The sequence below is a fragment of the Enterococcus sp. DIV2379 genome (genome assembly GCF_050542965.1).
Lineage (GTDB): Bacteria > Bacillota > Bacilli > Lactobacillales > Enterococcaceae > Enterococcus_D > Enterococcus_D entomosocium.
On record NZ_CP172938.1, the window covers coordinates 2,432,401 to 2,893,773 of the forward strand.

Sequence of the window (461,373 nt, forward strand, 5' to 3'; positions counted from 1 at the left end):
CGTTGCGGAATGCACAGCACTTGATTCACTTGATCCTAACGGGCATTGCTCGCGGGCTTTATATGGACTCTATCAGCAGTGGTTTTATCAGCAGCTGTTAAAAGAGCTGCCCGAATCCATTACCGTCAACCATCTGTCAGACAGTGTCACCTCTTTGACCCCTCTTTCCAAAAATCGCTACCAGTTGACGACGGCTCACCAAACATTCCTTGTTGATGCCGTCGTCTTAGCTACAGGACATTCACAGGCCCAACTGTCATCAGGGGAACAACAATTGGCGGCTGCCGCAGAAAATAATGGCTGGTTTTATGCACCGCCAGCCAATGCGGCAGATACGGATCTAACGGCTATGAAAGCCGGAGAACCTGTGATTTTACGGGGACTAGGACTTGCCTTTTACGATTACGTCACCCGCTTGACCAGTGGTCGGGGCGGAACCTTCGTCAAAGTCAATGAATCCCTCGTCTATCAACCTTCTGGTGAAGAACCGCAAATCATCGCCGGTTCTCGTCGGGGTGTCCCGTATCATCCTCGTGGCCGCAATCAAAAAACACCAACGCAGCAGCGAAAGCCCGTTTTTTTGACCCCTGAACGCCTAGCTGCTTGGCAAGCAGCCAAAACGGTTGCTGGCAAGACACTGCTCTTCTATTTAAAGAAAGAGGCAGAACTCGTCTATTATCAGACGCTGCTTTTAGAAAAACAGCGGCTTGACAAAGATCAGCTTGACGCTTTTACCACCGCCTTTGTTGCCACGGAAGGATCTGAAGACTTGCTAAAAAAATGGCAGCTTCCTAAGAGGGAATGGTGGTCATGGCACCAACTAGCCGATCCCTTTGCTCAGAAAGAGCAGCAGTCCTTGCAAAACTTTTTCATTGCGCTATTACGTACCCAAATCCAAGATGCCGAAAAAGGCAATCTAGCGGGACCTATCAGCAGTGCCTTGGAAGTCTTCAAAGATCTGCGTGACCCGATTCGGTTTGTTCTCGATCATCAGCTAATGCCAGCAAAAGACCTGAAAACACTCTTTTGGCAGTCTTTCGTTCCCTTTAACAGCTTTTTATCGATCGGTCCGCCGGTTCAACGACTGCAGGAACTGGTCGCCTTGTTGGAAGCCGGAGTGGTGACCTTACTAGGTCCTGACATGACTGTTGAGATCGAGGAGGCTTATTGTACGTATTCAAAGCGATTTCCCGACACACGCTATCACGCGACGCAACTAATTGAGGCTCGCATTCCATCGACAGCGATTCGTCGAACCAACAATTCCTTGTTGCGGCAACTGCTAAACGATCGGATCATTCACCCGCACCGGTTGACGATACCCAATGAGGTGCCTTTTGAGACGGGTGCTATCGCCATCGATCCTGAGACCAATCAGGTCCTTGGACCAGATGAACGCCCCTACACTGCCCTCTATTGTTTCGGGATTCCCACAGAAGGCATCCACTGGCTGACGGCTGCCACTGCTCAGCCAGGAACCGATGCTTGGAATTTACGGCAGGCGGACCAGATCGCCGCTGACCTCTTACACCACATCTTCTAGTCGCTTCTTTTCTATCAAACGCAAACTTCCGACGAACCGCTTCGGAAGTTTTTTGCTTTTCTTCCGCAAACCCGCAGGCAGGATTTTCCTTTTTTTGAATATTCTTGAAATTTTCTTTAATTGTTACACGAAAATTGCGACAGTCCTAGAAAACCGTTACAATAGAAGAAAAGAACGCAAGGAGGTTGTTTCATGACCGCTGAATTACAAAAAATTGATGCCTTGATCGCAGAAGTGGAAAAAGTGATTTTAGGCAAACGAGATGTGATCCAATTTACCGTGGCTGCGCTGCTTGCTGGTGGACACGTTTTATTCGAAGATATCCCCGGTGTTGGGAAAACGATGTTGGTCAAATCATTAGCCAAAGCCATTCAAAGTGACTACAAACGGGTACAGTTTACCCCAGACCTTTTGCCTAACGATGTGTTAGGTGTGTCGATTTTTAATTCCCAAAGCCACCAGTTCGAGTTTCGTCCCGGCCCGATCTTCACCTCCGTCCTCTTGGCAGATGAGATCAACCGAACCACACCAAGGACGCAAGCCTCGCTCTTAGAAGCCATGTCAGAAAATCATGTCACCATCGACAATCAAACGTACCCATTGAGTCCCCACTTTTTTGTGTTAGCTACCCAAAACCCAATCGAATATGAAGGAACGTATCCTTTGCCTGAAGCCCAATTGGATCGTTTTTTGTTCCGCCTGCATATCGGTTACCCAGATTTTCAAGATGAGCTCGCCCTCTTGACTGGAAAACGACAGCAAAGCTTGGATCAGATCCAAACCATTTTACATGCTGATGAAGTGACCGCTTTGAAAGCGATGGTGGACGACGTGTATGTCGATGAGCGGGTCGCCCGTTACGCATTGCAGCTGGTTCAAGCGAGCCGCCAGCATAATGCCATTGACCTTGGTATCAGTCCTCGTGGTGGGATCGCCTTCTTAAAAGGGGCAAAAGCGTTAGCGTTGACGGAAGGACGGACCTTTGTCACGCCGCAAGACTTACAGCGAATTTTACCAGCAGTCTTCGGTCATCGTTTATTACTGAAAGGCGGCGTTCATGCTAGCGCGGAGACCCTTTCAGATTTGATGAAACAGATGATCCAACGGGTGTCTGTCCCTACGAGGAAATAGCGATGAAGAAAAAAAAGCTTGAACGCGTGCTGCGCCTCCTGTTGTTTAGCGCTGCCTATTTTTTGCTGCTGGCTTACTGTGTGATCTTTAATAATAATGCCGGTTGGAGCCTCTGGTTTTTACTGACTCTGTTATTGTTGCTTGACGCAGTATTCTTGCTGCCCTCCCTCAAGAAGGTCCAAATCGTTTTAGAAGAATCGATCCAAGCTGAAACACAGACAGCGATCACCTTACCGCTGCAAGTCTTCAAGTATCGCCCGACGCTGCTGCCGCTGGTCGATTTCACCTTGCAGTTTGACGATCGTTTCAAGAATAGTCATCACAGCGCCTTTTATCGAGGCAATCTGATTCGGCTCCATCTGCCTTGGACCCCAAAGGAGCGCGGCAGCTATGAAGAATTGCCCGTTCAATTGTACAGCCATGATCTCTTTGGCTTTTTTGAAAAAAGCTACGCTGCAGGTGCGAAACAATCGATTTTGATCCTACCGAAATTGAAGCTAGAAGCCGTTGCCCTATTGCCATTTTTTAAACAGCAAGTCCGCAGCCAAACCCACGGGGAACCCAATTTTTCTATTCGACAGTTCCGTCAATACCAGTTAGGGGATTCATTAAAAAATATCGATTGGAAATTATCCAGCAAACAACAGGAATTGATCTATCGCGAACGAGAATACGAAGAAGAACAAGACATCTTTCTGCTCTTTTGGGGAGAAGATCATCCTGCTTTTGAAGAGACCTTGACACTGTTTTATTCGATCCACCATTTCTCACAAAATCAACGACTTTTTCAGCCTCTCTTGATTGGTGACGGATTGACTTCCCCTTACCAAACGGATGCCGCTGCCTATGCCCAGATCCTTCCCTTCGAGAAAGTTCCTGAAGGAGTACCGCTCTTGACTGGCAGCCATCTTATCTTCATTACCCCGGTTTTCACCCCACAACTGGAAAACTACCTCAGTCAGTTGGAAGCAAAAAACAGCTGCCAAGTGTTTACCTACGCTGATTTAATGAGGCAGTTGAATGAACTTGAGGAGGTGGTAGGATGAGATTTATTAAGAAAGCACTGATTGGTCTTTTGACCTTTCTCAGTCTATCACTGGTGATCTTGCCGTTTATCGCAGTTTATGACCTTGGCAATCAGTTCACCCTTTTAACTTATGCCTTTAGTGTCTGTTTGATTTTGACCATCGTGCCGAAAGTCCGTTACAGTTTGCCTTTGCTGGCAGCCGCTTGGCTGATCGTCTTGTATCGGATCTTTCCTTATGGGACTGCCTTTTCTTTTGATTGGCTACTGCGTTTTTGGCTAGACCTGCACCGTGCCTTTCAAGAGATCCTCAGTGGTGAAGTCGGCTATATCACCGAACTGGCGGCGGTGACATTGATCGTTAGTTGGGTCTTGTTTTTAGCGATCTTACCGATTGCTTATCAACGCTTTTTCTTGATTTACGGTACCATGATCGGCTACTTGCTGACAGTCGTGATTTTTAATCAATTTGATTTGACGTGGCATTTGATCGGTATTTTTCTTTGCGCGCTGGCTTCTTCCATGATCCAGCGCAGCGCCTTTCAATCCAGTCAAACGATCGCCCCTTGGTTTGGCGTGATGCTATTGATTGGTGGCTTAGCCGTCACTGCTGTCTACTTGCCGCAGACGAGCGTGCGAGAACAATTGGCAGCTAGTTCCACGCCTATACGGACAAATCTGAATCAGCTGGGTTTTTATCAATTTATTGAAGAACATGGCACCCCCACTGGTTCTCGCACGGGCTTCAGTGAAAATGATCGTCAATTAGGCGGACCACTACTTGATGATGCGACGATTTTATTTGAAGCGCAACAAGAAACCCCGCATTACTGGCGGGTGGAAAGCAAAGACTTTTATTCTGGTAAAGGCTGGATCAGTACGAGCCGCGAAGACGTTCGCTTGGAAGCAGACGATGTCACAATCGCTGACCAGAGCTATCAACAAACCTATCCTGAGAATGAACAAGTGCGGATCCAATTCCAAAACCATGGAGACTATGTGCCATTGCCCTATGGCCGCAGTAGGTTATCCCTTGAAAGCGGCGCACGTGGCTTTCAAATCAGCGACGCTATTCAACGGGTCGATTTGATTGATTCGCTACCAGACACCACCTTGACCTTCGATTGGGACCATCCAGATTTTGCCGCAGAAAATCTCCAAAATCTGCCTTTGATCTATCCGGATTCTCCGATCGATTATATCCAGTTACCCGATTCTTTGCCGCAGCGGGTACGAGATCTCGCCGCTGAGATAACCACTGACAGCAACAGTCTGTTTGATCAAGTCACGGCGGTTGAAAGCTATTTGAAAGATCCACTCGTATTCCGCTATTCCAAGACCGATGCCGTCGTGCCTGCAGAAGAGCAAGATTACGTTGATCAATTTTTATTTGAATCACAAGTCGGCTACTGCGACAATTTTTCCACGGCAATGGTCGTGCTACTACGGAGTTTAGAGATCCCTGCTCGCTGGGCTAAAGGCTTTTCTCCTGGATCCCCCGTGACAGAAAACGGCATCACTACTTATACTGTCCGTAACTTGAATGCCCACTCATGGGTGGAAGTCTACTTTGACGGATACGGCTGGGTGCCTTTTGAACCGACACCTAGTTTCCAAAATCCAGATCGTCCCGTGTTGACGCAAGAATCTACTAGCTCCGAAGAAACACCGACCGCTAGCAGCGAGACAACACCAACGAGCAATACGGAAACAGAAAGTAGTGAAACCACGACCAGCAGTTCTGCAACAGCCGCGGTTACCGATGATGTTTGGTTGACTGAGGAGCTGAAACAAACGCTGCGTAATGGCTTCTTTGGAGGCTTAGCTCTCCTAGGACTTGGCCTGCTTTTCTATTTCCGCCATTCGTTTTTCCGTATTCATTTATGGTTGATCTGCCGCTTTAACAAACAGCCACTAGTTGCTGCCTATCCTTTGTTTTTAAGGCAAACGACGAAAGTTTTGTACCGTAACGAGGCGGAGCCGTTGATTGATTATGCCCAACGACTCGAAGCATTCTATCCACTGTTTCATGGTGATTTTATCCGCTTGACGCAGCAATACGAAGCCTACCTTTACAGCCAAGAACAGCCGGCTGGTCAAGAAGCCTTCTTGAAGCAAGTCGCTGCCCAAATCAGTCAGCTGAAAAAAATCAACTAAGCAGTGAGGAGAAACGACAAAAAAACGTATCGATCAAAGGATCGATACGTTTTTTGCTTTAGGCGTTTCCTTGACGTTTTTGAACGGCAATAATAATCAGTTTTGTGATTTCCATCAAAACAACTGCCACAGCAGCCATTGCGATACATAGACCGACATGTCCTAAAGTGAAGGTTGCTGGAATCGCAAAGACTTCACGGATGCCAGGAATCAAGGTAATGCTGTATAGTCCACCACAAACGACGATCGCCAACCACACCATTTTATTGGCAAAAAGGCCAGCTTGCCAAGCAGTCTCGGTATTTGAGCGTGCTGGCAATGTTTGCAATGTCCGGCTCCAGATAAGTGTTGAGAAGGCCATCGCTACACCTAACTCAGGTGATTGGCTCATCCCTAACCATTGTGCCAAAATCACGACAGCGGCAATCAAAATACCGCGATACGTTACTGAGATCAAAGTTTTTCCAGTGAAGATACCTGCATTTGGATCTCTAGGCTGACGTTGCATGATGGTTGGTTCGGCTTTTTCCATTCCCAGAGCAATTGCTGGTAATGAGTCGTTGACTAAGTTGATAAAGAGTAGCTGCAAGGCAGTAAATGGATTGTCCCAACCCATCACTAAGGCAAAGACGATCGCAATGATCGCACCTAAGTTTCCAGCAAACAAATACGAAATGGCTTTTTTGATGTTGTCAAAGACGTTTCGGCCAACTTCTACGGCACGAATGATCGAGGCAAAGTTATCATCCGTCAAGACCATCGCCGCTGCATCTTTGGCAACGTCCGTTCCGGTTCCCATTGCGATCCCGATATCCGCTTGTTTCAAGGCGGGTGCATCATTGACTCCATCTCCGGTCATGGCAGAGATCTTGCCTTTGTCTTGCCAAGCCCGCACGATACGGATTTTGTTTTCCGGCGAAACACGAGCATAAACCGTGATTTTGTCTAATTGATCCGCTAGTTCGGTTTCAGAAAGAGCATCCAATTCCGTACCAGTCAAGGCTAAGTCGCCCTCAGCTGAAATACCGATCTCTTGTGCGATCGCCACGGCTGTCGTTTTGTGGTCCCCTGTGATCATCACTGTTTTGATACCGGCAGATTTGGCATCTGCTACGGCTTGTTTGACTTCTTTACGAGGAGGATCGATCATTGCCATCAAACCAACCAAAATCAGCTCGTTTTCATCCTCAAGTGTCAATTCTCGTGATTGGGCATCGGTCAATGGACGGTAAGCAAACGCCAAGACCCGTAATGCCCGTTTTGAGAATTCTTCGTTTTGATGCTGCAATTTATTTCTGATTTCATCTGTTAAAGGCACGACTTGATCATCGATCAAGACTTTGGTACTGCGGCCAAAGACGATGTCTGGACCACCTTTGGTCAACAACAAATGTTCGCCATCGATCTCATGTAAGGTGGACATCAATTTACGATCAGAATCGAAAGGCAATTCTTGCAAACGAGGAAACTGTTGACGAATTGCCCGATAAGGCTGATTTAGTTTCTCACTGTAATCCAGAAAAGCAATTTCAGTAGGGTCTCCTAGCTTCGCCCCATCTTCACTGATGGCAGCATCATTTGCCAAGACACTGATTTCTACCAAGCGTTTTTCAGGCAATGTCCAGGTAGTTGGCTCATCGGGGAACGTGCCCGTTTGTCCATTTGGTAAATAGTAGTCAACAACGGTCATTTTGTTTTGGGTCAAGGTCCCTGTCTTATCTGTACAAACGATACTCGTTGAACCCAATGTTTCAACCGCCGGTAGTTTTCGAATGATGGCATGACGCTTCGCCATTTGTTTTGTTCCGATCGAAAGGACGATCGTCACGATCGATTGCAATGCTTCTGGAATCGCTGCTACGGCTACGGCTACCGCAAACATAAAGGCGTTGACTAAGTCTTCCGTCATATCACCTGTTCCGTCACCTAAGAACAACCGTGCTACTTGAACCCCTAAAATAATCAATGAAAGGACCAAGATCGCCAAGCTCAGTTTTTTACTGAAGCTGTCCAATCCTCGTTGCAATGGCGTTTTGTGTTCAACCGTACTTTCCAATAAGCCAGCCACTTGACCGATTTCCGTCACATTACCAGTCGCGGTTACGATAAACCGACCACGCCCATAAGTGACGATCGTTCCACTGAAGACCATGTTGTCACGGTCGCCGATCGGTGCGGTACGATCGATCACACCTAATTCTTTTTCCGCTGGCGTTGATTCCCCAGTCAGCATTCCTTCATCGACCTTCAAAGAACCCTCTTCAATCAATCGACCATCTGCTGGTACATAGTCCCCAGCTTCTAAAATAACGATATCGCCGACAACCAATTCTTTCGCCAGCACACTTTGTTCTTTGCCATCCCGAATGACGTTAGCATCTGGTGCTGACAAGCTTTTCAAAGCGTCTAACGACCCTTCGGCTTTTTTCGTTTGAATCACACTGACGACGGAATTCAACAAGAGTACTGCGAAGATAACGATCGACTCAACGTGGGCACCCATAACCATTTGGATGATTGCCACGATCAGCAAGACGATCACCATCGCATCTTTGAAGGTATCTAAGAATAAGGCAAAGCTAGATTTCTTAGGTGCTTCCTTCAGCTGGTTCAAGCCATTTTCTAACCGCTTGGCTGCCTCTTGCTGCGTCAACCCCTCTGGACTGCTCTGGACCTCTGCCATAATTTCCGAGATTTCTTTTTGATACATTTCTTTCGCCAATTTTTTTGCCCCTTTTAATTTTATTTTCCTTAGGCACTCTGCTAGAAAAAAAGAGACCTAAGACAAGTATACGCTTGTCTTAGGTCTCACCATTTCAAATAATACCAGAAAGCTGTCGCCAGCTTACTTACTGTTGATATTATCGCAGCTTGCGCCACCGGTTACTCCCCTAAGGAATAATAATAAGAATGTATCATTATCATAACGGAAACTGTTGTGCTTGGCAACTATAAAACATCAATTTGAAAATTTTTTGAAAACATTCTTTTTGTTCCCATTCCTTTTTTTCTGTTACACTAAAGAAGAAAGAAATTTGTACGTTACAGGAGGAAAAACGATGGATCTTTTTGATACTTTTACCCGCCACAGCTCTGTCAGAGATTTTCAACCCCGGCCACTATCAAAGGAACTCAAGCAAAAATTAGTGACGGTTGCCCAAAGTGGTTCCAGTTCGAACTTTGTTCAAGCTTATTCGATCATTGAGGTCAGTGATCCTGAAAAACTGGCTGCCATCGAAAAAATTGCCGGTGCCCCAAATTACATCACTCGAACGGGGGTCTTCTATCTTTTTGTCGCCGACTTACATAAGCATCAGCAGCTGCTGACCCAAGCAGGGTTGCCGGATACCCACTTAACCACGATGGAACCGTTTATTGTGTCTGTCGTTGATACGACGATCGCTGCCCAAAATATGGTAGCATATGCTGAAGCACAAGACTTAGGAATTTGCTACATCGGCGGCATCCGCAATGATTTGCCTCGTATCGCAGAACTTGTCGGCTTACCAAAATTGACGTTTCCGTTATTCGGCTTGACGATCGGTTATCCGCAACATAGAAATGAGCCGAAAGTCCGCTTGCCTCAAGAAGCGATCGTAAGTGTCGATCAGTATCAACCGCTGACGCAGGAGCAAACAGCCCAGTACAACCAAACGACGGAAGCCTATTATGCACAGCGCAGCAGCAATCAACAGCAAACCAATTGGCAAACGAAAATGACGGAATTTTTCCGTGAACCGCGACGTCCAGATGTCGCTGCCTTTATGAAGCAACAAGGCTTCTCAGACCACTTCGGCGAATGAGGATACTAATCACCACGGGAAAATAAAAAACGATCTTTGGCAAGGAATCTTGTCAGGATCGTTTTTTTGCTTGGTGTAAAAAATCAGGTTCAGGCTGCTCTTGTATCTTTGTCGCGCTAATTAACGTGCGGCTTCTTGTGCGGTTTCGTTGACGGCAACTGCCTGCTCACATTTTTCCATTAATTCTACGAATGCTTTATCTAACACGGCTGCATTTTCGGAGGTTCGCTGTCTGATTTGCGTCATAGGTTGCGCCGCAAGATCCAGCAAATAGGTAGGGATCGCTTCTTTTTCAGCAAAAGTGCCCTTGATCAGCGGCTGGTAGACAGACTCGCCACAGGGGCCGGTTTTGATAAAGGCTAGTTCGAACTGCGCCTTCCCTGACAAGCGCAACCGATAGACCCCTTCATTGGTCAGCAGTTTTTCATCGGTAAAGCGTGCCTGTAATCGTGCAAAGCGTTCATAATCCATGGTATCTGCTCCTTTTTGATTCCTTCTTTCCTCTAGTGTAGCAAATTTCTTGTTAGCAAAACATCTTTTTCATAGAGAACGCATCCCCTTTTTCCTCGTCTGGCGATTTTCCACTTTACAAGCAGAACAAACGTTCGTATAATTCAAGTGAGGTGAATGCGTATGCCAGCTGCAAAAATTGCTTATGCAAAACAAGAAACCTATGCATTTGAAAAACACTATTATGAATTGGTAAACTTTCCCACACCAGTGGCGCTTTTGTTTGATGAATTCGCACTGACGATGGAGCGCAATCAAAAATCATATATTGCGATCCCCGCGCGCTATTCCGTCTTAAAGGTTCCGCTCGTCTTTGTTTTTCGACTAGAGACTAAGGATGCGCCTGTTTATTATTATGAGCACGTACTTGCTGAAAATAAGATCATTCGCCGCTACAACCCCGAGCGTAACTATTTACCCGGCGGAAGATAGACCAATGGTTCGATACGTTTGCTTAGATAAGCGGATGCTCTCTCCTGATGAAAATCATGGGTAGCAGTTCGAATGTTTGTCATCAAAACAAAACCCCTCTATACTAAAAAGAAAGGGGTTTTTCACAATGACGAAAAAACCGCCGCAAACGTCTGAAGAAAAAGAAGCCGCTTCTAACAATATGGGATTGGGGATCGGTGTCGGAATGGCCTTAGGTGCTGCATTTGGGATGCTGTTTTTTGACAACCTGGCATTAGGCATGGGTTTAGGCATCGCACTAGGTGTAGCGATCGGTGCCAGTATGGATCAAAAAAGCAACAAAGACAAGAAATAGCTGAAGCAAAGAGCTGTGTTTATCTGTCACAGCTTGCTGCCCAGTAAATACAAAAAAAGCCTAGGTTCTGCACTTGTTGTACAGGACCTGGGCTTTTTTGCTACTTCGAGCAATATTCTCGAAAACAGTTGCTTCACAGTTGGTTACAGCAGATTTCTTTTCGCCATTTCCGCGCGATACAGTTCATAGACCGCATCACTTTGCTTTGCATGGCTGCGGTAAAAGAGCCCATAAGAGAAAATCGCTTGGAAATTGCTTCCTTGATTTGCTCGTGCTACAGCGTGGTACAAATTCGCCAACTGCTGATCAGACATCTTCCCGCTTTTGATTCGTTTGGCAACTGCTTTTTGGGAAAGGGTAAATAAAATCGTCGTAAATACTTGATAAACCACCCAAATCGCCAGAATGACCAAAATAAATTTCACCAAATCAGGCATCACTTTTCAACTCCTTACAAAAAGTAAATCATTCGGATGATTTGATGTCAATAATAAAATAACCCAACGAAAATAAAATATTTATTTTCTAAAGTAATAAAATAACAGTACGACAATGATTAAAACAATCAGTCGTACTGCTATTCCTTTATTGCCTCTATTCATCTAAGTATCAATAAATCGACTCCGCTAAAAAAGAATAGACGGTATCAATGTCTCTTTATTTCGCCAAACGGTAGATAGCATCTGCATAGATCACCGCTGCGTTGAATAGGTCATCCAAGCTCATGAATTCATTGGCTTGGTGCATGGTGTCAACATAGCCTGGGAACATTGCGCCATAGGCAACGCCGCGTTTCAATAGACGGCCGTATGTGCCGCCGCCGATGATTTGTTCAAAGCCTTTTTCGCCGGTATGTTCTTCATAAACCGCCAATAAAGTTTCTACCAATGGATCATCTGCTGGCACGTAGTGAGGTTCCATGTTGCGGTCATTGCGAGTAACGGTGGCCCCTTCCATACCGACGGTGCGTTCCACACCGATTTCAAGTCCTTCCGCAGTTACCCCTTTAGGATAACGGAAGTTCAAGGCGATAAAGTTGTCTGCTTGCGTTCCTGCTTGGTTCGCTTTAAAAGCAAACAAGCCAGCATTCATAGTCAATTTACCCATTTTTTCGTCTTCGTACGCCACACCTAATTTTTCACCGTAGAAATCTTCATGGACATAGGCTGCTGCTGCATGGATGAATTGTTTTGCGCCGCCGCCAAAGGCATAGTTATCTAAGAAGACTGCTAAGAAAGTCCCCGCATTGATTCCTGATTGTGGGCTGGCACCATGAGCACCTTTACCGACTAATTCGATCGTCACTTGTTCATTTTCTGTTTCAATCGTGCCCGTCACTGGATTGGCTTCGACGTAATCGAAAAAGGCTTTTTCGATCGCTAATGCTTCTTCTGTTGATGGAGCAATGAAGCTTGCCGTTGCCGTTCCTGGTACCATATTTTCCCGCAAGCCAGCAGTAAAGCTTTGTAGCGTGAAGTCTCCTTCATTGTTGCCTTGGAAATGGATCCCTAATGTCACATTCCCTTTTTCCCCATTGATGATTGGGAAATTGGCATCTGGCGAGAAGCCAAAATCAGGCTTTTCTTCATGCTCAAAGTAGTAATCCATATCTGCCCAGCCGCTTTCTTCATCAGAACCAACGACAAAACGGATTTTTTTCGATAATGGCAAGCCCAATTCTTTAATGATTTTCATCCCATAATAGGCGGCCATTGAAGGACCTTTATCATCAGAAGAACCACGAGCATAGATTTTGTTGTCATTGATGACTGGATCATAAGGATCGGTTGACCAGCCGTCACCTGCAGGAACAACATCCATGTGACCGAAGATCCCTAATGTTTCGTCTCCTTCACCAAATTCGATGTGACCAGCGTAATTATCGACGTTTTTGACTGTGAAGCCATCACGTTCACCATAAGCTAGCATGTGTAGCAACGCATCACGAGGTCCAGGACCAAATGGCGCGTCCGCAGTCACTTTATCATCTTCTCTTTCACTTTTCACTTTCAATAGATCAATCAAGTCGTTCAGCAAATCGTCTTTGCGGGCTTCGACCTCTTTTTTCCAATCGATTGTCATAGTGTTCCCTCCATTTCTGTTCTCGCTATTTATGATAACACTCTTAAACCAAAAAAGGAAAAAAAATTGCGCCTTTTTCCATGGGTCTTTTCTATGAAATTTCTAGGAAACAGGTATAATAAATATAACTCGATTTTGATTAACGAAAGGAGTCATTGCATGGTGCAACTTGATTCTGCGATTTTATCCAAAGTGATCCAACAGCGCCCGACAAAAAGCCACAAAGGTACCTTTGGCCGGGCCGTTTTAGTAGGGGGCAACCGCCAATTCGGTGGGGCGATCTTAATGGCGGCGCAAGCCTGTGTATATGGGGGAACTGGTTTGACCACTGTGATCTCCGATGGCGTCAACCGAACCGCCCTGCAAGCCCGCTTGCCTGAAGCGATGTTTGTCGATTGGCAGCAAACAGAACTGATCGATACGGTCACCGAATCGGCGGACGTCCTACTGATTGGTCCCGGATTAGGAGAAGGAAAAAGCAATTTTGATCTGCTGCAGCGGATCGTTTCTGCCCAAAAAGAACACCAATGGTTGGTGATCGATGGTTCGGCGATCAATTTGGCTGCCAAATATCCGCTGATCATCCCCTTTCCTGAACAAGTCGTCTTCACGCCGCATCAGATGGAATGGCAACGGCTCAGCGGACTGGCAATTGCCGACCAGACCGAAGAAAACAATCAGCAAGCCCAACAAAAACTCGGAAGTCTGGTGGTCTTAAAAAGCCATCGCACGCAAATTTACGGTAGCAGCATCGCCCAAAATCCCCTCGGAACACCCGCAATGGCGACTGGTGGGATGGGTGATACGCTGGCAGGCATGATTACCAGCTTTTTGGCACAGTTTGAAAAAACAGAGGAAACGATCCACGCGGCTGTCTATCTCCATAGCCTGATTGGCGAAGCATTGGCAGAAGAGCACTATGTCGTGTTGCCGACACAAATCAGTGCCGCATTGCCTCAATGGATGAAAAAGCACCAAGCAGCCGATCCAGAATGATTTCTGATAAACCATTCATCAAAAAAACGTCCCTTTCTGCATTTGTCGAAAGGGACGTTTTTTCCAATGGTCAGCTAATTGTTAAAATAAACCACTCGCACTTCATACGGCGCCAAGGTTGCTGTTTGAGGGACTGCTTGATTGGTCTCTAAATCAACGACTTCTTTGATCAAGTGTAGTGTCTGCTCTTTCTCAGAAAAATTCATGATGAAAAAGTACGTTCGTTCTGGACTGATCCTGCCTTGGATCGAGACTGCAGGATTGGCATGCGCGATCCTTTCCTCTGCCAAGGACAGCTCACGGACCAAAGAGGCATAAAACTGTTCGAAAAAGTCATAGTTGGTGCGAGCCGCCAGATAGTAGGCGGTGCCTGCACCAAAGGTATGTTTGGTGATCGCAGGGGTTCCTTGGTAAAAATCTGCTTGATACTCCCCTAGTACCTCCGCTGTTTCGGCTTCGATGATTGCAGAATAGTCCCGTGTTTCAAAGGGCTGTCCTTGAAAAACCACTTGATTGTGTTCAGTGTCAAAAAGAGTTTCCAGCTCCAGCACGTTGATGCCTAATAACCCTCGCAACGGCTGTGGCAAGCCCCCCAGATACAACAGGTCGGTTTCATTGACCATGCCGCTAAAGTAACTGGAAATCAAGGTACCACCAGCTTCCGTGTACTGGCAAAGTTTTGCCATCGTCTCCGAGGTCATCAAGTAAAGCATCGGAGCGATCACCAACCGATAGTCAGAAAAATCTTGCTCTGGCGTCAAAATATCGACAGCGATGTCTTGTTCCCAGAAATAACGATAATGCTCCTGCAACGTTTGCGGATACCGTCTGGTTGGTCGACCAAACCCGCCGCCTCGCTTCAATGCCCAGTTGCTTTCCCAGTCAAAAAGGATCGCCACTGCTTTTTTTCTTGTGGTTCCTTGAATCTCTTTGATTTTTTCCAAGCGCTTGCCGTAAGCCGCAACTTCTTTGAAGACCCTATTCTCCGTGGAATCATCATGTCCCACGACTGCCCCATGGAATTTTTCTGAATTGCCGCGGGATTGGCGCCATTGAAAATACAAGGTACTATCTGAGCCGTGAGCGATCTGCTGCATGGCACTCAACTGATGGACACCAGGCTTTTTCGCTTTATTGAAGGAATGCCAGTTAACAAAACTCGGCGTGCATTCCATCACTAAAAAGGGCTGTTTCTTCAAAGACCAGTACTGGTCATGCACATAGGCAGATTTCATTGCTGTCGCTGCCAAAGATTCAAAGTTGTTGTTCCAATCAGGGTAACTATCCCAGCTAACGATGTCCACATGACGAGCAAACTTGCTGTAGTCAATGCCTTCCAAAGGAATAAAGTCTTGGGTAGCATGTCCTTCCGCCATAAAATTCGTCGTCACAGGAATGTCCGGTGTCAGTTGGCGAATCGGCGTACATTCATGCAAATAAAAATCGATCGTCCTATCTGTAACAAATCGTTTCCAATCAAGATCCATGCCATGCACTTTGTGTTCTCCTAGAGGCGAAGGCGGTAAAACCTGCGACCAATCGGAGTACGTACCACTCCAAAAAGAAGTCCACCAGGCATGATTCAACGTGGCTAAATCACCATATTTCTTTTGCAGCCAGCTGCGCCAGTTTTCTTGACAATAGGAACAAAAGCATTCACCAGAGTACTCATTGGAGATATGCCACATGGCTAATGCCGGATGCTTGCCGTAACGTTTTGCCAACTGCTGATTGATTTGCGTTACCTTTTCCCGATAGATCGGTGAAGAGTAACAGTGATTGTGGCGAAACCCATGGGTATGTTTTTGCCCTTGGGCGTTGGTCCGATTGACTTCGGGATACTTTTGGCTCAACCATTGCGGACGTCCACCGCTAGGAGTGGCCAAAATGACTTTGCCGCCGATGCCATGGATCTGATCAAACACACGATCCAACCAGTCAAACTGATAAACGCCTTCTTGCGGCTCTAAGGCACTCCAAGCAAACACCCCTAATGTGACGGTGTTGACATGGGCTTGCTGCATATAAGCAAGATCCTTTTGCAAGATTTCTGGATAAGCCAGCCATTGATCGGGGTTGTAATCCCCGCCATGCATAAACTGCTGATCAAAAAATTGATTGCTCATCATTCTGCTCCTTTTTTGGCATGTAAATGGTATACAAATGATTGAAAATCGCCAGTGACTTGCGCCGTTCCATGGTTGACGGCATTAAACTGATAGGGTTTACGCAACCCTAATTGCCTTAACAGCTGACCAGAAACGGGTTCGCCATTGACCTGATACACCTGTTGGCCATCGAGAAAGGCTGCGGGCAAAAAGTCTTCCGCCGTCGGATTGGCTTGTGCCAACACGCGAAAGAAAGCAACCAATGCTTCTTCGTTTTGCGGATCATGAACCGCCCAAGTTTTTTCATTGGCATGTTCCAACTGCTGCAGCTGATAAAAAGTGCCAAAGGTCAGCAATTGCCGCTGCTTTTTATAAAAAACGATTTGGGATTTGATCGCCTGCTTTTCAGCTTCAGACAAGTGAAAGAGATCGAGTTCATACCCCAATGGCCCAAACATTGCGACGGTTTGCCGAAAGGCTAAAGAAGTTGCCCGGCCGACTTGGTGGTTTGGTACCGCCGACACGTGATTGCTGAAGGAGGACAACGGATACCCTAACAACGTTCCGCTTTGGATCGCTAAACGTTCCACTGCATCACTATCATCACTAGGCCAAATCTGCGGACTGTAAAACAAGATTCCCAAATCGTATCTGCCCCCGCCGCCAGCACAGCCTTCGATCAAAAGGGTCGGAAACGCCGCTAAGATTTTTTCATATAAGCGATAAAGGCCTAAAATATAACGATGATAAAACTCCGTCTGAGAAATTCCCTGTTCCGCTAAGTAAGGAGAGTAAGCTTCCGTGATATTGCGGTTCATATCCCATTTGATGTAATCCAGCTTGGTTTCAAGGATCACTTTTTGCATCGCTTCGAAAATTGCCTCAACCACTGCTGGATTGGCAAAATCCAACACGTATTGCCCGCGCCCCACAGAGATCCGCTCATAAGGATGCTTGACTACCCACTCAGGATGCTCTTGGTACAACTGACTATCTGGCGAAACCATTTCCGGTTCAAACCAAATCCCCAGCTGCAGCTGCATGGCATGAATTTTCTCAGCAAAAGACCCGATTCCTTTTGGAAATTTGGCAGGGTCCGCCACCCAATCGCCTAATGAACTGCGGTCGTTGTTACGTTTTCCAAACCAACCATCATCCAGCACAAAGCACTCCATCCCTAACGCCTTGCTTTCTTGGGCTAAGGTCAACAGCTTCTCTTCATTAAAATCAAAATAAGTCGCTTCCCAGTTATTAAAGACGATCGGCCGCTGCCGCTTTTGCCAATAAGGGGCAATCACATGCTTTTCGATAAATTGGGCGGATTCTTGACTCAAACCATTCAGGCCAGCAGCGGTGAAGGTGAAGAGACATTCCGGCGCTTCAAAGGTTTCTCCTTGTGAAAGCTGCCAGCTGAAATGTTCAGGATGTATCCCCAACATCAATCGAACGTTGTCCCATTCATCCATTTCTGCTTGCGCCAAAAAGTTACCAGAATAAATCAGGTTGGCACCGTAGACGTGACCAGTGTTATTGGTGGCTTGCTGTTCTTTTAAGGCGACAAAAGGATTGTGCTGATGACCAGACGCTCCTTTTAACGAGCCGACACTGATCGTCCCTTGGGTCAAAGGGACCGTCTTGATATGCCGTTCTTTCAGCCAGGCGCCTGAAAGATGCAGCAGTTCAAAATCGCGATTTTTCAGCTCCAAGACACCACTCAAAAAGCGCTGGATGGTTCTAGGCTTGCTCCCCGTATTGGTCAGTGTTTGCTGCCGCGTGATGGTACCTGATCCTTTGAAGATCGTATAGGTGATCGCCAGTTCCAGCTGCCGCTCTTGATCTACTAATTCAAAGACGATGCTTTGGCTTTCATCGGCAGCCGCGAAGCTGGCTGGTTGCGCCAGCTTTCGTTCTTTGCCCTCAAAACAGTGAAAAGCCACAAGTTTAAAATCAACATAAAGTGGGGTTTCTTCCTCAAAAACCGACACTACCCCTTCTCGAAAATCAGAAGTCCCATACGTTGGCAATTCTTGAAAACGGTCTGCCAAGGTAAAAAGATTGTCTGCTTCAAAAAATTTGACGGTTCCTGCCGATTTATTCTCTTTTTTCTCAAGGTACGCTTGATCAAACGGCGCCAGTGTGCCTAGAGATGGCCCAAAATAGACATGACCCAGTTGCTGATTTGGTAACACATTTATGATATAACTGATTTTTTCATTGTATAAGTGAAAGAGTTGTTCGTTCTTTATTTCTATCATTGCTATCCTCAATTTTCCCCATTTTTTTCATTTGTCCCTGCTCGTTAACAAGCTGCTTCAAGATAACGCAAGCGTTTTTTGACACCACGATTGAAAAAGAATTTGTAAAACAGCGCCGCCAACATAAAGCTGTAGGTTGTTTTCTGCTGCTCAAAACGGCTTTGTTCCGAATACGTGACTTGCAGCTTCCCTTTTCGTCCTGGAGCAAAACTATACCGTTGATCGATCACTCCTTCTTCATGGGTCGTACAAAGCCACAGCGCATCCGCGGCAATTTTTTTGACCGTCATAACGGCTGGTACCATCCGCGGAGCGGTTTTGGTTTGAATCATCGTTTCAATACGGCAACCTTCCCCGAACGGTTCTTGGGCTTGTTTGGCTAGAAAGAATTTCTCTTGTTCCGCCAATAACACACGGGAAAAGTCCGTAGGTGTGGTATTCATTTGATAACTGCAAGACAATGTATCGGTTCTCATCACAAATTCCTTTCTAAAGGATGCGCTTATTGCATTCCTTTACGTTTCTGGGCTTATCTTTCTTCTACCCTTTGATTGATCGTCTCAGATGCCGCTTGTTCATTTAATGCCGCTTCTGCTTTTTCTTCTTTCAAGTACCCGCGATCCATTACGATCAAGAATGGCACCCAAATCAAGGTCATTACGGCAACCGTCACTAACTGTAAGATTGCGCCGGCAACAGAACCCGTGCCTAACCAACCAGATAAGAAAACAGGGGTCGTCCAAACCACCGTTGCTCCAATTGGTCGTGGCACCAAGCCTGCGGCGATCGCAAAGTAAGAGATCGTCGTACTGGCTAATGGCGCTAAGATCCATGGGACAAAAGCGATCGGGTTCAAGACGATCGGTAAACCAAAGGTCATCGGTTCAGATACGTTGAAAACAGATGGCGCGATCACCGTCTTCATTAATTTTTTCATCCGAATCGAACGAGCGATAAAGAAGGCCATTGTAATCGAGATCCCCAGCTGCATTCCTTGATTGACGAACACGCCCATAAACGTAGTGTTAATGATATGGGGCAATTGTTCAGCCCCTGCTTTGTAAGCTTCATAGTTTTCAATCGCTAACGCATTCATGATTGGATCGATCACCGCATTGACCACTAGTGTCCCGTGAATCCCAAACCACCAGAAGAATTGGGTGAACAAGACGGCGATCAGTACTGCTGGCAACGTACCGCCTAAGCCCATCAATGGTTTTTGCAAAATCTCATAAACGAAATCAACGGCATTGCCCCATGAAGTAAAGGTGAACAAGTAGCGGATCAAATTGAAAAGGAACAACGGTGCCGCACCAGGAATGATGGCGACAAATGATTCTGCGATCATTGGCGGAACCGAATCTGGCATTTTGATCGTCAGCCCAGCCGCACTGATTTTGCAATAGATCTGCGTAGCGATAATGGCCGTGATGATTCCAACAAACATTCCCTCAGCCCCTAATTTCGACAAGGGGATCACTGTACCTAACTCTTCGGATGAGCCAAAAGGCAGCAGCATCAAAAACGAAGACAGTGAGATGGCACCCGCAAATAATTTGGCTTGTCCATACTTGCCAGCCAACTGATAGCCGATCCCAAAAACAACGAAAATAGCGGTGATACTCATGGTTGCATTTCCGATAGGACCAAAAAAGTCGTTTAGAAACGTGATGAATCCCTCTGGAAGTTTTTCCGAGAGTCCGAAAGTAGCAGGCAGATTTTGAATAATAATCATAATTGACGCAAACATTGTTGCAGGAAAAGCGACCATAAACCCATCACGAAGACTTAACAAGTATTTGTTGTTGGCAATGATCTGAGCAAAAGGCACCATCTTTTCGGCTAATTTATCAATAAACTTCATTTCGTTTTCTCCTTTATTTTTAACTGTAAACGTTTACTACAATCAGTATAGTTGTTTAGTTAATGTTTACACAACCCCTAAAATAAAAAAAGATCAGACGTCACTGATCTTTTTCGGCAATCGATTCTCTAATGATCAATTCACTGCCACAAACGACGCGAACAGGCATCGTCCGCACCCCAAGGATTTTATTTTTCGCTAATTCGACACTCATCTGCCCCATCTCTTCAGCTTTCATCTTGACGGAAGACAGTGCGGGCGTCATAAATTGCGCCATTTCGATATCATCAAAACTAACGACTGACACATCTTTAGGAATCGATAGCCCCGCTTCAGCGAGTGCCTTGTAAACCCCGACAGCCATAGGATCGCTGGCAACGACGATCGCTGTGGGGCGAGGATTCATTTGCGCGATCTGCTGACCAAAATGCAAACCAGTCTCTGGTGACCATTTCCCCTGCAGCACGGTTGTGAACTTTTCCAATTTATTGAGCAGCATCCATTGGCGGTAGTTTTCTGCTCGAATCTCTTGTTCATCGTAAACGACTTCGCCAGAAATCGTCACTCGGCTGGCAACACCGCCCACAAAGGCAATATTCTCATGGCCCTTCTCTTTTAACAACGTGAGGATCTGGTGAGTCTTTTGGGCAAAATCGGTTTGGATGCAATCGTAGCTGGGTGCTTCACTATAATTATCCACCAGGATAATATTGGCATTTTGCTGACTGATCTCTGCCAAAGCATCGCTGGTCATCTCTCCAATAATAATGACTGCGCCATACTTCGCCAATTGTGCCAAATCTTTTTGAGGCTCCCGCATGGAAAAGGCCCGAATCGTTTTTAAGCGCCACTTCGCCGCTTCTTTTTCGATCCCATTGCGGATCATCATAAAATACGGATCGTTTCTTTCCGACTCTCGATCGTGGCGGGTAATGATGGCAATCGTGTTTTGGTCGCCGACTTCACGGGAATGGGGTTGATTTTTTTCTTTTGAATAATTCATTTGGTTGGCGATCTCAATGACTCGTTGACGCGTGTGTTCATTGATACTGAAGGTTTCATCATTGTTAAGGATTCTAGAAACACTTGCTATCGACACCCCGGCTAATTTCGCGATATCTCTCATACTTGCCATAGCTGCACCTCATCTGTTTACTGTTTACTAAATTTACCTTCAGCATAGGCATAATTTTTGGCCCTGTCAACCTTCTTTTCACAAAAAAACCGAAACTCCTTAGCTTTTCACTAAGGAAGTTTCGGGATACCCATTTGTTTTCTATTTGAGCGCTTGGTCACAGAGCACGACATTGACTAAATACAAGGTGCTGATTCCTAAGACCAATAAGTAGACTGGACCAAACAGCAAAAAGGTCAAGACAAGCGTCACTGTTGCTAAAAGATGCGCCAGTACTCGTTTGGGTGAACGAGCAAACTGATAAAAACTATAAAACAATGAGCTGGGCTGCTGCGGATAGGTGTGAAGCAGCCTCGTTTGATAAAGTAAGACCAAGCAAAACAAGCCAAAGGTGAACGCTAACGCGTAACTAGCGATCTGAAACAGCGGGTGCTGCAAACGGCTAAAGATAAAGCTGTCCGCCAAAAGCAGCAGGAAGAATAGACTGAGCAAACGGTCTTGCCCTTTTCTTGTTGTCCACTGTTGATGAAATGCCTGCTGAAAACGAGCTTTGCTGCTTGCCTCCAAGCCATCGTTCCGCAGTTCCGTCAACGTCTCGATCAATGCTCGACTAGCGGTGGTACTGGTGATCAAAGGCAAGGAATACAACAGCCACATGCCTTGTAAAACCAGTAAATGCGGAAGCCAGTTGATGCCAGTCAACAGCGCTTGGTTCAAGCGTTGCGGGGTAACTTTTGTTCTCATCCTTTGGAACCTCCCGTCAGATCCATTCCCTCAATAAAGTAGCGTTGTGCGAGGAAGAATAGCAAGATCGTCGGCAATAGCACAAGCGTTGCTCCTGCCATCAAGTAGTTCCATTGGGTCGTTGATTGGTTTTGGAAGACTTGCAGGCCAATCTGCAGCGTGTACTTTTCTTGATTTTGAATATACAGTAATGGTCCTAAGAAATCATTCCACGCCCCATTGAAGGAGTTGATGGCAATCGTGATCAGCGCGGGTTTCGTCAATGGGATCATTAGATGGCTCCAAATATAAAGATGATTGGCGCCATCGATCTTAGCGGCTTCGATCAATTCATTGTTGACGGACAAGTAAAACTGCCGCATCAAGAAAATGTTAAAGGCGTTGCCGAAAAACGCTGGAACGATCAGCGGCAGATAGGTGCCAACCCAGCCGATTTTGGAAAACAAGACATATTGCGGGATCATCGTCACAAAGCCAGGAATCATCATCGTAGACAAGACGAGGGCAAAGATCAGATTTTTTCCTGGAAAGGCCAATTTTGCAAACCCATAAGCAATGAAGGAATTTGATAAGACATTCCCGAAGACCACTAAGACGGTAATGAATAACGTATTTTTTGCATACTGCCAAAATGGAAAGGCGTTGATAGTCTCCAAATAATTGCCAAGATTGATTTCTTCTGGGAAAAAGGTCGGCGGGTAGCGCACGATCTCCTCCATCGGTTTCAATGACGTAAAGACCATCCACAGCAACGGGATCAGCAGCACGATCCCGATGATCGACATCACCACATAGCTGATGATTTTTTTGACTCGCTGTTGGCTTGATTTGCTTCGTGTTTTTGTCGTCATTTCCATTAGCTGCCACCTCCGGTATAGTGAACCCAGCGTGGTGCCAGCTTGAGATTGATAAAGGTCAAGACTAAGACGATCAAGAACAAGATCATCGACATGGCCATCGCATAGCCCATATCAAAGGCGACGAAGGCTTTGTTCCACATATGCAAATTATAGAAGAGCAGCGAATTTGCAGGACCGCCGGTACCATTTTTGGTCATCACGTATGCTTCTTGGAAAATTTGAAAAGAACCGATCGTTGAAGTAATCACATCATAGAAGATGATTGGCGTGATCAAAGGGATCGTAATATTTTTGAATTTCGCCCAGACTCCCGCCCCATCGATCTCAGCCGATTCATACAGCGTCGGTGAAATATTTTGCAAGGTAGCTAGATACAAGAGCATCGCGCCCCCCGAACTCCAAATCTTCATCAAAATCAACGCTGGTTTCGTCCATTCGGGATCAAACAGCCACGCTGGACCTTTGATATTGAACCAGCTCAAGAAGGTATTGATCAATCCTGCGGAAGGAGATAATAATTGCATCCATAAGACGTAGACGGCAACCCCTGAAAGGATCGCTGGCAAGTAAAAGGTCGTTCGGAAAAAACTGATTCCGCGGATTTTTTGATTCAATAACGTGGCTAGAAAGACACTGAACAACGTGGTTAAGGGAACATTGAAGAGTACAAAATACGCCGTGTTATAGAGAGATTTCCAAAACAGGGTATCTTGCGTAAACATGCGGGTAAAGTTCTTAAAGCCGATAAAATTCATTTTCGAAGTCAGATTGTAATCGGTAAAGCTTCCTACGAAGGAAAACAGCATGGGCCCTAACATAAACACCACGAACCCAAGCAAAAATGGTGCTACGAAGAAGTAGCCCCAAAGAGCTTCTTGCCGTTTACTTTTTGAACGCTTCTTTGGCATTCCTTCCACTCCATTCTATTTTTACTCATTGTTTGTTCAAGAAAACATGTCCGCTTCGCAAAGCAGAAAGCAAAGCCCAGTCCGCTAACCGACTGGACTTTCCTTCTTTTTTAAAAACGCTCGTTTTGAGGTTTATTTGTTTTGCTCAACAAGATCTTCCACCGCTTTTTGCGCATCTGCCAACCCTTCAGCCGGTGTTTTGCTGCCCAGCATGATTTGGTCGATCTGTTCATTGACAAGACTGCTGAAATCAGGCGCTGTCAATGGTACAGGTGTGATCACCGTATTGGCAAAGTTTTCATCTGCCATTTGGTAGATCATTTGGCCGTTTTCATCTAGATTGTCGTTGTTGACCAAGTTTTCGTTGGCTGTTCGATTCGCCATGATATCAAAGCTTTTCTCACCAAATTTCTCTTGAACTTCTGGTGTCGACAAGTATTTGATAAACTCATAGGACGCTTCAGGATCTTTGGCTCCGTATGGCACTTCTAAGACGAACCCGCCACCCCATGACCAGTGACCAGAACCACTTTCTTTTTCAGGAATTTGAATGACCCCAAATTCAAAGTCATCCGGTGCATTTTCCGCTAAACTTGAGTAGTAGTTGATGTTTTGCGCACGCATCGCCACTAATCCAGAAATGAATGGATCGGCAACACCTGAACCAAATTCAGCTTCTAACCGATTGATGGTATCTTGACCATAATACTCTTGCCAGTCTAAGATCCATTCCAACGCTTCCACTTTGTTGTCTGTATCGATTTTGACGTTCTCATCCTTGTCAAACCAGCTGACGCCATCGTCGGCATTCAAGGCCCACACATCGGCGCCTAAATTCCACAATGGGTAAAAACCGATCCGCTCAAAGTCATCACCGTTTTTGACATCTAATTTACGAGCAACTGTTTCTAACTCCTCCCACGTTTGGGGCAGTTGCTCTTCACTGATACCTGCCTCTTTAAAGAGTGTCTTGTTGTAGAAAATCACTTGCGTATCTGTATTGAAAGGAACAGCATACGCATCCCCTTCATACTCCACCGTATCCCATAATTGCGGATAAAATTCATCAGAAAAGCCTTCTTCGATATACTCGCTTAAATTTGTTGCTTGCTGCGCTTCTGCCCGCTGAGCAACAGAATTAATATCTTGTACAATAACATCAGGCGGATTACCAGCAGTGATCGACGACAGTGATTTTGTCCAAATATCGCCCCAAGGCTGGTAGCTGTATTTGACCTCGATTTTATCTTGTGACGCATTAAAATCATCAATAATTTCTTCAATTACTTCTTGTCTTGCACCAGACCCCCAGAAGGACCAAAAATCCAACGTCGTTTTGCCATCTGCTGACTCATTCCCCGAGGAATCAGCGGTTTCACTATTGCCACATCCTGCCGCCAGTACACCAACTGAAAAAAGCAAAGTCCCCATATAAAATAACTTTCTCATTTTACCTAACCTACTTTCATTTATTTTTAATGTACTATTTAAAAGCTATCACTACTTCTTCTTTTCAGCAAACAAAAAGCATCGTTATTCGAATAAAAAAATAACATTTTTACCGTTTCACGATAAGAAGAGCGTTTTCTTTGAAAATTTAAAAAAAGTGGGGCATCATAGAAATAGCACCTATTTTTCAACCTCTCGTTAGATCATTTGAAAAACGATGTTTATAGAAAGGGAGTAACCACATGCTAGTCATTGTCGATATGCAAAACCAAATTCTCGATGAAGAGAACGAAGCGTATGTGCCAGATAGCGCCGCTCTCGTCAAACGAATCGCCAAGCGCCTAGAACAAGCGCGGGCGAATGGGGAGTACATCTTACACACCCGCGACATCCCAATCGAAGTCAAAGGAACGCCTGATGAAGAAGCCGCTGCCCTGCAGCTTATCCCAGAACTTAAGCCTCTCGAAAATGAAAAAGTCGTCAAGAAATACTATTACAGTATTCCACCTGAAGTCTTGATCGACATCAAGAAAAATCTATTTAAGCCTGAAGAAGAAAAGAAAATCGAAATCACCGGTGTTGAAACCAACATCTGCGTCCTTTCCAATACGATCGAGATCCAAAGCGCCTTTCCTGACGCTGATTTCACCATCAATAAAACATTAGTCGCCGGTAAAAATCACGAGTCGCAAGGACTCGACATCTTACGAGACTTCAATGTCCAAATCATTGATGGAACAAAATAAACCAATGACCAATAAATAACGAAAGCTCCCTGTTCAAGGAACAGAGAGCTTTTTCAATTTAATTATTCATTCAATTCATTGAGCCATCTAATAGCTCGGTCGGAATTTCAATCCGAACCTCATTTTCTGTCTGACAGTTTGGACATACGAAGGTTCCTTCGATGGCTTCCTTCACTTCCCCGTAAGTATAATGAATAGCGATTTCATCTTCTGCCAATTCATTCGTTTCCAACGGTGGTACCATGGTTAATTGCCCCTCGCTGTCTTCTTGTAAATGAACGACTAGCTTCCCATCAAAGTTTTCATTGCAATTGGTGCAGGAAGCTTTTCCTCGAATCGTTAGATCCATGATCATCCCTCCTCATTTCTTGTCACTGGTTGATGCAGGTTCCAGTAGATACTCGTAACACATGCATGCTTCACTTTAATAGTGTCACGCTTTCACTTTTTTAGCAAATCATCTGTTTTTCTTTTTTTAAACCATTGATGAAGAAAAATCCTAATCAACCGTTTTGAGCGTTTTCGTTGTCAAATCGTTAAAATCCTTGCAGAATTAACTTATCTGTTACTGAAAAGTAAAAACATGTTGTTGGAAAAATTAGTGATTGTCCGAACTTATCTGAACAAACAAGGAGGAAAAATGATGCAAGCAGTAACCTGGCAAGGAAATCAAAAAATGGACGTTCGCCGTGTAGAAGATCCAACGATTTTAGAACCGACGGATGCGATCATCCGAATCACCGCAACTGCAATCTGCGGCTCTGATCTCCACCTTTACCACCATGGCGGCTCGGTTTTGGAAGAAGGCTATGTCGTTGGTCACGAACCAATGGGTATTGTCGAAGAAGTCGGCAGTCAAGTACAGAAACTAAAAAAAGGCGACCGCGTCGTCATCCCTTTCAATATCGGTTGCGGCCATTGCCACTTTTGTCAAAATGAGATGGAAAGTCAATGCGACAATTCTTCAGAAGATACATTGTATGGCGGCTTATTCGGTTTTGGAAAAATGAACGGCAACCACTGGGGCGGTCAAGCCGAATTCTTGCGCGTACCGTTCGCAGATTTCACCTCGTTTATCGTACCTGAATCAACGATCCCTGATGAAAAAGTATTGTTTTTATCTGACATCTTACCTACAGCATTTTGGAGCGTCCAAAATGCCGGCGTCAAAAAAGATGATACCGTGATCGTCTTAGGCTCAGGACCAGTTGGCTTGTTTGCGCAAAAATTTGCTGTGATGGCAGGCGCTAAGCGGGTGATTGCCGTGGACCCTGTTGCTCATCGCTTAGAAAAAGCCAGCAGCTACAATCAAGTCGAAACATTCCAATTGGATGATCTGGCTACTAGTGCCGATGAATTGTATGAACTGACCAAAGGTGGCGCTGATGTGATCATCGACTGTGTTGGGATGGATGGTTTAGAACCCGTAAAAGAAAAAGCCAAAAATCTAGTCAGCTTGCAAAGTGGAACAATCTCACCGATCCAGATGGCCGCCAAGGCAGTCAAAAAATTTGGTACCGTCCAAATCACTGGCGTTTACATGACACCTGCTTCTTCATATCCATTGCAAGAATTCTTTATGCGCAACATTGATGTCAAACACGGGCAAGCACCTGTGATCCATTTGATGCCAAAAATTTATGATATGATCGCGGACGGTTTGTTTGACCCGTCACAGATCATCACCCACACGATGCCTTTAGCAGATGCTGCCAAAGCGTATGAGATTTTTGACAAAAAAGAAGACAAGAACATCAAAGTTGTCTTGAAACCTTAGCACAAACAAAGGAGCAGTGATGGCACCTATGCCAAAAATCAAACGGAGTGAACATCAATTCGATCCGGGAAAAGAAGAAGATGTGATCATCAAGGCAAGTCGCTTTCGCATCTACTTTCAAAATCGCTACATGTTGATCTCACTTACGAATGATATTTTGACGGGCTTGTTTTATATTTTCGGGAGTATCGTTTCATTAACTAGCTTGCCTGCGATTTACGGAACGATCGCCTATTTGATCGGCGGTGTCTTTTTGACCATTCGTCCGCTGATTAAAATCGTTCGCCATGTCTATATCTATAATGATCGCAATCAAGAAGGTGAGAAAGAAAAAGATGTCACCATCACCGACGATGAACGTTGATGGGGCGACAACTAGAGAGGAGTTTCCTATGTTAAAAACATTTGATGGGATCGCACTGACACTATTGATCATCGGTGGGATCAATTGGCTGCTGGTCGGCGCCTTCGAGTTTGACCTTGTCGCAGCGATCACCGGCGGCAGCACGTCAATCATTGCCCGCGTCATTTATATTCTAGTTGGGATCAGCGCATTGTATAGCCTAAAATTCTTTCCAGCTATCGCCCGCCAACAAACACTCGACTAAATAAAACCTGCATCTGCGGTGTGCTGACCCCAAAAAAGTTAGATTTTTGGTCTAACTTTTTGAGGTCGCATCTGTGGATGTAGTTTTTTTGTCTACAATCATTGAAAAAAAACACCAGTTGTACTACTCTTGTATTTAACCTACTATTTTCGAAAATATAAAAAGGACGTGACTCATGACCCCACCTACTAGACCCTCGCTGATACGTCGGATACTTGGTCGGATGCTTTTGCTATTGATTTTCTTATTTATTCTAAGTATTATTGGCGGAATTATTGTTTTAAATAACCTCACCATCGCGGAAAACTGGTTTGGTCTGAATGAATACCAAGTCGTTGAAACCAGGCATCAGATCATTCGTTTGTTCCCCTACTTTTGGGTAGCAGGGATCCTGCTGGTCTTTTTGATCGGTCTGATCATCGGCCTCAAAAAACACAAGAAATCGCCATTTTACTGGTTATTCTCATTGCTCTTGCTACCAGCGATTCTCTTTTGTATTGGCGTAGTTTCCACCTTTTTACCTGTAGACCGCCAACTCTTTCGAGAAGAAACCAGTGCCAAAGAAATTATGGCGGCGCTGCCAAATCAATCTTCATTCAAGGACAAAGAGCTGCAACTGGTCAGCTATAGTTTTCACATCCGCAATGTCCCGCTAAAAAGCGGCATTTATGCAGTTGCGCGAGTGATCAATCCAAACACAGGCCTACAAGACGAGTATTGGTATTACCCAGAAAATCTGTTGACCAAATGGAAAAAAGACGACGATACGATCGAGCTTTCGATGGAAGATACCATTGCCTTTGATGCCATCGACTGGGGCGTCATTCCCAAGATCATCAAGGATTCTGAGGCACGAGCAGCTCAGCTAGATCACTATGTTCCTGGCGTCAGCATCGTCATTTTAAACGGCTTCCAAGGTGAATGGACTTGGACCGTTGGTTTAAATGGGCTTCGTAATCGAACCGAGATCAATTATGTCTATGATCTCAAAGGAAATTATCAATCCGAATGGCAATAAAACAAGCGGCACCTATCCCTGTGAATAGGTGCCACTTTTGCTTTTATCGGTTTACTGATCCAAGTCTTTGACACACCGAAACCCTAAATTATTGGCTGCCGACATCCCAGAATTACCATTTCTAGCGGCAATTCGGTATCGTTTGCAATAGGATTCATGGCACAAAAATGAACCGCCGCGAGTCGCATACATTTGATCATCTTGTGTTTGATTCCTTATCCAAAAGGTTTGTCCCGTCTGTTGTTGAAACTGCGTCAACGGGATGCGGGCAGGATTGACGCACCATTCCCAGACGTTGCCGATCACTTGATACAGACCAAAGCCGTTGGGCTCATACCATTTCGCTGGCGCTGTATTGGCAAAGCCATCTGCTCGCGTGTTGCTTTTTGGAAACTCTCCTTGCCAAATATTGCAATGATAGGTATTTTCTGCCAAAAATTCCCTTCCCCAAGGATATTTTTCAAAACTTGTCCCGCCTTTTGCAGCGATCTCCCACTCTGCTTCTGTCGGGAGGCGTTTTTTTGCCCATTGGCAATAGGCGATCGCATCGTTGCGAGACACCTGAACCACTGGGTGATCCATCCGCTGGGCAATCGTTGAATCAGGTCCTTCAGGATGACGCCAATCTGCGCCGCTAACCGCGTACCACCAAGCCATATTCGGTACCTTTTGACTGCGGTGTTTCGTTTGCTCACTTAAAAAATAGTGAAAAACGAACGACCAGCCAAAGCGCTCGGCTTCTGTGACATATCCTGTTGCTTCCACAAAAACTTGGAAAGCTTGGTTCGTCACCGTCGTGGCATCAATGGCAAATGCTGGGCTGTCGAGGCTGATTTGCGGTCCCTCAAGATCCTCGGCAAAGCCGTCCATCGTATTCGTGCCGATTCGATAAGTTCCTGCTGGAATCGTGGGCATCTGTTTGCCTCCTTTTTACAATAATTGATAGCCATTGTACAGATTGATCAGTAACACCAGCACGATCACGGTTTGGAATACCAGTGTCACTCGCTGCGGTGACAGGACGTTGCTGGCCTTGGCGCCTAATAGTCCTCCCACGATCGCGGCTGGAATAACAAACCACAAAATTTGCAGATCATACGCACCAAAACCTGTCGAAAAAGCGATCGTCAAAATTTTTGCCAGCTGCGAGAAAAAAATCGTACAAATTGAATAAATCGTCGCCTCTTTGATCGGCATGGCAAACAGCAACATCAATAAAGAAACATTGATGGGTCCGCCGCCGATCCCCAGCAAACTGGCTAGAAAACCGAGAATCAAACCGCAAGCTGCATACCAGCCGACTTTTTCCAACGCAAACCCGCGCCAGTTATATTTTGTATACAAAAAAGCAAACAATAGTGTCAGCACGGTCACAAGGATTTGGATCAGCTGAACCATCTTGTCGTCTCGAAAAACCAGCAATAGCTGTTCAAAGGCAACATTGCCTAAAACACCGCCTAACACAGCACCACCAGAAACCCACAAGGCAATCGACCAATTGATTTTCCGTCCACTGGCTAATTGTCTAGCTGTCGAAACGATAGACATCGTGAAGACAGCTGTCGCCGAGTAAAAAGAGATCGCAGCAACAGAATGGGCGCCGATAAAATCGAAAATCGGTTTGATCAATACACCACCACCCATGCCGGAAACTGCACCTACGGCATTTGCTAAGACGATCACGAGAAAATAAATCAATCCGATCATTGTCTCACCCCTTGCAACAGCCCCAATATCTCATTGATTCTGGGTGTGAAGTCTTTTAACAGCTCCTGATAGCCGCAAAACCCCTCACTATCCACGTACATTGTATCTTTCATTCGTTTACAGCCTCCTCGGCACATTTTTTGGAAAGGACATTGCGTACACTTCGAAGGCATGTCTTTTTTCTGGCACAAAAACTGCTGCGAACAGTCTTGAGAAAACAATTCCCGCAACGTTTGCTCTTGGATATAGCCCATGCGAAACTCATCTAATACATAGAAGTCACAAGGATAGACACTGCCGTCGGCTTCGATCACATACTGCACTTGGCAGTTGCCTAGAATCCCACAGGCAGTTACTTGCTGCCGCACCAATAGATTTAGTAAATCATCGAACAGCTTAATACTTAGGTAGCGCCCTTGTGTCAATTCCTGCAGCCAAAACGCCAACAGCTGCTGATAAAAGTGCGCAAAGCTTCTTGGTGTCAAGGCATAGTCGTTCGTTGACGTGGCATCCAAATCAGCCAAACAAGGAATGAACTGTGCAAAGGCAATCTGCTCTTCCTTGAGAAAATCAAACACACGCTGGGCTTCCTTTGCTAATGGATTTGTCAACACGCACAAGACATTGTACTCGATCTGATAAGCGTCCAATAATCGCTTGGTCTGCAAAACCCGCGCAAAGGTCCCCCGCCCTTTGGCGTCTAATCGATGCCGATCGTGCGCAAGCGGATGCCCATCGATCGACAGCCCGACTAAAAAGCGATACTCTTTCAAAAAACGACACCATTTATCATTGATCACCATGCCGTTGGTCTGGATCGCATAGTGTACTGTCACTCGCTTTTTTTGCGCCGCAACATAAGCCGTTAGTTTTCTAAAATAACTCAGCCCTGCCATCGTCGGCTCTCCGCCTTGAAATGCCAACGTCAAATGATCGCCAGCTTCTAAGTCTGCATAGATGTTTGCAATCATCTTTTCCATTACATCCTCTTTCATTTTGCCAAAGGAACGCACTTCGCGCAAGGAACTGACGTTGGCATAAAAGCAATAGGTGCAGCGCAGATTGCAAAGAGAGGATGCTGGCTTGATCAATACGGAGATATGTTTCATTTGTTGTTCCTCACTTCTTTATTTCTTTCGTTCGATTGTCTGCCTCTGACTATTGCTTAAACCTAAACGCTGATACTCGCTTTCAGGGGCTTCAATCTGATCCATTACTTTAATCAATTTCTGAATCATTTCTTGTTCAATCAGTGGGTCATGAAGCGGTGTTAATTGCTTTGGATCATTCTTTAAATCAAACAGCAAGTGGCCCACTGAATAAGAATCGATATAGGTGGAAACTTCGACTTCTGTGTATGGAAAATGATTTGTAAATCGATTACCCTCTTTCAAGACCATACTGTCTAAGACTTCTTTATTCAAAAAACCTCGCAATGAAGCATAACTAAGCGTCTGCATGGTGATTGGTCCATTCGAAGGGTGAACCGATGCACGCATATACACATAACGACCATCGTATATATTGACATGACCGCCGTTTGTGCCAAAAATAATTTCTTGATGAAGTGGTTGCGAATGCTGTTTTTTCAACACAGGTAGCAAAGATTTGCCATCCATATCTAAAGTGTTCTCAATTTCAAAATAATCCAATAAAGTTGCAGGAATGTCGATGGTTTGACTCAATACTGGAGTATGGGTTCCCGATTCAGCTTGTGGGTAACTGATGAAAAAGGGCAGATGAATGATTTCTTCATACATCGGTGCGACGTTTTTTCCTAACCAGTCATGTTCCCCTAACAAAAAGCCATGGTCGGTATTCACAATGATCAAGGTATCCTCCCACATATTATTTTTTTCTATAAAGTCCAGCACTCGTCCTAAGTGATGGTCACACATACTGATCAACGCTGCGTATTCTTTTTGCAGCTCAATCAAATCCTGCTCGCCAACGTCTTCTGTTACACGACCATATTTTGGCCAAAAGTAAGGTGATTCATTTGGTGTCTCCTGGTACAATTTGCGATAGGTTTCTGGCACATAAAATGGTTCATGGGGGTCAAAACATTCGACTTGCAAAAACCATTGATCTTCATTTTTGTACTGTTCCAAAAAATCCAAGCCGGCTTGGATCGTTTGAACCGTGGACAGGTCTTCTTCTACTGCTTGCCGTGTTCGATTCGCAAAATGCTGTTCCACAGAAATACCACTCTTATTTAACGGATTCAGCGGTGGATGATTCTCTGCCTGTTTTCTTGGAACCCATCGATCGCCTTCTTGCCCTCTAAATCCTTCCCATGTGGAATAGCGATTATGATACGTGGCACCGCCATCTTCAAAGTAATGGGAATGATCGGTAACTAAATGACAATAGACACCATTTTGCTGCAGCGTATCAAAAATTGACGAATCAAAGGGTTCTAATTGTCCCCATGAACGATGCATAAAATTGTAACGACCTGTATGGAGTTCCCTTCTCGCTGGCATACAAGGCATGCTGCCGCCATAAAAGTTGTCAAACGTAATCGTTTTTTCTCTTAACCGTTCAAAATTTGGCGTGTTGATCCAATCGTTTCCGTAGTTTGATAAAAAATCTCTAGCCAGCGTATCAAACATCAGCATAATTGCTCGCATAGCATTCTTTCCTTCTTTCTTTTCTTTCCTTTTCTTGGTCGTTGCGACTACTTGACGATCGTTATCGCCCCTCGATTATCATCAGCGATCACATCTAAGTATGCGGAAGTATTCGTAACGACGATCGGCGTCACTAACGAGTACCCTGCCTCTTCAATTTCTTCTTTATCAAATGTAAGCAATACCTCTCCTTGCTTGACCTGATCCCCTTGCTTGACTTTTGTTTCGAAAAAACGACCATCTAAGTTCACTGTATCCATGCCGATGTGAATCAACACTTCCACGCCATCCTCCGACTTCAAGCCAATCGCATGCTTCGTTGGAAACAGTGTTTCAACTACTCCGTCAAAAGGTGCTCGAACCAGTCCTTCATCTGGTGAAACTGCTAAGCCTTTTCCTAATAGTCCATTTGCAAATGCTTGATCTTCTACTGCCGACAAAGGCAAAACGATGCCTGTTAATGGTAACGAAAAAGTGATTTCTTTCGCTGCTCTTTCTTCTGGGATCAAAGGCGAGGCTTCGTTATTACTAGCTGTCGCTTCTTGCCGATCCTCTTGCGGATCATACAAGAAAGTAATCGTTAAAATAAATGATAAGACGAATGCTACAGTGATTGCTAATACATACCCATAAAAGCCGCTTCCAATGCCTTCTGTCGGATCAATGTAGTTGGGTAAACTGAAGATACCCATCCCACCTATAATAAAGGATTTTGTTCCCATTGCACCCATGATCAATCCGCCGATCGATGCTGAAATCAAGGTCGCAATAAATGGTTTTTTTCTAGGCAACGTGATACCGTACAAGGATGGCTCCGATACCCCAAACAAACTGGAAATAAATGCGGGAATCCCGATTGCCCGGATAGAATTATTTCTAGACTTAATAATAATTGCCAGCACAGCTCCTGCGGTCGCAAAAGGAGTCGCTTGTCCTAAGACCATCACTGGGTCGTAACCAAGAACACCAATATTGTTGATTGCGATCGGAATGATCCCCCAGTGAAGACCAAACATGACCAACACTTGCCAAACAGCACCAACTGCAATCCCTGCAATAATTGGGCTGAAGTTATAGATCGCCAACACAGCCGCACCCAACAAATTGCCGATCCACGTCGCGATCGGACCAATGACAATGAAAGTCAGTGGAACCATGATCAAGACGGTTAGAAACGGAACTAAGAAACTCCGTACAATACTAGGAATGATTTTTGTAATGCCTTTTTCTAATTTGGCACCAAAATAGGTAGCAATGACGATTGGAATAACGCTGGAACTATAACTCATTAAAATGACTGGTATTCCTAAAAAAGTGACATAAACAGGCGATTCAAAAACGGTTCCTGCAAACAAGGTATACAATGGTTCGGCATTTGCCGTCAAGCCAGACAAGGCTGGATAAACAAGGGCAGCACCGATCGCCATACCGACAAATTGCTTTAAACCAAATTTTTTCGCTGCGGTATATCCTAAAAAGATTGGAAAGAAGTAGAAGAAACAATCACCTGCTGCTTGCAAAATCGCATAGGTTCCTGACGTATTCTCAATCCATCCCAAAGAAACAAATAGCGCATTTAATCCTTTGATCATTCCTGTGGCAGCTAGAAGACCCAATACAGGTGTAAAGATACTGGAGATCACATCGATAAAAGCATCCAGCGGTCCTTTCTTTTCTCCCGAAGGTGCCACATCATTTCCTGCCAATCCTGCATGTTGAACAAATTCTTGGTACACCTCTGGCACATGATTGCCGATCACGACTTGGTATTGACCGCCGCTTTGAACGACTGTCACGATCCCTTTCGTCTTTTTCAGTGTTTCTGTGTCTGCTTGCTCCTCATGTTTCAAATCAAAACGCAGCCTTGTGATGCAGTGGGTCACCCCATTGATATTTTCTTTTCCGCCGACTCCTTTTAAAATTTCATCGACCAATTCTCGATATGCCATCGTCCTCATCCTTTCAATGTAAAAATAAAAAGCAAGACAAATAACTATTCCTTGATGGAATAATTATCAGTCTTGCCTGCATTATCAGTAACAACCTTTATTCGTTCTCTATTAACTTTTGAATGTGTAACGTTAAGTACAGCTTTTCATCATCGTTCAAGGGAACACCTAAATACTTTTCAATCAAAAGCATCGTCTTATAAGCGTCTGCATACTGTCCGCTTACGTGTCCCAATAGTGGATTTGCTTTTACCACATCTGGTCGAGCCTTCAATCGCTGGAAAAAAAAGCGCAAATGGGTGATAAATCGATCGAATGCCAAAGAGTTTTCATCAATTTGTATCTTGTTAGAAAATCGAATAAGTGAAATAATATCGCGAATCTTTTTTGCAATCGATTGGACATCTTTTGGCTGATCAATCTCATCTGTTACTTGTGCATTGATCAAATGCATTGCTATATTTCCTGCTTCTTCTTCCTCAAAGACGACCCCTGTTTCTTGTCCGATCCGTTCCAATGCTTTTTTACCAACTTCAAATTCCTGCGGATAAAACTTCTTTAATTCCCATGATAATCGGTTCGTAACTGTGATTCCTTGTTCATGCAGTTTGAACAGATTATACAAATGATCGGTAAGTGATACATACAGCGTCTCGCTTAACTCCTGTTTTATTTCTGCTTTCGCAAGTGAGATAATATCATCCGCTAAAGACACATATTTTGTCGGAATGGATGACAATAAACTTAAAAATCGCTCGGAAACTTTGTTCTTATGAAGCACAAACACTTTTTCAATTTTTGATTCATCGGCGGTTTGTCCTGGTTTCATTTTGAAGCCAAGGCCGGTACCGATCCAGATAAAATCTTTGCCATCTTGTCCGACCAAAACTGCATTGTTGTTTAAGATTTTTTTGATCTTCAAGACGCTTCTCACCTCCTTAAAATGAAAAAAGGCGATACCTTAATACATGTGTAGGATCCATACACACGTAAAAAGGTATAGCCTGCATTATCAGTAACTACCCATTTGATTGCCTTTACTATACTATTTTTCTAGAAACGTTGCAAGCGTTTTATTGATTTTTCTTTTTTTCGCTTCGTTTTGAATAGACGCAGATCAGCCTTTCTCCAAACTGTTCACTGATCCAGCAAACGGCTTTGCCCTTCGATTTTTTGGATCTCCGTAATGTCTTGCGTGACTTCTAGACAACCTAAATAGATGCCTGCTTCGTTTTTTAATGCAAAATAGCGAATATAGATTTTACGGCCTCGCATATCGATCCAAAATTCAGCAGTCTCCCGTGTGCCCGCTCGAAAATCATCCAAAATCTGCTGCACGAGATGCATGCTTTTCGGTGGATGGCAGTTGACGACTTCACGGCCTAAAACCGAATTCGTTCGTGGAAAGACGCGACTCTTGCCTTCTGAATAAAAGCGCACCCGCTCTTCACTATCTACAAAGGTCAAGTCCACTGGCAACGTTTGAAAAATCGCCACCAATTGTTCAAATTGCAAATTACCAGTAGGCAATGAGATGGTCGGCTGTTCAGCAATTTGCGGCGAATTTTCCGTTTCTATGACTTGAAATTCATCGAATCCTAAACCGGCTGCGATGCCGGCGGTTGTTTCTTGGGCTTGTTTGATCGCCGCTTGCCTTGCGGGTTCTGCCGCCTGTTCCTTTTCAAGAGCTTCTTGGCTCGGTTTCCAAGGAAGCGGTTCTGGAATAAAGGCAAAGCCGATGTCTAAACTGTCAGCCGCAATTTGTTCCCAATCTTTAAGACTGAAGACATCCAGCGTCATTGGCACCATGATTTCTTCTTCTTTGAAAATCATCTCTTCGATTTCGTTTTTGACCGCTTCCCATTGGACAGCAATCGGATTATAGGCAGTTTTTTCGGAAGCCAAAAGCTCATTGAGCGCTTTGATCATGACCCGAATATTATCATCGACACCCCACATCACTTTTGGCGGTGCAGTGATGCCGTACTTCTCCATGTAAGAAAAAATCAACGTTTCTTTTCGCGCATAATGTTTGTCGATCTGCATTAAATCATTGCAGGCAGCTTTTAGACGCTTTTTAGGCGTCCAATCACCGGTTTTTATTTTAGCTAAGAGGCTATCGATCTCATCGGTCAACAAGGATTGCAGGACTTGGTTCTCCAATTTCAGAGTATGCACAGGATGGCCTGGTTGCCCATATTCTTCATTGGAGTGATGGATCTCATTGATCGATCCTTTAAAAACAGCAGCATGAATATTGCACAAACGCTGAATCTCAGAAGGGTCCAACCCCGTTTGGATCAAAGCTTTTTCAGCAGCAGTGATCTCCGTCACATCCACACCATCAAATTCTTCGTTAAACAAGCGTTTAGCTTCTTCAAAGGAACCGCCTTGGTGAAGCAAACTCAGTATTTCGACGATCCGTTCTTGTCTTTGACTGTTAGTTTTCATTTCGTCGCTCCTTTCACAAGAAACCCTTGTTTTTCGAAAGCGAGACAAACCCTTTCCAAGGGGATCTTCTTCATCTGAGCCCCTTTGGGAATCGTCATGTAACGTCCAGCAGTTTGTAGCATCCCTGGTTGATTGATCGCCGTAAACCCTATTTTACTCATGATTTCTTGTATTTCAGGGTATTGTGCCACAAGTTCATAGAGCGTTTTTGACAGATCGATTTCTTTCATAGTAAGGTCTTCCTTTCAGTGAGAATGATTCTCAATAAGATATCCTTAGTATAAATCATTTTGTTCAAAAATACACGAACTGCCGCAAACATTTATCAATCGATCATTCTTTTCTAAGATTGTCGGTAACGGCACACCACTTTTTCCAACCAATCGATACTGGCAAAAAGCAGATAGCCCATCAAAGCAATCAGGAGGATACCCGAAAGCATTTGTGGGTAGTCCATTTTTGACCACGCACTTAAGATCAGATAGCCGACACCATACGTCGTGTTATAGTTTTCGGCAAAAAAGAGGGAAGCCAACGCGATCCCGATACTGACCCGCACACTGGCAAAAAGTGCTGGCATGAGCGCGGGCAAAATAACGAAGCGCAAGACATGGTGCCATTGGTTGGTATAATTTTTCATGACCTGAAAATACGCTGGTGGGATCTTCGTGACTGCATCACGAATCGAGACGATCACTTGAATGACGATCACCGCAAAAATCAAGAGAATTTTTGAGAGATTGCCTAAGCCAAAGAAAATCATAAAGACAGGTAAAAACGCAACTTTAGGAATCGGATATAAAAAGTAAAGCAGTGGACCAAGCAGCCGATCCACTCTTTGGGATCGCCCAATCAAGATTCCTAACGGCACCCCGACTAGCAACGCCCCACTCAACGCCGCAAATACCCGCAGCAAACTGGCACCTGTGTGGATCAGTAAGACTTCTCGCAGTGCCCAAAAACGTTCGGCCGTTTCTAAAGGATTAGGCAGTGAGCGATTGTTGGTCACCCAGCTTACGCCCCACCAAACCACGACAAACGAACAGAAGCCCCAAGCAAAAGATTTGATGGGTTTCATTGCCTCGCCTCCCTCATTTGTTCTTTCAACTGCAAGACGACTTCATAAAAAGCCAACGAGTCTCGTTCCAGCTGGCTGCCGTAAAATGGATTACTGATCGGCGTAACGTCCTGATCTTTTAGCAACAAAATCGTCTGCCCCAAAAACACTGCCTCTTCTGGATCGTGGGTCACCACGATTAAGCTGTTTTGTCTGCGCTGCTGTTGAGCAGCGATCATGGCTTGTGCGTTTGCTTTGGTTTCTTGGTCCAGTGAAGCAGTCGGCTCATCCAATAATAAAACATCGGGCTGTGTGATCAGTCCCCGCCCCATGGCAGCCCGCTGTTTTTGACCGCCGCTAAGCTGATGTGGATAGCGGTCCTGCACCTGCGTCAATCCCAACTCCGCCAAACAGCTTGTGACCCGTTTTTTACGGCTCTCACTGGGTGTTTGATTGATAAGCAGCGGCATTTCCAGTACTTGGTAAACTGTTTGCCAAGGAAACAAATGCAGTTCTTGGAAAACGACCTCGATGTTGTCAGGGGAACAGCCTTGGTAAGTGATCGTGCCTGATTGCGGTCGCTGCAACCCTTTGATCAAGGATAAAAGCGTGCTTTTGCCAATCCCCGATTCTCCCAGCAGCACATAGGTCGTTCCTTGTTCAAAACAAAACGAAAGATCCTTAAAAATGACGGTTTCCCCATACGTAAAGGAAACGGAATCGAATCGAATACTCATCAGAGAATAAACTTCTTTCTTAAAATTATTTGTGTTGGTTTTCACATTTTATGCTATACTATTTTTTGCGTGATTGACAAGAAAGGATGGTTTATGATGTTTCAGACCCTCGTATTTCATGAAATACGTCCCGAAGCAGAACTTTATGATCAGGTGCGCCCGATCAAAGTCGCAGACGGCTATCAAGATGCCTTGCCTCTGCCCTTATTCAATAGCACTTCTCATTTTAAACAACAAATCGACTTTTTGAAAGCAGAAAATTACCATACGTTGACCCTTGCAGAAGTCAAAGATTTTTATTTCCGGCAGCAGCCGCTACCAGAAAAATCCGTGTTGCTGACCTTTGACGACTGTTATCAATCAATGAAAGAATATGCCTACCCACTGTTGAAGGAAGCTGGTTTCAAGGCCACTGCCTTTGTCGTGACCGGCTGGCTTTTTGATGCCCCTCAGCCTTACGAACCAGAAGTTTCGCGGACATTGAGCAGTGCCGAATTAGCCGAAATGAGCGATGTCTTCGAATATGCCAATCATACCGCTCATTTTCACGAACGCAAGAACCAGCAAGGGCGGTCAATGTGGGAAACACCGGCAGCCTTTGCGCAAGACTTACGAAGCTGCAATCAGCACGTGGCCATCAAGGATGTTTTTGCCTATCCCTTTGGCTTTTATGATCAGCAGACGATCGCAACACTAGAAAAGGAAGGCTTTGTTCTGGCATTTACAACCAAACCTGGCATCAATACGACAAAAACCAAGCCAATGGAACTCCATCGGGCTGTCATCCCGTTCTCACTACCAATGGCTGCTTTTGAACAACGATTTAGAAACGAGGAAATGAACCAATGAAAAAAACGATTTTAGCAAGTATCCTAGCACTATTCGCTGTCGGCGCTGCCGCCTGCGGCAACACTGGCGAAACAGCAAGTACCAGCAATTCCAGCACTAGCAGTACAGAAGCTGCGGTCACGGATCAAACATTGACGATCGGGGTGTTACCAGCAGAATCAGCGATTCCGATCATTCTAGCAAAAGAAGAAGGCTTTTTCGAAAAGCAAGGATTGACTGTGGAACTCAAATCCTTCACTTCCCCAAATGACCGCAATGTGGCAGTGCAGGCAGGCGAGCTGGATGGTACGATCAGCGATGTCATGACAGAAGCGACCTTCAAGCAAAACGGCATCGATATGACGATCACTTCTGATATTTTGGAAAACTTCAAGATTCTCGCTTCACCGAATTCAGGGATTACTGAGATGAAAGGGTTAGCGGATAAAAAAATCACCCTTGTACCGAATTTCATTTTAGAATACATCATGGATCAATTTGCACAAGAAAATGATTTTACTTATGACATCGTGGATATCGCTTCTTTTTCTGCCCGTTCCGAAGCATTGCTCAATGACCAAGTCGATGGCGCTGTTTATACGGAACCGCAAGCCAGCATGTTGGCTGCCCAAGGGGCGATTGTTTTAGGCAGCTCTAAAGATGCTGGCATCAAAGGCGGGACGCTACAATTTATGGACGAAGTCATCCAAAATCGACCGCAAGACCTAAAAGCATTCTACAGTGCTTACAACGAAGCCATCGATTACATGAATGCTCATTCAGCAAAAGACTATGCCGACATCTTGGCAGACTATCAATTTCCCGATGCTATGAGTACTTACTTAGACAGCCAGGAAGACTATCCGTATGCCCAGGCAGTGCCGCAAGAGCAATTCGACGCAATCATTGCTTGGACGAAAGACAAGGGTCAAATCGACCAAGCGTATTCTTACAACGAGTTGACCAATTTCGATTTTTTACCCGCTGACGAATAAGAAACAACAAAAAAGACGCATTTGCGTCTTTTTTGTTGTTTCACTTCTTTTTGATACTCTTTTTTGCTCGTGGCAAGAAATTCAGGTATACTTTTGACAATTCAGCTGCCATGAAAGGATTTGATGCAATGCCAACGATCGCGGTTTATGCCGACCAGAAAGAAGATACTTGGGAAGCACACTTGACTCACCAGTTAAAAATAAATGAAGAAAGGACCCAGGCTCATCAAACATTCCATAACGAACCTTTAACGATCGACGAATACTTCTTTACAGAAGATTCTGCCCCTTTTCATACGAATCAAGCCGTCAAGCAGCAATTAGCAAGCAATGGCCGCAGCTGTTTGCCACTCGTGTATGTCGACGATCAGCTATTTTGCCAAGGTCGCTTGCCAACGATCCGTGAATGGGAACAATTGACCAAATCCGGGATCACTTTGCAATTTGATGCGTAAGATCAAAAGGCGTTGAAGGATTTACCCTTGACGCTTTTGCCGAGTTGGTATTCCCAAAGTCAAATCACGTTCCTTCGACCAAGCGATGGCACCTGACAGCAAAAAGAAACTAATGACCGTCCCTTCCCTCACCGCTAGCGGTAAGCCCAAACTGATCGCTAGCAAGAGTGCCCCCGAAATACAGACTGCATCAACGCCATAACGGTACTGCTTAAATGTCCAACGACTGCGTTGCGCCAGCAAATGACAGCAGTGCTCGATTGGAAATTTCAAGACCTGCAACCGTAGGACTTGTCCCGTCGCCGTTCCAGAAATCAAGATCCCACCGATCAAAGCAGCTAGTTGGCTCCAATAATTCGTCAAGTGCAGCGATGCCAAGAAGTAGTAAACAAAGCCATTGATCAAATAGCCGAATGCCAGCAAAGCGAAAAACATAATCAAGTACTCACTGCCTTTTTGTTTGAGGGACGTCTGCCGCCGATCCAATAGCCAACAGGCAGCTAAAAAGCCCAAGTTGATGGCTGTTGTGATGGTGCCGACTTTGATTCCTGACATCGTTGCCAGCGTGACATTCAAGGCATTAAAACTACTGACCCCAACGCTTGCTTTAATGGTCAAGCTGATCCCGAATGCACTCAGCCCATAAAAAATCCCTGATCCTATCCATTGCTTTTTATTCATTTTTTCTCCCACACTTTCTTTTTTGCTTTTCTAAGTATGTGCTATACTGACTAAAAACAAATAGGAGATTTCTCCTAGTTTGGAGGGAAAAAGTGAAAAAAACCGCTTATGCCTTGGCAATAAAGCAGGTACCAATCAAAGAAAGCTGCCCCTTACCGATTCCTGAGGAGATTTTACAACAAAGTGCCCTCTGGACCTTTGATCATCGAGAAGCGATCCAAAAAGAAACGGTGCCGATGTCGGTCTTTTTCGTCCTATTGACTGGCAAAGCCAAGATCATTCAAACGCAAGAAAACGGCAAACGTGCCTTGCTGCAGTTTCTCCATTCTGGTGATTGCATTGGCGATCTCACGTTGATTGGCGCCGAAACAGTACCGAAAACCGTGGTTGCGATCGGTGAAACAACATGTCTGGGCATTCCGATGCAAGCAGCAGCTCACGGGCTCATGCAAGACCTGGCTTTCGTACAAACACTAGGCAAAACTATCGGTGAAAAATTGCTGCTGCGTATGGATCATTTTTCCGTCAATCAAACCTATCCCTTAGCTTGGCGCCTTGCTCATCTACTGTTGGAAGCTTCGATCGATGATCTTTTTCAAGAAAAATTGACGGAGACCGCCGAATACTTAGGCGTGAGCTATCGCCATTTGACGTATACCTTAAAAGAATTCAAAACGCAAAAACTAGTCACAAAAACTGAAGACGGCTATCGGATCGATGTGCCTGCGCTGCAGACCTTTATCCAAAACCAACAAAAGCAGTAACAAGCAAATAACGACAGCGAAATAGTTGGTATGATGCCCCCCCTAAAAGCCAGAGAAAAAGCTGACTCTTGGGGGTGCAACAAGAAAAACCAACTGTTTGCTGTCGTTTTCGGATCGTTGCTTTATTTTTTCGCCAATGCCCAAGCATTGACAGTAACCGTGCCGGTTCCGCTGAGAGCGATCGCCTCGGTCCGTTTTGGATACACGCGAGAGGTCAAACAATATTGCCCGCCATTTAGGAAGATCTCAATCGAAGACGTATCGACAAAAATCTGCAGCTGCGTCAGTTCATCGACCTTGACACTGCGCTGTTTACGGCCGTAGCCAGAAACGCCATGATGGATCGTGAAGACACCAGCTTCATAAGCCAAAGTCGTATCTTGCAAAAGTCCAAGCTGGAACTGCTGCAATGGGGCTTCCGCCGTAACTTGCAACTCATATGCCAATTCATCGAAAGACAAGTGCTGCGGTTTATCTGAAAGCACAATTTTTTGGCTGACTTGCTTGTCTCGCAATTTTTGGAATTCTGGCAAAGGTTCTTGATACAACTGGTCATTTTTGACCGAAAGCTGTCTTGGCAGCGTTGCGGCATGCTGCCAGCCGCGAGGGATCGTAGGATTGCTGTATTCAGGACTGGTATCCCCTAGCCCCATCCAGCCCCACAAGATCCGACGTTTCTGCTCATCTTCAAAGGTTTGCGGGGCATAGAAGTCAAACCCATAATCAAGTTCACGAAACGCAGAAGTTTCTTTAAACGTCAGGGTTTCCCAATCCACCTCACCGATCAGATACCCTGATTGGTGAATATTTTGGTAGGCATGTTCTTTGGCTGCCAAACCTTGCGGTGAGAAGACCAACACATCTTTGCCATCTAAATGGAAGTAGTCTGGGCATTCCCACATGTAGCCTAGAGCATAGTCCTCACCGAAAAAGATTCCTCGATAGGTCCATTCATTTAAATCCGTCGATTCATAAATCAAAATTTTGCCTTCGTTTTCCAACGTACGCGCGCCTAGCAGCATATAGTAGGTGTCTTCATGGGCAAAAACCTTTGGGTCACGAATATGATCGGTAAATCCTTCAGGGTAGTCCTCATGAGGAATCACGACTTCTTGCTTTTCGACGGTATAGCCGTCTTTGCTGATTACATGGACCGTGTTTTGTTCTCGTCCACTAAAGGTATAGTCATGATCACCAGGATGTTTGACATTCCCAGTATAGAAGAAATGGATCGCGTCATTCTCGATAAAGGCAGAGCCCGAGTAGACCCCGTCTTTGTCATAGTCGTGTTCGGGAGAAAGAAACAGCGCTTCTTCTTGAAACGTGACATAATCCGTCGACGTTTTGTGTCCCCAGTGAGGTGGTTCCCCGCCATGGGGCGTTTGCGGTACATATTGATGGTAAAAATGAACCACGCCTTTGAATTGGCAAAGACCATTCGGGTCGTTCATCCATCCTGTTTCTGGCATCAAATGATAGTTCAAGCGCCACGCATCAGCACTGATTTTTTCTGCTAATTCGTTTTGTGTTTGGGCAAGCTGTGCCCAGTATTCCTTCGTTAACAATGCGGTACCTCTTTTCTCTTGCCGATGAACAGCAAGGGATTATTTATTGATTCAACTCTTTGGCTAGCGGTTTGCGCTGCAATTGGACACCAGCAAAACCGACTGCAAAGGCAATCAAAATCACGACAACGTATTTCAGCATGGCACCGAAATCTCCAGTATACAACAACAGTCCTGGTATAAAAGTGATGCCCATCCCAGTGGCAGCTAATTGGAAGACATACGTCGCAAACCCGCCGACTGCGCCCCCCAGCATGCCTGCGCCAAAAATCCGCATCGAGCGTAAGTTGACCCCAAATAGTAAAGGTTCAGTGATCCCAAATAAGGTTGGAACCGCCGCACTGATGGCATTTGAGCGTTTGACTTTGTTTTTATAAATAAATGCCGCAGCGATCGCAGCCCCGAATTGTCCCGCCATACTTGCTGTACCTAAGACTTGTAGGACGTTTTCGCCTGTCGTATTCAATAACCCTAACTCAATAATACTTAACGAATGGTGCAATCCAGTGATCACGATCACTTGCTGAACCCCTCCGTAAATGATATAACCGATGCCCAATGGCGCTTGCACCAAGTAGACGATACTGTTGATGACTGCTCTTTCAGCTACTTGCAAGATTGGTCCTAACGCAAACAAAATCAAACCTAAAGTAATGACGATCGTTAAGAATGGTGTCACGATCAAATCCATCATTTGTGGAACAAATTTACGGAACCATTTCTCTAGCTTAGAAACTAAGATCCCGACAATAATTGCTGGAAAAATCGACCCTTGATACCCAGAGATCGATAAACCGAATAAGTGCAATGGCTCTGCATCCCCGCTGGCAACTGCCCAAGCGTTCGGCAATTGCGGTGCCACCATCATTAATCCTACCACGATTCCGATGATCGGATTACCGCCGAATTTTTTCGTCGCACTATAGGCGATCAAAACAGGTAAAAAGGCAAACGCTGTATCCGTTAACATTTCAAACATGGCTAACCAGTCAGCACTATAGGTGACCCCCAACTCAGTCAATAATCCCCGAATCCCCATCAAAAGCCCCGTCGTTACCAAAGCTGGAATCAATGGCACCAAGACATCTGACAACGTGCGGACAACTTTTTGGACGGGTGACAGATTCGAATAAACATCATCTTTGAAGCCAGCTTTTTCAGCGGAGGCGTCATTGCCCATTTCAGCGGCGAAGGCTTGATACACTTCATTGACTTTTCCTGTTCCAAAAATGAACTGATGTTGTCCCGTGTTGAAAAAATAGCCCTTGCTGCCCTCAACTGCTTCCGCTTTGTCTTTATCTACTAACTGATCGTCTTTCAAAATCAAGCGCAAACGTGTGGCACAGTGTTCAAAGTTTTTGACATTTTCTTTGCCGCCAACAGCTTCTAACACTTGGTCGATCGTTTTTTGTTCCTTCATTTTTCCCACTCCTTTGATCGTCGGTTCATTTGTGGAACCGGTTCTACATTTGTAGATTAACAGAAACCGTTTGCAATTGCAAGCAAAGAAAATAAAAAAACAGAACGCCGCAACTGGACGTCCTGTTTTCTCTAAAAATGTTTGCTTTATTTCCCCTGCTTGTCAAGCTTGGCAGTCGACTGTTTGATCACTAATCGATTCGGTAATTCGATCACCTCAGGAACCTCTTCCCCTTGCGTCAGTTTTTGGATCGTTAAGACGGCATCGATGCCTAATTGGACATAGGGATATTGGGTCGTTGTGATGGTCGGATAGACATAATCCGTCGAATCATAGCCGCCAAATCCGTTCAAGGAAAAGTCTTGCGGCACTTGATACCCTAGTTCATGGGCGGCTTTCAATACAGCAACAGCAATATTATCGGTAGCACAGGCGATGTACGTTGCCGGTTGATCTTTCAAGAACACAAGAGCTTTTTGGTATGTTTCTCTTCTTGAAAAAGACGTTTCGATAAAGTCGACTTTGACGTTGGGCGTTTGTGCCAAGACATCAAGAAATCCTTTTTTTCGCAAGACACCTACCGCATAATCATTTTCGCTGACACCAACAAATAAATAACGTCGGTGGCCAGCGCTGACTGCATATTCTGCCATGGTTTTGCCCGCTTGATAATCTTCATGGACGATGGAATGAATGCCAGCTAACTGTTGACCTAACAATAAAACAGGCATAGGAACCTCTGCCAGCACCGCTTGCAGCTGCGGCGTGATTTTGCGCGCAAACAGGATCATCCCTGCTACTTTTTGTTTGACCAGCATTTCGATATTTTCTAATTCCCGTTCATCGCTTTGATCAGAGTTGGTGATCAGCATTTGATAGCCGTTTTCCCTTGCCGTCGTATCGATCCCTTTCAACACATCATTTGTCGATGGTGAATTCAGTCTAGGAATGATCACGCCCAGCAATTTCGTGTCTTGGGCTTTCAGCGAACGAGCAAATGTATTGGGGCGATAGCCAGTTTCAGCAATGATCTGATCAATTTTTTTGCGCTTTTCTTCACTGATATAACCATTGTTCAGATAGCGGGAAACCGTACTTTTCGCTACTCCCGCCTTTTCAGCAATGTCCTTGATCGTTGTCATGATTTCCCACCTTTGCATTTTCTTTTATTATAACAATAACTGAAAGAAAAGCGCAGGTTTTGCGTAAAAAACAAATAGGAGGGAAAGATCAAGTATTTTTTTCATCTCCTAATGCTAAGTGCTGATAAAAATAATTGCAGACAAAGTATTGATTCAGATATCTTCTTTTTTACAAGTACTAAGATCAATAAAAAAGAGTGTCTTCAGCAGACATTAAAAACGATTGAGTTTTTCGTTTCCATACTAAGATCATACCCACACAATTCTTTAAAATAATTTTTATAGTCGCTCTCAATAATTCTTATGATGTCGTTGTCTGAAAACTCCTCATACTTAGATAAATCAACTAAAAGGCCCAATTTTGCATCAATCCCAAGAATTTGTGGAATGACCTCCCAAAAGGTTTCTTTCGAAATTGCTTCAATTAGTTGATTTAATCGTTCTACTTGTTTTTCTAAATAGTCTTCCAGCGTGTCTTTCTCTCTTGGCAAACGATCTATCTCTTTTTGAAAATAATTGACATACTCTTTTTTCGTCGCAAACAACATTTTCTTATACTCCTCTCCGCTCTTACTGATTATTCTCACATACCATAAAAGGACTACGCATCCCTTTTCATTTATTGAATACTCTATTTTGTAACTAGTTTTAGATTTGAGAAAACAGCAAAACCTTCATGGGCTTTGCTGCTTTTTTTAATATTGACTAATGTAAGTCTTACCTGTCTTTATTTTTCTTTTTGTCAAAGATAATGATTAAGGTAATTAATAATAGTAGTGATCCAACAATGAGCATGATTCGTTGCCCCGCCATCATTTCCCCAGTATTGGGAAGTTTTGGATCTGCAGGATCTCTTTTGTCATTTTCTGGATTCTCTTTTTCAGGCGAAGTTTGTCCACCATTGTTTCCTTCTTTTTGATAGACATAAATCACTTTTTGGAGGTCATTCGTAAACGTTCCAGAGGCGTTGGTTGGTATTTCCATCACGGTCCAACCAGAAATTTCTTTTGGCTTGCTTTCATATGGCATGTCGACTTTCCCAGTTAGAATCGTTGGCTTCGATAGTTGATTTCCTTCGGTATCCTCATACTTAACTATCACTGGTGCCGCATCAGAGCGATCATAAACGTAGATCACTTCCTGTGGGGCTTCACCAAAAATCCCATGGGCATTGCTTGGTGCCTCTGGCACATACCAACCTGGAATTTCTTTTGGTTCGCTTTCGTAGGGCAGACCAACTTTCCCGCTTAAGATTGTCGGTTCCGACAGTTGATTTCCTTCGGTATCTTCATACTTGACCGTCACTGGTGCCGCATCAGAGCGATCATAAACGTAGATCACTTCCTGTGGGGCTTCACCAAAAATCCCATGAGCATTGCTTGGTGTCTCAGGCACATACCAGCCTGGAATTTCTTTAGGTTCGCTCTCGTAGGGCAGACCAACTTTTCCACTTAAAATCGTTGATTCAGATAGTTGATTTCCTTCAGTATCCTCATACTTGACCGTCACTGGTTCCGCATCCGATCGATCATAAACGTAGATCACTTCCTGTGGGGCTTCGCCAAAAATCCCATGGGCATTGCTTGGTGCCTCTGGCACATACCAACCTGGAATTTCTTTTGGTTCGCTTTCATAGGGCAGACCAACTTTCCCGCTTAAGATCGTTGGTTCTGACAGTTGATCTCCTTCGGTATCTTCATACTTGACCGTCACTGGTTCCGCATCCGATCGATCATAAACGTAGATCACTTCCTGTGGGTCTTCGCCAAAAATCCCATGAGCATTACTCGGAGTTTCTGGCACATACCAACCTGGAATTTCTTTGGGCTCGCTTTTGTAGGACAGACCAACTTTTCCGCTTAAAATCGTTGATTCAGATAGTTGATTTCCTTCAGTATCCTCATACTTGACCGTCACTGGTGCCGCATCCGATCGATCATAGACATAAATTACTTCCTGCGCTTCTTCGCCAAAAATTCCATGAGCATTGCTTGGTGTCTCAGGCACATACCAACCTGGAAATTCTTTTGGCTTGCTCTCGTAGGGCAGACCAACTTTCCCACTTAATATCGTTGGCTCCGAGAGCTGCTTCCCTTCTGTGTCTTCATACTTAACTGTTACAGGTGCTGCATCAGAGCGATCATAAACGTAGATCACTTCCTGTGGGTCTTCGCCAAAAATCCCATGGGCATTGCTTGGTGCCTCTGGCACATACCAACCAGGAATTTCTTTCGGTTCACTTTCATATGGCAACCCAACTTTCCCGCTTAAGATCGTTGGTTCTGACAATTGATTCCCTTCGCCATCTTCATATTTGACGGTAACAGGTGCTGCATCCGATCGGTCATAGACATAGACCACTTCTTGCGCTTCTTTTCCGAAAATCCCACGAGCATTACTCGGAGTTTCTGGCACATACCAGCCTGGAATTTCTTTTGGTTCACTCTCGTAGGGCAGACCAACTTTCCCGCTTAAGATCGTCGGTGTCGACAGTTGATTTCCTTCGGTATCTTCATACTTGACCGTCACTGGTGCCGCATCCGATCGATCATAGACATAAATTACTTCCTGCGCTTCTTCGCCAAAAATTCCATGAGCATTGCTTGGTGTCTCAGGCACATACCAGCCTGGAATTTCTTTTGGTTCGCTTTCGTATGGTAGACCAACTTTCCCGCTTAAGATCGTTGATTCAGATAGTTGATTTCCTTCAGTATCTTCATACTTGACCGTCACTGGTGCCGCATCCGATCGATCATAAACATAGATCACTTCCTGTGGGGCTTTGCCAAAAATTCCATGAGCATTACTTGGCGTTTCTGGCACATACCAACCAGGTATTTCTTTTGGTTCGCTTTCATATGGCAGACCAACTTTCCCGCTTAGAATCGTAGGTTCTGACAATTGATTTCCTTCGGCATCTTCATATTTGACTGTTACAGGTGCTGCATCCGATCGGTCATAGACATAGACCACTTCTTGCGCTTCTTTTCCGAAAATCCCATGAGCATTGCTGGGTGTCTCAGGCACATACCAGCCTTGTATTTCTTTTGGTTCGCTTTCATATGGCAGACCAACTTTCCCGCTTAAGATCGTCGGTTCCGATAATTGATTTCCTTCGGCATCTTCATATTTGACTGTTACAGGTGCTGCATCCGATCGAGCATAAACGTAGATCACTTCTTGAGGTTCTGCGGTAAATATTCCAAAAGCGTTACTCGGTGTTTCTGTCAAGAACCACCCTGGTATTTCCTTTGCTTCAGTTTCATAAGGAAGTCCTATCGTACCGTTTAAAATTGTCTCAGTCGACAGTGGATTCCCATCGACATCCTCATATCGAACTGTAACTGGTTGTGCTTCCTTTTTTTCCCACACATAAGTACCAGTCTTGCTTCCGTCATATTCATGAAAAAAGTTAGTTGGTGTCAGGGTTAAATGTTCGGTGGAAAGATTCCCCTCAAGGTCTTTTTCAAAGATCCAATTACCTGTATACAGTTCAGCAGGCATCACATTCTCTGGCAAAGTAGGACGGAGATTTTCTGCTAGATGTAAAAAGGTCGTCTTATCTCCTAAATGTAATCTTTTGAGTCCATTCATTCCTCTAAACATCCCACTAGCAACAGCAAATGCAGAACTAGAAGAACCAACATTTGTGGTGTCCCAATTTGATAAATCCAATTCTTCTATTTTCGGTGTTACTTCAAATAAGTTAAACATACTGGTAACGCTTGAGGTATCCCAATTTGACACATCTAAATGAAGTAAGTTTCTTGCTCCCCCAAACATACTCATCATGTTTTCTATATTTGAAGTATCCCAATTTGAAACATCAATCGTAGTCAATTTACTGACCCAATCACCGGTCAAATTATTATAGAACATATAGTCTGTTCGTTTTACTTTAGAGGTATCCCAATTCGAGACATCGATTTCTGTTAAACTAGCAGTATTTTGAAAGACCCCCTGCATTCCTTCGACTTTAGAGGTATCCCAGTTTGAGACATCCAACTTGGTCACTCTTCTAACACCATTAAACATATTATTTATATTCGTAACATTGCCTGTTTCCCAATTGGAGACATCCAGCTCGGTTAACTGATTCACATTTTGAAACATAAAGAACATACCAGTGACATTGGAGGTATCCCAATTTGAAACGTCCAATTCAGTTAAGCTGCTGTTTCCATTAAACATATAGTTCATGATTGTTCCATTAGAGGTATCCCAATTTGAAACGTTCACTGAACGTAATGCGCTAGCGCTATGAAACATGTAACCAAAGTTTGTTACATTCGAGACATCGATTTTCTCTGCATTCTCGATAGTCTCCAGACTTGTTAATCGTGTATCAAGGGTATGACCAGAAAACATATAGGCTGAATTGGCTGGAAAAATGACCGTACCATTTACAACAATTCGAGTAACATTTCTATAAGTTATTCGCCAAGGGGATGTGGCTGGCGTGCCAGCTGTTCCTTCTTCTAGCACAACTGTTCGAGTTTCCTCATCCCATGTCCAAGGAACGGTTCCCCATGTTCCTCTGACTAATGAGTCTGATCGCTCATAGACATAAATGACTTCCTGTTCTTCTTCAGTAAATCTACCTGATGCATTGGCTGGTGTTTCTACAACAGACCAACCGGGAATCTCTTTTGGCTCACTTATGTATCGTTCTCCTACCTCCCCATCTAGCATGTCTGGTTCAGATAACTCATTCCCTTCGGTATCTTCATAACGTATAGTCACTGGTGCTGAGATTAACCTTTCCCAAACGTACGTTCCTGGGTTAGTACCATCATACTGATTCATAAATTCATCAGATGAAGCATAAGTTACTGGAGTTAAACCATTCTCCCCTTCATCATTGATACGCTCTATCCATCTTCCAGAGTAAGGTAGACCTGCATTGATCCTTGGCAATCTAACGTTTGAAGCAAAGACTGATTTCTCACCTAAGGTCAGCTCACGTAGAGATTGAGTTGATTCAAACATATTATTTGTATTTGCAACATTCGTTACATCCCAGCTCGAAAGATCAAGACTCGTTAACGCTCTAGCCGAACTAAACATCCTCAACATCGATGAGACATTTGACACGTCCCAGTTTGACACATCAATCGTGGTTAATGAAGTCGCTATTCCAAACATATCCGACATGTTTGTTACACTCGAAACATCCCAACGTGAAAGATCCAAGCTTGTGAGAGAGTTAACCGCATTAAACATCAAGCCCATATCAGTTACACTGGAAACATCCCAGTTTGAAAGGTCTAAGTCGGATAGGGATCTGGCTAGACCAAACATGCTACGCATATTCGTCACGCTTGATACGTCCCAACTTGCAACATCCAAACTCGTTAAAGACTCTGCTGAATTAAACATTCCTCCCATATTTTGTACATTTGATACATCCCAATTTGACACATCTAAGCTTGCTAAAGATCTGGTTTGTCCAAACATTCCATTCATGTCCGTCACATTCGATACATTCCAATTTGATACATCAATTTTTTTTAGTGTAGTAACGCCATGAAACATGCGATCCATGTTTGTCACATTTGACACATCAATATTTCCTGCATGCTCAATCGTCAGCAAATCAGTTAGACGTTCTGCTGCTTGCGCTTGCGGTGATCCAAACAACCATGAAACGTCTTCTGGAAAAATAACCTTGCCATTAACAGAAATTTGAACAACATTCGTGTAGGTTTTCCAAGGTGCTGTGGCTGACGTGCCGGCTGCCCCTTCTTCTAACGCAATTGTTTTCGTTTCCTCATCCCATGTCCAAGGAACGGTTCCCCATAGACCTTCAGCCACTTCTTCTGATTCCTCTTGATTGACTTCCGCCTTACTATCTAAACTAGCTTCACTGGATTCATCCTTAGAAGAGCTTTCAGATGTTTCTGCCTCTATATTGCTTTCTGTTTCGCTAGGGTCCACAGATTCAGTAGTATCTAAACTGTCTTCAGTAGATAGCGTCGATTGTTCCGCATCTGTCAATCGACTCTCTTCAAACTGCTCCGTAATTCCCTCCGTTTCTTCAGCTGTAAAAGCTTCACCAATAGAAAGATCCGTCATTTCCTGATTATTTTTAACCCTGTCATTTTGGGAAACATCTACAACTGTATTTGCTAATACAGTGATGGGATGTCCTAATGCCATTGTAATGACCAACATAATATACCCTAACTTGCGTATCACTTTCCTAACACTCCTATTCTTTTCGCTTCAATTTCTCAAATCATGATCATTTATTATTCAGGCAGTCACCTTCGAATCCGCATAGTCATAAAAGGAAACTAAGTTCTAAAGAAGAGTATATAAGGTTGCTTTTGAATACAAAAATCGTATTTTTCACCCTGGGGGGAAATACAGCATAAAAAAGCCTATTCAAAAGGCTTTCCCTGCTTTCGAATAGACTAAAAATATGTTTATTATTTAATTATTTTATAAGTTCGAACATTTGAGGTTCGACTGTTCTGAATAATAGTTCCCAGTCCTGTTTATCAGGTACTGTTTTTAATAGTAACCAGTTGGTACTTAGATTATACTCTGATAGATATTCACTATAATTCGTGACAACTAGATCAATATCTTCTTGATTCAAAAAATCTTCCGTCAAAGCAGGAATCGTAATGAAAAAGATTTGATGCCGATCACCAAAATATTGAAAAACTCGAGATTTTATCATTTGACAAACATATAGATCGCCCTCTAATAAAAAAACAATTTTCTTCCTTTTGTATAACCATTGTTCCCGCAGTCTTTCTGATAGCAATGTTAAGCTAGTCGCCATATCTTCCAAAAAGTCTTCTGTTAGATCTAATTTAAATAGAAAGGAGCGCAGAAAATGGCGATTTTTCATGTATGATTCTTTACATTCAAACTTGGTTTTTTCTATAATCTCAGACATTATTTTATTTTGGACCGGAGAAATCAAGTGATTGATATATCTCGAAAGGAAAAAAGCGTCGAAAACCCAAAATAGTTCGGTTGTGTGTAATTCTGGAAAGTAGTTTTTTAGATAATTTTCCGTTAGATCAGTTAAAGAATCATTTAATTGTAACAGTTCACAAAATAGTTTATCTTGATCGACTCGATCAAAAGGACGCTTGGCAATAGTAGCTAAATATAACCAACAAAGCTCGTTTACTCCTAATTCAACTTGATAGTTCTTTTGAATTCTTTGCTGGATCAAAAGTAGATTATTGGAGTCCTTGCTATTCATTACATTTTTATAAAGCTTTGATGGTACTTTGATTGTTTTTCCTTGTCGTACTCGCTCAATAGCAATATATAGACTGTAATAAAATTCAATCGGCGAAGTACCTGTTCCAACTGATGCTTCAGTTAACTTCGATAAAAAAGTCTGATAGATTAATCCATGAATCTCTTTAGGAGGAACCAACGTGTGAGGGGTCATTTCTCCTTCATAATAAAAGTCTTTGAAAAATTTTCGGATGTTTGCTTCATCACCTTTTAAATCAATTGGAGTAAGTGATAGTTTTAAGCCGTATTCTTTAAGAACCGGCTCAATTCGTCTCAAATAGCGTCGAAAAGACGTTTCAGAAAGGTGAAAACGGTCAATCAATTCCGCTACATCCTCTAGTTCACCATAGAAAATATTCCCTAACAATTCAAACAGAATTTCATTTTGCAATAGCTTTTCTTTTTGTTCAATAAATCGTAGGGAATTCTTTTTTTCGAAAAGATAGCCATTATTGGTTGAAACAATTTTAGCACTATCAGAAAAATATTCTTTTAACTTGTTTATATCAGTTAAAATCGTCCGTTCAGAAACTTCATTTAGTTTAGCTAATTGGCCTTTGGTCGCTATTTGAGTGCGTTCAAAAAGGTTTAGTATCCGAAACCAACGAACAGTTGTCGGGTCAGCAATAAACTTCAGTTGTAAGTTTTTCATCTACACACCTCCAATTCAAATCAAAATCACTATACCTATCTTAACATTGTATATTCATTTAATCATACCTTATTTGATCTATGATATTTGAAAAAATAAGCTAAAAATATCCATTTCCTATAAACTATTTCTATTTAATGATAATTTAAAAATAATTAAAGTGAAGCCAAACAGTATATTAAACAGCTACCACAATTTTAACAAGATATTATAATGAAATAGATCAGTTGAAGAAATTGTAAAAAATAAGAATGGAAAACTGAAACAACATCTCTCAGGATATTTTATATTTCACCTTAAAGCTAAATATGGTGAAAAATTATAAGTTGAAAATCAAATCACTTTTTTATTGAGAGGTAGCGTTCTTCTCAATAGTAGTTAGAACACAACTCTGACTATTTCTGATTGAATAGAAAATCCTCAATCATACGTACTATCATATAGACATTTTAAAAATCAATGTTCACATCTATTTTCCAGTTATTCCAAATAAAAAAACAGCCAAGCCTCAAGCTTGACTGTTTTTTCATTTCATATAGGAATACAATTCCTACTCTTAAATTGTCCCTCACACATTCAAAATCCACATAAACCCAAGAAAGACAAAGAACAAGCCGTACATGATCGGTGAGACTTCTTTGCCGCGTTTGGCTGCTAACATGGTGATTGGGTAAAAGATGAAGCCCAACGCGATCCCATCGGAGATGCTGTAGGTCAACGGCATGCCTAATAGAATCAAGAAGGCTGGGATTGCGATTTCCATTTCGTGCCATTTGATCTCTCGCAGCGATTGCGCCATCAATACACCTACGACGATCAGTGCTGGTGCCGTCACTTGAGAAGTGACAACGGATAGCAATGGTGAAAAGAACAAGCCGAACAAGAAGAAAATTCCAGTCGTCACAGCAGTCAAGCCAGAACGACCGCCCACGGCGATCCCAGCGGAAGATTCCACATACGCCCCTACTGGTGAGGTCCCTAATAAAGAACCGGCGAGCATGGCGGTGGAGTCAGAAGCAAGTGCTTTGCCGACCCGCGGCATTTTGTTGTCTTTCATGAAGCCTGCTTGGTTGGCAAGCCCCACCAAGGTGCCTGCGGTATCAAAGAAAGTGACGAGTAAGAAAGTCAGTACTACGACCCACATTTGCAGGGAGTTGATGTCTCCTACATGGTTTAGCGCCACTAAGAATGTGGAAGAAATACTTGGTGCAGCAGAAACGATACTGGATGGTGCTTGGATCAAGCCAGTCAAAAGACCTAAAACAGTTGTTGCGGCCATCCCGATAAAAATTCCACCAGGAACTCTGCGAACCATCAAGACGGCAGTGATCACTAGACCAAAAATCGTCAGCCACGTCGTACCGACACTCAATGAGCCTAGTGCCACAAGGGTCGAATCGTCGGAAACGATGATCCCGCCTTCGCTCAGTCCCAAAAAGGCGATGAACAGACCGATCCCGCCAGAGATGGCGTATTTTAAATCAGCAGGGATCGCATCAATGATCAGCTCCCTTAATTTGAAGATCGTGATCACGATGAAAATCAGTGATGCCACAAACACACCCGCTAATGCTGTTTGCCATGGAACCCCCATTCCAATACAAACTGAATAAGAAAAGAAGGCGTTGATCCCTAATGCGGGTGCCGTAGCGATCGGGTATTTTGCTAAAACCCCCATCAAGATACAGCCCAATGCACTGGCTAGCGCCGTTGCTGTAAAGACGGCACCTTCGTCCATCCCAGATGCCCCAAGGACCGTTGGATTGACGAATAGAATATAGGCCATTGAGATAAAGGTGGTAAAACCAGCTAAGATTTCTCGTTTAACCGTTGTTTGTAAGACATCCAGCCCAAAAAAGGAATTGATTTGATTCTTCATTTTTACTCCTCCAGCAATCAAGCAAAGGTGTCGCCATTGCTTGATTTTTTTATAATGAAAACGACGAAATCAATCATAAACCAACTTTATCTGCAAGTAAATATTATCCGGTTAAAAAAACCAATAAAACGCTTTTTCCAACATCTTACCCTTAGTTGTTTCTAATCAACGTGTAACGACTTCTCATTCACCAATTGCTCCAGCTGTTCCTTGGTGGTGCGCTTGATGGAAAGCTTTGGCAACTCGTTCAACGCAAAGTAATCGCTGTTGGAGGTTTCACTGTTTTTGATAAAGTCCCCTGCCAGAACCTCACATTCAAAGACCAACTTATAGTATTGAAACACTTGCGGAATGTCTTGTCTTAGATTCGTATCAAAAATTGCTCGCAGCTCCTTCACCTCTACTAGCAAACCGGTTTCTTCCAGCACTTCTTTTTTGATGTTTTCCCGAGGCGTCAAGCCAATCTCTGCATAGCCACCCGGCAGTGACCATTCTTTCGTCAGGCTGTCTTCCACTAGCAAGATTTTTTCGTCTTTTTGGATCAATGCTCGTACGTCGACTTTAGGTGTAGGATACCCCTCATTTTTTTCTGTTAAAAGGGTCAACGCAGCTGCGTCTTGATCCACGACGGTACTCATCAAATGCAATGCCAACTCTTTGATTTCTTGGTATCGTTCCTTATCGTACACATCTTTGCCATAGTACAAACCTGCTTCAGCGATCGATAACAGGCGTTTGTATTGCGCAAAATAATCTTTCATCCATTCCCCGCCTTTTCCATTTCTCTGTTATGCTTCTTATTCTAGAGGAAATCGGCGGTTTTGCAAAAGAAAGTCTTCTGAGACATAAGAAACAATCCGTCTTGCTGTGACAGCTAAACTTCCCCAAAAGCTGAGTCATGAGAAATAGCTCATAAAAAAAAGCAGTTGGCATGTACCTAGAACAGGTATAACACCCACTGCTTTGCTTATTTACTTAGCTCAATTGCGATTCTCTCGATCAACGGACGATAATCCACTTGCTTGTAATCTTCCACATTGACTTCGATAAGCTCCCCTAACTGAAAGTCATCGTAACGGCGATCGGTGATGATTTGCCGAAACGCTTCTTTGGTTATATGGTTGGTTGCAGCTTGTCTATCTTCCAGCACATCCCCGTAATGGTATCGTTCCATGATAAAACTCAAATGACGGTCATCCGCTCGATCACGTATGAAACGTCTTTCCCATAAGGTTTCAAACGAGGCAGTCAAACGTATGGTCAAGCAGTCGTAGCCATAACTTTGAGCGAGAAAAGTCAGCAAGGGCTTCTGCTTTTCACTAAAGGGGTATTCCGAGACCACCAAGCGTTTTCCTAGAGACATATACAAGCCCAATGACTGATAGTAAAAAGGCCAAACATACTGCTTTTCGATCTGGGCTTTTTCTGCCAATGAATCAAAGCCAAGGGATTCGGCATAGCACTCTTTGATTTCATCTGGCGTAAGAGCGAAAAGATCGGGAAAACGTGCCTTCAGCAGATTCAGTAAATAACTTTTTCCAGTCCCAGGGCTGCCTGCCAATAAAACAAGCATCTTTTTGCGTACCATCTATTTGCCGATCGCAGTCGGCGCTTTCGTATTCATGAAAAGGCCGATCTTGTGCTTGACGATTTCTTTGATGGCTTCATTGGATGGGATCACGTTGTGGCGCAATGATTTGTTGACTTCCGTTGCCCCAAAATTTTCTTTCGCAATCTTCGTCCAATTGACCAACAATTCAGTACCTACATTAAACTTGCGAATGCCGTTATTGATCAATTCAGGATAATCTTCTTCTTTGACGCCAGTTCCTCCATGAATGACTAGCGGCACGTCGACGACTGCATGGATCTTCTTCAATAACGCAACATTCACTTCGGTTTTGGAGCGGAATTGGCCGTGATTGGTTCCGATAGCGATGGCTAGCGCATCGACGCCAGTAGCAGCGACAAATTCTACTGCATCTTCTGGGCATGTGAAGACTTTATCGTCTTCTTCCACATGAATGCCTTCTTCTGTGCCGCCGATCGTTCCTAGTTCTCCTTCGACGGACACCCCATGGGCATGGGCGTATTCTACGACTGCGCGCGTTTTCAAAATATTCTCTTTGAAGGGCAAATGCGAACCATCATACATCACCGAGCTATAGCCGCTATCAATCGCCGCTTTGATCTCATCGAAATCTCTGGCATGGTCCAAATGCAAGACAGCGTCCACCAGCTCGTGATCGGCAATCGTTTTGACGACATTGACCAAGACATCATAGCCGATGTATTTCGCCGTATCGATACTTGTTTGAATGATGATAGGTGCCCCCATCTCTTTGGCTGCCCGCAGCATGCTTGGCAGCATTTCTAAATTATGGGTATTAAAAGCCCCCACTGTAAAATTCAATGCTTCTGCTGTTTTCGTTACTTCTTTTAATGTTGTATACATCCTTGATTCCACCTCGTCTAGTTTAATTGCCGCTGATCGTAAGTTGTTTGGCGATTTGCCGCATTTCTTCCATTTTATCCATGTAATAGTCGATCTTTGCATCATCGCCATTTCGTGCGGCGGCGGCACGCTGAGCATTGTAAAGGGACATCAGTTTTTTGTAGCCGTCCCCGATCGATTTCTTCGCCTGCAAACTTTTTTCCAATGCGTCGATCGCTTCTTCTGTGCGAGAAAGTTTTGCCTGGGCTAAGCCTAACGCTTCATACAATTTTGCCTGTTCGTCGATGTCGGTTTCTGCTTGCAACTGACTTTCTAAAGTTTTAATAAGCGCTTCTTCCTCTTGGCTTTCTTCAGCGGTCAAAGTAACCGCTGGTGTTTCTGTGGGCTTTTTTTCTTTTTTGAAAAAAGAGAACATGCGTCTTCCTCCTAGCGATTAAAAGTTTTTCAACAATGGACTGATGATCCAAGCATATAGCAGGGCTGCCGTGACGGTATCCACATCAGTTGCCGTAGCGTTAACAAAGCCCATTTGATTGAAGATCGTCACAAGTAGTGCTGGCAGTAACGTAATGAAGAAACCGTGGAAGATCCCTCCGATGATCGCCCCTCGACGTCCACCGACCGCATTGCCGAAGATCCCAGCGGTACCGCCGGCAAAGAAGTTCGTCAGCATCCCCGGCAAGATCATCGCCAAGCCAAAGACTGGTAAAACGAACATGGCGATGACTGTCCCAATCGTTGTAGTAATGAAGCCTAAAATAACTGCATTTGGGCTATATGGGAAGAACACTGGGCAATCGAGTGCTGGTTTTGCATCAGGCACCAATTTCATGGCGATCCCACGAAACGCAGGGACGATCTCGCCTAAGAGCAACCGAACGCCTGCTAACAAAACATAGACCCCAACCACGAATTGAATGGCTTGTAAGAAGGCATACATGATGTAATTTTGATCACCAGAGAGCGTAGAAGCAAAGGTTTCTCCAGCAAACAAGACCGTCACGATATACAGTGGAACCATCACGACCATGACAGAAAGATAGGTATCTTGTAAAAATTCAAAAGAACGTGGCAGTTTGATGTCTTCGATCGATTTTTTCTTCTCGCCTCTTTCTCCAAACAGATAGGCAACGCCTGCTTCAAAGAGGTAACCGATCGTACAGAAATGTCCGAGAGCAATGTCGTCTGCCCCAGTGACTTTGCGGATGATGGGCTGAGCCATCGCTGGCATCGCTACGGCAAAGATCGCCCCAATCAACCCACCGACAAGAATCAAGACAACGCCCCGTAAACCAGCGAAATAGCCAAAGACCGTCGTCATGGTCGCCATCCATAAAATGGCTTGACCCGTCAAGAAAATATATTTCCATTTTGTAAAGCGTGCCAATAAAATATTAAAAACAAAGATGGCTAAAAATGTCAGCGCTATGTCCCGACCCAAGCCCAACTCATTCATCGCTTGCCCGTTGATGGCTTCGATGGAAGGGATTATGCCTTGCATGTCGAATCCTTCTGTGAAAATCTCGCCGAAATAGGTCAAACTACCGACGATGATGCTAGAACCAGCGCTTAAAACCTGGAAGCCCAATAGCGTCTTCAAACTTCCTGAAATGACTTGACCTGCTGACTTTTTCTGAAGCAACAGCCCTAACATCGCGATCAAAGCGATCGTGATCGATGCCTGCGTTAAAATATTATCAATGATAAAATTGATGATGCCCATTTTTTCAAACTCCCTTCGTCATGCCTCTTCCTTACAGTGCGCCTTTTTCCGTTAATACTGGGATGATTTTTTCTTCGATTTCTGGTTTTGAAACGATGTTGCGTAAATAAATGATTGCGGTTGTCGGGTCCAAAGCAAACTTTTCAAATTGCGTCCGAAAATTCTCTGCCGTAATGATGATGTCTGGTTTCATTGATACTGCTGATGAGATATCGACATGATCCAATTTCGCCTCCACTCCTAATTTCGTTAAGACATCTTCTGTTGACATCTGAGCCGCAAAGCTGCTGCCAAGACCTGCACCGCATACGAATAAGATCGATAATTTGTTCATGATTTTTTCCCCTTTTCTTGTTTTTTATGAAAATAGCAATGATTGAAAAGCTTCAATCGTGGAACAAGCCAGCAACTGCGTGACTTTTTCTTCATCATTGATCAGTTCGATCAATTCCTTCATGATGGCAAGATGAGAGTAGGAGTCCACCGCAGCCAAGCAAAAAATGATTTTGACAGGGTCCATTTCTGGGTTCCCAAATGCGACTGGCGGCGCCAAGGTGAGGACACTCACACCCAACTGCTGGGCGCCATCTTCTGGTCGTGCATGCGCCAGCGCCAAATGTTTGCCGATGACGATATAAGGACCGTATTCCTCCACCGCCGCAACCATTGCCTCGATATAGCGTTTTTCGATGATCTGTTCTTTTACTAGCGGCTGCGCAGAGCGTTCAATGGCTTCTTCCCAATTTTGAACAGGAACGTTTAATTGAATGTGATTAGCGGATAAAACATCTTTTAACATTGGCTGAATCTCCCTTGCATTAATGGCTAATTGATTTTGTTCAAACAAGTGTGTCAATTTGCGATAGGCGGCAGCATCGACTGTCCCGCCGCTTTCTTCAATCACTGTAAGCAACTGATTGAAGAACAGCGTGGCATTTTTTTGGTCAAAGGCGATCCGCTTGAATTGTTCATTGTTGTTTAAGAAACGGCGGATCACTTGGTGATTTTCTTCATTGATGATCGGTGGGATCAGTAATACCGGCTTTTCTCGATAATCGATCTCATAGGTTGAAAAAACCAGATCCACATCGAATTTCGTAATCAAATTGACTTCTTGTGAATTCAAGACTGCCGCGACTTCTACTTCTGGAAACTTCTCCTTGAGGCTGGCTGCCAGCAGATTGCCGGTTGCCATTCCATGGTTACAGACGACGACCGCCTTATAGCTCGTAATGATTTCGTGGTTCAATGAACTTAGGGCTGTAGAAAAATGGATCACGAGAAATGTCAGTTCATCTTCTGATAGTGGTTGATCGACGATCTCTTCGATCGTGGGGGCGAAGCCCTTGACGGCTTGGTAGATTTGTCCATAATTTTTGCGAACAGTCTCTTTGATCGGATTGGGTACTTGAATGCCGCTCTTGGCTCGAACGATCAGCGCTGCCATATGTTTATACAATCCCTCTAACAGCTCTTCTTCCTTTTTACTAAAAGGGATCTTGGTTTGGCATTCCACAAATTGGATCAGCTGCAGCGACAAAAGTTGCGCATGCGCCCATTCGATGGAATTGGACAAATCTTTAAAATTCAGTGATTCGATGATGAAAGAAAGATAGTTGACTTCGATTTCTGGTGGCTCGATCGAAAAGGTTTCAGCGATCGCCTGGATATAGGCTGACCCTTGGAGAGGATTGCTGGAAGTAGACCAATTCATGCGTGTGATAAATTCCTTCATTCTGATGCGCATCAGCCAAATGGCGGTAAACAATAAGATTTGGCTGCTATACAACTCATTTTGATTTGGCGGCAACACTGCTTGCATCACTTGTTGGATCTGTTTGATTTCTTTTTGCGGCAAATAGCGATAAAGCAATTTCGTAAAGACTAAATCTGGGGTCTGTTTATCAAGTGGCAGCCTACCGATCCGCTGATTGATGATGTCAAAAATCATCGTCCGAATCGCTCGTTCCGATCCATTCAACCGCAGTCCTTTTTTTCCTAGACTAATGATCTCAATGCCATATTTATTGATGTCCGCCCGCAAACGGCGCATGTCTTCATCCATGCTGCTTTTCGATATCTGGTACGCTTCTTCTTTTTTATTCAACACCAGGATCTCTTTTGAAAATGTCAGATGCAGTAGCAGATCAAAACTCCGCTCTTCACGGGTCATATATTCCGACTGTTGTGCCTGTAATGCCTGCCAAACAATGGCTTGCTGCTTCGAGGTCAGTTTCAAAAGGATGCCCTTTCCTCGAAGGGTTTGGATCGGTCCGATGTGTAAGTCAGCAAGAAACGTGTTGATCTCATTCAAATCATTGCGGATCGTCCGCCCACTGGCTGCGGTCTCTTCTGCCAGTTGCTCGATGGATAGTGGATAATCAGTCACTAACAGGCGATGCAAAACATCTACGATTCGTTTTTTCACAACTTTCTCTCCTTCTCTGATTTGAGTATATGATTTCGCTTACAACAAAAAAAGTAGATGTTTCTGCCACTTTAGTTTGCAAAAATGTAAACGCTTCTATTCCAAAACAGGAACCTTTGCTCGATTATTTCATATTTCCCTTATTTTTCCTATCCGATGGAGAAAACGTTTAGATAGAGGATCAAAGGCAAAAAAAAAGCAAGAGCTGCTGCTCTTGCTTATCGATGATGGTGCATTCTATTGTGTTTGATCCGTCGTGTCTTCTGGTTTGTTTCCCAGTGCTTGCTCCATTTGCTTTACTGCCCAATCCATTAGAAAGATCAACAGCATTGCCAGCACGCTGCCGATCAATGCCCCTGAAAAACGCAATGGGATCAATTTCAGCGGCGTAAAACTAGTACCGATGGTCATTAACAGCAGGACTTGCGGGTTGGTAAAAAAATTAGCAACGGTATAATTGACTGGCATAAAAAACTCCGTCAATATGTTTAGAATGATCAATACCACTGCGATCGCTTCAAGGGGCATATGCAAGGACATCAATAAGAAACCCAGCAGCAGCCCCACGATTCCTCCCAGTACCCTACCAATCGTGCGATTTTTGATTTTTTCCATATGTTCTCCTGCCAAGACGGCAGCAGCAGAAATCAAGATCCAATAGCCGTTGCTGTCCCGCAACAGATAGGCAATGTAGGTCGCAATGAACAATATCAAAGAAAAGTGCAGCGCCTTGATGACCATTTCTGGTTGCTGAGATAATGCTAGCGAATATTTCTCGTGCAAGCTCAGTTGTTGAAAGGCCGTTTTTTCTTCTTTCAACGGCAGCTGTTCAGCCAACGAAATCACCAGTCCAGCAAGCAGTGAGCCTGCGATGCCATAAAGTAAATAGGAACTGTGGTGCAAGATCTCTCCAAGGTGCGCTGCGTGAAAATTAAAGCCGGTGGCATAAAGCATCAACACGAAGAAATAATCCGGCTTGGGGATCCGCATCACTTTTGACAACAAAAACGCGGAAAACGATAAAGCACCGATAATAAAAGGCGCGCTCCAAGGAATCAGTGCTGTCCCAGCGCCTAAAATAAAGGCCAGCAGCAACGCCGCCCCGTGGGTCAAAATGGCGCGCAGATTATAAAAAAGGGACCGATGTTGAAAAGCTAAGTATGAAAAAGCCCCCATCGCCCCCACAGAACTTATCAAAGGGTCCTGAACAAGGATCCCTATAAACAAAGGAACCGCCATCGCAAACCCTGATCCTAACGGACGCAAGACTTTTCGTTTGTCTTTCATGCAATTCCTCCTATCAAAAAAATATGTACGATGATACAGCGTTTTATAAACAACGTCCTAAACTAGTATACGAAGCAAAAGATGAATATGCAAATTTTTTTCAGAAACTTTGTGAGATCCTCGCAACGATGCCCCTTGATCAAATCAAACGCTCACACTAAACAGCCCTTACCAATAAAAAAAGAGAAGCATTCGCTTGGCAATAGACTACAAGCGAATCTCTCTACTTTTCGGCAAAATATTCTTCAATGAAGTGCTGGTGATTGTATCAACTATTAGTATTTCGCAGCATTCACCCGTTTGAATAACACTTGATGCACTCAATCAGCTAGTAACTCACCCTAGTGACCACATGGACAGACTCTTGACACACCAACACGAGTCATTGCCTTTGCTGCTGGTGTCTGGCGCGAATATGTCTCTCAATAGATAATTGAAACACTAAAGCACCGAAAACGGCGTCCTCGGTGCTGACCAATTTCCTTTTGTTTACTGCAAACGCCATTGAATAATTGGTTTGACAACAAGGATTGCTCTTTAATCCTGTAAAATCGCCGTTTTCAAGCACTTCGATTAATCATAAAAAAGCTGACAGGGATGACTGCTTTTCAACCAACTGGCAAGAATCATCGGTTGCTTCTCTGCTTTAATTTTTCATGGAAAAATCACCTTTTGCGATGGCTTTGTCCGTACAATAGTGGCCTTTGCCATGGGTCTGACGGACTTCTGCCAATTTTTCTTGGATCATCTCGAGGATCACCATGAGGTTGTCTTCATTGGCAACAAAGTCCAATTGATCCCCATCAATTTGCATTTTCGGACAAACGTCAAAGTTTTCATACCATTCATCGTATCGCTGATTCAATTCTTTGTAATAGTCGTACAATGTCGGATCATTGGCAATTTGTTCATAGGAACGACCACGTTTATTGATCCGTTCGATCATCGTATTCAAGGAAACCTTGATATGAACCATTAAATCTGGATGTTTCAACGGCGCCGATTCTTCCAATTCCCGCAGCATCGTATTCAACAGGTTATCGTATTGTTCGACCTCCATCGGTGCGATTCGACCTAGATCCGCATTTAGATGAAACATCAAACTGTCCTCATAGATGGAGCGATCAATGACATTGTCATCATTCGACAAAGCTTCCCGCATCCCTAAAAAACTTTTGTTTAAGAAAAAAATCTGCAATAAAAAGGCGTATCGTTCTGGATTGGAATAAAACAATGGCAGAACATCGTTGTCCTCCACGTTTTCATAAAAAGGCTTCGACGCCATTTCCTTCGATAAAAAATCAGTCAAACTGCTTTTTCCTGCCCCGATCGTACCTGCGATTAATAACACATTCATCCATCCTTTATTAAATATAGTCACCGACAAATGCTCGGTGCGCCATCTCTTCAAAATCATACGCTCTTAGTGCCGTCAAATCAGTCAAATACGCTTGTACCGACTCCGTCAACATCAGATTGACCGCCGCGGCTTTTTCCTGAAAAGCGATCACTGGTTTATTTAGTACGTGTGCTGCGCCGATTTCAAAGGCTGTTCCCGGATCAGTGATTCCTTCATGGTAATCCAAAACGGCAACGACGACGTCGGCTCGTGTCAATTCCAGCACGTCTTTTTCAAAAATTTCTCTCGCCCATTCCGGTGTATTGGGTTCAGATGAACCTTCTTGATACAGGCGCGGCGAATAGACCGCCAAAGGCTGTGGGTTTTCAGCTAAACTGCGTTCTACCTGTTTGAGTCGTGCGACTTGTTCGTTTGAAAAAAACGGTCCAGCTAAATAGACATGCTTCATCCTGCCAAGCACTCCTTTCCTGACCCCTTCGCCGCCAATCGTTGGATCAACGACTCAACGTCAGATAGGAAAAAGAGCGTTTCCGGCAGTTCAGCCCAAGCAAAGCTGGAAGCTTCAAACATTTTTAGCAGTGGCTTCAGTCCATCCTTCAAGACTTCGTTCATCAACACACCGATTGGCTTGACTGGCAATTTCCCAAGAGTCATAAAAGAGCATATTGATGACAACTCCTCTAGTGTACCAAATCCACCAGGTAATACAAGGTAGGCATCGCTCATTTCCAGCAATTGTTGTGTTTGTTCCTCCCTCGTATCCGTATAGAACTCGGTGTATGTGCTTGATCCAGTGACGATTGGCGGCAAATCTTCTGCAAAGGAACCTGATGGATAGATCCCCGTCACTGCGCCTTCTTTTTCAAAGACCCCATTAACGATCTCCCTCATCAAGCCAGCCAAAGGGGCGCAATAAATCAACTCGATGTGATTTTTTGCTAAGGCATTGCCGATGGCACGAGCGGTCTTTGCCAACTTTTCCTCATTTTCTAAACGAGTACCGCAAAATACAGTTACTCTCAAAAACAACAGCTCCTTCTTCACTACACCTGCTATTTTACACAATCTATTAAAAAAGTAAATACTACATATTGTGCTTTATTCAGATAAAAATCGATCTATTCACTATATATTGTATATATCCGTTTACATCTTTTCGCTTTCCCTTAAACGTTACAAACTTTGAAAATAGCAGATAAGAAAAAACAAAATCAGCTTCCATCGATTGCCTCAGTCCTCTTTCATCCCACATAAAAAAACACGATGCAGGTAGGCTCGTGTTTTTTTATCCATCACTTTTTTTCTCTTGTCCAAGCAAAATTTAGCAAAAAACTGTATAAAAAAAATTATTTTTCTTCAGTAGCTGCTTTCAGTTTTTCCAAATCCTCTTGCTCGACAAAAAAGGTCACTTCTCCTGTTTCTAAATCGACGGATGCTTTGACTTCAACCCCTCGTGGGAAAAACTTGCTGGCATCGGTCTCGATTTTCAAACGCATCGTTCCATCTTTCAATCCAGCACCATAGGTCATCGTACGAAAGTTCTTTTTCATTCCTGCTCGCTCCTTTTTTAATAGCTCATCGACACTGCACCCATAAAGGGTACTCAGTTTTAATAAATTCAAACTGTCTGGGACCGTCTTGCCGGTTTCCCAATTTGAGATCGATGTGCGGGTCACTAAAATTTTTGTTGCTACTTCTTCTTGGCTCATTTGTTGTGTGACTCGATGGTTCTTTAGTGCTTCCCCAATCGTCATCTTGGCCTCCTTCTTCTACCTTAACGCAGACCTGCTGTGATTGCTGCTCAAATCCATTGATATTACGGCATTGTCAAACAGTTTTGACAGGTTTTTCTTAAACGAACTCTCCGTGATAGCGGTTTTCTTTCTATCATAGATGAAAAAAGAACAAATGACTAGAAAATGATCTTGTTACTTCAACTATATTACGATAAAAAAAGTAGCACGAATAAATCGTACTACTTAAGAAAACATGACCTGTTGCTAACGGTGGATCGTCACTTCTTTTTTGACTTCCACGATGATGCGGCCATTTTTGATGACCACTAAACGTTCAGGAATATCGATCAGCACATCGGCTTTTCTCTGGGTATCTAAAAGAATCAAATCTGCGCGGTTGCCAACAGCAATCCCATAGTCTTTGATATTTAATGCTTTGGCGGTATTGGTCGTAATCATTGGCAAGACTGTCGGCAGGTCATCGGCGCCGCCTAAATGCGCCACTGGCACAGCCAACATAGCGATTTGAATCAAATCACCGTTGCCATATGGCGTAAAGGCGTTACGAATATTGTTGCTGCCTAAGCAAATATTCACACCGGCATCACGTAATTTGCGAATCGGCGTCACGGCACGACGAACGTTGTAGGCATCGTTTCTAGCACCTAAGTGTAAGTCGGTCGCAGGCAACGGCATCACATTGATTTGGGCTTTGACCATCAAATCGATAACTTCTGCCAGCTGATCCGGTTCCATGGCGTGCAGCGCAGTCAAATGTCCTACAGATACCCGACCTTGGTAGCCTTCTGCGATGGTTTTTTCACACAGGTAGACGATCGATGTATCGTCTGCTTCGTCAGCAAAATCCTGATGCAAGTCAATGTCTTTGTCAAATTGTTTGGCGATCTCAAAGATCAAGTCGATGTGTTCATTGGCTGGCGCATCATTGTAAGGAATGCCGCCCACGACATCGGCGCCTTTTTCCATCGCTTCAATCATCATTTTATCCGTTCCGGGTGCTTTAAAAATTCCTTCTTGCGGAAAGGCAACGACCTGAATGTCGATCAGGTCTCGGTATTCTTCTTTTAAGCGCATGATGGTGTCAAACCCAGTGAAGCCTTGCGCCGGATCAAATTCGGCATGGGTGCGAACAGCAGTCGTACCATGTACGATCAGCATTTCTAATGCACGTTTCGCTCGATCATAAATATCTTCTTCGGTAAAAGTCGGTTTGAGCTTTGCCGTAACTTGGATCGCTTCTTGTAATGTACCTGAATTATTAGGTTCACGATCGGCAATCAAGGCTTTGTCTAAGTGGATATGGCTTTCGATCAATCCGGGGATCACCACTTTGCCTTTCGCCTCAATCGTTTTTGCTGCTGATTCTTCAATGTTGGGTGCAACTGCGGTGATTTTTCCTCCTGAAATGGCAATGTCTACTAATTCTGCATCGTCTTCAAGACGTGCTTGCTTGATCAATAAATCCATGTTTTCCTCCTATCCATCAGCCAAACACTAAGCCGATGACTAATAATAATACGGCTGCTAAACTCAACCACTTCACGTTTCCTTTGACCACATCTAGAATCGGAATTTGGAAACCAGAAGATAAAGCTTGCATCGTAATGTTGACGAAACTCATTTGACTGCCGAGTCCAACCCCCATCGTTACAAAACCAAGAGCTAACACTGGGAAGCCTAATGAAACGGCAACTGGTAACACTAATGTTAATACGGAGCCAACATAGGCACCTGCGGGAATCCCAATCAAGACACCCGTCAAGATCGCCACGGGAACGACGATCGCTGCGGGGGCATTTTGTGCCGCACCAGCAATAACAGCAAATGTCCCAGTTTCAGCGATCACGTTGATGAAGGCTAAAAAGATCCCCACTTGGAACAAGCGGGTCAAAATATACGTGGATCCGTCCACCATCGCTTCCACCGATTGATTCATCGAAAAGTCGGTACAAACAAAAATCAACGCCAACGTGACCACCATATAAACTAGCGGCGTAAAAAGGACAAAGCCGATCAGGTCATTGATCAACGGGCCAAAGATGACCGCAAAAAGCAAGAAGATCGCAGGCAATGTCGTTTTGAATAACTCGCCATTGCTTTTGTTTTCGTACTCTTGGTTGGCAGATTCTTTGAAGCCCAGATGACGACGCTTGGTCCCGAAGAATGCCAATAAAATCGCCAAACCAACGAATAACAACCAAAATGGGCGCATTTGATCGACATAAGAAGCGACACTAAAGCCGCCTAGTTCAGACACGATACTAGATTCCAAAGAGGCAGGAGAAGTCGTAAAGGAGACCGCTGCTGCCAACGACATCGCTGCGATCAATTCGGGTACCACTCCAACTGCCGCAAATGCTAACGGTGCGATCACCATTGCACTCCCGCCGCCGATCCCAGACATATAAGTCGCTGCTGCCAATAAGATGACAATAAAACCAGCCACATATTCCACTTTTCCTTTGGTCCCCCTTTTGGCTAAGGTTAAGGCTGCCGTATAACTACCGGCTTTGAAGACCGCCATCGCTACAGCGGAATTGATGATTGGCACCGTAATACTTAACATCGTCGGAATAGCTTCCAACAGTTGCGAATTGGCTTCAGCTAAACTGATCCCGCCAATAATCATCGCCAATATCCCAGCAATCAAGCCAGCAATGATCATATCTACTTTTTTAAAGAGTAAAACCAGTACTAACACTAACGGAATCAGTACTAAAAATGCTTTGACTCCAGTTGGTGCAACGATCTCATTGATCGCTTCTGCCGCAAACACTGTTCTTTCTGAAAAGATAAAAAGAATGAGAGCCATAAACAGTGAGACGAACGTTCCCTTTTTTTTCATCACATTTCTCCTAACTTATATGAATCTTCATATAATAAATGTTGTGTTGCTATGGGGTGTTGCTGATTGATTTTTCCGCTGATTATTCTCTGGTGTTTCCCACCTTCTTTCCTCGAAGAAAGGAATCAAGCAAAAGACACCTGCTTTTTCGACCTTTTTCGCCACTTTTTCTTTCTCTATTATAATTCTTGTTGTTAACGCTTTCTTTGGACATTATTCTAAAATAAATCTACGTTTTTTATCCAATTGGCTAAAAGCGCAGAAAAAAGCGCGGCTTGTGGAGAAAAGAGCCTTCATTTGATTCTTTTCTCCTTTTCTCGGAGCCCCGCTTTTTTTAGTGATCTTCTGTTTATGATCGTTTTTTTCCTCGGTTTGTCCAGCGTTTCAACCGATAAAAAAGCATCAGTTGTTTGCGCGCTCGCTTGATCCGCTGGTAGCGCTTTGGCTGTTTCTTGTAAAATGCTTGATGGTAGTTTTCCGCTGGCCAAAACTGCGTGGCCTTGCGGATCTCAGTCACGATGGGTTGCTGATAATAACCAGATTGGGCTAGTTCCTTTTTGGCTCCTTGCGCAAACACTTCCTGTTCAGCAGTCGTATAGAAAATGATTGGGCGATAAAAATTGCCGCGATCTTGAAATTGTCCGAAAGCATCTGTCGGGTCTGTCACTTGCCAGTACAACTGCAACAAGTCCTGATAGGTGATGATTTTGGGATCAAAAACGATCTCTACCGCTTCAACATGCCCTGTTGTTCCGCTTAGTACTTGATCATACGTCGGATTCGGGACTGTTCCCCCGGTATACCCCGACAAGACGGAAAGAATGCCCGGCTGGTCTTCAAAAGGCTCTACCATACACCAAAAGCAGCCGCCAGCAAAAATAGCCACTTCTTGTGCTTTTCCACCTGTTTCGTTCGGCTCCACGGAAACTTCTGCTGGTTGGGCTTTGCTTGTTTCTTCATTTATGGCCTTTTTCGGTGCTGGATGGCTGATTGTTTGATAAAACTCGGCGACATTCGGGGTCAGATTGTTTCTCAGTGCCAAAGGACGCAACGACGCTTCTAGTTTTTCCAAAACCCGCCTGGTCTGTTGGTCTTCAAGACTATTTGACGATTCCTTTTCGTGTTTGCCCGCTTTTGGATTGGTCGCCAGCTGGGTTTCCAAGGTATTTTTTGCTTGCACCAGTTGTTCTCGTTCCCACTGTCTCGTGCCAGGATGCAAGATCAAATTATAGATTTCTGACAGCCACGCCATCGTTGTTTGCTTCATCACCATTGCCCCTTTGCCTCATGAAGGAGCGGCTCTCGCTCCTTGTTTGGTTGCACTGTACCATAGTTTCGCCGATTCGCCCAATTTGATGCCCAAAAAACGTTTGAGAGAAATCCTCGAACGTTTTTGGCTTTTGTATGGGTTAGCGTATAAATCGTTCAGGCTTTTGAGAATGGCGTTGCTATCTCAAAGATTACAAAGGAGTATAAGTTTACGGACACACTGTCTATAGAATAAAAGAAAACAGCATGGTCAACATCGATTAGATGATCATGCTGTTTTTATCTACTTACTTTTTGAAATACTGTTCTAACTTTTATCAATAACTCATCAACCAAGTGCTCATGCGCTTTTTCCAAAAAAACACATGCTCTGGCTTCATAATCAATTGTCGTTAATTGATCTAGCAATACTTTTCCTGTTGTTTTCATGCCATAATCTGGATCAATACTTACGTATAACGAATAGTTTCTACTTGTACTAGAAATCGGAGCAATGGTGGCAACGTTACTATAATCTGCAATCATGTCATGACTTAAAACAATATAGGGCCTTTTTTCCGTTTGTTCATGTCCAGAACGAGGAGCTGTATCCAACAACAAAATATCACCTTGTCTAGTTTTTTTTACCACCTTTCATTCCCTACGGCTTCACCTAAACGTTGAATTTCCACCTGATTTCTCTCAGCAGTGTAATTTTCAAATAACTTTTCAATCGTTAACTCGTTTTCTGAATTTGCCGCTTCGATGATTAGTCGCTTATGCCCGTTTACTTCTTCTTGTATTATCTTCACTTTGTCATCAGTATGAATGCCAAGATACTCCATAATGTACTTTGGCAATCTAAGACCGTTACTATTGCCCCATTTTTTTATAGGTAACATTTCCATGCGCGACACCTCTTTCTATATATACATAGTATAAGATATATCACGACGGAGTATATACATAATTATCCTTTTGTCGAAGCACCTAAATTCATTTAAAAAGAATTGTTCTTAAAAGTTTACTCTGCTGTCCTAAATTAGGATCTTTCTATCCTAACTAATTGAGCTACTAAAGGAATTTTGAAATGAAGAATAGAAAAAGGATCAAAAATTATTAAGTTTCTGATCCTCAATAATATTGTACCAATATTATCTCACAACAAGAACAAAATACATAAATTAGACTCTGTCGCATTCTTAAAAATCAAAATTGTATAATATCATACTATGATTAGTTGCTTGATTCGGTGAAACCTTCTTCATTAGGCGCAACTTGCCACCCAGCACTATGAAATGCTCTTGTTATTAAGTCTTCAACAAAATTTGGATTATCTGTAGGGTAGCCGTGGTCATATAATATTTACCTAGAATAGATTAATAACATGCCACTATCTTGATTAGACCGTGCCATCAGTTGAATAGCATGTTCTAACTCGTCGACAGTGGCGCCAATATTGAAAGTAGTGTTTTGGTTTTGTGCCAAAGTCATCCGTTCATGAAAATCCGATATCAAACTTTCTGCTTGGTTATACCATTGCGGCTCCGATGTAGATGGCGCCATAGTTTCGCTTGTGCTCCTTCCTGATTGTTCGGTACTCCCAATAGACTCCATAAACGTTGGTTCCTTCATCGCCTCGACAAACCGATTTATTGGGTGCTCCGATTTTGCCAAGACATAGCCAAATAAAATTACCAATGCGCAAGTTATACCAGATACAATCACAGATGAAAGAGTTGATTTTTTCATAGATTAATTTCCTATTAATAATAACTCTTGCTTCAAGAGTATCTGTGCTAACTTTTGAACCTCTTGTCGATTACATTTTCTCTCAATTTCTTTCTGACGTTTCTGATCGATTGGGCTTTTGAACTTAAGGGATCCGCATCGGTATGTTTTATATGTTAATTCTTCCATTTGATTTCCTCTTTCCTTACAATGTAAATCTTATAATAAGGCTATTTAAGAAGAAAATAAAAAAAGTCCGATATAATGGACTTCCCAACAATTTCTATATAAATATTCATTCCCCAAATAAGTTATTGACAACTATGTTTATAGTTATTATCCCTTTAATTAATATAAATCATAATTCTCTTTAAATACCTTCAGCTTCCTATTTGGGCAAATTCATCTAATTTGACCATCTAATTCAAATTAGTAAACATATTTAGAATGAAAAATAAACCATAGTATTTTAAACTTAAATAGCTTTCTAATTTAAGTCTTAATATCTACTTTTAAATAGATGCACAATCGAAAACTACATGCCCTATATAATTATGAAACTAATTGTGAATAAAGCTCAGCTAAAGAGTCTTGATTTAAACCTCTCATTATCTGAAGCATTTTTTGTGTAAGATCTCTTCCCTCTTGCTCAGGCCCTCTTTTTATTAATAGTAACCCGCTAAAAAACTTATATACCGTTCGGTGAAAAAATTCTTTATAATCGGTTGATAGTAAATCTAGCTGTGTTAATAATACTTCTGTATAGTCATACTGCTGTCTTTTAAATGTATATTCAATTAGGTTGATCAACAAAACACAATATATTTCTCTTCCTTTTTCAAGTTTCACATAACGTTCCATCAATTTTGAAACTCTTTTAAAAAAAACTAGAATAATTTCACTATCTAAAAATTCGAGTGTATTCGTAAATAGTTGAATTTCTTGCAGAGACCAACTTTCCACATCGATCAGATAGGTTAAAATGGTATGTCTATCAGCTTCTAAAACTACTTTGGTATTATATTCCCCATACTCTTCAAAATATTCTAAGAGGCGTATCCGAGATCTGACCTCAGCAATTCTAATTCCATTTAACTTGCCGGATTTTACTTGCAGATCTTCTAAAAGATGTTTGAGTCCTTTGATATCTTGATTGTTCGCCAGTTTATTATAAATATAATTATAGTTATTCTGTTCATTTAATTGGTATCCATTAGAAATAAACATAAATTCATCAATGTCCATAGAAATATTGTCTAATATTTGCATCAGTATATTGGCTGATATTTGATGTTTTCCTTTTTCAAATTCAATAGCATATGATTTAGATATAATATTTCCATATACATCTTTCTGGCTAAATCCTTTTTTTAATCTTATTTCCCTTATAGTTTCTCCGTACATATAGTACTCCTCTCACATTCAAGATTCTCTCATCCATATCAACAAAGAAATATGTATGCTAGCATATTATTCATTAAATTTCTTTAAAATAATATTTGATCTTATTATACAATTTGTTTTCTGATCATTATAGTGACTTAACCTATAAGATGAAAGAAAAAGAGGAGTGAATGACTTGGATACATCTCATTCGCTCCTCTTTTTCTTTCGTTTAGATTAAAAACAAGAAGTCCTAATCGTGAAAAACATCTCATCTGTATCATTTAGTCTTTAATTTATTTCTTAATAGCTTAGTAGTAGTAATAGAAATTGAAATAAAGATTGATAAATATCCTAGTGGTATACAAAAGAATGCTGGCTCTACAACAAATCCTCTTGAGTCCAGATGCGACCCTACCAAGTTACTAACCATAAAGAGCACTACTGCTAATAAAAAAAAGAAAATTGAACTGCCAAATTGTTTCATTTTATATTCCTCCTGCTTTTTAATTTATTTAAATGATTGGTTCAGTTTAACAAGTAATGGATTTATTATCATCTATGAAAAAATCCGTTAAATCAATAAAAGGGCGTACAACTTCGCTAGTGGTTCTTGGTTTAATTTTTTCATAATATCTAACATATTTTCTGCAATAGCTCTTCCCTTTTCTTGATCAAGTTTTTTCATTACCAAGAGTCCCTCAAAAAAATTATAAACGGTTCTATAAAAAAACTCTTTATAGTTGGATGATAAAAGATCCAATTGGATAAGTAATATTTCTGTATAGTCGTATTGCTTTTTCTTAAATGTATATTCCAATAAATTTATAATCAATGCGCAATATATTTCTTTCCCCTTCTCTAGATCGGCATAATATTCAAGCACACGAGAAACTCTTTTAAAAAGAATAAATATTGATTCATTGTCTAACAAATCTAGCGTATTAGCGAAAAGCTTAATTTCTTGAAGTGTCCAACTTTCCCTCTCAATTAGGTAGGTTAAAATAGTCTGTCTATCTTCTTGTAAAATCACATTTGTATCATAAACACCATTGTCTCTGAAATTTCGTAAAATTCGGAGACGAGACCTTACTTCAGCTATTCTAATATCATTTAATCTACCTTCCCTACTTTTTAATGTTTTTAATAAATCTTCTAGACCTTCAATATCATGCTTGTTGGCTAACTTACTGTACGTATAATCATAATACGTTTTTTCGTTCATATTATAGTTATTAGCAATAAATAAAAATTCGTCTATTTCTATAGATAGATTCTGTAAAATTTCAAGCAATATATAAGTAGAAATTTGATGCTTTCCTTTTTCGAATTCTACTGCATATGATTTTGATATGATGTTTTCATACACTTCTTTTTGAGTTAACCCTTTTTTCAGACGAATTTTCCTTAACGTTTCTCCATACATTTATTATCCTCCTATCATAAGATTGTATTAAAAAACTTCTTACATTTCTTATTATAGTAATCTTTCTTTTTTTGGATCATCAGGTATTAAATATGAGACCGAAAAATTCGAAACAATAATTTTTTTATAACTATTACGAGTCATGTATTGAACAATAAGGTTCTTTATATAAATAGAAAAAAAGAGAACTAGCAAGTTCTTGCTAATTCTCTTATTCGTCTATATATCAATATAGGAATTAAAAAAACACTATTTGAGAAAAAAGATAATAAAGCCTAGCGAGTCATAGATAAAATGACAGATCCAACTCACCCAAACACTAGATGATTTCTCCCATACATAGTTTAGTGCTAACCTAGCCGGTGCTAGGGTGAATATTAATTGTATAGGGTGAAATCCATACGCAGGAATGTGCCAGAATGCAAAAAGAATGCTGCAGATAATTGTTGACCAGAAAAAAGAAAGGCCTTTTTTCTGAAGAGCGATTAGGATATTTGTACTTAATAGTTCTTCTCCCATCAGCATAAAGGGCACTTGAAACAAAATCATTTTTACTGAAAGTGTATCATTAATCGCATTCGGCGTAGGTTGCCCAAAAATTAATGAATAGAGGAATGAAAAAAGCATTCCAGAAAACAAAACAAGAGGTAATCCCCAGGCGAATGATTTAAAGTTGAAGTGCTTGAACTGATTTAGAAAGTCCTTTCTTAATAAACAATACCCGGCAATAAAGGCAAATACTAAATTCCAAACCGTTCCAAAAACGACATGAAGTAGCTCGGGAAAATTTATAAAAGATAAAATTTGATAAATCAAAGCAATTCCTATAGTAGTCAATAACAAGAAATTAGCTGATTGTTTTTTCATATTTACCCAACCTCCTTATTTTTATCTGATTATTATTTTAAAACTATTCAAACATGGTAGCCTTCTCGGGAAAAATAAATATACATACTAATTTTCTGTTTCATACAAAATTTTGTAAAGTTTTGTATTTTAATTATACCATATTCATATTGAATACCAGGAAGATTGAGAAAGACTGATACTATACCAAGGACAACTAATTTTCCCAGCATTATCGTGCTTGCTAAAAATGAAACATACGATCATATAGATAAATCATTATTTATATTATATGCACCTATATTTTACTTTTTTGAAGTATGAAATATCTGTCTTTTTAGGTAATTTGAACCTAAAATAACCTAAAATAGATTTTGCAACAAAATAAATAAATGGAGAATTTAGAACATGAAAAAAAAGCAATTATCAAAATCTTTAATAGCCACTGGCTTACTTTGTACAATATTCGGGAGTGTTACAACATTTGCAGCCAGCACTGCACTTTATCGTGACTCCACGGCAACTACAGAAGCTATCTACCAAGGTGTTCATGCCTTATCCCGAACTTTAAGCGGCACTAAGACAGACTTGGCAACAGCGTTAGTAGATAAAGCAAAAGCAGAAGCTGATAAAATAAAAGCTGAGAATGAGAAGAAAGCTGTCGAAAATAATCTCGAAACGGCAAATAACACAATTACTGATTTAAGAACACAACTTACAAATGCCAATAACGCTGTCACAGAAGCGCAAGCCAGTGCAGCTCTTGATAAAAAAACTGCTGAAGATAAAGGAAGTGCCGTAGCAGCTGCAAAAGATGAACAACTAGGCGCACTTAAAACTGCAGTTGATAGTATCCTGTCTGAGCACAATGTGCTTCCTGACAGTAATAAAGATAGTGTAGAAGCATTAAAAGGTAGCGATGATGCAGCAAAAGCTGTCGATGACGCCAATAAGAATCAAACAGAAAAAGTGAATCAAGGTAATTCATAAATTTGTTTAGTTCTTCTAATATCAAACTGTAAATCATGAACCCTAACATTAAATAGGTTTATTCAAAGTATTATGCTCAATAGATAATAAACTTTGAGGTAAATAATAAAAAAGCAACCCGTCATAAATAAAAATGTCAGGTCAGGAGAGTAAAGTTCTGACCTGTCTTTTTATTGTAAATATATATTTAAATCGCATATTAAAATTTTATATTATCTGAATAAAATTCACTTTGAACAGTCTCCTGAAGTCATTTATTTTATAGAAGTATAAGTGAGTGAATCTTACTAATATTTGTCATTCCATCCATCCTGAATATTTCTTCATAGTAAGTTCCGCTATCTATTTCTGCCAATCTTATTATTTCAGTTTCAGATAATTTGAAAATATTGTCATCAATTAAACTAGATAAAATTTGCAACTTAGCATCGATTCGTACCAATTCTTTGATGGTTGCAAACGCATTTTTGGTAGAAATATTCTGAATCAATTTAATGAAATTTTCTTTTGTCGTTATATAGTACTCGTTAATTAATGGATAGTTATATTTTTCGAAAAAATCATCGAAAAATAAGAAATATTCGTTAGCTGATTTTATTGTCACTTGTTATCTCCTTTCAAATTTATTCTAAGAGATCCGCACAATACCTATTCGTTTATTCAAAATGTTTCCTCTTCTACTTGTCATTTTAAAAGCAGTCTGCGAATTTCCATTTATTTTACCTCTTGAATTTGGTCAAAGAAAAAAAAGTCTTTAATTTAGGACTTATAAAAGAACATATGACTTTGGAAGTTTATTGTTATTCATGGAATTGAGTTACAAAAGAGATATTAATCATCTTTATGTACACACATATTCAGAAAAATTAATTAACCATTTTGTCCTTATTATCTTTGAATACAAGTAAGAATATGATTACTAGAAACAAAAGAAGAAACAATGGGCTGTTTTAGAACAAGAATTTCAATAAATAATATAATAGCACTCACCATAATTATCATTGAGGTACTAAATTTAAGACCTTCTATGTAGAATAAGCCAAAACCTTATATGATAAGTTTTGTCAGACAGAATCAAGAAATTTTCATGAAATAATTCATTGAATTTAAATACCATTCAGTATTTACTTCCATTTTCACTGGTGTTCATGGAGATTTGTCTTTTATTTTGCCGTGGATTGACTATCTTATTCTAAGTTCTTAGACAAGATACTTGTATTTCTACGAGAAAAACCAATCACAAATCGAATTTGAGGAGAAATTTTAATCATGAAAAAACAAATCATTGCCACATCAATCATATTAGCTAGCATAACTACCGTAATCGCGACTGAGGCTCAAGCCAATGCAGACTCCATCAATGGCGTTGATGTAACAACTGATCAAACACAAAAAAAAGCCACCAGTGAAAATGGTGAAACTTGGGTTAATGATAATAATGTATGGTATAACCAAACTTCAGGGGATAACGGTATCATTACACCACCGAATACTCCCGGTCAGCAAAAACCTGAGCAGTCTTTAACGCCTGCTGAACCTAATCAAACACCGCCGATTATTAAGCAAGAAACCCCATCTGCACCATCGGTACCTACAAAAGCCGAGTATATCGCACCGGCTAAACCTATCTCTGAGCAAAAAGTATCGAATACGCCAGCTGTTCCTGCTACTCCTGTGATAAATGTCCCTGATTTGCAGCCGAATACGCCTGTGCAATTGGTTCCTGCTACTCCTGCTGTTCCTACAAAAGCCGAGTATATCGCACCGGTTAAACCTGTCTCTGAGCAAAAAGTACCGAATACGCCAGCTGTTCCTGCAACTCCTGTGATAAACGTGCCTGATTTGCAGCCGAATACGCCTGTGCAATTGGTTCCTGCTACTCCTGCTGTTCCTACAAAAGCCGAGTATATCGCACCAGTTAAACCTGTCTCTGAGCAAAAAGTACCGAATACGCCAGCTGTTCCTGCAACTCCTGTGATAAACGTGCCTGATTTGCAGCCGAATACGCCTGTGCAATTGGTTCCTGCTACTCCTGCTGTTCCTACAAAAGCCGAGTATATCGCACCAGTTAAACCTGTCTCTGAGCAAAAAGTACCAAATACGCCCTTTGTACCTGCAACTCCTGTGATAAACGTCCCTGATTTGCAGCCGAATACACCGGTTCAATTGGTTCCTGCTACTCCTGCTGTTCCTACAAAAGCTGAGTATATCGCACCGGTTAAAACTGTCTCTGAGCAAAAAGTACCGAATAAAAAATACGAGGATCCAATAAATAAACAGCTAAAAGAAGTACCTAGTATGATACCTAGCCAACCAGTAGAAATGACAATAAATGTTCCTATTAAAAAATTTCCACAAATGAATACTTTTAATTTTTCTATGCAAGCAATCAATACTTTTGCGACTACTATAATTGATAATACATTCTCTACAAATACAGAAAAGATTACTCCTGCAACTAATGTACTAGTCGAAAAACAGCCATCACTTATCGATGGAGATATCCCTAAAAATTTAAACCCTTTTGATCATAAACAGTTTATTCAAGCTAGTAGAGTACCAATTATTGAAAAACCAGTAATTATGAAATTGGAACAACTAAGTGAACAGAAAACAAGCCGACCTGTCCCTAAGACTTCTGAAGAAAAGCAAACAATTAAAACAATCCAATTCAAAACAGCGCTCATGAAATCTGAAAGTAAACAAACAGCGCAATCTTTAACAAAAAAAGAAAATCAGGTAAATAGAGAGACGATTCCCCTGCCTACTAGGTCTTCAAGGCATGACGTGAAATCCACACTCTTAAAATCTTCAAGCCTAGCAATGATGCCTAAAACAGGAGACGCCGACTCTTTTACTTTTCAAGAAAGTTTACGAATCATTGGTTTTGTTTTGGCTAGTCTAAGTCTGTTAGGTTTATCATTTAAAAGTAGAAAAGGTTACAAGAAATAAGATATAAAAAAGACTAGCTCTATATGGCTAGTCTTTTTATGCTTTATTGAAATTTGACATATAAAGTATTATTATTTGTAAACTTAAGTTAATATATTTTCATAGATCGCTAGTACTAATGATCTATGAAAATATTAATAAAATAGAGATCAAAATTTTAAGTTTCTGCCCCTCTTTTCTTAATCTATAAAAAAGGCGCTATAATTTATGGGACTGATGAATCGGAATTGACTCTCCAATCCCATTTTCATTTTAGTAGAGAAAAGATCATTCTCTAGTTTGAATAAATCACCCCAAAACAACTGAGCCCACGATATGCTATATGAATGACTCCAACAAAAAAACCGATATGAATAAGAAAGGCATTTGTTGATTACTTAGTTCTTTTATAGAGCTTTTTGAAAAAAGCACACATCGAAAGGGCGTACCATCAGTTAGGTATGCCCTTTAAGAGAAGTAGTAAATACTCATGTTACGGAAGTTCCACACAGTTATTTTTCAAAGACATTAAGTGATGTTCACGTTTCTTCCTTTTGCAACGTCATGATGACTGGACCTTCTTTGGTGATGGCGATCGAATGTTCATATTGGGCACAATAGCTCCCGTCAATCGTGCGTGCTGTCCAGCCGTTTGGGTCCATCTTCATGCGCCAAGTGCCGGTCGTGATCATCGGTTCGATGGTGATCGTCATGCCCTCTTTCAAACGAATTCCTTTGCCAGGTAACCCGAAATGAGGAAAGAATGGTTCTTCATGAATGGTTGGGCCAATGCCGTGAGCAATAAAGTCCCGCACGACACCATACCCTTTTTCTTCAGCGAAGCTTTGGATCGCATAACCAATATCGCCGACTCGGTTGCCAACCTGTGCTTGCTCGATGCCTCTCATCAAGGCTTCTTTCGTTACTTCCATCAGTGCTTGATGTTCTGGCGAAATCTCTCCTACAGCATATGTCCAACAGCTGTCAGAGATTGCTCCTTTGTAATCGACACAAAAATCGACTTTGACGACATCGCCTGATTTTAAAACATATTCTGAAGGGAAACCATGACAAATCTCTTCATTGACACTGATACACGTCGCAAATTCATACCCTTCAAACCCGATTTGCGCGGCTGTTGCCCCTGCAGCTTCTATCTGTTGATGGACAAAGGCGTTGATTTGGTTCGTGGTGATACCGGGAACGATTTTTTCCCGTAGCTGCTCGTGAATACTTGCCAAGATACGACCAGAAGTTTTCATTTGTTCGATCTCTCGTGGGGATTTTAATGTGATCAATAGATGATCTCCTTTCCTTAAATAGCCATTACCCTGTTTCTTTTAATAATACACCTCATCTAGAAATAAGCCATGAGAAGGCACTGTTTCACCAGCTGCTTGTCGTACTTTATCGGCTAACACTTGATCGATCACTTCTGGCGGTAGCGTGCCATCGCCAATGGCAATCAGTGTGCCTGTCAAGATTCGGACCATTTTATGCAAAAAGCCGTTGCCTTTGAAGGTAAACCGCAATAGGTCGCCTTCTGGTGTGATAGTGATTTCATCGATTGTGCGCACCGTTGATTTTTTTGATTTTTTCAACGCAGAAAAGCCAATAAAATCATGGGTGCCGATCAACTTCTCAGCCGCTTGCTGCATTTTTTCCAAATCAAGGGGCTGCGGGCAATGAAAACTGGTATTGCGAGCAAAGACCGATGGGATCGCGTTGTTCCAAACATAATAGCTGTATTGCTTGCCTTTAGCGTGATAGCGTGCATGGAATCGTTCAGGCACTTCTTCAATCTTGTTGACAACGATGTCTTGCGGCAAATAGCGGTTAAAGAACTGCTGCATCTCTGGCAAACTCATTTGATGGGTCGTCTTGAAATTTGCCACTTGTCCTCGAGCATGCGTGCCCGCATCGGTTCTACCAGAACCCACGATCTCAATTTCTTCTCCCGTCAATAATTTGATGACCCCTTCAACTTTTTCTTGGATCGTTTTTTCAGAATCTCCTAGTCGTTGCCACCCTAAGTAGCGCTTGCCGTCGTATTCAATCGTTAGTTTGATATTTCGCATGGTTGTTGCTCCTTTTTACCGGTAGTACCGGTGGTTAATTTTTTCTATTATACTGCTTAAGATATTTACTTATGATACGGCGCTCCCGTATTGATTCGATACGCGCGATAAATCTGCTCCAATAAGATCAGTTTCATGAGTTGGTGGGGGTAGGTCATTTTGCCAAAGGAGATTTTGGCATCACTGCGAGTCATGACTTCTTGGCTTAAGCCTAGGGAGCCGCCGATGACGAAGGTCAGTTGGCTTTTTCCTTGGATGCCGAGTTGATCGATTTGTTTGGCGAAGGCTTCGCTGGTGGGATTGGTGCCTTCGATTGCTAAGGCAAAGACATATTCGGTGTCTTTGATTTTGGCTAAAATCCGCTGGCCTTCTTTTTCTTTGATTTGCAGCATTTGGGCTTCACTCAAGGTTTCTGGCGCTTTTTCATCTGGTACTTCGACAAACTCAAGCTTTGCGTATGCCCCCAATCGTTTGGCGTACTCGTTGATTCCTTGAACGAGGTACTTTTCTTTTAGTTTTCCTACTGTGACGATTTTGATTTTCATAGGTTCCTCCTCGTTATCCCCTTATTTTATGAAAATGTGGACAATGCTATCCACAACCTTTTACACACTTTGACTTTCTTTGAAATTCTTCTATCTTATCTATAAAACTGTGACAATTCAACGATTTCTTCATCCTCCCAACCAACCCCATCAAGATTGTCCACACACTGTGGATAAAAAAACCTTTGCTCCTCCCCAGATTTCTCTGCTATTTTTATTCAAAAATGAACGGGTCTTGCGAAGAAAATTTCATCGTTTGAAACAGATTCTTACGCAACTTCTTCATATTTTTTTCAAAATCTCTTAGTAGACTAATCTCAGATAGAAGGAATATACTGATTATAACGAATTATTCATTAAGGGGGAAATAGTAATGGCAAGAAAATATGTCACACCAGGTAAGAAAACTTCTCCTGGTTTATTAAAACGATTAGGTATTGGGATTTTAGGCGGTATGGTCGGCGGATTATTGACCTTCGGCGGTCTGTATCTGGCAATGGGTTCATCCTTGACTTCAACACCAGAAACCACGACCAACAGCGGGGTCCAAGATTCTAACGGACAAACCCAAGTATCCAATGTAAAACTTGATGTGACTAGCGATGTCACTGAGGCAGTTGAAAAAGTACAAGATTCGGTGGTTTCCATCATTAATCTACAACAAAGTCAAAGCAACGATTGGAACAGCCTCTTTGGTCAGCAAGGTGGACAAAGTGAAGGCGATAGCCAAAGCGAAGACGACAGCGCCTTAGAAGCTTCTTCCGAAGGGAGTGGTGTCATCTACAAAATTGATGGCGACGATGCCTATGTCGTAACCAACAACCACGTAGTTGAAGGTCAAGATGGTTTGGAAGTTGTCTTAGCAGATGGTACAAAAGTCAAAGCTGAATTGGTAGGTACCGATTCTTACACAGACTTAGCCGTCTTAAAAATCTCTTCTGAAAAAGTTACAACTGCCGCAACATTTGGCGATTCAAGTGCCTTGAAAGTCGGCGAACCAGCAATCGCGATCGGTTCTCCTCTAGGCTCTGACTATGCAAACTCTGTGACACAAGGGATCGTGTCTTCCTTGAATCGTCAAGTAACAAGCCAAAACGAATCTGGTGGTACGATCAGTATCAATGCGATCCAAACGGATGCTGCAATCAACCCAGGGAACTCAGGTGGTCCACTGATCAACGTTGATGGTCAAGTGATTGGGATCAACTCAAGTAAAATCGCCAGCACCTCGGGCTCTGCTTCAGGCGTTAGTGTCGAAGGGATGGGCTTTGCGATCCCAAGTAACGATGTCGTTGAAATCATCAATCAACTAGAAGCAGACGGCAAAGTGGTTCGCCCTGCACTAGGGATCCAAACGATTGATTTAGGTTCAATCACATCACAACAACAAGAACAAATCTTGAAAGTTCCTTCATCTGTAACTTCAGGCGTTGTGATCTACTCAGTCAACAATGCAACACCAGCAGAACAAGCAGGATTGCAACAATATGACGTTATCACGAAAATCGATGATACAGAAGTCAGCACCACAACGGATCTGCAATCTGCGTTGTACAAACACAAAGTCGGTGACACGATCACTGTAACCTTCTATCGTGGCGATGAAGAAAAAACAGCAGAAGTAAAACTTTCCGTTGATACATCGATCAACGAACAATCAACAGACAGCAGCAACTAATTACCAAAACCAATCGAAACAATCAAAAAATGAACTGCCGCAAAAACAGGAAGCGGCAGTTCATTTTTTAGGCTTTACCGACTGGAAAAGCTTCACCTACAACGGCATCTTGAGGCAGCTCAAGGATGCCTTTTTTCATTGGGGCACCTTCTAAATGTAGTTCTTTAGCAGAACAGATCATTCCGAAGCTTTCTACGCCACGAAGTGTCCCCGGCCAAATCATCAAGCCATCCGGCATCATTGCGCCAGGTTTTGCGACAACGACTTTCAATCCTTTACGAATATTGGCAGCGCCACAGACGATTTGCAAGACTTTCCCATCTCCAACTTCTGTTTCCGTGATAGAAAGATGGTCGCTGTCTGGATGTTCTACACAAGATTTCACATAGCCAACGACGATTTTTGGTTCCGTATCTGCAGGCAGTTCTTCGCTGAATCCTGCTTCTTTGATCATGGTGTTCAATTGTTGGATTTGTTCTTTCGTCAACGTCACTTGACCACGGCCTTCGATCGTCATCACTTCTGAGATCGCAAAAAAGTTCCAGCCAACGATCGTGCCTTCTTCATTTTTGATTTGGGCAACATTGCCTTTGCGTTCGACGGTTTGTTCTAATCCTTTATCATCTGCTGTGATGGCAAGCAGTGTATCACTGACATATTCTTTGTTATAAGCAAAAATCACGTTTTTTCCTCCTTAGGTACTTACACATTCCGCCCATAATCTTATCAAATTTTTCGGCATCCGTCATGGAATTTCTTTGTTTTCCTTGAAATTCTAGTTATTTTCAAAGACAAAAAAGCCTGAAAACCAGCTACTGCTCATTTGCTAAAGACAATGCTTCACTAGCGAGCAAAACCGCTGGTTCTCAGGAACTTCCTTTTGTCACTTGTTACTACCATGCAAACTATGGAAAAGAACACGGCAACGACAAGCTTATTTTTTCCAAAATGACCTTACGCTTTGTTTTCTTCAGGTGATACGATCAGCACGTCGCACCGGGCTTCACGGATAACGAAGCTGGCGACACTCCCCATCATGAAGCGTTCCACGGCGTTCAGCCCGGATTGCCCCACCATGATCAAATCGATGTCGTATTGATCCGGTAATTGGGTGGCAAGGGCGTCTTTGATGGAGCCGTAAGCGACGATGCCTTCTACTAGATCAAAATCCACTGATTTTGCGTAGGCTTTGCAGTCGTCGATCAGATTTTTCGCCGTGTCTTTTTCTTGTTCTAAGATGGAACTATCCAAAGGTGCATAGCCCATCATGGTCGGCACTTGCTGATCGATGATCGTTGCGGCATAGACCTTCCCTTGGTTTCGACGAGCGACTTCCACTGCTTTTTTGAAGGCTGACATCGCTTGATCTGAACCGTCGATCCCTACTAAAATATTTTGATATCTTTGTGCTTCCATCTTTTTCCCCTCCTATGCTGATTGTACGCTGGTTAAAAAGGCTTCGATCTCTTCTTTGGTTTTGCGATCCTTGTTGACTAACCGTCCCAGCTCCTTGCCGTCTTCGATAACGACGAGGCTAGGAATACCAAAAATGTTCCATTCAACCGCTACATCCATGTATTCATCACGGTCGACTTCGATAAACTGAAGCGCTGGAAAATCCGCTTCGATCTCAGGCAATTGCGGTTTGATATATCGACAATCGCCACACCAATCGGCGGTGAAAAAGAAGACATTTTTGCCTTTCTCCACATATGTTGCTAACTCTGCTAAATCTTTTGGAATAATCAAATACTCACCACTTTCTTTTCTTTAAGTATACACCTTTCTTTCAGGGACTACCAACTGACATGCTGGTCTCAGAACCCCTGCAGAAAAAAAGAGACAACGGATTGCTGTCTCTTTGCTTTCGTTCGTTCTAGCTTATTGTCCAGCCAAAATCGTATCAACAGTGGAACGATCCAAACCTTTCAAGACTTGAATCACCATTTCCCGTGCCGCTTCAAAATCAGCGATACTGAATAGGGTTTGGTGAGTATGGATGTAACGTCCAGGAACACCGATGACAGAACTTGGGATCCCTTCATTTGCCATGTGTGCTGCACCAGCATCGGTACCACCTTTTGAAACAAAGTATTGGTAAGGAATGTTGTTGCTTTCTGCTGTATCCAACAAGAATTCTTTCATCCGTGGCAACATGATCATGCCTGGATCATAGATTCGCATCAAAGTCCCGGCTCCTAGATGACCAAAGGTGCCATTTTTCGTGACTGTGTCATCTGCTGGCGAGCAATCGACCGCAAAGAACAAGTCTGGTTTGAATTTCGTCACAGATGGACGAGAACCCCGTAAGCCGACTTCTTCCTGAACGTTGGCACCAGCAATCAACGTATGGCCTAATGTTTCCTCTTTCAAGGCTTCAAGTGCTTCTAATACGACCGCACAGCCGTAACGGTTGTCCCAAGCTTTCGAGATGATGTTTTTCCCATTGGCTGTTTTGATGGTTTCCACTTGTGGGACGATCGTATCGCCAGGACGTACGCCAAAGCTTTCTGCTTCTTCTTTTGATTCAAACCCAGCATCAAACAAAATATCTGTCACTTCGACATTTTTTTGACCGCTGCTTCCTCGCAACAAATGTGGCGGTACTGAAGAAGAAACGCATGGGTAATCGCCCTTCGCTGTTTTCAATGTAAACCGTTGAGCAGAAACTACATAAGGGTTCCATCCACCTAAAGGAGTGACTTTGAATAAGCCGCGATCGGTGATCGTCGTCAATAAGAAACCAACTTCGTCCATGTGAGCAGCTAACATCACTCGTGGTGCATCTGCTTCTTGGTGGTGACGCAAACCGAAGATGCCGCCTAAGCCATCTTGTTGGATTTCATCTACCAATGGAGTCATCGCTTCACGCATATACGCTCGCACGTCGTGTTCAAACCCGCTGGTTCCTTGTAACTCCGTTAGTTCTTTGATACGTTGAAATGTTTTTTCTTCCATGATCATTCGAGAAACACGTATCAGTTGTTTGCTGCCCCAAAGAAACAAAGCTGCTTTTTTTGAAAAAGCAACGCTTGCTGTTGCTGTGTTTTCCAGCAATTTTCGGGTGAAACAACGGATGTGCTCTCTTCCTCCTTATTCCTACTGATATTCTTTATTATAGCGCAAATTTCTATTGTTGGTTATTTTTCTTATAGAATATTTCTAAACTATGGTAAACTATTGTTAAGAGAACCTGTGCTTTCACCGAGATCAAAACATTCGGGAAAACTTACTTTAGGAGGGACATTAGATGGAGAATGAGCATCCATTGCATTATTTTAAAAATGGACTGACCATCGGTTTAGGTCTTGGCTTTGCAGGAGGGATTTTTTCAACGATCTGGTTGAAGAAAAGGCAAGCCATGAATGCCGATGATGTCTTAGACAATATAAAAGCGGCGTTTATCAAAGAAGGACCGATCGAAGGTTCTTGGATCAATTTCGAAAAACAACCTTTGCGCAAATTTGCGATCACTTCCCAAGGATATACTGGCGGCATCACCCGCACCGAAGACGGACAGCTTGTCACCTATGAATTTTTGGCAGATGCTCATACCGGCACCGTCTTAGATATCCAACGAGCAATCGTGGAATAATTACTGCACTTACGACCAGCTTCTTAAGAGGCTGGTCTTTTTTCTTTTTAAGCAGTACTTTTACTGAAGTAAGGTCGCAAGGTCCAATACCACGACTTCATCGATGCTGCCGCCTTTTTGCCGATACGCCCATGCCCCACTTTCAAACAAGCAGTACAGCTGCCCTTTTTCTACCACGATCTGTTCAAGGTAATGGGGAAACTTGATGCGCCGCAACGCATGTTTGCGGGTCAGCACCGTTGCATCCTTTGAAAAGACCCATAACTCAGCCGACCCTGGTCCAAAGGAACGTGCCAGCAACAAGTATTCAGTGGTAAAGGCGACACTTTGAACTTTCGTGGTGGTGACCCTTCTCTTACGCGGCTTGATGCAAGGAGATGCTTTGCGACCGCTGTCTGAAAGAACAGGCAGCGGATAATTCGCCACCACGCCACCGTTTTTCAAGGCAAAGGTCCCTGAGACAAGTTCACCGCTATCGGCTGCCAAATAGGAGCTATGAGTGATGCCTGCCAATTCGATGACTTGCTGATAAGCGATCGGCTGACTGGTTGCCAAGGAATCATCTTCCAGCAGTGTCTGCAAAGAAACACACGCCACTCGTCCCATTCCTTTCCCAGTGATGGTTAGCCACAGCACTTGCGTTGCTCGATCAAAGACTAATCCGCCGACATGGGGGCGTTTTGGCAGAACCACCGTTTTCAGATGCCGTCCGCTCGTTCTTTCTATTATATAAAGCTGTGAGTGATGTTCCTGCTGCGAACAGTACGCAGAGAGGAACAAATAGTCCTCCGAAACGGCCAACCCTTGTGGAGTCATTGCCTGACACTGATCCGCATGCTTGTACAGCCTCGTTTCTGCTTTCGCCGTTGCCGTCGTTGCAACTGCGGCAGTAGCTTTTTTTAAACCGGGAACCAAAAGGACTGCTTCCCTTTTTACCCCGGCTGCCAGCCACGCTTTCCGCACGCTGGGATAACGCTTCAGCTGAGCTGCCAGTGCTTGATTGTGGCGCGCATGTCGGTGCTTTTTCAGCCAGTACACCACAAAAAGGCCAACCACAAACACGCCCAAAAGCAGCAAGATCTCTGTTTGTCTCATTGATTGGCCTCCTTGATGAATTCCCTCTTGTCGGCTGATTCATCAGCCGCTTATTGTTTGTCTAGCTGCAATAATGCTTAGACTACTTGTACTTCGACATCAATGTTGCCACGAGTTGCCCGAGAATACGGACAAAAATCATGGGCTTCTTCTGCGATTTTCTCTGCCTCGGCTTTTTCAACGCCTGGTAACGACACTTCTAAAATCACGCCGATTTGGTAACTGCCGTCCTCATGCTGATACAAAGACACTCTTGCTTTAACTTCGGATTCGGATTCGATGTTATGCTCTTTCAGCATATGCTGTACGGCACCGTTGAAACAAGAAGCATAGCCAGCGGCAAATAATTGTTCTGGGTTTGTGCCCTCACTGTGAAGACCCGGTTTGTCGATTTTCAGGTGAAAACTGCCATTTGGTGCTTCGACCTCTCCGACACGTCCGCCTCGATTGATCATCGCTGTTTCATATTGCTTTTTCATTGAACCTCTTCCTTTCTTTTTTTGACCTACTTCAAGTGTAACGACAATTTCCCGATATGACAAAAGGATTGCTTATGCTTCCTTAAAAACAAAAAAGGCAAACCCAGAAAATCTGGATTTGCCTGTCTATTCGAGGTAATTACTACCCGAAATAAATGAATGGAAACAATTGCTGAATGGACTAGCCGTTTGAACGTCCTAAGAAGAATGAAACAACAGCAACTACAATAACCGCACCAATAATTGATGGGACGATTGCCATTCCAGCAAGTGATGGACCCCAAGAACCTAAGATTGCTTGTCCAATAGCTGAACCTACTAAACCTGCAACGATGTTGGCGATCCAACCCATTGATCCACCTTTATTTGTGATAGCTCCGGCGATCAAACCGATAATAGCTCCTACGATTAATACCCATAACCAATGCATATTTTTCTCCTTCTTTCTTTTAAGTAGTTATTACACATATTATGTTACGCTTAATCCCCGTTTTAGACAAAAGATTTGCACTCAATTTGCAAAAAAAAATTTCAAACCTTGTTATATTAACGTTTACCAGTACTTCTTAATTATCGTTGTAAGAGCTTTAATTCGTTTTTTTTAATATTCGTACATTTTTTGAAATCGCTTTATTTTTCATTTTGCATCTTCTTCGCTAAACTGAGGGAGAGCCACTCTCATTTTGTCAGATAATTGGCACTTTTTACTCCTCAGTGCGTTTTAGGACAGCTATCTTTTCAGCACTTCATCTATTTTTCATTAGAGGACGTTTCGATCGTTGCCGATTGGAAATGTCTTCGTAGATTCCCATGTTTGCTTCTAGAGCTCCCAGCGAAAGCGGTACTTATTTGAAAATGACGGGAAAATACTCAGAAAAAAACGGTGTGACTGTAGAAGTTCCTGATTTGCCTTACGCGGATTTATTGAGGATTCTAGTCAGTGCCGACTGCAGCTATGCGCTTACAAAATACGATGCCATTTTTTTCTTCCTCTATCATCGCCATCACCATGCTGCCGATTGCCCGACCAATCATTATGACACTGGAGATCTTCTCCTTCCAGTAGCGATGGAAGGATTATATCTGGCCCTTGATCGTCTTGAATAATCCGAAAAAATACACCTTGCAAGTGGCGAACCGCAGCTTGGTGGGCGCGGAAAATATCCATTGGACGATTTTGATTGCTGCCTTGGTAATTTACATCTTGCCTTTGCTGCTGGTCTTCCTCGCCTTTCAGCGCTGGATTCTCGACAGCAATTTAGACAGCGGGTTAAAATAAAAAAATGCCAACTGCTTCGTCGCACCATTCTCCTTTTATGGATGAACGGTGCCACAGAGCAGCGGCGCTTTTTATTTTGAAAAGTCTTTCCGTGACAAGTAAATGGCGGTTAATATCCCAACTAAAATAGCCAAACCAAAGACAATGATCGTACCGATGGCATTGTCTTTTCCTGGCAGTCCCCCGGTGTTGATCCCCCATAGCCCCGCGATCAAGGACGGCACAGCCACCACCAATGCCGCAGAATCTAAGTATTTCATCAGATGGTTCAGATTGTTGTCCATCATATCGGAGAACAAGCCACCAATGGTTTCTAACAAGTCGCGATAGATAGTGACCATTTTCATGGCAAACTTCTGTCGTAGCTTAATGTCATAAACGAGTGCTTCATTATCCAAACGATCCAAAAATTCTTTGCGATCCATCAAACGATCGACAGTATGGTTCTGATCCCGTAAGGTGTGATCCAGATAGACCATGTCTCGTTCGGTATCGGCTAAATTAAACAATTCGTTGTTTTCCGTCGTTTTACGGGCTGCTTCATCTAGTGCATCGATCTGTTTCTTCATTTCCTGCAGACCTTTGATGTAATGGGTGTAGATCATCAGCGTCGAGTAGGCAACAATATCTTCATACCGTTGAATATCTTGCTCATGCTTTTCAATCAGGCGTTTAATCAGTGTAGATTGATGAGAGACATACGTGATTAAAAGATCTTTGGTATAAATAAACGTCACCGGTTCTAAACGATCTTCGATGCGGTCTTGTGTCACTTCTGACAAATCGATCAAGGTATAAAGAATCGGATGATTTAACTTAGTGTTACGTAAGTATTCCAAACGTGAGACTTCTTCCGGTTCATTGGCGCCAATAAAAATATCTTCGGGCAGTTGATACTTATCTAACAAGTGGCGTTGTTCCTCTGGATCTGTCCCAGAAACCACCAGCCAATTGTAATCTTCCTCCGAGGATTCCCTTATTTTTCGGTCGTCCATTTTGTAATACTGAAACATGGTGACTCGCTCCTTTTCTAATTCTCTCTTAATTTAACTATCTAACGCTTCTCGCTTTTTGTCAAAGTAAATGGCTTTTCTTTTTGGAGCTTTTTTCATTTTGAACTAAGTGCATTTTATTAGACGAACCTTTCGATTCATGAGAAACTTTTTATGGGCCCAATAAAAAATTTTAGGAGGAATAGTATGTTTCGTCATCAAAAAGAACTACAGTTTGAAGCTAAACCAGAAAAACCAAATCCGTTAGTTGCGAAATACCTTCAAGAATTAATCGGTGGACAATATGGAGAGATGAGTGTTGCCATGCAATACTTATTCCAAGGATGGAGCTGCCGTGGGGAAGAAAAATACAAAGACATGTTAATGGATATCGCTACTGAAGAGCTTGGACACGTTGAAATGTTGGCAACGATGGTTGCACGTCTGCTGGAAGGTGCACCTGTGGAAGATCAGGAAGCTGCCATGAAAAAAGACCCAACGATCGGTGCGATCATTTCCGGAATGAATCCGCAACATGCCATCGTTGCCGGCTTAGGACCACGTCCTGCTGATAGCGTCGGCAATCCATGGTCAGGTGCGTATATCATTGCTAGTGGCAACTTGCTTGCTGATTTCCGTGCCAACTTAAATGCAGAATCACAAGGTCGTCTGCAAGTAGCACGCATCTATGAAATGATCGATGACCGTGGGGTCAAAGACTTACTTTCGGTCTTATTAGCGCGTGATAGCTACCACCAAAATCTTTGGGCAGCTGCCGTGAAAGAATTGGAAGAAAACGAAGGCTCGATTTTAGTGCCGACTACCTTTGACCGCAAAAACGAACGCTTAGATATCGCTTATGATTTCTATAACTTCTCAGAAGGCGACCAAAGTAAAGAAGGCTCTTGGGCGAAAGGCAAAGCCCTTGATGGTGAAGGCGAATACCAATGGCTAGACGAACCAAAGATCGAAGGAAAAGCGCCAAAACTCGATCAAGTCACACCAAAAATGTATGGCACACCGCCTGAAAAATAATTTAATCAAAAAGAGCAATTGTTTCTGAAACAGAAACCGTTGCTCTTTTTTCTTTGTCTGAGCAAGTTGGTTACGTTCCTGGCAAAAAAGCGTTAGAGTAGAATGTAAAGAAAAGGAGGAATCATTTTATGAAAGCACCTTTACTGACATTAAACGACGGCAATTTACGCCCCGCCGTGGGCATCGGTACCTATCAGATCCGCGGTGGCGAAGGGTTGAGCCAGCTGCAAGCAGCGATCGCTGACGGGTATCGATTGATCGATTCTTCAACCAATTATGACAATGAAGGCATTGTCGGCAAAGCGATCCGTCGCTCTGGTATCCCACGTTCAGAATTTTGTATCACCTCAAAATTACCGGGAAAATACCATGGCTATGATGATGCCTTAACCAGCATTCAAGAATCCCTTGCTCGCATGGGACTCGACTACTTCGATGCCTTTTTGATCCACTGGCCATTACCAAAACGCGGCAAATATGTCGAAGCTTGGCAAGCCTTAGTGACCGCCCAGAAATTAGGTTTGATCCGTTCCATCGGCGTTTCCAATTTCGAGCCAGAACATTTGGATGCCATCATTGAAGCAACTGGTGTGACCCCTGCGCTAAATCAAATTGAGATCCATCCTTACTGGGTCCAAGAACGAATGGTTACAGAGAACAAAAAACGCGGCATCGTAACGGAAGCTTGGAGCCCATTAGGCCGCGGCAGCGATGCCCTGAAAGAGCCACTGATCACTGAATTAGCTGAGAAATACCAAAAATCAGCTGGTCAAATCATCTTGCGCTGGCATGTGGAACGTGGCATTTTGCCCCTACCTAAATCAAGAAACCTCGCCCATCAACGAGAAAATCTTGCGATCTTCGACTTTGAACTGACTGAAGATGAAATCAATCAAATCAATCAGTTAAACAAAGCAGACGGCCGCATCGATGGTCAAGACCCAAATGAGTATGAAGAATTTGAATAAACAATTACAACTATAAAAAACACCATAGCTATCTCTTGATAGACAAAACCTCTCAAAAATCAGCGACCAGCTGCTTTTGAGAGGTTTTTATGTAACCAAGGCTTCAGTGGTTAGCTTTGCGTGGATCAAAGTCGTACGATCAGAATAGTTCTTTTTGGCAGAAATTCCCTTGCTAGCAGTGTGATTTTCTTAAAGACGACCAGCGTCAGCTAGGCGTTCATCACAGCTTTTGATCGAATAGCGGTTTCTCGAAAAATGGTTGTCTTTCACTGTTTCGACACTTAAAGACAACAACGTTTCCCCCGTTCTCCTTCAGATTGAAAGGACTTTCCACATGCCCATCAGTAAACGTTATCCCCAAAACTCGTGTTTCTTGCGAGGAGGTCTTTTTCGGTAAATGAAGATGGCGAAACTCAGAATGCCACAAAATAGAACGGCGCCTCCTAGTAGTTTCACGATAGTCGGCAGCCCTCTCAAGCCCATTTTGTATATGGATGATACTGTGCCATTCCTATTGATGGGCGCCCAGATAGGATAATTCCGTTCTTCAAAGATACTCATAACACGCCATCGTGGTAAATAAACATCTGACACATTATGAAGTTTCTGACTTTCTCTGATTATTACATACCCTTTCGAAAAGACTTCTGGATAATCCGTCAGTAGTTGTTGCCCTTTTTTCACTAAATTCCTTGGTGTATTTTCCCTACACCAATTTCCACATAAGGATAGGAAGGTCGATTTTCTTCTAAACGAACGCCGCCAATCGTTGCAACAGCTTCATCGATTTTTTATTTTAGCAACGCCTTACTGAGATAAGTTTCAGGAAATGACTCTGGATTTAAAAATGTGGTTTCTTCATGCAGCTTGAAACCTACCACGTTGTCCTGATATCTTCGGAAAAACAAACCTGGTACCCAGCCGATTTTTAGCATCTCTGGTTTGAATTCTACAGAACGATTGACAGGTTCCTCTGTTTTTGGGAGACGTTCAGCCGCTGCTAAATTGATTTCCTCTCTCCTCCCATTGGCAATCACATCACGCGTGAAAAGATTCAAATCAGAAATAAGTCTGCCCAGTTCCTCATACGAGGTTTGCTTCAACTGGATCACTACTCGATCATTTCTGTCTGGTCCAGCGATCAGCTCCATATCGTAGTAGGAAAATTCATCAAGAACAAGGTCAAGCATCGTTTCGAATCCTCCCTCATTTTCTTGGGTAAACCTCTCACCGTTCAATTGGAGATGAAGTCGATTACTAATAAAGGTGACTTCTTCCCAATAATAATTTTCTGTCGTTACATCAGCGATAGTCAGCGACGGTGGTTCGGGGTTTTCTGACAACCAAAATGACTGTTGGAGGTGATAATTGCCGACAGCACCACTACTATCGACGGCGACCAATTCAAATCGGCTTTCCTGTTGATCAGCAGAAAGAAAAAGCCTCGCCTCACCAAATGTTCGCTCCATGACATTGGTTTCTCCTATCGCTCTTTGATACAAGTGCCGATCATATTCGCCGTTTACATTAACATAGACTTCTTCCAACGTTCCCCCGGCACTTGGTGTCACTGCATAAATCAATTCAAAAAAGAGAATCATTAATTCTGAATCGGGAAGTTCCGTGACGATTTCCAGCAATGGTTCAGTGAGCGGCTCTGTGGGTTCCGAGGTATTCCTTTCGCTGTTGAGGATGGCGGCTAAGGTGCCTTGGGACTGGTCGGTTGGTACTTCGGCTGCTGGTACTTGTATGCTCGTAATAAGATTGCTGGCAAGAGCAAGGAAAAGCAGGAAGAAAATTTTGTACCTGCGAAAGAGTTTTTTTGATTTTAATGATTGCTTGTTTTTGTTCATTCCATTCATTCCTTACGTACAAAATCGAACTGTTATCGTTAATAAAGTTGATGTATATGTTTCTAAACTTTCACAATACTCTTTTTTTCCTTCGGTAAACAATTATTCCAGACGTCAAAGTGACACAAAGCATCATAATACCTAACATCACTTTCATAGTTATGGATAACCCTATTAAGCCTATTTCAATCAAAGAGGATACAGTACCGTATTTATTGATAGTCGCCCAATAACGATAGACTTCATGCTCAAACTCAGGCAATTGTCTTTCCTGAGTGTTAACTTCTGGTATCCCCACACTAGATGATGATTCTATATCTGTAACAATCATTAGATAGGATTTCTCAAAAACTTCCGAATGATCCTTTAGTAGTGTTTTGGCGTTTTTTATTAATCCTCTGGGTGAATGACTAGGTAGGCTCACACGAACAAAAGGATAATTTCCTTCTAAATGAACATTCCGAATATTCATACTCGAAAATAGCTTGGTTCCACTAAGATCATTTGCTTGGTTTCCATCTATACGAATGCCGTCAATCTCTGAAACGACTTCATCGATTTTTTTATTGATCATTGCCCTACTAAGATAAGTTTCAGGAAACGATTCTTGGTTTAAAAACGAGGTTTCCTCCTGTAATTTAAACCCTATCATATCGTGCTGATACCTTCGGAAAAACAAACCCGGTACCCAGCCAATTTTTACCATTTTCGGCTCTAATTCACCAGAGCGATTGATTGAAGAATCTTCACTTGGAATCAGTTCAGCTGTTGCCAAATCGATTTCTTCAATTTTTGCATCAGTTATTAAAAAATCAGAAAAAGAGGGTAAATCGTTAATAAGATGATAAAGAGATGAGTAAGAGTTTTGCTTCAAGCCAACTGTCACAGAGCCGTTTTTATCTGGTCCAGCAATCATTTCAATATCATAGTAAGATAGTTCATCTAGCAATTGAAGAACCGCTGATTCATTCTTCTTCCTGTCCTCTTGATTGTAATGACTACTACTTAATTGAAGTTGAAGTCTGTTATTAATGAAAGTCACTTCTTCTCCGTGAAAATCTCTTGTTGATACATCAGCCGTAGACGGTAACGGCGGCACAGGATTTTCTGCCATAAAAAATGATTGCTCAATGGGGTAGATGGCACTTAGATTGCTACTGTCGACGGCGACCAGTTCAAATTTACTTTTCTGTTCATCGGTAGAAAGAAAGAGACGAGCTTCACCGAATGTTCGCTCTGTGACTTCAGGTTCTCCCGCTTTTCTTTGATACAAGTGCTGATCGTATTCGCCGTTCACATTGACATAGACTTCTTCTAACGTTTGCCATTCGCTTGGTGAGACCGCATAAATCAATTCTAAAAAAGGAACCATCAATTCTGAATCGGGAAGTTCAGTGACGATTTCCAGCAATGGTTCAGTGAGCGGCTCTGTGGGTTCCGGGGTATTCCTTTCGCTGTTGAGGATGGCGGCTAAGGTGCCTTGGGACTGGTCGGTTGGTCCTTCGGCTGCTAATACTTGTATGCTCGTAATAAGATTGCTAGCAAGAGCAAGGAAAAGCAGGAAGAATATTTTATGATTTCTAAAGAAGTTTTCATAAATTTTCTCGTCGATAGATGCCGCGCAATCAGCGGATTTCATTCGCTTCACTCCTTTCACTTATGAAGGTCTAAACACTTTAAATGATCTGTTTAATAGCATTCATTGCCATCTGAGAATGACCAACGAGGATCAGTTTCTACCTGATTGCCTATTTCTCTTCCGTTTTTCTGCCCTTTGACAAGAAAAAAGTTCAAATATAAACACAATAAAGCCGATAGAACCAAATCCTATCACTAACGCCATGCTAACAGTCACACCATCCCAGCCCATACTCGTTAACGACGTAATTTTGCCATTCGGGTTGATGATTGCCCAGATAGGGTAGTTCCGTTCTTCAAAATTACTCCTAACACGCCATCGTCGTTTGTATTCGTCTGTGGTACCATAACCATAAATATTTTGCCTTTCTCTGATTATTACATACCCTTTTGAAAAGACTTCGGGATAATCCGTCAGTAGTTGTTGCCCTTTTTTTACTAAATTCCTTGGTGTATTTCCTGCTACCCCTACTTTTACACTAGGGTAGATGGGTTGATTTTCTTCTAAACGAACGCCGCCAATCGCTGCAACAGCTTCATCGATTTTTTCATTTATCAGTGCCTTGCTGAGATAGGTTTCAGGAAATGACTCTGGATTTAAAAATGTGGTTTCTTCATGCAGCTTGAAACCTACCACGTTGTCCTGATACCTTCGGAAAAACAAACCAGGTACCCAGCCGATTTTTAGCATCTCTGGTTTGAATTCTACAGAACGATTGACAGGTTTCTCTGTCCTCGATAATCGTTCTGTCGCTGCTAAAGTCATTTCTTCAATTTCTCCATCGGTAACAATATCCTCAGTAAATGTTTTTAAATCACGAATAAATCTATTAAGCTCTCTATAAGGAGTTTGTTTTAACTGAATCGTTACTCGGGCATTCTTTTCTGGACCAGCAATCAATACCATGTCGTAATATGCAAGTTCATCAAGCAAATCATCTAAAAATTTTTTGGCATTCACTTCATTTTCTTGCACGAATTTCTCATTATTCAATTGGAGATGAAGCCGATTGTTAATGAAGGTCACTTCTTCCCCATAATAATCTTCTGTCGTTACATCAGCGATAGTCGGTGATGACGGTTCGGGGTTTTCGGATAACCAAAATGACTGCTCTATGGGATAATAAGTCCTTCTGTTACTGCTATCGACGGCGACCAATTCAAATTTTCTTTCCTGTTGATCAGCAGAAAGAAAAAGCCTCGCCTCACCAAATGTTCGCTCCCTGAACTTTGGCTCTCCCATCGCTCTTTGATACAAATGCCGATCATATTCGCCGTTCACATTGACATAGACTTCTTCTAACGTTTGCCCTTCGCTTGGTGTGACCGCATAAATCAATTCTAAAAAAGGAACCATCAATTCTGAATTCGGAAGTTCCGTGACGATTTCCAGCAATGGTTCAGTGAGCGGCTCTGTGGGTTCTGGATTAATTCTTTCGCTGTTGAGGATGGCGGCTAAGGTGCCTTCTATCTGAATTGAATCAGCATCTGAAACCTCGGCTGCTTTTACAGGTAAAACTAAAAAGTGACAGATGGTGAAATAGATAAATAAAATACAAAGAATTATACATAAGGGATCTGCTCTATCAGTCTCTTTCTTACTCATTGCGGTTATGCGTTGATCTGATTGCATTCAATTCACTCCTTACATCTAAGGTTTTGGAAGTTTATGAAAAATGTTCATCAAATGATTTTTTTTCATTAGTTAAAATCAACTAATTGACAACCATTTGATGAACAACAAATTCAGATTCCTTAAAAAGAATCTTATGCTGCTAAACGTTCAGACTCCACATTGGTCGTCTGAAGATTGTGAGCACTAGTTTCTGAGAGTTCGATTTGCAGCTTTTGAATATCTTCATCAAATAGCTCGTAACGAATTTTTTCAAAAATTTCTGCTAATTGTTGGAAGTTAGAGATGTGGAAGAATTCACCATCTGTTTCTTTTGCAATATTTTCGAGAAAGCGTTGATTTAGATTATTCCCCACCCCTATAGAAAAGATTGTTACATCGTTTTCTTTAGCCTGTTGGATCAATTCTGCCTCTGGGGGACCTGAAATATTATTATGTCCATCTGTAAGAACAACCATTACTTTTTTTGCGTTTTTTCGTCCATACTGTTCAAATTCTTGGTTACCTTGCGCAATTGCTTGGTTTAATGCAGTACTACCGCCAACTTGTCTAGGAAGCCGTTCAGCTGCAAGTAAAGGATTTAAAAATGAGAAATGTCGATTTACTCTAGAATTAAAGGTAAACAAGCTAATCCGATCGTCACTCGTAAAAGCATCTTCATTTAAAAATAATGCCTGTACTTCATTAGTCATCTGCCTAAAATTATTCGCGCTGATACTGCCAGAATCATCTAATAAAAAGACAGTGTCAATTCCTACATAAGAAGATTCATGGAGGAAAATTAGCCCTACATTCGTTTCTTGACTGCCAGCAGTAGTTGAAAGATTATTGATTCTGGCAGCTGCATGCCATGGGTAGTGCACTGTTATTCGGTAATCATGACCGGGCGTTTGATTGTGGAATCGAAACTCTCCCCCTTGATCTGTCCATGTTCGTTCTAATAGTTCATTATTCTGATACAAATGAACACGAGCATTTTCGACCATATGACCATTAGATTCTAGACAAACTTTTCCACGAATGAGAACCGTATCAATATCTGGATTTACTCCACGAGCTTGACTTAGTGCAGCATGAGCATCTACTTGATAGTATGTTAGTTTAGGAAGATCTGCTCTAGTTTCTTTAATCTCTGTCCCAGACCTTTTTGCAGATTGGATGATGACCTCTTTAACTTGTGCACTCGAAAGTCCTGGATTTTCCGACCATACTAGAGCAGCTAGACCAGCAACATGAGGTGCTGCCATGGAAGTACCGTTTTTATTAACATATAAGTCTTTGCTAACCGATGAAGCACTTTTTATCTTATGCCCTGGAGCAACAACATCTATAATCGTTCCATAATTTGAATCGCTCCACATTTCAACTTGATTGTTCACATTCATTGTTGCTCCGACTGTTATAATACGTTCTCTTAATTGATGGTTTTCTCCTATATGTGAAAAAGATTGATTGTTTCTAGCATCCGCTGCACTATTGCCTGCAGAATGTACAACAATAAACTCATAGTTTTCATCAACTAATCGTTGAGTTTTTTTAATGAAAGGATTAAAAAATCCCCATTGTGGAAAGCGAAGTCCGCTCCCACCAATACTCACATTTACAACTTGGCCCCCATTTTCGACATTCCATTTTAAACCACTTAATTGAGCAGAATTATTAGTTAAGAGTTTATACACCTTATCCTTATTACCATTTTCGTCTTCCCTTATTTCTGAACCTATCGTATCAAAGGAATTATAACTAAGAAGATTCTGCCGTGAAATATTAATCACTCCACTGACTCCTAGTTGATTATCTTGAATGGCTCCGATCGTTCCCATAACATGCGTACCATGATCGGCTGTAAATAGTTCCGTATTTGTTTTAGCGTTTGGATCATTTTCAATATTTCCAGCTGGTATCTGTAGGTCCTCATGCTTCCCCCAAACACCATCATCAATAATCCCTACTTTGACATTCTCCCTTTCATGTGTGCCAAATAACGCCCATGCTTCTGGTAATTTAATCGCACGTAGCCCCCATTCACCGTTATTCCACCAAGGATCGTCAGGAAAATATTCCTTATTGCTCAGTGTTTCCACAGGGGTGACTTCGTTGATTGATGCATCATCTAATGTATCAAGATTGCCATCTTCAAAGACTTCTGGGAAATTTTCTATCACATCTTCAATCATTTCAATCAGCTCTTCTGCCGTACTTTCTTTCACTTGAACAGTAAGCTGACCGAGCCAATCAGGTTCGATAAATAAAGTGGCATCAATGGAAGCAAGTGCTTCTTCAATCAGCTCTGGCGTCACATTTTTTCTTTCCTCAACGGTAGCTCCTGTAAGCCATAACTGGAAGCGATTATTCACAAAGGTGCGTTCATCTTCCCAAAAGAACTCCGTACTAATTTCTTCTGGTTTTGGTGAATCTGGAACAGGATGTTCCACCACTTTCACAGGCTGATCAACTTTATAACTTCCTGTTACACCACTACTATCAAAAGCCACGACCTCAATATGATTTTCTCCTTGTATCGGTCGGAAAAAGACTCTCCCTGTACCTAACTCACCCTTAGGCGTAATACCATTCCCGCCTTTCAGATACAAATAACTATCAAAATTACCGTTGATCTTCACATAGACTTCTATAATCTCATTGCCTATTGTTGGGGTTGCTGTATACTCAATGTCAATGAATGGGACAGTGACTTCTCCTTCTGGAAACGCTGTATGAACAATGATCATGGGTTCTTCGATCTCCTTTGGAATGTCAGGTTCTTTATAGGAAAATTGAAATACTGGATAGCCCTTATCAATGACCCAAGTATCTTCAAAGTCCCACCCATCGAATGTCCCTGACTGTGAAAATTCTTGCGTATCTTTTCCTTGAGGTCTAGCACCACTCGTTTGCTCGCCGCCTGCATTACTTAAATTTTGTGCGATACCAGCTATTTGCTGATCAAAATAATTCGTCCCTGCATATTGTTGCCGTGTGCCAAGATGTTGACCGGCAAAAGCACCGGCACGCTCTTGATTTCTTTCATCCGTATGGATCGTATTCGCTGCATAGCTGTTTTCAATGATCGCTGAATCATAGAATGTACCAACAAAACCACCTAGTTCGGTCGTTCCAGTCACTGCTCCTCGTGCGTAAGAATTACTTACAGAGGCCGAGTTATACAATGCTCCGACAAAGCCACCTGTATAGCGCACAGCCTCGACAGAACCATACGCCGCAGACTGGTCAACCGTTGAACGATCGTAAATAACTCCAGCAAAGCCGCCATTGTAGGCCCCTTTGCCGACTACTTTCGCATGCGTCAGTGTTTGCCGCACTTCACTGCCTTCATAAATTGCCCCAAATGCCCCTCCGGCATAGGAGCCTCTTCCCTGTACGCTGCTTTCAGTATCGACAATGTTTTTCGTTACTAATGTGCCATTGCTGTGCGCCTGAGCAGAGTATCCATAAGTAACCCCAGCTATCCCTCCAGCATAGGAATACGCCTCTACCTTGGCACGATTGATTGCATTATCGAATAATGAAGAGTTACGAGCAGCACCGACAAGTCCTCCGGCGTAGTTGCTAACGCCATTTGTCAGGACATTGATATGTTCTACCTGATTGTTTTCCAGTCGTGTATTATCTCCAGAATAACCAATCAGCCCGCCGGCATATCCAAGCAGCGCCGTGGCTCTAACTGTATGCCCGTTGCCAATCACCTGATTGTTTTCTAAAACGGCACCATTGTTTGTTACATGCGTCGTTCGCCCTGCAATGACACCAACAGCGGAAGATCCTAGGATATCCCCACCAAGTGCAACGGTCACATTTTTGATTGTCGCTCCATTGACTGAACCAAATAAACCTAAAAAACTACTACCTGTTCGATTTATCCGCAACCCACTGATCGTATGGCCATTACCATTGAACACACCCGTAAAGTTTGGGATCGGTAGCCATCCTTGATTCGCAGTATTTGTATTAGAACGATAGTCGGATAGATCAATGTCCTTAACTAGCTTAAAATTACCGTTTAGTTCCTTACGTATTAAGGTATCTAATTCTTCTGCTGAATGAATCTCTGTATATTCGATACCATCTTCACTATTTTGCTTTTGTTCTGTAGAAGTAACGGCTTCTACCACATTGTCAGCATAACGACCAAATGGAAATAGATTAAGTACAAGGACAACGATCAGTCCGACAAGCAGATACTTATGTAGTTTCCGACTCCTTCGCTTGTCTATTTCTTCACAATAACTTTTATCACCTAACATTCTCTTTTCTTTTTTCATATTCTTCCTCTCCTTCTTATCGAAAAATCGATACCCACTACCTACTCCATAAGCTGCTCCTTTCTAATCAACGGTTTGTAGATTTTTTATTCATTATTTGTTGTCTTGCTGTAGCTCCCAAGCTAATTATACCGAGCGGGAAGTTAAACAACAATCGTTTTTGTAGTATTTTATTCATATTTTAGCTAGCATTTTATATAATTTTATTTTTAAAGACCATTATTAAGTAAAAATACATAATTCCAGTTTAAGCCTTCTTTGCTTGAATCGCTTTTTCATCCCTATGCTCCGGCCCTTTTCTAACAAGTAAGCAAAAAAAGACATTCTCTCGCAAGGAGAAAATGTCTTGAATGGTTTCTTTGACCGTCTTATTTCGCTAAGGAACGACTAACTCTTGACTTACAGCTGATAATGGATCGCTTCTTGGTACTTTTCAAACAGGGACTGGTTCAATTCATCCCCGCCGTCTAGGTTCGCTGAGTAAAAAATCGGCGGATAGTCGACACCGGCTTCTTTTAGTTTTTGGCAAACTTCAACGATGATCGCATTTAAGATCGTTGCACCGACTACGGTGGATGTAGGTCCGACTTTTTGTTCTACGTCTGGAATCGTACACGCAGCATCGCCAATCTCCCCATGATTGTCGATGACGATATCCGCCGTTTCAAACAAACGCAAGCCTGATGTATGACGGCTGCTGACTGTTTTCGAATAGGTAAGGTTCGTTAATGCGATGATCTTGACCCCTTTTTCTTTGGCATGAAGCGCCATATCGATGATAATTGGGTTTCGCCCAGACACCGAATGCAAGATCAGCACATCGCCTGCTGTAAAGGGCTGGGTCGCCGCCAAGGCACTACCGTAGCCTTCTAAGCGCTCCATTTTACTAGTGAAGGTGATTGGGCTGCGATCAAGCATCAGTTCTCTTCCAAAGATCGCGTTGATCGTCATCATGCCGCCTGCTCGATAATACATTTCTTCGGCTAAGATCCCAGCGTGACTAGCGCCAAAAATGTAGATGGCTTTTTTGGTCAAGTTGGCTTGCGTCAGCAATTCAATGGCTTGCTCAATCGCTGGTGCTTCTTTTTCTTCTACAATAGACAATAGTTCTTTTGCTTTTTCAAAGTATTGAAACATTTAAAACCCTCCAAACAGCTTGCCGATCAATTCACCAAGGATGCCCCATAGAGATAAATCGTTCCCACCGAAAATCAAGATCCAGTTTTGAATCGTCGTTGAGAATAACGCTGCAGAGATCCCAACGAGTGCTACCATAACGACAGAAGCTGTGATCGTACCAATAATGGCCCCTCGCAAGCCCCCTTGTCCTTCACCGATCACCGCAGCACCGCCACATTCAAAGAAGCTGGTGATGACTAAAGGAACGATCAAAATGCCAAAGACGTTGGTGGTATTGGCAATCACCACTAAAATCGTTGAGGTGATCATCGCCACGATAAAGCCGATGATTACAGCATTTGGACGGTAGTTGAACAAGATTGGCACATCAAAAGCTGGTTTTGCTCCAGGAACGACTTTTTCTGCGATCCCTTGAAAGGCGGGAATGATTTGGTTGATCAATAGACGTACCCCATACAACATGATCAATAATCCTGCACCGAAGTTCAAGCCAGCATCAACCGCAAACATCACCAAGTTGCCCCCTTCAGGAACTAATACGGGCGCAATCAGACCGATAACGATATTCATCAAAAACATCACTAACGCGCCAGTAATCGATATTTCACGGAAAAACGATAGATTTTCTGGCACTTTCAAATCTTCCGTCGATTTTTCTTTGTTTCCGACCCGTTTTGCAACAAAGCCTGAAACCAATGACAAGATCCCCGTTGGATGACCGATCAAGAATGAATCATCGCCTGTGGCATCCCACACATATTTACGCATGATCCATGGCATGAAGGACCAGTAACAAGCAGATAGAACCGCCCCTAAGATCAACAGTGGGATTCCGGTAAGTCCGCCTTCAACGCCCCCAGCGACGATGACGAATGGGAACCACCACAACATGTGACCGGTGAGGAAAATCGTCTTCACAGGTGTAAAGCGAGCAATCAATAAATGAATGATCAGGCCGAAAAACATCGCTAAACCAACTGTTCCGCCGTATTCTGCCGTAAAGGTGATGTCAGAGAGTCCATCTGACACAGCAACGCCTAATTGGGTTTGAACCGCAGCATTGATCGGTGCGATCGTTCCCACCAACATGTTTACCCCAGCCGTCAATGCCACCATCCCGAAGGAAGCTGTTAAGGTTCCTTTGACGACTTCTGCGAAGGGCTTTCTTTGTACCAATAACCCAATCATGGCAATGATCCCCAGTAGGACTGGCGGATTTTTTAAAATATAATCCGTGACAAAATTCATGATTATCCCTCTCTTTCAGCTAAAAATTTTTCCATTTGCTGTTTGACTTCTTCTTTATCCATATACTTTTTGATTGGATAAACGGGTGCTTTCACGGATGCTTTTAACTCGTTCAATAATTCATTACTCGTAAAATAAACATCTGCTGGTGTCGCTTTTGCCGTTGATAAATCAGTATTCTCGGCAGTTGCCGTCAACCCTAACTCTTTGATCACCTTATCGATCGTCATCTTCAATACCATTGAGCTTCCTACACCAAATCCACATACTGCTAAAATTTTCATATCCTTTTCCTCCTATTGGAATAATTGACAAATTTGTTCCCGATCGCCGTTTAATATCACGTTGTATTTTTCTTCATCCATAAAGATCGCCATGATCTCTTTCAAGCTTTCTAGATGGCTTTCACTATCTGCGGCGGCTAAGACAAGAAATATCCGCACCGGTTTGCCCTCAAGATCGATGGGCTGTTTCGTTACTAAAAGGCTCATACTTTGCTCCAAAACCCCTTCTCCAGGACGGGCATGCATCAGCGCAAAGTAATCCGCCAACACCATGTAAGGACCATTTTCTTCCACGCTTTGAATCATCGCTTCGATGTAAGCTGACGTGATCAGCGCTTCATCGAGCAAGGGCTGACTGGCTAATTTTACGGCTGAGCGCCAATCTGCCACTGTCTCATCCGTCTGTATATGCTTCTCAGGCAAAGAATCCTTCACTTTCATTCTGATTTAACCTCCAACATTTTTGATAGGAACCATTCTTTGTTTTCGATTCCTTGCATGATCAATTTCATCATTGGTTCCACCTTTTGCGTCTCATCCTCTCGGATCATCAATAAAATAATGATGTCGGCTTTTTGGTTGCCCCATTCTACTGGCTGATCCAAAAGCAGGATCGAGATCGCTGTTTTTTCGACATAATTCGGATTGCCATGAGGGATGGCAAAGCCATTATCTAAATAGGTTGATTGTAGCTGCTCTCTTTCAATGACGGATTGCCGAAACTGCGCTTTTCGTTTTTCATCACTAAAAGGGGTTTGTTCGATCAGAAAATTGATGGCTTCTGTTTTGCTGGCAAATCGCTCGAAAAAGACGGTTGGCTGGATCATCGATTGGGCTTGAAGAAGTAAACCATTTTGATCGACCACCGCCTCATTATCGATGACTAAATCGATGTAGTGATTCATGATCCGCTTCATGTCGCGATTGGTCACCATAGGCGAGATCCGCACCACAGGTTTTTGAATCCCGACAAGATCAATGGTTGAAATAATAAAATCGATCGCCGAGATGTCCATCTGCTTTAATTTTTCTACTGAAACGGTTTCGATACTGTCAATCTCTGGCAGAATGCGACGAATTTTCGCAGAGACAAACGAGCTAGTGCCGACGCCATTGGGACAGACAAAAATGATTTTGTTCATGCGGCGCATTCGCTCGATCGCTGCTTGAAAATGGATTGTGACAAATCCGATCTCATCATCAGAGATCCCCACTTGATACGCTTTCAAAAAATCATGGAGCGAGAACCAGACCACGCCATACAAGGCAGGATAGTTTTGTTTGATTTCCTCTAACAAAGGGTTGATGACTGTGGTTTGCGCTTCGATCCGCAACAGCAGTTGATACAGATGGATCGTCACATCTTCTTCCAATCGATTGTCTTGGGTCAAGTCGGTGCCTAAGCCTTCGCTGATTTTTTGAATCAAGTTACGCACTTTCCCCCGAAAGACGAAAGGAACTTTTTCACTTTTCATAAAAAATTTCAAGCCGCTACCGACAATCAGGTAGGTTAGATATTGCACTTCTTTTGGTGAAAATTGATAAATGTGTTGTTCTTCGATTTCTTTCAGTAGCTCATAGACTAACGGATATTTGTCGAACTCCAAAAACAGCTTCCCCACTTGGCGGTTTTCTTCAATCACTAAGTTTTCCGCATGACTCGCCCGCTCGATCAGCAGCACGATGGAAAGGACAATACTTTGGATATAGCTGTCGGGCATTTCCACTTGTTTTTCCACTAACGCTCGACGAAACGCCTGATTTACTTCCTGGTATTTCGCAGGTTCCACCAACAAGGAAAACGCCGCTGGTTGATCCAGCATCATTAAGCAAAAGCGTTTGAGCACTCGATGGATCTGGGATTCACTTCCTTCAAAAAATGTACCTGAATTATCAAATCTCAGACGTAAGCTTTCTTTTTGAAACAGCTCTTTTAAATAAGAAATATCTTTTGCAATACTGCTGCGGGAAACGAAATAATCCTCTGCTAACTGCTGATAGCTGAGGTGCTCGCCAGCAATCAACCGTTTAAAAATCAAAATCCTTCGTTCCGATGTCCCCGAATAATTCATTTTCATACGCTCACCCTCTACATCTATTTTATTGCTACTGTACCAAATTAGAAGGCTAATTGTTAGATTAAAGAATGATTAAAAGGAGTGTACACTTTGATTTTTAAGGCTCCTGAAGGCATTTTATAACAATTTCAAGGCGCTTTTTTTCACAATCTGCCGCCTTTCTCTTATAATTAAGCTAGGATTTATATAGGAGGAGATAACATGAAATGGCGTGGGGGTAGACAAAGCAGCAATGTCGATGATCGAACGGGGCGATCATCTGGCTCAGGTGGGATGTTGGCTGCTGGTGGCGGGATCGCTACGGTGATCATCGCTGTTTTATTTTTCCTGTTTAGCGGTGGTGATTTAAATTCGCTGCCGGATGTCTTGGGTGGCAGCGGACAAGCAGCCAATTACCAGACAGAAAATGTGGGCACCAGTGAGTACACGGAAGAAAAAGAGTTTTCCGCAGTCGTGTTCGGCTATTTAGAAGATTACTGGCAAGACGTTTTTCAAGAGCGGCAAGAAACCTATCAAGACCCAACACTCGTATTATTTACGGGAAGTGTCCAGTCGGCATGCGGCTATGCCACGTCACAGGTTGGTCCGTTTTATTGCCCAGCAGATGAGAATGTGTACCTTGATCTGAGTTTTGCCAATGAGCTTTCTGATAAATATGGCGCAAGCGGCGACTTTGCAATGGCCTATGTCATCGCCCATGAAGTCGGTCATCATGTGCAAAATGAGCTGGGGATCACCCAACAATTGGACAAAATCCGCCAGCAAGTTTCAGAGAAGGAGTACAACCAGTACAGCGTTCGCTTGGAGTTGCAAGCTGACTACTTAGCTGGTACCTTTGCGAAATATTTGCAAGGCGAAACCTATCAAGGACAGCCGATTTTAGAAGCTGGTGATATTCAAGAAGCGATCACGGCTGCCAATGCCATCGGGGATGATACGCTGCAAAAAGAATACCAAGGCTATGTTGTTCCAGATAGTTTTACGCACGGCACATCGCAGCAGCGCGTGGACTGGTTTAACCGTGGCTATCATTATGGTGACTTAGCACATGGCGACACCTTCAATGTCGATAGCCTTGATTTGAGCAAGTAGCTTTAACTAAAAAATCACTCCGAAACAGCATGAACCGCCTGCTGCTTCGGAGTGATTTTAGGTTCTTGTTGTCCCTTCAAGCCTTTTGGTGAAGGGATGCTTTACGCTTTCTTAACTTTCGCAATGATTTTTTCGCAAAAACGTGCCTGCTTCGTCATACTTTTTTCACATTTCGAGACTATTATATAAGCATACCAACAAACAACCCTAACACTTTTTCATTTTTACTCCTTTGCCTGTCAGTCCCCGCTGACAGGCTCTTTTTTGTCTTTTGATTGTTGTGCTCAGACCTGCAAGTCTTTGCGCTCGTAACGGTAAAAGGTGCCAAAGAAACACAATACACCGATCAGCAGTACCCATAGGACTGATGTGGCGCCGTTATCCATGAGTTGGACGGGTAATGCCATCCGCACAGGCGAAAGTCCTGCCAGCCATTCCAATTTATCGTAGAGTTCCCCCACAATGCCGAGCAAATACAGCCCGAACACGCAGCCTAAGCCGACACTTGCGGTTTGTTTGCTGGAACGCAAGATCGTGGATAAAAAGAAACCTAGACAGAGGAAGAAGACTAAGACACCATACTCGGCAACGAAGATTTTGCTGATTTCTTCTATAAAAGAGGACAGGTCGTCTCCTGGTAGTTTGAATAGAGCAAACGAGGCCAGACTACTGCCATAGGCAATCAGCCAAAAGCCAGTCAGCAGCAACAATCGGGCGAGGAACTTCCACCCAACGATTTCTCTGCGGCTAATAGGCTGAGCATATAAATACTCGATCGTTCCTTCTGATTCTTCAGTGATCAGACTGTTCAAGCCTAAAAGCATCCCATAAATACACGCGGCGATAAATAAGTATTGAAAGTAGTACCCGAAAAAGCCTGTCGGTGAAACCAAGCTTGAGGGTCCTGTCAGTTGGATGTTAAAGATGCTTAGTAATTCTGGGCTGAAAGAGCCCAACATCTGGTCTAAGGACGTTTTCATTTCTGGCGTGATCATTTGAGGATAGATAGCCGTAAATGCAAAAATGATTGCTGCAAAAAGGATCGTCCAGACCAGCCAGCCTTTGAAGGTATTTTTAAGGTCGATTTTCATTAAAGTCATTTTTGAGAACCTCCTTCATAGAGCAGCATAAATTGCTGTTCAAGGGTTGGGTGTTCGATCGTGAACTCTTTAATGGCAGGATTGGTTAAAAAATGTGCCAGCTGATTCATGTCCCCTTGATAGAAAAAACGCAAGGTGTGTGATTCCTGAGCAAGAACTTGCACGTTTTCCAAGCCGGCTAATGAGAGGCTCCCCTCATTCGTGAGCGTTACAACTTTGCCGAAATTTTCTTCCTCACTCAGTTCTTTCACGGTGATGATCTGTCCTTCACGAATAAAGGCGGTCCGATGGGCATAGGTCTGAATTTCATGCAAATCATGGCTAGATAGAAAAATCGTCATCCCCTGTTTGTTTCTTCTAAGGAGCTCTTCAAACAGCCGTTTTTGAATCAAGGGATCTAAGCCATTGGTCGGTTCATCTAAAATCAACATTCTCGGTTGTGCAATCAAGGCGCTCGCAAGCCCGACTTTTTTCTTGTTGCCCAAAGAAAGTTCTGCGATCGATTTGTTTGGATCAATTTGAAAAAGCTCCATCAAATTCTGAATCTCTTTTTTTGGCTGCTTGACTTGATGAAAATCTGCCGTAAATGCCAGCAATTCTGCTGTCGTCATTTTTGAATAAAACCGTACATCACTGGAAACATATCCAGTAAACGTTTTGATTTCTTTGGCTGCTTGTTGGCAATCTCGTCCAAAAATCGCCGCATGCCCTGCATCCGGTTTAATAAAATTCAACAATACTTTGATGGTCGTTGATTTTCCCGCACCATTTGGTCCGATAAAGCCAAAAATCTCTCCTTCTGCCACTTGCAATGATACATTCTCGATGGCGTACTTCTTGTTGTATTGTTTGCTTAATCCGTTGATCGTAATGGCATCCATCCTGTCCCCTCCTTGTACTGCTTTGATGCCATCAGTGTAGCCTTATTTCGTGTTTCCGTCAATCAAAGATCTAAAAGGGTTCCGCTGGAATGTTTTACGAAAATCATCAAAAGATTGACACACTTCTATTACTTTCTCTTCCGATATTTTTCACATTTTCCCGCTATTATCAATACATACCAACAAACAACCCTAACACTTTTTCATTTTTACTCCTATCCCGCCAGTCCCCGCTGGCGGGCTCCTTTTTTTTATCGGCAAAAAAACGCAGACCTAGCAGCAACTGGCTTTAGCAAATGTAGCACTCGCTAAAGTCAATTGACTGACTGTCCTGCGTTTTTTGTCTCGATCATTTATGGGACCGGATGAATCAGAGTTGATTCATCCGTCCCACTTTCATTATTGACAATGAGTCCGTTTTTTTAAGTTTTCATGTGTTGATTTGTTAACGAAACGGATTGTAAAAGCGTCCGCCATTAAGGACCATCAAGAACAATCCAAGCGCCACGATCAAGCAAACGACAGCAATCGCCAAGAGATCTTTGCCTTGGATCGGCTTAGCTTTCAGCCAGGTACGCTGCTTATGCTTGCCAAACCTTCTTAGCTCCATGGCAGCAGAAATATGGTCGATCCGTTCCAAGCTGGAAAAAATCAAAGGAATCGCGATCGCGACATTGCCTGCCACTCGTTTGCGCAAAGGTGCTTTTTTAGAAAGCTCCACGCCCCGTGCTTGCTGCGCTTTGGCAATGGTTCGAAAATCCTCTTGAATATCAGGGATGTAACGCAAAGCCAGTGCGACTGCATAGGCGATCTTGTAGGAAATCCCGATGCGGTTGATACTGGACGCCAACTCGCTTGGATTAGTGGTAAACAGGAAACTCAACCCTGGCGGAATCGTGACAAAATATTTGATCAACAGATTCAACTCATAAAACACTTGCTCTTGGGTCAATGTATACCGACCGATCCCTTCGAAAATCACGTGGCGCGTCCCATAGATCTCCACCCCGTATTCTGGAGCGAAAAGATAGACCGCCACCAAATTCAAAATCGAAAAGAAGATGATAAATTTTAATACAAAAGCGATATCTCGGTAGCGAATTCCAGCACTGGCAAATAGAAAGACCGAAAACAATGCCAGTCCAATAAGAAAACGCGTATCATAAGAGATCATCCCGATAACGGATAGCAGCAAAAAACAAATCAGTTTTGCGGCACCGCTTAATTGGTGGATCCACGTTTTGCGGTCAAGATAGCCGATTAGATTACTCTCCATCGTGTCCCTCCTTCTCGCTGGCAATGAAGGCGGCAGTAAAAGCGGCGGGATCTGTCAACTGGTTAAGGGTCGCCAGTGTATACAAGCTGGTTTCTTTAAGGTTCGCGGCACTCACCACTTGTTTGTCTGCTAAAACAACTTCTGGCGGTGCGTCCAGCAAAATCGTTCCTTGCGTCAAAACGATCGTCCGCTGTGTATACTCCAACATCAGGTGCATATCGTGGGTGATCATAACAATCGTTAATCCCCGCTGGTTCAACTCCTGTAAAAATTGCATCATTTCGGTGTAATGGCGATAGTCTTGTCCCGCTGTCGGCTCATCCAATAAAATGAGTTCAGGATCTAAGACGAGGATCGCTGCAATGGCGGCTCGGCGTTTTTGCCCATGACTTAGTGCCGACAATGGCCATGAGCGAAACGGATAAAGACCACAAATTTTCAAGGTCTGATGAACTTTTTCTGTGATTTCAGCCTCTGGGACATTTCGGTTGCGCAAGCCTAAGGCAACTTCGTCAAACAGGAAGTTTTTTGACAGCATTTGATTGCTGTTTTGCAAAACATACCCGATTTTTTGCGCTCGTTCTTTGATGGAATCATTGCCCATGTCTGTTCCTTGCCAAAGCAACTTGCCAGAAGTCGGTGTCAAAAAGCCGGTAATCAAATGGGACAAGGTCGATTTTCCTGCGCCATTATGCCCAACCAAACTAATCATTTCTCCTTGATGGATGGTAAAATCCAGTGCCTGCAAGATTGGTTTGCCCACTTGGTAAGAAAACGATAAATTCTTCGCTTCCAACAACGGCGGCTGTTGGCTAGGAAGTGCCGATTTCGGATATTCCTTTTGAAACCTAGTCAGTTTTTCGGCAATCTCAGGTGATGCAAATGCTTCTACCGCGACCAAATCAGCAGCATCGGTCACAGGAACCCCCGCTTTTTTTAAGGCGGCTAAATACAGTGGTTCACGAATGCCGACTTGCTGCAGCATTTCCGTTTTTAATAGTTCATTCGGTGTACTGTCGGCAATGATGCGGCCTTCTTCCATCACGATGATGCGATCGACAGCGGCGGCTAACACTTCTTCTAAGCGATGTTCGATGATGATGGTAGTAAAACGCTTCTCTTGATACAGCTGGTCGATCATTTTGATGGCTTCCACACCTGTTTGCGGATCTAAGTTGGCTAGGGGCTCATCAAACAGTAGAATCGGTGTTTCATCGATCAAAACACCTGCCATTGAAACACGCTGCTTTTGGCCACCCGATAATTCCTGCGGTTTTTTTGCCAAATGATCCATTAAGTCGGTCTTTTCTGCCCAAACGCGCAGCGTCTCCTGCATCACAGCTTGACTACGCTGATCGTTTTCCAAGGAAAACACGATATCTTCTGCTACGGTCAAACCTACAAATTGGCTATCGGTGTCTTGCAGCACCGTGCCAACGGTCAAAGACAGCTCATAGATGGAAGCTTGCCCAAAGGCATTGGTACCGATCGTCAATGCTCCGGTACTACTACCTTCGTCATTTTGCGGGATCAAACCGTTCAAACATTTTCCTAATGTACTTTTGCCAGAACCGCTAGCACCGACGATCAGGACTTTTTCTCCTTCAAAGATCGTTAGATCGATGTTTTTCAAGGTCGGTTCCGCTTGTGCATCATATTGGAAAGAAAAATTCGTTAATTGAATGATTTTTTGTTTCATTTTTTAGCCTTCACACATTTCTTTGTTTAGGATTCCTTGCTCAAGCTGCCTTTTTTGGTTTTGGTTTGGGCATAGGCTTTTAGCAGGATCACTCCGATTATCCCAGTTACGACTGCGTTGGTCAATCCCGCGATGACTCCTTGCGCAAAGACTTTGTTCGCTGGTTCGCCATAGATCAAAATATCACCGATTGGGGCAATGATCACCCAGACGACCAAATTTGCGATCGATTCACCAATCAAGAAGGTCCGAATTTCTTTAGCGCCAAAGGTTCCTTGCTGGATTGGAATCCAACGAGTCAAAAGTCCGAAGAACACCCCTAAGATCCCAGAGGCGGCGATCCAAGACCACCACGGACCATAAGTCGTCAAATCTCCTAGGGCATGGCCGATAAAGCCCGCTAAACCAGCAACGATTGGACCGTAGACAACGCCTAATAGTGCCAAGAAAGGATAGGCTATGGCGATATCTGTATTTGGAAAACCAGTTGGAATCGTGACGAAACGTTTTAAGACGAAAAAGACGGCAGCACCGATTCCGATAGCAACAATGTGTTTTACTGTAAATTTTGATTGATTCATTTTTCATTTCTCCTTTTTTTGAGGGTAATTTTCCAATTCGTGCCAGTCCCGATTTTATAGGTTTCAGCAAATGAAGCCAAGTTGAGCCCTAAACCAATATTCAATAGGGAATTGACATATAAGACAGGTTCATTTTCCGACACTTGCGCAAAAGAGCGTCCGAAGCGCACTTCTTCTTGATAACGCAGCGTATCTTGGTAATAAATACTGACGAGCAGCGGCTCATTGTACTGTACCTGCCATTGCTTAAAGAACGTATGGGGAATATTCGTCCACAACGAACCAAAACGAATATCAAGAATATCGATCGTGCCAGTGATCGTTTCTGCTGTTTGGCTTGGCTTTTCAATGGCAAAGACTTGGATCGCTTTTTTAGGTTCGGGTGTTCCTAGCTCATCAAAGCTGATGGCGCCACTGGCGAGACGCGCGGCGTTATACATATAAACATCCCGACCATGAAATGTATGGCTTTCGGCTGATCCTGCCAACCGCTCAGTTGCCTCATTGATCACCCGTAGTTCAGTGATTCCGATATAAGTCGCTAAATAAGTCAGTGTGCCATTATCTGGTGTCAAAACCAACTGTCCGGTCGCCAACTTGGCAACCACACTTCGTCGATCAGACCCTACGCCAGGATCGACCACTGAAACAAAGACCGTTCCTGCCGGCCAATAGGTGACGCTTTGCAGCAGACGATAGCTGGCATCATGAATGTTGTATGGCTCGATCTCATGAGTCAAATCAGCAATGACCAGCTCCGGTGCCACTTGATAAGCTACCCCGTACATCGCATTAACCGCTCCATCTTGCAAACCAAAATCGGTTTGAACCACTAATTTGTGCATTTTTCTCTCCTCCCAACAACCTTTCTCCTTTTTAACAAAACCTGCGCTTGAAACAGCTGACCCTGCAGACACAAAAAAAGCCCTTAGCCAAAGCTAAGGGCATCACCTGCGGTACCACCTTAATCTGCAAAACCTTCACAGGCTTCACCTCATTCAGTACCCGAAAACACTCGGAGACTGTCGCTTGTTAACGGGGCAACCGTATTTTCCTAATTAGTCAGAAAATCCGCTCCAAAGTCATTTTCAAATCATTCGTTGTCGTTCCTTCCCACCTACCGGAACTCTCTGCTAGACAACTTCCTTGATTCTACTTTCTTTTTCATCGCGTTTGCATTTTGTTTCATTTAAATTATCAAAGCTTGTGCCTTTTGTCAATTCTCTTTTAAGAAAAAATTCAAACAGAAGGCATAATTTGTCAAAAGATTCACGCAATTCCTAAATTTCGCTCGAAAATTCTTCATATTTTCTCGGTATGATACTTGTATACCAACAAACAACCCTAACACTTTTTCATTTTTACTCCTTCCCGCCAGTCCCCGCTGGCGGGCTCCTTTTTGTCTTCTGACTGTTTTACATGGTTTCACTTTTTCTTGGCGATTTCTTCTCAGAATTCTGTTTGATTCGTCAACTTTTTTTCACATTTTCACGCTATTATAAATGCATACCAACAAACAACCCTAACACTTTTTTCATTTTTACTCCTATCCCGTCAGTCCCCGCTGGCGGGCTCCTTTTTGTCTTCTGATTGTTTTATCTAGTTTCACTTTTTCTTGGCGATTTCTTCTCAGAATTCTGTTTGATTCGTCAATTTTTTTTCACATTTACACGCTATTATAAATGCATACCAACAAACAACCCTAACACTTTTTCATTTTTACTCCTATCCCGCCAGTCCCCGCTGGCGGGCTCCTTTTTGTGAGATTGGACTTGCATTTCTTCCTAGAAAGGATTATCTTTATCTTATGCGGAAGTGGCGGAATGGCAGACGCGCACGCTTCAGGCGCGTGTGAGTTTATCTCGTGTGGGTTCAACTCCCATCTTCCGCATTTAGCAGTTCAGCTTTCTGAACTGCTTTTTTTGTTGCAAAAAGCGCATGTTCATCGAATAAACATGCGCTCTTCATTCAGCTATTTTTCTCCTTATTCACTGACATAGGCGGTGCGGAAAAAGAAATGCGCGCCATAGGCTGGGAATTGGATGTCTTTTACATTTGATTTGATCAGATAATTTGAAGCACTCTGGTATAGAGGGACTTGCGCAGCATCTTGTTCCAACAAAATTTCTTCTGCCGCTTTGTAATCTTCAAAATATTGATCGGGGTCATTGGCATGTACGGTGCGAGCATCTTCCGTCAATGCCGTATATTCTTCGTTGACATAGCCGCCGTAGTTAAAGGAAGCGCCATTTTTGTATAAGATAAAGAACATATCCATGTCACTACTTCCAGCGATCCAGCCAGAAACGGAAAGCTCGTAATCACTATTTGCTCTTGATTGATTCAAGCTGGCACGTGGCTGTTTGTTGATGGAGATCGACAAGCCTGGCAAGTTTTCTTGCAGTTGGCTTTGCAAGTACTCCCCGATTTTTTGACCATTGTCATCATCTGTCACTAATAAACGCAACGTCGTACTTTCGCCAATTTCCGCTTGGGCTTTTTCCCACTCTTCCTTGGCCGCCTCTAAATCATACAAGTTGTAATCACCGCTATATGCTCGAAAATCTTCGCCAGTATTTGGATTCGTAGCTAAGCCGGTGGGGACCAGCCCGTTTAAAACTTTCGCTCCATCGTTCAACACATTATCCACGAGACTTTCTTTGTCGATCGCCAACGCGATCGCTTTACGCACATGAACATTTGCCAAGGCATCGTTGGCCGTTTTGTTAAAGTCTAAGAAAAAGTTCGCAACATCATTTTGCGTAACTAGCTCTTCATTGTCTCCATATTGTTGAACGTAGATCCCACTGATTTTTTGCAAATCCAGGTCGCCGCTTTCAAACAATTGGATCCCAGTATTTTCTTCTTTGATGGTGGAGCCTTTGATCTCCTCCAATTGAACGACATCAGCATCATAGTATTGGTCATTTTTCACCAATGTCCACTCATCCCCAGTCTGTTGCCAATCGGTCAAGGTAAAGGGACCAGAATACAGCAAATCTTCACTTGTACGAGCATAGGTATCACCTTTTTCTTCAACAAAGGCTTGGTTTTGCGGTGCCAACCAGCCGATGGAAATCAAGGATAAAAAGGATGGCTGTGGCTGCTCCAACTGCACGATAAAGGTCGCGTCATCTGGGGTCTCCAGACCAATCGTTTCTATATCAGCATTGCCTTCACGAATGTCTTTACTATTAACTACATTATCTAACAAATAGGCGTTAGGTCCCATCGTTGCTGGATCGACTAACTTTTTCCACGAATAAGCAAAGTCAGCTGAAGTGATCGCTTCGCCATTGCTCCACTTCGCATCCTCTCGCAAGGTAAAGGTATAGGTTTTGCCATCTTCACTGATTTCGACTCCTTCTGCCAAGCCCGGAACTGGTTCACTGTTTTCATCGAAACGGTAAAGCCCTTCGAATAAATGTTGAACGATGGTAAATGTTGCTTTATCCGTCGTTTGAGTCGTATCGAGAGTCGTCAGCTCAGCCGGTAGACTCACCGCAATCGCTTGATTCGGCGCTCCGTTAGTTTCAGCCTCTGATCCCTCGGTATTTCCTGTTGTCGTGCAGCCGGAAAGGGTCAACCCAATCACTCCTGCTGCAACCAATAAACGCTTCTTCCAGATCATTTCCATTCTTCCTCCTATGTGATTGCGCAACCAACGCAAGTGTTTTTCATGACGGCAAAAAACGCATTCATCGATAAAAAGAAAAAACCTCATCCCTTTGCTTATCAATTTTGACAAACAAAGGGACGAGATTTTCGTGTTACCACCCTTTTTCGCACCATCCTCACAAATGGCACCTCAACAGTACGCTAAGATACTTGGCACGATAACGGCTGCTTTCCGTCTGATTTGCGTGAACAAATCAGATCACTCAGAGCTCATCTTCACTTTTTTTCTGCTGCCCTTTCTCACCATCCGGGTTCTCTTCTAACAGATTCCAAAGCTACTCTTCTCTTCATCGTCTTTCTTTTTATCTAAAAAACAGGTAAATGACGTTTTTTTGTCTATTTCATGATTGTTATAAAGTATACTATTGGTGTTTTTGGAAGTCAACAAGAATTGCGAATATTCAGTTTTTTATGATTTTTCTGGCAGACTTTTTTTGCATCTTGCTTGCCTTTCATCACGTTCTTCTCTAGGATAAGAACTAGATAAGCTGTTCTCATTTGTAAAAAGGAGTGTGCCAAAATGAAATTAGCAGAAGCGTTACTTTTAAGACGGGATTTGAACAATCGTCTGTTTCAATTACGTAACGAGATCTCTAGCAGTGTGTTAGTCCAAGAAGGCGATACCTTGGATCGTAGTATCACAGAATTGTTCAAGGAATACGATGAGATCAATCAACAATATTCAGAATTAGTCGTTGCCATCAATCGGAAAAATGCGACTGCCTCTTTAGCAGATAGTGCGTTATTACTGATGGAAGCACTAGAACAGCGAGAACAGCTGCGGCGCAAGCATGCACTGCTAACGCAAGCACTGGATGAAACCAAAGCAGCTCCCCGAATAGGTCGCAACGAAATTCGACTGGTGCGTACGATCGATACAAAAACGCTAACGGAGCAATTGAATGCGACCGCCAAGCAGCTGCGAGAATTAGATGGAAAGATCCAACAAACCAACTGGCTGGTCGATCTTTAATCAATATGGGTGGGTGTCAAAGGCGAGCACAAAGCAGGTACAGGCTGATATGTACACTATGGAACGTCTGGCAGAGACGTAAACGTAACAACCACTGCTTACGAATCACAATCGTAACAATCACATTGTATTTTTTAGCGACCACGTGCTGATTTGACTGGATGGGAAAAACCCTCTTCTTTTTTGAGAAGAGGGTTGTTTTTATCGTATCCAGTCGTACATGGAGGCGGCTCTTTTACTGCGAAGCCTGCTGCTTGTTACTCACAGCGGAAGGACGCGCCAGAAACGCTTGCCCTTTCTCACTGCTCCAAAACTCCTTCATCAATGCCGTCAATCCCTCTTTGGTTTGATTGGCACCAAAGAAAGGACTGCCGGGTTCCAACATGATGCCATTAGCTAAAGCACCGATAGGAAAGGGATCAAAGCCGAAAGCGTCAACGATTTCGTCTGTCTGATCGAGGGCGGTTTGGTCATCACCAGCAATGGCGATGGCTTTTTTGGCAGTTCCTTGAGCAGCCGTTCTCGTCAGCAAGGATTCCTCTTGGATGTCGTGGTACCCCATATGATTGAATCCTTTGACTACTTTACTTTGGGAAAAATAGCGTTGCACACGTTCCGAAGAAGTCTGCTCGATGGATGAGTATTCTGTTTCTTTGCCATCGACTTCCCACCAATAATTCATGGCATCGATCACTAGCTTACCAGCCAAAGCTTCTGCCGGCAGCTGTTGGTACTTACTCAACGGAATGGCCAAAATGATCGTTTGAGCTTCCGCCATCACTTCAGCGGCATTTTTTGCGATTGCTCCCGGAGCCAACACAGAAACGGACAAGGCGATTTTTTCTGCTGGCTTCGTACTAGCAATCAAGACCCGATAGCCCGCCTGGGCACCAAGATTTGCGAGCGCTAAGCCTAACTTGCCTGCGCCTAAAATACCGATGGTTTTAGGCATTGCCATCACCTGCTGCCAACAATTCTTTCACTCGTGGAATCACTTTGGTTCCATACAATTCAATCGTTTTGAAACGGTCTTTTTGCAGTTGTCCGCCAGTACCGTATACCAGATCAAAGCGTTCTACTCCGACTTGCGGCATCATACGAGCGATTTTTTGCGCCACGGTTTCTGGACTGCCTACATAATAAGACCCATGTTCGACTTCAAAGTCAAAGCGCTCTTTGCTCATGGCTGGCCAGCCGCGATCAAGACCGATTTTGTCCATGCTCTTTTTGATGTAATTCCAGCCGATTTCATAAGCTTCTTCGTCGGTATCGGCGATCACACCATGAGAGTGCATGCCGATTGGTAAAATCGGTTGCCCTAGTTGCTGCGCTGCCTTTTTATATAGGTCAACATAGGGCGCAAAACGAGCGGGTTCGCCACCGATGATCGCTAACATAACAGGAAACCCATAACGGACGGCACGAATGATCGATTCAGGGGTTCCACCGACACCCACATAGGTATCTAGTTGATGCCCCTCAATTTTTGGAAAAACGTCGGCATTTTTTAAGGATTGCGTAAACTTGCCTTCCCAAGTTAATGGTTTGCCTTTTCTCAATTCACTGAACATTGCTGTTTTTTCTTCAAATAGTTCTTCATAATCTTGCAAGTCATAGCCGAATAGAGGGAATGATTCAGTAAAAGATCCTCGTCCCAGCATGATTTGTGCGCGACCGTTCGACAACGCATCAACGGTCGCGAACCGTTCGTAGACCCGCACAGGATCATCCGAACTCAAGACAGTTACACCGGTACCTAATTTGATGGTTTTGGTAACCATTGCTAAAGCCGCTAGTACCGTATCAGGACTTGAGATCGAATATTCTTCCCGATGGTGCTCCCCTAAGGCAATGACATCGATGCCGACTTCATCGGCTAATTTTCCTTCTGCTACGATATTGCGCAACGATTCGCTGTAACTGATTCGTTCTTTCGTTGTATCATCAAAGGCTAGATCGCCAAAAGTATCTAACCCAAATTCAAGATTTCTGTGATTGATGGTCATTTTCTTTTCCTCATTTCTCATTACTGATTCTCTGTTCTCACTATAACAAGGAACAAAAAAAGTTGCGAACAATACGCTTACTTTTTGTAAGTTAACGATTTTAAAGCGAAAAAAACACTTTCCCGAACAAAAATTCAGGAAAGTGTTTGGTCTTTAAAGATAGATCCCCTTACGATGGAGATTCACTAAGCATTCTTCCAAGTATGCTTCATCATGTTCTGGATAGATCGGCGTAGTCAAAGGGACGGCTTGAACGGAGGGTTCCAGCGGCAGATTTTTGCCACGATACGCCGGATCGTACCATTCAGGTGCTGGCCGATAGCCTCGACGGGTCATTTCATCCAGCACTAACTGATGGTATTGAAACAATTTATAGGGTGGATGAGTAAAAACGTAATCGACGGTTGCATGCTTCTTGCCCCAGCCTAACCCTCGTAAGGCTGCTGCTTCACGATGCTGGCCTAACAGCTGCTGCCGAGGCAAAGCAGGTATCAGTGCTTCATGCCATAAGCGCATCGGTTCAGCCTCCTTTATTCTGCGTCTTGGCTGATGAAATTGTCTTGATTTTCAATAACGATCTTGCCGACCGCATGATGTGTCTCACTCAATGTGTGGGCATCGTAAATTCCTTGTGCTGTCAATGGGAAGGTTGCACCGATGACACTGTTGACTTTTTCTGCTTCGATCAGCTCTGTCAATTCTGCCAATTGTTTGCCGTTGGTTCGTAACCAAACTGCTTTGGCGAAGATGTCTTTTTCTTTTGCCAAGTCTTCGTCTTCAATACTCAAAATCGAGATCAGACGGCCCTTAGGTTTTAAGACAGTGAAACTTTTCTTCTGGGTGTCGCCCCCCATCGTATCAAAGACCAAATCGATGTCTTGCAAGACTTCTTCAAAATCTGTCGTGTGGTAATCGATGATCTCATCGGCACCAAGTTTTTGCAATAACTCATGGTTACGTGGACTAGCCGTCGTGATGACGTAAGCGCCAACTGCTTTGGCCAGTTGGATCGCATAGGTACCAACTCCGCCTGCTCCGGCATGGATCAAGACTTTTTCCCCTTCTTTTAAACGACCGTGTTCAAACAACGCTTGGTAAGCAGTCAAACCAGCTAATGGCACTGCAGCTGCTTCTGCGTAGTTTTGGTTTTCTGGTTTAATCGCTGCTAACTCAGCATCCACGATGGCATAATCAGCATACGTCCCAAAACGAGTCGTTTCAGGGCGGGCATAGATTGCATCACCAACTTTGAATTCTGTCACGTCAGCGCCTATTTCTACGATATCCCCTGCGACATCCCATCCTAAAATAATTGGGAAGTCCCATGGAAACATTTGTTTCAAATAGCCTTCTCTTAATTTCCAATCGATTGGGTTGATGGATGTTGCGGCAACTTTGACTAATAATTGATTTGCTTTTAATTCTGGTAATTGGACCGTTGCTTCTTTTAATTGGTCTTTTCCACCATAGGCTTCAATAACGACAGCACGTGTTTCCATTGATGCTTCACTCCTTACATTCATTCTTCATCAAAGAGAGGTTCCTGTTTTTCCATCCCTTGATTTCTCACTTCCCTAGCTTAGGCAAAAGGAAGAAATTTGACAAATGATATGTTTGGAAACTGCCGCAGCCACCTGGCCATTCCTCCTGCTAAGCCTTGAAGGAAACGGGTTTATTTTTTCTTCATTTTTTTATTGCCTTTTCTTTAAAAATCAATTACGCTACTCAAGAAATACGAAATTGTAAAGAAAGAAGGAATTGATGAATTGAAAAGGTTGTGGGTATTTTTTGGCGGTGTGATCGGCATCACCGCATTGCTGTTTTTCGGTGCTTCGGTGTTAACGAAAGAATCGGGGGCAGCAACGTCGTCCGACAAAAATACAGTGATTATTTACAATTGGGGCGAATATATTGACCCCGAATTGATCAAAACATTCGAAACTGAGACTGGTTACTCAGTGATTTATAATACATTTGACTCCAACGAAGCGATGGAAACAAAAATCAAACAAGGCGGCTCACGCTATGATTTGGTTTTCCCTAGCGAATCGATCATTCCGAAAATGATCGAAGAAGGACTGTTAGTGCCTTTAGATCATCAGAAATTGACGGGAACGGAAGATCTGTCGCCTTTTTTGATGGATCAAGCCTTTGATCCAAACAATACCTATTCGATCCCCTATTTTTGGGGCACGATCGGGATCATGGCAAATACTGAAGAAGTCGATGTTTCTTCGATCCATGGCTGGGGGGATTTATGGAACCCTGCATTTAAAAATGATGTATTGATGGTGGATGGTGCTCGCGAAACCTTAGGAATCGCGTTACAGACGCTCGGTCTTTCCCAAAATGAAAAAGACCCGACCAAAGTCGCCAAAGCCTTGAAGAAGCTGGAAAGTATCCGTCCCAATGTCAAAGCAGTTTTGACCGACGAGATCAAAACCTTGATGATCAACAACGATGCCCCTTTAGGAATCGGGTATTCGGGCGATGCCGCTTATGTGATGGCGGAAAATCCTGCCGTCACCTATATCGTTCCCAATGACGGCGGTGCGATTTGGACAGACAATTTTGCGATCCCGAAAACCGTTGGTAATCTTGAAGGAGCCTACGCCTTCATCAATTTTATGCTGCGACCAGAAAATGCCGCACAAAATGCCGAATACGTAGGCTATGCCACGCCGAGTGAAACGGCCAAAGCTATGCTGCCGGCTGAACTGACTGCTGACAAAGCTTTCTACCCTGAGCCAAGTGCGATGGAACAAATGGAACATTATGAATACTTAGGAAAAGAAGCGGTTGAGCTTTACAACGACCTTTTCCTTGAATGGAAGTTGGGATTATAATTGTCACTATTACTAAAATCTGAACACATCTTTGATACCAAAACGAAAACGACTTTTGCGGGCTTTCTCCTGATAGAAGACCAGAAAATCACGGCTGTAGGTCCTCTTTCAGCGCTGCCAACACTTGCTGAAGACACCCAGGTCATTGATCTCAAAGAACAAATGATCATCCCGGGCTTTATTGATGCTCATGTTCATTTTTATCTTTCCGCATTACTCCATCAAGGGGCACTGACCCATCTTACGGGAGTGACAGAAGAAGCCGTTGCCCAGCAAGTGCCCGCGCTGCCCATCACCCATGGATGGAAAATCGGCATCGGCTGGTTCAGCAGTGATTTCGGTCAGCAAGTCTACCCAACGAAAGATTCGATCGACAACTATTGTGCCGACACGCCTGTCATGCTGATTTCCGGTGATGCCCACAGCATTTGGTTGAATAGCCAAGGGATCGCTGCTTTAGGGATCACACCTGAGAACTTGCCAACGGGGATCAGCGGGGAGGCATTGCTTGACGAAAACAGCGGACAATTAAGCGGCTGCTTTTTAGAAGCAATCGCCATTCATTATTTAGCAAAGGTCTTACAGTCGTTTCAAGCGCAAAGCCCTGCTGCTTTTCTGACCTATATGAAACAGCTCAATCAATACGGCATCACGACGATCGGCGATGTTGCCTTGACAGGAGAAAGCTGGGACGATCTGGTCTATCCCACTCTTTATCGACAAACGGAAGCAGAAGCGACCTTGCGCGCTGTCTTTTATCCAGCCATGCGAGAAGACATCACGCAACTAAAAGAAACTTACCGTACGTATCGCTCCGAAAAAGTACAAATGGGCGGCGTCAAACAATTTTTTGACGGCGTGACGAGTACGCACACGGCTTTTTTAAAAGCGGAATATGAAACACCGTATTTTGCTGGTGATGTCGGGATGCCGTTGATCGATGTTCAACGGATGCGCCGCTTTATATTACAAGCTAACCAGCAAGACTGGCCGATGCGCATCCATACCATCGGTGATGAAGCGATTCGACAAGCACTCCTCTTTTATCAAGAAAGTGCTGCTGCTCACCCGCTTTCTAAAGGTAAAGCCAATACCTTGGAACACTTGGAAGTGATGGATGTCGCCGATTTGCCACTAGTTCGCCAAGAACAACTGGTACTCTCCGTACAGCCTAGCCATTTATTAGTCGGTTATGAGACCCTCGATGAAGAAGTAGGACCTCAGCGTGCCAGTCAAATGTTTCCTTTTCAATCCTTTCTAGAGCAAGGTGCCACCTTGGCTTTTGGGACTGATACGCCGGTCGTGATCGACGTGACCCCTTTAGACTCGCTGTATTATGCGGTTGCTCGGCAAGAAAAAAATGGCCAGCCAGCAGGCGGATTGATGCCACAGGAAAAAATCACCATCGCCGATGCCCTCTATGCCCACACCGCAGGCGCCGCCAAAGCCTTGAGTCGGCAAGATATCGGTCGATTAGAAGTTGGCTGTTTAGCCGATCTTTGTATTTTGTCACAAAACATCTTGCCTTTAACTGCCGAAGAATTGCTTCAAACGACCGTTGAAGCCACCGTATTTGATGGACGATTTGTTTATCGGGGCAACTAACATGAACCCCTGATATGGACCACGCGTGTTTTACGCGTGGTTTTTGTTTTGTACGCGCTGAAATTGATACGCAAAAAAACTCCAGCACTTGTACACCGCAAGTACTGGAGTATTTAATCATAAGCCGTTTCGTTCAATCACTTTTTGATACCAATAGAAACTGTCTTTTTTCTTTCTATCTAAAGTCCCTGTCCCGTCGTCATATTTATCCACAAAAATGATGCCATACCTTTTTTTCATTTCTCCTGTAGAAGCACTGACAATATCAACGGCACTCCAAATCGTGTAACCAATCAACTCGACACCATCATCGATGGCTTTCTCCATTTCAGCAATATGCTTTTCTAAATAATCGATGCGATAATCATCATGAATCTGTCCATCTTCAGCAACAGTTTCTGAAACCCCGATCCCATTTTCCACGATTATCAATGGCAGTTGGTAGCGATCATAAATATCATTCAACGCAATTCTCAATCCTACTGGATCAATCATCGCATTCCATTCCGTCTGCTCTAGATAAGGATTATTTACGCCTGAACCGCCAATCATACTGTGTCCATTTTTGGTAACTTTCTCATCTGCAGAGACACAAAGTGTTAGATAGTAACTAAACGTGTAGTAATCCACTGTTCCCTTAGCTAGGATCGCTTGATCTTCTGGTGCAAACTCGATTGCAAAGCCATGATCAGCAAAATATTTCTTTGCATAATAAGGATATTTCCCTGTGACCTGCACATCGCCACAAAATTTCGAGTGCATATTTTCTTCTTGTTTGGCTAGTAATACATCATTTGGATGGCTAGTATAAGGATAGCGTGGCATATAAGAAATCATACAGCCGATTTTCAGGTCTGGATAATGTTCATGTCCGTAAGCGACAACCTTTGCACTGGCAACAAATTGATGATGCAGGGCTTGGTAGCGTTGCTGTAGATTATCCGGCTGATTGATAAATTCAGATTCACCAACTTGCAGTCCCAGTGATAAAAAGTTTCCGATACTTAAGGTGGCCGTGTTGATTTCATTAAAAGTGATCCAATAGTTTACTTTTTCGTGATAGCGTTCAAACAACACCGCCGCATATCTCGCATAAAAGTCGATCACTTCACGACTCGCCCAACCATTGTATTCTTGGCTCAAATATGCGGGAACATCAAAATGAGCAATGGTTACAATTGGTTCAATCCCGTACTTCCGACACTCGTCAAACACACGATCATAAAAGGCCAGGCCTTCTTCATTCGGTTCAGTGTCGTTGCCCTTGGGAAAAATCCGGGTCCAGTTGATAGACATGCGGAAAGCTTTAAATCCAGCTTCTGCAAACAATGCAATGTCTTCTTGATAATGATGATAAAAATCAGTTGCTTCGTGGCTTGGATACAACAACTCTTCTTCAATTTTTGCTGTGATTTTCCGAGAAGTCGTATGGCTGCCACCGCTGATCAAGTCAGCACAAGCGAGCCCTTTTCCGCCCTCATTATAGCCGCCTTCATATTGGTTTGCCGCCGAAGCGCCGCCCCATAAAAATTGTTTTGGGAAACTCATTGCTATCATCCTTTCTTCTTTCTAATGGTTAAAAAATGGCTAATAACTGATCGCCAGCTTTAATTTCTTGATGTTGGGCAAGTGCCACAACATCTAAGAAGTCTGCCGTATTGGTAACAGTGATCATAACGGTATCTTCATACCCTGCCTGAGCGATTTTTTCTGAATCAAAGTGCAATAACGTTTCTCCCATAGTGATTTGATCACCTTCATTGACTAGTCGTTCAAAGGCACTTCCTTGCATATTCACCGTATCAATACCGATGTGGATCAGAAGTTCAATCCCCTCGGTACTGGTAAGTCCAATCGCATGATTTCCTGGAAAAACGGCAGAAACCTGTCCCGTAAATGGGGCAATCACCTGTTGATCTTGTGGCTTAACAGCAATTCCTTTACCTAATGCCAATGAAGCAAACGCCTGATCATTGGTTTCTGTCAATGGAACGGCAGTTCCATTTAAAGGTGATAATACAATTTTTTCAATCGCTGATTGTTCTTTCTTCGTTTCAGAAGAAACATCAGTTGCTTTGGGTGTCACATCTTGCGCTCCAGATTTGACTGCTTGCGGCTGATTATTATTAGGAAAATCTGCATCTTTGACCATGACCCAGGTGTAAGCAAAGGCAATCGCAAAAGTAATCACCGAGCCGATCAGCGCATGAAACACACTGCTGTATGATGGAAGCGCCACAAATGAAGCAATGACTACTGGCGTATTGATTTTCATCAAACCAAAATAAAGTCCCCCAGCAGCACCCCCAAGGATCATTCCGACAATCGGTTTTTTCAGACGTAATGTTACTCCGTACAAAGCAGGTTCAGACACACCCATCAAGGCAGTAATTGCCGATGAAAAACTCACTTGTTTAAATTCCGTATCCTTAGCTTTGATTCCAGCCGCTAAACAAATCGCTGCTTCGGCAGCCAATCCAAGCAGCATACCAGGGACGATCAAATCATCATACCCGTAGGTCGCCAGAGAAGTTAATAAAATAGGGGTCAGCGTCGTGTGCATGCCCGTCATTACTAGCAATTGAGCAAAGGCACCCATAAACAAGACGGCTAACGGACCAAAATTATTTGTTAAGTAGTTCAAAAACTGTGACACATAGTTGCCGATCGTCACACCTAATGGTCCGATTAGCAATAGAGCCAGCGGTGTGATCACGATGATGGCGATCAATGGACGTAGAATAAATTTGACACTGTTCGGTAAAATCCGATCGGCGAACCGATAGACATAAGACATAACCCAGACACTTAATAAAACTGGCAAAACGGAGGCATTGTAGCTCACATTCGGTACGAGCAATCCAAATAATGTGATTCCTCCTTCTTGGCTAAGAAGGGCCGTCAATCCTGGCATCACAAAAATCGCTCCGACGTAGCTTCCTAAGAAAGGATCAATTTTCAATCGTTTGGCCACAGAATTTCCTAAATAAACGGGAATGAAAAAGAAGGCTGCTTGCGATACTTGATACAATACGAGATACGTATCGTCAGTTGCAGCTAAAATTCCTGATAACTCCAATAGTGAAAGGACCACTTGCAGCATTCCTCCAGCTGCTATGATTGCAATCATCGGTGTAAAACAGCCTGCGATAAAGTCAAGGAGTCGTGAGATGATCGATTGATCGCTACTGCTTTGATCAGCCGTCGTTTCTGTCGTCGGTAGTTGAGCGTATACACTCGATACATCTGGCCCAATAATCACTTGGTATTGACCATTTCCCTGAACGAGTCCAGTCACTCCTTTTAACTGTTTGATTGCTTCACTGTCAGCTTTTTTGTCGTCGGCCAGCGTGAAACGCAGTCTTGTTGCACAGTGGGTCACGTGCTGGATATTTTTACCACCGCCGACATTTTCATAAATTTCATTGGCTAGTTGTTTATAGTCCATTGTTTTTCTCCCTTTCTCCTTGTTCCGTCAATTTCTGGATATGGAGTGATAGATAAATTTCTTCATTTTCTGAGATGCTGATATCATACGTATTTTTGATATAAACCTTGATTTTTTCCACACAGTGAAACGCTTGCGGATACATCTTCTCAATTTGTGCATAGAGCGTCGACGCTTCATAGCTGGGAAGTGTATGATTGATCACATTTTGTGCAAAATAGTGCAGATGCGTGACAAAGCGAGAATAATGGAAACTATTCTCATCAAAATTTTGTTTGTACTCATACTTTACGATCGTCAGTACGTCTTCTATAAATTTCGCGATTTGATTGGTAACCGCCATATCCTTCTTTTGTGATTGGACATTTACAAAATGCAATGCGATGGAGATCGCTTCTTCTGTTGGTACATCGATCGTTAGTTCTTGCTCCATAAGTTGGACAGCATACACCCCAATGGCATATTCATCGGGATAAAATCGCCGAATATCCCATTGCAAAGGACTATGAAAAGTCATTTCCTGCTTGATACGATGAACAGTGAAATCAATATGATCCAGCAAAGTCAAATAAATATAGTCGCTGACTGCTAAGCGATAATTCTGTTTGGCATAAGCCACGATTTTAGCAACGATCGCTACGTATTTCGGATCGCACTTTCCTAATTGATAGCTAAAATGTTCCAACATTGCGTGAGTATCCAATACAAAAATCTTTTCAAAATCTTGTTCTTCTACATCATCTCCTACCTTCTTATTGAAGCTGATGCCTGTAGAAAATCCGATAATTTCATTGCTGCCTTTCTTTAGTAAGACAACATTATTATTTAAAAACTTCTTTATTTTCATGATTTCCTCCACCTTAAAAACACTAAAAAACCTCATACTCCACCCTTGGTGGAATATGAGGTTTGCCTTCTTACAGTAACACGCCTCTTGGTCACAGCACTTCTGTAACCGTTATCTAATTACATCGGTATCATAGCACTTCAAAAAAAACTTGTCAATCGCTTCCTTAAATTTTTTCACACGATCGTTAAGCCCCGTTGAGCTTCTCACAAAAGCTGCCTTTGTCAGACGGACATTTTAAGAATAACTTTTGCTTTTTAATCCCCTAAAACCAGCAACTTGCCAACACAATAAACAACAAGCTTCGTGCTTATATAATGCTTGAATCATCGTTTCTTTCTACAAATCATTTTTTGAGGGGAAAATGTATCAATAACACGCAAAAAACGAAAATAGCTTCTATTCTCAACTTTTGACACCTATCTTAGCTATTCCTCGATTGGTCTATTTGTTTAAATTTCAAAAAAACGCTTTCATTTTCTGTCCTTCTATGCTGGAAAGCAAGTAGCAGTAACTTTATACATCTAGGTTCCTTCGCCTTTTCTTTCAAATGCGCATTGGTCTATTCCACACCTCCTCCCTTTATCCCTCAATCTTTTCTTAAGCGTTTGAACAATTTCTTAATAAAATAACTAACAAAAAATAAAGTTTTACTATATCTCTTGAATGTAAGCGGTAAATTTGTTATTATTACGAAGGATAAGGAGGTGTTTATCGATTGTATGCGATTAAAATCTTTCATGGTTATCTAACCGCCGAAGGAAAAAGAACACGGGACAAAACAATTGCATTGACCTATACTTGCAGAGAAGATGCTGAACGTTTCGCAAATAAAATCGGCGGGAGAGTTAAAAAAATTGGCTAACCAACTAGAATAAAAAAGGCTGTCAACCTCAGTAGGTGACTGCCTTTTTTTGTTATCTGATTTCTTTCAACTCTTTTCGCGGTACTAACTTTTTACATAACCGTCCCTATCCTTTCCTTGTCGAATCACGCTGTGAATCAAGTTAGTTGGTTTTGACGCCTTGAGTCTTTATACTGAAACAAAGGCACCAGCCAATCCAAAAAAAGGAGTGACCTGTCCATGTGCGGCCGATACTTATTTGATCCATCAACTGGCGAATTGTCAGAATATTATCAAGAAGCCGCGGCGAAAGCCCGCAAGCGCCAACAGACTGTCGCTATCAATGATGTTTTCCCCTCCAATCACGTCGTAACCATCGGTGCAAATCAACAACAACAAGTTGTAGCCGGTGTGACAAGATGGGGCTTTACCGGCTTTAAAAAAGGGCATTTGATGATCAATGCGCGTTCTGAGACTGTTGAAGAAAAACCGACTTTTCGCCAGCCTTTCCAAGAGCATCGCTGTGTCTTTCCGATGTCTGGTTTCTATGAATGGAATCATGAAAAGGAAAAGTTCCTCTTTTCGCAAGATCACGTGATTTATGCTGCTGGTTTTTATCGCATCCTTCAAAAAGAGGATCAGATCGAAACCGAATCAATCATTCTAACGACTGCCGCGAACGATTCTGTTGAACCAGTCCATGATCGAATGCCTCTGTTCTTAGAAAAAGAAGCGATTGCTTCTTGGATCAATGACTTGGCTTTTGCTCGCCAACAACTCAAAGCAGAAATGCCCAAGCTGAAAACCCAATTGCTCTCTTCTTAACTGCTTGCTACTTCTTTTTCAGCAGAACAAAAACCGCCAAGTCAGCTTTGATTTGGCGGTTTTTTTCTACTTCTGCTTTTTCTTAATAAACGGTGAAGGTCTTGCCAGTCATGATTCCAAAGACTGCTTTTTGATACGCTGCAAAAACGGGTGCGTCACCAACGGGAATAAAGCCTTTGAAAGAATCGGCGAAGGTTTCCCAAGAGCCCACAAGCGCATTGGGACTGACTGCATTGATTCGTATCCCCTGACCGATCTCAAAAGCTGCCGATGCCACGAAGGCTTCTAAACCGCCGTTGACCAGTGCTGAAGGCGTGCCCATTGGGATAAATTCGTCTTTGATAATTCCAGAAGTCAGCGTGATACTGCCACCTTCATTGAGAAAATGCTGGCCAATCAACGCAAGGTTGACTTGTCCTTGCAGCTTTGAAGCCACCGACTGTTGAATATCTGCTGGCGTCAATTCCTCAAAGGGTTTAAACACTGTGCTTCCCGCAGCGGAAACAATGGCATCCACTTTCCCAGTGGCTGCAAATAGCTGGCTGACACTGTCTGCATCCGCAATTTCGACTTGATGATCGCCGCTGCTACGGCTAGCCGTGATCAGCTCCACCTCTGGTAGCTGCTGAAAGCCTTCAACTAAAAGCTGCCCAAGTGTGCCGGTATGTCCAATCAAAACTAATTTCATTTGCTCGCCTCTTTTTTTGTTTTGTGTTTCGATTCTAACCCAACCAAGCGATTTCGACCATTCATCTGCTTTTCCTGCTTTTTAGGTCTATTCTTGCCCTTGTCCATTTGTTCCCCTACTACCTGCGTAGTGATTGGAATCACCTATCACGAAAGCAATTGACAACTTTCTCATCTTGTTCTAAGATACTACTAATTTCATACACATGCAGTGAGAAGAAGAGTACGATCCCCCCTTTCTTTCAAGAGAACTCGGAACTGGTGGAAACGAGTAAGGAAGACGATCCGAAAATGACCTTTGAGCATTCGTGGACGAACAATCCCCGACGGAGAAAGCCCGATAGCGCAATGCAGTTTATTTGATGAACTGACTGAGGTTTTTTGTTTCAGCAAAAAACAAACGAAGGTGGTACCGCGAAATGATCGTCCTTCCCAAAGACTATTCTTTGGGAAGGCTTTTTTTATAAAAAAGGAGGAAAAGTTATGAAACGAAAGATTCGATTGGGTGTGGGCTTTGGTTTATTGTCCTTAGTTTTATTTGCCGGTTGTGGCAATCAAGAAGAAGTGACCGGAAATGCCGAAGAGCAGCAGACAGAAATCAGAGTTGGTACGACACCAGGGCCTTACAGCGAGCTGTTTCTTCAAGGAATCAAACCAATTTTAGAAGAAGCAGGCTATACCGTGACCGATATTGGCTTTACTGGGGTATTGGAAGCAGACATTGCACTGAACGATGGCGAAATCGACTTAAACGTGGATCAGCATACCGCCTATTTAGAGAACTTTAATGAAAACACGGGTGCCGATTTGGTCGGTATCACACCGATTCCTACCGTTCCAGCCGGCTTGTATCCTGGCAGAAAGGACAATTTAGCAGCGATTGAAGCAAACGATACCATCGGGATCCCCAATGATCCGTCAAATAGTGCCCGTGCCCTGTTGCTGCTGCAAAAAGCCGGCTGGATCGAACTTGACCCGGAAGTGGCGCCCATTGACGCGACGTTAAGAACCATTACTGACAATCCTTATGACTTGGATATCGTTGAGATGGATTCTGCGCAAATCCCCCGCAGCTTAGCAGATTTAGACTATGCTGTGATTCCCGGCAGCATCGTTTACAGTGCTGGAATCGCTGCAGAGGAAAGCTTATTAAGTGAAGACATTTTGCAAGAGTATGAACTGGTGGCAACGGTAAAAAAAGCCAACAAAGATAGTGACTGGGCACAGGCAGTGGTGGCAGCTTATCATTCTGAAGCCTTTAAAGAACTGCTGGCAGAAGAAAATCAAACGGGTTATTGGTTTATTCCTGAAGAATTGCAATGACCGCTTCACAAGTAGCAATAGGCAGCAACTGTCGTCGTATTTTTTAAAGAAGCTTCTATTACTATAGAAGGAAAAGACATGACTACTATTGATTAGTGGACCATTCCCCGTCTGAATCTTTGTAAAGGAGGTCAAAAATTGAATATTCAACAAATGCGCATCGTGCAAGCGATCGCTGACCATGGAAGTTTTCGTGAAGCAGCCAAACGGCTGTATCTTTCGCAGCCAAGTCTTTCCCAAGCCGTGAAAGAGTTGGAAACAGAATTGGAGGTCCAGCTTTTCGAGCGTACGAATCAAGGCGCCCGCTTGACTGCCGAAGGCTCGGAATTTCTAGACCATGCCCAGCCGATCTTGAGTCAAGTGGCGCAGCTGCAAACGCGTTTTTCCAGCAAGCAAGCAGCGAGTCAAACCTTCGCTATCGCAAGCCAGCACTATGATTTCACGGCTGGAATTTTCAGTGAGCTGCTGCAGGAATTTCCCGACTGCCGCCAGTTTCGCTTATTAGAAACCACGACCTTAAAGGTGATCACGGACGTGCAACAATATCGAAGTGAATTTGGGATCCTTTATTTGAATGAGCAAAACCAAGCAGGATTGGAACGACTGCTGCAAGGCGCCCAATTGTCCTTCGAGGCGTTGGGACGGTTTCGCCCCCATGTCTTTTTGCGAGCAGCTCATCCCTTGACAGAAAAAAGGCAGCTTTCCTTAAGAGATCTCGCCCCATATCCACAAGTACGCTTTTTGCAAGAAGATGAACGCTATTCGTTCTTCTCAGAAGATTTGATCGACTTCGCTCAAAGCCCTCAAGTGGTGCATGTCAGCGATCGAGGCACGATGGTCCAGCTATTACAACAGACGGATCTTTATGGAACCGGCTCGGGGATCGTTGCCCAACCAGAACGCCAAGGCTTGGCTTTTCTTCCTTTGATCGACGCGTCCGAGGGTGAGATCATCCTCATTAAAAAGAACGATCGCCCGTTATCAGTGATCGGCGAGCGTTTCTTAGCAAAATTACGGCATCATCTTACAGCTTTTCCTAGTGATATATAAGCGAAGGCCTCCTCTTCCAACTCCCCATAGATGATTGGCTGCTCCTTCGCATTATATAAAAAATCCTTGAGCCACTTCCCATGCAGGAGGCTCAAGGATTTTCTTTTACGGTTAACATTGTCGGCAATCACCGCTGATTACAGCTGCTCTGCCTGCATTTGATACATTTGCTGATAGATTCCTTGCCCTTGGACAAGACTCGAATGGGTTCCCCGTTCCACGATCTTCCCTTGATCCAAGACCAAGATTTGATCTGCTTGTTTGATCGTTGACAAACGGTGAGCGATCAAAAAGGTCGTCCGTCCTTTTTGCAAGATGGTCATCGCCTTTTGAATGATGGATTCTGTTTCAGTGTCCACATGGCTCGTCGCTTCATCCAGAATCAAGATTTTCGGATCAAACACTAATGCACGGGCAAAACTGATCAGCTGGCGTTCTCCACTAGAAAACTCATTGCCTTTTTCAACGACTGGATGATGGATGCCTTTTTCGTAGCGGCTCAAAAGGTAGTCAGCGCCGACTTGTTTCAAGGCATCGATAATCATCGCTTCGGTGATCGTTGGATCGTTCATTCCGATGTTGCTGGCGATCGTTCCAGTAAATAGATAGGGATCTTGCATGACGATCGCCATTGAATCTCTTAAACTATGACGATCAAAATCAGCGATCACTTGTCCATCCACAACGATTTTTCCGTGCTGCGGATCATAAAAACGGAACAACAGGTTCAAAATACTCGATTTTCCAGAACCAGTATGACCGACTAGAGCAATGGTCTCTCCTGCGGCAACGTCAAAGTTGATATCGTGCAAGATCGCTTGCTCAGGATCGTAGCCAAAGGTCACCTGTTGGAAAGAAACATCGCCATTCGTGACAGTCAGCTGCTCACTTTGTTGTTTTTCAACCGGCTGATCAGAAAACTCAAAGACCCGCTGTCCGGCAGCCAATGATTGCTGCACATTGGTGATGGTTTGGACAAGCCCTTCGATGGGATCATACAGGCGGTTGATGTAATCAATAAAGGCATACAGCAAGCCTGCTGAGATCGCCAAGCGGCCATCAAGGAAAAAGGCGGCCAAGGTCGTGATCAAAATCAAGATCGTTGAGTTTCGCAACAAATTGCCTAATCCCCAAGCGATACTTGAATCGAGTAAGAGGTATTTACGTCCAGTTTTGAACCATTTCTCTACTGTTTCATTAAATTCTTTCTGCAACTGCTTTTCTCGTTGGAAGGCTTGGATTATCGCCATTCCTTGGACAAATTCATTTAACTGCCCACTGATTTGTGAGATGTATTCCCGCATTGCTAAATTGTAACGAGAGGCATATTTGGTGTAAAAATGCTGCCAGATTCCTAAAATCGGGATCAGGATCAGCATCGCTGCTCCTAAGGTGCGGTTCAAAAGAAATAATGCAATAAACGCACCAATGATTTGGATGATGTTGCTTAACAAATTACTGATCACGATCACGTAGAAATTAGACCGCAAAACTTCGGTGTCATTCGTAATCCGTGCGACGACTTTACCAGCTGGGATCTGGTCAAAGTAAGAAACCGGTAATTTGTGCATATGGTCAAAAAGCTGATCCCGCATTTTTTTGACAATACTGTTGGACATTTTTCGCAATTGCAGCAAGCTGATATAACGAAAGAGGGAACCAATCAAATTGACCAGCAAATACCCAGCGAGTAATTGGATCAAAAGCATCGTGTTTAGGTTTCTGCTGTCAACCGCCGGTGTCATCACTCGGTCGATCAGCTGTTTGGCAATCAGTGGTGAAGTCAGCTCGAGCGCTGCTGCTAGCAACAGCAAGATCGCGCCCACGGTAAATTGTTTTTTATAATAGCTCAAATACGTGAGCAAACGCTTAATCGTTGAGAACACTTGTATCGTCCTCCTTTAACTGTTGATGGTAATACTGTTCTTGGTACCAGCCTGGCGTTTCGATCAACTCCTGATGGGTACCACGCTGTGTGATCCGTCCGTCTTCTAAGACGATGATTTGATCCGCTTCGGTGATGGCGGACAATCGATGGGTCACGATGATGGAGGTCGGTGCCTGCTTCATCGTTTTCAAATTCGTGATGATGGCTTGTTCCGTTTTGGCATCAACTGCCGAAAGGGCATCATCCAGTAAGAGGACTTCACTGTTTCGTAAAAACGCCCGTGCTAAGGACAAGCGTTGTTTTTGTCCACCAGACAGGGAAACGCCTTTCTCACCGACGACCGTTTCGAGCCCTTCTGGCATCCGCTTGATGTCTTCACTAAAGCAAGCGGATGCCAGTGCTTCCCACAACACTTCTTCTGAAGCATCTGGCTGTCCGAATAGCAAGTTCTCGCGAATTGTTCGTGAAAACAAGGTATGTTCTTGCGGCACTTCTGCAAAGTGGTTGCGCACTGCTGTTGTTTGATAGGTCGTCAACGGCTGCTCGTTAATCAAGGGTACTTGATCAGAGTATGGATAGCGGTGACCGAATTGTCTTAGCAGCGTCGTTTTTCCGCTACCGGTCTTCCCAACGATCCCTAAGACTTCTCCACGAGTGATCGTCAAATCCAGTCCTTCTAACACATAACGAGCTGCTTGTGGGTATTGGAAATGGTATGCTTCAAAACGGATCGTATTGATGGCTTGCAGGTCGGCTTCACCAGGAGTTTCTAATTCATCACCCGTCTGCAGCACTTCATTGATCCGACGCCAGGATGCGGCACCTTGTTGCATCACATTCACAAGATCTCCTGCTGAGATCATCGGCCAAACGACCATTGTCAAGTACACTTGGAAAGAGACCATCGCACCGATGGTGATCGTTTGGTTGGCAACAAGAAACGCCCCGACACCAAAGCTCATCACAAAACTGATCGCTAAGATGATGGTAATCAGCGGCCCGAAACGGGAATCGATCTCAGAAACGATATTGTTTTTTGCTCTTGTTTCCAGTGTTTTCTTTTGAAACTGTTCAGTGGTGGCTCCTTCTAGTCCATAAGCTCGGACGACCCGAATGCCATCAATGATCTCCAACACTTCACTGTTCATCTCAGAAACAGAATTCTGCGCTTCCGTAAACGCCTTATCGACTTGCGAGCCCCATTTGAAAATGTAATAGGCTAAAAGCGGCATTGGAATCAAGGCAATCAAGGTCAATAGCCAAGAAACCGTCCCAGCCATCATCGCCACGATAAAACTTAGATACAAACTAGTATTTAAGAAAACCATCAGTCCATACCCAACGGTCATCCCCATCACTTGGACATCGTCACTGGAACGAGTCATTAAATCGCCTGTTCGGAAACGATGGTAAAACGGCGCCCCCATTTTAAGAAAGTGGCTCATCAATTGTTCCCGCAATTGTTTTTGCAAATCGTAGGAACCAATAAATAAATTAAACGTCCAAACAAATTCGGCCAGATATCCTAACAAGATAGCTCCGGCAAAGAGGGTCACGTATTGGACCAGTACCGAATAATCAAAATTATCTTGGATCAGCGCATCAATGAATAAGCGCAAGATATAGATTGGTGCGACATACATCGCACTAGCAATAACCATAAAGACGAATACGAAGGTATAGCGCACCTTATGTTCTTTAAAATACGTTGTTAATTGTTTTAATACATACTTCATGTTTTATCCCTCACATTCTAAAAAAGTACACAAAAAAGCTCTGTCCCTTCGGAAAAAGGACAGAGCATAAACGTCGTTATTATAGACATTATCTGTACACTAATGGTTACCGAATGAGGGATTCACTTTATTCAATTTGGTTGTTTTTTTATCAAATACTTTTTGCATCGTAATCCCTCCTTCTCTTTTTATTTTGCTGACTACACCTAACACTTTACAGATAAGTTTCTGAGAATGCAACAACTTTTATTAATTTTCTTTAAAAAAGATTGACTTTTCTAAAAACACAGATGTGAAAACAGCCCTTTTTAACAACCTTTTTTTGAAAACGAATTCCTGTTTTACCCCAAGAGTTGCAACGATTTTGGCTAAAATAAAAAAACAGATGCCCTTCTCTTCAACAAACGCTGTTTGATCAGCACACTTGGTTGAAAAAAAGTTCCTCTGTTTTCTTACTACCTGTTTATTCTGTGACAGATGCTAGGCGATAGGATACTGTTCGTCCAAAAGGAAACACTTGCACCCCTTGCAAACGATCTGTTTTCAAATACGCCACCGCCCCTTGATATAACGGCAAAACGGCTGTATCTTCAACGATCAATTGTTTTTCCAGTTCTTTCAATAAGTCCCAACGGGCAGCTGGGTCGTTTGCTAAAGTCGTCCGTGCTTCTGCTAACCCTTGATCGTAACTTTCACTAGCATACCCAGACGTATTCAAGCCACCTGTTGAATCATAAAATTCTAAGAAGTTGATCGGGTCCGCGTAATCTGGTGTCCAAGTCCCAAAGACGAGATCAAATTCACCTTGGTATTGCAAGTCCAAACGGTTTTGTAAAGGAATCGACTTGGCATCGATGGTTAATCCCGGCAAATTGGTTTCTAACTGCCCTTGGACAAACTCGATGGTTTTCTTGGCTGCTGCTGTATCTGCTGACAACAGTTCCAAAGTGATTTCGTCTTGTCCCAACTCTTCTTTGGCTTGTGCCCAAAGCTCTTGTGCGGCTGTTAAATCGTACGGCAGTAAATCGCCATTTTCTTCACGAAAATCTTGGTCTGTTTCAGGATCTTTGGCAAAGTTGCTTGGCACAAAGCCGTTCAATGCAGTGGACCCATCACCTAAGATATTTTCGGCAAATGCCTCTTTGTCGATGGCTTGTAAAATTGCTTGACGTACTTTGACATTGCCTGTGACTTCTCGTTTTTGGTTGGCACTTAAATACCCCACCAGCGCCTTTGGCACATAGTTGGCTTGAGCTGAGTTTTGGTATTGCTGCGCGTAAGTATCCGTTAAGGTGGTGTAGTCCAGTTCTCCTGTTTCAAAAAGGCTGACACCAGTCGCCGTTTCCTTCACTACTTGCACGTCGATCTTGGTCAATTGGACATTCTCAGCATCCCAATAATCAGGATTTTTCGTTAACGTCCATGATTCGTTGGTCCCGTTCCACCCTTCGATCAAGAATGGGCCATTGCCGACAAAATTTTCCGCTGACAACCCATAATCGGCACCTTTTTCTTCAGCAAACGCTTGGTTTTTTGGCATAAAAGGTGTCCCGACCAAAATTTGATCCAGATACGAGATTGGACTTGCCAATGTCAGCTCTAACGTCTGCTGGTCCAATGCTTTTGCACCTAACTCACTCACCTCAACGTCCCCTTGACGCACTTGACTGCCATTTTTCAACACATCCATTTGATTACTGCTACTAGAACCATTCTCTGGATTAGCAACATATTGAAAGGCGTAGACAAAATCATCCGCAGTAACAGGATCGCTATTGCTCCATTTTGCATCACGAATGGTGAAGGTATAAACCAGTCCATCTTCTGATACCGTAGGCTCTTCAGCGGCCATCGCAAGCTCAGGATCCCCCTCTTGATCCAGACGGTATAACCCTTCTGCCACTTGTCCGATCATATCGGAGCTATTGACATCCGTGTATTGTCCGCTATCAAGGGTTGATAAGGCGCCAGCGGTTGACACTTGAATTTCTTGCGCAACGGCTCCTTGCTCCTCTTGCTGTCCAGAATCCGTCGTGGGACTCGTGGTACTGCAGGCACTTAAAACCAATACTGTGAAAGCAGTGATACCCATCATTTTCTTTTTCATTTTTCTCCTCCTTGCGTGACCCTCTTTCTTACAATACGTCAACGACATACTTGAAAACCGCTTGTTCTTGTATAAGCGCATCATAGGCAAAGTCAGGATGCCATTGAACCGCCAACAAGCGCTGACCCACGTGTTCAATGCCTTCAATGATGCCATCAGGACTCCAAGCTGTCTTTTGCAATGGACGAGCCAATCGATCCACCGCTTGATGATGAAAGGAATTAACCTTTGTTTTTTGACCGTAAACACGAGCCAACATGCTTTTTTCAGCCGTCACGATGGCATGGGTCGGCACTTCTTTCGGAATCGGCGCCTGCATATGAATGATCTCACTGAAGGTACTGATGTCTTGCTGCAGCGTGCCACCGAATGCCACGTTGACCAGCTGCATTCCCCGACAAACCGCAAAAATTGGTTTCTTTTGCAGCAGCGCTTCATCGATCAGCGCTAGTTCAAACTCATCCCGTGCCAACAAGCCGCTTCCAGTTGCCTGATGGGCCTCCTGCCCATAAAACTTGGGTGAAACATCTTGTCCATCAGCTAATACCAGTTTATCGATCTGTGAAACATAGTCCTTGGCTGCAGCTGGCTCACTGATTGGCACGAGCAATGGCAGTCCGCCCGCTTGCTGGATCGCTCGCACATACCCTAATGGTGTGTAGGCGATCGGCAAATGATGCAGCACATCGCCAGCATCTTGCACTTCATTCGCAGCGATCCCTATAATTGGTTTGCCCATCGACATCCCTCCCTGATTAACGATTTTTTCAGAAAAAAGCGGTATCTAGCAGTTGAACAAGGCAAGCGCCGCACTTTTTCTCAAGATATGTTTCAACTATTCTAAACCAATCCGCACTTTTTGTGAAACACTATTTTCACTTTCGCGATCATTTATTACAATCACCATTCTATTTAACCCCTTCTTTGATAAGCAATAAAGAACACCGCTAGTCAGATATAGTTGAATTTTGCCAATGCTTTCTCTACGTAAAAAAACATGCGAGAAGCCGTTGCTTTCCGCATGTTTCGTCATTAAAATAATCGATTGTCTTTTAAAAACTCCAGCATCTGTGTTTTTAGGGGATCTTTTTCATTACGGATCGACTTTGTTTGCGTCGTTTCATCAAGTGTCGATGGCCGCTTTTTAGGAAAAGGCGCCGCTGGTTCTTCTGCCAACTCTATGATTTGGAAGCTATCCACCACCACTTCTGCCGCACAAAGTCTCTGACCTTCTGGTGTTTCATAAGGACAGCCTTGCAAGTGTCCATTGATTTTGATACTTGCCCCTTTTTGAGTATACCGTAAAAAGGTCTCTGCCTGTTTTCCATGAATGACGCAAGCAAACCATTCATGGTGCACTTCTTCACTGTTTTGCCATTGAGACACAATGACAAGATCAAAACGTACGCCCTGATCGTCCGCCGCATCAAACGCTTCTTTACTAGGCATCTCTGCGATTTTCCCAGTAAGAACCACTTTATTCATTGCCACGTTGCATCCTCGCTTTTTTCTCATTTCTTGAGTGATCTTAACTTATGCGACCTATTCTACCACATTCCAAAAAACAAGCAATCAAAGGTCGAATGGCTTAAGAAATGCTTTGAACAAAATGAACCAACTCAAAGAATTCATCTGATCCTGCCAATAATGTGCGATTTTCTGACTGAAAACTTCTCTTTGATCCAGACAGCAAAAAAACAGTTGGTTCAATCCCCCTCTGAACCAACTGCCTTTTGCGGATTTTTATTTAGCAAAGGAATCTTGACTACCATAGCGATCAAAATGGAGGGTTTCGCTTTCGAGATAATCGATGATCGCTTTGGGGATTATGACCCCTTCTTGCTGGGCTTTTTCAAAGTGTATTTGGCTGATCTCTCCAGGATAGTAGACTTGTGATTGCCCTTCTACTGGCGGGATTGCATGCAGCTCAGTCACCATCTGATCGATGCTTTGCTTGAAGGTTTCGGTGTTGGTAAAACGAGATGGATCAATCACAAGAAGGAATTGTCCTAAGCGGCGTTTTTCCGTCAAGTCCGCATACATGGAGGTGACCTGTTTACCAAAAGCCAAGCCTAGCATCGAGCCAGCTAAAATATCCACCATCATCATCAAGCCATATCCTTTAGCACCAGCGATTGGCAATAATCCTTGGACAGCATAGGGATCGGTGGTAGGCAAGCCATGCTCGTCTACTGCCCAAGTATCGGGGATCTGCTGCTTCTTCGAGCGAGCGTCCAAAATTTTGCCCCACGCTTGAACCGTCGTCGCCATATCAAAAACCACCGGTGGATGATTGGCTCGTGGTGCAGCAAACGCGATTGGATTGGTGCCAAAATAGTTTTCGGTCCCACCAAAAGGCACCGCCATCGGATCCGATTGACACATGGCGATCGCTACTAAGTCGGCTTCAGCAGCCTGTTTGACGTAATACGCCATCGTCCCGCTATGGCTGGTCTGCTCGATTCCTACTGCAGCGATCCCGGCTTCTTTTGCCAGATGAATGGCGATCGCCATCGCTTCATTGCACACATAATGCCCCATGCCGTTATCTCCGTGGAAAATTCCGGTAGCGGCGCCTGTTTTTTCAAAAGACATGTTTGGTTCCAGCGTGATGCCACCTTTTACTAAACGCTCGGCATAGTAGTCCATCCGCACGGCACCATGAGAATGGATCCCGCAAGCATCCGCAAAGGTCAAATGCGCCGCTGTTTCACTGGCAGCGGCTTCTGGCAAACCAGCAGCCAATAGTTTCTTTTTCATCAATGCTTCTAATTCCAGCAGAGAACGTCTGCTCATTTCTTCCATCTTTTCTCCTCCTTAGAAAAAGAGAAGCACGCTTGGCAACGGCTTCTCTTATTGATTAAACACGCGATAATCCAGTTCATCGGCTGACTTAGCGATCAGCAGCGCTGAATAGACGTCTGAGTTCACGTTCAAAATTGTCCGCAGCATGCCAACAAACCATTCGACACCAGCAAATAGCGCAATGCTTTCGATTGGTAAACCAAGCTGGGGAACGATGATTGCCAAGGAAACTAACCCCGCTCCGGGAACAACTGCATTGGCTAAAGAAACGAAAGTCGCAGTTACAGCTACCGTCACCATTTGGATCCCGTCAAAGTTGATTTGATACATTTGGGCGATTGTCATGACGGTAATCGCCATATGCATCGCTGACCCATTGCTGTTCAAAGACATGCCCAATGGCAATACCAAATTGGTGATGCGGCTACTGATTCCTAATTTGTTCTGGGATTCTTCCATAGCGATCGGCAGCGTGATGGCAGAGGAGGTCGTCGCCAATGCCATGACCGACATATTCTTCATATTTTTGATCAATCGTAACGGATTGATCCGACAATACACGGTCAATAAGACTAGCCACAGCCCAAGGAACGTGACGGTGGCTAGACCGTAGACGAGCAAATAGCTGCCTAATGGCAAAATGATCTGCAAGCCCAGGGAGCTGATCGTTGAAGCGATCAAAGCAAAAATACCGATTGGTGCCACGATCATCACGTAACGAATGATAGCGATGACAACCTCATTTAGATCCACGATCAGCCCATAAAGAGATGACTCAGGTTTCTTTTGCATAAAGCGATTGAGAGCAACACCAAAGAACAACCCAAAAACGATGATTTGAATAATTGACCCTTTACTCAACGCATCGAAAATATTCGTGGGAATAAAGTTGATCACAGTCTCTGATATAGAAATTTCTTGTGCTTGCAGAGGTTCGCCGGCAGCTTGTGAAAAGTCGATCCCTTTGCCTGGAGCAAAGAAGAGCGCCATCAGCACGCCCCATGCAGCAGCGAATAAGGAGGAAATCCCAAAGACAGCGATCGTTTTTCCACCCAAACGAGTGAGTTCTTTCGGGGCAATCCCCCCAACTGCTTGAATGATTTGTCCAACGATCAATAACGGGATCGCCATTTGCATCAGACGCAAGAAAAGATCGCCCAAGATTTTTAGGAATGAAGCGGCTTGCCCAAAGAACAAACCGCAAAGAATCCCTAGAAGAACGGCAATAACGATCTGCGTCACCATCGGTAGTTTTTTTGCTTTCACTTTGATCCCCTCTTTATTTTCGAAGTATGGTTCCTGTATGCTGATCTAGTTCAGCTAACTTTTCGATTGAGGTAATAATCGCGGTTCTGGCTGCATCTTCTTCAACAAAATCAATCGCAGCTTCTATTTTTGGCAACATACTTCCCGCTGCAAAATGGCCTTCCTCGATGTAGCCCTTGGCTTGTGCCACACTGATTTCCCCTAAGGCTTGCTGATTCGGCTGATTGTAATTGATGTAGATATTGTCGACACCGGTCAAAATGATCAGGCGATCGGCCTGCACGTCTTTTGCTAAGACACTGGCGGTAAAGTCTTTGTCGTTGACGGCTTCCACGCCAGTAAACCCATTATCGTTGCGAACGACAGGTACGCCACCGCCACCGGCACAAATCGTGATCACACCTGCATCGACCAATGTTTTGATGGCTTCTTTTTCAACAATTTCTTGCGGTTTCGGCGATGGAACCACTTTGCGGTAACCACGCCCAGCATCTTCTTGATATACCCCGCCATTGGCTGCCATCGCAGCATTGGCTTCCTCTTCACTATAAAAAGGTCCGACTGGTTTGGAAGGTCTCTCAAACGATGGATCTGCTGGATCGACACGAACTTGGGTGACTAATGAGATTACCGATGGATGTGCTTGACGTGTGGCAAACTCATTGATCAAGGCATTTTGCAGCCAATAACCGATACTTCCTTGGGTCATCGCTACGCAGCTGTCTAATTTCAATTGGGGATTTTTTTCACTTTCCCCGGCTTTTTGCTGCAACAGCAAGTTGCCGACTTGTGGTCCATTGCCGTGACAAACAATGACTTTTTCCCCTTTTTCGACAAAATCGGCAATATAACGTGCTGCTTGCGCAACGACTGCTTTTTGTCCTTCATCACTGGGGTCTTTATCTAAAATAGCATTGCCGCCTAAAGCGATCACATTCAAACTCATTTTATGCTCTCCTTCTGATTTTCCTTTGCTAATACGGCAAAAACACCTAATCCGATCAGCAGTAATAGACAAGACAGGTAAAACCCGACCTGCATCGATCCTAAAGAATCGGCTAAAAAGCCAGTAACATAAGGCGCTAAGATCGACCCCGACATCCCGATAAAGTTATAGGCACTCAAGGTTGTTCCTAAGGCGCCTTTTGGTGCGTTTTTCGTCACAAAGGTCACGACGATTGGATCAAGCGCCAGCTTGCCAGTCAATCCATACAAAATCAAAACAGTGATCAATAAGGTACGATCCGTTACAAAGGCAATGGCAAATACGGAAAGGGTCGCCAATGGGACCAATAAATAGACTAATTTTTTCGTCGCGCCAGTTTTATCATTCAATCGAGCAAAAATCAACGCACCTGGAATCGATGCCCATGGGACTAAGGAAGCAATAAAGCCGACACTCGCCCCTTCAAAGCCACGCTCGGCAATCAAGAATTGCGGCAGCCAAGTTATAATCACAAAGTTTGCATAAATGCTGGTAAAGCATAGAACAAAGGCTGCCACGAGATTGCGGTTTGAAAAAATCTGCTTCAAGGAAATCTTTTCTTTTGGCCCCTCTTCTTTTATTTCTTGTCCTTCATCTTCTGGACGAATCACTTTTTCTTTCAAAACAAAATAGAACAAGACACCGACGATCAAGGTCGGAAACGCCATTAGGAAGAAGGGTTGGCTCCAATGTCCCCCGTTATCCAAGACCAATTTACTAGAAAGCAAGTACCCGCCAGACGTTCCAAACGCCATCCCACTGTTGATAATGGCATTTCCGACGGTCCGTTTGTTGTCGGGAATCGCTTCGGTAGACAATGCGTATTGCGGACCGTAATAGGCACCTTGACCAATCCCTGCAATGGCACGAATCACTAAGAACAAAACGAAGCTTGTGGCTAGCCCACTGAAGTAAGTAGTCACCGCCAATAAAACAAAACCTAGGGTGATCACCAATTTGCGACCGATTTTGTCGCCGATGATGCCAAAAGGAATTTGCGCAACGGCATATGTCAAAAAGAAAATACTATTGGCAAGTCCTAGTTGTGTGTTGCTTAAATTGAATTCTTCTCCGATCACACCCATGATTGGATTGAAGATCGTCCGTGTGGCGTACATTAAAATCCAGCCGACAAAGAAAATAGCAACGACTTTTTTCCAGTAAGAATTGCTTACTTTGACCGCATCTTTCTGGTTACTGATTTCCATGATTTCTCCCCATTTCTATTCTTTTTCCTCAAGTGACAATGACTCCAACGCTAACAACAACCCAAAACTAAGATCTTTGCCTGACGAATGACCAACGGACATCAACTGCTGCACATCTTTTTCAATCACTTGTGGGTTTTGCTTTTTTAAATCTTTGAATAATTGCAGCATCAGAGAATTGACATACCCTTGACTGGCACTTTGAATATAAGCAAAGCTGACATCCGTCGTAGACAGCGGTTTTGCCAATGCTTGCGCCAACACTTCAGCTTCCGGCTGCTGCAAGGCATAGAGCATCGCTTGATAGGCAACTAAAAGATCATCGCCGCTAGGCGTCAATCCTTTGCCGCGGCCAATCAGGTGAGCAATGATTGGTTCCCAATCTGAGACAGGCTGCCGCAATGCCGCAAACACTGCTTGGGTTTTCTCATCTTCGGGCAACCCAATCTTGGTTTCTAGTTTTTGTTGAAGCAGGATTTCTTTCAAAAGCTGCAATTCCGCAGAGGTGAAGGATAGCTCCTTCACCTGCAGCGAAACCAATTCTTTTTCCTCTAATGAAAGAGAAAATGTTCCTTTTGTGCTGTAAAAGGTCAGACCATGCTCTCGGACTTGCACGCGATTGCCGACCTCGATCAAAGGCAGGACTTGCTCAAACAATGCATCTGTTAAAAAGATACCGAAGCCAGTCAAATAGTTGTGATAATTGTTGATGTTAACCAGCTGCTGCCCGATCATCACATTGAATGAACGATCAAACACGCTATGCACCCGACCGTTACGACCGAATCGTCGCAATGGGTCTAGATAATCACTGATTTTGATTTTCTCAGTCAACATCGATCCCCAGATCCTTCGCATAAGCCGTCAAGGCATTTTCAAAACAGCCTAACGGTGCGCGCACCGTCCCTGCACCGACTTGGCCGACACCTGCTTCTTTATGGGCGATCCCGGTATTGATGATTGGGGTGATGCCTGTTTCAACGACTTTACGGATGTCGATCCCCAAACAAGTCCCTTGGAAGTCCCATGTTGGGATCGAGAAGGTCGGATTATGACCGAAACAGATTTTTGCCATTTCATTGGAAGTTTCTAGCGCATCTTCAAAGCCACCAGCGCCGACAAAGCGTGTTACACCTGGTGCGGCTACCATCGCCATTGCTCCGACACCGACGGTTTCAGTAATGGCACTGTCCCCAATATCAGGATTGCCATCTGCTTCGGTAAACCCAGTAAAGTACAAACCTTTCGGCGTATTGACTGGTGCAGTATGCCATTGGTCTTCTGTTTGGGCGACACGAACCCCAAAATTGACGCCGTTTCTCGTCATGGTGGTCACGATCGTTCCTTTGGCATCGACACGGGCACCGTCAACGATGGCTTTGCCGGTTGCCATCATGATATTCAAGAAGAATTGATCGGTATCTGCTAAGAACTTGATCACTTCATATTTTTGCTTTTCATCGATTTCTGTTTGGATGATCAACGGCGCGATCTCTTTCAAGAAGTTCAATGATGCTGCAATATTTCGTTGATGGAATTCATCCCCCATTGTGATCGACCGGGCAATCAATACATTCAAATTGATGCCTTCTTCAGTTAGTTTTAATGCCTTGGCAATGGTTGGTCCTAAGACGTCTTTGATCCAATCCAAACGATCGATGACTTCTTGTGAATAAGCACCGAATCGCAAGACTTTACCGATCCCTTCGTTCAAAATACAGTAGGCTTTGTTGCCGACAAGGCGGTTTTCAACCACAAAGACAGGCATATTCCCTGAAGTGATCCCGCCCATTGGACCGACTGCCTGGACATGGTGACATGGCATAAAGCGGACTTCCCCACTTTCTAGTAGGCGGCAGGCTTCGTCTTCATCCTTCGCCCAGCGTTCAAACAAGGCAGCGCCGATACAAGATCCTTGCATCGGTCCCGTCATTTCCGACCATTGGATCGGCGGTCCTGCATGCAGCAAGGTTTTCTGACTTTCGTTTAATTCAGCGATCACTGATTTAGCCGGAACGACATCGATCAAGAATGGTTGGGCATTTTTGATTTTATCCGTCACTGCTTGGTTTTCAGCTGTGATTTTTTCGTCAAATTCTTCTAACGCGTCTAAAATACGGATCATTTTCTTGTTGCCGTTAGCACGAGGACGCCAGTTGAATTGTTCTGTTTTCCCGCCATATTGCAGGATCGATTCATTGAAGCTTTGCAAGCCAACATTGATGATCCGTGGTTTGGTGGTCAACAGCTCCATTACTTTCTCGCTGACTGTCGGCACCTCAACCTTGCTACCAGTATAGTCATTGACTGTTTTGTCTGCTTCAGAAAGAGTCGCCCCTTTTAAAGCTAGGGCTAATTGCACTGCTTGAGCATTGCTTGGTGCCACATAGACGCCAGCTGCTTTCAAACGGTTGACTGCTTCTTGGTAGTTTTGCGGATCTTTTTCAGTTCCGCAGACGGTAGCAACAAAGTACAACGCGCGATCAGCTGCTTGGGCTGTTTGCTGTGCAGCTTCGATAGCTGGTAACAAAGCTCCTACCATATCTGTATGCGCGCCGTAACCTAGCACCACATCAAATAAAATGACCCCGGTTTGCTCATCTTGCGCATAGTCTTCGATTTTTTTGATGCGCACTTCAGGATCGATCATTGGATGCGGTTTGCCTTGGGTATAGATATCATCACCAAGGTCGATCACATCATAGCCGTGGGAATGCAAGATATAGCCTTCTTGTTTTACAAGGCCTTCTAGATTCAAGGCTTCGGAGATCAGCATTCCTGCTTCGGCAGCTAATGTACCGCCAGAATAAAGACCTTTGACCACTTTGTCTTCAGCGAGTTTGGGCACATCTGGGGATTTCACGCGTTCAAAATAGTTCGCTTTGACGGGTTCTTCATTGGCAAGATCAACAGCGATACGCGCTGTTTCTTCCAGCGTATGTGCCAAATAGACTTTTCCTTCATGGGCTTCTGGTTTTTCTCCTAAGAAAATCGCTACCACAGGTTTGCTGATACTTTGCAGCAATTGAACGACTTCATCCCGCACTTCTTTTGCAGGTGGTTTCGAGATCACGCAAATCACATCTGTCGGTTCATGATTTTCTAAAGCAACGATGGCATCTTTGACAGTGATCGCCCCAACTTTGTCGCTTAAGTCACGTCCGCCGGTCCCGATGGCATGAACGACACCACCGCCTAATCGGTCAATGATCGTCGTCACTTCTTGAATCCCCGTACCAGAGGCACCAACGACGCCGATGTTTCCTGGTGCCACGACATTCGTGAAGGCAATCGGAATGCTAGAAATAATACCAGTCCCACAGTCAGGCCCCATCATCAATAAGCCTTTTTCATGAGCCAGCTTTTTCAAACGCACTTCATCTTCGATAGCGACATTGTCCGTAAACGAGAAAACATGCAAGTCATTTTTTAGCGCTTTTTCCATCTCGGCTGCGCCATATTCCCCAGGAATACTAAATAATGCAACATTGGCATCTGGCATTGCGCTCAAGGCTTCTTGCCATGAAGCCGCCGCTGGCGTTTCTTTGCCTTGATCTTTTGCTGAAAGATCAGCTAAAAATGAATCGATCGCTGGCATTACTTGATCCATGATCTGTTCGTTTTGGCTATCGACCACGATCATCATATCGTTGGGTGAAGCACCTTCTGCCTCTTTAGAAAGCAATCCAGTGTTATTTAATATGTCTTTGTTTGCATCCGTCCCCATCATGATTTGACTCATTTCGACATCGCCTAGATCATTGATCGTATTCGTCAGCAGCATTAAGTTAATGGAATCTTGGTAGTTATTCTTTAAGATTACTGTGTGCAGCATTTGTTCTCCTCCTTTTCTTATACTCTCATTCTAACGAGCCTTGTTTGCGTTTTCATTGGATAAAGTTCTAAAAAAATGCTATACTTTTTATCCAAAAGAGAAAAAAGGAGCATTTTATGAAATTAAAAGAATTGGTTGAACTGCCGCTTTTTGAAAAAAGTAAAGTCCTGACTGGCTCCATTGGTTTAACAAATTCCGTTGGTTCCGTTATGGTGTTGGAAGCGATGGATATCGAAAAATGGAGCAAAGCCCATCAATTGATTTTGACTTCTTTTTATGCCTTCAAAGACCAATCGCCTGAGGAACTGCGTGTTTTTTTTGAAAAAATGCAGCAAATCGGTGTCAGCGGTTTAGTGATCAAAGTGGATCGCTTGATCCCTATGATTCCAGATTGGGTGATTGAGCTTAGCTTTGCTTATCAGATCCCTTTGATCAAAGTACAGCAAGAAGTCAGCTATGAAGCCATCATGCTAGCGGTTTACGAACCATTGCTGAATCACCAAACCCAGCTGCTGCGTACCTATTACGAAGTTCGTCAGCGCTTCATGAAAGTCGAGCGCAACCACTCTTCTTTCGATCAGATCATACAAGAGTTCTATCAATTGATCGAAAAGCCTTGTTCTTTGCGCATCCCCCATTTAGATGTGCATGTGTCCGTCGGTCAATCCTTTAAGAATTTCGTGGTGACCAAACAAGAACCCATGAAAACCGTCGAGTTTACCAAGAACCACTACGAATATTTAGAATTATTTTCTCATGAGAACAATCAATATGTGACTGCCATCAAAGTAGAGATCATCAATCCTTACAATGATTTATGTACCTTGATCGTTTATCAGAAAGATTCGCAGATCCCTGAGGCAAAAGTCATGATTATTGAAAATGTGATCGACGTCATCTATGAACGCCTCCAAATGGCGTATTTGTTGAAGAAAGAGCGCTACAATCGCATGAACAATCTTGCCGATGCGATCTTGCAAAACACTCCTAGCAATTTGGCTGAGCTGGATCTTTTGTTAGAAGAAGCGCAACTGGATCGCTACGATTTCTACCAAGGCATCGCCTTTGCTTCCAACAGCTTTAAAGATAAGGAGCGTAAGTCCGTCGTTTTGCACAAGCTACGGGCGTTGAAAACACCCCACGTCTTTTTTGAACACCACAATTATTTGGTGATCCTCTATAATTTCCAATCGATCGCCCATCAGGTGACGAAACAGATGCTGCAGACATATTTTGATGATGCCCTGCTAGCCGATGAACATGGCTGCTTGGTGGTCAGCGAAGTCTTGCGCAAGGAACAGATCAAAGAGATCCTGCCAGAGTGTTTGGATGCGATTCGCTTCAATCGGCAGTTTTATTTGGCGCCGATCATTGCCTATAGCGACTTAGGTATCTTTAGTTCCTTTATCAAGGAGAACCAACTGGAAAAGCTGCAGCAAAGCATTCCCCCGAAGCTGTATCAACTCTCGGAAGAAAATGAAGAGCTGTTCAAAACGCTATATACCTTTTTTATCACGAATCGCAATTACAAAAATACGGCTGAAACCTTGTTTCTTCATGCCAAAACGATTCGTTATCGGCTAAGCAAAATCGAACAGCTACTAGAGATCGATCTGACAAGTCCGATCCAATTAGTCAATTACGAGATCGGCACCTATTTATTAGAGCTTCAGAAAAGGAGTCAAGCAAAATGAAAAAAGAATGGCAATTGACCACCGGTGCTTCCGTGACCCTCTATCCTGCTTCGGAGAAATACCTGATTTATTTTCACGGCGGCGGTTTTGTTTATGGAACCCGCCAAGACATTCCCGCATCACTGATCACACTATTTCAAGCGCAGCAATACAGCGTCCTCACAGTCGATTATTTACTGGCGCCCAATTCCTCGTTAGCGGAGATTTTGGCGCTGAACTGGCAAAATTTTCAAGAATTGCAAGCAACTGTGCTTAAAGATAACCCGTTTTGTTTCTGCGGACGCTCAGCTGGCGGTTATTTGATGCTGGCGCTTACCCAGCAATTACTGAAGGAACAACAGAGATTGCCTGAAAAACTGGTCAATTTTTATGGGTATACCGATCTTTCTTTTATTGAAAACAAACGAGTCTTGCAGCAGCCGCTCTTAAGCAAAGAGCAAGTCCCTTCTTTGGATCAAACCGAGATCGTTTGGGATGATCCGCAGTTTCAGCGCTATTTGCCTTATGTTTATTGGGTTCAACAGCAAGAACTCACAACGATCTATGGTCTAACAGCTGAAGCTCTTTCTGACTATGCCATTGATCCTGAGCTGCTTGCTCAATTTCCTCCAATTTTCAGCAGTGCCAGCAGTACCGATGAGGAAGTTCCTTTTCGTTACAGCAAAGGCTTGAAGAAAGTGCCTAAAAGCAAATTTGTCCCTGTCTATGATTTGCCCCACGACTTTTTGAAAAACGTCGAGGAGCCGCAAGTCCAAATGGTTTTTCAACGGCTTGCCCGTTGGCTCGAACAATAATTTGTTACAAGTAAAGTGAAAATAATGTTTTTTTATTTCGACGAGTGCACAGAAAAACTCTGATTGCCTTCGCTTCCTCCTTATCTCAAAAAACGTGTGGTTTAATGAAACTCTTTTAATAAAAAAAGGCTTGATACAGGCTCAATTCAAGAGAGAATGCTATACTAAAGGGGAGTATGTTATAGGAAAGAAGGATGAGGTTTTATGCATTTTGTCGGGATTTTGTGTTTGATCCTAATCACAACGACCCTCTTCTCGCATCTGGCGAGACGGATGGGCGTTCCTGCTGTTATCGGGCAGTTGTTAGCGGGGGTTTTACTAGGAGGCGCAGGACTCAATTGGGTCCATCCAGATATTCTGGTTCATGATTTTTCAGAGATTGGTGTTATTTTGCTGATGTTTTTAGCGGGATTGGAAAGTGATATTTCTTTATTGAAACGCTATTTTCGTCCAGGGATGCTCGTTGCCCTTTTGGGGATCGTGTTCCCTATGCTCTTCGGGTATGCCACGGGGGTCGGTTTTCAAAGCAGTCCCACAGAAGCGTTCTTTTTCGGGATCGTATTAGCTGCCACCTCAGTCAGTATTTCTGTCGAAGTATTGAAAGAGTTGAATGTGGTGAATACGAAAGAAGGGTCGACGATTCTTGGTGCTTCCGTCGTGGATGATATTTTGGTCGTGTTGGTTTTGAGTCTTAGCCTTTCCTTTTTAGGCGGCGAAAGCAGCCAAGCAACACCACTGCCGGTCACCTTATTGGTAGAATTGATTTATTTTGTGTTGATTTTTCTATTAGTGAAATGGATTGCTCCGTTCTTATTGGCACTTGCAGAAAAGCTATTTGCAAATTCCGCGGTGATCATCATGTCACTGATCATCTGCTTAGGAATGGCGTATCTTGCTGACCTCGTTGGGTTAAGCTCGGTCATTGGTGCCTTCTTCGCAGGGATCGCTGTCAGTCAAACGAAGGTTCGTGAGGAAGTGGAACACAGTGTCGAAGCATTAGGTTACGCCGTCTTCATTCCGGTGTTCTTTGTCAGCGTTGGCTTAGAAGTTGATTTTTCCCGCTTAAATGAGCAATTATTCTTTATTCTTGCCTTTACCGTGGTCGCGATCATGACCAAATTGGTCGGCGGCTATGTCGGGGCGAAAATCGCGAAATTCTCAAACAACAGTGCTTGGATGGTGGGAGCTGGAATGATTTCCCGAGGTGAAATGGCATTGATCATTTTACAGATTGGTCAACAAAACCAATTGATTTCGTCCGCATTGTATTCCCCTTTGGTGATCGTTGTCTTGTTGAGTACCTTGATCTCTCCCCTGATCTTAAAATACTTTACGAAAAAGATTTATTAAGCGATGTAGCAACAGCGAGGCGATACCGATGATTGCGAAAAAAACAGCGCGGGTTTTGTAGTGACCGCTCAACGGCCGATTGTTGATCGAACGTTGGGCGGTCGCTTCCTTTCCCGCGCTGTTTTTCTCTATACAGGTATAAAAGCGACTATGCTGCTAGTTACTAGAAACCAATGTTAATTTCCCATGATCGATTAGATACACGTCATCCGCGACGGCATCGATAAACGCTTGATCGTGAGATGTGAACAAAACGATGCCTCGATAGCTGCGAATCAATTGTTCCAAGACGGTGATTGTCGGTAGATCAATAAAGTTCGTCGGTTCATCAAGTATCAAGACATTGGCAGATTGAGTAAAGATGCGTGCGAGCTCGACCCGTGTCGCTTCCCCGCCGCTTAGCACATTGACTGGCTTCATCACGTCAATCTGGCTAAATCCCAGATTGTGTAAAATACTGCGGACCAGTGGTTCCTGATAGTCTGTTTGAGCCATCAATTCCGTCAAAAGCGGTGTGGTGCTGTTTTTTCGATAGCCCATTTGCTCGTAGACCGCAAAGACGATTTTCGGTGATACATAGATTCCCTCTCCACCTGCGATGATTTCTTTTAGTAAAGTCGACTTCCCCGAACCGTTCGGACCCACGATAGCGATTTTCTTCCCGGCAGCAAACTGGAAACTGCTGCTGTCTAGCAAACGTTTCGCCCCTCTTTGAATGGTTACTTGCTCCCCACGAATCGGTCGTTTATTATGCAGCTCCACTGCAGGGACTACTGGAAAACGAATCACCTGCTGCCGGGCAACACCCTTCACTTCTTCCAACTGATCCAAGCGGCTTTCCATGGCTTTGACTGTTTTTTGCAATGACTTTTGCACCGTGTCTTTTTGTTTTGATGACGACAAACGGTCTGGTCGGATGTTCTGCTGCCGCTTTTTTTCAGAAATGCGACTGCTCTTGATCGCTTGTTCTTTTTTCTTTTGGATCGCTTGGGTCAACTGCTGTTTTTGTTGCTGATACTGCGCAGCCTCCCAGGCAACACGCTGTGCCGCTTGCTCTTTTTGCTGTCGATAACTGTCATAATTACCAGAATACTCGGTGACTTTTCCTTGATCGACTTCCCAGATTTTCGTTGCCAGCTGATTCAATAGATACCGATCATGACTGACCACGATCAGGGTGCCATAATAATACTGCAGTTCATCAATCAAGACTTGAATTCCTTGCTGGTCCAAGTGGGTCGTTGGCTCATCGAGCAAAAGTCCTAACTGATAGGAAGATAACGTTTGTGCCAACCGGTATTTGGTCTCCTCCCCCCGCTTAGTGTCGCCAATTCATTTGTTGGGATCGAAAAACGACCGAACAGCGCCCAGTCAAGGGCCTCTGTCTTTTCAGTCACCTCAGCGATTTGCGGGAAATAGTGAAACGAATTTTCTTTTTGGATCGTTCCTGAATCAGGATCGACCACTCCCGCAATCAACTTCAGCAAGGTAGACTTGCCTTGCCCGTTTGCGCCCACGATCCCGATACGATCCGTTTGATAGGCACTCAGTTCTTCAATGTTCAGTACTTCTTTGGCCCCATAATTTTTGATTAGATTGTTTATTTTTACACTTAATTGTTCCATCAGTCTGTCCTTCCCGTCTAGGAAAACGCAAGCACAAAAAAAGGGCATAGCCTACCGCTATACCCTGATTTTAATAAGAAATTGGAAAAAAGAGGACACTCATCCCTTGAAATCACGATTGCCTAGACTTTTGAAATAGATTTAAATTAGCTATTCAAAAGGTCAATCCACAATTTCATCGATGCTGTCATGTTTTTTCCTCCTCTTTTTGTCGTATTTGTCTGTTGAATGACAAGCGGAAAATCAGCCGCTACTGTTTACCGTTTACGGTATTTCAGGAAGCTTCTTTAGTCTATCAACGAATCAATCGTAGCACGTTTCCAAAAAAGAGTAAAGTTTCATCACAAGAATGATTGGTCTTATACGCCATCGGTGATTTTTTCTGCTAATTTGACCTGGGCTTTTTCACCATTGAAGATTGCACGATCCAGTTCTCCTTCATCATGAGCAACGATCAACGCCACCGTGACGTCAGGGTCAACATTCAAGAGGGTCCGAAACATCCCAGAAAACCAATCGATCCCTGCCAGTAAGGCGATGCTTTCATTAGGCAGTCCTAACATAGGTAAAACCGTAGCCAGTGTGACTAATCCGCCGCCTGGAACGACGATCGTTCCCAAGCATGCCAACGAGGACAACAAGACCACTTGCAAAAGATCCCCCCAGCTCAATTGGATCTGGTACGCCTGAGCAACGGTTACGATTGCCAGGGCTAAAAATAAGGAGAGCCCATTGCTATTTAAGGTCATGCCTAGAGGCATCACGAGCTTATTGATTCGATCACTGATCCCAAATCGTTCTTTGCCATCTTCGATTTGAAACGGCAATGAAACAGCAGAAGAGGTGGTCGTAAAGGAAATCACCGATAGACGCCACATATTCTTTATCAAACGAAACAAGGAAACTTTGCAATAGAGCGACGTCAAGAGAAACCAAAGAAACAAAAAGAGCAAAGATGCCGCTGCTAACGTCAATAAAAAACTGGCTAACATTCCCAACACACGAATGCCGGTATCTTCTACCAAGGAAGCAACAAGGCCGAAAATCCCGATCGGCGCCAACTTCATGATCATGCTGACCATTTTTAACAAAATATGATTAAAACTACTGATCATATCTAGAAACAGCTGATTCTTTTTTTCATGCTTGATTAAGCTCAAGGCAAGGCCAAAGAAGAGCGAAAAAATAATCACTTGGATCATATTCTGCTCCACCATGGCTTGAATAATGTTCAGTGGAACAAAGTTCAAGATGACTTCTTCTATACTGCTGGTACTTAATGCAGTTTCTGTACTTTGCAGCAGCGACTGGTCAAGGCCTGCGCCGGGCTTGAGGATCAAGGCGAACAAGAGACCGAAAATAGCGGCGACGAGGGTCGAACCGGTAAACCAGAGGAAGACTTTCCCGCCGATCCCACCTAATTCTTTTGGATCAAGTCCCCCCACCGCTTCAATCACCGAGCCCATGACCAACACGACCACAGACATTTGAATCAGTCGCAAGAAGAAGTCCCCGACTAGCTGCATTTGATCACCTAAACCGGGAAAGGAAACGCCCCAAAAAATCCCCAATACCGTTGCAATCATGATTTGGTTGGTCAAACTGATTTTTAAGGATCGTTTTTTCATCTGTTGTTCCTCACTTTTCTACTTTGCTGTTTTCTTAGAGTTTACAGTCAAGAATAAGAATGTACCACCGATCAACAAAATAATTGCGATATAAAAGCCCATTACTTTTGACCCTGTTGCATCCGAGATCGATCCGGTCAATGTTGGTGCGATAACGGAAGACATCATGCCGAAAAAGTTGAAGACCCCTAATGTCGTACCGACCCCAACTTTTGGTGCATTTTCCCCTAGCCAAGAAATGATGATTGGTTCAACCGCTAGTTTTCCAAGGAACCCGTACAAGATCAACGCGATCATTAAGAAGGTCGAATTTGTTGCTTGCACCGTTACTAATAACATCAACGCCGCTAATATTTCTAAAATAACGATAAAGGTAACTTTTTTATGCATGTATTTGTCTGCCAAGCGGCTAAAGAACAAGGCCCCAGGAATCGAAGCAAATGCCACCAATGAAGAAGAGAATCCGATTGCGACTCCTTGGAAGCCTCGTTCTGTTCCTAAGAAGTTTGGTAGCCAAGTAACCGTCATATAGTAGGCATAACACGTCGCAAAATATAACACATACGTAAAGAGCATCCGCAGGGAGAACAAGGTCGAAAGGGAAACTTTTTCTTTCGGCTGATCCGTTGTTTCTTCTTCAGCTGCTGCTTGACTCTCCAAGAAAGCTACGTCTTCTTTGTTGCTGCGGATCACCAATGCGAAAGCGATCGTCATACATACGATCAAGAAAGCGGATAAATACATCATTGTTTGCCAAGGCATATTCATCTGAATAACGATAAAGCTTGATAAGATCATCCCAAACCCTGAACCAACGGCAGAACCACTATTGACGATCGCTGTTGAGAAGCTCTTCTTTTCTTTCGGAATGTTCTGTGAGGTCAAAGAATACGCGGAACCATAAAATGATCCACAGCCGATCCCTGCTAAAAAGCTACCGGTATAGATCATGGAGATTGAAGAGGCTTGTGAAATCAGTAAAGCTGCCAGTGCAAATACCACAAATCCCGGAAGCAGAACTGTTTTCTTCCCAATCTTATCCACTAAAAAGCCGGCAGGGATCTGCATGATCACATAGCCGAAAAAGTAAAAGCTGGCGATCGATCCTAATGCTGTATCAGAAATATTGCCACCAAGTGACTCATTGATTTGCGGATAGACCGGTGATAACGCAGCGCGATAAATCCAGATAGTGACCCAGCCTGAACACATTAAGATAATAATTTGTTTCCAGTAGGCAAGCCCACCACGTTCTTTATTGATTTCCATTTTTTTCCCTCCATCAGTTACACAAGTAAAGTTTGTGAAGCACGCCAACGAAAGCGCTTTAAGATAGTCTTAGTGTACGTTTTTTTGCCGACTATTGCATTTGTCATTTTTCACAAAGCGCTTTCAGTCGTTGTGCATTTGTGCTAAAATTTCAAGTCGTTTTTTGGTAGTAATTTAACGCAGCGATGAGCGCTTTGCCGGCAGAAATTGGTGCTTGCTGGTACAATAGTGCCCCTTCTAACGCGGCTAGGACATGTAAAATATTTTCTTTGCGGCTGCTGTAGCCCATATTTCCAATCCGCCAGATTTTTCCTTTTAGATCACCAAATGAACTAGCGATCTCTACACCAAAGGAGTGAAGCATCTCTTCTCGGACAGCTTCGCCATCAACACCTTCTGGAATAAAGATGGGGGTAACTGTCGGCATTTTGGTTGCTTTTTCGCCATAAATCGAAAGCCCCATTGCCTCCAGTCCAGCGACCAACGCCCCTTCATTCGTCAAATGACGTTGATAGGCTGCATCGAGGCCTTCGTTTAGCAACATCCGTAATCCTTCATGAAGCGCATAGATCATACTCGTCGCTTCTGTGTGATGGTTGATTCGCTCTTTGTTCCAGTAGCGTTGCAATTGACTCAAATCCAAGTAATTACTCATAATGTGCCGCTTGTTTCGATCCGTTTTGCTCAAGCCTAATTCTTTTTGGTAACGGGCACTAAGGACGGCTTCGACTCGATCGTTGTAGGTCACTAATGAAAGACCAGACGGCACACTTAAACACTTCTGTGTACCGGCAATTGCCAAATCGACACACCAATCATCGACTGACAGGGCCACGCCACCATAAGTCGCCACCATGTCAACGACAAAGAAAATATCTTTTGCGCGACAATACTGCCCGATTTCTGCTAACGGCTGCATTTGCCCATTGGCAGTTTCCCCGTGGACCATCGCCACGATCTTGGGTTGAAATGCGTCGATTTCTTTGATGACCTCTGCGGGTGCAAAAGGAGCCGTCCATTCTTTTTCTACATATTTGACTTGCGCTTGGGCACGTTCACAGATTTCTCCAAGTAAGAAAGCAAAGCGCCCATAGGCGGGGATCAAGACTTTGTCCCCTGGTTCGATCAAAGCGATCAGCGCCGCTTCTAAACCAGCTCGGGAAGTCCCATCAATGGCAAATGCCTCTTTGTTTTTGGTTCCAAACGGTTGTTTGATCATTTCTTTGACCTCATCCATGATCGCCAAAAAATTCGGATCAAACTGTCCCAAAATACGATTGGTCATTGCTTGAAGAACAGCTGGATGTGCTTCTACAGGCCCAGGTGTCATGATCGTACGTTGTGCGATCGTTAACTCTTTATACATCTTTTCCCCTCATTTCTCTTTTTGATTTCACTGCCCAACGCCTTGTCAACGTTTCCAAGTTTGTTGTACAATAAAGCTAAAAAAGGACATGTTTTTGTTTGTTTTGTTCAATTCTAAAAGGAGTTTCTCTATGAAGTTAGTTGCTGAATTGCTTGCTACACCACGCTTTTCCAATTTGCGTTTGTTGACAGATCCCATTACCGCGGAAATTCCCGTCGACAGTATCGAAATCACTGAGACCCCCGATATCGCACACTATATTCCTGAGCATACCTTTATCTTAAGCACGGCGATGGTTTATAAAGATAATCAAGGAGCACTGCTTGAACTGATCGATTCCCTCGTAGCCAAAAATGCCGCTGGATTAGGCATCAAGATCGGTCGTTTTTTGGATGTCATCGATCCTGAAGTCATCGCCTACGCCGATAGTTTAGGTTTCCCCATCGTAGAAGTACCTGCCACGATGCCGCTGGGCCGTTTGATGCACCAGCTTTTGAATTTACTATGGAACACCAAAACCGAGCAGCTGAGTTATGCCTTAGATATCCAAAAACGGTTCTCTGCTTCCTTGATGAAGGATGTCAGCATCGCTCGCTTTATCGCTGATTTTGGCCAAATGGTCAATACACCGATCATTTTGTTGAATCCTTTCAAACAAGTGATTGCCCATTCCAAGCATTTCACCCGCATGTCAAAACCCGCGGAGTACTACATCCATCAATTAGGACAAACGAAAGGGGTTTTTACTGGTGAAAAAAGCGGGGCGATCCCTATCAAAGATCTCCATGAAAAAACGTCACAAATTTCTTATTATGCCATTGAAACCTCCACTTATTTCCCCCATTATTTAGTCATTTTGAATCCTGAGGCGATTCCTTATCCTGTCTCGGATTTTGCGCTGGAACAAGCAGCATTGGTCTTGTCGTTTATGCTCTACAAAAACCAAAAAGTGCAAGAATCTTTTGAAGATTTAAAAAGTGACTTTTTAACACGGATGATCGAATACCAGCAATCTTCCAAACAGGAACAAAAAGATTGGTTAGATCTCGGAAAGACTTACGGGTTGGTCAAAGCCCGCCATTATCGTGTCATCTATGGTGCCTGTGAACCAACCAAAGAAACCAAAGACAAAGACAAATACCTAAAAGAAGAAAGTGACTTGGTCTATCAGTGGTTTAGTGAACAACTGCCTTATCGCATCAAAGATGTTTGTCTCTTTCGCTTAAAGGGCAGCAATCACTTTGCGATTTTCGTGCAGCATAAGTGTGATGCCTTAGAAGACCATTTGATTGAGACCGCCAATGCTTTGACCAATCGGTTGCCTTTTCGAATGGCCTTTGGTGTAGGGAGTGTCTGTGAAAGCATCAATGATTTAGCCAGCTCCTACATTGAAGCAAAGACTGCTTATGAAGAACGAAGAGGCCAACATGATTCTCCCATCGTCTCTTTCTACCATCAACGGGGAATGCGGAGTCTATTTGAAAAAATGAGCCCTGAAGATATCCATTATTTCTGCCGCACGATCCTCAAAGAATTGGCGTTTCCGCAAGAAGATGCCACCATCGAATTGCGCAAAACCTTACGGGCTTACTTGGATTATCAATGTGAGATCACCCGCACCGCCAAAGCCTTGTTCGTTCATCGCAATACGATCAAATACCGCATCGAACAGTGCCAAAAGCTACTAGGAAAAAACGTGCATGATCCTAGCATTAGCCTGGATCTGCGCTTAGCCCTTGAGCTGTCCGAAGAAGGCGACTAATAGGCGAATCAAGCAGTTGGATCGCTGGTGTTACCCAGCGATCCTTGTGCCTGCTTCACCTAACAATGCTAAGTCTGCTTCTTCCAATGAGCAGATGATTGCCGTCTTTCCTTGCTTGGCAAACGCAATCGCTGCTTCCATTTTCGGCCCCATACTGCCTTCTGCAAAATGCCCCGCATCAAAATATGCTTGCGCTTCACTTACGGATAATCCCGTTAATTTTTCTTGCTCCGGTGTTCCGTAATTGATATAAACGTTGCTGACGTCGGTCAGCATCATAAATACATCGGCATCCACTTGTTCTGCCAATTTTTTCCCAGTTCGGTCTTTATCGATGACTGCTTCGATCCCTTTCAAGCCTTCCGCTTGTTTTACGACTGGAATCCCACCGCCGCCACCAGCGATCACGATGGTATTTTGATTCAATAAATGAACCATTGATTCCACGCCGTGGATCGTCACAGGTTGTGGGGATGGCACGACGCGACGGTACCCACGTCCAGCATCTTCTTCCATCACCCAATGTTTTTCCTCAGCCATTGTTTTTGCTTCTTCTTCTGAGTAGAACAAGCCGATCGGCTTCGTTGGCTTTTCAAACGCGGGATCATCCGCTGCCACTTCCACTTGAGTCAATAAGGTCACGACATTGCTGGTCAGTTCTTCTTGATCGATTTTATTTTTGATGCTTTGCTCCATCAAATAACCGATAAAGCCTTGTGACTCTGCATTGCAGACATCCAGTGGAAAAGGCGGCACGACTTCTTTGGCTTCTTCATTTTGTCGTAAAATATTGCCGACTTGCGGCCCATTGCCATGCGTCACAACGATTTGATGGTCAAGTTTCTCGATTTTAGCGATCTGTTCTGCACTTAACTGGATATTTGCAAGCTGTGTCTCTACGGTCGCTGGTTGATTCGGTTTTAAAATTGCATTGCCCCCTAGAGCGATGACCACTCGTTTTGCCATATGAATTCCTCATTTCTATTGTTTTGAAATTGATTGATACTGCGAGCAAACCCTGCCAAAAAGTCAGCCCCCGAGGTATGACCGATCGCTAGTATCTCTTTGATTACTTGGTAAAAAGCCGCTGAATCGGTACACCTGGTCAAGGATAACGCCGATTGATTGAATGCGCCTGTCAACGCATGCAGAAGATAATGTTTACTGACGTCAGTCGTCAAATCATTGACTGTCAACAGCCTTCTTTGTAGATAAGCCACCAAGCGGGTATCTTCTTGCCCCATCACTCGGCGAGCCAGTAAATGGCCAACTAGCATATCATCGCCTGTGGGGGTCAATCCGACACCCCGTCCGACTAAATAAGCGACTGCTTGCCGTTGTTCTTTAAATGAAGGCGTGCATAGCTGATCGATTGCGTCATAAAACGGATGATTGCTGCTGATGGTTTGTGAAACAGCTTCTTGAATCCCCGTCTTTTCCGTGACATGTTGGAGGGTTGACCAAAACAGTTCTCGATCAAATGGGACTGTGCCAGCTGGGAAGGTGGTTGTAAACATGGCTGCCTTTTGAAAAGACAGACGATGATGCGGAAAATGGATCACTCGTTGCTGAACCAAAAGAGTGGTACCAGCAAGCAAGTCGGTCGCCAACGCTGCATAATCGTCGGCAGCTAAAATCATTCCTTTGGGCACGCGAGCCGCTTGTTTGGAGACACAGATCAGCTGATCCTGACGAGGATCTTGCAGATTGAAACTATGCTGAAACACACTGTGAACGAGCCAGGTGCCATTGATAAATGCGGGTTCAAATAAAGCTTGGTCGATCCATTTTGCCTGTATCATCGCTAGGTTGCTCCTTTTCACGTTTTCAGACCCTGAGTTATTCTTCAAATCCTAATTTTTTTGCATAAGCCAAGACAGCTTTTTCAAAGCAATCCATTGGTGGTGTCACTGTCCCGGCCCCAATTTGTCCCCGTCCAGCTTGTTTGTTGGCGATCCCTGTATTGATCACCGGTAAGATCCCTGTTTCCACGACTTTCCGAGCATCGATCCCTAAACAGATCCCTTTGAAGTCCCATGTAGGAACGGGAAAATTCGGATTGGTATCAATGGAGATCTCTAACATCTCATTGCTGGTTTTCAACGCATCGTGAAATCCGCCGGAACCAACGAAGCGTGTCACAGCTGGGGCAGCAATCATCGCCATTCCCCCAACACCAAAGGTTTCCGTAATGGCACTGTCGCCCATATCTGGAGAGGCATCTTCTTCACTGAATCCTGAGAAATACAACCCTTTTGGTGTATTGACAGGACCGGTAAACCACTCGTCCCCCATACCAGAAATACGGATACCGAATTCATGCCCGTTGCGACACATTGCTGTCACAACCGTTCCTTCTTCAATCGTCCGGGCGCCATCAAGCACCGCTTTTGAAGAAGCCATCATGATATTCAAGAAAAACTGATCCGTGTCTGCTAGAAACTGAATGACTTCTGGTTTTTCTTTTTCAAATCCTTCAAGGGTAACGATCGCTGGTGCTACTTCTTTTAAGAACGCCAACGAAGCAGCGATATTCCGTTGATGGAACTCATCCCCCATGGCGATTGCTTTTGCGACTAAGACATTGATGTTCAAGCCATCGGGTTTTGTTTGTAGTGCAGCACTTAAAACTGGTGCTAACGTATTTTTCATCCAATGCAAGCGATCAATGACTTCTTGAGAATAGGCGCCAAAACGTAAAACTGCCCCAATCCCTTCGTTCATCGTACAGTACGCTCGGTTGCCGTCTGTTTTGTTTTCCACCACGAGAACCGGCATATTGGCAGAGGTGATGCCCCCCATTGGGCCAACCGCTTGCACGTGGTGACAAGGAATCAGTTGAACTTCCCCAGATGCTAATAAATGACGTACCTCTTCTTCCGTTTCGCCCCAGCCTTCAAAAAGTCCCGCTCCAACACAAGCGCCTTGAATCGGATCGATCATCTGGTCGTAGCGGATCGGTGGTCCTGCGTGCAATAGGACTTTTCCTTCACCTAATTCTGGAATGACACTGACTGCTGGAACGACATCCAACAAAAAAGGCGAACCGGCAACGATCTTGGCAATAACGGCTTGGTTTGCTTCTTCAATAGTTTCGTACACGATAACTTCCTCCTACTCTGATAGTGACACTTGTGCTAAGAAACGTAAGGCTTTTTGTAACGTTACGTTCCCACCAGCAATTGGCTGCCAGTCATATTGAACGACTTGACCGTGATGCGTCTGGATCGCTTCTGCAAAGCTACGCAATCCTACATTGATGAACGCGTCATTCGACAACAATTCGCGGCTCTTTTCAGATGGCTCTGGCAACCCATCGGCAGTTGTCACTGCTTTTGGCAACAGCTTACGACTAATTGGGGAAAAGGGATGGCCGAGCATTGCTAAAGCTTTTTTGACTGCTTGGGCATTGCTTTGACACAAAATCACGCCAGCTGCGGTTAAAATCTCTGCTTGCTCGTTGCTATCTTGGGGGTCTAAATCAGTTCCAACGATCGTAGCGATCACCGCTAACTCCCGACCAGCTGCTTGTGCTTCTTCCTTCAATGATTTGATGGTCGGTGCCAATTCACTCGCCATATCTTGATGAGAGCCGTACCCTAAAACGATATCTAACAAAATCACTGCCGTTTCAGGATCTTCCCCCGCTTGTTTCAACAGTTCGATCCGCTTTGTTGGGTCGATCATCGGATGGGGCTTGCCTTGAGTATAAATGTCATCACCTAAATCGATGATCTCATGGCCAGCTGCTTTTAAGATGTACCCTTCCTGATGGGTATCTTCTTGTTCCAGATTTAATCCTGCTTTAACAAGCATCGCTGCTTCGTACGCCAATGTTCCGCCAGAATAGTAAGCTTTGATTTTTTGTTGTTCAGGTCCAAAAGTGGCAGCTGCTGTTTCCTCTTTCACTGGCTCTAGTCCAATCTGTTCTTGGCGTAGCAGCTGCACGGCTAATTGAGCCGCTTCTTCCAGCGTGTAGGCTCGGTAAAGATTTTCTTCGTGGTCCGTTGGCTCTTCCCCAAGAAAAATCGTGACTGCAGGTTTTGTTCCTCTTCTTAAAAGTGCCAACACTTCATCTCGGACACGTGGTGCAGGTGGTTTGGAGATCACCACGATCACCTCCGTATCAGGATCGTGTTCCAAGGCAAGAATGCTATCTTTCATGGTGATCCCACCGACGGCTTCTTTGAGATCTCGTCCACCGGTTCCGATGGCTTGTGTTACACCGGCACCCAATTTATGAATAATAGTGGTGACTTCTTGGATACCAGTACCCGAAGCGCCGACAACACCGATTTTCCCTTTACGGACGGCATTGGTGAAGGCTACTGGTATCCCATTGAGAATCCCTGTGCCACAATCTGGTCCCATTAAAAGAAGTCCTTTTTCATGCGCCAGTTTCTTTAGCCGAACTTCCTCTTCCAATGAAACGTTATCACTGAAACAAAATACATGTTTGCCCGCTGCTAATGCGGTTTCAATTTCTGGTGCTGCCATAGTACCGGGAATCGATAAGACAGCGACCTTCGCATCTTTTCCAAGATCTAAGGCTTTTTCCCAAGTTTTGACGCTTTGGGTTTCCTCTCCTGCGCTATTGCTTTGGTCCGATAAGAAGGCATCGATTTCTGACAGGACTGTTTCGATGATTTCTTCCTCTTCGATGTCTAAAACGAGCACCATATCGTTGGATGTCGCATTGCTCATCTCCTCGGTATAAAGACCACCCGTCTTGAAAATGTCCTTATTGGCAGGTGTGCCCATCATGACCGAAGCGTTGTTGATCCCTTCGATCGTCAGTAGACGATTGGTCAAAAGCATTAAAACAATGGAATCTTGGTAATTGTTTTTTTGAATAATAGTGTGTAACATGGGTCTCCTCACTCTCCTGTTCCTGTCTGTGCAAAGGCATCTGACCCAGAATACTGGTCAAAATGAACCGTGTCGCTAATGAGATAGCGATAAATGTTCTTCTCGATGGGAATGCCTTCTGCCATATATTTTTCATAGGTTAGTTGATTGATCTCGCCTGGATAATAGACTTGCTGGAACTGTTCAGCAGCCGGTATGTCATGCAGTTCGGCAACCATCGTCTCCACCGACTCTTTAAATGTGTCTAAATCTGTAAAGCGTTGCGGATCGATCAGCAAAATAAATTGCCCTAAGTCGCGACCTTTCGTCAGATCGTTGTACATAGAGGAAACATGCTTGCCAAAAGGCAGCCCAAGGAGCATTCCTGATAAGATATCCACCATCATCATCAACCCAAAGCCTTTTGGCCCTGAGATCGGCAGTAAGCCGTGGACATGATGTGGATTCGTCGTTGGCTTGCCATGAGCATCCACGGCCCATGTCGCAGGAATCTCTTTATTTTTGGAGCGAGCGTCTAATATTTTGCCCCACGCTTGGACCGTCGTTGCCATGTCAAAGACCACCGGTGCCCCCTGTTTTCTTGGTGCGGCAAATGCGATTGGATTGGTACCAAAATAATTTTCTTTGCCGCCAAAAGGAACCACCATTGAATCTGATTGGCACATAGATAATGCAATCAAGTCAGCTTCTGCAGCTTTTTTGACATAATAGGATAGCGCCCCACTATGACTCGTTTTCCGTACACCAACCGCCGCGATCCCAGAACGTTTGGCCATCTCAATGGCATGCTTTGTCGCTTCTAATACAACGACCTGCCCTGCGCCATTTTGACCGTGAACGATCCCGCTGCTAGGCCCAGTCTCTTCAAACGTGATCTGTGGAGTGCGATTCATTCCACCTTTAGCGATCCGCTCTGCGTAATAGTCTACCCGTACAGCCCCATGAGAGTGGATCCCGCTGGCATCGGCAAAGACCAAATGCTCTGCAACGATGGCTGCGTGCGCTTCAGACAAACCAGCAGCCGCTAATTTTTTTTGGATCAATTGCTGTAACTCTTGTGACTGTACAATAACCGTCTCTTCCATTTTCTAAACTCCTTTAAATTTCCGGATCGCGGTTGCAATCTTTGGAATAAATATAGGTCAATGGTTCATCACGACCGACACCATAGGCCGCTTGCTGTACATAGGCACTCATGAAAATATAGTCGCCTTTTTCCACTGGGAACCACTCATTGTCTAAGTTATACATCCCTTTACCTGACAGTAAGTACGCCCCGTGTTCTTGGTAGTGGGTCTCAATGTAGCCATGACTTGCCCCTGGTTCAAAGGAAAGGATATGGATATTCATGTCAAAACCCAACTCTTTCGGTAAGAAATCCCAAAGCAGGACGTCTTCCATCCCTTCGTATTGGATCGGTATCAACTCTGAAAGATTCCCCACTACTTTGTAGGCTTGGTGATTTTCTAACGGTTGGTAACGCTTCTTATATAAGAACACTTCTGTCGCTTCTTCTTGGAGATTTTTCATATACAGTTTTTCTCCAGCAGGCAGATAGATATAGCCTCCGTCCGTCAATGTATGGGTTTCTTTACCATCACTCACTTCCAGTTTGCCCGAGATGACATACAAGAAACTCTCGATCTCTGGTCCGCCGAAGCCCAATTGGTTGGCGCCATCTTTTTTGAATGAAATGATGTAATCGACAAAAGACGCCCCTAATTTTGGTGTGCCGAGTATCGAACATTCACAGTTTTCGAATCCTGGAATGACATTATTCACTAACCCGTCATGCGGCAAGATCGCAAAATTATTTTTTCTAATGACTGCACGTGATTGCAGCAATCCATCTAAATAGCCCGTATTATTATTTTTGTATCCCATGTGTGTCCCTGCTTTCTATTCTTTGTATGCTAGCTCGTAAAGGGAAGCTGCTAAAACTTCTACCCCAGCTGTTAAATCTTCGATAGTTGTTGCTTCGGCTGGGTTGTGGCTAATCCCATCAATACTTGGTACAAACAGCATCGCCGTTGGAAAATGTGGTGCAATGATTTGGGAATCATGACCCGCCCCACTATGCATCACTTTGTAGCGTTTGCCGGTTTGCTTCACCGCTTGTTCCACCGTGGCAACGATCGTATCGTCCATCGGCACTGGGCGTTCATCCATCCATAGGTCCATCTCCACTGTCAGGTCGTGCTCTTTGGCGATCGCTTGAATGATCTGTTCTGCTTCAGCAGTAAAGGCATCCAATAGCTGCCCATCAGTATGGCGACAATCCATCGTAAACAACACTTCACCAGGAACCACGTTGACCGTATTCGGCTTTGGCTCAACTTTACCGAATGTCACAACTAATGGATCCCCAAGATCTAAGCCACGGTCGATCACTGCGGCACACATTTTGGCAAAACCATACACAGCATCTTGACGATAGCCCATCGGTGTGGTGCCTGCATGATTGGCTTGTCCTTTTAAGACAAAGGTGTAGCGCTTTTGACCAGCGATACTATTGACGACACCGATCTGCAAGTTTTCTTTTTCTAAAACACTGCCTTGTTCGATATGGATTTCCACGAAGGCTTTGATGTCTGATCGAACCGGTTCTTGTGGGTCGCGAAAGTCAAAGCCTTGGCGTTGCATCTCTGCCACGAAGCTATTGCCTTCAAAATCTGCGATCGCTTCAACATCGGCTTTTTTGGCCTCTCCGACAAAGTTTTTACTTCCCCAAAAAACGGTTGGAAAACGACTGCCTTCTTCTTCTGCCATTGAGATGACTTCCAAGGAGCGTAAAGGTTGCCCATAGGTCTCTTTTAAATACTTGATCGCTAAAGCAGCAGCAACGACCCCGTATTGACCGTCTAATGTGCCCCCGTTGACGACGGTATCGATATGTGACCCTGAAAGAATCGTTTCTTCTGGATACTGGCTGCCTTCCATTCTGCCGAAGAGATTGCCGACTGCATCATAGGACGTCGTTAAGCCAGTTTTTTTTAATTGTTTTTCTACAAATGATTGCGCTTCTTTCCATGAATCGGTATAAAGCAGTCTAGTCATTCCTCCAGTTGGATCATTCCCAATCTGAGATAATGCATCGATCATTGCCGCTACTTCTTTTTTCAACTCCATTGTTCTGCCTCCTTTGATTTATACGGTTATTGTAAGCGTGTTACTGAAGGACATCATTGTTCACTTTCGACAAAACCGTTTCTATTTTTAGTCATAACGCTGTTTTCTAAACCGCTTCCTTCTCCTATACTCTTCCTTATACTATCGAAGAAGAGAAAGGAAGAAAACAATGGTTTATCCTAAAAATGCCTTTGCGCAAACAGAAAAAATCCAATTTGACACCTACGGCATTTTGCCGTTAGAAGTGACGATCCTAAAAGCAGCGCAGCCTCGGATCAGCCTTTTGTATTTTCATGGTGGTGGCTTCCTCTATGGTCAGCGGGAAGACCTTCCGCAGGATTATGTCCACCAATTGCTGGCTGCCGGTGTTAGCCTTTATCTCTTTGATTATCCACTGGCTCCCGAAGTAGCGCTGAACGACATTTACCTTCATACAAAAAAGGCAGTGGAATGGTTTTTGACAGAGGGCTGGCACTTCAGCGGCGTTGGTGCAAATGAGTACATTCTATTCGGTCGCTCCGCCGGCGGTTTTTTAGCGACCTTACTGACCGCACGCACAAAGCATCCGGAGCAAAAAGGCTTGATCCGATTTTACGGATACCAAGAGTTGTTTTATAAAGAATTTTTGCAGCCGGCACGCTTTTACACGCAATTTCCGAAAGTCCCGCCACTCGACGCCGAAGCTATGATCGAAAGCCAACCAATCACCCACGGCACGTTAGAAAAACGATTCCCTTTGTACCTTTCCGCCCGTCAATATGGCAACTGGCAGCGTTATTTAGGCAATCGGGAACAGCTGGCAGCCTTGGCGATTCCTGCTGCCGCTTACAAAGACTTTCCTCCTTGCTTTGTCGTTCATTGCAAAAAAGATCCAGACGTTCCCTTCAGCGCCTCCGAAGCTTTCGCAGCACAAGTCCCCCGTGCCAAAACACTTTGGCTCGATTTAGATCAGCATGACTTTGATCGGACACCAAATGCGATCGCTGATGAGTGCTATCGAGAGATGATTTCATGGCTCCTTTTAACAATAGAGAAAAATTAAGCGCAGATTTGGCCATGCTTCTTTAGTAAACAAAAACAGGCGATCTTCAAAGGAATGTTCCCTCTAAAGATCGCCTGTTTTTTGATTATAGTGAGTTGAAGGTATTCACGACATTCTCAACACTGAAGCCGAATTCCGCTAAGACTTTGTCGCCAGGTGCTGATGCACCGAAGTGATCGATCGCGATCACTTTTCCATGGAAACCGGTGTAACGTTCCCAACCAAATGGGGAAGCCGCTTCGATCGCTACCCGTTTCTTCACTGCTTTTGGCAAGACGCTTTCTTTGTATTCTGAACTTTGTGCTTCAAACAAATCAAAGCTTGGTAAGGAGACCACCGATACATCGATGCCTTCTTCTGCCAATTTAGCTTGTGCTTGGACCGCAAGATTCACTTCAGAACCTGTGGCGATCAAAATCCCCGCTGGTGTTTCACCAGCTTGTTTTGAAATCACGTAGCCACCTTTTGCGACATTTTCATCCGCACCGGTTTGCGTGCCTTCGATCACTGGTAGATTTTGTCGGCTTAAGACTAAGACCGTTGGTTTATCCGTTGTCGTCATGGCCAATTTCCAGGCAGCACGGGTTTCATTGCCGTCTGCTGGACGAATCACTTGGACATTTGGCATGCACCGGACGCTGGCTAATTGCTCGATTGGCTCATGCGTCGGTCCATCTTCTCCCACCGCCACGGAGTCATGCGTCAAGACATAGATCACAGGTGCATGCTGGATCGCAGACAAGCGCACCGCTGGACGCAAGTAATCAACGAAGACGAAGAAGGTTCCGCCATAGATTCGCGTACCGCCATGCAATTGGATTCCGTTCATCGCTGCCGCCATCGCAAATTCTCGGACACCAAACCAAATGTTGCGGCCTTCGTATTGGCCAGGTTCAAAGTCTTTTTCTGCTGCCACCATCGTGTTGTTGGAACCAGAAAGGTCAGCCGATCCACCCCAGAGACTAGGGACGGCTTGGGATAAGGCTTGGATCATCTCTTTGCTGGAAACCCGACTAACTTGTGAGCTGCCAACTTCGTAGCTTGGTAATGTTGCATCCCAATCTGCTGGCAATTCACCCGCAAAGGCTTGTTTGAATTGCGCCGCAAGTTCTGGGTAGGCTGCTTCATAAGCATGGAAAGTTTCGTTCCAAGCTGCTTCAGCTTTTTGTCCTTCATCGACCATGGTTTCTTTGAAGCGCGCGGCAACTTCTTCAGGTACAGTAAATTCTGGGTATTCCCAACCATAAATCGCTTTAGCTGCAGAAATGCCTTCGGCACCGATCGGCGCACCATGAACGGCAGAGGTGCCTTGATTTGGCGCACCGTATCCGATCACAGTCTTGATTTCGATCAAGGTTGGTTTGTCGCTTTCAGCTTTTGCTTCGTCGATCGCTTTTGAGATCGCTTCTAAATCATTGCCGTCTTCAACGAGAATGTGTTGCCAGCCATACGCTTCAAAACGCGCACCGACATTTTCTGTAAAGGCTTTTGAAGTTGGGCCATCTAGGGAGATGTCATTTGAATCGTACAAGACGATCAGTTTGTCTAATTTCATGTGACCCGCCATGGATGCAGCTTCTTGCGAAACACCTTCCATCAAATCCCCATCGCCACATAAAGCGTAGGTATAGTGATCGATGACTTGATACTTGTCGCGATTGTAGGTTGCAGCCAAGTGGGCTTCGGCCATCGCCATACCGACTGCCATAGCGATCCCTTGTCCTAAAGGTCCAGTGGTTGCTTCCACGCCGTCTGTGTGATCGACTTCTGGATGTCCTGGCGTGCGGCTATCCCATTGACGGAAGTTTTTTAGATCCTCAATGGTCACATCGTAACCAGACACGTGCAACAAGCTGTACAATAGAGCCGAACCATGTCCAGCAGACAAAACAAAGCGGTCACGATCCACCCAGTTGCGAGAAGTCGTTGGATTGACTTTCAAGTGTTTGGTCCACAAGGCATAGGCCGTGGGTGCTGCCCCCATCGGTAATCCTGGATGTCCTGAATTGGCTTTTTGTACGGCTTCGATACTTAATGTACGAAGGGTGTTCACTCCTAATTGATCGATTTTATCAAATAATTTTTTCAATTAAATTGCCTCCTTCACTTTCTTCAGCCAGCATGTTTCTATTCACTGCCTTTTCACAATAGAAAAGAACCAGACACCCAAAGTTTACAGGCTAGGAGGCATCTAATGCTCCTCTTTTTAACAGTCCGCAACTTGAGTCGTCCGGTTATTTTGCTTTCGGCTTTGCTTAGCTACTCAAAACTTTTCCAGTCATTTCTTGATAATCTGCGACCATGATCGACCATGCTTTGGCAATGTCATCATCTAAACCAAACAATCCACTGCGTCCGACAATATAGATGTCTGGATTGGCTTCATCGATCCGTTTGAAGGATTTCCGATTGGAGGAACCATCCATTTCAATGACATAGTGATAGTCGTATTCTTCCCGTAATTCCCGCAGTTCAACAATTTTATCTAACGCCCCTTCAATAAAGCGTTGGCCAGCAAACCCTGGATCAACCGTCATGATCGTGACTTTATCCAAACGATCGATATAAGGCAAAATGACCGATACTGGCGTTTCAGGATTTAAGACGATCCCGGCTTTTAATCCGGCATCATGGATTTGATCGATCAGACGAAATGCTAACCCATCCAAAACTTCAGCGTGCATGCAAATCCATTCACAGTTGATATCGATCAGCTGCTGCACCCAAAAGGCAGGTTCAGTGACCATCAAATGAGCGGACAAAGGCAAAGTACTGATTTTGCGGACCTCTTGAATAAACCATGGGGATAGGGAAATATTGGGTACGTAATGACCATCCATAATATCAATATGATAGGAGTCCACTTGGTCATTCAAAAAAGTGATTTGCTCTTTAAATTTATCTAGATCCATCGTCATCAGTGACGGTGAAAATTCAACTTTGTTCATAGACTTATCCTTTCTCCTCGATCAGTCTTGTACTGAGAGGAACGATTCTTCTTTCAATTGAATCGCTTTTCTTAGAAAATTTGAATATCATCTAAATCGATTTCTTCTTCTTCCACTTCTGCTTGCGCGGCTACTTGTTCTTCAGTGACATTTTTCTTGATCAAAGCCAAGGTGATCCCAGTCACTACTATATTTACCAACAAAGCTACTGCCCCAGCCCATGGACGAGTCATAGTCGGCAGCATCAGCACACCACCAAACGGTACCGTTGCATCTGCCCCTAAGACCATTGAAACAGCACCTCCAGCAGCGCCACCGATAGCTGTTGCGATCAGCCCTCGGACGATATCGTTCATAACGATTGGGATCACCCCTTCAACGATATTGATCACACCCATTGGTACGGCAGATTTTAACGTTTCCACTTCTACAGGCGTATAGATGTTTTTGCCGAACAATTTTGCAATAAAGAATGCTAAACCAAAACCGATTGGTGTTGCAGTATTGACTAATTGCAACGCAGTGATCGGTCCATTGATCCCTTCTGCTTGCATCGTCAGAACAAAAGCAAAGACCGTTTTATTGATTGGTCCGCCATAATCAACGCCACTCAACAAGCCGATGACCGCACCAAAAACCAATAATGAAGAGGAGCCTAAGCTATTTAATGCGTTCGTTAGTAAGTTCGTAAAGGCAGTGATCGGTGTACCGATAATATAGACCATGATCAGACCACCGATCAAAGAGGTCAAAAAGGGAATGATCAATGTCGGCATCAAGCCTTTCGCCCAATTTGGTACTTTAATATATCGTAAAATAGCAATTACTAGATATCCAGCTAAGTAGCCGCCCAAGATTCCCCCAATAAAACCTGCACCAATGGCATTGGCTGTCAAACCAATAATAAACCCTGGCGCGATCCCCGGTTTTTCGGCAATCGCATAAGAAATTCCTGTCGCAATGACCACCGGAAGCAACCCGAGTCCTGCACCTCCCATCGTAGCTAAAGCATCCCAAATCGTAAATTCACCTGGCACCAGTTGTCCCTGACTGGTGCCGCCGAAAGCCATGCCAATGGCAATCAAGAATCCGGCACCGCAGACGATCGGAATCAAATAGGAGATGGCTGTCAATAAATGTCCTTTTAAATTCAATGCTTTGATTTTTTCCATAGTTTCCTTCCTCCTTCGGTTTGCTTAGACCGCCTGCTGTTGGACGACCTCTTTGGCTTTTTCCAACAATTTGCTTGGGGACTTGATGGCAACTTCGGTCGGCACTTGAATGATCCGTTTCCCTTCAAATCGTTCACGTCCTGCTACTTTGACGTCAACTGCTAAAATCACGACATCTGCAGCCGCAATCGCTTCAGGTGACAATTCATTTTCACGGCCGATCGTTCCTTGTGTTTCCACATGGATCTCGTAACCTGCCTTTTTAGCCGCATTTTCTAACTTTTCTTGCGCAATATAAGTGTGAGCGATCCCTACTGTACATGCACATACTCCGACAATTTTCATAATAATTCCTCCTTAAATTTTCTGTTATCCTTGAAATGCTTCAATCACTTGCTGCGGCTCTTTTGCTTTCAACAAGGCAGCCGTCACCTCGTCATTTCCTAATTTCCGAGCGAACAAAGAGAGTAGTTTCAAATGCTTTTGCGCCCCTTCCGTGTCATCACCGACGGCAAATAAGATAATTCCTTTCACTCCCTTGCCATCCAACGTTTCCCAAGGGATCTCTTCTTTTAAAACCCCGATTGCTACGCCGATCTCCTTCACATGAGCACTTTTTCCATGGGGAATGGCAATGTAATTGCCAATCCCTGTTTGACCGACTGCTTCCCGCTCATAGACATCTTTTAAAAATGCTGCCTGATCCGTCAAGTACTCATTGGTATATAAAAGCTGACTCAATTGCTGCAGGGCTTCTTCTTTAGAAGCTGCCTCCATGTTGGTTTTGATTATTTTTGGATCAATCACTGTTGAAATATCCATTCGTTTTCCTCCTCTAGTTGATTACCTTTTACCTTACTGAATTGACCATTCATTCCTATCAGCCACGTTGGTTGAGAAGGAAGGCTTCGATTTCTTCTTTTGATTTTTCTGCAATGAAGTGCAGATTTTCTTCATAGGCGAAACATTTCATTAAACGGATGACTGCTTGTTTCACCGCGGTTGTTTCGTTAGTCTTCATCAGGATCGCAAAAATCGTTTTTGCTTGCAGCGTTCCCTGCCAAAGGACTTCTTCACCTCTGACGAGGACGATTCCGCTTTTTTTCACCACAGCACTTTCAATGTGCGGTAGCGCAAAATCTTCAGCAATCATCGTATTGCCGCTCGCTTCTCGGGCTTGCAGAGCTTCAAATAGCAAGGTTTTGCTCTCCGTCAGCCCGATTGTTTGGCTAACTGCTGCAATCTTCCTTAAAACATCGACTTTCGTCTCTCCAGCTTCTGTTGAAACTAAAGTAAGGGACAAAGGGAATTTAGTCATTTCTCACCCTCCCAATCATCGCTTCAAGGCGTTTTTGGTCTTCCATCGTCAGCATGGCACTCACGATCACGACCGGAATCGGACTATCGATCGTTAATTGAACGGTTGAGATGATCATCTCCGTATCCGGGTGCTGCTTTAAAGCCGATTCCACATCACGAGAAGGTAGGACAGCCGTGATTGCCAACTCACGAAACTTCTTATGCACTTTTACTTTTAATAATTCGGAGGTCCCGATTCCCGTAGTACAGACGATCATGACCTTGAGTTGTTGGGGATGTTCTTCGATCGCTTGAGCAAAGTAAAGGGTGACAAAGCCGATTTCATCTTCTGTGAGCACTGGCAAATCATACACTTGACAGATTTCTCTTGCAGTCTCTTCGGTAGCAAAAAACAAATCTGTGTATTCTAATTTGATTTGCTCCAAAAGATTGTTTTTGACTTCGATCCCATGTCGCAACCGATTGATCATTGGTTTGATATGGCGAGCCAATTTACCGAATAACTCCTCGTCTTCAAATGACCGCTGCAGCTGAGTGCTCATTTTTTCTATAAATGCATTAGAAATTAGTTTTACTTGTTCTGACAGATCCTCTAATTCATCCGTGGCCTTTTGCATCCGTGAGGAGACGAGGTATTGATACATATAATAGCTTTCGTTTTCCGGTAATTTCGTATGCAAGTACTGTTCGCTATTGCCAATGATCTCTTTGGCGATGGTGGCTAATTCTGGGTTTTCTTGCATTTGCTGTTTCTCTTTCTCATCTAAAATATCCTCGTTAAACGAATTCCCTACTTTGCGAAACCGCCGCAATAAGATATACAGGTGAGAAAAAAGATTGATGTTGTATGGATGAGGAATTACTAAGCCTAGGTGATTTTCAATCAAATTCAGCTGTCGCAAAACAAACTCCGCATCATAGCGGTTGAACGCCTCATTCGTCACATGCAGATCATCCAAGCGGATATTGCGGGTTTGTTGGATATACTCCTGCAATGCACGACGGATATTTTTTTCTGCACCGTTCACCCCGATCATTTTATTTTTGCGGGAAACCGTCAGCTCAAAACGCTGCAAAGCTTCAGAAATTAATTTCTCATCACTGTTGATAACCGTTTCACTCACATAAAAAGGCTGATACAGGGAAAAAATATTCTTTCTTTTTGGGGAAATAAGCAATAGCTCCTCCATCACCTTGTTCCGGCGTTCCACTGGTGTCAGCGCATTCGGCATTTCCGCTTTCTGACTCTGGGACTTTTCTTGATGATGGAAACTTAAGCGGTAGCCTTTCCCTTTTTCTGAGAGAATCACATAGTCAATCGCGGCATCCTCATTGATTGCTTTTACGATGCGATAAATCGACTTTGTAGAAAGTCGAAGCGCTGCGGATAGTTCATCGGCCGTGACAAATTCTCTCGTATTGGAAAGAATATGGATGATTTTTCTCTTTCGTTGTTCCATAACAGTCATGTAACCGTTCTCCTTTCTACACACTTATCATAGCACTAGGAAATGTAAGCGTTCTATCATTCTTTGTCCCCTTCATGGGACAAAGATGATCAATAATAAGAATTACAATACAACGTTAAGGACAAAAAAAACAGCCATTTTTCAAAATGGCTGTAACAAAGTCAGTGTTATCATCAATGTTCATTATTCAACTGTTGGAATAAGAAAAGCTGCTAGTTCCCATGAAACGAGAAGGAAAACGCCGTTTATCGAAACCATTCAACCTTCGTTAAGGAGCAATCCAGGTTTGAGCGCCTATACAGCAAGCGAAATAAGCACGCTCATTGAAAGGAACGATTTGAGCTTTTACATCAACGAACGATAAAGCTCAATAATCTCTTCTAAAGTCGTTTCCCGCGGGTTGCCTGGTGTGCAGACATCGTTCAAGGCATCTTTGGCGATGGCTGGGATATCTTCTTCTTTGACGCCTAATTCAGAAATGGTCGTTGGAATGCCCACATCTTTGCTTAACTGATCGATTGCTTGGCAAGCAGCATCTCGGACGTCTTCAAGTGACATCGTTTCTGCCCCTTCAATGCCTAAAACGATCGCGATCTCACGGTATTTTTCACCCGTAAAGTCTTTGTTGTATTTCATGATGGTTGGCAACAAAGACGCGCACGCTACTCCGTGAGGAATGTTGTACCAAGCGGACAATGGATGTGCCATGCCGTGGACTAAGCCCAAGCCGACGTTTGAAAAGCCCATACCGGCAATGTATTGCCCTAGTGCCATCGCTTCTCGTCCTGCTTGATCGCCATTCACGGAATCTCTCAATGAGCGCCCGATGATCTCGATTGCTTTGATGTGCAGCATGTCAGTCATTTCCCAAGCGCCTTTGGTGATGAAGCCTTCGATGGCGTGGGTCATGGCATCCATCCCCGTTGCAGCTGCCAGGCTCTTCGGCATCCCCATCATCATATCGCTGTCCACAAAGGCTACTAGAGGAATATCGTGAGGATCTACACAAACAAATTTCCGATGATTTTCTTCATCTGTAATCACATAGTTAATCGTTACTTCGGCTGCAGTCCCAGAAGTTGTCGGTACCGCTAAAATCGGCAAGCATGGATGTTTCGTGTCTGCCACGCCTTCCAAACTAATCACATCTGAAAATTCAGGATTCGTAGCAATGATTGCGATCGCTTTTGCCGTATCGATCGGTGAACCACCGCCAATCGCAATGATACAATCGGCTTGGGCTTCTTTGACAAAGGCTAAGCCGTCTTTGACATTTTGGATCGTTGGGTTGGGCACGATCCCATCATATAACGCATAGTCGACACCTGCTTCATCCAATAATTTCGTCACTTTGGTTGCTACTTCAAATTCCACCAAATCTTTGTCGGTGATCACAGCCGCTTTTTTGAACCCTCGTGCTTTGAATTCGGTCGGTACGTTCTCGATCGCTCCTTTTCCAAAATACGATGTTTCATTCAAAATCATTCTATTTGCCATTCTTCCTACCTCCATTTGTTTGTTTATTCACAATATAGTTTAAATAGAAAAGACTGAGAGCCTTTTCTATTCTTCTACCATTACTTATACCTCAAGATAGCCTGCTCGGGGAGTGACTTTGAAAGCGTCAGCCAATTTTTTCAGATTTTCATCTGTAATGGTTTGTAAGATTGGGCCTTGCGCTTTAACATATGTGTACACTTCCGCAGCTTTCTCTGCCGTTTCAATCAAGCCAAAGACTTCATCCATATCTTTGCCAGCACCGTAGATGCCATGTTGCGGCCAAAGTACCAAACGGGTTTCTTTCATTTTAGCAGCTGTTGCTTCGCCGATCTCGTTCGTTCCTGGAACCATCCAAGGAATGATGGAAACACCTTCTGGGAAGACCACCAAGCACTCCGTACACATCTGCCACAGGGTCCTCGTGAAACTGCGTTCATCCAACTCATGGGTAAAACTCATGGCCAAAAGATGCGATGCGTGGTTATGCATGATGATTCGGTTTTCTGGATCGACCGACAAGCGAGCGATATGACTCATGAAATGACTTGGCAATTCACTCGTTGGCACCGCACCATTTTCCAAGCCCCAAAGCAATTCCAATGTTTGCCCATCTTCTTTGACCCGAATCACACCAAGGTTTTCCGCTGGATGTGCGGCTACATTTTTAAAGTATTTTCCTGAACCTGTCACAATAAAGTACTTGCCGGCTAGTGCCGTAGCATCAAAAATCATGGGAATTTCCCGCAAGACGCTTTGCGGATCGATGAAAGGCAAGATCTCTTCTTCTGTTAATAAGTAAGAAATATTGCCACCGTTGCGCTCATCCCACCCTAAACGGTAAAGATTTGCTGTCGTTTCCATCATTTCTTGTACAAAATTCGCTTGTAAAATATCAATTTTTTTCATCGTTCTCCTACTTTCTGGCTTTTAAGACGGTTTCTTCATAGGCTTTCACTTCTGATAGCCAATCCAGACCTGCTGGTACCCCTTGGCTTTCACAGAAGTAATTCCAAACATCTGCATACGGATAGTCTTTTAATTCTTCCGTCATGGCTAAACGAGTGGTGAAATCACCTGACAATTCGATTGCTTTTAGTTCTTCGATCGGTTCTAGCATCGCTTTTAGCAACGCTTTTTGAGTATTGCGCGTCCCGATCACCCACGCAGCGACCCGATTGATCGTTGCATCAAAGAAATCTAACCCAATGTTGGTTTTTGGCAATAAGTCATTGCGAACCAATTCGCGGCCAATCTCTTGCAATTCATCGTCCATGATCACGACATGATCACTATCCCAGCGTACAGGACGGCTGACATGCAGCAAAATGCCTTTGCTGAATAGTGCCAATGAAGACAATTTATTGGAGATCACTTCGGTTGGATGGAAATGTCCAGCATCCAAACAAATCAATTTATCGCGCGTCAAGCCATAGCCCATATAAAATTCATGAGAGCCGACGGTGTAGGCTTCGGCACCAAGACCAAACAGCTTGCTTTCCACGGCATCCACTGTGTATTCCGCTGGCAATTCTTCAGCAAAAATCTCATCTAATGCTGTCATCAAGCGTTCCCGTGGTGTAAAACGATCGATCGGGTTGTCTTTGTAGCCATCTGGCACCCAGAAATTATTGACACAGACTTGCCCAGTTTCTTTCCCCATATAGGCAGCGATTTGACGCGAACGTTTGCCGTGTTCGATCCAAAACTGACGAACTTCTTCATCTGGTGAAGCAAGGGTAAAGCCATCTTTGAACATGGGATGTGAGAAAAAGGTTGGATTGAAGTCTAAACCTAAGCCTTGTTCTTTCGCCCAAGCGACCCATTTTTCAAAATGCTTCGGCTCCAATTCATTTAGATCCACTGCTTCCTCGGTGTCTAAATAGATAGCGTGAAGGTTCAATTTGTGTTTTCCAGGAATCAAAGAGTAGGCTTTTTCTAAATCTTGGCGCAACTCCTCTGGGGTATGGGCAGCACCAGGATAATTCCCCGTTACAGAGATCCCACCAGATAATGCTTCATCACTCAAAAATCCTTGGACATCGTCCCCTTGCCAAACATGCATCGAGATTTTCACATTGGCTAATTTTTTCAAAACCGTATCCGTGTCGACGCCCAATTTGGCATATGCTGTCTTAGCTTCTTCATAACGCTGTTGAATCGTTGTCATTTTTTCCTTCTCCTTCTATAAAACGTTGATAGTCGCTTAAAATCTTGTGATCAAAAGGCTGTGGTTCATGAACACTGCAAGGAAATGAGTGTTTGACCGCGCGGCGTGCTTCAACCAGCGACGTGAAGATGCTAGCACTCATCATCTGCATTAAAAGATTGCCGATCGCCGTTGCTTCACTTGGGCCAGCTTCGATCGTCAGCTGCGCAGCATCAGCCGTCAGTTGATTTAAAAAGCGATTGTTGGAACCGCCCCCCACGATATGCAGTTTTTGCAGCTTGTTCGTCGTACCTGTCAGCTGTTCCAGCTTTTGCAATTCGCTGGCATAACAAAGCGCTAAGTTATCATACACACAGCGAGCCAGCTCCCCTGCGGTTTCTGGAACTTTCTGCTGGGTTTCTCGACAATACGCTTGCAGTTCAGTAATCATATTTTCTGGATTCAAAAAACGAGGATCATTGACATCGACAAACTGTTGAAAAGCAGGCGTTGCTTGCGCCAATTCCGCCAATTCTGCATAGGAATACTGATAATCTTGCTGCCGAGCCACTTCTTGGATCAGCCACATGCCCATGATATTTTTTAAAAAGCGAATCGTGTTGTGGGCACCCCATTCGTTCGTATAATTTTCATCGAAGGCGGCAAGGGAAACGTTGGGTACTTTGGTTTCGATCCCCAGCAATGACCATGTCCCGCTGCTGATGTAGCCCCACTCTGACCCTTCTCCGGGTGTACCGATGATCGCCGACGCCGTATCATGACTAGCGACAGTGACAAAGGTCGCTTGTGGCAAATCATAGGCTGGAAACTTCTGAGTTTGCAGTGTGCCTAAAACCGTTCCAGCATCAACCAATGGTGGGAACAGTCCTTCTGTTACGCCAATCTCAGCTAATAATTCTACATCCCATGTTTGGGTATTGGCATTTAGAAGCTGCATCGTCGAGGCATTGGTTTTTTCCGTGACCATCTTGCCGGTAAAAACGTAGCCCAAATAATCTGGAATCAACAGCAGTTTGTCGGCTTTTTGCAACAGTTGCGCTTCTTCTGTAGCTAATTGAAAAATCGTGTTGAAGGGCTGCAGCTGAATGCCTGTTTTCTCATACAGTTTTTGCAAAGAATAGCGCTGGCCAAAAGCCGCGATCGCATCATTGGTGCGACTATCTCGATAAGCGACTGGGTCGCCTAAACGTTCGCCTGCTTGATCGATCAAACAGTAGTCCACTGCCCAGGTGTCGATTCCGACGAAGCAGTCATTGATACCGGCTTGTTTCACTTTTTGCAGTCCTACTAAAATCTCTTGGATCAAATAATCGATCGCCCAGCGGTCAAAGCCTTCAAGGGGACGAAAGCCGTTTTTAAAGCGATGGATCTCTTCTAAAGTGATCTGCTCATTTTCCCAACGGCTCAACATCAGACGACCGCTTGATGCGCCGATATCGATTGCGATAAATGTGTTCACTGGTCTCCACCTTTCATTATCTTGGTTAAAAATAAATCGATTACAATTTACTGATTCATTCTTGTTGCCTCAATTTTAGCTTGACAATCAACGAGTTTCATCACACAATTTTGATAAAGACTTGCACAATCTTGGTAAAAAGGAGGATCCGATGGATTACTGGGAAAAAGCCAACCACTCATGGTCAACCGATTCACTGCGTTACATCAATACTTCAACCCAAAAGCAGCGTGAACTTTTCTATTACATTCAAGAAATCGGCTATTTCAAAGCCAGCAAACCTTACTTTACAGAACGAGAGAACCTGCCTTCTTATTTGATCAAATATACATTGTCCGGTTGCGGTGAATTGCGCTACAAAGGAAAAAGCTATCAATTAAAAGCAGGTGATGTGTTTTTTATCGACTGCCTAGACTATCAGTACTACCGCACCGTTAGTCAAGAGCCCTGGGAAATGGACTGGATCCATCTATATGGCGCCAACGTCACAGCGTTTTATGATGAATTTCTCAAAAATGGCAGTCCAGTTTTTCACACAAATCCTGCCAGCAGCCGCCAAAATCCGATCCATTTGGTCTTACAAGATTTATTGATGTTACAGCCAGAACCAAATGCGAAAACTGCCTTCCAAAGCTCTGTTTTGATCCATCAGCTACTCAATGAACTGCTCCTGCAAAAATATCATCTCGATTTTTCGGATAGTGAGATCCCGCCTTATATTTTGCAGATTCGTGACCAGCTAGAAGAGGATTTCCGTCAAGGGATCACCTTGGAATCTTTGGAGGAAAGGTACCATATCAATAAGTATCAAATCGTCAAGGAGTTTTCCAAATACATGGGCTTGCCCCCCATCGAGTACCAGATCAGCAAACGCATCTCTTACTCGAAAGACCTTTTGCGCTATTCTCGTCTTTCCATCAAAGAGATCTCATTGGCGATCGGCATCGAAAACACCGCCTATTTCAGCCGTTTATTCAAGAGAAAAGTCGGCATTTCACCTAGTGATTATCGACAAACGGAGAATGGACGGTAAAAAAGAAACATGAAATCATTCACTGATTTCATGTTTCTTTTCATTGAATCTAAGGTTTTAGTTGGCAACAATAAGTGACTCTTTTTCATTCATGATCTTCTCAAATGCTGACGCATTCGTTACCACAACTGGCGTAATGGTCGCATATCCCTCTGCTTGGATAGCTGCGAGATCGGCTTTTATCAGCGGCTGGCCCTTTTTGATTGCTTGATTTGCTTCAATAAGGGTCGTAAAGTGCCTTCCCTCTAGCTCTACTGTGTCAACACCGATATGGATCAAAAGTTCAACGCCTTGATCACTGGTCAAGCCGATCGCATGCTTTGTTGGAAATAAAGCAGTGACCACGCCATCAAAAGGGGCATAAAAGGTGTTTGATTGTGGTTTGATTGCTTTCCCTTGCCCCATCAAGCCTTCTGAAAAAACTTTGTCAGGAACCTCTGTTAAGGGAACGACTTCTCCTTGAACGACTTCTTGAAAATTGATTTTTGTATTCACTGGCTCTTTTGAATTGACTGCTTTCCTTTTTTCAGGTTCTACAATTCCCCAAAAATAGGTGATTAGAAATGCCGCAACAAGCCCTACTACCTGCGAAGCAATCCCACCATAAAATCCACCATCGATTCCTGCTGGATTGATAATCAAAGGAATACCCAACAATCCTGAACCACCAAAAGAATACTGCACTGTCTGCATAAATCCTGCAATAACACCACCTAAACTTCCACCGATGACAGCAGCGATCAACGGACGTTTATAAGGAAGTAATACTCCGTACAATGCTGGTTCACTGACACCAATCAGGGTTGTCAGACCTGTTGAGTATGCGAGTGCTTTCGTTTTATCGTTTTTCGTTCGTAGACCAACCGCCACGACAGCTCCAGCCATTGCCATTTGGTTCGCTAAGAGCAGACCCATCACAGGATCGAATCCTTGCATCGCCATGTTGTTAAGAAAAATTGGAATGAATGCCCAATGCAATCCGAACATGACCATCAAGATCCATGGTCCCCCAATCACCAGCCCGCCCAAAACCGGACTGAAGTGATAAACATTATTAACAAGCGTTGCCAGTAGACTTGATAAGTTGGATATAATTGGACCAACGACCAGCAAGGCAAGAGGGACAGAAACTAGTAACACGATAAGAGGCTGTACCATGAATCGCAAATCTTTCAACGGCCAATTCTGAACGAAGCCATTGATTTTGGCTGCCACCCAGACAGCAATGATTGCCGGAAAAACGGAAGAAGTATAGTCCATCATATTCACGGGAATCGACAAAAAGGTCAAACTACCTTCTGTCGCATACGGCAGCAAAGTAGGATAGATCAATGATGCCCCAATCAACATTCCGACATAGCTGTTTAATTTAAAATAATTTGCCGCCGAAGCACCTAATAAGATTGGCATGAAGTAAAAGAAAGCATTAGACAATGCATACAAAACGATATAGGTTCCCGAAGTTTCTGACAAAATACCTGCTACTGATAAAATCGTCAAGATCCCTTTGATCGTTCCTGACGCAGCCATAGCGCCTAAAGCTGGCGTGAAAACCCCTGAAATCGTGGAGGTAAACTGATCAAAAAGAGATTTTTTTGTTTTTTCATGGGTAGTGTCTTCTATTAATTCGCCGACTTGTTGCAGGACCGCTTCATAGACATCGTTTACACGATTTCCTAAAACGATCTGGTACTGTCCGCCCTGTTCAACGACTGAAATCACTCCGTCAAGACTAGCAATGGTCTCCTTACTTGGGGTATCTGTATCATGTAATACAAAACGCAGACGTGTGACGCAATGGGTCACCGATTCGATATTGGCTTTTCCACCAATTTCCTTTAAAACCTCTGTTGCCAACTGCTGGTTGTTCATTTTTGCTCCTCCTCAATAAAAAGTTTGATTTCGCCAGTGATCCCCAAAGGCTCGAACAGGACAAACTGTGAAAGATAATCCCGCATACTGCGACCTAAATTATTGATCACTTCAATCTGGATGGAATTATTCGTTTCTTGAAGCAGGTCCGTCAACTCAAATGTATACGGTGTACTGATTCTTGTGCCTACACAATGACCGTTCACTGAAACAGTCACAACTTCTGAAGCATCTTCAATACTTAATAAAACCTCTCCTGCTGCTTTAGGGAAGTCCACGGTATAAGTGATTTTCCCGCTAAACCGACTGAAGTCATCACCGACTCCCAGTAAAGGCAATGACGAATATTGTTTTTGACAGGCAACTACCGCTTGCTCTTTCCCGATTCCTTCGAAAGTGACTTGCCATGGCTGATCGTTTAGATGAACTTCTTTCACTGGTTTGCTTCTATCAATACGCAATGGTTGTTCCGAGGTAGCTTCAAAAAGAATCATACTCTCTGCTGGTGCTAAATGAATCTCATAGCTGCCATTTTTATATGACACAGGTTTCAGTTTATTTTCTACTGGATCATATTGAACTAAAGGCTTCTTAGCAGGAAAAACAGCCTGAAACTGCAGCGATTCACTGTCATTTTCATTGAAAAGCATGAATATTTCATCTGTCTGCTGCTGATAATGATAGTAGCGCAAATACGGCAGAGCTTTTGATGTTTCTAAACGATCCCGTACCTTCAAGCCAACGTTATCAGTGAGTGCTGTGAGCGGTGTTACTTCCGTAAGGCGAGCGAGAAGCCGCAGTTCATGGGTAAGCAGAGTTTGTTCAAGGGCTTCTTTCACCATTTCCTCAACAAAAATAATTTGAATTCCAGATTCTGCGAGAGCTGTCAGCTTTTTGATCAATGGACCAGACATTCGCTCAGTATATGGAATGACTAGTGTTTGAAAGGCATACTCATTGATGACAAACGTTTGATCCGTAAATTGCGCATCAAGCATCATCTCAACCGAAACGATTTCAAATTCGTATTGATGTTCCATCAGTTCACGAGCAACTTTTTGAATCGGCATATAAGCGCCTGCCCACTCCGCTTCAGCATGGTACAGCACAGCAATATCCGCTTGATGTTTCCCGTCGCTAAATAGATAACTCAAACGATTCATATACGTCATCAGCTGTTTGAAGCCCTCAAATTGTGGATTATGGCCTTGCGCATAAAAGTGTGGCGGGCAATCGGCATCAGGAAAGTCATTCATTGAAAAAGCATGAGGGACAAAATGATTGACCCCTCGCACCAGCATGTGATCGGTTAGCCATTTCATCAGTTTGGTTCCTTCTGACCAACCATATGCACCGAATACTTCGCACATCGTTCGACCTTGTTTCACAGGGTCTAAGTTTCCTAAAGATGCCCCCATTTTCCCTAATGCGTAATGGAAAAATTCGCCATCCCAGCCAGTAGATGTCATGGCTTCAAAGTATCCGTCATTTTGTTGCGGCATCAATTGATGCAAAACGACATCGATCCCTGCCATCGATTGTCCTTTCATCGATTGAAAGAAGTGACCTGCCCCATAGCCTAAACGTGCATGGGCATTGTTATCCTCAATCACATGTCCGATATAGTCGACCTTATGTTCCCGACACCAGCGTCCGATCCGCTGAGAAAAGTGTTGACTATATAGCTCAGAAACCAACGACATATAATTGTAACGAATCTTAACCGTCTGTTTTGATTCACCACGATAGAGAGCCGGCAACAGCCCTCGCAGCTCAGTTTCAGATATGGCTAGCTGGTTTGCTAACAAAGTCAACAAATCATACCGCCACGGCAATGGCATATCTACTTTTCCAAGGACTGCATCAGGACCCTTGATATTCCCAAACCGCGGTTCATCTGAGAAAAATCCTTGGATCGTTGTGCCAAATTTCTCTCCAAAGTGTTGATAATGACTTTGATAAACCGTTTCCAGCAAAACATCCGTTGCTTCTGGTACCAAAGGATTCAAGTACCCTTGTGTCGAAGCTTCCCCTCCTTCTTGTGTCGTGTAAAAGACAAAGATACTCCACTCTCCTTCAGGAATAGACCAATACAATGTCTCATCAATCATTGAGTCTGTAAGGTCGATCCACTCCTCCTCGCTGATCTGCTTAAATCCAGTTTTTTTGACCGCAACGGCGCTGATGATTTCAGCAGAAAAAAATGATTTGCCACTCTCGTTAACCGTTTCCCCTTCGGAATTCAAAATATTCGGTCGCTCTGCATTGAAACACCAATCCAACATAATTCCAGCATTCTTTTTTGGGCCTACAAAATCAAATTGTCGAAAATTCAAAAATTCTTTCTGCAAATGTCGATGATTCTTCTCAATTTCTCCTGCGGCGTAGCCTGTTGGAAAGTGCTTGTCATCCAAAATCCAAAGTGTCATTTGTCTTTTTTCACACTCTTCAATGATGATCGCCAACTCGTCCCACCATTGCGCTTTCAAAAATTCTTCATGGGGTCGTGATTCGATGCAGACAGATCGGATGCCGGCTTCGTAAATTTTATTGATGTAAGTTTGAATCGTCTCCTTCTCTTCTCCATGCATCCATAAAAACGGAAAAATATGATTATCATATTTTTCGTTCAATAAATTCGTTATCTTTTTCATACAAATTCCTCTTTCTTTCTCATTCAACTTCATTTAAAATCATAATAAATACGCTTTCAAATGTATCATAAGCAATTCTGCAGATTGAAACAATGTCATCTTCTTTGCAGATAATTATCACATTTTTAGATTTACGAAAGGAGGAGATCATAATGACAACCGAAGAAATGGAAAAAAAGCTTTTTCAGTTATCTGAGCGGGAATGCTATCACAGAGACCATCCAAACCACCTTTCTGACTATTATCAACAGCTGGAAAAAGTGATGATCAATGGCCGACAAGTTTACTTATTCGATAATCTGATGGAAGAACAAGAAAACTTTACTCTGTTAAAGCAAAGCCGCTTCAGTCCAGTTCCTTATCATAACCACAGTTTTATCGAATTAAATTATATCTACTCAGGAACATGCACCCAATTGATCGATGATCAGAAAGTTACGCTGACAAAAGGACAAATTTGTCTGATTGATACCGGAATTCCCCATTCGATTGAAATGACTGGTGAAGACGATGTTTTGATCAATCTTTTGATCAAGCGGGATTATTTCGCTCAATTGATTAGTCGAGAACAGTTTAATGAAGGGGTCGTGCTTGATTTTGTTCTGACTGCATTGTCAGACAAGCACGCGCATGACCAATATATTGTCTTTAAGAACAATAAAGATGATCGGATCCATGCTGTGATTCAAGAAATGCTGAAAGAAACTTATGAAAAAGCCATTGGTAGTAAACGAATCATCAGCAATCTAATAGCCATTCTTTTCACTTTTCTCGTACGTGAGTTCGACTATCAGACCAACAAGCAAGAAGCGGCAAAAAAACAGCACATTCTAGCGATCTTGACCTATATCGAAGAGAACTTCCAAACGGTTACTTTGCCAAAACTCGCCACCCTTTTTAACTATTCTCCTTCCTATTTAAGTGCATTGATCAAACGAGAAACTAGTAAAAATTTGACCGAATTGATTATCGAAAAGAAATTGAATCTCGCCCACAACTTAATTGCTTCCTCCACCAAACCAATCACCCAATGTGCGGCTGAAGCAGGTTTCACCAATATCACTTTTTTCTATAAAAAATACAAATTGTATTATGGGCATACGCCAAAAAAGAAAAAATGATTCTATGTCGCTACTTGCTTAAATAAAAAAATGTGGCATAAGTTAAATATTCATGTTCTAAACAAAAAAAAGAGTGGTTACCCACTCTTTGATTTTTAAGATAAGTTCTTTATTGGTTAAACTGTTATCTGCTACTTTAATGATCACTAACTAAAATTGCTCAGGTGCAAAGTTATTTCAACCAACTCATCCCTAATACACCAACAATATAGAGCAAGCTACCAAGAGCTACAAATTGCTTTTCTCTGCCAACTTTTTGTTCCTTTAAGAGGACAATACTTCCATAAGTAGCAACAAGTAAGCTCATTTGAGAAAATGAATAGGTTACGCCTACACCTAAAGAAGACGATACAGCGAATAACGAAGTATTCGCGATAACCCATGTGCTACCAGTACCTAAATTGTGGATTATTTTGCGGAAACGCAACTGTTGCTTACTTTTCAAGGAAATTACGCTTCCCCCGAGAAACATCCCTACTGCCTGAGGCAAGAAAATCTGTGCGCCACTTATCTGAAACAGACCAGTGACTGTCACATATAGCATCAAAAAAGCTGAAGAACAACATAGATAAAGAAGTACTTGCTGTGTTAAGCCTGTTTGCTGATGAGTTGTCTTAGTTACAAGGAAAACACCAGTTAGAATGACTCCTAATGCCATGATTGAGAAAATTACAGTCGTTAAATCTGTCCATTCTTTGAGAAAGAAGCCAGATGCTAATGTAACAAATAATAATTGGGTCCCGACGGAGACGGGCATTACTTTAGAAACCTCCGCTTTCTCCAAAGCGAGAAATTGGAAGTATTGTCCGCAAGCCCAAAAAAACCCAGATAATAAACTGATGAAAAATGGCACCATGGCATAACTCACTTGATTCAAGAAACCAAATACACTACCGAAAATCAAGGCTGCGATTGTTGTTCCTAGCAGTTGTTCCTCTGATTTTCCTCCCATCAATTTAGCGACGATTGGCATTAAGCCCCATCCTAGTGCAGGCAGTGAGGCAAGCAATAAAAGTTGTACGGACATAAAAACTCCTTCTAAATATTGTAAAAAAGCGAGAACACAAAATCTTGTAGAGGAAAACGTTACAGAAGCAATTCCTTCTCGACAAATTTTGTGTTCTTTATTCCTAGTTTTTAGTTAATAAATAGGTTGCTACTCCATAAGCGTGGATGATATGATCCGCTTCAAGCGGTTCTTCTAAGGCATTGATTCGCTGATATTCGTACCCATTAAATAATCTTTTGGGCTCAAGAGGACGTTCTTTGTTCGTTGAATTGACGAAACGGACAACGATTCCCTCAGAGTAATACGCATTATGGAGCGCACTGACTCCCACACCTGGTTCTAAGCTGCAAGACAACAAAGAAAGAGACATGTCGGTCAGAGATAATGGATCAATGCGCTTTTGAATTTTATTGTCTATACGATAAATAAAGTAATTCAAATCTTGCAATTGATAAGAAATCGATGGCTGTTCTTTAACAGTTTTCCAAGTAGCCAACAACTCTTCAGAAATAGCTGTTGATGCGACCCTTAGGGAAAAATCGAAGACCATCTCATAGTTTTCCATTTGAGCAAGAGGTGTTTCCATCATAATATGTCCCTTTTTGGTTGTATCGCCAGAAGCACGACCTGGTCGATACAACAAATCTGGTTTTCCTAGAGAGTCGGTTGTAGCTAGTACTGTTACATATAAGGAGTCATCGATATATTCATACTCTTTGCTCTGCTCGCTATAAAAAACGAGGGCGTTCTCTTGATCATAAACAACCACTTGTTTTTCAAATGGTTCAATATTGACAGGTTTTTCTGCATATTTTTCTTGCCAATTTTCCAGTGTTTGATTTCTTTTTTCAAGATAGCCAAATTGAATGGCCGCAACCGCTCTTTCTATCGGCTTGTTTAATCGAGCTTTCACTCGAATCCGATGATTTAAAAGCGTATTTTTAAAACGTAGCTTTGCGTTTACCTCACCATTTTTTGTCAGTTGGAGGGTCAATGTATAAGCGAATGTTTTGGTGGCGATTCCTTTCATCCGTTCTTCGATCGTATACGGTAGCTGTAAACTTCCTTCCAAAGCCAATGTTTCTTGCTTCCCTTTGCAGCTGGCAAAACGAAGCGTTATCGGTTGATCATTCAAAATAGGCGAATAGTCATACGTATCACCGGCATTACTATCATCGATGATCGACAAGAAATCCACGATCTGTTGTTTTCCATCTGAATAAATCAGATGGCCGTCTTCAAAGGAAAGCATGTATTTTCCATTTCTAATCCATGTGTTTTGATCTAAAGACGAATCGGGAGTTGTCTCTTGCTCTTCAAATGTAAGGACTTGATAACCAAGGCCTGAAAAGGCACAGGTCACTTGAACGGTTAACAGATAATACCCCTCTTCTTCAATAAAACGGTTGCCAGCCGGAGTTTCTTCCATAATATTTTTCCTGCTTGGGATATACACTGCTTCAAGTACAGATGAATCAGCTCCAATAACCTTGATATTGTTGGTTCTGGATACGATCTTAACTAATTTCTCTCCTTGAAATGGCACTGGTGTTGGATGAAGAATCAGAAATTGGTTGGCTTGTAAAGCGAGTCCTTCACTGATTCTTTTTAAAATCAAATTTTCAATGCTCTCACAAATCTCACTGATTTCTTTTACCCGATGACTGATATCTTGTGCAACACTATCTGATACACAGCCTGCCAAACTATCATGGGCTTGACATTCAAATAACTTTTTCCATGCTTTCATTAGCAAGCGATTGCTTAATTCGATCCCTAAATCTTTCGCAATAACTAACATTGGTTCAATTTCTAAAACTAATTTGTTTTCTAATCGAAAAATCTCACGTTTCAGATCCATTCGTACAGAACCAATCGTTTTGTGAACCCGTGCAAAAACCGGTGCACGAAACTCTCCTTGATAAACTTCCAGTTCTTTTTGACGGACGATCTCCATAAATGCTGGATAGGTGCTCAATTGATACTTGTATTTTCCAAGCTGATTGATTTTCGTTAGTTTTTCTTCTATGGCAGAAACAATGCCTAACTGATCATTTCCAGTTGGAATCAAGATTTCAGGTTCATTCGCGTAGCTCTTAATAAAATCAACACCTCTATCGAGTCTGCCATCTACATAACTGCTCGTTGGCTCCAATTGCTGCTGTGCACCATATCCTTGAGGAAAATTCACCGCATACAGTGAACCTCGCCCACTTAAACTCGTCCATTTAAAGTAAGGGGATTTGACCTGTTCCCCTAAATCGATGCCTCGCCAAAAGATAATGTTATCAAGTCCAACTTCGTTCAATATGGTTGGCATTTGAGCATTAAAACCAAATGTATCTGGCAAATAGCCGATCGGCATATAGCTGCCATATTTTTTGCTATCAAATATACCAATCATGGCATTTCGAATGATGGACTCACCAGAAGCGAAAAAGGCATCTGTTTGGGTGTACCAAGGACCGATGAACAATTGACCATTGGCGATCAACTCTTTGACCTCAGTCAAGCGCTCAGGATAGAGTTCTAAGTAATCGTCCAGAATAGACAGTTGTCCATCTAGCACGAAAGAAGCAGTCGGTTGCCTCTTTAGTTCTTTTAGTACATCACTAAATAATTGGTCACTCAAAACGACACAGTCCATCGAAGTAAAATACCATTCACGATCCCAATGGGTGTGGTTTACTATGTGTACATTTGTCATAGCTATGCTTCCCACTGCTCTTCCCAAGCCGCTTCGTCAAACTCTTCCATCGTGGCATCTGTTTCTTTCCCCGCATCTTTTGAACGTAGGAAGCTTGTACAAATCGCAATGAATAATGAGCCAGTAGCAATCGATAAAACATACAGTGGCCATTTTTCTACGGTGAACCAACCATAAAAACCAGAGATTGGCGCTGTATTGACCGCTCCTAGACCTACAGCCATTGCAGAACCAATCGCTGAACCAATCATATTCACTGGGATCACTTTTAGTGGATTTTCCACCGCAAATGGGATCGCTCCTTCTGAAATACCTACTAGTCCCATAATGATCGACGATTTTCCTGCTTCTTTTAGTTCGTTATTGTATTTATTCTTTGCAAAAACAGTCGCTAATCCTAAACCAATTGGCGGAATGATAATCGCCACTTGTGCTGCAGTGTTTGGTGCATAAACGTTACTTGTCAATAAAGCCATCGCGGTTGTCACAGCTGCCTTATTTACTGGCCCTCCAAGATCAAATCCAACCATTGCCCCTACAACTGCCGCCATCACGACCGCATTTCCGCCACTCAATCCGTTCAACCATGACTCTAAGCCCACATTGATAGCTGCAAATGGTGTACCGATCACATAGTTCACAAGTAGGACAGTGACTAAAGTACCTAAAACAGGAACTAAGAACACTGGAACTACCGATGCCATCGATTTTGGCAGTTTGATATGGTTTTTGATCCACAAGCAGATGTACCCAGCGATCAACCCTGAAACAATTGCGCCTAAGAAGCCTGCGTTAATGTCTTTTACTAACATACCTCCAACAAGACCAGGGGCAATCCCTAGCTTATCGGAAATCGAATAAGCAATAAATGCCGATATTACGGGAAACATCAGTCCTAACGCAATGCCACCGAATCCATCTAAACTATGGAGTAATCGGATAATCGTATTCGCACTTTCTCCATGAGAGGCGTCCCAAATATCAACAATCCCAAATATTGATCCACCTACTCGAGAAATCGCCATGATAACTGCTCCGGCAATCACTAGAGGAATCATATAAGATATTCCTGTTAAAACATGATTTTTCATTTCACTTGCCAACTTTTTCATCTGATTTTCCTCCTCTTTATTGATCAATCAGCTTTAATGCATCTTCAATTACTTTTTCTGCGTTTTTTATAGGGGCTGCTACCGGGACTTTGAGAATCATTTTGCCATTGAAACGCTCCTCATTTCTCACTTTCGTATCAACGGCAAAAATCACGACTTCCCCAATTTGACAATCCCGCTCGTTCAATTCATTTTCGATACCTGTTGCTCCTTGTGTCTCAACCTTGATTAAATCGCCACGTTTCGCTGCTGCTTTTTTTAGCGCCTGTGCCGCCATAAAGGTATGAGCAACTCCTGTGGCACACGCCGTTACTGCAATAATTTTTCTCTTCATTCGTCTTTCCCCTTTTCTCCATTTTATTCGCTTAATAATTTCGCGATAATCTCTTTATCTGTTTCGCTTTTCAGCGCTTCTGTGATGTCTTCATCCATCAATTTCATGGCAATTTCTGATAAAATCCGTAAATGGGTGTCTCCTTGATGTTCTTCAGGAATAGCAAGCATAATCACAACCGTTACCGGTTCATCATCTAAAGATTGCCATTCTAATGGTGCCTTTAACCGAGCAAAAACGATTGCGGGTTCAGAAACTGCACGACTTTTTCCATGAGGGATAGCTATATTATTGCCTATTCCTGTGGTCGAGTGATCTTCTCTTTCCATGACTGATTGAACATACTCATTTTCGGATTGAACGATTCCTTCAATTACTAATATTTTTGCTAATTGACGGACCACTTCTTCTTTAGTGGTTGCCTCTAGACCAAGAACAATATGTTCAAAAGGTAGTAGTGTTTCTATATTCATTTTATGTTCCCCCTTGTAAATACTTTTTTAATTCATCTTTCGTCCCTTTAAGGAGGAAGGTTCGTTCATCTGATTCCATCACATTAAGCATCGTGTCATAGATTTCCTCAAGGTCTTGTACAGTTTCATCCTTGATACAGATGAAAAAGACATATTTCACCTTTGTTTCTCCCCAGTGGATCTCATTATTAAGACGTAAAAATACAATCGCTGATTTTTTCACGTATTCTGGCGTCCCATGAGGCGTTGCGAATCGTCCAAAAGAAGTAAAGGAAAGCTGTTCCCTTTTTAGGGAAGAATCAATCATTTCCTCGATCACATACCCACGAGTAACCAACTGCTCTCCAATAAATGTAATCACCTCTTGATAATTTTCAAAATGATGATCTAAAAAAATCAAGTCCTCGTGAATCAGTTTCGCAAACTGACTGAAAGAACCATTTTGCTTTTCTTCGACATTTTTTAAAAAGGTTTCTATTTTTCGCTGCTCATCTTTATTCAGTACAGGTGAAACATTGATTGTTGGAATCGAATCGATTTTTAAATCCACTGTCGATAAAATCAAGTCCTCATAAATATTGGTCTGAATCAACTCTTGAATAGAAAGAATTCTGGAAATATCGATTTGCTCATAATTTCTCCGAATGCGAGCAGCTAATAGTTGTGAAGTGCCTTTCCCACTGCTACAAACTAATAAGACACTCACTTTCTGCGGTTGTTTTTCTTCTCGCTGTTCTTTCATCACTTGGATGTGTACGGCCAGAAAAGCAACCTCATCTTCGGGGATCGAAATCGAAAACTGCCAATTTAAGGCATGAGCTAATCGAAGCGCTTCCTCAAAAGACAAAGGGAAATTCTTCTTCACATCATTTAGAAACGGGTTATGAATGACTAATCCTTTTTGAATGCGATAAATAGCTTCTTTGATATGTGATACCAATCCTAACAAAAGACTTTCATTGCGTAGGGAGATCGTCTCATGAATCAATTTTCGTATCGTTTCATCAAGCAAATCATCGGAGTCATTCTTCTTCATCAACGAATCCCCATAGATATGAAGCGAAATATAATGAACTTCCGAAACTGGCAACGACAGAGAAAACGTTTCTTCTATTGATGCGATAAATCGATAAAAAGCTCTATTCTCCATCAAAGGATGGCTTCTTTCTTCGAAAGTCAGATAATTCTTCTCTTTGACCCGATCAATCATGATGATTAGATGAAGCAATAGTGAGTGATAGGCAGCATCATTAAGCGTAATTTGTTCTTTTTTCAAATACTCTTGTAAGAGCGTATCAACTAAAGAAATTTTTGTCAGGTCAATAAAATCATTAACAAACTGAGGAATTCCTTGAATCGAATGCAAATAGCGTTGCTGCTCTTGTGTTATTTTCCAATTTCCACCCCAGAAATAGTAGATCAAATCAAATGCTAAACGACGTTTTTCTTGTTCTGACAAATTCAAAAAGGAACCCTTCCCCGGTAAAACTTCAATCGTAACGTTAAAATGACGAAAGATCTCGCTTACCTGCCCCATGTCATTTTCTAAAGTTGATTTACTGATGTAGAGTGCATCTTGCAGTTGTTGACGCGTAAAATACGTTTTTTGTTTCAGTATTTCAAAGCAAAGAAACTGAATACGATCTTTTTTGCTCGTCGGTAAGTTTGATTCCTCGTTCCCATCAAGATACTTTAGAATTTCAGCTGAATCGCCATCAAGAAATACACCTACTCTAGGTTTGCGAACAAGCCTTATTGCTGTTTCCTGCAAAAATTCATCAATTCTCTTTAGCGATTGCGAAACTGTCTTTTGCGAAAGCGACATATGCAACCCAATTTTAGCAACCGTTGTTGGTCCATTCTCTAAGAGATATCGAATAATTGCTTTTTCCCGTTCACTGATCATGAAACTTTCACCTCGTCTACATTTCTAATGGTAGCTTTTTCTCAAAAAAATGAAAACACTTACTTTTACTGCATTGATTACAGTAAATCATAGGCACTGAAAATATTGCGCCGTTTTTTTATTCATGTGTACCCTTTCGTTTAATCCAGATTATTTACATATCTTTTGGTATTTTCATAGTATAGAGGATATTACTCAGTGGGAACAGAAAAAAAATACCAATGAACAAACGATACGTCTGTTTCATTGGTATTTTAACTTTTGATTCTCTAATAACGAGACACGCTTGAGCAATTCCTTCCCTTAACGCCCCAAAATCTCCGCCACCGAATATACGCCTGGGGCAAAGGTCTTGCCTGTTAGCTTCTTCGTCATGGCATTAAAGGTATAGTGCTCTTCTAAGACGACGACTTCATCGTATTGTTTTAGTAGCGTTCGAAAATCTGCATCTGATAAGAGGAAATTCTCTCGGCCATCGACATTGGGTGAAAACAAGTAATATTTGCCGACATAGCCAACTAAGTAGCTATCTACTGCTTCTTTGTTAGTACTGACCACCAAATATTTTTTCTCGTTTAGGTCAAAGTGATCGCCAGTAACGGCTGAAACTTGTGCTGGAATCGAAGCAGCATATTCACGATTGGTATAACGCATGCCATTATTTTCTGAAAGGATCAGCAATGTCGCAAAAAATAACAGAATCAAGGTGCTGTACTGATAGATTTTTTTCGTGGTCAAGCTGGCAAAACTACGGTAGTTTCGCCGGTCGATTGCTTGTTCATGATACAAATGATCAATGCCTCGGACCATGAAAAAGGTCATTAAGCCAAGTGCTAAAATCACGATGCTTGAGGCATAGCGATCGAACCCTGCCAAAGACAGTGCTTCATCAGTGGGCATCGAGAACAAGAACATGGCATAGATTCCTAAATAATATCCCACAATGATACCATCGATCAACAGCAGTTCTTTTAAAAATGGATTGCGTTTTTTCATGATAAATCGGACAAATAGCCAACTGCCCAACAGGATGACCTGGATCAAGAGAATCCCTTGCGTGGAGATCGTCGCAATATCCGTGATGGTTTTGACAAAAACATCCGTAATCTGCTGCAGTATCTGCGAATCCTTTTCACCAAAAATCTGTTTATAAGCGGTCACGCTGACTTCATGCTTCGATTTTGGAAAATTCGCTTTGACATGCAAGTTCCAAAGAATCGCCGGCAGGACAGATAGCCCAATGGTAGCTAACCCTACAATCATCAATCCTAGTCGTTGTCGCCAACGAATCGAAGCTTGCCATAAGCAGACTAGTAAATAGCCGCCTAAAATCAGCAGAAAAAAGACGGCGCTATTTTTGACCAAATCAAGAGAGGCACCAATCAAAAGAAAGTAGCTGATTGAAGGCAGCACTTTGCCTTTTAAGGAAAATAACCCGGCGATGCCTGCCAAAGTTAAAACGGGAAGAATGAAGTCTACCAGCAAATTATTCATTCGAATCGCAATATTAAAATAATTGAATACGGCCATGCTGGTGAAGACCAAGACAAAAGCCAGCTTTCTTTTCGGATCACGAATAATCGCAAAAAAACTATACAGACTACAGAAAATCAAAATCAATTGACCAATCAGCAAGACATTCTCATGATAGCCAACGATGATCGCTGTATAAGTAACAAATAGCGAGCTGCCTAAAGGATAGGAAGTAAAACTGATGATGGCATCGGCTGCCGTTGGCAATTGTCCCTGCGTATAAAGGAATTTAACGATCGTCGCCCAATGGGAGAAGTTGTCATAGTGGGTCAAATGACTGTGAAGCAATGTTAAAACGAACAAAGCAAAATAGCCGTAAAACCACAGCATGATGGGCTCTTGCAAGCCCCAATGCACCTGATAGCGCTCCTGCCAAAAACGCCAAACGCATAATAGTAAGCCAAGACCAAATAAAACCCAGGCCCCCCAGAACAACCATCCTTTGGGACCATATGCGACAAAGGAAAGAACGAGGATCGGCAAACAGCAAGCAGCGATCCAGCTGATGTGTTTAGGAAAATGGCAAACTCGTACAAAAAGATAGGCATAGCCAGCTAATGATAAACCAAATAGACTAAATCGCAGCAGGATCTCGATCATCGTCTGCCTCCTTTCTCAGCAAGCTGTCTACCCATTCTTGGAGGGCTACTGTGGAACGCAGCTCTGAAAGATTGCTTACTTGATATATCACTTGATTTTCTTTTGGCTGAAGCGTCGCTTTTTCAGCGTGAAGCACAAGATTACTGATCGGTAAGTTTAGATGGACCGGCATCTCGACCTCCTCTGTTTTTGCCAACGTGAACTGATCAAAACCAAATATTGTGACCGCATAGGTTCCTTCATCAAAGTGCCATTTTTGATCAATGGTCAGTATGGGCACTCGTTGAGGCGGCAATGGCTTTTGTTTGGCTTGCAGCAGATGCTTACCGAGATTTTCAAAAAGACTGTCAAAGAAGGTCATCCACGGATCCCGCAGAACCGGCAGGCTTTGATTGAAGCCATCATAAATGATCTGCAGATAGGCTAAGTAATCTTTTTCTGTCAACTGGTTTAAAGCAACGCCATAGACCCAACGATCCTTGCCTGAAAAGACGCGGACAATATTTCCAGTCATCTCTGCTTGGTAGCCATTACGGGTGATTTTAAAAGTCAGCGGCGCATCTGGCGGAAAATAAAGAGGAACGTCAGAAACGAAGGACAAGCCATTTTCTGAGATATTTTCTGTCATCAAAGAATAGCTGGCGTCTTGGTCGGAAACTTCAACAGGATAATGGGCTCTGAACCGTTCCGTCGTTCGATAAATCGGACGACCGAGATAAAATAAGACCGCAAAGGTTAAGTTAAAGAAATGGGTCAGCAGCCAAAAGGTCAACACACTGCCGTAGAAAATCTCTGAGCCGAATTTGCCGTAATTAAACTTCACTAAGCCGATAATCGTCAAAATCAACAGCAACAAATGCGGCACCACAAACAACAAGTCTTTTTTAGACTGAGTTGCTGCTTTATTAGTCACCTTGAAGCGGGTCTCTTTGATGCCAATGGCTTGCAAAAAGACAGGAATCACTAGGTAAGGTGCAAAAATCGTTTCCTGGATCTCGCCCCAACGCTGCGTTCGAATATCACTGCTCAAATCCTGCATCGCCAAATGCAAGAACGTATAGCTTGGCAGCCAAAACAGCAGCAAGACCCAAAAGTTTGTCTCTACGACCCTTACATTAAAGACGGTGTACAAAATCGGCGCGAAAATAAATAGTAGCCGTCGTAGAAACGACCACCAATACAAATAGCTGTTTAAGAAAACCATTTTTTGCGCCAAAGACAACGTCTTATTCTTAAAAAGATGGAGATTGTGGACACTTTGGACCACTCCTCTTCCCCAGCGAATCCGCTGCTTTAAGGCACTTGGGATATCAATTGGAGACAGACCGCTGGCCATTGGCTGCAGTGTTGATAAACTGCGATAACCTTGGCAATTGATCAAGGCGCCTAATTCAAAATCTTCCGTGATCGTGTCCGTCGGAAATCCGCCAGCGGCTTCGATCGCTTCTCGTGCAATCACCGTATTAGAACCTGTATAAATAGCGGTATCATGGGCGTTGTTCAAAACATTGACTTCTCTGGAAAAGAAGTCCTGCTCGTTAGGGATCGCCGCTTCTGAAAAAAGATTGTACTGAAAAAGATCCGCGTTGTAAAAACTTTGCGGTGTTTGAACAAAGCCCAACGGTTTGATGGTCTGGTCATTGCGGCGTTCCTGCTGATTTGCCACAAAATATGGCACTGTTTCCAGCAAAAAATCTGAGTAAGGAATCATATCTGCATCAAAGGTCGCCACTAGCGGCGAATTGGTTTTTGATAATGCATGATTGAGATTGCCTGACTTGGCATGCTGATTGCCGATCAATCCGATATAGCCGATGCCAAATTTATCTGCCAGTGCTTTGACCTCTGGACGGTTGGTGTCATCTGACAAATAGATGTGAACTTTTTTGGGATCGGGGTATTTCATATGAACTGCCGCATTGACCGTTTTTAATAAAAGCGGCACTTCTTCATTATGAGTAGCAATCAACACATCGATCGCCGGATAGTCGGCTTCTGGCACGACCGGTTTTTCAAAGGGCTTTGCTTTGTTTTTGTTCCAAATCAACAGCAAGCCCGTAAAGTTCGATACGATCTCACTGCCCCAAAGCAGCAAACCAAACAGCAAGGCAAACCAAGACTCGTGCCATGGCAATGTATACAGCCCCCGCCATGATAAATAGATCAGCGAAAAGACAAACGCCAGAAAGTAAACGACTTTTTTCGCCCAAGGCAAACGTTTTTGTTCCATCTCAATCACTCCTTAAAGATGACATTTTTTTGCACATGGTAACTAAAGAAAAAGAGCAGGCAATCGACGCCTATTTTTAACAACACAGAATCTCCGATCGGTAGGATCAAATAAATCAGGTAGACGAGAAAAGAGGACAGCAAAATCTGTACGATCACCAATAAAAAATACTGCAGCATACTGTTCTTTGTCCGTTGACCAAAAACAAGCTCGCGATTGATGTAGTAATTGACGATCGCCGAAATCAATCGGGCACCCAACGAAGCGATCACGATGGAGGACAGATTGATGACAGACAAGAAATGGATCAATAACGCATAAGCGATCACATCGACAAAAAAGGAGACCACAGATGAAAACAAATACTTCAAAAAGACGCTATAGATAGCGACGGAATCTGCCAAGACCCGAAAATGGGAAGAGGCATTTTCTTCAATATAGATGGTGGCGATCGGTTGCGAGAGAATCGGCCACCCCCGTTTCTGGGCTTCGATCAGCATCCGCGTTTCATATTCAAAGCGCTCACCTGAGATCGCCAACAAATCTGTCATGAATTTCCGAGGGAAAACCCTTAAGCCCGTCTGCGAATCCTCGATGGCAAGACCAGTCGCTAAACGTAGGATATTTCGGGTCAAAATGTTGCCGAACTTACTCCGCAAAGGCACTTCTTTGCCAAAGGATCGGGTCCCTAAAATAATACTGTCCGGATGGGCTTGGGCCTTTGCTAAGCAAGCCATCATATCGGTATACTCATGTTGGCCGTCCGAATCAATGGTCACCATAAATTCAACAGCTGGCTGGTTTGTCAGCACTTCAATGAGAGCGGTTTTGATGGCTGCGCCTTTTCCCTGATTCTTTGGATGGGTCAAAACCTGACAACCAAACTTCTGTTCCAATGCCGAAAAGACGGGCTGATAAGCTGCCCCACTGCCATCATCCACGACCAAAATCGGCAGGTGCTGGTTATGCAAACGAATTTTCTCCACCAGAGCCAGCAGTTTGTGGTCCGGTTCTAGCGAAGGAATCATGATTAAACTATTTTCCATATGCGCCCCTCATTTAAGGTAGTATTTTTGAAAATAAAAAAAGAAAAGAAGCCAACCCCATCAGTAAAGACAGAGTTGGTCGCGACCGCTGCGCTTGGCTCGATACAATGCTTGATCGGCACGTTCTTGCGTTTGCTGTAGCAACTCACCCCTTTGCCGTTGTGCGATCCCAATCGACAACGTGATGCTGACCGAATCACCGGCATCCAAGATGATTTCTTGGTAACGGATGCGCTTTTGAATTTTTTCAAGGAGATAAGCAGCAGCCTGTGCGTCTCCTTGGATCAAGATCGCAAACTCTTCCCCACCGATGCGATAGACCGGATTGCTCGCCGTACAGTAGGTCGAAAAAATACGAGCGATTTCTTGCAAAATCACATCCCCGGCACGGTGTCCGTAACGGTCATTGTAATTTTTGAAATGATCGATATCGATCAAAGCGATCGATAAGTCCACATCGGTCGTATCTAGGCGTTGGCGGTCATCTTGAAACTTACGGAAGTTATTCAACTGCGTAAGATCATCGATTTTGACCAATGCCAAAATGCGCTGCATATCATTTACTATCGAGTAAAGGAAAAACGCCAACGTATAGGCGAGAATGCCATAAACTATATAAATTAGGGTCGTTTTTTGAATATCACCCGTCAAATAAAAACCAAAAAGAAAGGAGATAGCGATCAAGTAGGTTATTGATAGGAACAACTCTTGTTTGTCAGTAAATCGCCGTTTGGCCCAGGCATGCAGAAATGTCAGTGTCACCATCAAAAAAAACGTAAGATATAAGTTCAGCCAAGAAGATTTTGATACTTCAAACAAGAAACGCCCTAACGCTAGATTGACCATCGTCGGTACGGTCACCTTCCACCCCAGATATTTCATGGAAAAAGCGTAAAGTAAAAAGCGCAGGTCAAATCGCGTTTCGTATACGACGTAAGAGAAATTCATCATCAGCATCCCCACCACGGTTTCACAAGCAATCGCCGCTGCGATCTGTTTCGCTTTGAATGTCCCTTGACCTACGAAGCCATCACTGATTTTGAATAACAAATAAATATTGATGATAATTGCGCCTAAATTTGCGAGTGTATTGACAACCAGCGTATTTGCCATTTCCTGTGCTTCCTTTCTAAAAAAAAGAACCCTTACTTGCTGATTCGACGGGACAATTCCAGAGACATTTCATTGGAAAAGCGGACAAAGCATCAAGTAAGGATCACTATTTATTATTGACAGTTTTTATCACTCTTGATTTAGAATAATTTACCAGAAATTATACATAGTTTCAATCTTTTTGTTGATATGCGAAGATTCTCAAGATAAATAAAATAATCAAAATGTATATTTTGTAAATAAATAACATTATTTCTTTATTATTACTAACTTTTTGTGCATAAAAATTTAATTCTTTGTGAATTTGTGTAAATTATTTTTCCATTATTTTTTTACGTCTCAGGCAAGGTGCACACCCGATTTCGGCCACTTTGTTTTGCGAGATAGAGTGCTTGATCGGCTCTTTCGACGGCTGCCAAGATATCCCCATGACAAACGGTGCTCGCTTCAACGCCGCAAGACAAAGACATCGTCCCTTTTTCAAAATTAGCCACAGGAAACATACTGCTGGAAATGGTTTGACACAGCGTCGTCATTGCAGCTACGGTCCGTTCTTTGACATCCCCTTCGATCACGAGACAGAACTCTTCGCCGCCATAACGATAAAAGGAATAGGTCTCGGCAAAATGCGCCTCTAAAAAAGTAGTCGTCCGTGAGGCAAAGGTTCTCAACAACTCATTTCCGGCGATATGACCATAACGGTCGTTGACCTTTTTGAAGTGATCGAGATCAATCATGGCGATCGTCACAGTCTTTTTCTGTGAAACGGCTTGAAGCAGATCCTGGTTATAGGTCCCATAGTTGAAGCAGCCGGTCAACGCATCGATCTTACTATTCGCCAGCTCTGCCAGTACTTGGTATTCTTGCCCCTCAATCAATCGATGCAACCACATAAAACTTCCTAGCAGCACGAAAGAACCAACAAATACTGCCAGCATAGCTTCCCAGTCATAGGTCGTCGTATGATGGACTAGCATCGAAAAACGCGGTGAGAGCAGGCAGGTCAAAAAATACATCATATAAAATTGCTGTTGCGGACGGATCAGCTTGACTTTTGATAAAAGAAAATCAAGGACAAAGATCCCCACTCCGAATAATGGAAGATAAAAAGCTTTACCCACATCAGAAAAACCGACAAACCACAAATAAAAGACGACCATACACGGCGTTATCAAAATCAAGATCTTGCCACGATCACCATAGAAAAAATGACTCGCAATAAAAGCAGTTGTGTATTGATAACAGATAAACCCAACTGAATTCATTGAAAAAGAAAGAATAAAATACAAATGCGTAAACGTCAGAATACCAATAATAAAATACTTAAATGGACGAGAAACCGATATTTTTTGCACACTTCGTACAAAAACATCTGCGGTCACCAGTAAACTGGCAATCATCAGCGGCAAACCAAACGCCAAAAGCACGCCTCGTTCTAACATTCCATCACAATCGCTCTCCTTTAGACCATAAATATCCTTGTTGCAAATGCACCCCCATCTCAAGCAACTGGACCATTTTTTCGCGGTTCTCGATCCCTTCAACGATCAGCTCAAGCTGATATTTTTGGGCAACCTTCAACCAACAAGCCAAAAAGCTGAAGCCAATCTCCTCATCAAGCTGAATAAACGGTAACAACGAAAATTTCAAACAATCAACGCTGGCAAGATTGGCAAAGACCAACGAGAGGGTATTTTGTCCGCAACCGATATCATCGACCGCAATCACATAACCATAAGCTTTAATTTTTGCAATGGCTACAGACAAATCAAATGACTCTTGCTGTATGCGTACGGGGTGTTCCGTCAATTCAATCTGCAACTGCGCCTTATAAACAGCCATCGTTTCAAAAAAGGACCACGTAGACTGCCACAGCAGCTGTTGTGGATGTATATTGACACTAAAGCGGGTTTCCGGCTTTTTTTTGCATAAACGCCGCAATTCCTTGGCATACCATCTCATCAATTGCTGATTGCCACTTTCAGTTTGAATCATTGTGCTGAATTCTTGCTGTGGAAATCGGTTGTTCTTCTCGCTACGTAGCAAGACTTCATAGCCATTCACCTCTTGCTGACTTAGCGATTTTACCTGCATGATTGGTTGACACAACAGATAAAGGCGGTCTGTGTTCTCCCAAGTCGTTTCATTTCCCATCTTCGTTAAGCCCCCATCTAGTAAAGTTATCACTTCCGAAAATCGGCAATATTCCTGTCATCGCTCGTTTCTCATGCTATAAAATGGTTCTCTCAAAGGAACTGATTTGCCTAAGTATACCAAACAGAACCAAAAATGCCCAAATATTTTAAATTCTCTGAAAGAAATTTCTGTGAAAGAATCGACTGTGATTTTCCGTTCCACTCCATACCTGTTTCATAGAAATGCCCCAAAGCAACCATTGCTTTTTTCAATTTCGTAGAAACTAGCTTGTTGAAAGTGGCTTCTTCCATATCAGCCTCCTGTTTCTTTAAGTACTTATAAAAAAACACGATTCTTTTTAAATAACAAAAAAACAGCAAGAGTGCTTGCTGTTTTTTTCTACGTATCTCTTTGACTGGGGTAGCTGGATTCGAACCAACGCATGACGGAGTCAAAGTCCGTTGCCTTACCGCTTGGCTATACCCCAATAATGGTGGAGGAGAGTGGATTCGAACCACTGAACCCTAAGGAACGGATTTACAGTCCGTCGCGTTTAGCCACTTCGCTACTCCTCCAAAAGGTTTTTCTCAAACCTGACAATAGTTATAATACCGAAAAAGATAACAAATTGCAAGAGCAAAAAGTAAATTTTTCTAGAAATTATTCATGTAAATTCCATTGACGAATAATCATCTCGATTGCAGCTTCTAAGCTTCTGCTCGAACCTAGATCTTCATCCCCTAAAAAGCTTTGAAATTCTTTTGGTCCAGTTGTTAAAATCTCACCAATGCGTTTTTTTCCGATGAATAATTCATTGACGGTATAGTCTTTGCCATGAATGGCTTTTGTTGTTTCTTCAATACGTACTTCGATATCTTTATTTTTCTTAGACATGGTTGCACCTCTTTCTTTACAGCACCTTCCTATTTTAACAGAAAAGCAACAAAAGAAAAAGAAAATCTCTTCTGGAAATAAAAAAAGTAGCCAATCTTTACGATCAGCTACTTTTTCTTAGATCACTTCTGGTTCGTCAAGACAGCACTCGTCACGGTATAGCCTGCATCGCTTAAAATTTTCTCGATTGCTGCGACTTGCCGTGATTCTACTTGGATCTCAACAACTGTTTTTAGTGCCATCCGATTTACCACAATCGTCAAAATACTCATCTGATGATCCGCAAGGAGTTTCGTCACGTCTGCTAAAACACCCACATGGTCATCCGTGATCTCAATGGACACTCGTGTTCCACCATCGTGGTACCCAGTGATTTTCAAAAAGGCATCGAAAATATCATTGTTGGTAATGATTCCCACTAAGGCATCATCATCCATGACTGGTAAAACCCCCACGTTCTCACTACGCATGACGGAAATGGCGTCCTCTAATAGTGCATCTGGTTCAATCGTAGTCACTTTTTTCAACATGATATCAGCGACTGTCGTTTTATTTAAGAGATAGTTCATTTCATAAACACTTAAACTTGTCGCTTTTGAGGGGGTTGCTTCAGCGATCGTTCCTTCCGTGATCAACCCTACTAATTTGCCATCATCAACGACAGGTAGACGATGGATATCGTGCTGCTTCATCACATCTATTGCATCAAAGATCGGTGTTTGTGAATCGACGGTGATGACCGTCTTCGTCATAAAATCACTTACGCTCATTGTTTAACCTCCTAGATACGCTTTTCTAACTTCATCACTTGCTAGTAATTCTTCTCCGGTACCTTCTAAAACGATTTTCCCGGTTTCTAATACATAGCCGCGATCGGCAATCGATAAAGCCATTTTCGCATTTTGTTCGATCAGCAGCACAGTCGTTCCTTGCTGCTTGATTTCTTGAATGATGGAAAAAATTTCTTTGATAAAAATTGGCGCCAAGCCCATCGATGGCTCATCCAGCAAAAGCAAGCGCGGTTTTGACATCAATGCCCGCCCCATTGCCAACATCTGCTGCTCACCGCCAGATAATGTCGACGCATCTTGCGAGAGGCGTTCTTTCAATACAGGAAACTTGCGGTAAACTTGTTCATAGTCTTCTTTGACACCACTGTCTTTACGCAAGAAGGCGCCCATCTCTAAGTTTTCTTGAACCGTCAAACCGGAAAAGACGTGCCGCCCTTCTGGCACCTGCGACAAACCGTTTGCGACGATTTTTTGCGGTGCTTCTTTCTCAATTTGCTTTCCTTCAAAAGTGACGGAGCCTTTTGAAGGACGGATCAATCCAGAAATCGTCCGTAAAATCGTGGTTTTTCCGGCACCATTGGCACCAATCAGCGAAACGATCTCTCCTTGATTGACGTGGAAGGAAACATCATGAACTGCTTGGATCATGCCGTAGTGAACACTTAAATTTTGAATTTCCAGCATCAGATTTCCCCTCCTAGATAGGCTTCGATTACCCGTGGATTGTTTTTGATCTCTTCTGGTTCACCGTGGGCGATGACTTGCCCGTATTCCAGTACATAGATCCGTTCGCACACTTCCATGACCAAACTCATATCATGCTCGATCAAGAGGATCGTCAATTGAAAATCTTTTTGGATCTTATAGATCAGCTTTGTCAGTTCTGTTGTTTCCTGAGGATTCATCCCCGCTGCCGGCTCGTCAAGAAACAAAATTTTTGGCTCTGTAGCCAATGCGCGTACGATCTCTAAACGGCGTTGCTCGCCATAAGGCAAATTTTTCGCTAACGTTTGGCTTTTGCCATCCATATCAAAGATCCGTAACAGCTCTAAGGCTTTTTTCTTCATGGATTCTTCGTTTTTGTAATACTTTGGCAAACGCAAGATGCTCGTCAGTAGTCCTTCTTTATGCTTACTGTTCATAGCGATCAAGACGTTATCCATTACGGTCAAGTTTTTAAACAAGCGAATATTTTGGAAGGTTCTTGAAAGGCCTAAATCCGCGATTTTATAAGGCTTCACGCCATTTAAACGTTTTGGCTTACCTTGGGTCTCAAAAAGCACTTCGCCTTCACTAGGCTCATAAACACCTGTCAGGAGGTTAAAGAGCGTTGTCTTGCCGGCACCGTTTGGTCCAATCAACCCGACCAGCTCATTGGTATCTAGATGGAGGTCTACATGAGAAACAGCAGCTAAACCACCGAAGTTTTTCGTTAAGCTTTTAACTTCTAATAGAGGCATCGTTGTCATCCCCCTTTTTTCTAAATTTGTCCAACAGTCCTTTTACGGAGAATTCCCAGGTCCCTAAAAGTCCGCTTGGTTTAAAGATCATGATGATGATCAAAGCCAATGCATAAATGATCATGCGCAAATCAGAGAAGCCTTGCAAGTACATGTTTAAGATTCCTAGCACTACTGCCGAAACAACCGCTCCTGTGGTACTCCCAAGCCCTCCAAAAACGACGATGATCAACACATCGATCGATTTCATAAAACCGTAATCTCGTGGGAAAACCGACTGCTGATAGCTGGCATAAAGGGTACCAGCAATGCTTGCCATCACTGCCCCCATCACAAATGCAATTACCTTGTATTTCGTTGTGTTGACCCCCATCGATTCTGCAGCGATCTCATCTTCCCGAATCGCTAAAGTCGCTCTGCCTGGTCCGCTATGGATAAAGTTTGAAACGACAAGAATCGATAGAACGGCAAAGAGAAAGACGATCTGCCAATTACTGAATTGGGGCAATCCGAAAATTCCAGCAGGACCATTGGTCAAGCCTCGTAGGTTCACCAACAAGATCCGAATGATCTCTGCCACACCTAGGGTAGCGATCGCTAGATAGTCGCCTTTTAAACGGAGGGTCGGAATCCCAACCACTAATGCGACTGCACCTGAAACCAGCATCCCCACCAGTAAACCAGTTAAAAAGCCGCCAAAGGTTGGATTGCTTGCCGACAGGATCGCGCCAGCATAAGCACCGATTGCCATAAACCCAGCATGTCCTAAGGAGAATTGCCCTGAAAAGCCGATGATTAGATTCAAACTGACTGCCAAGATGATATTGATTCCGATATTGACGATGATCGCATCAGAGAACAAATTAATCATTCCGCCATTGTAGGCTGCAAATAATCCAAAATAAAGAATAGCTGCCAGAGCGAGCCAGATTAAGTTGTAACGTAAATTCTTTTTCATTTCTGCCACCTACACTTTCTCTTTGATATTTTTGCCGAGGATCCCAGCTGGACGAACCAACAATATAATTATTAAAATGACATACACTAAAGCATCCTTGTAATCAGAAAAACCAAGCGCTGTCGCTGCTGTCTCCACTAAACCGATCACAAAGCCGCCTAAAGCTGCACCAGGAATGATCCCGATCCCGCCGAGAACCGCCGCAACAAAAGACTTCAGACCAGGAACGACCCCCATTGATGGATCAATGGAATTATAATACAAACCGATCAGCATCCCGCCAGCTGCAGCTAAAGCCGAGCCTAAGGCAAAGGTAAAGGAAATCGTTCGATTAACATTGATCCCCATCAAACGCGCTGCATCTGCATCAACACTTACTGCACGCATCGCTTTTCCCATACGGGTCTTTTTCACGATCAATTGCAAGAGAATCATTAAGGTAACCGAAACAGCCAAAATCAATAACTGGACATTACTTACTTGAACAAACCCGATGGAATAGGTTTTTCGTTCGATTGCTTGCGGAAACGGGCGCACATTGGCAGAAAAGAAAAAAATCATGACATTTTGCAAAAAATAAGAAACCCCGATTGCCGTAATCAATGCCGAAATTCGCGTGGAATTTCTCAAAGGACGATAGGCTAAAAATTCAATCGTTACCCCAAGTGCTGCACTGGCGATCATCGAAATGAATAACGCTGGGAAAAAGCCCAATTGCCATTGATTGATCAAAAAGTAACCGATAAAACTACCAATCATATAAACTTCTCCGTGGGCGAAGTTGATCAGCTTGATGATGCCATACACCATCGTATAACCCAACGCTAACAAGGCGTAGATACTGCCTAGAAACAAGCCGTTGATCAATTGTTGGATCATCATTTCCATATACTCACTTCCAATATCATTTATTATGGTTCTTCTCATTAGAGAAAAGAAACTGAGACAAACACATCAGGTCTGTCCCAGTTTTCACTGCCAAACAACTACAGGTTTTTAAGGTTCCACAGTGTCTGCTGAGGTTTCCTTCCCGTCAGTCAATCCTAAAACAACTGCTGATTTCTCAGGGTTATGATTTTCATCCATTGTGATTTCACCTGTCACGCCGACAAAGTCTTTCAGTTCAGACAAACCAGCTGCAATTGCCAATGAATCTGCTGAGTTTTGATCTTCGATTGCTTGTTTGATCATGTAAACTGCATCATAGGCTAACGCATTAAAAGCAGAAGGTTCTTTGCCATACTTTTCATTGAAAGCTGCCACAAAGGGCTCAACTTTGTCGTTTGCTGGTGCTTTGGTAGAGAAGTGACCGGTATAGTAAACATTGCTGACATTTTCTGCACCAGCTGTTTGAACCATTTTTTCATCACCGAATCCATCGGCACCAATGATTGCTTGATCAATTCCTAATTCTCGCGCTTGCTTGATGATCAAACCAGCTTCTGTGTAGTAGCCTGGAATGAACAAGACATCGAAGTCGACATCTTTGATTCTTGTAAGAACTGCTTGGAAATCTTTGTCGCCTTCAGTAAAGTTATCTTCTAAGACAATTTCGCCTGGGTAACTTTCTTTAAATGCTTCCGTCAATCCAATTGCGTAATCACTTGAGTTGTCTCCCAAGATCACGGCTTTTGATGCATCCAAATTTTCAGCCGCATATTTCGCTAAGATCGTTCCTTGGAAGCTATCTTGGAAACAAGAACGGAAGGCAAATTCTTGCACTTTCCCACTAGTATAAGTAATCGCATCGTCAGTACCTGAAGGTGTAACCATTGGTACTTGTGCTCTGGTCACGTTAGGCAAAGCCGCTTTCGTAGCACCAGAAGTTGCTGGACCAATGATGGCTACAACTTTATCATTTGTAGCTAAGTTGGCTGCTACCGTTGCAGCTTCATTGTTATCTGATTTGTTATCTTTCGAAATAATTTCAATTTGTTTTCCAAGAATACCGCCGGCAGCATTGATTTCTTCTACTGCTAAGTCGATTCCTTCTTTTTCAGCCGTCCCATAAGCAGCTACGGCTCCTGACAACTCTAAGTTGGTTCCGATCTTGATGGTATCTCCCTCTTGTTTATTGCCACCTTCAGCAGCCCCGCTGCCATCCGTTGATCCACCTGTTGGTCCAGCGCTACATGCTGTCAACAAAAACAAACTCGCAAACAAAAACGCAAATTTCTTTTTCATAATTTTCCTCTCCTTCACTTCCCCTGAATATGTTATCCAATATACTGAAAAATCTGGAAAATGTCAACGAATTATCAGAATATTTCATCTATTCAGAATTTATTTTTTTTACTAGGAAAAAATGGTGTTTTTAAAACACTGTTCCATCAATAATGGAATCGCTTTTCATTTTTTTGAACAAAAAGAAAAGCAAGCAAAGTTTTTTTCCTTTGCTTACTTTTTGATCGTTTCGAATTGCTTCATTTTTTGTCAAAAGGACGTTTGAAAACATTACATCAAGATGTTAGCGGCTATTTCGTGGATACAATGCTTGAAAATTGGCTGCCGCCCCAACTAGATTGGCATCGTTGCGATAGTCACATAGCTTGATCAGTGGGACAAAATCATTTAAAGCTTGATCTGCCAACATTTTTTTCAACCGTTGATTCACTTCTTCTAACAAGCCATTTTTGGCACTGACACCGCCACCGATAATGATCACTTCAGGATCAAAAGCAAATTGAATACTGAATAGTCCTTGCGCTAAATAGCGGTAAAATTTATTGACTTCCTCGATCGCAATGGCATCCCCATCTTCTGCACGTTGAAAGACCTCTTCGCCGGTAATTGTGGTTCGATCTACACCAATTCGATCACAATAACGCCAAGCCATCTGAACCGCTGTCCCTAGTTGCGAAAATGTTTTGCCTTGATCCAAAATCATCAACCCAAATTCACCGCCGTATAAATGTGCCCCACGGACTAGCTCACCATTTTGAAACAGGGTACCGCCAACGCCTGTTCCGATCACAACGAAAGCTGCTTGCTGATACTCTTTGCCCGCTCCTTGATAGAATTCAGCCATCCCAGCGCAATTAGCATCATTTTCGATGGTTACTGGTACCCCAAACACTCCTTCGAGTTCAGAGTAGATGTCAAACCCATGGATATAAGGAATCGCACTGATACCGTCGATTCGACGTTCTTGGGCATTGACTGCACCTGGAGCACTGATCCCGACCCCTTCGATCTCTTCGTTTACGCTTGCTCTTACTTGCTGCAACTGGGCTTTCATTTCTTGCCACGTGCTTGGTGTAGTAAATTTGCCTTTACTCACCAAAGAATCCTGTGCCCAGACGCCATATTTTACTGCTGAACCACCCATATCAAAGACTAAAATCGCCATTTATTTCCCTCAATCCTTTATTATTCTGATACTATCTATTTTACCGTAAGTCCCCGCTTGAAGAAAGCGATTTCCGAGAACAATAAAAAAAACAGCCTAAAATCGCCATAGACTGTCTCTATGGGATTAGAGCTGCTTTTCCAAAATAACTTGATCGATCAACTGCTGCCCATTTTCGAAAATCGGTTCAGCATAGTGAGTGGTGAAATAATTTTCCATCCGGTCTTTTTCAACATAGCCTTGCGTTTGGTACAAAGTCAGGGCTGCAGAGGGCAGACTACCAGTTTTGATCACTACAATCGGCCGTTTTGCCCCAAGGTGTTGACTGAGGATCGCTTCTTCGGCAGCTTGCAGCAATTGACGACCAATGCCCATTCCTTGCTTTTCTGGAGAAACGGCCACATTCATAATCTCCCAGTTGTTGCCTTGATTTTGATAAACTAGCACACCAATCATTTCTCCAGCTTCTTCATAAACAAGTGTTTGGCTATTATATAGATAGCTTTCTACGACTGCTTTTTCAGGATCTGCATCCAGCAGCAACGCCCAAGGATACGCTTCATTAGAGTCGATTGGACGAATCATGGCTTTTTGGCTCCTTTTTTACATTTTTGTTGATTCCTTTTAACTTTTCCGATAACGGTACGTTGGTTTGACTTTGTCTTGCGTATTTCGTTTTAAAGTAAACGTCTGGGGTACGTAATCTATACCGCCTTTTACAAAGGGATGGCAGCGTAAGATACGAGCTACCCCCATCAAACCTCCTTTGGCTGCGCCATGGACTTGGATCGCTTGGATCATGTATCCTGAGCAAGTCGGATAATAACGACAGCTAGGAGGAAATAATGGGGAAATAAAACGTTGATAGAAACGAACAAAGCCAATCAAAAGTTTACTCATTTCTTGCCAACCTTTCTTTTTATGATCACGATTCAGTGAAGATAGATAGAAAAAACTAGGACTCAGCACGAGGCATAAGTCCTAGTTTGGGGTTACTTCATAAACTCAAAGATATGATTCCAAAGACTTGGAGAGAAGACTTTAAAAGGACTACCGTCGCCAATCACCCCATAGCCAATCATCGTTCCGGCTAAGAACAATAAAATAGCTAATAATATGACGATTAGAATTTTTATCAAGCTAGTTAGAATGTAACGGTTCAACTTCACTTTATTCTCTCCTACTCCTACTATGCGTTTACTGGTACGGTTTCTTCAACTGCTTCAGAAACTCGTTCCACAGAAGCACCTAATTGCTGCAATTTTTCATGGAATTTGTAATAGCCACGATCCAAATATTTTAGATTGCGGACACGTGTCCGACCAGTTGAACGTAGACCTAATAAAATTAACGCTGCTGCTGCACGTAAATCCGTTGCATAGACCAGCGCACCTTGCAATTCATGGCCGCCTTCGATCACTGCTACGTTGCCGTCGATTTTGACATGAGCATTCATCCGACGCATTTCTTCTAAATGTTGGAAACGGTTCTCAAATACAGTTTCGTTCACAACACTCGTTCCAGCTGCTAAAAGTTGAATAGCAGACATTTGCGCTTGCATGTCCGTAGGAAAACCTGGATGAGGCATTGTTTTCACATCTGTTGCCTTCAATTGTTCAGGTCCAACGACACGAATCCCTTCAGCTACTTCAGTCACTTCTGCGCCCATTTCGATCAATTTTGAGATCAATGGACGATTGTGTTCTGAGATCGCATCTTTAATAATGACGTCTCCTTGGGTCATCGCTGCTGCAACCATAAAGGTTCCTGCTTCGATACGGTCTTGGACGATCGAATGTTCCACCGCATGAAGGTGATCGACCCCTTCGATACGCATCGTTTCGGTTCCTGCACCAAAGACTTTGGCACCCATTTTGTTTAAAATGTTTGCTAAATCGACGATTTCAGGTTCACGAGCGACGTTTTCAATGATGGTGATACCTTTAGCTTTTACGGCAGCCATCATGATATTTTGCGTTGCGCCGACACTTGGGAAATCCAAGTAAATGCTATTGCCTTTTAACTCATCGGCGATCGCTTCTATGTATCCATCTTTTTGGATGATTTGAGCGCCTAGTGCTTGAAATCCCTTCAAATGCAAATCAATTGGTCGTTTGCCGATTGCACAGCCGCCAGGCATTGCCACTTTGGCATGACCATTACGGGCTAACAAAGGCCCCATGACTACGATTGAAGCGCGCATTTGGCTTACATACTCATAAGGTGCTTCGATCGCTAACTCTTGTGATGCATCGATCGTCATCGTATTGTTTTCTTCTTCAAAATCGATTGCGACATTTAAATGCCGAATCACTTCTTTCATTGTTAATACATCGGAAAGGATCGGTACATTTGTTAATGTCGTTGTTCCTTCTTCCGCTAATAAGCTTGCCGCTAAGATAGGTAGAACAGCATTTTTTGCCCCTTCGATCTTCACTGTTCCAGTTAATCGATTACCACCTTGAACGATCATCTCTTCCATTTATGTTCCCTCCAAATAATGCAGTGACTCACACAAATCTTGCCAATTATAGCATAATATTCGGTGTTTTTGCATATATTAATGAAATTCTTAAAAACCTGTTAAAAATAAATTACGACATAACGCAATCAACTCAAGGAAAAAAGTACTGGCGGTGTAGCCTAATGCAATCGCAAGAAACACCATGATCATTCGTATCTGAGTCGTTCGTAAGGCTTTAAAAAAAGCATCGATCCGCACAGATTGCAATGCCCAAAATGCTAAATAGATGAACGCTAAATGACTCACGATTCGAATGATTGCATCAATTCCATACACTTGCATACTTCCTGCTCCTTTTTCATAATTGAACATTCCTATCATACCACAAAGATGTCAAGATAAAAAATAATCTTTCTTGAAACCTTCATGAAAAGACTTTAAAAAGTTTTTAAAACGTTTTCTCGAATAAAAAAAAACAAAGGCAAGATGCCCTTGTTTTTTTAGGAATGTTTTGACACGTTGATTCGATTAATGGCGCGGTGCAAAGCAACCGTTGCGCGACGAAGCTGGTCGATATCTTCGACTTGTTTGGCCTCTTCGATTTGACGTTCTGCACGTTGTTTTGCTCTTTCTGCCCGTGAAACGTCGATATCACGATCACGTTCCGCACTATCGGCTACGATGGAGACAACATTGTCCCGCACTTCAAGGATACCGCCATTAACGGCGACCCAGTCGACGTGAGTATCTGAATCGATCCGTTTGACCCGGACTTCATCAATCGTCAAAGGAACGATGATTGGGGCATGATGCGGCAAAATACCGATCTCACCATCTGTCGTACGTGCAACCACGATTTTCGCGTGATGATCGTAAACCAAACCAGCAGGTGTCACCACATTGACTGTTAAAAATTGATCCATGAGGTTCCCCTCTTTCTTCAAGGCTGGTTAATTAATAGCCAATTTTTTTCGCTTTTTCAATGACGTCTTCAATTCGTCCTACACTACGGAAGGCTTCTTCTGGAAGATCATCATATTTTCCTTCAAGAATCTCAGCAAAGCCTTTGATCGTTTCTTCAACTGGTACATAAGAACCAGGTTGTCCAGTAAACTGTTCCGCTACGTGGAAGTTTTGCGACAAGAAGAATTGGATCCGACGCGCACGAGCCACTAACGTTTTTTCTTCATCAGACAACTCATCCATCCCTAAGATAGCGATGATGTCTTGTAGTTCGCGATAACGTTGCAACGCATGCTGTACTTCAGTCGCTACTTCATAGTGTTTTTCACCAACGATTTCAGGTGCTAACGCACTAGAAGAAGAAGCTAGCGGATCAACAGCTGGATAGATCCCTTGTTCAGTCAATTTACGTTCCAAGTTGGTTGTTGCATCTAAATGGGCAAAAGCAGTCGCTGGTGCCGGGTCCGTGTAGTCATCGGCAGGAACATAGATTGCTTGAATAGAAGTAACCGATCCTTTTTTTGTTGAAGTGATCCGTTCTTGCAATTGTCCCATTTCGGTTGCTAGTGTCGGTTGATATCCAACGGCAGAAGGCATCCGACCTAGTAAGGCAGATACTTCAGAACCAGCTTGAGTAAATCGGAAGATATTATCGATAAACAAGAGCACGTCTTGTCCTTCTACATCGCGGAAGTACTCCGCTAAGGTCAACCCAGTCAAGGCAACCCGCATCCGGGCACCTGGTGGTTCGTTCATTTGTCCAAACACCATGGCTGTTTTTTCGATAACGCCAGATTCTTTCATTTCATTATAAAGGTCGTTTCCTTCACGTGTCCGTTCACCAACACCTGTGAAGACAGAGATCCCCCCATGCTCTTGGGCAATGTTGTGGATCAGTTCTTGGATCAAGACAGTTTTACCAACACCGGCACCACCGAAAAGACCAACTTTCCCCCCTTTTAAATAAGGGGCTAATAAGTCGATAACTTTGATCCCAGTCTCAAGGATCTCGGTACTTGTTGACAATTCATCAAAGTCAGGAGCTTTTTTGTGGATCCCACTGCGGGGTGCTTCTTCAGGAAACGGTGCTTCTAAATCGATAGTGTCCCCTAAGACATTAAACACCCGTCCTAAGGTTTCTGTCCCAACTGGAACAGAAATGGAGGCGCCTGTATCGATTACTTCCATTCCTCGTTGTAAGCCATCTGTTGATTCCATGGCAATCGTACGGATAACGCCGTCGCCAAGTTCTAAGGCAGCTTCTAACACAACTTTTGTTTTCTGCTCATCTTTTTTGTAAACAATCAACGCATTGTTGATATCTGGTAATGATTGGTCTAGAGAGAATTCCACGTCAACAACGGGACCAATGACTTGAACAATCTTGCCTGAACTCATTCGTATTCCTCCATTCGTTCTTGAAACTATTCTAACGCGGATGCCCCCGCCACAATTTCAGTAATTTCTTGGGTGATCGCTCCTTGGCGCGCTCGGTTATAAGAGATCGTCAAGTCCCCAATAATATTTTTGGCATTATCTGTTGCTGTTTTCATCGCTGTCATTCCGGCAGCATGCTCGGCTGTTTTTGCGTCAACAATCGCACCATAAATCAAGCTTTCAGCGTATTGAGGCAGTAATTGATTCAAAATTGCTTCTCTGGAAGGTTCAAACAAGTATTCTTGTTCATAACTTTCGGCTTCTTCAGGATCTAGATCGGAAATCGGCAACATTTTCTCCACACGAAATTGGCTAGTCAATGAGTTGATGTGATGGTTATAACACACATATAATTCATCGAAGACTTCGTTTTGGTACATCGTTGTCGCCAATGTTACGATTTTACGCACCTCGTCAAAGCTTGGTTGATCCGAAAGGTTTCTTAGCTCGTACGCCAAATTGATGCCCCGTGCTTTGAAAAAGTCAGCGCCAGTTGCACCAATGGCAATCATGACATACTCTTCTTCTTTTGCATGGTCTTCATCCAGCATGGTCATCATTTGCTTCAAGATGGAACTATTGTAGCCGCCCACTAGACCGCCATCAGAAGTGATGACGATGTAGCCTGTGCGTTTGACCGGACGACTAACCAACATACTGTTATAGTTCACACCATCTTTTGGACCAGAACCTGCAAGATCGGAAAGCTGCTGCGCAGTTAAATGCGTAACGATTTCACGTACTTTGTTGGCATACACTTGAAACTGTTTCGAATGAGCTTCAGATTTTGTTAATTTTGCAGCTGAAACCATTTGCATGGCCTTTGTGATTTGGCTGGTTTTTTTTGTTGAGGCAATTCGTTGCTTGATTTCATTTAATGAAGCAGCCATTTTCTCTCACCTCTTTTTATGCGTTTTGCATTGTCGATATTTTATCTTGGGGTGTCACCCGAGAACCGTTGGATGCCATGAAAATATCTTTGAATGCTTTAATGGTGTCATCTAACAAGCTTTCTTCTGGCAAGTCTTTCGTTGTCCGAATGGTTTCAAAAATCGTCGCTGCATTTGCTTCGATATATTCAAATAATTCTGCTTCAAAGTCCAATAGTTTATTGACTGGTACACTATCAATGAATCCATGCGTCAAGGCATAAAGAATCACGACTTGTTTTTCTACTGCCAGTGGTTCATGCAGTTTTTGCTTCAAGATTTCAACGGTTCGACGACCGCGGTTTAATTTGGCTTGTGTTGCAGCATCTAGATCAGACCCAAACTGCGTAAAGGCCTCTAGTTCGCGATAGCTAGCCAAGTCCAAACGCAAGGTACCGGCAACTTTTTTCATTGCTTTGATCTGCGCAGAACCACCAACCCGTGAAACGGATAATCCAGCCGCTACGGCAGGACGAACACCAGAATAGAAAAGGTCGTTTTCTAAGAAAATTTGTCCATCTGTGATAGAAATCACGTTGGTTGGGATATAGGCTGAAATATCCCCTGCTTGTGTTTCAACAAACGGCAATGCCGTCATCGATCCACCACCTAGTTCATCACTTAATTTCGCTGCACGTTCCAATAAACGAGAATGCAAGTAGAAGACATCCCCTGGGTATGCTTCACGACCTGGCGGACGACGTAGAAGTAGAGAAAGTTCACGATAAGCGACCGCTTGTTTTGATAAGTCATCAAAGACGATCAAAACATGTTTGCCGTTATACATGAATTCTTCCCCCATCGCAGCCCCCGCATAAGGTGCGATATAAAGCAGTGGTGCTGGTTGTGAAGCACCTGCTGAGACCACGATCGTGTAATCAAGGGCCCCGTAACGACGCAATGTTTCCACTTGTGCACGAACAGTTGAATCTTTTTGGCCAATTGCGACATAAATACAGATCATGTCTTGCCCTTTTTGGTTGATGATCGCATCAATAGCGATCGTTGTTTTTCCGGTTTTCCGGTCACCGATGACTAATTCCCGTTGGCCACGACCGATTGGTACTAAAGCATCAATAGCTTTCAACCCTGTTTGCATTGGTTCCGAAACGGATTTCCGTTGCATAACACCTGGTGCAGCTGCTTCGACTGGGCGTGATTTATCTGTTTCGATCGGACCTAAACCATCGATTGGTTGCCCTAATGGATTTACTACCCGGCCAATTAATGCATCGCCGACAGGAACTTCCATGATTTTACCGGTTCGTTTTACTTTGTCCCCTTCACGAATGGTTTCAAAATCACCTAGGATGATGATTCCGACATCGTTTGACTCTAAGTTTTGTGCCATCCCATAAGAACCGTTTGAAAACTCAAGCAGTTCTCCACTCATGGCATTTTCTAAACCGTGGGCGCGGGCGATCCCGTCCCCAACATATGTGACAGTACCGATTTCTTCTACAGAAAGTTCGTTCTGATAATTTTTAATTTGCTCTTTGATCAAGGCACTAATTTCTTCTGCTTTGATGGCCATCCGATTCACCTCTTATCTCTTGTTTATCTGCCGATTTTTTGTCGCAGATAATCCAGTTGACTCTTAATACTACCGTCGATCACTTGATGATTTGCTTCAACGATGACACCGCCTAAAATCGTTGGATCGATCGTTTCTTTCAATTGTGCCTGCTTGTACCCAAGCTTATCGGCGATTTGCTTTTCGATTTTGCTTTTTTGTTCTGCTGACAAAGCAACAGCCGTTGTGATCGTTCCGAGAACAAGACCTTGATATTCATCGTAACGACGTTCGTATTCATCAATGATCAGCAATAAATCATCCATGCGATCATATTCGTAAACGATCTCCAAGAAATTTCTGACTAAACCTTCAAAGCCCTTCAGCAATTGATCGACTAATTGTCTTTTCTCATGAAGATCCAAACGGTTATCGGTCACGATTTGGCCGAATGTTGGAATTTCCTGATAAATCTGACGCAAGGTCAATAATTCTTGGTAAACTTCTGTCAAGCGCTGTTCTTCCATCGCCAATTCGAACAACGCTTTTCCATAACGTTTTCCCACTGTGAATTTATCGAGTTTCATTAACTGAACCCAATCCTTCGATATATTGATTGATTAGGGATTCATGATTTTCGGGAGTCAATTCGCGGCCTAAGATTTTTTCTGCGATTTGAAGCGAAAGTTCTGCAACATCATCTTTCACTTCTTTTAACGCAGTTTCTTTTTCAAGGGTGATATCTGAGTTTGCTTTTTCTTTCAAACGAGCCACTTCTTCTTTGGTCTCGCTCAAAATATTTTGCCGACTCAATTCCCCGCTATCTTTGGCGCTCTTGATGATCTCCGCAGCTTCAGAATGAGAACGTGCCAATTTTTCTTGGCGTTCTTTTTCTAATTTTGCTGCATTCAAGCGTGATTGTTCCGCTGAATCCAAATCATTGGCGATTTTATCTTCCCGTTTTTGCATCATGCTGCTGATGGCATCCCATGCAAAATGTTTCAATAAGAATAGCAAAAGAAGAATTGATCCGCTGACAACGATAATATTGCCAAGCATTGGATTTTGAACTTCCGCTATAACCAACTGATTTAGCATAACGATTCTTCCTTTCTGAAAGTCATTGTTTCATTAGAAAAAAGCAAAAACGAGTGCAATTGTTCGTTTCTGCCTTTTCGTGCTTGTCTTATCGGAAGACTAATAACAGCGCGATAACTACCCCTAGAATCGGTACAGCTTCGACTAACGCTACCCCGATAAACATTGTTGAACGTAGTTGACCTGACATTTCAGGTTGGCGTGCCATTGATTCGATCGTTTTTGCGATTACTTGTCCGTTACCATACCCTGCACCAATTGCTGCTCCGATAATTGCTAATCCTGCTCCAATAAAGTTCATTCTTTTTTCCTCCTAATTGTATGTCGATTCGATTAATGTTCTGCCACGATTTTGTGGCTCATAAATACCATGGTCAATGTAACAAATACATAAGCTTGGATCGCTCCAATAAAGAGCGAGAAGCCAATCCAGATCATTTCTAGCGGCATCACGATCGGCAATGACCACCAACCAAGACTAATAAACATGTTGGCAATCAATCCTAATAACACTTCTCCCGCGAATATATTCCCATATAAACGTAAGCCTAACGTGATGACATTCGTAAATTCTTCGATGATTTTTAGCGGCAATAAGAACCCCACCGGTTTTAAGTACGAATTGATCAAGTAATTTTTGAAGCCCAACGACTTGATCCCAAAGAAATGTGTCAAGGAAATAACCATAAGTGCAAGCGTCAATGTAACAAACGGGTCTGCTGTCGGACTTTTCCACAAGGTAATGTCATCTGTCGTCACAATTTTTGTGACTAACCCGATCTCATTTGCCACAAACACAAAAAGAAACATTGTTACACCGAGCAAATGAAAGTTGTTCACTTGAGATCCTGGTAGATTGTCCGCTACGATACCACGAACAAAGTCAATGACCCATTCAATGAAGTTCTGCTTCCCTTTCGGTTTCATTTGCAGATTACGTGTACAAATAAAGACCACCAAAAAAACAATAATACAAGAAATGATTGTCATCATAGCTACAGTTCCATCAAACCATATAGGACCGATATGAAACATAAGCGATTTATCTTCCAATCTTTCTCACCTCTTTTCCTGTCATCTCCAGAAAAAAATCTGGTGTTACAATGCGTTTCCTCTCATAACAATCGGTATCATACCACCACGAATGGAAAATTTCAAAGCATTTTCAAGAAAATTAGACAAAAAACTCACAATGCCAAAAATCCTAAATTAAATGAAAAATCCCCGTGTCGCTATGTGGAAGAAAAAGCCTGTTATATCAACAGCTTTCCCTTAAATGCTACCAAATTTAGCGTGATTTTCAAAGCAATAACCTCTATCGGATTCTAAAAGAAGTTCTTAGAAAATTAGAAATTTCTAAGAACTCGGTCAATTTGTCTTTCTTGATCTTTGCGTTTCAAGGATTCCCGCTTGTCATATTCGCGTTTTCCTTTCGCTAAACCAATCAAAACTTTGGCATAACCATCCTTGATATACACCTTTAACGGAACGATCGTCATGCCGGTATTTTTTGTTTCGCCAATCAGACGAGCAATCTGCTTTTTATGCAGTAACAGTTTTCTTGTCCGTAGTGGATCATGATTAAAAATGTTTCCTTGCTCGTAAGGGCTGATATGCACATTGACTAAGAATGCCTCACCGTTACGAATACGTACAAAGCCGTCTTTCAAATTGATCCGACTGTTACGGATCGCCTTGATCTCGGTTCCCTGTAAGACGATCCCCGCTTCGATCGTATCGAGGATCGTGTAATCATGGCGGGCCTTTTTGTTTTGGGCGATTAATTTCCCTTCTCCTTTAGGCACGGGCCATCCCTCCAATTATTTTTTCTTGATTCCTTTGTAAAAAGGTTTTTTCTTTTTCACTTTGCCAGCTTTTTTCGGCTTGCCTTTGCCTGATTGCTCAAAGCGTTTCCCTTGGTTTTTCTCAGGGTTTCGTTGTTTTTTTCCACGGCGGCTAGCTTCATTTTTTTGATTGTTGTTACGTTTGTTGGCTTTTGGTGCTTGCAGTTTTTCAACTTCTTCTGCTGCTACCAGTTCGAAATCGATCTCTCTTGTTTCTGGATCAGCCTTTACGACTTTGATGCGAACTTTCTGACCAATTTTAAAGGTCAGGCCTGTCCGTTCACCCACAAGTGCCAGATGGTTTTCCAAATAATGGAAGTAATCTTGCTTCAGATTATTGATATGGATCAACCCTTCAATCGTGTTAGGCAATTCAATAAACAAACCAAACTTAACGACGGAACTGATGATACCGTCAAACTCTTCTCCTACTTTATCGGCCATATACTCAGCTTTTTTAAGCGCATCGACTTCTCTTTCTGCATCGACTGCTCGTCGTTCCATTTGGGAGCTGTGCAGCGCGATGTCCGGCAAGATTTCAGCCCATTTGTTTTGGTTGGCTTCTGAGACATCTTCACTGTAAGATCGAATCAAACGATGCACGATCAAGTCGGGATAACGACGGATCGGTGACGTGAAGTGGGTATAATCTTCCGCTGCCAAACCATAGTGACCGACGTTTTCTTCAGAATACTTCGCTTGTTGCATACTTCTTAGTAGCATCGTATTGACAACCATTGCCTCTGGCTTATCTGCGACATCTTCAACAACTTTTTGCAATTGTTTTGGTGAGATCGAGCCATTGGTCTGCTTGACTACGATCCCTAAAGCAGATGCAAAATCAAAGAAGCGGCGCATTTTCTCTTCTTTTGGTTCCTCATGGATCCGGTAAATAAATGGTAAATGCTTCTGATTGAAATGACGCGCCACGGTTTCATTGGCTGCCAACATGAATGATTCGATCAATCGTTCGCCGACGCCCCGTGCTCGTAGAACGATTTCTTGCGGGTGTCCTTCTCCATCGACCAAGACTTTTGCTTCTCGGTCTTCAAAAGAAACTGCCCCACGTTTGATGCGCATCGCTTCTAACACGTGATGCAAGGCGCCCATATCATGAAACATCGGTACTAGTTCCGCATACTCTTTGGTGGTTTTCGGATCATTCTCTTCAATAATTTGATTGACTGCCTGATAGGTCATACGGGCACTTGTTTGAATAATACTTTGGAAAATATTGTAATCCGTGACGATCCCCTCTTGGTTGATCCACATTTCACAGCTCATAGTCAACCTTGGGACATTCGGATTCAACGAACAGATCCCGTTTGATAAACGCTGTGGGATCATCGGAATCACACGATCCGTAAGATAGACACTCGTTCCCCGATCAAACGCTTCTTTATCCAATGCGCTGTTTTCGGTCACATAATAAGAAACATCGGCGATATGCACGCCCAAATAGAAGCTACCGTCAGGCAATGCTTTTACGGTCACCGCATCATCCAAATCTTTGGCATCCGCTCCATCGATTGTTACAATCTGTTGATCTCGTAAATCCCGCCGTTCCGGAAAGTCGGCAGGATCGATCGTATCTGGTACTGCATCTGCCGCTGCTAAGGTTTCTTCCTCGAATTTTGTTGGAATCCCGTTCGCCACGACGATCGATAATATATCCATTCCAGGATCGTTTTTATGTCCTACAACTTTCGTGATCAACCCCTCTAAGCTTTTCGAATAACCTTTTTCTGGGTAATGGCTGATTTCAACGATCACAATGCTCCCATCTACAGGTCGAATCCCTTGAGCACCAATAAACACCTTTAATTCACTTAGTTTTTTATCTTTAGGCTGAACAACGCCATATAGATCCGACTCTTCGATCTCTTTTTCATCAAATAATGTAAACTCGCCGACCAACTGACTGATGGCCCGTTGTTTGATCTCAACGACTTTCCCCTCTGCACCACGATCTGAGAAAGGATCCGCAACGTGCACGATGTCCACAGCAACGGTATCGCCGTCCATGGCATAGCCTGTTGCTTCTTTAGGGATATAAATATCGTCTTCTTCTTCATCCAACGTGACAAAGCCGAAGCCCCGCTCGTTGGCACGGAAGGTTCCTTCCACAAACACTCGTTTCATGGGTAATTTCACTTTGCCTTTTTTGTTAAAAATCACGCTGCCTTCTCGTTCCATCGCCGCTACTGTCTGGACAAGATTCTTAAAGTCTGTACTTTTTTGAAGTCCTAGACCTTCAGCAATTTCTTCCATTGAAAAACTTTTTTTGCGGCTTTCTTCGAGAAACTGAATAATTTTTGTTTTAATCGTTTCTGTCATAACTCACTCTTTCCAAGCAAGTGTTTCTAAGAAAGCAAACACATCCTGCTCTAATTTTTTCCGTTCTGGTCCAACGGTCACCACATGACCGCTTTCGGGATACCATTGAAGCGTATAGGGAACATGGGACAGTGCCCCTGCTGTTTTGAAAACCGTCTGTGGATCGATCATTTGATCCTTTCCTGCTTGTGCTAGAAAGACTGGGCGCTCGATTTTCCCTAAATGCCCAGCTGTGGTTTGTCCGACTGTTTCGATCCCTTGCAGTTGCTCTCTGACCTTACGAGGGACTTCTGCCAATATTTCTTTTTGGGTCGCCTCGTCTAAATCAGCATAGGGTATGACCATTTCAGCATACTTTTCAAAATTGACTGGCACTTCATTCTTGGTTTCAAATAGTGGCGAACAAAACAGTCCGCCCCCCATCAATGTTGGATCTTGTGTCAAACGATCCATCGCTAAAATCCCGCCCATCGAAAGTCCAAGAACGGCAACTTCTTCATAGCCTTTTTCTCTTACATAAGTAACTGCATCTGCAGCATCCTGCTGCCAAACAGCCATCCCTTGATTTAAGATATCATCTGGATTGGGCGTACCATGTCCAGTAAACATCGGCGTATAAACCGTGTAGTCTTTTTGTTCTAACGAACGACAAAGCATACGCACATCGTTAGGACTACCTGAATAGGCATGGAACAAAATGACTGCTCGCTTGCCGTGTTCAGCAAAAACCGGTTTTGGTTGATTAAATGTTTTCATGTTTCCTTTCACCTCACGTCCAATTCTACCATAGTTAAGAAGAATACTTCGACAAATGCGATCAAAATCTTACCCTTAAAAAGAAAAAAACCTCTCTTTACGAGAGGTTCGCTAGCAAAATGATTAGTTTGATGAAAGAAAAGCCAAAATAAAGAGCAAGACCATCCAAACAAAACCTAAAATGGCCGTTGAGCGCTGCATCACTGCTTCAAATCCACGGGCTTTTTGCTTACCAAACAATTGATCCGCACCGCCAGTAAAGGCACTAGCTGCACTATTTTGCTTGCTAGGCTGCATCATGATCGTAATGACCATTAAAATCGAAATAACAATTACAGCAGTTAATAAGATATTATACACGTTAGCTCCTCCTTGCTTGCTAAAGTCGTCCTTTCTATTTTAGCATTTTCCGCTAGAAATTACTACTCCCTTTTTGTCATTGCTCGTTGCGTGACGGTTTAAAAAAAAGACTGTCCTTTCTGACAGCCTTTTTCTCATAGATCGCTTTCGTTCAAATCAGCGAACGAGTACGTCATCATATTCTGGTTTTTCTTTGAACTCTTTAACCGCAAAGGAGCAGACAGGCATAATTTTTTTCTCTTCCCGTCGTGCTTTTTCAACAACTGCTTTGAGCAATTTTTGCGCCAATTGCTGTCCACGATAATCAGGGTTGAGGAAGGTGTGATCAACTTCAAGTACATCATCTGGTGTTTCTTGCCATGTAATCTCACCAATTTCTGTTTCTCCATCATATAAAGCAAAACGCTTGTTTTCTTCTTTTATTTCCATTGTTTTCGCCCTTTCTATCAGACAATGTCTGTTTTTTGTTTGATATTCTCAATAAATTGCAAAACGGTTGGCCAATATTCTGGGGCATCTTTAACTGCCTGTAAATGTCCCATATTGGGAAAAAGGACTTTTTGTTTCGGCCCAGCCGTTGCTTCCATTAAAGTATTGATTTCTTTTTCAGAAAGAAACGTATCCTTTTCTCCTTGTAAAAACAGCACAGGTAAATGGTTGCTGCCGACTTGTCGGGTCACTGAGATTTGTAGGAAGGGGTAGCCGACTAAGTGTTTACTGTAACGATTGGCTAATCGCAAAAAGCGCTTGACGGGTAACCGAGAAAATTGTGGTAGACTTGCCCGAATGGCACTATAAACGGACGTATAACTGCTGTCTGAGATCAAACCCGCAACTTGCACCGGCATGACTTCTCCACTGGCCAGCAGCAAAGTCGCCGCTCCCATCCCTAAACCATAGAGGAAGATTTGGGTTTGTGGGTCTTTTTCCAAAATCTTATCGATCCACAAAAGCAGATCCATCCGATCTAGCCACCCTAAGCCGATCTCTTTGCCTTCACTACGGCCATGTCCACGCAAATCAGGAACTAAAACATTGTAACCCGCAGCCCAGAATTTCTCGGCCGCATCTTGACAGTCTGCTTGCCCATCACTGCGATACCCATGCAAGCAGATCACCCACGTTTTAGCACACTGATCAAAGACTTCTGCTCTCAGGATCAGATCATCGGTGGTCGTTACCGTACATTCCGAACCTTGTGACCAAAAAGCCGAACTGCTTTTCGCGATCCGCTCTTTGTATGGAATCCCCAGTTTCTTTCTGCCTTCTTTTTCATACCATTCATTGTTACGCATAATAATTGCCGAAACAAAATAGCGTACGCCCTTTTTCATCACAGACGTGCGATATACATAGTACACCAAAAAAATAAAAATTAGCAGTAGTAGCAATAGCCAAACCATAGGATCCCCCCTTCATTTTAGTTTACCATTTACACCGGTTTTCAGCCAAAGTTTTGTCGCAAGTCTTAAATAAGTCCTATACTTTTTTAAGAAAAAATCTTTGTACTGACTTCTAGCAGAGAAGCAGGACAAAGTTTTGATTGGTTAACTATGTTTTCGTCGATAAAGTATCCCAACGCTTGTAACGAGTAAAATACTTCCAAGGATACTCCACACATAAGAAGAGCGCTCGTTTGTCTTAGGCAATCGTTTTTCAGTAGTCGCATGGTTTGCGTCATTCTTGTTGTCATCTTCCGGTTGTTTAGATGTATCTGGCTTTTTAGGTGATAACGGGACCTGCGGCTTTTTAGGATCACTCGGGGTTTTCGGTGTCTCTGGCCCTGTATAAGTGTTGACTAAGTTATAGCCATTTATTTTGGTGGTGTAATCTGGAATTTTTACTTCTTGGATCGTGTAGGTATAGGCTTTTCCTTCGGCATCGTATTTTGGCAGCTTATCAAAGCGATAGGTCCAGTTGCCTTTTTTATCGGCTTTTACGATTTTTTCTGCGTATTTTTCGCCGTTTTGCATCAGCTTGACAGTGATGCTTTCAGGGCGGGTGTTGAATTGGTTGTCGTTGTCATTCCAAGTTTTTCTGCCTGAAACTGTGGTTGTTTCCGTATTGACTAGGTCATAGCCGTTTACTTCACTGATATATCCAGAAACGGTTGCTTCTTGAAACGTGTAGACATAGGCTTTTCCCTTGGAATCATACTTAGGCAGATTCTCGAAGTGATAAGTCCAGTTCCCTTCTTTATCGGCTTTTACGATTTGATTGTCGATCTTTTTACCATTTTGCATCAATTCGACAGTGATACTTTCTGGTCGGATGTTGAGCTGATTGTTGTTATCATTCCATGTTTTCGTTCCTGAAACTGTTGTTGTTTCCGTATTACGGTAGGTGTTGACTAGGTCATAGCCATTTACTTTGGTGGTGTATTCTGGAACATTTTCTTCTTGGATCGTGTAAGTGTACACTTTTCCTTCGGCATCATACTTAGGCAGATTGTCAAAGCGATAGGTCCAGTTGCCGTGGTTATCTGATTTTACGACTTGCTTGTCGATTTCCTTATCATTTTGAATCAGTTTGACAGTGATGCTTTCAGGACGGGTATTGAACTTATTGTCATAGTCATTCCATGTCTTTGTTCCTGATACTTCTGTCGTTTCGGTATTACGGTAGGTGTTGATTAGGTCATAGCCATTTACTTTGGTGGTATACCCATCAACGGGTGTTTCTTGAATTGCGTAGTCATAGGTCTGACCAGATTCGTCGGTTGTTGGTAGATCGGTAAATTCATAATGCCATTCCCCCTCTTTATTTGGGGTAACCGTTTTTGTTTGGAACACTTCACCGTTTTGCAGTAATTGAACCGTAATGCTTGTCGGACGGGTATTAAATTTGTTGTCATAATCGTCCCACGTTTTGGTTCCGCTGATTGTCGTTGTATCAAGAGACAGCAGGTGATTCATTGCAGCTAGTTTGATTATCGGTACAACCGTTTCATTGGCTTGAAGATCCCAGCGGTGGGTTTCCGCATTGACCAATACCGTATCAGCAATGATACTACCGTCAACATTTTGGTGGACATCAACTGTATCACCAACAGCCAAAATCGTTCCTTGGAAGGGACTATTAATCGAAAGCATTTGATTTTCTGGCTGATTAATAAAATTCCATAGGATAACGGCATCATCAAACACTTCTGTTTCATGACTATTGCGCGTCGTGCCATCTGTATATTCTAGTTTGATTTGCGACTTGATATTGACGGTACTTGCTCCTTCGGTATCCACATTGATGAGTACAGGAGACGTGCCTTTTGTTAGCCCTTTGATGGTAATTGGTGTATCTTTTTCTAATTCTGTTTTTGAAAGTGTAACGACTACCTTTTGATCTTCTTCATCAATAGTATCTGCCGAAAAGGAAATTGGTTTCTTGTCGATTAGATAACCATCTGGCGCTTCTGTTTCAACAAAGGAATAGTCCCCTTCTGGAAGATCCGTTTCGATTACTTGTCCATCATCATTTGTGACCTCTTCATCAACCTCTTTATGTGTCTTTTTATTTTGAAGTTCGTAAACACCGTCATCAAGCGGGTTTCCTTGTTCATCCGTTAAGGTCAACACCACCTCTTGCGTATCATTTTCAGCACGGGCGGTATTGATGACCCGCTGATTATTATCAGTAAAATCTTTGGTTACACCGGGTGTTTGCGGATAGGCTCCTAGCCTTTCTGACGTCGCCTGTAACCTTGAAAATACCTTTTTAAAATCTATATACGGTTCACTTGCAGATTGATCTTGGAAAACTTCGGAAGTCTTCAAGTGATCCATTCTCTGACCATTTACAAAAACGGCAGGTTGCTGATTTTGATCTGCTAAATCTACTGTGACTGATGGGCCAAAAACAACTTTGTTTTTTCTACTATCAGTTCCTGATACAAAAGAAGAGTTTGCGATGGAATTGATCTTTTGAATATAATTGATTTCTGTTGGCAAAGAACCATCCTGAATACTGGTCCCAAAATTGACATTTCCGTTTAATTCACCAACGGCCAAATTTCCGTTCGTGTGTGTATTTAGCGTCGCATGGTTAGCAAAAATATGAAAATATTGCGCTTCTCCTAGAAGTGCGTCATCAACTTCAGGAACATCATTTTTAAAAATGCCCCCACTTGAAAGTTGTGAAGCTGCTGGCGCACTTGCTTGGGTATCAGGCGTTGATTCTATGGTTTTTGATGCAGTATTTGACGCCGTTTGTTGTTGTGACTCGCTGCTTGTTGTTACAACCTGTTTTTCAGAAGCCACTGTTTGATCCTGAGTCTCAGAAAGTACGGCTTCTGTACTCGTTGCTTCTGTGGATTCATTTTCAGGTAGAACAACTGCTACATCTGTTGAGTTGATGAGGTCTTCTTTCACTTGTTCATTTCCTTCATCTGTTTGAAGGAAGGCGGAATTGATTGTCAATGTTTGAAGACTTTTTGTTTGAAACGTTAGCGTCATTTGGCTAAAAGAACTGCTAGTAGTTTCTTCTATCAACTGCTGTCTTTGCGAATCATATGTAAATGGCGTGCCGCTACTTTGAATCGAGTTCGGCAGAACCGTTTGTTCCCCTTCACTCAAGCTGAATGCCAGTTGATTTGCTGCTTGTTGATTCTTTTCTACTTGGATCGTCCAAGTGATCTCCCCTGTGGTAGGATCTGGTAATGAGGTCACTTGCGCTGTGCCTTTTTCGTTCTGAAATAGGACTGTTTTGGTGCTTCCCTCGGTGTTTGCATGAGCTGTAACGACTGGTAACAATGGCGTCACATACGACATGACAAGCAAGGACAACATGAAAATTGGGTAAGCTATTTTTTTCACATAAGTAAGCATTTTTCTTCCTCCAAACAACAAATTTTACTCAGGTGATTATCCTAATCGGAAAAAAGACAAAATGCAAAATACCTCAAAGTTTGTTTATGTGAAAAAAATGAAAGCAAGAACCATAAAATGATTCTTGCTCTCAGGAGAACTTGTGAAAATGAAATAGAATTTCTTTAGTTTTAAAAAACAGCAGAACAATTTCTTCATGATAAATACTCAAAATCAAGAAAGAATCTTTTGTTTGTGATAAAAGTTCTTTCCTTGAAAACTCTTGAGCAACAGCAGTGATTGGCAACTCGTTAAAATTTCACTAGTCAAAAAATAATAATTGTAAATAAAAAATGAAAATTTTCATAAACAATCATATTATTTTCATTTTCGGTTACAAAAATTTTAGCAGATTCTTTAAAATCTTACTGTTATTTTCCCTTTATTTATAAGTTCTCTTAACTTTTTCAACTTACTTACTATAGAAAAAACCTGTTCCTTATTCATCCACTAGAAACAGATTTTTTCTATATAGCTTTCATTCACTATTAATTACTAAAAGTTTGAACAATCTCATCTTGATCAAAGCCACAAGCCACATCCAAGGACAAAGAATCCTCAGTATTCAACGCCCCCCATGACAAACAAAATCTTAAATCAGTTGGCTTTTGATTCCCCTCAATAAAATAAGCTGGGAGCCCCGAGTCAGATCTGTCAAGAAGATACACACCACAGGATTTTTTCAGGAAACATTCATCGTCATAATATTGAGCTACAGCAAAATTAAGGTTATTGGCCGATTCTTTTAACAAATATTGCGCTCCATAGTATCGCTCCCCACTAACGATTTCAAAATCACGGAAAGAGTGTCGAGGAAGATTCGTTTTTATCTCAAGTTTTCCCTTTCCTTTGATCATTTTTAAATTAGGCAATAAGATAAATCGACCGATTATTTCGTTGACCCAATCTGGATGAGTTTCACCGTAGTCACTCGAAAAATTGCTATGACCATCGATTACTTTAAAAGAAATCGGCTCCCCGTTAAAGGTTAACCACCAGTTGCCAATAGTTGTGGGTAGCAACTGTTGACTATAAAGATCGCCAAACGATCTGTCTGGTCTTTCATCACATGAATCAGACACAGCTATATCCTTACAATGCTTTTCTATATATACCAATAGATCTGTATCGTCTGTAACGACAGAATATGAGCTACCATCATCAATGATTAATTCTAAGCTGCCTAATGGATGCTGAATGTACGGAAGATCTACATCACGATTCCACCCTTCCCACTCAGTGTAAGAATCAAAGAACAAAAGATCATCTAAAGTAATACTGGGTAAAAAACCAGTTAACACCCCTTCATAAAGATACGTGTCTTTGATTGTATCCAATAAATTATGGCCGGTCAGCCAAATAAGCGACTTTCCATTCTTCTTCTTTTCAATCGAACGAAAAATACTTGTGTCACCTGAATAATCTGTAATCAGCCAATTATACTGGAGGATCACTTCTTTGGGAAATAGGTCAATAATCCCTGCAGCCGAAACAATATGTTCTGCTTCCTTTGATACAACATTATTTATGTACAATTTTTTCATCAGCATTCTCTCCCAAAACACCAAGTTTTCCTATAGTCTATCATACAATTAGCATACCGAAAAAACTCTTTTTCCACTTTGATTCCTGTGAAAATTTTATCAGATTAAAAGTTAATCAAAAAGTAAGTGTTCACGAAATTTGAATGAAGCAAAACCAATCCACGGTTTTTACTTAAATAAATCTACCAACCAGTTTTGTTGACCTGTTTCAGCTAAACTCCCTGATCCGTGAATTGTAAGTAAAAAAGTCCCCTCATGTCATTTACACATGAGGGGACTTTACCATCATTTCAGTTCAGCCAAACGACAACGTTTGATTAAGCTAAGATTATTTATTTTTTAAGTTGTAGAAAGCTTGCAAGCCTTTGTATTCAGCAACTTCACCAAGTTGGTCTTCGATACGTAGTAATTGGTTGTATTTTGCAATACGGTCAGTACGTGAAAGAGAACCAGTTTTGATTTGGCCAGCGTTTGTTGCAACAGCGATATCAGAGATTGTTGAATCTTCTGTTTCACCTGAACGGTGAGAAACGACTGCAGTGTAACCAGCTTCTTTCGCCATTTCGATAGCATTGAATGTTTCAGTCAATGTACCGATTTGGTTAACTTTGATAAGGATTGAGTTACCGATACCGTTTTTGATTCCTTTTTCAAGGATTTCAGTATTTGTAACAAACAAGTCATCCCCTACTAATTGAACTTTGTCGCCTAAGCGTTCAGTTAATAGTTTCCAACCATCCCAATCGTTTTCATCCATACCGTCTTCGATAGTGATGATTGGGTATTTGTTAACTAATTCTTCTAAGTAGTCAACTTGTTCAGCAGCAGTACGTTTTACGCCGTTTTCGCCTTCAAATTTAGAGTAGTCGTAAACACCGTTTTCGTAGAATTCTGATGATGCACAGTCAAATCCTAGGTATACATCTTTACCTGGTTCTAAACCAGCAGCTTTGATTGCTTCTAAGATTGTTTCAACACCGTCTTCAGTTCCTTCAAAACGAGGAGCGAAACCACCTTCGTCACCTACTGAAGTTTCTAAACCACGTTTAGACAAGATTGATTTCAAAGCGTGGAATACTTCAGTACCCCAACGTAAGCCTTCTTTGAATGTAGGTGCGCCTACAGGCAAGATCATGAATTCTTGGAAAGCGATTGGTGCGTCAGAGTGAGAACCACCGTTGATGATGTTCATCATAGGAGTTGGCAATACTTTTGTATTGAATCCGCCTAAGTAGTGGTATAAAGGTACTTCTAGGTAATCAGCAGCTGCACGAGCAACAGCGATAGAAACACCAAGAATCGCGTTTGCGCCTAATTTGCCTTTGTTAGGAGTTCCGTCTAAAGCGATCATTGCTTTATCGATAGCCATTTGGTCACGTACATCGTAGCCGATGATAGCTTCTGCAATGATGTTATTTACATTGTCAACTGCTTTCGTTACACCTTTACCGCCATAACGAGCTTTGTCGCCATCACGTAATTCAACTGCTTCGTGTTCACCTGTTGAAGCTCCTGAAGGAACCATTCCGCGGCCGAAAGCACCTGATTCTGTGTAGACTTCTACTTCGATAGTTGGGTTACCACGTGAGTCTAAGACTTCGCGTGCGTAAACATCAGTAATAATTGACATGTTTTGTCTCTCCTTTGAGTTTGTTTTATCTTAAGGGGAATACCCCTTGCGAACAACTTAATTGTAGTGAAAAAATCACGATTCTGCAAATGTTATTTTCATGAAAATGAAATTATTTTACAGCATCTAATAATGCTAGGAATGAATCAGCTTGCAAGCTTGCGCCGCCAACTAATGCTCCGTCAACATTTTCTTTTGCCATGTATTCAGCAATGTTTTCAGGTTTTACAGAACCGCCGTATTGGATACGCACGCTATCTGAAACTTCTTTGCCGTATAATTTTTCAACGGTTTTGCGGACAACGCCACAAATTTCGTCTGCGATGTTTGCATCCGCTGATTTACCAGTACCGATCGCCCAGATTGGTTCGTAAGCAATCACAAGATTACTTACTTGACCGTCTGTTAAACCGTCTAAGCCAGCAGTGATTTGTCCTTCGATCCACTCCGCTGTTTTGCCAGCTTCATAGGTTTCTAAAGATTCACCACAGCATAGGATTGGGATCATGCCGTTTGCAAAGATTGCTTTGGCTTTTTTGTTGATGTCTTCATCTGTCTCATGGAAGTATTCACGACGTTCTGAATGACCAATGATGACATAGTCAACACCTAGATCTGCTAAAGCTGCTGGTGAAGTTTCGCCAGTAAAGGCACCTTCATTTTCCCAGTAGCTGTTTTGAGCAGCAATTTTTAATTCTGTTCCTTCAGCAGCATTCACTAATGTTTCTAAGAATAAAGCTGGCGAACCGATCACAGAGTCAACTGTCTCGTTGCTAGGAATTTTTGTTTTGACTGCTTCAGCAAATTCTTTTGCTTCTTTCGCAGTTTTGTTCATTTTCCAGTTTCCGGCAATAATTGGTTTGCGCATGTTCTGGCACTCCTTTTCGTTATCAAGCGTGCAAAGAAAGTTCTTTGCACGGCTTGTCATTGATTATTTATCGTTGATCGCAGCTAGGCCAGGAAGTGTTTTTCCTTCTAGCAATTCAAGGCTGGCACCGCCACCTGTTGAGATGTGGGTAAATTTGTCAGCAAACCCTAATTGTTCTGCTGCAGCTGCAGAGTCACCGCCACCGATGATCGTTGTTGCATCTTCAAGGTTGGCAATTGCTTCACAAACACCAATCGTACCGTTTGCGAAGTTAGACATTTCAAACACACCCATAGGTCCGTTCCAAACGACTGTTTTTGCGCCTTTTAATGTTTCAGCAAACAAAGCGATGGTTTCAGGTCCGATATCTAAGCCCATTTGTCCTTCAGGAACATCACCAGTATGTTCTTCTGTTGGGACATCATTTGAAAATTCAGCAGCAGTGATTGAATCAACTGGTAATACTAATTTATCGCCAGCTTTTTCGATCAATTCTTTTGCTAATTCTACTTTATCTGCTTCCACAAGAGAATTACCGATTTCCATGCCTTTTGCTTTGTAGAACGTATACGTCATTCCGCCGCCGATCAAGATTTTGTCTGCTTTAGGAATCAAGTTTTCGATTACGCCGATTTTATCAGATACTTTTGCTCCACCAAGAATCGCGATCATTGGACGTTTTGGTTCTTCGACTGCTTCCCCGATGAATTTGATTTCTTTTTCCATTAAGAAACCAGCAACTGTTGGGATACCTGTTGAAGCGATCCCTACGTTTGAAGCGTGTGCGCGGTGTGCGGTACCAAAGGCATCATTTACAAAAACATCGCCTAAAGAAGCCCAGTATTTGCCTAGTTCAGGATCGTTTTTGCTTTCTTTTTTGCCATCGATGTCTTCAAAACGAGTGTTTTCAAAAACAACGACATCGCCATCTTGCATGTTGTTGATCGCTGCTTCTAATTTTTCGCCGCGGGTTTCATCAACGAATGTTACTTCTTTGCCTAACAATTCGCCAAGACGTTTCGCAACTGGCGCTAAAGATTTTCCAGCTTTATCTGCTTCTTCTTTCACACGACCTAAGTGTGAGAAAAGAATTGCTTTTCCGCCGTTTTCGATCACATAATTGATTGTTGGTAATGCTGCTTTGATCCGTGTATCATCTCCGATCACTCCATCTTTCAATGGAACGTTGAAGTCCACACGTACAAGAACTTTTTTATCTTTTAAATCGATATCTTGAACTGTCATTTTAGCCATGAACAGATTCCTCCTAGCATAATTGTTAAAAAAAGCGGAGAAGCGCGATGCTTCCCCGCTTTCTCTTGCGATGGTTTAAATTAAAGTCGTTCGCAACTCTTATAGGTTAGCGAAGTATTCTAAAGTACGTACTAATTGTGCAGTGTATGACATTTCATTGTCGTACCAAGCAACAGTTTTAACTAATTGTTTGTCGCCAACAGTCATAACTTTTGTTTGAGTTGCATCAAATAATGAACCGTAAGTCATACCAACGATATCAGAAGAAACGATTTCGTCTGTGTTGTAACCGTAAGATTCGTTTGAAGCTTCTTTCATTGCTGCATTGATTTCATCAACAGTTACTTCTTTGTCAAGAACAGTAACTAATTCAGTTAATGAACCAGTTGCAACAGGAACACGTTGAGCAGCACCATCTAATTTGCCGTTCAATTCTGGGATTACTAAGCCGATCGCTTTAGCAGCACCAGTTGAGTTAGGCACGATGTTTGCAGCAGCAGCACGGGCACGGCGGAAGTCACCTTTAGGGTGTGGTCCGTCTAGAGTCATTTGGTCACCTGTGTAAGCATGGATTGTAGTCATTAATCCTTCAATCACACCAAATTTGTCGTTCAATGTTTTCGCCATAGGAGCTAAACAGTTTGTTGTACATGAAGCACCAGAGATAACTGTTTCTTCACCTGTTAAAGTTTCATGGTTTGTGTTGTAAACGATTGTTGGAACATCGTTTCCACCAGGAGCTGAGATAACTACACGTTTTGCACCAGCTGTTAAATGTTTTTCAGCAGCTGCTTTAGAAGTGAAGAATCCAGTACATTCTAACACGATTTCAACACCTAGTTCGCCCCAAGGCAATTCTTCAGGGTTGCGGTTAGCTAAAACTTTGATTTCGTTTCCGTTCACATTGAATGAACCTTCGTGAACTTCAACTGTACCGTTGAAACGTCCTTGTGTTGTATCATATTTTAACAAGTGAGCTAACATTTTAGCGTCTGTTAAGTCATTGATAGCCACAACTTCGATTCCTTCTACTTCTTGGATACGACGAAATGCTAAGCGTCCGATACGTCCAAATCCATTAATACCTACTTTAACTGTCATTTAAGATTTCCTCCTTATGAAAATCATAAAAATATTTATTTTAAAGGGTTGCCCCTTTTAAAATCTCATTTGCGCAAGCTTCATCGGTGATGAGCCAGGTTTGTTTTGGTGCATTTTTCATGTATGCATTGACCGCTTTGGCTTTTGATTGTCCGCCAGCGACCGCAAAAATGATTGGGACTTTTTGTAAATCTTTTAATTGAAGTCCGATTCGAGGAACTTTGTAAACGACCTCGCCTGCTTCGTTAAAGAAATACCCAAAGGATTCTGCAACTGCATTTTTTTGTTTCAACATCAGAATTTCTTGTTCTGACATTTTTCTTCGAGCCGCCATATGCAACGCCCGTCCAATACTATGAATAACACAATTTGCTTGACTTATCAAGTTTAAGACATCAACGATGGCGGGTTCTTTCAAGAGAAACTCGTAGGTGTTCATGCTTAATTGTTCTGGTACAAACAAGGAGCGATAATCGCCATTTGTCTGCATTGCCATCACCGAGCTGACAGAGTTTGCTTGCACGTTGACTGATTCTCCGATACCACCACGGGCTGGAACAAACAAGTTATGACGTTTGGCGGTTTCCAAATTACCCAATTCCTCGGCAACTTTCGCCATTGTCGTCCCTCCCATTACTGCGATGGTGTTTTTGCCTTCTGGCAATAAGAGATCCAACGATTCATTCAGCAACTGGCCAAATTCAGCAATAACTTTCGGTTGTCGATCACCATCGCCGCTCGCAATCAAACAACGTTCGATGCCAAAGGTCTCTGATAATCGTTTCTCGATTTGGTGCATTCCGAACAGCTGATCCATCAGTGCACCAATCTTCGTGTACACTTCTTCTCCGTAGGCGGTCAATTGCATGCCGCTTTTTGAAGAGTCGATCAGTTTCAGCTTTTTAAGGATATCTGTTTCCGTCCTCAACACGCGTTCCGTCATTGATAAACTTTCCGAAAGTGTCCGGCGGCCAACGGGCTGCATCCAATAAATATTTCTTAAGATACGGTAACGTTCCTGGAGTACAGCGAGAATATCCGGGGTGATTGCCTCAATCAATTTTAATTCATCGAGCATTTTATATCCTCCCGTTGGACAATTTTCGTCCTACAATGACTTAAAATGACCCATCGATTGCAAAAAAAATTTAAATCTGTTTCCTACACCAATAATAGTAGCACTTATCGCCTTGATACGCAACTATTTCAGTCACAAAATCTTGCTTTTCATAAAATCGTCATAATTTGAAAAAGAGGAAAGGATCGATAAAAAAAGGAAAGGCTTTGCTGCCTTCCCTACTCATCGTTAATAGTAAGTTTTGCTTTACTCGAATCGTTTCCGCTTGGAAGAACCAGGGATATTCATGGCTTCACGATACTTTGCCACCGTTCGTCTAGAAATATCGATGCCTTGGGCTTTGAGGGCATCTGTCAACTTTTGGTCTGACAATGGTTTGTTTTTATTTTCTTCATTGATCAGTGCTTTTAGCTGCTGTTTGATCGATGCCGTCGTCAGGTCATCACCGCTTTCTTGCGTCGAAACTTTCTGTCCAAAGAATAGTTTTAATTCAAACACCCCAAAGGAGGTCTCCAAGTATTTCCCATTGACTGCCCGGCTGACCGTTGATTCATGAATTCCTAATTCTTCGGCAACTTCTCTTAAAACCAATGGCTTTAATGGTCGATCTGGTTGAGTGAAAAACTCCTTTTGCCGCGCAACGATCTGCACCCCGACACGATAGATGGTATCCCCTCGTTGCAGCAAGGTCTTCTTTAACCACTCGAACTCTTGGGCTTTATTGTCTAAATAACTTAAGACTTCTGGATCACCGCTTTGCTTCAATTGGTCAAAGTACTGCTGCTGAAAGCGAACCTCTGGTAAGGCGCGTTTGTTTGATTTCACGATCGGTTGTCCTTTTTCAACCGTCACTCGCAGGTCAGGAACGATGTAAAGCCCATCGGTCGACCCAAACGCCGCCCCTGGTGTGGGGGTCAATGTTTGAACATAATCAAAGACCTTTTGAATCTCAGTTAATGGAATCTGCAGCGCTTTGCTGATTTTGTCCCACTTGCGCTCTGCCATTTCCGTGAAGAATTCTTCTAAAATGAGATAAGCCATTGGCGGCGCATAGTCATCTCTTTCCGTTTGCAGCATCAAACACTCTCTTAGATCACGAGCACCGACTCCTGCCGGATCCAGTTGCTGGATCAAGGTTAAAGCATCAAGCATTTGGATCGGCGTCCCCCCGACAAGCTTCCCAGCTTCTTCCAAATCAATCGTCAAAAAGCCGTTTAAATCAATGTACTCGACTAAAAATAAAACGATCGTCCGCAAAAAGGTGTCGCGGTAATTTAAATGAACTTGATCAATGAGGTGTTCGAATAAAGACGTGTGCTGATCAGGGATCTGGCTTAAGTAATCCATTATTTGTTCTGACGAGCCGCTGCTCTTGCTTGGTGTGATGGGCGAATCATATTCCCCCAGATCAATCAACGGATTTTCTAATGCCTGGTTATCTATGAAGGACAATAATTCATCTGCAGAAAATTGCAGCACTTGGATCGATTGCTGTAATTTCTGCGTCATAGCAAGCTTTTGCGTCTGTTTTTGTTGTTGTGAAAATTGCTGTTGAAATTTCATCATTCTACCTCTTGTTTTTTTCACTGAAATTGGTTAAACTAATATTTGTGCTTCGCGCCTTTAGTGTAGTGGATATCACGTAAGATTCCGGTTCTTGAGACGGGGGTTCGATTCCCTCAAGGCGCGTTTTTTCTTTTCGTTACAAGTATACTCGATTCAAATCAATAATTCAAAAGCACTTAGGGACCGCTGATGCGGTTCCTTTTTTATTTGTATCTATGTAAGAAGGCGAACTCGTCCTTCAACGATTAAAAGCTGCTTGCAGCCATAAGGCGAAAAAAAGAAGAGGATTACTCCTCTTCTCAGACTGTAGACAAAGTACTAGTTTTTAGTGCTTTGTTTTTTTTTATCCGTTAAAATAAGAGTATCAATTGGAGGTGTATCCAGATGCTCTCAAAACAAGATATGAGTAAACGCGCACAAATCGGTTTCTTTTCTCTTGAAGACTTGGTCCCACAGGACCATTTATTGCGGCAAATAGATCATTGTATTGATTTCTTCTTTATTTATGAATTGGTTAAAGAGAAATACGATGAAATCCAAGGACGTCCTAGCTTGGATCCTATTCTTCTAATTAAATTACCAATGATTCAATATCTATTTGGCATTAAAAGTATGAGACAAACAATAAAAGAAATTGAAGTGAATATCGCTTATCGCTGGTTTTTGGGTTTGAGTTTAGAAGATCCTGTTCCTCATTTTTCAACATTTGGTAAAAACTATACGCGACGGTTCAAAGGAACAGATCTCTTTGAAAAAATTTTTTATGAAATTCTAGAACAATGTATCGCTGAAGGTATCGTAGATACTTCCGAAGTATTTATTGATAGTACGCATATTAAAGCACATGCGAATCGTAACAAAAAAGAATCTGTCGAAGTAATGGAACAAGCTGTTTTTTATACAGATAAGCTGACAAAAGAAATCACCAAGAATCGAGAAAAACATTTAAAAAAGCCCTTAAAAGAAACAAACGCAGAAAGTAAAACTTCCTTGAAAAAAAGAAGTACGACTGATCCTGAAAGTGGTTGGTTTCATAAAGGTGAACACAAAGAAGTTTTTGCCTATAGCTCACAAGTGGCGTGTGATAAACATGGATGGATATTAGGTTATACTACACACCCAGGGAACTTTCATGACAGTCGTACGTTTGTTTCTTTATTTAACAAGCTCAAAGGAGCTTTTCCCCTAGAAAAATTAATTATGGATGCTGGGTATAAGACACCAGCAATTGCACATTTACTACTCGAACATAAATTGACCCCAATTTTCCCATACAAACGTCCTATGACTAAAAAAGGCTATTTCAAGAAACATGAATATGTTTATGACGATTACTATAATTGTTATATCTGTCCCAATAATAAAATACTCTCTTATGCCACTACCAATCGCAAAGGATATATCGAATACAAAAGCAATCCAAAGGATTGTAAAAATTGTCCTTTCTTGTCTAAGTGTACCAACTCAAAAAATCATACCAAAGTAATCACTAGACACATTTGGGCTGAAGCTATAGAGACCTGTGAAGAGATACGCCATCAAAGTTGGTTCAAAGAACTTTATAAAAAGAGAAAAGAAACCATTGAACGAATTTTTGGGACAGCAAAAGAATTTCACGGATTACGTTATACCAATCAAATAGGAATTGAAAAAATGCACATGAAAATTGGGCTTACTTTTGCGTGTCTTAATATGAAAAAGCTAGCAAAAATAAAAAGGATCAGAGCGCAAAAGAGGCGTTTTCCAAAAGGAAAACTGCCTAATCTATCGATTATTCATAGAATATTACATAGAAAAAAGACAAACCTCATATTTGTATAAGGTTTGTCTACAGTCTGAGAAGAGGATTACTCCTCTTCTTCCTCTTCATCCGCAAAATCATCTTCATCATCGTCATCGATAATGGTTAGATCTTCCTCAATGCTGTCAGGTAATTCTTCTTCATCATCGGTGCTATTGTCGGCGCCGATTTCTTGCAAGTCTGAATTGTATGCCGAGATTTCTTCATCCTCGTCATCATCATCATCAAAGAGATCATCTTCTTCGTCATCTGACAAATCAGTATCCTCAGGATCATCATCGTTATAATCGATTGCATCTTCATCATCGTTGATAAAGGCATTGACTTTTTTACGTTTGCGACGACGTGGTGTATCTTCATCCTCGTCTTCGATGCCATGGTTGACTTCTTCATCGATCGAATCAATGGCGTACCATGAACGTAAGCCCCAACGATTGTCGCCTAAAGAAATAAAACTACCGTCGATATTCAAGTCTGTATAAAACTGCGCCAATGAATCACGAATCTCGCTGTCTGAAGTTTCAAGATAGTTTTGAATTTGGTTGACCAAATCAGAAAAATCCATCACGTCACCGCGCTGCTCTAAAATCGCATGGGCAACTTCAATCATCGACAATTCGTTTTTATTTACACCTTCAAATACATTAATTTCCAAACGGGACACGTCCTTTCACAGTCTACTCCTAATCATACAAAATTACGTCTGAAATTGCAATTTTTTCTTTCAATTTCCCTTTGATTAAGCGGTAAATTCTAAAGACAGTTTGTATTCGCCGACTTTGTCAGCAGCCATGAACAAGTCATAATCGATATCGATCTTTCCCGAGTATGGACGGTCTTTCAAGCTAACGTGCAAGTGATTGGTGAAGGTGTGGAACATCATCAAGCCATACGGGGTTTGATAACTCGTCTCTAAACGTTCCTTATAAGAAAATTTCAAGCGCATGCGCATTTCCCCTGAGCGAATCAATTGAATCAATCCGTCTGGCATAATTTTCATCGTAACGGGAATGTCGGTGCCGTCTGGCTGGATCTCTTTGTAACGGAGATATAAGGTATCACCGATCTTGACTGCTTGTCCTTGCAGATCAAACAGAAAGTTCTCTGTTTCCCCTGCTTGACGTACATTGGTTGTTAAATGAATCGAGATTGGGATTCCTTTTGATAATTCTTGCATGTACGTGTGCCTCCTTTGAAGATTTCAGTTTCATTCTTGCTTTTTTTCATTCGTTTGTCAATCATTTCAGTTGATTCTCCTTGGTCTATTTCTTCATTGAAAATAAAAAACGAAAACAATAGCAAGTTTTCATTCTTTTCTCCAAGTAATTTTCCAAGAATCGTATATAATAAGGATAACAGGTATTTTAAAGGAGTTTAACCGATTTGACTATCTATGTAATGGATCAAACCTTACCACGTATCCACAATCCTTATGAGCCGTTTGCCTTCACCGATGTTGCCACCGAAGTTGCTGGCAAACAGGAACAAGTTTATTGTCATTTTTGGCAGTTGTCCGATACGATGATTTTAGGCATGAAAGATACCCGGCTGCCTTTTTTGACAGATGGTCTGCAGGTTTTGAAAGAAGCTGGCTATGCCTCGATCATCCGCAACTCAGGGGGGCTTGGTGTAATTAATGATGCCGGTATTTTGAATGTCTCCCTCATCTTCCCTAAACATTTGGCTGCCACCACAGATGCAGCCTATGAAATGATGGCGACATTGCTGCAAACCGCCTTTCCTGAGCGGACAATTTTGGCTTATGAAATTGCTGACTCGTATTGCCCAGGCACCTATGACCTGAGTATTGATGGGAAAAAAATTGCTGGTACAGCACAACGACGAATCAAAGACGGCGTGGCTGTCATGATGTATCTGAGTGTCAACGGCGACCAACCAGCCCGCGGCTCTCTCGTTCGTCGTTTTTACCAAGCAGGTTTGAAAGAGCGCTTTGGTACAGATGGCTATCCAGTCGTCAATCCTGCGAGCATGACCACTTTAGAAGCGGCCCTCGGCCGTAAGTTTACCACACACGAGGTGACTGACCGCTTGCAAAAAGCCCTGCTTTCCTTGATCACAGACCAATCCCTATATCCGCTTGAATCACTGGATCAATGGCTGACAGAAAATAACCTTAGCGAACAAATGCAGCAACGCTTAGCTGGCATGGAAAAGCGAAACCAACCAATAAAGGAGTTTAGCGATGAGCCTACCATATAAATATCAAACCTTAGCGATAGAAAAAGTATTTCGTGATCCTGTTCATAACTATGTCCATGTACAGCACCAAGTGATTTTAGATTTGATCAATTCCAAAGAAGTGCAGCGTTTGCGGCGCATCAAACAGCTGGGAACTGCTTCCTTTACCTTTCACGGAGCAGAACATAGCCGCTTTTCTCACTCCTTGGGCGTTTATGAAATCAGCCGTCGCATTTGCGATATTTTCCAACGCAATTATTCCCTTGAAAAAGTCGGACCAAACGGCTGGGATGATAAAGAGCGTTTAGTGACCTTGTGTGCAGCATTGCTTCATGATGTGGGCCACGGACCATACTCCCACACCTTTGAGCACATTTTCCATACAGACCATGAAGCCATCACAGTGGCGATCATTACTTCTCCTGAAACGGAAGTTCATCAGATATTGAACCGAGTGGAAGCTGGATTTCCTGAGAAAGTCGCAAGTGTTATCACTAAAACTTATCCAAATCCTCAAGTCGTTCAAATGATTTCTAGTCAAATCGATGCTGATCGGATGGACTACTTGCTGCGCGATGCTTATTTTACCGGCACTGAATACGGCACGTTTGATCTGACCCGAATTTTACGAGTGATTCGTCCGTACGAAGGCGGTATTGCTTTTTCTATGAATGGCATGCACGCTGTGGAGGACTACATCGTCAGTCGTTACCAGATGTATGTGCAAGTTTATTTCCATGCGAGTTCTCGAGGGATGGAAGTGATCTTAGCCCATTTGCTGGATCGAGCTGCAGAACTGTATCAAATGGATTCAGAATTGTTTCAAGGCCATTCGCAGCTGCTTCTCCCATTTTTAAAACAAGAATTCACCTTAGATGAATACTTGAAACTCGACGATGGCGTTCTGAATACCTACTTTACCCAATGGACGGAAGAAAATGATCCGATCCTCAGCGATTTGGCCAAGCGGTTCTTAAATCGTAAACCGTTGAAATCCGCCCGCTTTGACGATGAGACGCAGTTGCCGATGATTGAAGAAATGCAGGGACTGGTGGAAAAAGTCGGCTTCAATCCCCGCTATTATACTGCCATCAATTCAAGCTTCGATCTGCCTTATGATTTTTATCGGCCGACTTCAGGCAAACATCGGACACAAATCGAATTACAGGAAAAAGATGGTTCCCTTGTGGAATTATCCCAAGCCAGTCAGCTAGTTGCAGCTTTAGCGGGACAAACCCAAGGTGACCAACGCTTTTATTTTCCAAAAGAAATGATTGACCCCAACATCCAAAATCACTATGATTTATTTGGAGAGACGTATCAAGAGTTTGCCAAGCACATTCGCAATGGTGCTTTGATCAAACCAAGCCACTAGGAGGAACTTATGAGTATCAAATTGATCGCCATCGATATCGATGGTACCCTGTTGAACAACGACCGCAAGATCACCCCAGCCGTTTACAAGGCATTGAAAGACGCTGAAAAGCAAGGTGTACGCATCGTTTTGTGTACGGGACGCCCTTTAACTGGTGTCCAAGATTTATTAAAGGAACTAGACTTATTTACGGACAATGATTTCGTTATTACTTATAATGGCTCTTTGGTTCAAAAAACCAAAAACCAAGAGATCATCTCTGAATTCGGCTTGTCCCAAGATGACTATCTCTTTGTTGAGATGACTGCGAGAAAATTAGGGGTTCATCTTCATGTAGAAACCGAAGATACCATGTATACCGCTAACCGCGATATCAGTCCTTATACGATTTATGAAGCCTTCTTAGTCAACATGCCATTGAAATATCGGACACCAGAAGAAATGACTGCTGACTTGAATATCATCAAAATGATGATGATCGATGATCCCGAAATACTTGATCAGATCATCCCACAATTGCCGAGCAGTTTGACGGACAATTACAATGTGGTCAAAAGTGCTCCTTACTTCTTGGAAGTTCTAAATAAACAAGCCCATAAAGGGGCTGCTGTCAAAAAATTGGCGGAGCACTTAGGCATCAAACAAGAAGAAGTCATGGCGATCGGCGATAACGAAAATGATTTAACCATGGTGGAATACGCTGGTATCGGTGTGGCGATGGCCAATGCCACTGAAAACGTGAAAAATGCCGCAGATGTCCTAACTGCATCAAACGAAGAAGACGGTGTGGCAGAAGTAATCAACAAGTATGTTTTAGCAAATAACTAAGTGTAAAAGGCAGGTTTCCTTTTTATCGGAAGCCTGCCTTTTTTATTTTGCCAACCATTGTTCAACTGCCCATTTATGGCTGCCGCGTTTCAATCGCTGAATCGCTTCTTCTGGCGTATGCCATGACAACTGATTGGTTTCTTCTGTAGGTTCACAGACTTTTTTCCATTTGGTCATTAAATAGAAATAGCCGGGATGATGGTAAAATGTATCGCGATGGCGTGAATAGAAGTATTCAACTGCCTCCCCTAAATAGGCAGCGATCTCCCCTTCAAATCCAAGTTCTTCTATTAATTCTCGCTGGATCGCTTCTTCTTTGGTCTCATTTGGTTCAATTTCACCGCCTGGTAAAAAATAGGCGCCATTGGGTGCTTGTACCAAGATCACTTCATTTTTTTCATTTGGAAGAACGACATACGCGCCATATCTTGATTTGTATGGTTTCCCCGCTTCTTTTTCCCCGAACACAATTTCCTTTTCTGGCATGATTCCCTCCACCAACACTTTCTTTCCATTTTACCCTATGCCAATAGTCTGGACAAGCTGGAAATAACGCTCTGTTGTTTTTTATTCGTTATAAAATGAGAAAATATGTTATCATACAACTATCAAGATCGAAAGGATGATTTACCCATGAAAATGGCTCACACTTGTGTCCGCGTCAAAGACTTAACGGCTTCTCTAGATTTTTATCAAACTGCCTTTGGTTTTGAAGAATCTCGCCGTCGTGATTTTCCTGAACATCAATTTACTTTGGTTTACTTAACATTGCCTGGAGATGACTACGAGCTAGAGTTGACATATAACTATGACCATCCTGGCTATGAGTTAGGCGACGGCTATGGCCACATCGCCATCAGTACCGATGATCTAGAAGCGCTTCATGAGAAGCACCAAGCTGCCGGATTTGACGTCACTGACTTGAAAGGACTACCAGGGACTTCTCCATCTTACTATTTTGTGAAAGATCCTGATGGTTATAAAATCGAAGTTATTCGCGAAAAATAAAGCGAAGATGCTCGAAAAAAGGACCTCGTGTCCTTTTTTCTTTTCGTTCCATTTACTTATAGAAAGGTTTGATCAAATGAAACCCATTATCGGCATCGCTGCTAATGAACGGCCAATGATTGAAGAAGCAGAACATTGGTTGTCCTATACACCCAAAAATTTTGTCACCCATATCCAACAAGCCCAAGGCATTCCCCTAATATTACCAATGGGTGTCGTGGAAGATGCTGCGACTTACATCAGCAAAATCGATAAACTCTTGTTAGCCGGTGGTCATGATGTCTCCCCTGATCATTATGGCGAAGATCCTCATCCTTTGATTCAAGGCATTCATCCTGATCGTGATGTCTTTGAATTGGCATTGATCAAAGAAGCAGTGGCTCAAAACAAACCCATCTTTGGAATCTGCCGCGGCATGCAGTTACTCAATGTCGCATTTGGTGGGAGTTTGTACCAAGATCTCTCTTTGATCGATCACCCAACGATCAAACACGTGCAATTACCAACGTTCTTTCAATTCCCTACACATCGGGTGGAAATCAAGGCAGACAGTCGTTTGGCTGCTCTTTTAGGCACAACCTATCAAGTCAATTCTTTTCATCACCAAGCAGTCAAAACAGTTGCAGATGATTTCAATGTGACCGCCACCGCTCCTGATGGTGTTGTTGAAGCCATAGAATCCACCGCCTATGGCGCACCGATCTTAGGCATTCAGTGGCATCCTGAGCTAGCCGCTCACAAGCTGCCTTCTGAGCAATCGATCTTCGACTTTTTTGTGCAGGAATTCTAAAGGCCTGCACCTTGTTTTCTAGATTCTAGCCAATAAAAAACGCCCGATCACAAAAAGGATCGGGCGTTTTTTTTATTTCTCATTTTTCATTAACACCAGTGATTGTTTCAACGTTGCCAAGATGCCATTGTCGTTATAGATCAAGACATTTGATTTGTACATTTTTGCAGAAACCAGCATCAGGACGATCGTGGTAACAGCAAGGATCCCTACTGAAATCAACGCTCCGCCAATCCCCACTGTATCATTAGCAAGCCGTACTGGCATAATATACGAGGACAAGAATGGGATATAAGAAGTTACTCGTAAAACAACGTTATGCGGATCCATACCGCCTAGTACGATTCCTAGCATATACCCGCCCAACGAAAGATACGTCACTGGAATAATGGCTTTCGCCGTATCTTCTGCTTTGTTCACTAACGACCCGCAAAGGGCTGACAAGACAGAATAGATCAAGATTCCTAAGAAGACGAAAACGATCGCAAACACGAGGAAAGGACCAAAAATGCCATCTGATGAAAAACTTGCCAATAAGTCTTTTACCATGGAGTTGTCCTTGATCCAGAAATAACTCCCGCCAAAAATCGCAACATACGCAACTAGCTGGGTCGCTGCAACCATGATCACCCCAGTTAATTTGGCGTAGTAATGGGTTTGTGCACGCGTACTAGACAAAATGACTTCCATAATGCGCGTTCCTTTTTCAGAAGCAATTTCTTGCGCAATGATTTGTGCGTAAGTGATGATAAAGAAAAAGAGAACGATTGTTGCGATGGTACTAACTGCTGCTTGCATCGCGGTATTATCTTCTCCATAGGTCATTTCGCCACCTTCACTGAAGGAAACTTTTTGCCGGTCAAGCGGTGCAACTTCACTAAGAACTGCCACTTGCTCAGCAGTCAAACCAAGCTCGCTAGCTCGAAAGGATGACTGCAAGCCCGTCAATAATTGTTGGATCGTCAGCTCTAAAGCTTGCCCCATTGAGGACTCGCTTAATAATTCCCCTTGCAGCGTATCCCCTGAAGCAGTAATAACTAACAAGGCATCAGCATCTTTGTCAGCCAACTGTTGTTGTCCTTGTTCTTCGCTTTCCACAACTTCAAATTCATAATCATCGCTACTTTGCTCCACAAAGGTCTGCGCAATGGCTGGTTCATTCGCATAAACGACAATTTTATCCACACTGCTCATACCATCGGCAAAGTAACTAATCAGATAAAATCCGCCCATTGCAATGAATGGAACCAATATCATAATCAAAAACGAAATTGATTTGATATTTTTCTTATAAACATCTAATGCGATTACCCAAAACTTATTCATTTGTTTTTCCTGCCTTCCGCTTAAAGATTTCTTCTAACGTTGGCGGTTGTTGATTGAACATAGGGATATAACCATCCGCCGTCGCTAAATCAAATAAGGTTTTTCCTACTGCAGGATCAGCGATCGTAATATCATAGCTGCCGTCTTCTCTGGCAATGACTTCCTCAACACCTGCCACTGCCAAAAGCTGTTCTTTCGTCAAATTAGACTCCAAATAAACTTTCGTTCGTCCAAAGGATTCACGAATTTCATGGACCTTTCCGTTTAAGACAGTTTGACCATCCCTTAGCATAATCAAGTGGTCACAGATTTTTTCTACGTTATCCATATTATGACTGGAGAAGATGACACAAGAGCCATTTTTTTTCAGTTCAATGATCCCGTTTTTCAACAGTTCCGCGTTGACTGGGTCTAAGCCACTAAACGGTTCATCTAGAATCACTAATTTTGGTTCATGGATCAACGTTGAAATTAGCTGAACTTTTTGCTGATTTCCTTTTGATAAAGATTTGACTTTATCAGTTTTCTTGCCTTTGACTTTAAACTTGTCCATCCAATAGTCGATTTTGGGTACGATGTCTTCTTTCTTTTTGCCACGTAAACGCGCGAAGTAGATCAATTGATCTTCAATCGTGACTTTTGGATACAAGCCGCGTTCTTCTGGCAGATAGCCAATAAGATTGTATTCTTTTTCACTAATTTTGTGACCATCCCATAATACTTCTCCTTGATCGGCTTTCAAAAAATCCAAGATCAATCGGAATGTCGTCGTTTTTCCTGCTCCGTTTTGACCAATTAATCCCATAATCTGACCATCATTGATGGTAAAAGACAATTGATCGACTGCTGTATAATCCCCAAATGTTTTTACTAGCTGTTTTGCTTCTAACACATGCTCACCTTCCCTGTCTAATAAAATATGTCACTAAAGAAAAAACCGATAATGGCACCAACGATTGCTCCTGCAACCATCAAGATGATAGAGTCGCGGATCACCCGTTGACGTTTCGCCAGTTTCTCTGGTTCATTGTAATAACTTGCTCGATTTTTGTATAAAAATTTCATCAAAATCGTGGTCAATCCTACCCCTATCGGAATAAATACTAGCCCAGTAATCAATCCTAGCCCAAAGGACCAAAAGGGATTTGTACGAATATTGAAATAACGAATGGAAAAATAAATCACTGCTAAAATTGCTAAACTGACCACTGAAAACAGAATCGATTTTTTCATCAAATAGCGCGTCTCATTATCGATTCGTTCTTGATAGCTTTCTTGATCGCTGAAAATCGCTGGTGTATCCGGAGATGCTTTAAAATAAAAATACCGATCTTTATAATTGCTGATATAGGTCCAGCCCCCAGCTTGATACATCGCTAGGTAATCAACGATCTCAGAAGGATCTCCTTCGAAAAAGTCCACTGCATATTTGGTCGTTTCCGATTTTCCTTTGATAAACTTCAAAAACCCTAACCGATTCATCTTCACAAAATGCCAGCCCATTGACGCTTGTTTTTGTAAACGAACCATTTCCTTTTCCGGATAATAGGCGACTCCAAGAGAAAGAAGATATTTCTTATTGATGCCCATCTTGTTCCCCTCCTAACGCTTCGAAGACCTGTTCTCCGATTTGATAAAATAGTTTGCGTCGCTGAATATCTTTCTCCAGAACCTGTCTTCCTTCTGGTGTAATCTGATAGATTTTTTTTCGATCGACGCTTTCTTCTAAATCGATCCACCCCTTTTTCGTCAGCTTTTTCAAAATCGTATACATCGTCGCGGGGCCAATCTCAAATGTTCCTTGGCTTAGCTCATGGATTTGTTTCATAATGACATACCCATGTTTTGGCTTTAAAAGCGCTAATAAAATCAAATAGGTTGAATCTGTCAATGCCTCATCCATTTGATTCCTCCATCCCACTAACTATATCACTTAATGATATATTATCTAATGATATAGCCAGCGTCAATCTTTTTTTTCTGATCTGCTAACATTGCTGGAGAATGCCTGCTTTCTTAATTTTCATTCTCACTTTTCTCATTAGTAATTGAGTGAACACCAATAAAAGTGCATACAACAAAGAGTAAAAGCTAGAAATGTCAAAGGCATTTTTCAAAGACTTTGTCCCAAAAACAAAAAAGCAATAGCCTCTTTCGGCTATTGCTTCAAAAACACTTCTTCTATTACATATGTTCCGCAACTAAAGCTTTCAATTGATCTTTTGTATGCACCCCAATTGCTTTATCAACGACTTGTCCGTCTTTTTTCAACAACAAAGTAGGAATAGACATGATCCCGAATGAAGCAGGTGTTTCAGGATTTTCATCCACATCCATTTTCACGATCTTCAATTCGTCTTCCTCATATTCATTCGCTAATTGTTCCAAGATCGGTGCTTGCATACGACAAGGGCCACACCAAGTTGCCCAAAAATCAATAAGGACTAAGCCTTTATCGGTTTCTTCTGAAAAAGTTTTATCGGTAATTTCTTTTGCCATCGTACTTCCCCTCCATTTTTAAAACTAAAAAAAGTATACCACGTATCGTAAGTTTTTTAAAATCGTCTGCTTACAAAAGGTAAGGGTTCTTAACGTTTAGTTAAACTTCACAATGGTCGCTCCATTGCCCCCTTGGTTTGCTGGCGCAAATTCAAAACTTTTCACCGAGCGATGATTTTTTAGGTAGTCAGTGATCCCTTGACGCAATGCGCCAGTTCCTTTACCGTGAACGATCGTCACCTGCGGATAGCCTGCCAAAATTGCTGCATCCAAATACTGATCCACTTCATTGAGGGCTTCTTCGTACCGCTTGCCGCGTAAATCCAACTGATTGACCACTGGACTGCTGTCAGCAGAACGAATCGTATTAACGATACGCTGTGTAGGCTCCTTCACTGGCGCTGCTGGTTGGAGATCTGTTTCTGGCAAATTCATTTTCAGAATGCCGATTTGGACTTGCCACTGATTTTTACCGGCTTTTTTCAACAGTACCCCACGCTGCCCATAAGAAGTTACGAGTACCTCGTCTCCTTCTTTCAGCGTCTTGGCTGCTTTGGCTTTTTGCAGAACCTTGTTTTTTTGCAGATGTTCTTCTTGCTGCAGTCCTGATAGCTTGGTGCGCGCGTCGATCAGTTCGTGTTCTTTGACCTTCGTTTGACCGCCGGCTAACTGCATTTTACGAATATCGGCAATGATTTTTTCAGATTCCTCTTTGGCTTCTTCTACGATTTGATTGGCTTTTTGACGGGCTTTTGCCAATTCTTTTTCGCGTTCTTCAAAGAAATAACTGTAAGCTGCTTCCAATTCTTGGTGCAAGCGGGCTGCTTCTTTTACATGATGACGAACTTCCAGATACTCGGTTTCCGTCATTTTTCTTCGATTTTCTAAATCAGCGATCATTTCATTCAGGTCTTGGCTTTCTCCGTCCATGATCTCTTTGGCTTGATCAATGATCGTCTCTGGCAAGCCAAGTCTTTTCGAAATCTCAAACGCATTGCTTCGTCCCGGAACCCCGATCAACAAGCGATAGGTCGGACTTAAGGTATCGACATCAAACTCCATAGAGGCGTTGATCGTATTGGATCGGTTATAGCCATAAACTTTCAATTCTGGATAATGGGTCGTCGCCATGACATAAGCCGACTTAGCCCCAAGTTCGTCCAAAATCGCAATTGCTAGTGCTGCCCCTTCTTGGGGATCGGTCCCAGCACCTAGTTCATCAAAAAGCACCAGACTTGTTTCGTCGACTTTTTTCAACACATCAACGATCGTTGTCATATGTGAAGAAAAGGTCGATAGACTTTGCTCAATGGATTGTTCATCACCAATGTCCGCAAAAATTTCATTGAAGATCCCCATTTGGCTTTCTTCTTCTGCCAAGATTGGTAAGCCGGCTTGGCCCATGATCTGCAATAGCCCTAATGTTTTTAAGGTGATGGTTTTCCCGCCGGTATTCGGCCCAGTAATGACAACAGCTTGATAGTCTTTTCCAATCGTAATATCGTTAGGAACGACTTTTTCTTGATCGATCAATGGATGACGTGCTTGTTTAAAAAAGACATGGTTATCTTGATTGATCGCTGGTACGATTGCATTCATCTCTTTCCCCAAACGAGCCTTGGCATTCATGAAATCCATGATTCCGATCACATATGCATTATGGAGGATCTCTCTTTGGTACGGAGCTAACTCTGCTGATAATTCCGCCAAAATACGAGTGATTTCGTCCCGTTCCGCAATTTGATGCTGACGCAAGCGGTTATTTTGTTCCACTACTTGTTTCGGTTCGATAAACAAGGTTTGACCAGATGAACTTTGGTCGTGAACCACGCCGCCGAAAACACCTCGGTATTCTTGTTTGACTGGAATCACATAACGCTCATTTCGCATGGTTACGATCGTATCACTTAGATACTTTGCATTGCCACCTCGGACGATGCCATCCAATGTCTCACGGATCGTCCGTTCTGCTCGTCGGATCGATTGACGAATTCCCCGAAGTGCTGGAGAGGCATCGTCTGTGACTCGGCCATCCTCATCGATAGCTTCTTTCAAGCGACGATTCAAGGTTGGTAAAGAAACCAACTGTTCTTCCCAGTGATACAAGCGGGAAAATTCAATCTCACTTTCAGACAAATCAGCAAAAAAGCGTTTCAATTCCTGCGTAGTTGATAAGACGCGGGCAACTTGTGCCAATTCAACGCCGTTTAAATCTGCGCCGATTTCGATCCGTTTCATTTGGGGACGAATATTCTCAATTTTTGGTACAGGGATTCCGCCTCTTAAACGCTGGATCTTGATCGCGTCTTCTGTTTCTGCTAGCCAAGAGGAAATGACTTGCGCATCACTTGATGGCACAAGCTTTGCTAAGGCTTCTTTTCCTTGGGCTGTTACGATATACTGACCGATTTGACTCTTTACTTGTTCAAATCCTAAAACATCAAGGATCTTAGTATTCATTCTTTTCTCACCTGCTTTGTTTTAACTTTTTGTTCCTAAGAAAAAGGCAGAATGGCTCTGCAACCATCTGCCTGCTTTTTACCCAATCACATCTGTGATCCACAATCGATAGAAATAATCTGAGAGAATCGGTGACCGATCAACGATGAAATTCGCAGTTCCGCTCGTTTCAAACAGATTTTGAATCGTGGCAAACGGGATCATTGAGAGAATCATAAAAAACATATATAAATTGATATACATCAAGATGACATTCAAAACACCCGCAACTGCCCAGTCATAGCCACCTAAAAAACGTAGGCGTTTGTAACGCAAACTGTCTGCAAAAATCACTAATAGTTTTGTGATCAGCCAACCAGCAAAGAGTACCATCACAAAAGCGATAGCCGCATAATAGGCTTTGTCTAAATCTAAAGCCAGTTCCATATCGTAGTATTTTAACTTTGAATCCGCCGTTACTGACATATAAGGAACATAGAGCTCAATTTTTTTCGCAATTTCTTGGTAATTCGCAACTGCAAAGAAAAAAGAGATCAAATAGCCCAAAACTGAGACCAATTGTAAACTGGTTCCGCGCCGCGCGCCGCCGTAAAAGGCTGCCAACAACAAAACCAAGACAAATAATCCAATCATTTAGGAATCCTTTCTACGCCGCACTACCCATGGGCTGTCTTTTCTTGAATTTTTCGTTTCCTTTGTTCATTTAAGATCTGTTGTGCTTCCACATGATTATGGATCTCCACATCACTGCGACCTGTCTCATCGAGAACTTTCCGTGCTTCGGATTCGATTGCTTCGATCCGCTTGATGCGATTCTCAAGCTCCGTTGCTTTAATGGCTTGTCCCCGCAACTCGTCCACTTTTTTTTGTAGGACCAAAAGCTGTTCTTGTTTTTTCAGCTGGTCGGAAACAGCGTTGATCGCTAATAAGATCGACGCTTGTTCTTGATCGGTTTGTGGCGATAATTGCATGATCTCAAGCAGTTGGTCATTGACCAATCTTGTCACCATATCCATGTGTTCTTTGCTTTCGCGTCCAATAATCGTGTAACTTTGATTCGCGATAACTGCTTTATAGCGTTTCTTTTGCTCCGTCATAGGAATATTTCCTCCCATTGCTTACATTCTGCTCTATTCTATCACTTATTGAACATGTGTCGCAAACTCTTAACTATTATACGTGATTTTCTTATGAATTTCCATGCCAATCGTTTGTTTGCTGATCGTCTTAGTAAAAAAGAATAAGAAGTATGGTAAAATCTTAAAGTATCCTTTTGTCTACCTAAGAAAAGACAAAAAAACAGGAGGAATCAAATGAGTACGATCGTTATCAAAGTACCAACTTCAACTATCAAAAAGATGCAGCAATTTTACCAACGAGAACTGCTGGCTAAGAAAGTTCCTTATACAGCGTTTGTCGCCAAAAAAGGGCCAACGACGATCACTGCTTATACGTCTGGAAAAGTCATGTTTCAAGGAGCGACTGCTGAAAAAGAAGCTTCCTTATGGGGCGATACGGCAAGTGCTGTACCGGATAAGAAAAAAGCGACTGTTTCAACCACTGCGTTGCCAGCAGGATTTAGCGAAAAAAGCGTCGTCGGCAGTGACGAGGTCGGCAACGGCAGTTATTTCGGTCCTTTGGTGGTCTGTGCCGTCTATGCCAAAAAAGAGCAATTGCCACAGCTGAAAGCCTTAGGTGTCAAGGACTCAAAAATGCTGACAGATCCAGAGATCCGTAAGATGGCGCCGAAAATCAAAGAATTGGTTCCTTACCAATTGCTCACTGTTACACCCAGCAAATACAACGAGATCCAACCAAAATACAACACGGTCCGAATGAAAGTTGCTTTGCATAATCAAGCCATTCGTTTGCTTTTGCAAAAGATTGCTCCTGAGACACCAGATGCCATTTTGATCGATCAGTTCACAAGCGAAAAAAATTATCGCACTTATTTAAAATCGGAACAAGCAGCGGTTACCGAAAAGCTCTATTTTGCGACGAAAGGTGAACAATATCATCTAGCAGTAGCGGCAGCCTCTATTTTATGTCGTACAGTCTTTTTGGATGAATTAGAGGCAGCCTCCAAAGAAGTCGGTATGCGCTTGCCTTCTGGCGCCCACGCAGCTGCTGACCAAGTTGCCGCAAAATTACTGCAGCAAGGTGGCATAGCACTATTGGGCAAATATGCCAAACTGCATTTTGCGAATACCGAAAAAGCACAGAAACTCGCTAAACTGTGAGTTCTCGTATTTTCAAAAAAACTGCCACTGCTTCTGATAAAGGAAGCAGCGGCAGTTTTTGTCCTCAGTACCAGTTAAATGCTGCGAATCAAAGCCCTAAGCCCGCTGCTTCGATTCCCATCGTGATCAACCCAGCCAAATAGTTTTCTGAAAACCGATCTGAAAAGTGTAACTTTGGTAAGACGCCATAATGAAACACTGCTGCCAGCTGCTTTTCCAAAAAAGAGCGCGGCACAAGCGCCTGCCACTCAGAGGGCAAAAACAAAATGACTTGATGCGGGTCCGTGACTGCCACGATCGCTTGAAGAGTGGCAGTCACTTGCTCTTGGATCGCCTCTGTTGCCAAAGGGTAAGAAACTTTGTAAAGATGCGGCAAATGCTTGATTTCGCCACTTAAATGGTTGGCTCCTTTAAAGAGCTGTTGGTCGATGACCAGTCCCGCACCTGGTGGATAATTTTTTGGAAAATAAATGCCAGCCACGATTTTTTTCTCTTCTTTAAAATGAAATACCGCAGCATTCACGTCATTCTCAATAAGCGTTTTTACCGCGATCTCCTTTTCAATCAATTCCCCTAGCGCCATGTCCTTAAATGCTGGAGCATCCATGATCTTCAGTCTTCCAGCAATTTCCACACCAGGAATTCCCACGACTGCCAAGCTGATTTTCGGGTATTCCTGTTTTTTCTGACGAATCACTTGCAAGAACTGCGGCAATCGGCCCTCTGCTGACTGCTCATGATGCAAAATGTTCCCGACGAGATCGACGACTGAAAAACGAATCACGATCTGCTGGTCTTCTTCGATAAACTGAATGATCAACAACAGTGTCCGTTGCGCATTGTACTGGTAAGCCGCAGCTTGACGTCCTCCCGTTCGTTGCGGTTGATCCGTCGTCAAAAGCAACTGCTTTTCTATCAATTCAGGAAGCAGCTTGTTGATCGTTACCACGCTTAATTGAGAGGCATCTGCCAGTTGGCGCTTGGTCATAGGCGCTTGCTGCTGTTTTAGCAAATCCAGCAATACTGCCTGATTATGTAATTTAATGGTCGTTGGCTGATAAGCTTTCATTTTTCTCCCCCTCAACGCTCCTATTTTAACAGATAAAAAGCTGGGAATATACCTTTATTAATTTTGTTAACAAAGGTATAATAGAAGCAACTTATTAAACAAAGTTTACTAAGTTCAAAAAAAAACGATCTATGTTGCTTATTAAAGGAGTTGTCGATAATGAAAATTGAACACATCGCACTATATGTCAATGATTTGGAAAAAATGAGGACATTTTATGAAACCTACTTTCAGGCGGTCAGCAACCCAAAATACCATAATCCGAAAACAAGCTTTCAGTCCTATTTTTTGACCTTTGATTCTGGTAGTCGGTTAGAATTAACGACCAAGAAATTTTTAAGCCCTCGTTTCAGTGAGAGCTTAGGCTACACTCACCTTGCGATTGCAGTAGGTGATCAAGCTGCTGTTGATCGATACGCTCAACGGTTTGTTGAAGATGGCTACCCTCTTTTAAATGGTCCTCGTACGACAGGCGATGGCTATTATGAAGCAGTTGTCCAAGACCCCGAAGGCAATTTGATTGAATTAACCACCGACGATTTACCGTCTTAGAAAGGATTTTGCAATGAAAGAAGATTTTGATTATCAAGCGATGTTGGCTGGTCAACTGTATCAAGCTGCCGGTATTCTCCCTGAGAATGGCTCAGTGGAGGGGAAAAAACGTGCCCAGGAAATCAACCTTTTACCAGTCGATGACCGAGAAGGAATCATCGCCAAAGAAAAAGCACTCTTTGGCAAATTTGGGCAGCATTGCTTTGTCCAACCACCCCTTTTTGTCGACTATGGTCGCCATGTTGAGATTGGTGATCACTTTTATGCCAATATGGATTGCATTTTTTTAGATGTCAATAAGATTCTGATTGGTGATCATGTGATGGTGGGACCACGGGTCAGCTTCTATACAGCCGGCCATCCGATCGATTCTGTGATCCGCAGTCAAGATTTGGAATTTGGCCTACCGATCACCGTCGAAGATTACGTTTGGATCGGAGGCAATAGTACGATTTTACCAGGTGTCACGATCGGCAAACATGCCATCGTCGCTGCTGGTTCCGTCGTCACAAAAGATGTGCCGCCGAATACGATCGTCGGCGGCAATCCAGCCCGTCTGATCCGTGAGATTCAGCCGACTGACAAAGAGCATTGGGAAACGGCCGCCCAGCTTTATTATCAAAAACGAGCAGACTGGCAGAAGCAGCAAAAATAACGAAACAAAAGGAGACGCCATGATTTTTACAGACTATCACGTTCATAGTGATTACAGCGATGATTCTTGGTATTTGATGGAAGATGTAGTCAAAGACGCCATTAACCTAGGCTTAGCAGAAATCTGCTTTACCGATCATGTGGATTATGGGGTCAAAGAAGACTGGCAAGCGACGGATGCGTACCTCGTCGGAGCCAATAAAGTCGTAAAAAATGTCTACTACGACTTGTATTTTACCGAACTGGCATGCTTAAAGGAAACATACAGTGACCAAATCAAGCTAAAAACTGGGCTGGAATTTGGGATGCAAATGCACACGATCCCACAATTTACCCGTCTTTATCATTCGCATCCCTTTGACTTCATTTTACTTTCCGTTCATCAGGTAGACGATCAAGAATTTTGGACTGGAGAATTTCAAAAAGGACGCAGCCAACAGGAATGCTACGAGCGCTATTATGATGAAATGTATCAGCTGGTCACGACATATAAAGAGTATTCCGTCTTAGCCCATATGGATTTGATTCGTCGTTATTTAGATAAAGAGAAGGACGCTTTTGAACAAACGAAAGAACAAATCGCAGAGATCTTGAAAGTCGTGATCAAAGATGGCAAAGGCATCGAACTGAATACCTCTTCCCACCGTTACGGAATCAATGGGTATACGCCATCGATCGAGATCCTCAAGCTTTATCGTGACTTGGGGGGAAGCGTGCTAACCATCGGCAGCGACAGTCATAAACCAGAGCAGCTCGGGTTTCAAATCAAAGAGGGACAAGATCTTTTACGATCATTAGGATTTACTGAACTCTGTACGTTTGAACAGATGCAGCCGATTTTTCATCGTTTTGCTTAACCTGCACAAAAGCTCCGTCTTTTGCAAAAATCATCCCCTCGTCTTTCGTTATGAACCTAAGTATTTTAAACAACAAAAAGAACGACCGCTTCAATCTGCGGTCGTTCTTTTTTTAGACATTAGTTCGTCCATGCAGCAACTTCTTCTGGGTGATTGGCTACCCAATCTTTGGCTGCATCTTCGGCTGATGTTCCGTCATTGATTGCTAACATGACTTCTTCCATATCTTCTTGTGTCCAGTTGAAACGATCAAGTACTTCGTAAACTTCTGGCATGTCATCTGCTAATCCTTGGCGTACAACAGTGTTGATGCTTTCTGCTTCACCCATTGTTCCTTCTGGATCATCCAGATATTTCAGATCATATTTCGCAAACATCCAGTGTGGAGACCAACCAGTAATAACGATCTCATCTTGGTTCTTGATGGCTTGGCCCAATGCCACTGTCATCGCTCCAGAAGAAGAGGTAGCGACATTCCAATCTGAAAGGTTGTCATACGTCGCAACCGTATTCTCCGCTGCATTTACAACACCAGCGCCTGGTTCGATACCAGTGATGGTTTTTCCAGCTTCGTCAGAAAGGTCGGCGATGGAATCTACATCCATATAACTTGGGACAACGATCCCCAGTTTTGCCCCTTCTAAGTTAGGACCTAAGTTCTCGACTTGATCTTGGTACTGTTCATACTGGGATTGATGCGTAGATGGTAGCCAAGCAGCAACCATCCCGTCAACTTCCCCTTTTGCCACCGATTCCCACATGATGGCGTTATCCAAAGGCGTCGTATTGACTTCGTAGCCCATTTGCAACAAGACTTCTGCCACCACATGGGTAGATGCGACTTCCGTATCCCATTCGACATACGCCAAGTTCACCGTGCCTTTGCTGTCAGAAACATTTCCAAAGGCAAACGATGCGCCAATCAAAGCAACGACTGCCGCTGCCGCAATCCCGCCAAAAAGACGTTTTTGTTTGCGACTCGTCTTGCTGGCTGCTTTTTGATGTGCCGAACGGTTCAAATTCTGGGTAAAGCGATCCATGATGATCGCCAAAATAACTAAGGATACCCCACTGACAAATCCGTTACCGACTTGTGCTCGTTGCAAGGCAGACAAGACGCCGCGCCCTAACCCAGGAGCCCCGATCATTGACGCGATCACGACCATTGATAATGCTAGCATCGTCGTTTGGTTGACCCCAGCCAAAATAGTGCTTTTGGCTAGCGGCAATTCTAATTTGATCAGTTTTTGCCAGCCAGTCCCACCGAAGGAATCAGAGGCTTCTACCAATTCACGAGAAATTTGGCGAATCCCTAAGTTCGTCATGCGAACAGTTGGTGGTAGAGCAAAGATCACTGAGGCAAAGACCCCAGGAACCATCCCGATCCCAAAGAAAGCAACCGCAGGAATCAAATAAACGAAACCAGGCATCGTTTGCATAAAGTCTAAGATTGGCGTCACGATACTTTGCGCTTTTTCGCTTTTCGCCATTAAGATCCCTAGTGGAATCCCAATGATGATCGAAACCAAACTTGACAACAAGACCAACGTCACGGTGTTCATCAAGTCTGTCCATAACCCTTGGTTATAGATGAACAGCAACCCGACAAAAGTAAAGGCTGGCAAGCCGAATTTTTTGCGTGAAACGAAAAAGGCAGCAGCCGTCAATAAGACGATCATTAATAACGGTGGTACAAACAATAATACATTTGTAATAGCGTCCATGATAAATTGTCCGAAAGACTGTAAGGCTGAAAACAATCCACTGAAAGTTCCTGTTAGCCAATCAGTAAAGCTTTCGACCCAATCAGCTACCGGAATCGTATGTTGTAAGAAATTATCCATTTGTCACTACCCCTTCCTCTGCTTGAACGGCTGAATCGGTCTCAGCCAACGCTTCAATCACGCTTCCGCGGATCACGACTCCGATCAAACGATCGTTTTCTACCACGGCTAAAGGTGTAGGCGAATCATAGATCAAATTGAAGATATCCGTTACCAGCATATCTTTATCGATCTTTTTAACATTTTTATCAATAACTTCCTTCAAGGTCAGATTGTTTTTCCGTGCCTCACGAGCAGACTCGGCTGTCAAGCTTCCTTTTAGGTGACGACGTTTGTCGACGGCTAACAGCATGCTGACTTCTTCTTTCCGCATCCGGTTCAATGCTACGCTTGGTCCATCGATCTCGATGTTCGTCGTCAATGCTGGAACCATGATGTTTTGCGCAGTCAAGACTTTGGAACGATCGACATCTTCCACGAAATCACGCACGTATTGGTTGGCAGGATTCGTCAAAATATCTTCTCCTGTACCGATCTGCATGATCTGACCATCTTTCATTAAAGCGATCCGGTCACCGATCCGCAAGGCCTCGTTCAAATCATGGGTGATAAAGATGATCGTTTTTTGAACATTGGCTTGTAGTTCTAAAAGTTCATCTTGCATTTCACGGCGAATCAGCGGATCGAGTGCTGAAAAGGCTTCGTCCATCAAGAGGATCTCTGGATCATTGGCTAACGCACGGGCAAGTCCCACACGCTGTTGCATCCCTCCAGACAGCTGGTCAGGATATTGGTCTTTAAAAGAAAGCAATCCTGAGTTTTCTAACGCTTTTTCCGCTTTCGCTGTTCGTTCTTCTTTCGAGACCCCACGGACTTCTAGTCCATATTCGGTGTTCTCTAAAATCGTCCGATGAGGGAAAAGGCCAAAGCTTTGGAAAACCATGTTGATTTTGTGACGACGAACTTCTCGCAGTTCTTCTTTACTCATTTTGGCAACATCTACGCCATCTATGTAAATATCTCCGCCAGACGGCTCGATCAATCGATTCAATAGTCGAATCAATGTTGACTTCCCGCTTCCAGAAAGGCCCATGATGACGAAAATCTCGCCTTCGTTGACTTCAAAGTTCACATCATAGACCCCGACGGTGGCACCTGTTTTTTCTAAAATCTCGTTTTTGCTGCGTTGTTCTTTGACCATGGCAAGAGCTTGCTGCTTTTTCTTACCGAAGATTTTGGTTAAGTGTTCCACTTTAACTTTACTCAAATGATTAATACTCCTTTTTCTGAAAAATTTCACGAAAGTGACCATACTATCTTAACAAGATGTGGTCACTTTGTCAAAAAAAATTTCCCAATGCTTTTTCTTTTGCAAAAAAAGCATGGGAATCAGGAAAAAGAATTACGCTGAATGGTCCGTTGGATAGAAGAAATTGGTCATGCGCTGCAACGCCAGTTCATTTCCGACAAAATAAATCGTATTGCCTGCACTGAATTTCGCATAAGGTCCTGGTGACAACAACAATTCTTCGGTTGTTTGGATTGCGATGATCGTCGCCCCTGTGGCTTGCCAAATATTCAATTCATTGATACTTTTTTCCAAATGCTGCGCTTGTACCGTCAACTGAAGTTCAAAGGGCACAAACGGACTCATATGGTGTACCTTTTTGGTCTGCTGCACTAACGTGTTCAACAAGTCAGAAAAATTATCCAGCTCTTGCTGCTGCCGCTCCACACTGTCTAAAATGTCTTGTCTGATTTCTTGGATCGACTGCACATCTTGGTATTGTTCAACAAAGGCCTGTGCTTTTTCCTTTGAAGCGATATAGGCGCCGCTGCCATGACGGACATCCATGATTTCTAAATCAACTAATACATTGATCGCTTTGCGGGCTGTTTCAGGAGAGACATTGAAATTGCTGGCTAACGTTGAGCGCGCATGGATCTTTTGCCCAACTTGGTAGCGATTTTCAACGATTCGTTCCGCGATCGCCACGGCAATCTGCTGATAACGAGGCAAAGCGACCTTCTTTTTATCTTGAAACTTATTCGTCATGATGAACTTCCTTTACTTTTTTTTCATCATAACAAGAAACATTGTTGGTGGCAACTATTCACTGGTTCGCGAATTTTTGATCAAGCGGGCACGGATGATCGCTGTTTCTTGCTGTATCTGCTTTTGTAGATCTTGCAACAGTATTTCATTTGTCTCATCAAGATCAATCAAGGTATAGGCGACTCCGGCTTTTCTCTCACTCGCCAAATTATCGATATCTACGCCTGCTTCAGAAATGATCCGCAATAGCGGGGCAAAAGCACCAGGCTTGTCGTGATAAAACAGCGCCAAGCGATACGGTGCCAAAAAAGGCAACTCTGCATGAGGAAAATTGACCGATTCTTGAATCGTCCCAGCGCGCAAATAGGCATGCATGCGATCAAAAACTACGTGATCCCCCTTTTCCAAGGCATTGGTAGTACTGCCGCCGATATGCGGATAACACAACACTTTCGGTTGTCCGATCAAGCCGGCACTAGGAAAGTCGGTGATGTATTGTTTGAGCTGATTTTTGGCTAGTGCTTCTAAGACGGCTGCTTCTTCCACGATCTCCCCGCGCCCAAAATTCATCAACACTGCATTTTTTTTCATCTGCTGAATCGTTTGTCGATTCAGCAAGCCGTGGGTCTCTTGACTCAAAGGAAGCAAAACCACCACAAAATCTGATTCGGCCAACAGCACGTGCAAGTCACTAACTTGTTCGTAATCGTGGGCCGCTTTTTTCGTACGGGCATAGCCGAGGACTTCCATTCCTAACTGGTGACAGGCTTTTGCCACCCGTTCACCGATCTCTCCTAAGCCTAAAATACCGATGGTTTTTCCAGCTAATTCTTCGCCGATCACTTCTTTTCGCCGTTCTTCAGCTACCTTCAACACATCTTCTGCTTCAATTTGACCTGACGTTAGCTCTTCTTGCAAATCAGCTACCGTCTGGATGGCTTTGAATAAGGGGCGAACGCTGAGAAACAAATTGGAGAGCACCAATTCTTTGACTGCATTGGCATTGACACCTGGACTATTGAAGACTACTGTGCCATTTTGAGTACACCGTGCCAAATCGATCGTATTGGTGCCTGTTCCTGAGCGAGCGATCACAGCTAATTCTGGTGTGATCAATTCGTTAGGAACCGTTGAACTGCGTACAAACAGCGCCTCTGGGGCCGCTTGATTTTTTAACGAGTATCCTTTTTTGATTGCTCGCTTACCTATCGTTTCGGTCATCTTATCTAACTGATAAATCGTCTCCATAAAGCAGACCTCCTTTTGTCTTTAGTGCGTATTAGTCAAATAGTACAAAAAAGTGCGGTAAAATGATAGCAATACGCAAGAGAGGATGATTACTATGCACCTATCGATCACAAATTTTCCAGATGAACAGCCGATCGTTGGCAAAGACTCGCAGCTTCAAGACACAACTTTAGGAGACTATGTCGAAATTGGCGAAGCCAATCACATTGATCATTCTTCCATCGGCAATTATACCTATACGGGGCAATATTGCTTTATTCAGAACAGTCAATTAGGACGTTTTATCAGTATCGCAGCGATGGTCCGCATCGGCCCCACCAATCATCCCTATGAACGCCCTAGTCAGCATCTTTTTGCCTATAATGGCGAAGGCTATGGATTTGCGCCAAAGGACGAGTCCTTCTTAGAAAAACGCAAAGCAAAAACGACCGTCATTGGCAATGATGTCTGGATCGGCCACGGTGCCGTGATCCAATCTGGTTTGACCGTCGGTGATGGTGCCGTGATCGCCTCAAACGCAGTCGTAACCAAAGATGTGCCGCCTTATGCGATCGTCGGCGGGGTTCCAGCAAAAGTGATCAAATACCGCTTTGATCCAGAAACGATCACTGCTTTACAAGAAATCGCTTGGTGGAATTGGAGTCGTGCAGAATTAGAAGCACGCTATCTGGATTTCCGGCTCCCAATCGAAGATTTTATAGTAAAATACACCCGTTGATTATGCGCTTTTTCCGCTTAGTACGAGGAATGAATGATAACACATCACAGTCATTCATTCTTCGAAAGTCTTTGAGGGAAGGATTTTTTAGAAATAAATAAAAAACACTGAAAATCTATTGTATCGAGAAATTCCTGTGCTAAAATGGAGAAATCAAATGAAATTTTTCACGAACTTTTAAAGGAGTGTTCTATTTGACCATTTTAGACTATCGTCCATTAAATCTTTACACCAATTACCGCGAAGCTGCCGAGGCATTTCCTGACACAACCATCATCCACGATGAAGTGCTGCCAGCATTTCCTGAACTTGGCTATCGTAGTACTTACCGTTCGAGCCATGAAATGATTTTAAAACGTGCTTACCAACTTGCTGCACTAGGCGTGCAAGCCGGCGATAAAATCATTCTTTATAAATCTTCAAAATTCGATACCTATTTATTAGCAACGGCTGCTTCTTACCTTGGCGCAGTGCCTGCTATGATCTCTTACCATTTCCCTGCTGAAACCATCGAAGTGTTTGTGGATCGCTTAGAAGATCCATTCATCTTATTTGATGAAGAAACCGAAGGCCGCGTCGCACAAGTGAAAAATAGCAGTACTGACAAACAGATTGCTGTTCGTCATCTGCTGCAACAACCCGCGGAACCAGTGGCCCAAACTGAGTTACCAGTGGATCAAATTTCTTATATGACCCACACTTCTGGAACAACGGGTATTCCAAAATTGATTTGTCATTCGGCAAACTCCATGGGCTGGCGGACAAAATGGCAAAAAACGATCTTCACCAAGATTGATCGCACCAAGGCAGACTCTGATTTAGTGGCGTTCCATATTTCACCGGTGCACTCCCGCTTCAATATCGGCATCTCATCCTTGATGGCGATGGGCTTTCCGATGATGCCATTAGCCAATGCCAACGGCGCTCATGTCGTAGGCATGCTAAAAGAATATCCACCAATCGCTTTGGAAACTCATCCAAACAATTTTGTCCAATGGAGCTTTGTGGCAAAAGAACAACCAGATGCTTTCGCCAATATTCGCTATTACCATTCAACCTTTGATGCCATCAACAACCAAACAATGGCCACTTTTTTAAATACTTCAGCAACAAAAGAAGCAATCTTTTTGCAAGTCTATGGTCAAAGTGAATGCGGGCCAATGATCCTAAAAGCACATACCTTAGAAAGCATCGCTACCAACGATGCCCGTGATATGGGTGTGGGTCTCGAGGACTTAACGAGAGCACGGATCGCCGATGCAGAGGGCAACGAGCTGCCAGCCAATACCGATGGGCACATCCATTTCCTTTCAAAAGGACGCGCGTTGACCTATTATAAAGAAGATCAGCGTTTTGCTGACAATGTCTATGGCGCTTGGTGGGACAGTGGAGACTACGGCATGATGGATGATCAGGGACATCTTTACTTAAAAGACCGTCAAGTGGACTTGATCAAAAATATTGAAAGCAATCTTGCCTTGGAAGACCTTTTGCTGGATCATTTAGACTTCCTTGCCGAAGTTGTGATTGTTCGCGACAAAGAAAACTCACCACAACCAATCATTGCTTTAGCGCCAAATCGTGAAATGGATTGGGATGCTTGGTGGAAAATGGTGGAAGATCTCCCTCACCTCAATCAACCAATTTTACGCGACTACGAAGATATCCCACGAACAGCAACCATGAAAGTTCAACGACTACAAATTGAAAAAGAATTCAAAAACGCAGACTAAAACAAAAGAAACGGCCAGCAGATTTCCCTGCTGGCCGTTTCTTTTGCTTTCGCTGTGTTTTCTTTCGCTGCGGTTATTCTTTCGCTGACCGTTTTCTTGAGTAGATACGTTCTTTAGATTGCCCATATTGACTTAGCTTTGTTTCAGCTAATGTGATACCAAAGCCCTTTCCATCAGGTACCAGCAGCTTTCCTTCATGCAAAGTTGCAGGCTGTGTAATGACATCATCATAAAAGTAACGGTCAGAAGCGGAAAGGTCCCCGGGAAAATGGAAAATATCTTGACTCGCAAATTGCAAATTCATGGCTCGTCCTACACCAGACTCAAACATGCCGCCTAACCAAACGAGTAGTCCATGGGTTTGACATCGATCAAGGATTCGCAAAGCTTCGGTGATCCCACCGACACGAGGGATTTTCAGGTTGATCGCACGGCAGCTGTCCAGTGCTGCGACTGTATCGACGTCTTCTGCCGTTCGAATATCTTCATCCAAACATAGAGGCGTCTTCATCTGTCGCTGTAGCTGACTGTGCCCCACCAGATCTCGTACCTTAAGGGGTTGCTCGATCATCACCAAGCCTAAGTCATCAAGTGCCAAAATGCGTTCAGGCTCATTTTGATAGGCCCCGTTCGCATCTGCCATCAAAAGCAATTCTGGAAAGGCTTGTCGAATCGCTCGCAAGGGTGCCACATCTTGCCCCGGCTTGATTTTTAACTTGATTCGTTGATACCCTTGGGCGACATAAGCGGCAACAAGAGCCATTAGTTTTTCGACAGAGTCTTGCATGCCGATACTAACGCCAACAGCGACACTCGGTCGGGTCGCGGTATACAGCTCTTTCACACTTTGATGCGTCTGCTTGCCATATAGATCCCAAATTGCTGTTTCCAAAGCCGATTTTGCCATGTAGTTTCCTTGGACCGTTTGAAACAATTGCCAAACTTCTTGCGGATGCTCGATCTCCTGGTCAATCAATAATGGGATCAGTGCTGTTTCAATCACTTGTCGAGCAGAAAAGAGGGTTTCTTCAATGTAATCTGGCTGCTCAAAAGCGACCAATTCACCGATGCCCACCGTTCCATCCTCTGCAGTCACCAAATAAAGATCAAAGGCTTTTTCTGTTAATTGTCCGTAACTTGTCACAAAGGGTTGTTTGAGGGGCAAGCGACAGGCGATGCGTTCAATTTTCTCAATCTTCATTGCGTTCTCTCCTTGTCAATCAGCTGACTGTGGCCTCGATCCTTTTACAAACCATTGATCGATTTCATGACGAACCTGTGTCGGCTGTTCTAAATGGATACAATGTCCAGCATTAGCAACGACTTTGATGGTCATCTCTGGTTGCAGCTGCTTCATTTGGTGGGCGATTTTCCGAAACTTTAAATCTTTTTCCCCCGCTAAATAAAGAATTTCACAAGCTAGCTGCGGAAGTGCCGACCAACAGCTTGGCTGTTTGCCAGTACCACCGTAAACCAAGCTTACTGCCAAGCCAAATTTATTTTGCTGCAAGCGTCCTTGGCGTACAGCAGCCTGCTGCACTAAGGGCAGCTCCTTTTGACTAGCAAACAACGGCAGTTCTTGCCAGTAATCGACAAAATCGACCAAAGGCTCCCTTAGTAAGCGCAATCCTAAGCGGCGATCGTGCCGCTGACGAGCGAGTCGTTCTGCTGGATCAGCCAACCCGGGGGAACCACTCTCAAGCAAAAGATGGGTCACTGCAGCTGGTTCCTTGACTGCCCAGACAAGTGCGATTCGTGCCCCCATCGAGTAGCCATAAAGACCATAGCGTTCAATCCCTAACTTCGCTAAAAGCTGTGCGAGATCATCCACCAGTAAAGGAATTTCATAACGCATGGGATGGACATAAATCGATGACCGTCCATGTCCAATCAAGTCGACTGCCAATACATTATAAGAACCTTCCTCTACAAAAACCGGTCGAAAACTTTCCGAAGAACCCGTGAAGCCATGCAATGCCACAAGGGTTGGTAAGGCTGGTCGGTACGGTTGCAACCACTGATAAAAATAACTGACGCCATTTATCGTGTCCCTCATTGCTGCGCTCCCGCCTCGCTAAACTGCTGTTGCAGTGCTTGCCAAGTGTTGACCGGATCTTTTTGATCACCCTTCACTTCGATTATTTGAAAACGCGGCTGTTGGCTTGTTTTCGTTAAAATCGTTTGAAACTCTAGCAAAGAGGTCGGTGTGTGCCAATCTGCCTCATATAAGGCCGCCACTTTTTGAAACTCAAGGTCTAACGGCGTGCCAAAGAGCGGGACAAAGTCGTTTGGTTCTAAGGTGTTTTGTGACAAAAAGGAAAAGATCCCACCACCGTTATTATTCAGTAAAATGATCGTTATTGGCAATTGATACTGACGCAGTAGTTGTAGGCCGTTCATATCATGGTACAACGCTAAATCACCAATCAACAAGTAGGTAGGCTTTTGACTGGCGGAAGCAATCCCAGCTACGGTCGAGACAAGGCCGTCGATCCCATTGACGCCCCGATTTCCATACACTCGATAAGTGGAGGAAGTTTTGCTGCCGTAGCGATCAAAGAAACGGATCGCATTGCTGTTTGCCAAAAGAATTTGCGCTTCTTCAGGTAGACATTGTTGGAGCATGCGCACAGCGCTGCTCTCATCCCATTGTTTCAACTGCGGACTTGCAGCAATCACCTGATCTGCCCGCGCTTGAAGTGCTTGCCATTGTTGTTGCCACGCCGTATGTTTGACGATCGGCAACTGGGTGATGGCCGCCACGAAAGTGCTGATCGCTGCTTCGATCAAATAGTTTGCCCGATGCAACTGGTCTTGCCACTGTCCCGATGGATCAACAAAGAGCCACGTCGTCGTATCCGCTGCTTTGTTCAACCATAATAGGACATTTTTAGTGACTGGTAAGCGACCAAAACGCACGACCACTTCTGGTTGGAAGGCAGAAGTCAATTGCGGGAAAACAAGATCGGCTTGACTGATAAATGTTCCTACTTTGGTACCGGCTGTCGCCAGATTGGTCAATGGATCGCCGACAATCGGCCAGCCTAATTTCTCTGAAAAAGCCAGCAACTGCTGCGCTTCTTCGATCGTAAGGCTTTCTCCAGCAATCAGAATACCTTTTTTACCAAAGTAAGGAGCTAGCTGGGTGATCATCTCTGCTGACAGCTCTTGTTGTGGTGCCAGATAGCTCACGTCTTGCTGAATACTGCATTGGCGACTAAAGTCAGGCAACAGCGGCTCCCGTAATGGAAAGTTGATTTGGACCGGGCCTTTCGGCTGTTTTTGCGCTTCGATCGTGCAAGTTGCAGCTTGCCAAAAACTATAACGCAACAAAGCAGGATCGTTTTCTGGCACGGTCATCTCTACCATCTTTTTGACGTGAGAGGCATACAAATTCTGTTGGTCCATCGCTTGTGGCGCCCCAACGCCCCGCAGTTCTGGCGGGCGATCAGCCGTTAAGACGATCAATGGCAAGTTGGTGGCCTCTGCTTCACAAATTGCTGGATAATAATTGGCTGCTGCAGTTCCAGAAGTACACAGTAAGATTGTCGGTTGGAGATCAACTTTGGACATCCCTAAAGCAAAAAAAGCAGCCGAACGTTCATCGACAGCCACCATACAGGTGATCTCAGGATCACGATGCAATAGTAGCGCCAATGGCGTTGAGCGTGAACCGGGACTAATAACCGCTCGCTTCGCACCCGCTGCTTTTAGTCCTTGGATTGCCGCTAATAAATAGTCTGTCATGACTGTCTGGTTATTCATCTCCTAAGATCCCTCTCCTCATCGGTTGAAATTTTAACCGTGTTTCTTGACGTTCGGATTCCGCATCTGAATCGGCAACGATCCCACAGCCTGCATACAGCGTTGCTTGATTGCCGCTAAAGAATCCTGAGCGGATCGCCACAGCAAACTCGCCAATATCTTCTTGAATACCCAACCAACCGATCGGTCCACCGTACATCCCTCTGCTGGCTGGTTCATGGGTACGAATCCATGAGACGGCTGCTTCTTTCGGTTCTCCCCCCAATGCTGGGGTCGGGTGTAGTTTTTGCACGGCGCTCAGAAAATTGACTCCTGCTTTTCTTTGCCCTGCTAAAGGAACAAACAAATGCTGAATGTCACGATTCTTGATGACGGAGCGGGCTTCTGATTGAAAACCGTCAGCTAACAAAGTAGCCAATGCCGTTTCCAAGCGATCGACAACTACTTGATGTTCATGGGTATTTTTTGCGTCCGCTAAGAGGGCTTGTGCCAGTGCCTCATCTTCTTCTTTGGTTTTGCCTCTTGGCGCGGAACCTGCGATACTTACCGTTTCAAATTGATCGACAGTCGCTTTTAGCAAGCGTTCTGGCGTCGCACCAGCAAAAACATGTCCCCCATGTTCGATGGCAAAAAGATAGGTATTCGGCTGCTGTTGCGCCAACCGTTGCAACACCGCAGCACTAATGATCGACTGCTTCGTTTCTATCTTCATTCTCCTGGCCAGAACCACTTTTTTCAACAATGTTTCAGTCGAGCGAATGGCTGCCACTGTCTCTTCGACCGCTTGCAGCCATTGGGGCACCTCTAGTTCCTCTTGTGCCTGAAAAGCAGGCGTTTCTGCTACAAGACTCTTGTCCGGGTTGGCATTCAACCAGCTTGCGACTTTTTCCTGTAAGGCAGCGACTTTTTGTTGTCGTTGTTCCTCGGAAGAAGCGGCTACTGTATAAACGACGCCACACTGATCATCAGTTTTGCTGACCAGTATTTCTGGCAACGCAAAGAGACCGGCACCTAGCTCAGCCCAATCCTGACTGACTTCTGCCTGTTCATCAAAAGCAAAGCCGCCAACTAACTGCGCCTGAAAAGGTGCCTCTGGTTGATAGTGGGCTTGCTTTAAGAGAGAGCGGACTTCTGAAAAGTCTGCAAGTTTAGGTTGCGAAAAAGTGGCTAACCAACCCAACCCTACCAGACTAGTCGTTTCATCAGGGGTACGCCAGAAATAGCGTTCCCCTTGATATTCTTGTGCCGCTGCATAAAGAGCCAGTAAGTCACACCTTTTTAAAGGCTGATACTCACTCAAATAGGTTTTCCCGGCAGCGATCGCTGCTTCATAATTACTTGATGATTTGCTGTTCAATGTAGTTCACTCTTTCTTCACTCAGCAATAGCCGTTTTAAAAGTTTGCCGCTTGCTGTGCGCGGCATTTCTCGCACGTGATAAAAACGGCGCGGAAATTTATAATGGGCGATCTGCCCTTCTAATGTATTCAACAACGCTTGGAGTCGGACGGACTCATTTAACGTTAAATAAGCCGCGACAGATTGTCCCCACTCCTCGTCTGGTTCCCCCACCACAGCTGCCTCTTTGACCGCTGGATGCTGCAACAAGGCTTGCTCCACTTCTGCGGGATAGATGTTTTCTCCACCAGATATGATCAGTTCGCTTGCACGACTGACTACATACAAAAAGCCCTCTTGATCAAGATACCCTAGATCTCCTGTGGCAAACCAGCCCTCTTGGTCCCACTGCTGTGGACTGCGATCGTTTAAGTAACGGGTCGTGATCGCCGGTCCTTGCAGTTGTATCTCTCCGATCGACTGGGTACTTTCAGCAGTCCGATGATCTGCCATTTTCGCATCAACCGCAATTCGTAGATGGACACCTTGCAGGGGAACCCCTGAGGAGCCGATTTTTTCTGAAGCTTTTTCTGGCGGCAATGCCACCACTTGTGAACAGGTTTCTGTCATCCCATAGGATTGGATCACAGAAAGCTGTTTTTGCTGGCATTTTTCCAATATACTTTTGGCAATGGGCCCGCCGCCTAGCAGTACATAACGCAACGAATCAAAGCCTTGTTGGGGCACCAATGGCAGCAAATCTGTCAACATTTTCGCCACCAAAGAAACGATCGTCCCTTTTCCTGCCTCAAGATCTTTCGCCATTTCTCCAGCATCAAAGCGCTCATACAAACGAACACTCATTCCAAGTCGCAAGGAACGCAAGAGAATTGATAATCCACTGATATGATACAGCGGAACTGCACAAAGCCAACAATCCTCACTAGTGATCGTTAAGTTCTTTTGAGTCGCTTCGGCACTTGCTAGATGATTCCTAAAGGTTTGCGGCACACCCTTAGGATTGCCCGTCGTACCGGATGTATACATAATCGAAGCTACTTGTTCTGCTTGATAGATTGCTTTATTAGGAACAAACGAAGGATCAATAGAACTGGCAAGAGCCTTCGCCTGTTCCATCGCTTGTCCAAAGGTCATGCTGCGAACACCCGAGACCGCAATCTTATCTGCCGTGATCACCCAGTCGCAGTGGGCATCTTGCAATTGGAAGGTGATTTCAGCGGCTGTCAATCGCGTATTCAACAGCTGGACTTCGATCCCCAACTCCCACAACGCAAGGATCGTAAAAACCAATTCAGGGGAGTTATTGCTAAAAAGGGCTACCCGGTTTGGCAGAACAACGAATTGGGCTTGATAATAAGCAGCATAAGCATAAACCTCTTTTTGCAAGGCAGCAAACGACCAGCTTTTTTCATGCCAATAAAAAGCTGGTCGTTCTGGATGAAGTTGTGCTTGCCTTTGCAGCCAACTCCCAGTCATTATGGGAATTTAGGGAATTGGTCGAAGTCTGGTTGACGTTTTTCTTTAAACGCGTCACGACCTTCTTTGGCTTCATCCATCGTGTAATACAATAAGGTCGCATCGCCAGCTAATTGCTGAATGCCAGCTAATCCATCCGTATCGGCATTCATTGATGCTTTGATCATACGTAACGCCAACGGGCTCTTTTGCAGCATCGTTTCGGCCCATTCCATCGTTTCATCTTCTACTCGATCAAGAGGAACGACTGTATTGATCCAGTTCATCGCCAATGCTTCTTCGGCAGTATATTGTTTTGTCATGAACCAAACTTCCTTGGCTTTTTTATGTCCGATCGTCCGTGCAAGATAGCCCGAACCATAGCCACCATCAAAACTACCGACATTTGGTCCTGTTTGACCAAATTTAGCGTTGTCAGCGGCAATCGTTAAATCACAAACCAATTGTAAAACATTTCCGCCGCCGATCGACCAGCCTTTAACCATGGCGATCACCGGTTTTGGCAACGTTCGGATCAAGCGTTGCAGATCCAATACGTTTAAGCGAGGAACCTGATCTTCCCCAACATAGCCACCGTGACCACGGACTTTTTGGTCTCCGCCTGAACAAAAGGCTTTGTCGCCGGCGCCTGTCAAAATAATCACCCCGATGCCTGGTTCATCGCGACTGATTGAAAACGCATCAATCATTTCAAACACCGTTTTTGGTGTAAACGCATTGTGGACTTCTGGGCGGTTGATCGTGATCTTCGCCACTTTTCCATGTTGTTCAAATAAAATTTCATCATATTCCTTTAAGGTTTTCCATTCTCTCATTACTTGTTCCTCCTCAATTCACATAGCTCTATTATACACATATCTAGTCGCTTTTCGTTAGAAATTGCTTTGGTTAAGGGAATTTCTTAAGACTTCTCCCCCTGTTGCCGACTTTCTGAGAACTTCGGCTATTTCTAACAAAACTCGTGCTATAATCATGGTAACTTTCTTAGAAAAAGGAGCAAAAAATGAACTTACTAGAAGCCTTAGAAATCGAAGTAGAAGCAGCAACAGCCGATTTTGTTCGTTTACGGATGCCCATCAAAGAACAGCACAAACAGCCTTTTGGTCTCGTTCACGGTGGCATTAACGGCGTTTTGATCGAGACTGCCTGCAGCATCGGCGCCAATCAAGCTTTGGCTCAAGAAGAAGCCTTCGCCGCCGGCGTTGACCTACAAGTCAACCATCTAGCCGCCGCTCAAGAAGGAACCCTGATCGTAGAAGCTAGTCCTGATCGTATCGGCGCTCGTATCCAAACTTGGCAAGCCACTATTTGGTTAGCTAGCGGGTTAAAAACTGCCGTTGGTCGCTGTACCTTGACGACAGTGCGCAAATAATTCTTTTCGCTCCTGTGTTGTAAACACGGGAGCATTTTTGGCCTGCTTTGAAGAAAGATGCCACCAGTTAACCCTTTATCAAAGATATTCTTTCATTATAAAGATATTGAGAATATGAGCGTAGTTTTTTCAAAAGGTACGTTGTTTTTTTACAGAATAGGGGTCTTTCGTTATAATGTAGCTAAGAAAGCGAGGCTTATTATGAAAAATAACCGATTGATCCACTTTTTAGGCGGCAAAACAAGCTATTATGTCTTAGGACTGATTATCTTGTCGGCAGTTGCTGTCTTTTTGCTAAATCAGATTTCTTTTTTATTTACACCCTTTTCAGCCATACTTACAGCTATTATCCCCCCCTTTTTATTTGGGCTGATCCTTTACTATCTGTTTAACCCGGTGGTCGATAAATTGGAATCGAAAAAAATTCCCCGCAGTGTTTCGATTGCTGGGATCTATCTTTTGATTCTTTTGTTGATCGTCTTTGCTGGTTTCCAGCTTTACCCGATTTTGGAGCAGCAAACCACCGATCTGATCAACAGCTTACCAAGTTTGGTCAGTGACTTTGAGAAAAACGCGACCGCCTTTTTAGAAAATACCCCGTTTCAAGATGAGATGGCACAAATTACAGACACATTGCAAAATATCACCAACAACATCATGAGTTTTATTGGGGACTATTGGGAAACTGGTGCTGCTGGGCTCAGCAGTTTGTTTTCAACGATATCGACCTTGTTCATCGCTTTGTTTACGGGACCGATCATTGCCTTTTTCTTATTGCGCAACCCCAACAAGTTTTATTTTTCGGTTCTCTCGTTAGTGCCACCACGTTTTCGCAAAGACTTTAATGAAATCGTCAAGATCTCTGACATACAAGTCGGTGCCTTTTTGAAAGGACAAATCATTTCTTCCTTGATTTTAGGGGCGATCTATTGGGTCGTTTTCCTATTGATTGGCTTAGAGTATGCCAGTATTCTGGCGATCGCCGCTGGTCTGCTTTGCATCATCCCCTATATTGGTCCTTTTATCGTCTTTTTCCCGGGACTTTTCATTGCCGCACAAGACTCCACCGGGATGTTGGTTAAATTTTTGATTGCTTGGTTTGCTGTACAGTTGCTTCATGGGGATTTAGTCGTGCCCCGTGTGATGGGTGACCGATTGAAAATTCATCCTATTACGATTCTGGTTGTTTTATTAGTGATGGGTGATTTGATGGGGATCGTTGGGGTGATTTTCGGGATCCCAATTTATTGTCTGCTAAAAGTTCTTGTCGTTTACGTGTTCCGCAAATTCAAGCAGCGCTATAACCGCTATTACGGTCAAGAAGGCAAATACTTCCACAGTGCCTTCACTAGCAAAGATTACCTAGGTGACGAAGACAAAGACCCCAAGAAAAAAACCTAAAAAAACTGTCGCGAATCGTTGGTTCGCGACAGTTTTTTGGTCTATTTTATTTCATCTCATGTTCCAAAAAGAAATGATAGAGCGCCCCTAATAAGTTGGCATCGTTTTGAAATTTGCACGCTTGGATCTCCGGCTTCGTCAAAGTCTGCTGCAAAATCGGTAAACTAGCTAGCAGTTGCTGATACTGACGGTCGATTTCTTCCACCACGATCGCTTGGGCACTGATGCCCCCGCCAATCACGAAGCGCTCTAAGTCGATCACGGCTTGAACATTGAGCATGACACACGCGATTTCTCGGCAATACGCTGTAAACAGCGCCCAGACCTGTGGTTGTTTCTGATTGATGGCGTCAAAAACTGCTTCACCATCCGCAAGATCAGCTAAGCCTAGCAGTTGGGCGCTGCGACGAATCATGGCGACCGCTGAACCGCTAAAACCTGCCAATTGCTGCAGGGTCAATCCCTGATTGACTGGTTGCTCAGCGTTTTCTTGAGTGTCACTTCTCTTAGTGGCATTTAGTAGAAAACTTAATTCCCCGGCTTGAAAATGTGCACCTTGGATCAGTTTTCCCTCAACGATTACGCCACCGCCCAAACCAGTACCTAATGTTATGGCAGCTCCGTTTTGAATCCCTTTAAGGTTTCCTAGCCACCATTCAGCTAATGCGGCTGCTTTGCCATCGTTGGTCACAGCAAGCGGCATTTGATACTTTGCCAGCAGCTGTTTTAAGGAGACCCCATCTAAAAAAGGCAATGCCCCGCCAAACGAGATTGTCCCGGTCTCTGGGTTGACTTTTCCCGGGGTACTAACCGCAATGCCCCGAATGCTTCCATGAACGTCCTCAACGATCGTTTCAATCCCCGTCAAAAATTCCGCAAGACTTTTCGGCGTATCCATCCGTCCTCGTGTCAGAATATTCCCCGAACGATCAATGACAGCCGATTTGATTTTCGTGCCACCGATGTCGATGCTTAAATAGTTTTTATTCACTGAATCCCACCTTCTACTTCTACTGCCCATCGCAGGACGGTTTTGGCTTTATCTGGTGAGACTTTTCGCGGATCAGACAAATAGATTTCTCGATGCTGGAACGTGTCCATCGTTGGACGGATCACTAACTGTTCTTGTTTTAACAGCTCCTTCATTTGCGCAAATGTTTCCGCTTCAGTATCAAAAGAGCCTGTATGCATTGCTTGCAGACACAATCCTTCTTCATAGCGCTCAAAGATGAGCTTTTCTAGATTTGGATTGTCTTTCTTCTCTTTGACGGCCAAGAGCTGTTCTTGAAACAGTGTTTCCGTGACTGGTTCTGGTTGGCGAATCATGATTTTGTAGATCAATTCTTCTTTGTTGACGGCACCGTCTGGCTTTTTCAGAGAGGTCCACACACCTTCTAAAGGAAAGACCGTGTATTCAAAGGGTTCATTGCCAAAAGCCCCTTTTTTTAACCCCATCCTGAGTGAATAAGAAATCGTATATAAAGCGGCGATCTCTTCGCTGAATTCAGGTCGATTCGGATTGCCGCTGCCGCTTAAACTGATAAATTGATACGTTGGCACCTCGATCACTGTTGGTTTTTTGGGAAGATAGAGCTCTTTTTCTAGTTTGCGCCATTCATACTTCATAAGGACCCTCCTCGATTTGCTTTTCTTTATTTTACCATGAATCACTTGAGCCGAACGAATGAAATATAGACTGTTTAAGTGAAGGAAAATAACTTGGTCAGCACCATTTTCATACTGAAACTAGTTTGACATTACAGAAATTTCTCTATCTTCCTTGCCTTCGCTCATTGTTTTACTATGGCAATCTCCTTTCTTCTATCTTTTCAAATACAAAAACTGCAGAAATCAATTCAAGAAGAGAGTGATTTCTGCAGTGATCGAGCCTCGGCTCTTTTTTTATTGTCTTACAGCCTCATTAGCAGCAAAGCGTTTTGAAAAATGTTGTTCTAATCGCTTTTGACCGGCTTCAATCAAAATGCACAACAGCCAATAGATGATGGCAACTAGCACGTACATGGACATGTAATCAAAAGTTCGTCCGCCAACGATCTTGGCTTTTTGAAAAATATCAGGAATCGTGATCATTGCTGCCAAGGAGGTTCCTTTCAACAAATCCATTGCCACATTACTCAATGCCGGTACAGATATACGAAAAGCTTGTGGCAAAATAATCAGACGCATCGTTTTCGTAAATGATAACCCTAACGCATAGGCAGCATCAAATTGCCCACGATCCACTCCAGCAATTGATCCTCGGTAGATTTCCCCGATAAATGCGCTGCTGGTCAATGTAAAACAGATGATCGCAGCACTAAGCGCCGACAATTGATAGGGCAAACCAAAATACAGGAGGAACAACAAGACCAACGCTGGGACGCCTCTTAGAAATGAGAGATAGCCCCGCACGAACCCTCTAATGATGGGGTTTTCCAGCATCCCTAAGAAGGTGAGCATGATCCCTAAGAGGTTGCCACCTAGAAAAGAAACGACAGCAATGCCGACCGTATAGGACAAGCCCGACAGCAAATAGGGCAATGAGTCCCACATCAACGGCAAATCAAGGGTTGGAATATACATTAGTCTGTTTCAACCGTTTGGATCGCTTGATCAGATTTTACTGAAATATCGGTTTGAAAATACGTTTCTGCAAGTTCTTTTAAACGGCCGTCTTCTTTCATTTCTGCTAAAACAGCATCCACTTTTTCCTGCAATGCTTTATGATCCTTCACAAATAAGAAGCCCGTTTCATTCGGATTAAAGTAGACATCTTCTAAAATTTTTACAGGGATATCTGGCAAAGCAGCAACCGCCATTTTTTGCAAATAGTAATCATTCAAGATCACATCCGTTCGACCATTCGCAACATCTGTCAAATACTGATCATTCGTTGCGTTGTCGTAAGTCACTAATTCTGCCCCATAAGATTCGGCTAAGCGCATGTAGCTGGTATTCGGTTCACCAGCAGCTTTTTTGCCATCCAAATCTTCTAAAGAAGCAATCCCTGAGTCATCACTTTTACGCACGATCATACTATCGAACGAGTATTTGATAGGCGTTGAGAGACTGAATTTTTCCGCCCGTTCATCCGTCAAACCAAAATCGTTGGCAGCAAAATCGGCTTCTCCACGTGTTAAAGAAGAAACTTGTCCATCGACATTGTACTCTTTAAATGTGATCTCTACGCCTAATCGTTTGGCGACTTCTTTTGCCACATCGACATCATAGCCCACTAATTCATTTTCATCGTTATAGTAAGACGATGGATACAAGGTTCCCGAAGTAGCAACAACCAATGTTTTGGCTTCTTCCACCTTGCTTAGACTTGAGTCTTCTTCCGTTGGTTTGCTGCAGGCACTTAACAGGACCCCCGTAAATAAACCTAAAAAGCCAACCATTGCAACGATTTTCCCTTTTCTAACTTGTTTCATAATATCCTCCTCTTAGTTTCCTTGTTTTGGCAACAGAAATCGTTGCTGTGTTTCAAATAAATAGCCGACTTGGAAAAGCAGATCTTCTCTGCCTTTAGACGCCATAAATTGGATCCCTAGCGGCAACCCTTCCTCGCTAAGAGCAGTTGGCAAGCTGATGGCTGGCTGCCCCGTTAAATTGGCTAATTGAGTGTAAGGTGTCAGAGTATAGCTCTTGGCAAACATTTCTTCGATCAACTCACCCGCAGCACTTTTTCCAAGCGATTCGATCTCATGCAGTCTTTGGCGAATGCTATCGCTTTGTAAGTCTTCCTCGATCAAAGGGGCTGGAAAAGCCGTCGTCGGTGTTAAAAAGAGATCATAGGTCGAAAAGACTTCTTCCATTTTTTCTGCCAGCTGATCCCACCACTGCAAGGCAAGAACGTAATCGGCGGCCGGCAGTTTTTTGCCATATTGGTAAAGTGCCCAGGTCATCAATTCCATCTCTTCCCGTCTGACCGGTTCTTGACGAGCAGCATCGATCTCAGCAAACATCGCAGCTGTTTCGCCACCATTCATGGCGTAATAGGTGGTCATCATTTGCTGACCATCCACTGGATAGCCCACTTCAATGACTTCGTGCCCCTGCTTTTCTAAAAATGCGGCTGCACTTCGGACTGCTTGGATGGCAGTTTCAGACACTTGGCCACCGGTCGGCGATGCGGTAGTAAAAGCAACCTTCAACCGCGGTTTTTGACTCGCTTGCTGATGATGCCATTCTACTTGCGGTGCCTGATAAGGGGCTGCCGGCTGTGACGTCCGCAACGCATAAAACAACTGTTCCGTATCACGCATAGAAAGCGTCAACGCAAAGTTGATGGAAGCGCCTTGCCAGCTGCGCCATTCACTAGGACCCACTGGCATCGTGCCACGGGTTGGCTTCAAACCGATCAATCCGCTAAAGGAAGCTGGAATGCGGATCGATCCGCCGCCATCACTGGCACCTGCAATCGGAAACATCCCCGAAGCCACTGCCGCTGCCGCACCACCACTGGAACCACCAGCTGAATAGGCAGGATTCCACGGATTACGTGTAGGCCCATACAATGTTGGATCAGTGATATTTTTGAATCCAAATTCTGGTGCATTGGTTTGCCCTAACGGCACAAAGCCCGCCTCTTCTAAACGAGAGACAAAATGAGCCGTGCGGCTGGCTCGTGCTTTTGCAAACAGTTTGGCTCCTGACGTTGCTGGCCACCCTGCTTTAGTTTGGCCGAGTATTTTTAACGGCATGGGTTGTCCACCAAAAACCGTTTTTTGAAGATGCTGCTCGTAATGCTGGATCGCTGCTTGCGGATCAAATGTTACAAGCGCATTCAAAAGCGAATTTTGTTGATTGACTTTTTCTTCGATCATCGCCACCCGCTCGGCAAAGCTGATTTGTCCTTGCCGCAATTGTTCCGCCCAATAGGTCGCATCTTGCATGCTTGTCCCTCCTTTTTCTCAATAACCTCAAACAATTATCTAAACTGTAACACATGGGAAATTCTTCTTTATATAGACTACAATATACCAAACACTAGGAAATCTTTCAACAAAAATAGAACAGTTTTTAAACCTGTATCACATCGTTATCAAACGTTCCAATCTTTTTACTACTGGCCGTCCACCAACGCTTTCTCTTAGCTGCCCGAATCATAACCTAACAAAAACGGCACATCGCCAAACGATGTGCCGTTTTGATTTACTTGTATTTTTCTTCCAGCTTGCTCATCCAAAGACCTAACCAAGCCCCCAAGACAAACAAGATAATTCCGATGACGGCCGTTACCCAAGTAAAGCCGCTATAGTTTGCCACCGGAGGAATCACGATCAAACCCGTTGAGGCAATAACGATCCCTAAAATGAAGTGATAGACTTTTGAATGATAATGCGTCAATAGCCACTCCATCAATTTCGAAAACAACAGCATCACTGCCAAGCCGCCAATGGCGATCGGTAGAAAGACCCCCATGATGTCAAAGCTCTTAAAGCCTTTCAACATCGGATCATAAAGTCCCAAAACGAGCAAAAGGTTTGAAGGACTCAAGCCAGGAACCAAAACACCTAACGCGATCAGACCGCCGGCGATCACAAAACCTATGAAATTGGCAGGGATCGTTCCTAAGATATCGCCCATAAAATAGAGGAACAAGAAGCCGATGACCATACTGCCGAAGAACCAAAGCAGATCGCCGGTTGTCCGTTTGCTTTTCAAGGTCGATTCTTTAGCAAGTGCTGGTAACGTCCCAATAATTGCCCCCGCAAAGCCCCACAAAACGATGATTTGATAGTTTTGCAGCAGCCACTCTAATGGCTTTGATAAAAGCCCGATCCCTACGATTCCCCCGATCCCTACTGGCAGGAAAAAGAGGAGATTCTCTTTAAAATTCTTCGTCAGATGTGCCATAAAGCGCAGCATCCGCTCATAAATGCCTAAGATGGCTGCCAATACGCCACCTGAAACACCAGGCAAGATAAAGCCCAAGGCAATCACCACGCCTTTAAGAAAACGTGACAAAATACTTTCGTTTCTCTGTTTTTCCATTTACAATTGCTCTCCTTAGCGATGGTTTTCACCAATCGTTCTTTTTTCATCAATCTCTTTAACTATACTTGATTGCCAAAAAAATGGAAAGTAATTTCTAATTCCTCATACAAAGGCAGATTTCAAAGTTCTTTCAGCATCAAGAAATCCGTCTGCTCATCATCCCCCATAAAAAAGGAATGACTGCCAACTCTTTCAAAGCCCATCGTATGATAAAAAGCCAACGCATTGTCGTTAAATTCCCAAACGCCTAACCAGATCGACTTTTTCTGCAGCTCTTTGGCGGTCTCTTGAGCAAACAGCAGCAGTGTTTTGCCATAGCCTCTGCGCTTATGTTCTTTTTTGATATAGATTCGTTCAATTTCCAACCCCTCTGGGGCAATCGCTTCCGTTTGCGCCTCACCCCAGTTAAGTTTGATATATCCTACGGTTTGATCATTTTCTTGTAAAAAATAAAACGCCGACTGCGGATTTTCTAACTCTCGGGTCAGTTTCGGCAGATTGTAGGCTTCTTCTAGATAGATACGAGTATTTTCCTCCGTATTGAAAGGAGCAAATGTATCGTAATAGGTGGATACGCTGATTTCTCCCAATTCTTCTAAATCTGCCAAAGTACATCGTTTGATAGCCATCAAAACGCCTCCTCATTTTTTCAAGCTATTCTATCACATCTCCATCATCCCTTGCAAAAGCAAAAAGGACAGACAGCTTTCCCCGCTGTCCGTCCTTTCATAGACTTACTCTTTTATAACCAAGAGCCAGAAAACTGATGGATCACCATCGTACTCGGATCTTCCTCGACCTCACCAGTGATATAGCTTTTTGGTGAAAACGTCATTTGCGGGAAGATTTCTACACCCTTAACGGTTTGTCGTTGATTATTCAATTCTAATCCGTGGTTTTGCAACAGTTCCGTCACTCGGATCACATTGGTGACGACATCTTCCGTTTTTTCTGCCCGGACAAATTTTCGGTCATCGTAATCGTGGTACCATTCTTCCATAAAGGGATGATGCGGCACCGCTCCAATGATCCCCGTAGAAATCTTGGTTTCGATCTCAAAGCCCATAAATGCCTCCAGTGTCAAGAGCTCATCTAAAGGTTTGACCACCTCGATATCGGTATCCATATAAATACCGCCTTCTGTCACTAACGCATACAAACGAACCACATCTGACACAAATGCCCATTCTTCTTGGTCATAGGCCTCTTTTAGATAAGGACCGAATTTTGAAAGGTTGATCGTTGATTCATCCCAACGTTTGATCTCATAATCCGGACAATATTTTTTCCAGGTATCCATGTATTTCTTTTCTTGTTCACCTAATGGATTGCCGCCAAACCAGCAATAATGAATAATTTTTGGAATCATCAATCTCTCTCCTTTAGTTTATTGGTCTCTTTTAAGTGTAGCGGATTTTGCAATTGTTTCAAAATCATATACACTTTTTACGGCGAAAAGAACTGTTGGCTCTGCTCTTCAGGATCAGAAAGGATCATTGAAAAAAGCACCTGAGTCAACGACTCGAGTGCTTTTTGAGGGATTGCTTATAAATAATGATTGTCCCGACGGCTTTTTTGATATCTGCCACCGTTTGCGTCCCCGCAAGCTGCATGACCATCTCCAATTCTTTTTTGAAGAAATCAAAGACTTGTTGAACACCGGTGGCACCACCTAGAGCCAACCCATAAATCACTGGTCGACCGATTGCCACCAGATCTGCTCCGCAAGCAATCGCTTTAAAGACATGCTGTCCTCGCCGTACCCCGCTATCGAAGATGATCGGCGCCCGACCTGCTACTGCTTCAGCCACGATCTGCAAGGAATCAAAGGAAGCTGGACCACCATCCAATTGGCGTCCCCCGTGATTTGAGACCCAAATCCCTTGTGCACCTGCCCCTAATGCTCGGTCCACATCTTCTTCTGATTGCACCCCTTTGACATAAACCGGCAAATCAGATTCTTTGGCGATAAAAGCGACATCCTGAGGACTTAATTTTTGTTTTGAGGAGCCGTAAACGGCATCCATCGTTTGTCCGATCCCTGATTGATAAGCCTGAACGATCGGCATTGCCAACGGAAAGGTGAAGCCATTGCGGCGATCCGTTTCTCGATTGCCCCCAACAGTTGCATCTGCGGTCAAAACGATCGCTTTGGCGCCATTGCGTTTTGCCATCGCTAAGATGTCTTTGTTAATGCCATCGTCTTTGCTCATATAGAATTGGAACCACTGCGGCGCTTCTTGGCCACCAGCTGCTCGGATTTCTTCCAACGTACAAGAAGCATACGAACTCGCCGTATAGATCGTGCCAAAACGTGAAACACCTTTAGCTAACGCTTGTTCTGCCGCAACATTTGCTAAGCCGTGGGCAGCCACAGGCGCCATAATGATTGGCGCTGACAACGTGTCACCGCCAAAGGACAACGTTGTGTCCGGTAATTCAATGTCCTTTAAGACATGAGGAATGATCAATTTGTGATTGAAGGCGCGTTCATTTTCTTGATAGGTAAAAATATCCCCCGCACCACTGCTGATATAGCCATACCCACCTTTAGGAATCACTTCCTCTGCCGCGATCTCCAAATCGCGCATATTGATAAAATCGATTGCTCCTTCTGCGGTACTTGCTTGATAAATTTTTTCCATGCCTTTCCCTACTCTCCAATAAGATAACGTTTACATTTTCATCCTACCCCTGATTGCAGGATCACGCAACTCATTCGCTCACTCCTACTCAACACGCTGCTTTTACTTTTCAACTCAAGCCAGCCCTCCATTTGAGCTGGCTGAATTATTTTTATGTTCGTGAGAAATATTCTGCCAATAACAACGGCTGAATCGTTGGATATGTCCAACTGGCAGGCGGCTCTGCCCTTACATAAATTGCTTCGATCTCTGAAGTCAACTCATCCTCCAAGTCCGTGATCTGGGCTTCGAACACCAAGCCGTAATCGGTCTCCCCGTCTTTTTCTACCCCATAGATAAATAACGGCTCTAGAGTAAAGTGCTTGGCTCCTGTTTCTTCCTTTAATTCACGGGCGGCACACGCTGTGATGCTTTCTCCTGATTCTCGCTTACCTCCGGGTATTTCTAATGTGTCTCGTTCTTTGTGTTTGACATAGACGAGCTTTTCTTGATACTTGCTGATGATCACCGCAAAAACTAGCTGCTCTTCTGCGATCTTTTCAAGCTCAAAAATCGTTACGTGATTCATTTTACTCATTCCTTTCAAAAAAGCAGGCTTGCTTCTATAATAAACAGTCGTTAAAAATCAAAAAAAGTGCTGATCCCTTATGGAAAGGATCAGCACTTGCAGCATGTTATTCTTCTTCTTCCGCCATGAATGTGTTGAAGACTTCTTCAATCATATCCCATTCTGCTTCTGTTTCGATCTGTTCTAATTCACCTTCAGAACCGTCTTCGTTTTCAATATAAGCGTACGCTTGTAATTCAACGTCTTCTTCTTCCGGTACGCCTGCTGGATAAAGCAAGACGTAGTTGCGGCCGAATTCTTCCGTACCGTCAACCGTTAATAGAATTTCGTATAAGGTTTCATTTCCTTGGTCATCGATCAAAGTAATGTGTTCATGTCCTTCATGATCGTGATCGTGGTTATGATCGTGTGTATGTTCTGACATTTATTTTCCTCTTTTCTGTAAATTAAAACAGCTGTTTCCCAGCACCATCTAAATAATTCTGCAAAATCATGACTGCTGCTAATTTATCAATCACTTTTTTTCGTTTGGCACGCGATGTATTCGCCTGTTCTACCAGCATTCGTTCTGCTTGAACGGTCGTCAGACGTTCGTCTTGGTAAACGACAGGCAAACCGAATTGCTGTTCGATCGCTGCGCCGTAAGCCATAGAAGCTTCCGCTCTAGGTCCGATCGTATTATTCATATTTTTAGGTAGTCCTACCACAAAACGTGAGACTTCATATTCTTTCACCAATTCAGCAAGTCGATCATAACCGAAATTGCCTTCATCTTCATTGATGCGAATGATCTCGATCCCTTGTGCTGTCCAGCCCATTGGGTCACTGACCGCCACGCCGACTGTCCGCGAACCAACATCCAATCCCATGATTCTCATTATAGGTTGATCCCGTGATTGCCTAAATAATAACGGATCAGAACTTCCATGATCTCATCCCGTTCGTGACGACGAATCAAATTCCGGGCATCCCGATAACGAGGAATGTAAGCCGGGTCGCCAGAAAGGAGGTAACCGACGATTTGATTGATCGGATTGTATCCTTTTTCCTCTAATGCTCGGTAGACGATAGCTAATGTTTCGCTGACTTCTTTTTTACGGCTATCATCAAAATCAAAGCGAACTGTTTCATCTGTAAAACCCATTTCACGACACCTCTCTTTTGTATAGATTTTAGCATATGTTCCTACTTTATTGTACTAAACGTTTGATAAAACTACAAACATATGCTTAGATTTTCTTCATTATAACAAAGGTTTATGATGTTTCTATGAACTTTCTTAAAAAAAGCTAGAAAGCGCGATAGACATACTGGTTTTCTGGTGCTTCAATCGTCTTCTCTTGGTCTGCTACCACCATCGGCAAGTCTCGTTTGAAGGGTTGATAGTACTTCGATTGGATCGTCCCTTCCACGTGGAGCCACTGGTTATTTTCTGCAGTCGCTTGCTGCGGCAATTCCACCCGTAAACCGAAAACGCCTGAATCAGCCACACAATGGATAATGCCAAAACGAAACAAAAAGATTTCATTGGCATCATCTTGATCTGCATGGTACACAAATCCATCATAGGTGATTTTCTTACCAATGAATTCACTCGGGTACGTATAGATCAACTCCATGACTTCCAAGTAATTTTCTTCCGTTACCGCAATCGTCTCATCTTTGGCGTAACGTGCCAAGGCTGCATCCATCTGAGTGTCATAATCTTCTTTGTTAAAATAAAGACTTGTATCGGGTTTCAGATATTGGGTCGTCATTTCTGGATCCCCCACAGATTCTTCACTTAGGGGGAAATTAAACCCTTTTGCTTCAACGATCGTCGTATCCAAGCTAACGGTGGGAAAAAAGAGACCCACGATGATCGGTAAGGCTAATAGAAAATACGCAATCACTCGTTGGTATTTTTTCTCTAATCCATGCTGGTGCTCGTCGTCATGATGATGCTCGGGCTCTTGTTTGACCCAAAAGTACAGCTGGACCAAAGCCAACAATAAAGAAATGATCATAGATAAAATAGCGAGATAGCGATAATGAATGTTGATAAACTGATTGAGTTTGCCCGTCACTTGCAAATACATCATTAATTCAAAATAGCCTGATAAGATCAAAAAACGAATCATTCTTTACACCACCCATGCATAAATTGAAACGACGATTGCGACTAAACCAACCAGAGAAGCGATAAAACGCCCCGAAAAGTACCGCTTCATCATCAACAGGTTTTTAATATCTACCATTGGACCAAAAACCAGGAAACCGACGACTGGTCCAGTGCCGAATAAACTCAACAACGAAGAGCCGATAAAGGCATCTGCTTCGGAACATAGGGATAATGTCAGTGCCAACAGCAGCATGACGAAAACCGCTAACAGCTTCGTGGAGCCTAATGTCAGCATCAAGCCAGTTGGCAGATAGGTCTGCATCGCTGAGGCGATCAACGCACCAATGATCAAATAACGCCCAGTATCGAAAAACTCATCCAAACTATGCTGCAGCAAATGACGAATCTGCCGAAGAAGCGGATGACTGGTCTTTTCTGTTTGATGGTGGGCGTGATCATGCCCATGATGGTGTGGGTGAGCTACTTGCTCATTCCCGCCACTTAATTGATTGGCAAGCCGTGTTTTTAAGACCTCTTGTTTGTTAAAATACGCCAGCCAGATCCCCACGACCATTGCGACCAATAAGCTGCCCAGTACACGCAAAAAGGCGAACTTCGCGGAATTTCCAAAGGCAATGAATGTCGAAAAAATCACGATAGGATTGATGATCGGTGCAGTCAGCATAAAGGCAAACGCCGTATACACTGGCACTTCTTTTTTTACGAACTGATTAACGATCGGTACGATCCCACACTCGCAGGAAGGAAAAAATACCCCCAGGCCACAACCAACAGTGATCGATGCCAATTTGTTTTTTGGTAAGAGTCTCGTGACTCTTTCTGGCGTCAAGAAGACTTGTAAAGCACCTGATATCAAGCAGCCCAATAGGACAAAGGGCAAGGCTTCAATGACGATAGATAAAAAAATAACACTCATTTGCAGGACAGAATTCGGTAATGCCTGAAACATAACTTTAACCTTCTTTATCAATAAATTCGAAACGCTGGAATTACTATACGTTTTTTCCTTTTTTTATACAACGTTTTTTTTAAAGCAGTCTGTTTTTTTAATCGTTGCTTTAGATTTTCCTTATCTTTAAATCCTTCTTGTTCACCTAAATGATCAGCAACTAGCAGATATTTTGACTTTTCCTCAAGAACAGCGTACATTTTCCATGGAGGAATGACTTATGCAAAAAAATCAACCGATCCAAGAGAGGCTCGCCCAACATCCGTTGGCACTACTCTATCTCTCTCAACCAAATTGCAGTATTTGTGTTGCGGACAAACCACGCATCCAAACACTGGCACAAACCCAACAACTCCCACTATTTACCATCAACACGCTGACAGAGCCAGAAGCAGCCAGTTTATTTTCGGTCTTGACGGTTCCCGTCGTCCTCTTGTTCGCAAATGGGAAAGAAGTGCATCGCGAAGCCCGCATCATCGATTTCACACGTTTGACTCAACAAATCTTGCGGTATCAAGAAGCACTCACAAGCGTTGAAGAGCAAGATTCCTACGAATCACTTTTTGACCAGTTAGACGAGTAAGTTCAGTGAATGAAAGCAAAAAACAGCTGTCAGATCCTTGTATATACTACGATCTGGCAGCTGTTTTGCTGGTTCCTATTTATGTGATGCGATTATTCGCTTAGTGATGGTTCTTCTACTGGTTCTTCATGGGACAAGACGTTGCCTGAATGCAAGAAATAAATCAATGTTTGCAATTCATTGGTTAAGTCAACGTTTTGAATCAGCACGCCTTTTGGTGCAGTGATCCGTGCAGGTGTAAAGTTCAAGATTCCTTTAATGCCAGCTTTCACAAGCTCGTTCACTAAATCTTGTGAATGTTGTGCGGGAACCGTCAAAATAGCCACATCGATTTGCTGGATCTTCACTTGTTCCTTCATGTCATCCATTGGATAGACCGGCACACCATCTACGATTCGACCAACTAGATCTTCATTGACATCAAATGCAGCACTGATCCGAATGCTGTTGCTTTGGTGAAATTTGTATTTCAACAAGGCGCTCCCCAAGTTTCCGACACCGACTAAAGCTACATTCGTCATGTGGTCTTCGTTCAATGTCTTCGCAAAGAACTGCATCAAGCTTTCAACGTCATAGCCATAGCCGCGTTTTCCTAATTCACCAAAGTAGGAAAAGTCGCGGCGGATCGTCGCACTATCAACTTGAACAGCTTCACTTAGTTCGGTCGAAGAAACTTTTAATTTGCCAGCTTGGTGCAAAATACGCAAGTAACGATAATATAAAGGCAATCGCTTCGCTGTTGCCTTTGGAATTTGATGATCTTTCAAAGAATACTCCCCCATTGTGAAAAATTCACTTGTGATGAAGCTATCATAACAAATACATTGTTCAAAAATCAATTTGAATGCTCATAATTTGAAATATAAATTTTATAATGGTAAAATCAAACTTTTTCCCAATCGCCGTTTCCCCTAAAATATGATAGACTTGTAGTATTGTAACCTTGATACAGACAAGTTTCTTAAAGATAGGAATGACATACACATGATTTTATTACAAGCCAACCAAATCGCCCGTCTTTTCGGAGCCGAGGTTTTATTTGAAAATATCCAATTAGAAATTGCCAGCAATTCCCGAATCGCGCTTGTTGGGCGCAACGGTGCTGGTAAATCAACGCTACTGAAAATTATTGCTGGACTCGAAAGTCCTGATAAAGGAACGATCGCTAAAAACAAGACCGCTACGATGGGCTACTTAGCTCAAGATACCGGACTTGCTAGTCAGGCCACCGTTTGGGAAGAAATGCTAGGAGCTTTTGCAACGGTTCGGCAGATGGAGCAGCGCATGCGTACCTTAGAGATCGCCATCTCCGAAGCAGATCCTGCTGCTGACTCTGGCAATCTCCTCAAAGAATATGATCAATTGCAACATGAATTCGCAGAAAAAAACGGCTATGGCTATGAAAATGAAATTCGCTCCGTCTTGCACGGTTTTCAGTTTGATCCTTCTTTTTACACACAGCCGATCGATACCCTTTCCGGTGGTCAAAAAACCCGCTTGGCATTAGCAAAAATGCTGCTGCAAAAACCTGATATCTTGATCCTCGATGAGCCGACCAACCATTTAGACATCGAAACGTTATCTTGGTTGGAAAACTATCTACAAGGATATGCCGGTGCGTTGCTGATCGTTTCCCATGACCGTTACTTCTTAGACAAAGTTGTCAATGAAGTCTACGAACTGAGTCGGCAAAAAATGCGCCACTACAAAGGCAATTACAGCCGCTATTTGACCCTGAAAGCTGAACAGCTGCAAAGCGAATGGAAAGCCTTTGAAAAGCAGCAAGAAGAAATCAATAAACTGGAAGACTTTGTTGCCCGCAACCTTGTCCGTGCGTCTACCACCAAACGCGCGCAAAGCCGCCGTAAGCAATTAGAGAAAATGGACCGGTTGGATCGCCCGCAAGGAGATGAAAAATCCGCCCACTTCCTTTTTTCCATTGAAAAACCTTCAGGAAATGTTGTGATGCAAGTAGAAAATGCCGCTATCGGTTATTCTGAAGAAGAAGTTTTATCGGCGCCCATCGACTTAGATGTTCGTCGCAAAGATGCGATCGCTTTAGTGGGACCGAATGGGATCGGCAAATCAACCTTACTGAAATCGCTGATTCATAAAATCCCCTTTATTCAAGGAAAGGTGCATTTTGGCGCCAATGTCTCAATCGGGTACTATGACCAAACTCAATCCGATCTGCACTCAACCAAAACGATCCTCCATGAGCTTTGGGATGACCACAGTACCACACCTGAAGTCGAGATTCGCAATATATTAGGCAGCTTCTTATTTTCTGGAGAAGATGTTGAAAAGCCGATCACGCTGTTAAGCGGTGGCGAAAAAGCCCGTGTCGCTTTGGCAAAATTAGCCATGGACCATGACAATTTCTTGATTTTGGATGAACCAACCAATCACTTAGATATCGACAGCAAAGAAGTCTTAGAAAATGCCCTGATCGATTATGAAGGCACGTTGTTCTTCGTATCTCACGACCGCTACTTTATCAATCGAATCGCCACCAAGGTCGTGGAACTGTCTGAAAACGGCAGCAAGCTCTATCTAGGCGATTACGATTATTATTTAGAAAAGAAACAAGAAGAAGCTGAGATCGCAGCAATGTTGGAAGCAAAAACAACCGAAACCACCATCTCAGCGGGCAAGCAAAACTTTGTCCAAAGCAAAGAACAGCAAAAAGCCGTTAGAACCTTACAGCGAAAAGTCGCCCAAATCGAAGAAGAGCTTGCCACGATAGAAGAAACGATCCAGCAACTGGAACAAGACATGACCGCACCAGAAGCGTTGAATGATCATGTAAAATTGACCGCGTTGAATCAAGCGTTAGAACAAGCCCGCACTGAACAAGAAGCCCTATTAGAAGCATGGGAAAATACTAGCTTAGAACTAGAGGCATTTGAAAGTTGATCGTGGAATCGGTCTGTAGGCCGATGACAAGCTCCCCCTCCTTTGTTTTACTTAAAAGAACAGGATGAATACGTACGATTCGTAAAACAAGGAGGGAAAAATGCAAAAACAGACAGATGTTTATCGAAAGCGTCGGCCAATGATTGTTTTAGCAGGATTGGTGTTGATTTGGATAGGGTTCAATCGAATCTCTCATCACGTGTTGTACGGAGAGTTGTCCGAACACGTGTCTACCGCCGTTGCCTATGATGATAGCTACGATGACGAATATGTTTACTCCCAAGCTTTTTTAAGTGAAGATATCAATGCTTACTTAGGGGAAATGGACATCACAACACCGATTTTCCTGCAGACGAACGAAGAATGGGCCGATAGATCCTATGGCAATGACGGCAGCCAAACCTTAGCAGAAAACGGCTGTGCGATCGCTTCTCTTGCGATGGTTCAATCCTATCTTGAAGGCTATCACATTACGCCACCGGAAGTCCTTGATTGGGCAGGAGATCATTATTACGTTGACGGCCAAGGAACGGACTGGCGGATTTTTTCTGATTTTGCCGATGCAAACGGCTACAACTATTATGATCTTAGTACTGACCTAGCTAGCGTTGAAGCCTACTTGCAACAAAATCATCCCGTCATCGTTTCTATGACCCCAGGGGAATTTACAGATGGCGGCCATATCATGGTCTTAGGTGGAATGATGGGCGATCAAGTGTTTGTCTTAGATCCCAATGATGATCCGGAAAAATCCCACTACGCTACTTACTACACACTAGATGAAATCGCTGATCAAAGCTTACGCTTTTGGACCTTCAGCTGATTGTTCGAAAAAAGTCCCATTGTGGGGCTTTTTTCTTTGTCGTCCCGAAAGTAGCAACTGGATCTTATTTTTTTAATAAAAAAACCCTTTTTTCTCCCTTTGGGAATCCGCTTTCTATTATAATGGAAGAAAGAAAGGTGTGAAGTCTATGAAAATCGGTATCCCCAAAGAAATCAAGAACAATGAAAATCGTGTGGCATTGCCGCCCTCCGGAGTCTATGAGTTAGTCCAAGACGGACACGAAGTCTTCGTTGAACAAGGCGCTGGTGCAGGATCAACCTTTTCTGATCAAGCGTATCAGGAAGTCGGCGCTACGATTGCTACCGTTGAAGAGGTTTGGGCCTCTGAATTGGTTATGAAAGTCAAAGAACCTTTACCAGAAGAATACCCCTTTTTGCATGAGGGACTGGTTTTATTCACCTATTTCCACGTAGCCGCCAATCAACAGCTTGCTCAAGCGTTGATCGACAGCAAAGTGATCGCTGTTGCTTATGAGAACGTCCAGCTGGCGAACGGCACCCTGCCTTTACTGTCTCCCATGAGTGAGATCGCTGGAAGAATGTCTGTTCAAATTGGCGCGCAATTTCTCGAAAAAATTTATGGCGGAAAAGGGATCCTGCTTTCGGGTGTTCCCGGCGTCCGTCAAGGTCGGGTAACGATCATTGGTGGTGGCGTTGCCGGCGAGAATGCCGCGAGAGTCGCCGTAGGTCTAGGCGCACAAGTGACAATTTTAGACGTTTCAATCCCACGCTTACAAGAGCTGGATCGACAATTTTCTGGTCAAGTCCAAACTTTGTATTCCAATCGTTTGAATATCGAGCGAACGATCCAATCCGCAGACTTGGTGGTAGGAGCCGTTTTATTGCCAGGACAAAAAGCCCCGTGCTTAGTGACCCGCGACATGGTGAAACAGATGCCTGAAAAATCCGTGATCGTCGATATTGCCATTGACCAAGGCGGAATTTTCGAGACCGAAGACAAAGTCACCACCCACGACGAGCCAACCTATATCCGGGAAGAAGTCATTCACTATGCAGTGGCGAATATGCCGGGTGCTGTGCCGCAAACGGCAACCATCGCATTGAGCATTGCCACATTGCCATATGCCCAGCAGCTAGCGAAGGATCCTTTAGCAGCGTTGCGAGAAAACGAGGCCCTTGCCAAAGGGGTCATCGCCTATGAGGGCGCATTTACTTCAAAAGAAGCCGCTCACGATCTGTCATTGCCTTTTACCGATCTATCGGAATTGATTTGAGCCACTCTCCCACAATAAAACCAGCAGCCGTACAAGTAATTCGCGGCTGCTGGTTTGCTTTCTATGAGAATTTCCTTTTTTGGGTAGCATGGGCTTTGGAAGTATGCTATATTCATACTTAAAAAAATTCGACCTAGACAGGAGGAACACTGTGCTTACTCAACAACAAATCCAAGCATTTCCCAAAGTAGAACTTCACTGCCATCTCGACGGTTCCATTCGTCCAGAAACATTGATCGCCATCGCCAATCAGCAAGAGCTTCCCATCGCTCAAGACATCGAAGCTGTGAAAGCACAGATGCAAGCCCCCAAAGATTGTCATGACCTGAGGGATTATCTTCGCTGCTTTGATTTTGTTCGGCCGTATCTGCAAACACAAGAAGCTTTAGCAGCTGCTGCCTATGACGTGATGGAACAAGCCGCTCAAGATGGGGTCGCTTATATTGAGATCCGCTTTGCCCCCAGCTTATCGATGGACAAAGGACTCACTTGCAGCCAGACCATCCAAGCCGTGATCGAAGGCATCGCACGAGCAGAAAAACGCTACCCAATCAAAGGCAATGTTTTGGTCATTGGGATGCGTCAAGAAGACCTACCAGCTATTACGGAGATTTTTGATGAAGCGATCGCTCTTACCGATGAAAAAGTAGTCGGTATTGATCTAGCAGGTCCAGAAGAAGACGGGTACGTCCCTGATTTAGCTGCCAGCTATCAAGTGTTCCTCAAGAACCAAAGTGTCCAGCTGACCTTACATGCAGGCGAATGCGGCTGTGTGCAAAACATTTATCAAGCCATCGAAAGCGGTGCGCAGCGGATTGGCCACGGCATCGCCTTAAAAGGAGATCACACTGCTCAAGCGTTTGTTCGAGAACAAAAGCGCTGTATCGAAGGCTGTCCTACCAGCAATGTTCATACTCGTGCGATTCCCACATACTCGGCATACCCATTAAGAGAATGGCTGGAAGCCAAGGTCCCTTTTTGTTTGAACACCGATAACCGAACGGTCTCAAATACGACATTGACCAATGAATACCTGCAAATGGCTCATCATTGCGACATGTCCGAATCAGAGATGCGCTTCATAAACGAAACTGCCGCTCAGCATTCCTTTGCGGAAGCTGCCGACAAAGCGGTACTCTTGAAAAAAATTCAAGAATGGCAATTCTAATAAACATGGACGCTAGTGATCCCCACTGGCGTCCATGTTTATTTCCAAAACAATCAACTTTCTTTCCTTCACGCAAAGAAGAGCCGATCGATCCTTGTTAATCCTAAGGCATCGATTTCTAAAAGAGCTCTTTCGTAAATTTCTGTATTTGTGAAAGCCACACTCTCGTGGGCATCGATCCCAATAATACAAGAGCAGCCGACTTCCTTAGCGATCTTCCAAAATTCAGGATGCGGATAGCCACCATTCGTATAGCCCGCCAAATTATACTCCAATGGCAGCTGATACTCTTTGGCTTTTTCGCATAAACGGTAAGCAACTTCTTCGCAATGGGAATCGAAGGTTTTATAGCCCCGCATAAACACATCTGGGTGTGCCATATAAGCAAAAATTTCTGATTCGATCCCTTGTAAAGAAACACGGAGATAATCTTTGATCGCTTTTACCGAATCCCCGGGTGTATGGTCGTAATAGTGATTGCTTTCGATTTCAGGAAAGTGATTGCCAAAAATCAAATAGTCGATCGACAGCCTTTCTTTCTCTGCAACTAGCCAAGGAATCATTGTTTCAAAATATTCACACTCTAATCCTAATTTCACATCGATTTGTCCTTGATATTTTTCCCGTAAGCTTTTCACCGATGAAACGTAATCTTCCAATTGCGCAACATCCATCCGCATGGGCGAGACATACCCATCCTCAAAGGGCCAGGGACAATGATCAGCGAAGCCGATTTCCTTAAAGCCAGCTTGGATGGCTTTGATCACATAGTCTTCATCAGAATCCCGTGCATGTTTGCATCGAGTTGTGTGGGTATGATAGTTTGCTTTCCACATGGTTATTCACTCCTTCTTATTACATTTAGGTTAATTTGTTTTTGTGATCGCATTTTAGGTACACTCTTCTTGAGGCGTTATCCTTCAAACCGTTCGCTATTTTACAGAATCTTTTGTAAACGGAACCATTTTTTCGAAAAAATAGTACTAGCTATCAACACCTATCACTTAGCAACTTCATCAGTCTGGATTTATTCCAGTCCATTTCATTATAGAATTGCGGCTATCCCAAGACAATCAAAAGAAAGCTGCAAGCGGTTGCTTCTTTTCCCATCACTTCCATTGAGTCGTTTCTCTTGGGACAAATGAATTTTTCAAGAGGACGTGTCTTGGTGCGGTTTTGTCTCCTTGTACCTCTTGAAAAAGTAGCTGGGTCGTCCAATCCACCATCTCCTCTAAAGGTCGTGCGATGGACGAAAGCAAAGGGTTAGTACAAAGACAAACATTGGTGTTTTCATAACCAATCACTTGAATCGCTTCACCAACCTTTTTATCCAGTGAATGAAGGGAACGTAAAGCGCAGGCTGCCAAAAAATCACTTGCCGCAAAAATGCCATCGATAGAAGGCCATTGACGAAAAAGTTGATCAAAGGAAGTTTGCGTGACATTTACAAAATCGAGTATGACCTCGTGAACATGGATCTCTGGGTATTGGTCCATCACTTGATAAAAACCAGCTGATTTTTCTTGAACGGAATGTAATGTCTTTGGTCCATTAACGAAGAGGATCTCGCGACAACGATTTTGGATTAAGATCTGTGCTGCCAACTGTCCACCTGAGGTATTATCCGCAGAAACGGAGGATACTTCATCGCTAAGGACTCTACCCACACTCACTAGAGGTAATTTGAGAACCTTTTGCAACAATGGACCTTGCGTACAAAGGTTGGTACATAAAATTACCCCATCAATATTATTTGCGAGAAACAAGTTCAAAAAATAGGTTTCTCTTTCAGGATTCCCTTGTGTGGTACCAATCATCAAACTATAGCCTTTCTCAATCAGTTGCGACTCGATTCGGGTAATAAATTGATTATAAAAATCATTTTTCAAATCATAGATCAGCAAGCCGATCATCTTTGAGGAATTGTAATAAAAGGACCGTGCTAATTCATTTGGTACATAATCAAGTGCTTGAATTGCTTCTAGCACAATCTGCTTTGTTTCTTCATTCACGTATTTTTTATTGTTGATCACTCGTGAGACGGTAGTCACGGATACATTGGCAAGTTTTGCCACGTCTTGCATGTTTGCCATTGGTCCCTCCTTTCTCTCTTTTACATGTCTCGTAAATATTAAATCCTTTTCCATTTGATCTATTATCCGAATGCAACATTCCAAAACGCTTTCTTTTTATTCTATAATAACAAACCTTACCTTACATTTTCTATTTTTATGAAAATAAAAAAGCTGTTTAGATGAAATCTCACCATAAACAACTTTTCTATGCTAGATAAAAGTTTGCATTAATGTCAGCGTCTTTGAAGAAAACAAGAAAATCACTCCCGTGTTCTCTTAAACAATCATTTACACAAGCACCCAGCTAATTTTTTAAATCTAAGCCTTCAATCAACGCCACCGCACGATCGATCCCAGCGTCTTTTGTTTCTTCTAACACCACGTAACAGTATGGCTTGTGTTTGATCAGAAGCTGTAAAATTTCTGGATACCGTATTTGTCCTTCACCTAACGGGACAGGGATCACTTCTTCTCTCGAGAGTTGAAAATCCTTTAGGTGCAAGCAGACGATTTTCTCGCCAAAAAGAGTAAACGCTTCTTCTACCAATGCAACTTGATCAGCAGCCGTTTTTGCGGTGATCAAATTCGTTGGATCGTAAATGATCCCTAGATAATCAGAAGGAACACGTTCAATCAGCTCGGCGATGCGCTGATTCGAATACAACGGATGATTCAGTCCTGCTTCGATCCCTACCATGGTTTTATGTTTTTCTCCCACTCGAACGAGTCGCTGGATCACATGGATCAAGTCTTCAAAAACCTCATCCGAAAAATTCTCTTCGCTATATCCCAGCGCGGCAATGACTGAGCCTGTTTCTGAAGCCACCATGCTGGCACCAAAATAACGGGCATGGAATAAGTAGCGCTCAAATTTCTGTAAGATTTTCTCTCGTTCCTCTGGTTCGGGATGAATCAAGTTACTATAACAACTTAACAAAGCGATTTGAACGCCTTGTTCTTGGAATTCATTCTTGAAGAAGGTCCCCATACCTGGACTCATTTTTTCAGGAGCACTTAGGTCTGGAAAAGACGCATTCAAGGCAAACTGAACGTTTCTTATTTTCTTTGCTCCTACCGCTTGTGCTAGCTGCTTGGGTGTATATTCTCCTGAGAGGTCATGCCCTCGGATGGCTAAATGAATCATCTGACTCCTCACTTTCTACTGTTTTTTCCCATTCAATAATCAAATTTTCATAAGGTTCTAGCCTATGGTTACCCCGCGCCAGCGCTTCACCTGATAAGCGTTCGAAACCGGGGAGATGTAAGGTAAAGTCAGCTGTCGTCATCCCTAAGTTACTGATCCAGAGTTGGACATGGGTCGCTGACTCTCGGCGATACTTCATCACACCTTCCGAACATTTGATCAACAGGCGCTCTGATTCATAAGGGAAAAGTTCTTTGTGACAAAACGACTGCCATATCAAACTGTCTGTTAAATTGCTAGGTAGCGCACCTAAATAGATGATCTCTCCTTGAGCCAGTTGTTTCTTAGCTAGTAGCGTTTGGTCATTCCCTCGTCCGATCGTTTCCCAATCTTCTGGGCAATGAAAAACTGTGACCAAATGATCCAAAGGTTCTTTTAGGCCGTCATAGGTTAGCTGATAAGTCAGTCCTTTCACCGTAAATTGCTGGATTTGGTCAAACCCGAGCCATTCTCCTAAACGATCTAAGCCATTTGTCGCTGGCCACGCCAGCTCTTTGGTCCGATCCCCCGTCATCGGGCCTAAAATCAGCTTGCCTCCTGCTTCAGTAAAGGCGGCAAATTTTCTCAGCAAGGTCGGACTGATCCAACGAACAAATGGGGCAAGAACAACATCATACTCTTCTAACGGACTATTTTCTTGAATGATTTCTACACGAATCCCTTGGCGAATCAGACTGCCGTAAAATTCGGTAAACAGGCTGCGATAATCATAAACACCCCCATGATCGATCGTGTAAAAGCGTTTCGAGTAATCCGAGTAGATAATGGCTATTTTTGCCGATACATACTTCGTTTCCGCTAAAAGTGGTGCGATCTGTTGTCTTAGTTCGCCAATCCGAACTACCTCTTCATACCCACGATCTGGCTCTCCCCAAGCAGTTAACACGGCACTATGGGGTTGCTCCACACCATAGCGATGTCCACGAAAATGCCAAAAACAGAAGGATTTCAAATGACCAGCATAGCCAATGAACGCTTCACTTGTGACAAACCCATGAGGACGAGGTGCCGCATAGTTTTCAATATGACCGGCATTGGCGGTACAAGTTTCTAACAATAACATTTCCTTGTTGCGCGGTTTGACATTCCGCCAACGATCCAAGTTCATGGTATACGCTGGATAGTTGTCTGCCGGTGCATACGTATCAAAACCGGCAATATCTAAATCAGCAAATAGCTCATCATTTTGCAAGTTAAACCCAAAAGCGGAGTTATGGGTAATGGGTAACGCGGTCTCCATTCGGATAAAATGACAAAGATCATGCGCAAACTCATTCAACGTATCGGTGGTAAAGCGGCGAAAGGCATTCATCAGGGAAGAATTATGCAAAAACGGGGTCGTTAGTGGCAAGACGACATCCTCAAATGCGTCATACCACTCACTCCACACCTTCGTGCCCCAACACTCGTTGAGGTTGGTCACGGATTGATAGTTGTCTTTTAAATACGTATGCCAACGCGTTTGGCACGTCGTACAGTAACATAGATCGACATGACATTTAAACTCATTGTCCAATTGCAACATAACGACATTTTCATGTTTTTCGGCAATCTCAGCGATTTTTCTCGTCAAACGATAGGCATAGCGGCGAAAGTCCTCGTTGTTGGTACAGACATGCTGTCTTGAGCCATGATGCATCTTCGTCCCATCTTGATTAGTGATTAAAGCTTCTGGGTACTGTTTTGTAAACCAGCGGGGCGGAGTTGGCGTTGGAATACATAAGCAAACATCGATGCCATTTGCTTGGTACTGTTCTATCGCACGTTCCAACAACGCAAAATCATATTCTCCAGGTTGAGGCTCCAAGTCACGCCACATGAATTCCCCAATTCTAGCAAAATTCATGCCCAACGTTTTCATCGTTTGACTATCACTTTGCATGATTTCTTCCGACCAGACTTCTGGATACATGCAGGCGCCGTAATAAATATCAGGAAACAGTGGTTGCTCATGGAAAAACGCCTGTAAACGAATCGCTACATAGCGAGCGATCATATGCGCCCCGACCTTTGAAAAGTGGGTATCATCTGCGAGACCTGCAGGATAATTGGGGTGCTCATCCGGTGCTAACCAAACAAAGAGCGCTTTGGAAGCTTCTAGTCCTAATGTGTCATAATAATGATAGGTATAGCGATTTAAATCAAACAAATCCACTTCTTCCGTTCGACTAAGTTCTCTTAAGACAGGTAAAAATGCTGACAACGTATGCGCCAGTCGTCCCTCTTCCCCTACACGTCGTTCAACAGGTGTACACAGGATAGGAATTCCTGCTTTTTCTTTGATTTGACGGATCATGTCTGTCAAATGAGCAATGTACGCCTCCATCGTGACATGATTTTTCTCTTTTTGGTCATTATGTCCAAATTGCAGTAGGACGACTGTATTCGGTTCGACTTCTTGCAGGAGTTGCTTAAACAACCCTTCTTCGATAAACGAACGAGTCGTACTGCCGTTTTTCGCAAAATTGTGTACGTCTACTTCTGGGGACAGATAGCTTGGTAAAGCTTGTCCCCAGCCCATCATTGGCTGTTGATCAAGGGGATAATCCGCCACGGTTGAATCTCCGCCTAGAACGATTTTCATTTCTTTTCTTCCTCCATCTATTTACTATCAGATTTCCAACAACTTCGACAAGTCCACTGGTTTTCTTGCTGAACATAAGCTGCATTAGAAATCGCTTTCTTTTCTATTATACAAAACATTTGCTGACGAAAACATGGAAAAATCAGAGCAAAAGCTGCGAAAATACGAGCTTTTCCGCAGCAACCAACAGTGATCAGCTCTGACCTTTTCGATATTGTCCTGGGGTCATTCCCGTGCACTTTTTAAATAAACGATTGAAGTAACTGGGATTATACCCAAGGTTTTCTGCAATTTCATTGATTTGGTGATCAGTTTCGAGCAACTGCCGTTTTGCTTCTACGATGCGAACATTGGTTAAATAATCAATAAAGTTGACCTGCTTGGCACGCTTGAACTCCTTACTCAAAAAGATTGGGTCTACTTCGAAACGATCCGCAACGTATTCTAACGAAATTTGTTCATTGCGAAAATCAGATTGGATGTACTCCGCTACTTTTTGGATCATTTCACTATAAGAATTAGCGACATTTTCTTGCCAGAGGATGGAGACGGGTTTTAAGAAATGATGGTACAAAAAGGCTTGGATCTGATTGATGTCCAAAAGTCGTTCGATTCGCTCTAACACAACCGTTTTCGATACATAATCCGTTCGTGAGACCCCATTTTCATTTAAAAGGTAATCGACTTGATCGTACAGTCGATTGACCACATAGATCACCGCAGCCTGTTGATTGTTTTCTGCCACGACCTGTTCTAAAAACCGCTGGACACTTCGTTGCAATTCTTCATGATAGCCACTTTTCAGCGCTGTTAAAATCAAATTTTCTTGCGAAAGAGAATACTTCGGCAGCGGGCGCATTTTCTCTCCTTGAAGCACTTGATTTTCGGGAATCAACCGTTGCAGATGGATTTGCTTTTTGAGACGTTGGGCAACTTCAGGCAACTTGCGAATCTCTGTTTCTTGTTGCGAACTAACGATGGTGACATAACGGCAGACGATCAAATTGATTTGCTTGGTGATCATCGTGAAGTAATCTGTCAGTAGCTGCTCTTGATTGACCACAAAAACCAAAATCCGTCCTTCATTTGAAGAAACAATGGTTGATTCAGGGAAAAACATGGCTGTGACATCCGCTATAATGTTTTCTAAGGCAAACAAAATGTGGGTTTCATCTTGTGAATTTGCTTGATTGCTTAATAGATCATTGAGTTGGAAATAAAACAGGCGATACCCTTGGTCACTTAAGCACCAGTTTTTTTGCTGCAGTAATTGTTGCGATTCTTCCTCCGATAAATAGCCATAATACCCTTCCATCAAATGTTGGATCACTTGTCGCTTCAGCGAATCTTGAAAGCGTTCCGCCTGATTTTGCAACAATCCTTTTTCCCGACTTAATTGTTGCCAACGGTCCACCAAAAACTCCAGATCGTTTTCTTTTTTCCATTGGGTATTACCAAAGAGCTGATCCATCGTTTTTTCAAAAGGTTGGTATTGTTTTTTTGCCAAAAAGAGACTCATGACTGCCACACAAGCAATAAAAAGAATGCTTACGACGATCAGCACTCTAGCCAAATGAGTGACTGGCTCGGTAATCAATGCTAAGGGAACGACGGTATAAAACGTCCATATTTGGTTGAGTCGCGTACTGTTTACGGCGATCATGCTATAATCATTGCCATTGATCGATTCGACCCAGGTTCCTTGATGCTCCTCACTCAGCGGTTGGATAACATTCGCTAAGTTCTGATCGCCAATAAAACGAAAACTCTCATGATTAAAGGAAATCGCTGCGAGTCCATTTTCAATTTGAGTATCATAAAAATACTTTAACAATGATTGCTCGTCGATCGTTGCAACTAAAAAAATTTTAGGCTGATCTTCGCCTTGGCTATCAATGTTTTGTACAAAAATCAATTCATCCTCTTCTTCAATGATCTTCCACTGATACTGCCTACCATTATCGATCCGATAGCGTTCAAATGCTGTTTTGGTTTGCTCGAGCGTTAATTCATACGTGCCGCCACTTTCAATCCCAAAGGGCGCCTCTCCGAGCGAATAAATACCGATTCGATTGACATAATTGGAGCTATTGGTTAAGTAAAACAATTCTTCCGACAGCTGGATCAACGTCTGATAATTCGTCGTTTCCAATAAATCTTCTTGGTAGCGCCTTTGAAACGATTGCCCCCAAACGCTTAAAGTCACTTCCAGCTGCGAGAACTGTTGGTTGATGTTACTAACGATTCCTTCGACTTGGCGATTGTTTAGTTCTTGATACGATCGTTGTAATGGTCCGATCAAATAGGCATGCAAAAAGATTGCAACGGCTAATAGCGGCACGACGATCCATAGACTGGCTAGCTGCAGTTTTCGATGAAAACCGCCTGTTTTAAAGTACTTCATTCCCAAACACCCTTGTAATAGATTTTATGTAACAAATTGTCATGCGAAAAAACGCATGACAACCTATCCACAACTATTGAAGTGTATCATCCTTTGACGGATCCAATCAGCATTCCTTTGGCAAAATGTTTTTGCAAAAACGGATAGAAGATCAAAATTGGTAAAGTCGCCACAATGATGACTGCAAATTTGATTCCTTGTTCAGGCGGCACATAGTTTGGGTCCATACTTGCTAACGCATTGGCACCACTGGAGGCCATCGTGATCTGTCTTAACAATAACTGAATCGGCCATTTTGCTGAATCGTTGATATAGAGCAATCCACTCATGAAGTCGTTCCAGATACCAACGGCGTAAAAAAGGGTGAAGGTCGCGATCACTGGTTTTGATAAAGGCAAAATGATTTTCCATAAGATCCCTAGTTCCGTACAGCCGTCCATCTTGGCGGATTCTTCCAACTCGATCGGCATTTCTTGGAAAAAGTTTTTGATGATCATTAAGTTGAAGGGATTGATCGCGATTGGCAAAATCAATGCCCAATAAGAATTGATCAGTCCTAAATTTTTCACCACGATAAACGTTGGGATCATCCCACCTGAAAAGAGCATTGCAAAAATCACGAGATTCAACAAGGTGTTCCGTCCTTTTAGGTGCTTGCGTGATAAAGGATAGGCAAAGGTGAAGGTACAGAAAAGCTGCACCAGCGTGCCAACGATGGTAACGCCGACCGTTACAAGCAAACTACGGATAAAGGTGTTGGTTGAAAAAATAAAGCGATAGGAGTCGAGACTGATCTCATTTGGCCATAAGAAAAACGAACGTGTGGTCAATTCTAACTCCGTAGCAAATGAACCTGCAATCACATAAATAAAAGGAATCACCATGAATAACCCAATCAATGCCAAAAATAGTGCATTAAAAATGTCAAATATTTTCCCTGCCTTCGTATTGTGTAAAGTATCCATCTTTTTCCTCCTTAGTATAAGCCGCTTTCGCCAAAACGTTTCGCTAATTTATTGGTACAAAGTACGAGGATGATCCCAACGATCGATTTAAATAATCCGACGGCTGTTGAGTAACTGTAAGCGCCATTGGTGATCCCCATCATATACACATACGTATCAAAAACATCTGCTACTGTTCGGTTCAACTGATTGGTCATCAAGAAAATCTGATCAAACCCAGTAGACAAAATCGACCCGATCCGCATGATCAGCATAATGATGATCGTCGAACGAATCGCAGGCAAAGTGATATGCCACACACGACGAAAACGTCCTGCACCATCCATGATCGCGGCTTCGTATTGTTCCTGATCCACACCTGATAAGGCAGCTAAATAAATAATGGTCCCCCAACCGATCTCTTTCCAAATCGATTGCATCACGATCATGGGGCGGAACCATTGCGGGTCTGAGAGAAAATCGATTTCCACGCCTGTCAACGAAGCGATAAATTGAGTGATCGCTCCATGATCGATGTTGAATAAAATATGCCAAAGACTAACGACGATCGTCCATGAAAGAAAATGCGGTACATAGACGAAGGTTTGAATGGTCCGCTGAAACAGCTTGTTGCGTAATTCATTCAGTAACAGTGCCAAAAAGATTGGTGCTGGAAACGAAAAGAAAATGTTTAAAAAGGCAATCATCAACGTGTTCCACAAGATTCGAAAGAAATCAGGATTATTGAAGAAATCCATAAAATTTTGTGTTCCTACCCATGGGCTATCTGCGATTCCTAAAAAGGGCACATAATCTTTGAAAGCAATGATCAACCCATACATCGGCGCATAACGAAATACTGCAAAATAGATGATCCCGGGAATCGTCAAAATATAGAGCCATTTATTTTGTTTAAAATGGTTGAGAAAACTCCCCCATTGCTCTTTCGTTTTCGGCACTTTTTTTATTGTTGTTTCCATTCATTCTCCTCCTCTAATTCCGCTCCAATCAGTGCTAAACAACAAATCGTATTTAGCCCCCACTGTGACAACACATTGGTCGATACCCACGGCATTTCTTTTATTTTTTTCCACGTTGTCGCTGCTTCAATGGTCGCTTCGATCGGCAATGGAACACCCGATTTGTCATTATCAAGCAATAACTGCCAAGCCCTTTGACTGATTGCTCGATCGTTACGCACTCGCCCAGCAAAGGCCATCATCGTCGACGCAAACATTGGCCAGGCAAAATGAGGTTCCGTCAGTACCTCGTTTGACTCTTCTGCTTTTATTTCAGGACTCAAGCTATAAAACCAGCCAAACTCCCCTAACATCTCTGTCCACTCTGGGTCTTCCAGCACTTGAGCAAGTTCTAACCAAACTTGCGGCGCCCCAAAGGAGATGACCATGTGATAGCCGCCAAAATTCCCTGTTCCCATATAAGATAAGGTTTTGTCTTGTGGATCAAATAACACTGTGGGACCAGACAATAGGCGCTGGGGCATGGCTTTGATGCAGGTGATGCCGGTGCGAATTCTTTCAAGGTACACAGGATCATTCGTCCGTTCCCACTGGGTAAACCAGTTCGAGACTAGCGCAGCCCAATCTGGTCCGATGCGAATCGGTATCCGCTTCGTTTCTCGTTCATAAAACTCGCGCATCGGTGGTAACGCATCAAAAGCATAGGTTTCATTGTCTTTGACTTGTTCCATAATCTCTCCAATGCGTTCATCCGCTGTCAAATAGTAGTAGTAGCGATGGAGACCCGCCATTGAAATTCGAACTTCTTTGGCTTGGCAACCCCAATGAACGACATTATGCCGTGACCCTAATCCTTTGTATTCCCCAGCATGATACTGATCGACTTCTGAAGTATGTCTCGTCATGCTTTCAGCCAGATAGTAGACGCTTGGATCACCAGTCCGTAAGAAATCTAGCCAAAGCCACATGTTAGGGACCAATTCAGTGTTTTGCCAAGCGTACCCACCAAGATCGTAGCGCCATTGGTGTCGAAACTGATCATAGGTATGCATGACATCACCATAGTTCCAATAGCCATACCAACTTCTTTGTTGGACTTCTGCTAAATAGAATTGACGCATCTCAGCCAATTGTTGCTCCAGCAACTGTTTCGTTTTCGTTGATTCGTCTGGTAAACTGATCCTGCCAAAAACCTTTGTCTCTTGATAACGCTCAGGCAATGAAACGATCTGGGCAGGTTCTTGGTTTTCTTGAGCTAAGCCCAGCAACACTTCTTCTGACGGGGCTTCTTCATATAGATCCAACCAACAACGCGTCGTATTTGCTACACCAACTGCCGTCGAACGAATCTCTTCCATTCCTTCGTATCCGCTAAGCATATGATCCCGTTTGGAATAGTGCTGAAAATCCATTGGCTTGGCATTCGGTGACCACTGCCACATCGTGATTTGGGTTTCTTTTTGGGTGATGCCTGTCACCTCGATCGCCGATGGTGCTTTTTCCCAAAATTTCTCCATGCTGCAAGCAACGCCGCCGGTTTCTCCCCCAGCGTAAAAGGTACCTGAATAATGCTCGCCATCCCCAATGGGCAACCAACAGTACCCAGCTTCGGTCTGTTTTTCTAATTCAAATGACCGATGATTGATTTGATTGACCCGAAAATTGTCCCAAATAGCATTTTCCACCGCATGAGACAGCATCGGCTCGTCCGCTGGGGTCAATGAAACGAGCTGTCCACTGGCTTGTTCTTGATAGGGAATGTTTTGCTGATAGTGTCGCCGTGAAAGTAACAATTGCGCCGCTTCATGATACACAGCATCTGCAATAAATTTGACTTGTCGATTCCAATTTTCACCTGTCAACGCATAATCAAATGCTATCCCCATGCCTTCATAAGCAAGTGGTTTGATGATAATGACCGTATGAATGATTTCCAATTTGCTGATTTCGCGAAAGATGCGGAACCGTAAAATAAACTCTTGCACCACTTCTTGATCGATCTCAATGATGCCTGATACTTTGATAACGGCTTTCTCGGAACCATTTTCTTCCAACATCAAGTCCGTTACTTTGGACTGCACCTTTTTGTTTTGGTATTGCAGGATTGCGTGAAGATCTTGCAATTTTTTCTGCCCATTGACCGCTACCCAGTCCAATACATTTTTCCCTTCCCCATGTTTCGGGAAGAAGCCTTTGATCGTACCGTTGTCAAAATAAATACCGTTGTAAGCTTTCCTAGCAATCGCCTGTTTCTTCTGGACACGCTGTTTTCTTTGAAAAAGTAACTGCGTCGTTTCTGCCACCAGACCACTGTGTCCTGTCCATTTCACACTGCCATCTGGCCAGTAAGCCAGTACTTTCGTTTGTAGCGGCTCCTCACCCAGCAAAAAAATTTCCTCACTTAGAGCCTCAGGTTGTAAAGCTCCTTTTTCCCATGGATACCCAAAACTCAGCCCACGTTTTCCCTTAGGTTTATTTTTGAGCCATTTCAATGCCATGTTCGATTTCCTCCTCTTCCCTCTCTGCAGGTTGACCTGCATCTTTTTGTTGCTTTAGCTTTCGTTCATTTTCATCAAATAATTTCAAGTAAATCCCCATTGTGCCAATGATCCACATCCCAATACTTAAAAATGGCAGGAGACCGGGGAGAAAAAAACTGATCGTACTACAAATCCCAAACCAAAGGACGCCTAAAAAGGTGCCAATAGGTTGAAAAAAAAGAAAGCGTAGCGAAGCGCCTAGGTACTTCTTCGTTGGGAGCACATAATATTCGTACATGCTAAGCAATGTATTGATCACAGCGATCGCGACGCATTGGCTAACGATCAATAAGATCAAGCCTGTTTGAGTCAATGCCGCTAAAAATCCTTGCTGGATCACTACCATGGGGCACAAATAAAAGAGAATGATCGGTAAGCCCAAGCGATTCGATCGCCAAAAGTTCCTGCGGTAATACCCAAAGAACGTTTGAAAAAAAGGCGGCGATTCCTGTTTAAGGGTTTTCTTTGCTACGTGGAATCCTGCTTGTACGCTAGGCGCCAGTCCAAAGATGATCCCACCTACTAGCGCACCTATAATAACGGTTACATTTATCAGCAAACAATAAAAGACAAAATCTGCTGCTTGATATACTTTCTGCCAATTCATCACCGTTCCTCCTCTAAGGAATATACCTTTAAGTCTTTATAGCAGGCCTTCATTGGCGCCATTTGCCGAAATCCGATCGCTCCTTTGGTTAATATGGGACCAAACTGTTCCTCATCAAGGTACCTTAACACCAATAAGTCGTTGATCCAAAAGGAGATCGTTGCACCTACCTTATCGATTCTTAGGTGATAAAACCCTCGGGCATCTGCTACACTCGGAAGTGGATCTGCGCCTTGGGCGACCAGATGAAACCCATGGCTTTTGCGCAAATTACACGTTTCAAACGCCCGTTCCTCCTCATACTTTCTTCGAAAATAAGAAAGGTGGTAAGCATCGATTCCTCCAGAATGATACTCGGGATATGCCCCGGTTCGTTTGGGTACTCCAGAATCGAAGATCGAGCCACCCTTGCGATTGGCTGCTGCAAAAAAGAGCATACATAAGCCTGGTTCAGCCAGTGGTTGAAACTGCCAGGTGATTCGTAGGTCCGCTGGAAATTGTTGAGGCAGCCATAAAACAAAATGTGGTTGTTTGTTTGATTCTTCAGAATACGTATTCGCCAGAATCATCCCGTCTTGGAAAGTAATCTTGGGCTCTCCTTCAGCAATAAAGTGTTGAATATCTGCTGCTTGATTCAGCGGATTTTCATAGATCAATTTCGCTAACATTTCTTCTCCTTTTATGCGTATATGAGCTGCTTTTCTCTTTTCATAGTAAACTTGACCTACATTTCTAACAATTGACTTTTTTTGAATTCTTTGATATCAAGCGTTAGATTAGGGTTTTCATTTGCTTGTTTCCATTTTTTCTTTTCTGATTTCTCACTACCTGTCTCGTCTCACTTGACTATTACTCCATTTTATTAGCTGAAAAAAATTATTGAAAAAGAAAAAGGTTGAGAGCAAGATCCACTCAACCTTCTTCGACTGTCGTTATTGTGCTTGATGAAGGGCATTCGTTTCTTCCATCAGCTGCGTGCCTCCTTGATTCTTCCAAAGTTCGATCGCAGCTTCCCAACCCGCTTCATCGATTTGTCCTGCGATAAATTGAACCCGCGCATCACTAATGATCTGATCAAGCTGTGCCCCTTTTGTTACATACGTATCTGTATTATAGGAGGCTGCTGGGTTAAAGACAGCGTGCTCTAAATCAGCTTCCATCAATGACAATCGTTTTTCATAGCTTTCAGTAGCCGCTTCTGTATCAGGCTTAGCAATATAGTACAGGGTATCTTCCGTTACATTCATCCCAATTTGTGAGTACCCTTTGACCGCATTGGCTAACGCTTCAGCTTCTGATCCTTCTAGTGCGACGGACATTCCATCCACTACTTCAAAATTGATTCCTTCGATTCCGTTGTTCAGCAATACCTGTGCTTCTTTATCATTTAATTTATCAAGGAACGTCAACACCTCTTTTAGATGTTCCTCTGTCTGGACACTCGACTTAGGAATCGCCAAGAAACCAGAATAGCCATCTGTCGGTAACGCATTCATCGTACCGCTATTATCTTTTAAATTCCCTGTAAAGACGACGAGGTCTTCTTCTCCAGCTTGCAATAATTTATTACTGATTTGTGCTGCTCGTGAATACGTATCAATAATGATCCCACCACGTCCATTGATAAACGGCTCATCCCATTTATCTGCTGCCATGGTTGCAAAATCACGATTGACATAGCCTTGTTCCACCATATCTTTAACAAATTGCATTGATTCTAGGTATTCTGGTTGCATAAAGGATGGCTCTAAAGTGCCGTCTATTTCTTTCCAAGCATTTCCTGCCCCAAACCAAGTAGCTAACACATCGTAAGGACTATTTGAATTGATCGAGCCAGGCCATTGGGGAATAATCAAACCAAACGTATCATTTTCACCATTCCCATCGGGATCGTTCTCAGTAAATGCTTTGGCAATCTCATAAAGATCATCGATCGTTTCTGGTACCTCTAAGTTTAAGTTTTCTAACCAATCTTTTCGGATGATCACCGCCGTCCGCATCGCATCACGTTTCCGATAAATTCCGTACACTTTGCCATTCACAGAAGAATTACGCAAAACATCCTCGTTAGACTGAGAGAGATTAGGATAATCAGCTAAATAGTCGGTCAAATCCCAAAAAGCCCCATTTTCTGCTGACTTGATAAATCCTCCTGATTTTCCTTGAATGACCATCACTTCTGGAATATCATCTGAAGCTAACGTAATATTCATTTTATCCTCATAGGATGTATTGGGTGCCCAGGTAATATCAATGTTTTTGCCAGTGTAAGCTTCTAATTGTTTCAAAATCTCGTTGTCACTTGCAGGTGGTTCAGTTTCAATGTACGGCGATAAAATCGAAATCGTATCATAATCTGTTGTGGAACCTGCTTCCTCCTTCCCACATGCCGACAAAAAGGCGACTGATAGTAACCCCAAACCAAGAATCGTACTTAATTTTTTCACTACTTTTCCTCCTTAGATTTTGTTGTTGAGCTCGATTAAATAAACCGCTTTCAATACCAAAAGCATAACGAAAAGCAGGATTTCCAGCAATTGACATTTTTTGTTAATCGTTGATATATGGCTGGGTAGGGAGTTTTGCTCTACATTTGCAGGTATCGTAAATTATAGGAAAAAAGAATAAATAGTTCTTCGTGTTCTTAGTTCGCTCAATTAATTTAATTATCGCAGTTTTTCTGATTCCTATCATTCTTAAATTCTCGTTGTAGAAAAAGTAGCCTAAGTACTGATGTTCTTATTCGTGAGAGATTTGGAAACATCTTATCATGAAAAAAAGACCAACTCATTGGTCTTTTTTGATAATTCATCAGTTTTGTAGTACTAAGCGGATCACCACTCATTCATATCCGACAGAAAGAGTACTACCGCTCATACACATCATTTTGATCCAAGGTTGGCGCTAACGCAGTGACGATCGTTTCCACCATCTTTAAGTTTTCGACCCCTGCAATCTTGCCGAACTCGTCGGCATGGATGGAAAGATTTTTCATTGTTAGATTGCGGATCGGTTCTGCTGGGCTGGCCTCGATGAAGAAAGCACGCACGCTTTGTTGTCCTATTTTGGTAGCTTGCACGTTTTCAATATTAATGTCGCAGACCTTTGCTGGACCTACTGGAATAGCAGGTTGTGCCATCAATTTGTGCCAATAGTCGGGAATCTCTTCCGCATAATCAGCTGGCAGTTCTGGATAACTATAATCTGGGTACCAATTTGTTTGTAAGAGAAAAGGAAAGCCAACATCCTTCATCGTTAAATCCGAAGCAGTGACCTTGCGTATAAATCCACCTCGATTGTTAGCGGATTTGATCCGAAACCCTGCGCCAGTTTGCTCAAAGACGACTTTTTGGATTTTGATCTCTTCGATCCCACCTGAAGTTTCACTGCCAATGGCAATTCCTGAACCGTACCCTAACTGACAGTCTTTGATCGTGATTTTCCGACAGCTTCTTTGCTGGGCTAAGGCTTCTGCCCCACGTCCCGCCTTGATCGAGATATTGTCATCGTTGCAGGAAATGTAGGCATTTTGAATGGTGACTTCTTCACAGGAATCAATATCGATGCCATCAGTACTAGGCCCTTTTCCATTGTCTATCGTGATGCCGTCGATCAATATGTGGTGAGAATACGTGATTTGTGTATTCCAAAAACCCGACTGTACCGACGAAATATCTTTGATGGTTACTTGCTGACTTTCATAAACAAGGATATTTCGTGGACGCTTGCAATCATAATCTGCTGCCCAGCGTAAGCCTTTCTTTGCATAATCCGCCATCATCCCGCTGGCTTCATCTGTTCCCCAAAACGTTTGCCACCATGTTTCTCCACGACCATCAAGTTTCCCTTTTCCCGAGATCATGACATTTTCTGCGTGAAAAACATTGATCATCGCTGCAGGCCACTTCATATTGATCCCTGCGACCCGATTATCTACTTCGGGATAATCGGCCAGTTCTTGACTACCATACAGAATCGTATCCTCTGAGACAATCAAGTGCACATTGCTTTTTAAAAACAACGCGCCGATTTGATAGGCGCCGGGTGGTGTAATCACTGTTCCCTGCACAGTTGATGCTTGGTCAATTTCTCGTTGCAATAATTGCGTGATGTCTTCCATTCTTGCTTACCTCCTACGCTTTTGTTTTACGCTACAAATAGGTTTATCGATATCCATGACTTTTAAAAATTTGCGCATCGCCAACCTTTTTTCATCTATCATTTATTTGGATAGAACTAAGTGCTTCTTACTGGCGCTGTCCATCAAGTAAAGCGTTCCTCTTGGCACATCTCGTTGTCTTTTCCCATGTGCTTTCTGGCGTCCTTTTTTCCTACATTCTTTACTATAGTCCCCTTAGTGGCAAAAGAAAGTCCTTTTTGATTTCTGAGGATCGTCTTTTTTTGTAACGTCCTTTCTTGTTAGAAAAATGCGCCTTTTTGTCTACAAAAGCAAAAAGGCGCAACCTGTCAAGGAAGGAAATAAGGTGCTTAACTAACTGTTTCTCATTGGGAAAACCAACGCAGATCATTTCCAAAAGCTTGTTCTACGTGCGTTTCTTTTGCCCCACCATGGATAGTTCGACTGTTTCTTGGCAACTTATTGCGTCACTTATGGCCGCTCGATCAATGATCGCTGCCTCTTTAAAGCTGACCTCCTGACACTGTTCAAAAATCATTTTCTTTTGCCCTTTAGCTGATTCAAAGGCAACTGACTCAAAAGTAACGCGTTGGATCGGTGAAACCTGCTGTGTTTGTTCATCGACAAACCCTTTTAGCTCGACCAAAGGGTTCTGCCCTACGATACGGGTATTCTTGACCAAAATATCCGAAATGATCGGTAACTGTTGTGCTGCCTGACCATCGGCATTGTAAGCAACAGGATGAGCCATGAAACGATCCAACAGGCAATCGGTGATCGTCACTTGACGAATATAGCCACCACGATCATTCTGCGCTTTCAATTCTAGTCCATAAAGCGTATTGGTCAGTTGACAATCTCGAAAAGCGATATTTTCAACACCACCAGATTGCTCACTACCAATCGCGATGCCATGTCCCCCTCGAATAGCCAAATCAAACAGCCGAATATTTTTCGCTGGTCTATTGATCTGATTTCCTTCTGGATTTTTGCCAGATTTGATTGCGATACAATCATCGCCCGTATCAAAAACGGTGTCAAAAATCAGCAAATTTTGCGAAGAATCTGGGTCCCAACCATCGCCATTGTCGATGCCTTTGGACTGAATAGTCACCCCATGGGTCACAACGGTGTCACAGTAAATCATATGAACAGTCCAGCATGGTGGATCACTCAACGTCAGCTCTGTCAAATGGATGTTTTTGGCCTGCATCATACAGATCAAACGTCCCCTTACTCGTCTTCCAGGTTTTCCATCAGAAACATATTCTGGATACTGTTCACGGTCTGCATAAGGGTTTCGCATCGCTAGTCCTAATGGATTCCCGCCACCAATGATCGTTCCTTTGCCACAAAGACGGACATTTTCACAAACGATACGCCCTCGATCGCCCCGATCGATATACCCAATGTTGATCAATGAACGAAAACAAAACAATTCCCAGCCTTCATAACGGCTTAATGGCAACCCCTCTTGATTCACGCTTCCTAAATAATCGTGAGGGGCAACCCGATACGTTTCTATGTCGAGGCTTGCTTGCAATGTGCCATCTACCTGAAAAATCATATTGCTTTTTAGCTCCAACGCACCGGAAAGGATCACCGCCCCTGTTGGGATCCAGACTGTGCCGTTGCTAGGACAATCGTTGATCGCTTGCTGGAGAATGGCGGTACTATCTTCTTTGCCTTCGCTATCAGCATGGTATGGTGCTTGCGTAACATCTAACACAACACTTTTTTTCTTTGTACGAAAGGTCGTCGTGACTGCGGTATTTGTAAGCAGACATCCCTGAAGATCGAGGCAGATGATCGTTACTTGATACGTTTGATCGGCAGATAAGTTTGTCAACGTCCAATGCGTCTTGTTTGTTGGTCTGGTTTGGATCAAATCGTTGTCTAAAAACAATTGATAACCAAAAATAGCTTGAGCGTGCAGCGGCTTCTCCCAAATAAGGGTCGCTTGATGAGCGCCGATCGTGCTTGGTACGACATGAAAATCAATTACTTGAAATGGTTCCATCGGTTTGTCCTTTCTTCAACGAATTCATTCAATAGAAAAAAGATATTCCAAAACAGCGAATATCTTTTTCCATACTTATTTAAGACCAGTCGTGCTGATGCCTTCAACAATGTATTTTTGGAAAATAAAGAAAATGATCAACACAGGCAGCAAGGAGACCACAGACATCGCGAACATGGCTCCCCAATTGGAGGTGCTGCTAGCATCCAGGAACTGCTTCAAGGCAATCGATACCGTGTAGTTTTGCGGACGTGTGAGGTACAGCATCGGTCCGATCAGTTCTTCCCATTTCCAATAGAAAGAGAAGATCGCAGCGTTTGCCAAGGAAGGCTTCATCAACGGTAGAATCACGCGGAAGAAAATACCGACCCGTCCACAGCCGTCCATTTTTGCTGCTTCATCTAAATCTGTCGGGATCGCAGAGACGAATTGGACCATCATGAAAATAAAGAAGGCTTGTCCGAAGTATGAAGGAACGGTCACTGGACGAATCGAGTTAAGCCAGCCTAATTGATTAAACCAAAGATACTGAGGCACCATGATGATCTCTTGCGGTAGCATCATCGTGACCAAGATACAAGCAAACCAAAAGCCTTTTCCTTTGAAAGGAATCCGACCAAATCCATAAGAAATGACAGCCGAAGAACAGACCGCCCCTACCATTGAAATCAACGCGATTTGCAATGAGTTGAAAATATAGCGAATGAAGGGAATCCCTGCGATCCCTTCAAACCCCTTGGTAAAGTTTTCTAACGTCCAGCTGCGGGGGATCAACTCCGTTGCCGTTCGAAAAATGTCACTACTAGGTTTAAAGGCACTAAACAGCAGCCAGAAAATCGGATAAAGCATCAGTAATGCAGCAACTAAGATCACGGCATCAAAGAAATAATTTTGTTTTTGTTCACGCATCAATCAAACCTCCTCGTTTTCTTTAAACACCCAAAATTTCGATGTTGCGAACAACAGAATCGTAATCAACCCAACGATGACCAGTAAAATCCACGCTAAGGCTGAAGCATAGCCCATTTTGAAATCGGTAAAGGCTCGTTGATACATGTACAAGGAATAGACTAACGTGCCGTTACGGGGTGAACCCGTCCCATTCGAAATGATAAACGCAGGTGTAAAGGTCAAAAAGGCCATGATCGTTTGATAGATCAGATTGAAAAAGATGATTGGCGTCAGGACTGGGACCGTGATATTGAAAAACTGTCTGATTTTTCCTGCCCCATCAATTTCCGCCGCTTCGTAATAATCTTTCGGAATATTTTTCAAACCGGATAAGAAAATCAACATCGACGAGCCAAATTGCCACGCTGCTAATAAAATCAAGGTCATCAACGCTAAGCCAGGACTTTTAAAGAAGTAGATCGGGTCTAAGCCGATCGCCGCTAGCACGCCATTGATCAACCCTGAATCGCCAAAAAGATTCCGCCACATGATCGATACCGCCACGCTCCCACCTAAAATCGAAGGGATATAAAATAATACCCGATAAGCGCCGCTTAATTTCGATGGGCGGTTGATCAGCATCGCCACTGCTAATGCGACGATCAGCCGTAAAGGGACTGCCAACACAACATATTTCAGCGTAACAGTCAGTGACTGAACAAACTTGGGATCATTCGTAAAAATCGTTATAAAGTTATTCCAGCCAACAAATTGCGCCTCTGTCAATAGATCATAGTCATGAAAAGACATAAAAAGAGAAATCCCCATCGGGACGATTATAAAAGCAAAAAAGCCAATGATGAAGGGTGAGATAAATAAGTAGCCTGTAACCATATTCTGTTTTGATTCTGGTAATCGATTAAACCAGCTTTTGAGTTTCCCAGGTTCTTTGGCCGTGGGTGATTTTGATTGTAGTTCCATAATTTTCACTTCCTACCTCCTATAGTTGATTACGCTTACAAGTTGATTTTAACGAAGTACTTCTTAAGAATGAATAGAAAAAAAAGCACAGAAATGTGAAAAACTAGAGGACCTATATTTTTTTCCTCCAGTGCTTCTCCTAAAAAAACGCCTTTACTGAAAAAGTCAGTAAAGGCGCCGCATCTATGCTTATTGATAGTTTTCTGCAAAAATTTCTTCGCAGCGTTGCGTAAAGGCATCATAAGTTTCTTCTGGTGTCATCGTGCCATAAGTGATCTCTGCGTACAGCTCTTTAAAGTACGTGTTGATTTCAGCAAACCCAATTGGTGGGATTGGGGATGGATCACCGACGATGTCTGCAATATCATCTAAGAAATCAGAGGACTCTTGTTCTTCTGGTGTCATGTCGGCATAAAGCAATTCTTTGATGGCATCATTGGAAGGAATTCCCCGCTCAGTACCGATGATCTTATTGGCTTCTTCACTATTCACTAAAAAGTCAACAAACTTCGCAGCTGCTTCTTTTGATTCAGAAGCATTCGCGATCGAATAAAAGAACCCTGGTCGATACGCCATCGCCCCGTTTTCTGAGTCAAAAGGACGAGCCAAATTGATTTCGACATCTTCTGCGGCGGAGGCTTTATAGGTCAAGTATTGATTGGACCAAGTCATCATATAAGCTGCTTTTCCTTGTGAAAACGGATATTGATCCATACTGTTGGCATTGCTAGTCACTTCTGCGGTTGGCATTGCTTTGGCTTCCGTAAGATCTGCGATAGCCCCCATAAATTCAACCCAGTTTTCTTTGGTAAAACCGATCTCTGGTTTGCCGTCTGCATCGTATTGGTATAGATCTTCGCCTTTAGTACGTAAAAAGTATTGCAAAATCGTACTGTTGTCATTGTTATCGTTCCAACCGTAATCACCTGTTGCTTCAGCGATCGCTGCCGTACTTTCTACAAGGTCATCGAAGGTATAATTGCTAAAGTCAATCCCAGTGCCCCCTTGTTCTACCAATGATGGATTGTAGAGCATCGCCATAGTATTGACAGAAGTTGGTATGCCGAAAACGTTTCCATCTAACTCGCCTGTTGCTAAAATCGATTCTTTGATATCATCGGTTTGAATCTCATTGCCGATAAATTCCGACATATCTGCTAATTGATTTTTCGTTCCATATTGCGCAATGTACTGCACATCCATCTGGATCACATCAGGTAATTCTCCAGAAGCCGCTTTTGTCGCTAGTTTTTTCCAATGGTCATCCCAAGAACCATATTCATATTCAACTTTGATGTCAGGATTTTGTTTCTCAAATTCTTTGATCGATTCGATATACTTCTCGTGTCTGACTTCTGAGCCCCACCAGGTAAAGGAAATCGTCGTTTTCCCATCTGCATCAGCTTCTGAGCTTCCGCTACTATTGCCGTTATTGCCACAAGCTGCTAAGGTCGCACCAAGAAACAACAAGCTCGCTGCTTTTAAAAAAGTTTTCTTCATTCTTCTACACTCCTTTTTGTTTGCGCTTACAAGGTGATTGTAATGGAAATCCTCGTTAATAAAAATGAAAAAACAAGAGCAAATATGTGAAAAACTAGACTGTCGTTTTTGCTGAAGGCTAAGCCTTCACGGGCAATAGCTAGAAAAAAATAGAAAAACAGATGAAAAATGTAAAAAAACAGACATGCTCTATTTTTTCCAATATACTATGCTATACTAGCGTTGAAAAGGCTTACTTTTCAAAAAACAAGGTAGGTGGAAACAATGAAAAAAATACAAACCGGACTGTTTCGTCTTTTTACGGTAACAGCTTATTTTGCTAAATTAAACCTTTTATGGCTTTTCTTTACCCTTTTAGGGTTGGGGATTTTTGGCTTCGGTCCTGCCACCGCTGTCACGATCAAATGTTTACATGATTTTCGTAAAACTGGTCATGACTATTCAGCTGTTGCCTTCTGGCAAGCCTACAAGCAAGCCTTTCGCACCTTTTCCCTTTTTGGCATTGGACTATTAAGTACAGTACTCCTGTTGTTGTTTAACTTACGGATTACTCATTTTTTCCCGACTGAAATGGCTTGGCTGCGTCCTGTCTATTTACTTTTAACGATTCTCCTCCTTTACACTGCATTCATCAGCTTTATGACCTATGCCAAAGCCGAACAACACGCTTGGAAACAGACCTTGTACGTCAGTATCTTTCTAGTCTTTCGCTACCCACTGCAAGGCCTTGCCTTGTTGTTTACCTGGTATTTATTGTTTCTCTTATTGACTGCCAAAACCTCTTTGTTACTCGTCTTTGGACTGGTGATTTTCTTGTTCTTCGCTGAATTTTTTCATGGTCAGATGATTGAAAAAACCAAACAATTGCAAGCAAAGCGAGGCAGTGTCCATGAAGTCCCAGAAGCTGATCAATCACTTTAAAAAGCAGCCTTTTGAGCGACAGTTACATTTTGTCTTTTTTGCGACGGTGGCAATTATCGTCTCATTGGCTGTTCTCCTGACCTTAGTTTGGCGACAAGTCTACATGGCGCAGCTGAAAGAAGCCGCGTATAAAGATGTCTCGATCATTTCAACAAATATCGCCAAGCGTTTAACTGCCGTCGAAACCCTCTCTTTTCGCATTATCGATAGTGCACCGATCCAAAATGGCCTACAAAGGATCTTGGCACAAGATTCCTTGCAATCCTTAGAGGCGATCGACCAAAAGAATGCCTTAAGTGCAGAAATCAACGCCCTCGTACGCAATGAATCAACGATTCAAAACGTCTATCTCTTTACCCCAACGAACGAAAACATGATCAACTTTCTAGCCGAGACCGACCATATCTTTAATGGCCAAACCATCAAAGATATGATCGAGACTTTGCCCGATAAGCCTGCCAAAGGGAGTTGGTTTTTTGCAAAGGACCTTTCTCAAGGTGTCTACCTGCGAAAAATCTATTCAACAGCCGATCTTTCTTTAACCTATATTGGTACGGTGATATTTCTAGTGAATACGTCCTTCTTTCGTAACGAGATCGAAAGTCTTCCCATTGTCTCCGAACAAAACCAATTTTTCATGGCGTATCAGAACCAATTTTATAGTACCGCAAATGACGAGCAAACCCTCGCTGCGGATCAAAATACCTTGCAGCAAAAAATGGAAACCTTCCAGCGATCGATCGGCTCCATGACGTTTGATAATCGCCAGTACTACTACGCAATGGATCGGAAGACGATGCCGAATATGACCTTCATTTATTTACTGCCTGAAAATCAAGTCTTAGCTGATCTTTATAAACTACAAGGCCTTTCCATCGCTGTGAGTTTGCCTTTTTTATGTTTGATTATTGTTGTGATTCGGAAAATAAGCAATCAGCTGACCCGCCCTTTAGCTGACTTGGCTTCGCAAATGGCCGTTCTGCGGAAAACGAAAAAACTGGCCTCTTTAAAGACCCTCGCTGTCCCAGAAAATAGTCAAGAAGAGATCATGGTCCTTTATGAAAGCTATAATACGATGATCGATGAATTAAATGCCTTGATCAAGGACAATTATGAAATGCGTATATTGTCCCAAGAAATCGAATTTAAAGGATTGCAAGCGCAATTAGATCCACATTTTCTATACAATACGTTAGACTCGATCAACTGGATCGCCATTGAAAATCAGCAGTGGCAGATCTCAGAGATGGTCACCTCCCTTGCCTATTTGTTTCGAAAAAAAATCGATACCAAGTCTGACTTCACAACGCTACAAGATGAATTAGATATCGTGCACGCCTATATCAATATTCAAAACGTTCGCTTCGGGAAACGGATCGAGTATATCGAAGTAATTTTGGTGAATGACTTGTCCTTTAAAATTCCTAAGTTACTGATTCAACCATTGATTGAAAATGTCTTTAAATACGCCGTCAATGATATGAAGGAGACGTGTCGCCTCGTCCTTACGATTGAACAACAAGCAACCTTTCTCCAAGTCAGTGTCTCTGACAATGGCCCTGGTTTTAAAGCCAACTTCTCGATTGAAAAAGAAGGCGGCATCGGATTGACCAATATTCAAAAACGATTGCAACTGCATTATGGTGATCAAGCGTCCTTAGCCATCGTCTCCTCGATTCCCTTCAAAAAGACGACGGTGCGCTTTGTGATCCCCTTAAAAGGAGTGAGTGAAACATGAAAAATATCCTCGTTGTTGACGATGAACCCTTGATAGCAAATGGTGTGGCTAACCTCGTTGCTTCTTTTGATTTCCCATTAGTGGTCAAAGGAATTTACACAGACAGTGAAGAAGCCTTGGCATTTTGTCAGCAAAACACCATCGACATCGTGATTACCGACATCAATATGCCTAAAGTCAATGGACTTGCCTTGATCAAAAAATTAAAAGCCATCAATCCTGCGATTCAAATCATTATTTTGACAGGCTTTGGCAGCTTCTCCTTTGCCAAAGAAGCGATGGCTTTAGGGGTCAAATTTTTCCTTGAAAAACCTGTTTTTCCGAGCAAGCTTTCAGAAGCGTTGGCTGAGACGATCGAACGTTCTGAACGTCGTCAAATGGAATCTACCCTCTATTTAAAACAACAAATTGAACAATACATCAATAGCTGCGGAGAAGAACCGCTGCCTGAATCGTTCGTTTTTCCATTTTGTATGTACTTATTTGATTCGAAATTCTATCACGCCATCGCCAAGCGGATCGAAAGCTATGAGAACCATCACGAGTTGGTGATCGGTCATCAAAACAAAGTTGGCTATATCCTGAACTTCAGTACGGAAAATACCTTTAATCTCTTTTTTAAAACGAAGGTACAGGCTGCGCATCTAGGAAAAGGGATCGCCATCAATTGCTGGGTCGAAACCCCCGAAAAATTTTTACTCAGTTATCATTTAGGCAAGCGGAACTTGGATAAGGAGTTTTATTTTGATACCTTTGAAGTCATCCAAGAAGCCCAAATCTCACAAGAAAATGTCTATGAAAATAGTCTCTATATGGAATACCGTGAAAAACTTTTGGCATTGATCGACAAAGGCGAACTGACTTTAGCCCAAGTTCTTACGGAAAACTTTTTTTCTACCTGTCGCATGGAGCTTTACCCTGTCCAACTATTGCGGCTGCAGGTCAACGATTTGTTATCGGCAATTTTTGAAAACCATCGCATCAAAAAAGACATCTACTTTGATGACTATTCCCCAAAGATCATGCTCTTGAATAATTGGCACGAACTCCAGTTTATGCTGCTTCACTGTATCGATTTGATGCGGGGCAGCTTAGACGATAGCGAGAACATGCAGCTGTCCCAAAAAGTCAACCTGATCATCGAAGAATATTATGACCATGAAGCATTGTCATTGAAATGGATCGCCGCCCATCTTTTGTACTTAAATCCTGAATACTTAGGAAAAACCTATTACAAAGAAACCGGGATTCGCTTCAATCAAAAATTAGCCGAATACCGCATCCAAAAAGCACAAGAACTGCTGAAGAAAAACTACAAAGTCTACGAAGTGGCAGCGATGACGGGCTTTAGTAATGCCCCCGAATATTTTGTTCAAACGTTTAAAAAGATTACCGGTATGACACCAAAGAAATTTTTGAAGCAGCAAGAAAAAGCACTTCTCTCTTAACGTTTCTTCTATCCGAAATGACTGTGTTGCTATTTCAACAAAAGAGGTAGTCCGCTCACATTCGTGAGCGAACTACCTCTTTGACTAACCAGTAATTGATGTCAAACAATTGATACGACCGTGTTCGTTTTAAGAAATAAACATTTTTGTCTAGCTTACAGCGTAAAGACTTCCTTTAACTCCTGTGTCACTGGCGAATCATCCGGATTTGTTTCCATAAGTTCTGCCATGTACTGCCACCATTTTTGGTTGATCTCGGTTGCCGCTAACTGCTGCCAGCGGGTTTCATCTTCAATCTCAAGGTAGCCAAACAACGCAAGGCTTTCTGGATCTAAGAAAATCTGGTAGCTTTTCGCCCCGTGTGCTATGAGCTGCTCTTTTAGTTCTGGCCATAGTTCGCGATGCCGTTTTTCATATTCTGCTTCATAACCAGGATGTAGCTTCATCCGAATCGCTTTTTTGATCATCTTTGTCTGCTCCTCTCTTTATTACGTAAGGTGTTTAACTTAACAAAATGAAACCAATAGTTCAGTAAATGCTAAAACTGTCAGTGATTGCCCGTAAGGCATTGCTGTAATCGCGATGTTTTTGTAGTACTCCAAGTCTTCTCCCATTCCAGTACCGATGGAAACATTTTGGACTTCTCCATCTTCTGCGACTTGTTCGATCAAACCGGCTAACGCTTTATAGGCAACATCTTCCCAAGCTTTGTCAATGTAACGCTTATGAACGGCTTTTAAAATCCCATAGGCAAAACCAGCCGTCGCAGAAGCCTCCACATACGAGCTAGGATCATCTAACAAGGTGTGCCACAAACCACTTTCATCTTGCATTTCTTGCAAGGCAGCTAGTTGGTCTAAGAGGGTATTGATCAAGAAGCCTCGTAACGCATCTCCTTCTTGCAAGTCGAGAATGTCAATGATCTCAGGAATCGCAATGGTGATCCAGCAGTTGCCTCTTGCCCAAAGCGCTTGCGCATAATTGTGGCGTTCTTCAAAGGTCCAGCCGTGGAACCAAAGACCAGTTTTTTTATCAACTAAGTATTTGATATGGATCATAAATTGTTGTTTTGCTTCTTCGATATAGGCCGGACGATTCAGCAACATGCCAATTTTCGCCAAAGGCAAAGCGGTCATCATCAAGGTATCGTCCCAAAGCTGGTTGCGATTTTCTGGTCCATAGGTCGCATGCTGCAGACCATTTTCATCGGTTCGCGGCATATCATGCATGACCCATTCCGCCCATTGTTCAAGGTACGGCAAGTAACGAGAATCTTTGGTGTCTTCATAAAGATACGCCATTGCCAAAAGCGGCGCCATCGTGTTGACATTTTTAGGCGGCGCGCCTTCTAACATCCGCTGCTCAAACCATTCTTCCACAACTTGGAGCGCTTTGGGATTTTTGGTGATTTGGTAGTTTTTATAAATGCCGTATAGTCCCACCCCTTGCGGCCAGTTCCAAATCCCCCAGCTTTTATCATCAACGATCAAGCCGTCAAAGTCTAATAGAAATTCGCCATTATCATCCTTGATCGTCGTTAAATTTTCGATCATGCGATCAATTTTTTCTTCTACAACACGTTTTTCCACAAATAACTGTTCTAAAATCACCATTGGGTTCATCCTCTCATTTCTCTTTGATAGATTGATCGTAACACGCTTACATTTACACAAAAATAGCAGTTATTGACACTTTACTATCTATTCTTGTATGATAAAAACAAACGAGTACGAAAGGAGCCAATCATGGAGAAGCAAAGTGCGGATACGATGATCAACGATCGTTTTGAGGCCTTTCATATCAAAGACATCGTAGAAGAAAACAATACCCTTTATCATTACCATAGTTTTTATGAGATTCACTGTACCTTAAAAGGATCAGCGGTCTTCTTTATCGATGGCGGAGAATTCCCTCTAGAACCTGGTACGATCATCTTGATTCCTCCAAACGTCTTGCATCGAATCGTTCATCAAACTTCTGATTTTTTCGAGCGAACCTACCTGTATATCAATCCTAGTTATCTCGCTGCCCTCTCCACTACCCAAACAGATCTCACTGCCTGTTTTCGTAGCAACGGCGGCATCAACAGTCGTATTTTATCGATCGATGCCGACCAACTAGACCAGCTATTGCGTCCTTTACGCAAAAAAACGGATAGCAATTATGGCACCGACTTACTTTATCAAAATCATTTGATTGCGTTTTTGATTTCCATCAATACGATTGCCTATCAGGAAAGAGAACCGCTATTTTTATCCGACTCACTCTATAAAAATAAAGACATTTTGGCTGCTATTACCTATATCAATCAGCATTTGACCGCTGATCTCTCCTTAGAGACCGTCGCCAAAGCCCTTTTCATGAGCCCATACTCGCTTTCAAGGACCTTCAAAAAAGAAACTGGCGTCGCCTTTCATGCCTATGTGGTAAAGAAACGACTCTTAAAGAGCAAAGAAATTTTACGTAAAACCAGAAGCGCCACCGCCACGTTCGAAGCTTGCGGCTTCAACTCCTATACCCATTTTTTACGCTGCTTTAAACAAGAATTTCAGCTGACACCAAAAGAATTTTTACAAGAAGAAGCCCAAAATCAGTTTGTCCGTTTTACGCATTTTGCAGGGAAAAAATAGCAAGCCGATGAAAAGATTTGCTTAAAAAAAAGACTCTCTTACATTGACGATCGTAAGAGAGTTTTTCATTCAATCTTTTAAAAACAGCTACCCAAGTTCTTCAGCAGTTCCCCGCTCGAAATAAAGAAAATAGCGATTGCTGATCACTGACACAATCCCAATCATAACCAACAAGCCCCCTGATAGGATCATCTGCATCCCTGCTGTTTCATTGCCGCTGACTAGTATCAGTAAGCGTGATGCATAAGGTGCTAACGTGACTCCTAAATTGTAAGCAACGATCGAGACGATCGTGCCAAACTTAGCTTCCGCTTCACCACCAGTCGTCAGCAAGTGGGTGAAAAAAGGCATGATATTGCGAAAGGCAAAGCCTAGTAGTAAAGAACAACCCAAGAGCAGCCCCACCGTCTGCAAGGGATAGGTCAAATAGATGCTGCTTCCTGCAAGCAATGCCGCAACGGGCAGCAACCAGCGATGTAGGCGGCTGTATATCAAGCCAAAGGCATTGCCGGCGATAAATGCCCCCGTCGCAATGGCGGCGATCATGTTACTGCCATCGGTCGCATCACCGATTCCTTTTTCCAACAACAACGGGGTGATCTGCAGATTGTAGTTGATAAACAAGACAACGATCAGAAACAAGAGCACACCCAAAACAAATGACTTTTGTTTCCGTTCTGTTGAAACCGTGACGTTCGCTATCAGAGCCGCATCGGTGGTCGCTTTTGTTTCGTTGGGAATAAATACCTGAACAAAAAAGAGACTGATCAAGGCAAAGCCATAAACGAAGAAAGAGATCTCCCAACTGATCTTCACTAGCTGCCCTACCAGCAAAGTCATAAAGATACCGCCTAAACCACCGACGGCACTTTCTAACCCAAGGGCCTTGGCTTTCTTTTGCGGCTCATTTTGAAACAACAAACTAATCATTTGAAGCGCCAAACGATTGAATAAGCCGATCCCAAAGCCAAGAATCGCGCGCGAAAGAAACAAGACGGGAAAGCTTCCCTGATACCATGCCGGCAGCGTGCCAAAAACTGCCACAATGACCAAGCCGGTGACCATCGTGTATTTTTTGCCGATCCTTTTTTCGATCATGCTGGTAGTAAAAATCCCCAGTAAAAGAAACAATGATGGAATCGTGGTCAGTAACCCAATGTAGACCGCATCAACTTCTGGAAAGCTTGCCGCAATCGCTGGGACATTGGCAGAGATCGCCGGTGCCGAATAGACGACCATTGCCACTGACAACAGTGCCAACAACTTCATAGAAAAAAATTTCATAATTACCCCTTTCCTTAAAAACACCTTTTCTTCCTTGTCTCTGAACCCAATAGCCCAAGATGACAAAGTGATCCTTTCATTACCTTATTATTCGCTAGATTGTCCTCGTTGACCAATGCTTAACGCGCTTGGGCTTCATGCTTGAAAAGCATTGGTCTTCTGTATTTTGCTGCAAATCGTCACCGATTGTTTGCAAAAAAACCTTGCAGTCTGTTTTTCTGCAAGGTTTCCTTCGATCATTCATTTTTTAACAATCCTATCAGCTACACAAGACACCCTAAGAGAACTTATTTCTGCAGCTGTTCTATGACATCTTTCGTAATTTCCTCAGCAGTGATACCAAGTTCAGATAAAACGTCTGCTGCCCGGTAATTATCATAAAATTTCTTTTCTAAGCCATAGTTTTTGACGGCAATCTCACGATCACCAAGATAGCTGGCAATCATTTGTCCATAGCCGCCCTCTCGTATGCCGTCTTCCAACGTGACAACGAGTTTGTGCGATCGTGCCACAGCATCCAGCAACTCTTTGTCGACCTCTGAAATAAACTTAGGATTGATCACCGTTGGCGTAATTCCATGTTGCATTTTCAATTGTTCTGCGATCTCTTCTGCTAGCGCATAAAAGTTTCCAACACCGACGATAGCTACCTGCGTGCCAGCTTGAGTCACCTCATTTTTTTGATCGCTATAGTCAGTAGAGGCTGCTCTTACCGTTTCGTTGACAGGTCCAACCGGTACCCGGATCGCAACCGGAGCGTTGGCTTGTTCCAGCGACCAATCCAACATTGCCAGATATTCTTCTTTAGAGGTTGGCGCAAGATAAATAAGGTTGGGAATATGTGCCAAAAATGGAATATCAAAAATTCCCAAATGGCTCTCGTCATTCATGCCGTGGATCGATGCACCGTATACCAAAATCGTTCCAGGCAGATGATTTAAGGCTAAATCATGGGAGATTTGGTCAAAACTACGTTGCATAAAGGTAGAAAAAACGACCCAGATAGGTTTCGCGCCATTTTTTGCTAACCCAGCAACCATCGATACCGCATGTTCTTCTGCAATACCTACATCTACAAATTGTTTGCCTGCTTTTTCTCGTTGTTCTGGAGAAAAAAGCAGCATCGGTGTACCAGCGTTTACTGCCACGACTTTAGGATCTGTCGCCATTTTTTCTAATAAATAATCCGTCGTTAAGCTATTGTACGTTACTTGATTGCCGCCAGCAGAAATATATTCGCCGGTTTCTAAACGAAAGGGACCGCCTGCATGAAACTTTTCACGATTTTCTTCCGCAAACTTGAAGCCTTTGCCTTTGATCGTATGAATGTGTAATAAAACAGGATGATCAATGTCTTTCACTTTTTCAAATAAAGCGATCAAGGCAGCGAGATCATTTCCTTCATCCAAATAGTGGTACTCAAAACCAATCGCTTTGAACAGATTGTCTGCTGCTTGTCCCTTGGTTTCCCGCAATGCCCGCAAATTCTGGTACATCCCCCCATGGTTTTCTGCAATCGATTGGTCATTGTCGTTGAGGATCACGATGGTATTGGTGCCTAATTCCACGATATTGTTCAAGCCTTCAAACGCTAAACCGCCTGATAGAGAACCATCGCCAATCACGGCAACGACGTTATACGTTTCATTTTTTAGGTCACGGGCTTTCGCCACACCATTTGCCAACGAAACTGAGGTGGAGGTATGACCGACCGTAAAGAGATCGTGCTCGCTTTCTTTCGGATTTGTGTAACCAGAAACCGCATCATACTGCGAAGCATCAAGAAAGGCATGGGCGCGTCCTGTCAGCATTTTATGGATATAAGTCTGATGAGACACATCAAAAATCAGCTTATCTGTGGGAGAATCAAAGACTTTATGCAACGCGATCGTCATCTCAACCATCCCCAGATTGGGGCCATTATGCCCCCCATGGTGACTGATTTTTTCCAATAAAGCAGTTCGTGCTTCTACTACCAGTTCTTGAAGTTGCCCACTGGTCAATTCTTTTAACTCTTTAGGGCTTTTGATTTTTTCTAATAACATGTACGTACCTCCTGTAGAAATGTTTGAATAATTCGTGTGTTTACTCACAAGGAAAAAGACACGAAGTCGAAATGAGTAGATCGTTCTCTGGAATAAAAAAATGCGGCAATCGGAGCTAGACGCTCTTTTTAGAATTCCTGTTAAACCGAGAAATAGCAAGTTATTCTAAAGGGGAATCGTGATTTTTCTGAGTTTCAACAATCGCTGCTCATTTCTTCTATCTAAAAAGATACCACCTAGAGTTGACTTTAGGTCAAGTGGTTTTTGAAACATTTTGAACAATACGAGGCTGGTTTTTTCTAATTATTGAAAAAATTGCAGGTTTATTCTCTATAAATTTGCTTTTCTAATACATATTCTTAGAGGTTCCTTTGATATGTCATAGTAAATTATAAAAAACTGCCATTAAACAGGATCCATTCCTTGCTTAATGGCAGTTTGCTTATTTCCGATACATCTTCGACTAAAATCCGAACTAACATTTCGATTAAACATTGTCGAATAAAGCTTTTTAAGAGAAGGTGAACAAATAAAATATCAATAATTTGCAGTCAATTTCTAGCAAATAGAATTCAAAATAGCATCCAAAAATAATTTATGTAAATCTTTTTTGTACAGTGACTACTAGATAATAAAACTCTTCTTTTATTCACCTTAGAAAAACTATCGTATATACGTCTTTATTCTGCAAAATTATGAAAGCGTTTGCTTAAATTTGTGATATATTATACAATTAAACAGTACTGAAGATTAATCACGAAAGGAGTGATATGTGAATAAGAAACAGAAGGATGGCCACTGCGGAACGGAATTAATGGATGATGCTTAAGTTTATTTTAGTTTAATTAGGGAGAGAATCATTATGTTAAGAAAAAACTTAAAAAAAATAGTTATTTCATTATTATCTATAGCTATTATCGTTTTTGGTACTAATGTCGTTTACGCGGAAGACACAGTTGGTCAGAACAATGAAAATAATACAACACTTTTATCAGAAGAGGTTCCCGAGGAGTTAATTGATCTAGTCAAGGGGAGATTAATTTATTTTGACAGTATATTATTGAATGATGATGGAATACCGTCAGGTGATAAAGCTCTGGGAATGCCATTTTCTGTTTATGACGATGATGTAAAAGAAACATATTACTATTTTCCTTTGTATCATCAAGACGAACTGATTAAAACCATTTTTTGTTACTTCGACTCTTATATTGATCAGTGGGAAACAAATATGTCGGGACATTTAATTGATGAGTTAACAGATTTCTTCAGTGGCGAAAATGAAAACAGTGAGCGAGTCGGCTTTCTACAAAAAAACGCTGATTTATACTTAGTCGATGAGGATTCAATAGTTTCTCTGTTCTATGATTCACCGGTCTCCGAAGGAGTAACCACCCCAAGTGATTTAAGATGGGATGAATTCGACTATCAAGAACTTACAGAAGAATACGAAGACACTCTTATCTTTACTTTGCCTATTACAAATAAAACTACGCAAAGATCATTAAGATCACAAGGGCAGCATTATTTACATTTAGATTTTTTGGAAAATCAAGGACAAACTAATTGGTGTGCCGCTTATGCTACCACATCAATTATTCGATATCACACAAAAAATAGAACCCCGACAGCTGAACAAATGATGCGTTCACTGCACCCTAATTCATCTAATTTACCGAACCAATCAGCTTCAAATGCTCAGTGTATTAGCTATGCAACCAGTCATGGGTTCCGCGGTATAACAGATAGATGGGGTGTAGCAACAGTAACGGAAACTGTTACTGAAATCAATGCGAATCGTCCCTATTGGGTCTCTGCCGAAGGACAAAGCTCAAACTATAAAAAAGGTAGACACGCTTTTGTCGTCAGAGGATATGCGAATTTTGATTTTTATAGAACTATTTCAGTATGGAACCCATGGAGTACCGCAAGCTATGGATACGACCTTTTAAATCCTGATAGTCAGTTGATTTCAACCCATGGATCAGTATGGAAACAAGATTCCGGCCTATTTTCTTGGCACTACTGACAAAGTCTCTTGAGCGATTAGGAAAGAAAAGATCTGTTTATGTGAATCTTTGATGTTCGATATTTGATAAACTTTTTTTAAGGAGAGCATATATGAAAAACAGAAAAATTTACTCGTTATGTTTCTTGATATTAATCCTAGGTATCGTATATGCTACTTGGTCTTATCAAGAAAAGAAGATCGAGTATTTGACATTGTCAGAAGATGAACTGGAAGCACTCGCCTTTTTTAATGGTACATGGCTCTATACCGAAGATGATGAGATAACTTATTATACGATCAATGTTACCAATCATTTTCTAATCGTTGAGGTTAATGGCTCTATATATAATGGGTATATTACAGGAATCAGTTTTGATGAAAAATTACTGATTGGATCTGTAAACAAGGAACAGACTGTTTCTTATGGGATGAAAGAAATTGATGCAAAGCATCTGTTTCTGACTAGGGGAAACCCAATAGAGAGTATGAAAGGAAACTCTGGGACGATGGGAATTGAGTTAGTAAGATACGAATAACAAAGAAAGATTCTAATAAATAGAAACTATTCTTTTACAACTTTAAATACATTATTTGTTTATGGTACTAGATTTACTGACTAAAGAGCGTTTCTTAACTAACACCACAACCAAACAATGCATTGTTACTCAGTTTATTAACAATTTCCATGGACAGTTATTTCAAGGTTTTAGCTATTCATTTTTCAAATTTAACATTGATACAGTCACTCGAAATTTTGAGCAACTTACGTAATTAACAAAGTCAAACTATGAAGAAGGAGATTAAAAAATGAAGAATCTCAAATTTTTGTTGAGTATTTTTATTATCCCCATTGTATTATTTGTTCATTCAAGTGTAGCAACTGCAGAAGGCTTTGACAATGACCTAGATGAAAAAATAACTTATGAGACTGAAATTGATTACATGCCTAGTGGGAATACACCTATTGAAAGAGCAGAAGATATGGCAGAATATATGCGTCGTTTCACTGGTAATCTAGATATTTCATTTGAAGGATTCATTACGGATGACAAAACACACCCGATTTCTAAAACACCGACAATCGTATTGGGTGAAGACAATCGTATAAAGGCAGACCCTACCATATCCCCTTATAAGCAATGCGGATATCTTGAAACCCATTTCCTTGATGGATCTTCACTCTATATGAAGCAAGGGACAGGTGCTTTGATAGATCGAGATCGATTTGTTACAGCTGGAAGTATGGTCTATGCTCAGGAAGACTTTAAAGGCTGGCCTATCATAAGTACAATATGGATCGCGAGCCAAGATGGGCGAGGAACGCTAACAGATGATCCATACTCTGGAATGAATGCTGGAATCAGTTTTACTTCAATGAATGGATGGATCAACTCAGCAGATCCACGATATGACATGGGTTATATCACGATGAATACACCATCAGAGCATTTAGCAGGTCGGTTAAACTATGCTGTACCGACAGAAGGAGCGGTTTTGTCTCATGTTGTAAGTTATACTGGTAATCTTATGCAACAGATTATGTGGGGAAATCAAACATTTGCGATCAACACACCAGAGTTAATTTTCCATGACGTCACTGTTTCGCAAGGCTCCATTGGCGCTCCCATCATTCAAAACTCTTCGATCGTTGGAATAACTACAACACTTGATAAACAAGGACCTATGAGTCAAGCTTTGGCTATACGTCCTGAACTATACAGTTTCTTTTCCTCTAATTGATAGAGTGTGTATTATTCTTGTCTACAGGAAACCAAATTAAAAATTAATTACTGTTCTCTAAACAACCGTGCGAAAGTATGATATCTATACTTTTGCACGGTTTGCGTTTTATTTATTATTGTTCCCAAAATTCAATATTTTGTTGCTCTCGAACGTATTGCTCTATCTCTTTTCAATCGGCGTCAGTGAATTTTTTTCCACAATCAGGTTAGCTTTTTCCCCTCTCAGACGTGACTAGACCCCTATCCAGTCATCAATTTCGCTAACATCATTGCCTTTATCTGCCTATTCCATCAATTTGTTGTAAATGACAAACTGTTGCGACCCTTTCGGGTAGTACCAAAAACTGACCATTTTGGAACGCACGATGATCATTAAAGCGTGTGGTTATTGCCACCCCAATTATTGTCGTTTCCTTCAAAAAATTCACTATATTGCCGACAGCCTCGTCTTTTCAGTTGAAAAAAATCCCATTCGATCATCCCCTTAAAAAATGATTAAAATAGACGTTGATTTCCCCACCGGAATAGTGGAGCTTATACTTATTAATGCCTCATTCGTTCAAGGAGAAATTCTCTATCTCTATCAGCAATTGCACTTATATGACTACCTATGGTCGGAATAAAAGCTATCGTTTTGAAGAAGTTTATCACATGTGGTTAAAGCAACATCAACATACGGATAAACCAACAATACTGGAAAATATCGAAAAATGTTTTAAAAATCAAATTTTCCCACAAATTGACAGTCTAAGTATTGAAGCCACCAATACCCATACTTGCCAAAAAGCAGTAAATTAATGGATAAAAAAAGTCGTAATTTATCAATAAATCAAAGCATATGCGTTAAAAGTCTTTGATTATGCGATCAACAATATCATTATAAAAAGATAACCCAATGCAACAAGTGATCATGCCAGAGACGGTCGAATGATTAGAAAAGAAAGTTGATTTATATACGCAAGAAGAATTACAGCAATTCTTTGAGGATCTGAAAAAAGAAAAAGGACTTATAACATTGCCTTAACAACGTTTATAAGTCCTTATGGCTCTTATTTCCGATACATCTTCAACACAAAATACCATAGAATTTCATTTGATTTTATACGCTTTTTTGCTTACTGGAAGAAAATTGGAAAACCAACAACTATAATATATCTTACTCTCTTTTAAAATAACTACACTTGGAAAGCATCGATTGCATCAATTATTCGACAATCAGACTTTGCATATAGATGTCCATAGGTTCCCAAAGTGATTTGAATATTAGAGTGTCCCATCCTTTCCATAATTGCTAATGGTTGAACATTTTGTTCAATAAGGAATGCGACATGCGAATGTCTAAGTGAATGCAATTTAATCGGTGATACTTTAGACTTAACGGCCGCTTCTTTCAGCCAATTTGCAAAAGAATATGGAGGAGTAAATGTTCCATCTAATTGGATAACAAACTCAAAGGACCCTATCATCATCTGCAATTGTTTCCATTCTTCTAATTTTCTTGATAACATTTTCCCAATAGCAATTGTACGATATGCATTTTTCGTTTTAGGCGTTGAGAAATACCAACTTTCTTTTTTAGAGTATACTAAAGTTTTTTCAACTGTAATCTGATTTTTTTTCAAATCCACGTTACTCCAAGAAAGTGCAGAAAGCTCACCAATTCTTAACCCTGTATAAAATAATAGTTCAAAAACAAGTTTTCTGTGTTCATTTTGAAGACTCTTACCATTGAAATAACTTATGGCTTTTTTAAAATCATCTAACTCCCAAAAACTAACTTTTTTGTTTTCTACAGATAAATAAGAAACATCCAAAACTGGATTTTTCTCAATGAATCCTTCTTTTTCAGCTCTGTCCATTACAATCTTCAAATGACCACGAATTCGATTAATATAGCTTTTTGACAGGACTGATTTTTCCCTTTTAAGTCTTGAATTTCTTGATGTCATTTGACTTAATTCAAATATCCAATCCTCAATGATTTCTGCTGTAATATCAATAAGTCTATAATGATAGAAAAATATCAATTTCTTTTCAAATATGAATTTTGCATTCTCAAATGTCTGTCTCTTTACTTGTCTTTCATACCACTTAACAAATCTATTTTTATAAAACTCTTCAAAGGTCAGATGGCCTTTACATGGCTCTTTCTTATTCGTACTTGATTCTTTAAAATTATAGGACAACATAAATTTATCATATGCTATCTTCGCCTCTCTTTGAGTCGAAAACCCCCTCCTTGTTTTTTGTATTCTTTTTCCGTTAGAATCCTTTCCTAAGTATGCTCTGAAATACCATTTTTTAGTTTTTTTATCTTGATAAATACTCTTTATTTTTCCCATAATGAATACTCCTAGCAAACCCTTTCGTTTTGATTGTAGCAGTCATTTACGAATTTTCAAGTGAAACAATTTTTCAATTATTCTTGCCGGTACAACATTTATCTGCCTATTATTGTATAGATATATTCCTTCAACATTAACTAAATATTGTTTAGCTTCTCTTAGCATTTGTGTTGCCTGATTATTTTTAAATCCCATTGAAATTAAATCGGATTTAGTTATCATGATATCAAATTCATTAATCATCATTGTCCTCCCATTTTTAATAGTTTTCTATTGACTATATAAGAATCTTATTTGCTCTTTGATTATATCTACTAAATAAATCATTGCCAGAATAACATTTTGTCAATTATGTTTTTATTTTTGCTTATCCATGCAAGGCAAGTTCCTAATTTTACTTTAGAATATTATCCAAAGTCTAACCTAGTATAAACAAAACATAAGAAGCAGTTAAATATTGATACAAAAGTATTTCGGAAAAATTTAGGGTTTTCTTTTTTCACTTCAAAACATTTTATTAATTACTTTGAAAAAGATATATCGGAGTGCTCCTCTGTTTATCAGGGAGACGCTTATTTGGACATCATCATCTTAAACAACTGTTTATTTGCCTAAAGATCTCATATCTTTATCACTACTTTGTGCTTATCGCCCCTTCAAATCTTAGAAATTCTTGCTCACAAAGTTACTTACTACTTAGATACTGAAAAGAGTTTAGAAAATGGTTTATGCGATTATCAATGAACAATAGACGAACTAATCATTCTCTTATAATAATAGTTTTACCCAATTTTTTTCATAAGATATATTAGTTTTGCAATAAATGATACATTTTAACAAGTAGTTGAATGAAAAAGCAAAGGAATTTACTGAACATTCATATCGGTAAATGGCACTTAATGGCATACAGTACTTTGGAAAAAACGACGAAAAAGAAAGTCCGTCAAGTGCTAGTTTGACGGGCTTCTTGAGGTGATTTTAATTATGTAAACTAGAATAAATGTTGTGGCTTACAATTTTGTAAGTGCATTATTTAAGTAATTATATTGTTAAAAAAAAACGTTATGCTATACTTTAATTAGATGATCATACCTATTGGTGGTAAATTGAGGAGCGACCTAAATGAAAATGACTAAAACTACTTTATTTATACTATTATCGGCCATTTTCTTATCAGGATGTAGTTTTCTAGATCAAAATGATAACCCTTTGATTACTAACACATCTTATACAATAAATATTAATGACAGATACGATGTTATACAATCATCTGCAACTACTAGTAATTTTGTTAAAGATGAACGAATCAAAGAAATGGAGATTATTGTTGAAGGCGTCGATCAACTTAATTGGAATGAGCGATATGTAGTAATCAAAACTTATGATGATAATTTCTATGTATATGATATGGAGACGGAAAAGCTTTTAGAAAGAGATAATATGAATGACTTTTTAGAATTACAGCAAGAATTATCAATCTCTATTCCCTTAAAGGAAAAAAGAGATTTTAATTGGAGCAAGTAATTTTTTAAGTAATATAAACTTAAGGAGATTATATATGATAAAAAAAGTGTTCGGATCAATAACAGTTTTTGGTGGTATGTTTTTACTTTTTGCGAGTCCAGTTATTTCTAATGCAGACTCTCTGGATGAAATTATTACGATCGGTGGCTCAGAGGTGATTGAACCACTTATTCCAAATAGTGAGTTGGAAATTTTTCCAGAAGTTCAAGCTAGAATTGATGATTACGTTTCAGAATCTGCAGGCAATGAAGAAGTTATAAATGCAATAATTGAAAATTGCAAACTGAGCGGTGTTGTATCTTCTGAGGAAATGAATCAAAATTTAACTGATTTTATTAGATCTGCAACAGTCGATCCTCAAGATTTAGAAAGAGCAATTTTGTCAGCCGAAGAACTTGTTAATAATGACAAAATTAGTTCATCTTCAAAAAATGCTAGAGCGGCTGTAGATCCAATTCAAGCGGCGAGATCCGCTTGGAATATTGGAATTGCAGCAGTTAAAGCTGCAGGATACCCAAACACTGCAATGTATATGAAATATTCAGAAGTTCCAAACTTTTTATCCCCTGCTCCAAAAAAACATGTCTCTAACAATAATGCTTGGGCTAAAAGTGTCATTACTGGCGATGATATTTTAAATGATTTTTATTCTAGTAAGTACAAACCTTGGGTAAGATCTAACAAAAAAACATTATCAGTGAGCGGAAGTTTCGTGTTTACAACAGGTGATAAGCACTACGCCTTAAATAAAGTTAATTATTCTTATTCTTTCGTCAGACAGGCTAATGGATCAGTAAAACGAGTTGGCGTTGTGACGGATACTTATGATTTTGCACTCTCAGGATATCAAAGCATACCTACGGGTATTGCGAACAACTATGCCGTTGCAATGCAAACATTGGGTTTAATTAAGCCATATCCGATTGAGATTAAGTACTCTTTGTAGTCATTAAAATAAAAAATCCCTTGGTGCCTGATTGCCATAGGGATTTTTATTTTAGTGATAAAATTAAAATAAAAATTTTTACAAAATATCATTTGTACTTGACCACTTTACTTTAGTAATTATTTCAATATTCCTAATTTCATCATAGCCAACCTTTGTCCCACCAACATATATTCCTAGTTCATCATGCTCCTCAATATGGCCAACTATATCAGTAAAGTAGCTCCCATCTCGATCACGAGCTTCAATTTGGATAGTTACTGATTTGTTCTTGAGCGTTGCCTGGTTCAAAGTTTCGGCGATCTCATTGACATCCATCTGAAACTTTTGAGTTGGTTTACTTCTTTCAATAGTTCTTTCTCCATCAATTGCTTCGGTATGTTCTGAAAGATAAAATCCTCCCCACTTCACCATTCCGCGATCGTGATATTATTGACCATATCCCATAGCTGCGCCTCCTCTCTAATGACCTCCAACTTTGGCAGATCTTGATATTGCTGTAGCTCCATCAAGTAAGGAACTTGCATGCACTAGTGATTTAAAACCGTACTTACTTCTTATCCTGTCACACAAGTAGTCCAATTTTTCTTGTCGTATTTGTTTTTCCGCATCATCAAATAAATCTAATTGCGGAGCCGTTTGATACATTAATTTGGAACAAGAAATAGCTACTGATCGAACCATAAATCCCTCATAATGTTCATCAAAAAGCTTCAATGCATAGTTGGTTATTAACTTAGTATTTGAGGTGGATGGAATTTTCATTTGATGCGAAAATCCTGGTAACAACTAGCCATGGGAGTAGCCAATAGAAAGGGCGATTGATTCGGTTTGAGCATGTTCTTTTCGCAACCTTGATCCGACCAAGTCAGCCATTTCACGGATGATAATCATTACTTCTTTTTTATCTGTATAATCTTTCATAAGGATTTGAGAATTAGAAATACTCTTTTCTAGAACTTTATATTTCTTATCAATCTCGCTACGATCGATTCCGTTTGCGTGAGCGTGCAATTGAAGCCCAATCACACCCATGGAGGCCTTCAGTCTGGAAGGGGGGGTATTTGCAAGTTCTTCGACAGTAGTGATCCCACGTTTCCAGAGATTTTTTGCTGTACGGTGGCCAATGCCCCAGAAATCGGTCAGACTTTGGATTTTCCAAACAGTAGTAGGGACGTCCTCATAACGCCATTCTGCAATCATGTCCGGATTCTTCTTTGCAGCATTATCCAATGCGAGTTTGGCCAATAACATATTATCGCCAATCCCAACAGTGGTATAGATTCCCGTTTCCTCGAGTATCCTTTGCATTAAGGCTTTTGCGAATTGCTTTGTACGACAATTGCCGTAGAGGTTTTTAACTTTGTCAAAGCGTACAAAGAGTTCATCAATACTATAAACATGAATGTCATCATCAGAAACATACCGACGAATAATATTTACGATTTTTATGTTTGTTTCGATATATAAGTTCATTCGGGGTGGCACACAAATCAAATCTTTATGATCCGGTAGCTCATATTTTCTCGTGACGTTGGAAATACCTAATTCTTTTTTTGCGGCAGGAGAGGCGGCCAAGACAAGTCCACCTGGTCGATCAGATCCAGATAATACGACTAGCATGGTCGTCAAAGGGTTTAAGCCTCTTTCTACGCATTCCACGGAGCTGTAAAAACTTTTACAGTCGATACATAAGTAATCGCCACGGGGTTCAAAACGATAATCGAAATACATAAAAAACCCTCCTTTATCACAGTTCATTATACGAACTAATGTTCGTTCTGTAAAGAGGGAGGGACTTGTTTAATTTTTTTCAGTAACTAATAGGAGTCAATGGCAATACGTACATCGATGTATTCTAAATCGGTACAAACAAGGGGATTATCCATCGGTTTTCTTTCAATCGAGCTTAGAATTGCCCTATGACAACCAATAAATAGAAAAACAAGCGAACCGAGAGAAGGATTCGCTTGTTTCTGATCAGTTCTGTTTAATTTTATCTAGGATCACTTCAAATGTTTCAAAGGTATCTATATCTAACTGGCACAACCAAAGCAAATACTTCTTTTCTTTGTAGGTCCAATTTATAGTAGGGTAGGAGGACATCAAATTATTATATCTTGCTCTTTGTTCGCTTGATGCTAGCTGCCAGCGTTTCTCAAATATTTTTTCTTCTTCCATTATCGATCCCCCAAAAAGAGCGCTGCCTGAAACTTCAATAACGGGCAGCGCAAGTCTAATTACGCAGATCTAAGTATAACATAGCATACAAATATGAAAAAAATTAGAAGGTAGTAAAGGTTCTTCCGTCTTTTGCTTTGCTTCTGTTCTTAATGTGTTTCGTTATCGTTGCCCTACAAAGCTTTTCATTCAGTACACACTCGTTTATTGTTGCGTACTTCCTTACATTGCTCTCTTGATCAATTACTTCTATTCCATTGGCATCCTGATAGTTCATAGGAGAAGCGCGGCCATCAGCGATTGTTGAGCTTATTTCTTGAACTTCTTTTATAATTTCAGGACGGTTTAACCATCTCTCATCAGCTGTTAAGCTAAGAATTTTATAGTAGCTGTCTTTGCTTTTCAAGTACAGAAATCACCGCCAAGATTATAGTATAGCATCATATTTTAGATCTTAATTTTTGAGACTCAAATGGTGTTAGAGTATGCTGAACATAAGGTATATTCAATAAATATTTCCTTTGTTCTTCATCTAAGTTGTCCATCAATTCTTCTAATTCTGTTACAAAAAAAATATCAGCTTTAATTCTTTCAATTTCAAGAAGATAGAATAATAAATCAATGAAAAACTGCTTATCTGTCGTAAAGTCATTTTCTTTTATCTGGTGTATAAATACGGATAACAATGCCTTTGAATCACCCTCATAAAGATAGTTCTCTTTGTCACTCATAATTTTTTTCACTTTTGATAGATAAACATTGTTCGAACTAAATAAATATGCGAGCTCATTTAAATTTGAACCGTCATGTTCATTATCCAGTATCCATTTAAGCCACTCATCCTCATAAGGATATGATTCTTCATTTGTAAATATGATATCTAACATAAATCTAAAACGTATATCTTCAGAATAATCCAGTTCAATATAATTGGGATTAATCTCATACAGTCCAATTAAAAAGGGGACTGTTTCTAAGTTATCGACTATTGAATTTGATTTTAAATTTTGAATTACTATGTTTATAAAGTCTTGTACGATATCTTCCTTAGCAATTGCTGAATGAAAGTAGCAAAATCCCCTAAAAGTATTATCTGTAATCTCTAGCTGCTGTACGTCATATTCATGGAATAAAGAACCTTCTGAAAAATTTCGAATTGTACTTGGTATAATTTGACTGAACTTCAATTTCGCCAAGGAGCTTTCGACTTTTCCTGATTTTACTATTTTGATTAAGGACCAAAGGTAGCTTCCTAGCTCTGTATTTATTAATTTAACAAGTTCTATTAATTCATTATTTTTATTATCATAGTCTAGTGCGGATATATCTACTTCTAGGAATTTATCAAGTATATCTTCATTATAATCAAAATTGTTTAATAAAAAGTTGGAAAAAAAAGAACTATAATTATTTGTATATCTAGAAACATTTATCTTTCCTAAATATATTTTTGTAATATTTTCAACGAATATTGAATCTAGTTTCTTATCAATTGCAATTTTTAGATATAGATTTTCGTATCTATCAAATAGTTTCCCACTAAAATCAATCAAAATTTTCTTAAGTTTTTTGGATATATCATTGTCTTCTTGTAACAATCTAAATACGAACTTAATAGTCTCATCATCGGTCTTAAAGTTGCTATAATCAAGGTTAGCAGGATCTTCATAATAGTTTTTTTCGGAAATGAGAATGTGTACTATTGTTTTTACGTCATTTGTAAGAATATCTTCAGCTGTTATAAAGCTTTTTGCCTGAATAGAATAAACTTTACCCACAGTATCTGCATATTTTCCTCTATAGAGTACACGCGATAGATCTATCAATTCTTCATGTGCATTTATAAAAGCGTTCAGTTCATAACCAAAGTTCTTATTACTGAAATCTATTACATCTACTAAATGATTTAGTAAGTTCACCTCTAATTCTTCGTTTGCATCTATGTGAACTAGAATTTTCTGAATTAATCTGTTTTCTAACAAAAGCTTAGGGAAATCATCCATCAAATATTTATCATTATAATAAATTCTTCTGTTGACTAATGCATGGTAAAATACTCCGAGTATGCCATCTTCTATTATTTCAGTTATCGGTAAGAAAAGCTGTCTCTTTAAACTATCACTTTTTAGTGATAAATTCAGGTCTTTGATAGTGTCTTGAGTAAACTTAAATACAATTTCATCCCCATCTAAACTGTATAAGTAGTCTCTAGAATTTTCATCGTTAAGCTGATTGATCATCCATTGAGCCATTAAAAGCGAATCGTTAGAGAATTCTGTTGCTGGTAAATAACCAATCTTAGAGATAGAAAGTGCCAAGATATTTCTACATGTTCTTTCTATATCTAATCTACTGTATATATTGAAGGCTGCTACATATCTTGGATCGAAACTATCTTTTAAATATAATTTGCTTATACTAGTTACTAATTTTTTATCTATTGAGCTGTAGTTTTTATCTAAAAAATCCCAAAAATTACTAGGTACTTCCATGGATTCATCAGTAAAAATTTTAGATTTAAATGAATTATCGAGGACCTTTTTAATTAATTCCTCTTCTATACTACTAGATATGTGTTCGTAAAACTGATTAAGTGTTCTATGATATTTTCTATTATCTAGCATCGAATTTAATATTTGAAGATATTCCTCATCTTTTGTTTCCAATGTATTGAGCTCGTTCCAATATTCCTGTTGAGGTGTTGGCTTATTTATTTTTTTGATGTCACTTACAATATCTTTAATAACGATTGGCAGCTCATCAAAATCATCACCATACCAAAATATTTTGGTATAATTTTCCTTATAAAAAAACTCTTCAATGTAATTTCGTAGGTCTCTATCTACTTTGGTATTAGCGTTTGCATCAGCTTTCATAAGAGCAAAATTTTCATTTTCTTTTACTAATAGTGAAAGAAGTTCATCTTCTTCTAAGCTAACCCCAACAAATAGTACAACAGGCTTGCTGTCCTCAAACCACCTCACAAGTTCTTCAAATTTATCTCTATTTCTAAAATACTGCCTAGAATACGCAGATGATGAATTAATTAACAAATGCGGGTTACCTTTGGCTGTCCCATGTATATGCAGTACGTGGCTAATTTTCAAATAAACATCTGTATTTTGGAATTCACCTAAGTCTCTAACAACAGGTGGTTTTTTTCTTTTCCTATCAAGGTGCCTTTCAATTTCAGTATCATAATTAGATGTAATAAAAGTGGCATCTAAGTTAGATAAGCTAGCTAGGGTCTTGTTTTCTGGTTCAAAAGGTCTCACATCGTCAAAATAATACTTTTCAAAATTTAATTGGTTTGCTTCAAATTCGTCTCCAAGTAACTTTTTCAATATTTGATGGACTAAATCTATTTTTCTTTTGTTAGAAAAACTTCCTCTTGATATTTTATCGAATACAAGTATTGTTTCTCTAGATATATTTTCTGAACTGACTAATGATTGAATATTAAATTGCCAATATTTAATTAAGTGATCAACGTAGCCATCCCAATTAGGATATCCTTGAGATATGGAAACTCCAGCCCCGACAAATACTACTAATTTGGAATTTCTCTCAGCATCTGCTAGCTTCTCAATCATATTTCTATATTTATCTGTTGTATCGTATTCGTCGATCTCCCACTTTCTTTTCGTAGAGTTTTGTTTATCATTCTCATTTTTACTCATGCTTGTTCTCCTCTGTATTAAACTATAAATTTTCCGCTCTTGCTTGTTTTTTGATTCTTTTTAGAGTAGAGAGAGAAATACCAGTTTTCTTTTCGACTGTTCTCATACTATTTGTTTCCATCAATTCCAAAGCATGTAAATACTTAGAGTTTAATACTCTTTTGGGCCTACCTTCTTTATAATCTTTCTTATTGGCTTTATGCCACTGCTTTCCTTCTTGAGTCCTAGTCACTATCAAGTCTCGCTCAAATTGCGCAAAACTACCAAGCATGTTCATCATCAATGTTTGCATAGAATCTTTTTTATTAGGTTCAAACGTCAAGGCATTGTCTAAAAAAGTAACTGTCACGTCTGATTCGTTTAAAGTAGAAATAATCGAATTTAAATCAACGATACTCCTTGCTAGGCGATCAATCTTTGTTACTAAGACGAGATCACCTTTCTCTACTATTGAAAGTAGTTCTTCTAATTCTTTTCTACCTTCTTTTTTTGTACCAGAATATTTTTCACTAAAGATTTTTTCAGCACCAGCATCTTCTAATTTCAGAATTTGCGTTTTGTAATCTTGGTTGCTGGTACTGACTCGTGAATACCCATAAATTGCCAAATTTTGCTCACTCTTTCTGGACATAAGTTTCTGACACCTGTCAAAGTCAAGTATATCAAGAAAATTTAAAGGGGTCAAAAACTTAAAAGTTTCTGACCCCATTAGCTTCTAATAAAAAAGAGTATTACTGTTCAATTAATGTAAAATATCATAGATGGCCGAGTTTTCGTACTCAACTCATATCCACACAATTCTTTAAAATAGTTTTTATAGTCATTCTCAATAATTCGAATTATCTCATCCTTTGAAAAATCCTCAAACGTATTCAATTCTACTAATAGATTTAACTTTGCATCTATACCCAATATTTCCCAGAATGTATCTTTAGAAATATTTGCTGTTAACTTTTCTAGATTACAAAGCTGAGAATTCAAATAATCTTTCAATTCTGCCTCCTCATTACATTTGTCATAGAGTTCATATCGAAAATGATCAATATATTCCTTCTTTGATGTGAATAGCATAATAGTTAATTTCCTTTCTATAATATTGAAAAGCAACAAATCATTAATAGATTTGTTGCTTTTTTTTGCCTAATCTTTATTATTCTTCCTTCTTCTTATCAGGAATACAAAAATTCCTATGACAATAAGCAATCCAGCCAATATCATTGATAACTGTCCGATTAATGATTCACCTGTATCAGGTAATCTTTTATGTGAATCGGAGAAGTTGTTATCTGTCGGTAAATTATTATCAGAATTATCGTGTTCACTATCGATTTTATTTATCGCATAGATGTACACCACTTCTTGTGGGTCTTCAGTAAAGATTCCTGACGCATTGTCTGGTGTTTCAGCCACGTACCAACCAGGGATCTCTTTGGCTGCACTTGCATATGGCAAACCGACTTTTCCGCTTAGGGTCACTGGATCGGCTAGTTGATTCCCTTCGGAATCTTTGTGCTTCACCGTGACTGGTGCCGCATCGCTGCGTTCATACACATATACCACTTCCTGTGCTTCTTCCGTAAACGTACCTGACGCATTGTCCGGTGTTTCTACCACATACCAACCAGGGATCTCTTTGGCTGCACTTGCATACGGCAAACCGACTTTCCCGCTTAAGATCACTGGCTCTGCCAGTTGATTCCCTTCGGAATCTTTGTGCTTCACCGTGACTGGTGCCGCATCGCTGCGTTCATACACATATACCACTTCCTGTGCTTCTTCCGTAAACGTACCTGACGCATTGTCCGGTGTTTCTACCACATACCAACCAGGGATCTCTTTGGCTGCACTTGCATACGGCAAACCGACTTTCCCGCTTAGGATCACTGGCTCTGCCAGTTGATTCCCTTCGGAATCTTTGTGCTTCACCGTGACTGGTGCCGCATCGCTGCGTTCATACACATATACCACTTCCTGTGCTTCTTCCGTAAACGTACCTGACGCATTGTCTGGTGTTTCAGCCACGTACCAACCAGGGATCTCTTTGGCTGCACTTGCATATGGCAAACCGACTTTTCCGCTTAGGGTCACTGGATCGGCTAGTTGATTCCCTTCGGAATCTTTGTGCTTCACTGTGACTGGTGCCGCATCGCTGCGTTCATACACATATACCACTTCCTGTGCTTCTTCCGTAAACGTACCTGACGCATTGTCTGGTGTTTCAGCCACGTACCAACCAGGGATCTCTTTGGCTGCACTTGCATATGGCAAACCGACTTTCCCGCTTAGGATCACTGGCTCTGCCAGTTGATTCCCTTCGGAATCTTTGTGCTTCACTGTGACTGGTGCCGCATCGCTGCGTTCATACACATATACCACTTCCTGTGCTTCTTCCGTAAACGTACCTGACGCATTGTCCGGTGTTTCTACCACATACCAACCAGGGATCTCTTTGGCTGCACTTGCATACGGCAAACCGACTTTCCCGCTTAGGATCACTGGATCGGCTAGTTGATTCCCTTCGGAATCTTTGTGCTTCACTGTGACTGGTGCTGCATCTGAGCGATTATAAATGTACACCACTTCTTGTGGGTCTTCCGTAAACGTACCTGACGCATTGTCTGGTGTTTCAGCCACGTACCAACCAGGGATCTCTTTGGCTGCACTTGCATATGGCAAACCGACTTTCCCGCTTAGGATCACTGGATCGGCTAGTTGATTCCCTTCGGAATCTTTGTGCTTCACCGTGACTGGTGCCGCATCGCTGCGTTCATACACATATACCACTTCCTGTGCTTCTTCCGTAAACGTACCTGACGCATTGTCCGGTGTTTCTACCACATACCAACCAGGGATCTCTTTGGCTGCACTTGCATACGGCAAACCGACTTTTCCGCTTAGGATCACTGGATCGGCTAGTTGATTCCCTTCGGAATCCTTGTGCTTCACTGTGACCGGGGCGGCATCTGAGCGATTATAAATGTACACCACTTCTTGTGGGTCTTCCGTAAAGATTCCTGAAGCATTGTCTGGTGTCTCAGCCACGTACCAACCAGGGATCTCTTTGGCTGCACTTGCATATGGCAAACCGACTTTCCCGCTTAGGATCACTGGCTCTGCCAGTTGATTCCCTTCGGAATCTTTGTGCTTCACTGTGACTGGTGCGGCATCGGTTCGTTCATAAATATATCGTACTTCTTGTTCTTCTGCCGTAAATACACCACTAGCATTTTCTGGGACCTTTAGCAAAGAATATCCTGGAATATCCTTTGCCTTTGTCGTATAGGGCATACCAATCTGTCCAGCATTAATAATCACAACTTCCGATAGTGCAATTCCATCTATATCTTCATAATAAACTATGATTCTTCCACCCGGCAAATTAGGTTTCCAAACATAGATATCAGACATAGTCTCTCCAGAATAATTTGACATTAGTTCAGAAGAGGTAAATTGAAATTCTCCTAAAGGATTTGATATAGATCCATCACCTACTGACTGCCAAACACCAAGAAATCCACTAGTACTTGGTACTGTGGTTAGAGCAGCACCGGGGAGAAACCTGAAATTAGATCCTAATACTAATTGTCTCAACCCGCGTGATTGAAAGAACATATTACTCATATTTGTAACTTTATTTGTATTGAAATTCATTAGATTTAAGGATTCTACAAAAGAGTTGCTGAACATGTGCTCCATATTAACCACGTTACTTGTGTCAAAATTTGATACATCAAAATCAATCATCCTTGTTTGAGAAAACATGTATCTCATAGTTGTGACCTTAGATGTATCAAAACTTGAAACGTCTAAATTTGTAATCCTTGTATTGAAAAACATAATATCCATACGATTCACATTTCTCGTATCGAAATTTGAAACGTCTAAGCTGGTTGCAGGAATATCTCGAAACATCCCCCCCATATCTGTAACATTACTTGTATCGAAACTTGAAACATTTAAGTCTGTTACTCTAGAATGACCGAACATATTATTCATATTTCTTACATTTCTTGTATCAAAACTTGATAAATCTAAATTTGTTTCCCAACTATTTTGAAACATGCCCCTCATCTCTGTCACATTAGTGGTATCCAATTTTTCTAATCCTTGAATGGACCCTCTAAATTGACTGAATAAAAAACTTGCTCTTGGTTGTAATACTACTGTCTCTTCAAAAACAATTGTATTTATATCAAAGTTACGGTTGAACCATGGTGCTTGTTCAGATGATCCTCCTCTTCCTCCTGAAATTCTTATCGTCTGACTTTCAAGGTCTACATCCCACCTAGTAGTCCCCCAGGTTCCTGATGTTGGATGTGGATTTATTTCTTCATTGCTATTTTCATTAGTAACATTCTTTGAATCTTCTATATTATCATCATCTAAAATAAGACTATCTTCTGAACTATTCTCCGCTTCTTTAAGTACATCGACTTGATCTGGATGATGTTCTTGAAAATCATCTATTACAGTATCCGCAAATGTAGCCATAGGTTGTCCAAATGTCATTATGCCAATCAACAACATATTTCCTAATTTCTTTATCACTACTCAGAGTTCCTTTCATTAATGCAAAATTTTCATTCCTATGAATCATGTTCTAATATCGATGTGAATGGCTATTGTTCTTTGAACAAATGAATTTTCAAAAACAATTGTTTAATATTTCACATATAAAATCAATTGTGTATTCACCTTAATTTGTTATGAAAAGTCATGCCTATCTGTTAAAAGTATACAAGTTTACTTCTTGATATACATGTCAAATATTTCAGGAAAACATGAAAAAAATGATAAAGACCAATAGATATATCGAACAGAACCTTTGTATAGTCTTCTGATTCCCTCAGTTTATTTAAAGATATATCCGTATCAGAATTTTTTTATGTAAACATACTAATAATATTTCAAATTTAGTTTTGCTTAACATAGCTAACAGCTAAAACAACATATAAAGTTTAAGTAAAATTTGAACACCCATGTACAACTTTTAGGACTTCTAAAAAATCTTAAAGAAAATAAAAGAGAAGTCAAAAACTTTTAAGTTTATGACACCATTCAAGATTTGTAATAATTATCATAAACCTAATTTTTAATTTAAAAATTAACAATTTATGAGTTTATGGGCACAAAAATATAATAATGCATATCAATCATTGTATCTAAAAAGAGTGTTCAGAAATTAGTCATTTTCTGAACACTCTTTTTAACGATTTCATCATGCACATTCTATTTTTTTGAAATCTAATTTGCTCAACATATCTGGCCGTCAAGAAACGTTTATATAATTCAATCGGCAAATAGACCACCAAGGTATACTCTGTTGACCTCTTAATGAAATGCTTTCTGAACTAATTAATTAAGCAACTGAAGGAGCTAAGAAATGAGCAATTGAAAATTAGCTATACTTTAAAATCTTATATTCTCTTAAAATAGTTTTCTTCGAAAAAAAATCGACACCCTTGAAAAGGTTACCGATTTTCCTTATGAATAGACTTCATCTGTCATATTCTAGTATTTTCATGTTACGTTAAAAATGATTGTATGGTATGATTGATCACCCCTACTATATCCGCAAAGTTCTTTGTAATAATTCTTATAGTCTTTTTCAGCCAGACTAATAATTTCACCACTAGAAAATTCATCAAATTTAATTAAATCAAAAATGATAGATAGTCTTGAGTCAATACCCAAAATTTGTGGGAATACTTCCCAGAAATTCTCTTGCGAAATTTCCGCAATTAATATACATAGAACTTCCCGTTGACTTTCGATATAAGCTTTTACTTCGTTTTGATCAGTTTGGTTTAACTTAGTTTCTTCATCGAAACCATTTAGGTATGTTTCTAGGTTAGTAAATTTATCGATCACAACAATTTTCCCCCCTTTACTTATGAGGGACTTCCCTCTCTTTATTCATGATCATATTTATCATTTTTCATAAATTTAATAGCAAAGAAAACAAGTATCCCCCCAATTGCAATCATTATGAGCTGCCCAATGACATCTTCCCCAGTTCTTGGCAGATACTTACTTCCACTACCCGATGACTCGTCTTTAGGAACTGATTCATCAAAATTTTTTCTATTCTCTTTTATTAAAAATATTGCTGCTTCCTGTTCACTTTCAATTCTGAAAGTTATTGGTGTTGCATCCAACTCATAACCAGTCGGTGCTTGCGTTTCTACCAGCTGATATGTTCCTGGTGCCAAACCTTCGATCGCTAGTCTTCCGTCAACGCCCGTGGTTAACCCAGACTGCAAAGCTGTTCCATCTTTATCTTGTAACTCAAAGACCGCTCCTTGTAAGACTTCTCCACTTTGATCATCAATTTTGGTTAACACGACACCCCCTGGTGTCAATCGATTTTCTTTTGCCATTTCTACGACCGCTGTCTGACTTCGTTCAATCTCAAATTTAATCGGGGTCGCATCCAACTCATAACCAGTCGGTGCTTGCGTTTCTACCAGCTGATATGTTCCTGGTGCCAAACCTTCGATCGCTAGTCTTCCGTCAACGCCCGTGGTTAACCCAGACTGCAGAGCTGTTCCATCTTTATCTTGTAACTCAAAGACCGCTCCTTGTAAGACTTCTCCACTTTGATCATCAATTTTGGTTAATACGACACCCCCTGGTGTCAATCGATTTTCTTTTGTCAATTCTACGACCGCTGTCTGACTTCGTTCAATCTCAAATTTAATCGGGGTCGCATCCAACTCATAACCAGTCGGTGCTTGCGTTTCTACCAGCTGATATGTTCCTGGTGCCAAACCTTCGATCGCTAGTCTTCCGTCAACGCCCGTGGTTAACCCAGACTGCAAAGCTGTTCCATCTTTATCTTGTAACTCAAAGACCGCTCCTTGTAAGACTTCTCCACTTTGATCATCAATTTTGGTTAACACGACACCCCCTGGTGTCAATCGATTTTCTTTTGCCATTTCTACGACCGCTGTCTGACTTCGTTCAATCTCAAATTTAATCGGGGTCGCATCCAACTCATAACCAGTCGGTGCTTGCGTTTCTACCAGCTGATATGTTCCTGGTGCCAAACCTTCGATCGCTAGTCTTCCGTCAACGCCCGTGGTTAACCCAGACTGCAGAGCTGTTCCATCTTTATCTTGTAACTCAAAGACCGCTCCTTGTAAGACTTCTCCACTTTGATCATCAATTTTGGTTAATACGACACCCCCTGGTGTCAATCGATTTTCTTTTGTCAATTCTACGACCGCTGTCTGACTTCGTTCAATCTCAAATTTAATCGGGGTCGCATCCAACTCATAACCAGTCGGTGCTTGCGTTTCTACCAGCTGATATGTTCCTGGTGCCAAACCTTCGATCGCTAGTCTTCCGTCAACGCCCGTGGTTAACCCAGACTGCAAAGCTGTTCCATCTTTATCTTGTAACTCAAAGACCGCTCCTTGTAAGACTTCTCCACTTTGATCATCAATTTTGGTTAACACGACACCCCCTGGTGTCAATCGATTTTCTTTTGTCAATTCTACGACCGCTGTCTGACTTCGTTCAATCTCAAATTTAATCGGGGTCGCATCCAACTCATAACCAGTCGGTGCTTGCGTTTCTACCAGCTGATATGTTCCTGGTGCCAAACCTTCGATCGCTAGTCTTCCGTCAACGCCTGTGGTTAACCCAGACTGCAAAGCTGTTCCATCTTTATCTTGTAACTCAAAGACCGCTCCTTGTAAGACTTCTCCACTTTGATCATCAATTTTGGTTAACACGACACCCCCTGGTGTCAATCGATTTTCTTTTGTCAATTCTACGACCGCTGTCTGACTTCGTTCAATCTCAAATTTAATCGGGGTCGCATCCAACTCATAACCAGTCGGTGCTTGCGTTTCTACCAGCTGATATGTTCCTGGTGCCAAACCTTCGATCGCTAGTCTTCCGTCAACGCCTGTGGTTAACCCAGACTGCAAAGCTGTTCCATCTTTATCTTGTAACTCAAAGACCGCTCCTTGTAAGACTTCTCCACTTTGATCATCAATTTTGGTTAACACGACACCCCCTGGTGTCAATCGATTTTCTTTTGTCAATTCTACGACCGCTGTCTGACTTCGTTCAATCTCAAATTTAATCGGGGTCGCATCCAACTCATAACCAGTCGGTGCTTGCGTTTCTACCAGCTGATATGTTCCTGGTGCCAAACCTTCGATCGCTAGTCTTCCGTCAACGCCTGTGGTTAACCCAGACTGCAAAGCTGTTCCATCTTTATCTTGTAACTCAAAGACCGCTCCTTGTAAGACTTCCCGACTCTCTTCAGCGTATTTTATTAGTTTGACGCTGCCGGTATCAAGGATATTTTGAATAGTTAATGTTACTTCTTCTATCGAGTTTTCATTTATGAAAACTTCATGGAGCGTTGAATCTAAAAGATATCCTTCTGGAGCTTGTGTTTCTCGGATTTGATATCTACCTACAGGCAGTGGTTCGCTTATAAACTCACCATTTTCATTTGTTTTACCTTCTGCTATTAATTGTGAATCACTGGATAAGATTTCAAACCCTGCTCCCGGTAGTCGTTGGCCGTTCTCATCTGTTTTAATTACTTTGATACGTCCATCAATTTTTCTCGTACTTACAACACTTGTGTTTAGCCTGCTGTCCCCATTCACTAAAGTTGCAAAATTTGAAATTTGGTCACCAACTGAATAGGCTGCTACATTGACCTTAAAAGAGAGTGTGAAATTTATTGGACCGACAATCTCACGATTCGCACTGAACCGAACTACATTATCATCCACATCTGTATCAATGAAGGAAGGAATATCTGACAGAAATGAGTCAAATACCATCCCCTCTTCCAAAACATCTTCAATAACTAGAGTATTGCTTGTACCAGAAAACATTGAAACATGTAGAGAATACGTTAGTTCATCTTCATCAAGGTTGATAATATTTTTATCCACACTTTTTCTTAAAGATATCGCAGGAAGATTGCTCGCTGGAATTCTCAAACGATAGGATTGCTCAATTACTTGATTATTATAGGTCATGCTCGCATAGTTTCGAGAAAAACCATCCTCTTGCCTTCCTTCATTGAACAAATCAACATCGGTCACTTCAAGAGCATATTCAATAATATACGCTTGCTCCCCTGTTAGATCACCAAAATCCACAATGAGTGTATTCGTTTCCCTATTGAATGATACCCTATCAACAAAATCCTCGGAGACATAATGGAAACTATTTCCTGCTTCACCAGGATTCGTTACTTCCGCAATTCGAACTCCGCCGGAAATGGTCTCTGTATTTCCACTAGCATTCCAAGTGCTCGGATTTGAAGCTAGTGTTGTTCCTTGTGGTAATACATCCGTGACCACTACACCATCTTTTTGTGATCCATCATAATTGACCGTTAATATAAACTTGTTACTATTAGTTACATCTTGCCCGTCAATTTGTAGATTACCAAGCGCACCTTGGCTGTCACTTTCTCTAGAGCCATAGTAAAGTTTCGAAAAAATAGGCTTTGATAAAGCCGCAGGTGTAATAGAAAATTCCGTGTTTACAACTTGTTCAGCATAGCTAATTTGCACATTATATGGGTTATTCGGAGCTGTCCCGCCTGTTTGAAAAGTTGCAACTTCAAACATAATGCTGAATGTATAAAGCTGAGCAGCTTCCCCCAGTCCTTCATAATCAAAAGTAAAAGGAAAAACAACATCTGTTCCTTCTTGATAAAATGCCAATGGCTTTAAAGGTGATCCAGCAGACACATTTACTACAATAGACGCAACTGATCCTATTGATTCTCTAGGAACTCGAACGAACATCTCTCCGTACTCTTCAAGAATATCACCCGCACCACCTTGAATATACCCAGTCAATGTTTGTGTATTTCTACTTATCAAGGTTGGATGCGTGGCAGAAATACCGATATCATAACTCAAAAGATTCTCTTCTTTGTTTATCTGTGGTTCTTGCGATACAGACGGATCAGAAGAATCTACTTCACTAGAAGAGGCACTGCTACTTTCTTCTGGCGCATTGATTGCAATTGAAACTGTATTGGATTTAATATCACCACTTCTTGCAGTTAACTCATATTCCCCTGAATATTCAGAAGAATAGGTAATCACACGCTCATTATCGCTGACTTGATTCACTTCCCCTTCAGTCAAGTCTTGACTCTTTTCAATGATCAATGCATCTAGAACCTCTGGGGTCCCTTGGACTCGCAGTTGAAAATTCTCTCCTTGTGCAGCTTCTGTTCGATCAATTTCAATTAATAATGATCTATCAGACAATTCGGTTAAAGATTCTGCTAATGCGGTTATTCCCCCTACCTGATTCATAATGATAAGTAAGGTTAAAAATAGATTTATTGTTTTTTGAACTATGTTTTTCAATTGTTACTCCTCCTTGTAATTTTGACTAAATAATAAGGTGCCTGATAATTTTCTAAAAAGATTCCCCAACTCAAATCTGCTTTGTTCACCATCATGTATTTGGGGCTCCTCTTCAAGCCTCACAAGATATGCTGTAAATAACGCTAATGGCTGTCGGTCATTTTCAATTTCTTCAGGTGAATGATCTGATATTTTCGTATTACTTTTAGTTATCTTTGTTACTCGACCATAACTAACTTTTCGCGAATTTTGTAAATCATCTATTTTAGATTCCGAATCATCAAAAGGAATCCACCTGAAAAATACACTAATCAGTAATAAAAAGACCGAAGTTATACTTATTTTTTTATTCATTTTGGTCGTTACCTACCATTCTTTAAACACCTCTCACCAAAAAAACTGTATGTGCTATCCTGTAAAAATAGTATACTGAAACATTCACGATCAATTTGGTCATAACGGGACATTTTTTATTCATTATTTTCATTTGGAGAAAATAATCTATAAAAAAAGCCCCCTATTCCTTCTACGAATGGCGGCTCCTCCAAGAAAAAAGTAGGATACGAGCGAGTAACTACCTTAAATCCAGCAGCATCTGACAACTATCTACACAATCTTTTTTCTTTTGATATGAATAATTTTATTTCCAAAATCTTCCCAATCATCAGAAGAAGGCGGATTTTTCCAGATTATTTGTTCAACACCAATTTTATTTATTAAGCAATCAGATAAAAACAAATCTGTTCGACTAGAAAATCGATCCTCTAATATAATGTTAAAGTTCTTAAATCCCTTAATCTGTGAAGAAATATAATGACTATATTGTTCCCCTAATGAAAAATCAACGCATACATACACTGGTTTTTCCAGTGTAGATATGTCACAAGAATCAAATAACAGGAACAGGTAATCATAAAACAATTGAGCTTGATTGATCGACTCATCGAATGGTAGTTGAGAAAATCGTTCTTCAATAATTACTTTGATCGTTCGTGCAATTTCTGGATACGTCTCTGTAAAAAAATTGATTTGTTTTTTTGAACGAAATACAAACGGATGAAAATGAAACAGAAAATATCTACGATTAGTTTGAACAATTTTTTCTAAAAGCACTTGATTTACTTCAGTTGCTTTGGCTTCTCCTAAATTTGGAAGAAGTAAGGAATCAAAAATAGCTTTGACAATTTTCTTTGATTCACCATCTACTTTAAAGAACCTATCTGTATCGATTTTTTCAACTAGTTTATTCTGTCCTCTAAAGCTAGCTGGTACACAGAGATAAAGATATAGAATAAAAGTCCCTATCTCTTTTAGGAACTGGTTTTGGTTAGGAAACGCTGTTGCTGAAAAAATATTGAGTAAACTTTGATCAATATCATAATCCGTTAGGTAATCAGCATTAATTGAATGTTTATTTTGATACCTAACCGTCATAATCCCTAAAAACAATTGTAATTTTACATATTCGGTATGTGACAACTTAAGATTAAACCAATGCAAAGCATACTGCGTAAGCTGGTTCACAGATTTTTCAGTAGCAGCTGAAAAAGGAAAGAACATCCCATTATAAATCTCAAAATAGATACAAAAAAGTTTTGTCCGGATATTTTGTTCATCACCTATAAGCTGATTTTTTTTAATCTTGATACCATTTTTTTTTAGAAAAGCTTTTAATTCTCTTCGTTTTACATAAACATTTGAACTGCTTAAATGGTTATTATCTGAAAATGTATCGACTGATTGTTCATTTACCAGTAGATCAGTCAAAATTTTAAATTTGGGGGCTGATTTAAAATAGTGAAGTCGCATTTGTTTGATTACTTCGAGATTTAATTTCTCACATAGAATTTCACCATCATCCATTAAAATAATTTGATTGATTCCCGTGACTAATTGAAGTTCTTCTGTAAGTTCCTTAAAATATACAGTGAACTTAAATTTTGTTAGCCCAGTGATTTCTCTTACTTTTGAATAGAGAATGAAGTTGTTTTTTTCAATCTCAAGTAACCTAAGAATCGAAATTTTATAATGTTCTTTTTCTTCTAACAGTTCTTCAATATTCAACTAGAACACCTCTCTAAGTCATGATTATGAATATGCCGCTTGTCTATCCGAGAATTATATAAGAAAAATTCCCTTTATGAAAGTCCATTAAATAATTTATACAATCCGAAGTTTGCAATGTAAATACATAGAGCAATAATAATTTTATGTAAGGAAGCGGTATTCTTCTTGACTACATTTATACTCAAGAGTAACTAGTAAATACAAAATGGTGCTAACTGCAGTATTTATTATTTTCAAATTTACCTATGCTACTCCTATCACAATTAGGGCTTATCACCCAATCATTTGTGTATAAACTAGCCTGGCTTTTAGTGATAAATTATCTTGGTGTATCTTTTTAATTATTCTACTTTATTGATTCTCGCTTGTATATTTTTTTAACTCAAAGATAATATTTAGCCATCACAACTGATGATATAGAAGAAAGAATCAGTTGTGATGGCTTTCAATATTAAGGTCTTTTGATAGCCGCAACGAACAGTTTCTTTATTTAGATAAGATAACTTCTCAATAACATTTCCACTGTTAGCATTTAATTATTTCCTATTGCCCTCATGGGTTAAACTAATTTTAAGTGTTAATTAGTTACTAAGGTGATCATAAACAGGGAGCACAAACGCAAAAGATTCTGCCCCTTACATTTTAATCAAAATGAATTCAACAAACATTGAATATTATGGAATGACGAGTTTCCATGCTCAAATCATATCCACACAATTCTTTAAAGTAGTTTTTATAGTCATTCTCAATAATTCGAATTATCTCATCCTTTGAAAAATCCTCAAACGTACTCAATTCTACTAATAGATTTAATTTGGCATCTATGCCCAATATTTCTGGAAAGATTTCCCAGAATGTATCTTTAGAAATATTTTCTGTTAACTTTTCTAGATTACAAAGTTGAGAATTCAAATAATCTTCCAATTCTGCCTCATCATTACATTTGTCATAGAGTTCATATCGAAAATGATCAATATATTCTTTCTTTGATGTGAATAGCATAATAGTTAAATTTCCTTTCTATAATATTGAAAAGCAACAAATCACTAATAGATTTGTTGCTTTTTTTTTAACTAATCTTTATCCTTCTTCCTTTTTCTTACCACGAATACAAAAATTCCCATGACAATAAGCGATCCCGCCAATACCATTGATACCTGTCCGATTAATGATTCACCAGTATTAGGTAATTTTTTATTTGAATCAGAGAAGTTGTTATCTGTCGATAAATCATTATCAGAATTATCTTGTTCACTATCGACTTTATTTATCACATAGATATAAACAACTTCTTGCGGGTTTTCGGTAAAGATTCCTGAAGAATTATCTGGTATTCCTGTCAAGTGCCAACCAGGAATCTCTTTGGCTTCACTTTCATATGGCAAGCCAACTTTTCCGCTCAGGATACTTGGCTCTGATAGTTGATTCCCTTCAGTATCGACATATCTAACAGTGATCGGTGCGGCATCCGAGCGGTCGTAAACATACACCGCTTCTTGTGGCTCTTCAGTAAATGTTCCTGAAGCATTGTCCGGTGTTTCCAACACATACCAGCCAGGGATCTCTTTGGCTTCACTTTCATATGGTAAGCCAACCTTTCCGCTCAGGATACTTGGTTCTGCCAGCTGGTTTCCTTCGGAATCTTGGTACTTCACAGTAACTGGTGCGGCATCTGATCGATCATACACGTACACCACTTCTTGTGGGTCTTCAGTGAAAGTCCCTGAAGCATTGTCCGGTGTTTCAATCACATACCACCCACGAATCTCTTTGGATTCACTTTCATATGGCAAACCAACTTTTCCGCTTAATATACTTGGCTCTGCTAGCTGGTTTCCTTCGGAATCTTGGTACTTCACAGTAACTGGTGCGGCATCTGATCGATCATACACGTACACCACTTCTTGTGGGTCTTCAGTGAAAGTCCCTGAAGCATTGTCTGGCGTTTCAGTTACATACCAACCAGGGATCTCTTTGGCTTCACTTTCATATGGCAAACCAACTTTTCCGCTTAATATACTTGGCTCTGCTAGCTGGTTTCCTTCGGAATCTTGGTACTTCACAGTAACTGGTGCGGCATCTGATCGATCGTACACGTACACCACTTCTTGCGGCTCTTCAGTGAAAGTCCCTGAAGCATTGTCTGGCGTTTCAGTTACGTACCAACCAGGGATCTCTTTGGCTTCACTTTCATATGGCAAACCGACTTTCCCGCTTAGGATACTTGGTTCTGATAATTGATTACCTTCAGTATCGACATATCTAACGGTGACCGGTGCGGCATCTGATCGATCGTACACGTACACCACTTCTTGCGGCTCTTCAGTGAAAGTCCCTGAAGCATTGTCTGGCGTTTCAGTTACGTACCAACCAGGAATCTCTTTGGCTTCACTTTCATAAGGCAAACCGACTTTTCCGCTTAATATACTTGGCTCTGCTAGCTGGTTTCCTTCGGAATCTTGGTACTTCACGGTGACCGGTGCGGCATCTGATCGATCGTACACGTACACTACTTCTTGCGGCTCTTCAGTGAACGTCCCTGAAGCGTTGACTGGCGTTTCAGTTACATACCAACCAGGAATCTCTTTGGCTTCACTTTCATATGATAAACCAACTTTTCCGCTTAATATACTTGGCTCTGATAGTTGATTCCCTTCGGTATCTTGATATTTCACGGTGACCGGTGCGGCATCCGAGCGGTCGTAAACGTACACCACTTCTTGTGGCTCTTCAGTGAACGTCCCTGAAGCGTTGACTGGCGTTTCAGTTACATACCAACCAGGAATCTCTTTGGCTTCACTTTCATATGGTAAGCCAACCTTTCCGCTCAGGATACTTGGTTCTGCCAGCTGGTTTCCTTCGGAATTTTGGTACTTCACAGTAACTGGTGCGGCATCTGATCGATCATACACGTACACCACTTCTTGTGGGTCTTCAGTGAAAGTCCCTGAAGCGTTGACTGGCGTTTCAGTTACGTACCAACCAGGAATCTCTTTGGCTTCACTTTCATAAGGCAAACCGACTTTCCCGCTTAGGATACTTGGTTCTGATAATTGATTACCTTCAGTATCGACATATCTAACGGTGACCGGTGCGGCATCTGATCGATCGTACACGTACACCACTTCTTGCGGATCTTCAGTGAAAGTCCCTGAAGCATTGTCTGGCGTTTCAGTTACGTACCAACCAGGGATCTCTTTGGCTTCACTTTCATATGGCAAACCAACTTTTCCGCTTAATATACTTGGCTCTGCTAGCTGGTTTCCTTCGGAATCTTGGTACTTCACAGTAACTGGTGCGGCATCTGATCGATCATACACGTACACCACTTCTTGTGGGTCTTCAGTGAAAGTCCCTGAAGCATTGTCTGGCGTTTCAGTTACGTACCAACCAGGAATCTCTTTGGCTTCACTTTCATATGGCAAACCAACTTTTCCGCTTAATATACTTGGCTCTGCTAGCTGGTTTCCTTCGGAATCTTGGTACTTCACAGTAACTGGTGCGGCATCTGATCGATCATACACGTACACCACTTCTTGTGGGTCTTCAGTGAAAGTCCCTGAAGCATTGTCCGGTGTTTCAATCACATACCACCCACGAATCTCTTTGGCTTCACTTTCATAAGGCAAACCGACTTTCCCGCTTAGGATACTTGGTTCTGATAATTGATTACCTTCAGTATCGACATATCTAACGGTGACCGGTGCGGCATCTGATCGATCGTAAACGTACACTACTTCTTGCGGATCTTCAGTGAAAGTCCCTGAAGCATTGTCTGGCGTTTCAGTTACGTACCAACCAGGAATCTCTTTGGCTTCACTTTCATATGGCAAACCGACTTTTCCGCTTAGGGTACTTGGTTCTGATAATTGATTACCTTCAGTATCGACATATCTAACGGTGACCGGTGCGGCATCTGATCGATCGTAAACGTACACTACTTCTTGTGGATCTTCAGTGAAAGTCCCTGAAGCATTGTCTGGCGTTTCAGTTACGTACCAACCAGGAATCTCTTTGGCTTCACTTTCATATGGCAAACCGACTTTTCCGCTTAGGATACTTGGTTCTGATAATTGATTACCTTCAGTATCGACATATCTAACGGTGACCGGCGCTGCATCCGAGCGATCGTAAACATACACTACTTCTTGTGGACTATCAGTAAAAGTGCCTGTGGCATTTCTCGGTATTTCGACCACACTCCAGCCGGGAATTTCTTTAGCTTCCGTACTATACTGACTACCAAATTCGCCCTCTATTGTAACTGAAGGCGCCAGCTCATTTCCTTCAGAATCAAGAAATTTAACTGTTACTGGTTGAGAAACTTTTTTTTCCAATATATAAGTTCCTGGTTTTGAGCCATCGTAAAAGGTACTTAACAAGGTTCTTCGAGCTGTTACAACTCTTTCTTCAGGATCATTTCCGTTTTGATCTTTTAGATAAAGCCAATTTCCGGTGTATTCTACTGAAGGAGCACCGGTTTGGAAAACCGGTCTTGAAGAACTACCCATGTGCAAAAATGTTGTATTTACTCCTAAATGAATGGTTCGTAAGTTTCGAGCCTCAAAGATAAACCAAGAGTTCGTTGAGCTACTCCTTACGTTTGTCATATTCCAACTACTAATATCAAGTTCAACTAAGGAAGTCATATTATGAAAGGTTCTATTAATTGAGGTAACATTGCTAGTGTTCCAACCATTCAGATTTAAAACTTCCAGAGAATCGCTGTCTGCAAATAAAAAATCAAAAGTTGTAACCTGGCTTGTATCAAAAGATAGCGTATCAATATAGGTCAAACTTTTTAGATTTTGAAATAGGTTAGCTGCGTTAGCTTGTAAAACGACTGTGCCCTCAACAATAATGCTTTGGACATTGGTATACGTTTTCCACGGAGCAGCAGCAACTGTTCCCGCATTCCCTCCTTGTAATGTTATTGTGGCGGTCTCGCTATTCCATTCCCAGGGGACAGATCCCCAAGTACCTGCTACAACATCTTCTGCTAAAGTCTCTTCCTTTTTTTCTACTTCATCGGAATTATTCGATTCTTCACTACTATCGGTTTCATTATTCGTAGAATAGGAAGGAGTGCTCTCTTCAGAAGTACTATCAACGGTTGAACCCGAATCTATAACATTTTCTTCTATTTTATCTAAGGTACTCTCCGAACTTTCCTCAAGGGCATCAGATATTTCTTCATGCTCTTCACTGACTGAGTTATTGGTTTGCAGTTCGCTATCAACCGTATTAGCAAATACTGTAATAGGTTGACCAAGAACCATCATTCCAACTACCAATATGCTACTAAACTTGTATAACACCTAGTTTCACTCCTTTATATAAAACAGCCCAACTTGAAATGACAGTCGCATTTGTCCCAATATTCTTCATTATTTAGAATGTAAAAATTCCCATAACTCAAATTTTTACATTCCCAGTTTAATAGTATTTCCAAGACCCCAAAAAAAAATTTTAGGGTCTATTTTCCTTTTTCTCATTAACGAAGGTTATTGGTAAAATTAGTATTATATTACTGTCTACATAATACCTTTAATTACCAATAAACTCTTATCATAATTTTCATGAACCTATGAAATTTATGATTTTTATTAACCTTAATAATATATTATTGGTAGTATTCATACTAAATATTTGAACTGATGATATTATAAGTTTAATGAGATGGATAAAAGGAAACTCCATTGATCATGTAGTTCTAGTTCCCTCATTGAATATAATTATTTTCATCATTTAAACTTCAATCTCATATCGATGGCATTTCTAGCTAACTTATGTCCTGTTTCATCAATTCCAGACAAAAATTTCTAACGGAGAAACGTAATACTTCTTTCCGTTGTCAAACTCATGGAAATCCTGATATGTATATAAGTTATATCCCAAAGCAAGCAGTCTTTTATCACCGCCACATAAATGACCATCAAACCAGATTTCACTATTGATCTCTTTTCCTTTAATATTAACAAATGTGTGCAGTTCATTGAACAGTCTATCATCACCAGACAAAATATACACTAAGCTTCTCCAGTAAGGATCATTAAGATCCTTAAATCCTAATTCATTCATCATATTAGTGAATTTTCTAATGTGTTCTTTGTTTAAAAATAATTCTTCCGTAATATCTTCCTCCCAGATTCTGTACCAATCGAGTATAATTTGATTAATTGAATTCGACTTTTGCATTTTTAAATTCAAAATATTTTCCTGACATCCAGTCTTCATTCTCATTCACCAAAATAAACTGATTGGTGCCCATCACTAATTGATACTTCAGTCGACAGGATTTACATTTATAGTAATCAGTCGGGTACATAAACTCACACTACGCTCATACAGTTGCTGTGCGAGACTCCCTCAATCGTTTGGCGGCCAGTACAACCGTTTGTTGTAGGATGTAATCGGTATTTTACATTGACCGCCATAACACTCTCTTTTTTGTGACAAGTCAATCACTCCTTTCATTGAGATCTTATACGCTTAACCGTTCTTTTATATACGGTATAAGCATAACTTCGGAGAAGTTCCGTTTAAATACACAGATAGAAAGAACCATTTTCTATCACTACTCATTTCAAAAGATTATTTAATGAAAGAGTACCCGGATATTTACAGTATTAAAAAAATGATTTTTCTTTTCAAAGTTCACATCACCCTTCCAATGTTTTGGAAGGTTATATCAGAAAATACAATGTATTTAAATGTTTCTTTTTTTAAAGATGCTACGAGAGTCGATCCTTTTAATGACGAATTATTTTCTAATATCTTTATCTCCCAATAGTTTATATTAGTGGGCTGCACACTCGTAGTCCTCTAATCTAAACTGTATTTACAAACACAGCTGATTCATTTAGATTGGCTGCTTCTTCGGTTGTTATAGTAAAATTCCTCTCAAATTCGTAAGTTTTATCATCCGCCTCAACTATTAACTGAATAGTGTATTCTTCAGGTTGGATAGCTGTCTGTTGAAGATCAATTCCATAGTTAAAATTCGAGTTTGGTGCCATTTTTAAGCCTGTTCGATTACTAATATATAGGGGAGATTCTTCCCCAAGGCGATAAATAGTTGCTTCCATAGCTAAAGATGAGATCATTCTTTCAGCAGTATTTTGCAAATTAGCTTCGATAAAATTAAAGCTAGACCGTTGAGCTGCCCGGACATCGTTTAATTGTAGTTCATTTTCAGATACTTCATCCCCTAACTCAATCATCACAGCAATATTATAAGAAAATCGATTCACTACCATAGCTGAACCTTCATCAGAAATTAAAAAACCTTCTAGAAAAAATGGCAGCTAATCTACACATTTTCTAGAAGGATTGGTTAATTATTTATTGAGGTGAAACTAAGAGAATAATCGACTGTTCTATAATATTTATCAACCATTAATCATAAGATATAATGACATTTTTCTGGAAGAAATTTATTGGAAGAAAGCTTTAAATAACGCCGAAAAATATGTTTTTAACGATTTTTTGGAAGAAAATTGGAAAACTAACAAGAAAAATGGTTGAAAGGGTTCGTTATATTTGGTTGGTTTTATGCCATTCTTACTGAGTTTTCACGCTATTTCCGATACATCTTCAATTCCAAGAACAAATCGTTATAGATGCCAAGATACTCAGCACCTAAGTTTTCATAGACTTCGAGGTGTTCCATCAATTCATCGGATGGGTAGAATTGTTCGTCTTCGGTGATCTCGTCTGGCAGTAAGGCCATGGCTTCTTGGTTAGGTGTGGAATAGCCGATGTACTCTGCGTTTTGTGCAGCATTCTCGGGTTCTAGCATAAAGTTCAAGAAGGCGTAAGCACCGGCTTCGTTTTGTGAGGTCTTAGGAATGACCATATTATCAAACCACAGGTTGGAGCCTTCCGAAGGGATCACATAATGAATGTGTTCGTTTTCGTACATCATGTCGGCTGCTTCCCCAGAAAATGTGACCGCAACCGATGCTTCTTCATTGGCCATGTACATCTTGATTTCATCTGCGACGATGGCTTTGATGTTTGGGGTCATGGTCCGAAGCTTATTGAATGCCTCTTGCAGCTGATCATCGTCTTTGCTGTTTAGAGAATAGCCTAAGCTGTCCAAACCTAATCCCATTACTTCACGCGCGCCATCGATCAGCATGATGCTGTTTGCTAATTCGGGTTTCCAAAGATCGTCCCATTGGGTGATCTCACCTTCATCAAAGAATTTATCGTTATAGACGATCCCTAGTGTTCCCCAGAAATAAGGGATCGAATATTGATTGCCCGGATCAAAACTCAGGTCTAAAAAGCGAGGGTCGATATTGTCTAGCCCTTTGATTTTGCTGTGATCCAATGGTTTTAAAAGATTTTGTTCCATCATTTTCTCAATCATGTATTCACTCGGTATGGCGATGTCATAGGACGTACCGCCTTGTTGGATCTTCGTGAACATCGCTTCATTTGAGTCAAAGGTTTCATAATTGACTTTGTAGCCAGTCTCTTCTTCAAACTTACTGATCAAATCAGGGTCGATGTAGTCGCCCCAGTTGTAGATGTTGACGACCTCAGCACCTGCCATACCAGAGGTGCGTTCCAATTCACGGACACCAAAGAGCAAGATCAGGACGATCGCAACAATACCGATAATCAGAGATTGTAGTCGTTTCATCGCAGATTTGCCACCTCCACACGGCGGTTTTTACGTAATTTCTTCGCGCCGTTTTCTTTACTGATAAAGTAATAGCCTACCACCAGAATCATGGAGAATAAGAAGACAAGTGTGCTTAATGCATTGATTTCTAAACTGATTCCTTGACGTGCTCTAGAATAGATCTCTACTGATAAGGTACTAAAGCCATTGCCCGTCACAAAGAATGTTACGGCAAAATCATCAAGTGAATAAGTAAAGGCCATGAAATAGCCGGCGATGATGCCCGGTGTCAAGAAAGGCAAAATGATATTTTTAATGACTTGAAAATTATTCGCGCCTAAATCACGGGCAGCATCGATCATTGAATCGTTCATCTCTTGCAATTTCGGCAAGACCATCAATACCACGATCGGGATACTAAAGGCGATATGCGAAAGCAACACGCTGAAAAAGCCTAAGCTAAACCCACGGAACAAGTTGCCGATCATCGTAAAGAAAATCAAGAAACTGGCGCCAATGATGACATCTGGTGAAACCAGCAAAATATTATTCAAACTCAACAAGGCCGTTCTCGTTCGGCGCTTGCGGGTATAGTAGATGCCCATCGCACCAAATGTGCCAATGATCGTTGCCAGTAATGCTGATAAAAATGCCAGCATAAAGGTGTTCAACACGATGATCATCAAGCGGGTATCTTGAAAGACGGATTGGTAATGTTCAAAAGTGAAACCCGTAAAAGCATTCATGGTGCCTCCTTCATTGAAGGAATAGAAAATCAAATAAAAGATCGGCACGTACAAAAGAATAAAGACGACGATCAGATAAAGATTCGACCAGCGAAATTTTTTCATTTACGTTGCCCTCCTTTTTTCTTTTCTCCCGTAAACAACATCACGAGGAACATGGCGATGATCAAAATGACGCCGATGGTCGAACCCATGCCCCAATTTTGGGTAACGAGAAAGTGCTGCTCGATCGCCGTACCAAGCGTGATCACGCGATTGCCCCCAATCAAACGGGTCAACATGAAGAGGGAGAGCGATGGAATGAAGACGGCTTGGACGCCGCTTTTTACCCCGTTTAACGAAAGAGGGAAAATCACTCGTCGGAAAGTATCATAGCTGTTTGCCCCTAGATCGCGACTGGCACTGATCAAAGAGGGATTCATTTCTTCTAAGGCATTAAAAATCGGCATGATCATAAAGGGCAGTTCGATATAGACGGCAACCGTCAAAAAGCTGAAGTCAGTAAACAAAATCTGCTTTGGTCCAACCCCCATGATTTCTAGGAAGTTGTTGACACTGCCATGAATGCCGAAAATCCCAATAAACGCATAGGCTTTTAACAATAAGTTGACCCACGTTGGTAAGATGATCAACAGCAGCCACAAATCTTTGTGGCGCAGCTTAGTTAAGAAATACGCTGTCGGGTAGCTGATCACTAAGGTAATCAAGGTGATCAAAAAGGCATACCAAACCGAGTTTAAGGTCATGATCAAATATTTTCCCGAACCTAAGTAGCTTTGATAATTGACCAGCGAAAAGTTGCCGTTCATATCAAAAAAAGATTGGTAGATGATCAATAAGACTGGTGCAATAACAAATAGCAATAACCAAAAGACATAGGGTATCGCATAAAAACGACGCATTTTCGTCATTAGCTTTCCCTCCTAATCTTCGTAGCTCTCTAAACGAGCATCAAAATCTTCTTCGGACTCATTGAAACGCATGACGTGGATGTCTTCTGGTTCAAAGGAAAGACCGATCTTGCTTCCTTCAGTGGCTTTTCTTGTAGAGTGAACCATCCACTCGTTGCCTTGTTCGTCGTAACAAATGATCTCGTAATGCACGCCTCGGAACAATTGCGTGTCTACTTCAACGACCAGCTTGCCTTTTTCCGCCGTCGTCAAATTCAAATCTTCTGGACGGATCACGATCTCAACGGCTTCATTCGGCCGCATCCCGCCATCGACACATTCAAATTGCTTGCCGACAAATTCCACTAAGTTGTCTTCGATCATCGTACCTGTGACGATGTTGCTTTCACCGACAAAATCCGCCACAAAATGGTTGATTGGTTCATCGTAGATATCCACCGGTGTGCCGCTTTGGACGATCTTCCCTTTGTTCATAACGAAAATCTCATCACTCATCGCCAACGCTTCTTCTTGGTCATGGGTGACAAAAATAAAGGTGATGCCTAGTCGCTGCTGCAATTCCCGCAGTTCGTATTGCATGTCAGTTCGCAATTTCAAATCCAATGCGGACAATGGTTCATCAAGAAGCAATACTTTGGGTTCATTGACGATCGCTCGTGCGATTGCGACCCGTTGGCGTTGTCCTCCAGACATTTCGCTGATTTCACGATTCTCATAACCAGGAAGCTGCACTAGCCGCAACGCTTCTAAGACTTTTTTATTCACTTCATCTTTTGGTAATTTTTTGATTCGCAGACCAAATGCCACATTTTCAAAAACGTTCATATGTGGGAATAAGGCGTAATCTTGAAAGACAGTATTCACTTGCCGTTGATTGGCAGGAACATCATTGATTCTTTGTCCATCAAAATAAACGTCGCCTTCTGTTGCGTCCGAAAAACCCGCAATGATGCGTAAGATGGTTGTTTTTCCACAACCTGAAGGACCTAACAATGTATAAAAGCGACCTTCTTCAATATCAAAACTCACTTTTTTCAAAACTGTTTCATCATCATCAAATCGCTTCACCACATTGTTGAATGAAATTATTGTTTTTCCCACACTCTTTCCTCCTGTACTATAAATAAGAATCTGTCACGACTACAAGCACACGGCTTTTTTTGCCCGCAATATTTTTTAATTGATGCGGCTCAGTCGCCTGATAATAAATCGATTGGCCTTTACGAGCCTTGTACTGCGTTTCTCCTAGTGTCAAGGCCACACTGCCCTCTAAGACATAGATAAATGTTTCTGCTAACGATGGTTCAAAGGTCTTGTATTCGCCCGCTTTATCAAAGGTCAGCAAGACTGGCTCCATTTCTTTTTCATTGGAATCGGGAATCAGCCACTTCAATTCATAGCCATTTTCTTCATCATAATAAAGCGTGCTGTCTTCTTCGCGATAAACCACTTGATGCTGCGCATTTTCTTCTCGGAAAAATTCCTCTGGTGTCACGCCTAAAACTTCTAAGATCGTAAAAAAAGTTTCCATAGAAGGCGAACTCAAATCACGCTCCAACTGTGAGATATAGCCTTTCGTCAAATCGGTCCGCTCGCCTAATTCTTCTTGGGTCAAATTCTTTTGAACGCGCAAATTGCGCAGCTTCTCGCCAATCTCCATGTTCATTCCCCCTTTGATTGACACAACTTCAAATAAAAAAGTTTGCTATAAGTAAACTTCATGTTTAATTTCACTTTTTCTAGTATACAAATAATTGCAAAAAACACAAGCCTTTTTTCTTCATTTTTTTGAAATCTTTTCTCTCTGATCAAAAAAAGGAGTGACGCTAAACGCTTGTATTATAAAGGAAAGGAGTGGCGGTCCCGTCATTTTCGCTTTTCAAAGGTTTAAAAGAACAACTTCTATTTTAACGAAGAAAAGGTAGATTTAATAATGATCTGTTTTTGCTGATTTTTTGATAAGAAGCCCTACCTTTTCTTGCTTCGCTGGTTAAAAAAATAAAACTTATGGTATTATGAGTACAAACCATCAAAGGAGTGTCTGAAATGACGAATTTCTCTACCTTTCGTGTCATGAATGAACCAAATTTTACTGCTTCACTCACAACTGCAACCCTTGACGAGCTGCCAGCAGGCGATGTGCTTGTCCGTGTTGATTACTCAGATGTCAATTACAAAGATGCCTTGGCAGCAAAAGAAAATGGCGGCGTGATCCGCACGTATCCGATGACGCCGGGAATCGATTTAGCAGGGGAAGTCGTGGACAGTCAGTCTGCTGATTTTGCCCCAGGCGACCAAGTCTTAGTGACAGGTTATGGCTTAGGGGTTTCTCACCCAGGCGGTTACAGTCAATTTCAACGGGTCCCAGCCGAGTGGCTCGTGAAACGTTCTGCTGGTTTTTCAGCAAAAGACAGTATGACCTATGGCACTGCTGGGTTCACAGCAGCTTTAGCGGTGCAAGAATTAGAACAGCTGCACTTAGCAAAAGACGCTGCTATTTTGGTGACAGGTGCTAGCGGTGGCGTCGGCAGTGTCAGCATTGCTTTATTGAAAAAACTGGGCTATACAAATATAGTGGCGCTATCTCGGAAAACCGATGCGCAATGGTTGTTGGACCTAGGCGCAGCGAAAATCATCAGTCCTGATGACGTGGTACCAGAAAAGGTCAAACCATTAGCAAAACAAACGTTTGCAGCGGTCATCGATACAGTTGGCGGTCCATTGCTTGCGGCAGTGCTTCCGCAAATCGCGTATGGGGGCGGTGCCTTCTTATGCGGCAATGCTGGTGGAATCAAAATCGAAACGACTGTCTTACCATTTATTTTGCGTGGGATTCGCGTAATTGGGATCGATTCGGTCAATGTTTCCCATGAGATCCGCTCGGCATTATGGGAGAAATTAGCGGGTGAGTGGAATGTGATCGATCAGCTTTACACGAAAGCCATCACTTTGGAAGACTTGCCAGAAACATTGGCAGCTTTATTAGCTGGTACGCACCAAGGACGGACGATCGTTGAGGTGTCACAAGCGCAATGAGAATTTTGATTACGGCTGGCGGTACTTCCGAAAAAATCGATGATGTCCGTGCAATCACGAATCATTCCACGGGCTCACTTGGTCAAGCCATTGCCAAGGAATGGCTGCAATACCCTGAGGTGGCCATCGATTACGTTACGACGAAAACTGCCAAACAACCGCCGATCGATCCACGCGTTACCTGTCATTTCATTGAAGGGACCACGGACTTATTGACGCAGTTGACCGATTTATTGACGACCCATTCGTATGCTGCTGTGATCCACAGTATGGCAGTCAGTGATTTCACCCCTGCTGCTCATTTTTCAGAAGCAGCGTTTTATGAAGCAATCAACGATGCCCTACCAGCTTATGACAACCAGGTCACTCCGGCATTGATGGCACACGTGCTCTCACAATCTGAATCAACGGCAGGCAAAGTTTCTTCCAATACTGATCATTTGTTTTTAGTGTTGAAGAAAACCCCGAAAGTGATCCAAACCATCAAAGCATTACAGCCGACAACCTTATTAGTCGGATTCAAATTATTAGTAGACGTAGCGGAAGCCGAGTTGTTTGCGGTCGCACGAAAAAGTCTGCTGGCTAGCCAAGCGGATTATGTGTTGGCCAACGACTTGACGCAAATTTCTGGAAACCAGCATGTCGGACACCTTTTGACACAAGAAGGACAAATCGGGACTGGCCGCACAAAAGCTGAGATCGCAACCTTGATCGTTGACACATTACGCAATGACCTGCGTGCTTAGCTAGATGTTTTTTAGAAAAGGAGAAAGAAACATGAAACAAAAACACGTTCTGCTTGGCGTCAGCGGCAGTATCTCTGCATACAAAGCAGCCGACCTAACCAATGAATTAACCAAAAAGGGCTATGCAGTGGATGTCTTAATGACCCAAAATAGCACACAATTTATTACGCCTTTGACGTTACAGTCATTATCCAAACGCCCGATCCATGTGGATGTTATGCAAGAGCGCCAACCAGATCGGATCAACCATATTGAACTAGCCAAACAAGCCGATCTTTTCTTGCTCGCCCCAGCCAGTGCCAACAGTATTGGCAAGCTGGCGCATGGGTTAGCCGATGATTTGATCTCAACAGTTGCCTTAGCGTTGCCGTTATCCGTGCCCCGCTTGATTGCACCAGCCATGAATACCGTCATGTACGAAAACCCGATTGTTCAAAGAAATTTAGGGATTTTGAAAGAAGTCGGCTTCCAAGAGATTGAACCCCGTGAAGCGTTACTGGCTTGCGGTGATTTCGGCAGAGGCGCATTAGCAGCAACAGAAACGATTCTCGAAAAAGCATTGACTGCTTTGGAAGTACGGAGTGTCTAACAATGAAAAAAATATCAACTTTTGAACTTGTCTTAACAGCTTTCTTTTTAGGAATCTTGATTCTTTTAGCATCGGTACCCTTTCTTGGGTTTATTCCCTTAGGACCAATCAATGCGACAACGATGCACATTCCTGTGATCATCGCTTCCATTGTATTGGGCCCTCGGATCGGCGGCTTTTTAGGCGGCGCCTTTGGGATCATCAGTATGGTGCGTTCGACATGGATCATCACCCCGCTTTCTTTTGTCTTCTCTCCTTTCGTACCGATTTATGGGAGTGATCAAGGAAGTTGGAAAGCGATCCTCGTAGCGCTGATTCCCCGTATTTTGATTGGTGTCGTTCCTTACTTTGTTTATAAAGGCTGTCAAAAAATCTGGAAAAACAAACAGCAAAGTCTTTCGCTACTGATTGCTGGTGTTGCCGGAGGTTTGACGAATACGATCCTGGTAATGAACTTAATCTACTTCTTGTTCCAGCAAGAATATGCGGAGGTTGTGGGAAAAGCCGGCAATGCTGTTTACGCAGCGATTTTGGGTGTGATCTTCGCCCAAGGCGTGCCTGAAGCCATTGTAGCGGGAATCGCCACGATGGCAGTTGGAACCGTTCTTTTGCGCTTAGTCATGAACCGCAAAAAAAATCGAATCTAAAAAATAGCGACCGCCTAAAGTTAGCTTTTTGGCTAACTTAGGCGGTCGCTTCCCTTTTGAGTGACTCATAAACTTTGTGTCATCTGGAGTGCTTCGACAAGCTCTTGATACTGCTCTTGGGTCAAATACTCTTCATAAAATGTCAGATAATCATCGATATCTGCTTGGGTCAAATAAGGCAGCTCTTGCTTGATTTGCAGCAGCAGTTCTTCAAACTCCTCATCCGTCAGCATATAAGAAGACCAATCATCGGCTTCATCATAGCTATCCCAGTACTCATCATCATAATCATTCTCATCCCCATCGTCATAGCTGTCATCCCAGCCATAATCATAGGGAGAAAACAATTCTTCTGGGTCAATCAATTCTTCCGCTGTGGGAATCGCAACCGCAGTATCACTTTTCTTCCCTGTAAAAGTCACCGTGGCTCCGATAGTGGTTTGCAGCTCATCCGCTTGCACGAAGTGAAAAGCCATTTTCTGCTGATTTGTTTTCGTATTGACGGTCATAGCTAAGTCAAACTGTTCGACTTCTTCCAGCATCGCTTCTAATTCGGCGACTTGCTTTTGATCGGCGCCGTGTTCTTGGGCATAGGTTGCATAATCTGCCAATTCTTCTTTGGTAAACGTGTGGCTGATCGTATCTCCATCTCTTTTGAAAGCATCCGGTTCAAAGGTTTTCAAATAGTCTGCAAATGTCTCATTATGAAAAAGACTGTTCATGGTAAAGAGGTTTTCAGGCGCTTTTTCTGCTTCGGTTGTCCCCTCGCCGTCCTCTGCAAAAGTTTCTTCGCCAAAGTAAGAATCCAAGGTTTCTTGATCGATGCGCAGGTATTTGCCTTCATATTCCGCAGCGTCTGGATTTGTCCCATAACTGTCACTACCAAATGCGCTGATATACCCTTGCAGTGTTTCATAGATTTCAGCTGACACATACGCTTCTTGTTTTTCTGGATCGACGATCAGCTTGATCGGCAGCTCCTGACCGCCATAAGCAACTGCCAGATTGAGTAAAATCGCTTTGGTTTCTTTGTCCTGGACGAAATCCCCTTTAAATGACGAGCCGACTAACTGTGACATCAACATAGAGGCATACCTATCGGCTTCTTGACCGTATTCGCTGGTGCTACCCATCTCAAAGGTATCGATCGTCGCTTGGAATTCACCAGCATTCGTTGCTTGCTGATTCGTTAACTGTTCGGCAAACTGTTCTTGCGGTAATTTCGTACAACCACCGAAAAGAAAGGCGAACCCAACAAACAAAATGACGCATCCCCACTTTTTCATCCTGCTCACTCCTTTTCGTTTATTGTACCGAAGACTGCGAAAGCTTACAATCCTAAGCTCTTTTTATTAGCTCTCATGAAAAAAAGATTGCCCCGCGGGACAATCTTTTCGCTAATCTATTCTTCGCCGATGATTCGGACTTCTGTTTCTAAGGTGACATCAAAGGTTTCTTTGATGACTTGTTGGATATGAGCGATCAGTTCAACGTAATCCGTGGCTGTTGCTTGATCGACATTCACGATAAAGCCCGCATGTTTTTCCGAAATTTGGGCACCGCCCCATTTCAATCCTTGTAAGCCTGCATCTTGGATCAGCTTGCCGGTAAAATGACCGACTGGACGTTTGAAGACACTCCCACAAGAGGGGTATTCTAGCGGTTGCTTCAATTGCCGCAATTCTGTCAGTTCATCCATCCGCTTTTTGATTTGCTCTTGATCGCCTTTTGCTAAATCAAAGCGACTGCTCAAAATGATCATCTTTTGCTCTTGCAATTTGCTATGGCGATAAGCAAATTCCATTTCTTCCTTGGTATAAGTCACGATTTGACCATTAGCCAGCAAAACGTCGCAGGACGCAAAAACATCTTGGATCTCGCCATCATAGGCGCCTGCATTCATAAAGACGGCACCGCCGACACTGCCGGGAATCCCGCAGGCAAATTCAAAACCAGTCAACGATTCATGCAAAGCGACATAGGTGGTATCGATCAACTTTGCTCCAGCATCGACGATCAAAGAAGTGCCGTCCACCACGATTTGGTTCATTTCTGATAGCATGATCACCACGCCACGAATACCACCATCACGGACGATCAAGTTGCTGGCATTTCCTAAGACGATCCAAGGAATCGCTTGTTCTCGGCAATAATCAAGCAGCTGTTTAGCCTCTTCCGCTGTTTTGGGAAAAGCCAAAATGTCTGCCGGTCCACCAGTTTTTGTATACGTATAGTTCAATAAGGGTTCATCTTTTAATAAGGCAATTTCAGGGAATTGCGCAATCATCAAGTCTTTATTCACGAGAAGGTTTCCTTTCACAATAAACATCTCACTTATTTTAGCATGTTCAAGGAAAAGTTGCTACCTCTGGTGAATCAAAGAAAAGCTTAATAATCGAATGACCTGATTAATAAAGAGTAAGCTTCAAAAAAAGTGTTTTGTTATTTCAGATAATCGTTCTTTCATCTCCGTTGTGACTTTATCGACTACTTCTAAGTTGCTGCGATGCAAGAGGTCCACACTGCGAATATGCTGACAAAGAATCGTCCCTTGAACTTTACTCTTTTGTGTTTCGGTAACTGTTTGAAACGCATTCGATCGAGCGAATTTTTCTTCTACATATTTTTTTGAGCTACTGATTGGCATCACTAAGACGGTATTGAAACTCTTGTTATAATAATCATTACTAACCACCACACACGGTCTTTTTTTTGCCATTTCATTTCCTTTGGTGGGATTTAAGTCAATAAAAAGAATATCTCCTTGTCTTACCATTCAATATTCTCCTCACCTAAATCTTCTCCAAAAAACATCTCACCTGTATCAAATTTCCCCGTTTCTTCTACGATCGCTAATTCTTGTTTCCAAAAATCTTCAAAGGAAGGTGCTGCTTTTTCGCCTGTTACCTTGATCTCGCCTTCTGGAGTAAATTCAAAAATTACCCGCTGATTCTCTTTTAAGCCTAACTTTTGCCGCACACTTTTTGGAATAGTTATTTGATTTTTCGAAGTCATTTTCGCTGAAACTTGCGCTTTGATCGTCATGTGAACTGCCCCCTTTTCAAAACGATTGTAACATAAAACGTAAGGAAAAGTAAGGATTTATTAATCCTTTTTCGTACCACAAACGAATTTTCTCTAGCATCCAAATTTAATCCTCATTCTTCCTCCTTATTTTCCTCATTCCGCTCACTTGCTTTGCGCTTCTGGCTTTTTTAGGTAAAATGGGAGGCGTAGTGGAAAATAAGGAGGAGTCTCAATGAAATTTATTTCTTGGAATGTGAATGGTTTACGGGCCATCGTTAAAAAAAATTTTTCTGAAGTGTTTGAAGCCCTCGATGCTGATTTCTTTTGTTTACAAGAAACAAAGCTGCAAGAAGGTCAGATTGAATTGGATTTACCAGGCTATCATCAATACTGGAATTATGCGGAGAAGAAAGGCTATTCCGGCACGGCGATTTTCGCAAAAGAACCTGCGCTATCCGTCCGTTATGGATTAGGAATCGAAGAACATGATACGGAAGGTCGCGTCATCACACTAGAGTATCCTGAATTTTTCTTGATTACTTGCTACACACCGAATTCTCAAAATGAATTGCGCCGCTTAGATTATCGCATGACTTGGGAAGATGCCTTTTTGGCTTACTTGACTGAATTGAAACAACAAAAGCCAGTGATTCTCTGTGGTGATTTGAATGTTGCCCATAAGAATATCGATATCAAAAACTGGAAAACCAATCAAAAAAATGCTGGGTTTACACCTGAAGAACGGGAAAAGTTTTCGACTCTTTTGACTGCTGGCTTTACCGATACGTTCCGTTATTTCTATCCAGATGCAGAAGGCATTTATTCTTGGTGGAGCTACCGTTTCAACGCTCGCAAAAACAATGCCGGCTGGCGCATCGATTACTTTGTCGTTTCGGATGACTTAAATGAGCGCTTGCTAGATGCCAAGATCCATACAGATATCATCGGCAGTGACCATTGCCCGGTGGAACTGGATCTCAAATAACCGTAAGAAAACTTCAGTTTTTCTTAACGTTTGTTCGCTTTTCATTCTTTGATTTTGTGCTAGAATGGCAATGAGGTGAGTCTGATGAATTTTATCGCAATGGACTTTGAAACAGCAAATTATCAAAAGCATAGTGCCTGTTCCCTTGCACTAGTCATGGTACAAGATAGCAAAATCGTGGGCGAATATTACACATTGATCCAACCGGAAACGGAATTTTTTTGGAAAAACATTCAAATTCATGGCATTCGTCCAGAAGATGTGCAAGAAGCGCCTAAGTTTCCTGACGTATGGAAACAAATCCAACAATATTATCAATTAAACAGTCTGATTGTTGCGCATAATGCTGGTTTTGATACCGGCGTTTTGGCGGGGTGTCTTGACTATTATGGGTTGTCACAACCAAACTATCTTTCCTTGTGCACGGTACGAACAAGCCGCAAACTGTATCCAGAATTTACGAACCACAAATTAAATACGGTTTGTGAGCAATTGCAGATTCCTTTACTAAACCACCATGATGCCTTGGAAGATAGCCGGGCATGTGCCCAAATCTTATTGCGTCAAGAAGAAGAATTTGGCATCGATCCATTAAAAAAAATGGTTTTAGTCAAATAAATAAGAACGTGCGTCCTAAAGTCAGCATTGCGCTAGACTTTAGGACGCACGTTTTCATTTAAGGAAGGAATCATTTTAAGTTAGATCGATCCAATAATGACAGATTACAGCGCCATCTTCAGGATCAATGGCTTTTTCGGTTAGTTTACCTCCGTTATTTTCAATGACTTTGGCGGAAGCACGATTGGCTTCTTTACAGGTTACTAACACGTTTTTCAAGCCAAATTGTTTGGCCTTTACCAATGACTGTGCCAGCATTGCCGAGCCGATGCCTTGCTTTCGATGGTCTGGGTGCACCGAATACCCGATGTGTCCGCCAATTTGGCGCAAATACGCATTAAGTGTCAGACGCAGATTCAAGAGACCGACCACTTTTTGATCTTGGATAGCCAGATAGGTACGGGCGGGGACGAATCCTTCTGGTACCGTTTCAGCTGTTTTAAAATCCGCCAATCCCTCTAGCCAGTCTTTGGCTGTCGGACTTTCTACAAGTCCTGCCCCACCGTGGATGACTTCTTGATTCTTCTCAAACGCTTGCCGATACGCTTCGATTTGATCGCAGTCTGCGATCGTCGGTTCCCGAAACTCCATTTCCTTCACTCCTTTTTTATGATTCAAAAAGACGTGCCATCATCAAGACGTCAACTTTTTGCCCCTCGCGGGTTTGCACTGCTTCTTTCATGCAGCCTTCTGTTAAAAAACCAAATTTTTGATACAGATGGATCGCTCGTAGATTTCTCGCTTGGACGGTCAACTCGATGCGGGTCAATTCGCCAACTTCTACTACCCAGTCCAGTAATTCTTCAATCAGGAGCGAACCTAAACCCAAGCCCCAATAGTCTTTTAAAATCGAGATACCGATCTCCCCGACATGGGCTAATTGCCACTCTTCGTTGCCTTTGACTGATGCCATGGCGATCAATTGTTCTTGATCAAATGCCAACAACAGCAAATAGTCCTCCCGTTCATAGATAGCATCCAGCTGTTCTGCCAATAGGGCTTCTGGCAACGCCAAGCCGCTTTCGTCCATTAAGAGAAAATCCGTTTCTTCTCCTAGCTGTTGACTGACTGCTAACACGGCTTTCGCATCAGCACCCGTGGCTTCTTTGATCTGTAATTGGATCTCACTCATGGGCTGCCTGCCATTTGGTTGTGATCCGTTGCAAAAAGGCGGTTGCTTTGGAGCCATATGCATGACATTTCACAAGACGTTTTTGTTCATCTGTATCATCTTTTTCCAAAATCAGTTCTAAATAATCCTCTGGCAGGGAGGCTTCTAAGAGGTTGCCCCACTCGATCACACACAAGCCATCTCCTTCGAAATAATCATCCAGTCCTAAATCTTCTGCACCGTATTCCACCCGATAGACATCCATATGGTACAGGGGTAGCCGCCCATTGGTATATTCACGAATGATCGTATAGGTCGGACTTTTGATCAGTTGCTCGATCCCTAACCCCAAGGCGATGCCTTTCGTCAATGTTGTTTTGCCAGCACCCAAGTCGCCCGTCAATACCAGATTATCCCCTGGCTCGGCTACTTCTCCAATGATTTTTGCAAATGCTGCGGTTGCTTCTAAGTCGTTAATGGTAAACATAGTCCCCATCCTTTGATCAATCTAATTTACTAGTTGCTAGTATAGCTTGTTTTTCAAGGAATTGTAAAGAAGGAGCTTAAGGAAAATTTCCCGACGACCACTGGATCGTTGATTCATACGGACGCCCCCTGCTTTGCTGCCCTCAACTTTCCAAAAGCAAAACAAAAAACTGACCCTCAACGGATCAGTTTTTCATAAGTGCAGCGATTGGCTGCTTATTTTTCCATTAATGTTTGTGCCGCAGTAATGATTGATAATTTGTAGACATCTTCTTCATTTGAACCACGAGACAAATCAGAGATTGGTTTGTTCAACCCTTGTAAGATTGGTCCAATCGCTTCAAAGTTACCGAAACGTTGGGCGATCTTGTAGCCAATGTTTCCTGATTGTAAATCGGGGAAAACAAAGACGGTTGCTTTACCTGCTACTTCAGATTCAGGAGCTTTCAATTGCGCAACTGCTGAGATATACGCAGCATCGAATTGCAATTCTCCATCGATTTGATATTCTGGTGCCAATTCTTTGGCGATTTTTGTTGCTTCAACGACTTTATCTACTTCCGGTGCTTTCGCAGAACCTTTCGTTGAGAAGCTTAACATAGCAACTTTTGGATCGATTTCAAATAATTCAGCGGTTTTCGCTGAGTCAACAGCGATTTCTGCTAGTTCTTGTGCATTTGGGTTTACATTGATGGCACAGTCTGAGAACAAGTATTTTTCTTGGTCACGACCACGAACCATTAAGAAAGCACCACTTGTACGGCTCACACCTGGTTTTGTTTTGATGATTTGTAAAGCGGGTCTTACTGTATCACCCGTAGAATGGATCGCTCCGGAAACCATTCCTTCAGTAATGCCCATGTAAGTCAACATTGTACCGAAATAGTTGACATCTTTTAAGATTTCTTCTGCTTGTTCTTTCGTTGCTTTGCCGTTGCGGCGTTCCACAAAAGCTTCAACCATTTCATCCCAACGATCATAATTTTCAGGATCTAAAATTTCAAAGTTTGATACGTTGATTCCGCGAGCTTCTGCTGCTTTTTCGATTTCAACCGGGTTACCGATCAAAACGGGTTCAATCAATTCTTCTGAACGTAGACGGCTAGCAGCACCTAAGATACGAGGATCTGTTGCTTCTGGAAAAACGATTTTGATATGACGACGCACGATTTTAAATTTTAAACTTTCGAATAATTCCACGGGTAAAGACCTCCAGTTTTTTTATACCCTTCCATTGTACAATAACTGCGAAAAAAAGAACAGATAAAAATCCTGTATTAGTCGATTATTTTAAATATCGTTACCTTTTTCACAAAAACACCAGTTCTAAATAACACAGTTTTACAACTGTGTTATTTTTTCCGGTAACGCCCAAGAAATCGGTTCTTCCCCTAATGCAAGCAACGCTTGATTGATCTTAGAAAAAGGCTTTGAACCAAAGAATCCTCGATGTGCCGACAACGGACTTGGATGAGGCGCTGTTATAATAATATGTTTGCTGGTATCTAGTAAAGCGGCTTTCTTTTGAGCGGGTTTGCCCCAAAGCACAAAAATGACCGGTTTTTCTCGTTGATTCAATTTTTCGATAATCGTATCTGTCAGCTGCTCCCAGCCATGCCCGTGATGTGAATAGGCTTGTCCCTCACGTACCGTCAATACGGTATTCAACAATAAGACCCCTTGCTGCGCCCATGGCACAAGATAGCCATGGGACACAGGTGCAATCCCTAAGTCATCGGCTAATTCCTTGTAAATATTGCGTAAGGAAGGCGGTATTTTGACCCCCGGCTGCACGGAAAACGACAGTCCGTGGGCTTGGTGAGGGCCATGATAAGGATCTTGACCTAAGATGACAACTTTTACGTCATGGTATGGTGTCAGTTTAAGTGCTTCATAAATATGATCCATCGCTGGATGGATCTTTTGCTGGGCATATTCTTGTTTCAAGAAAGCCCGTAGTTGTTGGTAATAGGGTTGCTCAAATGATTCCTGCAATTGTTCTTGCCAATCATTGTCCAATAGTCGTTTCATGGCGAATCTCCTTTGTTTTCTTCTAGGATAACAAATCCCTCCCCTTAGAAACAAGAATTACTCTTCGAAAGAAAAAAAATCCGTGATTTATGGTACACTATTTGTAGAAACGATTAAGAAAGGACGCTGACAATGATCAAATTAATTGCTTCTGATATGGATGGTACGCTTTTAAATGCCAGTATGCAGATTTCAGAAGAAAATATCCAAGCAATCAAATATGCCCAATCCAAAGGAATCGAATTTATGGTCGCAACTGGCCGTAACCGTAAAGAGGCATTGCCGCCGCTGCAAGAAGCCGGGATCGACTGTGCAATGATCACCTTGAATGGGGCCCAAGTCTATGACGAAGCGGGTAATTCATTATTTACTGTGCCGATCAGCCATGAACAAACTCGTTCGTTGATCGACCTACTAAAAGAAAACGACATCTATTTTGAGGTCTCAACGAGCAATGGGATCTATTCGGAAAGTCAGACACGTCGGATCGAAAATTTTGCGATCCATACGGCAGAAGCAATGCCCCATCTCACTCATAAGATGGCGATTGCTATGACAGCTGCCCGTTTAGAATTTTTACCGATCAATTATGTCGATGATTTCAGTGAGTTGTTTTCGATCGAAGAATTAGAATTTTTGAAAGTGATCTGCTTCCATCAAGATGGTGCGCGGGTATTGGGTCCTATCACGAAAATCATCGATGGGTACGGCGATTTAGTGGTGACTTCTTCTGGACAAAACAATATTGAGATCAACCACCGAAACGCGCAAAAAGGAATCGCAGTGGCACATGTCGCCAAAGATCGGATGATCTCACTGGCGGAAGTGATGACGATCGGTGACAACTTAAATGATGTAAGTATGCTGCAACTGGCAGGCGTTAGTTTTGCAATGGGAAATGGCGAGTTAGAGGTAAAAGAAGTCGCGAAGTATTTGACGGACACCAATATTGAGGCTGGTGTCGGCAAAGCAATCGTTCGGGCAATTGATGAAAATCTTTAAACCACGCAGCTTTTTGGGGATACATGAGGAGGCGTAAGTATGTCAGAATTTTTCATCCAAGATAGGCAACTTAGCAGAGTCACACGAACCATTGTCAAAGATGAAACAGGCAAATCACTATTTTTGATGGTGGGACGTTGGGGAACCAAGGGCGATGCCCTCTCCCTTTACCGTTTAAATGGGCAAATGGTCGCTAGTATCAAACAAATCAGCTTTACTTTTGGTACACGCTTTGAGATCTACAAAGACTTTGAGAAAGTCGGTACACTGCAAAAAATCTTTAACTGGCCAGGTGATTTCTACTATATCCAGCAGCTTCACTGGGCGGTCCACGGCGATATCTATAATCATCGCTATGGGATCCATCATTTCAATAAAAAGATTATGGAGATGGACAAAGCGACCTTGTTGACGGGGGATTATTATGTACTGGATGTTGTCGATGACCGGGATGCGCCGGTCTGCATCTGTATTGCGGCCGTCATGGATTACTGGCTGTACAATCGGCACCGCAAAAAAGACCATCCTCTTGAGCTTCGACTAACAAATGGAACCAGCTGAAAAATCAGCTGGTTCTTTTTTGCATATGGTCGTAAAGATGGCCACTGATCTCTCTTTGGGCCACGACTTCAAATCCGTGCTTTTCATAGAGCCGCTTCGCATGGGGATTTGCTCGGTCAACACTCAAGCCGATCACCTCATAACCATCTCTAGAAGCAATTTTCGGCAATGCTTCTAACAAGGCTGAGCCGACGCCTTTGCCCCGAAATTTCTCAGCCACACAGATGGTATCTAAGTACCATTCATTTGGTAAAGTCTCTTCATCGATAAACAGCTTCATGTCTTTACTCAAACCGTACTGTTCCAGCACTTTATCTAGAGGCTGATCGATCGTCGCCTCTTCTTTGTCTGGATATCCAAAGGCGACGCCAGCAACTTCTCCGTCGATCTCATTGACTAGCGCACGGCGAAAGCCGTAACGATAATCGGGTTCTAGCATGGCATCTGCCAATATCTCTAAGGTCTTGGCTTCTCCGATCTCTTTGACAAACGGCAATTCCATGTCCTTTAAAATGACTAAAACGAGTTCAGCCATGACAAAACGATCTTCTTCTTTTGCAAATCTTATCACGTTTTTTCCTCCTTGCTTCTATACATAGAATAACAATTCTCTCAAGAAAAACCAAGTTGAATCGACAAAGGATCAACACAAAGTCTTCCTTGTTTATTCATGTAATTCCAACGGCAAGCCGTCTGGATCTTGGAAAAAGGTCATCTTCTTATTGGTGAAGGTATCAAAACGAATCGGTTCGCACACAATCCCTTTAGTGGCTAACTCCGCTACGACTGCTTCAATATTTTCCACCGCAAAGGCCAAATGTCGCAAGCCGGCTGCTTCGGGAAAACTTGGTCTTGCTGGTGGGTTTTCCACCACAAACAGTTCTATTTCTGATTCCCCAAAGCGCAAGTCGATTTTTACATCTTTCTTTTCTGGGCGCGCATGTTCACGAATCACTTCAAAGCCTAATTTTTCTACATAAAACTCTTTGGTCTGTTGGTAATTACTAGCGATGATCGCCACATGATGCATTTTTGAAAACATTATTGCCACTCCTTTGTATTGGACTCCTCTCTCAGTTTAAAGCCTTTGGCTGCATTTTACTAGAAAAGACTGCCGAAGTTCTCCTCTTTTCATAAATGGTTTCTGTTATACTAGAAAGCGGAAGGTGATGAAAAAATGAAACTACTTTATATTTCAATCTCTGGAAATACCCGTGCATTCGTCAACCGCTTGTTGGCCTATGCAGATCAGCAAGACACACCGAGCACTTGGGAAGCCAAAGAAATTCATGACAATAGTGTCTTTGAACAAGAAGACGAACCTTATGTGGTTTTTGTCCCTACCTATTTAGAAGGTGGAAACGGCGTCGATAACGGCGATCAGGAGATCCTTACAGAAACCATGCGGGAATACATTGACTATGAAAACAACGCCGCTCTTTGCTTAGGCGTGATCGGCAGCGGCAACAAAAACTTTAATTATCAATATTGCTTGACCGCAAAGCAATATGCGGAACAATTTTCGATTCCGTTCTTAGCGGATTTCGAGCTGCGAGGCACGACCCAAGATATTGAACGGATCTATGCTTGTTTAAAAGAAATCGATCCTGCCCACAGCAACACTTAGCTTTAGCCAGCATTCATTAGCCATTAGGAGGACTTTTGCATATGGAACCACAAACGATGGTCATTTTGATCATACTCGCCAGCATTCTCATCTTGACCGCACTAGATATCTGGAATCGATACAAAGTACGTCGTTACGTTCGGCTTGCTTGGGGAAAACTTCCCCGTCAGCCCCGCTTTGATAAAGAAGCGAGTTTGAAAAAAGCTTGGCTGACTGAGAAGAAGTTTCACGATTTTGATAGCGAGGTCGATGACATCACTTGGTATGACTTGGATGGCTTTTCGTTGTTTGAGTCCATTAATCTGACGTTTTCCAGTGTTGGTTCAGAAGCGTTGTACCAGCAATTACGCAATTTCCACTTCAAGCCGGACAAACAGCTGACCAAATTGATCGACTTTTTTGCTGCTGACAGTGCCGCACGCGAACAATCCCAATATACGTTTGCTCGTTTAGGAAAACAAGATGATAATTTTTCGAAAGCCTACTTGGCCAATGAAGCGGCGCAATCGATCGGTTCTCTGCCGTTCTTTGTCTTTTTAGGTGTGCTGCCATTAGTCGGCATCTTGCTGCTCCTGCTGGGGATTGTCCAAGGCCTCCTGTTGACGTTGATTAGTGTCGTTTTCAATACGATCTATTACTCCATCAAAAAAGCCAAGCTGGAAACAGAACTGAACAGCATGCGCTATTTGGTTCAAACGATTGCCTGTGGCAGTCAGATCGCTAAAATCAACACGCCCCTCCAAGATGAGCTCAAACAATCCTTGGCACCATTAAAGAAGATCACTCGTTTCGCTTTCTCGTTTCGTGCCAAAAACGGCAGCGAAGGAGACATGTTGTTTGAATACATCAATATCATTTTTATGCTGCCGTTTATTTCCTATCAAACGGTCACCAATACTCTGGCCAAACACCAACAAGCAGCCATCGATCTGTGGAATTTGCTGGGAAAATTGGAAGTCGCAGCCGCCATTTTAAATTTTCGCACGTATATGCCCATCACTTGCCTTCCGACCTTCCAAACAAGCGGAGGTGTGCAAGCAACGGGTACATATCACCCGCTTCTAAGTGAAGCAGTCATGAATGATGTCACTTGGCCCCACAATACCCTTGTAACTGGCTCCAATGCCTCAGGCAAATCGACATATGTCAAAAGTGTCGCCATCAACTGTATTTTGGCACAAACCATCCAGACAGCAGTAGCTGAAACCTTTACGATGGTTCCTGGTCACGTCATTACCTCGATGGCTGTCGAAGATGATCTATTTGAAGGCGACAGCTATTTCGTGGCGGAGATCAAATCCATCAAACGCCTGCTAGATACCGTTGCCACGAAACAGCGCTGCTATTGTTTTGTTGATGAGATTTTAAAAGGAACCAATACGGTGGAACGAATCGCTTCTTCTGCTAGCATCATCCATTGGTTGCGAGCCTACCCATCATTGGCCTTTGTCGCTACCCATGATATTGAGCTGACTGAAATTTTGAAAAATGATTGCCGCAACATTCATTTTTCTGAACAAGTCACGGAAGATGACGGCATCTCCTTTGATTATAAGGTCAAATCCGGTCCTGCCTTGAGCCGCAACGCGATCGCCCTCTTAAAAGTCATGGGCTACCCTGAAACGATCGTTCAAGACGCCTACGCCGCCGCCAATGATTTTGATCAAAATCGTAAATGGCAGGAATTATAACTTCACACAAACAAAAGCGCCTTATCCCAGTGTCAGTCACAGGATAAGGCGCTATTTTATGTTTCATTTAGTCAAACAAACCAGTCGTTAAACTGTATTGCTCTCCTTGTAGCACATCATATTGGATCAAATTGTAGGCATCATAGATTTCTTGGGCTTCTTGATCCAACGCAAGAGTCGTCTGCCATTGTCCCTCTTGATAATATTGACCCAGTTCAAAAGCCGGCAACTCATCTTGCAAGCCCAACAACAACTGGTAAAACCCGCTGGTTGGTTGATCACTGGCTTCTAATAGGTTCGGCGCAAAATAAAAAGGACTTGTTACTGGTACATCTTCTGGCGCAAAATTCCCTTGCGAATCAACCATCAAAAATTCGGTTTCATGCAGGGCAGCCGTTTCATTTTGATCCTTGATCTCATCGGCATAAATGCCTGGTAAATGATCTCCCCAAAAGACGACCAACGTTCGCCGATCTAGCTGCTCTAATTCAGCCACAAAGTTTTTCAACGCTGTACTGCTATAAGAGATATCCTGTAGGTAGTTTTCCAAAGAAGCCATATTGCCCGGACCGCTCGCTTGGTAATTCAGCGTATCGTATTTGCCAGCATAAGGCATATGGGTCTGCATCGTCACTAAATGGACAAATTGCGGTTGCTGATCGTTTTCCAACAATGCCAGCACTTCTTTGTAGGCCGCCTCATCAGAGATGTAAGGATTATTTTCGATTTTGTCGGTATAGGTCATCGTATCTTGATCGATAAACTGTTCAAACCCCATCACCCCATAGACATCCTTGCGTTTGTACATTGATGTATCGTAAGGATGGATCGCCGTTGCCGTATACCCTGATTGTTCCAAGAAAGAAACCAAGGATGGCAGTTGCGTCAATTTCGGCACTAGCATCGTGTAAGGCGTTGTCATTTGCGGATTCAATAGGCCCATGGCAAAACCAGTCAACGCTTCAAATTCGATGTTTGCCGTACCGCCCCCATAATTTTGCGAAAGCATTTTTCCACTGATGGTTTGATCGGCGACGTGGTAATAGTCTTTCAACGGATCGCCGGTGATCGACAAGCCATTTAAATGGCTCGGGTCGGAAAAGCTCTCACTCATCACATAAACGATATTTGGTGCTTCACTTTCACGGTCTTGGTTTTTCTCCGCCGCCTGTGCATTGTAGGTATCCGCAATCGCTTGGATCGCTTCTTTTGAATACCCCTCAGGCTTCGTCATGGCATCTACCCGCAAGTTGTACAAAAACCCACCGATAAATCCCGTATTGTAATAGTTCATTTTTTGTGAATACGGAATCCAGAGCGCCGTCTGATTGTAGGCTTTGCGTAGAAGGTTGTTGCTGTCGTTGAAGTGTGAAACATAGACTAAGCCCAGCGAGCATACGACCAGCACTGCCCCTCGCATTACTTGTAAACGCCGGTTTAATTTGCGGCTGCGATAGATACTCCAGCCGATCGCCCCGATCGCCGCCAGAGCAAAGAGGATGGCTAAGAAAAACGCGCCATTGCCGATCATGGTTCGTAGAAGGTCGAATTGAGTGACCATCTTTAAATCATCAGGATAGATTGGTTCTTGGCGATAGACCATCTTCGTATGGTTGGCGTACCCTAAGATTCCGATGACGACACTATAAAAGATGCCCCCGATCAGTACTGAACCTGCCAAACTGGCAAACACCCCATACACCAGCAGTAGCACCCCACAAGCCAAGAAAAACTTTGCTGTATGCCACGAAAAGGCAAATTTCAAGGCTAATTCAACGGAAAGATTGTTTTGACACCATTGCAAATATAAATTACTGAAAATGATCAACAGGACGATGGCGATGCCTTTTAATGCGATCTTCAGATAAGGATGGCTATTTATTTTCACGAAGGAACATTCCTCCTTTTCTACACGTTCTAGGTACCCTCGTATTTTATGCTTTCAAGACAAGAAAGTAAAGCCAGGGCAAGAAGCTTTTGTTATTTTTAAAGAAAGCAACCCTCATAAAAAAAGAGTCTAAGGTTTCTTGCCCCCTAGACTCTTCTTTCTATCTGAATGGAACGGAATCACTGGTTTCGTTTATTTCCAAAAATCATCAAAAATCGTGACTGGCAAGTGGCGTTTGTGTTGCGTTTTGTTCCACCAGTTTTCAATGGTTTGTTGGGCTTCAGCCGCAATTTCCTTGCCTTCTAAATAGTCATCGATGTCGTTGTAGGTCACTCCTAAAGCTGCTTCATCTGCCACTAAAGGTTTGCCGTCTTCCAAGTCCGCAGTTGGGACTTTTGTATACAATGCTTCTGGTGCGCCTAAGTATTGCAAGAGTTGGCGGCCTTGGCGTTTGTTTAAACGAAACAGTGGTAAGATATCGGCACCGCCATCGCCGTATTTCGTAAAGAAGCCGGTGATATTTTCAGCAGCGTGATCCGTACCCAGAACAGCTCCTGCTTTTTCACCCGCAATGGCATATTGCGTAATCATCCGTTGACGGGCTTTGATATTGCCTTTATTAAAGTCAGAAACCGCTAAGCCTGCTTCTTCCACCGCTTGCACTTGGGCATCGACGGCGGCTTTGATGTTTACCCGCAGCTCAATATCTGGTTTGATAAATTCAATGGCTTTTTTGGCATCTTCTTCATCTGCTTGTTCCCCATAAGGTAAGCGTACCCCTATGAACTGATAGTTGGGATTCCCGGTTTCACTGCGCATTTCCTCCATCGTCAATTGCGCGATCCGGCCAGCTAATGTCGAATCTTGCCCACCACTGATCCCCAAGACAAACGTATGCAAGAACGAATTCTTTTGCAGATACGCCTTTAAAAAATCAATACTCTTACGAACTTCTTCTTTCGGGTCGATGGTCGGTAAGACTCCTAATTCTTTGATAATTTCTTGTTGCATGGTCATAGAAACGCCTCCTCTTATTTTTTGAAGCAGCTGACTGATCCTAGGACCAGCGCAGTTGCGGATTACAAAATCGCGCCATTGGTTTGTTTACGTACTTTTTCAATCGTCCGCATTTTATGATCCCAACATTCTTGCGAGAGATCGACTGGGTATTTCTGTGGATTCAAGTCACGTTTGTACTCATCCCAAAGGGAATCCAAGCAATTCGTCGCATAGGCTTTGACGTGTTCTAAGTCAGGCACTTGATACACTTGCTGGCCATCTACAAAGATGTCTTGCAACAATGGTCGCGCATCAAAGTTCGTCACTGTTTTGTTGATAAAAGTGTGAACAGGATGGAACATGAACAGTTCGTCTGCAGCTTGGGGATTTTCTTCCCATAGCGTGACATAATCGCCTTCGGACTTGCCGTCCGATTTACGGGTGATCCGCCAGACTTGTTTTTTTCCAGGGGTCGAAACCTTTTCGGCATTGCTGGATAATTTGATGGTGTCGATCATTTCTCCCTGCTCATTTTCGATGGCAACCAGTTTATAAACCGCGCCTAATGCCGGTTGATCGTAAGCGGTGATCAGCTTGGTGCCGACACCCCACACATCGATTTTCGCCTTTTGCATTTTCAAGCTTAAAATCGTATTTTCGTCTAGATCATTGGAAGCATAGACTTTGGCTTCCGTGAATCCCGCTTCATCCAGCTGTTCACGGACTTTTTTCGAGATATACGCCATATCGCCGCTGTCGATCCGCACACCTAAGAAATTGATTTTATCCCCCATCTCTTTGGCCACACGAATCGCATTTGGCACACCTAAACGCAATGTATCATAGGTATCGACTAAGAATACGCAATCTTTGTGGGTTTGGGCATATGCCATAAATGCATCATAGTCATTGCCGTAGGATTGCACGAGGGAATGGGCGTGGGTTCCGCTGGCTGGGATGCCAAAAATCTTCCCTGCCCGCACATTACTCGTCGCATCCGCTCCGCCAATATAGGCCGCTCGAGTCCCCCAAATGGCTGCATCCAATTCTTGTGCCCGCCGTGAACCAAATTCCAACAAGGGATCCGTGCCGATCACGGATTTGATGCGGGCAGCTTTCGTGGCGATCAAGGTTTGGAAATTGACCATATTTAGTAACGCCGTTTCGATCAGCTGCGCTTGTGCCAACGGCCCTTCTACTTGTATGATCGGTTCATTGTTGAAGACCAAATCGCCTTCTAACGCTGAACGAACGGTACAAGCAAACTTGAACTCTTTTAGATACTCTAAAAAGGCTTCTGGGTAGCCGCCGATTTCTCGCAAGTAGGCAATATCCGTTTCTGAAAAGGATAAATCGTTCAAATAATCGATCAATCGTTCCAGACCGGCAAAGATCGCATAGCCGTTTTCAAAAGGCATGTCACGGAAATAGCATTCAAACACCGCATTACGATCGGCTCTGCCTAACTCCCAATAGGTTTGCATCATGTTGATTTGGTAGAGATCAGTGTGTAGCGTCAAGCTGTCATCTTTAAATAATTTCTGCATGTTCTTACTCCCTCTAGCTTACTTCTTCTCATTATAGCAAAAAAAACACAAAAGACAGAAAATCTTGTTTTTTTCAAAAAAAAGTTGGGTTTTTGCCAGTACAAGGCAATCCATCTGAGAACAAATTGCTCAAAAGCATGGGTCAACCTCCTACTTATTGCGCATTATTTACGCGCTCGTATAAGGTCGCCCCTTTGTTCAACGTTTGATTGCTCTTGCAACGTGCATGTCCCAACTTCTTTCAACTAGTGTTCTTTCACAGGAAATTGAACAAGAATGACATCTTTTCTCGGTTTAGAAAAGGTGATGCCTCTTGCTTCCATTTCTTTACGAATATTGATATTGACGGTCACGTCTTTGCGATCGACCTTCAGCAAACGATGAATCGCTGTATCGACTTCTTCCCGACTGATTTTCTTTTTATTGTTGATCAATACTAAAGAAATCGTATCAAAACTATCCACATAGAGAATCTGCGTCCGATCAAGCGAATACAATTTATAGTATTTGATCGCTATTTTGTCGAATAGATACTTGGAGATGTTCGGGTAAAAAGTTTCCATATTTAGATTTTGGTTTACTGGGGTTTCAATCAACTTCATGCACAACATCCTCTCTCGAAACTAATTCTGTTAAAATAAAGCGGCCAACACCGCCGTCTTCCGCGCGCTCAATGGTTCGATCACAAACTGCTTTGATCGCTGGGCTGGCATTTGCTACAGCCAAAGAAACATCCACCGCTTCAAACATCGCAAGGTCATTTTCACCATCACCGATCCCGTAGCTTTTGGCAGCGGGAAAAGCTTCTAAAAAGCTACGGATCGCCGCACCTTTGGTCGCCAATGGATCAACGATTTCCAGTGTTTGGACAAAGGATTGAAAAATCGCTGCCGTTTCTGACTGGATCATCGCCCGCAGCCGTTCTCTTTTTTCGTCTGACGCTTCCATCAGTTCGATTTTGATGACCTTTATCTCTGGATGTTCCTTCATAAACTGCAACACGTCGTCTTTATGAAGGCATTCGTTGTAGAAGAACTCGTATTTGTAGTCAGCGATGATTTGCCCTCGCTCCCCTAACTCCGCGAGTAACTGCTTACGGCTTTCTTGAAATTGCGCTTCATACAAATGCGCTTGTGGGGAAATGATGCCATGGTCAGTATGTAAGAAATAAAAAACCGCTTCTGTCTCTAAGATACCAATCACTTGTGCCAATGTCTTATAGGGTAAGGTATGCGTCAAAACAGGCGCTTCTCCTTTTATCATCAGACCGGCGCCGTTTCCGAAAATCACATCGCAGGAAAGGCCTTCTTCCGCCATCATATCTTGAACAAGCTCAAATCCTCGCCCTGTGACAAACACAAAGTGATCCCCTTGGGCTTGTAAACAACGGATGGCTTCTTTATTGATCTCATGAATCGGGTGCCCCATTTCTTGAAACGTCCCATCAATATCAGAAAAAACTATTTGCATCTTATCTTCCTTTCTTTGTTATAATTATAGCACATTTTAAAAAACGCAAAAAAATTTTCTTGACTTTGTCGTTACGTCAACCTTTAGGATACAGGTGTAAGGAGGGAAAAGCCGATGGAATATACGATCAGTGCCTTAGCCAAACTGTCAGGAGTCAGCAGCCGTACCCTGCGGTATTATGATCAGATCAAGCTGTTACAACCGCAACGCACCAACTCAGCTGGTTACCGTATCTACGGGAGACAGGAAGTCGATCGCCTACAGCAGATTTTGTATTTTAAGTCTTTTGGGCTGTCATTAGAAACGATCCGCGGGATCTTGGATGAGCCGCAAGCATCGATCCAAACGGTCTTGTTGCAGCATTACCAACAGCTTTTACAAGAGCGAGCAGCCCTGGACAGTCTTTTGACCACCTTAGCGCAAACAATTGATTATTATGAAGGAGAAAAGACGATGACCGATCAAGAGAAATTCAGTTATTTTAAGAAACAAAAAATTCGTGAAAACGAAGCAAACTACGGTGCCGAGTTACGAGAAACCTACGGTGAGGAGATCATCGAAAAAAGCAACCAAAAGTGGCAGCAGATGACCCAAGTCAATTATCAAGCACTGACCGACAACGAAAACCGCTTATTACAGCTGTTAAAAGAGCTATTGACTGAAAAGGAAGGGAAACGAATCCCTTCTGACAAAGCCCAAATGGCTTTTGCTGCACATCAAGCATGGCTCAAACAAGCAGCACCCTTTTACTCAGCAAAATATCACCGATCTTTAGGGGAAATGTACGTTCAAGACGAGCGTTTTACCGCCTATTACGATCAAAAAGCGGGCGTCGGCAGCGCCCAGCTGTTGAAACAGATCATTGACCATTACACCGAATCCCATTAAAAAAACGATGCGCAAGCACTGCCCGTTCAGGGGCTTTGTTTGCGCATCGTTTCGTCTATGCTATCGTTTGATGAACTCATAGGGCATGCGATAGTTGCCGCTTTTTTCCATTATCGCCAATTGGACGGCAGTCTCCCCGCAAGCTTGCAAGTGATGATCGATCGTTGAAAGCTGCAGCAGCTCGCTGATGTATAAATTGTCCCGTCCAATCACAAGCCATTCTCCCGGCGCCTGCGACTGGATCCCAGCAGCAACATGATCCCCATTGGTGAAAATCGCTTCGACCCCTTTATCTGCAAAATAAGCAGCTGCTTCTTTGCCATCTTCTTCCGTCAAACAATCCCAAAAGATCAAGTCTTCGGAAAAAGTCGAAAAATAGTCATGAGCCAAACGGACCGTGATTTTTGAATTGCTGCTGAGCTTGCGGCTACGTCCCAATGTCACGCCGATTTTCTGGATACCTTGTTCCTTAAAATACGTAAAGACTTCTTTGATCGATTCCTCTCGATCAATATAGGTGCAACCGTCAGTCAAATACGAGATATTCTCACAAAAGACGATGCGACCGTAAGAACGATAAGGCAATAAGGTTTCGATCGGATTCGCCCGCGAGGCAATGATCAAGGCATCAAAGCTTTTCGCCGCAAATTCTTGCAAATACGCTTCCTCTACTTGCGGATCATAGTTCGTGGCTAAAAGCGTCACCTTATAACCCCGAGCAAACGCTGCTGTCGTGATGCCGCTCAACAAGCGATCGAAGTACGGATGATTGACAAATGGCAGAATCACACCAATATTTTTGGTTTTACCAACACTCAACGCTCGTGCCGTGTAATTTGGAATATAGTTGACCTCTTCCATGACAGCCAGGATCTTACGACGCTTTTCTTCACTGACATACGGATTGTTATTAATGACTCGTGAAACCGTTGAGACCGAATAACCGGTCAAGCGTGCAATATCCCGAATGTTTGCCATGACTCACTGCTCCTTAAACGAATAATTGTTCTTTCATATAGTCTATCACACTTAACCCACATGTATAAAATTCATAGTAATCATTGTGATGAATAAAACCGATGCGCTGAGACCCGAAGTGTTCATCACACGTCAAGTGACTGATCTCATCCACAGGAATTTCTACTAATCGTTCTTGAAAGAACCCTTTTGGCTTCGTCAATACCAGTTGTTGTCCATCAAAAGCCAACGTTACATAACAACATTCCGCACCATTTTTCTTCATGTATGTATTCATTTTTTCATCCCGCCTTCCTTTTTATAAATCAAGCATACTGTATGAAACGCGTCTCAGAGCAAGTCATTTGTTTCACTTTTTAACAAAAACCGTTCGACCTTCATGTGAATTACTTCGCATATTTTGCTTTTGTTGGTACAATAAAAAGAGAACAGTGCGAAAGGAAGCGCAATTTTTTAAGGAGGACCGCAAAGTGACATTAGAAGAAGCTTTTTTATTAGACACCTTGCGTTGCCGCTTCAAGTTTTTAAGAGAAGAACGCGGATTGAGCCCAAAAGAAGTATGCCAGCATCTCGATGTGTCTTACCCCGATTACACCTTATACGAAGCAGGCGATCGCTTACCCGATGTATTGACGCTGCTACACGCAGCTTCCCTCTATAATGTTTCTGTCGATTACTTACTAGGACAGACAGAACGACCAGAACGGTATTTATGCTAACAATCGACTTTATCGAAAAAACGATCAAACGGTCGTTTTTTCTTTTGTCTCTTTCCCACTTTTAATCAATTAGCAACAATCGTTATCTAATCGAATGAAAAAATCAAAACATGCGGTTCTTCTTGAAAAAAAATGATAGAATAAACCATCATACATAGAAGGAGTTCAAATAAACATGACCTATGCACTAGAACTAACCGATTTACGCAAAGTCTATGCTACCGGCGTTGAAGCGTTGCGGGGCATAAATTTGACGGTAGAAGAAGGCGACTTTTATGCCTTGTTAGGCCCAAACGGCGCTGGAAAATCCACCACCATCGGCATTATCACCTCTCTTGTCAATAAATCTTCCGGAAGCGTCAAAGTCTTCGGCTACGATTTAGACAAAGAATTGGTCCAAGTCAAACAACAGATTGGTCTAGTTCCCCAAGAATTCAATTTCAATCCCTTTGAAACGGTCCAGCAGATCGTGGTCAATCAAGCCGGGTATTATGGTGTCCCCCGCAACGAAGCCATCAAGCGCAGCGAAAAATACTTGAAGCAGTCGAATTTGTGGGAAAAACGCAATGTTCGTGCGCGGATGCTGTCAGGCGGGATGAAACGCCGTTTGATGATCGCTCGTGCCCTGATGCATGAACCACGGCTATTGATTTTGGATGAACCGACGGCAGGTGTCGATATCGAATTGCGTCGGGAAATGTGGAGCTTTTTGCGGGAGCTGAACCAAAATGGCACAACGATCATTTTGACGACCCATTATTTAGAAGAGGCGGAAATGCTTTGCCGCAATATCGGGATCATTCAATCTGGTGAACTGATCGAAAACACTAGTATGAAATCTTTGTTGGCAAAACTGCAATTTGAAACCTTTCTTTTTGATATCGCACCGATCAAACAAGCACCAACGATCACTGGATATCCGATCCAAATGGAAGATGAACAGACCATCGCCGTTGAAGTCGCTCGAGACCAAGGCGTCAACGATCTTTTTGCTCAATTCAGCCAGCAAGGGATCAATGTCCTCTCCATGCGCAACAAATCCAATCGCTTGGAAGAACTATTTTTGAAAATCACCGAAGAAGCACACGAAGCGGAGGAAAACCATGTTTAGTCTTTATTTTACAGCCTTAAAAAGTTTAGCGGTCAAAGAGACCAACCGCTATTTAAGGATTTGGGTGCAGACCCTCGTCCCACCCGTCATCACTACTTCCTTATACTTCATTATCTTTGGGAAAATGATCGGCAGCCGCATCGGCGAAATGGGCGGCTTTTCTTATATGGAATTTATCGTTCCCGGGCTGATCATGATGTCGACGATCACCAGCTCTTACTCCAATGTGTCTTCTTCCTTCTTTTCACAGAAGTTTCAAAAAAACATTGAGGAACTCTTAGTGGCGCCGGTTCCTACTCACGTCATTATTTGGGGCTTTGTCTTTGGCGGACTTGGCCGTAGTATCTTGGTGGGCACATTGGTGACCATCATTTCCCTTTTCTTCGTGCCATTACATGTGTATTCTTGGGTCATCGTTGTCTTAACCCTTGTCATGACCGCCATCTTATTTTCATTAGCAGGGTTGCTAAATGGGATCTTCGCCCAATCCTTTGACGATGTTTCCATCGTGCCAACCTTTGTTTTACAACCATTGACCTATCTTGGAGGCGTCTTTTACTCCATCAGCATGCTGCCGCCGATTTGGCAAACGATCTCCAAAGTCAACCCGATCGTGTATATGATCTCTGGTTTCCGCTACGGCTTTTTAGGCACCATCGATGTCCCAATTTTCCTATCCATCGGTATTTTGGTCTTGTTCATTGTTGTCTTATACAGCGTATGCTGGTACTTGATCCAAAAAGGCCGCGGGCTGCGTAGTTAATTGCAATAAAAAAAAGATGAACTTCATTAATGAAGCTCATCTTTTTTCTTTTATTAGGCATTCAAAACGACTTTTTCCAGCAATGCACCGGCTTGGTGTCTGCCTTCTAAATCAGTACTTCCAGAAAATTGCTGCACGCGATCCATGTTGGTGATCAAAACGATCACCATGGTTTCTTTGCCTTGCTGCTTGATATAAGGTAGATCCATTTGTGCCAGTTTGGTTTGCGGAGTGACTTGCTCCCCAGCTTTGACAAAGACATCAAAGCCTTGCCCGCCAAGTGAGACTGTATCGATCCCCATATGCACAAGAACTTCAACGCCGTTTTGGGTTTTGATCCCGACGGCATGTTTTGAAGGGAACACAGTGGTGACTTCGCCACTGACCGGTGCAAAGATTTGCCCATCTTGTGACTCGATGGCATAGCCTTCTCCCATCATTTTCGTTGAAAAAACTTCATCTGGTACATCTTCTAATGGGACATATTCTCCATGGGTCACGGCATGCAGATCCACTTCGTTGGTGTAACGATCGCCTTCGGCTGCTTGATTTGGTACCAAGAACCAGCTCATTGCAAAGGATAAGCCGATTGCCAAGATGATCCCTAAAACAGCATAGATAAAGTATTCCCCAATATAGGCTGGCAAACTAAAGATACTTGAAAGAATATATCCATAAATCCGAACACCGAAGAAACTGATGAAGGCAGACGCCACAGAACTACCAACTGTTGCTGCGATAAAGGCTTTTTTATACTTCGACAAAATCCCGAATAACGCAGGTTCTGTGATCCCTAACAAGCCCGAAACAGCCGAAGATAGAATGATCGATTTTTCTTCTTTGGTTTTGACTTTGAAATAAATAGCTGCTGTTGCGCCGGTGATTGCCATATTTGCCATAAACATCATTGGCATCAACATGTCATACCCTTGATTGGCGAAGTTTTGCAAAGCGATCGGGGTCATGGCATGATGCAGACCCGTGAAGATTGCGATTGGACGAATCGCCCCTACCACAATTCCTGCTAAGACAGGCGAGATAGTGAATAACCCAGCCACGCCAGCAGCCAGTAAGTTTCCTAGATGGATACTGATTGGGCCAATGACCGTTAATGTCAAGATACCAGCGACAAACAACGAAATCGTCGGTGTAAACACGGTACGCAGCACTTGTGGTAAGAGTTTATCGACCCAACGGTAAATATAGCTAAGCGCTAGCACGGCAAAGATAATGGGAATCACTGTCCCTGCATAGTTAAAGACGGGTACTGGCAGTACGCCGAACAAACGAAAGGCGGAAATGCTTCCTTCGGCTACCGCATTGGTCATCGTTGGAAATTGCAGCGTTGCCGCGATTGCGATCGCTAAATATTGATTGGTTTTAAAAATCCGAGCGGCTGAGGCAGCAACAAAAAATGGCAAGAATGTAAATACGCCGCTCGCGATCATGTCGATCACTAAATAGGTGTCTGTTTGATTAGAGATGACATTCAAAGCCACCAATCCAGCCATTAATCCTTTGATCATTCCTGCGCCAGCGATAGCTGGAACGATCGGACCAAAAACGCCAGAAACGGTATCCATAAATAAGGAAACGGCTCCTTTTTTCTCTGATGTTTCCCCTTGGTTCGCTTCATCAAGACCTAATTCTTTGGCTAAAGGTGCATAATAATCAGCAACATCCGTTCCTATCACTACTTGCAGCTGATTGCTTTGATATTTTGTTCCTACGACTTTGGGTGTTTTTTCTAACGCCGCATAGTCGACTTTTTTCTCATCCTTTAAATCAAAACGCAAGCGAGTCATACAGTGCCATGCATTGTTGATATTGTCTGATCCGCCAACATCTTTAATGATCTGTTTTACGATGTCTTCTTTGGTCATCTTTTTTTCCCCCTGTTGTTTGCTAACGGTCCTGATCCTTTTGACGGGCGCCCTTTCAGGTGTTTCCGTTTTCACACACATAGTAGCATGCTCACACAGACTTGTAAAACCAGTCCTTTTTTGATAAAACCAGAATAAAAACGCTATATATCAACGTTTTATTATAAAATAGGCAAAAATTGGACTGGTTTTATGGTGTATATCCAGTTTTTATTAGACCAAATTGACAGCGGTTGCCAAGCATGTTTCAATGGCTATAGCAACTAGAGACAAAAATTGGAGTGAATGAAATGACACCAACGATCATCACCGACGTCAAAGCCTTTGCGATCAAACCTGATCGTCATAACCTTGTTGTCGTTAAAGTAGAAACGAACAAAGGCGTATCTGGGTTAGGTTGCGCAACCTTCCAGTTTCGCCCACTAGCCGTAAAAACCGTCGTTGACGAGTATTTACGCCCCCTCTTACTTGGCCGCGATGCCAATCAAATCGAAGATCTTTGGCAAGTGATGAATGTCAATTCTTACTGGCGGAATGGTCCGATCACCAACAATGCCATCTCAGGAGTCGACATGGCTTTGTGGGACATCAAGGGACAATTAGCCGATATGCCATTGTATCAACTGTTAGGTGGAAAAGCGCGTACGGCGATTCCCGCCTATACCCATGCCGTGGCAGACAATCTCGAAGACCTTTATCAAGAAATCGATCGCTTCTTGGCTGAGGGGTATCGCTATATCCGTTGCCAATTAGGCTTTTATGGTGGAAACCCTAGCCAACTGCAAACACCCGATCAGCCCATCGCTGGTTCCTATTTTGATCAAACAGACTACATGGACACAACACTGAAAATGTTTGCTGCGATCCAAGAACGATACGGCAATCAATTTCAAATGCTGCATGACGTGCATGAACGGCTGCATCCAAACCAAGCGATTCAATTTGCAAAAGCCGCTGAACCTTTTAATCTCTTTTTCCTAGAAGATATTTTGCCGCCGGATCAAAACAAGTGGTTGCAGCAACTCCGCAGCCAGTCGGCGACCCCGATCGCGACCGGCGAATTGTTCAATAATCCGATGGAATGGCAAGAGCTAGTCAAAAATCAACAGATCGACTTTATGCGTGCCCATGTCTCACAAATCGGTGGGATCACGCCAGCATTGAAATTGGCTCACTTCTGCGATGCGATGGGCATTCGGATCGCTTGGCACACGCCGTCTGATATCAGCCCTGTCGGCTTAGCCGTCAACACCCATCTAAATATCCATCTGCACAATGCCGCGATCCAAGAAATGATTGCGATCCCAGCAAATACCCAGTCGGTCTTTGGTGGCAGTCCACAACCTGAAAACGGCTATTTTTATCCGATCGAGAAAAGCGGGATCGGGATCACGTTTGATGAAGCAGCTGCTGCGGAATTTCCCGTGGTTTACCGTCCACATGAATGGACCCAGAGCCGTACACCAGACGGCACATTGATCACTCCTTAAACACAACAAAAGACATCCCCTGTCCAACCGACAGGGGATGTCTTTGTTCTTTCTGGGTAAAAAAGACGCAACTGGCAAATTTGCTTTTCCAAATCAATCGATGCGTGAGCGATGGATCTCGCGGTCAAAGGGACGGATGTAGGTCACGGCATAATCAATGGCAACGATATTGCTGAACTCATACACGCGGCCGTCTTCTAAAATCGCCCGATTGCTGATCTGCATTGCCGGCGTCCCCCGTTTGCACAATAAAATGCCCGACTGCGCAGTCGATGTGGTGATGGGGGTATAGCTGGTGATGTAGTGGGAAATGCGGTACCCGCAGCTTTCGACATAGCGTTGGATCGAGTGCTCCACGATTTCTTGTGTCAATTCGGGAAATAGGCTGACAGGCAATTTAGAGGTTTCCAGCTGTTCGATTTTGTAATTAACGATCCGCACTCGTTCAAAGGTCCAGACCTCCTCGTCTGGGCCTATTTGGAAAATCTGCTGTTCATCCAACGTTGCTGCCGCCTTATTCAAGGAAATCATTTTGGAATGGATTCGGTCATAAGGGGTACGGGTCAAGGAATTAAAGATCATTGGATTTTTGACCCATTTTTCATGGATAAAAATCCCTGAACCTTGAACTACTTTGACGATCCCGATCTCTTCAAGGTTTTTGATTGCTTGCTGGATCGTAAACCGCGAAACGCCATAGGTTTGCGCAAGGGTTCTTTGGTTGGGTAATTTGCCGGCAGAAAATTCTTCCTGATAGATTTTACTCAACAGATCTTGCACGATAAATTCACGTTTTTTCATAATGGCTCCTTCATTTGAGCGGGAGCGATCTCGCTCATGGACCAACTGCAAGCCTTCATATCGATACGACCACTGGCTTTGAAGACCACCCCTTCATCGACGAGTGCTGCTTTTCGCACATTGGCGGTGGGACCAACTAAGACGCCATCTGCCCGCACGACTCGATGGGCAGGGACATCCTGAGGGCTCAAGCGCATCGCTCGACCGACTGCTCGCGCGCCGTTGATTTGTCCCAATTTCCACGCAATCTGACTATAGGAGACGACTTTACCAAAAGGGATCTGCCGCGCCAGCGCATAGACTTCTTCATAGAATGGATTCATACTACTCGCTCCTTCTTTGATTCTTTCTATCATAGTACTGGATTCCCTGCCAATAGTAAATGAACAGACGCAACTTTAGCAATAGCCATCCAAACACTCGATTCCTTCTCTAGCAAGCCAAGAACGAATCGAGTAGTCATTAGTTTGGAAAATCAAAGTAGGTTTTCGCATTGTGATAGGAGATGTCTGCGACGATCTGCCCTAAATACATTTCATCTGCTGGCAGTTGTCCGTCTTCCACCCATTCACTGATCACCTGACACAAAATCCGCCGGAAATACTCGTGGCGTGGGTAAGACAAAAAGCTGCGAGAATCCGTCAGCATGCCGACGAAGTTTCCGAGAATCCCGCCTTCTGCTAGGGTCGTCAACTGATATCGCATACCAGAATACGTATCATTGAACCACCAAGCAGAGCCTAATTGCAGCTTGCCTTTGCTCTCTTCTTGGAACGCCCCCATCAGCGCAGTCAACACTGGATAATCTTTGGGGTTCAGTGAATACAAAATCGTCTTCGGCAATAAGCTTTCCGCCTGAAGCTGCGCCAATGTCCGACTCAAGCCGCTCGCTAGACGATCGTCCCCCATCGCATCACCGCCGCTATCAGGTCCTAGTTGTTGGAAAAGTTTTTGACTGTTGTTGCGAGTCGCCATCAGATGCAATTGCGCGGTCCAGCCTTGCTTCGCGTATTGGCTCATCAAGTCAATCAGCAAGCCGGTTTGAAACTGTCTGATTTCTTCATTAGTCAGTGTCCCAGTGGTCAAACGCTTCTGAAAAATCGCTTCAAGTGCAGCGGTATCGTAGGCTTCCTCTCCAAGACGTGATAGACTGTGATCTGCTAAACGACAGCCCCGTTGCTGGAAGTAAAAAATACGTACGGCCAATGCTTCAACCAGCGTTTGATAGCTAGTGATTTCTTTGTTCGCAGCTGCAGCCAATTGCTTAAGGTATGCTGGAAATTCTGGATTCTGCAGATTGATTGCTTTGTCAGGACGAAAGGTAGGATACACGGCAAAGGATTCTTCTGCCAACTTTTGATGATATGTCAACGAATCAATGGGATCATCCGTCGTACAGATTACCTCAACGGCCATCTTTTTGATCAGTTCTCGTGGTGAAAATTCCTTCGTCTGCAGCTGTTGATTGACTTTTTCCCAAATGCTTGCTGCATTGGCTAGTGTCAACCGCTCATCAATACCAAAGATTCGCTTCAATTCCAAATTGGTCCAGACATATAATGGATTGCCAATGCAAGCCTCCAAGGTCTGCGCCCAAGCACAGAATTTTTCGTAGTCATCAGCATCGCCAGTGATCAAAGATTCTGCAACACCATTGGCACGCATCAAGCGCCATTTGTAATGGTCCCCCGCCAGCCACGCTTGGGTGAGATTGGTGAAGTTTTGGTTTTCGAAAATCTCTTTCGGCTCTAAATGGCAATGGTAATCAATGATCGGCTGCTTTTTTGCATACTCATGGTACAACTGTTTGGCAAAGCTGTTTTTCAAAATAAAATCGTCAGTTAAAAACATTTCTTCGCTCCTTTTCTTAACGCCCCACGCTCTTGTCGATGGCTTCCCACAACCCTAATAAGTAGGAAGCGCCGATCGCCCGATCATACAAGCCATAGCCTGGACGTCCCGTTTCTCCCCAGATCATTCGCCCATGATCTGGTCGAATGTAGCCGTCAAAGCCATTTTTGTACATCGCTTCTAGGATCTGATACATGTCTAATGAGCCTTCAGATGAGAGATGCGGTGCTTCATAAAAGTCTTTGTCATTGCCCAAGTATTGAATGTTACGAACATGGGCAAAAGGAATCCGATCCCGGCGACAAAACTCAGCCAAAATCTCATAGACATTATTGGCTGGGTCTTCGGCGATACTGCCAGTACAAAGTGTGATACCATTTGACGGACTGTCTACCACGTTGCAGACCCAATCCAAATCATCGCGGTTTTTAACGATACGAGGCAGACCAAAAATCGAATAGGGAGGATCATCTGGATGAACAGCCATCTTGATGCCGACCTCTTCACAGGTGGGAATGATGGCTTTTAGGAAATAAGCAAAGTTTTCTCTTAATTTGTCATCATCGACATCCTTATACGCAGCAAACAATTCTTTGACATGTGCCAAACGTTCTGGTTCCCAGCCTGGCAAGGTATAGCCAGAGCTTGACTCCTCAACTTCTTTGACGATCTCTTCTGGGTCTTTGTCGATCCCTGCTTTTTCAAATGCCATCGTAGAAGAACCGTCGGCTAAGCGATAATCGAGATCCGTTTTGATCCAATCGAAAATCGGCATAAAATTATAGCAGATCACTTCGACCCCATATGCTGCCAAATTACGAATCGTTTTTTTGTAGTTTTCGATATACAGGTCTCTCGAAGGCAAGCCAATCTTGATGTCATCATGAATATTGACGCTTTCGATCACCTTCAGGGAAAGGCCAACTGCTTCGACTTCTTCCACGAGCGCCTTGATCCGTTCTTTCGGCCAAACTGCCCCAGCAGGCAAATCAAAGAGTGTGCCGACGATGCCTTTCATTCCAGGAATTTGACGGATATCTGCTAACTTGATTTTATCGTAGTCTTTTCCATACCAACGAAATGTCATTTCCATTTTTTATTCGATCCCTTCTACTGTTTCATGTAATGTTTTACGGACTGCGCCGGTTCCTGCCAGCATCTTAGCGAACAAGTGACCCACCTTTTCAGCGATTCCTGCTTGATAAAGATCCAAACCAAAAATCTGCGGATTTGCTAAGATTGGTCGAATGATCCCTTGAACATCGGCGGCTGTCCCTAACTGACACTCACGTAAAATCTCTTGTAATTCTGCTAAGAGGGGATCAGGACTTGGGCCAAATGGATGGCCTTCATCATCGATCGCTAATAGATAACGCAACCAGCCTGCAATCGCTAAGGGAATGAAAGTCAGCTCAGAAGCCGAGCCTTCTTTCTCCACATACTTTTTGATGGTTTCGCCAAAACGGATGGCGATTTTCTGTGAGGTATCTGCGGCGATCCGCTGTGGAGTGTCAGGAATCAGGGGATTCGGTAAACGAAGGCCCACCACCTCATCGATAAATTTCTTTGGCTGAATGATCTCAGGATCTTCCACTACCGGCAAGCCTTCACGATAGCCGATTCCTTTGATCAAAGCAACAATATCTGGATCGGTCATTTCCGCAGCAATAGATGTATAACCGAGTAAACAGCCGAACAAACTCATTGCGGTATGCAGTGGATTCAAACAAGTTGTGACTTTCATACTATCGGTTTTGTCGACGATCTCTCGACTCGTCAAGATCACCCCCGCTTTATCCAAATTCGGGCGACCATTTGGAAAATCATCTTCAATCACCAAGTAATGAGTCGCCTCTGTGTTAGCAAACGGAGCGATATTCGTTCCTTTATCGGTATGTGTAACTGGCAACTGCTGAATGCCAGCTGCTGCTAATTCCTCTGCAACTGCTGTCGAAGGATTTGGCGTGATCCGATCGATCATTGACCACGGAAACGTCACCTGCGCGTTGTTTTCTAAGTATCGGACAAACGCTTCTGAAACATGCCCCAGCTTTTGCCATTCTTTTGCGATGGTGACAATCGCCATTTGGAAACGGAGCCCATTTTGCGAAAAATTATCGGTGGAAACCATAGCGATCGGAAGTGCCCCTGATTGAAAACGATCCCATAAAAAGCTAGCCAAAATGCTCATTGTATGGTTGACCTGATGGGGACCCGCAGCGAGATCCGCTTGTACGACAGGTAAAAATTTCCCCTGACTGTCTTTTAAGCCATAGCCTTTTTCTGTGATCGTTACGGTAACCAACTGTAGTGACGGCTCCTGAAATACTTTGCGTATTTGCTCATAACTCGCAGCACGGGAAGGATGGCAATAATAACTAGCCGCCGTTGACTGGAGCAATTTTTTCTCCAACCGTCCCCCTTCATGCATGACCACTTCTAAAATATCATTCTCGTAAGGGGCATATACTTGATCAATCACCTGTTCATCAAAGGTTTCACAAACTACGATTCCTTTTGTCAGCGCTTGTTGATCGATCAACGTTTGGGCTACTTCTGCGTGAAATGCCCGATACAAATTTCCCCCACCAAAGTGTAACCATTGAAACTGAGTATCTGATTGATCCGTCACTTCTTTGGGAACGATCGGCATCGTAACTCCTGCCTGCTTCAAGGCAGCAAAATCAAACATCCTACTTCCTCCTTTTTCTTAAAACTGATATATTAGTATTCTAGTTCATTCTATACTGAATTGCAAGCCTTTACAAAAGGTTATTCAACTTATATACTAGTTTTATTACTCAAAACTATCCCTAGGCACCTTCCTTCAGAGTTTTTCTTTAGAAGGTAATTGAATGCCTGATACAGAAAGAAGCGTTTATGTTGAACCCTACAAATTTTCAATCACAAGCTTATGAATCAATCAAAGAGTTGATCTTAACCGCCAAACTGATTCCCGGTCAAAAAATATCTGAAAAGGAATTGGAGCAACGGCTAACCATTGGCAGGACGCCGATCCGTGAAGCAATTATTCGTCTGCGCCGTGAAGCACTGATCCATGTCGTTCCCCAAAGCGGCACCTATATTTCTAAAATCAGTATCAAACAAATTGAAGAAGCTCGTTTTGTCAGAGAGACGCTTGAAAAAGAAGTATTCGTAGCGGCCTGCCAAGCCATTACAGAAGAGCAGCTGAAAGAACTAGAAAAACTCGTTATTTTGCAGCGGACCTATGCCCAATTGAAGGATGAAATCGAGTTTTTCCAACTCGACGAGGCCTTCCATCAGTTGATCTATAAGATTGCAGACAAAGAAAATGTCTGGAATTGGCTACAAACGATCAATCTGCCTTTAAATCGCTTCCGCTTCTTACGTTTAGAGGTGGAGGAATTGTCTTGGGAAATTATTTTGCGGGATCACGAAGAAATCTTAGCCACTTTAAAAGAAAAAGACCAAGCCAAAATTGCTCCCTTGGTCGGACAACACATTGATGTCATTGATAACGATTTGATTTTTGTGGAAAAGGCCTTTCCCGATTACTTTACGGAGTAAAGCTATTTGAAAATCATGGACCTTAAAAACCACCCTCGTCGAGTAGATTGCCTACTTGACGAGGGTGGTTTCATACGCTGAACAAGCGAGAATACGCTCATTCGATTGGGTGATAACTAAAGCCTTGGCCCAGTACTTCTGAGACATTATTGACGATCACAAACGCTTTTGGATCAATGGTCTCAATGATTTGTCTGATCTGCATAAATTCTTGGTCGCTGGCCACGATCAACAGTACTTGTTTGTCTGCTTGCTGGTAGCCGCCTTGGGCAGCCAATAGTGTGGCACCACGAGCTGTTTTATCAAAGACTGCTTCTCGAATCTCGTTCACGTGGTTCTCACTTAAGATCATGATGGATTTCTTCCGGTTAAAGCCCGTTTCAATGTAGGTCATCACACCAGAGGTGATCACGATCGATAATATCGCAAACAAGAACTCTTCAAACCCGAAAACGAACAAGTTCATAGAAACAACGATCGCATCGGTCGCCAGCAAGCCAATCGCTGGATTCAAATTAAAGTATTTCTTGAAAATCAGCGGTGGAATCGTTGTGCCACCGCTAGAAGATTGATTTTTATACAAAATCGCTACTCCTAAAGCAAAAATCGCACTGCCAAAAATCACGGAAAGCAGCCGGTCTTCAGCCACCATATATTCTGGGACTAAAGCAATTGCTACTGGAAAAGCAAAACTACCATAAAGGACTTTCAAAAAAGGGCCCTTCCCTAAAAAGGCATAGGCAAGAATAAGCATGAGAATATTCAAGACCATGATCACAGCCGCTCGATCCCAACCGAGTGCTGACTCTAATAAAATACCGATTCCGCTGACACCGCCAGCTGCCACATGATGCGGGCCTAAAAATAAATTGATGCTTGCCGCTAACAAGAAAAGTGCTGCGGTGATTTTTCCATAGGTTTTCAGAATTGTCATTTGTTTCCTCTTTTCTCTGTCATTTTCACAAGTTGATTCCGTCAGTGACCGATTAGCAGCCATTCTTACTCCTCACTATACGCCCATTTGATGTCACCGACAAAATTTATGTTTAGCCAGAGGGAATAACCGGAAATCTGTTGACTGATTGCTTGATTCAATCGTTCTCGCAAGGGATCTTGCCGCCCTACTGTATCAAGAGGAGTTGCAGGTAAAATCACTACATCTAATTCCACAATAACTTGATTACCGACTTTAGCGGTACGTAACACAAAGTCCACCACTTCTTCTGCGCGCAATTCTTTTTCAACGATCGTCATGATCGTTTCTCGCAGTTCTTCTTTTGGGGTAGAAGAAGTCAATTCTAAAATCGCTGCTTTCAACTCTTTTATCGAAAGCTGGATAAAGAATAGGGTGATCCCGATGGAGATGATTGGGTCGACATACATCGCAAAATTCCCATAGGGACTGGCTTGAATCAGCCATGACACAAGAAATGAACCGACGACACCCAGACTAAAGAAAAAGCCGAAACGCCATTGTTCTAGTTCTACCCAGTAAAAGGGATGAGTCAGTGGTTTCTTTTTTAAGTACAAGTAAAAAGAGAAACAGTAGATCGTACCAATCAGCGAGAAATACAAACCGATTGGATCAATCATGCCATCACTGACGTGTAATAAACTAAAAGCAGATTCAATGATTCCATAAATTGAGATCAGCAAGATGATACTATATTGAATAAAAACAACCAACGGCATCAACGCTTCTTTGCCGAATGGGAAACGTTCAAAGTCTTGGGCTTGGATATATTTTGCCACATACAAAGCAATCAGTGACATCACTGCACCAATCAATGTATAAACACCATCTAACAAGAGGACGTTATAACTGACCAGTAACCCAAAAAGCAAGGCACCGCCGCCATAGATACTCCCAGCGACAATCGATGCCAGCAAAAGTTTGCGTATTTTTTTCTTTTCACTCATGATACTCCTCTTTCTTTTTTTCAAAAAAACTATCAAATTGATTGCATTCTTCTATCTATAAGCCTATCTTCCCATATAAATAACATAAAAAACAGTCAATTTTTTCATACAAAGCGGAAAAAAATAGTATTGCTGTCAATCATTCACTCTATTCTCTAGTGATGCATATTCGATCTTTCTATTCCACTCTTTTTACATTCTGGTGTAAATCCCCTTGACTACGCGGATTGATTCCCTTATCATCAAGGGTAACCATATTCAATCAGAATTTTCAGAATATTCCGTTATATTTTTCATAACGGCGATTCATTGGAAGACAGGGAGGATGAAGAGAGTGAATGAAGCAAAACAAGTCCCATGGACAGGAGAACCAAACCAACGAGCGATCAACTATTTGAATGAAGAAGGCAAAGTGATCGTCTGCCCAACCAAAGTCGGCTATATCATTGCCGTCTCTGATAAAAAAGGGCTGGAACGCAAGTTTTCAGCAAAGAATCGCAAGCGTAACAAACCAGGCGTCGTTCTTTGCAGCTCATTGGAGCAGCTACATGAATTAGCCGAATTAAATGCGGAAACCGCCGCCGTTTATGAAACGTGTTGGAACAATGACGTGTTATTCGGTGCGATTTTGCCTTGGAAAGAATCAGGAAAAGCCTATATCCCAAAAGATGGTTCAGAAGAATTGATGACGGACGTTCGGGGAACCAGCTGTTTCGTGATCAAATTCGGTGTCCCTGGTGAGCAGATCTCAAAAGAACTTTGGGATCAAAAAAAGAAATTGCTTTTCGCCAGCTCAGCGAACCCTTCAGGCAAAGGAAACCGCGGACTTGTTGAAGGGATCGGCGAACAAATCGCGCAAGAAGCCGATCTAATCATTGAAGGCAACGACTATGTTGCATCGATCCAACCAGACAAAACGCTGGAAACCCGCTACGAACAAGGAGTCATGGTTTCTTTCGTTGATAAAGACGGTAACTTGATTCCAGAGCAAGGAGACCAACGCTCCATCACTCCCGCACCTGTCTTGATCCGTAAAGGACTCGATGTTGAAAAAATCCAAATGTACCTTTCTGATCACTTCAACTCATGGGACTATCGCCACGGGGAGTATTATTAATCTTTCATCGTCAACAAAGAACCGAAGAACCAGCTAACGGCCCTCCTTTTCAAGGAAAAACGCTCAGCTCGTTCTTCGGTTTTTCAATAGAAAAAAACACTTTTCTTCTATCGTGTTTCTTTCAAAAGCTGAATGATCTGTGCCTGTTGTTTGATGATCGTATCTTGTTGCTTGATTTTAATCCAGTTTTGGTCGATTTGGATAGCTGCTCCGAGATTTTTGTAACTAAGGTTGGGGATCTCCATGAAATGTATTCGGTGTGCAGATAAGTCATTAAAGATCTGAACAGACAGTCCCTCACTCAATTCATGAACCTCTTTTTCTACAATATACTGGTTGATCAGGTCTTCTACAGTCAAACGCTTTTTTCGTTTCTTGCCTTGTGTGCCATTCGAATTTTCAGATTTCTTGTTCGTACCAAACATTTTTGTTCTCCTTTCGTTAGGTCATCCTTCCTCCATTTTGTGATTCCGTGTCTCTTCTTCAGTGACCAAAATAAAATTGAGCGAAACCTGCATACGAACATTTTGTCATAAAATAGCATTATAATCTACATTTTGTTGTTTTTAAAGATAAAAAAGGAGATAAATTACGATCAGGTTTTCTCTGTCATAGAATTCCAACTCTATTTCTGCTATAATCCCCTCATAAACACATAGGAGGGACTCTATGAAAAAGCATTCCTCAATTGCTTTCTAGGGGACGACGCCAATGACAGTGACTTTGGACTACACTTACTGCTGGGTTGTGGGCTGCCGCAACACAGTGCTTAGCACAAAACGAAAAAACTAAGCGTGGTACGGATTGCGAAATCGCATGAAGCTGGAAGCAGAAGTAATCGTTACGGACGGTGAATGTGTCCCTAGCCAAAGAAGCCTGATGAAGAACGAACGGAACCCTTTTCTCTCAAAAGAAATCATTCTTTTGGAGGAAAGCAAAATGAGAAAAGGTGAAAATACGACCTTTGTTTGTAAAAACTGCAGTACGCCTGTGGCACCCTTGACCAATGGTTCTTACCGCAACCATTGTCCCCAGTGTCTCTACTCGTTACACGTGGATATTCGCCCGGGTGATCGTCAAAATACTTGCCATGGCTTGATGCGACCGATTGACTATCGCCAACATTCCAAAAAAGGCTATCAGGTGCTGCATGAATGCACCCGCTGCAAAAACCAGCAGTGGAATATCGTGGCACAGGATACGCAACAGCCAGACCATTTTATTGAGTGGTTGACTCAAACCGCTGCGTATCACTAAAAAACCAAAGAAGACCATGCTTAAGGCTGATCTTTTTTGTTTATCAGATCAACGGATCTCTTATACCACTAACTGCTCATAGACATTGTCGTCATAAGAAGCGCTTGCTTTAACCTAAAAAAAAAACAGCCCGCTGTTTCGTCGATTAGTTGACGAAATTTCGGGCTGTCCTGCTAGTGTCTTCTTGATGATTTTACGTTGGTTTGCGCTTATTCAAAAACGAATTGATTGTGATACAGTTCCGCATAAAAGCCGTCAGCCGCCACCAATTGATGGTGATTGCCTTCTTCAATGACTTCGCCGTCCTTCAAGACAACGATGCGATCGGCATTCAAAATTGTCTTCAAGCGATGGGCGATCACAAAACTGGTTCGTCCTTTGATTGCTTCATCCATTGCTCGTTGAATTTTCGCTTCGGTCACGGTATCGACATTACTGGTGGCTTCATCCAAAATCAACAATTCTGGATTGGTCAGAATCGTTCGGGCAATACTCATCAATTGTTTTTGACCAGTACTGAAAAGGTTGTTCTCTTCGGTGATCTCCGTGTCATAGCCTTTTTCCAACGTCATAACAAACTCATGGATATTGGCTTGTTTCGCTGCTGCAATGACTTCTGCTTCGGTCGCTTCTGGTTTCCCAAAAGCAATGTTTTCACGAATCGTCCCTGAGAACAGCACGGATTCTTGCAAAACGATTCCCACTTGAGAACGCAGCAGATCCAAGTCTAGCTCCCGGATGTCGATGCCGTCAAAGGTCACAGAACCACCATTCACATCATAGAAGCGATTCAACAAGTTCATGATGGTCGTTTTTCCTGAACCAGTCGGTCCGACCAATGCGACCATTTCGCCTTTGTTGACCGTGATCGACACATCTTTTAGGACCAATTTTTGACTGTCATACCCAAAGTCCACATGATTCAAAGCAACCGCCTCTTTGATGCCCTTCACTTTGATCCCGTCTTTTGGTTTGACCTCATCAGGTTCATCAAACATTTCATTGATTCTGCGCGCACCGGTGATCGCCAACTGAATCATGCTGTAACCAGAAGAGATCTGCATCAATGGTTGGTAATACTGCTGCGAATACTGGACAAAGGTCACAACTAATCCTAAAGCAACGGAACGTTCTAAGTCACCGTTCAATGCTAACCAGCCACCAAAGAAAATCACGATTGCCGTGTTCAACAAGGACATCCCTTGCATCAAGGGGAAAAGCAGCCCAGAGTAGACTTGCCCTTTGTAGGTAGCTTCCCGGACTTGTTGGTTGTGGACCAGAAAACCATCGATGGTTTCTTCTTGCAGTCCATTGGTGATGATGATTCGTTGACCACTGATTTTTTCATCGATATAGCCGTTTAATTTTCCGACTTCATCTTGCTGCAGATCGACATATTTGCGGGCTTTTTGGATCACGATCACCGCGATCAACACCGCAATCGGGGTAGAAGCAATCGTTGCCCATGCCAATTCAACGTTTTGACGGAACATCATGATCAAGATCCCCACCATTAAGACTACATTGGTCAGCACTTGCAACAATGCTTGGTTCAGACTGTTTTGGATGTTATCCAAGTCACTGGTGAAACGGCTCAAAATATCACCGTCTTGATGAGAATCAAAGAATTTGATCGTCAATTTTTCCAGTTTATTAAATAAACCGATCCGCATTCTGTTGGTTGATTTCCCCACCACTTGCGTGAACAAGATACTATAGACAAAATTGGCTGCACTGGCTAAGACATAAAAAATCAACAGTTTCCAAATGATCGATAGAAAAGCCGATTTATCATCGACCCCTTGCATCAAACCGCCAACATAATTCGCCAATTCCTGGAACGCTTCTCCGATAAAGACTGGCGCTTGTACTTGCAAATACGTTGCCAGAATCACCGTCACAAAAATGAATAGAAACGACCACTTGTATTGTTTTAAGTAATGGTAGAAAAATTTACTCGCTTTGAACAAATCTGTCATGGTTACTCCTCTCCTTTCTGTGTTGCGAAGATTTCTTGATAGATGGCATTGTTATTGGCTAAAAATTCATGGCTTCCTTCACCAACCAAACGTCCATTATCTAAAACGAAGATGCGGTCGGCTTTCACAACAGAGGCAATCTTTTGCGCGATAATGATTGTTGTCGTGTCTTTTAATTGTTTTTCAAACGCTTCGCGAACCAATTTTTCCGAACGAGCATCTAATGCACTCGTACTATCATCCAAAATCAAAATTTTCGGTTCACCGATCACGCCTCGAGAAATCGATAAGCGTTGCTTTTGTCCTCCAGAAAAATTGCTGCTGCGCTCGGAGACCGGCGCTTCAAAACCCGCTGTCAATTTTTGAATAAATTCGCTGGCTTGAGCGATTTCTGTTGCGCGAGACATCTCAGACTCTGAGGCATCTTTTTTCCCTTGCCGTAAGTTTTGGGCAATCGTTCCTGAAAAGAGGATCGCTTTTTGCAAGACAAAAGCGACCGTTTTACGCAAGCTTTGTTCATTGACTTCTTTCAAGTCAACACCGCCAACCCGCACGACACCTTCTGTTGGGTCAAACAAACGGGGAATCAGTTGCGCCAGTGTTGATTTGCCGGCACCAGTCGCTCCTACGATCCCAATCATTTCGCCAGGTTTGATGGTAAAACTGATAGCCGTTAGGGCATTTTTTTCATCCCCAGGGTAACGGAAGCTGACGTTTTCAAAAGCGACACTTCCAGACAATTCTTGTTCTGGGACATCTTGGTATTGCAGATCCGGTTCGGTATCTAGAATCTCTTTGATCCGTTTTAGCGAAACTGCAGCCCGTGAAGTCATCATCATCATCATGCCGCCGATAATGATCGCCATCATAATTTGCATCAAATAATTCATGAATGAGGCAATTCCCCCAATCAAAGTTGGGTCATCTTTCGCTAGATCACTGACAAAGAAAATCGCGCCGACCACTGCTAAGTTGGCCGCCAGCATAAAGGAGGGGATCATTACAGAGAACAGGGTTCCTACAATAATATTATGCTTCGTTAACGTTTCACTGACTTTAGAAAAGCCTTGCAGTTGGTTGTCTTCTTGAACAAAAGATTTCACCACACGAATCCCCATCAAATTTTCTTTGGCAATCCCATTGATTTTGTCGATCAAGTTCTGGATGATCATAAAGTGTTTGCCCATCCGTGTAAAGGATAGTGCCGTAATCACTAGGACAGCGATAATCAGTAAGACGATGATCCACCACAGTTGCGGCATGGTTGTCATCGCCAAAATGAAGGCACCGATAAATAAGAACGGGATCCGAAACAACGATTGTAGCGAGATCATCACTAAGTTTTGAATTTGCGTGATGTCATTGGTCAAGCGCACCACAAGATTTCCCGCTGAGAAGGTTTCGATATTTCCAAATGAGAATGTCTGGATTTTCCGAAACATCTCTTCCCGAATATCGGCACTAACGCCTTGCGCCACTTTCGCAGAAAAAACCGTGTTGATGATCCCTGCAACAAGGCCTAGCAATGCTAGCCCAATCAACTGCACACCAATTTTTTTCATTTCATCATTGTTTTCGGTAATAATTGATTCTAGCACTTGCTGCAAGAGCTTTGGCTGCCATAATGCAGCAACGACCATTAAAATGACCGATAATAAGGCAATGCTGGTTGCCGCTTTGTACTTTTTGACATGGCGTAAGACCAGATCCATATACGTACCACTCCTTTGTGTTTAGCAGAAAAGACTGCCAAAAAATTTCGGTTGCACAACAATTTACCATGGATCACGACTAGAAACAAGCGAACAAATAAAACAAAAAGAGCTTTCATGAAAGCTCTTTGAAAATATTGCATAAATGTTGGCGAAAATAACGAATAATAAAGGGATTATGATGATCCTCAAGAGGGTCTTCCTTATTTTCTGGCGCTAAATCTTTGACTTACGATTCGCTGTTTTACAGCTCACTTTTTTGTTTTTTTGTCAGTTTTTGTTTGACTAGATCGTAGGAAACCAAAATCATTTGTTCGATGTTTTCTTCCATCAAGGCATCAGATGCCAACTTGATGGTATTCCAATGGGTCTTATTGGCATAATACCCCGGAATGATGACGTCAGGAAATTGCTCTCGCAGCGTTTCGTTGACCTCGGGCAGATTTTTCAAAGTCAAAAATGCTGTTTCTTCTGCTTGCGGACTCATGATCCCAAACTGTTTTCCTACTAAATCAAAGTAGATTGCATCCCAATCTTCGCGGTAATAGACTTTGGCTCCCGGCAAGCCTTCCCCAAATGCTTGAAATCGCTGCATTTTTTGTGCAATTTTTTCTTCAATCGATGTACTCATTGTGTTTCCCTCACTTTCTACTATCAAAACCGTCATTTTCTGTCTCAATTTTGACAGATTGAATCGCTTTCTGCTCTATTTCCTACTATTATACATGGTTGCCGTGTAAAAAGGGATTTTTTATCAATGGCATGTTGCCTGAAAATGACTCTTGAGAGTTGCATGCGGCGTTACATTCATTCATCTCTCTCAGAAGATACAAAAAAACCCTTATCAGCGAGTAAGATGTACTCGCCAATAAGGGCAATTGATTACTAGATGTCATGGACAAGATTCATTTTAGAATCTTAGTACCAACCATTTGCTTCCCAGAATGCTTTGGCAGCAGACCAAGAACCATAACGTGATGCAACATATTCATCGGCAACCTTTTCTTGGTTAGCAGCTGAATAGTCACCATTTAAGTAAGAGTTGGTTAATTGGTAACGGCCGTAGTATTGTCCGTTTGTCGCTGTGTAAGAACCACCAGATTCTTTGTTTGCGATCCATTCTTTTGCTGAAGCTTCTGAGCCGCTAGCTGAAGAGCTGTAGCTTGAGCTGCTTTGTGTGCTTGCAGCAGCAGATTGTGTGTTGCTTGATTGTGAAGCTGCTGGTTCACTTGGTTGTTGTACACTTGCTGCAGCAGTCGTGTTTGCAGATTCTGTATAAGTGGCAGTGCCATCTGTAGGGATGATCAATGCTTCCCCAACAAAAATCAAGTTTTTATCAGCAATCTCGTTTGCTTCAACGATCGCACTGATCGTATCATCAGAGCTATAACCGTAAAAGTTAGTAGCGATTGTTGATAATGTATCACCAGATTGAACAGTGTATTGTTCGTCTGCAAAGGCGTCTTTCCCACCTAAGAAAAGGCCGAAACCGGCAAGGACAGCTGTACTAAGTAAAACAGTTTTTAAAGACTTCATATAATTAAATCTCCTTCTTTGAAACTCATTTTGCGTCATTTGAGATGACTCAAGCGCATAAACAAGTCTAACACCGAAGAATATTTCATAGGTAAAGAAATCATTACAGATGATTACGAAAACGACAGTTGCCTTACGTTTCGTAAGAATTGAAAAAGACTATCATATCAAGCTTTTCTCTGCTGTAATTTTTAACATTACAGTTATTTTGTTTCTAGGTAAACCAGTTAACCTTAGAAAACCTTTCCTATATTACAAAAAACCCTCTTTTTACACAGATTTGTAACAAAAGAAGGAACGAGACAAGGTCTCATTCCTCATTTACTTCCTATTTTTTCTTCACTGGGATCAATTTATTCATGACGATCGCCGCAATAGCGCTTAAAGCAATCGGTGAATCTAATAAATATTGTAAGAATTGAGGCGCAGATTCTTTGATTTCTGCTGGCATAAACAACAAGCCGATGGCAATAATCAATGGTACCCCGATAATATACAACTCACGCTCGGAAAACTCTTCATTCTTAATGACCCGAAAGCCGCTCAACAAAATAATGACACAGACGACCGCGAACACGCCGCCGATGACAGCAGAAGGTACTGCGTGAATCAAGGCTGAAAGTTTTCCCATGAAGGACAATAGGATAAACCAGACGGACGCCATCACAAAGACTTTTTTACTAGCAACCCCGGTGATCGAAATGATCCCTGCATTGGTAGAATAACCAGTTACAGGTGTCGTTCCAACTAAGGCGGCAACCAAGCAGCCTAACCCTTCACCGATCACGCCTTTATTGATCTGTTCATCCGTAACAGGTTCTTCTGTCACAGAACTGACCGCGTACCAAGTTCCTGTTGTTTCTGCTAGGAGAACCATATAGATCACTAGCATCGTTAAGATCGCTGAAACATCAAAATGCAGGCCATAGTTTAGAAATACCAGTTTTGGCAGGCTAAAGAAAGAAGCATCCGCCACCGACTGAAAATCAACGCCTCCCATAAAGGAAGCAATCACGGTACCGATAACCAAAGCAATAATGACCGAACTGATTCGGAAGTATTTTCCCATTCCTGGAAAATAATCGCCTAACATGGAAAACAAGATCAAAATCGCCGCAGTAATCGCAGCCAACAACATGTTTTGATTGGCACTTAGTGTTTCAGTGGCAGGATAGATATTGCTAGTAAAGGCCGTTGGCAACAGCGTCAAACCAACGATCATGATGATCGTTCCACTGACGATCGTAGGAATAAAATGACGAACGATATACTTATAGATTCCAGTAAAACCTAGTAAAATGACTGCTGCGGCACCAACAATGCTGGCACCTAACACCGTGTCCATGCCGTTGGCACCAAAATAAATACCGATGATCGCTCCAACGGGTACAAAGGATGGTCCTTGACATACGGGTAATTTCAAGAAAAAGAGGACTTGGATCAAAGAAGCGATCCCTGCTCCTAAAAAGGTCGATTGGATCAAACCTGATGCGTCTGAAGAGGACATCGCCACCGCGGTTGCGATAATAAATGGCGGCACATACACGTCCATTGCCAACACATGCTGTAATCCTAAAAGTACTGCTTGACCAAAGGGAATGTCTTCGTTCATTCCGATCGTTAAATGTTTGTTTTTCGTTGATTCCACTGTCTCATTCTCCTCATTTTTCGTGTACTTTTTTTCCTTGGACCCAGACTTGGCGAATATTTTGCATCGTTGCTAAGTACAGGATTTTTTGTAATCTTGCTTCGGGTGAAGTAAACACACCGAAGTCAGGCAAAGGATTTTCTTTTTGTCGCGTATCGATCACTTGCACATCAAACGCATACCCTTCTTTGATGACACCTACTGGTAATCTCAGTGCCTCACCGCCGCCTTTTGTCGCCAATGAGAACGCATCGATCACGGATATACGAGAATCAGCTACTCCTCGTGTGTTTTGAGGAAGCGTGACATCCACGCCATCTTCTAACATTCTCGAAGACATCACAGCTTGTTTGATGTTGTCATACAAACTCGGTGAAAAACCGCCGGAGATATCCGTTCCTAAACCAATCGTGACCCCTTGTTCTTTCAAGCGCTTGATTGGGATCACGCCATTGGCAAAGTAGGCATTTGAGATGGGACAGTGCGCAACTGCGGCGCCGGTTTCGACAAAACGGGCGCCGTCAGCTGGGCTGATGAAATTGCCATGAGCCATCACTGCTTTTTCTCGCAACAAGCCGAAATCTTGCAGCACTTCGGTATCCGTTTTGCCAAATCGCTCTTGAACAAAGTCATGTTCCCATTGCCCTTCACTGCAGTGGGTCTGAACATGGACATCATATTTTTCAGCCAATGCGCCTAACCCTGCCAAGCCTTCATCGGTACAGCTCGGGACAAATCGCGGAGTAACCACAGGATAAACGCCTTGAGGTGCAGTCTTTGCGATTGCTTGTACTTCTTGAATAAAACGTTCTGTATCCGCTAACGCCTCTTCTGTTGACGCGTCCCGATAAAAAGCAGGATTGGCTTGGGGATCGTCCATAACGACTTTTCCGACTAATCCCCGTTGACCAAGAGTGGCACAAGTCTTCGCCAATTGAAGGCTCGCTTCTAGATGGACCGTTGCAAAATAAAGAACCGTTGTCGTTCCTCTTGCCAATAGCTGTGCCACCAAATCTTGATAGACAGCTTTGGCAAATGCTGGATCGGCATATTTTGCTTCCAGCGGAAACGTGCATTCATCTAACCAAACATTTAACGGTTCATCTAACGCGATTCCTGCTTGCGGCCATTGCGGTGCATGGACATGCAGATCAACAAACCCAGGTAAAAAACACTGGCCTGCAGATAATGCCTGCAGATTCTCTGATGCTTTCGCCAGCTCTGACTCATACCCTTGATCTGTTTTAGCAGTCACTTTTACGATGATCCCTGCGTCATCGACTTGAATCAAAGCTTCTTCTATATATTCTAGTTTTCCATCAGTTGGCGTATGGAAAACATCTCCTTTAAAATAGTGAATGGTTGCCATTTGTTTGATTTCCCCCGTTCTCTAAGACATTGTCAGGAAAAAGCCGTTCATTTAATGTTCCTTTTTCACTAACACGATGTTCTTATTTTAACGCTATTCGAAAATAGTGCAATAAAATTCACTATCATAAAGAAAGATAAAACGATAAATGTTCGGTTTTTATGCGATTTCAAAAAAAAGACACCGTCTAGAAATAAGACAGTGTCAGTTAACGACGCTTATACTTTTGTTTTCTTTAGTTGCCGATAAAATACCACCAGTCCACCTACTAGCAAACAGAGTACTCCTGCAATCGAGCCCCATTTTGCTGGCTCTAAAAAGCTTTGGATCCTTGAGGTCTGATTCGTTGCCGTCGTTCCTGATAGCTGAAACAAGAAAGCCAACGGCTGATGTTCAAAACGAAGAATAACAAATAGGAGTGTCATCAAAAGAAATTGATGTACCAGACTCCCTTTGCTTTGTGTGGCATACTTGGCTAAGCTCTGCTGTTCAATTGCTTCCGGTTTTGCCGCCAAATACTGTTTCGTGAGCCATTGATTCAATCCCGCATTAAAGAAACTAATGACAAATAAACTTATTGGGATCAAAAGATCGCTGCTAAATAGAAGAACACCAACCATCAATCCAAGCAAATACGCCGGTACTAACTGTTTTTCTAGCAAGCGTGCGAGTTTTCCTCCGAGAAACATTGCGCCAAAAAGGCCCAGTGCATAAGGCAAGTAAACGTGAGTACTAAGCGCTTGTGCCCCAAATCGACCGGTAACATAGACCGAGCCGAAAAGAAAAAGAAAGTTACCGATCACTCCCCGAATAAAGGTGAGGATGTTCAAGTGAAGCGGCTGTTTCCACGAGCGGCTGCGTTTCGTTAAAGTGATCAGCAGCAAAGCAAAGAGAAACAAGAAGCCAGTAATCGCCCACTCAAACAGGGCATTCGACTTGATCAGCCTGGCTGATCGCAAGCCAAACAGTAAGAGAAAGAAAAAGAAATACAACAAAAACTGCTTGTTGAATAACTGGTTGCGCTGCATCAACGGTCTTTTTGGGAGGTTGTTGAAGGTTTGACTACTCTTAGCTGCCAGCACAAAGAGTGCAAAATAACTGCCAAATAGGCCAACGCCTTGAAGGTCATCAGGCAACCGTAAGGCAAACAGTAAAACAAAAAGAAAGAACAGCGCCTCCTTCCAATCATTTTTCAGCGGCTGTTCAGTGAGCTTGGCTTTTTGTCGTACCATCAGATCAGCTGGCGGCAGCCAAGAAGCACTGATCCCCAACAAACCAGCAGCTGGCAAGAGTGCCACGCTCCACCAGATGCTCAAGATACCTACCAATGCGCCGGCGCCGCCGATCAAGACACTTGCTGCTAACAATGATGGTGCAAAAAGCGCCGTAAGCGTCTGTAAGAAAAAGACCCCTGTCATGCGAAAGGTATAAAAGAGCGCAAAGGCTAATGCTGCACTTAGCGACTGCTCTTTGCTCAAAGATAAGAAATAAAGATACGGGATGATCGTGATCGTATTGCTGATGATCAAAAGTGCGGTATGGGATTTTAAAACTTTCATCGTCCGACTCCTTGCCTTGATTTAAAGTTCCATCTTTCTTCTATCCTACACTTTCAAGCAATCCTGTCAACTTGCGTGCCAAATTTAAGCAAAAAGAAACCAAGTGTATTGTCAAAAGACTGACACTTCGTTTCTTTTTCTTATTGCGATTTTCGGCTAGAAGCCAGTAGACTGAATCGTTTGCTTAATTGCCTGAATTTCTTCATACAACCCTTGAAACTCTTTTGCAAGCTCACTCATGATGTCTGCGCTCATCAAAAGATCTTCCGCATGACTTAATAGTAAGGACATCCAAACTTTGTCCCCTTGAGCTTCTTGTTGAACTAACTTCCGATGTGCCAAATGGGCTTCATGATAGTGTTCTTTTCCTTTTTCGATTGCTTGCAGTGCAGCCAGATTCTGGGCTTCTCTTCCTTTTTGAATACTTTCAAAAAAGCAACTTCTTGCCATACCCGCTTGCGAGATAATCTGAAAACAAATTTGTTCTTTTTCTTCCATTCTACTCTCCTATTAGTTCAAGTGCTTGTTCCAATGCTTTTTTTCCATCCATCATGCCATAGGTGCGCATGTCGATACTGGCTGCTGGACAAGCAACTAAGCCTTGGACTTCATTTAATCGGTAAGAAACTTGCGGTCCTAACAGTACGCAATCAGCATCTTTTGCTGCAGTCGTGACCGATTCAATGGAGAACGCATCGATCACCACCGCTTCTCCTTTTTCTTGCGCTGCTTTTTTCATATTATTTACTAAGACGCCAGTAGACATGCCGCCAGCGCAAACTAATACTATTTTTTTCATCATTGTTCCTCCATTTTCTCGTTATTTGTTACTCAACGACTGCCGCTTGAGTTTGCAGATTCTTTTCTTCAGCTAGTGCTGCTTTGTCTTGCAGACGCATAAAAGGGATGTAGATGATGACACATAAGACAAATTGGATCAATTGTGCAATGATCCCTTGCCAGCCATTCACTAAGAAGCCACCGAAAATAATCGGAAATCCAGTTGGGATATTGACTCCATTGTGATAAGGCAAAAAGCCGACAATTGTTAAGAGATATGCTGACAACACGGAAACAGCCGGTGTTACCATCAAGGGAAGCAGCATTCTGATATTCATCACCTGAGGAATCCCAAATTTGATTGGCTCAGAAATACCAAACATGGAAGGGATCAATCCAATTTTACCAACAGCTTTTAGCTGCTCTGATTTGCAACCAAAAATAGCCAGTAAAGCGACTGCAAATGAACGAGCCCCGCGATTGTTCAAAATAAACCCAATCGTAAACAAATGTGGTAATGCTTGGCCGGCACTGTACGCCGCCAGATTATCAAGCCCTGGTTGGTAAAAGACCAACATCAAGATCGGATAAACAGCCAACACTCCGTGAATGCCAAAGAACCAAAGAAATTCGATAAACGCCACAATGATCATACAAGCAAAAATATTCGCTCCTAGCAAGGTCAATGGAGCTTGTACCCAAGTATAGATCATATCTGTCAGCGTGCCGTAAGGAGTTGCCGCCATGCCCACATAAATGATGCCCATAATGGCTGAAACAATAATTGCTGGCACGATCGCTGCAAAGGATTTGTTGACGATCGGCGGTACCGAATCCGGCATTTTGATCATCAAATTCTTCTGTACACATAAAATGTAAATTCTGGCACCCAACAAACCGCCAAACATGGCGACAAACATCCCACCGGAGCCAAGGGTCGACAACTCCATCGTACGGGTTTCTTCTAAAGTCGAAATCGGACTCAAGATCAAAAATGATACCAAACTCATGATACCGGCATTTAGTTGATCCGCATTTAAATGCTCGGCTAATTTATAGCCAACTAGAAAGGCGACATAAACGGAAACGACATCGATCGTCATCGCGTTGACTTGGGTTAATAATGCTTTCAAACCAATTTGTTCCATTATCTGTTGCGTTGCCCCAATGTCGATCGCATTGATCAAGGAAGCAATGGAACTGATCATCATGACGGGCATTAAGCCCATCATTGCATTGGCAATGGCTTTCATATAAATATTGTTTTGTACTTGAACGGCTGCAGCTAGTATTTTATCTTTCAGTGTATTCATAAGGTCCTCCTTCACTTAATCCCGCAAGTATTTATCTTTAAGTAGCTGGATTTTCTGCTGTGAAAAACCCAGTTCTTCTTTTACATATGTTTCAATCCCCCCATGAGCCTCAATCAAATCCAAAGCGGTTTGTAAAAAACACCGATCAGCTTCTTTGAAGTATCGCATTGCTGCCACAAAATCGGGGTTGTTCGTTTCTTCTTGTATCTGCTTGAGACTCTTGGTATTTTTCTCCCTTTTGTACTCGTTGGTCAGCAGGTAATCTTCCATGACCTCTTCATAACTGACACCCAACAGTAACTGAATCAGGGCAACGCCATACCCGGTGCGGTCTTTGCCACCACGACAGTGCTGAACCACTGCACCTTCAGCTTCCAAATGAATGGCCAATACTTCTTTGAAAACGGTCTTGCATTGACTGTTTTCAACAAATTCATAATTTTGCCGAATCATCAATTCTTTTGCAACTTCGGCGGTGATTTTTTCTGCAGAAAGCGCCATTGGTTCCCCTTCTTCTGAAGAAGCTAAAGCAGCAATATCAGCAATTGGCGTCAAATAAAGTATCTGAGCATTCCCAATGGGTTTGTCTTCATTGTCTGCTCTTTCTTGGGCATTGCGGTAGTCAATAATTTTCTCAATTCCCAGAGCTGCTAATTTTTTCTGATCGGCTTCTGTCAATTTGCTCAATTCGTCTGAGCGATATAGTTTTCCAGTCACTACGTATTTGCCCTCTTTGGTCCGATAGCCGCCAAAATCGCGAAAATTATACGCACCTTCTAAGGTTACTTTTTCATTTGTCATACACTACTCCTTTAAATAATTAATGAACGTCATAAAGTCCGTTGTCGCAGCTAGTTTGTTTACTTTATCCAACGAAGAACATTGTTTGATCAAATGATCATTCAGCGGTTTCACTTTTAAGTGATCTTGTTCAGCAATCACTAATAAGAAAACGAGACGAACCGTCTGTTTGTACCAGAACACTGGCTTTTTCAAGTTTGCAACGGCAATCACCGTTTCTGCACCAATCAGCGCATTGGGATGAGGGAAAGCGACTGACGGTAAGAAATCGGTTCCAAAAAAGGCTTCTCGTTCAAAAACCAACGTTTCAAAATTCTCAGGCATTGAATACTGTTCTTTGATTTGTTGGCATAAAAAATGCAACACCGCTTCTTTTGTTTCAAATTCTTGTTCACAGATGAATAACGATTCCTTAAAGTAGTTCAAAAGCACTTCTTCTGTGAAGATAGCGGCCAATGCGGCTTCGATCTTTTTGATCATATCCGGTTGCATAAAATAATCAACATTCATAACAGGAATCGTTCCTTCGTAAGGAAGTGGAATCGAAGAAAAGATAAAATCGAACTCCTGCTCTTCGATCATTTGCAAAAATTCATATGGATTGCATACCGTGACTTTCTTGATATAATTGCGAAAATAAAACTCAAATTTCTCTTTAAGGAAGGTATTGGCCGCTCGGCCGAGGTCATTGACCACTAAAATATACTTGCGCTGTGTTTGCGAATTTTTCTTATTTAAAGCCACATCAAAGTGCATCGCCAAATAGCTGAGTTCATGATCACTGATGGTCTTTTCAAATTGCTTTGCAATGACTTGACCGGCAATGATGGCTAAATCATAAGCGACATTACAGTGTACCTTCACCTCATTCAACAAAGGATTTTTCAGCTCGATCCCCAATTCGATCCGATCGATCAGCGGAGCAAAGTGCAACATCAACATCGTTTGCAGATCCAAGTCTTTGCTGAAATCGATTTGGCGGCTTTCCTTGATCGCTTTTAAAATTTTGCTGACCAATTCTGCTGCTTCATCTGAAACAGTCATCTTTTCATTTCTAGGGACTACTCGTTTGCCAACGATTTGCCCTAAAACATAATTTCGCTCGTATTCGGTAAAATGTACAGCACACTCTTTTTCAATTCTGGCGATGATTCGCTCTCCTAGTAATGTCTGCTCATCATTGGTCCTGCCGCTGATCGGTAGGTTTCGATCTAAGTAGCGGCCGCTTTGCATGCGTAAGACAGCGATCGCTAAATGATTCACCAGATTGTTCAAAATAGCCTCCGACATGGGGTAGGCTTTTTGCGAAAACTCCGACGAAACGATCGCTTTTATCTGCTGGTGAAGAAGCGACGGTGTATCTTCGCTGATTGTGCCCTCTTCTAACTGCTTGATATGGGTTCTTTGCAAATAATTACTAGCCATAAACCGTCTCAAGTCAAATTCGCTACCGCTAAGTTTCATTCCGTAATACGGCTTCGTTTGAATGGAGAGCTGGTAATGGCTTAGTATCCGTCGCAGCTTTTTCAATTCTTGAGATAGCTTACTCTGAGAAATGAATAAGCGTTCGCAAAGCATTTCGGATTTAATATACGTTTCTTCTTGAATAAAGAATTCAATAATTCTAGAAACAAAGTCGTCATTGTGGGACGCTTGTTCTTTCCTTCGCTGAAAAGCTTCTTCGTTCGTTATTTGTAAATACAACCCACTCCCTTTTTTCGCTTGAATCATACAACCGTATCGTTCTTGATGCTGGTTGATTTCTTCTGCATAACGGCGAACGGTTTTTCTGCTAACACCCAACTCGGCAGCAGCCGCTTTACTCGTCATAAAACCGTCATGCTCCGAAAGTGTTCTTAACAACAATAGGCTTAATTTTTCCATCTCTCTCTCCCTCGCTTACTAGTTTAGAGTCAAACCCAAGCAACCTCCATAGGTATATCTTCCCTTTCATTAAGGGAAATTTCTACAAGAAGTTGCTTGCCTTGTGCTTTGCTTCTTATCAAAAAAACGAATGGTCGTGACTTTCACTTTGTTGTTGCCACATATGACCGACCAATTTGTTTGAGTTTTCTTCTCCACAAAAAAAGACATGATCTTCACTCAATGAAGGTCATGTCTTTTTTATTTAGCGAACCTCGCTGATTTTCTCTACCGACTGTCGCACTTTTAATTGATGGGGACTAATTTTTCGATGGCTCGTTTCTGCTTGATTGGTGATGATGTCTGCTAGTAATTCAGCTGCTTCATAACCGATTCGTTCCATATCTTGGGCAACGGTTGTTAATTCAGGCGTTACGTAGCTAGCCAAAATAATATCATCGAACCCGATGACCGAAATATCTTCAGGAACCCGCAAGCCCATGTCTTTGATTCCTCGTATCGCTCCGATTGCCATAATATCACTAGCACAGAACAGTGCAGTGATTTCTTGATTGTTTTCTAACAGATTTTTACAAATCAAATAGGCAATTTCTTCTTCATAGTTGGCGTACTGGATATACGACTCATTCACTAACAAGCCATGCGCTGCCAAAGAAGCGCGGTAGCCTTTTTCTCTAAGTTCACTGACATTGGCATCACGACTCCCGTTGATCATGCCAATTTGTCGATGATTATTGGCAATCAAAAAATCCACAGCTTCTTGCGCCGCTTTTTCATTGTCAATCGAAACCAAGCCGATCTTAGGATTGTCGATTTCCATATCAATCAGAACTGTCGGCAAAGAGGTTTGCTGTACTTCCTGGTAGTAAGGATCGGTGGTTTTTAACCCTTGGATCACTACACCAGTGATATTGTGCTCATTGCAGAACTGACTAAACGTCTTTTGCTTTTGTTTCTCAGTACTTGTCCCATAAAAGACAAACTCAAAATCTGACTGATCCGTATAACGATAGACCCCATTCAACACTTCCAAAGGCATCGTTGATTTTCGGTTGAAATTCAACTCATTTAAAATCAAGGCGATGGTTTGTTGTTTCTTCGAAGACAGTGTCCTTGCTGCCATGTTTGGGGAATAGTCTAATTCTTTCGCTATTTTTAAAATTTCTTGCTTGGTTTGTTGGTTGATATCACTATACCCGTTAAAAACTTTGGATACAGTCGCTATTGATACACCGGCTGCCTTTGCCACATCGCGAATCGTTGTTCGCATTTGCTATCTCTCCTTTATCCAAATACCACCATCAGTCTTCGTAGCGAACAATTGGGTTGTCTCCGCTAACTGACAGTCAATATCGCGATCCTTTAAACTGATTTTAACAGGTTCTCCTTGATAAAAGAGCGTAAATTTTAGTTCTTTTATTTTCTGTGGCAAATGATTCGCTAATCGCAGGCCTTGATCGTAATACAACCCTGCAAAACCGTAAATCAAGCTCAGCCAACTTCCCCCCATATTTGCTGCGTGAATGCCATCGACAACATTTTTTTGGAGATCCGTTAAATCCATCAAAGCCGTATCCATAAAATAACGATAGGCTTTTTCAGAATCCCCAATTCGACTCGCCATCACGCTAAAAATAGAACGAGACAAGGAGGAATCATGCGTCGTCACTTGTTCGTAATAGTCATAATCTTTTTTTAATTGCTCAAGACTGAAGTCTCCTGTATAGAGCATTTGGGCCAAAACCGTATCGGCTTGCTTACAGACTTGATATTTGTAGATGACCATTGGATGATAATGCAGCAGGAGAGGATACTTTTCAGCAGGTGTAGTTTCAAATGGCCAGACTGCTTGTTCTAAGAATCCATCGTCTTGCTTCGTAATCCCTCGCTGTTCATCGTAACCAAAGTACATTAAGTCGGCTGCTTGCTGCCAAGCACTAATTGTTTCTTGGTATTTACCATACCGCTGTGCTAACTCAATGGCATAATATAGATTATTTTGAACCATTTTATTCGTATAAAAATTATTATTAACAAGGGCACTGTACTCATCAGGTCCAGTCACTCCATTGATGCAAAAGGCAAGTTTGCCCTCTTTTTCTACTAGATCGCCATAGCTCAACCAGAATTTCGCCGTTTCAAAAACAACTTCACTGCCAACCGTTTCGATGAATGCCTGGTCGCCAGTCACTCGTTCATACAATTGGAATGCATAAACGATATCCGCATTGATATGGACTTGGGCAGTTCCCGCTGGATAATAAGCACTCGTCTCATTTCCATCAATTGTTCGCCAAGCAAACAAAGCACCCTCTTGGCTTAGCTCCTGCGCCCGTTGTTTGGCTTGCGGCAAGATCTTCCCGCGATAGGAAAGCAATGCCTTGGCTATTTCAGGGTTCGTGAAAATAAAAAATGGCAACAGATACATTTCCGTATCCCAGAAGTAATGCCCTTCATATCCCTCGCCAGTCAATCCTTTGGCTGCGAAATTTGTTCTGCCGTCTCGCCCCGCACCTTGATTCAAATGAAACAAATTGAACCGAATGCCTTTTTGAAGAACTGGATCTCCTTCGATTTGGATATCACTTGCCGCCCAAAATTGCTGATAACTTTGTTGCTGCTCTTGCAAGAGAACTTCAAAATCGGCTAACTCTTGGTTAAAAGGTGTTTCGTGATTTTGATTATCTTCAAGTAGTTTCATTTGGAAAACCGTCGTAAGCGTTTCCTCTGCTTGTACTTGCTTTTCGCCATTGATCACTCGAATTGCTATACTTCGTTGACTATTTTCAGCAGTCCAAATCGCATAATCCTGATAATCAGCTTTTCGTAAGTGATGTGCTTTACTGGCAACCCGAGGATCATCTGTTTGAACAATTGCTGCTTTTTGTTCTAACGGATGTGTTATGGAAATTGGCTCTGAGAAATTGGTGTTCTTAATTTGATACTGACAGACGTAAAGTTCACTTCGTGTCACAGAGGCAAACGACTGCATCACCAATTCAAAAGTTTTACCTAGTGGCGTTACTACTTTATAGGATTCATCCAACACGCCTTTTTCCAAATCCAAAGTCATTTGTATAGGCTTTACTTGCCATTCTGAAGCACTAGAGTCCTCGTCACCAATCTGTAAACGTACGCCTCTTAGATTCGGCAGCTTGATGATCGTCTGATGCTCTTTGGCATAGCCGTATGCCCATTCACCATATTGGATCGTCTCACTATCAAAAAAACCATTAACAAAGGAGCCTGGGTTTCCCTCGTAAAGCTCATTGACTTTTAAGGGGTGACCTGCACGCACGCCAATTTGACCATTGCCAACTGCAAACAATGTTTCTAAGTATTCAGGGGTTTGATGAGAAAGTTCCTGTGCTCTTACTTTAAATGAATCATTTTTCGCCATCCATTCGCACTCCTTGTAAGAAATATTTGTTGAACAGCAAGTAAATGATCACAATGGGAATGATCGTGATCACACTTGCCGCCATCGTCTGATCCCATCGTACACCACCATTTCGACTTTGGAAAGTCTGCAACCCTAGAGTCAAAGTATATTTACTTGGCGTGGTCAAATAGAGCATTGGTTTCATGAATTCGTTCCAAAAGCCCATAAAAATAAAGACAGCTTGTGTTGCGATGGATGGTTTTGCTAATGGCATCACGATACGAAAGAATGTTTGAAATCTGCCGAGACCATCGATTGCCGCAGCTTCTTCCACATCTTTTGGAAAAGATAAAAAGAATTGACGCATCATAAAGATATTCCCGATGTTGATCGCAGCTGGTAAAATCAACGCTGAAAAACTATCTAACATTCCTAGATTCATCAAGATTAAGTAATTTGGAATCAACAAAACCTGAGCTGGCACCATCATCAATGCCAAAAACCCATAGTAAATTCGTTCACGCCCCGGAAAATTTAATCTTGCTAAGGCATAACCTGCCATCGTATTTAATAAAATATTGATGGTCGTTCCAATAACGGATATAATCACGGAGTTTAGAAACCAGCGCATAAACAAAGAAGAGCGCCCCAAGACATATCGAAAATTGTCTAAAGTAAACTCATTGGGGATCAAACTCATATCCCCAGAAACAATTTCTCTATAGGGTTTGAAAGATGCAGCAATTGCCCAGACAAAAGGATAAAAGGTCAGTACTGCATAAAGAATCAAGATCGTATAGAGCAAGATCTTTAAAATTTTTGTTTTCTCTTTTCCTCTCACGGACGTTACCCTCTTTCTTTGTTCAATTTTTCTGCTAAAAGTGACGTGATAAAGATAATAATTGCTAAAACGATCGCTAATGCTGCCGCATACCCCATCGTGTTCATTTGTCCAAAGGCGTATTGGTAAATCATTAGTGACAAGGTCAGAGTCGAATTGTTGGGTCCCCCTGATCCGTTCGAGAAGATATACGCCTGGTCAAACATCTGAAAGGTACCAATGATCCCCGTCAGCAGTACATAGGTAGTGATTGGGCGTAGATAAGGAATCGTGATATACCGTAATTTATCCACGGTTGTCGCACCATCGATCTCTGCTGCTTCGTACAAAGAATGAGGCAGATCAACTAAAGAAGCCAAATAGATCGTCATATAATAAGGCACGGTCGACCAGATATTCATTACCATAATCACTTTCAACGCATAGGCCGGTTCTTGTAAAAAATTGATTGGTTCTGAGTAAAATCCTAAATTCATAAATAAGTCATTGACTGGACCGTAAATATTAAAAATAAACATAAAGATGATCGTCAATGCTGAACTAGAAGTTAAAGTTGGCAAAAAATAAACCATCCGAAACAGTTTCTTCCCCTTGATTCCTTTGCTGCTTAAAATATACGCGATAATCAAAGCAAAAATCGTTTGTAACGGAACGACGACCAAGGCAAACGTGGCCGTATTTCTAAGAGCGATTCGCGCTTTTTGATCGGTGAAGATACGTAAATAGTTTTCTATCCCTTTAAAAGAAAATGTATTGGTAAACAAATTGACGTCGTTGAAAGATAGATAAAAAGCAAAGAGAACAGCTAAGACGAAAAAGATTCCTACGACAATGATTGCTGGAGCCAGAAAGAGCCACGCTTGTCGGATTTCTTGCCATTGGCTTTTTGTATAGTTAGTTTTTTTTCGTTCCATCATGTTGTCACCTTTCCCAAAAGAAAAGAGAGAGGAGTTCCTCTCCCTCGTTCAAATTCAGACTAGTTTGCTGTAATATCTGCGTTCGCTTGTTCATCAGCAGCTTCCATTGCTTCTTCAAAGGTCATGTTTCCATTTAAAGCATTCGGTAAAAAGTTTTGATAGGCTTTGTTGATCGTATCTAAAGTGGTGCCCTTTTGCCAAATCGTTGCATAATCCCAAGCCTCTAGGTGAACATTCAAGTCACTGTTTTCTGTGATTTTGGCCGCATCTGCTACATCTTGACGACTAGGTAATGTCCCGGTTCCTTCAACCCATGCTTGCATACCGCTTTGACCAGTAGCGTGTTGAATCCATTTATCTGCCAAGGCACTTTTTTCAGTCCCAACATATTTTCCCCAACCGACAGAAAACATCATTGACCCTTCCGTTCCTTTATACGTTGGCATTTCTTTTACAACAAAAGGAATATCAGGAAATTCTGTCTTAAGTGTCTCATACACCCAGTTTCCTTCATCCATGATCGCAATTTTTCCAGAACCAAAAGCTTCGCCGTTCCAACCTGTTCCGATATCTTGCGGTGTAACAGCTGCTTTCGTATCGACCAACTCTTTTAAAATAGAAAGATTATCAACTACTGCTGGATCAGCCAAATTAGCCGTCCCATCTTCATTGATTGGTTGAGCATTTTCCCGCGTTGCAAGATGATAGTTGCGAGCCATATCTTGGTTATAGCTCATGGCAAAAACATTTCCGTCACCATACGCCTCATTGATTTTTTCTTGGAACGACGGCAGCCACTCAACATACGCTTCAAGTGTGTCTGGCACTTCATCGATCGACACACCCGCTTCTTCAAAAATCGCTGTATTGAAATAGAGTGCTAAAGTTGACATATCTTTGGGAACAGCCTGCAGTTGTCCATCCGAAGTCGTAAAAGCATCGATCAAGCTATCATAAAACTGCTCACTTTCAAAATTAGCCGGATCCAGCTCTGCAAGTGTGCCATTCTCTGAGAACCATGGGAACATATAGGCATCCACGTAAAAGACATCTGGTGCCGTTCTACCAGCCATGTCAGCTTGAATTTGGGTATTATAATCGGTATATACTTTCTTTTCAACTGTTGCACCCGTTGCTTCTTCAAAAGATTGGATCATCTCATCCAACGATTTTTCTTCTGCCTCGTTGCCACCCCAAACACCGATCGTTAACGAATCCCCTGTGAAATCCGTCTGATCTGTCGAACTACTGGTGTCTTCGTTTCCCCCACAAGCTGCCAGCACCACTGCTGCAGACAATAGAAGCCCTGTTCCTACTACTTTTTTCCATCCAGTCATTTTATTTCCCCCTAAAAAGTGATTTTGATTTGTTCTTCAAGCAGATAAACCTTATCAAAAGCGATAAACTCAATCGCTTGCTCCCCATGGTTGGTGACCGTAAAACCTTCCTGTGTGACCTCAATCTTTAATGGCTGTTGGTGCCACATAATACCAAATTCAAGTGCTTCCCAAGCCTTTGGTAAATGTGGTTCGATTCTTAACTGGCCGTCTAAACAACGGACACCACCATAGCCGAAGACCGTCATTTGCCAAATACCGCCGAGTGATGCTGCATGAATCCCTTCATTGGAAGACAGCATATTTTCTCCCATATCAATGTTGATTGCTTGTTGAAACAAATCATAAGAAAGTGCTATTTCCCCTAAATCAGCAGCGAGGATGGCATGTGTCGATAAGGATAAGGAAGAATCATGCAACGTTTTCGGCTCATAGTAATCCCAATTCAACCGTTTCTCTTCTTTTGGAAAAAGGTTCTCAAATAAGAACAAGAGCAAAAGAACATCCGCTTGTTTCGAAACTTGCATCTCGTTGACCTGTTCTAAGTTATACTCATGGAACAGTATGCCTACTTGCGAATCATTTTTATATTTCGTGAGATCGATCTCTTTTTTCGTCAAATAGGTATCATCTTGCGGGATGATTCCCGCTTCATTCGGTTGCGGTAAATAAATAGCAGCTACTTTTGCTTGCCATTCTTGATAAGCTTCATTTAATGGTAATTTTTCAGCTAGTTTCGTAAATTGTTCTGGCTGGTTCTTTTTCAACTCTTCATACAATGAAATAGCTAATTGAATGTTCCAGTGCGCAGTATGATTCGTGAAAGCATTATTATCGACATGCTCCTTATATTCATCTGGTCCGACTACGTCTAAAATTTCAAAGCGCTGGTTTTCTTCGGACCACTCTAAACGACTCGCCCAGAAGATCGCCGTATCAAAAATCACTTCATAGCCTTTTTCCCATGCAAATTGTTGATCATTCGTTACATCAATAAATTGTTTGATGCCGTAGGTGACATCACTGGTAATATGCTGTTCAATAAATCCTGACCAAATTTTCGTTGGTAAGCCCGTAAGGATATCCGCAGCGCCCCAAACTGGCGTAGTCTCACCATCTTCAGGCCAAGCAGCTTCCCACGGAAATTGGGCGCCTTGATAGCCGTTCTCAGTAGCTTTTTTATGGGCACCATCCAAACCTAAATAGCGATAAGTCACTAATTTTTTGGCGATTTCTGGGTGTGTGAAGGTAAAATATGGCAGCATAAAAATCTCTGTATCCCAAAAGGTATGTCCTTTGTACCCTTCCCCAGATAGGCCTTTGGCACCTATGTTCATGCGTTCGTCATGGGCTGGTGTCATCACATGTAGATGATATTTTGCAAAATGAATCGCTAATTGATCTAGTGTGTTCTCTGTCTTGATTTTGATTGGAAAGACGGACCAGACTTCTTTGTCCCATGCCGCTGCTGAAGCTTTTGCTAATTCCTGATAGCCGTTTTTGCGAATCTCTTTCAGCTCTTCAAGGGCAATCTTCTTCAAATCTTGTGGTGTCTTTCCTAAATGCTCTTTATCGATCGTGGTATAGACAGAAGAAAACTTCTCAAGCTTCAACGTCTCATTAGGTGCCAAGGTTTGCCAGTAACGATTGTAGATTTTCCGTCTTCCCATCTCGATCCGCTTCTTGGTTCCATCATAGCAATCTTCTGTTTTTTCTAGATTATGTGCTGTCGAAAGAACAAAGGCGATCTTAGATTGAGTGGTCTTTGGCATCATTTGTAAGAAACGATTTTCTGTTAATGATTTGTCACCTTCAGTAAAATGCTGTGAGCCGCTATTTGTCTTTTGTCCGTCAATACCAGAAATAATTTCCAACGTGACTTCTTTTCCTAAATTTTCGACCAGCACTTGTTGCGCAAACACATGCTTTTGGGCAAAGGAAACACATCGCTTAAAGGTCAGTTCGACATTAATCTGACCATGTTTCCATTGAAAGGAGCGCGTGAGTTCCCCAGTTCTCAAATTTAAGACACGTGAATAGTTTGAATATTTGCCTTTTGATAAATCTAATCGTTCGCCATCAAAAAGGAGCTCCATTCCAATCATATCCGGCACATTAGGAAGCTCAGTCACTTCATTTTCGTCGAATTTATTAAAGGTTCCTGCAACAAAAAGATTACGCGTTTCGCCAACATATTTCTCTTCTGTCACAGAGCGCATCCCCAGATACCCGTTGCCCAAACACATGATGGCTTCTGCTTTGCCTAACCATTTTGTATCAAAGGTCTTTTCCGTAATTTTCCAAGGGTCTTCTTTTAAATACTGCATCGCTGTCTCCATTTTTTCCTCCTATTTCTTCAGAAAACGTTTTAGTTTCTTTCAAAAATTTTTTATTTATAAAAATAGTTATTGGACCGAAACAAAAGTACAATCAAGCCCATGAAATAACTACCAATTACTAGGACAATTGCTGCGTTAAGAAACACCCATCCTACGATCAAGTGGAGTGGCGCATAGTAAGCATAATCTCTAATTATTTTTGCGGCTTGGTATTCGTTTCGCCACTTCCAAGCAATAAGACTAGCACTAGCCCAAGCAAAAATAACTAACAAAAGTAGCGCTTGTGTATTGATCTCCAATAAAGGATTCCCTGTTAACAACTCATCGAAGGAGGTTTCGTTCATACTGATCATTCCCCTGTTTCTTATTGAACCCCACTACACTTTGTCCTAAAATGTCGTGTAACGTTTTTTTCGTACCTAGATAGAGGAAGAAAGAACCAGTGAAAAACAACCAACCGATCATTGGTAAAAAGTAGAGCAATTTTGCTACTTCCCTCATTCCTACAGTTAATAAATTACGTTGATTCGTAAAAACAACGAGTTTCGCAAAATGTTTGCCAATCGTTTTCCCCTCAAAACTACTCAAACAAATCATGTTGTAGACCACAAAGAGAAGTTGTGGCAAGACAATCGTTACTCCAGCAGGTACCATTAGGAGATAGCTAAGCATGGTACTTGGTAAAAAAATGATCATGCAATCAATCAAAAATGCTAGCAATCTTAGTAACAGCATATTTGTCCCCCTTTTTTTCGAAAACCTTTTCGTTACATCCACATATTACCAGACATCTTTCCTCTATTCAAGCGTTTTCATAAAAAATAATGTTTATTTTTTCCGATTTCCTAATGGAAAATCGCGTAAATACTAAAACGTTTTAGATTGTCTGTTTTTTTGCAAGCGATTTGGTTGGGAACCAGCTTTACTTGTGATACCATGAAGCAAATACGAAAGAAGGCGATTTCTTGGATTTATGGCTTACAAATGTACAACTTGAGACGAGTTATTTAAAAGAAGGCGATTGGTCTTATGGAACCAAAACAGAAAATACAGCAATCGGGATCAATGATGGAAAAATAGCGGAGATCGTGCCGATGACCGAATGGCAGGCATCAAGCGAAGCGACGATCATTGATGGGGGAAATCAGTTATTGTTGCCAGGATTGATCGAAAAACATTGTCATTTGGACAAAAGTAAATTAGGTACTCCTTGGCGTCCAGTAACACCGGCAGCTAGCTTGGTGGAACGATTTGAAACTGAGATTCCCCAATTAGATGCCTTGCCGTTATCGATCAAAGAACGCGGACAAGCGCTGATCGATTTAGAACTGCCTCATGGTGCGGTGATGTTCCGCTCACATATTGATATTGAACCAATGACTCAGCTGCGTTATTTTGATGCGATTACCGAATTAGTTGCCGAACAACCTTTTGGCTCGGAGTTGGTCTTATTCCCACAACATGGCTTATTGCGCTCAAATGCTGCTTCTTTGATTGAAGAAGCCTTAGCAACGGGCAAAGCATCTTTTATTGGCGGTGTTGATCCTTATACACTCGATCAAGATTACCAGGCTTCCTTACGGACAACTTTTGAACTTGCTCAAAAAGGACATGTCGGGATTGACCTCCATCTTCACGATCGGCAAGAAGCTGGTAGAGCGACCGTCAAAGAAATGATTCGTTTGACGAAGGAATTCAATATGCAAGGAAATGTGGCGATCAGTCACGCCTTTGGTCTAAATGACTTTGAAGGCACAGAACGCAAAGAAGTCTTTCAAGCCTTAGCAGATTTAGAGATCCACATCATTTCAAGTATTCCCATCAGCCCTGGCACGATTCCACCGCTTAAGGAATTGCAAAGCTATGGCGTTGCTGTTCATATTGGTTGCGACAACGTCTATGATTCTTGGTCTTCTCTAGGAGATGGTTCTTTACAAGAAAAACTGGCCCGCTATTTAGAGATTTTTGCCGTCAAAAGTCAGGAAGACTTGACGCAAGCATTAGGTTTAGTCACGGATGGCAAAGTCCCGTTGGATAAAAACGGTGCGCAGCAATGGCCTAAGGTTGGTGATTCGGCTGATTTCTTACTGACACCAGCTACTTGTACGGCAGAATTCGTTGCCCGTAAAGGCTTCGTCAGCAAAAGCTTTTATCAAGGAACAGTTGTTTTCACCGCATAAATCTTACCTATATAAAAGGCATCTGCGCTTCTTTTTAGAGGCGCAGATGCCTTTTTTCAGGAATAGTCGTTTGCTAATTGTACATAGTCTTTCAGGTAAATGAATCAACCTGCTGCTTCATAAACTCTTCTATTTCACTTTTTAGTGGCATTCCTGTTTGAGCCCCCAGCTTTTGAACGGACAGACTAGCTCCATTATTCGCCATACAAACGGCTTCATAAAAATCGGCTCCTTCCCCTAAAGCTGCTGCCAAGATGCCATTAAAGGTATCCCCCGCACCGGTAGTGTCTACAACTGAAACTTTGTTCGATGGAATCGTCACAACTTGTGACTTTTCTACAAATGTTACCCCTTTGCTTCCTCGTGTGACAACGATTCGCGTGTCATATTTTTTTTGCCAATCAGCCATGACCTGCTCAATTTCGTCTTCCAAAATGGCCTCTTTACCGATCAAAGCGGCAAATTCCGTTTCATTTGGTGTCAAAATATCAATATACGGCAGGAGTTCCGGTACGATTTCATTGTAAGGAGCAGGATTCAAAATCGTTAGAACTCCTTTTTTTTTGGCAAGAATCAATGCTTGTTTGATTGTTTCCACAGGAATTTCCAGTTGAGTAAGTAAGATATCCCCTTGTGAAAGTTCACTGATTGTTTGCTGAACGTAGGCTTCATCGATCAGTCCATTCGCACCGGGGACGACAGTGATACAATTATCCTCTGCTAATTTAAAAATACTCGCAATTCCTGTGAACATATTTTTTTCACGGGAAACAGCCGATAAATCGAGAGCTTCTCTGCTGAGGTGCTGAAAAACCTTTTCCCCAAAAGTATCTTCCCCGATTTTCCCTAAAAATTTTGTTGATGCACCGTAACGAGAAGCTGCCACTGCTTGATTTGCTCCTTTGCCCCCGACAAAATAATCAATTTGCTCCCCAATGATCGTTTCGCCGATCCTCGGCATTCGTGTTGTCGTGATCACGATATCCATGTTCACACTACCTAAAATCGTTATCTTACTCAAAAAATCACCTATTTCTCTTGAATATATAAAAAGGACCAAAGGCTTCCCGACCCTCAATGGTCGTTTCACCAACCTTTAAAAACCCTGTTTTTACAAATAATCGTTGCATGGGCAGATTGGTATGATTTGTGATTGAAAGAAGTGTTTCCCCTTCATCACACTGTTGTTCCAAACAGCTTCTGATCCACTGGCGGCCAAAGCCTTGCCCCGCTTGAGATGGTCTCGCAACGAGTCGCTGAATCGTTCTTATCCCATGATATTCTTTGCTACAATTTGACAATGAGTCAACTGACAAAACACCGGCACTTACAATGTTTTTATTTTCATCCTTCAACACAAACAGTTCCTTTTTCTCGATATCCTTCGCTAAGATTTCTAGGGAGGGATAAGTATCAGTCCACTGGTAGATTTTCCTTCTATTCATCTGCTGCTTTGCTTCGATGAACATTTGAAAAATCTCTGCTAATTCTTGTCGTGACGCCCTTTGAAGTTCATTCATGACTCTAGTAAGGGAGCAATACCAACGACAAAATGACCACTGCTATAATCCCAACGATCGTTGGAACGCTGGTTCGTTTCAGTAACCGAACAGGGCTGACGTCGATTGAAGAAGACACAATCATAATTACAGCGGCAACTGGTGAGATCGTTCTGCCAAGATTGGCGATCATCTGCATTGGCAAGGCGATCAAAATCCCGTCAATTCCCGCTTTAGCGGCAATATCGGGAATCAGTTCAATCACAGCGTAAAACATCGCCAATCCTCCGCCACTCAAAATACCGAACAATGCGGTTGCGCCGCTGAATATCAATGCCGTTAACACGCCAGCAGATTGAGAATTTTCTACCGCACTCATTAGTGAATCAATCACTCCTAAGCTTTGGATAGCTGTGGTAAATAATGATCCACCCACAACCAACATGACTACTTGACTAAACCCTTGTCCCATTCCTTTGAATAGTTCCACTGCACTTTCTTGCGCGATTTTGAAAGATTTCTTTCTCAAACATTCAATCAGTAATGCGACAAAAAAGGAAATCATCGTTAGGACGAAAATATCCATTGTTACACCTTCTTTGAATATACCGATTATACCAACGATAATGATCAACACCAAAGGAAGTAGTGGTAAAATTGCATAAAATCCAGGAACAGCCGTTTCTTCTGACTTACTTTCAATTTCTTTTAGTTCTACAAAGGCATCTTTGCCTTCTTTTTTATCACAATACGTTTGCCAAAAGTAATGAACAATGGCCATGATCAGCAATGTTGGGATGGAAATTTTCGCATGGTACAGAACATAAGTTAAGATGTTGTAATTCAATGTCTGAGCCGCAATCACATTATCCGCACCTAATGGCGTCGGCATGATCGTGGCAGTCATTGCGATAACTCCGGCTGCTGTTAAGGAAGAGATACCAATCCCTTGAAGCAGTGGATAAAGGATTGCCATCAAAATTATTGCCAAACTAGATGCACTTGGGACGACTAACGACATCAAATTCCCTAATAAGAAAACGATCGGAATAAATAATGCCTTAGACTTGATTTTGGTCATTGGCTGAACCAGGATATTGACAGCTTTTTGATTGGCACCAATGAGATTCATATAACCTGAATATCCGAATAAGATCATGATCACTAGACCAGCAGAACTTACTTGAGAGATGATCGTATCTTTAAGCTTTAAAAAAATATCGAATAAGGCCAAGCCAGTCCCTTCGCCTTCTGGGTAAAGCGGATTTCCTAAAGCAACGGATGCACAAAGCAAGACAAGTGCCCCAATAATCAAAATCAATGCTGGATTATAACTCTTAATAATAAAATATCCGACGATCCCCAAAACAACGAGTACTAAAATCGCTTCTATCATTTCTTTCCCCTCCTATTTACACTTGCTGATTGCCTGTAAAAACCATTCTTTAAAGAGCGCTTCATCGATATCGACACAAACACGGCAATTGTTTTTCTGCTTCAGACGATTGTTGAGATCGACAATTGTCGCACCTGCTGTGTAGGCTCCTTGTGTTTCGATCGCAACAAAAGTCTCTTGAACAGTGAACATCTCTGGACACAAAAGATAAGCGATCGCACAACTGTCATACATTTTCAGCCCCGTGCCAAAACTGCCACCACGGTATTTTTTGAATAATTGAACCATCATATCTCCGGTTTGATTCATTTCTTTGATTTTTGCGCTGTCTTCTGGGTAAACAAGCGCTTTTGCGCCCACATCTAATGGTGCTACAGAAAGTGGTAAGCCGCTCTCAAAAACAATCGTTGCAGCCTCGGGGTCAATCGCAATATTGAACTCTGACAATACACCAAAGTTTCCTCTGCCTAAGGCTCCGCCCATTAAAACGATCTCATCGATTTTTTCTTTGACTTCTGGATAAATCTTAAGCAAAAGAGCAATATTCGTTAGAGGACCTAATGCGACAATTGTGATTTTTTCTTTATTCTTTTTGATCGTTTGATACATCGTTTCCACAGCTGAAGTTTCCAGCAGCAATGAACGATCTGGTTCTGGAAATGAATAGCCGGCCATTCCTGTGACCCCATGAACATCGCTGGCATCTTTGACTGCTCGCGTTAGTGGCTGAGATGCACCTTGTGCTGCTGGAATCGACAAATCCCAAAAGGAAAGCAGTTTCAGTAAATTATTGGTGACATGTTCAATACCGACATTTCCGGCCACTGTCGTGATCAACTTGACCTCCAAGCCTTCACTAAATAGAGCAATTCCCAACGCAACTGCATCATCGATCCCCGGATCCGTATCAATAATGACTTCTTTTTTTGACATACGTATTCTCCTCTCACCTTTGATAAAACGTTTTATCATTTTTCTAAAAAAAGCGAACATCTGATAAAGCGTTTTATCTAATGTTCACACAAAGAATAGCATCGTTTTAAAGCGCTGTCAATAGTAAAAAAAGAGTTTCGCTAGGAAACTCTTTCAGTCACACTGTTCTTTTTTATCAATCTAGGTGTCAATTGGACGTAACGTGGCTTCTGTCCGCTGATTGCATTCATCAAGGCAAGAACCGTTTTTTCACCTAAATCATTTACATCTTGTTCCACAGACGTTAGAGATACTTCTAAAAGATCATTCAAAACAAGATTGTCGTATCCTACGATCGAAACATCCTCTGGAACCTTGATTCCTAGTTCTTTGGCACGCTTCATAATTCCCAATGCAATCAAGTCGTTGCCAGCAACAATGCCGGTTACATCTCGGTTTTTTAAGAGAATGTCTGCTTTTTCATAGGCGTCTTCAAATTGGAACTTTGTTACCACATGCCAACTGTCTTTTCGTTGGAGATTGAATTCCTTCAGCGCATCTAAATAGCCTTGGTATCGATACACACAATTGATATTTTTATCAGGGTTCATCATCGTACCAATCTTTTTGTGTCCTTTTTTTATTAGCTCACTGGTAGCAATGTATCCCCCATGCCGATTATTATAAAAGACTTGATCGACCTCAAAGTTATCTATTCCTCTATCAACCAAAACGATTGGAACCGAAAGATTCTTCAATCGTTCTTTGGTTTGTACCTCATCCGCGTAGGATTCGGTTGAAAGGGCGATGATCAACGCATCAACGTTGCGGTCAATCAGGAGCTGAATCAATTCCTTCTCAACGTCAACTTTATCATCTGAGTTGACCAAAATCAGCAGATACCCCTGTTTTCGCAGCAAATCTTCTAAGACCTTGGCCAAGTTGGCAAAAAAAGGATTGTTGATATCTGGGATGATCAGTCCGATCGTATTGGTTTTTTTCAAAACCAGGCTTTTAGCCGCAGCATTCGGCGTATAATTGTTTTCTGCCGCCAAGCGCTTGATTTGCTGTTTTTTTTCTTCTGTGATCCGAATCGGTTTGTCATTTAACACTTGAGAAACGGCTGCGATCGATACACCTACTTCTTTTGCAATGTCTTTTAATCTGACTTTCACTGAATACCCCTTTCGCTTTCCTAATTTTGTAAATGAACCAAGCACTCAATCTTATGTTTTCAGTAAATCCTTTTTATACTGCTGAAAAAACGGATTTGAGAATTAGACAAAGATGATTGATTAAAGATTATACTGTTTTTTTGAATTCCTCTTAGATGTTCCACCTCACCCAATCAGCAAACAATTCTGGCCAACGGACAACCGATGCTTCGATCCCGTGTTGATTGCCGTTGGCGGTTTCCGGTGTTCCTAAACTTAGTCCATGACCACCGCGAGGGAAAATGTGCAGCTCATAAGGTATATTAAATTTGCGCAGCTGTTCGGCAAAAAGGAGGCTGTTTTCCGCCAAGACTAATCCATCTTCTAACGTATGCCAAAGAAACGTCGGCGGTGTCTGTTCATTGACTAAAGTCTCTAAAGACAAAGCGGCTTTTTCTGTTTCATAGCGATCTGCTAATAATGAACGGAAGGAATCTTGGTGCCCAAGTTCACCACTAGATAAGACCGGATAACTCAACAGTAACCCGTTAGGTCGCCATTCTTCATTGGCTCCTTGTAAAGCCTCTGCTAGAAAAGGTTGCTGCCAAGACACACCCAGATTAGCAGCTAAGTGACCACCAGCTGAAAAACCGGCAACAATGATTTTTTCAGGATCGACGTGCCAGACCTCATGATTGGTGCGCACAAGACGAACGGCAGCCGCCAATTCCTTTAAGGCTAACGGATAGACAGCCGGTTTGATACTATAATGCAACACAAAGGCTTGGAAACCAAAGCTCATCATTTTGATGGCGATGGGTTCCGCTTCGCGATCAGACAACATTTCATAGCCGCCGCCAGGACAGATGATGACCGCTGGTCGAACACGATCTGGTTCCATTTCAGGAGAATTTTCCATGACATACGTGGTTAAACTGGCTTGGCTTTCTGGTAAAAGTGCGGTTCTTTTTTCATGTATCACGGATTGCGCCTCATTTCATTGTAATTTTATAGACGATTGGTTGGTCGGTTTCAATTGGTTCAAAAGTTAGTTGCAAGCCTTCATCGGTCACTTGCCAATCAATAGGCTGTTCTTCGTGTCCTAGAATCGTCACGGTTTGGATGATGCCGTGAAATTCTGGCAAATTTTGATCTTTAGACTGGGCCAGTGCTTGGATCCTTGCGTGTCCATTCTCAGGACTTGCCATGCCAATAGCATACAACGAATCCCCCTGAACCGTAAAGCGGAAATCCTGGCTCGTGTATGTCGTCGCCTGTGCCTCTTGAAATTGGCCTGAGACAACGGTCGTGGGTCCTTCCCCGGCTTTGCGCCATGGTTTCGCTTCATAAATGGCTTCACCGTTTACATCCAGCCACGCACCGATTTCTTTTAAGATCGTTTGATCTTTTTCTGGGATCGAACCATTCCCTTTCGGCCCGATATTCAAAAGAAGATTGCCATTTTTACTGACGACTTCGATCAAATCCTGTAAAATCTCACGCGTTGTTTTGTAATCCAACGTTGTGGTATAACACCATGAATTGCGAGCGATCGCTGTATCTGTTTGCCAGTAAAAAGGTTGTGGTTCGGCAAATTTTCCCCGTTCGATCTCCACAATACCACTACCAAACATCATGGCATCGTGTTTGTAGCAGATACCAACTTGTTTGCCCCATTCAGCCCCACGATTGTAATAGTAAGCAGCGAAAACTTGCAGGTGCTCCTTGAAGGCTTCGTGTTGGATCCACCAATCAAAATACAGCAGCTCTGGTTGATAGTTGTCGACGAGTTCACAGGTTCGCAGTAGCCAATCATCTAAAAACTCTTTTGAGGGATATGGCTCGCTATACAAATCTTGATTATCAGGTTCTGGCATAGCAGGCCAATAAAAGTCGCCTTTTGCTAACGGTTCCTTGATGTCGCTGTCAAATTCCTTACCATGTCCCATGAAAAACCAATGTTCGGCACGATGAGATGAGGTGCAAAAATGCAGGCCTTGTTCCTCAGCTGCTTCTTTTAATTCCGCAAGAATATCTTTTTTCGGTCCCATAACTGCCGCATTCCATTCAGAAAGCTCGCTTTTGTACATCTGAAACCCATCGTGATGTTCTGCAACGGGAAAAAGATAATTGGCACCGGCTTGTTTGATCAGTCGAATCCACTCATTTGCATCGAATTTTTCTGCAGTAAATATGGGAATAAAGTCTTTGTAGCCGAAGTTTTTTTGCGGACCGTAGGTGTTGATATGGTGATCGTATTCCGGATGGTCTTTGATGTACATATTTCTGGAGTACCACTCGTTATTAAATGCAGGAACACTATACAATCCCCAATGAATGAAGACCCCAAATTTTGCTTTGGGGAACCATTCCGGTAGAACAAAAGCGCCCAAAGATTGCCAATTTGGGAAAAAGGGGCCTTGATGCGCGACTTGGTGGATCGTTTCTACTGTGATCATGGTCTTTCCTCCAAAATACCGACTGTTTCCAGCCATGTTTTTGCAATCAACACATGTCCTGCAGTCGATGGATGCACACGATCACTGCTTAAGACATAGGATGACTGATAAAGCAAAAAATCATCAAACTTTTCCTGCGTATCTCCTAAAAGGATACCATACTCTTGCGCTACTTTAGCAAGCACGTGTTGGTAGTTGGTAAGCATTTCTCTTAGTGGATCTTCTTTGTTGGCTTCAACCATAAACGGGGTCAAGAGAATCATTCCTTTGACACTCGGTAATGTCTGAGCGATCAAATCACGCAACTCTGATTCAAATCTTTCAATCCCCACCAGTTCCGTTTGAGCAAATGTGCCATCAAAATGCCGCCACACATCATTTACACCGATCATGATCGTTACCCAATCTGGTTGAAATGCCAATACATCATCCTTCCAACGCTTCTTCAAATCGACGACTGTATCTCCACTGATGCCTCGGTTAACGATCATTAATTCCATTTGTGGGAGTAATGCTGTGGTATAGGCGTTGATCAGATGAACATAGCCGTCCCCCCATGACGACCATCCCGCAGGTATCGCTTGATAATTTCGATTACTATCTGTGATCGAATCCCCCATAAAAAGCAGACGATCTTTTTTATCCACTATCATTGTTTTCCTCCTTAAAGAAAGAAGACTGATCCGCTGGTGCTGGATCAATCTTCTTAAGTGATTGCTTAACCAAACGCTGTTTACTCACTTTTGTCAAGGAACCGTTGACCAACCATTTTTATGATTCTTTGTTTTTGATTAGTCCCCAAATTCTTTCGCTACTTCTACCCGTTTTTCGTTTTGATCTTTCGCATTATTCATGTCAAATTCTAGCACTGTTTGATAGCCTAAGCCGTCTGCTGTTTCTTGCATTTCTTTTAGCAATTGGTCAAATTCTGCTTCATCTTTGGCAAAAACCATTCGCCAAGAGTACTCGATGATTGTCGCTTTGGCTTGGTTCCGCAACGTAGAGATCTCTGAACTATCTTCTGGCGCTACATAGCTGGCACCAGGGGCAACTAACAATTGGTCGTTCTCCTCTAAATAGCCAATGGTCGATTCTGCACCACCCATATTTTTTGACCAATCTTCTTTTACAGGATCGGTTGTTTCATTTTGATAGCTTTCCCACATCGTATAAGCATATGGGAAGCCGGTATCAGGATTGATATCGATCGGTAATACCGTATTGACGTTTAGCGCGGATACACCATCTTTGTAACTTCCGCCACCATATTCTTCTGGCACATCCCCATCGCCATCTAGCAACGCTTGTTTCCCAAACTCAGTTAAGACAGGCTCGCCATCTTTCATTTCCCAAGTTAAGCCTTCAGGGCCACTACTACCGCTTGTTTGAGAAGAATTTGCTAACACGCCTTCTGAAGAGTAGAGCCAGTCAATAAAGGCTGCGATTCGCTCTGGGTCTTCGGCATTTGAACCGATCCCGATAAATTGTTTGCCACCGTAAACTTCCGCACCATAAGAGAAGATTTTTTGGTCTTGAATCGGTGCCAACATAAAGCCTTTTCCTTCATTCAAGTTCGTAGTCGTATTAAAAGCCGCTTGACCTAACCAAGGCCACCATGAGAATAAGACTTGTCCTTCTTGGAATTTGGCAAAAAGTGTATCGTAATTTTGCGTCGTTGATTCTGGATCCACTAAGCCCATTTGATTGGCTTGGAAATAAAACTTAAGTGCGCGAATATATTCAGAATCACTATCGAGAATGCTTTGATAATCAGAACCATCCGCTTTTGCCAAGACAAAACCTGATTCATCGTACCCATAGTAGGTGACCAGCTGTTTGCCTGCATTCATCATGTTGCCGTCCCAATCGCTGAATAGAGAAAACCCATAAACTTTTTTCCCAGAATCTGTTGTTGGATTGTCTTCTTGCATTTTTTGAATCACAGGAAGCAGGTCTTCCAATGTACCGATTTCTGGATATCCTTGATCCCCATAAAGATCCCAACGCACATAAGCACCAAATGTAGGATCTAATCCTTCTGAAGGATCGGTGGCTTTTAATGTAGAAACGGAAGTTGGAAAGCCATATAGACCATCGGCATCTTTGTTTAGATTTTGAACAGCCGCATCGAAGCGCTGAACATTTTCCATAGTTTCATAATACTCGCTCGCATCGGTCAACAAACCAGCTTCAACCAATTCGTTGTATTGTTGGCCATTATCAACAATGATCAAATCGCCCAAATCACCTGCTGCCGTCCTCGTTTGATAAAGAGTGTCTCCGTTGCCAGCAACGTTTGGTGCGATGATGTTCAATTCCATATTGAATTTATCCCGCACGATTTTGGCAAACCAACCTTCTTGCATCCCCATATAGTTGGCTAGCCCATTATAGACATCGATCGTGATCGTTTCATCGTAGCCACTTTCGCTGGAAGCAGCGTCTGTGTCAGAGTCAGCCGCTCCTCCACAGCCGGCTAAACTACCTAGCAATGTCATGCCTAACAAACCTGTTGTTACATATTTCGACATTTTTTTCATTTTCTTCCCTCTTTCTTTTTATTAACCTTTCACCGCACCCAACATAATTCCTTTGACAAAATATTTCTGGAAAAGCGGATAAATAAACATGATTGGTAAAACAACAATGACTGAAACGGTCATGCGAATCGAAGTCGGTGTCTGCGTTGTTGCAGCTGAAGCGATACTGGAAAGTGATCCCGATGTATTTTTGACCATTTGTGCCAACGAATTGGCTTGATTGATATACGTATAAAGAAGGTATTGCAAGGAGTAGAGACTTTGATCCGTAATGTAAATCAGTGTATCTTGGAAAGAATTCCATTGACCAACTGCCGAGAAGATCGCGACTGTTGCTAAAATCGGCGTACAGTTGGGTAAAATTACCCGAAAGAATACTTGAATGATGCCAGCTCCATCCATTTCAGCTGCTTCTTGCAACGATTTGGGGATTGACTCAATATAGGTTTTCACTAAGATGATGTTAAAAGGCTGAACGACAGCCGGCAAAATATAGACCCAAAAATTATTCGTTAAACCTAATGTCTTCATCGTGATGAATAATGGAATCAGCCCTGCATTGAAATACATTGTAATCACGACAAAGCGATACCAAAATTTTCGTTTCCACATTTTTTCTTGGGTAAACATAAAGCCTAAGAAGGCTGAAGCTAAGACGGTTGCTGCTGTTCCAATCACCGTTCTAGCCACCGAAACGGTTGCGGCTAATGGCAACCCTTTTAGTTGTAACACTTGACTGTAGTTTTCAAAATGGATCTCTTGTGGAAAAAAGCGAATTTGTCCTAACGCACTCAACTCATTATTACTGATTGAATTAATAATCAAGTAATAAAAAGGATACGCACAAATCAACGTAATCAGAAAGAAAAAGGTATAATTGAGGATACTAAACGTCAGGTTTTCACGTTTGGGTACTTTTTTCGCCTTTTTCTTTTCACTAATCGATAGTTCCATAGATATCCTCCTCTCCTAAATAATGGAAGTCCCCCGAATTTTTTTCGACGCAATATTGACGATGGCTAACAAGGCAACAGAAATGACACTTTTTAGCATACTGATCGCGGTAGCCAGAGATAGACTATTTCCACCCATCCCTAAATTGTAGACATACAAATCGAGGACTTGGATCGTATTTCGATTGAATGCATTTTGGAAAACAAAGTACTGATCCATCCCGTTGTTCAACAAGTTGGCGATAGACAGCATCAGCATCACAAGAAACGTCGGCATCAAGGCAGGTAGTGTGATATGACGCATCAGGTGGAAACGATTCGCCCCATCGATTCGCGCCGATTCATACAATTCGGGGTCAATTCCTGAAATGCCTGCAAGATACATGATGGCACCCCAGCCCAAGCCTTTCCAAATATTCCAAAGACACATCATTAGCCACGTATGATTGCCGCTATCCAAAAATTTGACTGGATCTGTAACGAAGCCCCATTCTTGCAGCAACGTGTTTACCAGCCCTGTTGAAGAAAACAAGCTAAAGGCGATCGTATACACCAAAACCCAACTGATAAAATTCGGCAGCGTGGTCAGCGTTTGGACCAAGTTTTTAAACCATTTGCACTTGATTTCGTTCAATAAAATGGCGAAGCCTACTGGTAGGATCGAAGTGGCGATCCCTAAAAAACTCATGGCAAAGGTGTTTTTCATTACTTGTACGATCTGATCCACTTGTGTTGGACTAGAGACAAGAAGTCGAAACCATTTGAAGCCTACAAACTCGCTGCGCGCTAAACCTAATGCTGGTTTGTAATCATAAAGTGAATAAATCCATCCGTGCAAAGGAAAATAAGAGAACAAAAACACGAGAATCAGAAAGGGAACGATACATAGAAACAAAATCTTCCCTTCTCGTGTCACCCGCTTATTTTTTCTTGGGACACTGCTTAGTTTACTTTCCATTTTCCTCCCCCTTTTTTGTAACCGCTTTTACATTTTTAATACTAGCACCTGAAATCTCATTTGCCACCTGTTAAAAATAGAGGTCAATCCGTACATTTTAGACTTTATTTTTCTTTTATTTATAAAGAATGCTGATACATCAAGGTTTCAGATAAAAGACACCTAAATGGCAAGGCTTTCAAAATTTGTTTTTTGCGAGTACTATAGGAATATATCAATTTTGGAGGGATAAAAATGAAGTACAATCCTGATGGTCAACTGTACAAAATAACCACCGTTTTTTCACAATTCACATTGTTAAATTTACTATATATCATTAGCTGTTTGCCAATTATTACGATTGGAGCTGCGACAGCTGCCCTTTATGAAGTGACGATTCGTTATGCGGATGAAGAGCGTGGTGAATTGATCGTGGGCTATGTCCGAGCGCTACGAGCAAACTTTATGAAAGCCACCGGTAGTTTTCTCCTTCTTGGATTGCCCATGGTAGCACTACTGTATAGTAGCTTGTTTTGGTTTTCCTCAAAAACCATTCTTGCCAGTATTTTTGCCTTCGTTCTAATTGTTACAGCTATTTATCTGTTTATTGTGTTAGTCTATTGCCTCGCGTTAATTGGACGTTATGAAAACAGCTTTAGGCAAACATTAAAAAACGCGTTTCTGTTACCGATTGCGGACCCTATCCGTTCGTTAGCCCTCGCGCTTATTCCTATCGCTGCGTTTTGTTTTGTTGTTTTATTTCCATTGTTTAAATTCCTCTTGTTGATTTTTGGTTTTTCTTTCGTTATTTATTGTAGTTCGTTCCTGTTGCTTTCTATCTTTCGTAATCAACAAGCATGAAAAAAATCAGTCATCTCTCACTTTTTCGTCGTCTGAGTCAGTTTTCCATTCGGCGACAATTATTCATTCTTTATCTGCCTGTTGTTTTTTTATCCACAGTGACTATAGGTCTCTTATTGGTCTACGATTCAACCAAACAGCTGACAGGCAATTACCAACACTTGGCAGAGTTGAATGCTCAGCGTGTCAAATCTGTTCTTTTTGATACAACAAACACGCTGACCAACACGGCGAGTTCCTTATCAAACGATACTCATCTACGTCAGCTTTTAACTGCAAATTACCTTGACGACCAAGAAGCGATCGTGGACATCAATAGCTATGATCAGCTAGATGAGATCAGAAATCTTCAAACCTCGATTGCGAAATTAACTATCTATACGACGAATCAAACCATTCCGAACTATAAATATTTTCAACAGGCAGATGACACAATTCAAGCGACCGCCTGGTACCAACGAGCCCTCAAGCAACCCGATGCTTTTTTGATGACGATGCCAGAGGATTACAAAGCAAATCGTTTGAGTCTTTATAAAACGTTGCCTTTGCCTTTATCAAAAGAAACTGCCGTTTTGGAGATCCAAGTCGATTATAATTATCTCAGCAACCGACTTCGTAATTCATCCTATGAATTGGAATTACAGTTAAATGATGATGTCATCTTTTATAGCGACAAAATCAATCAAGTCGGTGAACCGGGACAGCTTACGACTCTTTCTGAGCCGCAAACGAGTGCTGCCTTTTTAAACGATGATGGTACCAAGGTGATGCTCACCAAAAGCACCTTACCCATGAGTAACAAAGAAGACATCATCACAATTTATAGTGCGGATACAAATGCCTATAGCAATCTACGCGCCAATCTGATCCGTTGGAGCACGATCGTTTTGGTGATTTTGATCACTACTTTCATCATCGTCTTTCTCTTTGCTCGATTCTTTACCAAACGAATCTCTCAACTGCAGCAGGCGGTCTACTTTGCCTCGATCGAGGATTATGATTTCTTTCAAAATATCAGCGGCGAAGACGAGATTTCACAGATCTCTCTTGATTTCCATAAGATCATTCAACGAATCAAGAAAAAAGAAGAAGAGATCTACCGTTCACGTTTGGCACAGCAAGAGCTATTGACTCAGCAGCAGCAAATGGAATTTAATATCTTAGCGGGGCAGATCAACCCCCACTTCTTGTTCAACACGTTAGAAACGATTCGCATGATGGCGCTGACTTCCGGCAATTCTGACGTCGTTTACGCCATCAAATTACTGGCAAAATCGATGCGCTATACGCTAGAAGCCCACGGAACCAAGCGAACGAGTTTAGAAGAGTCCTTAGATGCCGTTCACGTATATGTCAAGATCCAGCGGATGCGCTTTGGCGATCGAGTCAACTTTTCCTATTCAGTCTCCAATGAGATCGACCAAAAAGAAGTCCAAATATTGCCCCTCCTGATTCAACCATTGGTGGAAAACGCCATCTCCCATGGCTTGGAAGGCATCACCTATCCAGGGTTTGTCCGTTTGACGATCACCAAAGACGGCCATGATCTGGTGATCGTGGTACAAGACAACGGCAGCGGGATACCGCCAGAAAAACTCGAACACTTGCAGCAAAAAATCAAGACGCCCTCCACCCATGCCAAAAAGAACATTGGGCTAGCCAATGTCAATCATCGGGTCAAAATGTTTTATGGACCTGAATACGGCTTGACGATCGAGAGTGTGCTGGGTAGCGGCACACAAGTCATCTTGCGCATCCATGATCTAAGCCAAGATTCATTTTCTCTTCACTAAAACAGTAAAGCCCCCTTCGATTCCTGTTTCAGAAATCGAAAGGGGGCTTTTGATTGATTAGAAATCCCGCACACGAACGGTTTGTTGTGGTGAAGAAGCACTGGCGTAACAGCCCACCATGATCCCAGTAAAGACACCACCGACTTCAGTGGTCAGATATTTTGTTTCTCCACTGCCTAAAAGCTGTGCTTGTCCTTGTTCATCAAGAACAGAAAAACGATAGGTTTCTTTATCGGCGCTCAGCTGCAAGGTGACCATATCTGCTGCATAAGGCAGTTTCTTTTCCACTTTCCATAAGGAACCGATTTGTCGGCGGAAAACTAGCTGCTGACTGGACGCCGTTTTTTCTAGGTATCCCTCATAGTGATGGGTGGCATTTAAGAAAACCGTCACTCCTGCTTGCCCATCCGTTAGTTGCCGACAATCAAAGGTTGCCTGAAATTGTTGCTCAAAGGCGGTTTGCCGTTGGAACACAGCGGCGAGTTTGCCTTGATCAGATAGACCCGTCTGATTAGGATGCAGCAAGAAGCCATGCGGCTCTTCTTCAATCAATGTCGGGGCCCATTCGAATAAAGTCACGTAATCAGGCTTGCTGCTCTTCTTTTGTGTTTCCTTTGGTGCCGCCGCTGTGTCTACCTGAATGATTTCTGGCAAGTGACCTTCCTCGCCAAACACCGGCCATGGGTTTGACCAGTCCACCGGTAGCAGGCATGTTTCCCGACCTAGCAAATGCCTCAAAGGATAGCTGATGGGGCGTACTGCCAGACAAACTGCCCACCAGTTGCCTTGGGTATCTTGCACGAGGTCCGCATGCCCTGTAGCTTGCAGCGGCAGATTCGTGCTGCGATTGGTCATCACTGGATTGTTGGGGCATGCTTCATAGGGTCCCGTCAAGGAACGACTGCGGGCCATGGTCAGCATATGACCATAGGACGTTCCACCTTCGGAGATCAACAGGTAGTAATAGCCGTCTTTTTTATACAAGTGGGGGCCTTCTGGATCAGCCGATCCGCTGCCTGTCCAAATGTTTTGGCGCGGACCTAATTCTCCAGAAGCCAAATTGATCGTCCGCAGATAGATCTCCTTATGGGTGCCTAAGTAATAGGTCTGCCCATCGTCATCTGCGAAAATCGTCGGATCGATCCCAGGGGTGTCCAGCCAAATCGGGTCAGACCATTCACCGGCGATGTCATCTGTCCAGATCAGAAAGTTGCCTTCTCTTCCTTCGTTTGCCCCAACGTTGGTACAAACGAGGTAAAAGCGGTCCTTGATAAAACGCAAGGTTGGGGCATACAGACCAAAAGCATTGGGATTTTTCGTCGATAACTGCAGCTGCTCAGGTCGCGAAAGTCCATGACCAATCAGCTGCCAGTCTGCCAAGTTTTTACTGTGATAAATTGGTAATCCAGGAAAATATTCAAAAGTACTCGTCACCAGATAAAAGTCTTCACCGACACGGCAAATACTGGGATCTGGATGAAATCCAGGTAAAATTGGATTCGTGATGGTTCGCATCGGCATCTAGAACTCCTTTATCGTGGTTTGGTCAGCCGTCAGCTTATGGCTCGTTTTTCCAGCAGTCGTGTGAATCTGCAAGGATGCTTGCTGGATCCCTGTCAGCTTGACGATCAGTTCTTGATCGACTCTTTCAACAGCCACCTCGCCAATCCACTCACCGTGGTGATCATAGATAGCCGCAGCGGTCTTGTCTTGCGGATCAAAGAGATGGATCGTTGGATGTTCGGCATAGTCATAGACTGCTTTGGTTTGTTCATGGCCTTCGATAATCAGTTGATTTGGTCGGACTAACAGTGGCAAGTGGAAATAATCATAGGTTTCTTGGTACCAACGTCCGCCCTCGTAAGCTTTGCCAGATAAATAGTCGATCCAATGCCCCTTCGTCTTCGGTACGTAAAAGGAGACCGTTCCTTGATCATTAAAAATGGGCGCAACTAAAAGGTGTTCCCCCAGCATGTATTGGCGATCCAAATGATGGGTCATCTCGTCTTCAGGAAACTCTAAGACCATCGCCCGCATCATCGGAATCCCCGTTTGGGCGGTTAGCACCGATTGAGCTTGCAAGTAAGGCATCAAGGACAATTTTAACTTGGTAAAGGCTTTGGCTACCGCCACGGCTTCGTCGTCATAAACCCAAGGCACTTTGTATTCCCAGCTGCCATGGTAACGGCTATGGGAAGACAGCAGACCAAATTGTGTCCAGCGCTTGTAAAGGTCTGGGGTTGAGCCAGCTTCAAACCCTGAGATATCGTGGCTCCAATACCCAAAGCCGCCTAACCCAAAGGACAGACCTGCCCGCAGTGACTCTGCCATTGATGGATAATCTGAGGTACTGTCGCCACCCCAGTGTACAGGCAAGCGTTGCGAACCAACCGAAGCTGCCCGCGCAAAAACGATGGCTTCTTCTGCTCCCTTGACTTCTTTCAGCAAGTCAAAGACGACTTTATTGTATAGGTAGGCGTAATAATTGTGCATTTTTTCTGGATCAGAGCCGTCATAGTACACCGCATCGGTGGGAATCCGTTCACCAAAATCCGTTTTGAAGCAATCCACACCCATGTCTAATAAGGCACGCAGCTTGCTATTGTACCAAGCGACCGCTTCAGGGTTGGTGAAGTCGACGATCGCCAAACCTGCTTGCCATTTGTCCCATTGCCAGACATCTCCATTGGCGCGTTTCAAAAAGTAGCCATTGGCCATCCCTTCGTCAAACAAGGGTGATTTTTGCCCAATGTAAGGATTGATCCAGACACAGATTTTCAATCCTTTGGCTTTCAAGCGCTGCAGCATTTTTTCCGGTTCTGGGAAAGTTCGTTCGTCCCACGTGAAGTTGCACCACTCGTATTCCTTCATCCATAAGCAGTCAAAATGAAAGACCTCAAGGGGAATCTCACGTTCTGCCATACCGTCTACAAAAGATGTTACGGTTTGTTCATCATAATCCGTCAAGAACGAGGTACTTAGCCACAACCCAAAGGACCACGCAGGTGGCAGCGACGGTTTCCCCGTCAAATCAGTGTAGCGCTGGATCACTTGTTTTAACTCATCACCGGCGATCACAAAGTACTGCAGCGTTTGTCCTGGATTGCTGAATTGAACACGAGAAACTTTTTCACTCCCCACTTCAAATTGCACCCGGTCGGGTGAATTGACAAAGACGCCATACCCTTTATTACTTACATAAAACGGAATATTTTTGTAAGCTTGCTCCGTACCAGTGCCCCCGTCGGCATTCCAAATATCAACACTTTGGCCATTTTTCACGAAATTAGTAAAGCGTTCCCCTAAACCATAGATCGTTTCTCCCACATCCAGGGTCAACTGTTCGCTGATATGGGTATTTGCTTGCGGATCAATCACTAAGGCTTTGCTGCGAGGTTTGCTTTGGGTAATCAGCTGTTCTTTGTAATAAAACGAAGCTGTCACATTTTCCTCTTTGCTGATCACGACTTGCAAGTCTCCCGAGCGAAAAACATATGATTGCTCATCCTCTGAAATATCAGGAGTGATCTCTTCTGTCATCAATTCAAAGTTGGGGGCTTTGGCTTGGACCCCTTTATAATTGTAGAGGGTGATCCCAATGATATTGGTTCTAGGGGTAGTGACTTCCATCGTTAACAATCCGCCATCCAGCGTTGCCCCTTTATGTCCGACATAGCTATAAGGCAGATATAAAACCAATTTGTTTTCTTCTTTACGGGCATCGTAGACATGCACCGCAAATTTCACATCAAATCCTTCACGAAATAACCAACCGCCATCTGAAAATTTCATTTTTTTCCTCCTTGTTGGATCAATGTCAACGCCCCTAACAGACCAGAATCATTATAGTAACGACAAGTCTCGATCGGCACTTGGAAATCTGGCCAATGGGGGTTCTCATTGATTGCTTGTTTGATTATAGCTAATAGATCAGGGTGTTGGCTGATGCCGCCGCCGATCAGTATTTTTTCGGGATTCATCATGACAGCTAGGTTGTAAATCGCAAGTGCGACATAACGTGCCCACTGTTTCAGAATCTCCTGCGTTTCAGGATCACTCGACCGCTGCTGCATGATGGTTTCGCCTAAAATCTCCTCTGATTCAGGAATCGCTTTTGCTCGTCGATAGGCAGCAATCAGCCCTCTCGTTGAAGCTAGGTCATGGAGGGTCGCAAAAGAAGATGCTTGAAAATCAGTGATCATCATTCCGAATTCTCCTGCCCGAAACCCATTTCCGTGAATCAACTGGCGCTGATGAACAAGCGCGCCACCAATACCGGTGCCTAATGTGATTATGACAAAATCTTGTACGTCAGCAGCATTGCCGGTAGAAAGTTCTGCTAAAGCAGCACATTTCGCATCATTTTCGATCCAGATCGGATAGGACTTGGTTAAACGCTGCTGTAGCTCTTGTACGACAGCACAGCCGTGTAAAGGAGCCAACGCCCCCGCCATGATCGCTCGGCCATTGACTGAATCAATGAAACCAGGAAAACTCAGCCCGATCCCTTCGATAACATGCGCTTGCTCGACTTCTTGTATTTTGGCAGCTAAGGCAGCAAAAAATTCATCCCGCGTATTACTCGGGGTTTTGATTTTGCCTCGGTCCAGCCATTGATTCTTCTCGGTAAAAACCCCGAATTTGATATAGGTCCCGCCTACATCAAAGCACAGGCGTACATCTGTCATTTCTCCTCCTCCGTTCAAAAAGCGCTTACAGTTTCATCTAAATTATATAAAAGAAAAAAAAGAAAGCCTACCAAGCAATTTAGTCATCGTTACCCTAAAAAATAGATGTCCGTAGAAAATCACGGACATCTTTGTGGTTATTCATTTTTCCGAAACTCATTCGGCGAAACCTGATGGTATTGTTTGAACTTTTTGTAGAAATAATCAACATTGCTGTAGCCTACCAATTCAGCGACTTCGTAGACCATTAGATTGGAATGACGTAAGATTTCCACCGCCTTTTCCATTCGCACTTCATCCAAGAACGCCAAATAATTTTTACCGGTTTCTTTGCGAAACTTCTTGCCTAGATAGGCACTATTGTAATTGAAACGTTCCCCGATTTTTTTCAAGGTCAAATCTTCTTGATAATGCTTTTTCGTGTATTGGATCAATTCCGCAATGATATCGATTTGGTTCAAACTGCTGGCGACTGTTGCTTGCAAGTCTGCTAGTTTTGCGGTGATCACCTCTTGTAGCATCGGAAACGTTTGGGCGAGAAAAATCTGCTGATGCACTTCGTCTGTCGACCATTCGATCGCTAATGCTACTTTTTCACTGATTTGATGCTGCAGCCATTCGATGTCGCCATTGATTTGCCATTTGATCTCTTCTTCCAATGCCAATGAATGATAAAAGGTTTGATAATAGCGGGATAACGGCTGTTCCAATGGATCGTTTGCCAAAATCGCTTTTACTAATTCTTCACGCAAATCGCTTCGTTCTTCTGCTTCTTGGGTCGTATCCAAAACATGGTGAGAAATGACTTGATTGGGAAATAAGAAAATCAATTTACTCAATGTCTGGATGTCGATCATCAATGGCTTCAAGTTCTCTTGCGCCGCAAACCAGCGGGAGATCAAGATTTCTTGATGAGCCATTTTTTTGCGGCACCACGTATCGATCGCCTCGTCGGGAAAGCGTTCCTCGTTTAACAAAACCAAATACCGATGATGCCGATGGATCAAGGTGATGACTTGCGCCACTTGCTCCTGCAATTTCTCAACCAGCTTTTGGGCATCTGCCTCCTCGGGAAGTCGCAATAGCTTGATGGCTTGTGCGTCTTTGATCCCCGTTTGATCCCCGCCAAACAATTTCTCCATCAACTGACTCTTCTGATTTTTCTGCTGATCGGTCTTGGCTTTTTGATCGATTTTCGTCAAAATACCGATCAGCTCTTCTTCATCAACTGGTTTCAGCAAATAGGTCACAGCGCCCAGTTGCAACGCTTGCTTGGCATAGTCAAAATCTGAGTAGCCGGACAAAATAATGGCAAAAAACAAAAGACCTTCCTCCGATGCTGCTTGCACCATCTCAAGACCATTTTTTCCCGGCATACGGATATCAGCGATCACAACGTCTGGCTTCAATTCGCGGATCATTGCCAAGCCAGCTTCGCCGTTTTCCGCCGACCCGACGATTTGATACCCCAGACGTTCCCAATCGATGATCAGAGGCAGTCCATTTCGGATCGATGCTTCATCATCAACGATCAACACTTTACGCATTTTCCAACCTCCATTTTCAGCTACTCCTTCGTTACATCATGTTTCACTTGTCAAACTTGCCCCATTGGTGCGAATCACCTCTTGATACCAATAAAAACTATCCTTCGGGATGCGCGCCAACTGACGTTCGTTTTGATTGTCGCGATCGACATAAACAAACCCATAGCGTTTTTGGTATCCATTCAACCAACTTAGTAGATCTGTAAAGGACCAAGCACAATAGCCGATCAGCTCAACCCCATCCGTGATAGCCTTTTGCAGTTCCACCAGATGTTCCTGCAAATAGGTAATGCGGTATGGATCATGGATCTGTTTGTCTTCTGTCAATTGATCGATGGCGCCTAACCCATTTTCAGTAATAAAAATCGGCAAGTCATAATTGGCTTGGATACGTCGCAAGGCTACACGGAAACCAACGGGATCGATCTCCCAGCCCCAATCTGTTTTTTTCAAGTGGGGATTTTCCGCCGTCGCAAACATGGTTTCTTCTGGTGAGAACTCGCCAGCTGCCGCTTGCATCAAATACGGATCGACTTTAGAAAATTCTTTCTTTTCAGCTGACTGCTTTTGCAAATTGTTTTGTTGGGCCGTTCCACCGTGATAGTAATTGATCCCTAAGAAGTCAGGTTTTGCCTGTTTTAATAGTGCTTGATCTTCTGGAGTGACTTCAGGAGCCAGACCGACTTTGGCTAATTGCTTGTAGACAAATTTCGGGTATTCGCCTTTGCAATAGACATCTAAAAACCACGCGTTGTTGAAGGCTTCGCCATTTTCTGCAGCCAGCACATCTTCTGGGTCACAGCTAAACGGATACATCGGACCATAGCCAAAACTTGGACCAATCTTGCCCTGTGGAACCAGCTCATGGAACAAATTAATTGCCTTTGCATTGGCAAGGTTGATGATATGATTGGCTGCATACATCCGTTTTAAGTCCTTCAAGCCCGGTGGATGTGCCGCCCAACGGTACCCAAGAGAAGTGAAGACATTTTGTTCATTCATGGTGACCCAATAGGTGACTTTCTTTCCTAAGCGTTCAAAAAGGATTCGGCAATACCGTTCAAATGCCGCTGCTGTTTCTCGTCCCTCCCATCCTTGGTATTTGTCTTGCAAAGCCTGAGGAAGATCCCAATGATACAGCGTCAAAATCGGTTCTACTCCTTGCCGAAGCAATTCGTCCACCAGCTTTTCGTAAAACGCCACACCAGCTTCATTGACCGCACCTTCGCCATCAGGCACGATTCGCGACCACGCCACGCTGAAGCGATAGGCTTTCAAGCCCATTTGCTTCATCAAGGCAACATCTTCTTTGTATCGATGGTAGTGATCGATCGCCACTTTGCCGTTGGTTTCCTCAAAGGTATTGCCGGGAATTTGGGCATAGGTATCCCAAATCGACGGACCTTTGCCGTCTTCTGCCCATGCACCTTCAATTTGATAGGCCGCCGAAGCCGCCCCCCATAAGAAGTTTTCTGGGAAAGGATCTAAGTTTGTGTGAAACATCAAGTTGCCTCCTTCAATTCCTAAACCGAGTTAAATCGGTTACATTTTATCGTATCATAATTTGGTTGATTCGTAACAATTGCCAAAAGATATTTTTTAGGTGAAAAAACTGTCGCTCCTCAGAACGACAGTCGTTTCTTATTAAAACAGGTAATCATTCAAACGCGATTTCACATATTCAATGTGGCTGGATTCTAATTCGATTTGATCATGCGCCAATGCGTAATCTGTCAGTGTTTCTAAGTTTTCCTCATCAGCAACGATCTTCGCTCCGATGCCTTCTTGGAACGAGGCGTACCGTTTTTCCTTCAACTCGTCTAAGAAGCGGTCTTCTTTCAGTTTCGCTGCTGCTTTCAACGCTCGGGCATATGTATCCATACCAGCGATGTGGGCTAACAGCAGATCTTCCATTTCAAATGACGAACGACGGACTTTAGAATCGAAGTTGATTCCTCCCGGTGCGATGCCGCCGTTTTCTAAGACTTCGTATAAAGCGAGTGTCGAGTCAAAAACGTTGGTTGGAAATTCATCCGTATCCCATCCTAACAGCATATCTCCTTGGTTGGCATCCAGTGAGCCTAATGCGTTATAGCTACGGGCAACGGCGATTTCATGTTCAAAGGTATGGCCAGCTAATGTTGCATGATTGGCTTCTAGGTTTAATTTGAAATCTCCTTCTAAGCCGTAGTGCTGAATGAAGGCCATCGTTGTCGCTGCATCAAAATCATATTGGTGCTTCGATGGTTCTTTTGGTTTCGGCTCTAATAAGAACTGCGGTTTATGACCGATTTTTTCGCCATAAGCGATCGCCATTTTGAATAGACGGGCGATGTTGTCTTGTTCAAATTTCATGTCTGTATTCAACAAGGTTTCATAGCCTTCACGGCCGCCCCAGAAGACATAGTTTTCACCGCCTAATTTTTTCGAGATATCTAAGCCTTTTTTAACTTGGGCTGCTGCATACGCGTAAACTTCCGCATTATTGGTGGAAGCAGCGCCGTTATTGAAACGAGGATGTGAGAACATATTTGCTGTATTCCATAATAGTTTGATCCCCGTTTGTTCCATTTTTTCTTTGATCAAATCGGTGATTTCGTCTAAGTTTTGGAAAAATTCTTCTAACGTTTCTCCCGCAGGTGCCACGTCAACATCATGGAAACAGAAGAATTCTGCTCCTAGTTTTTCACAAATCTCGAAGAAGGCTTCTACTCGATTTTTCGCTGTTTCCATTTCGGTGTCACCGATCCACGTCCGTTTGTTGACGGGTGCGCCGAAAGGATCAGAGCCGTCTTGCGTCATCGTATGCCAATAGGCGATTGCAAAACGTAGATGATCTTTCATTTTCTTGCCTAAAACAACTTCTTCGGCATCGTAGTGGCGAAATGCAAACATATTGTCTGTTTTAGGACCTTCGTAGCGGATTTTTTCGATTTCTGGGAAATAAGTCATTGTTGTTGCCTCCATTTTATGTTTTTTAGTGTAATAAACTAACTTACTTGGTTCCAATCATTTAGAACCAAAAACGATTCCTCGCTTTAATCAAGCAGATTTTCTGCTGCCATTATGCTATTCGATTTGCGCCAACGCATGGCAGATAGGCGCGGTTTGCTGGTAGACGGTCCGGTAGATCGCATAGATTTCTTGGTATTTGGCGACATTTTCAGGAATCGGTGCAATGGCCTTGCTGTATTTGACAAAGGCGTTAACACAAGCGGCCGCATCTGGATAAATGCCGCTGCCGATTGCTGCCAGCATTGCTGCGCCCATACCTGGACCTTGTTCAGTAGATAAAGTCAGCATTTCTGCATTAAAAATATCGGCTTGCATTTGCAGCCATTCGGCATTTTTCGCACCGCCCCCCACAGAAACGATCTGGGTGAATTTCCGCTGTGCTCGTTCTTCCATGATCATTTGGGAATCTTTCAGAGAGAAGGTGATCCCTTCTAAGACGGCACGACTGAAATGCTTTTCGCGATGCCGTGTGTCAATGCCAATAAAACTTCCCCTGATTTGGCTGTCGGTATGTGGTGTGCGTTCGCCCACGATATAAGGCGTAAACAGCAGGCCTTCTGCCCCCGGTTTTACCTCACTGATTGCTGAAAGCAATTCCTGAAACGATTGGTTTTGGGCAAACGTATCACGATACCAGCTTAAGGAATTTCCAGCGGCTAACGTGACCCCCATTGAATACAACTTGTCTTTGATCGCATGACGGAAAAGGTGTAGATCGCCTTGATAATCAACCTCTTGCGCTTCTTCAAAGGATAAGAACACACCGCTAGTGCCAATCGACACCATGCCGACACCTTCGGCGATGATCCCTGAACCTAATGCAGCACAGGCATTGTCTGCGCCACCTGCATAGATCGTCACCTCTTGTTCAAAGCCAAAGGCTTCTTGCAGTTCTTTTC

Annotated in this window: 407 protein-coding genes, 4 tRNA genes, 4 pseudogenes and 2 other annotated features (2 of these 417 cut by a window edge); of the genes and pseudogenes, 92 read left to right on the forward strand and 323 right to left on the reverse strand. The window is 42.7% G+C overall.

Features of this window, described 5'->3' with window-relative positions:
* From IGI92_RS11175 to IGI92_RS11190, 4 genes are all read left to right on the forward strand, one after another.
* Positions 1 to 1,543, forward strand: partial view of an FAD/NAD(P)-binding protein gene (locus IGI92_RS11175; protein ID WP_430607057.1) — the 3' portion only. 299 nt of this gene lie to the left of the window's left edge; 1,543 of the gene's 1,842 nt are visible here — the last part of the coding sequence; the start codon falls outside the window, past its left edge; its stop codon occupies positions 1,541 to 1,543.
* A 192-nt stretch (positions 1,544 to 1,735) separates the two neighbouring features.
* Positions 1,736 to 2,674 carry an AAA family ATPase gene (locus tag IGI92_RS11180; RefSeq protein WP_430607059.1) on the forward strand — a complete coding sequence of 313 codons (939 nt, stop codon included), beginning with the start codon at positions 1,736 to 1,738 and terminating at the stop codon, positions 2,672 to 2,674.
* Between the two features lie 2 nt (positions 2,675 to 2,676).
* Positions 2,677 to 3,720, forward strand: a complete 1,044-nt coding sequence (locus IGI92_RS11185) for a DUF58 domain-containing protein (RefSeq protein WP_005234735.1) — start codon at positions 2,677 to 2,679, stop codon at positions 3,718 to 3,720.
* Positions 3,717 to 5,855 carry a transglutaminase-like domain-containing protein gene (locus IGI92_RS11190; protein ID WP_430607061.1) on the forward strand — a complete coding sequence of 713 codons (2,139 nt, stop codon included), beginning with the start codon at positions 3,717 to 3,719 and terminating at the stop codon, positions 5,853 to 5,855. The genes IGI92_RS11185 and IGI92_RS11190 overlap by 4 nt, the downstream gene beginning before the upstream one ends.
* Before the next feature lie 58 nt (positions 5,856 to 5,913).
* On the opposite strand, the gene IGI92_RS11195 is transcribed toward IGI92_RS11190, so the two are convergent.
* Entirely contained in the window at positions 5,914 to 8,565 is a 2,652-nt protein-coding gene (locus tag IGI92_RS11195; protein WP_016613591.1) for a cation-translocating P-type ATPase, read from the reverse strand.
* Between the two features lie 349 nt (positions 8,566 to 8,914).
* Here IGI92_RS11195 and IGI92_RS11200 point away from each other — a divergent pair, with 349 nt between their 5' ends.
* Entirely contained in the window at positions 8,915 to 9,658 is a 744-nt protein-coding gene (locus IGI92_RS11200; RefSeq protein ID WP_008378980.1) for an NADPH-dependent oxidoreductase, read from the forward strand.
* A gap of 120 nt (positions 9,659 to 9,778) precedes the next feature.
* Here IGI92_RS11200 and IGI92_RS11205 read toward each other — a convergent pair whose 3' ends face one another.
* The gene (locus IGI92_RS11205; RefSeq protein ID WP_005234729.1) at positions 9,779 to 10,129 is read right to left on the reverse strand and encodes a hypothetical protein; all 351 of its coding nucleotides are present in this window, start codon (positions 10,127 to 10,129) and stop codon (positions 9,779 to 9,781) included.
* A gap of 162 nt (positions 10,130 to 10,291) precedes the next feature.
* Between IGI92_RS11205 and IGI92_RS11210 the strand changes: the two genes are divergently transcribed.
* On the forward strand, positions 10,292 to 10,600 hold the full coding sequence (locus IGI92_RS11210; RefSeq protein ID WP_008378984.1) for a DUF5960 family protein: 309 nt from the start codon (positions 10,292 to 10,294) through the stop codon (positions 10,598 to 10,600).
* A gap of 127 nt (positions 10,601 to 10,727) precedes the next feature.
* Positions 10,728 to 10,934 (forward strand): hypothetical protein, encoded by a 207-nt coding sequence (locus IGI92_RS11215; RefSeq protein WP_005234726.1) that lies wholly within the window; start codon positions 10,728 to 10,730, stop codon positions 10,932 to 10,934.
* 143 nt (positions 10,935 to 11,077) lie between these two features.
* On the opposite strand, the gene IGI92_RS11220 is transcribed toward IGI92_RS11215, so the two are convergent.
* Both IGI92_RS11220 and pepV read right to left on the reverse strand, forming a co-directional pair.
* Positions 11,078 to 11,371 (reverse strand): hypothetical protein, encoded by a 294-nt coding sequence (locus IGI92_RS11220; RefSeq protein WP_005234725.1) that lies wholly within the window; start codon positions 11,369 to 11,371, stop codon positions 11,078 to 11,080.
* Between the two features lie 220 nt (positions 11,372 to 11,591).
* Positions 11,592 to 13,016, reverse strand: a complete 1,425-nt coding sequence (pepV, locus tag IGI92_RS11225) for a dipeptidase PepV (protein ID WP_008378990.1) — start codon at positions 13,014 to 13,016, stop codon at positions 11,592 to 11,594.
* A gap of 159 nt (positions 13,017 to 13,175) precedes the next feature.
* Here pepV and IGI92_RS11230 point away from each other — a divergent pair, with 159 nt between their 5' ends.
* A complete protein-coding gene (locus tag IGI92_RS11230; protein ID WP_430607066.1) occupies positions 13,176 to 14,012 on the forward strand; it encodes an NAD(P)H-hydrate dehydratase in 837 nt (278 codons plus the stop codon).
* A gap of 74 nt (positions 14,013 to 14,086) precedes the next feature.
* Here IGI92_RS11230 and IGI92_RS11235 read toward each other — a convergent pair whose 3' ends face one another.
* The 9 genes from IGI92_RS11235 to IGI92_RS11275 form a co-directional block, all read right to left on the reverse strand.
* The gene (locus IGI92_RS11235) at positions 14,087 to 16,141 is read right to left on the reverse strand and encodes a beta-galactosidase (protein WP_430607068.1); all 2,055 of its coding nucleotides are present in this window, start codon (positions 16,139 to 16,141) and stop codon (positions 14,087 to 14,089) included.
* Positions 16,138 to 18,375, reverse strand: coding sequence for an alpha-galactosidase (locus tag IGI92_RS11240; protein ID WP_430607069.1), 2,238 nt, complete (start codon positions 18,373 to 18,375; stop codon positions 16,138 to 16,140). The genes IGI92_RS11235 and IGI92_RS11240 overlap by 4 nt, the downstream gene beginning before the upstream one ends.
* Positions 18,376 to 18,419: 44 nt before the next feature.
* On the reverse strand, positions 18,420 to 18,851 hold the full coding sequence (locus IGI92_RS11245) for a hypothetical protein (protein WP_430607071.1): 432 nt from the start codon (positions 18,849 to 18,851) through the stop codon (positions 18,420 to 18,422).
* A 53-nt stretch (positions 18,852 to 18,904) separates the two neighbouring features.
* On the reverse strand, positions 18,905 to 20,239 hold the full coding sequence (locus tag IGI92_RS11250) for a PTS sugar transporter subunit IIC (protein WP_008379001.1): 1,335 nt from the start codon (positions 20,237 to 20,239) through the stop codon (positions 18,905 to 18,907).
* Between the two features lie 100 nt (positions 20,240 to 20,339).
* Positions 20,340 to 21,374 carry a LacI family DNA-binding transcriptional regulator gene (locus IGI92_RS11255; protein ID WP_430607073.1) on the reverse strand — a complete coding sequence of 345 codons (1,035 nt, stop codon included), beginning with the start codon at positions 21,372 to 21,374 and terminating at the stop codon, positions 20,340 to 20,342.
* Positions 21,375 to 21,515: 141 nt separating this feature from the next.
* Entirely contained in the window at positions 21,516 to 22,118 is a 603-nt protein-coding gene (locus IGI92_RS11260) for a hypothetical protein (RefSeq protein WP_005225485.1), read from the reverse strand.
* A complete protein-coding gene (locus tag IGI92_RS11265; protein WP_005225484.1) occupies positions 22,115 to 22,975 on the reverse strand; it encodes a carbohydrate ABC transporter permease in 861 nt (286 codons plus the stop codon). The genes IGI92_RS11260 and IGI92_RS11265 overlap by 4 nt, the downstream gene beginning before the upstream one ends.
* Entirely contained in the window at positions 22,975 to 23,886 is a 912-nt protein-coding gene (locus IGI92_RS11270; protein WP_005234717.1) for a carbohydrate ABC transporter permease, read from the reverse strand. Before IGI92_RS11270 ends, IGI92_RS11265 begins: the two co-directional genes overlap by 1 nt.
* A 132-nt stretch (positions 23,887 to 24,018) precedes the next feature.
* Complete coding sequence (locus IGI92_RS11275) at positions 24,019 to 25,335, reverse strand: ABC transporter substrate-binding protein (RefSeq protein ID WP_008379010.1); 1,317 nt, start codon at positions 25,333 to 25,335, stop codon at positions 24,019 to 24,021.
* 242 nt (positions 25,336 to 25,577) lie between these two features.
* Here IGI92_RS11275 and IGI92_RS11280 point away from each other — a divergent pair, with 242 nt between their 5' ends.
* On the forward strand, positions 25,578 to 26,081 hold the full coding sequence (locus IGI92_RS11280; RefSeq protein ID WP_008379012.1) for an isochorismatase family cysteine hydrolase: 504 nt from the start codon (positions 25,578 to 25,580) through the stop codon (positions 26,079 to 26,081).
* Positions 26,082 to 26,151: 70 nt separating this feature from the next.
* Here IGI92_RS11280 and IGI92_RS11285 read toward each other — a convergent pair whose 3' ends face one another.
* Positions 26,152 to 26,436: a hypothetical protein gene (locus IGI92_RS11285; protein WP_005234711.1), complete on the reverse strand. Its 285-nt coding sequence runs from the start codon at positions 26,434 to 26,436 to the stop codon at positions 26,152 to 26,154.
* Positions 26,437 to 26,724: 288 nt separating this feature from the next.
* Here IGI92_RS11285 and IGI92_RS11290 point away from each other — a divergent pair, with 288 nt between their 5' ends.
* From IGI92_RS11290 to IGI92_RS11305, 4 genes are all read left to right on the forward strand, one after another.
* The gene (locus tag IGI92_RS11290) at positions 26,725 to 27,858 is read left to right on the forward strand and encodes an alcohol dehydrogenase catalytic domain-containing protein (RefSeq protein ID WP_034872378.1); all 1,134 of its coding nucleotides are present in this window, start codon (positions 26,725 to 26,727) and stop codon (positions 27,856 to 27,858) included.
* 19 nt (positions 27,859 to 27,877) lie between these two features.
* The gene (locus IGI92_RS11295; protein WP_005234707.1) at positions 27,878 to 28,222 is read left to right on the forward strand and encodes a YrhK family protein; all 345 of its coding nucleotides are present in this window, start codon (positions 27,878 to 27,880) and stop codon (positions 28,220 to 28,222) included.
* A 28-nt stretch (positions 28,223 to 28,250) separates the two neighbouring features.
* Entirely contained in the window at positions 28,251 to 28,466 is a 216-nt protein-coding gene (locus IGI92_RS11300) for a DUF378 domain-containing protein (RefSeq protein WP_008379021.1), read from the forward strand.
* A 175-nt stretch (positions 28,467 to 28,641) separates the two neighbouring features.
* Positions 28,642 to 29,484: a hypothetical protein gene (locus IGI92_RS11305; RefSeq protein WP_430607075.1), complete on the forward strand. Its 843-nt coding sequence runs from the start codon at positions 28,642 to 28,644 to the stop codon at positions 29,482 to 29,484.
* A gap of 51 nt (positions 29,485 to 29,535) precedes the next feature.
* Here the strand turns inward: IGI92_RS11305 and IGI92_RS11310 are convergent, their stop codons facing one another.
* The 10 genes from IGI92_RS11310 to IGI92_RS11355 form a co-directional block, all read right to left on the reverse strand.
* Complete coding sequence (locus tag IGI92_RS11310) at positions 29,536 to 30,399, reverse strand: formylglycine-generating enzyme family protein (RefSeq protein WP_142971532.1); 864 nt, start codon at positions 30,397 to 30,399, stop codon at positions 29,536 to 29,538.
* A 15-nt stretch (positions 30,400 to 30,414) separates the two neighbouring features.
* Positions 30,415 to 31,191, reverse strand: a complete 777-nt coding sequence (locus tag IGI92_RS11315; protein ID WP_008379028.1) for a sulfite exporter TauE/SafE family protein — start codon at positions 31,189 to 31,191, stop codon at positions 30,415 to 30,417.
* Positions 31,188 to 32,300, reverse strand: coding sequence for an SPASM domain-containing protein (locus IGI92_RS11320; RefSeq protein WP_430607077.1), 1,113 nt, complete (start codon positions 32,298 to 32,300; stop codon positions 31,188 to 31,190). The genes IGI92_RS11315 and IGI92_RS11320 overlap by 4 nt, the downstream gene beginning before the upstream one ends.
* Before the next feature lie 18 nt (positions 32,301 to 32,318).
* On the reverse strand, positions 32,319 to 33,824 hold the full coding sequence (locus IGI92_RS11325) for a sulfatase-like hydrolase/transferase (RefSeq protein ID WP_061054514.1): 1,506 nt from the start codon (positions 33,822 to 33,824) through the stop codon (positions 32,319 to 32,321).
* 47 nt (positions 33,825 to 33,871) lie between these two features.
* Complete coding sequence (locus tag IGI92_RS11330; RefSeq protein WP_167389031.1) at positions 33,872 to 35,773, reverse strand: beta-glucoside-specific PTS transporter subunit IIABC; 1,902 nt, start codon at positions 35,771 to 35,773, stop codon at positions 33,872 to 33,874.
* Between the two features lie 97 nt (positions 35,774 to 35,870).
* Positions 35,871 to 36,695, reverse strand: a complete 825-nt coding sequence (locus IGI92_RS11335) for a PRD domain-containing protein (RefSeq protein WP_225869304.1) — start codon at positions 36,693 to 36,695, stop codon at positions 35,871 to 35,873.
* A 215-nt stretch (positions 36,696 to 36,910) separates the two neighbouring features.
* Positions 36,911 to 38,224, reverse strand: a complete 1,314-nt coding sequence (locus IGI92_RS11340; RefSeq protein ID WP_016613614.1) for a DUF438 domain-containing protein — start codon at positions 38,222 to 38,224, stop codon at positions 36,911 to 36,913.
* Positions 38,221 to 38,454, reverse strand: a complete 234-nt coding sequence (locus tag IGI92_RS11345; RefSeq protein WP_008379040.1) for a DUF1858 domain-containing protein — start codon at positions 38,452 to 38,454, stop codon at positions 38,221 to 38,223. The genes IGI92_RS11340 and IGI92_RS11345 overlap by 4 nt, the downstream gene beginning before the upstream one ends.
* Positions 38,455 to 38,567: 113 nt before the next feature.
* Positions 38,568 to 39,302 carry an ABC transporter permease gene (locus IGI92_RS11350; RefSeq protein ID WP_008379042.1) on the reverse strand — a complete coding sequence of 245 codons (735 nt, stop codon included), beginning with the start codon at positions 39,300 to 39,302 and terminating at the stop codon, positions 38,568 to 38,570.
* Positions 39,299 to 40,018 carry an ABC transporter ATP-binding protein gene (locus IGI92_RS11355; RefSeq protein WP_034872330.1) on the reverse strand — a complete coding sequence of 240 codons (720 nt, stop codon included), beginning with the start codon at positions 40,016 to 40,018 and terminating at the stop codon, positions 39,299 to 39,301. The genes IGI92_RS11350 and IGI92_RS11355 overlap by 4 nt, the downstream gene beginning before the upstream one ends.
* 96 nt (positions 40,019 to 40,114) lie before the next feature.
* Here IGI92_RS11355 and IGI92_RS11360 point away from each other — a divergent pair, with 96 nt between their 5' ends.
* From IGI92_RS11360 to IGI92_RS11370, 3 genes are read left to right on the forward strand one after another with little or no spacing between them, the layout of a single operon-like run.
* Positions 40,115 to 40,867: a polysaccharide deacetylase family protein gene (locus IGI92_RS11360; RefSeq protein WP_218193384.1), complete on the forward strand. Its 753-nt coding sequence runs from the start codon at positions 40,115 to 40,117 to the stop codon at positions 40,865 to 40,867.
* Positions 40,864 to 41,841, forward strand: a complete 978-nt coding sequence (locus IGI92_RS11365; RefSeq protein WP_115232075.1) for an ABC transporter substrate-binding protein — start codon at positions 40,864 to 40,866, stop codon at positions 41,839 to 41,841. The genes IGI92_RS11360 and IGI92_RS11365 overlap by 4 nt, the downstream gene beginning before the upstream one ends.
* Before the next feature lie 50 nt (positions 41,842 to 41,891).
* Positions 41,892 to 42,296 carry an arsenic metallochaperone ArsD family protein gene (locus IGI92_RS11370; protein WP_061054515.1) on the forward strand — a complete coding sequence of 135 codons (405 nt, stop codon included), beginning with the start codon at positions 41,892 to 41,894 and terminating at the stop codon, positions 42,294 to 42,296.
* A 21-nt stretch (positions 42,297 to 42,317) separates the two neighbouring features.
* Here the strand turns inward: IGI92_RS11370 and IGI92_RS11375 are convergent, their stop codons facing one another.
* Positions 42,318 to 42,977, reverse strand: coding sequence for a YczE/YyaS/YitT family protein (locus IGI92_RS11375; protein WP_034872334.1), 660 nt, complete (start codon positions 42,975 to 42,977; stop codon positions 42,318 to 42,320).
* Between the two features lie 92 nt (positions 42,978 to 43,069).
* On the opposite strand from IGI92_RS11375, the gene IGI92_RS11380 reads away from it, so the two are divergent.
* Positions 43,070 to 43,741, forward strand: coding sequence for a cyclic nucleotide-binding domain-containing protein (locus IGI92_RS11380; protein WP_430607082.1), 672 nt, complete (start codon positions 43,070 to 43,072; stop codon positions 43,739 to 43,741).
* A gap of 122 nt (positions 43,742 to 43,863) precedes the next feature.
* Here IGI92_RS11380 and IGI92_RS11385 read toward each other — a convergent pair whose 3' ends face one another.
* The 30 genes from IGI92_RS11385 to IGI92_RS11530 all read right to left on the reverse strand — a co-directional run bounded on the left by IGI92_RS11385 (position 43,864) and on the right by IGI92_RS11530 (position 78,175).
* Positions 43,864 to 45,306, reverse strand: coding sequence for a glycoside hydrolase family 32 protein (locus tag IGI92_RS11385; RefSeq protein WP_430607084.1), 1,443 nt, complete (start codon positions 45,304 to 45,306; stop codon positions 43,864 to 43,866).
* 43 nt (positions 45,307 to 45,349) lie between these two features.
* On the reverse strand, positions 45,350 to 46,726 hold the full coding sequence (locus tag IGI92_RS11390; protein WP_086297404.1) for a PTS transporter subunit EIIC: 1,377 nt from the start codon (positions 46,724 to 46,726) through the stop codon (positions 45,350 to 45,352).
* Positions 46,727 to 46,872: 146 nt separating this feature from the next.
* Positions 46,873 to 47,868, reverse strand: a complete 996-nt coding sequence (locus tag IGI92_RS11395; RefSeq protein ID WP_430607086.1) for a LacI family DNA-binding transcriptional regulator — start codon at positions 47,866 to 47,868, stop codon at positions 46,873 to 46,875.
* Between the two features lie 203 nt (positions 47,869 to 48,071).
* On the reverse strand, positions 48,072 to 48,416 hold the full coding sequence (locus tag IGI92_RS11400; protein ID WP_061054418.1) for a DUF7006 family protein: 345 nt from the start codon (positions 48,414 to 48,416) through the stop codon (positions 48,072 to 48,074).
* A gap of 169 nt (positions 48,417 to 48,585) precedes the next feature.
* On the reverse strand, positions 48,586 to 54,066 hold the full coding sequence (locus IGI92_RS11405; RefSeq protein WP_430607088.1) for a MucBP domain-containing protein: 5,481 nt from the start codon (positions 54,064 to 54,066) through the stop codon (positions 48,586 to 48,588).
* 241 nt (positions 54,067 to 54,307) lie between these two features.
* The gene (locus IGI92_RS11410; RefSeq protein WP_061054420.1) at positions 54,308 to 55,786 is read right to left on the reverse strand and encodes a helix-turn-helix domain-containing protein; all 1,479 of its coding nucleotides are present in this window, start codon (positions 55,784 to 55,786) and stop codon (positions 54,308 to 54,310) included.
* Positions 55,787 to 56,354: 568 nt separating this feature from the next.
* Positions 56,355 to 57,665 carry an NCS2 family permease gene (locus tag IGI92_RS11415; protein ID WP_016621395.1) on the reverse strand — a complete coding sequence of 437 codons (1,311 nt, stop codon included), beginning with the start codon at positions 57,663 to 57,665 and terminating at the stop codon, positions 56,355 to 56,357.
* A 161-nt stretch (positions 57,666 to 57,826) separates the two neighbouring features.
* Positions 57,827 to 58,426, reverse strand: a complete 600-nt coding sequence (locus IGI92_RS11420; RefSeq protein WP_008379067.1) for an NUDIX hydrolase N-terminal domain-containing protein — start codon at positions 58,424 to 58,426, stop codon at positions 57,827 to 57,829.
* 206 nt (positions 58,427 to 58,632) lie between these two features.
* On the reverse strand, positions 58,633 to 59,253 hold the full coding sequence (locus IGI92_RS11425; RefSeq protein WP_194188416.1) for a zeta toxin family protein: 621 nt from the start codon (positions 59,251 to 59,253) through the stop codon (positions 58,633 to 58,635).
* On the reverse strand, positions 59,254 to 60,120 hold the full coding sequence (locus tag IGI92_RS11430) for a class II fructose-bisphosphate aldolase (RefSeq protein WP_430607092.1): 867 nt from the start codon (positions 60,118 to 60,120) through the stop codon (positions 59,254 to 59,256).
* A gap of 22 nt (positions 60,121 to 60,142) precedes the next feature.
* On the reverse strand, positions 60,143 to 60,535 hold the full coding sequence (locus tag IGI92_RS11435) for a tetratricopeptide repeat protein (protein ID WP_430607095.1): 393 nt from the start codon (positions 60,533 to 60,535) through the stop codon (positions 60,143 to 60,145).
* 18 nt (positions 60,536 to 60,553) lie between these two features.
* The gene (locus tag IGI92_RS11440) at positions 60,554 to 61,843 is read right to left on the reverse strand and encodes a PTS sugar transporter subunit IIC (protein WP_430607096.1); all 1,290 of its coding nucleotides are present in this window, start codon (positions 61,841 to 61,843) and stop codon (positions 60,554 to 60,556) included.
* Between the two features lie 31 nt (positions 61,844 to 61,874).
* A complete protein-coding gene (locus IGI92_RS11445; RefSeq protein WP_015509266.1) occupies positions 61,875 to 62,177 on the reverse strand; it encodes a PTS sugar transporter subunit IIB in 303 nt (100 codons plus the stop codon).
* 24 nt (positions 62,178 to 62,201) lie between these two features.
* Positions 62,202 to 64,271 (reverse strand): BglG family transcription antiterminator, encoded by a 2,070-nt coding sequence (locus IGI92_RS11450; RefSeq protein WP_430607099.1) that lies wholly within the window; start codon positions 64,269 to 64,271, stop codon positions 62,202 to 62,204.
* 237 nt (positions 64,272 to 64,508) lie between these two features.
* The gene (locus tag IGI92_RS11455; RefSeq protein WP_005234658.1) at positions 64,509 to 65,558 is read right to left on the reverse strand and encodes an FUSC family protein; all 1,050 of its coding nucleotides are present in this window, start codon (positions 65,556 to 65,558) and stop codon (positions 64,509 to 64,511) included.
* 646 nt (positions 65,559 to 66,204) lie between these two features.
* Entirely contained in the window at positions 66,205 to 66,909 is a 705-nt protein-coding gene (locus tag IGI92_RS11460; protein ID WP_430607100.1) for a deoxynucleoside kinase, read from the reverse strand.
* Positions 66,910 to 66,925: 16 nt separating this feature from the next.
* Positions 66,926 to 67,366, reverse strand: a complete 441-nt coding sequence (locus IGI92_RS11465; RefSeq protein WP_016621407.1) for a nucleoside 2-deoxyribosyltransferase — start codon at positions 67,364 to 67,366, stop codon at positions 66,926 to 66,928.
* A complete protein-coding gene (locus tag IGI92_RS11470; protein WP_430607102.1) occupies positions 67,363 to 67,941 on the reverse strand; it encodes an LOG family protein in 579 nt (192 codons plus the stop codon). The genes IGI92_RS11465 and IGI92_RS11470 overlap by 4 nt, the downstream gene beginning before the upstream one ends.
* A 323-nt stretch (positions 67,942 to 68,264) precedes the next feature.
* Complete coding sequence (locus IGI92_RS11475; RefSeq protein WP_008379091.1) at positions 68,265 to 68,672, reverse strand: helix-turn-helix domain-containing protein; 408 nt, start codon at positions 68,670 to 68,672, stop codon at positions 68,265 to 68,267.
* A gap of 246 nt (positions 68,673 to 68,918) precedes the next feature.
* The gene (locus IGI92_RS11480; RefSeq protein ID WP_430607103.1) at positions 68,919 to 70,142 is read right to left on the reverse strand and encodes an amidohydrolase family protein; all 1,224 of its coding nucleotides are present in this window, start codon (positions 70,140 to 70,142) and stop codon (positions 68,919 to 68,921) included.
* A 16-nt stretch (positions 70,143 to 70,158) separates the two neighbouring features.
* Positions 70,159 to 71,520 (reverse strand): hypothetical protein, encoded by a 1,362-nt coding sequence (locus IGI92_RS11485; RefSeq protein ID WP_005225442.1) that lies wholly within the window; start codon positions 71,518 to 71,520, stop codon positions 70,159 to 70,161.
* Between the two features lie 349 nt (positions 71,521 to 71,869).
* On the reverse strand, positions 71,870 to 72,793 hold the full coding sequence (msrA, locus tag IGI92_RS11490) for a peptide-methionine (S)-S-oxide reductase MsrA (protein WP_430607104.1): 924 nt from the start codon (positions 72,791 to 72,793) through the stop codon (positions 71,870 to 71,872).
* 275 nt (positions 72,794 to 73,068) lie between these two features.
* Positions 73,069 to 73,419, reverse strand: coding sequence for a type II toxin-antitoxin system PemK/MazF family toxin (locus IGI92_RS11495; protein WP_430607106.1), 351 nt, complete (start codon positions 73,417 to 73,419; stop codon positions 73,069 to 73,071).
* Positions 73,413 to 73,676 (reverse strand): AbrB/MazE/SpoVT family DNA-binding domain-containing protein, encoded by a 264-nt coding sequence (locus IGI92_RS11500; RefSeq protein WP_087664981.1) that lies wholly within the window; start codon positions 73,674 to 73,676, stop codon positions 73,413 to 73,415. The genes IGI92_RS11495 and IGI92_RS11500 overlap by 7 nt, the downstream gene beginning before the upstream one ends.
* Before the next feature lie 457 nt (positions 73,677 to 74,133).
* Entirely contained in the window at positions 74,134 to 74,520 is a 387-nt protein-coding gene (locus IGI92_RS11505; RefSeq protein ID WP_087664983.1) for a hypothetical protein, read from the reverse strand.
* Between the two features lie 3 nt (positions 74,521 to 74,523).
* Positions 74,524 to 74,688 (reverse strand): hypothetical protein, encoded by a 165-nt coding sequence (locus IGI92_RS11510; RefSeq protein WP_194188423.1) that lies wholly within the window; start codon positions 74,686 to 74,688, stop codon positions 74,524 to 74,526.
* Between the two features lie 363 nt (positions 74,689 to 75,051).
* Positions 75,052 to 75,903 (reverse strand): helix-turn-helix domain-containing protein, encoded by an 852-nt coding sequence (locus tag IGI92_RS11515; protein ID WP_430607110.1) that lies wholly within the window; start codon positions 75,901 to 75,903, stop codon positions 75,052 to 75,054.
* Positions 75,904 to 76,162: 259 nt separating this feature from the next.
* Positions 76,163 to 76,369 (reverse strand): DUF3955 domain-containing protein, encoded by a 207-nt coding sequence (locus tag IGI92_RS11520; RefSeq protein WP_194188424.1) that lies wholly within the window; start codon positions 76,367 to 76,369, stop codon positions 76,163 to 76,165.
* Positions 76,370 to 76,456: 87 nt separating this feature from the next.
* Positions 76,457 to 77,308, reverse strand: a complete 852-nt coding sequence (locus IGI92_RS11525) for a helix-turn-helix domain-containing protein (RefSeq protein ID WP_244732226.1) — start codon at positions 77,306 to 77,308, stop codon at positions 76,457 to 76,459.
* Positions 77,309 to 77,557: 249 nt separating this feature from the next.
* Entirely contained in the window at positions 77,558 to 78,175 is a 618-nt protein-coding gene (locus tag IGI92_RS11530; RefSeq protein ID WP_430607113.1) for a CPBP family intramembrane glutamic endopeptidase, read from the reverse strand.
* 387 nt (positions 78,176 to 78,562) lie between these two features.
* Here IGI92_RS11530 and IGI92_RS11535 point away from each other — a divergent pair, with 387 nt between their 5' ends.
* A complete protein-coding gene (locus tag IGI92_RS11535; protein WP_005234617.1) occupies positions 78,563 to 79,144 on the forward strand; it encodes a hypothetical protein in 582 nt (193 codons plus the stop codon).
* Between the two features lie 259 nt (positions 79,145 to 79,403).
* On the opposite strand, the gene IGI92_RS11540 is transcribed toward IGI92_RS11535, so the two are convergent.
* Positions 79,404 to 79,748 (reverse strand): DUF7006 family protein, encoded by a 345-nt coding sequence (locus IGI92_RS11540; protein ID WP_005234616.1) that lies wholly within the window; start codon positions 79,746 to 79,748, stop codon positions 79,404 to 79,406.
* 665 nt (positions 79,749 to 80,413) lie between these two features.
* Between IGI92_RS11540 and IGI92_RS11545 the strand changes: the two genes are divergently transcribed.
* Entirely contained in the window at positions 80,414 to 82,096 is a 1,683-nt protein-coding gene (locus tag IGI92_RS11545; protein ID WP_430607115.1) for a hypothetical protein, read from the forward strand.
* 518 nt (positions 82,097 to 82,614) lie between these two features.
* Here the strand turns inward: IGI92_RS11545 and map are convergent.
* From map to rlmH, 3 genes are all read right to left on the reverse strand, one after another.
* Positions 82,615 to 83,373, reverse strand: a complete 759-nt coding sequence (map, locus tag IGI92_RS11550; RefSeq protein WP_005234612.1) for a type I methionyl aminopeptidase — start codon at positions 83,371 to 83,373, stop codon at positions 82,615 to 82,617.
* Between the two features lie 42 nt (positions 83,374 to 83,415).
* Positions 83,416 to 84,153: a tRNA pseudouridine(38-40) synthase TruA gene (truA, locus tag IGI92_RS11555; protein ID WP_005225435.1), complete on the reverse strand. Its 738-nt coding sequence runs from the start codon at positions 84,151 to 84,153 to the stop codon at positions 83,416 to 83,418.
* A gap of 65 nt (positions 84,154 to 84,218) precedes the next feature.
* Positions 84,219 to 84,698: a 23S rRNA (pseudouridine(1915)-N(3))-methyltransferase RlmH gene (rlmH, locus tag IGI92_RS11560; RefSeq protein ID WP_008379108.1), complete on the reverse strand. Its 480-nt coding sequence runs from the start codon at positions 84,696 to 84,698 to the stop codon at positions 84,219 to 84,221.
* 373 nt (positions 84,699 to 85,071) lie between these two features.
* On the opposite strand from rlmH, the gene IGI92_RS11565 reads away from it, so the two are divergent.
* Positions 85,072 to 86,376: a S1C family serine protease gene (locus tag IGI92_RS11565; RefSeq protein WP_008379110.1), complete on the forward strand. Its 1,305-nt coding sequence runs from the start codon at positions 85,072 to 85,074 to the stop codon at positions 86,374 to 86,376.
* 67 nt (positions 86,377 to 86,443) lie between these two features.
* Here the strand turns inward: IGI92_RS11565 and ytpR are convergent, their stop codons facing one another.
* The 4 genes from ytpR to pepA form a co-directional block, all read right to left on the reverse strand.
* Complete coding sequence (gene ytpR, locus IGI92_RS11570) at positions 86,444 to 87,058, reverse strand: YtpR family tRNA-binding protein (RefSeq protein ID WP_005234600.1); 615 nt, start codon at positions 87,056 to 87,058, stop codon at positions 86,444 to 86,446.
* Between the two features lie 272 nt (positions 87,059 to 87,330).
* Entirely contained in the window at positions 87,331 to 87,792 is a 462-nt protein-coding gene (locus tag IGI92_RS11575; protein ID WP_086373191.1) for a universal stress protein, read from the reverse strand.
* A gap of 12 nt (positions 87,793 to 87,804) precedes the next feature.
* Entirely contained in the window at positions 87,805 to 88,125 is a 321-nt protein-coding gene (locus IGI92_RS11580) for a thioredoxin family protein (protein ID WP_008379116.1), read from the reverse strand.
* Positions 88,126 to 88,257: 132 nt separating this feature from the next.
* Positions 88,258 to 89,334, reverse strand: a complete 1,077-nt coding sequence (pepA, locus tag IGI92_RS11585; RefSeq protein WP_034872382.1) for a glutamyl aminopeptidase — start codon at positions 89,332 to 89,334, stop codon at positions 88,258 to 88,260.
* Between the two features lie 292 nt (positions 89,335 to 89,626).
* Between pepA and IGI92_RS11590 the strand changes: the two genes are divergently transcribed.
* Positions 89,627 to 89,971 carry a peptidase gene (locus IGI92_RS11590; RefSeq protein WP_005234590.1) on the forward strand — a complete coding sequence of 115 codons (345 nt, stop codon included), beginning with the start codon at positions 89,627 to 89,629 and terminating at the stop codon, positions 89,969 to 89,971.
* 60 nt (positions 89,972 to 90,031) lie between these two features.
* Here IGI92_RS11590 and IGI92_RS11595 read toward each other — a convergent pair whose 3' ends face one another.
* The 3 genes from IGI92_RS11595 to IGI92_RS11605 all read right to left on the reverse strand — a co-directional run bounded on the left by IGI92_RS11595 (position 90,032) and on the right by IGI92_RS11605 (position 91,975).
* Positions 90,032 to 91,066, reverse strand: a complete 1,035-nt coding sequence (locus tag IGI92_RS11595; RefSeq protein ID WP_086316422.1) for a hypothetical protein — start codon at positions 91,064 to 91,066, stop codon at positions 90,032 to 90,034.
* Positions 91,067 to 91,143: 77 nt separating this feature from the next.
* On the reverse strand, positions 91,144 to 91,545 hold the full coding sequence (locus IGI92_RS11600; protein ID WP_005225423.1) for an Ohr family peroxiredoxin: 402 nt from the start codon (positions 91,543 to 91,545) through the stop codon (positions 91,144 to 91,146).
* Between the two features lie 181 nt (positions 91,546 to 91,726).
* The gene (locus IGI92_RS11605) at positions 91,727 to 91,975 is read right to left on the reverse strand and encodes a GlsB/YeaQ/YmgE family stress response membrane protein (RefSeq protein WP_005225422.1); all 249 of its coding nucleotides are present in this window, start codon (positions 91,973 to 91,975) and stop codon (positions 91,727 to 91,729) included.
* Positions 91,976 to 92,400: 425 nt separating this feature from the next.
* Between IGI92_RS11605 and IGI92_RS11610 the strand changes: the two genes are divergently transcribed.
* Entirely contained in the window at positions 92,401 to 92,652 is a 252-nt protein-coding gene (locus tag IGI92_RS11610) for a hypothetical protein (RefSeq protein WP_430608496.1), read from the forward strand.
* The gene (locus tag IGI92_RS11615; protein WP_061054430.1) at positions 92,636 to 92,824 is read left to right on the forward strand and encodes a hypothetical protein; all 189 of its coding nucleotides are present in this window, start codon (positions 92,636 to 92,638) and stop codon (positions 92,822 to 92,824) included. Before IGI92_RS11610 ends, IGI92_RS11615 begins: the two co-directional genes overlap by 17 nt.
* A 71-nt stretch (positions 92,825 to 92,895) precedes the next feature.
* On the opposite strand, the gene IGI92_RS11620 is transcribed toward IGI92_RS11615, so the two are convergent.
* Positions 92,896 to 93,837 (reverse strand): magnesium transporter CorA family protein, encoded by a 942-nt coding sequence (locus IGI92_RS11620; RefSeq protein ID WP_016621424.1) that lies wholly within the window; start codon positions 93,835 to 93,837, stop codon positions 92,896 to 92,898.
* 186 nt (positions 93,838 to 94,023) lie between these two features.
* On the opposite strand from IGI92_RS11620, the gene IGI92_RS11625 reads away from it, so the two are divergent.
* Together IGI92_RS11625 and IGI92_RS11630 are read left to right on the forward strand one after the other, a co-directional pair.
* Positions 94,024 to 94,851, forward strand: a complete 828-nt coding sequence (locus tag IGI92_RS11625; protein ID WP_034872349.1) for a manganese catalase family protein — start codon at positions 94,024 to 94,026, stop codon at positions 94,849 to 94,851.
* Positions 94,852 to 94,979: 128 nt separating this feature from the next.
* The gene (locus tag IGI92_RS11630; RefSeq protein ID WP_430607119.1) at positions 94,980 to 95,819 is read left to right on the forward strand and encodes an aldo/keto reductase; all 840 of its coding nucleotides are present in this window, start codon (positions 94,980 to 94,982) and stop codon (positions 95,817 to 95,819) included.
* 351 nt (positions 95,820 to 96,170) lie between these two features.
* Here IGI92_RS11630 and IGI92_RS11635 read toward each other — a convergent pair.
* From IGI92_RS11635 to IGI92_RS11675, 9 genes and pseudogenes are all read right to left on the reverse strand, one after another.
* Positions 96,171 to 97,672: pseudogene (locus IGI92_RS11635) on the reverse strand (hypothetical protein).
* Positions 97,673 to 97,742: 70 nt separating this feature from the next.
* Positions 97,743 to 99,311: a hypothetical protein gene (locus tag IGI92_RS11640; RefSeq protein WP_430607122.1), complete on the reverse strand. Its 1,569-nt coding sequence runs from the start codon at positions 99,309 to 99,311 to the stop codon at positions 97,743 to 97,745.
* A gap of 90 nt (positions 99,312 to 99,401) precedes the next feature.
* Positions 99,402 to 100,943 (reverse strand): hypothetical protein, encoded by a 1,542-nt coding sequence (locus tag IGI92_RS11645; protein ID WP_430607123.1) that lies wholly within the window; start codon positions 100,941 to 100,943, stop codon positions 99,402 to 99,404.
* A 134-nt stretch (positions 100,944 to 101,077) separates the two neighbouring features.
* Positions 101,078 to 105,226: a S8 family serine peptidase gene (locus IGI92_RS11650; protein WP_430607125.1), complete on the reverse strand. Its 4,149-nt coding sequence runs from the start codon at positions 105,224 to 105,226 to the stop codon at positions 101,078 to 101,080.
* 399 nt (positions 105,227 to 105,625) lie between these two features.
* Entirely contained in the window at positions 105,626 to 106,363 is a 738-nt protein-coding gene (locus tag IGI92_RS11655) for an SIS domain-containing protein (RefSeq protein WP_430607128.1), read from the reverse strand.
* Positions 106,364 to 107,614: a PTS ascorbate transporter subunit IIC gene (locus IGI92_RS11660; RefSeq protein WP_005234555.1), complete on the reverse strand. Its 1,251-nt coding sequence runs from the start codon at positions 107,612 to 107,614 to the stop codon at positions 106,364 to 106,366.
* Positions 107,615 to 107,616: 2 nt separating this feature from the next.
* Positions 107,617 to 107,898, reverse strand: a complete 282-nt coding sequence (locus IGI92_RS11665) for a PTS sugar transporter subunit IIB (RefSeq protein ID WP_005225413.1) — start codon at positions 107,896 to 107,898, stop codon at positions 107,617 to 107,619.
* A 12-nt stretch (positions 107,899 to 107,910) separates the two neighbouring features.
* Positions 107,911 to 108,339: a PTS sugar transporter subunit IIA gene (locus IGI92_RS11670; RefSeq protein ID WP_061054433.1), complete on the reverse strand. Its 429-nt coding sequence runs from the start codon at positions 108,337 to 108,339 to the stop codon at positions 107,911 to 107,913.
* A complete protein-coding gene (locus tag IGI92_RS11675) occupies positions 108,336 to 109,976 on the reverse strand; it encodes a BglG family transcription antiterminator (RefSeq protein ID WP_430607130.1) in 1,641 nt (546 codons plus the stop codon). The genes IGI92_RS11670 and IGI92_RS11675 overlap by 4 nt, the downstream gene beginning before the upstream one ends.
* A 201-nt stretch (positions 109,977 to 110,177) precedes the next feature.
* Here IGI92_RS11675 and ypfJ point away from each other — a divergent pair, with 201 nt between their 5' ends.
* Positions 110,178 to 111,068, forward strand: coding sequence for a KPN_02809 family neutral zinc metallopeptidase (ypfJ, locus tag IGI92_RS11680; RefSeq protein ID WP_430607132.1), 891 nt, complete (start codon positions 110,178 to 110,180; stop codon positions 111,066 to 111,068).
* Between the two features lie 284 nt (positions 111,069 to 111,352).
* On the opposite strand, the gene IGI92_RS11685 is transcribed toward ypfJ, so the two are convergent.
* The 6 genes from IGI92_RS11685 to IGI92_RS11710 form a co-directional block, all read right to left on the reverse strand.
* On the reverse strand, positions 111,353 to 112,168 hold the full coding sequence (locus IGI92_RS11685) for an ABC transporter permease subunit (protein WP_008379151.1): 816 nt from the start codon (positions 112,166 to 112,168) through the stop codon (positions 111,353 to 111,355).
* The gene (locus tag IGI92_RS11690) at positions 112,165 to 113,049 is read right to left on the reverse strand and encodes an ABC transporter ATP-binding protein (protein WP_016621435.1); all 885 of its coding nucleotides are present in this window, start codon (positions 113,047 to 113,049) and stop codon (positions 112,165 to 112,167) included. Before IGI92_RS11690 ends, IGI92_RS11685 begins: the two co-directional genes overlap by 4 nt.
* Before the next feature lie 445 nt (positions 113,050 to 113,494).
* Entirely contained in the window at positions 113,495 to 114,325 is an 831-nt protein-coding gene (locus IGI92_RS11695) for an energy-coupling factor transporter transmembrane component T family protein (protein WP_430607135.1), read from the reverse strand.
* Positions 114,315 to 116,024, reverse strand: coding sequence for an ABC transporter ATP-binding protein (locus IGI92_RS11700; protein WP_430607136.1), 1,710 nt, complete (start codon positions 116,022 to 116,024; stop codon positions 114,315 to 114,317). Before IGI92_RS11700 ends, IGI92_RS11695 begins: the two co-directional genes overlap by 11 nt.
* A gap of 26 nt (positions 116,025 to 116,050) precedes the next feature.
* A complete protein-coding gene (locus tag IGI92_RS11705; protein ID WP_430607138.1) occupies positions 116,051 to 116,605 on the reverse strand; it encodes an ECF-type riboflavin transporter substrate-binding protein in 555 nt (184 codons plus the stop codon).
* Positions 116,602 to 117,450 (reverse strand): SAM hydrolase/SAM-dependent halogenase family protein, encoded by an 849-nt coding sequence (locus tag IGI92_RS11710; protein WP_008379156.1) that lies wholly within the window; start codon positions 117,448 to 117,450, stop codon positions 116,602 to 116,604. Before IGI92_RS11710 ends, IGI92_RS11705 begins: the two co-directional genes overlap by 4 nt.
* A gap of 92 nt (positions 117,451 to 117,542) precedes the next feature.
* Positions 117,543 to 117,782, reverse strand: a binding site (T-box leader).
* A gap of 632 nt (positions 117,783 to 118,414) precedes the next feature.
* Here IGI92_RS11710 and IGI92_RS11715 point away from each other — a divergent pair.
* Positions 118,415 to 118,496: transfer RNA gene (locus IGI92_RS11715), tRNA-Leu, on the forward strand.
* 93 nt (positions 118,497 to 118,589) lie between these two features.
* On the opposite strand, the gene IGI92_RS11720 is transcribed toward IGI92_RS11715, so the two are convergent.
* On the reverse strand, positions 118,590 to 120,242 hold the full coding sequence (locus IGI92_RS11720) for a peptide ABC transporter substrate-binding protein (RefSeq protein WP_016613664.1): 1,653 nt from the start codon (positions 120,240 to 120,242) through the stop codon (positions 118,590 to 118,592).
* Between the two features lie 561 nt (positions 120,243 to 120,803).
* Between IGI92_RS11720 and IGI92_RS11725 the strand changes: the two genes are divergently transcribed.
* Complete coding sequence (locus IGI92_RS11725) at positions 120,804 to 121,256, forward strand: DIP1984 family protein (protein ID WP_005234539.1); 453 nt, start codon at positions 120,804 to 120,806, stop codon at positions 121,254 to 121,256.
* A gap of 235 nt (positions 121,257 to 121,491) precedes the next feature.
* Here the strand turns inward: IGI92_RS11725 and IGI92_RS11730 are convergent, their stop codons facing one another.
* From IGI92_RS11730 to IGI92_RS11745, 4 genes are all read right to left on the reverse strand, one after another.
* Positions 121,492 to 122,208 (reverse strand): NADPH-dependent F420 reductase, encoded by a 717-nt coding sequence (locus tag IGI92_RS11730; protein WP_042890453.1) that lies wholly within the window; start codon positions 122,206 to 122,208, stop codon positions 121,492 to 121,494.
* Positions 122,201 to 123,262 (reverse strand): LLM class flavin-dependent oxidoreductase, encoded by a 1,062-nt coding sequence (locus IGI92_RS11735; RefSeq protein ID WP_015509212.1) that lies wholly within the window; start codon positions 123,260 to 123,262, stop codon positions 122,201 to 122,203. Before IGI92_RS11735 ends, IGI92_RS11730 begins: the two co-directional genes overlap by 8 nt.
* A 153-nt stretch (positions 123,263 to 123,415) precedes the next feature.
* Entirely contained in the window at positions 123,416 to 123,778 is a 363-nt protein-coding gene (locus IGI92_RS11740; RefSeq protein ID WP_142971473.1) for a TIGR02328 family protein, read from the reverse strand.
* 14 nt (positions 123,779 to 123,792) lie between these two features.
* Positions 123,793 to 124,761, reverse strand: coding sequence for an NADP-dependent oxidoreductase (locus IGI92_RS11745; RefSeq protein WP_430607141.1), 969 nt, complete (start codon positions 124,759 to 124,761; stop codon positions 123,793 to 123,795).
* Positions 124,762 to 125,028: 267 nt separating this feature from the next.
* Here IGI92_RS11745 and IGI92_RS11750 point away from each other — a divergent pair, with 267 nt between their 5' ends.
* Positions 125,029 to 126,108 carry an ABC transporter substrate-binding protein gene (locus tag IGI92_RS11750; protein WP_061054440.1) on the forward strand — a complete coding sequence of 360 codons (1,080 nt, stop codon included), beginning with the start codon at positions 125,029 to 125,031 and terminating at the stop codon, positions 126,106 to 126,108.
* Positions 126,109 to 127,713: an amidohydrolase gene (locus IGI92_RS11755; protein ID WP_430607142.1), complete on the forward strand. Its 1,605-nt coding sequence runs from the start codon at positions 126,109 to 126,111 to the stop codon at positions 127,711 to 127,713. It abuts the gene before it with no gap.
* Positions 127,714 to 127,830: 117 nt separating this feature from the next.
* Here IGI92_RS11755 and IGI92_RS11760 read toward each other — a convergent pair whose 3' ends face one another.
* Genes IGI92_RS11760 through IGI92_RS11770 form a run of 3 tightly spaced genes read right to left on the reverse strand, consistent with a single transcriptional unit; the run spans position 127,831 to position 132,008 of the window.
* Complete coding sequence (locus IGI92_RS11760) at positions 127,831 to 129,261, reverse strand: glycoside hydrolase family 1 protein (RefSeq protein ID WP_430607144.1); 1,431 nt, start codon at positions 129,259 to 129,261, stop codon at positions 127,831 to 127,833.
* A gap of 28 nt (positions 129,262 to 129,289) precedes the next feature.
* The gene (locus tag IGI92_RS11765) at positions 129,290 to 131,161 is read right to left on the reverse strand and encodes a beta-glucoside-specific PTS transporter subunit IIABC (RefSeq protein ID WP_430607145.1); all 1,872 of its coding nucleotides are present in this window, start codon (positions 131,159 to 131,161) and stop codon (positions 129,290 to 129,292) included.
* Entirely contained in the window at positions 131,151 to 132,008 is an 858-nt protein-coding gene (locus IGI92_RS11770) for a PRD domain-containing protein (RefSeq protein WP_218193364.1), read from the reverse strand. Before IGI92_RS11770 ends, IGI92_RS11765 begins: the two co-directional genes overlap by 11 nt.
* Positions 132,009 to 132,726: 718 nt before the next feature.
* Between IGI92_RS11770 and IGI92_RS11775 the strand changes: the two genes are divergently transcribed.
* Complete coding sequence (locus IGI92_RS11775; protein WP_005234527.1) at positions 132,727 to 132,873, forward strand: hypothetical protein; 147 nt, start codon at positions 132,727 to 132,729, stop codon at positions 132,871 to 132,873.
* A 219-nt stretch (positions 132,874 to 133,092) separates the two neighbouring features.
* Positions 133,093 to 133,677 (forward strand): SOS response-associated peptidase, encoded by a 585-nt coding sequence (locus IGI92_RS11780; RefSeq protein ID WP_005234526.1) that lies wholly within the window; start codon positions 133,093 to 133,095, stop codon positions 133,675 to 133,677.
* An 82-nt stretch (positions 133,678 to 133,759) separates the two neighbouring features.
* Here IGI92_RS11780 and IGI92_RS11785 read toward each other — a convergent pair whose 3' ends face one another.
* Positions 133,760 to 134,365, reverse strand: coding sequence for a short chain dehydrogenase (locus IGI92_RS11785; protein WP_420658027.1), 606 nt, complete (start codon positions 134,363 to 134,365; stop codon positions 133,760 to 133,762).
* A 201-nt stretch (positions 134,366 to 134,566) separates the two neighbouring features.
* Positions 134,567 to 134,798 (forward strand) — a binding site (T-box leader).
* Between the two features lie 49 nt (positions 134,799 to 134,847).
* Between IGI92_RS11785 and IGI92_RS11790 the strand changes: the two genes are divergently transcribed.
* Positions 134,848 to 135,687, forward strand: a complete 840-nt coding sequence (locus tag IGI92_RS11790; protein ID WP_016613679.1) for a MetQ/NlpA family ABC transporter substrate-binding protein — start codon at positions 134,848 to 134,850, stop codon at positions 135,685 to 135,687.
* Between the two features lie 138 nt (positions 135,688 to 135,825).
* The gene (locus tag IGI92_RS11795; RefSeq protein WP_005234515.1) at positions 135,826 to 136,737 is read left to right on the forward strand and encodes a LysR family transcriptional regulator; all 912 of its coding nucleotides are present in this window, start codon (positions 135,826 to 135,828) and stop codon (positions 136,735 to 136,737) included.
* A 137-nt stretch (positions 136,738 to 136,874) separates the two neighbouring features.
* Here the strand turns inward: IGI92_RS11795 and IGI92_RS11800 are convergent, their stop codons facing one another.
* The 11 genes from IGI92_RS11800 to fdrA (IGI92_RS11850) form a co-directional block, all read right to left on the reverse strand.
* Positions 136,875 to 138,623 carry an ABC transporter ATP-binding protein gene (locus tag IGI92_RS11800; protein ID WP_430607149.1) on the reverse strand — a complete coding sequence of 583 codons (1,749 nt, stop codon included), beginning with the start codon at positions 138,621 to 138,623 and terminating at the stop codon, positions 136,875 to 136,877.
* Positions 138,607 to 140,361 carry an ABC transporter ATP-binding protein gene (locus IGI92_RS11805; protein ID WP_430607152.1) on the reverse strand — a complete coding sequence of 585 codons (1,755 nt, stop codon included), beginning with the start codon at positions 140,359 to 140,361 and terminating at the stop codon, positions 138,607 to 138,609. The genes IGI92_RS11800 and IGI92_RS11805 overlap by 17 nt, the downstream gene beginning before the upstream one ends.
* 463 nt (positions 140,362 to 140,824) lie before the next feature.
* Complete coding sequence (locus tag IGI92_RS11810; RefSeq protein ID WP_430607154.1) at positions 140,825 to 142,468, reverse strand: peptide ABC transporter substrate-binding protein; 1,644 nt, start codon at positions 142,466 to 142,468, stop codon at positions 140,825 to 140,827.
* Between the two features lie 28 nt (positions 142,469 to 142,496).
* Positions 142,497 to 143,207, reverse strand: coding sequence for a gamma-glutamyl-gamma-aminobutyrate hydrolase family protein (locus IGI92_RS11815; RefSeq protein ID WP_430607155.1), 711 nt, complete (start codon positions 143,205 to 143,207; stop codon positions 142,497 to 142,499).
* A gap of 293 nt (positions 143,208 to 143,500) precedes the next feature.
* A complete protein-coding gene (gene ssb / locus IGI92_RS11820) occupies positions 143,501 to 143,983 on the reverse strand; it encodes a single-stranded DNA-binding protein (protein WP_430607157.1) in 483 nt (160 codons plus the stop codon).
* A gap of 228 nt (positions 143,984 to 144,211) precedes the next feature.
* Positions 144,212 to 145,273 carry an ureidoglycolate dehydrogenase gene (gene allD / locus IGI92_RS11825; protein ID WP_074534918.1) on the reverse strand — a complete coding sequence of 354 codons (1,062 nt, stop codon included), beginning with the start codon at positions 145,271 to 145,273 and terminating at the stop codon, positions 144,212 to 144,214.
* Between the two features lie 48 nt (positions 145,274 to 145,321).
* Entirely contained in the window at positions 145,322 to 146,539 is a 1,218-nt protein-coding gene (locus tag IGI92_RS11830; RefSeq protein WP_144330421.1) for a dicarboxylate/amino acid:cation symporter, read from the reverse strand.
* Between the two features lie 13 nt (positions 146,540 to 146,552).
* Positions 146,553 to 147,485, reverse strand: coding sequence for a carbamate kinase (gene arcC / locus IGI92_RS11835; RefSeq protein ID WP_005234499.1), 933 nt, complete (start codon positions 147,483 to 147,485; stop codon positions 146,553 to 146,555).
* On the reverse strand, positions 147,482 to 148,732 hold the full coding sequence (locus IGI92_RS11840) for an MFS transporter (protein ID WP_005234497.1): 1,251 nt from the start codon (positions 148,730 to 148,732) through the stop codon (positions 147,482 to 147,484). The genes arcC (IGI92_RS11835) and IGI92_RS11840 overlap by 4 nt, the downstream gene beginning before the upstream one ends.
* Positions 148,733 to 148,747: 15 nt before the next feature.
* Positions 148,748 to 149,569, reverse strand: a complete 822-nt coding sequence (locus IGI92_RS11845; RefSeq protein ID WP_430607158.1) for a DUF2877 domain-containing protein — start codon at positions 149,567 to 149,569, stop codon at positions 148,748 to 148,750.
* Complete coding sequence (gene fdrA, locus IGI92_RS11850) at positions 149,559 to 152,567, reverse strand: acyl-CoA synthetase FdrA (protein ID WP_430607159.1); 3,009 nt, start codon at positions 152,565 to 152,567, stop codon at positions 149,559 to 149,561. Before fdrA (IGI92_RS11850) ends, IGI92_RS11845 begins: the two co-directional genes overlap by 11 nt.
* Positions 152,568 to 152,683: 116 nt before the next feature.
* On the opposite strand from fdrA (IGI92_RS11850), the gene IGI92_RS11855 reads away from it, so the two are divergent.
* The 3 genes from IGI92_RS11855 to IGI92_RS11865 all read left to right on the forward strand — a co-directional run bounded on the left by IGI92_RS11855 (position 152,684) and on the right by IGI92_RS11865 (position 156,405).
* Positions 152,684 to 154,261 (forward strand): PucR family transcriptional regulator, encoded by a 1,578-nt coding sequence (locus tag IGI92_RS11855; protein WP_301388579.1) that lies wholly within the window; start codon positions 152,684 to 152,686, stop codon positions 154,259 to 154,261.
* On the forward strand, positions 154,258 to 155,055 hold the full coding sequence (locus tag IGI92_RS11860) for an alpha/beta hydrolase (RefSeq protein WP_016613692.1): 798 nt from the start codon (positions 154,258 to 154,260) through the stop codon (positions 155,053 to 155,055). The genes IGI92_RS11855 and IGI92_RS11860 overlap by 4 nt, the downstream gene beginning before the upstream one ends.
* A gap of 204 nt (positions 155,056 to 155,259) precedes the next feature.
* Positions 155,260 to 156,405 (forward strand): cation:proton antiporter, encoded by a 1,146-nt coding sequence (locus tag IGI92_RS11865; RefSeq protein WP_005234488.1) that lies wholly within the window; start codon positions 155,260 to 155,262, stop codon positions 156,403 to 156,405.
* Between the two features lie 156 nt (positions 156,406 to 156,561).
* Here the strand turns inward: IGI92_RS11865 and abc-f are convergent.
* The 4 genes and pseudogenes from abc-f to IGI92_RS11885 form a co-directional block, all read right to left on the reverse strand.
* Positions 156,562 to 158,030 (reverse strand): annotated as a pseudogene (gene abc-f, locus IGI92_RS11870) (ribosomal protection-like ABC-F family protein).
* A gap of 359 nt (positions 158,031 to 158,389) precedes the next feature.
* A complete protein-coding gene (locus IGI92_RS11875; protein WP_008379218.1) occupies positions 158,390 to 159,658 on the reverse strand; it encodes a dicarboxylate/amino acid:cation symporter in 1,269 nt (422 codons plus the stop codon).
* 18 nt (positions 159,659 to 159,676) lie between these two features.
* Positions 159,677 to 160,927 carry an MFS transporter gene (locus tag IGI92_RS11880; protein ID WP_016613697.1) on the reverse strand — a complete coding sequence of 417 codons (1,251 nt, stop codon included), beginning with the start codon at positions 160,925 to 160,927 and terminating at the stop codon, positions 159,677 to 159,679.
* A 151-nt stretch (positions 160,928 to 161,078) separates the two neighbouring features.
* The gene (locus IGI92_RS11885; protein WP_016613698.1) at positions 161,079 to 162,293 is read right to left on the reverse strand and encodes a pyridoxal-phosphate-dependent aminotransferase family protein; all 1,215 of its coding nucleotides are present in this window, start codon (positions 162,291 to 162,293) and stop codon (positions 161,079 to 161,081) included.
* Between the two features lie 130 nt (positions 162,294 to 162,423).
* Between IGI92_RS11885 and IGI92_RS11890 the strand changes: the two genes are divergently transcribed.
* Positions 162,424 to 164,055 (forward strand): PucR family transcriptional regulator, encoded by a 1,632-nt coding sequence (locus IGI92_RS11890; RefSeq protein ID WP_016613699.1) that lies wholly within the window; start codon positions 162,424 to 162,426, stop codon positions 164,053 to 164,055.
* Positions 164,056 to 164,085: 30 nt separating this feature from the next.
* On the opposite strand, the gene arcC (IGI92_RS11895) is transcribed toward IGI92_RS11890, so the two are convergent.
* From arcC (IGI92_RS11895) to allC, 7 genes are read right to left on the reverse strand one after another with little or no spacing between them, the layout of a single operon-like run.
* Complete coding sequence (arcC, locus tag IGI92_RS11895) at positions 164,086 to 165,021, reverse strand: carbamate kinase (RefSeq protein WP_008379225.1); 936 nt, start codon at positions 165,019 to 165,021, stop codon at positions 164,086 to 164,088.
* Positions 164,994 to 165,857, reverse strand: coding sequence for a DUF2877 domain-containing protein (locus tag IGI92_RS11900; RefSeq protein WP_086332612.1), 864 nt, complete (start codon positions 165,855 to 165,857; stop codon positions 164,994 to 164,996). Before IGI92_RS11900 ends, arcC (IGI92_RS11895) begins: the two co-directional genes overlap by 28 nt.
* 37 nt (positions 165,858 to 165,894) lie before the next feature.
* The gene (locus tag IGI92_RS11905; protein WP_005234461.1) at positions 165,895 to 167,157 is read right to left on the reverse strand and encodes a DUF1116 domain-containing protein; all 1,263 of its coding nucleotides are present in this window, start codon (positions 167,155 to 167,157) and stop codon (positions 165,895 to 165,897) included.
* A 12-nt stretch (positions 167,158 to 167,169) separates the two neighbouring features.
* Positions 167,170 to 168,924, reverse strand: coding sequence for an acyl-CoA synthetase FdrA (fdrA, locus tag IGI92_RS11910; RefSeq protein WP_008379230.1), 1,755 nt, complete (start codon positions 168,922 to 168,924; stop codon positions 167,170 to 167,172).
* Between the two features lie 8 nt (positions 168,925 to 168,932).
* Complete coding sequence (gene allD / locus IGI92_RS11915; RefSeq protein WP_005234452.1) at positions 168,933 to 170,009, reverse strand: ureidoglycolate dehydrogenase; 1,077 nt, start codon at positions 170,007 to 170,009, stop codon at positions 168,933 to 168,935.
* Between the two features lie 13 nt (positions 170,010 to 170,022).
* Positions 170,023 to 170,808, reverse strand: a complete 786-nt coding sequence (allE, locus tag IGI92_RS11920) for a (S)-ureidoglycine aminohydrolase (RefSeq protein WP_086297689.1) — start codon at positions 170,806 to 170,808, stop codon at positions 170,023 to 170,025.
* Positions 170,809 to 170,823: 15 nt separating this feature from the next.
* The gene (gene allC / locus IGI92_RS11925) at positions 170,824 to 172,053 is read right to left on the reverse strand and encodes an allantoate deiminase (protein ID WP_086316448.1); all 1,230 of its coding nucleotides are present in this window, start codon (positions 172,051 to 172,053) and stop codon (positions 170,824 to 170,826) included.
* 169 nt (positions 172,054 to 172,222) lie between these two features.
* Here allC and IGI92_RS11930 point away from each other — a divergent pair, with 169 nt between their 5' ends.
* The gene (locus IGI92_RS11930; RefSeq protein ID WP_086316449.1) at positions 172,223 to 173,095 is read left to right on the forward strand and encodes an alpha/beta hydrolase; all 873 of its coding nucleotides are present in this window, start codon (positions 172,223 to 172,225) and stop codon (positions 173,093 to 173,095) included.
* Positions 173,096 to 173,180: 85 nt separating this feature from the next.
* On the opposite strand, the gene tkt is transcribed toward IGI92_RS11930, so the two are convergent.
* The 11 genes from tkt to rhaB all read right to left on the reverse strand — a co-directional run bounded on the left by tkt (position 173,181) and on the right by rhaB (position 185,130).
* The gene (tkt, locus tag IGI92_RS11935) at positions 173,181 to 175,184 is read right to left on the reverse strand and encodes a transketolase (protein ID WP_430607163.1); all 2,004 of its coding nucleotides are present in this window, start codon (positions 175,182 to 175,184) and stop codon (positions 173,181 to 173,183) included.
* 166 nt (positions 175,185 to 175,350) lie between these two features.
* On the reverse strand, positions 175,351 to 176,043 hold the full coding sequence (gene alsE / locus IGI92_RS11940; RefSeq protein ID WP_008380955.1) for a D-allulose 6-phosphate 3-epimerase: 693 nt from the start codon (positions 176,041 to 176,043) through the stop codon (positions 175,351 to 175,353).
* A 71-nt stretch (positions 176,044 to 176,114) separates the two neighbouring features.
* Positions 176,115 to 177,215, reverse strand: a complete 1,101-nt coding sequence (locus IGI92_RS11945; RefSeq protein ID WP_194193172.1) for a PTS fructose transporter subunit IIC — start codon at positions 177,213 to 177,215, stop codon at positions 176,115 to 176,117.
* 24 nt (positions 177,216 to 177,239) lie between these two features.
* Positions 177,240 to 177,560, reverse strand: coding sequence for a PTS fructose transporter subunit IIB (locus IGI92_RS11950; protein ID WP_008380953.1), 321 nt, complete (start codon positions 177,558 to 177,560; stop codon positions 177,240 to 177,242).
* 24 nt (positions 177,561 to 177,584) lie between these two features.
* Positions 177,585 to 178,037, reverse strand: a complete 453-nt coding sequence (locus IGI92_RS11955; protein ID WP_074536500.1) for a PTS sugar transporter subunit IIA — start codon at positions 178,035 to 178,037, stop codon at positions 177,585 to 177,587.
* Between the two features lie 58 nt (positions 178,038 to 178,095).
* Positions 178,096 to 178,533 carry a PTS sugar transporter subunit IIA gene (locus IGI92_RS11960; RefSeq protein WP_275626554.1) on the reverse strand — a complete coding sequence of 146 codons (438 nt, stop codon included), beginning with the start codon at positions 178,531 to 178,533 and terminating at the stop codon, positions 178,096 to 178,098.
* Positions 178,526 to 180,004, reverse strand: coding sequence for a BglG family transcription antiterminator (locus tag IGI92_RS11965; RefSeq protein ID WP_275626553.1), 1,479 nt, complete (start codon positions 180,002 to 180,004; stop codon positions 178,526 to 178,528). Before IGI92_RS11965 ends, IGI92_RS11960 begins: the two co-directional genes overlap by 8 nt.
* 345 nt (positions 180,005 to 180,349) lie before the next feature.
* Positions 180,350 to 181,501 (reverse strand): lactaldehyde reductase, encoded by a 1,152-nt coding sequence (fucO, locus tag IGI92_RS11970; protein WP_430607167.1) that lies wholly within the window; start codon positions 181,499 to 181,501, stop codon positions 180,350 to 180,352.
* 84 nt (positions 181,502 to 181,585) lie between these two features.
* Positions 181,586 to 182,410 (reverse strand): rhamnulose-1-phosphate aldolase, encoded by an 825-nt coding sequence (gene rhaD / locus IGI92_RS11975; protein WP_005234418.1) that lies wholly within the window; start codon positions 182,408 to 182,410, stop codon positions 181,586 to 181,588.
* A gap of 7 nt (positions 182,411 to 182,417) precedes the next feature.
* Positions 182,418 to 183,671 carry an L-rhamnose isomerase gene (rhaA, locus tag IGI92_RS11980; RefSeq protein ID WP_061053119.1) on the reverse strand — a complete coding sequence of 418 codons (1,254 nt, stop codon included), beginning with the start codon at positions 183,669 to 183,671 and terminating at the stop codon, positions 182,418 to 182,420.
* On the reverse strand, positions 183,646 to 185,130 hold the full coding sequence (gene rhaB / locus IGI92_RS11985; protein ID WP_061053120.1) for a rhamnulokinase: 1,485 nt from the start codon (positions 185,128 to 185,130) through the stop codon (positions 183,646 to 183,648). Before rhaB ends, rhaA begins: the two co-directional genes overlap by 26 nt.
* A gap of 151 nt (positions 185,131 to 185,281) precedes the next feature.
* On the opposite strand from rhaB, the gene IGI92_RS11990 reads away from it, so the two are divergent.
* Positions 185,282 to 186,163, forward strand: a complete 882-nt coding sequence (locus IGI92_RS11990; RefSeq protein WP_301389216.1) for an AraC family transcriptional regulator — start codon at positions 185,282 to 185,284, stop codon at positions 186,161 to 186,163.
* Between the two features lie 57 nt (positions 186,164 to 186,220).
* Here the strand turns inward: IGI92_RS11990 and IGI92_RS11995 are convergent, their stop codons facing one another.
* Both IGI92_RS11995 and IGI92_RS12000 read right to left on the reverse strand, forming a co-directional pair.
* Positions 186,221 to 188,035 (reverse strand): beta-glucoside-specific PTS transporter subunit IIABC, encoded by a 1,815-nt coding sequence (locus tag IGI92_RS11995; protein WP_301389215.1) that lies wholly within the window; start codon positions 188,033 to 188,035, stop codon positions 186,221 to 186,223.
* Positions 188,032 to 190,689, reverse strand: coding sequence for a glycosyl hydrolase (locus IGI92_RS12000; protein WP_223347110.1), 2,658 nt, complete (start codon positions 190,687 to 190,689; stop codon positions 188,032 to 188,034). The genes IGI92_RS11995 and IGI92_RS12000 overlap by 4 nt, the downstream gene beginning before the upstream one ends.
* A 152-nt stretch (positions 190,690 to 190,841) precedes the next feature.
* Here IGI92_RS12000 and IGI92_RS12005 point away from each other — a divergent pair, with 152 nt between their 5' ends.
* The gene (locus tag IGI92_RS12005; RefSeq protein ID WP_008380931.1) at positions 190,842 to 191,810 is read left to right on the forward strand and encodes an AraC family transcriptional regulator; all 969 of its coding nucleotides are present in this window, start codon (positions 190,842 to 190,844) and stop codon (positions 191,808 to 191,810) included.
* Between the two features lie 172 nt (positions 191,811 to 191,982).
* Here the strand turns inward: IGI92_RS12005 and IGI92_RS12010 are convergent, their stop codons facing one another.
* The 50 genes from IGI92_RS12010 to rpoN all read right to left on the reverse strand — a co-directional run bounded on the left by IGI92_RS12010 (position 191,983) and on the right by rpoN (position 243,062).
* On the reverse strand, positions 191,983 to 192,837 hold the full coding sequence (locus IGI92_RS12010) for a GRP family sugar transporter (RefSeq protein ID WP_301389214.1): 855 nt from the start codon (positions 192,835 to 192,837) through the stop codon (positions 191,983 to 191,985).
* A 103-nt stretch (positions 192,838 to 192,940) separates the two neighbouring features.
* A complete protein-coding gene (locus IGI92_RS12015) occupies positions 192,941 to 195,526 on the reverse strand; it encodes a glycoside hydrolase family 38 C-terminal domain-containing protein (protein ID WP_139960534.1) in 2,586 nt (861 codons plus the stop codon).
* 2 nt (positions 195,527 to 195,528) lie between these two features.
* Entirely contained in the window at positions 195,529 to 196,665 is a 1,137-nt protein-coding gene (locus IGI92_RS12020; RefSeq protein ID WP_082741519.1) for a PTS fructose transporter subunit IIC, read from the reverse strand.
* The gene (locus tag IGI92_RS12025) at positions 196,655 to 196,972 is read right to left on the reverse strand and encodes a PTS fructose transporter subunit IIB (RefSeq protein ID WP_005234408.1); all 318 of its coding nucleotides are present in this window, start codon (positions 196,970 to 196,972) and stop codon (positions 196,655 to 196,657) included. Before IGI92_RS12025 ends, IGI92_RS12020 begins: the two co-directional genes overlap by 11 nt.
* Before the next feature lie 23 nt (positions 196,973 to 196,995).
* Positions 196,996 to 197,445, reverse strand: coding sequence for a PTS sugar transporter subunit IIA (locus IGI92_RS12030; RefSeq protein WP_005234407.1), 450 nt, complete (start codon positions 197,443 to 197,445; stop codon positions 196,996 to 196,998).
* A 1-nt stretch (position 197,446) separates the two neighbouring features.
* The gene (locus IGI92_RS12035) at positions 197,447 to 199,351 is read right to left on the reverse strand and encodes a BglG family transcription antiterminator (protein ID WP_061053126.1); all 1,905 of its coding nucleotides are present in this window, start codon (positions 199,349 to 199,351) and stop codon (positions 197,447 to 197,449) included.
* A gap of 303 nt (positions 199,352 to 199,654) precedes the next feature.
* Positions 199,655 to 201,484 (reverse strand): lantibiotic ABC transporter permease, encoded by a 1,830-nt coding sequence (locus IGI92_RS12040; protein ID WP_301389213.1) that lies wholly within the window; start codon positions 201,482 to 201,484, stop codon positions 199,655 to 199,657.
* On the reverse strand, positions 201,459 to 203,714 hold the full coding sequence (locus tag IGI92_RS12045) for a glycosyltransferase family 2 protein (RefSeq protein ID WP_301389212.1): 2,256 nt from the start codon (positions 203,712 to 203,714) through the stop codon (positions 201,459 to 201,461). Before IGI92_RS12045 ends, IGI92_RS12040 begins: the two co-directional genes overlap by 26 nt.
* Positions 203,715 to 203,719: 5 nt before the next feature.
* Entirely contained in the window at positions 203,720 to 204,760 is a 1,041-nt protein-coding gene (locus IGI92_RS12050; RefSeq protein WP_086332616.1) for a bifunctional glycosyltransferase family 2/GtrA family protein, read from the reverse strand.
* Positions 204,761 to 204,820: 60 nt separating this feature from the next.
* A complete protein-coding gene (locus tag IGI92_RS12055) occupies positions 204,821 to 205,873 on the reverse strand; it encodes a GGDEF domain-containing protein (RefSeq protein ID WP_016612596.1) in 1,053 nt (350 codons plus the stop codon).
* A 332-nt stretch (positions 205,874 to 206,205) separates the two neighbouring features.
* The gene (locus tag IGI92_RS12060) at positions 206,206 to 207,315 is read right to left on the reverse strand and encodes a GGDEF domain-containing protein (protein WP_086332617.1); all 1,110 of its coding nucleotides are present in this window, start codon (positions 207,313 to 207,315) and stop codon (positions 206,206 to 206,208) included.
* Between the two features lie 4 nt (positions 207,316 to 207,319).
* Entirely contained in the window at positions 207,320 to 208,027 is a 708-nt protein-coding gene (locus IGI92_RS12065; RefSeq protein ID WP_005234399.1) for an EAL domain-containing protein, read from the reverse strand.
* Positions 208,028 to 208,137: 110 nt separating this feature from the next.
* Positions 208,138 to 208,320, reverse strand: coding sequence for a hypothetical protein (locus IGI92_RS12070; RefSeq protein ID WP_086297747.1), 183 nt, complete (start codon positions 208,318 to 208,320; stop codon positions 208,138 to 208,140).
* Positions 208,321 to 208,424: 104 nt separating this feature from the next.
* Positions 208,425 to 208,496 (reverse strand) — tRNA-Gln (locus IGI92_RS12075).
* Between the two features lie 4 nt (positions 208,497 to 208,500).
* Positions 208,501 to 208,584 (reverse strand) — tRNA-Tyr (locus IGI92_RS12080).
* An 85-nt stretch (positions 208,585 to 208,669) separates the two neighbouring features.
* Positions 208,670 to 208,903 (reverse strand): DUF2969 domain-containing protein, encoded by a 234-nt coding sequence (locus IGI92_RS12085; RefSeq protein ID WP_005228752.1) that lies wholly within the window; start codon positions 208,901 to 208,903, stop codon positions 208,670 to 208,672.
* Between the two features lie 122 nt (positions 208,904 to 209,025).
* The gene (locus IGI92_RS12090) at positions 209,026 to 209,673 is read right to left on the reverse strand and encodes a CBS and ACT domain-containing protein (protein WP_008380901.1); all 648 of its coding nucleotides are present in this window, start codon (positions 209,671 to 209,673) and stop codon (positions 209,026 to 209,028) included.
* Between the two features lie 3 nt (positions 209,674 to 209,676).
* Positions 209,677 to 210,378 (reverse strand): ABC transporter ATP-binding protein, encoded by a 702-nt coding sequence (locus IGI92_RS12095; RefSeq protein WP_005234392.1) that lies wholly within the window; start codon positions 210,376 to 210,378, stop codon positions 209,677 to 209,679.
* The gene (locus tag IGI92_RS12100; protein WP_008380898.1) at positions 210,378 to 211,154 is read right to left on the reverse strand and encodes an ABC transporter ATP-binding protein; all 777 of its coding nucleotides are present in this window, start codon (positions 211,152 to 211,154) and stop codon (positions 210,378 to 210,380) included. The genes IGI92_RS12095 and IGI92_RS12100 overlap by 1 nt, the downstream gene beginning before the upstream one ends.
* Positions 211,135 to 212,112, reverse strand: coding sequence for a branched-chain amino acid ABC transporter permease (locus IGI92_RS12105; protein WP_005228744.1), 978 nt, complete (start codon positions 212,110 to 212,112; stop codon positions 211,135 to 211,137). Before IGI92_RS12105 ends, IGI92_RS12100 begins: the two co-directional genes overlap by 20 nt.
* Before the next feature lie 9 nt (positions 212,113 to 212,121).
* The gene (locus tag IGI92_RS12110; protein WP_008380893.1) at positions 212,122 to 213,000 is read right to left on the reverse strand and encodes a branched-chain amino acid ABC transporter permease; all 879 of its coding nucleotides are present in this window, start codon (positions 212,998 to 213,000) and stop codon (positions 212,122 to 212,124) included.
* A 108-nt stretch (positions 213,001 to 213,108) separates the two neighbouring features.
* Positions 213,109 to 214,296 carry an ABC transporter substrate-binding protein gene (locus IGI92_RS12115; protein ID WP_008380891.1) on the reverse strand — a complete coding sequence of 396 codons (1,188 nt, stop codon included), beginning with the start codon at positions 214,294 to 214,296 and terminating at the stop codon, positions 213,109 to 213,111.
* Positions 214,297 to 214,579: 283 nt separating this feature from the next.
* Complete coding sequence (locus IGI92_RS12120; protein ID WP_005234383.1) at positions 214,580 to 215,461, reverse strand: ROK family protein; 882 nt, start codon at positions 215,459 to 215,461, stop codon at positions 214,580 to 214,582.
* 126 nt (positions 215,462 to 215,587) lie between these two features.
* Positions 215,588 to 216,046, reverse strand: coding sequence for a GNAT family N-acetyltransferase (locus IGI92_RS12125; RefSeq protein WP_005234382.1), 459 nt, complete (start codon positions 216,044 to 216,046; stop codon positions 215,588 to 215,590).
* A 39-nt stretch (positions 216,047 to 216,085) separates the two neighbouring features.
* Entirely contained in the window at positions 216,086 to 216,361 is a 276-nt protein-coding gene (yidD, locus tag IGI92_RS12130) for a membrane protein insertion efficiency factor YidD (protein WP_008380886.1), read from the reverse strand.
* A gap of 92 nt (positions 216,362 to 216,453) precedes the next feature.
* Positions 216,454 to 216,630: a DNA-directed RNA polymerase subunit beta gene (locus IGI92_RS12135; protein WP_005228723.1), complete on the reverse strand. Its 177-nt coding sequence runs from the start codon at positions 216,628 to 216,630 to the stop codon at positions 216,454 to 216,456.
* A gap of 20 nt (positions 216,631 to 216,650) precedes the next feature.
* Entirely contained in the window at positions 216,651 to 217,943 is a 1,293-nt protein-coding gene (murA, locus tag IGI92_RS12140) for a UDP-N-acetylglucosamine 1-carboxyvinyltransferase (RefSeq protein ID WP_008380882.1), read from the reverse strand.
* A 90-nt stretch (positions 217,944 to 218,033) separates the two neighbouring features.
* Positions 218,034 to 218,267 carry a DUF1146 family protein gene (locus tag IGI92_RS12145; RefSeq protein WP_034878399.1) on the reverse strand — a complete coding sequence of 78 codons (234 nt, stop codon included), beginning with the start codon at positions 218,265 to 218,267 and terminating at the stop codon, positions 218,034 to 218,036.
* Between the two features lie 158 nt (positions 218,268 to 218,425).
* A complete protein-coding gene (locus tag IGI92_RS12150) occupies positions 218,426 to 218,848 on the reverse strand; it encodes a F0F1 ATP synthase subunit epsilon (RefSeq protein ID WP_005228716.1) in 423 nt (140 codons plus the stop codon).
* Between the two features lie 31 nt (positions 218,849 to 218,879).
* Positions 218,880 to 220,286: a F0F1 ATP synthase subunit beta gene (atpD, locus tag IGI92_RS12155; RefSeq protein WP_005234377.1), complete on the reverse strand. Its 1,407-nt coding sequence runs from the start codon at positions 220,284 to 220,286 to the stop codon at positions 218,880 to 218,882.
* A 26-nt stretch (positions 220,287 to 220,312) separates the two neighbouring features.
* On the reverse strand, positions 220,313 to 221,215 hold the full coding sequence (locus IGI92_RS12160; RefSeq protein ID WP_005228710.1) for a F0F1 ATP synthase subunit gamma: 903 nt from the start codon (positions 221,213 to 221,215) through the stop codon (positions 220,313 to 220,315).
* Positions 221,216 to 221,231: 16 nt separating this feature from the next.
* The gene (gene atpA, locus IGI92_RS12165) at positions 221,232 to 222,788 is read right to left on the reverse strand and encodes a F0F1 ATP synthase subunit alpha (protein WP_008380876.1); all 1,557 of its coding nucleotides are present in this window, start codon (positions 222,786 to 222,788) and stop codon (positions 221,232 to 221,234) included.
* A gap of 23 nt (positions 222,789 to 222,811) precedes the next feature.
* Positions 222,812 to 223,354, reverse strand: coding sequence for a F0F1 ATP synthase subunit delta (locus IGI92_RS12170; RefSeq protein ID WP_005234375.1), 543 nt, complete (start codon positions 223,352 to 223,354; stop codon positions 222,812 to 222,814).
* Positions 223,341 to 223,865, reverse strand: a complete 525-nt coding sequence (gene atpF, locus IGI92_RS12175; RefSeq protein ID WP_005228706.1) for a F0F1 ATP synthase subunit B — start codon at positions 223,863 to 223,865, stop codon at positions 223,341 to 223,343. The genes IGI92_RS12170 and atpF overlap by 14 nt, the downstream gene beginning before the upstream one ends.
* Positions 223,866 to 223,953: 88 nt before the next feature.
* Positions 223,954 to 224,166, reverse strand: a complete 213-nt coding sequence (gene atpE, locus IGI92_RS12180; RefSeq protein WP_005228705.1) for an ATP synthase F0 subunit C — start codon at positions 224,164 to 224,166, stop codon at positions 223,954 to 223,956.
* Positions 224,167 to 224,198: 32 nt separating this feature from the next.
* Positions 224,199 to 224,918, reverse strand: a complete 720-nt coding sequence (atpB, locus tag IGI92_RS12185; RefSeq protein ID WP_008380872.1) for a F0F1 ATP synthase subunit A — start codon at positions 224,916 to 224,918, stop codon at positions 224,199 to 224,201.
* Between the two features lie 293 nt (positions 224,919 to 225,211).
* Complete coding sequence (gene smpB, locus IGI92_RS12190; RefSeq protein WP_008380870.1) at positions 225,212 to 225,670, reverse strand: SsrA-binding protein SmpB; 459 nt, start codon at positions 225,668 to 225,670, stop codon at positions 225,212 to 225,214.
* A gap of 15 nt (positions 225,671 to 225,685) precedes the next feature.
* Positions 225,686 to 228,046: a ribonuclease R gene (gene rnr, locus IGI92_RS12195; protein WP_301389211.1), complete on the reverse strand. Its 2,361-nt coding sequence runs from the start codon at positions 228,044 to 228,046 to the stop codon at positions 225,686 to 225,688.
* Between the two features lie 3 nt (positions 228,047 to 228,049).
* Positions 228,050 to 228,802, reverse strand: a complete 753-nt coding sequence (locus IGI92_RS12200) for an alpha/beta hydrolase (protein WP_005234371.1) — start codon at positions 228,800 to 228,802, stop codon at positions 228,050 to 228,052.
* A gap of 123 nt (positions 228,803 to 228,925) precedes the next feature.
* Positions 228,926 to 229,162 (reverse strand): preprotein translocase subunit SecG, encoded by a 237-nt coding sequence (gene secG / locus IGI92_RS12205; protein ID WP_005228700.1) that lies wholly within the window; start codon positions 229,160 to 229,162, stop codon positions 228,926 to 228,928.
* Positions 229,163 to 229,318: 156 nt separating this feature from the next.
* Positions 229,319 to 229,591 (reverse strand): GNAT family N-acetyltransferase, encoded by a 273-nt coding sequence (locus tag IGI92_RS12210; protein WP_301389210.1) that lies wholly within the window; start codon positions 229,589 to 229,591, stop codon positions 229,319 to 229,321.
* Between the two features lie 17 nt (positions 229,592 to 229,608).
* A complete protein-coding gene (locus IGI92_RS12215) occupies positions 229,609 to 230,565 on the reverse strand; it encodes an alpha/beta hydrolase (RefSeq protein WP_005234368.1) in 957 nt (318 codons plus the stop codon).
* A 144-nt stretch (positions 230,566 to 230,709) separates the two neighbouring features.
* A complete protein-coding gene (locus IGI92_RS12220) occupies positions 230,710 to 233,982 on the reverse strand; it encodes a Cna B-type domain-containing protein (RefSeq protein WP_400449768.1) in 3,273 nt (1,090 codons plus the stop codon).
* Between the two features lie 527 nt (positions 233,983 to 234,509).
* Positions 234,510 to 235,565, reverse strand: coding sequence for a hypothetical protein (locus IGI92_RS12225; protein WP_301389806.1), 1,056 nt, complete (start codon positions 235,563 to 235,565; stop codon positions 234,510 to 234,512).
* A gap of 328 nt (positions 235,566 to 235,893) precedes the next feature.
* Complete coding sequence (gene eno, locus IGI92_RS12230) at positions 235,894 to 237,195, reverse strand: surface-displayed alpha-enolase (protein ID WP_005234360.1); 1,302 nt, start codon at positions 237,193 to 237,195, stop codon at positions 235,894 to 235,896.
* Between the two features lie 112 nt (positions 237,196 to 237,307).
* Complete coding sequence (tpiA, locus tag IGI92_RS12235; protein ID WP_008380860.1) at positions 237,308 to 238,063, reverse strand: triose-phosphate isomerase; 756 nt, start codon at positions 238,061 to 238,063, stop codon at positions 237,308 to 237,310.
* Positions 238,064 to 238,126: 63 nt separating this feature from the next.
* On the reverse strand, positions 238,127 to 239,317 hold the full coding sequence (locus IGI92_RS12240) for a phosphoglycerate kinase (protein ID WP_005234355.1): 1,191 nt from the start codon (positions 239,315 to 239,317) through the stop codon (positions 238,127 to 238,129).
* Positions 239,318 to 239,416: 99 nt separating this feature from the next.
* Positions 239,417 to 240,418, reverse strand: a complete 1,002-nt coding sequence (gene gap / locus IGI92_RS12245; RefSeq protein ID WP_008380858.1) for a type I glyceraldehyde-3-phosphate dehydrogenase — start codon at positions 240,416 to 240,418, stop codon at positions 239,417 to 239,419.
* A 40-nt stretch (positions 240,419 to 240,458) separates the two neighbouring features.
* Positions 240,459 to 241,496, reverse strand: a complete 1,038-nt coding sequence (locus tag IGI92_RS12250; protein WP_005228675.1) for a sugar-binding transcriptional regulator — start codon at positions 241,494 to 241,496, stop codon at positions 240,459 to 240,461.
* Between the two features lie 246 nt (positions 241,497 to 241,742).
* Entirely contained in the window at positions 241,743 to 243,062 is a 1,320-nt protein-coding gene (gene rpoN / locus IGI92_RS12255; RefSeq protein WP_176257008.1) for an RNA polymerase factor sigma-54, read from the reverse strand.
* 51 nt (positions 243,063 to 243,113) lie between these two features.
* On the opposite strand from rpoN, the gene IGI92_RS12260 reads away from it, so the two are divergent.
* Together IGI92_RS12260 and IGI92_RS12265 are read left to right on the forward strand one after the other, a co-directional pair.
* A tRNA-Arg gene (locus IGI92_RS12260) sits at positions 243,114 to 243,185 on the forward strand.
* Positions 243,186 to 243,446: 261 nt separating this feature from the next.
* Entirely contained in the window at positions 243,447 to 244,883 is a 1,437-nt protein-coding gene (locus tag IGI92_RS12265; protein WP_016621163.1) for an IS1182 family transposase, read from the forward strand.
* A 26-nt stretch (positions 244,884 to 244,909) separates the two neighbouring features.
* On the opposite strand, the gene rpoE is transcribed toward IGI92_RS12265, so the two are convergent.
* Together rpoE and IGI92_RS12275 are read right to left on the reverse strand one after the other, a co-directional pair.
* The gene (rpoE, locus tag IGI92_RS12270) at positions 244,910 to 245,518 is read right to left on the reverse strand and encodes a DNA-directed RNA polymerase subunit delta (protein WP_005234347.1); all 609 of its coding nucleotides are present in this window, start codon (positions 245,516 to 245,518) and stop codon (positions 244,910 to 244,912) included.
* An 84-nt stretch (positions 245,519 to 245,602) separates the two neighbouring features.
* The gene (locus IGI92_RS12275; RefSeq protein WP_005234346.1) at positions 245,603 to 246,040 is read right to left on the reverse strand and encodes a DUF1934 domain-containing protein; all 438 of its coding nucleotides are present in this window, start codon (positions 246,038 to 246,040) and stop codon (positions 245,603 to 245,605) included.
* Between the two features lie 221 nt (positions 246,041 to 246,261).
* Between IGI92_RS12275 and IGI92_RS12280 the strand changes: the two genes are divergently transcribed.
* From IGI92_RS12280 to yidA, 3 genes are read left to right on the forward strand one after another with little or no spacing between them, the layout of a single operon-like run.
* Complete coding sequence (locus tag IGI92_RS12280; protein ID WP_400449988.1) at positions 246,262 to 247,083, forward strand: lipoate--protein ligase family protein; 822 nt, start codon at positions 246,262 to 246,264, stop codon at positions 247,081 to 247,083.
* Positions 247,067 to 248,437, forward strand: coding sequence for an HD domain-containing protein (locus tag IGI92_RS12285; protein WP_301388738.1), 1,371 nt, complete (start codon positions 247,067 to 247,069; stop codon positions 248,435 to 248,437). Before IGI92_RS12280 ends, IGI92_RS12285 begins: the two co-directional genes overlap by 17 nt.
* 9 nt (positions 248,438 to 248,446) lie before the next feature.
* Complete coding sequence (gene yidA / locus IGI92_RS12290; protein ID WP_016619757.1) at positions 248,447 to 249,265, forward strand: sugar-phosphatase; 819 nt, start codon at positions 248,447 to 248,449, stop codon at positions 249,263 to 249,265.
* Between the two features lie 42 nt (positions 249,266 to 249,307).
* On the opposite strand, the gene IGI92_RS12295 is transcribed toward yidA, so the two are convergent.
* A complete protein-coding gene (locus IGI92_RS12295; RefSeq protein ID WP_005234342.1) occupies positions 249,308 to 249,751 on the reverse strand; it encodes an NUDIX hydrolase in 444 nt (147 codons plus the stop codon).
* Positions 249,752 to 249,898: 147 nt separating this feature from the next.
* Here IGI92_RS12295 and gloA point away from each other — a divergent pair, with 147 nt between their 5' ends.
* Positions 249,899 to 250,273 carry a lactoylglutathione lyase gene (gene gloA / locus IGI92_RS12300; protein ID WP_005234340.1) on the forward strand — a complete coding sequence of 125 codons (375 nt, stop codon included), beginning with the start codon at positions 249,899 to 249,901 and terminating at the stop codon, positions 250,271 to 250,273.
* 76 nt (positions 250,274 to 250,349) lie between these two features.
* Complete coding sequence (locus tag IGI92_RS12305) at positions 250,350 to 251,063, forward strand: gamma-glutamyl-gamma-aminobutyrate hydrolase family protein (protein ID WP_008380852.1); 714 nt, start codon at positions 250,350 to 250,352, stop codon at positions 251,061 to 251,063.
* 72 nt (positions 251,064 to 251,135) lie between these two features.
* Here IGI92_RS12305 and IGI92_RS12310 read toward each other — a convergent pair whose 3' ends face one another.
* From IGI92_RS12310 to zapA, 8 genes are all read right to left on the reverse strand, one after another.
* Positions 251,136 to 252,389 carry an ABC transporter permease gene (locus tag IGI92_RS12310; RefSeq protein ID WP_008380850.1) on the reverse strand — a complete coding sequence of 418 codons (1,254 nt, stop codon included), beginning with the start codon at positions 252,387 to 252,389 and terminating at the stop codon, positions 251,136 to 251,138.
* Positions 252,382 to 253,281, reverse strand: a complete 900-nt coding sequence (locus tag IGI92_RS12315; protein WP_005234329.1) for an ABC transporter ATP-binding protein — start codon at positions 253,279 to 253,281, stop codon at positions 252,382 to 252,384. The genes IGI92_RS12310 and IGI92_RS12315 overlap by 8 nt, the downstream gene beginning before the upstream one ends.
* Before the next feature lie 17 nt (positions 253,282 to 253,298).
* A complete protein-coding gene (locus IGI92_RS12320) occupies positions 253,299 to 253,979 on the reverse strand; it encodes a DUF2812 domain-containing protein (protein ID WP_005234326.1) in 681 nt (226 codons plus the stop codon).
* Positions 253,966 to 254,292 carry a PadR family transcriptional regulator gene (locus IGI92_RS12325; protein WP_005234324.1) on the reverse strand — a complete coding sequence of 109 codons (327 nt, stop codon included), beginning with the start codon at positions 254,290 to 254,292 and terminating at the stop codon, positions 253,966 to 253,968. Before IGI92_RS12325 ends, IGI92_RS12320 begins: the two co-directional genes overlap by 14 nt.
* Positions 254,293 to 254,573: 281 nt before the next feature.
* A complete protein-coding gene (trxA, locus tag IGI92_RS12330; RefSeq protein ID WP_005228645.1) occupies positions 254,574 to 254,888 on the reverse strand; it encodes a thioredoxin in 315 nt (104 codons plus the stop codon).
* 96 nt (positions 254,889 to 254,984) lie between these two features.
* Complete coding sequence (locus IGI92_RS12335) at positions 254,985 to 257,348, reverse strand: endonuclease MutS2 (RefSeq protein ID WP_301388745.1); 2,364 nt, start codon at positions 257,346 to 257,348, stop codon at positions 254,985 to 254,987.
* Positions 257,349 to 257,426: 78 nt separating this feature from the next.
* Positions 257,427 to 257,981, reverse strand: coding sequence for a CvpA family protein (locus tag IGI92_RS12340; RefSeq protein ID WP_005234314.1), 555 nt, complete (start codon positions 257,979 to 257,981; stop codon positions 257,427 to 257,429).
* A gap of 23 nt (positions 257,982 to 258,004) precedes the next feature.
* Complete coding sequence (zapA, locus tag IGI92_RS12345) at positions 258,005 to 258,445, reverse strand: cell division protein ZapA (protein ID WP_005228634.1); 441 nt, start codon at positions 258,443 to 258,445, stop codon at positions 258,005 to 258,007.
* A 216-nt stretch (positions 258,446 to 258,661) separates the two neighbouring features.
* Here zapA and rnhC point away from each other — a divergent pair, with 216 nt between their 5' ends.
* A complete protein-coding gene (gene rnhC / locus IGI92_RS12350) occupies positions 258,662 to 259,588 on the forward strand; it encodes a ribonuclease HIII (RefSeq protein WP_005234312.1) in 927 nt (308 codons plus the stop codon).
* Between the two features lie 88 nt (positions 259,589 to 259,676).
* Here the strand turns inward: rnhC and IGI92_RS12355 are convergent, their stop codons facing one another.
* Positions 259,677 to 260,657 carry an ROK family protein gene (locus tag IGI92_RS12355; protein WP_005234311.1) on the reverse strand — a complete coding sequence of 327 codons (981 nt, stop codon included), beginning with the start codon at positions 260,655 to 260,657 and terminating at the stop codon, positions 259,677 to 259,679.
* A gap of 159 nt (positions 260,658 to 260,816) precedes the next feature.
* On the opposite strand from IGI92_RS12355, the gene IGI92_RS12360 reads away from it, so the two are divergent.
* From IGI92_RS12360 to IGI92_RS12370, 3 genes are read left to right on the forward strand one after another with little or no spacing between them, the layout of a single operon-like run.
* Positions 260,817 to 261,209, forward strand: coding sequence for a VOC family protein (locus IGI92_RS12360; RefSeq protein ID WP_005234310.1), 393 nt, complete (start codon positions 260,817 to 260,819; stop codon positions 261,207 to 261,209).
* A 13-nt stretch (positions 261,210 to 261,222) separates the two neighbouring features.
* Positions 261,223 to 261,864, forward strand: coding sequence for a sugar O-acetyltransferase (locus IGI92_RS12365; RefSeq protein ID WP_005234309.1), 642 nt, complete (start codon positions 261,223 to 261,225; stop codon positions 261,862 to 261,864).
* Between the two features lie 19 nt (positions 261,865 to 261,883).
* A complete protein-coding gene (locus tag IGI92_RS12370; protein ID WP_005234307.1) occupies positions 261,884 to 262,720 on the forward strand; it encodes a histidinol-phosphatase HisJ family protein in 837 nt (278 codons plus the stop codon).
* A gap of 119 nt (positions 262,721 to 262,839) precedes the next feature.
* On the opposite strand, the gene IGI92_RS12375 is transcribed toward IGI92_RS12370, so the two are convergent.
* The 4 genes from IGI92_RS12375 to IGI92_RS12390 form a co-directional block, all read right to left on the reverse strand.
* Positions 262,840 to 264,564, reverse strand: coding sequence for an ABC transporter permease/substrate binding protein (locus IGI92_RS12375; protein WP_301388749.1), 1,725 nt, complete (start codon positions 264,562 to 264,564; stop codon positions 262,840 to 262,842).
* On the reverse strand, positions 264,557 to 265,771 hold the full coding sequence (locus IGI92_RS12380) for a quaternary amine ABC transporter ATP-binding protein (RefSeq protein WP_034872109.1): 1,215 nt from the start codon (positions 265,769 to 265,771) through the stop codon (positions 264,557 to 264,559). The genes IGI92_RS12375 and IGI92_RS12380 overlap by 8 nt, the downstream gene beginning before the upstream one ends.
* Positions 265,772 to 265,906: 135 nt before the next feature.
* Complete coding sequence (locus IGI92_RS12385) at positions 265,907 to 266,560, reverse strand: GntR family transcriptional regulator (RefSeq protein ID WP_086316481.1); 654 nt, start codon at positions 266,558 to 266,560, stop codon at positions 265,907 to 265,909.
* A 54-nt stretch (positions 266,561 to 266,614) separates the two neighbouring features.
* Complete coding sequence (locus IGI92_RS12390) at positions 266,615 to 267,808, reverse strand: NAD(P)-dependent oxidoreductase (protein ID WP_086316482.1); 1,194 nt, start codon at positions 267,806 to 267,808, stop codon at positions 266,615 to 266,617.
* Positions 267,809 to 267,902: 94 nt separating this feature from the next.
* Here IGI92_RS12390 and IGI92_RS12395 point away from each other — a divergent pair, with 94 nt between their 5' ends.
* Both IGI92_RS12395 and IGI92_RS12400 read left to right on the forward strand, forming a co-directional pair.
* Complete coding sequence (locus IGI92_RS12395; RefSeq protein ID WP_008380829.1) at positions 267,903 to 268,526, forward strand: DapH/DapD/GlmU-related protein; 624 nt, start codon at positions 267,903 to 267,905, stop codon at positions 268,524 to 268,526.
* Positions 268,527 to 268,720: 194 nt separating this feature from the next.
* Positions 268,721 to 270,259 (forward strand): AMP-binding protein, encoded by a 1,539-nt coding sequence (locus tag IGI92_RS12400; protein WP_086316483.1) that lies wholly within the window; start codon positions 268,721 to 268,723, stop codon positions 270,257 to 270,259.
* A gap of 73 nt (positions 270,260 to 270,332) precedes the next feature.
* On the opposite strand, the gene menC is transcribed toward IGI92_RS12400, so the two are convergent.
* From menC to menB, 6 genes are read right to left on the reverse strand one after another with little or no spacing between them, the layout of a single operon-like run.
* Positions 270,333 to 271,460 (reverse strand): o-succinylbenzoate synthase, encoded by a 1,128-nt coding sequence (gene menC, locus IGI92_RS12405; protein WP_301388755.1) that lies wholly within the window; start codon positions 271,458 to 271,460, stop codon positions 270,333 to 270,335.
* A gap of 15 nt (positions 271,461 to 271,475) precedes the next feature.
* On the reverse strand, positions 271,476 to 272,315 hold the full coding sequence (gene menH / locus IGI92_RS12410; RefSeq protein WP_301388756.1) for a 2-succinyl-6-hydroxy-2,4-cyclohexadiene-1-carboxylate synthase: 840 nt from the start codon (positions 272,313 to 272,315) through the stop codon (positions 271,476 to 271,478).
* Positions 272,312 to 274,024, reverse strand: coding sequence for a 2-succinyl-5-enolpyruvyl-6-hydroxy-3-cyclohexene-1-carboxylic-acid synthase (gene menD / locus IGI92_RS12415; RefSeq protein ID WP_301388758.1), 1,713 nt, complete (start codon positions 274,022 to 274,024; stop codon positions 272,312 to 272,314). Before menD ends, menH begins: the two co-directional genes overlap by 4 nt.
* Entirely contained in the window at positions 274,017 to 275,381 is a 1,365-nt protein-coding gene (locus IGI92_RS12420) for an isochorismate synthase (RefSeq protein WP_301388760.1), read from the reverse strand. The genes menD and IGI92_RS12420 overlap by 8 nt, the downstream gene beginning before the upstream one ends.
* Positions 275,359 to 276,858: an o-succinylbenzoate--CoA ligase gene (menE, locus tag IGI92_RS12425; protein ID WP_301388762.1), complete on the reverse strand. Its 1,500-nt coding sequence runs from the start codon at positions 276,856 to 276,858 to the stop codon at positions 275,359 to 275,361. Before menE ends, IGI92_RS12420 begins: the two co-directional genes overlap by 23 nt.
* Positions 276,858 to 277,673 (reverse strand): 1,4-dihydroxy-2-naphthoyl-CoA synthase, encoded by an 816-nt coding sequence (gene menB, locus IGI92_RS12430; protein WP_005228595.1) that lies wholly within the window; start codon positions 277,671 to 277,673, stop codon positions 276,858 to 276,860. The genes menE and menB overlap by 1 nt, the downstream gene beginning before the upstream one ends.
* Before the next feature lie 188 nt (positions 277,674 to 277,861).
* Between menB and IGI92_RS12435 the strand changes: the two genes are divergently transcribed.
* Positions 277,862 to 278,230, forward strand: a complete 369-nt coding sequence (locus IGI92_RS12435; protein WP_005234285.1) for a PaaI family thioesterase — start codon at positions 277,862 to 277,864, stop codon at positions 278,228 to 278,230.
* A gap of 201 nt (positions 278,231 to 278,431) precedes the next feature.
* Positions 278,432 to 279,631 carry an AI-2E family transporter gene (locus tag IGI92_RS12440; protein WP_301388765.1) on the forward strand — a complete coding sequence of 400 codons (1,200 nt, stop codon included), beginning with the start codon at positions 278,432 to 278,434 and terminating at the stop codon, positions 279,629 to 279,631.
* A 46-nt stretch (positions 279,632 to 279,677) separates the two neighbouring features.
* Here IGI92_RS12440 and IGI92_RS12445 read toward each other — a convergent pair whose 3' ends face one another.
* From IGI92_RS12445 to IGI92_RS12515, 15 genes are all read right to left on the reverse strand, one after another.
* A complete protein-coding gene (locus IGI92_RS12445) occupies positions 279,678 to 280,622 on the reverse strand; it encodes an ROK family protein (protein ID WP_005234281.1) in 945 nt (314 codons plus the stop codon).
* Positions 280,619 to 281,257 (reverse strand): GyrI-like domain-containing protein, encoded by a 639-nt coding sequence (locus IGI92_RS12450; protein ID WP_060792813.1) that lies wholly within the window; start codon positions 281,255 to 281,257, stop codon positions 280,619 to 280,621. The genes IGI92_RS12445 and IGI92_RS12450 overlap by 4 nt, the downstream gene beginning before the upstream one ends.
* A gap of 276 nt (positions 281,258 to 281,533) precedes the next feature.
* Complete coding sequence (locus tag IGI92_RS12455) at positions 281,534 to 282,214, reverse strand: amino acid ABC transporter permease (protein WP_005234278.1); 681 nt, start codon at positions 282,212 to 282,214, stop codon at positions 281,534 to 281,536.
* Positions 282,214 to 283,065 carry a transporter substrate-binding domain-containing protein gene (locus IGI92_RS12460; protein ID WP_005234276.1) on the reverse strand — a complete coding sequence of 284 codons (852 nt, stop codon included), beginning with the start codon at positions 283,063 to 283,065 and terminating at the stop codon, positions 282,214 to 282,216. Before IGI92_RS12460 ends, IGI92_RS12455 begins: the two co-directional genes overlap by 1 nt.
* Positions 283,066 to 283,077: 12 nt before the next feature.
* Positions 283,078 to 284,529 carry an amidase gene (locus IGI92_RS12465; protein WP_005234274.1) on the reverse strand — a complete coding sequence of 484 codons (1,452 nt, stop codon included), beginning with the start codon at positions 284,527 to 284,529 and terminating at the stop codon, positions 283,078 to 283,080.
* A gap of 259 nt (positions 284,530 to 284,788) precedes the next feature.
* A complete protein-coding gene (locus tag IGI92_RS12470; protein WP_301388769.1) occupies positions 284,789 to 285,631 on the reverse strand; it encodes a DUF368 domain-containing protein in 843 nt (280 codons plus the stop codon).
* A 122-nt stretch (positions 285,632 to 285,753) separates the two neighbouring features.
* Positions 285,754 to 286,263 (reverse strand): GNAT family N-acetyltransferase, encoded by a 510-nt coding sequence (locus IGI92_RS12475; RefSeq protein ID WP_015510214.1) that lies wholly within the window; start codon positions 286,261 to 286,263, stop codon positions 285,754 to 285,756.
* A gap of 113 nt (positions 286,264 to 286,376) precedes the next feature.
* Positions 286,377 to 287,003 carry a glycosyltransferase family 32 protein gene (locus IGI92_RS12480; RefSeq protein ID WP_301388772.1) on the reverse strand — a complete coding sequence of 209 codons (627 nt, stop codon included), beginning with the start codon at positions 287,001 to 287,003 and terminating at the stop codon, positions 286,377 to 286,379.
* 145 nt (positions 287,004 to 287,148) lie between these two features.
* Positions 287,149 to 288,279, reverse strand: a complete 1,131-nt coding sequence (locus IGI92_RS12485) for an alpha-hydroxy-acid oxidizing protein (protein WP_400449791.1) — start codon at positions 288,277 to 288,279, stop codon at positions 287,149 to 287,151.
* Between the two features lie 151 nt (positions 288,280 to 288,430).
* The gene (locus IGI92_RS12490) at positions 288,431 to 288,847 is read right to left on the reverse strand and encodes an NUDIX hydrolase (protein WP_042890226.1); all 417 of its coding nucleotides are present in this window, start codon (positions 288,845 to 288,847) and stop codon (positions 288,431 to 288,433) included.
* A 106-nt stretch (positions 288,848 to 288,953) separates the two neighbouring features.
* Positions 288,954 to 289,271: a DUF1292 domain-containing protein gene (locus IGI92_RS12495; RefSeq protein ID WP_005228559.1), complete on the reverse strand. Its 318-nt coding sequence runs from the start codon at positions 289,269 to 289,271 to the stop codon at positions 288,954 to 288,956.
* Between the two features lie 22 nt (positions 289,272 to 289,293).
* Positions 289,294 to 289,725, reverse strand: a complete 432-nt coding sequence (gene ruvX / locus IGI92_RS12500) for a Holliday junction resolvase RuvX (RefSeq protein WP_005234242.1) — start codon at positions 289,723 to 289,725, stop codon at positions 289,294 to 289,296.
* A complete protein-coding gene (locus tag IGI92_RS12505; RefSeq protein WP_005228556.1) occupies positions 289,725 to 289,991 on the reverse strand; it encodes an IreB family regulatory phosphoprotein in 267 nt (88 codons plus the stop codon). The genes ruvX and IGI92_RS12505 overlap by 1 nt, the downstream gene beginning before the upstream one ends.
* A 145-nt stretch (positions 289,992 to 290,136) precedes the next feature.
* Entirely contained in the window at positions 290,137 to 290,967 is an 831-nt protein-coding gene (locus tag IGI92_RS12510; protein ID WP_008380795.1) for a TIGR03943 family putative permease subunit, read from the reverse strand.
* Positions 290,968 to 290,970: 3 nt separating this feature from the next.
* On the reverse strand, positions 290,971 to 291,918 hold the full coding sequence (locus tag IGI92_RS12515) for a permease (protein ID WP_008380792.1): 948 nt from the start codon (positions 291,916 to 291,918) through the stop codon (positions 290,971 to 290,973).
* Positions 291,919 to 292,138: 220 nt separating this feature from the next.
* Between IGI92_RS12515 and IGI92_RS12520 the strand changes: the two genes are divergently transcribed.
* Positions 292,139 to 292,501 (forward strand): thioredoxin family protein, encoded by a 363-nt coding sequence (locus IGI92_RS12520; RefSeq protein WP_008380790.1) that lies wholly within the window; start codon positions 292,139 to 292,141, stop codon positions 292,499 to 292,501.
* Positions 292,502 to 292,593: 92 nt separating this feature from the next.
* Here the strand turns inward: IGI92_RS12520 and IGI92_RS12525 are convergent, their stop codons facing one another.
* Positions 292,594 to 293,268: a redox-sensing transcriptional repressor Rex gene (locus IGI92_RS12525; RefSeq protein WP_005228549.1), complete on the reverse strand. Its 675-nt coding sequence runs from the start codon at positions 293,266 to 293,268 to the stop codon at positions 292,594 to 292,596.
* A gap of 217 nt (positions 293,269 to 293,485) precedes the next feature.
* On the opposite strand from IGI92_RS12525, the gene IGI92_RS12530 reads away from it, so the two are divergent.
* The 4 genes from IGI92_RS12530 (at position 293,486) to add (ending at position 298,663) form a co-directional block, all read left to right on the forward strand.
* Complete coding sequence (locus IGI92_RS12530) at positions 293,486 to 295,417, forward strand: ABC-F family ATP-binding cassette domain-containing protein (protein ID WP_086372318.1); 1,932 nt, start codon at positions 293,486 to 293,488, stop codon at positions 295,415 to 295,417.
* 100 nt (positions 295,418 to 295,517) lie between these two features.
* Positions 295,518 to 296,240 (forward strand): C39 family peptidase, encoded by a 723-nt coding sequence (locus IGI92_RS12535; RefSeq protein WP_301388778.1) that lies wholly within the window; start codon positions 295,518 to 295,520, stop codon positions 296,238 to 296,240.
* A gap of 148 nt (positions 296,241 to 296,388) precedes the next feature.
* The gene (ald, locus tag IGI92_RS12540; protein ID WP_016612688.1) at positions 296,389 to 297,495 is read left to right on the forward strand and encodes an alanine dehydrogenase; all 1,107 of its coding nucleotides are present in this window, start codon (positions 296,389 to 296,391) and stop codon (positions 297,493 to 297,495) included.
* A gap of 151 nt (positions 297,496 to 297,646) precedes the next feature.
* Entirely contained in the window at positions 297,647 to 298,663 is a 1,017-nt protein-coding gene (gene add, locus IGI92_RS12545; RefSeq protein WP_086297866.1) for an adenosine deaminase, read from the forward strand.
* Between the two features lie 68 nt (positions 298,664 to 298,731).
* Here add and IGI92_RS12550 read toward each other — a convergent pair whose 3' ends face one another.
* The 16 genes from IGI92_RS12550 to IGI92_RS12625 form a co-directional block, all read right to left on the reverse strand.
* Positions 298,732 to 299,499, reverse strand: coding sequence for a histidinol-phosphatase (locus IGI92_RS12550; protein WP_301388781.1), 768 nt, complete (start codon positions 299,497 to 299,499; stop codon positions 298,732 to 298,734).
* Between the two features lie 273 nt (positions 299,500 to 299,772).
* Positions 299,773 to 300,756 (reverse strand): LacI family DNA-binding transcriptional regulator, encoded by a 984-nt coding sequence (locus tag IGI92_RS12555; protein ID WP_074933365.1) that lies wholly within the window; start codon positions 300,754 to 300,756, stop codon positions 299,773 to 299,775.
* 286 nt (positions 300,757 to 301,042) lie between these two features.
* A complete protein-coding gene (locus IGI92_RS12560) occupies positions 301,043 to 301,882 on the reverse strand; it encodes a sugar phosphate isomerase/epimerase family protein (RefSeq protein WP_194188644.1) in 840 nt (279 codons plus the stop codon).
* Entirely contained in the window at positions 301,854 to 304,526 is a 2,673-nt protein-coding gene (locus tag IGI92_RS12565; RefSeq protein ID WP_430607196.1) for a beta-galactosidase, read from the reverse strand. The genes IGI92_RS12560 and IGI92_RS12565 overlap by 29 nt, the downstream gene beginning before the upstream one ends.
* A 193-nt stretch (positions 304,527 to 304,719) precedes the next feature.
* A complete protein-coding gene (locus IGI92_RS12570; protein ID WP_008380767.1) occupies positions 304,720 to 306,930 on the reverse strand; it encodes a helix-turn-helix transcriptional regulator in 2,211 nt (736 codons plus the stop codon).
* Between the two features lie 86 nt (positions 306,931 to 307,016).
* On the reverse strand, positions 307,017 to 307,895 hold the full coding sequence (locus tag IGI92_RS12575; RefSeq protein WP_005234200.1) for a carbohydrate ABC transporter permease: 879 nt from the start codon (positions 307,893 to 307,895) through the stop codon (positions 307,017 to 307,019).
* Between the two features lie 11 nt (positions 307,896 to 307,906).
* On the reverse strand, positions 307,907 to 308,854 hold the full coding sequence (locus tag IGI92_RS12580; protein WP_005234199.1) for an ABC transporter permease: 948 nt from the start codon (positions 308,852 to 308,854) through the stop codon (positions 307,907 to 307,909).
* Complete coding sequence (locus IGI92_RS12585) at positions 308,839 to 311,352, reverse strand: hypothetical protein (RefSeq protein ID WP_301388789.1); 2,514 nt, start codon at positions 311,350 to 311,352, stop codon at positions 308,839 to 308,841. The genes IGI92_RS12580 and IGI92_RS12585 overlap by 16 nt, the downstream gene beginning before the upstream one ends.
* Positions 311,327 to 312,001 carry a YesL family protein gene (locus IGI92_RS12590; RefSeq protein WP_301388791.1) on the reverse strand — a complete coding sequence of 225 codons (675 nt, stop codon included), beginning with the start codon at positions 311,999 to 312,001 and terminating at the stop codon, positions 311,327 to 311,329. Before IGI92_RS12590 ends, IGI92_RS12585 begins: the two co-directional genes overlap by 26 nt.
* Entirely contained in the window at positions 312,001 to 312,669 is a 669-nt protein-coding gene (locus IGI92_RS12595; RefSeq protein ID WP_301388793.1) for a DUF1961 family protein, read from the reverse strand. Before IGI92_RS12595 ends, IGI92_RS12590 begins: the two co-directional genes overlap by 1 nt.
* A 264-nt stretch (positions 312,670 to 312,933) precedes the next feature.
* Positions 312,934 to 314,448 (reverse strand): extracellular solute-binding protein, encoded by a 1,515-nt coding sequence (locus IGI92_RS12600; RefSeq protein WP_005234195.1) that lies wholly within the window; start codon positions 314,446 to 314,448, stop codon positions 312,934 to 312,936.
* 419 nt (positions 314,449 to 314,867) lie between these two features.
* Positions 314,868 to 316,121 (reverse strand): glycoside hydrolase family 28 protein, encoded by a 1,254-nt coding sequence (locus tag IGI92_RS12605; protein WP_016612693.1) that lies wholly within the window; start codon positions 316,119 to 316,121, stop codon positions 314,868 to 314,870.
* Between the two features lie 424 nt (positions 316,122 to 316,545).
* The gene (locus tag IGI92_RS12610) at positions 316,546 to 318,159 is read right to left on the reverse strand and encodes a glycosyl hydrolase family 28 protein (RefSeq protein ID WP_016621591.1); all 1,614 of its coding nucleotides are present in this window, start codon (positions 318,157 to 318,159) and stop codon (positions 316,546 to 316,548) included.
* 75 nt (positions 318,160 to 318,234) lie between these two features.
* Positions 318,235 to 319,068, reverse strand: a complete 834-nt coding sequence (locus IGI92_RS12615; protein ID WP_005234188.1) for a carbohydrate ABC transporter permease — start codon at positions 319,066 to 319,068, stop codon at positions 318,235 to 318,237.
* Between the two features lie 3 nt (positions 319,069 to 319,071).
* Entirely contained in the window at positions 319,072 to 320,031 is a 960-nt protein-coding gene (locus tag IGI92_RS12620; RefSeq protein WP_016621592.1) for a carbohydrate ABC transporter permease, read from the reverse strand.
* A gap of 189 nt (positions 320,032 to 320,220) precedes the next feature.
* The gene (locus IGI92_RS12625; RefSeq protein ID WP_016612696.1) at positions 320,221 to 321,531 is read right to left on the reverse strand and encodes an ABC transporter substrate-binding protein; all 1,311 of its coding nucleotides are present in this window, start codon (positions 321,529 to 321,531) and stop codon (positions 320,221 to 320,223) included.
* A gap of 264 nt (positions 321,532 to 321,795) precedes the next feature.
* On the opposite strand from IGI92_RS12625, the gene IGI92_RS12630 reads away from it, so the two are divergent.
* From IGI92_RS12630 to IGI92_RS12640, 3 genes are read left to right on the forward strand one after another with little or no spacing between them, the layout of a single operon-like run.
* Complete coding sequence (locus IGI92_RS12630) at positions 321,796 to 322,452, forward strand: DUF624 domain-containing protein (protein ID WP_010749870.1); 657 nt, start codon at positions 321,796 to 321,798, stop codon at positions 322,450 to 322,452.
* Positions 322,421 to 324,190: a sensor histidine kinase gene (locus IGI92_RS12635; RefSeq protein ID WP_008380747.1), complete on the forward strand. Its 1,770-nt coding sequence runs from the start codon at positions 322,421 to 322,423 to the stop codon at positions 324,188 to 324,190. The genes IGI92_RS12630 and IGI92_RS12635 overlap by 32 nt, the downstream gene beginning before the upstream one ends.
* Positions 324,187 to 325,638, forward strand: a complete 1,452-nt coding sequence (locus IGI92_RS12640; protein ID WP_005234181.1) for a response regulator — start codon at positions 324,187 to 324,189, stop codon at positions 325,636 to 325,638. Before IGI92_RS12635 ends, IGI92_RS12640 begins: the two co-directional genes overlap by 4 nt.
* A gap of 155 nt (positions 325,639 to 325,793) precedes the next feature.
* Here the strand turns inward: IGI92_RS12640 and rhaM are convergent, their stop codons facing one another.
* Positions 325,794 to 326,105 (reverse strand): L-rhamnose mutarotase, encoded by a 312-nt coding sequence (gene rhaM / locus IGI92_RS12645; protein ID WP_061053170.1) that lies wholly within the window; start codon positions 326,103 to 326,105, stop codon positions 325,794 to 325,796.
* Between the two features lie 39 nt (positions 326,106 to 326,144).
* Complete coding sequence (locus tag IGI92_RS12650) at positions 326,145 to 327,251, reverse strand: glycoside hydrolase family 88/105 protein (RefSeq protein ID WP_008380741.1); 1,107 nt, start codon at positions 327,249 to 327,251, stop codon at positions 326,145 to 326,147.
* Positions 327,252 to 327,383: 132 nt separating this feature from the next.
* Here IGI92_RS12650 and IGI92_RS12655 point away from each other — a divergent pair, with 132 nt between their 5' ends.
* Positions 327,384 to 328,268 carry an AraC family transcriptional regulator gene (locus IGI92_RS12655; RefSeq protein WP_400449808.1) on the forward strand — a complete coding sequence of 295 codons (885 nt, stop codon included), beginning with the start codon at positions 327,384 to 327,386 and terminating at the stop codon, positions 328,266 to 328,268.
* An 87-nt stretch (positions 328,269 to 328,355) separates the two neighbouring features.
* Here the strand turns inward: IGI92_RS12655 and IGI92_RS12660 are convergent, their stop codons facing one another.
* Together IGI92_RS12660 and IGI92_RS12665 are read right to left on the reverse strand one after the other, a co-directional pair.
* Positions 328,356 to 329,552: an MFS transporter gene (locus IGI92_RS12660; RefSeq protein WP_301388802.1), complete on the reverse strand. Its 1,197-nt coding sequence runs from the start codon at positions 329,550 to 329,552 to the stop codon at positions 328,356 to 328,358.
* Positions 329,553 to 329,839: 287 nt separating this feature from the next.
* Positions 329,840 to 331,597 carry a 1-deoxy-D-xylulose-5-phosphate synthase gene (locus IGI92_RS12665; RefSeq protein WP_301388804.1) on the reverse strand — a complete coding sequence of 586 codons (1,758 nt, stop codon included), beginning with the start codon at positions 331,595 to 331,597 and terminating at the stop codon, positions 329,840 to 329,842.
* A gap of 862 nt (positions 331,598 to 332,459) precedes the next feature.
* Here IGI92_RS12665 and IGI92_RS12670 point away from each other — a divergent pair.
* The 4 genes from IGI92_RS12670 (at position 332,460) to IGI92_RS12685 (ending at position 336,148) form a co-directional block, all read left to right on the forward strand.
* Entirely contained in the window at positions 332,460 to 333,626 is a 1,167-nt protein-coding gene (locus IGI92_RS12670; RefSeq protein ID WP_301389878.1) for a C47 family peptidase, read from the forward strand.
* Between the two features lie 92 nt (positions 333,627 to 333,718).
* Complete coding sequence (locus IGI92_RS12675) at positions 333,719 to 334,144, forward strand: hypothetical protein (RefSeq protein ID WP_301389879.1); 426 nt, start codon at positions 333,719 to 333,721, stop codon at positions 334,142 to 334,144.
* 271 nt (positions 334,145 to 334,415) lie between these two features.
* Positions 334,416 to 335,348 carry a trypsin-like serine peptidase gene (locus tag IGI92_RS12680; protein WP_301389880.1) on the forward strand — a complete coding sequence of 311 codons (933 nt, stop codon included), beginning with the start codon at positions 334,416 to 334,418 and terminating at the stop codon, positions 335,346 to 335,348.
* Between the two features lie 602 nt (positions 335,349 to 335,950).
* On the forward strand, positions 335,951 to 336,148 hold the full coding sequence (locus tag IGI92_RS12685; protein WP_400449812.1) for a hypothetical protein: 198 nt from the start codon (positions 335,951 to 335,953) through the stop codon (positions 336,146 to 336,148).
* A 377-nt stretch (positions 336,149 to 336,525) separates the two neighbouring features.
* Here IGI92_RS12685 and IGI92_RS12690 read toward each other — a convergent pair whose 3' ends face one another.
* Positions 336,526 to 337,692: a tyrosine-type recombinase/integrase gene (locus IGI92_RS12690; protein WP_301389881.1), complete on the reverse strand. Its 1,167-nt coding sequence runs from the start codon at positions 337,690 to 337,692 to the stop codon at positions 336,526 to 336,528.
* 42 nt (positions 337,693 to 337,734) lie between these two features.
* Positions 337,735 to 337,938, reverse strand: a complete 204-nt coding sequence (locus IGI92_RS12695; RefSeq protein ID WP_140966738.1) for a DUF3173 family protein — start codon at positions 337,936 to 337,938, stop codon at positions 337,735 to 337,737.
* A gap of 879 nt (positions 337,939 to 338,817) precedes the next feature.
* Between IGI92_RS12695 and IGI92_RS12700 the strand changes: the two genes are divergently transcribed.
* Together IGI92_RS12700 and IGI92_RS12705 are read left to right on the forward strand one after the other, a co-directional pair.
* Entirely contained in the window at positions 338,818 to 339,219 is a 402-nt protein-coding gene (locus IGI92_RS12700) for a hypothetical protein (protein ID WP_301405378.1), read from the forward strand.
* A 34-nt stretch (positions 339,220 to 339,253) separates the two neighbouring features.
* The gene (locus IGI92_RS12705; RefSeq protein ID WP_301405377.1) at positions 339,254 to 340,165 is read left to right on the forward strand and encodes a hypothetical protein; all 912 of its coding nucleotides are present in this window, start codon (positions 339,254 to 339,256) and stop codon (positions 340,163 to 340,165) included.
* A gap of 78 nt (positions 340,166 to 340,243) precedes the next feature.
* On the opposite strand, the gene IGI92_RS12710 is transcribed toward IGI92_RS12705, so the two are convergent.
* The 22 genes and pseudogenes from IGI92_RS12710 to IGI92_RS12815 all read right to left on the reverse strand — a co-directional run bounded on the left by IGI92_RS12710 (position 340,244) and on the right by IGI92_RS12815 (position 370,415).
* Positions 340,244 to 340,579 (reverse strand): hypothetical protein, encoded by a 336-nt coding sequence (locus IGI92_RS12710; RefSeq protein WP_301405376.1) that lies wholly within the window; start codon positions 340,577 to 340,579, stop codon positions 340,244 to 340,246.
* Between the two features lie 48 nt (positions 340,580 to 340,627).
* Positions 340,628 to 341,899, reverse strand: a pseudogene (locus IGI92_RS12715) (Y-family DNA polymerase).
* Positions 341,900 to 342,145: 246 nt separating this feature from the next.
* Positions 342,146 to 342,346, reverse strand: a complete 201-nt coding sequence (locus IGI92_RS12720; RefSeq protein WP_062806333.1) for a hypothetical protein — start codon at positions 342,344 to 342,346, stop codon at positions 342,146 to 342,148.
* A gap of 103 nt (positions 342,347 to 342,449) precedes the next feature.
* A complete protein-coding gene (locus IGI92_RS12725) occupies positions 342,450 to 342,752 on the reverse strand; it encodes a hypothetical protein (RefSeq protein ID WP_301405372.1) in 303 nt (100 codons plus the stop codon).
* 34 nt (positions 342,753 to 342,786) lie between these two features.
* The gene (locus tag IGI92_RS12730) at positions 342,787 to 346,026 is read right to left on the reverse strand and encodes an SIR2 family protein (RefSeq protein WP_301405370.1); all 3,240 of its coding nucleotides are present in this window, start codon (positions 346,024 to 346,026) and stop codon (positions 342,787 to 342,789) included.
* 22 nt (positions 346,027 to 346,048) lie between these two features.
* Complete coding sequence (locus IGI92_RS12735) at positions 346,049 to 346,657, reverse strand: recombinase family protein (RefSeq protein ID WP_301389967.1); 609 nt, start codon at positions 346,655 to 346,657, stop codon at positions 346,049 to 346,051.
* Positions 346,658 to 346,764: 107 nt separating this feature from the next.
* The gene (locus IGI92_RS12740; RefSeq protein WP_301389968.1) at positions 346,765 to 347,097 is read right to left on the reverse strand and encodes a DUF7006 family protein; all 333 of its coding nucleotides are present in this window, start codon (positions 347,095 to 347,097) and stop codon (positions 346,765 to 346,767) included.
* A gap of 69 nt (positions 347,098 to 347,166) precedes the next feature.
* Entirely contained in the window at positions 347,167 to 349,434 is a 2,268-nt protein-coding gene (locus IGI92_RS12745; RefSeq protein WP_430608500.1) for a MucBP domain-containing protein, read from the reverse strand.
* Between the two features lie 189 nt (positions 349,435 to 349,623).
* Positions 349,624 to 350,553 (reverse strand): annotated as a pseudogene (locus IGI92_RS12750) (BspA family leucine-rich repeat surface protein); the annotation flags it as partial.
* Between the two features lie 993 nt (positions 350,554 to 351,546).
* Positions 351,547 to 351,897, reverse strand: coding sequence for a DUF7006 family protein (locus tag IGI92_RS12755; protein ID WP_301405523.1), 351 nt, complete (start codon positions 351,895 to 351,897; stop codon positions 351,547 to 351,549).
* Positions 351,898 to 351,938: 41 nt separating this feature from the next.
* Complete coding sequence (locus IGI92_RS12760; protein ID WP_430608502.1) at positions 351,939 to 356,342, reverse strand: SpaA isopeptide-forming pilin-related protein; 4,404 nt, start codon at positions 356,340 to 356,342, stop codon at positions 351,939 to 351,941.
* 57 nt (positions 356,343 to 356,399) lie between these two features.
* Positions 356,400 to 356,750: a hypothetical protein gene (locus IGI92_RS12765; protein WP_301389907.1), complete on the reverse strand. Its 351-nt coding sequence runs from the start codon at positions 356,748 to 356,750 to the stop codon at positions 356,400 to 356,402.
* A gap of 252 nt (positions 356,751 to 357,002) precedes the next feature.
* Positions 357,003 to 358,460, reverse strand: a complete 1,458-nt coding sequence (locus tag IGI92_RS12770) for a helix-turn-helix domain-containing protein (protein ID WP_301389908.1) — start codon at positions 358,458 to 358,460, stop codon at positions 357,003 to 357,005.
* A 660-nt stretch (positions 358,461 to 359,120) separates the two neighbouring features.
* Positions 359,121 to 359,465 (reverse strand): DUF7006 family protein, encoded by a 345-nt coding sequence (locus IGI92_RS12775; RefSeq protein WP_301405518.1) that lies wholly within the window; start codon positions 359,463 to 359,465, stop codon positions 359,121 to 359,123.
* Positions 359,466 to 359,536: 71 nt separating this feature from the next.
* Positions 359,537 to 363,781: a MucBP domain-containing protein gene (locus IGI92_RS12780; protein WP_430607210.1), complete on the reverse strand. Its 4,245-nt coding sequence runs from the start codon at positions 363,779 to 363,781 to the stop codon at positions 359,537 to 359,539.
* A 484-nt stretch (positions 363,782 to 364,265) separates the two neighbouring features.
* On the reverse strand, positions 364,266 to 364,700 hold the full coding sequence (locus tag IGI92_RS12785; RefSeq protein WP_301388277.1) for a DUF6075 family protein: 435 nt from the start codon (positions 364,698 to 364,700) through the stop codon (positions 364,266 to 364,268).
* Positions 364,701 to 365,293: 593 nt separating this feature from the next.
* Positions 365,294 to 365,722, reverse strand: coding sequence for a DUF3324 domain-containing protein (locus IGI92_RS12790; RefSeq protein ID WP_301388275.1), 429 nt, complete (start codon positions 365,720 to 365,722; stop codon positions 365,294 to 365,296).
* A 320-nt stretch (positions 365,723 to 366,042) separates the two neighbouring features.
* The gene (locus tag IGI92_RS12795; RefSeq protein ID WP_005234158.1) at positions 366,043 to 367,116 is read right to left on the reverse strand and encodes an ABC transporter substrate-binding protein; all 1,074 of its coding nucleotides are present in this window, start codon (positions 367,114 to 367,116) and stop codon (positions 366,043 to 366,045) included.
* Entirely contained in the window at positions 367,113 to 367,949 is an 837-nt protein-coding gene (locus IGI92_RS12800; RefSeq protein ID WP_005228535.1) for an ABC transporter permease, read from the reverse strand. Before IGI92_RS12800 ends, IGI92_RS12795 begins: the two co-directional genes overlap by 4 nt.
* The gene (locus IGI92_RS12805; protein ID WP_005234157.1) at positions 367,946 to 368,755 is read right to left on the reverse strand and encodes an ABC transporter permease; all 810 of its coding nucleotides are present in this window, start codon (positions 368,753 to 368,755) and stop codon (positions 367,946 to 367,948) included. The genes IGI92_RS12800 and IGI92_RS12805 overlap by 4 nt, the downstream gene beginning before the upstream one ends.
* A 12-nt stretch (positions 368,756 to 368,767) precedes the next feature.
* Positions 368,768 to 369,856 carry an ABC transporter ATP-binding protein gene (locus IGI92_RS12810; protein ID WP_005228533.1) on the reverse strand — a complete coding sequence of 363 codons (1,089 nt, stop codon included), beginning with the start codon at positions 369,854 to 369,856 and terminating at the stop codon, positions 368,768 to 368,770.
* Between the two features lie 16 nt (positions 369,857 to 369,872).
* Positions 369,873 to 370,415 carry a helix-turn-helix domain-containing protein gene (locus tag IGI92_RS12815; RefSeq protein ID WP_015510239.1) on the reverse strand — a complete coding sequence of 181 codons (543 nt, stop codon included), beginning with the start codon at positions 370,413 to 370,415 and terminating at the stop codon, positions 369,873 to 369,875.
* A gap of 386 nt (positions 370,416 to 370,801) precedes the next feature.
* On the opposite strand from IGI92_RS12815, the gene IGI92_RS12820 reads away from it, so the two are divergent.
* The 4 genes from IGI92_RS12820 to IGI92_RS12835 are packed head-to-tail and all read left to right on the forward strand — an operon-like array spanning position 370,802 to position 373,773.
* A complete protein-coding gene (locus IGI92_RS12820; protein WP_301388269.1) occupies positions 370,802 to 371,791 on the forward strand; it encodes an acryloyl-CoA reductase in 990 nt (329 codons plus the stop codon).
* Positions 371,788 to 372,537 (forward strand): phosphopantothenate--cysteine ligase, encoded by a 750-nt coding sequence (gene coaB / locus IGI92_RS12825; RefSeq protein ID WP_400449828.1) that lies wholly within the window; start codon positions 371,788 to 371,790, stop codon positions 372,535 to 372,537. The genes IGI92_RS12820 and coaB overlap by 4 nt, the downstream gene beginning before the upstream one ends.
* A gap of 31 nt (positions 372,538 to 372,568) precedes the next feature.
* Positions 372,569 to 373,126: a phosphopantothenoylcysteine decarboxylase gene (coaC, locus tag IGI92_RS12830; protein ID WP_008380717.1), complete on the forward strand. Its 558-nt coding sequence runs from the start codon at positions 372,569 to 372,571 to the stop codon at positions 373,124 to 373,126.
* A gap of 2 nt (positions 373,127 to 373,128) precedes the next feature.
* On the forward strand, positions 373,129 to 373,773 hold the full coding sequence (locus IGI92_RS12835; RefSeq protein ID WP_005228527.1) for an ECF transporter S component: 645 nt from the start codon (positions 373,129 to 373,131) through the stop codon (positions 373,771 to 373,773).
* A gap of 65 nt (positions 373,774 to 373,838) precedes the next feature.
* Here the strand turns inward: IGI92_RS12835 and IGI92_RS12840 are convergent, their stop codons facing one another.
* The 4 genes from IGI92_RS12840 to IGI92_RS12855 all read right to left on the reverse strand — a co-directional run bounded on the left by IGI92_RS12840 (position 373,839) and on the right by IGI92_RS12855 (position 376,818).
* Complete coding sequence (locus tag IGI92_RS12840; protein WP_301388265.1) at positions 373,839 to 375,059, reverse strand: hypothetical protein; 1,221 nt, start codon at positions 375,057 to 375,059, stop codon at positions 373,839 to 373,841.
* A 116-nt stretch (positions 375,060 to 375,175) separates the two neighbouring features.
* Positions 375,176 to 376,060 (reverse strand): UDP-N-acetylmuramate dehydrogenase, encoded by an 885-nt coding sequence (gene murB, locus IGI92_RS12845; RefSeq protein WP_370447898.1) that lies wholly within the window; start codon positions 376,058 to 376,060, stop codon positions 375,176 to 375,178.
* A gap of 138 nt (positions 376,061 to 376,198) precedes the next feature.
* Positions 376,199 to 376,549 (reverse strand): type II toxin-antitoxin system PemK/MazF family toxin, encoded by a 351-nt coding sequence (locus IGI92_RS12850; protein ID WP_016621609.1) that lies wholly within the window; start codon positions 376,547 to 376,549, stop codon positions 376,199 to 376,201.
* A complete protein-coding gene (locus IGI92_RS12855; protein WP_005234145.1) occupies positions 376,543 to 376,818 on the reverse strand; it encodes an AbrB/MazE/SpoVT family DNA-binding domain-containing protein in 276 nt (91 codons plus the stop codon). Before IGI92_RS12855 ends, IGI92_RS12850 begins: the two co-directional genes overlap by 7 nt.
* Positions 376,819 to 377,032: 214 nt before the next feature.
* Here IGI92_RS12855 and IGI92_RS12860 point away from each other — a divergent pair, with 214 nt between their 5' ends.
* A complete protein-coding gene (locus IGI92_RS12860; RefSeq protein ID WP_301388261.1) occupies positions 377,033 to 377,785 on the forward strand; it encodes an exodeoxyribonuclease III in 753 nt (250 codons plus the stop codon).
* An 84-nt stretch (positions 377,786 to 377,869) separates the two neighbouring features.
* On the forward strand, positions 377,870 to 378,403 hold the full coding sequence (locus tag IGI92_RS12865) for a 3'-5' exonuclease (protein WP_005234143.1): 534 nt from the start codon (positions 377,870 to 377,872) through the stop codon (positions 378,401 to 378,403).
* A 75-nt stretch (positions 378,404 to 378,478) separates the two neighbouring features.
* Here the strand turns inward: IGI92_RS12865 and IGI92_RS12870 are convergent, their stop codons facing one another.
* The 5 genes from IGI92_RS12870 to IGI92_RS12890 all read right to left on the reverse strand — a co-directional run bounded on the left by IGI92_RS12870 (position 378,479) and on the right by IGI92_RS12890 (position 382,031).
* The gene (locus IGI92_RS12870; RefSeq protein WP_301388258.1) at positions 378,479 to 378,994 is read right to left on the reverse strand and encodes a GNAT family N-acetyltransferase; all 516 of its coding nucleotides are present in this window, start codon (positions 378,992 to 378,994) and stop codon (positions 378,479 to 378,481) included.
* A gap of 16 nt (positions 378,995 to 379,010) precedes the next feature.
* Positions 379,011 to 379,535 carry a GNAT family N-acetyltransferase gene (locus IGI92_RS12875; RefSeq protein ID WP_008380704.1) on the reverse strand — a complete coding sequence of 175 codons (525 nt, stop codon included), beginning with the start codon at positions 379,533 to 379,535 and terminating at the stop codon, positions 379,011 to 379,013.
* Positions 379,528 to 380,001, reverse strand: a complete 474-nt coding sequence (gene tsaE, locus IGI92_RS12880; protein ID WP_101699304.1) for a tRNA (adenosine(37)-N6)-threonylcarbamoyltransferase complex ATPase subunit type 1 TsaE — start codon at positions 379,999 to 380,001, stop codon at positions 379,528 to 379,530. Before tsaE ends, IGI92_RS12875 begins: the two co-directional genes overlap by 8 nt.
* Before the next feature lie 215 nt (positions 380,002 to 380,216).
* Positions 380,217 to 381,200, reverse strand: a complete 984-nt coding sequence (pta, locus tag IGI92_RS12885; RefSeq protein ID WP_008380699.1) for a phosphate acetyltransferase — start codon at positions 381,198 to 381,200, stop codon at positions 380,217 to 380,219.
* A 141-nt stretch (positions 381,201 to 381,341) separates the two neighbouring features.
* Positions 381,342 to 382,031, reverse strand: a complete 690-nt coding sequence (locus IGI92_RS12890; protein ID WP_005234138.1) for a uracil-DNA glycosylase — start codon at positions 382,029 to 382,031, stop codon at positions 381,342 to 381,344.
* 132 nt (positions 382,032 to 382,163) lie between these two features.
* Between IGI92_RS12890 and IGI92_RS12895 the strand changes: the two genes are divergently transcribed.
* Entirely contained in the window at positions 382,164 to 383,033 is an 870-nt protein-coding gene (locus tag IGI92_RS12895; protein WP_016612723.1) for a Cof-type HAD-IIB family hydrolase, read from the forward strand.
* 39 nt (positions 383,034 to 383,072) lie between these two features.
* Positions 383,073 to 383,594, forward strand: a complete 522-nt coding sequence (locus IGI92_RS12900; protein ID WP_005228514.1) for an LURP-one-related/scramblase family protein — start codon at positions 383,073 to 383,075, stop codon at positions 383,592 to 383,594.
* Between the two features lie 4 nt (positions 383,595 to 383,598).
* Here IGI92_RS12900 and IGI92_RS12905 read toward each other — a convergent pair whose 3' ends face one another.
* The gene (locus IGI92_RS12905) at positions 383,599 to 384,165 is read right to left on the reverse strand and encodes a GNAT family N-acetyltransferase (RefSeq protein WP_005234129.1); all 567 of its coding nucleotides are present in this window, start codon (positions 384,163 to 384,165) and stop codon (positions 383,599 to 383,601) included.
* Between the two features lie 93 nt (positions 384,166 to 384,258).
* Entirely contained in the window at positions 384,259 to 384,636 is a 378-nt protein-coding gene (gene gloA2 / locus IGI92_RS12910) for an SMU1112c/YaeR family gloxylase I-like metalloprotein (RefSeq protein WP_005234127.1), read from the reverse strand.
* 135 nt (positions 384,637 to 384,771) lie between these two features.
* Between gloA2 and nrdI the strand changes: the two genes are divergently transcribed.
* Complete coding sequence (nrdI, locus tag IGI92_RS12915) at positions 384,772 to 385,221, forward strand: class Ib ribonucleoside-diphosphate reductase assembly flavoprotein NrdI (RefSeq protein WP_005228511.1); 450 nt, start codon at positions 384,772 to 384,774, stop codon at positions 385,219 to 385,221.
* Between the two features lie 41 nt (positions 385,222 to 385,262).
* Positions 385,263 to 386,912 (forward strand): MutS-related protein, encoded by a 1,650-nt coding sequence (locus IGI92_RS12920; RefSeq protein ID WP_301388252.1) that lies wholly within the window; start codon positions 385,263 to 385,265, stop codon positions 386,910 to 386,912.
* A gap of 67 nt (positions 386,913 to 386,979) precedes the next feature.
* Here the strand turns inward: IGI92_RS12920 and IGI92_RS12925 are convergent, their stop codons facing one another.
* The 5 genes from IGI92_RS12925 to IGI92_RS12945 all read right to left on the reverse strand — a co-directional run bounded on the left by IGI92_RS12925 (position 386,980) and on the right by IGI92_RS12945 (position 392,816).
* Complete coding sequence (locus tag IGI92_RS12925) at positions 386,980 to 388,800, reverse strand: LTA synthase family protein (protein ID WP_016621616.1); 1,821 nt, start codon at positions 388,798 to 388,800, stop codon at positions 386,980 to 386,982.
* Between the two features lie 192 nt (positions 388,801 to 388,992).
* Positions 388,993 to 389,817 carry an ammonia-dependent NAD(+) synthetase gene (gene nadE / locus IGI92_RS12930; RefSeq protein WP_016612726.1) on the reverse strand — a complete coding sequence of 275 codons (825 nt, stop codon included), beginning with the start codon at positions 389,815 to 389,817 and terminating at the stop codon, positions 388,993 to 388,995.
* 62 nt (positions 389,818 to 389,879) lie between these two features.
* Positions 389,880 to 391,346: a nicotinate phosphoribosyltransferase gene (locus tag IGI92_RS12935; RefSeq protein WP_005234120.1), complete on the reverse strand. Its 1,467-nt coding sequence runs from the start codon at positions 391,344 to 391,346 to the stop codon at positions 389,880 to 389,882.
* Between the two features lie 245 nt (positions 391,347 to 391,591).
* Positions 391,592 to 391,948, reverse strand: a complete 357-nt coding sequence (locus IGI92_RS12940; protein WP_139960257.1) for a DUF1827 family protein — start codon at positions 391,946 to 391,948, stop codon at positions 391,592 to 391,594.
* A complete protein-coding gene (locus IGI92_RS12945) occupies positions 391,935 to 392,816 on the reverse strand; it encodes an HAD-IIB family hydrolase (RefSeq protein WP_005234118.1) in 882 nt (293 codons plus the stop codon). The genes IGI92_RS12940 and IGI92_RS12945 overlap by 14 nt, the downstream gene beginning before the upstream one ends.
* A gap of 114 nt (positions 392,817 to 392,930) precedes the next feature.
* Here IGI92_RS12945 and IGI92_RS12950 point away from each other — a divergent pair, with 114 nt between their 5' ends.
* On the forward strand, positions 392,931 to 393,704 hold the full coding sequence (locus tag IGI92_RS12950) for a MerR family transcriptional regulator (RefSeq protein WP_301388248.1): 774 nt from the start codon (positions 392,931 to 392,933) through the stop codon (positions 393,702 to 393,704).
* A 60-nt stretch (positions 393,705 to 393,764) separates the two neighbouring features.
* Here the strand turns inward: IGI92_RS12950 and IGI92_RS12955 are convergent, their stop codons facing one another.
* Both IGI92_RS12955 and IGI92_RS12960 read right to left on the reverse strand, forming a co-directional pair.
* Positions 393,765 to 394,682, reverse strand: coding sequence for a LacI family DNA-binding transcriptional regulator (locus IGI92_RS12955; RefSeq protein ID WP_005234116.1), 918 nt, complete (start codon positions 394,680 to 394,682; stop codon positions 393,765 to 393,767).
* A 13-nt stretch (positions 394,683 to 394,695) separates the two neighbouring features.
* On the reverse strand, positions 394,696 to 394,959 hold the full coding sequence (locus tag IGI92_RS12960) for a hypothetical protein (RefSeq protein ID WP_005228502.1): 264 nt from the start codon (positions 394,957 to 394,959) through the stop codon (positions 394,696 to 394,698).
* Between the two features lie 193 nt (positions 394,960 to 395,152).
* Between IGI92_RS12960 and IGI92_RS12965 the strand changes: the two genes are divergently transcribed.
* The 3 genes from IGI92_RS12965 (at position 395,153) to IGI92_RS12975 (ending at position 397,275) form a co-directional block, all read left to right on the forward strand.
* Entirely contained in the window at positions 395,153 to 395,401 is a 249-nt protein-coding gene (locus IGI92_RS12965) for a helix-turn-helix domain-containing protein (RefSeq protein WP_005234115.1), read from the forward strand.
* A 175-nt stretch (positions 395,402 to 395,576) separates the two neighbouring features.
* Complete coding sequence (locus IGI92_RS12970) at positions 395,577 to 396,512, forward strand: ABC transporter ATP-binding protein (RefSeq protein WP_005234114.1); 936 nt, start codon at positions 395,577 to 395,579, stop codon at positions 396,510 to 396,512.
* The gene (locus IGI92_RS12975; protein ID WP_005228499.1) at positions 396,505 to 397,275 is read left to right on the forward strand and encodes an ABC transporter permease; all 771 of its coding nucleotides are present in this window, start codon (positions 396,505 to 396,507) and stop codon (positions 397,273 to 397,275) included. The genes IGI92_RS12970 and IGI92_RS12975 overlap by 8 nt, the downstream gene beginning before the upstream one ends.
* Positions 397,276 to 397,328: 53 nt before the next feature.
* Here IGI92_RS12975 and IGI92_RS12980 read toward each other — a convergent pair whose 3' ends face one another.
* Positions 397,329 to 399,158, reverse strand: coding sequence for a glucose PTS transporter subunit IIA (locus IGI92_RS12980; protein WP_301388243.1), 1,830 nt, complete (start codon positions 399,156 to 399,158; stop codon positions 397,329 to 397,331).
* A gap of 290 nt (positions 399,159 to 399,448) precedes the next feature.
* Here IGI92_RS12980 and IGI92_RS12985 point away from each other — a divergent pair, with 290 nt between their 5' ends.
* Positions 399,449 to 400,648: an enolase C-terminal domain-like protein gene (locus IGI92_RS12985; RefSeq protein ID WP_301388241.1), complete on the forward strand. Its 1,200-nt coding sequence runs from the start codon at positions 399,449 to 399,451 to the stop codon at positions 400,646 to 400,648.
* A gap of 93 nt (positions 400,649 to 400,741) precedes the next feature.
* Here the strand turns inward: IGI92_RS12985 and IGI92_RS12990 are convergent, their stop codons facing one another.
* The 5 genes from IGI92_RS12990 to IGI92_RS13010 form a co-directional block, all read right to left on the reverse strand.
* Positions 400,742 to 401,449 (reverse strand): GntR family transcriptional regulator, encoded by a 708-nt coding sequence (locus IGI92_RS12990; RefSeq protein ID WP_005234110.1) that lies wholly within the window; start codon positions 401,447 to 401,449, stop codon positions 400,742 to 400,744.
* Positions 401,446 to 401,772, reverse strand: a complete 327-nt coding sequence (locus IGI92_RS12995; RefSeq protein ID WP_008380664.1) for an MGMT family protein — start codon at positions 401,770 to 401,772, stop codon at positions 401,446 to 401,448. The genes IGI92_RS12990 and IGI92_RS12995 overlap by 4 nt, the downstream gene beginning before the upstream one ends.
* 139 nt (positions 401,773 to 401,911) lie before the next feature.
* A complete protein-coding gene (gene uxaC / locus IGI92_RS13000) occupies positions 401,912 to 403,300 on the reverse strand; it encodes a glucuronate isomerase (RefSeq protein WP_400449839.1) in 1,389 nt (462 codons plus the stop codon).
* Between the two features lie 16 nt (positions 403,301 to 403,316).
* The gene (uxuA, locus tag IGI92_RS13005) at positions 403,317 to 404,393 is read right to left on the reverse strand and encodes a mannonate dehydratase (protein ID WP_008380661.1); all 1,077 of its coding nucleotides are present in this window, start codon (positions 404,391 to 404,393) and stop codon (positions 403,317 to 403,319) included.
* A gap of 3 nt (positions 404,394 to 404,396) precedes the next feature.
* On the reverse strand, positions 404,397 to 405,992 hold the full coding sequence (locus IGI92_RS13010; RefSeq protein ID WP_301388236.1) for a mannitol dehydrogenase family protein: 1,596 nt from the start codon (positions 405,990 to 405,992) through the stop codon (positions 404,397 to 404,399).
* 188 nt (positions 405,993 to 406,180) lie between these two features.
* Between IGI92_RS13010 and IGI92_RS13015 the strand changes: the two genes are divergently transcribed.
* Positions 406,181 to 406,849, forward strand: a complete 669-nt coding sequence (locus IGI92_RS13015) for a GntR family transcriptional regulator (RefSeq protein WP_005234106.1) — start codon at positions 406,181 to 406,183, stop codon at positions 406,847 to 406,849.
* Positions 406,850 to 406,946: 97 nt separating this feature from the next.
* On the opposite strand, the gene IGI92_RS13020 is transcribed toward IGI92_RS13015, so the two are convergent.
* Together IGI92_RS13020 and IGI92_RS13025 are read right to left on the reverse strand one after the other, a co-directional pair.
* Entirely contained in the window at positions 406,947 to 407,783 is an 837-nt protein-coding gene (locus IGI92_RS13020) for a YitT family protein (RefSeq protein WP_005234105.1), read from the reverse strand.
* A gap of 65 nt (positions 407,784 to 407,848) precedes the next feature.
* Positions 407,849 to 408,769: a cation transporter gene (locus tag IGI92_RS13025; protein ID WP_086297959.1), complete on the reverse strand. Its 921-nt coding sequence runs from the start codon at positions 408,767 to 408,769 to the stop codon at positions 407,849 to 407,851.
* Positions 408,770 to 409,094: 325 nt separating this feature from the next.
* Here IGI92_RS13025 and IGI92_RS13030 point away from each other — a divergent pair, with 325 nt between their 5' ends.
* The gene (locus IGI92_RS13030) at positions 409,095 to 409,886 is read left to right on the forward strand and encodes an L-threonylcarbamoyladenylate synthase (RefSeq protein WP_005234103.1); all 792 of its coding nucleotides are present in this window, start codon (positions 409,095 to 409,097) and stop codon (positions 409,884 to 409,886) included.
* A gap of 107 nt (positions 409,887 to 409,993) precedes the next feature.
* On the opposite strand, the gene IGI92_RS13035 is transcribed toward IGI92_RS13030, so the two are convergent.
* Positions 409,994 to 410,311, reverse strand: coding sequence for a hypothetical protein (locus IGI92_RS13035; RefSeq protein ID WP_005234102.1), 318 nt, complete (start codon positions 410,309 to 410,311; stop codon positions 409,994 to 409,996).
* A gap of 514 nt (positions 410,312 to 410,825) precedes the next feature.
* Here IGI92_RS13035 and IGI92_RS13040 point away from each other — a divergent pair.
* The gene (locus tag IGI92_RS13040) at positions 410,826 to 411,143 is read left to right on the forward strand and encodes an RNHCP domain-containing protein (protein ID WP_301388234.1); all 318 of its coding nucleotides are present in this window, start codon (positions 410,826 to 410,828) and stop codon (positions 411,141 to 411,143) included.
* Between the two features lie 209 nt (positions 411,144 to 411,352).
* Here the strand turns inward: IGI92_RS13040 and IGI92_RS13045 are convergent, their stop codons facing one another.
* From IGI92_RS13045 to IGI92_RS13140, 20 genes are all read right to left on the reverse strand, one after another.
* Complete coding sequence (locus IGI92_RS13045) at positions 411,353 to 413,122, reverse strand: ABC transporter ATP-binding protein (protein ID WP_005234100.1); 1,770 nt, start codon at positions 413,120 to 413,122, stop codon at positions 411,353 to 411,355.
* A 2-nt stretch (positions 413,123 to 413,124) separates the two neighbouring features.
* Positions 413,125 to 414,834 carry an ABC transporter ATP-binding protein gene (locus tag IGI92_RS13050; protein ID WP_005234099.1) on the reverse strand — a complete coding sequence of 570 codons (1,710 nt, stop codon included), beginning with the start codon at positions 414,832 to 414,834 and terminating at the stop codon, positions 413,125 to 413,127.
* Positions 414,835 to 415,078: 244 nt separating this feature from the next.
* Complete coding sequence (locus IGI92_RS13055) at positions 415,079 to 415,465, reverse strand: MmcQ/YjbR family DNA-binding protein (RefSeq protein WP_034872119.1); 387 nt, start codon at positions 415,463 to 415,465, stop codon at positions 415,079 to 415,081.
* Positions 415,466 to 415,752: 287 nt separating this feature from the next.
* Positions 415,753 to 416,370 carry a LysM peptidoglycan-binding domain-containing protein gene (locus IGI92_RS13060; RefSeq protein ID WP_034878363.1) on the reverse strand — a complete coding sequence of 206 codons (618 nt, stop codon included), beginning with the start codon at positions 416,368 to 416,370 and terminating at the stop codon, positions 415,753 to 415,755.
* 328 nt (positions 416,371 to 416,698) lie between these two features.
* The gene (locus tag IGI92_RS13065) at positions 416,699 to 417,982 is read right to left on the reverse strand and encodes a uracil-xanthine permease family protein (RefSeq protein ID WP_016612741.1); all 1,284 of its coding nucleotides are present in this window, start codon (positions 417,980 to 417,982) and stop codon (positions 416,699 to 416,701) included.
* Between the two features lie 49 nt (positions 417,983 to 418,031).
* The gene (gene guaD / locus IGI92_RS13070; RefSeq protein WP_005234095.1) at positions 418,032 to 419,387 is read right to left on the reverse strand and encodes a guanine deaminase; all 1,356 of its coding nucleotides are present in this window, start codon (positions 419,385 to 419,387) and stop codon (positions 418,032 to 418,034) included.
* A gap of 218 nt (positions 419,388 to 419,605) precedes the next feature.
* Complete coding sequence (locus IGI92_RS13075) at positions 419,606 to 420,946, reverse strand: hypothetical protein (RefSeq protein ID WP_086332655.1); 1,341 nt, start codon at positions 420,944 to 420,946, stop codon at positions 419,606 to 419,608.
* Between the two features lie 156 nt (positions 420,947 to 421,102).
* Positions 421,103 to 421,444: a PTS lactose/cellobiose transporter subunit IIA gene (locus IGI92_RS13080; protein ID WP_005234093.1), complete on the reverse strand. Its 342-nt coding sequence runs from the start codon at positions 421,442 to 421,444 to the stop codon at positions 421,103 to 421,105.
* Position 421,445: 1 nt separating this feature from the next.
* Positions 421,446 to 421,745, reverse strand: coding sequence for a PTS sugar transporter subunit IIB (locus IGI92_RS13085; RefSeq protein ID WP_008380633.1), 300 nt, complete (start codon positions 421,743 to 421,745; stop codon positions 421,446 to 421,448).
* 28 nt (positions 421,746 to 421,773) lie between these two features.
* Positions 421,774 to 423,039 (reverse strand): PTS sugar transporter subunit IIC, encoded by a 1,266-nt coding sequence (locus tag IGI92_RS13090; protein WP_008380631.1) that lies wholly within the window; start codon positions 423,037 to 423,039, stop codon positions 421,774 to 421,776.
* A gap of 15 nt (positions 423,040 to 423,054) precedes the next feature.
* Positions 423,055 to 423,840: a tyrosine-protein phosphatase gene (locus tag IGI92_RS13095; protein WP_008380628.1), complete on the reverse strand. Its 786-nt coding sequence runs from the start codon at positions 423,838 to 423,840 to the stop codon at positions 423,055 to 423,057.
* A 3-nt stretch (positions 423,841 to 423,843) separates the two neighbouring features.
* Positions 423,844 to 425,724 (reverse strand): BglG family transcription antiterminator, encoded by a 1,881-nt coding sequence (locus IGI92_RS13100; RefSeq protein WP_008380626.1) that lies wholly within the window; start codon positions 425,722 to 425,724, stop codon positions 423,844 to 423,846.
* A gap of 244 nt (positions 425,725 to 425,968) precedes the next feature.
* Positions 425,969 to 426,994 carry a LacI family DNA-binding transcriptional regulator gene (locus tag IGI92_RS13105; protein WP_005234088.1) on the reverse strand — a complete coding sequence of 342 codons (1,026 nt, stop codon included), beginning with the start codon at positions 426,992 to 426,994 and terminating at the stop codon, positions 425,969 to 425,971.
* Positions 426,995 to 426,997: 3 nt separating this feature from the next.
* Positions 426,998 to 429,124: a glycoside hydrolase family 65 protein gene (locus IGI92_RS13110; RefSeq protein WP_086332656.1), complete on the reverse strand. Its 2,127-nt coding sequence runs from the start codon at positions 429,122 to 429,124 to the stop codon at positions 426,998 to 427,000.
* The gene (locus tag IGI92_RS13115; protein ID WP_016612747.1) at positions 429,111 to 429,947 is read right to left on the reverse strand and encodes a carbohydrate ABC transporter permease; all 837 of its coding nucleotides are present in this window, start codon (positions 429,945 to 429,947) and stop codon (positions 429,111 to 429,113) included. The genes IGI92_RS13110 and IGI92_RS13115 overlap by 14 nt, the downstream gene beginning before the upstream one ends.
* Positions 429,948 to 429,952: 5 nt before the next feature.
* Positions 429,953 to 430,861, reverse strand: a complete 909-nt coding sequence (locus tag IGI92_RS13120; protein ID WP_008380619.1) for a carbohydrate ABC transporter permease — start codon at positions 430,859 to 430,861, stop codon at positions 429,953 to 429,955.
* 62 nt (positions 430,862 to 430,923) lie between these two features.
* Positions 430,924 to 432,201: a sugar ABC transporter substrate-binding protein gene (locus IGI92_RS13125; protein WP_016612748.1), complete on the reverse strand. Its 1,278-nt coding sequence runs from the start codon at positions 432,199 to 432,201 to the stop codon at positions 430,924 to 430,926.
* An 11-nt stretch (positions 432,202 to 432,212) separates the two neighbouring features.
* Positions 432,213 to 434,540, reverse strand: coding sequence for a glycoside hydrolase family 65 protein (locus IGI92_RS13130; protein ID WP_144330914.1), 2,328 nt, complete (start codon positions 434,538 to 434,540; stop codon positions 432,213 to 432,215).
* Positions 434,541 to 434,590: 50 nt separating this feature from the next.
* A complete protein-coding gene (locus IGI92_RS13135) occupies positions 434,591 to 434,884 on the reverse strand; it encodes a hypothetical protein (RefSeq protein ID WP_005234082.1) in 294 nt (97 codons plus the stop codon).
* Complete coding sequence (locus IGI92_RS13140; RefSeq protein ID WP_005234081.1) at positions 434,862 to 435,275, reverse strand: RDD family protein; 414 nt, start codon at positions 435,273 to 435,275, stop codon at positions 434,862 to 434,864. Before IGI92_RS13140 ends, IGI92_RS13135 begins: the two co-directional genes overlap by 23 nt.
* Before the next feature lie 230 nt (positions 435,276 to 435,505).
* On the opposite strand from IGI92_RS13140, the gene IGI92_RS13145 reads away from it, so the two are divergent.
* On the forward strand, positions 435,506 to 436,720 hold the full coding sequence (locus IGI92_RS13145; RefSeq protein ID WP_005234080.1) for an amidohydrolase family protein: 1,215 nt from the start codon (positions 435,506 to 435,508) through the stop codon (positions 436,718 to 436,720).
* Positions 436,721 to 436,811: 91 nt separating this feature from the next.
* Here IGI92_RS13145 and rbsK read toward each other — a convergent pair whose 3' ends face one another.
* The 11 genes from rbsK to IGI92_RS13200 all read right to left on the reverse strand — a co-directional run bounded on the left by rbsK (position 436,812) and on the right by IGI92_RS13200 (position 448,591).
* Positions 436,812 to 437,741 (reverse strand): ribokinase, encoded by a 930-nt coding sequence (rbsK, locus tag IGI92_RS13150; RefSeq protein WP_086332658.1) that lies wholly within the window; start codon positions 437,739 to 437,741, stop codon positions 436,812 to 436,814.
* A 4-nt stretch (positions 437,742 to 437,745) separates the two neighbouring features.
* Positions 437,746 to 438,240, reverse strand: a complete 495-nt coding sequence (locus tag IGI92_RS13155; protein WP_086332659.1) for a GNAT family N-acetyltransferase — start codon at positions 438,238 to 438,240, stop codon at positions 437,746 to 437,748.
* A gap of 4 nt (positions 438,241 to 438,244) precedes the next feature.
* Positions 438,245 to 439,615 carry a C4-dicarboxylate transporter DcuC gene (gene dcuC, locus IGI92_RS13160; protein ID WP_005234077.1) on the reverse strand — a complete coding sequence of 457 codons (1,371 nt, stop codon included), beginning with the start codon at positions 439,613 to 439,615 and terminating at the stop codon, positions 438,245 to 438,247.
* Between the two features lie 12 nt (positions 439,616 to 439,627).
* Complete coding sequence (rihC, locus tag IGI92_RS13165) at positions 439,628 to 440,548, reverse strand: ribonucleoside hydrolase RihC (protein ID WP_301388211.1); 921 nt, start codon at positions 440,546 to 440,548, stop codon at positions 439,628 to 439,630.
* Positions 440,549 to 440,688: 140 nt separating this feature from the next.
* Positions 440,689 to 441,702: a LacI family DNA-binding transcriptional regulator gene (locus IGI92_RS13170; RefSeq protein ID WP_008380606.1), complete on the reverse strand. Its 1,014-nt coding sequence runs from the start codon at positions 441,700 to 441,702 to the stop codon at positions 440,689 to 440,691.
* Positions 441,703 to 441,853: 151 nt separating this feature from the next.
* Positions 441,854 to 442,663, reverse strand: a complete 810-nt coding sequence (locus IGI92_RS13175; protein WP_008380605.1) for an alpha/beta hydrolase — start codon at positions 442,661 to 442,663, stop codon at positions 441,854 to 441,856.
* A gap of 10 nt (positions 442,664 to 442,673) precedes the next feature.
* Positions 442,674 to 444,140, reverse strand: coding sequence for an alpha-L-fucosidase (locus IGI92_RS13180; RefSeq protein WP_086372346.1), 1,467 nt, complete (start codon positions 444,138 to 444,140; stop codon positions 442,674 to 442,676).
* Complete coding sequence (locus tag IGI92_RS13185) at positions 444,137 to 444,793, reverse strand: SGNH/GDSL hydrolase family protein (protein ID WP_005234072.1); 657 nt, start codon at positions 444,791 to 444,793, stop codon at positions 444,137 to 444,139. The genes IGI92_RS13180 and IGI92_RS13185 overlap by 4 nt, the downstream gene beginning before the upstream one ends.
* 138 nt (positions 444,794 to 444,931) lie before the next feature.
* Entirely contained in the window at positions 444,932 to 446,680 is a 1,749-nt protein-coding gene (locus IGI92_RS13190) for an ABC transporter substrate-binding protein (RefSeq protein ID WP_005234070.1), read from the reverse strand.
* A 21-nt stretch (positions 446,681 to 446,701) separates the two neighbouring features.
* Entirely contained in the window at positions 446,702 to 447,634 is a 933-nt protein-coding gene (locus IGI92_RS13195; RefSeq protein WP_005234069.1) for a carbohydrate ABC transporter permease, read from the reverse strand.
* Between the two features lie 15 nt (positions 447,635 to 447,649).
* Positions 447,650 to 448,591: an ABC transporter permease gene (locus IGI92_RS13200; RefSeq protein WP_005228459.1), complete on the reverse strand. Its 942-nt coding sequence runs from the start codon at positions 448,589 to 448,591 to the stop codon at positions 447,650 to 447,652.
* A gap of 234 nt (positions 448,592 to 448,825) precedes the next feature.
* On the opposite strand from IGI92_RS13200, the gene IGI92_RS13205 reads away from it, so the two are divergent.
* Positions 448,826 to 449,431 (forward strand): YesL family protein, encoded by a 606-nt coding sequence (locus IGI92_RS13205; RefSeq protein ID WP_005234068.1) that lies wholly within the window; start codon positions 448,826 to 448,828, stop codon positions 449,429 to 449,431.
* Entirely contained in the window at positions 449,428 to 451,224 is a 1,797-nt protein-coding gene (locus IGI92_RS13210; RefSeq protein ID WP_430607227.1) for a sensor histidine kinase, read from the forward strand. The genes IGI92_RS13205 and IGI92_RS13210 overlap by 4 nt, the downstream gene beginning before the upstream one ends.
* Positions 451,225 to 451,281: 57 nt before the next feature.
* On the opposite strand, the gene IGI92_RS13215 is transcribed toward IGI92_RS13210, so the two are convergent.
* The 7 genes from IGI92_RS13215 to xylB all read right to left on the reverse strand — a co-directional run.
* Complete coding sequence (locus tag IGI92_RS13215; RefSeq protein ID WP_301388205.1) at positions 451,282 to 452,745, reverse strand: glycoside hydrolase family 43 protein; 1,464 nt, start codon at positions 452,743 to 452,745, stop codon at positions 451,282 to 451,284.
* On the reverse strand, positions 452,746 to 455,016 hold the full coding sequence (yicI, locus tag IGI92_RS13220) for an alpha-xylosidase (protein ID WP_016612766.1): 2,271 nt from the start codon (positions 455,014 to 455,016) through the stop codon (positions 452,746 to 452,748).
* The gene (locus tag IGI92_RS13225; RefSeq protein WP_430607229.1) at positions 455,013 to 455,912 is read right to left on the reverse strand and encodes an ROK family protein; all 900 of its coding nucleotides are present in this window, start codon (positions 455,910 to 455,912) and stop codon (positions 455,013 to 455,015) included. The genes yicI and IGI92_RS13225 overlap by 4 nt, the downstream gene beginning before the upstream one ends.
* A 137-nt stretch (positions 455,913 to 456,049) precedes the next feature.
* Positions 456,050 to 457,459 (reverse strand): response regulator, encoded by a 1,410-nt coding sequence (locus IGI92_RS13230; RefSeq protein WP_301388201.1) that lies wholly within the window; start codon positions 457,457 to 457,459, stop codon positions 456,050 to 456,052.
* A gap of 36 nt (positions 457,460 to 457,495) precedes the next feature.
* Positions 457,496 to 458,962 carry a glycoside hydrolase family 1 protein gene (locus IGI92_RS13235; RefSeq protein ID WP_008380598.1) on the reverse strand — a complete coding sequence of 489 codons (1,467 nt, stop codon included), beginning with the start codon at positions 458,960 to 458,962 and terminating at the stop codon, positions 457,496 to 457,498.
* 141 nt (positions 458,963 to 459,103) lie between these two features.
* Entirely contained in the window at positions 459,104 to 460,411 is a 1,308-nt protein-coding gene (xylA, locus tag IGI92_RS13240; RefSeq protein ID WP_008380597.1) for a xylose isomerase, read from the reverse strand.
* 117 nt (positions 460,412 to 460,528) lie between these two features.
* On the reverse strand, positions 460,529 to 461,373 hold the 3' portion of the coding sequence (gene xylB, locus IGI92_RS13245) for a xylulokinase (protein WP_400449864.1). Its footprint extends 652 nt past the window's final position; only the last 845 of its 1,497 coding nucleotides appear in the window; the start codon falls outside the window, past its right edge; its stop codon occupies positions 460,529 to 460,531.

Excerpts from the sequence above, each read along its gene's own strand:
- IGI92_RS12470 (WP_301388769.1), bottom strand. The coding sequence starts at position 285,631 with ATGGAAAAACAGAGAAACGAAAGTATTTTGTCACGTTTTCTTAAAGGC.
- IGI92_RS12650 (WP_008380741.1), bottom strand. The coding sequence starts at position 327,251 with ATGGTGATTTTAGAACAGTTATTTGTGGAAAAACGTGTTGTAGAAGAA.
- IGI92_RS11365 (WP_115232075.1), top strand. The coding sequence starts at position 40,864 with ATGAAAAAAACGATTTTAGCAAGTATCCTAGCACTATTCGCTGTCGGC.
- IGI92_RS11345 (WP_008379040.1), bottom strand. The coding sequence starts at position 38,454 with ATGAAAGAAATCGATCTGTCAAAAACGCTCTATGAACTTGTGGCACAA.
- IGI92_RS11845 (WP_430607158.1), bottom strand. The coding sequence starts at position 149,569 with ATGTTGACTGAGAAAATCAAAATCAGTGATTATCTAGACCCATTGCGA.
- IGI92_RS11475 (WP_008379091.1), bottom strand. The coding sequence starts at position 68,672 with ATGACGATTGGGGAAGCACTAAAGAACCATCGAGTCACACAACAAATG.
- IGI92_RS12765 (WP_301389907.1), bottom strand. The coding sequence starts at position 356,750 with ATGAATAAAAAAATAAGTATAACTTCGGTCTTTTTATTACTGATTAGT.
- IGI92_RS13125 (WP_016612748.1), bottom strand. The coding sequence starts at position 432,201 with ATGACTGGATGGAAAAAAGTAGTAGGAACAGGGCTTCTATTGTCTGCA.
- IGI92_RS12275 (WP_005234346.1), bottom strand. The coding sequence starts at position 246,040 with ATGCAAGAATTATCAAAAGGAATCCCAATCTCGATTCATTTAACAACC.
- IGI92_RS11435 (WP_430607095.1), bottom strand. The coding sequence starts at position 60,535 with ATGTTCTCTTTTTTCAAAAAAGAAAAAAAGCCCACAGAAACACCAGCG.
- menC (WP_301388755.1), bottom strand. The coding sequence starts at position 271,460 with ATGAAGATTGAGAAAATTGAACGCATCGCCTGTCGCTTGCCCCTCAAA.
- IGI92_RS12815 (WP_015510239.1), bottom strand. The coding sequence starts at position 370,415 with ATGGAGATTGGCGAGAAGCTGCGCAATTTGCGCGTTCAAAAGAATTTG.
- arcC (WP_008379225.1), bottom strand. The coding sequence starts at position 165,021 with ATGGCAAAACGAGTGGTCATCGCTCTAGGGGGCAATGCAATTTTAAAA.
- IGI92_RS12215 (WP_005234368.1), bottom strand. The coding sequence starts at position 230,565 with ATGGTTTGGCTATTGCTACTACTGCTAATTTTTATTTTTTTGGTGTAC.
- IGI92_RS11665 (WP_005225413.1), bottom strand. The coding sequence starts at position 107,898 with ATGAAAATTTTAGCAGTATGTGGATTTGGTGTAGGAAGCTCAATGGTA.
- IGI92_RS11465 (WP_016621407.1), bottom strand. The coding sequence starts at position 67,366 with ATGAAGCATGTCTATTTAGCTGGACCGTTTTTTTCAAACGAACAAGTC.
- menE (WP_301388762.1), bottom strand. The coding sequence starts at position 276,858 with ATGACTGGGAGTTGGCTGCAAAGGCAAGCACAACTTCATCCAGAACGA.
- eno (WP_005234360.1), bottom strand. The coding sequence starts at position 237,195 with ATGTCAATTATTACTGATGTTTACGCACGCGAAGTCTTAGACTCACGT.
- IGI92_RS11705 (WP_430607138.1), bottom strand. The coding sequence starts at position 116,605 with ATGAATCAATCAAAATTTACAGTAAAACACATTGTTGCTATCGGAATC.
- IGI92_RS12570 (WP_008380767.1), bottom strand. The coding sequence starts at position 306,930 with ATGAAGTACTTTAAAACAGGCGGTTTTCATCGAAAACTGCAGCTAGCC.
- IGI92_RS11535 (WP_005234617.1), top strand. The coding sequence starts at position 78,563 with ATGAAAAAAAAGCAATTATCAAAATCTTTAATAGCCACTGGCTTACTT.
- allD (WP_074534918.1), bottom strand. The coding sequence starts at position 145,273 with ATGGAAGAAATGAGCAGACGTTCTCTGCTGGAATTAGAAGCATTGATG.
- IGI92_RS11815 (WP_430607155.1), bottom strand. The coding sequence starts at position 143,207 with ATGGGCAAACCAATTATAGGGATCGCTGCGAATGAAGTGCAAGATGCT.
- IGI92_RS11200 (WP_008378980.1), top strand. The coding sequence starts at position 8,915 with ATGGATCTTTTTGATACTTTTACCCGCCACAGCTCTGTCAGAGATTTT.
- IGI92_RS11430 (WP_430607092.1), bottom strand. The coding sequence starts at position 60,120 with ATGTATACAACATTAAAAGAAGTAACGAAAACAGCAGAAGCATTGAAT.
- IGI92_RS11645 (WP_430607123.1), bottom strand. The coding sequence starts at position 100,943 with ATGCAATCAGATCAACGCATAACCGCAATGAGTAAGAAAGAGACTGAT.
- IGI92_RS13135 (WP_005234082.1), bottom strand. The coding sequence starts at position 434,884 with ATGAACGAAACCTCCTTCGATGAGTTGTTAACAGGGAATCCTTTATTG.
- IGI92_RS13095 (WP_008380628.1), bottom strand. The coding sequence starts at position 423,840 with ATGACAAATGAAAAAGTAACCTTAGAAGGTGCGTATAATTTTCGCGAT.
- IGI92_RS11885 (WP_016613698.1), bottom strand. The coding sequence starts at position 162,293 with ATGTATAAAGAGTTAACGATCGCACAACGTACGATCATGACACCTGGG.
- IGI92_RS13105 (WP_005234088.1), bottom strand. The coding sequence starts at position 426,994 with ATGCGAACAACGATTCGCGATGTGGCAAAGGCAGCCGGTGTATCAATA.
- IGI92_RS12395 (WP_008380829.1), top strand. The coding sequence starts at position 267,903 with ATGCACCTATCGATCACAAATTTTCCAGATGAACAGCCGATCGTTGGC.
- IGI92_RS12655 (WP_400449808.1), top strand. The coding sequence starts at position 327,384 with ATGGAGAAGCAAAGTGCGGATACGATGATCAACGATCGTTTTGAGGCC.
- IGI92_RS12860 (WP_301388261.1), top strand. The coding sequence starts at position 377,033 with ATGAAATTTATTTCTTGGAATGTGAATGGTTTACGGGCCATCGTTAAA.
- IGI92_RS12085 (WP_005228752.1), bottom strand. The coding sequence starts at position 208,903 with ATGTCTAAGAAAAATAAAGATATCGAAGTACGTATTGAAGAAACAACA.
- IGI92_RS13020 (WP_005234105.1), bottom strand. The coding sequence starts at position 407,783 with ATGACAATTCTGAAAACCTATGGAAAAATCACCGCAGCACTTTTCTTG.
- IGI92_RS11780 (WP_005234526.1), top strand. The coding sequence starts at position 133,093 with ATGTGCGGCCGATACTTATTTGATCCATCAACTGGCGAATTGTCAGAA.
- IGI92_RS12720 (WP_062806333.1), bottom strand. The coding sequence starts at position 342,346 with ATGGAAGAAGAAAAAATATTTGAGAAACGCTGGCAGCTAGCATCAAGC.
- IGI92_RS13235 (WP_008380598.1), bottom strand. The coding sequence starts at position 458,962 with ATGTTTCACACAAACTTAGATCCTTTCCCAGAAAACTTCTTATGGGGG.
- IGI92_RS12285 (WP_301388738.1), top strand. The coding sequence starts at position 247,067 with ATGAGCCTACCATATAAATATCAAACCTTAGCGATAGAAAAAGTATTT.
- IGI92_RS11695 (WP_430607135.1), bottom strand. The coding sequence starts at position 114,325 with ATGGAGAGTAATCTAATCGGCTATCTTGACCGCAAAACGTGGATCCAC.
- yidD (WP_008380886.1), bottom strand. The coding sequence starts at position 216,361 with ATGAGTAAACTTTTGATTGGCTTTGTTCGTTTCTATCAACGTTTTATT.
- IGI92_RS12640 (WP_005234181.1), top strand. The coding sequence starts at position 324,187 with ATGAAAAATATCCTCGTTGTTGACGATGAACCCTTGATAGCAAATGGT.
- IGI92_RS12390 (WP_086316482.1), bottom strand. The coding sequence starts at position 267,808 with ATGGAGACGATTTATCAGTTAGATAAGATGACCGAAACGATAGGTAAG.
- IGI92_RS11400 (WP_061054418.1), bottom strand. The coding sequence starts at position 48,416 with ATGTTGTTTGCGACGAAAAAAGAGTATGTCAATTATTTTCAAAAAGAG.
- IGI92_RS12625 (WP_016612696.1), bottom strand. The coding sequence starts at position 321,531 with ATGAAGAAAACTTTTTTAAAAGCAGCGAGCTTGTTGTTTCTTGGTGCG.
- IGI92_RS12360 (WP_005234310.1), top strand. The coding sequence starts at position 260,817 with ATGAAAATTGAACACATCGCACTATATGTCAATGATTTGGAAAAAATG.
- IGI92_RS12480 (WP_301388772.1), bottom strand. The coding sequence starts at position 287,003 with ATGATTCCAAAAATTATTCATTATTGCTGGTTTGGCGGCAATCCATTA.
- IGI92_RS12955 (WP_005234116.1), bottom strand. The coding sequence starts at position 394,682 with ATGGCAAACATTCGGGATATTGCACGCTTGACCGGTTATTCGGTCTCA.
- IGI92_RS12660 (WP_301388802.1), bottom strand. The coding sequence starts at position 329,552 with ATGAAATTTTTTTCTATGAAGTTGTTGGCACTGTTGTCAGTGGCAATG.
- ruvX (WP_005234242.1), bottom strand. The coding sequence starts at position 289,725 with ATGAGAATCATGGGATTGGATGTTGGTTCGCGGACAGTCGGCGTGGCG.
- IGI92_RS12220 (WP_400449768.1), bottom strand. The coding sequence starts at position 233,982 with ATGCTTACTTATGTGAAAAAAATAGCTTACCCAATTTTCATGTTGTCC.
- IGI92_RS12975 (WP_005228499.1), top strand. The coding sequence starts at position 396,505 with ATGTTTAGTCTTTATTTTACAGCCTTAAAAAGTTTAGCGGTCAAAGAG.
- IGI92_RS12535 (WP_301388778.1), top strand. The coding sequence starts at position 295,518 with ATGCAAAAACAGACAGATGTTTATCGAAAGCGTCGGCCAATGATTGTT.
- IGI92_RS12515 (WP_008380792.1), bottom strand. The coding sequence starts at position 291,918 with ATGTTTCAGGCATTACCGAATTCTGTCCTGCAAATGAGTGTTATTTTT.
- uxuA (WP_008380661.1), bottom strand. The coding sequence starts at position 404,393 with ATGGAAATGACATTTCGTTGGTATGGAAAAGACTACGATAAAATCAAG.
- IGI92_RS12145 (WP_034878399.1), bottom strand. The coding sequence starts at position 218,267 with ATGCAAGTGTATGGAATTGATGCAATCATTCGAATCGTGAGTCATTTA.
- IGI92_RS12940 (WP_139960257.1), bottom strand. The coding sequence starts at position 391,948 with ATGAAGTTGATTGAAACCCCAGTAAACCAAAATCTAAATATGGAAACT.
- uxaC (WP_400449839.1), bottom strand. The coding sequence starts at position 403,300 with ATGTTTTTAACTGACGATTTTATTTTGAAAAACAGCTTTGCCAAACAG.
- IGI92_RS12990 (WP_005234110.1), bottom strand. The coding sequence starts at position 401,449 with ATGAAAAAACGTGAATTTATCGTGCAAGATCTGTTGAGTAAAATCTAT.
- IGI92_RS12375 (WP_301388749.1), bottom strand. The coding sequence starts at position 264,564 with ATGGATAATTTCTTACAACATACGATTCCGGTAGCTGATTGGGTCGAA.
- IGI92_RS12475 (WP_015510214.1), bottom strand. The coding sequence starts at position 286,263 with ATGGCTATCAAACGATGTACTTTGGCAGATTTAGAAGAATTGGGAGAA.
- IGI92_RS11265 (WP_005225484.1), bottom strand. The coding sequence starts at position 22,975 with ATGGAAATGACGACAAAAACACGAAGCAAATCAAGCCAACAGCGAGTC.
- IGI92_RS11255 (WP_430607073.1), bottom strand. The coding sequence starts at position 21,374 with ATGGCAAGTATGAGAGATATCGCGAAATTAGCCGGGGTGTCGATAGCA.
- IGI92_RS11690 (WP_016621435.1), bottom strand. The coding sequence starts at position 113,049 with ATGGATGCCATTACGATCAACGGATTAAGCAAACAATACAACAAGAAG.
- IGI92_RS13130 (WP_144330914.1), bottom strand. The coding sequence starts at position 434,540 with ATGGAGACAGCGATGCAGTATTTAAAAGAAGACCCTTGGAAAATTACG.
- IGI92_RS12035 (WP_061053126.1), bottom strand. The coding sequence starts at position 199,351 with ATGATCAGTGAACGGGAAAAAGCAATTATTCGATATCTCTTAGAGAAT.
- IGI92_RS11180 (WP_430607059.1), top strand. The coding sequence starts at position 1,736 with ATGACCGCTGAATTACAAAAAATTGATGCCTTGATCGCAGAAGTGGAA.
- fucO (WP_430607167.1), bottom strand. The coding sequence starts at position 181,501 with ATGGCAAATAGAATGATTTTGAATGAAACATCGTATTTTGGAAAAGGA.
- IGI92_RS11510 (WP_194188423.1), bottom strand. The coding sequence starts at position 74,688 with ATGGAAGAATTAACATATAAAACATACCGATGCGGATCCCTTAAGTTC.
- IGI92_RS12665 (WP_301388804.1), bottom strand. The coding sequence starts at position 331,597 with ATGTTATTAGAAAAAATCAAAAGCCCTAAAGAGTTAAAAGAATTGACC.
- IGI92_RS12630 (WP_010749870.1), top strand. The coding sequence starts at position 321,796 with ATGAAAAAAATACAAACCGGACTGTTTCGTCTTTTTACGGTAACAGCT.
- IGI92_RS11600 (WP_005225423.1), bottom strand. The coding sequence starts at position 91,545 with ATGAAAAAGCAATATGAAACAGCGATGATCAATCGAGGCGGACGTGTC.
- IGI92_RS13060 (WP_034878363.1), bottom strand. The coding sequence starts at position 416,370 with ATGAAGTCTTTAAAAACTGTTTTACTTAGTACAGCTGTCCTTGCCGGT.
- IGI92_RS13090 (WP_008380631.1), bottom strand. The coding sequence starts at position 423,039 with ATGAATACACTGAAAGATAAAATACTAGCTGCAGCCGTTCAAGTACAA.
- IGI92_RS11730 (WP_042890453.1), bottom strand. The coding sequence starts at position 122,208 with ATGCCTAAAACCATCGGTATTTTAGGCGCAGGCAAGTTAGGCTTAGCG.
- IGI92_RS12340 (WP_005234314.1), bottom strand. The coding sequence starts at position 257,981 with ATGATTGGATTATTTGTCTTGGTTTTGTTGTTGGCAGCCTTTTACGGC.
- arcC (WP_005234499.1), bottom strand. The coding sequence starts at position 147,485 with ATGAGTTTGAATGTGATCGCTTTAGGCGGCAATGCTATTTTAGATAAA.
- IGI92_RS11610 (WP_430608496.1), top strand. The coding sequence starts at position 92,401 with ATGACGGGAAAATACTCAGAAAAAAACGGTGTGACTGTAGAAGTTCCT.
- IGI92_RS12960 (WP_005228502.1), bottom strand. The coding sequence starts at position 394,959 with ATGAATACATACATGAAGAAAAATGGTGCGGAATGTTGTTATGTAACG.
- rhaM (WP_061053170.1), bottom strand. The coding sequence starts at position 326,105 with ATGATCAAAAAAGCGATTCGGATGAAGCTACATCCTGGTTATGAAGCA.
- IGI92_RS12805 (WP_005234157.1), bottom strand. The coding sequence starts at position 368,755 with ATGACGAAAATGCGTCGTTTTTATGCGATACCCTATGTCTTTTGGTTA.
- IGI92_RS12045 (WP_301389212.1), bottom strand. The coding sequence starts at position 203,714 with ATGGAACAAAAACGTTTGCCTTGGGCGAAAAAAGTCGTTTACTTTCTG.
- IGI92_RS11740 (WP_142971473.1), bottom strand. The coding sequence starts at position 123,778 with ATGCGCTTATGGCATGAAGCACTGATACCTGCTTTGCCTCGGCAGCAG.
- IGI92_RS13075 (WP_086332655.1), bottom strand. The coding sequence starts at position 420,946 with ATGAAAGTTTTAAAATCCCATACCGCACTTTTGATCATCAGCAATACG.
- murA (WP_008380882.1), bottom strand. The coding sequence starts at position 217,943 with ATGGAAGAGATGATCGTTCAAGGTGGTAATCGATTAACTGGAACAGTG.
- IGI92_RS11205 (WP_005234729.1), bottom strand. The coding sequence starts at position 10,129 with ATGGATTATGAACGCTTTGCACGATTACAGGCACGCTTTACCGATGAA.
- IGI92_RS12635 (WP_008380747.1), top strand. The coding sequence starts at position 322,421 with ATGAAGTCCCAGAAGCTGATCAATCACTTTAAAAAGCAGCCTTTTGAG.
- gloA2 (WP_005234127.1), bottom strand. The coding sequence starts at position 384,636 with ATGTTTTCAAAAATGCATCATGTGGCGATCATCGCTAGTAATTACCAA.
- IGI92_RS12610 (WP_016621591.1), bottom strand. The coding sequence starts at position 318,159 with ATGGAACCATTTCAAGTAATTGATTTTCATGTCGTACCAAGCACGATC.
- IGI92_RS12460 (WP_005234276.1), bottom strand. The coding sequence starts at position 283,065 with ATGAAACAAGTTAGAAAAGGGAAAATCGTTGCAATGGTTGGCTTTTTA.
- allE (WP_086297689.1), bottom strand. The coding sequence starts at position 170,808 with ATGGGATACAAAAATAATAATACGGGCTATTTAGATGGATTGCTGCAA.
- IGI92_RS11480 (WP_430607103.1), bottom strand. The coding sequence starts at position 70,142 with ATGGATTTATTGATCAAGCAAGCACGTCTTGAAGACGATGCAGAATTA.
- IGI92_RS12325 (WP_005234324.1), bottom strand. The coding sequence starts at position 254,292 with ATGGATGAGGCATTGACAGATTCAACCTATTTGATTTTATTAGCGCTT.
- IGI92_RS11545 (WP_430607115.1), top strand. The coding sequence starts at position 80,414 with ATGAAAAAACAAATCATTGCCACATCAATCATATTAGCTAGCATAACT.
- IGI92_RS12555 (WP_074933365.1), bottom strand. The coding sequence starts at position 300,756 with ATGGCAAACATGCAAGACGTGGCAAAACTTGCCAATGTATCCGTGACT.
- IGI92_RS11245 (WP_430607071.1), bottom strand. The coding sequence starts at position 18,851 with ATGAGAACCGATACATTGTCTTGCAGTTATCAAATGAATACCACACCT.
- IGI92_RS11420 (WP_008379067.1), bottom strand. The coding sequence starts at position 58,426 with ATGAAAGATTATTTTGCGCAATACAAACGCCTGTTATCGATCGCTGAA.
- IGI92_RS12310 (WP_008380850.1), bottom strand. The coding sequence starts at position 252,389 with ATGAATAAGTTTTGGGTAATCGCATTAGATGTTTATAAGAAAAATATC.
- IGI92_RS12100 (WP_008380898.1), bottom strand. The coding sequence starts at position 211,154 with ATGCCTCTATTAGAAGTTAAAAGCTTAACGAAAAACTTCGGTGGTTTA.
- IGI92_RS11950 (WP_008380953.1), bottom strand. The coding sequence starts at position 177,560 with ATGAAAATTGTCGGAGTATGTGCATGTACAGTAGGGATCGCTCACACT.
- IGI92_RS11965 (WP_275626553.1), bottom strand. The coding sequence starts at position 180,004 with ATGACTGTTATGGAACAACGAAAGAGAAAAATCATCCATATTCTTTCC.
- fdrA (WP_008379230.1), bottom strand. The coding sequence starts at position 168,924 with ATGTTACACACTATTATTCAAAAAAACAATTACCAAGATTCCATTGTT.
- IGI92_RS12355 (WP_005234311.1), bottom strand. The coding sequence starts at position 260,657 with ATGAAAGCTTATCAGCCAACGACCATTAAATTACATAATCAGGCAGTA.
- IGI92_RS11295 (WP_005234707.1), top strand. The coding sequence starts at position 27,878 with ATGGCACCTATGCCAAAAATCAAACGGAGTGAACATCAATTCGATCCG.
- IGI92_RS11230 (WP_430607066.1), top strand. The coding sequence starts at position 13,176 with ATGGTGCAACTTGATTCTGCGATTTTATCCAAAGTGATCCAACAGCGC.
- IGI92_RS11500 (WP_087664981.1), bottom strand. The coding sequence starts at position 73,676 with ATGGAAATGTTACCTATAAAAAAATGGGGCAATAGTAACGGTCTTAGA.
- IGI92_RS13110 (WP_086332656.1), bottom strand. The coding sequence starts at position 429,124 with ATGGCGAAAAATGATTCATTTAAAGTAAGAGCACAGGAACTTTCTCAT.
- IGI92_RS12595 (WP_301388793.1), bottom strand. The coding sequence starts at position 312,669 with ATGTTAGCGAAATTGATCTATGAAAATCCGCTGAATCAAGCAGCAGAT.
- IGI92_RS11240 (WP_430607069.1), bottom strand. The coding sequence starts at position 18,375 with ATGATAGAAATAAAGAACGAACAACTCTTTCACTTATACAATGAAAAA.
- IGI92_RS13085 (WP_008380633.1), bottom strand. The coding sequence starts at position 421,745 with ATGAAAAAAATAGTATTAGTTTGCGCTGGCGGCATGTCTACTGGCGTC.
- IGI92_RS12015 (WP_139960534.1), bottom strand. The coding sequence starts at position 195,526 with ATGACAAATGTACACATAGTAAACCACACCCATTGGGATCGTGAATGG.
- IGI92_RS12615 (WP_005234188.1), bottom strand. The coding sequence starts at position 319,068 with ATGCGTGAACAAAAACAAAATTATTTCTTTGATGCCGTGATCTTAGTT.
- IGI92_RS11945 (WP_194193172.1), bottom strand. The coding sequence starts at position 177,215 with ATGGAAAAAATCAAAGCATTGAATTTAAAAGGACATTTATTGACAGCC.
- IGI92_RS11520 (WP_194188424.1), bottom strand. The coding sequence starts at position 76,369 with ATGAAACAATTTGGCAGTTCAATTTTCTTTTTTTTATTAGCAGTAGTG.
- IGI92_RS12680 (WP_301389880.1), top strand. The coding sequence starts at position 334,416 with ATGAAGAATCTCAAATTTTTGTTGAGTATTTTTATTATCCCCATTGTA.
- IGI92_RS12450 (WP_060792813.1), bottom strand. The coding sequence starts at position 281,257 with ATGAAGTATGAATGGCGCAAACTAGAAAAAGAGCTCTATCTTCCCAAA.
- IGI92_RS12550 (WP_301388781.1), bottom strand. The coding sequence starts at position 299,499 with ATGTGGAAAGCAAACTATCATACCCACACAACTCGATGCAAACATGCA.
- IGI92_RS12050 (WP_086332616.1), bottom strand. The coding sequence starts at position 204,760 with ATGGAAAATAGTTTAATCATGATTCCTTCGCTAGAACCGGACCACAAA.
- IGI92_RS12670 (WP_301389878.1), top strand. The coding sequence starts at position 332,460 with ATGTTAAGAAAAAACTTAAAAAAAATAGTTATTTCATTATTATCTATA.
- IGI92_RS11415 (WP_016621395.1), bottom strand. The coding sequence starts at position 57,665 with ATGAAGAATCAAATCAATTCCTTTTTTGGGCTGGATGTCTTACAAACA.
- atpD (WP_005234377.1), bottom strand. The coding sequence starts at position 220,286 with ATGAGTTCAGGCAAGATTGTTCAAGTCATTGGTCCCGTTGTTGACGTG.
- rlmH (WP_008379108.1), bottom strand. The coding sequence starts at position 84,698 with ATGAAAATCAAAATCGTCACAGTAGGAAAACTAAAAGAAAAGTACCTC.
- IGI92_RS13180 (WP_086372346.1), bottom strand. The coding sequence starts at position 444,140 with ATGATCACAGTAGAAACGATCCACCAAGTCGCGCATCAAGGCCCCTTT.
- IGI92_RS12030 (WP_005234407.1), bottom strand. The coding sequence starts at position 197,445 with ATGAATATAGAAACACTACTACCTTTTGAACATATTGTTCTTGGTCTA.
- IGI92_RS12065 (WP_005234399.1), bottom strand. The coding sequence starts at position 208,027 with ATGGGAAATGAAACGACTTGGGAGAACACAGACCGCCTTTATCTGTTG.
- IGI92_RS12850 (WP_016621609.1), bottom strand. The coding sequence starts at position 376,549 with ATGGTAAGACAAGGAGATATTCTTTTTATTGACTTAAATCCCACCAAA.
- IGI92_RS12365 (WP_005234309.1), top strand. The coding sequence starts at position 261,223 with ATGAAAGAAGATTTTGATTATCAAGCGATGTTGGCTGGTCAACTGTAT.
- murB (WP_370447898.1), bottom strand. The coding sequence starts at position 376,060 with ATGATTGCGCAATTCCCTGAAATTGCCTTATTAAAAGATGAACCCTTA.
- IGI92_RS11995 (WP_301389215.1), bottom strand. The coding sequence starts at position 188,035 with ATGAACAACCAGCAGTTGGCAACAGAGGTTTTAAAGGAAATTGGTGGA.
- IGI92_RS11330 (WP_167389031.1), bottom strand. The coding sequence starts at position 35,773 with ATGGCATATCGAGAATTGGTCGATGAAATTTTAAAAGGAGTCGGCGGA.
- IGI92_RS13065 (WP_016612741.1), bottom strand. The coding sequence starts at position 417,982 with ATGAACGAAGACATTCCCTTTGGTCAAGCAGTACTTTTAGGATTACAG.
- IGI92_RS12070 (WP_086297747.1), bottom strand. The coding sequence starts at position 208,320 with ATGGAAGAAGCCACTTTCAACAAGCTAGTTTCTACGAAATTGAAAAAA.
- fdrA (WP_430607159.1), bottom strand. The coding sequence starts at position 152,567 with ATGCTGCACACAGTAATCTTAAAGAATAACTACCAAGATTCCATTAAC.
- IGI92_RS12495 (WP_005228559.1), bottom strand. The coding sequence starts at position 289,271 with ATGTCAGAACATACACACGATCATAACCACGATCACGATCATGAAGGA.
- IGI92_RS13120 (WP_008380619.1), bottom strand. The coding sequence starts at position 430,861 with ATGGAACGAAAAAAAACTAACTATACAAAAAGCCAATGGCAAGAAATC.
- IGI92_RS12120 (WP_005234383.1), bottom strand. The coding sequence starts at position 215,461 with ATGGCGATTTTAGTCTTTGATATGGGTGGTTCAGCAGTAAAATATGGC.
- yicI (WP_016612766.1), bottom strand. The coding sequence starts at position 455,016 with ATGAAATTTTCAGATGGCGGTTGGTTATTTCGTGAAGGATTTGATGTG.
- IGI92_RS12025 (WP_005234408.1), bottom strand. The coding sequence starts at position 196,972 with ATGAAGAGAAAAATTATTGCAGTAACGGCGTGTGCCACAGGAGTTGCT.
- IGI92_RS11660 (WP_005234555.1), bottom strand. The coding sequence starts at position 107,614 with ATGAATTTTGTCACGGATTATATTTTAAAAAATCCGCCAGTCCTACTG.
- IGI92_RS11670 (WP_061054433.1), bottom strand. The coding sequence starts at position 108,339 with ATGAAAGTGAAGGATTCTTTGCCTGAGAAGCATATACAGACGGATGAG.
- IGI92_RS12335 (WP_301388745.1), bottom strand. The coding sequence starts at position 257,348 with ATGAATACTAAGATCCTTGATGTTTTAGGATTTGAACAAGTAAAGAGT.
- IGI92_RS11810 (WP_430607154.1), bottom strand. The coding sequence starts at position 142,468 with ATGAAAAAGAAAATGATGGGTATCACTGCTTTCACAGTATTGGTTTTA.
- atpF (WP_005228706.1), bottom strand. The coding sequence starts at position 223,865 with ATGCTAAATCAGTTGGTTATAGCGGAAGTTCAAAATCCAATGCTTGGC.
- IGI92_RS11770 (WP_218193364.1), bottom strand. The coding sequence starts at position 132,008 with ATGAAAATAAAGAAGTTTTTAAATAATAATGTTGTCTTACTAAAGAAA.
- IGI92_RS12790 (WP_301388275.1), bottom strand. The coding sequence starts at position 365,722 with ATGGTAGTGAATCGATTTTCTTATAATATTGCTGTGATGATTGAGTTA.
- IGI92_RS12510 (WP_008380795.1), bottom strand. The coding sequence starts at position 290,967 with ATGATTCGTTTTTTGATCTTATCAGGCTATTTTGAATTAATGATGTAT.
- IGI92_RS12945 (WP_005234118.1), bottom strand. The coding sequence starts at position 392,816 with ATGCAAATAGTTTTTTCTGATATTGATGGGACGTTTCAAGAAATGGGG.
- IGI92_RS11710 (WP_008379156.1), bottom strand. The coding sequence starts at position 117,450 with ATGCACAAATTAGTGGTTCAAACCGATTTTGGTTTGCAAGATGGAGCG.
- IGI92_RS13140 (WP_005234081.1), bottom strand. The coding sequence starts at position 435,275 with ATGCTGTTACTAAGATTGCTAGCATTTTTGATTGATTGCATGATCATT.
- IGI92_RS12105 (WP_005228744.1), bottom strand. The coding sequence starts at position 212,112 with ATGAAAAAGAATTTACGTTACAACTTAATCTGGCTCGCTCTGGCAGCT.
- IGI92_RS11505 (WP_087664983.1), bottom strand. The coding sequence starts at position 74,520 with ATGAAAAAATCAACTCTTTCATCTGTGATTGTATCTGGTATAACTTGC.
- gloA (WP_005234340.1), top strand. The coding sequence starts at position 249,899 with ATGAAAATGGCTCACACTTGTGTCCGCGTCAAAGACTTAACGGCTTCT.
- IGI92_RS11270 (WP_005234717.1), bottom strand. The coding sequence starts at position 23,886 with ATGCCAAAGAAGCGTTCAAAAAGTAAACGGCAAGAAGCTCTTTGGGGC.
- IGI92_RS11575 (WP_086373191.1), bottom strand. The coding sequence starts at position 87,792 with ATGGAAGCACAAAGATATCAAAATATTTTAGTAGGGATCGACGGTTCA.
- IGI92_RS11325 (WP_061054514.1), bottom strand. The coding sequence starts at position 33,824 with ATGCGAGCAATTATGCTGATGTTTGATACGCTGGCTAGAGATTTTTTA.
- IGI92_RS12095 (WP_005234392.1), bottom strand. The coding sequence starts at position 210,378 with ATGCTGGAAATTCAAAATTTAAGTGTTCACTACGGCATGATCCAAGCA.
- IGI92_RS11565 (WP_008379110.1), top strand. The coding sequence starts at position 85,072 with ATGGCAAGAAAATATGTCACACCAGGTAAGAAAACTTCTCCTGGTTTA.
- IGI92_RS12695 (WP_140966738.1), bottom strand. The coding sequence starts at position 337,938 with ATGATTAATGAATTTGATATCATGATAACTAAATCCGATTTAATTTCA.
- IGI92_RS12265 (WP_016621163.1), top strand. The coding sequence starts at position 243,447 with ATGCTCTCAAAACAAGATATGAGTAAACGCGCACAAATCGGTTTCTTT.
- coaC (WP_008380717.1), top strand. The coding sequence starts at position 372,569 with ATGAAACAAAAACACGTTCTGCTTGGCGTCAGCGGCAGTATCTCTGCA.
- IGI92_RS12455 (WP_005234278.1), bottom strand. The coding sequence starts at position 282,214 with ATGTATATTCCAACCCTTGATTTGCCGTTGATGTGGGACTCATTGCCC.
- IGI92_RS12505 (WP_005228556.1), bottom strand. The coding sequence starts at position 289,991 with ATGGGTTTTACAGATGAAACAGTTCGCTTTGATTTTGATGATAGCCGT.
- IGI92_RS12675 (WP_301389879.1), top strand. The coding sequence starts at position 333,719 with ATGAAAAACAGAAAAATTTACTCGTTATGTTTCTTGATATTAATCCTA.
- IGI92_RS11440 (WP_430607096.1), bottom strand. The coding sequence starts at position 61,843 with ATGGGCATCATCAATTTTATCATTGATAATATTTTAACGCAGGCATCG.
- IGI92_RS11195 (WP_016613591.1), bottom strand. The coding sequence starts at position 8,565 with ATGTATCAAAAAGAAATCTCGGAAATTATGGCAGAGGTCCAGAGCAGT.
- IGI92_RS12520 (WP_008380790.1), top strand. The coding sequence starts at position 292,139 with ATGCAAAAAAATCAACCGATCCAAGAGAGGCTCGCCCAACATCCGTTG.
- IGI92_RS12935 (WP_005234120.1), bottom strand. The coding sequence starts at position 391,346 with ATGCAGAAATTATTTAAAGATGACAGCTTGACGCTACACACTGATCTC.
- IGI92_RS12620 (WP_016621592.1), bottom strand. The coding sequence starts at position 320,031 with ATGGAACTACAATCAAAATCACCCACGGCCAAAGAACCTGGGAAACTC.
- IGI92_RS11250 (WP_008379001.1), bottom strand. The coding sequence starts at position 20,239 with ATGAAGTTTATTGATAAATTAGCCGAAAAGATGGTGCCTTTTGCTCAG.
- IGI92_RS12730 (WP_301405370.1), bottom strand. The coding sequence starts at position 346,026 with ATGAGTAAAAATGAGAATGATAAACAAAACTCTACGAAAAGAAAGTGG.
- IGI92_RS11640 (WP_430607122.1), bottom strand. The coding sequence starts at position 99,311 with ATGAAATCCGCTGATTGCGCGGCATCTATCGACGAGAAAATTTATGAA.
- IGI92_RS13040 (WP_301388234.1), top strand. The coding sequence starts at position 410,826 with ATGAGAAAAGGTGAAAATACGACCTTTGTTTGTAAAAACTGCAGTACG.
- IGI92_RS11960 (WP_275626554.1), bottom strand. The coding sequence starts at position 178,533 with ATGACTAAATTCCCTTTGTCCCTTACTTTAGTTTCAACAGAAGCTGGA.
- IGI92_RS12040 (WP_301389213.1), bottom strand. The coding sequence starts at position 201,484 with ATGATCGAGATCCTGCTGCGATTTAGTCTATTTGGTTTATCATTAGCT.
- IGI92_RS12855 (WP_005234145.1), bottom strand. The coding sequence starts at position 376,818 with ATGACGATCAAAGCGCAAGTTTCAGCGAAAATGACTTCGAAAAATCAA.
- IGI92_RS12110 (WP_008380893.1), bottom strand. The coding sequence starts at position 213,000 with ATGGAAATGATGATCCAACAATTGATCAACGGCTTGTTTCTAGGCAGT.
- IGI92_RS11515 (WP_430607110.1), bottom strand. The coding sequence starts at position 75,903 with ATGTACGGAGAAACTATAAGGGAAATAAGATTAAAAAAAGGATTTAGC.
- IGI92_RS11340 (WP_016613614.1), bottom strand. The coding sequence starts at position 38,224 with ATGAAAACTAACAGTCAAAGACAAGAACGGATCGTCGAAATACTGAGT.
- IGI92_RS12005 (WP_008380931.1), top strand. The coding sequence starts at position 190,842 with ATGACAACCGAAGAAATGGAAAAAAAGCTTTTTCAGTTATCTGAGCGG.
- IGI92_RS11605 (WP_005225422.1), bottom strand. The coding sequence starts at position 91,975 with ATGCATTGGTTATGGGTATTAATCGTAGGAGCTATTATCGGTTTGATC.
- atpE (WP_005228705.1), bottom strand. The coding sequence starts at position 224,166 with ATGAACTTTATTGGAGCAGGATTAGCAATTATCGGAGCAGCAATTGGT.
- IGI92_RS12160 (WP_005228710.1), bottom strand. The coding sequence starts at position 221,215 with ATGGCTGCTTCATTAAATGAAATCAAGCAACGAATTGCCTCAACAAAA.
- IGI92_RS13230 (WP_301388201.1), bottom strand. The coding sequence starts at position 457,459 with ATGCGTAAAGTGTTGATCGTTGATGATGAAGCATCGATCCGAAATGGA.
- IGI92_RS12800 (WP_005228535.1), bottom strand. The coding sequence starts at position 367,949 with ATGAAAAAATTTCGCTGGTCGAATCTTTATCTGATCGTCGTCTTTATT.
- IGI92_RS12055 (WP_016612596.1), bottom strand. The coding sequence starts at position 205,873 with ATGGCAAATACGCTGGTTGTCAATACACTCGCAAATTTAGGCGCAATT.
- ypfJ (WP_430607132.1), top strand. The coding sequence starts at position 110,178 with ATGAAATGGCGTGGGGGTAGACAAAGCAGCAATGTCGATGATCGAACG.
- IGI92_RS11185 (WP_005234735.1), top strand. The coding sequence starts at position 2,677 with ATGAAGAAAAAAAAGCTTGAACGCGTGCTGCGCCTCCTGTTGTTTAGC.
- IGI92_RS11930 (WP_086316449.1), top strand. The coding sequence starts at position 172,223 with ATGGTTTATCCTAAAAATGCCTTTGCGCAAACAGAAAAAATCCAATTT.
- IGI92_RS13210 (WP_430607227.1), top strand. The coding sequence starts at position 449,428 with ATGAAAAAAATCAGTCATCTCTCACTTTTTCGTCGTCTGAGTCAGTTT.
- IGI92_RS12090 (WP_008380901.1), bottom strand. The coding sequence starts at position 209,673 with ATGAGCGTAAGTGATTTTATGACGAAGACGGTCATCACCGTCGATTCA.
- IGI92_RS12745 (WP_430608500.1), bottom strand. The coding sequence starts at position 349,434 with ATGTCTGATATCTATGTTTGGAAACCTAATTTGCCGGGTGGAAGAATC.
- IGI92_RS11315 (WP_008379028.1), bottom strand. The coding sequence starts at position 31,191 with ATGATCGGATTGATTTATTTTCTCGTGATCGTCTTAGCAAATGCCGTA.
- tpiA (WP_008380860.1), bottom strand. The coding sequence starts at position 238,063 with ATGCGCAAACCAATTATTGCCGGAAACTGGAAAATGAACAAAACTGCG.
- IGI92_RS13100 (WP_008380626.1), bottom strand. The coding sequence starts at position 425,724 with ATGGAAAAATTAAGCCTATTGTTGTTAAGAACACTTTCGGAGCATGAC.
- IGI92_RS12485 (WP_400449791.1), bottom strand. The coding sequence starts at position 288,279 with ATGGAAAAAATTTATCAAGCAAGTACCGCAGAAGGAGCAATCGATTTT.
- IGI92_RS13045 (WP_005234100.1), bottom strand. The coding sequence starts at position 413,122 with ATGACAGATTTGTTCAAAGCGAGTAAATTTTTCTACCATTACTTAAAA.
- ssb (WP_430607157.1), bottom strand. The coding sequence starts at position 143,983 with ATGAGAAAAAAGCGAGGATGCAACGTGGCAATGAATAAAGTGGTTCTT.
- IGI92_RS12240 (WP_005234355.1), bottom strand. The coding sequence starts at position 239,317 with ATGGCTAAAATGACAGTTCAAGATATCGATTTAAAAGATAAAAAAGTT.
- IGI92_RS13200 (WP_005228459.1), bottom strand. The coding sequence starts at position 448,591 with ATGGAAAGTAAACTAAGCAGTGTCCCAAGAAAAAATAAGCGGGTGACA.
- IGI92_RS12435 (WP_005234285.1), top strand. The coding sequence starts at position 277,862 with ATGAACTTACTAGAAGCCTTAGAAATCGAAGTAGAAGCAGCAACAGCC.
- IGI92_RS11725 (WP_005234539.1), top strand. The coding sequence starts at position 120,804 with ATGAAATTAGCAGAAGCGTTACTTTTAAGACGGGATTTGAACAATCGT.
- IGI92_RS11350 (WP_008379042.1), bottom strand. The coding sequence starts at position 39,302 with ATGAAACCCATCAAATCTTTTGCTTGGGGCTTCTGTTCGTTTGTCGTG.
- IGI92_RS13055 (WP_034872119.1), bottom strand. The coding sequence starts at position 415,465 with ATGAGTACATCGATTGAAGAAAAAATTGCACAAAAAATGCAGCGATTT.
- IGI92_RS13205 (WP_005234068.1), top strand. The coding sequence starts at position 448,826 with ATGAAGTACAATCCTGATGGTCAACTGTACAAAATAACCACCGTTTTT.
- IGI92_RS11290 (WP_034872378.1), top strand. The coding sequence starts at position 26,725 with ATGCAAGCAGTAACCTGGCAAGGAAATCAAAAAATGGACGTTCGCCGT.
- IGI92_RS11685 (WP_008379151.1), bottom strand. The coding sequence starts at position 112,168 with ATGACTTTAATGAAAATCGACCTTAAAAATACCTTCAAAGGCTGGCTG.
- IGI92_RS12280 (WP_400449988.1), top strand. The coding sequence starts at position 246,262 with ATGGATCAAACCTTACCACGTATCCACAATCCTTATGAGCCGTTTGCC.
- rhaA (WP_061053119.1), bottom strand. The coding sequence starts at position 183,671 with ATGACAACGATTCAACAGCGTTATGAAGAAGCTAAGACAGCATATGCC.
- IGI92_RS11900 (WP_086332612.1), bottom strand. The coding sequence starts at position 165,857 with ATGATACAGGCAAAATGGATCGACCAAGCTTTATTTGAACCCGCATTT.
- IGI92_RS11300 (WP_008379021.1), top strand. The coding sequence starts at position 28,251 with ATGTTAAAAACATTTGATGGGATCGCACTGACACTATTGATCATCGGT.
- rhaD (WP_005234418.1), bottom strand. The coding sequence starts at position 182,410 with ATGAAAAAAATTGATATTTTACAAGCGAATTTTGTACAAGAAATGATG.
- IGI92_RS13010 (WP_301388236.1), bottom strand. The coding sequence starts at position 405,992 with ATGTTTGATTTTGCTGCCTTGAAGCAGGCAGGAGTTACGATGCCGATC.
- menD (WP_301388758.1), bottom strand. The coding sequence starts at position 274,024 with ATGAATAACCAGACAGTCATGACAGACTATTTATTAGCGGCAATCCAA.
- IGI92_RS11880 (WP_016613697.1), bottom strand. The coding sequence starts at position 160,927 with ATGGAAATCAATAAAGAACGTGGTGGGCTTGCCTACTGGAAACAAATT.
- IGI92_RS13195 (WP_005234069.1), bottom strand. The coding sequence starts at position 447,634 with ATGGAACTATCGATTAGTGAAAAGAAAAAGGCGAAAAAAGTACCCAAA.
- rnhC (WP_005234312.1), top strand. The coding sequence starts at position 258,662 with ATGAGTACGATCGTTATCAAAGTACCAACTTCAACTATCAAAAAGATG.
- IGI92_RS11720 (WP_016613664.1), bottom strand. The coding sequence starts at position 120,242 with ATGGAAATGATCTGGAAGAAGCGTTTATTGGTTGCAGCAGGAGTGATT.
- IGI92_RS12295 (WP_005234342.1), bottom strand. The coding sequence starts at position 249,751 with ATGCCAGAAAAGGAAATTGTGTTCGGGGAAAAAGAAGCGGGGAAACCA.
- IGI92_RS11455 (WP_005234658.1), bottom strand. The coding sequence starts at position 65,558 with ATGAAAGACAAACGAAAAGTCTTGCGTCCGTTAGGATCAGGGTTTGCG.
- IGI92_RS11860 (WP_016613692.1), top strand. The coding sequence starts at position 154,258 with ATGAAAAAAGAATGGCAATTGACCACCGGTGCTTCCGTGACCCTCTAT.
- IGI92_RS12320 (WP_005234326.1), bottom strand. The coding sequence starts at position 253,979 with ATGGGCATCAATAAGAAATATCTTCTTTCTCTTGGAGTCGCCTATTAT.
- IGI92_RS12900 (WP_005228514.1), top strand. The coding sequence starts at position 383,073 with ATGTCAGAATTTTTCATCCAAGATAGGCAACTTAGCAGAGTCACACGA.
- IGI92_RS12840 (WP_301388265.1), bottom strand. The coding sequence starts at position 375,059 with ATGAAAAAGTGGGGATGCGTCATTTTGTTTGTTGGGTTCGCCTTTCTT.
- IGI92_RS11235 (WP_430607068.1), bottom strand. The coding sequence starts at position 16,141 with ATGATGAGCAATCAATTTTTTGATCAGCAGTTTATGCATGGCGGGGAT.
- tsaE (WP_101699304.1), bottom strand. The coding sequence starts at position 380,001 with ATGTTTACCATTAACGACTTAGAAGCAACCGCAGCATTTGCAAAAATC.
- msrA (WP_430607104.1), bottom strand. The coding sequence starts at position 72,793 with ATGGTGATGAAGCAAACAACGATGGCGTGGCTGTCAGAAATCTATAAT.
- IGI92_RS13030 (WP_005234103.1), top strand. The coding sequence starts at position 409,095 with ATGAAGAGAGTGAATGAAGCAAAACAAGTCCCATGGACAGGAGAACCA.
- IGI92_RS12170 (WP_005234375.1), bottom strand. The coding sequence starts at position 223,354 with ATGAAACTCGATAAATTCACAGTGGGAAAACGTTATGGAAAAGCGTTG.
- IGI92_RS12735 (WP_301389967.1), bottom strand. The coding sequence starts at position 346,657 with ATGTCCAGAAAGAGTGAGCAAAATTTGGCAATTTATGGGTATTCACGA.
- IGI92_RS11410 (WP_061054420.1), bottom strand. The coding sequence starts at position 55,786 with ATGAAAAACTTACAACTGAAGTTTATTGCTGACCCGACAACTGTTCGT.
- IGI92_RS12250 (WP_005228675.1), bottom strand. The coding sequence starts at position 241,496 with ATGCTCGATGAATTAAAATTGATTGAGGCAATCACCCCGGATATTCTC.
- IGI92_RS11805 (WP_430607152.1), bottom strand. The coding sequence starts at position 140,361 with ATGAAGTATGTATTAAAACAATTAACAACGTATTTTAAAGAACATAAG.
- IGI92_RS12010 (WP_301389214.1), bottom strand. The coding sequence starts at position 192,837 with ATGTCCGTACAACTTTTATTGCTTGCCTCACTGCCTGCACTAGGATGG.
- IGI92_RS13225 (WP_430607229.1), bottom strand. The coding sequence starts at position 455,912 with ATGACAGATGTACGCCTGTGCTTTGATGTAGGCGGGACCTATATCAAA.
- IGI92_RS12115 (WP_008380891.1), bottom strand. The coding sequence starts at position 214,296 with ATGAAAAAGAAATTTGCGTTTTTGTTTGCGAGTTTGTTTTTGTTGACA.
- IGI92_RS12565 (WP_430607196.1), bottom strand. The coding sequence starts at position 304,526 with ATGAAAATCGTTCTAGGCGGAGATTCAACCGTGGCGGATTATCCCCTT.
- IGI92_RS12210 (WP_301389210.1), bottom strand. The coding sequence starts at position 229,591 with ATGGAAATAAAAGAAGAAAACAAGCGTTTTGCTTTATATGATGGAGAA.
- IGI92_RS11360 (WP_218193384.1), top strand. The coding sequence starts at position 40,115 with ATGTTTCAGACCCTCGTATTTCATGAAATACGTCCCGAAGCAGAACTT.
- IGI92_RS11425 (WP_194188416.1), bottom strand. The coding sequence starts at position 59,253 with ATGGTACGCAAAAAGATGCTTGTTTTATTGGCAGGCAGCCCTGGGACT.
- gap (WP_008380858.1), bottom strand. The coding sequence starts at position 240,418 with ATGACAGTTAAAGTAGGTATTAATGGATTTGGACGTATCGGACGCTTA.
- IGI92_RS12705 (WP_301405377.1), top strand. The coding sequence starts at position 339,254 with ATGATAAAAAAAGTGTTCGGATCAATAACAGTTTTTGGTGGTATGTTT.
- IGI92_RS12060 (WP_086332617.1), bottom strand. The coding sequence starts at position 207,315 with ATGTTAGAACGAGGCGTGCTTTTGGCGTTTGGTTTGCCGCTGATGATT.
- atpA (WP_008380876.1), bottom strand. The coding sequence starts at position 222,788 with ATGGCCATCAAAGCAGAAGAAATTAGTGCCTTGATCAAAGAGCAAATT.
- IGI92_RS12970 (WP_005234114.1), top strand. The coding sequence starts at position 395,577 with ATGACCTATGCACTAGAACTAACCGATTTACGCAAAGTCTATGCTACC.
- IGI92_RS11390 (WP_086297404.1), bottom strand. The coding sequence starts at position 46,726 with ATGAAGGAACAAAAAACGATCGACCAAGTGTTAGAAGCTGTTGGCGGC.
- alsE (WP_008380955.1), bottom strand. The coding sequence starts at position 176,043 with ATGAACAAAGTTGAATTTTCACCGTCACTGATGACGATGGATCTAGAT.
- rnr (WP_301389211.1), bottom strand. The coding sequence starts at position 228,046 with ATGACAGAAACGATTAAAACAAAAATTATTCAGTTTCTCGAAGAAAGC.
- IGI92_RS12125 (WP_005234382.1), bottom strand. The coding sequence starts at position 216,046 with ATGATTCGTCCAATCGACTCTAATGAAGCGTATCCTTGGGCGTTGCTG.
- IGI92_RS12835 (WP_005228527.1), top strand. The coding sequence starts at position 373,129 with ATGAAAAAAATATCAACTTTTGAACTTGTCTTAACAGCTTTCTTTTTA.
- IGI92_RS12785 (WP_301388277.1), bottom strand. The coding sequence starts at position 364,700 with ATGAAGACTGGATGTCAGGAAAATATTTTGAATTTAAAAATGCAAAAG.
- IGI92_RS11320 (WP_430607077.1), bottom strand. The coding sequence starts at position 32,300 with ATGAAACATATCTCCGTATTGATCAAGCCAGCATCCTCTCTTTGCAAT.
- IGI92_RS12875 (WP_008380704.1), bottom strand. The coding sequence starts at position 379,535 with ATGAGTGAGATCCAATTACAGATCAAAGAAGCCACGGGTGCTGATGCG.
- IGI92_RS11855 (WP_301388579.1), top strand. The coding sequence starts at position 152,684 with ATGAAATTAAAAGAATTGGTTGAACTGCCGCTTTTTGAAAAAAGTAAA.
- IGI92_RS11650 (WP_430607125.1), bottom strand. The coding sequence starts at position 105,226 with ATGAAAAAAGAAAAGAGAATGTTAGGTGATAAAAGTTATTGTGAAGAA.
- IGI92_RS12740 (WP_301389968.1), bottom strand. The coding sequence starts at position 347,097 with ATGCTATTCACATCAAAGAAGGAATATATTGATCATTTTCGATATGAA.
- IGI92_RS12865 (WP_005234143.1), top strand. The coding sequence starts at position 377,870 with ATGAATTTTATCGCAATGGACTTTGAAACAGCAAATTATCAAAAGCAT.
- rihC (WP_301388211.1), bottom strand. The coding sequence starts at position 440,548 with ATGTCAAAAAAAGAAGTCATTATTGATACGGATCCGGGGATCGATGAT.
- IGI92_RS12895 (WP_016612723.1), top strand. The coding sequence starts at position 382,164 with ATGATCAAATTAATTGCTTCTGATATGGATGGTACGCTTTTAAATGCC.
- IGI92_RS11875 (WP_008379218.1), bottom strand. The coding sequence starts at position 159,658 with ATGAAAAAACGATCCTTAAAAATCAGTTTGACCAACCAAATCATGATT.
- IGI92_RS13050 (WP_005234099.1), bottom strand. The coding sequence starts at position 414,834 with ATGGATCTGGTCTTACGCCATGTCAAAAAGTACAAAGCGGCAACCAGC.
- nrdI (WP_005228511.1), top strand. The coding sequence starts at position 384,772 with ATGAAACTACTTTATATTTCAATCTCTGGAAATACCCGTGCATTCGTC.
- IGI92_RS12490 (WP_042890226.1), bottom strand. The coding sequence starts at position 288,847 with ATGAATCACGTAACGATTTTTGAGCTTGAAAAGATCGCAGAAGAGCAG.
- yidA (WP_016619757.1), top strand. The coding sequence starts at position 248,447 with ATGAGTATCAAATTGATCGCCATCGATATCGATGGTACCCTGTTGAAC.
- ald (WP_016612688.1), top strand. The coding sequence starts at position 296,389 with ATGAAAATCGGTATCCCCAAAGAAATCAAGAACAATGAAAATCGTGTG.
- IGI92_RS12305 (WP_008380852.1), top strand. The coding sequence starts at position 250,350 with ATGAAACCCATTATCGGCATCGCTGCTAATGAACGGCCAATGATTGAA.
- IGI92_RS12890 (WP_005234138.1), bottom strand. The coding sequence starts at position 382,031 with ATGAAACGACTATTGGACAATGATTGGCAAGAACAATTGCAGGAATCA.
- IGI92_RS12465 (WP_005234274.1), bottom strand. The coding sequence starts at position 284,529 with ATGCAAGATGCGACCTATTGGGCGGAACAATTGCGGCAAGGACAAATC.
- IGI92_RS11620 (WP_016621424.1), bottom strand. The coding sequence starts at position 93,837 with ATGTTTCAGTATTACAAAATGGACGACCGAAAAATAAGGGAATCCTCG.
- dcuC (WP_005234077.1), bottom strand. The coding sequence starts at position 439,615 with ATGATAGAAGCGATTTTAGTACTCGTTGTTTTGGGGATCGTCGGATAT.
- nadE (WP_016612726.1), bottom strand. The coding sequence starts at position 389,817 with ATGACCATGCAACAAGAAATTATCAAAGAATTAGGAGTCTTACCGACC.
- IGI92_RS12370 (WP_005234307.1), top strand. The coding sequence starts at position 261,884 with ATGATTTTTACAGACTATCACGTTCATAGTGATTACAGCGATGATTCT.
- IGI92_RS12995 (WP_008380664.1), bottom strand. The coding sequence starts at position 401,772 with ATGAATCCATTCTATGAAGAAGTCTATGCGCTGGCGCGGCAGATCCCT.
- IGI92_RS12585 (WP_301388789.1), bottom strand. The coding sequence starts at position 311,352 with ATGGCATTGAAATGGCTCAAAAATAAACCTAAGGGAAAACGTGGGCTG.
- IGI92_RS12200 (WP_005234371.1), bottom strand. The coding sequence starts at position 228,802 with ATGAAAACATTTAATCAACCAAAACCGGTTTTTGCTGAACACGGCAAG.
- IGI92_RS12150 (WP_005228716.1), bottom strand. The coding sequence starts at position 218,848 with ATGGATCAATTTTTAACAGTCAATGTGGTGACACCTGCTGGTTTGGTT.
- IGI92_RS11790 (WP_016613679.1), top strand. The coding sequence starts at position 134,848 with ATGAAACGAAAGATTCGATTGGGTGTGGGCTTTGGTTTATTGTCCTTA.
- IGI92_RS13215 (WP_301388205.1), bottom strand. The coding sequence starts at position 452,745 with ATGCCGATGCGAACCATCACGAATCCAATTTTACCTGGATTTCATCCA.
- IGI92_RS12920 (WP_301388252.1), top strand. The coding sequence starts at position 385,263 with ATGGAACCACAAACGATGGTCATTTTGATCATACTCGCCAGCATTCTC.
- IGI92_RS11530 (WP_430607113.1), bottom strand. The coding sequence starts at position 78,175 with ATGAAAAAACAATCAGCTAATTTCTTGTTATTGACTACTATAGGAATT.
- IGI92_RS11485 (WP_005225442.1), bottom strand. The coding sequence starts at position 71,520 with ATGAAAAAAAAGGGAACGTTCGTCTCACTGTTTATGGCTCTCATTCTT.
- IGI92_RS11655 (WP_430607128.1), bottom strand. The coding sequence starts at position 106,363 with ATGTTTCAATACTTTGAAAAAGCAAAAGAACTATTGTCTATTGTAGAA.
- IGI92_RS12775 (WP_301405518.1), bottom strand. The coding sequence starts at position 359,465 with ATGCTATTCACATCAAAGAAAGAATATATTGATCATTTTCGATATGAA.
- xylA (WP_008380597.1), bottom strand. The coding sequence starts at position 460,411 with ATGACTTATTTCCCAGAAATCGAAAAAATCCGCTACGAAGGTCCTAAA.
- IGI92_RS12710 (WP_301405376.1), bottom strand. The coding sequence starts at position 340,579 with ATGGTGAAGTGGGGAGGATTTTATCTTTCAGAACATACCGAAGCAATT.
- IGI92_RS11625 (WP_034872349.1), top strand. The coding sequence starts at position 94,024 with ATGTTTCGTCATCAAAAAGAACTACAGTTTGAAGCTAAACCAGAAAAA.
- IGI92_RS12950 (WP_301388248.1), top strand. The coding sequence starts at position 392,931 with ATGGAATATACGATCAGTGCCTTAGCCAAACTGTCAGGAGTCAGCAGC.
- IGI92_RS13015 (WP_005234106.1), top strand. The coding sequence starts at position 406,181 with ATGTTGAACCCTACAAATTTTCAATCACAAGCTTATGAATCAATCAAA.
- IGI92_RS11260 (WP_005225485.1), bottom strand. The coding sequence starts at position 22,118 with ATGAGAACAAAAGTTACCCCGCAACGCTTGAACCAAGCGCTGTTGACT.
- IGI92_RS12690 (WP_301389881.1), bottom strand. The coding sequence starts at position 337,692 with ATGGGAAAAATAAAGAGTATTTATCAAGATAAAAAAACTAAAAAATGG.
- IGI92_RS11675 (WP_430607130.1), bottom strand. The coding sequence starts at position 109,976 with ATGAAAATGAATTATTCGGGGACATCGGAACGAAGGATTTTGATTTTT.
- IGI92_RS12985 (WP_301388241.1), top strand. The coding sequence starts at position 399,449 with ATGACACCAACGATCATCACCGACGTCAAAGCCTTTGCGATCAAACCT.
- IGI92_RS11700 (WP_430607136.1), bottom strand. The coding sequence starts at position 116,024 with ATGAAACAAAAAATCATTCAATTAACGAATTTTTCTTTCCAATATGAT.
- IGI92_RS12685 (WP_400449812.1), top strand. The coding sequence starts at position 335,951 with ATGACTACCTATGGTCGGAATAAAAGCTATCGTTTTGAAGAAGTTTAT.
- IGI92_RS12795 (WP_005234158.1), bottom strand. The coding sequence starts at position 367,116 with ATGAAACGACTACAATCTCTGATTATCGGTATTGTTGCGATCGTCCTG.
- IGI92_RS11865 (WP_005234488.1), top strand. The coding sequence starts at position 155,260 with ATGCATTTTGTCGGGATTTTGTGTTTGATCCTAATCACAACGACCCTC.
- IGI92_RS11890 (WP_016613699.1), top strand. The coding sequence starts at position 162,424 with ATGAAGTTAGTTGCTGAATTGCTTGCTACACCACGCTTTTCCAATTTG.
- IGI92_RS11630 (WP_430607119.1), top strand. The coding sequence starts at position 94,980 with ATGAAAGCACCTTTACTGACATTAAACGACGGCAATTTACGCCCCGCC.
- IGI92_RS13080 (WP_005234093.1), bottom strand. The coding sequence starts at position 421,444 with ATGGAAGAAAAAGAACAAATTTGTTTTCAGATTATCTCGCAAGCGGGT.
- IGI92_RS12590 (WP_301388791.1), bottom strand. The coding sequence starts at position 312,001 with ATGAATTGGCAGAAAGTATATCAAGCAGCAGATTTTGTCTTTTATTGT.
- IGI92_RS12440 (WP_301388765.1), top strand. The coding sequence starts at position 278,432 with ATGAAAAATAACCGATTGATCCACTTTTTAGGCGGCAAAACAAGCTAT.
- allD (WP_005234452.1), bottom strand. The coding sequence starts at position 170,009 with ATGGAAGAGACGGTTATTGTACAGTCACAAGAGTTACAGCAATTGATC.
- IGI92_RS11785 (WP_420658027.1), bottom strand. The coding sequence starts at position 134,365 with ATGAAATTAGTTTTGATTGGACATACCGGCACACTTGGGCAGCTTTTA.
- IGI92_RS11735 (WP_015509212.1), bottom strand. The coding sequence starts at position 123,262 with ATGACCATCAATCACAGAAATCTTGAATTTGGGTTAGATACTTTTGGC.
- IGI92_RS12575 (WP_005234200.1), bottom strand. The coding sequence starts at position 307,895 with ATGGATACTTTACACAATACGAAGGCAGGGAAAATATTTGACATTTTT.
- IGI92_RS11355 (WP_034872330.1), bottom strand. The coding sequence starts at position 40,018 with ATGAGTATTCGATTCGATTCCGTTTCCTTTACGTATGGGGAAACCGTC.
- IGI92_RS11525 (WP_244732226.1), bottom strand. The coding sequence starts at position 77,308 with ATGTATGGAGAAACGTTAAGGAAAATTCGTCTGAAAAAAGGGTTAACT.
- IGI92_RS12000 (WP_223347110.1), bottom strand. The coding sequence starts at position 190,689 with ATGAAAAAGATAACGAATTTATTGAACGAAAAATATGATAATCATATT.
- allC (WP_086316448.1), bottom strand. The coding sequence starts at position 172,053 with ATGGAGTTGAAAAAAGAAGTAGCGGCAATGATCGATGCATTATCTCAG.
- IGI92_RS11280 (WP_008379012.1), top strand. The coding sequence starts at position 25,578 with ATGCTAGTCATTGTCGATATGCAAAACCAAATTCTCGATGAAGAGAAC.
- trxA (WP_005228645.1), bottom strand. The coding sequence starts at position 254,888 with ATGGCAAAAGAAATTACCGATAAAACTTTTTCAGAAGAAACCGATAAA.
- IGI92_RS11375 (WP_034872334.1), bottom strand. The coding sequence starts at position 42,977 with ATGAATAAAAAGCAATGGATAGGATCAGGGATTTTTTATGGGCTGAGT.
- rpoN (WP_176257008.1), bottom strand. The coding sequence starts at position 243,062 with ATGATGAAATTTCAACAGCAATTTTCACAACAACAAAAACAGACGCAA.
- guaD (WP_005234095.1), bottom strand. The coding sequence starts at position 419,387 with ATGGCAACCATTCACTATTTTAAAGGAGATGTTTTCCATACGCCAACT.
- IGI92_RS13185 (WP_005234072.1), bottom strand. The coding sequence starts at position 444,793 with ATGATAGTGGATAAAAAAGATCGTCTGCTTTTTATGGGGGATTCGATC.
- IGI92_RS11445 (WP_015509266.1), bottom strand. The coding sequence starts at position 62,177 with ATGAACAAATTATCGATCTTATTCGTATGCGGTGCAGGTCTTGGCAGC.
- IGI92_RS12530 (WP_086372318.1), top strand. The coding sequence starts at position 293,486 with ATGATTTTATTACAAGCCAACCAAATCGCCCGTCTTTTCGGAGCCGAG.
- IGI92_RS11840 (WP_005234497.1), bottom strand. The coding sequence starts at position 148,732 with ATGGAAATCAGTAACCAGAAAGATGCGGTCAAAGTAAGCAATTCTTAC.
- IGI92_RS12225 (WP_301389806.1), bottom strand. The coding sequence starts at position 235,565 with ATGAAAAAATTGTACATAAATAATGTTGTATCAAAGGAAGCAGAACAT.
- IGI92_RS12580 (WP_005234199.1), bottom strand. The coding sequence starts at position 308,854 with ATGGAAACAACAATAAAAAAAGTGCCGAAAACGAAAGAGCAATGGGGG.
- IGI92_RS13190 (WP_005234070.1), bottom strand. The coding sequence starts at position 446,680 with ATGAAAAAAATGTCGAAATATGTAACAACAGGTTTGTTAGGCATGACA.
- IGI92_RS11990 (WP_301389216.1), top strand. The coding sequence starts at position 185,282 with ATGGATTACTGGGAAAAAGCCAACCACTCATGGTCAACCGATTCACTG.
- IGI92_RS11190 (WP_430607061.1), top strand. The coding sequence starts at position 3,717 with ATGAGATTTATTAAGAAAGCACTGATTGGTCTTTTGACCTTTCTCAGT.
- zapA (WP_005228634.1), bottom strand. The coding sequence starts at position 258,445 with ATGACGGAGCAAAAGAAACGCTATAAAGCAGTTATCGCGAATCAAAGT.
- IGI92_RS11210 (WP_008378984.1), top strand. The coding sequence starts at position 10,292 with ATGCCAGCTGCAAAAATTGCTTATGCAAAACAAGAAACCTATGCATTT.
- IGI92_RS11765 (WP_430607145.1), bottom strand. The coding sequence starts at position 131,161 with ATGGACTATAAACAACTAGCCAATGAAATTTATGAAAATGTCGGCGGT.
- IGI92_RS12760 (WP_430608502.1), bottom strand. The coding sequence starts at position 356,342 with ATGAATCAGGTAGGGGGAATAACCGCATTAGCAGAATCTTTAACCGAA.
- IGI92_RS11395 (WP_430607086.1), bottom strand. The coding sequence starts at position 47,868 with ATGACAACGATCAAGGACATTGCTGAAAAGGCGGGAGTAGCGAAAAGT.
- IGI92_RS11215 (WP_005234726.1), top strand. The coding sequence starts at position 10,728 with ATGACGAAAAAACCGCCGCAAACGTCTGAAGAAAAAGAAGCCGCTTCT.
- IGI92_RS11275 (WP_008379010.1), bottom strand. The coding sequence starts at position 25,335 with ATGAGAAAGTTATTTTATATGGGGACTTTGCTTTTTTCAGTTGGTGTA.
- IGI92_RS13035 (WP_005234102.1), bottom strand. The coding sequence starts at position 410,311 with ATGTTTGGTACGAACAAGAAATCTGAAAATTCGAATGGCACACAAGGC.
- IGI92_RS11285 (WP_005234711.1), bottom strand. The coding sequence starts at position 26,436 with ATGATCATGGATCTAACGATTCGAGGAAAAGCTTCCTGCACCAATTGC.
- pepV (WP_008378990.1), bottom strand. The coding sequence starts at position 13,016 with ATGACAATCGATTGGAAAAAAGAGGTCGAAGCCCGCAAAGACGATTTG.
- IGI92_RS13155 (WP_086332659.1), bottom strand. The coding sequence starts at position 438,240 with ATGAATGAACTTCAAAGGGCGTCACGACAAGAATTAGCAGAGATTTTT.
- IGI92_RS12820 (WP_301388269.1), top strand. The coding sequence starts at position 370,802 with ATGACGAATTTCTCTACCTTTCGTGTCATGAATGAACCAAATTTTACT.
- menB (WP_005228595.1), bottom strand. The coding sequence starts at position 277,673 with ATGAGAGAATGGAAAACCTTAAAGGAATATGATGAAATTTTATTTGAA.
- IGI92_RS12980 (WP_301388243.1), bottom strand. The coding sequence starts at position 399,158 with ATGACCAAAGAAGACATCGTAAAACAGATCATTAAAGATGTTGGCGGA.
- coaB (WP_400449828.1), top strand. The coding sequence starts at position 371,788 with ATGAGAATTTTGATTACGGCTGGCGGTACTTCCGAAAAAATCGATGAT.
- pepA (WP_034872382.1), bottom strand. The coding sequence starts at position 89,334 with ATGGAAGAAAAAACATTTCAACGTATCAAAGAACTAACGGAGTTACAA.
- IGI92_RS12560 (WP_194188644.1), bottom strand. The coding sequence starts at position 301,882 with ATGATTCATTTAGCCATCCGAGGGCATGACCTCTCAGGAGAATATACA.
- IGI92_RS11955 (WP_074536500.1), bottom strand. The coding sequence starts at position 178,037 with ATGGATATTTCAACAGTGATTGATCCAAAAATAATCAAAACCAACATG.
- IGI92_RS12605 (WP_016612693.1), bottom strand. The coding sequence starts at position 316,121 with ATGGAAGACATCACGCAATTATTGCAACGAGAAATTGACCAAGCATCA.
- IGI92_RS11305 (WP_430607075.1), top strand. The coding sequence starts at position 28,642 with ATGACCCCACCTACTAGACCCTCGCTGATACGTCGGATACTTGGTCGG.
- IGI92_RS11745 (WP_430607141.1), bottom strand. The coding sequence starts at position 124,761 with ATGGAAACACGTGCTGTCGTTATTGAAGCCTATGGTGGAAAAGACCAA.
- menH (WP_301388756.1), bottom strand. The coding sequence starts at position 272,315 with ATGAGGGACACGATAAATGGCGTCAGTTATTTTTATCAGTGGTTGCAA.
- IGI92_RS11595 (WP_086316422.1), bottom strand. The coding sequence starts at position 91,066 with ATGAGACAAACAGAGATCTTGCTGCTTTTGGGCGTGTTTGTGGTTGGC.
- truA (WP_005225435.1), bottom strand. The coding sequence starts at position 84,153 with ATGCGAAATATCAAACTAACGATTGAATACGACGGCAAGCGCTACTTA.
- IGI92_RS13025 (WP_086297959.1), bottom strand. The coding sequence starts at position 408,769 with ATGAGTGAAAAGAAAAAAATACGCAAACTTTTGCTGGCATCGATTGTC.
- IGI92_RS11220 (WP_005234725.1), bottom strand. The coding sequence starts at position 11,371 with ATGCCTGATTTGGTGAAATTTATTTTGGTCATTCTGGCGATTTGGGTG.
- IGI92_RS12870 (WP_301388258.1), bottom strand. The coding sequence starts at position 378,994 with ATGGAGTTTCGGGAACCGACGATCGCAGACTGCGATCAAATCGAAGCG.
- IGI92_RS12385 (WP_086316481.1), bottom strand. The coding sequence starts at position 266,560 with ATGACGAATAAGTTTCAAGATAAAAAGAAGGTCGCTTTGCCTCGTTAT.
- IGI92_RS11310 (WP_142971532.1), bottom strand. The coding sequence starts at position 30,399 with ATGCCCACGATTCCAGCAGGAACTTATCGAATCGGCACGAATACGATG.
- IGI92_RS12700 (WP_301405378.1), top strand. The coding sequence starts at position 338,818 with ATGAAAATGACTAAAACTACTTTATTTATACTATTATCGGCCATTTTC.
- IGI92_RS11590 (WP_005234590.1), top strand. The coding sequence starts at position 89,627 with ATGGAGAATGAGCATCCATTGCATTATTTTAAAAATGGACTGACCATC.
- IGI92_RS11760 (WP_430607144.1), bottom strand. The coding sequence starts at position 129,261 with ATGAGTTTCCCAAAACAATTTTTATGGGGCGGCGCTTCGGCGGCAAAC.